This window comes from Anaeromassilibacillus sp. SJQ-5, from assembly GCF_054108045.1.
Genome location: NZ_JBPJWQ010000001.1, coordinates 57,284 through 518,656, shown reverse-complemented (window position 1 = coordinate 518,656; position 461,373 = coordinate 57,284). Strand labels below are relative to the sequence as shown.

Here is a 461,373-nt window from a genome sequence, read left to right as displayed (position 1 = left end):
TCCGTCGGCTTGTCCTATGCCTCCGCGGCCTCGCTGGTGCCGGGGGATTACAGCCGGAAGCGGAACATTGACCGCACCGGCGCCGCCGCCTATATCACCGACGCCCTGCGGGATGCGGCCAAGCAGCGGCCCCTGCTCTCGGAGAACGGCAACGCCTTCACGCTTGCCTACCTGTCCCGGCTGGCGGGCATGCCGCTGTCCTCCTCGGGCTTCGACGTGCTCAGCGAAACCGTCCCCTTCTACCCCATGGTGGTGCACGGCAGCCTGCCCTATACCGGCGGACCCCTGAACCTGGCGGCGGACGCGGACACCGCGTTTCTCCGCTCGGTGGAATACGGCGCGGGCCTCTCCTTCTCCCTCATCACGGGGAGCGATCGGATGCTCAGCGGCACCGCCTACGCCACCGGCTTTTACTCGATGAACAGCGCCGAGCAGCTGGACGAGGTGATCCGCCGGTACCGCGAGCTGGACGACGTCTATCAGGCCACCAAGCAGGCGGCCTTCACCGCCCACGAACGGCTCAGCGATGAGGTCACCCTGTCCGGCTTCAGCAACGGCGTTCAGGTTCTGGTCAATTACGGCGACACGACGGTGCAAATCGACGGCGCCGCCATACCGGCCCGCGGCTTCCTGCTGCGGCAGAATCCGAAAGGGGGCGCGTCATGAACAAGCGCAGAAAGTCCACCCTGATGCGGCGGCGCTCCTACGCGGGCTATTTCTTTATCTTCCCCCTCATTCTGGGCGTGCTGTTCGTGTTTCTGCCGAATCTCGTACAGACCTTCCGCTTCGCTATAAACGATATCGAACTGGCTCCGGAGGGCTATACGCTGCAGCCCGTGGGCCTGACGTATTTTAAGGAGGCGCTGCAGGTCGATCCTCATTTTGTCCCCTATCTCATCACCAGCATGAAAAGCTTCGCCACCGATATCCCGGTCATCATCATTTTCAGCCTGTTCATCGCCAGCGTTTTGAATACGAAATTCCACGGCCGGGGCCTCGCGCGGGTGATCTTCTTTGTGCCGGTCATTCTCGCCACCGGCGTCATCTCCAGCGTGGAAGCCTCGACCAACATCATCAGCGTGGTGGAGGAAGGCCGGTCGCTGGACACCGGTCTTGCCGCCGGCGACAAAATGGAAATTGCCTCCCTGCTCACCTCGGTCAATCTCCCGGAGGCCCTGGTTTCCCTCATCAGCTCCTCCATCGCCGGGATTTACCGGATTGTCCAGTCCAGCGGGATGCAGATTTTCATCCTGCTGGCCGGTCTTCAGGAAATTCCCGGCTCTCTGTACGACGCGGCCCAGGTGGAGGGCTGCAACAAATGGGAGCTGTTCTGGAAAATCACCTTCCCCATGATCGGCCCGCAGATCAAGGTCTGCGTCGTCTATACCATCATCGACATCCTCGCGGACGAGCGGGGCGAGCTGGTCAGCTATATCAACGGCCTGGCCTTCCGCAACAACCTGTTTGCCCAGGGAACGGCCATGTATGTGATTTATCTTCTCTGCATCGCCGCCATGGTGGCGATTGTGCTGGCGGTCCTGACCCGGTTTATCCGGTACGGCGGCGAGGATCGGGCCGGCTGACTCCATGGGAAACCGTCATTCACGCGGGAATTTGTCCTTCCGGCCCTGCCGCCGGGGGCATAAATTCCAGTTTCATCGAAAGATTGGAATGGTTGTATGAGCGCTGTTCGTCGGATCCCCCTGAAGCAGCGGGTTCCCGGCCTGCTTCTGTCCCTGATACGCTTTGTCATCATTTTCGGCCTGGCTTTTATCATCCTGAAGCCCTTTGTGTATAAAATCCTCATGGCCTTCATGAGCCCGGACGATTTGCTGGATTCCACCGTCCGCCTGGTGCCCCGGCACTTCTCCCTGTACTACTGGAAGACGGCCCTGGAGGGGCTAAATCTGGGCCAGACGCTGCGCAACACCGGCCTGTTGTCCCTGCTGGTCGGCGTCATCCAGGTGGCTTCCTGCACCATGATCGGCTACGGCCTTGCCCGTTTCAAATTCCGGGGCAGCAAGCTGGCCATGGCCATGGTCATCGTCATCATGCTGGTGCCCTATCACGTCATCAGCATCGCCCAATATCTGGGCTTCGTCTATTTCGGCGTCGGCAGCTTCACCATCAATCTGACCGACAGCTTCTGGCCCAGCCTGATTCTCGCCTTTACCGGCCTGGGCATCAAAGAAGGGCTGTACATTTACTTACTGCGGGAATTCTTCAAATCCCTGCCCGCCGAATTGGAGGAAGCGGCCTACATCGACGGCGCCGGCACCATCCGCACCTTCTTCCAGGTGATGCTTCCCAACGCCCGCACCATGATGATGACGGTGTTTTTGTTCTCCTTCTGCTGGCAATGGACGGATTCCACCTATTCCAGCATCTATTTTAACGAAATGCCGGTGTTCGCCAACACCATCGAGTCCTTGTACATCCGGGTGGGTCTCAACGCCGACATGCTGGGCACCAACATCGCCCGCAACGCCGCCTCCATGCTGATTATCATTCCCCTGCTCATCCTGTTCGGCTTCTGTCAGAAAATGCTGGTCAAGAGCATCGCCCTGTCCGGCATGGCCAACTAGCCAAGAGGAGGAAACCCTATGAGAATCCAAGCGTTACGAAAAGGAGTGGGATGTCTGTTGAGCTGTGCTGTATTGAGCGGCTGTGCCCGGGAAGCGCCGCCGGTTTCCGCCGAAAGCGTCTGTGCGTCCTCTTCCGTATCCGTCTCGTCCGCTTCCACTGGGCAAACCGTATCCTCCGCGCCGTCCACGGTGCCCGACACGTCCGGCCCCGCCGGGCGCAGCACCGTCACCCGCGCCGCTGTTACCACCGCCGGTTCCGGCGGAAAAAGCACCGCTGGCAGCACGACCGCACCCTCCTCCTCCAAGACCGTCCCGGCTCCCGCTCAAAGTCAAAACACCGTGGAGCTCATCGGTCGGTTTTACGAAAAGGGGGCCGGCGTCTATCAATTCGAATGGTCGGGCAGCACCATCTCCGCCGGCTTCATAGGCACCGGCATCGCCATCAAGCTGCGCATGACGCTGCCCTCCCCCGATATTCACGGCGGCCTCGATTACCTGAATGTCTCGATCGACGGCGGCGCACCTACGGTTTTGAAGGTGAACGAGAACACCGTCCGGTATCCCCTGGCCTCCGGTCTGCCGGACGGCTATCACACCGTGCGGGTCACCAAGCGCACCGAGGCGCAGTTCGGCTCTCAGCTGCAGTTCGAGGGCTTCGACTACGGCGGCGGCAAGCCTGCCCCGGCCCCGGCGCGTAAAACCCGGCGTATCGAGGTGTACGGCGATTCCATTTCCGCCGGCTACGGCAACGAGGGGACCGCCCCCGGCTTTCGCCTGGAGGAGGAAAACGCCTCCCTGACCTATGGAATGCTGGCCGCCGACGCGCTGAACGCGGAATGCACCGTCATCGCCCTGTCGGGCCACGGCTGCTTTGTCAGCCTCAGCGGCTCCAAAACCGAGGTGGTACCGAAATACTTCAACCAGATCCTGTATAAAAACCGCCGAACATACGCCTTTCCCTCTCCCGACCCGGACGCGGTGATTGTGCACCTGGGCACTAACGATTACGCCATGAATGTCCTTGACGCCGATTTTTATACCGCTTACCAGGCCTTTGTCCGCCGTATCCGCCGGGAATATCCCAAGGCCTATATTGTCCTGGCCGCCGGCGGCGGCACCACCCGCCACCTGGACCTGCTGCAGCGGGTGGCCGACGTGTGCCGGGAGCGGGACAAGGATACCCGGGTCGGCTGCTTCGTCGGGGTCTATACCGACGCCGACGTGGCCGAGGGAGCGGACGGTCATCCCTCCTCCGCCGGCCACCGCCAGCTGGCCGAGCAGCTGACGGCGTATTTGAAGGAAACCCTGAACTGGTAACGCGCAAACCCGGCTGCCGCCGGTTTTATATCGCCATCAACCATCGTCTATACCCATTAGAAGGAAGGAGGATCTCATTCAAATCCGCCGGAGCCCATGGCTCTGAGGCTATCATTCGGATGTTAGGAGGAAAAGATCCATGTCATCAAAGACTATGCTTCGCAAATGCGTCGCCGTCGCCAGCGCGGGACTGATCGCCGCGGGCATGCTGGGCGTCTCGTCCCTTCTCGTCGGCGCGGCTCCCCCGGAGAACCTGCTGAGCGGTTTCACCCTCAGCTCGTCGGATACCGAGAAGTATCAGGTAGATTCGGCGACCAACTCCATCACGGTCAACGATGCCGCCGAGCACACCGTCTACTTCAGCGGCGTCACCCTGGACAAGGACACGACTTATACCTACGAGTTCACCTTCCGCGCCGCCAGCGTCAGCAACTCGCCCCAGTTCCGCTTCCCCATTCGGGCGGAAGGCTTTCAAAGCGGCCAGTGGCTGTCCCTGTGGCCGGGGATGAATCAGGTGCGCCTGAGCACCGACTACTGGAGCAACAATGACGCCTCCGCCGGTTCCTTCACCTTCGCCGCCGAGACGGACTATCGCTTTAAAATCGTCTCGGAGCCGCAGAAGGCCTCCATCTACATCGACGATGTCCTGGTGCACGAAGCGGCTTTTGCCTCCCTGTATACCAACGGTCAGGTGGGCTTCGGCGGCTATAACCTGCCGGCGTACACCCTCAGCGGCGTTTCCCTGTCCAAACAGAGCGCCGAGCCGCCGGTGGAAAACCTGCTCGACGCCTTCACCCTCAGCGAACAGGACGACACGAAATACCAGGCCGACACGGCCAACCATGCGGTCAGCGTCAACAACGCCGACGAGCACACCGTGTATTTCAACGGCGTCGCCCTGGACAAGGACGCCACCTATACCTATGAGTTCACCTTCCGCACCACCAGCGTCAGCAACGCGCCCCAGTTCCGCTTCCCCATCCGGGCACAAGACCCTCAAAACGGCCAGTGGCTTTCCCTGTGGCCGGAATTGAACCAGGTGCGTCTGAGCACCGACTACTGGAGTAACAACAACGCCTCCGCCGGCTCCTTCACCTTTGCCGCCGAGACTGACTATCGCTTTAAAATCGTCTCGGAGCCGCAAAAAGTCTCGATCTACATCAACGACGCTCTGGTGCATGAAGCGGCCTTTGCCAGCGCCTACACCGACGGCAAGCTGGGTTTCGGCGGCTATAACCTGCCGGCCTATACCCTGAAAAACCTGTCGCTTACCAAGCAGGGCGGCGACGAGCCCGCCGGCGACAACCTGCTGAAGGGCTTCTCCCTGACCTGGGATGCCCACGACAAGTATAGCATCGACGCCGCCACCAACTCCATCACCGTCAAGGAGGGGGACGATCACGCCATCACCTTCGCCGACGTGGCGCTGGAGAAAAACGGGATTTACACCTACTCCTTCACCTTCAACATGAAGGGCGATTCGGTCCAGCTGCGCATGCCAATCCGCACCACGAATCCCAACGACACCGCTGCGGGCGGCCAGTGGATGGCCGACTGGTTCTCCTTAAATCAGCTCCGCCTAAGCGAGCACTACAGCGGCGATCCTTTCCTTGGCATCGGCACCAAGGAGCTGAAGCCCAACCAGGACTATCGGTTCAAAATCGTCACCGAGCCCACCAAGCTGACCGTCTACATCGACGGGGAAAAAATCGCCGAAACCGGAAACGACTTCCCCCTGGTGGAAAACGGCTCCATCGGCTTCGGCGGCTACGGCATGGCGGAATACACCCTCAAAAACCTGTCCCTCATCAAGACCGGCACGGCGGAAGGCCTGGTGGATGAGGCCGCTGTGCAGAACGCCATGACCCTCATCGACGCCATCGGCACCGTTACCGAGGAAAGCGGCCCGGCCATTGAGGCGGCCCGGAAGGCCTATGACGCGCTTAACAGCGACGAAAAGGCCCTGGTCACCAACTACGAAACCCTCACCGCCGCGGAAACCGCTTTTACCCAGTTGAGCGCATCGATCGATTACCGGTATTACGCCGTGAAGGCCAGCGAACTGATGGGCACCAACTATTGGACCAACAGCGTCAGCGCCACGCCGCTGAGCGGCGGCGGCATCCATTTCGGCTTCAAGGATTCCGGCACCAACATGCGGCAGGGCATCAACCGCCCGCTGAAGCTGGACGGCCTGCATCTGGAAATGAGCAATCTCCAGGTCACGGCCGGCGGCCAGATTGCTTTCTTCCTGGCCGATTACGACGCGCAGGAGGGCTATTCCCAGCTGCTGTACAACCAGGGCGCGCGGTATGTCCCCATGGCCATTATCCTGAACACCCAAACCGGCGCCATCGAATACGTGACGGTGGCGTTCGACTCCCCCGAAGCGACGGAAGGCACTCCCACCGTCCATACGCTGGCCAGCAGCGACAGCCTGAAGGCCGCGAATCTGGCGGGCAAGACCATCTCCATGCGCATGGCGGCCAAGAACGGCGGCTACACCGTCAGCATCGCGGGCGTCACCGGCACCATCACGGCGGAGATGCTGACCTGCTTGAACAAGCTGTCGGATTTCAACAATGCGTATCTGACCATCTGCGCCTTCGGCGACGCGGTGCACACCCTGTCCTTCGACCTGCTCAGCCTCCACGGCGGCAAGGAGACCTGCGCCGACGATCTGTCTAAGGAGGAGGCCGATCAGGTGGACGAGGTCATGGCTCTCATCAGTGCCATCGGCACCGTCACCAGTGAAAGCGGGGAGGCCATCCAGGCGGCGGAAGACGCCTTCGACGCCCTGTCCCATGTCCAGCAGGGCCTGGTGGGCAATAAGGACGTGCTGACGGCCGCCCGCGTCGTCTACGATCGGCTCACCTCCGACGGCGTGTATAAGGATCCGAACTACTATTCCATCACCACCGACGACCTGATGGGCACCAACCACTGGTCGAACAATCTCTCCTATGAGAACGTCACGGGAGGCGGCGTGCGTTTCACCTGGTTCAAGGCCGGCACCGACTACCGCGTGGGCGTCAATCGCCCCATGAAGCTGGACGGCCTCCACCTGGTGTTCGACAAGCTCTCCATCACCTCCACCAACAAATCCTTCGCGATTTATCTGGCGGATCTGTTCACCCACGGCTGGGCGGAGCAGTATTCCCAGCTGGCCGAGGGGCCTCTGGCCATCGTGGTGGATACCGCGCGGGGCCAGGTGCGTGTCGTGACCGACGCCGACCGCAACGGTACGCTGCTGATGGAAAGCGACAGCCTCAAGTACGAAACCCTGAGCAAAATCCCCTTTGATTTCAAAATCACCGCCAAGGGCGACGGCAGCTATACCCTGCGCATTCTGGACACCGAGGGCACCATCACCCCGGCCATGCTGGAAGCCGCGCCCAAGCTGACCAAGCTGAACGAGGTTTATCTGACCGTCTGCCCCTACGATTCCAGCGGTGCCACCAGCATGAGCTACAACCTTCTCGCCCTCCATGGCGGCGACGTGGTCTGCGCCGATGAAATGACGGACGCCATGCAGGCCAGCATCGACGGCGTCATCGCGGCCATCAAGCGGGTCTACAACGAGAAGGGCCAGATCGTTCCCGCCTCCGGCGCCCTGCTGGACGCCGCCTGGGACGCGTACAACGCTCTGGACGATCAGCTCAAGGCCCTGGTGCCCAACCTGAAGGATCTGGAGGCCGCCGACACGGTCTATGTCGTGGTCAGCGCCATCGAAAATCTCGGGGAAATCACCCTGGACAGCGCGGACGAAATCGCCTCTGTGCGCGGCGACTACAAGCTGCTCGGCGCGGTCAATCGGCCCCTGGTGGGCAACTACGATACCCTCAACGCCGCCATCATGAAGCTGTATCAGCTGCAAAAGGCGGCGAACATCGATAAAATCCTGCATGGCGGCGATTCCTCCGGCGACGGATCCGGTGGGAATGCGAACAGCTCCCCCGATACCGGCGAACGTTCCGCCCTGCCGGCCGCCGGCGCGCTGGCCATCCTGACCGGCACGGTCGTCCTGTCCGTCTGCCTGCTTGGCAAACGCACCCGCAGGGATCACTGAATGCCGCGTTCGGCGCATCAGAAAGGAGAGCAAGCCCTATGAAACGACCCTTTGTCTCGATGGCTGCGGTCGCGCTGCTCAGCGCCGCCTGCGTGCTCACTCCGCTCGCCTCGGCGGCGGAAGAGACGACAGCCTACATCGATAACTCCGCCCTCATTCCGAAAATCGTGGACGATTCCCAGGTGGTCATGGAGGATTCGGGTAACGGCCTCATGAGCCCCGATTGGGTGAAAACCCTGATCATTGGGGAAATCACCATCGCCCGCTGCACGCCGGAAGGCACCTTCCAAGCGGCGGTCAAGGTGCTGGATCACTACCAGGAGATGGGCATCAACGGCCTGTGGCTCACCCCTGTCTTCGACACCAGCCAAGGCACCGGCGGCCACTACGGCAACTTCGGCCCCCACACCGTAGATCCTGCCCTGACCGGCACGGAGGACTACGAGGAGGGCTGGGCCGTCGTCAAGGAATTCGTGAACGAGTGCCATAAGCGCAACATCCGCGTGTTTTCCGACATCATCACCTGGGGTGTGGAATGGAACGCCCCCCTGTACGTCGAAAAGCCCGCCTGGTTCGCCGGCGAAAACGCCTGGGGCGGCTACAGTTTCAACTGGAACAACGAGGAATTTGTCGAGTGGTTCAAGGTGCAATCACTGAATCTGATTACGAACATCGGCTTTGACGGCCTGCGCTGCGACTGCGAACCCAGCACCACCGGCTACGGCATCTTTCTGGATATCCGGGAACGGGCCTTGGCCGCCGGCCGGAAGGTCTGCATCTTCTCCGAAAACACCAACGAGCGCCTGCAGCCCGCCTACGATTTCGATGAGCATTCCAGCGAGAGCTTTACCTGGAACAACTGGGAAATGTACACCGAATACTACAACATCGTGGAATCGGTCAAGAAGGGCTACGGCCTGGGCACCAATTTCCAGGAAATCCTGGACGAATCCGGCACCGCCCGCTTCTACGCCTTCAACACCTCCTGCCACGACCAACCTTACACGGTCAAGGGCAGCCTGGTCAACTTCGGCTACCAATCCCTGCTGGCCCCCTTTATTCCCATCTTCTTCATGGGCGAAGAGTTCAACAACCCGCTGTACGGCAACTCCACCGCCTTTCTGACCCCTCTGCAGCTGGATTTGCTGGAACAGCCCGAAAACCGCGCCTTCTATGAAAGCGTCAAGGAAATCATCCGCATCCGCCGCACCTATCCGGAAATCTTCAACTACTTCCCGCAGAACCATCGGGAATCCAACATTTGCGAGGTGGAGGTCGTCGGCCTGGAAACCCTCACCGGCTACGCCCGGTACATGGACGGCAAGGGCATCCTGGTGGTCCCCAACAACAACGTCCACGATACCACCAGCCCCTTCACCATCCGCATTCCCTACGAAGACATGGGCATCCCGGAAAGCGCGGTGTACAAGGTGACCGACCTGCGCACCGGCAAAGAAATCGCCCGGGGCGATCGCATCTCCCTGTATGACTTCCAGGCCACCGTCGCCTACAACGATTTGGGCGTCTACATGGTGGAAGCCGTGACGGGCGCCGCCCCCGCGGCGAATGCGGCGGATGACCCGGCCGAAGCGCAGCCCCAAGCCGCGCCGGCCGGCCAGGAGGCCGCCGCGCCCCAGCAGGAACCCCAGACGGAACAGGCCGCTCAGGACAAAGCCCTGATGGCCGGCAACCAGGCCGCTCCCCTGCCGGGCGGCGCGGCGGCAGCGCCGGCCGCGGACACCAAGACGGGCGGTATCCTGCCCGTGATCCTCGTCGGTGTCCTCGGCGTATCCGGCGCGGCGGGCGCCTTCTTCCTGGTAAGAACCCGCCAGCGGCGGTGCGGCTGCTAACTATCGAAACGGGGCGGCCTTGGCCGCCCCGTTCCCCGCAAAGGAGAGACTCTGATGATCAAAAACCCGCTGACCTGCCTCGACCGGTACGACCCCTCCTGGGCGCTGGCACCGGTGTGGGAGGGCGACACCCTGTATAACGAAAGCGTCCTGCTCGTGGAGGACGCCGACGGCCGGGCGCAGGCCCCCCTGCTCTACCCGCCGGAGGAGATCCTGTCCGTGCGGGACTATACCTTGAAAACCACCTATACCCCCGGCAGGGACTGGAGCGTGTCCGACGGGCAAATCTGCCGCGTCCCCGGCTCCCCCCTCCCCTGCTTCCCCTATGAGGAGTTCTACTGCCTGAACAATCCGCCGGCCGATTCGGTGATGAACTACGCCTTCGGCCGGCATATCCTGGTGGGCCCCGGCCATGTGTTCCAACCCCGCGTCGTCAACGTGACTTATACCCACAAAGGCGCCTGGCGCTGGCAGAAACCGGCCTTTAAAGGCGACCGCCTGCCCCGCACCCTGGAAAAACTCCGCCGCGGCCAGCCGCTGACCTTCGTCTTTTACGGTGACAGCGTCGTTAGCGGCGACGAGGTAACCAGCTTTCTGAATCTGGAGCCTCATACGCCTATTTGGTCGGAGATGTTCTGCCGCCGCCTGGAGGAGGCCTACGGCTCGCCGATCCGCCTGGTGGACACCGCCGTGGGCGGCACCCGCATGGAATGGGGCCTGGAGCATTTGCAGACCGAGGTGGCCGATTACCATCCCGACCTGGCCGTCATCGGTTTCGGCAACAACGACCGGTTCTCCCCGGCGGAATACAAAGAGAAGTTGGCCGCCATGGTGGCCGACCTGCGCCGTACCTGTCCGGACACGGAAGTCATCCTGATGGATCCCCTGACCCCCAACCGCTTCATCGCCCGGGGAGACGACGGCTACATGTGGAACGTGTTTCAGCCCTATTACGCGCAGAAAAACCTGGAGCTGGAACAGGAGATTTCCGGCGCCGCGGCCCTGGAAATCAACCGTCCCCACCTGCAGCTGCAGGAAATCAAGCGTTTCCACGACATGACGGCCAACAACATCAACCATCCCAATGACTGGTTTTACCGCGTGGTGGCCCAAATCGCTTCTCGTCTGCTGATCCCCGGATAACCGAACGGCACAGCCTGTATCACAAACAGGCTGTGCCGTTTTTATTTTTGGATTAATTATATTAACATAAATATTAATATAATTAATTATTATATTGACATTTCTGATTTTTATGGTATAATAACCTCACGGCGTTCTCCAAAGCCTTGCAACACAAGCCTTTGGACGCCTGGGAGAACATTGAACCACTCCGAAACGGTCAAAGCCGTTTCGGACCAAGGAAGGCGCTGCGCCTTGCGCACCGCTTTGTGGTATAGTGATAACCAGAAAGGACGTGACGGTTTGAACAAGGTCATCAGCCGCTGCCCGGTGTGTAATCATGAGCTGACCGTGGCCAGGCTCCAATGCGATTCCTGCGACACAGTCATTGAAAATCACTTCCGGCTCAGCAAATTCGATTACCTCTCCGACGAAGAGCTGTATTTCACAGAAACGTTTATCCGCTGCCGGGGCAATATAAAGGAAGTGGAAAAGGAACTGGGGATTTCCTACCCCACCGTCCGTTCCAAGCTCGACGCCGTGATTAAGGCGCTCGGGTATGAGACCCGCGCGGACGAACAGACGGCGAAACGGGAAGAGATTCTCAAGGCCCTGGAAAACGGGTCGATTACGGTCGAACAGGCTATCGCCCAATTAAAATAAGTAAGGAGACGCATCATGGATGAGCAATTGAGAATTCTGAAAATGGTGGAAGAGGGCACGATTACGGCGGAACAGGGGGCGAACCTGATGGCCGCCATGCACATCGACCAGCCGCCCGCTGCCCCCGCGGCCAGCAGCTACGATAAAAAAATGTTCCGCGTGATCGTGGACAGCGAAACCGGCGACAAGGTCAAAGTGCAGTTCCCGGTAGGCGCCATAAAGAAGATCCTGAAGGCCACCGGTAAGCTGCCCATCCCGGAAAAGGATCTGCAGGGCGTGGATCTCTCGAGCATGATGGACGCCATATCCGAATGCCTGGACGACGAAATCGAAGGGGACTTTGTCAGCGTGGAGGCGGCGGACGGCACCATTGTCCGGGTATTCGTGGATAAATGACGCTATGAGAATACAGATCCGCACCAAGGATTTTCGGCTGAATCTGTCCGTGCCGGCCGCCCTGGTCGGCGGGGTGGTACGCGTCCTGCCCGACCGGCTGTTCGAGAGCCTGCGGGCCAAAACGCCGGAGCCGTATGACGTCCTGATAACCAAAGACGTTGTCCGGTCGCTGCTAAAGGCATGCCTGGATACCATAAAGGAAAACAAGGGCCTGGAAATCGTCCATGTCGAAGCGGCGGACGGCACGTTCGTCTCCGTCAAGCTGTGAATCACAAAACGAGCCGCCGGCTTTCCGCCGACGGCTCGTTTTCGTTTGCTTCGTAGGATCTTGTCCGTTTATTCCTGCGGCTCCGCCGCCGCCTCGCTGCGCTTGGGCGCCGGATTGCGGAGAATCTGCCGCGCCTGCCGGATTTCCGTCAGCTGACGCCCCAATGTCTCCTCTGCGCTGCGCAGCACATCCTCGGAAAACTCCTGCGCCCCCTTGCGCATTTCCCGCGCCTTCTGCTGGGACTGGCTCAGGATCTCCTTGGCCTTGGCCTGTGCCTGGCGTACCACTTCCTCGTGGGACACCATGCTGCGCGCCCGCTCCTCGGCGGTGCGGATGATTCCCTCCGCCTCCCGCTTGGCGGTGGCCACAATATCGGTGCGATCGGCCACGATGGCCCGGGCCTGCCGGATTTCGGAAGGCATGTTGCCGCGGATATCGTCGATAATGTCCCGCAGGTGATCCGCCTCGATGAGGCATTTCCCCCCGGAAAGAGGCATGCTCCAGGCCTTGTCAATCATATCGTCGATTTGATCCAGCAATTCATCAACGGTCATTTTCCTCATCCCTTCCAATCTTTTTCATGATGTCCGGCACGATGCAGGCCGGCACGAACTCCGAAATGTCGCCGCCCAGGCCCGCCACCTGCTTGACCAGGCTGGAGGACAGATACATGTTGTCCGCCGCCGTGGTCAGGAACACCGTTTCCGCCTCGGGGTACAGCTTTCGGTTGGTCAGCGCCATCTGGAACTCATACTCGAAATCCGACATGGCCCGCAGCCCCTTGACGATGACGTCGGCATGCCTCTGCCGGGCGTATTCCGCCAGCAGCCCGCCGTAGCTGTCCACCTCCACGTTGGAAAGCCCCGACGTGGCCCGCCGCAGGAAATCCATCCGCTCCTCCTTGTTGAACATCGGCTGCTTGGAGGAGTTGGTCATCACCACCACGATCACTTGGTCGAACAGCTGGGCCGCCCGGCGCACAATATCCAAATGCCCGTGGGTCACCGGGTCAAAGCTGCCCGGACATATCGCCACTTTCACGCTCATCATCCATTCCGTCACCCGCAGGTGAATTCGATATCCCTTTTGTTTTCACGGCAGGCAGCCTCGCGGTGCCGCCGACTTTTCAGTCTTCCTCCGGCTCCACCGTTTCCCAGCGGTACAGCCAGATATGCACCCGTCCGTATCGGTAAGTGCGGGCCAGCGCAAAATCTCCGACCCGTTCGGGCATCTCCTGCCCCGCGTCGCTTTCGCAGACGATCAGCCCGCCCCGGTTCATGTGCGGCGTCACCCGCTCGAGGGTGTCCCGCAGCAGGTTCGCTCCATACGGCGGGTCGAGAAACGCCACATCAAAGGAATCCCCCGGCCGCACCAGAAAGGAGGCCACGTCCTGCGCCACCGCCTGGGAGGCCTCGCTCAGCCCCGCGGCCTTGAGATTGCGGCGGATGACCTCCACCGCCGCCGGGTTGCGATCCACAAATACGCATCCCGACGCACCCCGGCTGAGGGCCTCGATCCCCAGCTGGCCGGAGCCGGCAAACAAATCCAGCACCCGCCGGCCCTCGATATCGAACTGTATGGCGCTGAACAGCGCCTCCTTCACCTTTTCGGAGGTGGGCCGGGTTTCCTCGCCGCTCAGGGTTTCCAGCCGGCGCCCCCTCGCGCTTCCGGTTATGATTCGCATAGCTTTGTATCCTGCCTGTCTTTCTCAATTCTCGGGCGGCCCGCGGCCTCCCAGCCCTAGAGCCGTCTGGCTCCGGCCTTATCTGTTTATTATCCCACGGCAGGCCCTCTGTGTCAAGCTTCCCTATAACTGCTTGTCCCGGTCGAGACTCGCCTGAGCCGCGGCCACCACCGCCGCCTCAAAGGCGTCCTTCTGCAGGGAACACACCCCCGCGATGGTGGTGCCGCCCGGCGAACAGACCTGATCGGCCAGCGCCCGGGGATGCTCCCCCGTCTCCTGGAGCAGCCGGGTGGTGCCCAGCACCGCCTGGCTCGCGATTTTCAGCGCCAGCGGCTTCGGGATCCCGAACTGTACCCCCGCCTGGGCCAGCGCGTCCACATACAGCAGCGTGTACGCCGGGGAACAGCTGGCAATCACCGAGAAAGCGGAAAACAGCTTTTCCTCCAACTCGATGACCTCGCCCACCGCCTCAAAAATCCGGCGGACCACCGCCTTGTGGCCCTCCTCCGTCAGCCGGTTGCCGCAGAAAGCGCTGATGGACTCGTTCACCTTGGCGTTGATGTTGGGCATCACCCGGATAAGCGGCAGCCCCTCGCCCAGCAGCTCCTCCAAAGAGGCCAACGTTTTGCCCGCCGCGATGGAAATCACCAGCGGCCGGCTGCGGTGCAGCGTCGCCGACAGGGCGGGCAGCACCGCGGGCAGCACCTGCGGCTTGACCGCCAGCACCAGGGTGTCCACCCCCGACGCCACCGATTCGCCCGACGGGCAGATGGTGATGCCGCAGTCCTCGTACAGCGCGTTCAGCTTGTCCTCGTCGGTGTCGTATACCCAGATGTTTTCTCCCCGGAAACCGCCGCCGGCCATCCCGCGGATGATGGCGCCCGCCATGTTTCCCGCTCCTACAAAACCAACGGTCATACCCGCCGCCCCTTTTCCTTATAAACTCTGCGTTTCTTCTATTTTACGCACATTGCCCGCCCTTGTCAAACGCTAAATCCCGCCGTCCGTCACCGTCCCGCGCAGGGATGGACGATGACGCCGGTCAGCTCCACCTGCGCGCAGAGATAGCCGTCCTTCATCGGCTCCTCCTTCGCGTAATCGGTGGATAAATATTTCTTATTGTCGTCCGCGAAGGTGGTGACCACCACCGTGTCCCCGCCCAGGGCGTTCTGCGCCATGACGCCGCCCACAAAATTGGCCCCGGAGGACACCCCGACCCCCAGGCCCAGCTGCTCGGACAGCATCCGCGCCATCCGCAGCGCGTCCCCGTCCTCCACCGATATCACCTCGTCCAACTCCTCCAGCTTCACAATGGAAGGGATGAACTCGTCGGAAATGCCCTGAATCCGGTGGCTGCCCACCTTATAGCCGGTGGACAGGGTGGGGGAATTGGCCGGCTCCAGAGGGAACACCTTGCAGGCCGGGTTGACCTGCCGCAGCCGCCGGCCGATGCCCATCACCGTGCCGCCGGTGCCCACGCCGGCTACCACCCCGTCGGCCCTCAGGCCGAGCGTCTCCAGCTGCTCCGCGATTTCCGCGCCGGTGTACAGGAAATGGGTCTCGGTATTGTCCTCGTTGGAAAACTGCCGGGGCAGGAATACCCCACCGCCCCGGGCCAGCTCCTCCGTCATGGCGATGGAGCCGAGAAAGCCCCCCTCCTCGCGGGAGACCAGGCGCACCTCGGCCCCGTAGCTTTCCATCAGGCGGATCCGTTCCATGCTCATCCAGTCAGGCATGTAGATGATGACATCGTGCCCCAGATACCGCCCCAAGGCCGAGAAGGCGATGCCGGTGTTGCCGCTCGTGGCCTCTATAATCCGATCGCCTGGCTGAATCGTTCCCTGCTCATAGGCTTTTCGCAGGATGTGAAAGGCCACCCTGTCCTTGATGTTGCCCGTCAGATTGTAGCTTTCCATCTTGGCGAACAGCCGCCGCGCCTCTCCCCGGAAGCGGTAGTGGATTTCCAGCAGAGGGGTGCGCCCGATCAAAGGGGCGATGCGATCGAATTGTTCCCGTTTCTCCTGTGTCATATGCGTTTCTTCCCTTCAAAAAGCGCCCAGGCGCGCCCCGATTTTCCGATATATATACAGCATATACGGCTCCGTTACATATTGTTCCAGCTGCCGCACGCTGACCCAGCGCACCCCGCTGTTTTCGTCCGTTTTCGCGGCCAGCAGCTGGTTCTCCGGCGCGGTCAACGCGTACCCCACCGACAGATGCAGATGGGCCGTCACATACCGCCCCTGCTTTTCGTGGCCCCATACCGGCAGAATGTCCAGCGACTGGATGGCGGGGCTCAGCGGCTCCGCCTCCCGGATGCCGGTTTCCTCCCGGGCCTCCCGCATGGCCGCCGCCAAGAGATCGGCCTGCCCGTCGGCATGCCCGCCCGTCCAGCTCCAGGCGCGGAACTGGTTGTGGAACACCAGCAGCACCTTGGTTTTGGCCGGGTTGAACACCAGGGCCGAGGCGGTGATGTGCGCCGGGTGCTCCCGCTGCAGCACCCCGTCCGCGTCCCGCCGGATGAATGCCAGTATCTGCCGCTGATCCGCCTCTTCCTGGACATTGCGCGCCTCGAACCGCCAGATATCCTCCTGGTAAGACACGGCCGCGCCCCCCTCTCCTGTATTCTTATAGTAGTATTATATATAAGCCAGAATCGCCCGGTATGCCTGCGTCAGATCGTCCAGCGTGGCGCGGCAGTTGGCCGGGCTGGTGGAGGGCAGCGGGATGGCCGGCCGCCCCGTAACCGGCAGGCAATAGCGGCGGTAGAGCGCCGCCGCCTTTGTGCCGGTGGTGAAAATCGCGCGGATGTCCGCCCGATCCAGTACCCGGCGCAGATCGTTTATCTCCGGCTGCCGGATGGAGCCGTCGTCCGCCCCTTCTATGGAACAGGCGCGCAGCACGTCCCACAGGGCGATGTGATGCCGCCGGGCGAACGCCAGGCGCTCCTGCGTGCCCGCGGGCGTCTCCTCTCCCCACAGCGCGGCCAGCACCCGCCAAAACCGGTTCTGCGGATGCGCATAATAAAAGCCCGCCTCCCGGGACTTGGGAGACGGCATGGTTCCCAACAGCAACACGCGGGATCCGGCGTCCGCCACCGGTTCCAGCGGATGAAGCACCCGTTCGATCATGTCCTCCGCCTCCTGTCTTTGAACCGCCGGCCGGCGTGTTCGCTCCGGTCAACCAATGGTATTCTTTGATTTTACACATTGTGGCCCCGGTTCGCAAGTCCTTTGACGGAAAAATCCGCAAAAACCAGACGTTGGCCTTATTGACAAAAGTCCGAAATCGGATTATAATACAGCCGTCCGATTTCGGACGAATAAGGAGGCGCTTTCATGCCGGAGAAACATACGGCCAGGCGGTTTTCAGAATACAACCGCATCCTCAAGGAAAACGATGAGCTGTACCGCAGCGCCGTCAAGACGATGGGCCTGCCCGATTGCGCTTTCTGGATTCTGTATACGCTGCGGGAAAGCAGCGAGACGCTGACGCAAAGCGACGTTTGTTATACCCTGTACCAGCCGAAGCAAACGGTTAACTCCGCCTTGAAAAAGCTGGCGGACGGCGGCTATATCGTCTTGAGCGAGCAGAAGGATCGCCGCAGCAAGCCATTGTCCTTAACCGAAAAGGGCCAAAGACTTGCTGAAAAAACGGTGGACAGGGTTATCGCCGCCGAGCACCGCGCTCTGGCAGGACTGTCGGAAGAAAAGCAGGATATTTTTATCCGGCTGTTCCGCCAATACACCGATTTGCTGCGTGACAGCCTGGCGGCTCTGAACGAGCCGTAACGGCCCCCTGCGGAAAACAACCGGCGGCGGGAACGCCCGACAGCATCCGCCTGTATAGAAATAGGTGACGAACATGACCATACAATTATCCGATCATTTTACATATAAGAAGCTGCTGCGCTTCTGCTTCCCGCCTATTGTGATGATGCTGTTCACCTCAATTTACGGCGTGGTTGACGGATTATTCGTATCCAATTTTGTTGGTAAAATCCCCTTTGCCGCCATTAATCTGGTGATGCCCTTTGTCATGATACTCGGCGGCTTCGGCTTTATGATCGGGACGGGCGGCAGCGCCCTGGTGGCCAAGACCCTGGGCGAAAACGATAAAGAGCGGGCGAATCGCTACTTCACCATGATGATACAGCTCACCCTGCTTGGCGGCGTCGTCCTTTCGGTTGTCGGCGTTCTGTTTATCCGGCCCATCTCTTACCTGCTCGGGGCCACCGATTCCATGATCGAGGACTGCGTTTTGTACGGTCGGGTGGTTCTGAGCTTCAACACGGCCTTTATGCTGCAAAATGTGTTTCAAACCTTTTTGGCGGCCGCTGAAAAGCCAAAGCTCGGCCTGGCGGCGACGGTTGCCGCCGGCGTAACGAATATGGCGCTGGACGCGTTGTTCATCGTCGGCTTCGGCTGGGGGGTGGCGGGCGCTGCTCTGGCCACCGGCCTCAGCCAGTGCATCGGCGGCATTCTGCCGCTCCTCTACTTTTTACGGCCGAACAGCAGCCTGCTGCGGCTGACCAAAACCAGGCCGGAGGGGACCGTTCTGCTGAAGGCCTGCGCCAACGGCTCTTCCGAGCTGATGACCAGCATATCGGGGTCGCTCGTCAGTATGCTGTACAATTTTCAGCTGCTGAAATTTGCCGGGGAAAACGGCGTGGCGGCCTACGGCGTCCTGATGTATATACAGTTTATTTTCGCGGCCCTTTTTATCGGCTACACAATCGGAACAGCCCCCATCGTGGGGTACCATTACGGCGCGGAAAACTATACGGAACTGAAAAACCTGCTGCGTAAAAGCGTGTGGCTGATGGGGATCGCCGGCGTGGCGATGATGGTGCTGGCGCAGCTTCTGGCTTTCCCTTTGGCCAAAATCTTTGTCGGGTACGACGCGGGGCTTCTGTCCATGACCCGGCACGCTTTTCACGTGTTCTCCTTTTCCTTTATCCTGGCGGGCTTCAATATTTTCACCTCCTCCTTTTTCACGGCGCTGAATAACGGCGGGATTTCGGCCATTATCTCCTTTCTGCGCACCCTGGTGTTTCAAACCCTTTCCGTTTTGCTTTTGCCGCTGCTGTTTGGCCTGGACGGCATCTGGTGGGCCATCACGGTGGCGGAGATTTTCGCCTGTCTCATTTCTGTGACCTTCCTGTTTGCCAAAAGGAATCAATACTATTATATGTGACGCTGCAAGCGGCCGAGAGCGTCCGCAAAAATACCCGCCAAGCCTTCCTATCGGCCTGGCGGGTATTTTTGCGTTTTTTAAGTCTCCGCCCGTCGAACCGCTGCTTTCATGGTGCGGACATAATCGGCCACCGGCTGCGCCGCGTGGTCGCCGTGGGCCTCGATGAGCTTGACGATGGCGCTGCCTACAATGACCCCGTCCGCGATGCGGGCGATGGCCTCGGCCTGCTCCGGGGTGTTGATGCCGAAGCCCACCGCCGCCGGTACATGGGTCGCCTGCTTGACCGCCGCGAGGATGGAGGCCAGATCGGTCTTGATCTCACTGCGCACCCCCGTCACCCCCATGGAGGACACCACGTAGAGGAAGCCCCCGGCGGCCCCCGCGATGGCCTGGATCCGCTGCTCGGAGGTGGGCGCCACCAGGGAAATCACGTGGACGCCGTGCGGCTCCGCCACCCGCGCCACCTCGTCCTTTTCCTCGTAGGGCAGATCGGGGATGATGATGCCGTCCACCCCCGCCGCCTCGCACCGGGCGAAAAACGCCTCGTAGCCGTAGTGGAACACCGGATTGAGGTAGGTTAAGAACACCAGCGGTATCTGGGAGGATTGCCGCACCTTTTCCACAATGCCGAACGCCCCATCGGTGGTCATGCCGCCCCGCAGGGCCCGAAGGTTGGCCGCCTGGATGACCGGCCCCTCGGCGGTGGGGTCGGAAAAGGGAATGCCCAGCTCGATGAGATCGGCCCCCGCCTTTTCCATCTCCAGGATGTATTCCACCGTTTTGTCCGCCGACGGATCCCCGGCGGTGACAAAGGGGATGAACGCCTTTCCCCCGGCAAACGCCTTGGCGATTCTATTCATGGATGTCCCTCCCTCTGTAGCGGGCAATGGCCGCCACGTCCTTGTCGCCCCGGCCGGACAGGCAGACGATGATGCTGTCCTCCGGGCTCATGGTTCCGGCAATTTTCATCACATGCGCCACGGCATGGGCGCTCTCGATGGCGCAGATGATCCCCTCGGTGCGGGCCAGGTATTCAAAGGCGTCCACCGCCTCGTCGTCGGTCACCGGCACATACTCGGCCCGCCCGCTGTCGTGAAGATAGGCGTGCTCCGGCCCGATGCCGGGATAATCCAGCCCCGCCGAGATGGAGTACACCGGCGCGATCTGCCCGTACTCGTCCTGGCAGAAATAGGATTTCATGCCGTGAAACACCCCGAGCGTTCCCTTGGCGATGGTGGCGGCGTGCTGCTCGGTGTGCAGCCCCCGTCCCGCCGCCTCGCAGCCGATGAGCCGCACGCCCTCGTCGCCTATGAAGTTGTAGAACATCCCCATGGCGTTGCTGCCTCCGCCGACGCAGGCCACCACCGCGGCGGGCAGCCGCCCCTCTTTTTCGAGGATCTGGGCCCGGGCCTCCTTGCTGATGACGCTCTGGAAATCCCGGACAATCATGGGGAACGGATGGGGCCCCATCACCGAGCCCAGCACATAATGGGTGTCCGCCACCCGGTTGGTCCACTCCCGCATGGTCTCGTTGACCGCGTCCTTAAGGGTCATGGTGCCGCTGGTCACCGGATGCACCTTGGCCCCCAGCAGCTCCATGCGGTAGACGTTCAGGGCCTGGCGCTCGGTGTCCTCCTTGCCCATGAAAATCTCGCATTCCAGCCCCAGCAGGGCCGCCGCCGTGGCGGTGGCCACCCCGTGCTGGCCCGCGCCGGTCTCCGCGATGACCCGGGTTTTTCCCATCTTCTTGGCCAGCAGCACCTGCCCCAGCACGTTGTTGATTTTGTGGGATCCGGTGTGGTTGAGATCCTCCCGCTTGAGGTAGATCTTCGCCCCGCCCAGATCCCGCGTCATCTTCTGCGCGTAATACAGCAGGGAAGGCCTTCCCGCGTATTCCTTCAGCAGGGTGTTCAGCTCGGCGTTAAAGTCCGGATCCGCCTTATAATGCTCGTAAGCCTCCTCCAGCCGGAGGATCTCGTTCATCAGGGTCTCGGCTATGTACTGGCCTCCATGTACCCCGTAGCGTCCTTTGCTCATCTTTTGTTCGTCTCCTTTATTCTGTAAGCCCGCCGGGGGCCGCGCCGCTCGCTTCGCGGACGGCCCGCACCAGCGCGCGCATCTTTTCCCCGTCCTTGTATCCGTTGGTTTCCACGCCGCTGCTCGCGTCCACCGCGTAAGGCCGCAGCCGCCGCACCGCGTCGGCCGCGTTGCCCGGATGAATCCCGCCGGCCAGGAAAAAGGGCTTGCTCACCCCAGCCGCCAGCGTCCAGTCGAAGGCACGGCCGGTGCCGCCCGCGCCGTTGTCCAGCAGCAGCCAGTCGGCCGCCGAGTCCCGCCATCGGGCGGCGTCCCCCGGCGTCTGCATGCGCACCGCCTTGATAACCGGCGCGCCGGTGCGCTCCTTGAGCGCCCGGATATCCTCCTCGGTTTCCCTCCCGTGCAGCTGCACGATGTCGATGATCCCTCGTTGCAGCAGGGCCTCCGGCTCGCCGGGCGGCGCATCCACAAACACGCCTACCACTCGAATATCCGCCCGGAGCCCCGCCCGCAGGCGGGCGGCCGTCTCGGGCGTCACCCGCCGGCGGCTGGGGGCGAAGACAAAGCCGATGTAGGTCGGCCCCGCCTCGTTTGCCGCCTCAATGTCCTCCGGCCGCGTCAGGCCGCAGATTTTTACCAGGCTCATGGCGTCCCCCTCAGCGCGGCCAGCGCCGCCTTCCTGTCCGGGGCGCGCATCAGGGTCTCCCCCACCAGCACCGCGTCCACGCCGCCGGCCCGCAGCCGGTCGATGTCCGCCGCCGTGCGCACCCCGCTCTCCGCGACGAACAGCACCGAGCGCGGTACCAGGGGCCGCAGCCTTAGGCAGTTGCCCGTATCCACCTGAAAGGTGCGCAAGTCCCGGTTGTTCACCCCGATGATCCGGGCCCCGGCCTTCACCGCCACCTCCGTCTCCTCAGCCGTGTGGGCCTCCACCAAGGCGGACAGCCCCAGGCTGTGGGCGACGCCGATGTAGTCCCGCAGGGTATCGCCGTCCAGCAGGGCGGCGATGAGCAGCACCGCCGCCGCCCCCAGCGTCCGGGCTTCATAAATCATGTAGCTGTCCACCGTGAAATCCTTGCGCAGCGCCGGAATGCCCACCGCCGCCGCGATGTCGGAAAGATACGCGTCGGCCCCTTGAAAATACGCCGGCTCGGTGAGCACCGATACCGCCGCCGCCCCCGCCGCCTCATAGTCCAGGGCGATTTGCCGGTAGGGAAATTCCGGCGCGATAACCCCTTTAGAGGGGGAGGCTTTTTTTACCTCGCAGATGAAGGCGATATCCTCTCCACGCAGCGCCGCCTCGAAGGGGAAGCCGGTTTGCGCGCCCAGCGCCCGGGCGCGCCGCTCCATCTCGGCGGGCGGCACCCGCCGCTTGGCCGCCGCCACCCGCTCCCGGGTTTTCGCGGCGATTTCCTCCAGAATGGTATCAGCCATACGCTTCACTCCTCGTTTGAACAGCGAATAAAGTCCTCCAGCTTTTGCAGGGCCGCGCCGCTGTCGATAACGGCCTGGGCCTGCTCCACCGCCTGCTCCATGGTCAGCGCGGGCTGGGCGACATACAGGGCAGCCGCCGCGTTAAGCACCACCGCCTGACGGCGGGGTCCCGGCTCGCCGGTCAGGATCCGGCGGGTGATGGCCGCGTTTTCCATCGGGCTGCCCCCGGCCAGCGCGCCGTGCTCGCACCGGGCGAAGCCGAAGCGCTCCGGCGTCAGCTCATAGGAGCGGAAAGTCCCGTCCCGGATTTCGCACACCGTGGTGGGTGCGCTCATGGAGATTTCATCCAGGCCGTCCTGCCCGTAAACCACCATGGCCTTGCGCACCCCCAGATTGGCCAGCACCCGGGCCAGAGGCTCCACTAGCCGCTCGTCGTAAACGCCCATGACCTCCATATTGGCTCCCGCCGGATTGGCCAGGGGGCCCAGGATGTTGAACACCGTGCGGATGCCCAGCTCCCGCCGCACCGGGGCCACGTATTTCATGGCGATGTGATAGTTCTGGGCGAACAGGAAGCAGATGCCGATATCCTGCAGCAGGCGGGCGCTTTTCTCGGGGGAAATCCCGATGTTCACCCCCAGGGCCTCCAGCACGTCGGCCGCCCCGCACTTGCTCGAGGCCGCCCGGTTGCCGTGCTTGGCCACCGGCACCCCCGCCGCCGCGACGACCAGGGCGGCGGTGGTGGAGATGTTGAAGGAGTTGGAGCCGTCCCCGCCGGTGCCCACGATTTCCAGCACGTCCATGTCGTGGAGCAGCTTGATGCAGTGCTGCCGCATCCCGGCCGCCGAGGCGGTGATCTCCTCGATGGTCTCCCCCTTCATGCTCATGGCCGTCAAATAGGCGCTCATCTGGATGTCGGAGGCCTGGCCGCTCATGATTTCGTCCATCACCGCCCGGGCGGTGTCGTAGGACAGGTTTTCCCGCCGGGCCAATTGAAAGATCGCGTCTTTTATCATCGTATTTTCCCTCATTTCTTCGAACAAAAGCGTTACAAACCGCTCTTTGCTTCTGCCATATTCAAAAAATTGGCGACAATTTCGCGCCCATTCGGCGTTAAAATGGATTCGGGATGGAACTGCAGGCCGCAAACCGGAAAATCCCGGTGCGTCACGGCCATGACCTCCCCGTCCTCTGTCTCGGCGGCGACCAGCAGCTCCGGCGGCAGGGTCTCCCGCTTCACGGCCAGGGAGTGATACCGGGCCGCCGGGATGACGGCGGGCAGGCCCCGGAACAAGGGGGACGCGGTATCCAGCCGGACCGGGGAGGCCTTGCCGTGCATCAGCCGCCCGGCGTAGGACACCACCGCGCCGCCGGCCTCGCAGATGGCCTGATGGCCCAGGCAGACGCCGAGGATGGGGATCCGTCCGGCGAAGCGGCGCACCGCCGGGATGCAGATCCCCGCCCCCGCGGGCCGCCCCGGGCCGGGTGAGAGCACGATGGCCTCCGGCCCCAGGCGCTCGATCTCCTCCAGCGTCAGCGCGTCGTTGCGCGCCACCCGAACGTCCGGGCGGAGGGAGCCGATGAGCTGATAAAGATTATACGAAAAGCTGTCGTAGTTGTCGATGAGCAGAATCATGCGTCCAGCCCCCCTTGCGCGGTTTCCAGGGCGTCCAGCACCGCCCGGGCTTTATTCAGGCATTCCTGATATTCTTTATCCGGCACGCTGTCGGCCACGATGCCCGCCCCGGAACGGACGAAGACCCGCCCGTTTTTCCTGAAGGCCAGGCGGATGGCGATGCAGGTGTCCAGGTTTCCGGTGAAGTCCAGATACCCGATGGCCCCGCCGTACAGCCCCCGCTTGTTGTTTTCCAGCTCGCGGATGATTTCGCAGGCGCGGATTTTGGGAGCGCCGGACAGGGTGCCCGCCGGCAGGACGGCCCCGACGGCGTCCACGGCGTCCCGCCCCTCCTCCAGCCGGCCGGAGACGGTGGATCCCAGGTGCATCACGTGGGAGAACCGCTCCACCGACAGGTATTTATCCACCCGCACGCTGCCGAGGGCCGCGATCTTGCCGATGTCGTTGCGGCCCAGATCCACCAGCATGTTATGCTCGGCCAGCTCCTTTTCGTCCGCGAGCAAAGCGGCCTCCAGCGCCCGATCCGCCTCGTCGGTCTCCCCGCGGGGGCGGGTGCCGGCCAGGGGGAAGGTGGTGACCCGGCCGTCCTCCACCTTGACCAGGGTTTCAGGGGAGGCCCCCGCCGCCTCCAGGTCGTCGCTGGAAAAATAGAACATATAGGGCGAAGGGTTGGAGGCCCGCAGCACCCGATAGACATCGAACAGGCTGCCCTCCATGTCGGCTGTCAGACGGTTGGACAGCACCACCTGGAAAATGTCCCCCTCCCGGATATAGCCCTTGGCCTTTTCCACCATGGCGGCGTATTCCTCCCGGGAGAAGAGGGGGACGGGCGGCGTTTTGAGCACCGGACGGGGGATGGCCGCCGGTGCGCCGGTGCGCAGAAGCTGGGCCATGGCCTCCAGCTCCTCCTGCGCGAGCCGGTAGCTTTCGGGCAGAGCGTCGGCCCGGGCGTGGGCGATGAGGACGATTTTCTGCCGGTAGTGGTCAAAGGCGATCACCTTGTCGAACAGCATCAGATCCATATCCCGGAACTGCTCCTCGTCCGGCGCGTCCAGCCTCAGGGACGGCTCGGCATACCGGATGTACTCATAAGCGAAATAGCCCACCAAGCCGCCGGCGAAGGGCGGCAGGAACGGCAGGCGAGGGCTTTTGTGAGCGGCGAGAATCCGCCGGACGGCGTCGCCGGGTGCCCCCGTCTCCTCCGTCGTCTCCCCGCCGCGGCGCACCCGGATCCGTCCGTCCTGGCAGGTCAGCTCCAGGATCGGGGCGTAGCCCAGGAAGGTGTAGCGGCCCCATCGCTTGTCCCTCTCCGCGCTTTCGAGCATATAGCAGTGGCCGCTGACGGCTTTCAGCCGGCGCAGCACGCCGATGGGGGTATGCCCGTCGGCGTACAGCTCCCGGCTGACGGGGATCATCCGGTAATCGCCGGAGGCGGCCAGATCCTGGGCCTCTCGCAGAGTGGGACGAATCATGCTTGTTTCATCCTTTCCGTTTCCGGCCGCTTCCCGGGGAAAGGTATAAAAAAACCCGTCCCCGACAGAGCGTGCCTCTGTCAAGGACGGGGTGCTTACAGCTATCCCGCGGTGCCACCTTGCTTCACGGATATCTCCGTGCCCTTTTGACGGAATACGGGGCGGTGCGCCCGACTATTCCCGGCCGCTTACGCGGGCCTGACGTCGCAGAATACTAGGCCGGAGCCGTTGACTGCGCCCTCGGTGGTCCATTTAACGGACGGTGTGCTGCCCGGCTTCCAGCCCCCCGGACTCTCTGTGAACGCCTGTTCCGTTTTTATCTCCACGTCATCGGTTTGGTTATCTATACGATTTTCTTCAGTATAAGCCCGCGGCTTCGACTTGTCAAGCGGAAATTTCCAGCAGGCGGTCGAACTCGTCCAGAGGCATGGGACGGGCGAAAACGAAGCCCTGCACCATATCGCAGCCCGCGTCCCGGAGAAATGCCACCTGCTCGAGGGCCTCCACCCCCTCGGCGATGGTACGGATGTGCAGCTGCCGGGCCATATGCAGGATATTGGCGATAACAATGCGTTCCCGGCAGTGATCCGCGTCCCGGGTGAAAAACAGGATATCCAGCTTGAGCACGTCGATAGGCAGGGATTTGAGCAGGTTCAGAGAGGAATAGCCCGTCCCGAAATCGTCCAGTGAGCAGAGAAAGCCATGCTGCTGCAGCCGGCGCACCGAACGGATAAACAGGGCGTTATCGTCGAGCACCACGCTTTCGGTAAACTCCAGATCGAGCAGGCCGTCGGGAATGCGGTACGTCTCCTTGATCTGGATGGTATGCTCGACAAAATCCTCCTGAAACAAACCGAGGCGGGAAACATTAACGGACACGACCAGTTCCCGGCCGCCCCGGTCCAGGTAGCCCCGCAGCCAGCGGCACACCTGCTCGAGCATATAGCGATCCAGCTCGACGATAAAGCCGTTCCTCTCAAACAGGGGGATGAACTCGCCGGGAGAAATCAACGGCTGATCCGGCGGCGCCCAGCGCACCAGCGCCTCCGCCCCGCCGATGGCGTCCCCCTGCTGGATATCCACCTTCGGCTGCATATACACCACAAATTCGCCCTGCTCCAGGGCGGCCCGGCTACGGGATTCCAGTTCAGAGTCCCGACGGATTTGATCCCGCAGTTCCTTGGAAAAGACAGCGCAGCCGCTGCCGCTGCCGTTCTTGACAGACTGCTGTGCCATATGAGCCCGATTGACCATGGCGTTCATATCCAACAGCGCGTCCTCGTCCCCAGGACAGTAGAAGCCCACGCAGATATTGACGGCAGGCAGCCCGTCCCTCCCGCCGATGGTCCGCAGCTCGGCCTCCAGGCGGCGGAACCAGTCGGTCAGCTCGCGCTTGTCCCGATACGGCAGCAAGCCGGCGAAATGGTCCGCGGCAACGCGGCAGAAGAGGAAATCCTCCCCGCCCACCGTCTCGATAGCGCTGGCCAGACAACGCAGGATGTCGTCCCCCGTTTGGTAGCCGAACATGTCGTTGAAATATTTGAAGCGTTTGAGATCGCAGTACCAGACGGCCGTCCGGCAGTCCCCGGAGGGAGCGGTGCGGTTTGCGGCGTCCAGCAGGAATTTATTAAAATTCCGACAGCCGATCAGCTCGTCGTCATAGGCCAAATGCATCAGGGTTTTCCGGCTGCGCCGGTACAGGTGGCTCAGCCGGTAGAGAAAGGCCAGGAAAATCAGGCAGGCGGCGGCAATGAGGAGCGTTGTGCCGACGGCCGTGGCGTTGTAGTGCTGCTGCAGCACGGCCAGGGGCACCACGCTCATGACAAACCAATCGTTCACGCCCACGGGCTCAATCGCTATCAGCTGTTTGCCGCCGTTCTGCGCGTCCTTATAGGTATATACGCCGCCCCCGCCCTGAGACAAGGCCGTTTTCAGCCGGGCCAGCTCCTCGTCCTCAAACTGGCCGAGCATATCCACCGACAGGGCATCCTTCGCCGTTCCTACCGGCAGGCTGGAACGGACGACGTACCGCCCCTCTTTATCGATAAGGTTGGAGTATCCCTGCCCGCCATAAACCGGCACATCCAAAATTTTGCGGAACAGGTCGGCGGAGTTCATGGCGCAGAGCACGCCGATCACGCGCCCGGCGGCGTCCGTCATCGGCATCCCGTAAAAGTTGACATATTGGGAGGAAACCGCATCGAACAAGGTATCGGAAATGGCGCTTTCTCCCTGCAGGGCTTTCTGGAAATACACAGCGCGGGACAAATTCTGCCCGGCATAGGTTTCCCCATTGACATCCAGCCAGTCAATGCGGCCCTGCAAATCCGCCAGGCCCATGCGGGTGAAGGTATTGTTGTCGTTGATCTCCTTAATAATACGGGCGATTTGGGCCTTGTCCCATTCGCCGTCCTCCAGGCAGATCGCCACCCCGTCCAGTGTCTGGAAATCGCCGATGATTTGCTTATATAAGGCTGTACGACTCTGCACTGCCGTATTTTGCAGATAACTGACGCTTTCTTTTGCGCTCTGCCGCGTCATGAAATAGACAAACAGGAGCCCGCCGATCAAAAAGCAAAGGCAGACGATGCCAGTGAGCAGATAGGTTTGCACAAATGGCTTGTCCTCTTTCTTCAAACCCGGCTCCTCCTTTTCTATGCAAGGGACGCTGATGGAGGTATTTTACCCTATTTTGTAAAAAAAGGCAATAGAACTCCACAAAAAACAAAAAATCCGCCGCAAACGTCCGATTTGCGGCGGATTTTGGGGCAATAGAGGGCGGGGCGGAGGAGACTCGCGGTCAGGCTAGGCTGGATATACCGTGTTGGACTTTCAGTCACCGCTACCCTTGCGGAGAGCGGACGACATTTTGGTGACACAACTGCGGCACTGGAGGATTTCAATCCACGCTCCCCGCGGGGGAGCGACCAGCCGACACGCAGCCGCCGGAAGACAGGCGGGTGAAATTTCAATCCACGCTCCCCGCGGGGGGAGCGACCTCTGGGCGGTCAGTATGGGTGCTTGTATATCGATATTTCAATCCACGCTCCCCGCGGGGGGAGCGACCGGCGAGGTTATATCCTCCGCCGTATCCAAACCTATGATTTCAATCCACGCTCCCCGCGGGGGGAGCGACTACGGCACCGAAACCCTTGCCCCCGATCTTGTCCTATTTCAATCCACGCTCCCCGCGGGGGGAGCGACGGCATGAAGCTGGCCCGGGAGCGGGCTGAACTGATTTCAATCCACGCTCCCCGCGGGGGGAGCGACACGGGGGTGTCCTTTTTTACGGATTATTGGCAGGATTTCAATCCACGCTCCCCGCGGGGGGAGCGACGGCCCGTCAGGACGATGCCGATCCACCACAGGCCGATTTCAATCCACGCTCCCCGCGGGGGGAGCGACTTAATGCTGGCAAATTGGTGCCCATCTATGTAGACATTTCAATCCACGCTCCCCGCGGGGGGAGCGACCACGCCTAAAATTATGCGAGGAGGCATCCGGCTTTATTTCAATCCACGCTCCCCGCGGGGGGAGCGACGGTCTCCTGGGAGACATCATCAAGCTGTCGATTCACATTTCAATCCACGCTCCCCGCGGGGGGAGCGACCGACGCCATCATCAAGCTGGCGTACGGCGACAAGATTTCAATCCACGCTCCCCGCGGGGGGAGCGACGCTCCGCCTTTAAGCAATGGAAGTGTAGTAGGCTGGGATTTCAATCCACGCTCCCCGCGGGGGGAGCGACCACAATGTTGTGATAACACCAACCGGCTCCGGAAAAGATTTCAATCCACGCTCCCCGCGGGGGGAGCGACACACGGGTACGTGCTGGGGCTGGCGTGCGTCCGAACTATTTCAATCCACGCTCCCCGCGGGGGGAGCGACTGTGGACGAGGTTTTACCCGGGGACACCTTCGAAATATTTCAATCCACGCTCCCCGCGGGGGGAGCGACGCCTGGACGCGTGGCACTACGCGGACTACTATGAAATTTCAATCCACGCTCCCCGCGGGGGGAGCGACCTGCAAATCCCTGTCCGGATGACCCGGAAGAGGTATTTCAATCCACGCTCCCCGCGGGGGGAGCGACATGAAATCGGCGAAAACCTGGCCCTTGGCATCGGCATTTCAATCCACGCTCCCCGCGGGGGGAGCGACATTCTGGATGGAAATACAACCGGCGGGCCTGTGGGATTTCAATCCACGCTCCCCGCGGGGGGAGCGACCCGACCTAACAAACGCTACAGCTGCTACCATCAACATTTCAATCCACGCTCCCCGCGGGGGGAGCGACACAAAGATGCCAGAGAAAATTTCCACAAAGCGACATTTCAATCCACGCTCCCCGCGGGGGGAGCGACCAACCGATTCCCTTCTTGCCGTTGGAGTTGTACGGGAATTTCAATCCACGCTCCCCGCGGGGGGAGCGACGCCACGTAGTTCCGCAGCCATCAATCCCCAGAACGATTTCAATCCACGCTCCCCGCGGGGGGAGCGACCACGCCTAAAATTATGCGAGGAGGCATCAGACTGTATTTCAATCCACGCTCCCCGCGGGGGGAGCGACAAACTCTCCGAGTTTACCACTATCCGCACTTGCGGATTTCAATCCACGCTCCCCGCGGGGGGAGCGACGCCCAAAGCGCTGACGCTTTAGGATATAATTTTTTTTATTTCAATCCACGCTCCCCGCGGGGGGAGCGACGCGAAGCGGCCCTGAATCGCCAATGGCAAGAAGCCATATTTCAATCCACGCTCCCCGCGGGGGGAGCGACCATATGGTTCTTTTTATATCGGATAAGATTCCATTTATTTCAATCCACGCTCCCCGCGGGGGGAGCGACGTGCCGTAAACATCAGAAAAAGTCCTCCTTCCCGCTATTTCAATCCACGCTCCCCGCGGGGGGAGCGACGTAACTTGTTCATTCTACCGCCAACTATACAAAATATTTCAATCCACGCTCCCCGCGGGGGGAGCGACGTTCATCGAAAATTTCAGAGGGAGCAGCATCTTCCATTTCAATCCACGCTCCCCGCGGGGGGAGCGACATGAAATTCTACCGGGTCACTTAATTTAACATCACCATTTCAATCCACGCTCCCCGCGGGGGGAGCGACCTTTTTTGACAGCATGTATAAAGCCAACACCGATTGATTTCAATCCACGCTCCCCGCGGGGGGAGCGACGTTTCCCGAATTCGGTCTTCGATTGGTGTTGTTCATATTTCAATCCACGCTCCCCGCGGGGGGAGCGACTTGTCGGTCAAGCTGTCCTCACACATCTCGAACTATTTCAATCCACGCTCCCCGCGGGGGGAGCGACAGCAAAGACTACCAAAAGCTTGCGGAAAACTTGTGCAGGTTCCCGTAAATGTTAAGGGAACTGTCCGATGAACACCCCTTACGCTTTAGAATTTCTGACGGCCATGAGGGAAAGCGGGGCGCGGGGTGGTGCGAAGCCGCTGGGGATAGACTGGGCGCTTCCCCTTCGCACCGGTGGTTGCTTTCCAGCCTGGAACCACCGGAGCGCTGTCTTTTCCTCTATAAGTATACCGGAAAAAGCGCAAATTGGCAAGATGGAACGGCGTTTCATCCGCCTTCCTCAAGACTGGGCGGCGGTACGCAGCGCTTTTTTCTTGCCTTTGGCTTTTTTGCCGCTGCCGGCGGGGGGCTCGGGGGCCGGCGGGGCGGAAGCCGGGAGGGGCGGTGCGGGCTTCGCGATGGTATGGGAGAGACGGAGGGAAGCCTTGGCGCAGGCGGGGCCCACCATCTCATACAGCACGGCGGAGGACAGGATAATGGTGGACAGCAGGCTGCCCAAGCTTTCCGGAAGGAGACGCTGCCCCAGGGCGGCCAGGCCGATGGAAACCCCCGCCTGGGGGATCAGGGCAAGGCCCAGATACCGGCGCACCGCCGTCGGCGCGCCGGTCAGCCAGGCGCCCAGGCTGGCGCCCGCGTATTTGCCGAGGATCCGCACGAAGAAATAGGTCACGCCGATCACCCCGCCGGTCAGGAGGGAGGGAATGTTCAGCCGCAGGCCGGACAGCACGAAAAAGAGCAGCAGAATGGGCGGGGTGAAGCGGTTGACCTGCTTGAACAGGTTTTTGTTCCCGCCGCAGTTGACATAGGCCGTGCCCAGTGCCATGCAGGACAGCAGCGGGGAGACGTCGAACAGGGTGCACAGACCGGTCAGGCCCATCAGCACGCCGACAACCAGCACCAAACGGTGCTCCTGCGACCGCCGCTCGCTTATCAGCCATTTGAGCAGAAAGCCGAGGCCGACGCCCACGCCCACCGCCAGGATATTGATCACCAGCGGCAGGACGACGGCCCCGGCGTCCATCCGACCAGAGGCGTTCAGACTCTGGGCGATGGCGGCGCAGACACTGAAGGCGATGAGAGCCACCGCGTCATCCAGGGCCACCACCTGCAGGATGGTGTCCACAAAGGGGCCTTTGGCCTTATACTGCCGAATGGTCATGATGGTGGAGGCGGGGGCAGTGGCGCAGCCGATGGCCCCGAGCAGCAGGGAGAAAGAAACGGACAGATGAAACACGCCGATCATGGTCAGGGTGATCAGCAGCGCCGCCAGCAGCGCCTCGAGCAGGGTGATGACCACGATGCCCCAGCCGCTGCGACGAAGGGCGGAAAGCTTGAAGTATTTCCCCACGCCGAAAGCGATGAAAGCCAGGGCCGCGTCGGTGACGAAGTCCATGCCGCTGACCACGCTTGGGGGAACCAGACCCAGGACATAGGGGCCGATGAGAATCCCGGCGAATATGTAGCCGGTAACGTTGGGCAGCTTCAGCTTCTTGGTAATCCGGGTGAGCAGGAAGCCGCTGAACAGCATTACCGCCAGGCTGAGAATCACCGCCGCGTTCGGGTGGGAGGAGGCCAGGTTTTCCAGCAAATGTTTCCCCTTCTTTTCTGTAAAAGTTGTTTGGATACTTGATTATAGCGGGGAAATATGATAAAATCCAATTATAATAATTTGTTACAATATTAAGAAATGTTATAATGCGAGGAGGCGGGCGGCTCATGATCGATCCGAAGGTGGTGTCGCTTCTGACCCTGATACAGACCGGCAGCTACACCCGGGCGGCCAAGGAGCTCTGCCTATCTCAGCCGGCGGTCAGCCATCACATCCGGCAGCTTGAGGAAGAATACGGTATCAAAATATTTTATAAGGACAGGAAAGAACTCAAACCGACGCCGGAGGGGGCGGTTCTTGTCAAATACGCCCGACGGGCGCTGGCGATCCACAACAGCTGCAAGCAGGCGATCGAGGACTGCCGCAGCCAAATCCGGCGGTTCACGGTGGCCATCACCCCCACGGCGGGCGAGAACCGGATTCCCCAGATGCTGGCCACCTACTGCAGCCTATACCCCCATGTGCATATCAACGTTTTCACCGATACCATTCAAAATATTTATAATACCCTCAAGTCCTATGAGGCGGACATCGCGGTGGTGGAGGGGCAGATCGACCATCCGGATTTCACCTCGGTGCTGCTGGACACGGATTACCTGTGTCTGGCGGTGGCGCCGGGGCACCGGCTGGCGGGACGGAGCAGCGTGGCGCTGCCGGAACTGAAAAACGAAAAGTTCATCCTGCGCTCCCGGGCGGCGGGAACCCGCACGCTGTTTGAAAACTATCTGATGAGCCATTCCGAGAGTATCCGGAGCCTCAACGTCATCATGGAGATGGACAGCGTGGCCACCATCAAGGAACTGGTGGCGCTGGGGATGGGTATCACGGTCATCGCGCACAGCGCCTGCCGGGAGGAAGAGCTGGCGGGACGGCTGGCGGTCATTCCCATCGAGAACGCCCGCATGATGCGGGAGATCAACATGGTGCATCACAAGAGCTTCACCCACACCGAAATCCTGGAGGAATTCCGGCGGATTTACACCGCTATTCAGTCGGGGCAGCCCCTGGCGCCGGCGGCGGAGGACGCGGCGCTGGTTTGAGAACGGGGCGGCTTTTCCTTCCATTCTATGCGGCCGGCTTTGAAAAAACCGGCCGAAATCGCACATAGTATTTGCAAAAGGCCGGGAAAGCGGGTATAATGGGGAGCAAAGCGTTATGCCTGGCCGGTGGGGACCGTCCCGCCAGGCCGGATACCAGTTTACCGTTACACATGGTCGTCCGGGCAAGGGCGGCGACTCGAATCACTCTGTCTGGAGGATCACCGTGGATACCAACACGAAGGACAACCTATTAGAGGTCAAGGATTTGACCGTGCGGTTCGGCAGCGCCAAGCAGGCGGTGACGATCATCCGCGATTTGAATTTTTCCGTGGCCCGGGGCGAAACCCTGGGTATCGTCGGGGAGAGCGGCAGCGGCAAGAGCGTCACCTCCCTGGCCATTATGCGGCTGCTCTCTCCCGTCAACTCCCTGGTGGAGGGGAAAATCGAGCTGGAGGGGACGGATCTGCTGGCGCTGCCCGCGAAGGACATGGTGGGGATACGGGGCAACGACATCTCCATGATTTTTCAGGAGCCCATGACGTCGCTCAACCCCATTAAGACCTGCGGCAAGCAGATTATGGAGCCCATGTTTTTACATACCTCCATCTCCAAGGAGGAGGCGAAGGCCAAGGCGGTGGAGCTGCTGCGCCTATGCGGCATCCCCGACCCGGAGCAGCGGTTTCACGAGTACCCTCATCAGATGTCTGGCGGGATGCGGCAGCGGATCATGATCGCCATGGCCCTGGCCTGCAACCCCAAGCTGCTCATCGCCGACGAGCCGACCACGGCCCTGGACGTGACCATCCAGGCGCAGATCCTAGAGCTGATGAAGAAGCTGAAGGATTCCCACGACATGGGCATCATCCTCATCACCCACGATCTGGGAATTGTGGCGGATTTCTGCGATCGGGTGCTGATCTTTTACACGGGGCAGATCGTGGAGAGCGCGCCGGTGCGCGATCTATTCCGCGAGCCGCTGCATCCCTACACCAAGGGGCTTATCCGGGCCCTGCCGAAAATCAGCGAGCAGACCGACCGGCTGGAGGCCATCGAGGGCATGGTGCCCGACGCGGACCAGATGCCGGAGGGCTGCCATTTCCATCCCCGCTGCCCGTATGCGACGGATCGCTGCCGGAAGGAAGCGCCTGCGCTGACGCAGACGCCGGACGGCCGCTGCGTACGCTGCTTTCTGTATGGGGAGGTGACGGCATGACCGACGAATTTCACAACGACATCCCCGCCGCGCCCAAGGAACGGGAGGCGGAGCGGGAATCGGAAATCGCCGCTGGGGTGTACGCGGGACTGACCGCCGACACCGGCATCGATGAAAAAGCGGCCCGGGCCGTGCCGGTGGCGGGGGAACGCGCCGAAACGACGACGACGCCCGCCGCCGCGGATTCGCCCGTGCTCGTGGAGCTGCAGGACGTGCGGCAGCATTTCCTCATCCGCAAGGCCAAGGGGAAAAAGGCCACCCTGAAGGCGGTGGATGGGGTGTCCTTCTCGATTTACAAGGGGGAGACCTTCGGCCTGGTGGGGGAATCCGGCTGCGGCAAAAGCACGCTGGGCAAAACCCTGCTGCGCCTCTATCCCCTGACGGGGGGACAGGTGCTGTTCGACGGGGAGGACATCTCCGCCCTGAGAGGCAAGGCGCTCAAGGACTTCCGCACCAAGTCCCAGATGATTTTTCAGGATCCCTCCTCCTGCCTGAACCCCAGGAGGCGGATACTGGACATTCTGATGGAGCCCTACGCCATCCACAGGCTGTACACCAAGGAGGAGCGGCGCGAAAAGGCCATGGAGCTGTGCGACCGGGTGGGGCTGTCCCGGGCGTATCTGACCCGGTATCCCCACGAGATGTCGGGCGGGCAGAAGCAGCGCGTCGGCATCGCCCGCGCGCTGGCCCTGCGGCCCAAGCTGGTGGTCTGCGACGAGCCGGTATCGGCGCTGGACGTGTCCATCCAGGCCCAGGTTATCAACCTGCTGGCCGATTTGCAGGAACAGATGGGGCTGACCTACCTGTTCATCTCCCACAATCTGAGCGTGGTCAAGCACTGCTGCCAGCGCATCGGGGTGATGTATCTGGGGCGGATTGTGGAGCTGGCACCGTCGGCGCGGATATATGAAAACGCGGGGCATCCCTACACCCAGGCGCTCATCTCCGCCATTCCGAAGGTGGAGGCCGCCATGGGAGAGAAGGAAGAACGGATTCTGCTGGGCGGGGATCTGCCCAGCCCCACCAACCTGCCGGACGGCTGCGCGTTCCACACCCGCTGCCCCTACGCCACCGATCGGTGCCGGCAGGAGCGGCCGGAGCTGACCGAAAGGGAGCCGGGGCATTTCGTGGCCTGCCATCTGGCGAAAGACTAGAAACCAAGAGTGAGACGCGAGACGCGCTTCGCTTTGGAAATAGGCAAAGAGGAGGAGACATATGAAGAAGACCAAACGCATTCTCAGCGCGGCGCTGGCCGCGGTTTTGCTGGCAACGGCGGCGGCCGGCTGCCAAAAGAGCGAGCAGGGCGCGGCCAACGGCAAAACCGTGATCGTCGGCGCCGCCACCGACCTGAAGACCCTGGACACCGGCTACATGTACGAGGTGTACGGCAACATGGTATCCTATTCCCTGTACGACATGCTGTTCCGCATCGAGGGGGAGGACATGAGCAACCCCAAGCCGTCCCTTGTCACTGACAAGTGGACGCTGGACGAGACGGGCACGATCTACACCCTGCCCATCCGGGAGGGCGTAAAGTTTTCCAGCGGCAACCCCCTGACCGCCGCGGACGTGGTATGGAGCATTCAGCGGGTCATGGGCCTGAAGGACTCAAGCAACCAGGCGCATGTGGCGGGCATTCAATCGGTGGAGGCGAAGGACGATCACACCGTGGTCATCACCCTGAAGGCCCCCGACGCGTCCTATCTGACCAAGCTGGCGTCCAACGCCTACTGCATCCTGGACAGCAAGCTAGTCAAGGAGAACGGCGGTTCCACCGAGGCGGGCAAGGACACCGCCCGGGAGTATCTGAACAAAAACTCCGCCGGTTCCGGCCCCTTCATCCTGGAGAGCTGGACGCCGGAAAATGAGCTGAGCATGAAGAAGAACCCCAACTACTGGGGTTCGACCGGCAATGTGGAGCGGGTCGTCATCAAGGAATACGACGACGCCAACACCCAGATCCAGGCCCTGGAGAAGGGGGAAATCGACATCGCCCTGTCGGTCAACAGCGACAACGTGGCCCAGCTGAAGGGCAAGGACGGGGTCACCATCAAAAACGCCCAGGCGGCGGTGTGCTCCTTCCTGCTGATGAACAACGACCCGGCCATCGGCAAGGAAATGGCCAACCCGAAGGTACAGCAGGCCGTCCGGTACGCCATCGACTACGAAGGGCTGAAAAAGATGTGCGGCGAGGGCGCGAGCCTGCCGCTATCCATCGTGCCGCAGGGGTTTGTGGGCGCGAAGAACCGGCCCGACAACTACCGCAATCTGGACAAGGCCAAGGCGCTGATGAAGGAAGCCGGCTATGAAAACGGGTTCACCGTGGAGCTGACGGCGGCCAACTTCGACACCGAGGGCATGAAGTGGCCGGACATCGCGCAGAAAATCCAGGCCGACTTGAAGGAAATCAAGATCGATGTGAAAATCGTCACCTCCGAGTTCTCCGTCATGGTGGATCCGTATCGGAAGGGCGAGCTGCCCTTCCTGGTGATGCATTGGAGCCCCGACTATTTCGACATCAACAACCAGCTGGCCTTCCTGCCGGGCAGCACCGTGGGCGAGCGCGCCAAATGGGCGGCGGACGGCCATCAGGACATGATCGATCTGGGCAACAAAATCATCGGCGAGAGCGACAAGACCCTGCGGGCCCAGTATAGCGAACAGCTGCAGGATCTGATGGCGGAAAACAGCCCCTATGCCTTCCTGCTGCAGCATCCGAAGGTGTACGCCTACCGTACCAACCTGAGCAACGTTTCCTACTGCGACCTGTGCAAGATCCAGCTTAAGGATCTGACTGTCAACTGAATTCCGACTGCGAAAGGACGGCTGCCGGCCGGCGGCCGTCCTTTCGCAGCCATGGCTGCCCCTTTTGCATCCCATACGGCCGAGGGCGGTATAGGATGCAAAAACGGCAGAATGCGGCTGTTTCCCGGCGGGCGGCTCTTTCGCGTCCGCTTATATTCCCTGGAAAGGATGTGCGGCTTTTTGGCTCGCTACATTGCACGAAGACTCGGCCTGATGGTGCTGCTGCTCTTCGGTGTCTCCCTGATGGTCTTCCTGATTTCCCACCTGGTGCCCAGCGACCCGGTGGGCGCTAACCTGAGCGCCACGGCCCAGAACAATCCCGAGGTGGTGGCCGCCTTCAAGGCCAAGTGGGGGCTGGACAAACCGCTGTATCAGCAATATTTCATCTATGTGGGTAACCTGCTCAAGGGAGATATGGGCAACTCCATCCGCACCGGGCGGCCGGTGCTGGAGGATCTGCTTCAGTATTTCCCCGCGACGGTGGAGCTATCGGTGTTCGCCATGCTCATCGCCATTGTGCTGGGGATACTCTTCGGCGTGATATCCGCTGTCTTCCGCAACAAGCCGGCGGATCAGATCCTGCGGGGCGTGTCGGTCAGCGGCGTGTCCATTCCCAGCTTCTGGTTCGCGCTGCTGGTACTGTATGTCTTTTCCAGTGTGCTGGGATGGTTCCCCAGCGGCGGCAGGCTGGATCCCCGGGCGGGGGCGGTGACGGGCGGAACCGGGCTGTATGTGCTGGACGGGCTGCTGTCGGGCAACTTCTCCATGGTGGGGGACGCGCTGTCCCATCTGCTGCTGCCGGCGCTGGTGCTGGGCTTCTTCACCATGGGGCTCATCACCCGGCAGACCCGCAGCAATCTGCTGGAGACGATTTCCACCGATTATATCCGCACGGCCCGGGCCAAGGGGATGAGCGAGCGGCGGGTCATCACCCACCACGCGCTGGGCAACGCCCTTATCCCGGTCATCACCGTGGCGGGGATGGGGTTCTGCAACCTGCTGGGCGGTATGGTGTTCGTGGAGAAGATTTTCGCCTGGCCGGGCATCGGGCAGTACGCGTATCTGTCGGCCACCACCCTGGATTTCCCGGCCATCTGCGGCGTGTCGCTGCTGATCGCCCTGACCTATGTGGTCATTAACCTTGTCATCGACATTCTGTATGGGATCATCGATCCCCGGGTGCGGTATCAATAACTCACAGAATCGAGATGAAAGGAAGGAACCCTCATGGAATTTTTTAAAACGGTATTCAGACAAAAGAATTTTATGTTCAAGCTGGGGATTATCGTCTGCCTGCTGTGGGTGATCGTCGCTTTCATCGCGCCGTTCATCGCCCCGGCCGATCCGCTGGCGCAGAATCTGGACATGCGCTTTCAGCCGCCGGGGGCGGCACACTGGTTCGGCACCGACAGCCTGGGGCGCGATGTATTCAGCCGGGTGCTGTACGGCAGCCGGATCTCCATCACGGCGGGGCTTATCACCGTGCTGATTTCCTTCGGCATCGGCCTGCTGTACGGCGGGGTGGCCGGCTATGTCGGCGGGATCGTGGATGACGTGATGATGCGTTTCAGCGAGATGATCCAGTCCTTCCCTCCCCTGATCCTCGCCATGGTCATCGCCGCGGCCATGGGGCCGAGCATCGTCAACTCGGTGTTCGCCATGGCGATCATCTGGTGGCCGAACTACGCCCGGCTGACCCGCAGCATCGTCATTTCGGTCAAGGAGAACGACTATGTGACGGCCAGCCGGCTGATGGGGGCGTCCCGGGTGCGGATCCTGTTCCGGGAGATTCTGCCCAACAGCATCGGGCCGCTGGTGGTCATGTCCACGCTGGACTTGGGTAACGCCATTCTGATGTTCTCCGGTCTGTCCTTCCTGGGGCTGGGCGTGCAGCCCCCGACGCCCGAATGGGGCGCCATGGTCAGCGACGGGGTGGCCACCTTCCAGAACTGGTGGATTTCCACCTTCCCGGGCCTCGCCATCTTCACCGTCGCCATGGGCGCCAATTTCATCGGTGACGGGATGCGGGATTATCTCGACCCCAAGCTGCGTCAGCAGATGTAAATTCATAAAAAGGCGGGATTTGCTATGACTCTACTCGATGTATCCAAGCTGGACGCCGTGGGAGCGCCGCTTTACGACATGCGGAAGATCTTCCAGATCGACGCGCCGGCCTCCAAGATATCCTTCAGCCTCATCACCATCCATCCCGGGTCCCGGGTGCCGGAAGTCGGGGACGGGTTCCACACCGGCGACGAATACTCCTATTTCCTGGAGGGGGAGGTCTACACCGTCAGCGGGGACGATGTGGGCACCGTGGGGGCGGGCATGGCCACCCTTATCCCCCGTGGGGAGCATCACTGGTGCGAAAACCGGACGGATAAGCCCTGCACCCTGGTGTGCATGATGGTGGAGCCGTAAGGAAAGGGATGACGCGCGTATGAACAAGCAGCGGCTCCAGCGGGTGCTGGACAACATGGAGGCCCAGGGGCTTGATCAGATTCTGGTCACCTCCACCGCCTCCGTCTTCTACCTGACCGGCTACTGGATCGAACCACACGAGCGGATGCTCGCGCTATACATCGACAAAAACGGCCGGACGGCGCTTTACGGCAACGAGATTTTTGGTGTGGAGGCCACGGCGGATCTGCCGGTCATCCCCCACGCCGACAGCGCCGATCCGGTGGCGGATTTGGCCGCCGCACTCGCCCCCGGCCGGCTGGGGGTGGACAAATTCTGGCCCAGTAAGTTCCTTATCGGCATCATGGAGCGCCGCCCCGACATCCGGCCGGTGCTGGGCTCCGGCCCCATCGACGCGGCGCGGCGCTACAAGGATGAGGCGGAGCGGGACGCCCTGCGCCGGGCCTCCAAAATCAACGATATCGTGGTGGAAACCGCCATCGGCGCCCTGGCCGACGGGGCGGTGGAGGCCGAGCTGGCCGCCCTGGTCAATCGGACATACCTGCAAAATGGGGCGGACGTGTCCGACGGGCCGCAGCTGGTCTGCTTCGGCGCCAACGCCGCCGATCCGCACCACGCCCCCGGACACGACACGGTCAAGCCCGGCGACTGCGTGGTTTTCGACATTTTCACCCCCATCCGGCGGTATTGGTGCGACATGACCCGCACCGTCTATTTTAAGGAGGCGGGCGAGGAGGAACGGCGGATTTACGCCCTGGTGAAAGCCGCCAACCAGGCGGGCATCGACGCGGTGCGCCCCGGCGTGCCGCTGCGGGACATCGACCGGGCGGCCCGGCGGGTCATCGAGGAGGGCGGCTACGGCCCCTACTTCACCCACCGGCTGGGCCACGGCATCGGCCTGGAATGCCACGAGCCCCCGGACGTCAGCGCTGGCTCGGACGCGATAGCCGAGCCCGGCATGGTCTTTTCCATCGAGCCGGGCATCTATCTGCCCGGGCGCACCGGCGTGCGCATCGAGGATCTGGTGCTGGTGACCGAAACCGGCTGCGAAGTACTCAACGCCGCGCCGAAGGATCTGCGCGTGGTGGGATAAGACAAAACAAGGAGGAGGATTCCCGCGGGAACCCTCCTCCTTGTTTTGGGCTTTGGTATAAAAGCGCTCTCAATTCAGGTTTTGCTTCTGGGATAGGGGGCTTTCTCGTCGGTCAGGCCCAGCAGATAGTCGGTGCTGGTGCCGAACAGCCTGGCCAATTTTATAAGCGATGCAACCGGTATATTGCATGTGCCGAGTTCATAACCAGAATATGTCGTCTGATGCACATGCAGCCATTCCGCCATTTCTTTTTGTGATTTATCCGCGTCCTCCCTCAGGCCGCGCAGATGCTCCAACATGGCTTTCACCTCAAGCCTATTATGGCTTAAGGGTTATACCCTTATTGGCTTTTAAGCATATTTTCCTTATAATAAAGTCAATGGAGGAATTCATATGAACGACGACATGCAAAAGTAGATAAAGAAGCACTTTCGTCAAATGGACACGCTCTTTCAACCATACCAACTAGATAGTTTTCTTCGGACTCCGGACGATGCCCTAGAAGATACCTTTTTTGAATTTACGACGCCCGTTATTTATCATTGTCTTATTAGAGATCCCTATCTCCTATATCTTTTCGTGCAACAGGGCTGGCACGCTTTGGACTGTATGGCATGGTGTCTGCTTCGATGCTACCACGCCTATAAACAGCCATAGAAAACTCCCGGCGGGCAGGCCCGCCGGGAGTTGATTATTTCAGGAACACCAGGGCCGTCATGCCCGCGCCGGTGTGGGTGCCGATGATCGGGCCGATTTTGGAAATCAGCACGTCCTTGACCAGGCCGGTCTGCCGCACCAGGTCCGCCAGGGTTTCGGCGTCCGCCGGGTTATCGGCGTGGGCGACGATGGCAGTCTGCCCCTCCAAATCCTTCCCCTCGGCGGACAAGCGGCTCAGGACGTATTCCAGGGCCTTGCGGCTGCCCCTCACCTTGGCCATTACCGTCAGCTTGCCTTCCCCGTCCACACTGAGTATGGGCTTGATATTCAGCGCGGTGCCGACGATGGCTTCCACGGCCGAGATGCGGCCGCCCCGTTTGAGGTGGTTGAGATCGTCCACGGTGAACCAATGGGCCACGCGGGTGCGGTACTCCATCACCCAGGCGGCCAGTTCTTCCAGAGACAGGCCCTCCAGCCGTTTCTTCGCCGCGTAATAAACCAGCAGGCCCTCGCCGATGGAGGCACACAGGGAGTCGATGACGACTATCCGGCGGCCGGGGTATTTTTCCTCCAGCTGCCCTGCCATCAGCATGGCGTTGTTCACCGTGCCGCTCAGGCCGGAGGAAAACGCGATATACAGAATATCCTGGCCCGCCTGCAGAACCGGCTCGAACAGCTCCTCGTAGACCACCGGGGTGATCTGAGAGGTGACGGCCGACGCGCCAGCCCGCAGCTGCCGATAAAACTCCTCTAAGGACAGCTCCCTCTCATCCTCAAAATGGCGGTAGCTGTTCTCAGCCAGGTCGAAATGCATGGGGATGACCTGTATATCCAATTCCTCAATAGTCGTATGGGGCAAATCCAGCGTCGCGTCGGAGAACAGTTGGTAGGCGCTCATTCTCGTCAATCATCCTCTCTGAAAATACACGGATATATCCGTCAAACCGACGGCCCGAACTATTTATTTTGACAAACAAAGCATGTTTGGAGTTTTTACGGCGGATCGGAGGTTACCGGCCATTGAGCTCGGCGAAAAAGGTCACCGCTTCTTTTTGGGCTTTCGCGTGGTAGAGCGCCTGATCCGCTTTCTTGAACAGCTCCTGGAAAGCTCCGGCATCCTGCGGGAACAGGGAAACGCCGATGCTGGTCGTACAGACAAAATCATCGACCTGGAAACGCGTCAGGCCCGCCAGCGTGTCACGCAGCCAGGCGTCGTCCGACAGGTTCTGCACCAGCACAATAAATTCGTCGCCGCCGAACCGGCCGCCGACATCCACCTTTCGAAAGGCCCGCTTGATCCGCCGGGAAATCGCTTTTAGAATTTTGTCGCCTTCATCGTGGCCGTAGGTATCGTTAAAGCCTTTGAAATTATCGATGTCCAGCAGCACCAGAGCGTGCCGCCGATTATCCTTGGACAGAATATCCTGAATGACCGTGGCCGCGTAGTCCTTATTGTACAGGCCGGTGAAGCGATCGAGATTGGCGGCCTTTTTCAGCCGGTCGGTTTTTTCCTTAATATCCGTGATGTCGGTGACAACCCCAATCATCCGGACCGGCCGGCCGTCCTCCAGGATGGGGGTGACGTGAATCCGGCACCAGACAAACGCGGACTGACCAGCCTTCATGCGCGCCTCATAGACAGCCGACTCCCCCTTCAACACACTGGCAAAGGCCTTGGCGATGACCTCTTCATCGTCCGGATGGGAAAAATATCGGCTGACCTGCCGGCGGTACTCTTCCGGCTCCAGAAGGCTGAACGGCTGCACATCCCGCAGAATTTTCTCGCCGGACACGCCGAAAATGATTTCCGCATTTTCAAAAAAGGTGTACAGCTGCCGGGGCAGATCCACCTCGAAAATACAGATTTTCGCCGCGCTCAGCGCAATATGCAGCCGCTCTTTGTACGGCTCGATTTGTTCGGTATCGCTTTGGCCCGTTAGTCTCATTGCCGTACCCATTCTCCAGTCATAGGTCTGTGCGTGTCAGCAGCGCCACGCATTCCACGTGGGCAGTGCGGGGGAACATATCCACAGGCGTCACCTGTCTCACGGCATAGCCCCGCTCGCCGAAAACCCGCAGATCCCGCGCGAGAGTGGCGGGGTCGCAGGAAACATAAACCACCCGGGAGGGCGCCATGAGGGCGACGGTATCCACCACCGCCTCATCGCAGCCCTTGCGGGGCGGGTCGAGAACCACCACGTCGGGGCGCACCCCTTCCGCCCGGAGGCGGGCGGCCGCCTGGCCGGCGTCAGCGCAGAGGAAGCGGGCGTTTTCAATGCCGTTGTCCGCGGCGTTGCGGCGGGCGTCCTCCACCGCCTGGGGCACCACCTCCACCCCGATGACCTGCGCGGCCCGCGCGGCCATGGACAGGCCGATGGTGCCAGTGCCGCAGTACAGATCGAGCAGGGTTTCCTTCCCGGTCAGCGCGGCGGCCTCGGCGGCCAGGGCGTAGAGCCGTTCCGCCTGCTCCCGGTTGACCTGATAAAACGAATGCGGGGACAGCCGAAAACGCAGGCCGCACAATTCGTCGGTGATGGTACCCGGCCCCCACAGGGGGAAGGTCTCCTCCCCGAGAATGACGTTGGTGTCCCGGCGGTTGATATTGACCACCACGGTGGCAAGACCGGGCGCCCGCTCCCGCAGGGCGCTCACCAGGCCCTTGGTATCGGGCAGCTTGCCGGAGGTACACACCAGGCAGACCATGATCTCCCCCGTGGCCCGGGCCTGCCGTATATAGACATGGCGCAAAAGGCCCTGCCCGCTCTCCTCGTCATAGGCGGGCACGCCCGCCCGTTTCGCCCAGCGGAGCACCTCGTCCAACACATCTCGGAAGATCTCCGGCTGCAGACGGCAGTCCCGCTGCTCGACAACCCGGTGGCTGCGGGGAGCGTAAAAGCCGGCTAGGAGGCGGTATTCGCCCTGGGCCACCGGATACTGGGCTTTGTTGCGGTATCGATCGGGGGCGGCGGCGCCCACGATGGGACAGGGTGTCAACTCCAGGGCACCGATCCGCTTTAACGCGTCGGCCACCCGCTGCTCCTTGACGCGCAGCTCGGCCTCATAGGACAGGTGCCGGTAGGCGCAGCCTCCGCAGCGGCCGAAGGCCGCGCAGTCCGCCGCCTCGTCCGCCGGCAGCCGGTCGGCGGAGGGCTCCAGCAGCTCGCTCAGCCGGCCGAAGGCATGGGTTTTCTGCACCTTGACGATATGGCAGCGGATCCGATCGCCCACAGCCGTAAAGGGAACGAACACGGCCAGGCCAGGCCCGCCGTCCTCCTGGACCCAGCGGCCCACGCCGCTGCCCTGCGCGGACATGCCGGTGATGGCCAGCTCAATCTCCTGATTCTTTTCCAAAGGCATGCCGTCCCCTCCCAATCTTTTTTATTGTACACACTTCCCTGACAAATAGCAAGAGATTTTCATAAAAAGCGCAAAGGAGGCGGCCGCCGAACGGCAGCGCCTCCTTGTCACAGGATATCCTATTTAACCGAGGTCTTTTTGGTCATCAGCCACCGGGCCGCCACCAGGAAAGCGGCGGCAAGGAGGAGATCCATCGCCAGGTTGCCCATGCCGATGGTGACGTTCATCAGGTCAGACGATCCGCCTCCGGAAATCCGGAGGCTCTCAATGAGAGTCCCCCACATGTTTTCAAAGACGAAGGAGGCGCCGTCCGCGCCGATGCGCAAGCCCAGGGGGACAATCAGCATGGCCACCACCTCCAGCAAGCCGGCCACCATCGTCGTGCAGAAGTAAAAGAGCACGGAGAACAGGACGCTGTTGCTGGAAAAGGTCTTGGTATTGGCCAGGGTGATGGCAAAGTACAGCTCGCCAATGGTCAGGGCCAGGCCAATCAGCATGGACACGCCGACGTAGACGCCCATCGTGACCAGAGAGCCGCCCAACTGTTCATTGAGCCCTTTAAAGAACTCCTGTGCGCCCATCAACTGCATGGTGCCCAGGATAGCGAGCAGGGCCATCAGCATACCGGCGAACAGCAGGACATAGGCGGTAATCGCCTTGGACAGGATGATTGAGCCCTTGCCCACGGGCAGGGTCTGAATGAGGTAGCCCTCGGCGCCGAACACGCCCTTATAAAAGCGGAGAATGGCGGTGATCAGAGCCACCACGACGGAGGCGCAGCCCACCAGGGCCAGGAACACGGCGCAGGTGGTGGCCAGCTGGCTGATGCCGATGGCTTTGGCGGCCCAGCCCGCGCCGTACAGCAGGGCCATGGCGACAAGGCAGATAGGCAGGATGAGCAGGCTCGCCCGGAATTCGTATTTCAGCAGTTTCCTCAGCATTTGAAAGCCTCCCTAAAATAAGCGTCCAGGGACATGCCCGACTTATCCCGGATATTGTCCGCGCTGTCCGCCACCAGCAGCTGGCCGTAGCTCATAATAATCACATCGTCGAAAATCCGCTCCACGTCGTACACCAGGTGGGTGGAGAGCATGACGGTGGCGTTCTCGCTGTAATTGCCCAGAATGATATCCAGGATGGAATCCCGCGCCGCCGGATCGATGCCGCTGAGTGGTTCGTCCAGGATGTACAGCTTGGCGGCCCGGGACATGACCAGAATCAGCTGAAGCTTTTCCTGCATGCCCTTGGACATGGATTTCAGCTTCATCTTCTCATCCAGGCGGAAACGCTGCAGCATCTCAGCCGCCTTCTGCCGGTCGAAGTCCGCGTAAAAATCGCGGAACATATCCAGGGCGTCCTTGGCCCGCATCCAGTCGCTCAAATAGGTTTTCTCGGGCAGATAGGAAACGATGGACTTGGTATACACGCCCGGCGCCTGCCCGTCGATGGTCACGGTGCCCTGATAATCGCTGATGAGGCCCGTCAGGATTTTAAACAGGGTGGTTTTGCCGCATCCGTTGGGACCCATGACCCCCACGATCCGCCCGCTGTTCACCGTCAGGTTCAGCGACTGCAGCACCGGCCCGCGGCCGTAGGACTTGTTGAGATTCTCAATCGTAACGAGTGCGCTGCTCATTCTTGTCAACCCTTTCTTGCCGCCCTCCTCTGGCGCGACGCGCGTCGCGCCGGAAAAGCGGAGTTATCCCTGCAGGTACTGCCGCAGCTCCCGCAGGATGTCTTCGGTGGTTTTGTAGCCCATGTGCTCCATCTGCTCGACGAAGGCAGCCATGAGCTCTTCCCCCATCTGCCGGCGCGTCCGCTCTATCAAGGCCGCGTCCCGCGTGATATACCGGCCGGTGGTCCGCTCGCTGAACAGCAGGCCGTCCCGCTCCAGCTCGGACAGAGAGCGCTGCATGGTGTTGGGATTGACCCCGAACTCCACAGCCAACTCCCGCACGGCCGGTATACGCTCACCAGCCGCCCATTGCCCCGACAATATACGCAGCTTAATCTTATTCATAATCTGTGTATATATCGGTGCGCCGGAATCGAACTGGTTATCTGCAAACATCCGCACACCTCCCTTTCGTATTATTGTATTAAGCATCTAATACAATAATACATCTCTTTTCCCATTTGTCAAGGGCTTCATTGGAATTTAAGAATTGAGACTGTCGAAAAAGTATAGCGGAGGGAGGGGGAGGTGTGCGGCACGAAGGCAGAGCCTTCGTGCTGGGAACACGTCAGGGTTCCCTCCTCGCGCAACAATCGCTCGCCCGCAGGCGTCAAAAGTGGGGAAAATCTTTCGATTTTCCCCACTTTTGCTCAGCTTGGCGTAAATGGACGGCGTGAGCCGGACTTTTTCGACAAGCTGAAATCCGGAGCGCGAACGCTCCGGATTTTTATCCCAATAAGGCTTCGACCTGTTCGACGGAGAGCTTGAAGGGCTGGGCGTACCGGCTCTTGGCGCTTACGCCGGTGCAGGAGAAGGTTTCGATGACGTTCTGCCGGATTTGGGCGGGGCGTTTCTCGATAATACCCCGCAGGATCCGGCATTTGGCTTCCCAGGTGGCCATATTGCCCAGACCCGGCCACCGCTCAAAATGGGCGGGCATTTCGGCCCGGATTTCCGCCACCATGGCGTCATATACGCTCAGCAAGCGCTCGGTGGAATAGGTGGTTTTCAACCGCGTTCCATAGGTGGAAATAAATTTGTCCCGGAAGGCGGTGTTGTGCATCAGGCCGCGCATGAGGTCGGTGCTGAACATATGGCCCACGCCGTGGCCGTTCGGGTTGATGATTTCCTCCACCATGTTCCAGGTGTGAGTGCCGGGCCAGAGAGCCCAGTCCTGATCGAACACGACCCAGCGCCACTTCGCGCCGTCCGCGCGTTCCCGGTAAAATTTGATATTGCCGGTATCGGTGTTGCCGAAAAAGGAGATGGCGATCCAGTAATCGATAAGTTCATCCACATCCACCAGGGAGGCCACGTGATCATAATTCTCCTGTTTGGACAAATCGTGGGTCTTGACGTACTGCAGCAGTTCCTTATACGCGGTCAGGCTGCCGGACATGAGGATGCTTTCGCCCTTGATCATATCGATGGTATCCTCGTCCGCTCCGGTGCGGTTGGACACGTAGGATTCGCAGATTTTCTCCCTCAGATCGTACAGGCCGTAATATTCGCCGTTGATATACACGACCACCGGACGATAGTCCATGAAATCCACGTCGGCCTGGCCCTTAATCGTCCGGGCCACAAAGGCATCCCGCAGATGGGCGTGGGATCCGTCCTGCCCGGCGTTGCGCAGCACCAACTCGGAATAGACGTTGGTGGCGGCGTCCTGCCCGAACAGGGGGTAGCAGAACTCCTTGGGGCCGTACCGATCCCGCAGGTTGATGGACAGGCTTTTCTGATCCATCGCGCGGCTGTACTGGCCGAACACCTTGACACCCGCGTTGAATTCCAGCTGGGCCACGCCGTTTTCGTCCACATATTCGAAATGGACCGGCCGCTCCCAGTCCTTCCAAAAGTTCGCGCCGGTGTGTGGGAATGTGTCGGTATAGCCGGGACCCTTTTCGAGGATGCCGGTGTTATAGTCGAAGAGATTGGCCGGATCGGTGGACAGGAAGATGACCGGCATGGCATGCCGGCGGCCCACCAGGTAGCTGCCCGCGCTGTCCTCGGAGGGGAGGCGGCCGTCCATAAAGGCCCGGGCCCGGATGGTTATATTCTTGGACACGGCGATTTCCCCCTGATACACAGGAGAGCTCGCCGTGGGTGCGCTGCCATCGGTGGTGTAGCGGATGGTGGCACCGGGGCAGGTGATGGACACCTTGCCGCCGCCCTCCAGATACCCGCTGGACACGGAGAACACCGGCGTGGGCGCGGGACCCTTCAGGCCGGCGGCGGGGTTGGCCGCGCCGGGGGTGGGCTTATCGAAATAGTACACCTGCGGGTCGGCGTCCGACACCCTGCCGCTGGACTGGGCGTCGTCCAGGCGGCCGGACTGCACATCGTCCACCACCCGGCCGTCCGGCGCGAGGAGATAGAGATGCTCCCCGTACCGGCCCAGGCCCATGGCGATGAAAATCTCCTTGGTGCGGGTATTGTAGCTATCCGTGTCGCCGCAGAAAACGAGCTTGTATTCCCCCGGCGCCAGTTGGACGTTGGGAAGGGTTTTGTATGCGGCGGGATCCTCCTTTTTAGAAAGCCTGTAGCCGTTCAGGCTTACAGGCTTGTCTGTGGGGTTATGTAGTTCGATATAGTCGTAATACTGGCCGTTGGCTGCCTTGACGCCCGTGCGGTTGACCGCCGCCACCTCGGAAATAACGGCCTCCTTATTTTTCGGATACCGGGCGCTGTCGATGGAATCGAAGCTCTGGGTATCGTTAGCCTTGCCGGGGGTGGGCTTGGGATAGAACACCCATTTTCCCGCGTCCTGCGCCGAACGGCCGCAGGACAGATTCGAGGTCAGGTCGTTGACGGTGCAGTCGTCCACCTTTTTGCCGTCGGCCGCGTAGAGCGTCAGGCTGGGCTCCTTGCCGGACAGGACGAAATCCGCGTGGAGGGGGCCGCCGGCGGCATAGGTTTTGGTTTTGCCCGACAGGTAGATCACCTGATAGCCGCCCGCCGGGATGGAGACGGCGGGGAATGTCCATTTATCGGTTTTCGCCGGGTCGTCCGACAGGGTGAAGGAGGCCAGGGACAGCTCCTTGTCCCCGTAGTTATGCAGCTCCACCCAGGCGGTGAACTCCCCGTCCTCGTCGGCGAGAGTGACGCTGCCCTTGGTGGCGTACTCATTCAGGCGCACCTTCGCGTCGGCGGCCGCCACCCCGTCGCCGCGCACGGCGGGGGTGTAGGTTTCCGCATTGGCGGCGCCGGGCGTGGGCTGCTTGAAGTAGACGGTTTTGCCCTGTGCGTCGGGGCCGCAGGTGGTATTGTCCGGCAGATCCCGCACCTCCACGCGGCTGATTTCCCGGCTATGGGGATCGTAGAGAACAATATCTTCTTTTTGGGAATTGATGCTGAAAGGCATATGAACGACCCGGTTCTCCGCGTCCACCCGCTCCGTGCCGGAAGCGAAGACCACCAGATAGTCCCCGGCCCCTATCTCCATCTCCGGGAAGACGAATTTTCCTTTTTTCCGGCTGTCGTCGGTCAGGGAATAGCCCTTCAGGCCTATGGCTTTATCCGTGGGGTTGTGCAGCTCGATCCAGTCGGGGTAATTCCCCTCGTCGTCCGCGAGCGCGCCGTTATTCTTGGCCATCACCTCGGAGATGATCAGGCCGTCCGAGGCCGCGCCGCCCGGCGCGCAGGCGGAAAGAATCAGCGTTATGAAAAGCAGCAGGGCCGTCGGCAGGGCCCAGCGTTTATCGATCATGGATTCACACTTCCTCGCTTTTTCGACATACCTTCATTATACCAGAGCAGGGGGCCGGGCACAAGGTGCCTCGGCAAGTTTTACAACCCGTTGGCAAACGTAAAGAAGATGAGGCAGCCCGCGGCGGGACGTGAGCTGCCTCAGGGAATTTACGCCAGGCCCAGCAGGCGGGCGCCGTTTGCCACCAGCAGGCAGACGAGCATGCCGATGACGGTGGGGACGGCGAAGGAAACCGCCGTCCACTTGAGGCTTTGGGTTTCCTTATGAATGGTCATGCAGGTGGTGGAGCAGGGCCAGTGCATCAGAGAGAAAAGCATAGTGCACACGGCGGTCAGCCAGGTCCAGCCGTTATTGGTCAGCAGGGTGTGCAACTCGTTAAGATTGCTCATGTCGGTAAGGCTGCCCTGGGCCATGTAGGCCATGATGATGATGGGAATGACGATTTCATTGGCCGGAAAGCCGAGGATGAAGGCCATCAGAATGGTGCCGTCTAGGCCTAGCAGGCGGCCGAAGGGATCGAGAAACTGGGAGCAATGGGCCAGTAGGCTCATATCCCCCACCGTCACGTTGGCCATCACCCAGATAATCAGGCCCGCCGGCGCGGCCACCGCCGCGGCCCGGCCCAGCACGAATAGCGTGCGGTCGAAGATAGAGCGGACGATGACCTTTCCCACCTGGGGCGTCCGGTAGGGCGGCAGTTCCAGCGTGAAGGAGGAGGGCACCCCCTTGAGAATGGTTTTAGACAGCAGACGGGAGACCAGCAGGGTCATGCCCACGCCCAGCAGGATGACCAGGGTCAGCCCCAGGGCCGAGAGGAAGGAGGAGGCGAAGCCGCCCGCCGTGCCCACAAAGAACATGGTGATGATGGCGATCAGGGTGGGAAACCGGCCGTTGCAGGGAACGAAGTTGTTGGTGATGGTGGCGATGAGCCGCTCTCTCGGAGAATCGATGATGCGGCAGCCCACCACGCCGGCGGCGTTGCAGCCGAAGCCCATGCACATGGTCAACGCCTGTTTGCCGCAGGCGCAGGCCTTTTTGAAGTATTTATCCAGGTTGAAGGCGATACGGGGCAAGTAGCCGAAGTCCTCCAGCAGGGTGAACAGGGGAAAGAAAATCGCCATGGGCGGCAGCATCACCGACACCACCCAGGCCAGCACCCGGTAGACGCCCAGAACCAGGGCCCCATGGAGCCAGTCGGGGGCGTGCATCCAGGTGAAGAAGTCGGTCAGCCGATCCTGAACCCAGAACAGGCCGTCCGCCAGCCACTGAGAAGGATAGTTGGCCCCGGTAATGGTCAGCCAAAACACCACCAGCAGCAGCGCGAGCATAATAGGAAAGCCGGTGCGTTTGCTGGTCAGGATACGATCCAGCTTCCGATCCCGCGCGTTGTAGCAGGCCCGATCGCAGAACACGGCGTCGGAGCACATTTCCTCCGCCCGCAGCACGATGCAGGAGACCATCACGTCCTTAAAGCGCTCCGCCGACAGGCCCGCATCCGCCATGTGCTGCTTCGCCAACAGGACGGCGTCCGGCAGGCCGGGGATTTCCATCAGCTCGACGCCGACATACTCGCCGACGGCATGCAGCAGGGTATCGTCCCCTTCCAGCAGCTTGAGCGCCACCCACCGGCTGTTCAGGCGGCCGGCCAGAGGCCCCTCCAGCAGCGGCTCCAGCTCCTCGATAGCGGATTCGATAGGCTTGGTATAGCGGATTTTCGTGGGGTGCGTTTTCTCCCCGGCGACCACCCGCGCCGCCGTGTCCATCAGCTCATCCAGCCCCTTCCGGCTGCGGGCGCTGGCGCCCACCACCGGCACGCCGAGATTCTCGGACAGCTGGTCAAAATCAATGCGGATATTCTTTTTCTTGGCCTCGTCCATCAGGTTGACGCAGACCACCACCCGGTCGGTGATTTCCATGGTTTGCAGCACCAGGTTCAGGTTGCGCTCCAGGCAGGTGGCGTCGCAGACCACCACGACGCCGTCCGCTCCGCCGAAGCAGATAAAATCCCGGGCCACCTCTTCCTCGGCGGAATGCGCCATGAGGGAATATGTACCGGGGATATCCACCAAAATGGTGTGCATCCCCTTATGGGTGTAGTGGCCCTGGGCGTTGGTAACGGTTTTTCCCGGCCAATTGCCGGTATGTTGATTCAGGCCGGTCAGCTCGTTGAACACGGTGCTTTTCCCCACGTTGGGGTTGCCCGCGAGAGCAATCACCTTATCGCCGTCCTCCCGCTGGATGAAAAGCCCTTTATCCGCCGCGCCCCGGCCGGTGGAACCTGCTGTTAATCCCATCTCCCATCCTCCTCGCTCAAGCTAATTCAGCAGGCCTTCGACGACGATCTGGGAGGAATCCTCCGACCGGATGGCAATAACCGCCCCCCGGATCAGATACGCCACCGGATCGCCCGCCGGGCTTTTCTGCAGGCAGGACACGTCTGTGCCTTCCACCAGCCCGATATCCAGCAGGCGGCGGCGGATGCTGCCGGTGGCCAGCAGTTCGTCCACCCGGACGGTCTGCCCCTCGGCCACGTGGTTCAGCGACATTTTACTCATAAAACTCGTCTCCTAATAATAAGTATAAACAGGAAACAGTGTTGGGCGCGGGAAACTCTTTTTCCCGGAAAGCATCTGTGTTTCCAGATGCAAAACTTGTTTCCTGCTACCAACTTATGCAGGTATGTCCGGGTGGGTGACAGATAAGGAGACGATTTTTTGAACGGGGACAAGGGATTTTATACGCAGATGGGCTACCGGCTGCAGAACGCCGGCGGGCTGACCGACACCATGGAGGATTATCTGGAAATGATCGCGCGCTGCGCGGGGGAAGCCGGCTATGTCCGGATAAACCAGCTGGCCGAAAAGTTGCATGTCCGGCCATCCTCCGCCTCCAAGATGGTGGGAAAGCTCAAGGAGCTGGGTTTGCTGGATTTTGAAAAATACGGGTTAATCGGCATGACGGAGGAGGGGCGGGCCGTCGGGCAGGCCCTGCTGCGCCGTCACGACATTCTGCACCGCTTTTTCTGCCTGCTCAATCAGTCCGTCGACGAGCTGGAGCAGGTGGAACGGGTGGAGCATTTCATCCATCCCGACACGCTGGACCATCTGGAAGCCCTCACCCTGCGGCTGGAAGCGGAGATCCAGGCATAAAAAAACGCCGGGAGACCCAAACGGCTCTCCCGGCGGGGAAATATCCAGCTGTCAGACGGCGGCGATGAGCTCCACTTCCACCAGCACGTTTTTGGGCAGCTGTTTGGCCGCCACGCAGGAACGGGCGGGCTTGCTGACAAAATAGGCGCCGTAAATGGCGTTGAACGCGGCGAAATCCGCCATATCGCTGAGGAAACAGGTGGTTTTGATCACGCTGTCGAAGGAAGCGCCCGCCTCCTCCAGCAGGGCCGCCAGGTTCTGCATCACCTGCTCGGTCTGGCCCTCGATGGTGTCCGCCTCCACCTGGCCGGAGGCCGGGTTGATGGCAATCTGGCCGGAGGTGAACAGCAGACCGCCGTGGACGATCGCCTGGGAATAGGGGCCGATGGCCTCGGGGGCTTTCGCGGTATGAATGGTTTTCATCAGTAGGTTCTCTCCTTTACGATTAAGGTATAGCCCGCGTCGACGAGCGCCTTTTTAATTTGCTCCACGTGGGCGTGATCCCGGGTTTCCAGCACGAGCCGGAGGTAACAGGCGTTGATGTCGGTATCCAAATCCGCCCGATCGTGGTAGACCGAGACCACGTTGCCGCCCTCCCGGGCGATGATCTCCGACACGCCGCTGAGCTGGCCCGGCTTGTCGGCCAATTCGATGGTGATGTCCGCCGACCGGCCCGCCTTGAGCAGGCCGCGGCTGATGACCCGGGACAGGATGGTCACGTCGATGTTGCCGCCAGACACCAGGCAGACCACGTTGCGGCCCTCCACCGGGATTTTATTGAACAGCACCGCTGCCACCGAAACGGCCCCCGCCCCTTCGGCGATCAGCTTCTGCTGTTCGATCAGGGTTAGGATGGCGGTGGAAATTTCGTCGTCGGTCACGGTGACGATTTCATCCACGTATTTCTCGCACAGCTCATAGGTCAAATCGCCCGGCGTTTTGACCGCGATGCCGTCCGCGATGGTGGACACCTGGGACAGGGTTTCCTTCTGGTGCTTTTGCAGCGCGTTGACCATGGAGGCCGCGCCGCAGGCCTGTACGCCGTACACCTTGACGTGCGGGTTCAGGGATTTGATGGCGAAGGCCACGCCGGCAATCAGGCCGCCGCCGCCCACCGGCACCACCACCGCGTCCACCTCGGGCAGCTGATCGAGCAGCTCTAAGCCGATAGTGCCCTGCCCGGCGATGACGTTCTCATCGTCAAAGGGGTGGATGAAGGTATACCCCTTCTCATCCCTGAGCTGCAGCGCCCGATCGTAGGCATCGTCGTACACCCCGTGGACGAGCTCCACCTTCGCGCCGTATTTTTTGGTGGCCTCCACCTTGGAGATGGGTGCGCCATCGGGCAGACAAATGATGGATTTGATCCCGTTCTTGGTGGCGGCGAGGGCCACGCCCTGGGCATGGTTGCCCGCCGAGCAGGCGATAACGCCATGGGATTTCTCCTCGTCGGTCAATTGGGAAATCTTATAGTAGGATCCGCGCACCTTGAAGGAGCCGGTCACCTGCAGATTTTCCGTCTTCAGGTACACCTTGCCGCTGGGATTAATGTTGGGCGCGTGTATCAGGTCGGTCATGCGGATGACGTTTTTGAGCACATACGACGCATGATACACCTTATCCAGAGTCAGCATAGCCATGGCCTCTTTCCTGTAATATAAAAAGCTCCCGCCTCTTTATAGAGACGGAAGCTTCTGTTCCGTGGTACCACCCTACTGCGGCCGCAAGCGGCCCTCGCCCGCATCGAGCCGGATCTCCCGGCGGTAATGCGCTCTCCTGTAACGGGAAGACCCCGTATCCGCTTACTGGGCACTGGGCGGTTCAGCGATCCGCTCGGGGGCGATGGTCCTCTTGCCGGCCTTTTACCGCCTCACAGCACCCGGCGGCTCTCTGAAAAAAGGTTCGGCGGGACAACCCCGTCACAGCGTTTAGAACTGTATTTTCTATAAGGATACGCCTTTTTTCGGCCCTTGTCAACCCCGATTTTTAAAGCCCGGTCAGGCCAGCAGATGGCCGAAACGCGCTTTTATCAGTGCGGCCTTCAGCGGCACATACAGGAGCACCGCCCCCACAATGGAGACCGTGCCGTTGATGAAGGTGGCCGGCAGGCTCATCACCGAAGCCAGCATGGCGGCGGGCAGCTCGGCGCCGCTTATCACCTTGGTGATCACCCCGCCGACGAACTCTCCCACCACGTTAAAGGCGATCCCCGCCGTGGCTCCCAAGGCGGCGAACAGCGTTTCATTGGTCAGCTTTTCCGTGCGGCAGGCGGCAACGGTCAGCGCGGTCAGGAGAACGCCGATGATCAGCAGCAGCACATAGGAAATATCCGCCGCCTTAGCCAGGAGCGACCAGCCCGCCAGCTTGCCGATGAGCACCGTCAGCCCCATGGCGAGCGAGATGCCGCCGGCCACGCCCAGACCGACGCGGGGATTGCGTTCCGGATGGCGGCGGCCGATGCGGGCGACCAGGCCGGTGAACAGGCCGATGCCGAATTTCAGGATAAAGGTTTTAAGGGAGTCGATGCCATACCCCCCCACAATATCGAACAGCCCCATGCCGATGGAGCCGGACAAGCCCCCCTGCCAGCCGCCGATGAGCAAGGCGGCCAGGATGGTGACCATATTGCCGAAATGGATAAACGGATTGCCCACCGGCGCCGGATACGGAATCCGGATAAGCCAGATGGCCACAAAGGACAGGGCGGCGAACATGGCGATCAGCACCGTTTGCATAAACGGGGATCGGCGGCTGTTCAGCGTATGGGGGCTCGGTTGGTTCATGAGTCATTCCTCCGCGGGAATGGGGATTTTTCCCCATTTTTTCTTCCTCTGGCATCATAGCACACGTCTGAAAAAAGTCAAGACTTTGCGGTTTCTTTGCTTTTCCCTGCCGGTTTCCTGTCGGAATTGTTTCCGAAATTTAAGAAGTTGTACATTTTTTGTTTATGGTTATTACACAAGCCTGCGTTATCATATATTCGTACCAAGAACGAAAGGAGGCGCAACCTGATTGAATACGGAAAACCCGGCAGGTCAGGCGAACGTTCTCGTGTGTGTCACCGATCAGCCCAGCTGCCGCCGGCTGATACTCGCCGGCGACGCCATCGCCCAGAAATACAACGTGCCCGTCAAAGTCGTCACCGTATTGAAACCGGGGCTGGTTTCTTCCAAAACCGCCGATGTGCTGCAAACTCTATACAATATCGCCGGGCGGCTGGGAGCTGATATGACCGTATATTTTAACGACAGCCCCGCGCTGACCGTGGCGGTGCACGCGCGGCAGATCAACGCCGTTCATATCGTCAGCGGCTCACCGGGAACCGACAGCAACACCTTTATCGAAACCATCAAGGGGCTCTTGCCCGAAACGCCGATGACCATCGTGGACAACGAGCAGCAGATGATTACCTTTCCCTCGTTTGACGTCCAACATGCCGGCTCGTGAAGAATAGGAGCGTGTTTGATATAGATATGGGAGGTTTTCCAGTATAGCGTAAAAAGGGATCGCCCTCGGGCGATCCCTTTTTTATGGGCAGGAAAAGCGGGCCATGCAACATGGCCCGCTTTAGTTCAGCCCGCTTCGCTTTGCTCGAACTGGGAATTGTACAGATTGGCGTAGAAGCCGCCCGCCGCCAGCAGGTCCTCGTGATTGCCCTGCTCGACGATGTCGCCGTCCTTCATCACCAGGATGAGATCCGCGTCCCGAATGGTGGACAGCCGGTGCGCGATGACGAAGCTGGTCCGCCCGCGCATCAGATTATCCATGGCCTTCTGGATGCGCACCTCGGTACGGGTATCCACCGAGCTGGTGGCTTCGTCCAGAATAAGGATCTTCGGGTCGGCCAGGATGGCCCGGGCAATGGTCAGCAGCTGCTTCTGGCCCTGGGAGACGTTGCTGGCCTCCTCGTTGAGAACCATGTTATAGCCGTCCGGCAGGGTCTGAACAAAGTGGTGCACATGAGCGGCCTTAGCGGCCGCGATGACCTCCTCGTCGGTGGCGTCCAGGCGGCCGTAGCGGATGTTCTCCATGATGGTACCGTTGAACAGCCAGGTATCCTGCAGCACCATGCCAAACATTTCCCTTAGCTCGCTGCGGTTAAACTGCCGCACGTCGTAGCCGTCCACCAGAATCGCGCCGGTATTGACATCGTAGAACCGCATGAGCAGCTTGACCATGGTGGTTTTTCCGGCGCCGGTGGGGCCAACGATGGCCACCTTCTGCCCGGGCTGAATCTGGGCGGAGAAGTCGTTGATGATGATCTTGTCGGGGTTGTAGCCGAAGTGCACATGGGCGAACTGCACGCTGCCGTCCAGGCCGTCCAGAGACACGGGGTTCTCCACCGTCTGATCCTCTTCCTCCTCGTCCAGGAATTCGAAGACCCGCTCGGCCGCCGCCATGGTGGACTGGAGCAGGTTGCCCACCTGGGCCACCTGGGTCAGGGGCTGGGTGAAGTTGCGGATATACTGGCTGAAGGACACGATGTCGCCGACCTCAATGACCTTTTTAATGGCCAGCCAGCCGCCCAGAATGGAGACGGCCACGTAGCCCAGGTTGCCCACAAAGGTCATAATCGGCATCATCATACCGGACAGGAACTGGGATTTCCAGGCGGAATGGTACAGGGTATCATTGGTTTCGTTGAAGGTGTCGGTGACGCTTTTCTCGTTGTTGAAGGCCTTGACGATGTTGTGCCCGCCGTAGACCTCCTCCACCTGGCCGTTGATGTGGCCCAGGTATTCCTGCTGCGCCTGGAAGTATTTCTGGGATTTCTTCATGATGAGCCCGATGAGGCCCAGGGAAATCGGCAGGATGATAAAGGTAATGAGAGTCATCAGCCAGCTGATGGTCAGCATCATGATCAGCACGCCGATGATGGTGGTGACGGCGGTGATGATCTGGGTCAGGCTTTGGTTCAGGCTCTGGGACAGGGTGTCGACGTCGTTGGTCACCCGAGAGAGCACCTCGCCATGGGTGCGGGAATCGAAGTATTTCATGGGCAGGCGGCCGATTTTCTCGGACAGCTCCCGCCGCATGTTGTAGGCGACCTTCTGGGACACCCCGGTCATGATGAAGCCCTGGATAAAGGAGAAGGCGGCGCTGAGGACATACAGCCCCAGCATAAACAGCAGGATTTCGCCGATCCGGCCGAAGTTGATGCCGCCGCCCTCCACGCCAGTCACCTTGGCGATGAGGCCGTTCATCATTTCCGTAATCGCTTTGCCCAGAATTTTTGGCCCCAGCACCATGAAGGCGGCGCTGGCAATGGCGAAAATCATGACGATGACGATAGCGACGTGGTATTTCCCGAGATATTTCAGCAGCTTTTTGAAGGAGCCTTTGAAATCCTTGGCCTTTTCACCGGCCATGTGCATGCCGCCCATCGGGCCGTGACCGCCCATGGGGCCTCTTCTTTTTGGCGCATGTTCACTCATTGCCCAGCTCCTCCTTTGACAGTTGTGACATGGCAATCTGCTGGTAGACCTCGCAGGTTTTCAGCAGTTCCTTGTGGGTGCCCTTGCCGACGATTTTGCCCTCGTCCAGGACGATGATCTGCTCCGCGTGGAGGATGGTGCTGATCCGCTGCGCCACGATGAGCACCGTGCTGCCGGCGGTTTCCTCCTTCAGGGCTTTGCGCAGCGCCACGTCGGTTTTATAATCCAAAGCAGAAAAGCTGTCGTCGAAGATATAAATTTCCGGATGGATGGCGATGGCGCGGGCGATGGACAGCCGCTGCTTCTGGCCGCCGGAGACGTTGGTGCCGCCCTGGGAGATTTCCGAATCGAAGCCGTCCGGCTTTTCACCGATGAAATCCGCCGCCTGGGCGATTTGCGCGGCCTTGTCGAGCTCCTCCTGGCTGGCGTCGTTGTTGCCGTAGCGCAGGTTGCTGGCGATGGTGCCGGAGAACAGCACGCCCTTCTGGGGTACATAGCCGATTTTGGCGCGCAGGTCATGCTGCGACACGCGGCGCACGTCGGCACCGTCCACCAGCAGCTCGCCCTCGGTGATGTCATAGAAGCGGGGAATCAGGTTGATAAGGGTGGATTTCCCGCTGCCGGTGGAGCCGATAAAGGCGGTGGTCTCGCCGGGCTTGGCGGTGAAGCTGATATTCTCCAGCACATTCTCCTCCGCGCCGGGATACCGGAAGGACACGTTTTTGAATTCCACCAGGCCCCTTTTGGCATCGTCGAAGGAGACGGTTTGCTCCGGATCCCGGATGACCGGCTCGGTCTGCAGGACTTCTTCAATGCGGCCGGCGGACACGGAGGCCCGGGGCAGCATAATGGAGAACATGGAAATCATCAGAAAAGCCATGACAATCTGCATGGTGTACTGCATGAAAGCCATTAGGTCGCCGACCTGCATGCTGCCGGCATCCACGCCGTGGGCGCCGTTCCACATAATCAGCACGGTGATGCCGTTCATAATCAGCATCATCATCGGCATCATGGTGGTCATGACCCGGTTGACGAACAGGTTGGTACGGGTCAAATCCTTGTTGGCCTTGTCGAAGCGCTCTTCCTCGTGCTTCTGGGTGCTGAAGGCGCGAATAACCGGCAGGCCGGTGAGGATTTCACGGGTGACCAGGTTGACCTTATCCACCAGCTTCTGCATGATTTTGAAGCGGGGCATGGCCACGGCGAACAGCACGATAACCAAGGTCAGCACGGCCATGACCGCCACGGCGATGATCCATGCCATGGAGGTGTTGGTGTTCAGCACCTTGATCACGCCGCCGATGCCGATGATCGGCGCGTAGAACACGATGCGCAGCAGCATGACGAACAGCATCTGAATCTGCTGGATGTCGTTGGTGCTGCGGGTGATGAGGGAGGCGGTGGAGAAGCGATCCAGCTCGGCGTGCGAGAAGGATACCACCTTGCGGAACACCCGGCCCCGCAGCTCTTTGCCCAGGGAAGCCGCCACCCGGGAGGCGATGAAGCCCACCAGCACGGTCAGCAGCATGCTCAGCAGCGCCAGGCCCAGCATTTTCGCGCCGGTAAGCAGCACATAATTGTTCTGGAGCTTGTCGGTGTCGATGCCCACCGCCTGGTATTCCTGCTTGACGAAGACCACGGCGCTCTGCTCCAGGATGCTATCCGGCATCTCCTTCATTTTGTCGTTAATGGCTGTAATCATCTGGCTGCGCTGCTCATCGGTCATCATGGCGAGCACGTCGAAGACGTCCTTGCCCGCCATCTGGGGCGGCAGGCTCGAGAGCATCTGGTTAGCCATGGCGCCCATTTCCTCGTTGTCGCCCGAGAAGCCCATGACCACCAGCATGGGCTTGCTGAGCAGGCGGCTGAGCGCGTCTATGGTTTCGTCATCCTTGGCCGTGCGCTCATACAGCGGCTCCTTGGCGAGCTGCGGATACTTTTTGAGCGCCTTGTCGGCATCGGCCGCCGTCATGTCGGCCTTATCCAGCTTCTTGTAGGACTGCAGCACCGTATCCTGCTCCGCCTGGGACATGAACAGGAACAGCTTGTTCATTTCACTGACCCGGATGACGGTGGGGGCCGCGTTTTCCACGCCGCCCTGCTGAATGCCCACGTTGACAATATTGGAAGTATACTGGGGCAGGGTCAGGTCGCATGCCGCCTGTCCCACCAGCAGGACGACGATAATCAGGATAGACGCGACAGACGACTTCAAATACTTGATCAGCTTGAGCATAGGTTCCCTTCTCTCTTAGGATTTACAGGCATATCATTCATTCTTTTGGCAAGATTATCCCGGATTTGCATGGCAAAGCGCTTGAGCAGCAGAATTTCCTCCATAGAAAAGCCCTCAAAGCACTCCTCCTCCACCTTTTGAGTGGCGTCACGCAAATCCCGGATGGCGGCCTCCCCCTTTTCGGTCAGGAAAATACGGGTGCGCCGCTGATCCGCCTCGTCCTGCCGCCGTTCCACCAGGCCGTTTTTCGTCATTCGCTGCAGCATGACGGTGACGGTGGAGGCCCGCAGGCACAGACTGTCACACAGTTCCTTCTGATACAACCCGCCCTTGCGATGAATCTCGAACAGAACCGGCACCTGGCCAGGATGAACATCCAGCCGTTCCATCACCTGGTAATTGCGGGCAAAATACAGCCGCATGGTCTGGCTGACGATCCGATGAAAGGAGTTTTCCATCGTCCATTCTCTGTCCACGTCCCGCGCTCCTCTCTGCGGCAGCTCTCCGCGCATCCGCTGTGCGAAGGCCGCCATTTAGTTAGGTGACTAAGCATGAGTTTAGACTTTTCCTTTTTTAATTGCAAGACTTTCCAGAAGATTTCATAATTCTTTAACAAAAAGACAGCCTCAAAAAGTTAGACAGCTAAATAGTTGGATCTTCGTCAACTGTTTTCGTATAAAACAGCAATGGGATCGAAAAATCGCCGCGCATCCGAATTTCAGGATGCGCGGCGACTTTCTGATTGTCAAACACGGCGGCTGCCGTTCATTTGCCTTACGGCTTGTCGGATTCTTTCCTGCCGCGGGCGGCCCAAAACAGCGCCATAAACAGCGCGCCAAACGAGCCGCCCAGTATCAGGCCCACGAAAAAACCGATCATGCAAGCATCTCCTTCGATGTCCATTCGCGGATGTACCGGTTATTTCTGCGGATTGTTTTTCAGAGTGGGATAGGAAGCGGCCTGACTGAAATCCCAGACAGCCGCGTCAAAGCCGGAGAGAGAAGCGGCGGATTTCAGAGCGGAGTCGCTTATCCGACTGAAGCCGTTAACAGTTCCGGAGGTGGCGGAGACCGCATAGCTGCCGCTGACCGAGCCTTTGTTCTCCCCTACGCTGATGGCTGCCTGTACGGCGCCGTACGCCCGGTCGTTGTGCGCCACATAGCAGCCGGCGATGCTTCCTCCCGCGCCGTTCCAGCCGACAAAGCCGCCGACACGCTGGTAGCCGACCACCCAGTCCTGCAGATTGGTGTAGCAGTTTTTGATAGTGCCCAGGTTGCCGCCCACCAAGCCGCCGGCGTAGTAGGTTCTCAGCTGTCCCTGATTCACGGCGTTGCGGTAGCCGCTGCTGATGCCGCCCAGAGCATAGCACTCCTCCACGACGCCCCAGTTGCCGCCGGCGATGCCGCCCGCGTAATTGTAGGCGATAACACCTCTCACCTGCTGCGTGGTGCCGGTGCCGATATCGGAGCTGCAGCGACGGATCGTCCCATGATTCTGGCCGGCGATGCCGCCCGCGAAATCGCCGTAGCCAGATCCCGAAATACCGGAGACGGCGTCCCCTTTCACATGCACGTTTTCGATCACCGCGCCCTCGGCGTTGCTGCCTGTCACGGCGCCCACAAAGCGGCCTCCCTCAAACTGGGCGAAATCGAGATTCAGGTTCTGAATCGTGCCCTGGTTGATGGCCACAAAACCGATATAGGTGGCTCCCGTGCCGTACACCGCGTGCAGACCCGAAACCGTCTTGTCGTTTCCATTGATCCGGCCGGTAAAGGGTACGTCGTCGCTGTCTGTCCAGCCAATGGGATTCCAGTAGTTTCCGTTGCTGTTGCCGGTATCGACATCGGCGGCCAGAATAAAGGTGCCGTCCATATCGTCCGCAATATGCAGCAGGCCCGCCTTGGTATCAATGGCGTGGTCATAACCCTCATGGTACAGCTCCACGTTTACGGTCTTGGAGGCGGGCACGGCCGCGCCGTCCGCGGTATCCACCGTAAACTCCGTGCCGACATCGGCGGCAAAACGGTAGGAGAAACCGGGCACGCTGTAGCCGGGAAAGTAATCGCTGTAAAGGATGGTATAGTGGGAATCGTCCTTCAGATAGAAAGTGAATTCCCCGGCGCTTTTTTCGTTGTAGGAATCATAGTAGGCCAGCTTGAACGCGATCGGGCCGTTGTCCGGATCCGTGATATCCTCGTCGCCCGGATCGGGCTGTACGGGATGCCACTCCTGATCGCCCGGATTGGAGGTGGCTGGCGTTTGGTAGGTATCGATTTGGGTGAAGCGGACGACCGGGGTCATGGTGACGGTGTACGTGCCGTCCTTACCCATGGCGGTGTCGGGCGCATCCATGCGGATGACGCTCTCGCCGTCCCGCACCTCATAGGGCCAGAACCAATTGATCGCGAGGTTCTCGCTCATATTCTGAGAGGTACCCAACGTATTCAGAAAAGCGGAGGCGCGCCGCTCCACACCGCCAGGTTCCGTCGTCGCCGCCATGACGGCATAGGCGTTGACGGCCGCGGACAGATCGTCCATGCCGCCGTCCAGGGTGATGCCCACCGTATCGCCCTCGTTGAAATAGTACACATAGGCCCGGTTGTTCAGGGTATCGTACAGATCGCTGTAATACCGGCCGTTGAAATAATAAATCAGCGGCAAATGGTTGGCATTCTCATACCCCAGGGTGTCGAAGTCGACCTTGACGGCCACCTCGCTTTTGTTGGTGAACTTGAATTGGACATATCCCTCCATACCGGGCGCCACCAGCTTCTCGCCGTTGGTGTCATCCTCACCGAACACGCCGGTGTCGTCAGCGGAGGTCCCGAAAATATCGATGGTGGATCCGGTTTTGGTGAGTTCCTGCGTGCCTTCCTCCACCTGTTCGGCGGTGAAATCAAACAGCGACACGCGGGCGGTGTCGGTGCCGTCCACCGTCTCGGTGTACTTCGCGAGCGTACCGCTGGTCAGCACCGTGGTGACCAGCGCCGCCGCCAACAGCAGAGCGCCGGCGCGGGCCGTGTTTTTCTTCTCTTTTGCTGCCATGTCATGACCCTCCAATTATGTTGTTCTGTTGTCCTTATGTACCGGATGAGGCGGTTACCACTATGGTTGCTCTGGACCCCTCCCGCGTCACCACATATTTGGCACCGGTCGCGGTCACGGCCGCCAGCGCCAGCGCCAGCAGCAGGATAAGGACGGCAGGAGCCAGCCGCCGTTTGCGCATCCTATTCACCACCTTATGTATCCGCCTGCACGGCGGTTATGCTCACCTGTATATCGAACCTGCCCGGTGTGTCCGGCACATAGTCCAGCCAATAATACACCGTACGGTTTTCCCCCGCCGGCAAGGGCTGCCCCTCCGCTAGGATGTGTGTTCCGGCTGTCAGCGCCTCTTTTACCGGCGTTCCCGCCAGCAACCGCGCCGACTTCCGTTCGGGGGAGCCGCCGGTGTATAGGCTCCATGTCAATCGCCCCGCATAGGGCTGCCCGTCCGTGAACACATGCGCTGTAATCCGATAGGCCATGGCCGTCTCGTTGATTTTACCCGCCTCGGTGTTGGAAACGGCAAACGCATAGGTGCCGACTTCGTTGACCGATAAGGGCGCGCCAGCCGCTGTATCGGTGAGGACAACGACGGGCCGGGCGACCCGCGCGCTGTCGGTTCCGCTGGCAAGCGTGTCATACCGGCCCCACGTGGCGGCCGGCACGGCCAGCAGGCTGCACAGGGTCAGCAGCAGGCACGCGCGCCAGCCGGTGTGCCGCCACAGTTTCTCACGTCTCATCATGGTCTGTCTCCTTCGTTTTGAACCGGGAGGTTAAGGTGAGGGGGAGCGAACCCACCCCGCCTCAGCCGGTGTATTTTGCCATCCCGCCGCGTTATCGTCCTAGGTGGGCGCCAGCCCACCGTCGTCCTCTGCCTTGCCGAATGACAAAATACGCCAGCTGAGGTCAAAGAATTTTTGGGGCTGAGCGAGGGGTCACAGCAAGGCGGCCGATCGCGCCATGCTGTCGCATGGCAAGGGAGGCCAACGCCGCTGTGGGCGCTCGCTCAGCCCCAAAAATCGGAGGTTGTTCGCTCCTCCTCACCTTATCGATTGGCGAAGTCGTTTCAAGGCGTGTATCAGCGAAGGGTATACGTAGAGGAGGATGCCGGCCGCCAGCAAAAGCAGCAGACCCGGCGGCGACTTGAAGAAGGACAGAACAGCGCCCAGCCGCGGAATAACCGCCACCACCCGGCCCTCCACCACGTCCGGCGGCACGGGGGACACATCCTCCGCGTTGTTGGCATCCCCTTTGGTGACAAAGCCGGCGGCGGTCCGGCGGGTAATCCGGTGGGTAACCAGCGAGCCGCCGTCATGAAACAGGACGACATCGCCGACGGCGTAATCCGCTTGTTCCCGCACGAGGATAAAATCGCCGGTTTTCATATAGGGTTCCATGCTGCCGGACAGAACCGCCGCCCCGGTGAACCCCAGCAGCTTCGGCGGGCCCGTTCCCCGCAGGGAAACCGCCAGGCTGAACACGCTAAAGACCAGCAGCAGGACAAGCAATCCCGTGCAGATCGCCCGGATGCCGGCTATCAGCCGTTTCATTCCCGCCGCCGTTTACGCCGGAACAGCAGGAGGCACACCGCCGCCGTCAGCCCTGCCGTCATGGCGGCCAGAAGAGACGGCTCCGGGCCGCCCGTGGCAGGGGCGGGACCGTTCTGCTCGGCGGTGATATCCAGGCGAATGGTATACTGAACATCCTCTCCCACTCCCAACAGCGTGTCCTGTTCATCCGACACGGAGAGCCACTGCCATTCGAGCGTATATGTTTCCTTTCCGCCCGCCGGCAATTGGCCGGCGCGGACGGCCAGCGTCTCCGGGGAACCCCACTCTTCGCCGCCGGTATAGCCTTTTTCACTGCGCAGTCGGCAGACCATGGGAAGCTCCCAACGGTTGACTTCCGATACAGCCACATCGTAATCCAGTATGTACGCGGTATGGTTTTCCACCGTGAAGACGTATTGGCCGGACTGGCCGGGAACCACGATTTTTTCACCGTTATACGCCGGGTTGTTGAAAATATTCAAATAATCCATTTGTGTCCAGCTGACGCCGTTCTCCGTCACAGATAAGCCGTCCGCCGCCTTGTCCGGCGCGACCGCCACCGCGCCGCTCTCCGCCGCCGCGGAAAAAGCGCCGCCCGTCAGCAGGAGCGCCAGGCTCACCGCCGCTATCCACATTTTCTCCTTCATCGATAGGATCCCTCGTTTTCTTTTCAGCCTCTGTCGGAAAACGCAGCCGCCCGTGTTCTCCGACAGAGGCTGAACGATATGTTCAGCCTCCGAGGCACGGCCACACGTGCGCGCAATTCAACCGCTTGCTCAGCCGGAGACTGTGGGAATATCCGGATAAGCGGGCGCGTAGCCGTCCGCCCAAGTCTGAGCACCCGCCGCGTCGGCGGTGATGCCGTCCGTGTTATATGTATCGATCTGCGTCATGCGCACCACGGGAGCCATGGTGACCATATACGTACCGTTCTCTCCCAGCGCGGTATCATAGGCGTCCATCAGGAGCGGCTGGGAGGAGGGATCGTCCGTGGTCAACCGGGCCTCATAAGCCCAGAACCAGTTCAGCTGGACGGAGGCTTGGGTATAGGTCACCTTATCCGTCGGCGCGAGGAAGGATGCGGCCTCCCGGCTGACGCCGCCCGGCTCCCCGGCGACAGCCGCCATATTTTGATAGCCGTTGAGCGCGGCCAGCAAATCGTCCATGTCGCCGTCCAGGATGACGCCGGTTTCATCGCCTTCGTGGCGGAAGAAGGTGTACGCCCCATAGGCGCCGTCATACAAATCGCTGTAATAGCCGCCGTTGAAATAGTAAATCAGCGGCAGGCCGTTTTCGTTTTCATAGCCGAGGCTGTCGAACGTCGCCTGAACGGCCACTTCACTCTTGTTGGTGAAGGTAAAGCCGAAATAGCCTTCCATACCGGGGGCCACCAGCTTCTGCTCGTTGGTGTCGTCCGCGCCCATGACGCCGGTATCGTCGGCAGACGTCCCGAAGATGTCCAGGGGCGTGGCCGTTTCCAGCAGCTGGACGGTTTCCTCGTTTTGGTGCACGGTGTAGTCGAATTTCGCCACTCGGGCGGTATCGGTGCCGCTGACGGTGCTGGTATACTTGGCCATGGTTCCGCTGAGCAAGGCTGTGGTCGCCAGGGTCAAAACCAGAACCGCCGCGCCGAGACGGGGCAGGGGATTGCGTTTGGTTTCCATAGGTCAGTCCTCCGTTTCAGATTGTATATACCTATACTGATAGCCGTGTGGCCGGCACCAGCGTTCGGGTCAAGGTTCGGCCGGCGGCGGGGAGTCCGTGAGAGTATCGCCGGCTTTTTTGCGGCCGCGCAGGTGTTTTCGCAGGACATCCCACCCCAGCAGCAAGAGAAAAGGAAGGATGAGAAAGCAGAAGATGCCCGCCGGCGATTGAAGGAACAGAGCCACGCCGCCCATACCCCTCAACCGCATCCGATAACGGCCTATCACCTGTTCGCCGGTGACGGGATAAATCGCTTCGGCACTGGCGCTGTCCGCTTTGACAAAGAACTGCGCGCCGCCGTCGTTGCCTATCGACCGGGCCGTGATGCGGCCGAACAACAGCCGATCGGCCATCCGGTAGGCGATGACCTCTCCCTCCTGCAGCGTGGAGGGTTCCACCCGGATCACCAAGGCCAAATCGTTGACGCCGAAGGACGGCTGCATGGCATCGCTTTGTATGACCACCGGCGCCACGCTGAAAACCGATGGAACCTGGTTCGGATGCAGGGCGCCGTCTACCAGCAGGAGCAGATTGATGACGAGGACGGGCAGCAGAACGACGCACAGCACGAGCCCCAAAGCCGTCGGCAGCCAGCGCCGCCAGCGCTTTTTTGAAGCAGCTTCCGGCGCGGCGATTCTGCTCCATACGCGCCGGAACCAGTCAAGCGCTTTTTTCACGCGGCGGCTCCTTTCCGGATGAGGGCTTCTTATCGGCGGCCGACTGCGCATACAGCATCGCCTTGGCGACGGCGAGCAGCAGCCGCTTATTCTCCGTGCCCAGCCGGCAGAATCCCGCGCAGAGCTTGTCTGTTTGCCTGGGAGCGTTCATCATGCTTCTCACCCTCTTATTTCAATCGGGTTACTAACTATGTAAGCAATATATCATAACATAGTAAAAATGTCAAGAATATAATTGCCCTCTTTTATGAGAGGCAAGCACGTGGGACGCTTGCTTTGTCAACGAGGCTATGGTATCTTTATAAAGAATAAATCTGAACGTCTGCGGGAAACCCTAAGGTACCAAACGCGTTTTTCCGCGGGGCCGCTTTTTCCGCCCGACAAGTAAATGACTGATTAAGAAGGTGATGTTACGTCTATTAATCTGCGGATTAAGGAACTCCGTCAATCCTTACAGCTGTCGCAGGCGAAATTCGCCAAGGCGATTGCGGTTTCCAACGGCTATATTGCGGGAATCGAATTGGGAAAACGGACTGTAAATGATCGCATGGTTATGTTGATATGCGCCACGTTTCATGTGCGGGAAGATTGGCTGCGGAACGGCGAAGGCAGCATGTTCGAGCAGGAATTGGAGCAGGAGCTGGAACAGCTGAAACATCTATTCGGTCAGCTTCGTCCCGAATTTAAGGAGTATGTGCTTAAAGAACTGCAGAATCTGCTGGAACTGCAGGATAAAGCGGACGCCTACCGACGGACTAAATAATTTGTTTGATCCAATTTTTCCCAATATAATTCGAAAATAAATAGAGGCAGGCATACCGTTCGATATGCCTGCCTCCCGCTGTAAAAAAGCGGGGAAGACTGCTCGTCTTCCCCGCCCGTATTCGATTGCTCCGCCGTTTATTTCCGCAGTTCCAGCAGCTTTTGCTTGAGCTCGCCTTCCATGCGGCCCAGCTCGGCCTCGGCGTCCCGGCGCTTCTGCCGCCCCTCTTCCTGAATGCGCATCACCTCGTCCAGGGTGCTGATCAGGCTCTCATTGGTATGCTGGAGGGTCTCGATGTCCACAATGCCCCGCTCCGACTCCTTGGCCGTTTCCACGGTGGCGGTTTTGAGGGCGTCGGCGTTCTTTTTCAGCAGGTCATTGGTCAAATCGGTGACCTTCCGCTGCGCTTCCATGGCGTCCAGCGAGTGGGACAGGCCCAGGGCCAGCACCATCTGGCTTTTCCAAAGCGGAATGGTGTTGACAATGGTGGATTGGATTTTCTCGGTCATCAGGGTGTCGTTGCCCTGCACCAGCCGGATCTGCGGCGCCATTTGGATGGAAATGACCCGGGTCAGCTCCAGATCGTGAATTTTCTTTTCAAAGCGGTTGCACAGCGCGTCCATATCGTTGGCCGCCTGGGCGTCCTCCGGCAGGCCGGACTGCCGCGCCTTTTCCATCAGCTCAGGCAGGATAGTGGTGCGCACCTCGTTGAGGCGGCGCTTGCCCGCGAGGATGTACATGGACAGCTCCTTGAAATAGTTCAGGTTGACCTGATACATCTGATCCAGCATGGCCACGTCCTTCATCAGCTGAATCTGATGGGCCTCCAGCTGGGCGCAGATTTTGTCCACGCTGGTCTCCGCCTTGTCGTATTTGGATTTCATCGCCGCAATTTTATTGGCCGGTTTTTTAAACAGGCTGAAAAAACCGCCCTTGGATTCTTCCTCGGGAGAAAAGGCCCGCAGTTCGGTCACCAGATTGGACACCATCTCCCCGATCTCGCCCATGTCCTTGGTGCGCACGCTTTTGAGGGCGGATTCAGAAAAGCCGGCGATCTTCTGCTGGGCCGCCGCGCCGTAGGTGAGAATCACGTTGCTGTTGGTCACATCGATGGTCTTGGCAAAGTCCTCCACCATCTTTTTTTCCTCGGGCGTCAGATTATTCTCGCTCAAATCCTCGGGAATTTCCTCCGGCTTGGGCGCCAGCTCCGCCATCACCGGCGCCTGAGTGGTCATGGGATCCAGCGTCAGCACCGGGGCCGCGTCCGCGGGGGGAAGATTCATCAATTCGTCAGCCATATTCTGCACCAAACCTTTCTATTCTCTTGAAACTACCGGTTTTTCATTCCGTTTGCTCCGGTCCGCCCGGGATTTGCCTCAACGGCGCGCCCGTATCCACCGGGGCGGAAAACACATCTCTTTGCAGCAGCCCCTCCTGGGACATCATATTTTCCAGCACCTGGATATCGCTGGATATATCCAGCGCTTCCTCCTGGAACAGGTTATCCAGCTGCTTATTGAAAGCCTCCACCACCGTGTCCAGCACCGTTTCGATCTCCTGCATGGTGCGGCGGATGTTTTCACCCCGGATGCCCTGTTCCTCCATATGATCGTAGGAACGCAGGAGCTTGAGCAGGGTGGGAAGATAATACTGCATAAACTTGCGGATAGCCGGGAGCTTATCCGGATTTTCAGAAACCACCTGGAAAATCTGATTGGTTCGAGCCTCGAGTATCCGAATTTTCGCGGAAACCGCCTCATCCTGGATGGCCACGTCGGCCTGCCGCATCTGCTGCAGGTACTCCCGCGCCTCCTTGGGGATCACGGAGGATTTCTCCTGCGCCGCCAGGGCTTCCTGTTCCCGGCGCCGCGCCTCCTCCTGCTCCAGCCGCTTCTGCGCTTCCAGCTCCGCCAAATCCTTCGGCGTCATCCGCACGGCCACGGTCTTATCCGCAATGAGCAAACGGGAAACGATGAACAGGATCAGCGAAGCCGCGGCGCACAGGGCAAAATCCTGCCAGCGGTACAGGGGCAGGAACAGCGCGTACAGCAGCCACCACAGCCCCACCAGGAAAAAGGGCGCCTTGGATTTCTTCTTCACCCATTTCATGGCCATGGGCGGCGCGGCCTGCTGGGTCACCATGGGACGAAGCACGACCGGCGCGGGCTGCTGATAGGGCCGCGGAGTATACGCCGGCGGAGCCTGCGGCTGCCGGGCGGGCGGCGCATAGGGCGGGGTGTTCTGGGTATAGCCGTATGGCGGTGTCTGCCACTGGCCGTTCGGCTGGGCCGGCGGCACGGGCTGCGCCCCCGCGGGCTGAACCGGGTTCTGTCCGTTCTGCGGCTGCTGCCCGGGCGGGTAAGGGGGATACGTATTCATCAGCGGCAAACCTCCCTTCTTATGCCGCATCCGGCGGCGGTATTCTTAAAAAAGCCAGGGAAATGCCCCTGTCGTATCGGCCTGGTATTCCTATTCATTGTACGAAACTTTACAGCCTCTGTCAAGAAAGAATCCGATGAATTTTCCCTTAAGGGACGGTTGCCAAGCCGCCGGAAATTCTCTGCAATAAAAGGGAAAGTCCCTCTTGGCTCTCCAGTCGGCATCATAGAAGAGGGTTGGTCCGTATTAGACCGTTTTCGGCGGGAAGATGCGTAAAAAAGCGGAAACTCTCTTGATTTTTCTTTTCTTTGTGCTATACTAAACTACAATAACGCAGTGATGGAGAGAGTAAGCCGTTTTTTCTTCCACCGCAGAGAGGGGCGCTGCGGCAGTACGCCGCAGCTGAAAGCGCCCTGTGGCAGCGAACGGCTGAAGTTCACTCCGGAGCGGCGCCGCTCAAACGCCCGGTCTTCCGCGGCGCGGTAGGCGGCGACGGCAGGCCCCGTTACCGGCCGCAGAAGTGTTTGCTTCGGGCAAAAAGCAGGGTGGTACCACGGAGAGAGTGTCTTCGTCCCTTTTCAGGGGCGAAGACTTTTTTATTTCCCCCGGAAAACCGGACGCCATCCGGGCGGCCCCACAACAGAGAAAGGCAGGTTATGACGCAATGAAAGAGAAACTCGACGCCCTGCGGGAAAAGGCCCTGCAGGAACTGGAAAACCTGAACGCGCCCAAGGATCTGGAAGAATTCCGCATCCGCGTCATGGGCAAAAAAGGCACGCTGACCGAAATACTGCGCGGCATGGGCGGTCTTCCGGCGGAGGAGCGCCCCCGGGTGGGGCAGATGGTCAACGAGCTGCGCCAAAAGCTGGAGGAGGCTCTGGCCGGCCGGGAGGCCGCTATCCGGGAGGCTGTCAAGCTCAAGCGTCTGGAGGAGGAAAAGCTGGACGTGACCATGCCCGGCAAGGCCTCCAAGGCGGGGGGGCTTCACCCCCTCAACGCGGTGCTCGAGGATATGCTCGACATCTTCCAGTCCATGGGCTTCGACGTGGTGGACGGCCCGGAGGTGGAAACGGATCACTACATCTTCGAGGCGCTGAACGTACCCAAGGATCACCCCGCCCGGGATATGCAGGACACCTTCTATCTGTCGGATAATCTCCTGCTGCGTTCCCAGACCTCGTCGGCGCAGATCCGCACCATGGAAGCCCGCAAGCCCCCCATCCGGATTGTCTGCCCCGGCCGGGTGTTCCGCGCTGACGAGGTGGACGCCACCCATTCCCCGGTGTTCCATCAGATGGAAGGGCTGGTGGTGGACAAGGGCATCACCATGTGCGACCTCAAGGGGATCCTCGAACAGTTCGCCCACGAAATTTACGGGCCGGAAACCAAGGTGAAATTCCGCCCCTCCTTCTTCCCCTTCACCGAACCGAGCGTGGAGGTGGACGTGTCCTGCTCCGAGTGCGGCGGCAAGGGCTGCCGCGTGTGCAAGGGCAGCGGCTGGATCGAAATCCTCGGCGCGGGGATGGTGCATCCCCGCGTATTGGCCGGATGCGGCATCGACCCGGAGGTGTATTCCGGCTTTGCTTTCGGCATCGGCCTGGATCGGCTGACCATTACCAAATACAAAATCAGCGACATCCGCCTGCTGTTTGAAAACGATCAGCGTTTTCTGGAGCAGTTCTAAGAAGGGAGAAAAGCGAGTATGAATATATCTTTGAGCTGGCTCAAGCGGTACGTGGACATCGACGTGCCGGTGCAGGAGCTGTGTGATAAAATGGTGATGAGCGGTTTCGAGGTGGAAAGCATCGAGGATTTGTCCGCCACCATGAGCCGGGTGGTGGTAGGCCGGATCGTCAAGCTGGAGAAGCATCCGGACGCCGACAAGCTGCAGATCTGCCAAATCGACATTGGCCAGGACGAACCGGTGCAGATCGTCACCGGCGCGGACAACGTGTTTGAGGGGGCCCTGGTGCCCGCCTCCCTTCACGACTCCCACCTGCCCAACGGGATGCATATCAAAAAGGGCAAGCTGCGGGGTGTGGCCTCCAACGGGATGCTCTGCTCCGGGGAGGAGCTCTGCCTGAAGGAAGGCGACTATCCCGGCGCGGAGGTGCACGGCATTCTCATCCTGCAGGGCGACTGGACGCCCGGCACCGACATGCGCGAGGTGCTGCACCTGAACGACACGGTCATCGATTTTAAAATCACCGCCAACCGGCCCGACTGCCAGAGCGTGCTGGGCGTGGCCCGCGAGGTGGCGGTGGCGCTGAAAAAGGAGTTTCATCCCCCGGTACCCGCGTATACGGCCAAGGGGGGCGACGTCCGCGATCACATCGACATCACCGTGGAGGATTTCGATCTCTGCCCCCGGTATCTGGGCCGGGTGGTGAAGAACCTGCGGATTGCCGAATCCCCCGAGTGGATGAAGCTCTGCCTGCGGGCGGCGGGGATGCGCCCCATCAACAACATCGTGGACATCACCAACTATGTCATGCTGGAAACGGGGCAGCCCATGCACGCCTTCGATCTCCGGGATGTGCGGGGGGGCAAAATCATCGTGCGCCGCGCCAAGGACGGCGAGGCCATCACCACCCTGGACGGCAAACCCCATACCCTGACGGCTGACATGCTGGTCATCGCCGACGCCGAAGCGCCCTCCTGCCTGGCGGGCATCATGGGCGGGCTGAACAGCGAAATCAAGGCCGATACCACCGACCTGTTCCTCGAATGCGCCAAATTCCGCCGGGACAGCGTGCGCCGTACGGCCCGCGCCCTGGGGATGCGCACCGAATCCAGCGCCCGCTTTGAGAAGGGCGTGGACATCGCCGGGGTGGAATACGCCATGGAGCGGGCGCTCCAGCTCATCGACGAATTAAACGCTGGCGACATTGTGGAGGGCGCCATCGACCGGCATCAGGGTCTGCCCGAGCCCCGCACCATCCATGTCACGGCGGACAGCATCAACGCCCTGCTCGGCGTGGAGGTGCCCTATACCGCGATGGTGGATATTCTCAACAGCCTGTGCATCACCACCACGCTGGAAAACGGCTGGCTGACCTGCACCGTCCCCTCGTTCCGGGACGACGTGGAGGGGTGCGCCGATCTGGCGGAGGAAGTCATGCGGGTGTACGGCTACGATCACATCGTGGCCACCCCCATGCGCGGGACCATCGTCCGCGGGCGACGCCTGCCGGAACGGAAAAACACCGATAAAGTCAAGGCCGCGCTGGTGGCCGAACGGATGCGGGAAATCACCACGTATTCCTTTATCAGCGGGAAAGCCATTGAAACGCTGAACCTGCCGGCCGAGGATCCCCGCCGGCAGGCCATCACCCTGCTCAATCCCCTGGGAGAGGAATACTCCACCCTGCGCACCCAGCTTGTGACCAGCATGCTTACGGTGCTGGCCACCAATGCCAGCCGGAAAATCCCGGCCGTCCGCTTTTTCGAGGTCAGTAAGCGGTTCGTCGCCAAGAGCCTGCCGCTGACCGAGCAGCCGGACGAGATCCCGGTGCTCTGCCTCGGACTGTATGGCGAAGGCGAGGATTTCTTCACCCTGAAGGGCGTTCTGGAAAATCTGTTCGCCGCGTTCGGCGTACAGGCCGATTACGCCGTGGCGGCAGAGCCGTACCTTCATCCCGGGCGCCAGGCTTCTGCCCGCTCCGGCGACACTGTTCTGGCCACCCTCGGCGAGATGCATCCCGACGTGGCCGCCAAATATGGGCTGAACGAGCGGGTGTATGTGGCAGAGGTGGAGCTTCGGGCGCTGTTCGCCGCAGCCGGCGGCCCCATCGTATACAAGCCCCTTCCCCGCTTCCCGGCGGTGGAACGGGATTTGGCCCTGCTGTGCGACGATGACCTGCCGGTCGCGGAAATCGAAAAAGCCATCCGGTCCGCCGGCGGCCGGTATCTGGAAAGCGTCCAGCTGTTCGACGTTTACCGCGGCGCGCAGATTACCGCCGGGAAAAAGAGCGTGGCGTACAGCCTGATGTTCCGCTCTCCTGAAGGGACGCTGACCGACGCCGAAATTGAGCCGGCGCTTAAGAAAATCTTCAAGAGTCTGCATGAAAAAGGTTGCATTCTCCGCTCATAATCCCTTGAAAATATGCATAGACTGCTGTATAATGAAAAACATGGACAACTCGTTTTGGAAAACAGAAAGACTTGTTTTCCGTTTATTTTCAGACACAAGCGAGTAATTCCGGCCGTATCCGGTCATATTAACGAATGTCCATGCCGCGTACTACGGCAGACTGGAGGGAGCGTCATGCTGGACAAAACGATGACATTTTCACTGGGTGACGACAAAGAGCAGGAAATGAAAGTGGTGCTGACCACCGTGTATGACGCTCTACGGGAAAAAGGGTATAACCCCATCAATCAAATTGTCGGATATCTCCTGTCGGAGGATCCCACGTATATTACCACCCACAACAACGCCCGCAGCCTCATCCGCAAGCTGGATCGGGACGAGTTGCTCCGCGCACTGGTTCGCTCATATCTGAATAATTGAGCCTGAGAACGGCGCGGGGTATCCGTGCCGTTCTTTTTTCGGCCCGAACCAGAAGGCAAAGCTTTACAGCAGCCCTGAAATATGGTATACTGATGGTTAAGTGAGTCAAAATGGCCGGTACGCCGGCTTTCAGGAGGTTGGATATATGGCTGCAACGGAAAAAGCCAAAGAGAAGAAAAACGGGTTTCTGCTGTATAAGGGCCGCCCGCTGGTGCGCTCCGGCAATACGCTGTATTACGGCAACATGGCCGACAAGTGTGTGGTAATGTTTCAGATTCTCTCCACCAAAACGGTGGGGGATATGACCATGGCGGACAAGGTGCAGGTGCAGCTCATGTCCACCGATCCGGAGCTGCGCATGAAGGAGCGCATTCTCAAAAAAAGCGAGAAAACCGGCCTGTACAACGCCATGGACATTGGCGTCATCTGGCTGGAACGTGCGCTGGAAGCATAAGCGGCCCCCAGCAAGCAAAGAGCGGACGGCTTAAGCCGTCCGCCTTTTTTTACCAAACTGGGACTTGTACCCTCTCCAATCATCTGCTATACTGGCAGGGTAAGTCTGCACAACAAGCAGCGTCTCAACCTATCCATAACACAAAAGGGGATATCGTTATGACTGTGACCCAGGTTCTGTCTCCCGAACACGTCCTTACTCACGGCCGCATCTTATGGGTGCCGGAGCTGCAGCCCGAATGGACCAACGCGGGATTTTCCCTCCGTTTCCGGGGAACCGGCATTTCCGTTCACACCCTTCCCCCCGAGGTACAGCCGGATATGCCTGCCTACTTCGATCTGTCGGTGGACGGCCGCTCCCTGCTGGCCGCGCCGGTCGAAATGGATACGGAGCTTCTGACCGTGAACGGACTGGAGGAAGGGGAACATCTTCTCCGGGTGCGCAAGCGCTCGGAAACGCGGGAATCCCCCGTGCGTCTGAGCGCCGTGACGGTGGAAGGGGATTCCCCGGCCATTCTGCCGCCGCCCGCCCCCTCTTCGCGGCGAATGGAGTTCCTGGGCGACTCCCTCACCTGCGGATTTGGCAACGAAGCGGAGAAGAACACGCCGATCTTCCTCACCAGCGAGGAGGACGGTACCCGGACCGCTGCCGCCCTGACCGCCGCCCATTTCGGCGCGGATGACCGGTATGAGTGCATTTCTGGGCAGGGGGTCGTACGCAACTGTAACGGAGAAACCGATCGGCCCATCCCGGTCTTTTTCCACTGGGGCAGCCCCCATCGGCAGGACGAATGGGATTTTTCCCAGTGGCAGCCCCATGTGGTGGTCATCAACGCCGGCACAAACGACGTGAGCGGGCAGGTGGAGCCGGAGCTGTTCCGGGAAAAGACCGCCGCGTTTCTCCGTGAGCTGCGCCGTGTTTATCCCGAGGCGTGGCTGATCTGGGGTTACGGCATGTGCAACACGAACATGGAGTCGGCGGCCCGGCAGGCCCTGGAGGATGTCGGGGACGAGCGCGCCGTGTATCTGCCCTTTATGCCGCCCATTTCCGAGGAGGCCGGCGAAGTCGGCGCCTGTGGACATCCCAATTTGAAGGCTCACCGCCGGTTTGCCGATATCCTTATCCGTCAGGTGGCGGAGCTGACCGGCTGGCAATGAATGCCTCTGTGACATAGACAACGGCCCTGCGGACTTAGCCGCAGGGCCGTTTCTTATCCAGTATTATACCTGTTCCATGCTCTGCCGGATGTCGTCGAGGATATCTTCCACGTTTTCCAGGCCCACGGAAAAACGGATAAGGCCCGGATTCACCCCGGCGGCCACCAGCTGCTCATCGGTCAGCTGACGGTGAGTGGCACTGGCGGGATGCAGCACGCAGGTGCGGATATCCGCCACGTGCACCTCATTGGAGGCCAGCTTCAGGCCGTCCATAAATTTCACCGCTGCGGCCTTGCCGCCTTTGATGACAATGGAAATCACGCCGCAGGTGCCCTTCGGCAGATATTTCTGTGCCAGTTCATGATACCTATCGCCCTCAAGCGCCGCGTACCGCACCGATTCCACCTTGTCGCAGCCCGCAAAATACTTGGCCACCACCATAGCGTTTTCGCAGTACTGCTTCATGCGCACCGGCAGGGTTTCAAGCCCCAGATTGAGCAGGAATGCCGAGTGGGCGGCGGGATAGCAGCCCAAATCTCGCATCAGCTGCATCCGGGCCTTGATGATATAGGCGAGATTGCCGAAGTCCCGGGTATACACGACGCCGTGATACGACTCATCCGGCTCGGTGAATTCGGGGAAGCGGCCGTTATCCCACGGGAAATTGCCGCTGTCCACAATGACGCCCCCGGTCTGGAGCGCATGGCCGTCCATATATTTGGAGGTGGAATGCACCACGATGTCGGCGCCGAAATCGATGGGCTTGCAGAGAATCGGCGTGGCGAAGGTATTGTCGATAATCAGAGGAACGCCGTGGGCGTGAGCCACCCGGGCAAATTTCTCAATATCCAGCACCGCCAGGGCCGGATTGGCCAGCGTCTCGCCGAATACCGCCTTGGTGTTCGGCTTAAAGGCTTTGGCGATGGTTTCCTCATCCGCATCGGCATCCACGAAAATACATTCGATCCCCAGCTTTTTCAGCCGGACGGCAAACAGGTTCACCGTCCCCCCGTAAATCGTGGAGGTGCTGATGAAGCTGTCTCCAGCGTTGCAGACATTGAGGATGGACAGCAGGGACGCCGCCTGGCCGGAGGAGGTCAGCATAGCGCCCACGCCGCCCTCCAGCGCGGCGATTTTCTTTTCCACCGCCTCACAGGTGGGGTTGGAAAAGCGGGAATACATATGGGCTGTGGGCATATCGAAGAGGGCGCCGATATGTTCGGTGGAATCAAAGACATAGGTGGTGCTCTGAACGATAGGCACCACGCGGGGGCCGCCGTTCTCCGGCTGATAGCCGGCGTGCAGGCATTTGGTTTCGTCTTTCATGTCATGCAGCTCCTTTTCTGTTTTCGGTAAAAATGGGTATAAAAAATCCCCATCCTGCCTGTCTGCAAGGACGGGAGACTAGCTTCCGCGGTACCACCTGGCTTTGCCCGCGCCTCACAGCGACGGGCCTCTGCGAGTACGGGCAGGCAATCCCGCCGATACTCCGACGCTGTAACGGGCGTCTCCCTGCGCGGCCTAGCTTCCGACGGTAAACCCGAAGTTCGGTGCGCGGCTCCAAGATCATGTTCCATCCGGCCCTCCGTGCTTCTTCCCACCAACCGAAGCTCTCTGCGACATGCTGCCGGATGTACTCTTCTTTTCCCAGCCTTTTACCTATTCGATTTTGTTCATTGTAGCACCCGGCCGATAAAATGTCAAGCGGGGGTGTTGCCAAAGCAACACCCCTACTCCTGCGTATATTTACACTTTTTGAGACAGTCTCTTTCGTCCCTTAATCCCGCCGCAGGGCTTCCACCGGGCGCATTTTGGCCGCTTTGACCGCCGGATACACGCCGAACAGGGCGCCCAGCGCCACAGAAAATCCAATAAGTCCCAGCAGGCCGGTAAGCGACAGCGTCATGCGCACCCCCACCAGGGTCATGCCCAGCCAGCAAAGCCCGCCGCCCAACAGAATGCCTGCCAAGCTACCCAACAAAGAAATAATCACCGCTTCGGCCAAGAATTCCCACAATATACGGCCGCTGGACGCGCCGATGGCTTTCTTGATGCCGATTTCGCGGGTGCGCTCGTTGACCGATACCAGCATGATGGTCATGATGCTCAACCCCGATACCAACAGCGAAATTCCGCTGATGGCGGTCAGAACGAGAGTCACGATGTCCATCAGGCCGCTGAGCCGTTCCTTCTGCACCGCCAGATTATCGGTACGGTAAAGGCCCTCCAGGCCGCCGCTGCGCTCCAAAGCGGATACGATGGAGGTTTGCGCATGCTCCACGTCCGAGCCGTCCCGCACCCGCACGGCAATTTGATCGAAGGTTTCCCGGCCGGTCAGGTTCTGCATGGTGGTGTACGGGATATACACCATGCCGGGGATAAACTCCGTCACGTTTTGCAGCAGGCTGCTGCCGGTGGCAGTCACACCGATGATTTCAAACTCCTGCTCCACGCCGCCTATCTGCAAAACGATGGTCTTGCCGGTCACATTGGCCCGCTGATAGGCCTCCCGGGCCACCGTTTCGTCCAGCATGCACACCGGCAGGGCGCCTTCCACATCGCCGGGCGAAATGGCGCGCCCATATTCCAGCTTCAGGGATATCACCTGCGTGGTACCGGAATCGATCCCGCAGATCATGGCGCTGTTGCTGACGTTGCAGAGCAGGGAACTGGAAAATTCGATCATCAGGGGCATGGCTTCCTCGACCTGGCCAATGCGGCGGATGGTCTGCAAATCGTCCTGGGTCAGTCCGCCCACAGCGCTGCCGGTGCTCACCGACAGGCCGTTCATCCCCATGTTGTCCAGTTCACTATTCACCGCGGCCTTGCCCGCGTTGCTGATGAGGGAGACAATGACCACCATGATGACCCCCACCGTTATCCCGCTGACGGTCAGCAGGGTGCGCAGCCATTTGCGGGATAGACTTTTCAGGGCGCTGGACAGTACGTCGCGCATGAAGCTATCTCCCCTTTCCGGAAACCGACACCGGCGCGCCTTCTTTGGGAACGGCATCGGGATTGGTGATGATGCGATCGCCCGCTTTCAAGCCATCCGACACCTGATAGCCGGAAGCCAGTTCATCCTCCACGGTAATCAGCCGCTTGACCGCCCGGCCATTTTCGCAGATATACACGAATTCTTTGTCGTTTTCATCCTGCAAGACGTATTCATAGGGCACAATCCGCGCCTGATCGGTGGAGGAGACCACCACCTTGGCCTTGGCGGTCAAGCCCAACCGCAGGCTGTCGTCCAGCTCCTCCGGTGCCAGCATCACGACGGCGTCCACCACCGTCTCGCTGATGCTGCCGTTATACTGCGTGCGGGCGGAGGGAGAAAGGCTTTTCACCGTTCCCTGGTAGCTGCTTTTCGCAAACGCCACGCCGGACACCTTGACCGTCTGCCCCACCTTCACACTCCTCAGGTCCCGCTCATGGATCGACACCTTCACCTGCAGGGCATCGCTCGGGGAAATGACCACGCAGGGCTTGCTGGAATCGCTCATCTCCCCCTCGGCGGCGTTCAGGGTGGTAATAATTCCCGAAACGGGCGCCGTCACGGTATGCTGCAGATTGTCGGTGGGGATAGTATCGGGCGAAACGCCCCCCATGGTGGCCAGCACCTGTTTGGTGGCATCCACATCCACGGTAAAGAGCACATCCCCCTTCTCCACCTGCTGCCCCGCTGTTACCGGTACATCCTGCATCACACAGGAGATGTCCGTGTACACCTTCCGGCTTTCCGCCGCTTCGATTTTCCCGGTACAAGACACGGTTTTTTCCACAGCCCGTTCCTCGAGTGTATAGGTTTTGACCTCAACCGTCTCGGGTTTCATTAGGCTGCCCGCCGTCAGCACCCCTGTAATCGCCACCGCTGTCGCCGCCGCCAGCCATCCATACTTTTTCATTCCGCGCTGCATACCGCCACTCGCCTTTCCCGCGCCCATACGGCAAAAAAACACCGGTTCGGGCGGTGTTCTTCCCCTGGGTTTGCCTGTTTTTGTAAGGTTAGTGTTTGTGTTTGAGCGGAAAATATAATCGTCTTTTCCTTCCAGATACTGTAAAACCGATGGAATGGTAAAACGGCGGCTATCTAACGTTTCCGGCTTATGCGCGTATAGCAAAACAGCCGGATAACCACGCGGTTATCCGGCTGAATGTCCTATCTATTCAAAATGCAGCAGGAAGCGTCAGGCTCTGCGTGCCGTCTTTGGCGACGATGTGGCGCTGTGCGCCCAATTCCTCCATCCAGCCGCGCACAATAACCGTCTGCCAGGTATGGGTGTTGTAGCCCTGGCCCGCGTCGTTGTCCCACAGCCACTGCGGCGTACACCACAGGCAGATTTTGGGTGCTATGGCAGCATACAGCGTTTTCGCCACTCCCGCCTGGCCGTGATGCGCCATCTGACAGATCGTCGCCCGAACGCCCTCCGGGCCATATGACGCCAGCAGCTTTTCTCCGGCTTCCACGCCCAGATCAGACAGAAACAGCACCCTCTGCCCGTCCACCGTCAGGCGCAGCACAATGGAGCTGTTGTTGATAGCATTTGTTGTAAAAGCGGGATCCGGTATGTACAACACTTCGAAAAGCAATTCTTCCACCTGGATGCGTTGGCCTTCCTCAACCGGGACGCAGAGGCGCTCGAAGCGAGGCAGTAAATCGTTCCATTCCCGGATGGTGTGAACGTCTCCCGGCTCGTAAGCCGCGATAAAACCCTCGTCGGGAAAGCGGTAATACACATGCCGGATATCCACCTCGCCGGCATGCTCCCGCTGTATATCCAGGAAGGCATCGACATGATCCGAATGGGCATGGGTTAAAAACCAGGCCTCCACCACTGGTTTACCCTGTGAAATCGAACGGAGGAACTCCAGAAGATAGTCCGTGTCCAGGTGATTGCCTCCATCGATAACCGCCAATTTGCCGCTCTTAGTGCGCAGAATGTAAGACATCATCTGCTGCGGCCCCTGAGAGGCCAGCTGATACAACGTGGTTTCCGCCATACAAGCATGCTCCTTTATTTTTCTCTGCGAATATTCTGCCGGTCGAGCAGGGCACCGATAGACGTGGCCGCCTGCTGGGCCGGATGGGCTATTTTTTCCCAAAGACCCTGCCGCACCATGTTAGAGGCGCGGAAATAGAGGGTTACCACCCCCGGCAGGCCGGCGTCCTCCAGCGACGCGAGCCCATAACCCGCCGACTCATCCAGTCCAAGCGCCAGACGGAGCTGGGCATAAATCGCCCGTCCCGCCAGCTGGCCCTGCGTGAATATATCCGCCAGTTCCTTGATGGTATGGCCTTCCGCCAGCAGCGAGCGCCACCGAAATGCGTGACCATGGCTGCGCACCCAGACCGAAAGGGGAACCTGTCCTGAAAACCGCCTAGATGTGATATACGTGTCCTTCACCAGGCCCTCGCCATACAGGCACAGCATCAGCTCGCTGCCCGAACACATAACACCCACCACCCGGTCCCGCAGCTTGCCGGATAGACAGCGGCCCAATCCGTTGAGAGCCGTCACATCCAGCCGGTCGGCACAATCGTCAAAGACCGCCCAGCCTTTCTCCGTTGGGGCGAAGGCCACCGTCCTCTCGGCGCTTTCCCGCCGGCAGTTGATATATCCCTGCGCGTCCATGTATGCGGTAACGGCGTAAATGAGGCGATCCCGCGCCGTCTCCCTGTCCTGATTATCCAGTACCTGCAGCGATGCGTAATCCGGCAACGTGTCGCCCCCTTTCGCCATCCAGGCTACCTGTTTCTATCATACCCCATATCCCGCGCAAATTCAACGGCATCTTGTCGGCGAAATTTGCCCAGGTCCGATTCTGCCTCTTGACAGCAGATAGAAAGGAATATACAATATATAGTATCGTGCGCAAATAAACAGCCAATATATTCCGTCTTTGCCACTTATCTTTGGATATAACAAGAAAGGATGTACCCGCCCATGAACATTACGCCAAACGCCAGAACTGTACTGGAAAGACGTTATCTGGCCCGCAACGATAAAGGCGAGGTCACGGAGACGGTGGAGGATTTATTCCACCGGGTCGCCCGGGCCATCGCCGCCCCCGACGCCGCGTATGACAAGAAAACGAATCTGAAGGCGCTGGAGAAGGAATTCTATGAGATGATGACGTCGCTGGATTTCCTTCCGAACTCTCCCACGCTGATGAACGCCGGACGGCCTCTGGGCCAGCTGTCCGCCTGCTTTGTCCTGCCGGTGGCCGACAGTATGGACGCCATATTTGAAGCGATCAAGCAGGCCGCGCTCATTCACAAATCGGGCGGCGGCACGGGCTTCTCCTTCTCCCGCCTGCGTCCGAGCGGCAGCACCGTCAATTCCACTGGAGGCGTGGCCAGCGGCCCCATCAGCTTTATGCGGGTGTTCAACATGGCCACCGAGGCGGTCAAGCAGGGCGGCACCCGCCGCGGCGCCAACATGGGCATTCTGCGCATCGACCATCCCGACATCCTGCAGTTTATCAACTGTAAGGCGGACAACGCGGATATTACCAATTTCAACATCTCGGTCGGCATTACGGAAAAATTCATGGAGGCGGCCGAGGCCAATGCCCCCTATGATTTGGTGGATCCCGCCTCCGGCGAGGTAACGGGGCAGCTGAACGCCAAAGAGGTATTCGACAAAATCGTTTATGCCGCCTGGCGCAACGGGGAACCGGGCATCATTTTCCTCGATCGGCTCAACCGGGACAACGTGGTGCCCTCCCAAGGAGAAATCGAATCCACCAACCCCTGCGGCGAGCAGCCCCTGCTGCCCTATGAAAGCTGCAACCTGGGCTCCATCAACCTGACGCACATGCTGCGCCGCGACGAAAACGGATGCGCGGTGGACTGGGATAAGCTGGCCGTCACCGTCAAGAAAGCCGTCCACTTTTTGGACAACGTCATTGACGCCAACAAGTACCCCCTGGAGCAAATTGATTTCACCACCAAGCAAACCCGAAAAATCGGATTGGGCGTCATGGGCTGGGCGGACATGCTGCTCTATCTCGGCATCCCCTACAACTCCGACGAGGCGGTCGAACTGGCCGGAAGGCTGATGGAGTTTATTACCAACACCGGCCGGAGCGCCAGCGCGGAGCTGGCCACGGTACGGGGGGCCTTCCCGCTGTTTGAAGAAAGCATCTTTAAGGATGGAGTGCCTCTGCGCAACGCCACTGTCACCACCATCGCCCCCACCGGCACGCTGTCCATCATCGCGGGCGTCTCCTCCGGGGTGGAGCCGGTCTTCTCGTATGCCTATATCCGCACGGTCATGGACGGCACCAACATGGTGGAGGTCAGCCCGGTGCTGCGGGACGTTCTGGAGGCGCGCGGCCTCTATAACGACGATTTGCTGCAGCACATTGCCGAGGAGGGCACTCTGGTGCATCTGGAGGAGCTTCCGGAGGACATCCGTCGGGTGTTCGTATCCGCCCACGATATTTCTCCTCTGTATCACACTCGGATGCAGGCGGCCTTCCAGGAATATACGGACAACGCCGTGTCCAAGACCGTCAACTTCCCCCACAACGCCACCAAAGAGGAGGTGGCGGAGGTTTATACCCTGGCCTATAAGCTAGGCTGCAAAGGAGTCACCATTTACCGCGACGGCAGCCGGGAAATCCAGGTACTGAACCTGAAGAAAAAAGAGGAGGCGGAGGCCGAGTCCTGTCCGTCCCCCATCGTTCCCCGCCCCCGGCCCGACGTCACCCATGGCCTGACCGAAAAAGTGGCCATCGGCTGCGGCAACCTGTATATCACGGTGAATTACGACGAAAACGGCATATGCGAGGTGTTCACCAACACCGGCAAAGCAGGAGGCTGTCCTTCCCAGTCGGAGGCCACCGCCCGGCTGGTTTCCATCGCACTGCGCTCCGGTATGGACGTGAAAACTCTGACCAGCCAACTCAGAGGCATTCGATGCCCCTCCACCATTCGGCAGCCGGGCATGAAATGCACCTCCTGCCCGGACGCCATCGCCCGCGTCATTGAAAAGGTCGTGGCCTCCGCGGAATATCAGGCTGGGCTGAAACGGCCGGCTGCTCCGGCCGTGACGGCCCCCATCACGGCCCCGGCGAGACCGAAGGCGGAACCGGCCGTAGCCGCCCATATCCGGGAATGCCCGGAGTGCGGCGCGCCGGTCGAACACGAGGGCGGCTGCGTCATGTGCCGCAACTGCGGCTATTCCAAGTGTGGATGATACCCTGAAAACAAAGGGGCCGCCGAAAAAAGCATAAGGACTGAAAAAGCACGGTTATGCGTCCGGACAGACGCATAACCGTGCTTTTTCTGTGGGCTGTTAACAGCCCCCTCTTGTTATTGCCCATCCGAGCCATACAGGAAATGCTTGTTGTAATAATTTGAAACCTTTTTCAACTCGTCGTCCAACGCCTCCAGCCCCATGCTCTCCGCCAGGGTTGGCTGGCCGGAAAACAGATTGGTGCCCAGCCCCAGCCGTTCCCCGGGAATTTCCACGCCCAGGCTCGCCAAGGTTGTGGGGAACCAGTCCAGGGTGGTAAACATCCGCTCCTTGTCAAAAGCGGTGTCCATCGGTGCGTTAATGATGGTATTGAAGGTGGTGCGCACATACTCGCCGTTGTCCACAAAAAAGCGGGAATCCATGCTCAAATGATCCCCCACCAAAATAATGGTGGTATTTTCATAGAAATCCTGCTGCTGTATCCACCAGACAAAATCGGCCACGAGCCGATCGGAACAGGATATCACATTCGCGTACTGCCGTTCATCGTCCTGCCAGCATGCGGGGCAGACATACCCGCTTGGAAAATGGGTATCCACTGTCAGCATGGTGAAATTAAATGGCTCTCCCTCCGCGGCCAGCGCTGTCAGTTCTTCCCGGGCATAATCGAACAGCTTCAAATCCTCGTATCCCCACCAGACCCGGTAATCGGGATCGATTTTTCCGGTTTCCCTCGCGGTGTAGTAATCCCAAATATTATAACCGCCGTGCTGGGCAAAATATTGCCTGCGCCCCCCAAAAGACGCGTCCGAACCAATCAGCAGCTCCTGCCGGTACCCCTCCTGCTCCAGAATATCGCCAAGACTCCACACCCCGGGCAAAAACCTGGCGCTTTTGTTGCCATAGTCGTTGTCTCCCACAGGGATTTTCAGGGGCACCCCTGTCGTCTGGGACACCATGGCGGCAATCGTCCAGCTGGTACCTGTCACCTGCCGGGCGCCGCCCAGCGTATCGGTATGGGAAAAATTGAGATTAGCCAGCGCCAGCTCCGACAGATTGGGGAGAAGATTTTCTTCCTGATTCCCGCCCAGCTCCTTGGACAAGTAGGTGCTCTCCATCGATTCCAGATAAATATAGACTAGGTTGCGTTTTTCCTCCGGGAAGGTAAGGGTGATGCTCCGGGGATCGACATACGCCTCTTCGAACAAGGTCGACCGGGTCAGCTGGCTTTCGATGAACTCCGGTATGTACAAGGTGTAGGCCCCATAGCCGATGCCAGCCACCAGCGCCGCCACCGAAAGCAGCGGCAACAGCTTGCGATACAGCAGAAAAGGGAACACCCCGAAGGTGCGCGGCTTGTGAAACAGCCAGAGGGTGACGGTTTTCTGTGGCTGTACCCAATTGACCGCCAGCAGCACCAGTATCACGGCGGCGGCCAGCGATACCGGGAGGCATTCCACCAGAAAGCTGGTCACCACTTCATCGGTATTGGCCCCTTCCATGGGGGATTTAAAGGTAAATATCAACTGATCAAGCGGAACAAAGCCGAAGTGCCTTTGGCACCAGAAAGAGGCGGCAAACAGCAGCGCTCCCAAAAAGAGCAGCACAAAGCAAACGCTGAACCGGACGATTGTGCCTGCTTTGGATCGTGGCCTCACGCTCTCTCCCCTTTCTGTCGATACTGTCTGCGAACTCTATGGTATGCTATCATACGCGGCGGAACTTTCAGTGAGGAAACCTCGGCAATTTTGAAAGAATCATCACCGGCCGTCCCAACCATACCGGGATAGATCCACCCGACCGTCTGGGGTGAAGATTACGCCCTCTTCCTCCAGCCGAAGCCGCTGCATGTCCGCTCCGCCGAAAGCAAAGGCCCGCGAGGTTTCCCCCAGGCGGTTCACCACCCGGAAACAGGGGATCCCCTCGGGATCGGGATTGACATGCAGGGCGTACCCCACCACCCGGGACCAGCGTGGATTTCCCGCCAGCAGCGCCACCTGTCCGTAGGTGGCCACCCGTCCCCGGGGGATCCGCCGCACCACGGCGTAAATGCGGTCAAAAGCGTTCATCTCACCCGTACATCCTTTCCGTCAGCCAATTTCCTCCCGTTTCTTCGCGTCGGAGGAGGACAGGGCCGCATCGCCCGACGACGCAGGAGGCGGCGCGGCGGTGGTGGTCGTGGTCGCCGTCGTGGTAGTTGTCGTGGTCGTGGTCGTCGTGGTGGTGGGCGGCGCGGTCATGCTGTACGTCGGCAGCGATTTAAAATACTTGACGATCCCATCCACCGATGCCTGCACGATTTTCTCCTGATAAGCGGGCGTGTTCAGCAGCTCCATATTGTGGGAGTTGGTCATGAACCCATACTCGATAAGGATCGCCGGGCAGTCATGCACCCGGCACAGGTAAAAGGGGCTCCAAGCGCAGGGCTCCGAGCGGTTGCCTGTCCCGTTCGCCTTTTCCACCACCCGCATGGCGTCGGTCACCGCGCGGTTGACCGCATAGGAATATTCATTGAAATAGTGGATGGAACAGCCGCTGGCGCTCTCCCCCTTGACGCCGTTCATATGCACGCTGACCAGCAGATCGGTGCCGTTGTTACGGGCATGCGCCGTGCGGCTTCTCATGTCCGGATTGTCGGGGTTGACGTCGGTGGTGCGGGTCATCACCACCGTGGCCCCCAATGCGGTCAGCTTGTCCCGCAGCATCTTGCCGTAGGACAGGGTCAGCGTCTTTTCATACAGCCCCGGAATGGTGCCGTAGGTGCCGCTGGACTTCCCGCCATGACCGGGATCCACCACGATGCGCACCCCCTTCAGCGGCGCGTTGGATGGGTTTTTGCCGATCCCGCTGGGATGCTTGAAGGAGAATTGCAGGGTGTTGCCGTCCCATATCACCGAATAGCCGTAGAACTGCCCCTTCGTCCGCAGATACAGACGGAGTACCGGAGTGTCTCCGTTCCCCTTTCGCCATTCCGCTTTGGACAGCAGGGGGCTTGCCGATACGTCGGGGGCGGAAGCCGGCACCTTGTCGGTGTAGGAAAACGTAATGTCCACATACTCGGTGGTCTGCCCGTACTTGTTGATGGAATAGTTGGGCGTATCCGTGAGCTTAGCGTATTTCTGAGGCAGCAGCTGCAGGTTGTACGGTATCCGCCAGTCGGCGTCCAGGCGCAGCACCGTGGCCTCCTGGTAAACCTGAACCGTCTGCTTGTTCAGCGAATTGGCGTTGAGTTTCTTATTGGTGCCGTACATTTCCACGTCCTTGACATACACGCGGCGGCCACAGCCCAGCAGATAATATTGGGTGGAGCCCAGAGACACCATTTTTTCCACCACGTCGAGCGTTCCCTTAGGCAGGTAGGCGTTGGTGGGCCGGGAATAATCCTCCACCGTGTTTCCGTTGAAGGTTTCGGCATATTCGTTTTTGACGACGATCATGTCCCCCGCCACCGTCGGCTTAACGGTGATGGCGCCGGATTTTTTCGTCTCCTTCAAGCCGTTGTAGGTCCCCGTAAAGGTCGCCGTTCCCAGCTTCTGCGACTGCCCTGCTTTTCCGGCCGGCAGCGTGACGGAAGCCAGATAGTTTTCAAAATCAGAAAGCGCCGGATCGTCCGCACCCTCCTCTTCCTTCAGAGGCGAGGCCTTCATGGTGTAGGTTTTGCCGTTGAAGGCCACCGTCACCTTGGAGCCCTTGCGGGCAATGGCGCTGAAGCCCACCGTACTCCCTCCCGCCATGGTCATGGCCTGGCTGGGTGAAACGCTTTTCAAGATGGTGAGGGTGTACGTCACCGTGAAGGTCACGGTTTTTCCGTTGCTGACAAAAGTGAAGGTGTTCTTCCCCGGCTTGAGCGTTACGTCCACGGCAAAGCCGCCCTTTTCGGTCAGCTTCAGCGCTTTCCCGTTCATCGTCACCGGGAAATTGGGGTCGGTGCTTCCTAAGAAGCTGAACTTGGACTCGTCGGTGGTCACCGCGGTTTTCTTGGGGGAGCTGAAGGTCAGCTCTTTGAAGGTGTATTCCCCGGTGATCACGCCGTCCATGGCCTTGCGCAGCACGGTGACAAAGCCCTCGGAGGTGTGGTTCTGCAGCGCCGCCAGGGAGTTGAACGCATTGCCGTACCAGTTCAGCGACTTCTGACAGGCCAGGTACTGGGTGGCCAGCTCGTCGCCCGTCCAGCCCTTTTCCCCGGCCCCCGCTTTGTCCGCCGACTGCATAATGTACAGCGGCACATTCCGGCTGCCGCATACGTTCGCCCACCAGTTCAGTACCGTTTCAAAGCTGGCGGAGGCGTTGCCGGTGAGCCGGTCATCCTTGACCATGACGAAATCGAACAGTTCGCCGTCCAGCCAGGCCAGGCTGTCCGCCCGGCCATCGGTCAGCTCCTCATAAACGCTGGCGGTTTTGGAGCCGCGGGCATCCACCGACTGGTGCGCCCACACCGCATTGGCCAGCAGCCCCACGTACGCGTTGCGGTTGGCCTGCCGCAGGGCGGCCGTCGTTTCGGTAACCGCCGCCGTGATGCTGTCGGTCATGAACTGCTGCATGGTGCGCCCGTTCCCCTTAGCGGCAAACGCTTCCTGATTTCCCTGAGCCTTGAGCGGATAGCTGTAGTTTTCCAGCAGCCACCCGTCCATCGCATACGCCTTTGCCGCGTCGGCCGCGAAAGCGCGCAGGCTCTGCGCGTCGGCGTCCGTGGTGGGATCCCAGCCCGCGCCCACCCGCAGATCGAGCACGCCGTATACATACAGGTTCTCCGCCCGGGCCGCCTCCAGCAGGTAGGCCACCGGATCGAAGGCCGCGCCGTCCGTTCCCGTAAGCCGGTAAGTCTCGAGCGCCTCGGTCTCGAACAGCGCCTTGTCCTTGTAGGTCACGGGCAACAGCAGCGTGTTGAAGCCCCAATCCTTCGCGGCCGTCATGGCGGCGTCCAGCTGGGCCTTCACCGCATCGGCCGTTTCCTTGCCGCTGGTCAGGTAATCCACCCCTGGGGTCAGCCTCACGCCCGACAGCTTATCCGGCCTGTGGAACACTATCGGCTCCGGTTCCGGCTCCGCCGACGCGTCGCTTTCCACGGGCAGCAGGGTGCTGCTGTCCACCAGCGACGAAGGGGAGTGGGAAAACAGACCCATGAACGCGTCCAGCACCCCGTTGTTTACCAGCAGAATCCCCACCGTCACCAAAATCGCTACCGCTGCGGTGACGGCAGAGCCTATCCATATCCCTTTGGGAACAGGTCTGCGTTTTGCATGATTGGCCATAGTCGTCTCCTTTTATACGTCCATCCTCGCTTACGTCTTCGCCTTCAGCAAAGGCAGCACATGTTCCACTTCTCTTTTGGCGGTTTCCAGATTGGCCCCCTTGAGCTCTCCTTTGGCGGCCGGATCGAAATAGGAATAGCTGTAAAACAGCATCCCGCCGATGTCCTTCTGCCCTCGCAGGAACTCCACCTGTCGCTTCATGATATCGTCGTGGTTTGCCCATTCCCCCCGGGCGCCGGTGCCGGCTGGCAGGCTGTGGTCGGCCCATTCGTCATCCGCTATGCCCGTCTTGTAAATCCCCACGCCGATGAGCAGGGACACGCTCGACGCCTTTTTCTGCCGCAGCCATTCCTTCGTACAGGTATCGAAGGCGGAGGAGTTATGCTCGAAGCCGAAATACACCTGCGGGCACAGATAATCGATATACCCCCGGTTGGCCAGCCATTTGGTGGTGTCGGCATATTCGGTTTCCCGCGCCCGGGTGATGTTGTGGGACGGGCTGATGCCGAAAACGCAGTTTTTCTTCCGGTGCACAATGGCATAGACCTGGGACACCAGCGCATCCACCGCCGCCCGCCGCCAATCCCCCAGTGACTGCCCGCCTCCCGGCTTGAAGCCGGTCTCGAAGCTCTCGGCCTGCTTGTGGTTGATGCCGATTTTGCTGTCGCTGTTGTTGGGATAAAAGTAATCGTCGAAGTGGATCCCGTCCACGTCATAGCCTTCCACGATTTCCCTCACGCCGTCCAGAATGGTTTTCTGCGCCGTGGTGGAGGTCGGTATGTAATAGTAACAGCGCCGGTTATATTGGCTGTTGGAAAACTTGGAAAACCATACGTCCTGCTTGGCGTTGTCCCCCACGGCGTAGCTTTCATCGGTGCCGATGCGGTAGGGGTTGAGCCAGGCGTGCAGCTGCAGGCCCCGTTTGTGGGCGGCCTGCACCGCGTAAGCCAGCGGATCGAAGCCGCCCGCTATCAGCGCCTGCACGGATTTGACCGGTTTGAAAATCTTCGATTTATAGTAAGCGTCGCTGTTGGCCCGCACATGGAGGATCACCGCATTCATCCCATACGACCGGCAATTGTCCATCAGCGTATCCAGCGCGGCCCTGGCCCCGGCCGCGTCCTTGCCCCCCAGCAGGACCTCCATCTCGTAATGGGACACCCAAACGCCCCGGAATTCCCCCTGGATCTGCGGGGCGGGCGGCTTGGTGGACGTCGTGCCCGCCGTCGTCGCGGAAGTGGCGGCGGAGCCGGTTGACGTTCCCGCAGCGCTGGTCCCGGCGGTGCCCGTCGTCGTCTCCGGCGGGGAGACCGACAAGGTGGTTGTCGCCTCTCCCGTGGTTTCGGTGAACTCCCAGGGCAGCGTGTCGTTAGCCCCCGGGTATTCCCCCCAATTTCCGTCCGATACCTGTCCCGGCACCGGCGGAGCGTCTCCCGCGCAGCCCACGCAAAGCCCTATCGCCGCCGCGAGCAGCAATCCGCCGGCCCGCCTGCAAAATCGTGTCCGTTTCATAACTCCCTCTTTTTCCATCACAAAGCGCCGGAGTCCTTCAGGCCAATAAACGATTACTTTATTTTACCGTCCTATTCGCCACAGGTCAACCGTTCCCGACAAAAAAATCCGCTTTTCTAATCTTTGCCATCGTGCTATACTGGTGGGGCGGTCACTGGTTGTCCGCGCCCGGCGGGTGTGAGCGCTCGCCTCCTTTAAGATTTCTATGTGCAAAGGAGCTCGTCCATGCCACTTGTCTGTAAAATTCTCCTGGTCTATCTGGCCGGGATCAGCCTGGTTGCCGTCGTCGTCACCATCGCGGACAAATCCCGCGCCCGTCGGCACAAGTGGAGGGTGCCGGAAGCCACCCTCCTGACCTTGTCCGCCCTGGGCGGCTCGGCGGCCATGTACGTCACCATGCGGTGCATCCGGCATAAAACCCAGAAGAAAAAGTTCATGTGGGGCATTCCCGCCATCTTTCTTCTGCAGCTGGCCGCCGCCGTTTTCTGCATCGTCACCTTCTTTTGAGAAAGGATCGCCTATGTTTGTCTGCACAGCCGAAGCCATCACAAAAGCCTATGGGGAAAAGCCGCTGCTCGGCGGGGTCTCCCTGACCGTGGCCGAAGGGGAAAAGGTGGGCCTCATCGGGGTCAACGGCACCGGCAAATCCACTCTGCTGAAAATCCTGGCCGGGGAGGAATCCCCCGACAGCGGCTCCGTCACGTACGCCAGCGGCGCGCGCGTCGGCTATCTGCCGCAGAATCCGGATTTTCTCTCCGGCGCCACAATCCTGGAGCAGGTGCTGCATGCCGCCGGCGCCGCCCATAAAGAATTCGAGGCCAAAGCCATTCTCACCCGCCTGGGGCTGCCTGACTTCGACCGTCCCGTGTCCCTGCTGTCCGGCGGGCAGAAAAAGCGGGTGGCCATGGCTGCCGCCCTCATTGCCCCCTGCGAGCTGCTCATTTTGGACGAGCCGACCAACCACCTGGACGGGCGGATGGTGGTCTGGCTCGAGGACTATCTGCAAAAATATAAAGGCGCCGTCCTGATGGTCACCCACGATCGGTACTTTCTCGACCGGGTGGTGGGGAAAATCGCGGAAATCGACCATGGCGGGCTGTACGTCTACGAAGCCAACTATTCCCGCTTTCTCGAGCTGAAGGCCCAGCGGGAAGAGATGGCCCAGGGCACCGAGCGCAAGCGCCAGAGCCTGCTGCGCCGGGAGGCCGAGTGGATGGCCCGGGGCGCCCGCGCCCGCGGCACCAAAAGCCGGTCCCGCATCGAACGGTACGAAGCCCTGCGGGATCGGGAAGCCCCGCCGGAGGACGACACGCTGGAGCTGCGGTCCGTCTCCACCCGGCTTGGCCGCAAAACGGTGGAAATCCACGGCCTGACCAAGGGCTTCGACGGCCCGCCCCTCATCCGGGACTGGGAGTTCCTTCTCATGCGGGACGCCCGGGTGGGCATCATCGGGGACAACGGCGCCGGAAAATCGACGCTTCTGAAACTCATTGCCGGACAGCTGTCCCCCGACAGCGGAGAAATCATCCGGGGAGAGACGGTGAAAATCGGCTGCTTTTCCCAGGAATGCGAGGAGATGGATCTGTCCCTGCGCGCCATCGAATACATCCGCGAGGCCGCGGAAATCGTGCAGACCCCGGACGGCCCGGTAACGGCCAGCCAGATGCTGGAGAAATTCCTGTTCACCGGCGACATGCAGTGGACGCCCATCGGCCGGCTGTCGGGCGGCGAAAGGCGGCGGCTGTACCTGTTGCGGGTGCTGATGGACGCCCCCAACGTCCTGCTGCTCGACGAGCCCACCAACGACTTGGACATCCAGACACTGACCATCCTGGAGGATTATCTTTCCGGGTTCCAGGGGGCGGTCATCGTGGTCTCCCATGACCGGTATTTTCTGGACAAGGTGGTGGATCGGGTCTTTGTCTTTCAGCCGGACGGCACTTTGAAACTGTACATGGGCGGCTACAGCGATTATCTGGAACGCCGGGAGGAAAACGCGCCCTCCCCGCCCCCCAAGCCGAAAAAGGAACCCCGGCCCTCGGAGAATAAGCCGAAAAAACCGCGGTTTTCGTTCCGCGAGCAGCGGGAATACGACTCCATCGACGCGGATATCGCCGTCCTCGAGGCGCGGCTGCGGGACGCGGAGGCCGCCGTAAACGCCGCGGTCAGCGATTACGTCCGTCTGCCGGCCCTGCTGGAGGAAAAAGCAGCCGTTCAGGCCGAGCTGGACGAAAAAATGGAGCGCTGGGTCTACCTCAGCGAACTGGCGGAGCAAATCGCCGCCGACAATTAAGCCGTCGCTGCGGGGGGCTGCCATTGTGGCAGCTCCCTTTTTTGTCAAATCTTTCAGTTTTGTAATCTTACTTGACAGGCCCTCCCCACCATGCTAAAGTGACAAGTGTACTATTTTGCATCATACACTTTAGCCGTTTAAGAAAGAGAGGGTGCCTCATGTTTATCGACTCTATGTCCCGCCAACCTGTCTACGAACAAATCGTTGACCAGGTGGAGCAGATGATCCTTTCCGGTCTGATGCGCCCCGGAGAGCAGCTCCCCTCCGTGCGCAGCCTGTCGCTCGAGCTGTCCATCAACCCCAACACCATCCAGAAAGCCTACGCGGAGTTGGACGGACGGGGCATCATCTATACCCTGCCGGGCCGGGGCGGCTTCGTCTCTCAAAACGCGCCCGAGCTGCTGGCCGAGGCGCGCCGCAGCCGCCTGGGTACAGTCAGGGAGCTGGCCAGGGAACTGGCGCTGGCCGGCGTGCCTGAGGATGAGGTGCTGGCCTGCGTGCGCAGCGCCTATGTCGAGTCCCGCCTGTAAGCGATAAGGAGGGGATTGCCATCATCACCGCTGAAAATCTGACCAAACGGTTCGACGATTTCGTGGCACTGGATCACATGACCTGCACCATCCCCCGGGGCTGCATTTACGGCCTGGTGGGCTCCAATGGCGCGGGCAAATCCACGTTTCTGCGCCTGATCACCGGCGTCTACCGTCCCGACGAGGGTAAGGCCCTGCTAGACGGCCAGTCCATCTATGAAAATCCCAGCGTCAAAAGCCGCATCGCCTTTGTTCCGGACGATTGGTATTACCTGGGCGGCGCTTCCATCCGTCGCATGGCGGCCCTATACAAGGCCGCCTATCCCGCCTTCGACACCGCCCGGTACCGCCAGCTGGTGGAAATTTTCCAACTGGACGAGACGAAACCGCTACAGCATTTCTCCAAAGGCATGCGGCGGCAGGCTGCCACCATTCTGGCCATATCCTGTCGGCCCGACTACCTGTTCCTGGATGAAACCTTCGACGGTCTCGATCCGGTGATGCGTCATCTGGTCAAGGGGCTTATCTGCGAGGACGTGGCGGATCGGCAGGCCACCGCCATCCTCACCTCCCACTCTCTGCGGGAGCTGGAGGACACCTGCGATCAGCTGGCCCTGCTCCATAAGGGCGGCCTCGTGTTCGAGAGCGATATCCAGAACCTGAAGACCTCCTTGTTTAAAATTCAAATCGCCTTTCTGGACGACTACGATCCCTCCCGCTTCACCGGTCTGGATTTGCTGCATTTCTCCAAGCGCGGCTCCGTCTCCAATCTGATCGTCCGCGGCGATCGGGAGCGGACGGTGGCCTGGCTGCGCGGGCTGCAGCCCGCTGTGCTGGACGTGCTTCCCCTGACGCTGGAAGAGGTGTTTACTTTCGAGATGGAGGCGCTGGGCTACACGTTTCATGATGTGCTGCAAACGGAAAGGAGCGCTGTGAATTGATGGTTGTTTTACCGGCCGCGCTCAGGCGTGCAGGCCCCTTTTGCCGGTTCTGTCCGGGCGGCTTAGCCGTTTCCCCTACGTCTGCGGAGAAGGGAGGGTGTCATGAGAAAGCACCTGTTTGATCGCAGCCTGTATCTCGACGCGCTTCGCCAGCTGAAATTTATCGGCGTGGCCGGCACGCTGCTTCTGTCGTTGGAGGCTGTCCTGATTCCCATCGGCTACCTCGTGCAGTCCTCCCAGCGCCACGGTTACACCGGCATCATCGCTCTGGACGCCATGGATATGCATCCCCTGTTGATTCTCTGCTTCCTTATACTCGCGCCCATTATGGTGCTGTATCTTTTCCAGTTTTTGAATAAGCGGCCTGCCTGCGATTTTTATCACGCCCTGCCCAACAGCCGCATATCTTTGTTTTTCAGCTTTTTTGCCGCGGTATTGACCTGGCTGACCGCCGCCGCCGTGGTGTCCACCCTTTTGTCGGTGGCCAGCTTCTCCCTGTTGGGCGCCCATTATTCATTCAACCTGCCAAGTATGCTCGTCCTATTGTTCAACACCCTGGCGGCCAGCCTGTATGTGGCCGCCACCTTCGCCGTCGGCATGTGCGTGACCGGCACGTTGTTTACTAACGTGACCGTTTCCCTCCTTCTGCTGCTGATGCCCCGGCTGCTGCTGGCGGTGTTCGGCGCCACGCTGCAAAGCCTGCTGCCGGCTATTCCATCCCTGAATTTCATCCCGCCTCTGGACGCCCAGTACAACGTGGTGACCAACCTGATTTTCGGTATCTTCACCGGCGATCCGAAGCTGTCCTTCACCTTTGCACAGGGCGGGGTATACACCCTGTGCGTCGGCGTGCTGTATACCGGGGCCGCCTGCTGGCTGTTTCACCGCCGCAAGAGCGAAAGCGCCGGCAAATCGGCCCCCAATCGGGTGCTTCAGACGGTTTACCGGCTGCTCATCGCCATGCTCATCTGTCTCATCCCCTGCGTCATGATCATCGACAGCCTCCTCGGAGAGAGCTCTATGGCCGCCGATCAGCAGTTTCTCTGCGTGGTCTGCTATCTGGGGGCTGTGTTCCTCTATTTCCTGTACGAACTGTTCACCACGCGGAAATGGCGCAGCCTGCTGCAATCCATCCCGGCGCTGGGTATTCTGCTGGTGATGAACGGCCTGTTTATCGGCGGTGTCACCGTCGCTTACTATTCCACCAAAAGCATCCAGCCCGACGCCGAAGACATCCAGGCGGTGCGCTTTATAGAGGAAGACAACACCAATGAATATTTCAGCGCCAAAACCTCCTCCGTGCGTCATACCTCCTCCGTTATCCGTGACGTGGTGTCCGAGCGGCTGGCCTATACCCTGAGTCTGTCGTCCAACAGCTACAACATCAAAAGAAACACCCCCGGCTTTGTCACCGAGCAGGTGATCGTCTATCTCCGTGGACGTACGGTGCACCGGAACATTCTGCTGAGCTCTCAGGACTTAAACACCATCGCCCAGGAGCTTGCGAAAAACCCCACCTTTCAGGAGGCCTATCTCAAGCTGCCGGAATCCCCCACCGTCAACGTGGACGGCTTGAACAGACAGCAGGCCGACACCCTGTATAAAACGCTGCAGGAGGAAGTGACCTCCCTGGACTTTACCTCCTGGTACAGCTATCTCACGGCGCGTCCATACGGCAACCCAGTATTTACAAACGGGTACGATGTCAGCGGGCATTCTTTCCTGCCGTCGGTGATGCTGTACGGCAGCCTCGGCACCCGGTCGTATCAGACCGCCATCCCGCTCGGTACGCTGCTGCCAAAAACCAGCGCCCAGTATATGCAGCTGTCCAATGAAAGCCAGAGCATCGACGTGCTCGCCTGCCTGAAGCGATCCGATTGGTCGGAATACGATTCCCTGCGGGTGCAGGCCCTGCAATTTCTAGATGAGAACGGCCGTCCGCGCTCGTTCGAGCGGTATTTCTCCGGCGATATGCTCCAGCTTCTGCAGGAGCCGCTGGCGGATCTGGCCGGTGCTTTGGAAGGCCTGTCGAACACCGCTCCCGACATCACAAAGCCTCTGTATGGGCTTTTTCTGGAAACTCGGGAAGGCGAACGAGCCATCTTGTATCGAAATGCGCCAGACAGTGCGCTCCCGGACTTTCTCCAGCAATTTGGCAAATCATAATGAGACGGCACGGCCTGAGAATGACCGTGCCGTCTTGTTTTTGCCCTAAAGCCGTTTCCTCCGGCTGATCCTGGCCGTCCCCAGCGCCGCTGCCGCCAGGGTAAGGCATCCTGTCAAGGCTCTCTCGCCGGTGTCCGGAGGAGACGATGCCGATACCGGGTCCGTCCCCTTGGGCGCGCCGTTTTCCACCTGTACCGTGACCGTATACCGGGCCGTATGCACCCCGTCCTCCGCGGTCACGAGAATTTGCACCGGTTTGGTAAAATCCAGCGGCCCGTTCACATTATGCGACGCCTTATCGGACACCGTCAGCCGCGGGGTCAGCGCCGTGAGATCCGTTCCTTTTGGAAGGGTCACCTGCACGGTTTTGGCCGCCTCATCAATCGTTCCCCGCGCCCCGGCCAGTTCGAAGCTGTTCAAGGCGCACTTCTGGCTGGGAGGGGCCATCACCCGCACCTGCATCCGATAGGAATACGAGGAATCGTCCTCCTCCAGCCCCTCGAACGTAAGCGGCTCTTTCGTGGAAACCGCCTGTATTTCCAGCGTGTAGCTACCCGCCCGGCGGGGCACCTCCACATAAAAATACCCGTCTCCCTCGTCGGTGACCGGCAGCGTCCGGCCGTCCAGCCTGGCGGTGACATTCAGGTTTTCCCTATCCGGATGATGCATGCGGATAACCGCCGGGTCGTCTCCCACCTCGGCCTTGACTAAGTAGAGTGTGGCGTTTGGGTTCTCGCCGGCCAGGCTGTCCTCCAGGAGCTCGCCCAGCGTCCGGCCCGTCTCTTCCCCAGGCGCTGCGCCGGGAAGCTGGCCGGTCAGCTTTTCCCAGGGCACGTCCATCAGATCGGCCAGCATTTCCCCCATCAGAGTTCTCCCGTTCCAGTCCATCCCCAGCCTCTCGGCCAAAACGGCCACAAAGGCATTCGGTAGGTCGGTAAAAACGGGCAGTCCCATTTCCCGCGCTGTCTCGCTCAGCATGGTCAGCAACGCGCTTCCCACCGGATCACCAGGCGCATACGTCCATCCCTGCTGTCCCAGCAGGTCGGCAAAAAAGCCGTTTAAGTCGGGGTAGGAATCCTGCACCCGCAGGCCGGCGCTTTCCGCCGCCGCCTTCAGCACATCCAGCGTCAGTTCCCTGCTCAGCAGCGGCAACAGCGTATTAAAATCCCGTCCCAGCAGATCCCTGATACTTTGTCCCGTCGCGTTCATCTCCCCGAGCGTTGTCCCTTCCGGCAGCGGATATGCATACAGCTCGGCGGCGGTCAATCCCATCACACCTAGCGCCTCGGCCTCCCGCTCCGTGAGGTTGCCCTGAGACAGGATGGTGTCCGTCAGCCGGATTAAGGCGCCGCCCCGAATCTGCACGTCGTCAAAGCGGGAAGGATACGACAGCTTCAACCCGATGAGAGCCTGAACCTCGGCCGGGGCGCAGGCCTCCTCACCCTCTGGCGTCATAGCGTCCGCCTTTGCCTGTACGGCTTCGAAAGCCGCCTGGGCACGGCGCATATCCGTCCACAGCATTCTCAAGGGTGGCATTTGCTTCATCACCAGCGTGAAGCGAGGCAAATCGTCCGTGTTCCATCCGCCTGTCGTTTCCTCCCACTCTGCCTGACGCAGCTGATCCTCCCAGGCGGACAGGCGCCCGGCATATAGAGCGGCCGGAAAGTCAGTCAGGGACGAGCCGCTGAGGTTGAGATAGGATAAGGCGGGCAGCGCGTCCAGCCACCCCTCCGGAATCCTTTGCAGCTCCGGGTTGCCGCTCACATCCAGCCACTCCAGATTGACCGCGTATTCCAAGCCCTCCAGGCTTTTGACCCCCATTTTCCTGATGCTGAGTCTTTCCAACCCCTCCATATCCGCCTGGGTCAAAGCCGTGTCCCCGGCTATGCCCAGCTGCGCGCGGACAGCGGCTCTCACCCCCGCGTCCAGCGCTTCCTCGCGGAACCCTCCAGCCGAAACGACTGGCCCGCCCGGAGGCAGGCCGATGGTCATGAGCAAAGCGGCAGCCGCTCCCAGCAGCCGATTGGCCACATGGTAATTTTTCATACAATTCGCCAATCCTTTCCTTTTTGGTGTAAGGGCGCCTATTATTATACATTTTTCTTACGTTTTATCAATATATTTTCTATATATAACAATAAAAAACGCTGTATTGTGAATAAAATTCACAATACAGCGCTAGACATATTTGTCCGTGGTTTCGCCATACTAATAACCGAGGGGTTTAACCATAGGTTCCCGGGAAACCAGGCCGCTTCTGAAGCGCCCTTGTTCCCCAGGAGCCCATAGAGAAAAGGATGGTGCGTCCGCTTGGAGCTTCTGCATGGCCTGCTGCGTTCCCTGGTGGACGTGGCCATTGTGCTGTTCGAGTTTATCGGCGTGTTTGTTATCATCAGCGCGGGCATCAAGGGCATCTGGGGCTTTATCTGCCGCCATCCGTTGACCCGGCTGAATCTGGCCAAGGGGATGGCCACCGGCCTGGAGTTCAAACTGGGGAGCGAAATCCTGCGCACCGTGGTCGTGAGGGAATTCTCGGAAATCTATACCGTAGCGGCCATCATCGCCCTGCGGGCGGCGCTGACTTTTCTGATCCACTGGGAAATCAAAAACGAAGAAGCGCACACCGAGCAGCTAACAGAGGACGCCGAGGAGCCCCACGAATAAAGGGACCGCAACTTATCGTTACGGTCCCTTACTTGCAGCATCCGGCACTTTTGGCTGCATATAGGCGGCTTCATATTCCTCCATCGGAATGGGCCGGCTGAACAAATATCCCTGCGCCGCTCCAAAACCCAATTTTTTGAGCATGGCGAACTGTTCCTCCGTTTCCACGCCCTCGGCGATGGTGCGGATATTCATGACCTGACAGACATGGGCCAGAGCCCTCACCATCGCCTGAGCCTTTTCATTGGTGACGATGTTGTCCACCAGACCCTTGTCAATTTTCAGCACATCGAAATCCACCGAGGTGAACAGGGGCAGATTGGCGTATTGCACGCCGAAATCGTCGATGGACACGGCAAACCCCGCCTCCCGCAGCGTCCGAATCAACGCAGATACATCGTCCCCCTCCGGTCCCTGCGCGCTATCCGTAATCTCGATTTCCAGCAATGCCGGAGGCACTCCGTAAGCGTCGCAGGAGGCGGTCAGCCTGTCTGGCAGGTCGGGCTCCGCCAGGGTATACCGGGAAAAATTCACCGACAGCGGCACCGGCGTTTTCCCTTGCTCTCTCCAGGCGGCGATTTTTGCGCAGCAGCGATCGAATACATAATAGTCCACCAGACGGATCAGCCGGGATTCCTCCAGCAGCGGCAGAAATTGATCCGGCGGAATCACATCGCCCTCCGGGGTGCGGTACCGCACCAGCGCTTCCGCGCCGATCAGCGTCCGATCATGAAAGGCCTTCTTCGGCTGGAAATAGATAACAAACCGTTCCTCCTCCAGCAGCTTGGGCAGCACACCGGGCACCGTCAGCCCCAGCACATCGTCGTTGTAATGCCGGTATCGGTTGGACTGGGAATTCCTTCGGTAAAAATGCTTTTTATCCTCGTACATCATGGTGTCCGCCGCGGTGATCAACTGCTGGATATTCGCCGTCTTTTCCGTCCACTGACAGCCGACCGCCGCATGGCATACGCCCCCCGCCGCGAACAGCCCGCGCAGCTTCTTCACCACGGACAGGAACGCCTCTTCCTCCAACCCCCGGCACAGCACCACGAACTCATCGCCGCCGATGCGGTAAAAATCCCCCGTTGGAAACGCGTCCCGGATTTTCTGGGCGCAGGATGCCAGCACCTGATCGCCGTAATCGTGCCCGTAATAATCGTTGATATCCTTCAGGCCGTTGACATCCAAATAGGCAATGCCGAACGACCCGTCCGCCTGCGCCTGCCTGTTGATGTCCCGGATATAGCGGTTCCGGTTGTAGAAGCCGGTCAACGTGTCGTAATAGCTCAGGCGCACCAGCTGCCGCTCATCCTCCGCCCGTCTCAAGGATGTCATCAGAAAATACCGCAGCGTGTGCAGCAGCGGCGATATGTTGGCGATTTTCTCCGCCGGCGGGTTGTCCACCCCGATATACCCGGTCAGCTCCCCGTCCTTTTCCAGAGGCACCGCCACCAGACTGGAGATCCCCTGTATATTCAACGTCTCATATTCGTCGGGAGAATCGTCCCGGATGGCTTCCAAATCCTCGATGATAACGCATTCCTGCCTGTTGAAGCTGGGCCGCCACCTGTCCAGCAGCCGAATGTCCAAATCCTGAAGATTCTGGATTTGCGGCTCCACCCCAGGCGCGCACCATTCATGGGTGTTGGCCATCCGCTCTCCCTGGATGGCAAACAGATAGGCCCTGTCCGCCGACATGAACGAGCCCACCCGATCGAGTACCCGGTTGATAGCGCTGTCGACATCCTCAGACTGATACAGCATCTGCACGCATTCCATGATCATTTTATCCCCGTCCAGGGCGTTCTGCAGAGCGATTTTCTTGTTTTCCGTTTCGGTGATGTCAAACGCGATTTCCAGGCGGGCCAGCCGTCCCTTCCAGCGAATCAGCTTGTCCTTGAGCAGATAATGCCGCTGTGTCAGCGGGTTGGTGAACTCCCAGGTATACGGGGTTTCAGTATTCAGCCGCGCGTTGGTGCAGAATGGGCAGGGCGCATCCCGCCCCTGCAGCGCCTGATAGCACTTGAGTCCCTGACTGTCCTTCAAATGAAAAGTTTCCCGTCCGGCGGTGTTGACGAGCAGCAAATCGTAGTTCTCCAAATCGGACACGTAAACCAATTCTGGTATCTCGTTCATCAAATCAAACATGGCGTCCTCCTGGCCGTACCGCCCCTCGCCCGGTATGGGAGCCCAACAGCATTGTTATTTCCCCATTATACGTTGCCTTTCCCCTTTTTACAAGGTGGATTTCCATATCCATCCAAAAAATCAAAAAATAAACGGCGCCGCTCTTTTCGGAGCGGCGCCTGAACATACCTATCGCCGGATGATACATCCGGCCCGTTATTCCTTTGGCCCAAAATCCCGGGTGAAGATATCGCTGTATTCCAGCAGCTCCTCCACCGTGTCGAAGCCCAGCCGATGAAGCAGCTCGATTACATAGGGGTTTTCCAGCGGCGTGGCATAGGCTGCCTCATTGCCGTAGGCCACCACATGCTCCCGGCCCTCTTCCCGGCTGAGAATGGCCTTCGGCCCCCCGACGCAGCCCCCGACGCAGCCCATTCCCTCGTAAAAGTTGGCGGTGGTCTGCCCGCTTTTCAGCTCCTCGATCATGGCCCGGCAGGCGGGTACTCCGTCGGCCTGCCGGGTGTGGACGGTGATGCTTCGGTGAGGATTCAGCTGCTCCACCGTGCAGCGCACCGCTTCGCTCACCCCACCGGTGTGGGCATAAATCCGGCCTGCCCGGGAGGAGTGATCCTTCTCGTTCTCCGGCTGATCGGCCGGATCGATCCCCGCCGCCTCGAACACGTCCTGCACCTCCTGGAAGGTCAGCACGTAATCCACCGCGCCGGCAATATCCGGCTCTCTCGCCTCGCTCTTTTTGGCCAGGCACGGGCCGACAAACACCGTCACCGCGTCGGGATGCAGCTTTTTCACCACCCGCCCGCAGGCGATCATCGGGGACACCGACCCCGGCACATGGGGCATCAGCTCGTGATAGATTTTCCGAATCATGGCGATCCACATGGGGCAGCAGCAGCTGGTCAACTGGTAATCCCCATCGTTAAGAATATGCCTGTCGAACTCCAGCGCTTCCTTGAGGGTGAGGATGTCGGCGAACAGCGCCACCTCGATCATGCCCGCGAACCCCAGGGCCTTGAAGGCGCTGCGCAGCTTGCCGGGCGTCACCTCCGGGCTGAACTGCCCCATGAACGCCGGCGCTACCAGCACATACGCTGGCCCCTGCGCCTCCCGTACCGCCTTCATGGCGGGCAGAATATCCCGGCTCGCGGTCAGCCGCTCCATCCGGCAGGCCTCAATACAGGCCGCGCAGCCGGTGCACAGGGCGGGATCGATTTCCATCGAGCCGTCCTCCCCGGTGACGATGGCATCGAAGATGCAGCTGTTCTGGCAGGCGTGCTCGCAGTCCCCCTCGCCGCAGGAGGCGGTGCGCAGCACGGGGGGATATTTCTCCGGATGCAGCAGGCAGTCCAGATGGTACGCGTCGTATTCCGGCAGCGGCTCCTTGCCGTCCGAAAAACTGCGGCGCAGCAGATCCTTATACAGCGTGTCAAAGCTCGTCATGATGATTCCTTCCTTTCCTCCGCCTGCGGGCGGCCCGGTTTGTCCGGCAGTTCAAGGCGGCTCCAGTCAAAAAGTTCGCCGGGATCCGTCTTGCTGGGGCTGTAATCCCCATGCCCCAAAATATGCTCCCGGTTGAAGAGCACCGCCGGATGCCGCCGTTCTATGTCCCGCAGCAGACCGCGCAGCGCCGCATACTGCTCGTCGGTGAACCCCGCCAGCGTCGGGGCCAGAGCCGCATACTGATCCGGCGTGAGTATGGTCTCCATCTCCTCCGCCGTCCCCATGCCCAACAACTCGATGCCGATGGAATACGCGTTCAGCCGATCGGTAAATCTCTCCTCAAGCCATTTCCCTTTTCCGGCGTGCCAGGCGATCCGTTCCTCGGGAATCAGGCGATAGACCGTTCCCTGACGATCCACGACGTAATGGGTGGAAACGCCCCCGTCCAGAAAGATGCGACGGATATGCGTCATATCGCAGGGAGCCTCGGGATGGTCCCGCACGGCGCTCATGGAATGAATGACCACATGGGAAATCGTTTCCTCGCGGGGATCCGAACACGTCTCCACCGGCAACAGCGCGTCCGTTACCGGATACGGCGGGGTATACCGGCTGCTGGCCGGCCCTTCCGACTCCGGCGAAACCGCCGGCCCGCGGCAGCCCGCCAGCAGCAGGCACAGCCCGCCCGCGAGAATTTCCCTCCAATGGCGCATACGCCTCGCTCCTTTCCCGGCTTATGGCATCATCCTACCACGTTTTCCGGGAAATCACAACCGTTCCCGCGCCGCCAGCACCCCGTCGGCCACCCGATCCGCCAGTGCGTCCAAAGCCTCCCGCTGCCCGTTTTTGGGCGCGGATTTCAGGGTCAGCGGCGGCGCGAGCATCTCCATTTCCGCCATGCCGGCCAGCAGCGTCGTCATCTCCTTGCCCGCCGCCGGTGCCCAGGAGCCGTTTTCCACCACCGCCACGCCCCTTTTGCGCACGTTGAGCGCCGCCATTTCCCGCAGCAGGGCGTCCATGGCGTAATACAGCCCGCCATTATAGGTTGGGGCGGCCAGCACCAGATGGCTCAGCCGGAACACCTCTGCGACGATGAAGGAGGGATGGGTCTTGGACACATCGAACATCCGGATATCCTCCACCCCCCGATCCGCCAGCCGGGCCGCCAGCCGGTGAACGGCCGCCTCTGTGTTGCCGTACATGGTGGCGTACGCCAGCACCACCCCCGCCGTCTCCGGCTCGTAGCGGCTCCAGCGATCGTATTTTTCCAGGATATACGGCAGGTTCTCCCGCCAGATCGGCCCGTGGGCCGGGCAAATCATCCGGATGTCCGCTCCGGCCAGCTTGCCCAGCACCCGCTGCACCTGCCCGCCGTACCGGCCCACGATATTGGCGTAATACCGCCGCGCCTCGTCCAGCCACCGGCTCTCATACAGAGCCGGAGCGCTGAACAGGTTCCCCGAGAACGCGCCGAAGGCGCCGAAGGCGTCGGCGGAAAACAGCACCCCCTCCGTCTCCTCCAGGGTGAGCATCACCTCCGGCCAGTGTACCATGGGCGCGAAGGTAAAGCGCAGGGTCCGCCGGCCGATGGGCAGACGATCGCCCTCCTTCACCTCGTACTCCCGCAGGGCCACGTCGAAATCGTAAAACTGCGCCATCAGGCTGAATGTCTTGCGGTTTCCCACGATTTTCATGGCGGGGTACCGGGCCGCCAGGGCCTCGATGTTGGCGCAGTGATCCGGCTCCATGTGGTTGACCACCAAAAAATCGAGAGGCCGCCCGTCCAGCGCGGCCTCGATATTCTCAAGAAACGGCCGGGAAACCGCCGCATCCACCGTGTCGATCAGCACCGTTTTCTCGTCGACCAGCAGGTAGGCGTTGTACGCCACCCCGTCGGGCAGTGGGAACATGTTTTCAAACAGCGCCAGCCGCCTGTCGCTGCCTCCTACCCAAAACCAATCCGGCCCCAGCCGCCTCACGCTTTCCATTTTTTGGCCTCCCCCAGAAAATTCAACATGCCATAGTATGCCTCCCTCCGTTCCGAACATACCGCCGCCGGCCCAAATCCGCAGAAATGCCGCCCGGCAGTTTATTTTTTCATATTTTTGCCATACTATGGATATAAAAAGGAAAGCGAGTGATACGGATTGTCCAGCATGCGCATCGCGGCCGTCCGCGGCCGCCAGATTTTCGATTCCCGCGGCACCCCTACCGTCGAAGCGGAGGTCTACCTGGAAAACGGCGCGGCCGCCGTGGCCAGCGTGCCCTCCGGCGCCTCCACCGGCCGCCATGAGGCCGTCGAGCTGCGGGACGGGGATCCCGCCGCCTACGGCGGCAAAAGCGTCCTGAAGGCCGTGCGGGCCGTCAATCAGGATTTGAACGAAGCGCTCCACGGTCTGCCTGCTAACGATCAGGCCGCCGTGGACGACGCCATCCTCCGTGCCGACGGCACCGACAACAAAAGCCGCCTGGGCGCCAACGCCACCCTGGCCGTATCCCTGGCCTGCGCCCGCGCTGCTGCCGCGGCCCATGGGCTGGAATTCTATCGTTATCTCGGCGGCGCGGGGGGTGTGACCCTGCCGGTGCCCATGATGAATATTCTCAACGGCGGCGCCCACGCGGATAACAACGTGGATATCCAGGAATTTATGATCGTGCCCCTGGGGGCCGGCTCCTTCTGCCACGCCATGAAGATGGGCACCGAAATCTACGCCGCCCTGAAAGCGGCGCTGAAGTCCCGGGGGCTGGCCACGGCGGTGGGCGACGAGGGCGGCTTCGCCCCCAGTCTGCGGGACGACGAGCAGGCGCTGGAGCTGCTGGTGGAGGCCATCGAATCTGCCGGCTACCGTCCCGGTGCCGACGTGGCCATCGCCATGGATGCCGCCGCCAGCGAGTGGACGCAGGGCGACGGCTACCGTCTGCCCAAAAACGGCCAATCCCTCACGCGGGAGGCCCTCATCGCCCACTTTGCGGATCTTGCCGGCCGGTTTCCTATCTTTTCCATCGAGGATCCCCTGGGAGAGGACGACTTCGACGGCTTCGCCCGCATCACCGAACAGCTAGGCGCCCGGGTGCAAATCGTGGGGGATGACCTGTTCGTCACCAACCCCGCCCGCCTCGAGCAGGGCATTCGATCCCGCAGCGCCAATGCGGTTCTGGTCAAGCCCAATCAAATCGGCACCCTGTCCGAGACCATCCGGACGGTGCGGCTCGCCCAGCAGCACGGCTACCGCACCATCCTCTCCCACCGCAGCGGGGAAACCGAGGACACCTCCATCGCCGACATCGCCGTGGCGCTGAACGCCGGGCAAATCAAAACCGGCGCGCCCGCCCGCACCGACCGGGTGTGCAAATACAACCGGCTGCTGAAAATCGAGCAAACCCTCGGCATGGCGGCGGTGTACGGCCGTCTGTAACCCCGCGCCCCATCCTCTTGCATCTTGTCCCCATATACGGTATACTGGTGGCAATCGAACAAAAAAGGATGGGACGCAATGCTTACGACCAGAAAGAAGGATTTCATCGAGTTCATGATGAGCGCCGACGTGCTCCGCTTTGGGGAATTTCAGACCAAAAGCGGCCGTCTAACCCCGTATTTCATCAACACCGGCAATTATAAGACCGGCGGTCAAATCGCCGCCCTGGGCCGTTTCTACGCCGCCCTGATTCATGAAACCTGCGGCGATAGGTTCGACGCCATGTTCGGCCCGGCCTATAAGGGCATTCCCCTGGCCACCGCCGCCGCCGCCGCCCTGGCCACCGAATACGGCGTGGATAAGCCCTATTTCTTCAACCGCAAGGAGGCCAAGGACCACGGCGAGGGCGGTTCCCTGGTCGGTTATCGGCCGAAGGACGGCGACCGGATCCTCATCATCGAGGACGTCATCACCGCCGGCACCGCCATCCGGGAAACCATGCCCATCCTGACCGGCTGCGGCCAGGTGACGGTCCCCGACATGTTCATTTCCGTCAACCGCTGCGAGGTGGGCCAGACCCCCGGCAAAACCGCCGTCATGGAGGTCGGGGAAGCCTATGGCATCCAGGTGCACGCCCTCGTCACCGTGCGGGACATTCACGAGTACCTCAAGGCCCAGCCGACCTATGCCGACGTCCTTCCCCGCATGGAAGCCTATATGCGGCAGTATTGTGTGCTGGACTGATTTTCCAGTTGGCATTCTATTAAAAAACGCGGTCATTCGGTTTTACAACCGGACACCGCGTTTTCTTTTGCCCGCTTCATCGAAAGGACGCCGACGGCCGGTATAACCAAAAACCGTGTTGGAGAATAGACTGATCCAGAAGGGCCACGGCGGCTATGGAAGCCGCCATGCGCTCGCCGCGTCCCATACAGGCGCGGGGCGTCCTCTACGACGCCAGAAAGGCGGTGTGTTCCCCTTGCCCGAGCTCTGGACGTCCATTCTCGAGGCCTTCCTGCTGGTGGCCGCCCTGTCCACCGACGCCTTCTTCGCCAGCTTCGCCTACGGCACCGGCCACATCCGGATCCCCTTCCTGTCGGTGGCCGTCATCGACGGCATATGCACGGCGCTGCTGGCCGTCTCCCTGTTTCTCGGCACGCTTCTGCGCCCCTGGCTGCCCCCGGCCCTTACCGCCGGCGTCAGCTTCGCCATTCTCTCCCTCCTGGGCGTCGTCAAGCTGTTCGACAGCGTCCTGAAAGCCCTTATCCGCCGGCATCAGCCGCTGAACAAGGAATGGCGCTTCTCCCTGTTCAGTCTCCAGTTCATCCTGAACATATACGCCGATCCCCCCGAGGCGGATCGGGACGCGTCCAAAACCCTGTCCTCCGCCGAGGCGGCGTCCCTGGCCGTGGCCATGTCTCTGGACGGCCTGGCCGTCGGCTTCGGCGCTGGCATGGGGAACGCCTCCCCCGTGTTGGTTCTGCTTTTCTCCCTGCTGCTGACCGCCGCCGCCGTGATGGGCGGCAGCGCCCTGGGCAACCGGGTGGCCGCCCGGCTCCGGCACGATCTTTCCTGGGTAGGCGGCGCTCTTCTTCTGCTGCTGGCCGCTATCAAACTCCTATAAACCGCAGAAGGCGGGCCATGCGCATGGCCCGCCTTTATCATAAAAATTACACCAGCTTTTTCGCCTGCTGCAGCACCGTGTTGGCAATCTTTCCCGCCACACCAATGCCCAAACCGCCGTTCTCCGCGACCACCACGATCGCCAGCGGCGTCTTTTCATCCTGGCTGAACCCCGCGATCCAGGCATGAGGCTCGATACCGGCCCCCACCTCCGCCGTGCCCGTCTTCGCGCAGAATTGCAGCCCCGGGAACGTGGCGTCTCCATACTTCTTTGTCACGGTGTAGCGCATCATGTCCTTCAGCGTGTCCGCCGCGTCCGCGCTGAGCATCCGCGAGCCGTTTTTCGACACGCGCAGATGCGCCGGCAAGCCCGCCGGGGTGGTGATGCTCTCGATGAAATAGGGCTTCACTGGTACGCCGCCGTTGGCGATAGCCCCCATCATGGTCAAGAAATGCAGGGGATTGGCCAGATTGGTGTACTGCCCCATCCCCGCCCAGCCCAAGTCCACCCGGCGGATATCGGTGAAGTCGATGGTGCTCTTTTTCGCGGCGATCCCGTCCAGGGAAAAGCTCTGGTTAAACCCCATTTTCTCGGCGTACTTGGTCAGTGTATCCGGCCCCAGAGAGATGGCCAGCTGGGCAAAATACGCGTTACAGGACTGGGCCAGCGCATCCTTGAATCCGATTTTCCCATGGTTTCCGAGACAGCTGATCCATTCCCCATCGACTTCCACGCCTCGCTTGCAGGTGTACGTGCGGGTGTCCATGTCCTTCTGCGACTCCAGGGCGGCGGCCGCCGTCACCAGCTTGAAGGTGGAGCCGGGCGGATACGAGGAGGACAAAAACCGGTTGAGATACACGCCGGTGTATTTGCCCGTCGTGTCCCCCTCGACGTCCGGCTTGCTGTTCACGTCGAAGGTGGGCGAACTGACCATGCAGAGCACTTCGCCAGTTTTGTAGTTGTAAACGCCCACCGTTCCCTTATAGCTGCCCAGCGCCTTGAGGGCGGTGGCTGACAGGTTCGCATCCAGGGTGGTGGCGATATCGTTGCCCCGGCCGCTTGGCTGGAACACCCCGTTGACCAGGTTGTACCCCACCAGCTGCTCCCAGTAGCTGCTCTGCAAACCCGTCTTGATAAAGCCGTCGGAATCCCCCACCATGTGGAGCACGGCTTTGCGGATCTCCGCCTTGCTGTTGTAGACCCGTTTGCCGTCCACCGTCTGGGCGAGAATCACCCCGCTGCGGTCGGTGATGGTGCCTCCCCCGCTGAGAACCGCCTCGCTGTTGTAGATATGGCGGTTCGCCGGGTAAGAGGTCCAAGCCTTGGCGTCCGCCACATATATCACCAGAAGGATGACCAGTCCCGCCGTGAACGCCAGCAGGAAGGCCAGCAGAAGATACGCCCGCCGCGTCATTTGTTTCAAGGCTGTCACCCATCCTTTCTCAGATAAGCCATCTTTCTAGGTAAGCGCTGGATCCATCACGCCTGGCGGTTCAGCGGTACCTGCCCCTTCCCGGCCGCCGGCGGGCCGGCATTCTCCAGTCCCACCGCGCGGATAAAGGCCAGCATGGCGAAATTGGCCGCCATGCTCGAGCCGCCGTTGCTTACCAGCGGGAAGGTCACCCCCGTCAGCGGCAGCAAATCCGTGGAGCCGAAAATGTTCAGCGCCGCCTGGAACAGGAACATCCCCGCCGCCGCGCAGGCCGCGATAGCGAAATACGCGGATCGGGCCCGGGAGGCGCACCGCACCGCATACAGCGCGAACAGGATCAGACAGCCCGCGCAGCATAGGGCAATCAGCAGCCCCCACTCCTCGCTGACGAAGCCGAACACCAGGTCGGTGTCCGCCGCCGCCACCATATCCAGGTTGCCGTTGCCGCCCCCCACGCCGAATAGGCCGCCGCTGCCGATGGCCACCATGGTACGGGTCTGCTGATAGCCGGAGGAGGCCGCGTATTCCCACGCGTGCCGGTAGGTGGCGAACCGGCTGGCCACATAAGGCATGAACGCGATAATCACCGCCGCGCCCGCCACCGCCAGGCCGGAGAAAAAGGCAATGGTCTTCCAATCGCCCGACCGCATGTAGGCGATGATCAGCATCCCCATGAAAAAGATGGCGGCCGTGCCGAAATCCTTCATGAGGAACAGCGGCCCGATACAGGCCCCCGAAAACAGCACGAACAGGATAGTATTGCGGTAGGTCATCAGCCGTTCCAGCGTGGCGCAGCCCGCGAAAATGAAGGCCACCTTGACGAATTCGGACGGCTGGATGGTGATGAAGCCGAGGTTAATCCAGTTTTTCGCCCCGCCCCGCGTTTCCCCGATGAACAGGTTGAGCACGAGGAGCCCCACCGCCAGCGCCCCGATGACATACCGCAGCTTCATGGTCAGCTCCACGTCCCGCAGGATGAGGCTCAGCACGCAGAACATGGCCAGTCCCAGCAGCACCGCGGCAAATTGCTTGTAAAGGGAAGACGGCACCGCGCTCGCCGCCACAAACAGACCGATGGTCACCAGGAAAAAGGCCAGCAGCTCCACGCCCACCCCCTGAAACCGGCGGACGCCGCAGTAAATCCACTCCATGAGCAGCAGCCCGGCAAAGCACACCGGCAGCGCCAACGGCAGCTTATCGGCGTAATGCAGCAGCAGGGACAGACAGCCCAGCAGCTGGAAGATGGTCAGCACGAACAGGCCGGGGATGGCGCTTGGCTCCTTTTTTCCGCCGTCCGCCGTCTGAGCATCCTGCGCCGTCGCCTTGACGAACCGCATTCCCACGCCGGCGAACGCTACCCGATCCCCGTATTCCAGATAGGTGGGCACCCGGATCGGCTCCCCGTTGACGGTGACGCCGCCCTTTGAGCGGGTGTCCCGCAGCCGCCACCCGGTCTTGTCCCGGGTAAGCACCGCGTGCCGCCGGGACACCGATTGCACGGGCAGGCAGATGTCGCTGACAGTGCTGCGGCCAATGGCGGTTTCCTCCGCCGTCACAGGCAGCCGGGTGCCGTCCTCCAGCACAAAAGCCGCCAGCGGCCGCGGTTTGCTTCTGCGCCGCAGGAGCATCCGCCCGCACAGAAGCAGGAGCCCCACCGCCAGCAGCGGCATCAGAATACGGACCGCCGCGTTGTAATAGCCGGTCACCGCCGACAAATCGCCCATGGGGATCGCCTCCTTCCCGCGCACCGCGTTTCCCCTATTTTATCACGTTCTCTGGGGATTTAAAAGTAAAAAAACTATGAAGTTTGTATGAAGTTTCCAAAGGAAAAGGGACGGCAATCTGCCGTCCCCCTCTCATCTCTTTGTATGTTCGTTGTAGAACTCCTGGAGATCCGCCTTTACCTCGTCGGGCAGCATGATTTTACGCACCCCGTGAAGCGCCCCCTCCAGCGAACAGAGCCGGTGGAAGCAAGCGGACGGATCGTTTTTCTGAATATCCAGCCAGGCCTGCTTGCTCCCCCTGCGGCGCAGCTCCTCCACCGTATCGACGCCGATCAGATGAAGCTGACGTTCCAGCTCCGGGCCGATATTGGGCAGCTTGACCAGCTCTCCCATATTGCACCCCCCTTTTCGCCGGTTCTCATCGCCCGGCTATCGCGAAATATATCCGGCCGTCCATGCGGCCTCAGTCTCCGATGGCCTGCTCGATAAGCTGATCCATCTGCTGCGTGTCGTCGTATCCCTGTATCGCCACCGCGATTTTCTGGGCCGGCGATATGTACAAAAACTGGTTATGCGCCCCGCCGCAGAAGAAATCCCCCGACGGGCGGCGGCTGAAGCCGAACCCATAGGGCGTACCGCTCGTGTTGGGATACGGCGCGGCGGCCATTTCCACCCATTCCCGGCTGAGCAGCTGCCTCCCCTCGTAGCTGCCGCCCAGCGCGTACAGCCGCCCGATTTTGTTGAGATCCTCCAGCCCCATGTAGCAGCCGGTGGCTCCCATTGTATGCTCCAGCGGGCACCGCTCCCAGGCGAACTCTCGGATGCCCATCCGGCGGAACAGCGTGGTTTTCAAGAACCGATCCAGCGGCAGCTCGGTCACCTTCTCCACGATACAGCTGAGCATGTAATAGTTCCCGTTGTCGTAGGTGAACACCGTCCCCGGCTGGTGCGGCATGGCCCGGCCCAGCACCCGGGCGATCCAGTCTTCCCCCGTGCCCAGATACCGGTCGGCCTCGAACAGGCTGCCCTGCCCGATGCCGGAGGTCTGGGTCAGCAGATGCCGCACCGTCACCTCGCGGATTTTCGGATCCGCCTCCTCAGGCACGTGATTGCCCAGATATTTGACAATGGGATCCTCCAGCTTCAGCAGCCCCTCGTCGTAGGCCAGCCCCACGCCGGTGGAGGTCAGCACCTTGGAGATGGAATATAGATTGCTGCACGCGGACATGGGCAGAAACTCATGGGCGAAATACGCGCCGTCCTGCCACAGCGCCATACGGAAAAATTCGGCGCCGGATTGTTCAATGGCGTCTCTCAGCCGGCAAAACTTGGTCTGTGCGTCCATGTTTCAACCCCTCCAGCAGACTAATATTATATCAAGCGTACCACAATTCTGCCACGGCGTCAACCATCAAACCGGTGAAAGCGCCTCCTCCGATTGCCCCAGCCCCGCGGTTTCCAGGTAATGCCCCGCCCGGGTGGCGGCCACCGCCCCGTCTGCCGCGGCGGTGATGATCTGCCGCAGCCACTTGGTGCGGGTGTCCCCCGCCACGAACACCCCAGGCAGCCGGGTGGTACAGCTTTCGTCCGCCTGGATATACCCGTTCTCGTCCAGCCCCGCGGCCGCGAACAGCCCGTTGTCCGGCTGCATCCCGATGGCCACGAACACGGCGCTGATCGGCAGCTGCGTGCGTTCGCCCGTCACGGTGTCCAGCAGCGCCGCCCCCTCCACCGATTGGCCGCCGTGGATGCTTTCCACCGTCTTGTTGAACAGCGGCCGGATGTTCGGCCTTTGCGCGACGGCCTCCGCCAGCACCTTTTCTCCCCGGAAGCTGTCCCGCCGGTGCACGAGATACACCGTCCGGCACAGGTTGGCGAGAAACAGCGCGTCCTCCAGCGCCGTGTTGCCGCCGCCCACCACCGCTGTGTCCTTTCCCTTGAAAAAGGCCCCGTCGCAGGTGGCGCAGTAGGAGACGCCACGCCCCAGGAATTTTTCCTCCCCCGGACACTGCAGCTTGCGCCGCTGGACGCCGTTGGCGATGATAACCGCGCGGGCCTCATATTCCCCGCCGGAGGTCGTCACCCGCTTGACCGGCCCCGCCAGATCCACCTCGCTCACGTCCTCATAGCGTACGTCCGCCCCCAGCGCCGCCGCCTGTTCGTAAATCCGGTTGGCCAGATCCGGCCCTGAAATCCGGTCGATGGCCGGGTAATTCTCCACCTCGTTAGTCACCGAAATCTGCCCGCCGTGGAACAGCTTTTCCAGCACCACCACCCGATGCCCCGCCCGTGTGGCGTAAATTGCCGCCGTCAGCCCGGCGCAGCCTGCGCCGATGATCAGAACATCCACCATGTCCCATCGCCATCCTTCCCTATTTCCCTATTAGTATAGAAGGATCCCGCCTAAAATATGTACCCTATCGGTATCCCGTCAGCACCCGCCGGTAAAACGCCACCGCCCGCGCCAGCGCGTCCACCGACAGGTTTTCGTTGCGCGCGTGCATGCTGGCCAGCTGCTGTGGGGTCAGGACGGTGGGCGCGAACCGCAGTGCGCAGTCACAAACCTTCGCATAATGCTTGGCGTCGGTGCCGCCCAGCATGACATACGGCGCAATTCCCGCCTCCGGGAACACCTCCCGGACGCACTGCCGGATATAAGCGTACCCCGCGCTGTGCACATCCACCACCGGCGAGCAGTCGCAGGCGTACAGCACCTCCATGCGCAGCCCGTACTTGTTCGCCAGCTTCTCCAGCGCCTGAAGGGACGCCTCCCGTCCCTGATGCACCATAAACCGCAGATTGGCCGTCACGCTGGCCTCCGCCGGGATGACATTGGGCGCGTCGCTGCCCTGTGCCATGGTAAACGCGCAGGTGGTGTGCAGCAGCGCCCCCGCCTGCCCGCTGACCTTGGGAATGACCCGTTTGAGCAGCGGCCCGAACAGCCATAAGTTGCCGAACAGCAGCCGGAAGGGAAACGCCATATCCGGCGCCATGGCCGCGAACATCGCCTTCACCGGCGGCGTGATTTTTACCGGAAACGGCGGCCGGGTTTCCACCCGGTTGACAAAGGCCGCCAGCCGGGCCAGCGGGGTGCCCTTGGGCGGCGTGCTGGAATGCCCGCCGGCCGACACGGCGGTGAACCGCACATCGGCGTACCCCTTCTCCAGCACCCCCAGCATGGCGTATTTGCCGTCCAGCCCCGGCATGGGGGCCTCGATGACCGCGCCTCCCTCGTCCAGCACCAAATCGAGCTTCACCCCGTGATCCGTCAGCCACGTGACGGTGTTGGGCGCCCCGTCCCCCATGATCTCCTCGTTGTTGGAGCTGGCGAGATACACGTCGCAGGGCGGCATGAATCCCTCGGCCAGCAGTTCCTCCACCGCGTTGAACAATGCGCACAGCGACCCCTTGGTGTCCATGGCTCCCCGGCCCCAGACACAGCCGTCCGCGATTTCCCCGGCAAAGGGCGGGTGATCCCACTCTCCGGCCGCGGGCACCACATCGGAATGGGCCATCAGCACCACGGCCCCTCGCGCTGGATCCGTCCCCCTCCACTTGAACAGCATCGCGTCCCCGATCAACGTCCGCTCCAGCCTTTCATGCACCAGCGGGAACAGCTGCTCCAGCTCCGCCCGGTACCGGGCGAACTTCTCCGCTGGGCCGCTCTCCCGCACGCTGATGGTCTCGCAGCGGATCATCCGGGACAAATCCTTTGCATATTTCGCCGCCTTCTCCCCATCTACCGGCTGCGGCTCTCCCCGCTTCTCTGGATTTTTCAGCAGCGCCGCCCGCACGCAGGCCGCTCCCAGCAGCCCCGCCAACAGGATGAGTACACCTAAGCCTATCCACCAGCCCATGCCATTTCTCTCCCTTCTGCCGCGTCAAGCCGGCGCGGACCTTTTCCTCTCTCTTATTGCAGCACGCCCTTGACATACAGCAGCCGGGCCGCCCCGATGGAAATCAGCGCCGACACCGGCACCAAAATCGCCACCTGGGACGCCGCCGCCGGCACCAGCAGGCACAACGCCGTCATGCACAGAAACGGCGCCACCGCCACCAGGGGCGTCTTGCTGAAATACTTGTACCCCAACGCCCCGAACAGGGCGGGCACCACCGTGTTGAACGCCGGCTGCAGCACCGGGCTCTGCAGGATCGGGGTCAGCGGCGCCAGCAGCAGCACCCCGAGGATCAGCACCGTACAAGTCACCAGGGAGGACACCGCCACCGAAATGGTGGAGATGATCTCGTTTTCCTTGGTGCCGTACTTGGTGCCCACAATGTCCCGCGCCGTCATGCAGCAGGGGATTTTCAAATTGGTCAGATTGCCGGTGATAAAGGCCAGATACGTGGCCCCGGTTCCCAGCATGGGCGCGTAGGTAATCACCTCGATGATGCTTGAGGGCAGATAGATGATACAGATGCTCAACGCCCCCATCAGCATCCCCTTCATGTCGGGGGAGGCGTGAAAATACAGCGCCACGAACAACGGCACCAGCAGCATCAGCGTCAGCGCTATAAGGGTGCCTATCCGGCCGTAAATATGCATGGTATCGTCAAAGGTGCGTTCTTTTTTTATCTTGGCCATAAATCCCATTCCTTTCCGCCGCTCACAAGCGGCCGCACGGATCTGTCACGCTACCGGATGCCGGCGGCGTTGGCCCCGATGGCCGCCGCCATCCCCAGCACCATGCTGAAGGACAGCGAAAAGCTCTCCATCCACTTCTGGTTCTTCTTTTCCGTCAGCCAGGTGAACAGCGCCATGAACAGCGCGGACACCACGATGACGATGAGGCTTGTCACGCTCCCTTTGCGCAGGTCGGCGAACCCCGCCCCGATGAAGGCGCACACCATGCCCACAAACATGGCGTTGAACAGGATGGTGCCCCAGCGGTTGTCCTTCTTGCCCACCCGGCCCAGTACCCGGCTCTGGTACTTTTTCAGGCCGAAGACGCAGAACACCCCGCCCCAGATAATGCCGATGGTCATCACGAAAATCACGGACACGAACACGTCCCCGTTCATCAACTGTCCCGACAGCTCGCTGAGCCCCGCCGCCTTGGCGGCCACGTCCGCCGCCATGGTTTCGTAGTGCAGCGCCCCGATGACCGACAGCCGCAGCCACGGGATCGGTATGCCCAGCGAGCCCGACAGCGCGATGACCCCGATGAGGATGCTGACCGAGGGCACCACGGTAAAAGCGATGCTCGAGGTGATGGCCTTGTGCATCTTCTTTTTGTCCATCCCGATTTTCACGCCCTCCCGGTAGGCCTTGACCAGAAAAACCGCGGCGAGGATCATCACGAACGCGATAACCACGCCGGCAATCAGGTACAGCATGCCGGAATTGGCCATTGCCATGAAGTTGTCCATAAACACGCTCCTTTTCTCTTTTCTCCGTTCCCATTGTACCGAAAAAGCCCCATATGGGCAAGATCAAAAAAGAAGGGGCTGCAAAACGAAAAATGTTGCAGCCCCTCTATGCTATTGGTGGCAGACACCGAAAAGAACCCGCCGGATTATCCCTTGTCCTCCGGCATGGGAATGCTGCCCGTCGGGGCCGCGATCGGCCCGCCCTTATAGGCGGGCGCGCCTAGCACGTCCCGGTAGAGAATCTCCATCAGATTGCCGGTGAGGGTGTACTTGCCCTTGCGGTTCTTGGCGGTGGAGGCGCTGTTGGTGATGAAGACCACCCCCGTGTGATCCACCGGGTCGAAATACAGCCCCGCGATCATCCCATACGCCTGCCCCGAATGGCCGTAAATCAGCCGCCCGTCCGCCAGATCCTTCGTCATGCTCATGTTCAGCCCGATGCCGTCCTTACCCGAATGGCTGTAGACGGTGTTGATGGCCTTCACCGATTCGGCGGACAGAATCCGGTGGGTTTTCGTGGAGCCATCCCCTGCCAGCGCGATAGCGAACTGGGCCAAATCCTGGGCGGAGATGATCAGATCCCCGTGCCCAAGCAAGTACATCTGCCCCAGCGGAATGGTATCGTAGGCGCCCTCCACCCGCTTCCAGTTCGGCACGTCCGCGCTTCTGGCGGGGGAGATGGAGGCCGTGTCCTTGATTTTGGTACGCAGATAGCCTGCGTCCATCCCCAGCGCCGCGAACTGCTCCCCGGCGTAGTCGTAGAACCGCTTGCCGGTCACCCCCTCGATGACCCCGCCCTCCATGGCGGCCCCCATGTTGCTGTAGCGGAAGCTTTTTCCCGGCCGGCTCCCGGTGAAGCACCCGCTGCTCCCCAACACGGCGGTCAGCGGCTGATAGGGGGGATCCCCCGTGTTTTTGTCATAGGCGGCCCCGCCGATGACGCCGGACGTGTGGGTCATCAGCATCCGGGTGGTGATTACCGCGTCCGGGTATTTCGGCGACCGGACTCTCACCCCCATGTAGGCGGAAATATCCTTGTCGATGTCCAGCCGCCCTTGCTCCTGCAGCTGCATGGCCAGGATGCCGGTGATGGTCTTGGATACCGATGCAATCCGGTATTTGGTGTTCGCGTTGACCAGCCTGGTCTTTTTCGCGTCCATGTACCCGTCGTAAAAGGAGAATACAATCTCCTTGTCCCGGAATGCCACCAGGGACAACCCTCGCACGCTGCTGGTTTTCATGGCCGCCCGCAGCTTCGCCTGGACTGACGGCGCCGCTGTGCTCATGCCGCTGGTGGACTTGGTGCGCGTGGTGGTGGTCTTGTCGGTCGTCGAGGCCGCGTCAAAGGCAATGGAGCCGCTCGTCGCGTCGGCTCCAGCCGTCGTGGCCGCCGTGGTTGTCGCCGCCGCTGTCGAGGTGGTTTGCGCGCCCGCCATGGTTTCCTGGGTCTCCGGCCGGCCGCAGCCGGGCGCCCCGGCCAGCAGTCCCGCCGCCAGCAGCCCCGCCAGTCCCCGTCCCCACGTCTTCAATGCCGAACCGCCTCCCTTGTCGAACCCTGTCGGAATCTCGATCTGTAGACATTGTAGCACGCCTGCGCCGGATTTGGCAAGCCGCCGGAGGTATTTCCTTCTCTTCCCTTCTATGCTACAATGATAAACAGACGCCCCGTTGTCCGGTTTTGGCTGGTATACTGTCCTGGACGGGCAAAGCCCGGCATCCTGCCAAGGAGGCGCGCTATGGAAACCATTCCCACCAAAACCATCCTGTCCGGCTACGCGGATACCGCCTGGTTCGGCGCCAATTACAACATGAATCTCTACAAGGGCTGCTGCCACGGCTGCATTTACTGCGACTCCCGCTCCTCCTGTTACCGGGTGGAGCGCTTCGACACCGTGCGGGCCAAGGAAAACGCCCTGGAGATCCTGCGCCGGGAGCTGCTCGCCAAGCGGCGCAGCGGCATCGTGCACACCGGCGCTATGAGCGATCCGTATAACCCCTTCGAAAAAGAAGCCTGCCTGACCGCCGGCGCCCTCGACCTCCTTGCCCGGCACGGCTTCGGCGCCGTGCTGGCCACCAAGTCGGATTTGGCCGCCCGGGACGCGCAGCGGCTCCTGGCCGTCCGGCGGCACGCCCCGGCCGCCGTCAACTTCACCGTCACCACGGCGGACGACATTCTCTGCCGCGCCATCGAGCGGTGTGTCTGCCCCACCAGCGCCCGGCTGTCCGCCATGCGCGCCCTGACGGGGGCGGGCGTGCCTTGCGGCGTGCTGCTGATGCCCATCCTCCCCTTCATCAACGATACGCCGGAGAATATCCGCGCCGTCGTCCGCCGGGCCGCCGACGCGGGCGCCTCCTGGATTTACGCCGGCCCCGGCTTCGGCGTCACCCTGCGGGATAACCAGCGGGAATACTTTTACGACCGCCTGGACGAAGCCTTTCCCGGCCTGCGCCGCCGCTACGCCGAGACCTTCGGCCTCCGCTATGCCTGCGTCTCTCCCCGGCACAAGGAGCTGTGGGCCCTGTTCACCGCCGAATGCCGGGCCGCCGGTCTTCTCTGGCGGATGAAGGACATCGCCGCCCGCATCCGGGAGGGCTACGGTCCCCAAGAACAGCTGACCCTGTTTTAAATAACTAACTGAAAGGAGGAACGCCCCATGTTCAGCCTGAAAACCCGCCGCCTTCTGCGCTGGCTTCTGCCCGCCGCCGCTCTCCTGACGGCGGCCGCCGTCCTTGCCGCCCTGTTCTTTACCGGCGTCCTCAAGCTGAATACGCCCTCCCGGGAGCGGTACCCCGTCCGGGGGGTGGACGTCTCCTCCTGGCAGGGGGAAATCGACTGGCCCACCCTGGCGGGGCAGGGCCTCTCCTTCGCCTTTATCAAGGCCACCGAGGGCAGCGGCTTCACGGATCCCCGCTTCTCGTACAACTGGGAGGAGGCCCGGAAAACCGCCCTGCGGGTGGGGGCGTACCATTTCTTCAGCTACGACAGCCCGGGGGAGACGCAGGCCGATAACTTTATCGCCGCCGTCCCGCGAGAGCCCGGCGCGCTTCCTCCCGTGGTGGACGTGGAATTCTATGGCGATAAGGCGGCGGATCCCCCCGCCGCCGCAGACGTTCACCCCCAGCTGGACGCCCTGCTCCGCCGTCTGGAAGCCCATTACGGCGTACGCCCCATCCTGTACGCCACCGGGAAAGCCTACCGCCTCTACCTGGAGAGCCGGTATGACGATTACGACCTCTGGATCCGGGACGTTTATTTCACCCCCAGCCTGCCGGCATCCCGCCCCTGGACCTTCTGGCAGTACGCGGACAACGCCCGGCTGCAGGGCTATACCGGCCGGGAGCCCTGTATCGACATGAACGTCTTTTCCGGCACCCCCGAGGAATTTGCCGCCTATGTGGGCTCCCCGGCATAACCGGAACCGTCTCCTTGATGCCTTCTCACCCTTCCCGATGCCAAACCGGGCCGGACGAAAAATCGTCCGGCCCGGTTTTTATAGAGAGGTATCCTCCGGGAACAATCGGCTCTTGCCGAAAAAATTCTCCTGCGGGAAATGCGCCGCCCTCCATCCGGGATCGCAGGTGTGCGCGTACCGCGACAGCGACCACGCTTTTGTCACATGCGGTATCCCGGCAGTTTCCAGCGATCCGCCTGGCGCTGAAGCTCCCACGCGGGCAGGTATGTCCCGGTAAGCGTCCGCCCGTTCTTTCCCTCCAGCACGATTTCCTGGCGCTTGCTTACCGCTCCCAGCCTTCCGGTGAACACCAAACTGTCGTCAGTATAGACGTCGAACGTCTGCGCTGTCCCGGCGCGGGTCTGCTCGATTCGCAGAATCATACGTTTCCTCCTTATGCTCCCGGCCCCGGCGTCATCTGCGCTGTTCCGTAATCGCAGTCCGCCCCGCCGTAGTTCCATTTGATCCGGTACTTGTCCCCGGTGTGGGAACTGACCGCCGGGGTGCCGTCCCCCAGATAGCCCACGCATAAGGCGGTATGGCTCCATTTGCTGTCGCCCACATAGCCGCCGCCCCACCGGTAAAACACCGGGCTGCCCGGGAACAGCAGCCGCGCCGCCTTTACCGTCTTGCCCCCGGCCGCCGCCTGCCTGCCCGCCGGATCCCTCTGGCGGATAACCGCCATACCCCGGCCCGCTCCCCCCGGCCCGGTCAGATAGGCGTACAGCCGGGTGGAATTGATATAGGCCAGGCTTCCGGCCTTCCAGTCTCCCTCCTCCGGCAGGCCGCCCGCCGCCAGGCATTGGGAAGCAAAATGGCAGCAGTCTCCGCCTTCCAGCGAGTAATCGTGCACCGCCGGGTTGCGAGATAGGGCCCACTTCTCCGCGTAAGCCAGCGCCTGGCCGGGATCGTACCCCGCCGAAAACCGCGGCCGGTTGACGGGCAGCAGAGGCGGCCGCCCCTCCACCGCCTCGGGTGGAGGCGATACCCGCCCCGCATAGGCGATGTAGGACGGATCCGTCTCAAAATCGCCGCTTTTCGCTCCGGTAGGCCGCCCCTCGTGGTAGATATCCGCGGCCACCCGGCCGTCCTCAATGCGCAGCACATGCTTGACTCCGTTGCCCGACCAGTCCGCCTTGTCCGGCCCCGTGTAGCCGGGATACCAAGCCGCGAAATACCCCGCCTCGTAGACCCACAGCTCGGTGTACCGCCCGGCCCGCGCCGTTCTGTCCACCCGCAGCGTGGTTTTCGCGCCGGAATAGACGCACCCCCACCCGTCCATCATCGTTTTCAGGCACTCCCGTCGGCTCGCCTCCGCCGCGCTTACCGCCTCCGCCATGGCCGGAGCCTCCGCCCATCCCTCCGTCGGCACGGCTCCCGCCGCCCGGCCGAAGCTGTCCGCCCGCCAGGCGAAATAGGCGCGCAGCAGCGCCCGCGTGTCGGTATCCGGCACAGCCTCCGCCGTTTCCAGCGTGACGCCTTCAAGGAAAAAGGTCCGTTCCACCTCTTCCCCGCAGCCGCTAAGTGCCGCCGTCAGCACCACTGCCAGCAGCACCAGCCAAGCCGTCCGTCTCCGCAGCCCCCGCATGTCGTTCATAGCCTCCCCTTCGCCGCCCTAGGCGGCTGCACAAATAAGCCGAGCCGCCGCAGAATCTGCGGCGGCTCTCCTCAATTGCCCTTCTTCTCCTCCGGCGTTCCCGCCTCCAGCGCCTCCCGGAGGGTATCCAGCGGCGTAAGATTCCGCCCAATCTTCACCGCGAAATAAGGCTTGGCTCCCGCGCTGACCATCACCCGGCCCTTCATGGCCGCCGACATTCGCGCCCCGACCTCTAAATCCAGCTTCCGCTGGTAGAGCAGCAGGCTGTCCTGCTGCTGCTTGACCTCGTAAATGCCCAGCTCGGCCGCCATGTTGCGCAGCAGGGCCACGTCGATAAGCCCCTGCACCGCCGCCGGCGGCTCGCCGAAGCGGTCGATGAGCTCGTCGTACACATCCAGGCTGTCCTCGTGGGTGCGGATATCCGCAATCCGGCGGTACACGTCCAGCCGCTGGGCGTTGGCCGCAATATACGACTCGGGGATATGGGCGGAAATCTGCAGGTCGATGAGGCATTCCGCCTCCCGGTCGGCCACGGTCTCGCCCTTTTCCTCGCCCACCGCCTCGGCCAGCAGCCGCAGATACATCTCGTATCCCACCGCCTCCATGTGCCCGTGCTGCTGGGCGCCCAGCAGGTTGCCGGCCCCCCGGATCTCCATGTCCCGCATGGCGATTTTGAACCCCGCGCCGAACTCGGTGAACTCCCGCATGGCCTCCAGCCTCTTGGACGCCACGTCGGTGAGCACCTTGCCCCGCACGAAGGTCAGATACGCGAAGGCCCGCCGGGACGACCGCCCCACCCGCCCCCGCAGCTGGTGCAGCTGGGACAGGCCGAACCGGTCGGCGTTCTCGATGATCAGGGTGTTGACGTTGGGAATATCCACCCCCGTCTCAATGATGGTGGTGCATACCAGCACGTCGATCTCGTTCTCCAGCACCTGCCGCCAGATTTCGGAAAGCTGATCCTCCGTCATCTTGCCATGGGCGAAGCCCACCCGCGCCTCCGGAATCCGCATCTGGATCCCCGCCGCGCACCGCTCGATGGTCTCCACCCGGTTGTGGAGATAATACACCTGCCCGCCCCGGCGCAGCTCCCGCCGGATGGCGTCGGTGATAATGCCGTTGTCGTGCTCAAGCACATAGGTCTGCACCGGCCGCCTGTCCTGTGGCGCCTCCTCGATGACCGACATGTCCCGGATGCCGCTCATGGCCATGTTCAGCGTGCGGGGGATCGGGGTGGCCGACAGGGTCAGCACGTCCACGTTGGGGGCTATTTCCTTGATCCGCTCCTTCTGCGCCACGCCGAACCGCTGCTCCTCGTCCACGATGAACAGCCCGAGATCCTTGAATTTCACATCCTTGGACAGCATCCGATGGGTGCCGATGAGGATGTCCACATCCCCCGCGCGCACCCGGCGGATGATCTCCTCCTGCTGCTTCGCCGTACGGAAGCGGGAGAGCATTTCCACCTTCACCGGGAACCCCTCGAACCGCCGCACCACCGTGTTGTAATGCTGGAACGCCAGGATGGTGGTGGGCACCAGCAGCACGCATTGCTTGCTCTGGGACACGCATTTGAACGCCGCGCGCAGCGCCACCTCGGTCTTGCCGAAGCCCACGTCCCCGCACAGCAGCCGATCCATCGGCACCGTGCGCTCCATGTCCCCCTTGATTTCCTCGATGCAGCGGAGCTGATCCTCCGTCTCCTCGTATTCGAACCGCCGCTCGAAATCGTACTGCCACTCCCCGTCCGGATCGAAGGCGAACCCCGGGGTGGCCATCCGCTTGCCGTACAGAGCGATAAGCTCCTTGGCGATGTCCCGGACCGCCGCGCGCACCCGGGTCTTGGCCTTCTGCCACTCCTGGCCCCCCAGGCGGTGGAGCTTGACCTTCACCTCGTCCTTGGTGCCGATGTACTTGCTGACCAAATCCAGCTGGGTCACCGGCACGTACAGGGTGTCCCCCTTGTCGTACTGGAGCTTGAGGTAGTCCTTGACCACCCCCTGCACCTCCAGCTGGTGGATCCCCTGATATACGCCGATGCCGTGGGCCGCGTGCACGATGTAATCCCCCGGCTTCAGCTCCGCCAGGCTGTGGATCTCCGCGCTCTTGTCCCGTTTGGCCCGCCGGGCGGCCCGCCGCGCCGACACCCGCCCGTGGGTGATGACCGCAAACCCCGCCTCCGGGAACTCCGCTCCCGACGACAGCCCCCCCTGCATGACCAGCACCCGCTTTTTCACCGGTGCCTCCGGCGCGGGGGCGTACAGGGCCGGGATTCCCTTCTCGGCCAGATCCGCCGCCAGGGTCTGGGCCGTCTTGGCTTCCGGCCCCGCCAGCACCACGCACGCCATGTCCCGGCGCAGCATATCCTCCAAATCCTCGGCCAGCAGCTCCAGCCCGCCCGACCAGACGGGCAGCTGCCGCGCACTGACGTTGTAGACGCCCCGTAGATGGATATCCTGCCCCGCGCGGGCAAAGGCGTCCAGCAGGATGCACTTCCCCCGCTCCAGCTCGTAAAGCATCCCGTCCTCGTCCAGGGCGTATTCGGTCAGCCCGCGGCACAGCTGCCCTTCCTCCAGCAGGGTCTTCACGTCCTCCTGCAGCTGCCACTGGAAGGTGCGCATCCGCTCCTTGACCCGCGACAGCTCCGAAACGAACACCATCGCCCCCCGCGCGTACTCGAACAGGGTCGCGGGTCTATCGAATATCAGCGGGATGTATTTGTCCAGGGACGCGGGCTGTCCCCCCGCCCGCAGCCGCTCGCTGTCCGCCAGCAGGTTCTCCTTCTGCGCCGCAGCCCCCCGGCCCCGCAGGCCCGCCGCCAGCGCCTCGATGGCCCCGGCCAGCTCTTCCGCATCGTCGTAGACGATTTCCGCCGCCGGCGTGATGGCCACCTCTTTCAGGCCCTCAGTGCGCCTCTGGGTCAGCAGATCGAAGTAGGAAATGGTGTCCAGCGTGTCGCCCCACAGCTCGAGGCGCACCGGCGACGGGCAGTCGGCGGGGTACACGTCGATGATCCCGCCCCGCACCGAGAACTGCCCCGGCCCCTCAATTTGATCGCACCGCTCATACCCCGCGCTCACCAGCGCCGCGGACAGATTGCCGCAGGGCAGGGGCGTCCCCTCCCGCAGCCGCAGCGTCCGGCGCAGCAGCATGTCGGGCGGCAGGGTGAACTGGGCCGCCGCGTCGGCGCAGGCCACCACGCATTGGTAGTCCCCCGCCGCCATCTTCGCCAGCGTCCCCAGCCGCATCTGCTCGTATTCCCGGGAGGTGGATTCCACCCGCCGCAGGGATAAATCCCGCGCGGGCAGCAGCAGCGCCGTCGTCCCCAGACAGGCCAGATCCTCGCATACCCGGTTGGCCTCCGCCTCGTCCGCCACAATGAAAACCGCCTTGCGGCCCAGGCAGGCGCACAAAGCGTGTACAAGCATCACCTTATGAATATGTCCCAGCCCCGTCAGCGAAACGGGCAGCCGCCCGTCCCGGATATCGGCGCACAGCGCGCCGTATTGGGGTAAAGAGGCCATCCCTCTGTCAAAAACGCCCATTGCTCAAGCCAATCCTTTCGGCGTCCCCGCCACGATTTGCCATATATGCGCCATCGTCTCGCGGCGCACAAAAGCAGGCGAAAACCGCCTGCTTTTTTCTCTCTTATAGCTGCGGGAACGGCAGTACGCCCCGTTCCAGCACGCCCGCCGCAATCAGCCCCATCAGCACCAGCCGCACCGCCGCCAGCAGGATTAGCACGATCCCCCCGGCCATGGCCAGCTTGTCGAAGACCTGCATCCCCCGCTCTCCCTGGTACCGGGTGACGGAAAAGCGGATGAGCACCGCCCCGGCGAAAATCCCCGCCAGGGACGCCATGATGGAATTCGGCCAGATGACCGCCAGGATGAGGAACAGCGCCGCCAGCACCGGCAGGAACATGTCCAGCACCATGGTGCGGATTTTATGCGCCCGCGCCCGCTTCTCCTCTGGGGTTTTCGGCTCTTTCGGGGTCAGCTCAGACACTGGCCGCTCCTCCTCCCTGTTTTCTGTCGGCTGTTACTTGGAAAACCGGTTCATCGCCTCGTCGATTTGGCCCTCTACAATCAGGCAGGCGGCCTGTGCCGCGTGGTCCGCCGCCTCTCGGATCCGGGGCGCCTCCTCCTTGGTGAACTTGGACAGCACCCACGCCGCCAAATCGTAGTCGGGATGCGGCTTGGCCCCCACCCCGATTTTCACCCGGGGGAACTGATCGCTGCCGGTAAGATAAATAATGCTCTTCATCCCCCGCTGCCCGCCGTCGCTCCCCTTGCGGCGCACCCGCACGGTGCCCACCGGCAAGGAAATGTCATCGAACAAAATGACCGTGCGCTCCGGCGGGATTTTATAAAACTGCATGGCCTCCCGCACCGCTTCCCCCGACAGGTTCATGAAGGTCTGGGGCATCAGCAGCAGCGTCCGCCGCCCGCCGATGTCCGCCTGGCCGCAGTAGGATTTGAACTTCACCCGATCGATTTTCACATGGAGCCGATCCGCCAGGGCCTCCATGCCCATAAATCCGGCGTTGTGGCGGGATCCCTCGTATTCCTTCCCCGGGTTTCCCAGCCCCGCGACGATGTACTCCACCGGCCCCGCGGGCATGGCCTTGCGAAACAGCATACTACCCATCCTATTCTTACCGCCTGGTTCGGCCCCATCCGCGGTTTTCCTGCTTGTTATCCATAACCACTCACCGGCGAGCGGTTCTTTCCGATCCCACATGTGGTTACCAGACCTAGCTATGCCGCCCGCAGGCACTAGCCAAAGGGGAAGAAGCGCGTCCCCGCCAAGCGGGGCGCCGGCCCCCCGTGCGGCCGGCGAGCGGTTCTTTCCGATCCCACATGTGGTTACCAGACCTAGCTATGCCGCCCGCAGGCACTAGCCAAAGGGGAAGAAGCGCATCCCCGCCAAGCGGGGCGCCGGCCCCCCGTGCGGCCGGCGAGCGGTTCTTTCCGATCCCACATGTGGTTACCAGACCTAGTTACACAAACATGATAGAAACCGGCTTATCCTCATAAATCCGCTCGATGGCCTCGGAAAATACCGGTGCCACCGGCAGCAAAGTGAATTTATCCAGCCGCTTCTCCGGTGGCAGGGCGATGGTGTCCAGCAGCACCACGTTGTCGATGACACTTTTGCGCAGCCGCTCGATGGCTGGGCCGGACAGCACCGCGTGAGTGGCCGCGGCAATGACGCTCTTGGCCCCGCCCTTCTCGACGATGGCCGTCGCCGCGTTGCACAGCGTGCCGGCGGTGTCGATCATATCGTCCACCAGGATCACCTTTTTGCCCTCCACGCTGCCGATGATGTTCATCACCTCGCAGACGTTGGCCTGCTGACGGCGCTTATCCACAATCGCCAGCGGGCAGTCCAGCCGCGCCGCGAAATTCCGCGCCCGGGTCACCGACCCGAGATCGGGAGACACCACCACGTATTCCCCCGGCTCCTCGGCCGTGAGCTTCTTGAAATAGTTCGCCAGCAGCGGCGCGCCCACCAGATGATCCACCGGTATGTTGAAAAACCCCTGTATCTGCGGGGCGTGCAGGTCCATGGTCAGCACCCGGTCGGCCCCGGCCGCGGTGATGAGATCGGCCACCAGCTTGGCCGAGATGGGATCCCGCGCCTTGGACTTCCTGTCCTGCCGGGCGTAGCCGAGATAGGGGATAACCGCCGTAATCCGGGCGGCGGACGCCCGCTTGAAGGCGTCCATCATGATCAGCAGCTCCATGAGATGGTCGTTGACCGGCGTGCTCACGGACTGGACGACAAACACGTCGGAGCCCCGCACCGATTCGTTGATGGACACCGAGATTTCCCCGTCGCTGAAGGTAGTCACCTTGGCCTTGCCCACCGGCAGCCCCAGCGCTTCGGCAATCTGCCCCGCCAGCATCCGGTTGGAATTGGCGGAAAAAATTTTGATGTCCTTGCCGTGAAAATTCATGCCGTCCCCCGTTTCTCCGGCTGTCCGGCCGGTTCGAGCAATTTTCATCTGAAACAACCCTACCCGCATTATATTATGGCAAAAAAGCCCGCTGTTTTCAAGCCTTTTCCCTGTAATAAAATCCACAGACTATCCTGGGAAAAGCGACGAATGGTTGTGGAAAGGGTAAATTTCCTGTGAATTCCTATAATAATCTGGAAATGTCAGGGATAGTTTGTTATAATACTAGACGGCTCTGTTCATACTGTAATCTGGAATCTTTTTCTTGGATCTTGAACAGACAGCAAGATGTGGGAAAGCAAAGGCCCAAAAAATACGTAGGAGGTCAATTACCACTATGAGTCACAAGTATGTGTACCTTTTCAGCGAAGGCAACGCCAAAATGCGCGAGCTGCTGGGCGGCAAGGGCGCCAATCTGGCGGAGATGACCGGTCTCGGTCTCCCGGTTCCCCAGGGTTTCACCATTTCCACCGAAGCCTGCACGCAGTATTATGAAGACGGCCGCAAAATCAACGACGATATCCAGGCGCAGATCATGGAGTACATCGTCAAGATGGAAGCCATCACCGGCAAGAAATTCGGCGACAAGGAAAATCCCCTGCTGGTTTCCGTGCGTTCCGGCGCCCGCGCCTCCATGCCCGGCATGATGGACACCATCCTCAACCTCGGCCTGAACGAGAACGTGGTGGAAGCCATCGCCAAGAAATCCGGCAATCCCCGCTGGGCGTGGGACTGCTATCGGCGGTTTATCCAGATGTATTCCGACGTGGTCATGGAAGTCGGCAAGAAGTATTTTGAGGAACTCATCGACAAGATGAAGGCCGAAAAGGGCGTGACCCAGGACGTCGAGCTGTCCGCCGAGGATCTGGCGGTTCTCGCCGGCCAGTTCAAGGCCGAGTACAAAGAGAAGATCGGCAAAGACTTCCCCGACGATCCCAAAGAGCAGCTCATGGGCGCCATCGAGGCCGTGTTCCGCTCCTGGGATAACCCCCGCGCCAACGTCTATCGCCGTGATAACGACATCCCCTACTCCTGGGGTACCGCCGTTAACGTGCAGATGATGGCCTTCGGCAACATGGGCGACACCTCCGGCACCGGCGTGGCCTTCACCCGCGACCCCGCCACCGGCGAGAAGAAGCTGATGGGCGAGTTCCTGATGAACGCCCAGGGCGAGGACGTCGTGGCCGGCGTGCGCACTCCTTCCCCCATCGCCAAGCTGCAAGAGGTCATGCCCGAGGTGTACAGCCAGTTTGTGGACATCTGCCACATCCTGGAGGATCACTACCGCGACATGCAGGATATGGAATTCACCATCGAGGACAAGAAGCTGTATATGCTGCAGACCCGCAACGGCAAGCGTACCGCCAAAGCGGCTCTGAAAATCGCCTGCGACCTGGTGGACGAGGGCATGATCTCCGAGGAGCAGGCGGTCGCCATGATCGACCCCCGCAACCTGGACACCCTGCTGCATCCCCAGTTTGACGCCAAGGCGCTCAAGGCGGCCACCCCGGCCGGCAAAGGCCTGGGCGCTTCCCCCGGCGCCGCCTGCGGCAAGGTCGTGTTCACGGCCGACGACGCGGTGGCCTGGAAGGAAAAGGGCGAGAAGGTCGTCCTGGTCCGCTTGGAAACCTCTCCCGAGGACATCACCGGCATGAAGGCCGCCCAGGGCATCCTGACCGTGCGCGGCGGCATGACCTCCCACGCGGCCGTCGTGGCCCGCGGCATGGGCACCTGCTGCGTCTCCGGCTGCGGCGACATCAAGATGGACGAGGAAAACAAGCAGTTTGAACTGGCCGGCAAGGTCTACCACGAAGGCGATTATATCTCCATCGACGGTTCCACCGGCAATATCTACGACGGCGTCATCCCCACCGTGGACGCCGAGATCGCCGGCGAGTTCGGCCGCATTATGGAGCTGGCCGACAAGTTCCGCCGCCTGAAGGTGCGCACCAACGCTGACACCCCCGCCGACGCGAAGAAGGCCCGGGAACTGGGTGCCGAGGGCATCGGCCTGTGCCGTACCGAGCACATGTTCTTCGAAGAGGATCGGATCGCCGCTTTCCGCGAGATGATCTGCGCCGACACCGTGGAGGGCCGCGAGGCCGCCCTGGCCAAGATCCTGCCCTATCAGCAGGGCGATTTCGAGAAGCTCTACGAGGCGCTGGAAGGCTGCCCCGTCACCATCCGCTTCCTGGATCCCCCGCTGCATGAGTTCGTTCCCACTGAGGAAGAGGACATCGCGGCGCTGGCCAAGACCCAGGGCAAATCCGTGGAGGACATCAAGGCCCTCATCGCCTCCCTGCACGAGTTCAACCCCATGATGGGCCACCGCGGCTGCCGTCTGACCGTGACCTATCCCGAAATCGCCAAGATGCAGACCACCGCGGTCATCCGCGCGGCCATCAACGTCAAGAAAGCCCATGCGGACTGGAACATCGTTCCGGAAATCATGATCCCGCTCGTCGGCGACGTGAAGGAACTGAAATATGTTAAGGACGTGGTCGTGGCCACCGCCGACGCGGAAATTGCCGCCGCCGGCATCGACCTGAAGTATGAGGTCGGCACCATGATCGAAATCCCCCGCGCCGCCCTGACGGCCGACGAGATCGCCACCGAGGCCGAGTTCTTCTGCTTCGGCACCAACGATCTGACGCAGATGACCTTTGGCTTCAGCCGCGACGACGCCGGCAAGTTCCTGGACGCCTACTACGACACCAAGATCTACGAGAGCGATCCCTTCGCCAAGCTGGATCAGAAGGGCGTGGGCGCTCTGATGAAGATGGCGGTCAAACTGGGCAAGGAAGTCCGCCCGACCATGCATTGCGGCATCTGCGGCGAGCACGGCGGCGACCCCTCCTCCGTGGAGTTCTGCCACGAGATCGGCCTGGATTATGTCTCCTGCTCCCCCTTCCGCGTGCCGATCGCCCGCCTCGCGGCGGCGCAGGCGGCCATCAAGGAAAAGAACGCGAAATAAGGTTTCCCCCTGTATACAAAGCGCCCCCGGCGGTCATCCGCCGGGGGCGCTTTCTCTGTGGAGCGTATACATTGTGGATCGTAGTCATTGCCGCCGTATACGGATAGCCTTGTAGGGGCGAGCATCGCTCGCCCGCCTCTCCCCGGCTTGAGGTACCCCGCAAACATACCGGCGTTCCGTTTTCCGCCAGACGCTTGACGAACGCAGCGGAATGTTATACACTGACATACATACAGGAGTAAGGGGTTGAAAAATATGTATTGCCAACAATGCGGCTCACTCCTTCCGGAGGGGGCGGGCTTCTGCCCATCCTGTGGTGCTGCTCAAGGCGTTGCTACACCAGAACCGGCGGTAAAAGCTCCATATGATAAAGAGAGCTATCTGCCAAAGCTGCACCGAGCGGAAGAAGCCATCCGGACAGCTTGGGCCCATGCGTATGAAAGCCAAAAAGCCAGCGACGAACTGAAAAAATGCATCGTGAAGCGGAACAAATGCAAAGGCAACGCCTTTTTGAGCCTAGTCTGTCTGGTAATCATTGGAATTTTGGGTGTATTCATGCTACTGCTGCTAACTTCAATGAAATCAGTTCCGGAGGCTTCCAAAAATGGACTATCCCTTTTAGCTGTTATGTTCGGCCTGGGGATGCTCATGTGCCTTTGGTCAACCGTCAGCTATATCCGAAAAAGGAAAAAATTTGAAGCGCAGATTCCGGAATTAGAGCGGCAGAAAGCACGAAAAGAAGAGGAGTTTACGTCGATTACACAGTCCAAGGACGTGGCTTCAGGTCTTGATCTTGCAAGCCAATTGATGCCTGCGGAATGCCGAAACCCGGAATACGCCCGCGTGTTCATTGAATTTTTGGAAAACGGACGTGCAGATACCATCAAGGAAGCTAAAAGCTGCTTTGACGACTACCTGCACCGGGAGAAAATGGAGCAGTTAGCCCGTGAGCAACTGAACGAAATATATCGGATGTATGATGCGCTCAGTAGAAAATAAATTCACAAAAGCACGCCCCCGGCGGTCATCCGCCGGGGGCGTTTTCTCATACGGATGGTGCGCCGTTTCTCTTGGACGGCGGCACATAGTCCCGTTGATAAGTCGCCGTCTGCGGCGTCCATTTGATACAGGCCGCCGTTTCCGGACGACGGTGCCTGGTTCGCGGCGGATGGACACAGTGCCCGTAATCAATCGCCTGATACCGCCGACTCCAAATATAGTGCGGACGGAAATACCCACAGTCCTGACAAGTGTGCTCATACTTCATAATCATTATCACCTCACATTTATTATGACACAAATCGTGTCAAATGTCAACTACACATTTCGTGTCAGGTATACTAATAAACGGTGATAATAATGAAATATGATAGAATTAAAGAGCTGCGTGAAGACAGAGACTTAAGCCAACAGGCATTGGCGGACTATCTGCAAATAACGCGAAGCTCGTACAGTAACTACGAAAACCATATTCGGAGTATTCCAATCGAAGTACTTTGCAGTCTTGCCAATTACTATCATACGAGCGTGGACTATCTGCTTGAGCGAACAGATACAATCAAACCTTATCCCCCAAAGGGTGGCTGAACACTCTGTTGTGTCATCTCTATGTACGGATAGCCTTGTAGGGGCGAGCATCGCTCGCCCGCTTCTCCTTGTACTTGAGGTACTCCGCAAACATACTGGCGTTTCGTTTTCTGTCTAACACTTGACGAATGCTGCGGAACGCTATACACTGACATACATACAGCAGTAAAGGGGTTGAGGAATATGTATTGCCAACAATGCGGCTCACTCCTTCCGAAAGGAGCCGCGTTCTGCCCATCCTGCGGTGCCCCGACAAACACGCGGAATCCGGCGAAAGCACTTGGCGTCGATAACAAAGCTCAGCTGCACGAGGCAGAAGAGGCCGTCCAGTCGGCTTGGGAAAGCTACTGCGCCTGGAAAGCAGCTGTCAAGGAACGGGAGAACAGTCTGTCGGAACGCAGCAGCAGCCGGATTTACTCGCTATACGGCATCATCGGGTCAGCCGTCACCCTTTTTTTAAGCGCCATGATTCTTTCCATCATGCTGGGTAAAACCTCCGGCTGGATAACCTTGGGGACGCGAATCGGCTTTGGCGTAGTGCTTAGCGTTATGCTGGTGGTGACCCTCTGGATGAGCGTCCACAATATCAAAAAGTACCGGCGGCTAAACAGGCAACTTCCCTCTCTGGAAAGGGTTCAGGCACGTAAAGAAGCGGATTTCCGCGCCCTTTTACAATCCAAATCCATTGAGGAGGGCCTGACGCTGGCAAAAGAACGGATGCCGGCGGAATGCCTGCATCCGGCATACGCCCGTGTGTTTATCGACTATCTCGAAAGCGGTCGCGCGGACACTCTCCGAGAAGCCCAGCACCGTTTCGACGACTATCTGTATCGGGAGCCTATGGAGTCGGCGGTGCGAGAACAGCTGGACGAAATCTACCGGATGCACGAGGCCCTTAATCAAAAATGAACCGCATTCACATGAACAACGCCCTCGGCGGTCATGAACCGCCGGGGCGCTTTCTCATTCTTCGGGGGAAACCTGTCGGATCAACCGCTTGACGCCAGAGCAACACAGGCCCCAGCCATCGCCACTTCAGGATCGTTCGAGCAGCTTTTCCAAATCGGCGACGGACGCGTCCATCCGCACGGAAATTTCCTCCATCGTCAGACCGGCGGAAAGGAACCGGCGGATCACCATGGGCATCGCTTCGCCTACTTCGATCATGTGACCGTCCGGGTCATAAAACCGGATGACCCGCTGCCCCCAGCTGTGCTCGATGACGCCGGTGACAAACTCCAGCCGCGGATAGCCCTTCAGCTTCTCCAAGAAAGCGTCGAAGGCCTCCTCCTCGAAGCACAGCTCGACGTTGTTGGGCTTTTTCCCGATTTGATCGGCGGGCAGCTGTACCAGCCAACCGAAATCCTGTTGCAGCGATATCCCGCAGGTAAACGTGATATTACGCCCATAATCCTGATAGACCTCCAGGCCGAACAGCTCCTCATAAAACCGTCTGGCCGCCCGGATATCCTTAACCGCTATCACCGTGCCTGTGTATCGCATAACGCCCTCTCCCTTCCGCCGACGCCTGAAAAGCCGCGCCGCATGGACTATCATAGCGTATCCAGGCCCAAATGGCAATCCCCTTGCCCTTTTCCTTGCATATCCGCCCGTCCCCGTGGTATCATGTAGGTATCTGACAAATTCCGGAAAGGGCTGACCTATCTTGCCGACCGACCTGTATCGGGCCCGCATCGCCGCCTGCGAGCGGGAGCTCGCCGCGCTGGACGCCCGGTTTACCCGCTGCTCCTGGCTGAGGGCCGCCGCCGCCCTGGCGGCCCTCGTCTTTTTCATTCTCGGGCTGGAGTGGAACGGCTGGGCCGGCTTTCCCCTCTGCCTGCTGGCCGTGGCCGCTTTCGTCCTCTTGGTCCGCCGGCACGACAGGATCGAGCGCCGGCAACGGGCCGCCCGGGCCATGAAGCAGACCGCGCAGGACTATCTGGCCCGCATGGACGACGGCTGGAAAGCCTTCCCCATCACCGGCAAGGGCTATCTAACCCCCGATTTTCCCCAGGGCCGGGATCTGGACATCTTCGGCCGGGAATCCCTGTATCAGTTTCTCTGCGCGGCTCATACCGTCTACGGCCGGGATCGCCTGGCCTCGTTTCTGAAGGACGGCTGTCCGCCGGAGGAGCTGTCCGCCCGCCAGCGGGCGGTGGAAGAACTGGCCGGCAAACCGGAATTCTCTTTGAAGCTGCAAGCCCTGGGCCGGGACATGGCCGCCGGCCGCGCCAAGGAGGACGCCCAGGCCATCGCCGCCTTTTTAGAGGTCTGCAAGATCCCCTGCCGCCCCTCGAAAATCGGGACGGTGCTGTCTTGGGCCCTGCCCTTCGCCGCCCTGTTTTTCCTCCTCTCCGCCCTGGTGGGGATGAACCCACCCCTCAACCTGACCATCGGCGGCTGCCTCGTGGTGCTCCAGCTGCTGGCGGCCCTCGCCCGGTTTTCCGCCACCGGTCGGGTGCTGAATCCCCTGTTCCGCTTCGGCGCTTCCGTCGCTCCCTACGCCGCCCTCATCGCCCTTATCGAGGAGGAACCCTTTGAAAGTCCCGGTCTTGCCGCCCTGCGGGAACGCATCCGCCGGGACGGCGGCGCGGCCAAAGCCCTCGCCTCCCTCGCCCATATCGGGGAGGCGGTGAAAATGCGGCACAATTTCATGGCCTTCATCCTGTATAACGGCCTGTTTTTATGGGACTTTCACTGCGTGCGCCGCTTTGCCTCCTGGCAAAAGGCCCATGCCGCCGATATGCCCGTTTGGCTGGAAACCATCGGCGAGCTGGAGGCTCTGACCAGCCTGGCCGTTCTCTGCCAGACACGGCGGACCGTCTTTCCCGACGTGACGGAGGACGCCGCTCCCACCCTCTCCTTCGCCGATCTCCGCCACCCTCTCATCCCCGCCGACAAGGCGGTGGGCAATGATTTCCGGCTGTCCCGCCGCACCTGCGTGGTCACCGGCTCCAACATGTCGGGGAAAACCACCTTCTTGCGCACCATCGGGGTGAACCTCCTTCTCGCCTACGCGGGCGGCCCGGTGCTGGCCTCCCAGCTGCGCGTCTCCCGGATGCGGGTGATGACCTGCATGCGCACGGAGGACAGCGTCAGCCAGGGGATTTCCACCTTCTACGCTGAGCTGCTGCGGGTCAAGTCCATCGTGGACGCCGCGGACGAGGGCCGCCCCCTGCTGGCCCTCATCGACGAAATCTATAAGGGCACCAATTCCCGCGACCGGATCCTGGGCGCGACCGAGACCATCCGCCGCCTGGCCGCCCCTCACGTCATGACCCTCGTGACCACCCACGATTTCGAACTCTGCGCCCTGGAAAACGACCCCACCGCCGACGCGGTCAACTACCACTTCACCGAGCGGTACGCCGGGGACGAAATTCTCTTCGATTACACCATCCACCCCGGCCGGTGCACCACCACCAACGCAAGGCACCTGCTCCGCCTGGCCGGGATCCTCCCAGCGGAACCCCCGGTTTCGCCTCCCGACAGATAGTCCTCCCGACGGTTTGTGCATTTTGCCTATGACATTCTGTTGAAAAATGTGCTATACTTTTAAGGAACTCAACGTGTCATGTGCTTCGGCTGTACCGGTTGGAGCGGATGGCACGTTTTTTCGGGCGTTTTTGTTCGAAAGAAAACGCTCAAAAACGGTTCTGTTCGGAAGCGGTCGGTTTTATGCGGAAAAAGCAGGAGGATTTATGCAAAAAAATGTAAGCAATATGCATTACCATGTCCAGGATACCGTGTTGTACGGCCAGAGCGGCGTCTGCCGCATCGCGGACATCGCGGAAAAGGACGTGGGCGGCGGCCTGCGGGCCTACTACGTCCTGCAGCCGGTTTTCGAGGAATCGGCCACCATTTTCGTGCCGGTGGGCAACGAGGCGCTGACAGCGAAAATGCGGCGGGTGATGTCCGAGGCGGAAATCACCGCCCTCATCGACGCCATGCCGGAGGAGGATTCCATCTGGATCGCCGACGACAACGCCCGCCGGGAACGGTATAAAGCCATTCTCGCCGGCGGCGATCCCAGCGATCTCATCCGGTTGATCAAGACCCTGTATCTGCGCGCCCAGACCCAGAAGGCCCAGAACAAAAAGCCCCGTCTGGAGGACGAGCGCTTCATGAAGCAGGCGGAAAAGCTGCTGTATGAGGAATTCGCTCATGTACTGCATATACAGCGCGACGAGGTGCTCCCCTATATCCTTCACCGCGTCAACGGCAGTACCCCTTCATAACATCAAAAAGGCCTCGCCGCTGGGCGAGGCCTTTTTGATGTTTTTTCGTATTATGCCACGCAGAATTTCAGCGCTTCGTCCGCTGCAGAGGCCGCGTCGGCGGTATAGCAGTCGGCGCCAATAGAGTCGCAGAAGCTCTGGGTCACCGGCGCGCCGCCGATCATGATCTTCACCTTATCGCGGATACCTTTGGCCGCGGCGGCTTCCACCACGTGCTTCATTTCGCCCATGGTGGTGGTCAGCAGGGCGGAGCAGCAGATGATGTCCGCCTCGTTGTCGATGGCCGCCTGCACGAAGCGCTCCGGCTCCACGTCCACCCCCAGGTCGATGACGTTCAGGCCGCGGCCCTCCAGCATCATCTTGACCAGGTTCTTGCCGATGTCGTGCAGATCGCCCTTGACGGTACCGATGACCGCTGTGCCCTTAGCCTCCACGCCCGCCTCGGTCAGATAGGGCTTGAGGATGGCCACACCGGCGTTCATGGCCCGGGCCGCGATAAGCACCTCCGGCACGAACACCTCGTTGTTTTTGAATTTCTCGCCCACCACGCTCATGCCGGACAGCAGCCCCTGCTCCAGCACGTCCTTGGCGGGGATGCCCTCGTCCACCGCCTGCTGTACCAGTTCCTTGACCTTGGGGGCGCGCCCCGCTTGCAGGGCCAGACTCACATCTTCCAAAAGGCTCATCGATATTCCTCCATATCCGCTTGATTTGTTTTCATTGTATCCGCTCGCCGGATGCAAATATAGAAAAATATTTCAGCTTTTGGCACTATTTTCTGTCCCGGTATTTTTTCGGCGACATCCCCGTTTCCTTCTTGAAAACCTTGGTGAAATAGCTCTGATCCTCGAAGCCGCACAGGGCGGCCACATCCACCAGGGCCACGCTGCTGTCCCGCAGATACAGCTTGCTTTTTTCCACCCGCACCTTATTGATATAGGAAAACAGGCTCTGCCCCGTCTCCTCCTTGAAGATGCTGCTGAGATAGGAGCGGCTGAGATAGACCGTGCGGGCGACGTCGTCCAGGGAAATTTTCCGGTGGAAATTCGCCTTGACGTATTCCATCACCTTATACACCACGTCGGAGTGCTTGACCTGGGTGAAATCGAAGGAATAGCTGATGAACCGGTGCATGATGCCGGTCAGCCAGACGCTCAGCTCCTCCAGGGATTGAAACTGCTCGATTTCGTGAAAATAGTTGTTATTGAACAGGAAAATTTCCTGCATGTCCGCCCCCGCGTCGATGGTGGCCCGGGAGAGCACCACCACCAGCTCCACCACCCGGGCCTTGATGGCGTCCAGATCGAAATCGCAGGAGCAGTAGATGTGCCCGAGCAGCTCGTTGAGCAGCTCCCTGGTGCCGGTCTTGTCCCGGCTGCCGATGAGGGCCTGCAGCTTTTTCTCATACGCGATGGGGTAGACGGCGGCGTTTTCCTCGGTCAGCTGCTTCTCCCGGGCGTTGTAGATGGCGCTGAGCAGCTTTTCCTGCTCGTAGACGAAGCCTCCCGCCCGGCTGTGCGGCAGGCCGGCGGCGAAAGCCGCGCAGGCACGGAGCACCTCGGCTAGATGGGTCACCTGCGCGGGCGGGAGCACCGGCAGGGCGGCCGCCCGCTCCCGCAGCCCGTCGGGCAGCTCGGTGAGCAGGTCCTCCGTGTTTTCCATCAGCGCCGGCCCAGCCACCAGGCTGCCCGCCGGCTCTCCGTACTCGTCGGACACCGAGGCCGCGGCGAACACCAGCCCGGCGGGGCAGTAATAGATGTATTCGCCGTTCCACCGGTACGCCTCGCTGCTGCCGTACAAATGGGTGTTCAGCGCCTGGCACCGGGGGAAGCCGCAGCTCTCGCAGAAGCGGCCGGAAGCAGGCTCCAGGAACGCCTGGCGCACCGTGTCCAGCACGCTGCAGGGCAGCCCGCTCAGCGCGGCCACATGGGCCGCATAATCCCGGCACCGCTTCTCCAGATCCGTATCCAAACCGTTTCCTCCTTCCCCGCCATCCGGCTATCTGTCACTATCCACCATTATACCGCATCGGCCCCCAGCGGTACAGCCTGTATTTTTTTCCCGGTGTACTCCGCCTCCACCCGGTGACGGGGCGGGCAGATACAGAACTCCTCGTCGGTCCAGGTCCCTTCCGTCATCATCCGCAGCAGGCGGATGTCCCCCTCAAATTCGGCGTATTTCCACCCGTTGATCGCCGCCACCTGGCGGGCCAGGGCCGGGTGGCCCGGGTTGCGGTAGATCGGCGAGCCGATATACCCGCAGGTGTTGTAATTGCCGATCCACAGGTTGTCCTGCTCCAGGAGAAATTCCGCGTTCTCCTCCCCGTACCGCCGGATGTAATCCTCCCGCATCTCCTCCTTCATCTCCAGCGAGGGGATATAGGCGGTCTCGATCCAGCCATTGTTGAGCCAATAGGTGCCGTTGTATTCCTCAAACAGGCGCAGATACCGTTCCTGGGAGCCGAGGAACAGGGCGATGCAGTCGTCCGTGCGGGGAATAACCAAGGGAATGTCCCGGCTTTCGAGCCCCACCACGCCGTTGGAGCACAGGCCGTAGCCCAGGACGATGACGTCGGGAAAATGCTTGAGCATCCGCTGCTCCCGCTGCCGGTACAGCCCGTCGATGGCGTCGGCAATCAGCGCCCGCAGCTTCTCAGGCGTATCGTGCAGCCCTTGAGGCAGCCAGGTGATGTCTACCGTGTGAGGGCTTTGAGAGGCTAGATAGCTCAGTTCCCGGGTCAGCACCCGGCAGGCGATGATGTGAATCCGCATACGCAAGCTCCATCCTTTTCCGATAATCGCCGCCCGCCGGCGGGCGGTTTTTCTCAACCGAATCCGAAATTTCGAAATATACTGCAAGCCCCCGGACGCGGCCTATGGTATACTGTAGCCATCGAACACAAGAAAGGCGGTGCGACCATGCCGGCCTGCACACTTACCATCCAGAGCCCCGGGGGCTCCCGCGTCCTGTCCTTCACGCCGCCCGTCTCCCTCTACCGCCTGCTCGCGGACAACGGCGTGCCGGTGGATATGCCCTGCGGCGGGCGGCAGCGCTGCCTGAAATGCAAGGCAGCGGTGAGCGGCGGCGTTTCCCCCATGAGCGAAAGAGAGGCTGCCCTGCTGACGGCGGAGGAAAAAGCCGCGGGGCTCCGCTTCGCCTGCATGGCCGAGTTGACGGGGGACGCGGTGCTGCGGCTGTCCGGCGGGGCAGCGGGGGACGCCATTCTCACCGAGGGGGCCATGCCCGTTTTCACCCGGGCTCCCTGGGGCCGGCAGTGGGGCGCGGCGGTGGACATCGGCACCACCACGGTGGCGGCCTACCTCTACCGGCTCGCGGACGGCGCGCTGCTGGCCACCCAGTCGGAGAAAAACCCCCAGGCGGTGTTCGGCGCGGACGTGGTCTCCCGGTTGGAGCAGGCCATGAACGGCAAGTCCCCCGAGCTGGCGGCCGCCATCCGGGAATGCCTCTCCCGTCTGCTCGCCGGCCTGTGCGGGCAGGCCGGCCTGCCGATGGACGCCATTGACAGCGTGGTGCTCACCGGGAACACCGCCATGCTCTATCTGCTCACCGAGCGGCATCCGGCCTCCATCGTGGCCGCGCCCTTCGCCATGGACTGCGGCTTTGGGCAGTTCGTCGCCCCTCAGGCGCTTGCGCTCCCCCTCTCCCCGGACTGCCGGGTGTATCTGCCGGCCTGTCTGTCCGCCTATGTGGGGGCGGACATCACCACCGCCCTGCTGGCGGCGGGCTTCTACCGGGAGGGCCGGGTGCCCGCGGGGCCGCCCCGCCTGCTGGTGGATATCGGCACCAACGGGGAAATGGCCCTGGCAGCGGACGGCCGGCTGCTCTGCTGCTCCACGGCGGCGGGCCCCGCCCTGGAGGGCGCGGGCATCCACCAGGGGATGATGGCCCGCACCGGGGCCATCTACCGGGTGCGGCTGGAGGGGCTGACCATGGTGTGCGACGTGCTGGGCGGCGGCGAGGCGCAGGGCATCTGCGGCTCCGGCCTGGTGGACGCGGTGGCGGCCCTGTGCGAAGCCGGTGTTATTCAAGACACCGGCCTCATCGATGAGGAAAGCCACGCCTTCACCGCTTATGTAGAGGAATGCGATGGTCAGCCGGCCTTCCGCCTGCCGGGTACCGCCGTCCGGCTGACCCAGAAGGATATCCGGGCGGTGCAGCTGGCCAAATCCGCCATCTGCGCCGGGATGCGCACCCTGATCGCCGAGGCCGGGCTTCAGGCGGAGGCGATCGCCGAGCTGGTGGTCGCCGGGGGCTTCGGCAGCCGCATCGACCCGGTCTCGGCCGAACGGATTGGCCTGTTCCCCGCCGGCTTCGCCGCCAAGGCGCGGGCCGTGGGCAATGCGGCGGGGGCGGGGGCGGCCATGGTGCTGCTCAGCGATCCCATCCGCCGGGAGGCGGAAGGGATGCCCGCCGCCGTGCGGACAGTGGAGCTGTCCTCTCACCCCGGCTTCATGGACGCCTATATCGACGGCATGTATTTCGCCTGAACCGGCCGGGCGCTACCAGTATACCCAACCGGCGGGCGGAACGATAGAAAAATGCTTTGGTTTTTTGGAATATATTTGCCTTGTGGCTTACCGCTTACAGCCGGCGGCGGTAGTCCCGGGGCGCCTGGCCGGTCATGGCTTTGAACACGGCGGCCAGGTGGGAGCTGCCGGAAAAGCCGGTCTGTTCCGCGATTTTGGACACCGGCAGCGCCGTAGACAACAGCAGCTGCTTGGCCCGGCCCACCCGCTGGCGGTTGAGGTATTGATGGACGGTCAGGCCGGTTTCTTCCTTGAAGCGGCGCTGGAAATGATAGGGACTCATACAGGCTAACCGGGCCAGGGCTTCCACCGGCAGCGGCTCGGCGCAGTGCTCCTGCATATAGGCCGCGGCCTGCTCGATGCGTTCATCCATGCCGCGGGGCAGAAGGAACAGGGACAGCAGCTGATAGACGGCGGCGGACACCGCCGCCTCGGCGCGGGGATCGTTGTGCCGCACCAGCTCCAGCACCGCCTGCCAGCCGGCGGCGAAGGCCGGCCCGCCGGACACCACCGGCCCCCGCCGCTCCCAGATATACCGGGCGAAGGAAAAGGCAAGCTCCCCGCTCAGATGCATCCACAGGAAATCCCAGTGCTCCCCCGCCGTTTCGTAGCGGTGCCAGTCCCGGCAGTCGACCAGGAACGCGTCGCCCCGGCGTAGCGTATGGGCGACCCCCTGGTAGGTCAGCCGCCCCTCCCCGCCCTGGGTGTAGGCGAACAGCAGCTCCGGCAGGCCGTCCCGGATTACCCGGTAGGTGCTCACCGCGTCGAAATGGCAGAGGCTTTCCAGACGGATCAGCGGCCCTTCCGCTGGGCCGGAGGAAGGGCAGACCGGCACGGGGGTGAACGCGCCCGGCCCGCTGTAATCGTAAAGCATGGGCATCCCCCTTTGTCTCCCTGTTCGTTCTGTTTTCATTGTACCGCCCCGGTCGCAAATTGCAAGAGCATTTTTCTGTTCTTTTATGGCAGATTTTCCTCTGGCTTCCCGCGGCGCGCTATGCTACACTGAGGGCAAAGCCAACGGGAAAGGGAGCGAAAGCATGGCGGAAATTCAGCCGATCCGGCAAAAATGGAAGGGAACCATGACCGACCGGGACAGGTTCAACGCCCAGATGCATTACCGGCCCATCGATCGCACGTTTCATATGGAATTCGGATATTGGGACGAGAATTTCACCGAGTGGGAGATGTTCCGGAAAAACGGGATCCGCAGCAACGGGGAGGCCGACGTGTTTTTCCAGTTCGACCGCCTGTGCGTCATCGGGGGCAGCTGGTGGATGGATCCGCCCTTCCCCTACCAGGTGGTGGAGGAAACGGCGGACACCCGTATCATCATGAACGGAGACGGCCTGCTGGCCGAGGTGCCCCGGGACGCCCACGACACTATCCCCCATTTTTTGAAGGCCACGGTCTGCACCCCCGACGACTGGAAGCGGGTGAAGGCGGAACGATTCCGGCCGGAGGGGCGGGTCATCGACGTGGAAGCCCTGAAGAAAGCCCATCCCGCCGACCGGGATTATCCCCTGGGCGTCGATGTGGGCTCCATGATCGGCAAGATACGGGATATGCTCACCTTCGAGGGACTGTGCTACGCCATGTACGATTACCCCGCCATGGTGGAGGACATGGTGGAAACCTGCTGCGTGCTGGTGGAGCAGACGCTCGATCAGCTGCTGCCTCATTTCGATTTTGATTTTGCCTCCGGCTGGGAGGATATCTGCTTCAAAAACGGCCCCATCGTGACCCCGGCGTTCTTTCGGGACGTGGTCATGCCCCGATATAAACGGATCCATCAAAAGCTGAAGGCCCACGGCGTGGATATCTGGTACATGGACTGCGATGGGGACATCCGGCCCATTCTCGACTATTTCCTGGAGGGCGGGGTCAACTGCATGTTCCCCTACGAGGTCAACGGCTGCTGCCATCCGGCTGAGCTGCTGGCGGCGTACGGCAAGGATCTGCGGATCATGGGCGGCATCGACAAAATGCAGCTCAAGGCGGGGCGGGACGCCATCCGGGCCTATCTCGAGAGTGTGGCCCCGCTGGTGGAACGGGGAGGCTACATCCCCTTCTGTGACCACCGCTGTCCCCCCGACGTGCGGGAGGAAGACTATCTGTTCTATCTTGATCGCAAGCGGGACATGTTCGGCATGAAATAAACAAGGGGCGGCTGTTCTGCGGGACAGCCGCCCCTTGCGATCCGGCGTTTTGCGGACCGGCGGCTAAAAATGAAAACAAACGGCAAGAAGATTCTGAAGGCTTTCTGAAATTTCCTTTTTCCCCTTGGCAGCCCGTCCGGGCGTGGTATACTATTGGTAGAGCTCCGTTGCTTTGTGAAACCATAGGAAGATTTTTCCGCCGCAGGGTGATGATTTTTCCTAAGGCGGACATACTATCGCCGGGAAAAAATTTTTTCTTTCATAAACTTTTTTCCCTGCGGAGACATCTAACGTATAGAAGCCTCGTGAAACGGCCGGGAAAGATGGAAAGGATGACGCAGGATGATTCGGCAGCCTGAAAGCAAAAGCGCTCTGAAAAGGAAAAAGAGGCACCGGCGCAGAGCCCTGCGTATCGCCTTTCTGGTGAGCATCGTGATTCTGGTGATGTTCGCCGTGGTCATGCTCGTGGCCTTCGCCTTGCAGAAAACCGGCTGGCTTCCTGAGAGCTCGTCCGCCGGTTCATCCGCGCCGCCGGCGGCCACCACAACCCCGCCGGCAACCACCACCACGACGGAGCCGGCAACCACCACGGCGACCTTTGCCGGCGGTACCACCGCCATCGGCTCCGGCCAGGTGGCCGACAGCTATTTTGACGACGCCGCCTTCATCGGCGATTCCCGCACCCAGGGGCTGCAGTTGTATACCGGGCTGCCGAACGCCACCTTTTACGCCACCCAGGGGCTGATGGTGGACACCTTCTTCAGCAAGAAATTCGTCAAAGCCGGCGGCGGCAAGATCACCATTCCGGACGCCATGAAGAACCAGACATTCAAAAAAGTCTATATCATGCTGGGGGTCAACGAGCTGGGCTGGGCCTATGAGAAGGTGTTTATTCAGAAATACGGCGAAGTGGTGGACAAGGTCAAGGAGCTTCAGCCGGACGCCAAGATATACGTCCAGTCCATCCTGCCGGTGACCAAGGCGAAAAGCGACGGCGACGCCATTTACAACAACACGAAGATTAGCCGGTATAACGAGCTTATCGAGCAGATGTGCCGGGAAAAGGGCGTGACCTACCTGCATGTGGCCGACGCCGTGGGCCTGGACAACGGCGCGCTGCCGGCGGGCAGCGCCACCGACGGCGTCCATCTCAACCGGGAATACTGCTACAAATGGCTGGACTATCTGAAAACTCACACCAAATAGGCCATTCCATAAGGGAACGGAGGATTCAAGCCGCCGTTCCCTTTGAATGATTGTTTAGGATGACAAGGTAAAGAGGAGAGAACAACGATGAGAAAAACACACTGGACAGCACTGGCCGCCGCGCTGCTGCTGGGCGTTTCCGCCCTGGCGGGCTGTTCTAAAAACGAGGGTACGCTGGACGTGCAGAAGGCGGCCGACGCTCTCAAGGCCGGGGTGACGTTCAAGGACGAGCTGGCCCCCCCGGCGGACGCCGCGTTTGCCACTTTGTACGACGTTAAGGACGAAGACGTGACCAAGCACGCGGTCTACGTCAGCTCCGGCGCGACGGCGGAGGAAATCTCCGTCTTCGAGGCCAAGGATGCGGACGCCGCTGCCCGGGTCAAAACCGCGGTGGATCAGCGCATCGCCGACCTGAAGGAAGGCTTTGAGAATTATGTGCCCGGTGAGATGACCAAGCTGAACAATCCAGTGGTCGAGGTCAAGGGAAAATACGTCCTGCTGTGCATCTGCGACAAGCCGGACGAAGCGCGTACGGTCATCGACAAGCTGTTTGCCTGACGCAGATGTGGTGGGATCCGCCAAGCCGCCGCTGAGCTGTCAGACGTGATTTATTCAGCGTTTACCTAGGAAAGGAGGACGTATCCGTGCAGGAGCTGGAAGAGTATATCGAAGCCCATCAGGACAGCTTCTACCGGGTCGCCTTCACCTATGTCAAGGACAGGGACGCCGCGCTGGACGTGGTACAGAACGCGGTGGTGCAGGCCCTGACTCACATCCACACCCTGCGGGAGCCCGCTTACATGAGAACCTGGTTTTACCGCATTCTGGTCAACGAGGGGCTCGGATATCTGCGGAAAAACAAGCACTGCCTGCCGGTGGAGGAGCTGCCCGAGGATTTCGCCAGCGAGGAGGGGGACATCGCTGAGCGCCTGGACGTGTATCGGGCGGTGAGCGCCCTGCCTCCCAAGCTGCGCACCGTGGTGGTGCTCCGTTTTTATGAGGACATGCCGCTGGGCGACATCGCGCGCGTCACGTCGACCAACCTGAACACAGTGAAATCCCGCCTGTACAAGGCGCTTGCGGAGCTTCGGCGAGACATGGCCGGGGAAACGCAGACCGCCGGAAAGGTGTGAAAGCTATGAACGAACGCAACCCCCTGGGGCAGGCCCGGGAAGCCTATGAAAGCCTGCGTATTCCGGACGAATTGCCCGACGCGGTGCAGGACGCCGTGCGGCAGGCCCGCCGCGAGGCGAGGCGGGAGCGCAGCGGCAACCACTTTCTCCGCTATGCCGTGTGCGCCGCCGCCTGCCTGTGCGTGATATTCGTGGTGGCCCTCAACGCGGTGCCGGTGCTCGCGCAGGAGATGTACGGCGTACCGGTGCTCGGGCATATGGCCCGGATCTTTACCCTCAACCGCTTTGAGGAAAGCAGCGAGGAGAGTTATGTGGTGGTCAACGTCCCAGCGCTGGAAAATACCGGAAATACCGAACTGGAGCGGCGAGTAAACTATGAAATAGCGCTGAAAATCAACGAGCAGGTGGCCGAGGCCAAGCAGCGTGCCAAGGAATATTACCAGGCGTATCTCGAAACCGGCGGAAAGAAGAGCGAGTTCCTCCCCATTGAAATCCACGTGGATTACAGCGTCAAGTGCAGCAACGGGGAAATCGTCTCCTTCGTCGTGCAGAAATATGAGGCGGGCGCCTCCTTCTACAGCGAGTCCTTCTACTACAACTACGATCTGGAAACGGGAAAGGCGCTGACCCTGGCCAACCTGCTGGGAGACGGGTACATCGAGAAGGTGAACGAGGCGGTGAGGGCCGGCATCGCCGCCGACGAGGCCGCCAACCCCGAGGAACAGTATTTCCACGACGAAATGATTCCCGGTTTTGAATCTATCGAAGAGGATCAGGATTTTTATATCAATGAGGCGGGCCACGTGGTGGTGGTCTTCCCCAAGTACGCCATCGCTCCCGGCTATATGGGCGAGCGGGAATTTGAAGTGCTTCCCTAGAGCAGTTTTAGTAAATAAGGTCAGTAAAGGAGATAGGCAGGAAGAGGCGGATGCAAGGCGGAGGCCCGGATCAGGCTACGCCTGCTCCCGGCGGGCTGGCGCCCGCCAAGGACGACAACGACGCAGCCGCCTCTTCCCGCCATCGAGCTGCTGACGGTATTTACTAAAATTGCTCTAAGGGGAACGGGTAGGGGTTCACACGTATGGTATTCAGCAGCCTGTTGTTTTTGTTCTATTTTCTGCCGGCGGTGCTGGTCGTCTATTTTCTGGTGCCGCGCCGCTTTAAAAACGTGGTGCTGCTGGTGTTCAGCCTAGCGTTCTACGGCTGGGGCGAGCCGGTGTATGTTCTGCTGATGGTGTTTTCTATCCTGATGGACTACAGCCTGGGCCGCTGGATGCACACCCGGCTGGAAAAGGGGAACGTCCGGGCGGCTCGGCGGATCCTGGTGTTGTCGGTGGTGTGCAATCTCGCGCTGCTGGCCTTCTTCAAATACGCCGATTTTCTCATCGGCAACCTGAACGGCCTGTTCGGCCTGGGGATCCCCAAGCTCGATCTGCCCCTGCCCATCGGCATCTCCTTCTACACCTTCCAGGCCATGTCCTATCTCATCGACCTGTATCGGGGGGACGTGCCGGTGCAGAAGAGCCTGGTGGCCTTCGGCACCTATGTCTCCCTGTTCCCCCAGCTTATCGCCGGCCCCATCGTGCGCATGTCCACCGTATCGGCCGAGCTGTCCTGCCGCCGGGAAACGGCGGATCTGTTTTCCTCCGGCATCCGCCGGTTTGTGGCGGGCCTTGGCAAAAAGGTGCTGCTGGCCAACAACATCGGCGCGGTGTGGACGGCCATTTCGCAGCAGGATGTGACCACTTTGCCGGTGCTGACCGCCTGGATCGGCCTGGCGGCTTTTACGCTGCAGATTTATTTCGATTTTTCCGGCTATTCGGACATGGCCATTGGCCTGGGCCGGATGTTCGGCTTCCATTTCCTCGAGAATTTCAATTATCCCTACACAGCGGTGAGCGTCACCGATTTCTGGCGGCGGTGGCACATCTCCCTGTCCTCCTGGTTCCGGGAATACGTCTACATCCCCCTGGGCGGCAACCGCCACGGCGCCCTCAAGCAGCTGCGCAACCTGCTGATTGTGTGGATGCTGACCGGCATCTGGCACGGGGCCAGCTGGAATTTCGTGGTCTGGGGCTTGTACTTCGGTGTCTGGCTGGCGCTGGAAAAATTCGTGCTGCGGCGATGGCTGGACAAGCTTCCCCGGTTTTTTCAGCATGTGTACACCATGCTCATCGTGATGGTCAGCTGGGCCATCTTCGCCTTCGACAGCCTTTCGGCCGGGGTGTCCTATCTGCGGGCCCTGGTGGGCGGCTTCGGCGCAGGGCTGACCAATGGGGCGGGCGTGTATACCCTGTACACCAACGCCCTTCTGCTGGGTATTCTCATCCTGGCGGCCACACCCCTGCCCATGAAGCTGTATCGTCGGGCGGAACAGGCCCTGCGCGCCCGGCCGGTGCTGGCCGGGATGGCGGAGGCAGTGCCGCTGCTTGTCGTCGGGGCGCTGAGTGTCGCCTTCCTGGTGGATGCGTCCTATAATCCGTTTCTCTATTTTCGTTTTTAGGGGGCTACTATGAATAAAAAAGCCTGGGTGGTGACCGGAGCGTTCCTGGCGGCGCTGGCTTTCGGGACCGGCGCCAACCTGCTCACCCCGGAAAAGACGTTTTCCGAAACGGAGAACCGGGTGCTGCAGACCTTTCCGCCGTTCTCGCTGGAGGAGCTGACCTCCGGCCGGTTCACGACCACGTTCGACACCTACACCACCGACCAGTTCTGGAACCGGGACGGCTGGGTGGGCCTGAAAACCATGACCCAGCTCGCCCTGCTCAATAAAGACAACGGCCGTGCCTATTTTGGCCGGGATGGGTTTCTGTTTGAAAAAACCGACCCGTATAGCGAAACGCTGGTGGCGAACAACGTCGCGGCGGTGGCCCGGTTTGTCGAGCGGGCGAAGCAGGCGGCGCCGGGACTGCGCGCCCGGGTGATGCTGGTGCCGACGGCGGCGGCCATCTTGCCCGAAAAGCTGCCCCCCCTGGCCCCCGTGCCCGATCAGGCGGCTGTCATCGCCCAGATGAAGGCCGCGGTGAAGGAGACGGTGGATCCCACCGCCCTGCTGAAAGCCCGTAGGGACGAAGGGCTGTTCTACCGCACCGATCACCATTGGACCACCGCCGGCGCGTATGCCGGCTATACGGCGCTGATGGAGAGCCTGGGAGAGCCGCCGCTGCCCCAGGACGCGTTCACGGTGGAGCGGGTGACGGAAGAGTTTTTCGGAACCGTCTATTCCAAAGCCAACCTGTACACCGTGAAGCCCGACTTCATCGAGGTCTACCGGCCGAAGGCGGCCAACCCCTGTACCGTGACCTGGAAGAACGGCCGGCTGGACGGCCTGTACGACCCGGCGTATCTGGACAAGAAGGACAAATACGCCTACTTTTTGGGCGGCAATCACCCGCTGACCACGGTGGAAACCGGCACAGCCAACGGCAGGACCCTGCTGCTTATCAAGGACTCCTACGCCAATGCTCTGGTGCCCTTTCTGGCGGCCCATTATCAGACCATCGTGCTGGTGGATCCCCGCTACTACAAGACGGATTTGTCCGCCCTGTTCCAGGAGAAACAGGTGACCGACCTGCTGGTGCTGTACAACGTCAACGGCTTCGGGGAAGAGAAGACCGTGGCCGCCGTGCTGCCGCAGTTGTTAAAATGATGGTTGACAAAGTAAAACTTGTCGCATATAATAAGAAAAAAGCTGAAACCGATGAGTAAGAGTAGTAAGCGGGAGCTTGGCGTACAAAGAGAGCCGCAGATGGTGGAATTGCGGCGGCGCTGAACCGGCTGAATGGACTTACGAGGGCTATCCGAACCTGTATCAGGCTAGGTGCGACGGGGACTCCGCCCGTTATCAGGGGAGTGCGCATGGTTTGTGCGCAGAAGTGAGCGCGTCCGCCTTCGGCGGGCGAATTCGGGTGGTACCGCAGGAGTGACAGCTCTTGTCCCAGAACAATCTGGGGCAAGAGCTTTTTTATTGCCGAAAGGATGCGTGCATATGAATCGGTCATGCAAGGCGGCGAGCTTTTGCCCGCGGCGATGGCGACGGTGAGTGAACCGTCCGCCGATGATGCTGTCGAGAAGAAAGGAAGATCCGTCATGAACAAAGAGCCTTACCGCATTTATCTGTCCGAAGAGGAAATGCCCAAGCAATGGTACAACATCCGCGCCGACATGAAGGAACAGCCCGATCCCTATCTCCATCCCGCCACCCATCAGCCGGTGGGGCCGGAGGATATGCTCCCCATCTTCTGCGAAGAGCTGTGCGGCCAGGAGCTGAACACCACCGACCGGTACATCGACATCCCGGAAGAGGTGCAGAACTTCTACCGGATTTTCCGGCCCTCCCCCCTCATCCGGGCCTACAACCTGGAAAAGGCCCTGGACACCCCGGCGAAAATCTACTACAAATTTGAGGGCAACAACACCTCCGGCTCCCATAAGCTGAATTCCGCCGCCGCCCAGGTGTACTATGCCAAGAAGCAGGGGCTGAAAAGCCTGACCACCGAGACCGGCGCCGGCCAATGGGGCACGGCCCTGGCCATGGCCTGCTCCCACTACGGCCTGGATCTCACCGTCTATATGGTAAAGGTCAGCTATGAGCAGAAGCCCTTCCGCAAGGCGGTTATCCACACCTTCGGCGCGGACATCATCCCCAGCCCCTCCGACACCACCGAGGTGGGCCGCGCCATCCTGAAGGCTCATCCCGGCACCGGCGGCTCCCTGGGCTGCGCTATTTCCGAGGCGATCGAGAAGGCCATGCATACCCCCGACTGCCGGTATGTGCTGGGCTCGGTGATGAACCAGGTGCTGCTGCACCAGTCGGTCATCGGCCTGGAATCCAAAATTGCCATGGAAAAAATCGGGGAATACCCGGATATCGTCATCGGCTGCGCCGGCGGCGGCTCCAACCTGGGCGGCCTGATGGCGGCCTTCCTGCAGGACACCCTGACCGGCAAGCGCACCGGCACCGAATTCATCGCGGTGGAGCCCGCCTCCTGCCCCTCCCTGACCCGCGGGCGGTACGCCTACGACTACTGCGATACCGGCCATGTCACGCCGCTGGCCCGGATGTACACGCTGGGCAGCGAGTTCATGCCCTCGGCCAACCATGCGGGCGGCCTGCGCTATCACGGTATGAGCCCCATCCTGTCCAAGCTGTACCACGACGGCTACATGAAGGCCGTGGCGGTGGAACAGACCAAGGTGTTCGAGGCCGCCACCTTCTTCGCCAAGCAGGAAACCATCCTGCCCGCGCCGGAATCGGCCCATGCCATCCGCGCGGCCATGGACGAGGCCATCAAGTGCCGGGAAAGCGGGGAGGCCAAGACCATCCTGTTCGGCCTGACCGGCACCGGGTACTTCGATATGAACGCCTATACCGCCTACCTGGAAGGCGCTATGAGCGACTACATCCCCACCGACGAGGATCTGCAGGTCGGCTTCGACGCCCTGCCGAAAATCCCGGGCATCCAATAAACCAAACAAACAACGGCCCGCCGTTCTTTCGGAACGGCGGGCCGTGCAGACTGTCAAAAAAGGGGAATCCGCCGTTCGGAAAACGAAAAAAGCGGGGGCGGGTTACCGATCGGTGTTTGCGAGGACATGTGCCTCGCAAACACACCTTATAGGCGAAAACCGGCGGAAACACACGTGTTTCCGCCGGTTTTCAAGAGCAGGGGTGGCACTGGCGGGGACAGAGGGAACAAGGCGAACGTCAGTGAGCCGCCGTGATCCGGCGTCCCCGTCCAGCAGCTTGTCGACTTTATCGACAAGCTGAACGGCCCGCCGTTCTTTCGGAACGGCGGGCCGTGCTGTTTTATGCCAGCGCTCCCAGCTGGGCGTACAGGGGCTTCAGGGCGGGGTACAGCTGCCGATACAGGTCATAAAATTCACCGTACCGCCGGTGCCGCTCCCCGTCGGGCTGCTGGGCGGGGCCGTACTCGATGACGGCGGCGCAGGCCTCCGGCACGCTGCCGTACACCCCGGCGCCCACGCCGGCCAGCAGGGCCACGCCCAAGGCGGGCCCCTCCCGGGAAACCACGGGGGAAATGCCGCAGCCATAGATATCGGCCAGCATCTGCCGCCAGAAGGGGCTGGAGCCCCCGCCGCCGCAGGCGGCCATCCGGTCCACGGTCAGCCCCATGTCCCCAAACACCGCCAGGCAGTCCATGAGGGAGTAGGACACCCCCTCCATCACCGCCCGCAGCAGGTCCCGCTTCTCATGCATAGCGGACAGGCCAAAGAACACGCCCCGGGCCTGCGGATCCAGATGCGGCGTCCTCTCCCCCATCAGATAAGGGAGATAGAGCAGCCGGTTGGCCCCCACAGGGGACAGGGCCGCCTGCTTGTCCATGAGGACATAAGGGTCGGTCGCCATCCCGGCGGCGGCTTCCTTTTCCGCCCCGCAGAACTGATCCCGGAACCATTTCAGGGACAGGCCGGCCCCCTGGGTGACCCCCATCACATGCCACGCGCCGGGCACCGCGCAGCAGAAGGTGTGCACCCGCCCGGCGGGATCGATGGTGACCCGGTCGGTGTGGGCGTAAACCACGCCGCTCGTGCCGATGGTGGTGAAGGCGCTGCCCGCCGTGACCACGCCGGTGCCCATGGCCGCGGCCGCGTTGTCCCCTGCGCCGCCCACCACGGGCGTGCCCGCGGCCAGCCCGGTTTCCGCCGCCGCCCGGGCGGACACGACGCCGGTGATCTCCGGAGACTCGTACACCCGGCCCAGCAGGGCGGGGTCGATCTCCAGCTTGTCGAGCACCTCCGCCGACCAGCAGCGGTTCGGCACATCCAGCAGCTGCATGCCGCTCGCGTCGGACACCTCGGTGGCGTATTCCCCGGTGAGCATCAGGCGGATGTAATCCTTGGGCAGCAGAATGTGGGCGCATTGCTCGTAAATCTCCGGCTCGTGGCGGCGCACCCACAGGATTTTGGAGGCGGTGAAGCCGGTGAGGGCCGGATTGGCGGTCACCGCGACCAGCCGTTCCCGGGTCAGCCGCCGCTCCATGTCGGCGCATTCCTCGGCCGTGCGCTGATCGCACCAAATGATGGAGCGGCGCAGCACCCGGTTGTCCTTATCCAGCATGACTAGCCCGTGCATCTGCCCGGACAGGCCGATACCCTTCACCTCGGCGGCCGGCTGGCCGCTTTTGGCGAGCACCGCGCGGATCCCCTCGGCCACCGCGGCCCACCAATCGGCGGGATCCTGCTCCGCCCAGCCGTTGTGGGGCTGGTAAAGGGGATATTCCGCCGTGTGGCTGGCCACCGGGACGCCGGTCTCCTCAAACAGCACCGTTTTGGTGCCGGACGTGCCGATGTCGATTCCCAGCAAACAGGCCATGGGTTTGTCTCCTTTCCGTGCGGGGGCGGCCCCCCGTTTCCACAGGGGGCCCGCCTCCCGTTTCTCAGCCGAACATCACGGCGTTGACGATGTTCTCCAGATATTCCTGCCGGCCGCTGCGGTTGGTGGTAACGTCGCCCAGCTGCAGGGCGTAGGCCTCCAGCTGCTCCATGGTGGCTTTGCCGGCCACCACGTCCGCGCCGATGCCGGTCTTCCAGCTGGCGTACCGTTCGGCCACAAACGCGTCCAGCCGCCCGTCGGTCAGCAGCCGATCGGCGATGCGCAGGCCCAGGGCGAAGGCGTCCATCCCCGCGATATAGGCATGGAAGATATCCTCCGGCTCGTAGGAGCCGCGACGGGTCTTGGCATCGAAATTCAGGCCGCCGTTGGTAAATCCGCCCGCTTTCAGCACCTCCAGCATGCACAGGGCGGTCTCGTAGACGTTGGTGGGGAATTGGTCGGTGTCCCAGCCCAGCAGCAGATCGCCCTGATTGGCGTCGATGGAGCCGAACGCCCCGTTGACCCGCGCCACAGCCAGCTCGTGCTGGAAGGTGTGGCCCGCCAGGGTGGCGTGGTTGGCCTCGATGTTCAGCTTGAAGTCCTTGTCCAGCCCGTATTTGCGTAAGAAGCTGAGCACCGTGGAGGCGTCGAAATCGTACTGGTGCTTGGTGGGCTCCTTGGGCTTGGGCTCGATATAGAAATCGCCGGTATACCCGATGGAACGGGCGTAATCCACCGTCAGGCGCATCAGGCGGGCCATGTTGTCCTGTTCCAGCGCCATGTCGGTGTTCAGCAGGGTCTCATACCCCTCGCGGCCGCCCCAGAACACGTATCCCTGGCCGCCCAGGCGGGTGGTGATTTCCACCGCCTTCTTGATCTGCGCCGCCGCGAAAGCGAACACGTCGGCGTTGGGCGCAGTGCCCGCCCCGTGCATGTACCGGGGATTGTTGAAGCAGTTTGCCGTACCCCACAGCACCTTTTTGCCGCTTTGGCGCATCAGCTCGGCCAGCAGGTCGGTGATTTCGTCCAGCCGGGCGTTGGTTTCCTTCAGGGTGGCGGCCTCAGGGGCGATGTCCCGATCGTGGAAGCAGAAATAATCGATGTCCAGCTTATCCATCAGCTCGAAGGCCGCGTAAGCCTTGGCGCGGTAAACGGCCATGGGATCGCTCTCGCCGAAATCCTTGACAAAGGTGCCGCGCCCGAACATGTCGGTGCCGTCGCCGCACAGGGTATGCCAGTAGGATAGGGCGAATTTCAGCTGCTCACGCATGGTCTTGCCCGCCACGACCTCCTCCGGGTTGTAATACCGGAAGGCCAGGGGATTGGTGCTTTTCGGGCCCTCGTAGGCCACCTTGGAGATGCCGGGAAAATAGGTGTTCATGTTGGTCTCCTCCCATAAATATATTCTATTCGTGCACGTGCACGTTTTGGGGCAAAAAACAGGACGGCGAATTTACAGGTTGTATTTCACCTTGATTTCGTCCTCCATGTACAGGCAGGGAGCGGCGGGCACCGTTTGGAACAGCAAGCGGGCCAACAGGGTTTTCATGGCGTCGGCGCCCTGCCGGTAAGGCTGCTGGCCGACGGTGGCCTGCACGGCCCCCTCCTCGAGCAGCCGGCGGATTTCCGGCGTGAGATCGCAGGTCACGATGGTTTTCGGCCCGCTCGCGAGAGCGGCGCGCACGCCGCCGGCCACCCCGCCGGCGCAGAAATACAGCGAATCGATGGCGGGGTGGGCGGCCAGCGCCCGGGACACCTCCTCGAAGGAACAGGCGTCGTCGTCGTTGTTTTCCACCACGTCCTCGATGACCATGCCGGGAAACTCGGCGGCCAGCACCCGAGAAAAGCCGTATACCCGCTGGTTATGGCCCATCACCTTGAGAGAGCCGGTGACCACCAGCAGGCGGCCCGTCCCCCGGGTGATAAGCCCCAGCAGCTGGGCGGCGGTCCGCCCGCTGCGGGCGTAATGACAGCCCACATAGGCCAGCCGGGCGCAGCCATCGATATCGGAGTTGAGCGCCACCACGGGGCAGCCGCCGTCAATCAGCCGGCCCAGTCGTTCGGCCACCGCCGGATGGTTCAGCGGGGTGAGAATCAGCCCGGCGGGGTGGGAAGCGGCCGCCTCCTCGATTTGGGCGAGCTGCGCGGCCACGTCGTAGCCCTTGCTTTCCCGGATATGGACGTCGATGGGAAAATCGGAATAGTCCTCCCGGGCGTCGGCAAGCCCCTGCTTGACCTCGTCGTAAAACGGGTTGCCCAGGGAGTTGAGAAGCACCTCCACCCGCAGGGGTTCCCGGGTGACCAGCGCCTTGCCCGCCCGGTTGGGGCTGTAGCCATGCTGCCGGGCCAGCTCCTCGATGCGCCGCTGCACCTGAGGCTTGACGCCGCCCCGATGGTTGAGGGCGCGATCCACCGTGCCGCGGGACACGCCCGCCAACTCCGCGATTTTCTGCGATGTAATGCCCATGGGCGCTCCCCCTTCCGTGCACGTGAACGGATTTTCATTCTCACCATACCACAGCGCCAGCAGATTGTCAATCCCCTTTGGCATCCCGATTACTAAAGCCGGCCCGCGCTTGCCTGCAACAAAACCGCCGGTTTTGCACACGTATACGGTAGAAAGGCCCATTCAAGCGACCAAACAAGAAAGGGGAATGGCTATGAGGAGAAAAACCGGCACGGCGATTTTGGCGGCTGTCGCCCTGCTGCTGGCGGGCTGTCAGGGCTCGCCGGCGCGCCTCCCGGACACGGGAAGCGAACCGGCCGTCAGCACCACCGTCGGCACCACCGCCCAGTCACGGACGCCAGACAAGCCTGCCGCCTATCGGGCGATTTATGACAAATTGGGAATGCTTATCAAGGAGCCGGACGGCGCGCTGTACGACGACGCGGACGGCGCGCTGTACGGCGGGGCGCCGACCCGGGCCACCAGCGCGAAAGCCGCCGAGGCAGCCCCGGCCCATTCGGGCACCAACATCCAGGTAGAGGGCGTCCAGGAGGCGGACGTCATTAATACGGACGGGCGGTATATCTACCTCGTCTCCACCGATAATCTGCTCATCGTCCAAGCGGAGGACGGTCAGGCGCGGATCGTGTCCCGCATTCCTCTGCGCAGCGAGGAACCGATTGGCGGGACCGTCTTTACCGGCCAGATACAGGAGCTGTACATTGCTGATGACCGGCTGGTGCTCATCCGGCAAAGCTATGAAGAGACAGAGCCCGCCGCAGGCGGCGGAATGGGGACGGTAGCCGGCGACTGCATCCGCTATGGCGGCGCATCCCTGACGGAAGCGCTGTTCTACGACGTGAGCGATCGGGCGCATCCCAGGCTCACCGGCACCCTAGGCCAGAGCGGTAGCTATCTGTCCTCCCGCATGGTGGGAAATTACCTGTATATCGCGAGCAGCTACTATCCGTATGGCAAGCGCGACGCGGAGAAACCCGGCACCTTTGTGCCCAGCCTGCTGGCCGGCGGAGCCCTCTCCCCCATCCCGGCGGGCAGCGTGTATATCCCCGACGCCCCGGCCTCCGCCCAGTACCTGGTGATCACCGGAGCGGACGCGGCGAATCCCTCCCGGCATGTGTCCTCCCAGGCCATGCTGGACGGCGGCGGCACCCTGTACGCCGGCCTGGACAGCCTGTATATCGCCGCCAGCCACAGCGCGGCCATTCCGGGCGGCTGGGAGTGCGTCACCCGGCTGACCCGGTTTTCCACGGACAAGGGCGTCGTGCGCCGCAGGGCCGCCGGCCAGGTGGAGGGCCGCATCCTCAACCAATTCTCCATGGATGAATACGGAGGATATTTCCGCATCGTCACCACCTGCGAGCGCTGGCAGGACTACGCGGACGGCAAGCCCGCCGCCGGCTTCCAGGCCAAGGAGGGGAACAATCTGTTCGTGCTGGACGCCGGGCTGAAAACCGTGGGGAAAATCGAAAAGCTTGCCCCGGGAGAAAGGATCTATTCCGTCCGGTTCGACGGGGAAACCGGCTATTTCGTCACCTTCCGCCAGGTGGATCCGCTTTTCACGGTAAGTCTGCGCAATCCGGCCGCCCCGGCGGTACAGAGCCAGCTGAAAATTCCCGGCTTTTCCGAGTACCTCCATGTGTGGGATGGGGATCGGCTGTTTGGGCTGGGAAAGGACGCCGACGCGTCCACCGGCCGGGCCAATGGGCTGAAACTGTCCATGTTCCAGGTCAGCGACCCGCAGAACGTCGTCGAGCAGGACAAAACGCTGCTGGGCGCCGCGTACCCCTATACGGAAGCGTCCTATAATCACAAAGCCGTGCTGATCGATGTGCAGAAGAACCTCATCGCTTTTTCCGTTGCCAACGCGCAGGGGCGGCAGAGCTATCTGGTGTACGCCTACGACGCGGAAAAGGGCTTTATCCGCCGCGGGGAGCTAAAGCCGGCGTATCAAGGTTATCCGGCATGGATACGCGGGCTGTATATCGGGGATTTTCTCTATCTCGTCACCCCCGACGGCCTGACCGCCTACCGGCTCGCGGATTTGCAGCAGACAGCCCGGCTGACCCTGCAATAGCCTCTCTTTCCGCCCGCGCGACAGAAGGGCCGCCGGAAACGATCCGGCGGCCCTTCTTCATACTGATTGCGTTTTATGCTTCCGCCTCGAGCTGCAGCTGTTCCCACAGCTCCATCAGCTCGTCAAGCCGCCGGCTCTCGGCCTCCAGCTGGCCGGTGACCTCCAGCAGCCGCTCATAGTCCGCCGTCACCTCTTCCGACTCCAAGCGGAGATGGAGGGCGGCCACCGCTTCCTCCGCGGCGGCGATCTCTTCCTCGGTGCGCCGGATCCGGCCCGCCAGCTTCCGCTTGGCGGATTCCTGCTCCTTGCGCTGCTTGTAGGCGTTTTCCTTGGCCGGCCGGGCCTCGGCGGCTTCCTCGGCCTCGGCCGCCTCCAGCTTTTCCATCCGTTCCAGGTACGCGTCGTAGTTCCCCGGGACGGTCATGCAGCCGTCCGGCGTCAGGCGGATCACCTTGTCCGCCATGCGGTTGATGAAATACCGGTCGTGGGAGACGATGAACATGGTGCCGTCATAGCCGGACAGCGCTTCCTCCAGCGCCTCGCAGGATCCGATGTCCAGATGGTTTGTCGGTTCGTCCAGCAGCAGCAGGTTGTCCCGCGCCAGCATCAGCTTGAGCAGCAGCAGGCGGGCCCGCTCGCCGCCGCTGAGCAGGGAGACGGGCTTAAACACGTCGTCCCCCCGGAACAAAAAAGCGGCCAGAGCGTTGCGGATTTCGGTCTGGGTCAAATCGGCATAGGCGTCCCAGATTTCGTCGATGACCGTCTTCGTCCCGTCCAGCCCCGCCTGGGTCTGGTCGTAGTAGCCCACCGTCACCTTGGCCCCCAGCCGCACATAGCCGGTCCGGGGCGGCAGCTCCCCCTTGAGGATTTTCAGCAGGGTGGTTTTTCCACAGCCGTTGGGCCCCAGCAGGAACACCCGCTCCTTCCGGTTGATCTGGAATTTCACGTCTCGGAACAGCTCCCGCTCCCCGAAGCCCATGGACAGCTCGTCGGTCACGATGACCTCGTTGCCGCTGGTCTGGGCCGCGGTGAAATCGAAACGGATGGTGTCCGCCTCTTCCTCGGGGGCCTCCACCTGTTCCTTGAACTTATCCAGGGCCTTCTGTTTGCTCTCGGCGGCCCGGATGCTTTTTTCCCGGTTGAACTGGCGGAAACGGGCGATGCTCTCCTCCATCCGCTTGATTTCGCGGGAGGCGGTGACGTAATGCTTCTGCGCCACCTCCTTGTCCTTTTCCCGCAGGGCCTTGTGGGCCGAATAGTTTCCGTTCGAAGCGTACAGCCGGCCCCCGGCGATCTCCAGGGTGCGGTTGGTCACCCGGTCGAGAAAATACCGGTCGTGGGAGATGATCACCGCCGCGCCGCCATAGCCCCGCAGAAAATCCTCCAACCATTCCACCGAGGGAATGTCCAGATGGTTGGTCGGCTCGTCCAGCAGCAGCAGGTTGGTGTCGGACAGCAGCAGGCGGCCCATGGCCGCCTTGCTCCGCTGCCCGCCGCTTAAGGAGCCCACCGGCTGGGAAAAGGCGGCCTCGTCAAAGCCCAGGCCGAGCAGGGTGGCCCGCACCCGGCTTTTGTAGTACAGCCCGCCCTCGTCCTCCAGCTTCTCCTGCAGCAGGTGCTGCCGCTCCAGCAGCGGGGCGCCGGTCTCTCCGGCGGCCAGCCGGGCGGTAACGGCGTTCAGCTCCGCCTCCACCGCCATGACGGGGGCGAACACGCTCTCCACCTCGTCCCAGAGGGTGCGCCCTTGATCGGAGCAGGCGTGCTGCTCCATATAGCCGACGCGGGTCTCCTTGGAACGAACGGCCTCGCCCTCCTCGATGGGCTCCTCGCCGGTGATCATCCGGAACAGGGTGGTCTTGCCGCAGCCATTGTCTCCCACCAGCCCGATTTTATCCCGTTCCCCCACGTCGAAGGTCACGCCCTCGAACAGCCGGCGTTCCCCAAAATGCTTGCCCAGCGCATGGGCCGATAACAGTGTCATAGCCACGATTCCTTCATGTGTAATACGATCAGTTGTTGCCGAAATACATCAGCAGGAGGACAATCAGCGCCGCGAGCCCCAGTCCCAGCAGCACCGCAAGGGTCACCTTCAGGGCGCTGACGGGGGATTTGCCCGCCACCACGCCGGTCTCTCCGTTGATCATAAAGTTGTATACCTTGTTTTTGTATGAATAGGACGACATCCAGACCGGCAGCAGGATGTGCTTGAACTTCACGTTGCTGAACTGGTGACTGTACCGCATGCACCGGTAATGATCGAAGCCCCGGGAGCTTTCCACGTGCCGCTCCATGTTCGACTGCATGCGGGGGGCGGCTTCTTCCTTCCAGCCCTGGCCCACGCCCACGTCGTACCGCTGGGCGCCGAAGCCGGCGAGAAACGCCGGGGAATACCGCCGCAGCACCTTGACGTCGTACGCCCCCAGGCGGCCCAGCATCCCCTTGTCCACATGGGTGGTGGCGCATACCGCCTCGTCGTCAAAGGACAGAGCTGCGTCGCCCGAAATGGGGTACCAGTCGGTGACGGTGCGGGTGTGGGTCTGGGTGTGTCCGTCCTTGTCGGTGGTGGTGTAGGTTTCGGTGCGGTCCCGGCCGCCCTCGCCGGTGTACTGGGAATACAGATCCGCGTCGAAGGTCCAAAAGGGGAGGTAGAGGCCCTGCAGCTCCCGGGTGGTGTGCCGGGTTTTCTTGAAGGCGCCCGGCGCCCAGAACCGGGACTTGGCCCAGCTCTTGAACAGGTCGGCGGCCTTGACTTTGGACACCTTGAAGGGCTGGAGGGTCTCGGGCAGGATGCCCTCGGTCACCTCGTTTTCATCCATGACGTACTGGCTGCCGCAGAAGGGGCAGGCTGCCGTCATGGCGGCGGCGTCCACCACCTCCTCGGCGCCGCAGTTTTTGCAGCGCACGGTCTTGTTCCCCATGGCCTCCCAGTTGGGCGCGTCATAGGAATCGGTCATGGGATTGTATAAATATTCAGGCGCCTCCACCAGCAGCGCCGGAATCTCCTCCTCCCGCCCGCAGTGGTCGCACCGCAGGCCCTGGGTGTCGGGATCAAACAACAGCTGGCTGCCGCAGCTTTCGCAGGCGAAATTGCTGGCGGCCGCCCGCGCTTCCTCCGTGGTCGGCATGGGCCATCCTCCTTCGGTTACAAGCCTCTGTTATAGGGTCAATTGCCTGCCGGGGTGCCGCACTCGGGGCAGAATTTGCCGGTCACTTTGGCGCCGCATTTGGAGCAAACTTGCTGCAGAGGCTTGCCGCACTCGGGGCAGAACTTAGCCCCGGCGGTCACGGTCGCGCCGCAGCCCGGGCAGATCTCTCCCGCCGGCTGGGGGTTCTTGCCGCATTCCGTGCAGAACTTGGCGCTTGCCGGCACCTGCGCGCCGCAGCTGGCGCAGGCAATGGTCTGCGCCGGGGCGGGGGCCGGGGCGGCGGGCTGCCGCGGGGCCATATTCTGGTTCATGGCGCCTGCGAAGACCTGGCCCACCTGGACGCCAGCGCCCATGCCCACGCCCATACCGGCGATTCCGCCGCCGCCCTCGTTCTGGGCGAAGTCGCGGATGGCCTCGGCCGCCTGGTACTGCGTGTATTTCCCCATATCGCCCAGCACGCCCATGGAGGTGCGTTTGTCGATGACCTTTTCCACCTCTTCGGGCAGGGAAATGCTCTCGATAGTCAGGGACTGGAGCCCGAGGCCCAGCTCGCCAAATTTGACCTGCACCTTTTTCCGGGCTTCCATCCCCAGCTCGTCGTAGCTGTTGGCCATGTCGATGGCGGCGATATTGGATTCGCCGATGGTGTCCGCCAGGGAGGAGGTGATCATCCGGCGCAGGTACTCGGTGATGTCCTTGGTGGTGAAGGAGGGCAGGGTGCCGAACACTTCCCGCATGAACACGTCGGGCTGCACCACTTTATATGCGAAGACGCCGAAGGCGGACAGGCGGATCATGCCGAACTCCTGATCCCGCATGAGCACCGGCTTCTGGGTGCCCCATTTCTGGTTGGTAAACAGCCGGGTGCTGACGAAGAAGACCTCCGCCTTAAAGGGGGAATTGAAGCCGTATTTCCAGGCCTTCAGCTTGGAGAGCACCGGCATATTCTCGGTGGAAAGGGTGTAATGGCCCGGGCCGAACACGTCGGCAAGGGTACCCTCGTTGAGGAAAATCGCGCACTGCCCCTCCCGGACGATCAGCTGGGCGCCCATTTTGATTTCATGGCCCGCCACGGGGAACTCAAACACGATCATGTCCTGCTGGAAATCCGTCGCTTCAATGACCTCTATAAACTGGTTTTTGACGAAATCAAATAAGCCCATGTTGTACCTCCACTTTCGCGGCTGTCGCCTGTATTGGTATCAGTATAGCATATTGCCTGAGCAATTTCAAAGACCGGGAACGCATCTTTGCGCAAAACTTAAGAAAAAATCGGGAAATTGTCCTGTACTTCCCTCTTTTCCCACGATATAATACTGTACATAGAATGCCTTGTTCAAGGAAAGGATGGTAAAAATGCCTTACAGTGCCGACCCCAGCCGCTATGACGACATGGCCTACCGCCGGGTGGGTCGCAGCGGCCTCAAGCTGCCTGCGGTGTCCCTAGGCATCTGGCAGAATTTCGGCAGCGTGACGCCCTATGAGACCTCCCGGGCGATTCTACTGCGGGCCTTCGATCTGGGCGTGACCCATATCGACGCGGCCAACAACTACGGCCCGGTTCCCGGCTCGGCGGAAGAAACCCTGGGACGGGTGCTGAAAACCGATTTGGCCCCTTATCGGGACGAGCTGATTATCTCCACCAAAGCGGGCTACGGCATGTGGCCCGGCCCCTATGGGGACTGGGGAAGCCGGAAATACATGCTGGCCTCCCTCGACCAGAGCCTGAAACGCCTGGGGCTGGAGTATGTGGATATTTTCTATTCCCACCGGCCGGATCCGGAAACCCCTCTGGAGGAAACCATGGGCGCCCTGGCCTCCGCCGTCCGGGCGGGCAAGGCCCTGTACGTGGGGGTGTCCAACTACTCGGCGGAACAGACCCGGCAGGCGGCGGCGATCCTGCGGCAGATGGGGGTGCCCTGCCTCATTCATCAGCCGCGGTATAATATGTTCGATCGCTGGATTGAAGACGGCCTGCAGGACGTGCTGGACGAAGAGGGTATGGGAAGCATCGCCTTCTCGCCCCTGGCCCAGGGCCTGCTGACCGACCGGTATCTCGGCGGAATCCCCGCCGATTCCCGGGCGGCGCGGGGCGCTTTTCTGAAGGAAGCGGACATCACGCCCGCGCGCCTGGACGTTATCCGTAAGCTGAACGGCATCGCCGCCGAACGGGGACAGAGTCTGGCCCAGATGGCCATCGCCTGGATCCTGCGGGGCGGGCGGGTGACCTCGGCCTTAGTGGGCGCGTCCAGCGTCGGGCAGCTGGAGAACAATCTGGGGGCGCTGCGGCAGCTAGAATTTACCGCAGACGAGTTGGCGGCCATTGAGGCGGTTCTAGCATGAACGGTCATACACAGACGAGCCGCCGCTCCCTACGCGGCCGGCTCTCCTCCGAGAGGGGACGGACGACGGGGGGCATGCTGGCCGCCTTTGGGCTGACCGCGGTCATATGGACAGCGGCGCTGGCGGTGTTCGGCTTCTACCCCTTCGGCGGCAAATCGATACTCATCACGGATCTGAACCAGCAGTATGTGGAGTTTCATGCGGCGCTGTACGACATGGTGAAATCCGGCAGCAGCCTGCTGTTCACCTGGGACACCGGCCTGGGCATGAATTTTCTGGGCCTGCTGGCGTATTATCTGGCCAGTCCCTTCACCCTGCTGCTGTTCTGCTTTCCCCGGGCCATGCTGACCGAGGCCATACTGTTCATCATTTCCATGAAGCTGGCCGCCTCGGCCCTGACCTTTTCCCTCTGGCTGCGCAAGCGCCACGGCATTGGCGGCGGGGTCAACCTGCTGTTCGCCGCCCTGTACGGGCTGGCGGGCTACGGGGTAACCTATTGCTTCAACCTGATGTGGCTGGACGGGATGGTGCTGCTGCCACTGGTGGCGCTGGCGGCCCGCCGCGTTTTTGACAAGGGGCGCATCGGCGCTTTCACCGCCGCCCTGACGGTGCTGTTTCTCGCGAATTTTTACATCGCGTATGTGGTGGGCATCTTCACCTTCCTGCTGTATCTCGGCTGGCTGCTGGCCTGCCGGGAGGATCGGCGGCCTGTTCGCCGCCTGGGGGCTTTCTTCGCGGGTACGGCGCTGGCGGCCGGGTTGGCAACCTTCCTGCTGCTGCCCACCCTGTCCGCCCTGCTGGGCGGCTACGAGAATGTTCACGGCTTCTCCCTGACCTTTCAGGCGGGGGCCAACCCCTTGGCGCTGCTGGGCAAGATGGGGTGGGGGGCGTTCGACTCGGCCACCAACTCGGGCACGCCCACCCTGTATGGCGGGGTGCTGACGATGGGGCTGCTGCCCTTATGGTTCACCCACCGTTCCATCCCGCGGCGGGAAAAATACGTGGTGGGCGCTCTGCTGGCCGTGATGCTGCTGAGCCTGCTGCTGTACGATTTGGATCTGGCCTGGCATGTGTTCCAGCCGCCCAACTGGTTCCCCTACCGGTACACCTTTGTCATTCTTTTCCTCCTGATCACCTGCGCAGCCCGGGTGCTGGCCTGCCCGGCGGACATCCGGCCTGCCGCCATCCCCATCAGCTTCGGCGCTCTGGCCCTGGCAACGCTGCTGGGCGGGGCCAGCGGCCAGATCCCCTACGCGGGCAATTGGTGGGCCACCGCCCTGATGCTGGGCGGCTACGGGCTGATAACCTTCCTCGTCTGGCACGCCCGGCGGCGGGAGCTGCAGGCTGCTGAGGCGAGCCGGCCGGCCATCCTGTGGCCCCGGCGGGCGCTGGCGGCGCTGTTGGTGGCGGCGGTCTCCGTCGAACTGCTGTTCAACGCCACCGCGATTCTGAATGGACTGGACGACCAATTCCGCTTTGTGGAGAGACAGAACTATACCGATTACACCGCGCGTAACGCCCAGCTGACCGCGCTGCTCGACGCGCAGAACGACAGCGGATTCTACCGGGTGGAAAACTCCACCGCCCGCAACTCCAACGACGGCATGAACGCCGGGTACCACGCTTTGAGCCACTACAGCTCCCTGTCCAACCAGATCGCCTTCAAATTTCTCGGGAACCTCGGTATGGTCTGTTATGTGCAGAACCGCTATCTGCGGTATATGGGGTCCACCTCCGCCCTGGACGCGGTGCTGGGCATCCGGTACGTTTGGGACACAGAGGAACTAAGGCCGGGGATGGTATCCACCGGCGCGTCCTATGGAGACACCACCCTGTTCCGCAATGAAAACGCCCTGCCCCTGCTGTATTTCGCCGACCAGGCGGCGGCCGAACTGAACCCCGGCGGGGCGGATCCCTTCACCCTGCAGAACCGCTTTTTCTCCTCACTAAACGGGCGGGAGACCACCTATTATTCCTCTCTGCCCGTAACGGTGACCTGTACCGACGGCGATCCGGAAGCAAACGGCGGATCGGTGACCGTCCCGGCCGGCTCCAACTTGTATTTCACCATCGAAAATCCGGTGAAGCAGCACGTGCTGCTTCACCTGAACAACAACCTTAACGAGCATTCCCCCGTGTATGTCGATGGCAAAAAACTCAACGTCTACGACGATCGCCTAATCCGCGGCGTTATCGACCTGGGGATGCAGGAGGCGGGCACCGTCATCGTCAAGGTGCCGGTCTGGTACAAGGGCTGGTATTCAGATGTGCGGGCCGCCGGCTTCGACGAGGAAGCCTTCTCCGGTTTCATCGATGAACTGAGGCAGACCGCCGTACAGGATTTGTCCGTCACCGACACGACGGTAACCGGCACCATTCAGGCGCCGCGGGACGGGCTGGTGTTCACCTCCATCCCCTACGACAAGGGCTGGCGGGCCGTTATCGACGGCAAAACGGTGGAACCGGTGAAGGTGGGAGACGCGTTCCTGGCCTATCCTGTTGCCGCTGGAGAGCATCAGGTGTCCCTGCGGTTTATCCCCTATGGGCTGGTGCCCGGCGCGGTGGTATCCGGCCTGACTTTGGCGGGGCTCCTCGCCGTCTGCATTTGGCGGCGGGTGAGGAAAAGAGAACGTTAAAAAACCGGCAATCCGCCGAGCAGCGGATTGCCGGTTTTTCAGGCCTGCCGTGAGAAACGCACACCATGTGCCGTTAAGAAATATTAATAATAATTAAAATTATCCATCGTTATTTTTCAATCGAATAAAAAGATACCCCGACCTCGGTCGGGGTATCTTTTTATTCGATTCAGTCTCTCTTCTTTTTGAAAATCCCCATAATGTCGGTATAGCCCTCGTCGTCCTCCACGGAGGAGGCGACGTTTTCCACCTTCTGGCCGAAGCTGGCCAGAGGGGTGCCTTCCGGCTCCTTGGCTTTATAGGAATTATCCGACACCAGGCCGGTGGCGATGACCGTCACGCACAGGGTGTCCCCCAGATTCTCGTCGAAGGCCGCGCCCCAGATGATGGTCGCGTCCGGATGAGCCGCGCTGGTGATGATCTCCGACGCCTTGTCGACGTCCTCAAAATCCAGATCCGAGGTACCGGTGATGTTGATAAGCACGCCGCGCGCGCCATCGATAGAGGTTTCCAGCAGGGGGCTGGCCACGGCCGCACGGGCCGCCAGTTCGGCGCGATCCTTGCCCTCAGCCCGGCCGACGCCCATGTGGGCATAGCCCGCGTCCTTCATGATGGAGGTCACGTCGGCAAAGTCCAGGTTAACCAGGCCCGGCACCTTGATGAGCTGAGAGATGCTCTGCACGCCCTGACGCAACACGTCGTCCGCCACCTCAAAGGCGTTGGCCAAGGTGATACGCTGTTCGCTGACCAGCTTGATGCGCTCATTGGGGATGACCACCAGGCTGTCCACATATTCCCGCAGGGCGGTGATGCCGTTTTCGGCCTGCTCCATACGGCGGCGCCCCTCAAAGGCGAAGGGCTTGGTCACGATGCCCACCGTCAGGATACCGAGATCCCGGGCGATTTCCGCCACGACGGGGGCCGCGCCGGTACCGGTGCCGCCGCCCATGCCGGCGGTAATGAATACCATGTTGGTGCCTTTGAGGGCCGCGGCGATTTCGTCGCGGCTTTCCTCCGCCGCCCGCTGGCCCTTTTCAGGGTTGGAGCCTGCGCCCATGCCCCGGGTCAGCTTTTCACCGATTTGAATCTTCTGATCCGCCTGGGACAGGCGCAGGACAGCCTGATCGGTGTTAATAGCCACGAATTCCACGCCCTGCACGCCGGCGCGCACCATGCGGTTGACCGCGTTGCCGCCGCCGCCGCCCACGCCCACGACTTTTATCTGAACCCCATCGATGGAATCACTGTCAAACTGCAGAATGCTCATGAAACTTCCTCCCACGTTAATCGTCCCGCAAGGCCGCCGCCCCACCGAATTCCCTATCCAAAATGCGCATTTTAGGAAAAACACGCCCGTTATGTAACACCTGTTATCGTTCGATACATATAAGTGAATTAATATCTCTATAATTCTACCACGAGCGGCCCGGCATTTCAACTGCCTGAACGCAATTTCATCACTATATTTGTAAATTTTTTTTGCCTTTTTCCACCAGAGACGGCCTATATGGTGGTTTGGTCTCCCGGATAGGACAAATCTGCCAAATTCAGGGATATGGGGCCGAAGCAAAGGGGGAAGCGCGCCCCCATAAGGAAGGGCTTTATCCGGCGGTCGTGGTGCCTCCCGCGCCGGCGGGGGTGGTGGTGGAATTCAGGATGTCCCAAGGGGTAAAGAAGGCCCGGCTGTCCTCCATATACGATCGCATATCCAGCTGGCCCGCCGCGGTGTCGCCGTTGTTCTTGATGATTTCGGGCAGGATATTGGCCAGGGCCGCCACCTTATCCTTCAGGTTGTTTTCGGTTCCCAGCAGGACGGTGATCTGCCCCTTCCAATCCAGCTTGATGTTGGTCTTTTCCGACACATCCAGTACGCCGATGTTTTCCAGCCCATTGGCCTCGACGGCTTCCATCAAGGCGGTGACGATGCCGAAATCCCGATCCTTCATGGCCTTGCCGCCCACCCGACAGTTTTCGTCGGGTTCCGCCCCCTTGAAGTACAAGTACCGGGGCGGGCGGTCGCCCTGTATCTCCAGGGCTTCCACGCCCTTGTTGTTGCCGCCCACCACCAGCCATTTGCCGTTTGCGTACATCGCCCCGATGGGCTCCACCTCCCACACCTTGATTTCCACCGTGTCGAAGGAGGAATTTCCCACGTCCACCCGTTCTAGATAAGGGAACTGCGACATAATATTATCGTGAGCCTTGACTTTGCTGACCGAAAAGAGGCTCTGCCCAATCCGGATGCCGCTCGCGGCGATAATCTCCTCGGCGGAATACCGGGTTTTTCCCACCACCTGGATGTCGTGAACGCCGAACACCGCCGGCTTTTCGGCCGATGCCTCGCCGCTTCCCGGAAGCATCAGCAGCATAAACGCCAGCGCACCGCTGACCGCCACGATGGCGATAAACAGCGCCAAGGCCATATGGAACCGGCTGGCCTTCCGCCTCTTTTTCTTAGGGATCTGCCGGTCGGTCGTTTTCTGCTGTTTACCCATGAATTCACGCCTTTCCACGTCCCGCTCTCCGGTACCGAGCGATCACCATCATTATTCCCGCCGGATAACCGCCCCGGTCCGCGCCAGGCAGTCCTCCAGCTCCTCGTAGCCTCTGTCCAAATGGGTCAGGCAGGTGATTTCGGTGTGGCCCTCGGCGGCGAGGGCCGCCACCACCAGGGCCGCGCCGCCCCGCAGATCGGTGCACTCCACCGGCGCGCCGGACAGCATCGGCACCCCTTCCACCACGGCCACCCGGCCCTCCACCTTGATTTTCGCGCCCAAGCGCATCAGCTCCCCGGCGTGTTTATACCGGTTTTCAAAAATGGTCTCGATGAACACGCTGGTGCCGTCGGCCAGGCAGGCCATGGCCATCAGCGGCGCCTGCGCATCGGTGGGAAAGCCCGGGTAGGGCATGGTGCGGATCGTCTTCACCCGCCGCAGGCGGGACGGGGCGCTGATAAGAATTTCATCCTTCCAGACTGACACCTGGCAGCCTGCCTCCTCGAAAGCGGGAAAGACAGTATTCACATGCTCCGGCCTGGCGCTCCTCAGCAGCAGGGTGCCGCCGGTGACCGCAGCCGCGGCCATATAGGTGGCCGTTTCGATGCGGTCGGGGATCACCTCGTGCCGGCAGCCGTGCAGCGCTTCCACCCCCTCGATGGTGATTACCCCGTCCTTTTCGACGGCAATACGCGCCCCGCAGGCGTTGAGATACCCGCACAAATCCTCGATCTCCGGCTCCCGGGCCGCATTATGCAGCACGGTGGTTCCATCGGCGGTGGCTGCCGCAAGCAGCACGTTCTCGGTTGCCCCCACGCTGGGCAGGGCCAGGGAAATTTCCGTCCCCTTCAGCCGCCCCTTGGCGCGGCAGCGCAGATGCCCCCGCTCCTCCTCGATGGCGACGCCCAGCTTTTCCAGGGCGTCCAGGTGCAGGTCGATGGGCCGGGGGCCCAGCTCACACCCGCCGGGGAAGGACATGCGCGCCTCCCCGCATTTGGCGATAATCGCCCCTAAAAAGACGATGGAGGAGCGCATTTCCCGCATCAGATGATCGGGGATTTCACACCGGCACATCCCCGCCGGATCCACCGTAACCACATGATCCCGGACATCCACCTGACAGCCCAGACACCGCAGAATGGCCACCGACGCATCCACATCGGACAAGCGCGGGCAATTGCCGATTTCGCTGACGCTGTTTGCCAGCAGGGTGGCCGCCAGCACCGGCAGCGCGCTGTTTTTCGCGCCGTGTATCCCGACGGCCCCGTTTAATTTATGTAGTCCTTCCACGATCAATTTCGCCATGTCCATCCATCACCCTTTCGCGGGTGGCGGTACCTTGGCGGCCGCAAAACCGGAAAGCGCCAATTCCCGCACCCTCTCTGTTTTTGGTAAGGCGTAAGGCTATACGCCACAAGCCATTCTATGCAAACAGAGAAAATCGGTGCGCGATGGCGCTTTTTTCCGCCGGGAAAGGGAAAAAGCCGGGAAAAACGGGGATTTCATCCGGGCCGGCTCAGCGGCTCAGCACATCCTGGATAACGGCGTAGATACGGTCGGATGCATCGAGAATGGCGGCCCTTCGGGCATGCTCCGCCATGGAACGCAGCACATCCGGATGCCCGGCGACGGCCTCCATGGAATCCCACAGCGCGTCGGGGGTGAGATCCTTTTCCTCGATGCAGACCGCGGCCCCCCGGTTCACCAGGGCCATGGCGTTGTGATACTGATGATTTTCCGCCACATTGGGCGAGGGGATGAGAATGGAAGCCTTGCCCGCCGCAGGCAGCTCGCTGAGGGTCATGGCCCCGCAGCGGGAGATCACCAAGTCCGCCGCCGCCATGCAGCGGGGCATGTCGTCGATGTATTCCCGCACCCAGATGCCGTCCCCTTTCAGAGGAACGCCGGCTTCCCGCAGCTTGGCACACACGCTCTCCCAGCCGCTTTTGCCGGTGCCGTGGATGTGTTGGTACAGGCCCTTCTCGTGGCTGCGCCGCAGCACGTCCACCATGGTGCTGTTGATCCGCTCCGCCCCCAGGCTGCCGCCGAAGGACAGAATGAGGGGGCGATCGTCCAGCCCCAGCTCCCGCCGGGCCTGCGCCTTATCGACGCTGAAAAAATCGGCCCGCAGGGGATTGCCGGTGACCACCACCTTGGCGTCGGGGGGGAGGTATTTCCGCGCCGCCTCGTCGGCAATGAGGACGGTGGCGTATTTTGCCAGCATCTTGACCGTCACGCCGGGGAAGGCGTTGGATTCATGCACCACCACCGGGATCCCCATTTTGGCCGCTTTGCGCAGGATCGGCCCGCAGACATAGCCGCCGGTGCCGATGGCGATATCCGGCCGGAAATCCCTGAGGATTTTCGCGGAGGCGGTGCCGGCTGTGACCGCGTGGACGGCGGCGGACAGGTTGCGCCCTATGTTCTTCACTGAAAGCCGCCGCTGGAACCCTCGGACATCCACCGTTTGAATCGGATACCCAGCGGCGGGAACCAGCGTGGTTTCCATCCGGCCGGCGGCCCCCACAAAAAGGATATCCGCATCCGGCTGCTCGGCCTTTATCTTGGCAGCGATGGCCAGGGCCGGGTTGATATGCCCCGCCGTACCGCCGCCCGTCATCAAAACACGCACAAAACCACCCTTTCTTCTGCTGCGGGAGGAAGCCTGAAATGTCACGCTCTTATCACGACAGCCGGGCCGAACGGCCCGGCCCGGCTTTTATACGGAAAAGGCCTAGGCCTTTTCCGCCTGTATACTGCGGGATACCGACAGCACTACGCCCATCTGCGCCAGCAGCATGACCAAGGAGGTGCCGCCGTAGCTGAAGAAAGGCAGGCTGATGCCGGTGTTGGGGATGGTATTGGTGACCACCGCCACATTGAAGGCCACCTGCAGGCCGATCTGGCCGGTCAGGCCGATGGCCAGCATGGAGCCGAATTTGTCGGGCGCCTTCATGCCGATGACGAAGCCCCGCCAGACCAGCAGGCCGAACAGGATGATGATCAGCACCGCGCCGATGAAGCCCAGTTCTTCGCACACGATGGAAAAGATAAAGTCGTTCTGCGGCTCGGGCAGAAAGAGATGCTTCTGCCGGGAGTTGCCCAGACCCTGGCCCATCAGGCCGCCGGAGCCGATGGCATACAAGGACTGCACCGTCTGCCACGCCATGTCCTTGTCCTTAGTGAACATCTCCAGGGGTTTCAGCCACACGTCGATACGGTCCTTTTCATAGCCCATGCCGAAAATCATATACCCGGCGGCCGCGCCGCCGATGCCGATGGTGCCCAGCAGATAGACCAGCCGCGTCCCGCCCACGTACATGAGAATCAGCCCGATGCCCAGCAGCAGCATGGTGCCGGACAGGTGGGGCTCGATAAACACCAGACCGCAGGTGATGCCTAAGATGGCCATAAAGGGCAGATAGCCCTTGGTAAAGGTTTTCATCTTTTTATGATTAAGGGACACCAGATGGGCGTACAGCACGATGAGGGCGAACTTAGCTACCTCCGAGGGCTGAAACTGGCCGATGCCGGGGATGCGGATCCACCGGTGGATGCCGGTGGAGGAGGGCATGATGTACGCCACCACCAGCAGCGCCAGGGAGACGATCCACAGCACCCATGAAAATTTATGCAGCACATGGTAGTCGATGGTGGAAATCATCAGCATGGCCACCACGCCCAGAACGGCAAAGGCCAGCTGGCGCTTGATGAAGTAATAGCTGTCGCCGTCGTACCAATAGAAGGCGTAGGCATAGCTGGCCGAATACATGCACACCAGGCCGATAACCAGGATCAGCATGAGAATGATTAAGAAAGGCATGTCAAATCCATTGGCAATGGAAAAGAGCTTGCGTTTCTTTTTCATGGCGGCGGCTTGTGCGTTTGCCATACCCACCCTCCTTTCAGGCGTTGTTCTGTGATCCATTATACGGGATTTTCCAGGAATTATGCAACCGGTAGAACGAAGGAAACCTTTGGAAACGCCCGTCAGGCGTAGATAACGAGCAGCGCGGCCCCGATGCAGCCCAGCAGGGTGACCAGGGAAAACACCGTCACAATTTTGGCCTCGCTCCACCCGCACATCTCAAAATGGTGATGCAGCGGCGCCATTTTAAACAGCCGTTTGCCGTGGGTCAGCTTGAAATAGCCCACCTGCAGCAACACTGACAGGTTTTCCGCGATGTACACCACACCCACCGGCACCAGCAGGAACGGCTGGTTGATGCCGAACGCCAGGGCGCACAGCAGCCCGCCGATAAACAGCGAGCCGGTGTCTCCCATAAACACCTTGGCGGGGTGGAGGTTCCAGACGAGAAAGCCTGCCAGGCTTCCGGCGAAGGCGGCGGCCAGCAGCCCCTGGCCGACGTATTCCAGCATACCCGCCAGCACCAGGAAAAACAGGGTGGCCACAAAGCTGACGGTTCCGCACAGGCCGTCAATGCCGTCGGTCAGATTGGTGGCGTTGGTCATGGCCACCACCACAAACATGCAGAAGGGAACAAACCAGATCCCCCAGTCCACCAGCCCGAAGAACGGGATATAGAAGCGGGAGCCTCCGGCCATGTACAGGGAAATGGCATAACCCGCGGCAACCAGCAGCTGGGCGAACAGTTTTTGGGAGGCGGTCAGCCCCAGATTCCGCTTCTTGACCACCTTGATGTAATCGTCCACAAACCCGATGGCCCCGCAGCACAAAGCCAGCAGCATCCCGCCGAACAGCTTGGTCAGGGTCAGGGAAGTGCCGCTGAACACCTTCACCGGCAGCAGGAACTGCCCGGCGATTATTGCCAGCAGGGCTGCCGCGAGGGAGCCGATGATAAACAGCACCCCGCCCATGGTGGGGGTTCCCTGCTTGGCGCGGTGCCAGGCCGGGCCCTCTTCCCGGATGGTCTGCCCGAACTTCAGCCGGTGCAGCACCGGAATGAGAACCTTCCCCAGCAGAGCCGCTATCAGAAAGCCGGCCAGCGCCGCCCCGGCCGTTACCGTCAATGTTGTCGCATCCATTGTCCGCCCATTCCTCTCCTGCGGCGCCATCCGGCACCGCTGTATCTGAACCATTGCATCCTGTATCGATGGCTATTCTTCCTTCAGGGCCTCGGCCACGACTTCCCTTTCATCCAGATGAATCACGCCGTCGGCCAGAATCTGGTAGGTCTCGTGCCCCTTGCCGGCCAGCAGGACGATGTCGCCCGGCCGGGCGTTTTTCATGGCGAAACGGATGGCCTGGGTCCGGTTCTCCACCACCTCATAGGGGGTACCAGTATCCCGCAGGCCGGCGAGAATATCCCGGATGATGGCGTCCGGCTCCTCGGTACGGGGGTTGTCGGAGGTCACCACCAAAAAATCGGAATATTTGGCGGCGGTGGCGCCCATCAAAGGCCGCTTTCCCTTATCCCGATCACCGCCGCAGCCGAAGACCGTTAACAGCCGCCCCGTGGTGCAGGCTTTCATGGTTTTGCAGATGTTTTCCAGCCCGTCGGGGGTATGGGCGTAGTCGATGACCACAGTGAAATCCCGGCCGGTGGGGACGATTTCCGCCCGGCCCTTCACCCCCTGCACGGCGCAGAGCGCTTCCACCACCTTGTCGAAGGGGATCCCCAGCCGCAGCGCGCAGGCGGCGGCCGCCAGCGCGTTGTACACGGAGAACAGGCCGGGAATGCGCAGCCTCACCCGGCCGATGACCCCGGTGCCAACCAGCTGAAATTCCACGCCCTCAGGCCGCTGCTGAATCTCCCGGGCCGTGTAATCCGCCGCGTCGCTCTTGGCTGAATAGGTATCGATGGGGCAGGTCAGGCCCTCGGTCAGCTTGTCGGCCCACGGATCGTCAACGTTGATGATAGCGTGGCGGCACAGAGAAAAGAGGCGCTTTTTGGCGGCCAGGTAATTTTCCATGGTCTTGTGGTAGTCGAGATGATCCTGGGTCAGGTTGGTGAAAACCGCCGCGTCGAAGGCGCAGCCCTCCACCCTGTCCTGATCCAGCGCGTGAGAGGACACCTCCATGACGCAGTAGGCGCAGCCCTCCGCCGCCATGAGCGCGAGCATACTCTGCAGGTCATACGGATCCGGGGTGGTGTGTCCCGCCGGCAGCACCCGGGTGCCGATCATATTCTGGATGGTACCGATAAGCCCGACCTTGTGGCCGCAGGCCTCCAGCACCGACTTGAGCATGCAGGTGGTGGTGGTTTTCCCGTTGGTGCCGGTGACCCCCACCATATGCAGCTTTTCCGCCGGCCGGCCGAACCAGTTGGCGCACATAAGCGCCCAGGTCCGGCGGGTAGAGGCAGCCAGAAGCTGGCAGGGAAGCCCCACATCCCGCTGCGCGACAACGACCGCCGCCCCGGCCTGCGCGGCCTTTTCAGCGTAGGCGTGGCCGTCCTGCGCGGTCCCCTGGATGCACACGAAGGCCCAGCCCGGCTCCACCCGGCGGGAATCGCAGGTGATGCCCGCGATCTCCCCGTCCAATTCAGGCGGGCAGGCAACGCCGGTGCCGTCCAGCAATTGTGAAAGCTTCATGGGAAATCACATTCCTTTCGCCGTGCGCAAGGCACAAATAGACTCAGAGCGAGCGTGTCCCGCTTCAATGGGACGCCGGCTCTATCGGATATCATTTTGTACGATAAAGGTGACGTTGACCACCGTGCCCGGCGGCACGGTGGCGCCCGCCTCCACGCTCTGTCCCGAGGCCTTGGCCTCGCTGGAATCCAGACCGCCGCCGGTCAGCTGGATATTCAAACGGGCCTGGGCCGCCGCCTGCTTGGCCTGAGTCACGCTCTTACCGGTGAAATCCGGCACCTTGGTGGTCTGGCCGGTAACGCTGTCGTCGGTGTAGAGATACACCTTGCCCTCCTTGGGGATGGGCTTGCCCTTCTCCGGCACCTGCTTGACGACCGTCGTGCCGCTGCCGAGCACCTCGCTGTTCAGGCCGGCGGTGGTCAGCTTGGCCCTGGCCGCGGTCACGTCGGTGTTTTCCACCCCGGGCGTGGTCCGGTTCATGGCGGCCACTTCTTTTTCGGTATACTTGGGCTCGATGCTCATATAGGGCATCACCTCGGCGAGAATCTTCTGCGCGTAGGGGGCGGCGACCGTGCTGCCGTAGCGGCTGATCATGGAGCCCTGGGGCTGATCGACCATCAGCAGAATGGCGATTTGCGGATCGTCCGCCGGCGCGAAGCCGGCGAAGGAACCGATGACCTCCTGCTGCTGCCCGGCCTCGACCTTAATATCCCGCTTTTCCGAGGTGCCGGTTTTGCCCGCCACCCGGTAGCCCGCCACGTAGGCGTTTTTCGATCCGGTGTTCACCGCCGTGTCCAGCATGGCGGCCACCCGTTTGGCCGTTTCCTCGCTGATGACCTGGCGCTTGACGGTGGGGGTGATGTTCTCCACCACGTTGCCGTCGCCGTCCAGGATCTTTTGCACCACATAGGGCTGCATCAGCTTGCCGCCGTTGGCCACCGCCGACATGGCGGTGATCATCTGGATGGGCGATACCTTGAAGGTCTGGCCGAAGGAGGAGGTCGCCAGATACGACTGGGACAAGGGATTGGACAGCTTTTCCTCGCTGTGATACAGCATGGTGCTGGGGGTCTGCTCGCCCATCATGTCGATGCCGGTCTTCTGGGTGAAACCGAAGCCGGTGAAGTATTTAAAGAAATTGTGCCCGCCGATCTTGAGGCCGACGTCGACGAAATAGGGGTTGCAGCTGCCATAAATGGCGTGGGGGAAATCGATGGTGCCGTGCCCGCCGTGCTGATGGCAGGAAATCCGTTGACCATAGCCGACAACCGAAATGCTGCCCGTGCAGGTAAAGGTGTCGGTTTCGGTGGAAATCCCCTCCTCAAAAGCCATGCAGGAGGTGAAGGTCTTGAACACCGAGCCTGGTTCGTAGAAATCCACAATGGGCTTATTCTGCCACTGCTTTTGCCGGGCCAGGGTCAGAGCCCTGGACTGCTCATCCCCGGCCAGCGCGGCGATTTGGGCCGCCACAGTGGGATCGCTGACCGTAAAGGGCTGGTTGGGGTCGTAGTCCCCTTTTGTGGCCATGGCCAGGATGGCACCGGTGTTGACGTCCTGGATAATCACCGCCCCCCGGTTGGTGGCGGAGGCGTTTGCGACGGCTTCCTCCAGATACTTTTCCGCGTAGGTCTGGATATACTGGTCAATGGTCAGCACCAGGCTTTTACCGTCCTCGGCGTCCACTTCTTTTTTGTATTCCAGGGTGGTGGGCATCTCGTCGCCCCAGCCGTTGCGGGCGGTAATGATCCGGCCCGCCTTACCGGTGAGCACCGAATCATACTGGGCCTCCAGGCCCTCCAGGCCGGCGTTGTCGGTCCCCACAAAGCCCAGGACGTTGGACAGGGTGTGCCCCAGCGGATAATACCGTTTGTAATCCTTGAGATAAGCGAAGCCGCCGATGCCGTGCTCCTCCACCCATTTGGATAAAGCTTCCTTCGGCTTATATTCTACCCGGGACTGCACCACCTCATACTGGGAATCGGTTTTCCCGGTCTGTTCGTACAGCTTATCCCGGTCGATCCCCAGGATTTCCGACACGCCGTCGGCCACCACGCCGCGCAGCTCCTCGAAGGTGTAGTATTCCGTGGGCGTTTTTTTCACCTTCACGCTCTTCATGTCCTTGGGGGACAGGATGATCTTCCACACCTCGGAGGAAGCGGCGAGGATGTTCATGTTGGCGTCGTAAATAGTGCCGCGGCTGGGTGTGGTGATGCTGTCGCTCATCCGCTGGGACACCGCCCGCTGCTGCCAGTCCTCCCCTTCCGCGATCATCAGCACCCCCATTTTGCCCACCACGGCGGTGAAACAGAAGCCGATGATAATCACCAAGGTGATGATGGAGCGGCGCCACATCTGCCGGGTGGGCGCCTTAGTGGTTTTACGGGGTGGGGGGTTGCCGGTTCCTGCCATCGTGCATCCTTTTCCTTTCACGTCCCGGGCGCAGGGCCGTCAGGCCCTGGCCCCTATTCAATGGTATCCTGATAAATAAACGTAACCGTCACCACGGTGCCGAGAGGCACCTGTGTGCCGGCGGCCACGCTTTGATCGCCGCCCTTGGCCTCTCCGTTCTCCAGGCCCACGCCGGAAAACTGGAGGTTGATGCCCGCGTCGGCGGCCAGCTTGTTGGCCTCGGCCAGGGTCTTGCCCTTGAAATCGGGAACCTTGGCGGTCGGCTCCTCCGCCTCTTCGGTGTACAGCACCACGATGCCCTCCTTGGGGATGGGCTTGCCGGCTTCCGGCACCTGCCGGAGAACCGTATCGCCTCCGCCGACCACCTGGCAGCGCAGATCGCTGTTGGTCAGCTTATTTTTCGCGGCATCGAGCTTGTTGTCCTTCAAGTCGGGGGTGGTGCGGTTCAGCGCCTTGACCTCCGCCTCGGTGTACTTGGTCTCGATGTTCAGGTAGGGCAGGACGCTGGCAAACACCTTTTGCGCTACCGGCGCGGAAATGGTGCCGCCGTACCGCAAGCCCACCGCCACCTGCGGCTCATCGAGCAGCACCAGGATGGCCACCTGCGGATTGTCCGCCGGCGCGAAGCCGGAGAAGGAGGCGACGACATCGCCTACCTCGCCCTCTTTTTTCTGGTCGATTTTTTCGGAGGTGCCCGTCTTGCCCGCTACCCGGAAGCCGGGCACGTAGGCGTTTTTGGCGCCGCCGCCGTTGACGCTGGCCGCCATCATGGCCGCCACCCGGCGGGAGGTGTCGGCGCTGACCACCTGCCGCTTGACGGTGGGCTGCACGTCCTTGACCACGGTGCCGTCGGGGGCGATGATTTTCTGCACCACGTAGGGCTGCATCAGCTTGCCGCCGTTGGCCACCGCCGACATGGCGGTGATGACCTGCAGAGGCGTGACCTTAAAGGTCTGCCCAAAGGCCGAGGTGGCGAGAGACGCCTCCGAGTCGGGGTTGGACAGTACCTTTTCGCCATGGTACAGCCCGGCGTTGGACTGCTCGCCCAGCATGTCGATGCCGGTTTTCTTGGTAAAGCCGAAATCGGTGAAGTATTTGAAGAAGTTGTGTCCGCCGATCCGCAGCCCCATGGTCATGAAATAGGGGTTGCAGGAGGCCGACACCGCCCCGGGGAAATCCAGGGTTCCATGCCCCCCGGCCTTGTGGCACTTAATGGGCTTGGGCCAGCCCTTGACCTTCAGGCTGCCGCCACAGTGGACGGAGGTATGCTCGTCGGCCACCTTGGTTTCAATGGCCATGCAGGAGGTGAACGCCTTGAAGACCGAGCCCGGCTCGTAGCATTCCACCAGCGGCTTGTTCCGCCACTGAGACTGCCGTGCCTTGGCCAGGGCCGCGGACTTTTCATCCCCGGCCAGCTGGGCTATCTGGGCGGCCAAATCCGGATCGCTGACGGTGAATGGATCGTTGGGGTTGTAGTCCCCCTTGATGGCCATGGCCAGGATGCCGCCGGTGTTGACATCCTGGATAATCACCGCGCCCCGGTTGGTGCAGCCCGTTTCCTTGACCGCGATTTCCAGATACTTTTCCGCAAAGGTCTGGATGTTGGCGTCGATGGTAAGAACCAGGCTGTTGCCGTCCTCGGCATCCACGATTTTGGCGTATTCCATATCGGTGGGCAGCTCGTCGCCCCAGCCGTTCTTGGCGGTGACGATCCGCCCCGCCTTGCCCATCAGATCGGCGTTGTACGCCGCCTCCAGCCCCTCCAGCCCGGTGTTGTCGGTGCCGGTGAAGCCCAGGACGTTGGACAGGGTGTTCTGCAGCGGGTAATACCGTTTGTAGTCCGGGATGATGCTGAACACACCGATGAGCTTGTTGTCCAGAATCCACTGGGCCACCTTTTCCTTGAGCTCGAACTCCATCTTGGACTTGACCACCTCGTATTGGGAGTAGGTCTTGCCCGTCTGTTTGTACAGCTTCTCCCGGTTCACGCCCAGCATCTCCGCCAATTGATCCGCGATGAAGGTGCGCATGTCCCGATTGGTATCCAAATCCTGGATGTTTTTGGGCGCCATGATCAGCTTCCACACCTCGGCCGAGGCGGCCAGCGTCTTCATGTTGGCGTCGTAGATGGTGCCCCGCTTGGAGGTCACCACGCTGTCGCTGAGCTGCTGGGTGACGGCGCGCTCCTGCCAGTCGGCCGTTTCCACAAGCTGGAGAACGGCCAGCTTGCCGATGACGGCGGAAAAACAGAAGCCCACCAGGATGACCATAATGATGACACTGCGCCGCCACATCTGTCGGCTGGGCGATTGCGTGGTCACCACGGGCCGGTGTTGCTTGGCCATGTGAGCAGTCCCCTTTCCACGATACGGTGAGATGCGAATCCTTTCCCATTCCCAAGGCGCCGCCGCCCTTTTCCGTATCCCGGTCCGAGGAGAGGTGGGAACGGATCCACTTCCGTTCCCACGCCCTGTCCTGCGTTTCCGGCTGCCTGTACACTTCTGTCTCGGTTCGCCCGCAAAAGCGGGGGAATCCGCCCCATGTCTCCACCTATGACAAACGCAAGCATACGTAAACCGTACGCCTGCGTTCGTCGGTATGCCGTATCCCCGGCGGGCCGCGCCGTCGTCTCCGCCCGGATGCGGCGTTCCCCTCTCTACATACTTATTGCCCTCGTCCCCGCCGTATGCCGGGAGGGACAAATTTTTTCAGCTCTAAGAGAACCAGCCGGCGATGGTGTCAAACAGCGCATCCCACCAATGGGCGGGCTTTTCCTCCGCCACCTGCACCTCGTCGCTGTCCCCCCGGGTGATGTAATGAATCTGTTCGCTCTCGATGCCGGTCATTCCCTGGCTGCGGGCGTATTCGTCCACGCTCTGCGCGCTCAGCTTCTGGGCCAGCTCGGTCTGCAGGCGGGTCTCCTCGCTTTTGAGCTTCTTCATGGTGTCGTCGTACTCGTTGATGGTCCGGTTCATTTCGGTCAGCTGCACCCGGCTGGTAATCATCATGCTGACCACCCCGATGATGACGGTGGAGACCAGCAGCACTCCCATCGTGTTAAGCACCGACTGGACGCGCGTGCGGCGCCGTTCGGCTTTTTGCAGCTTCTTGTTCGGGGTCAGTTCGACGATTTTGGCCTGTTTGGGTTCGAACAGCGCGAGATCATACGCTTCCGAACGGTTGCTCTGCCCTGCCATGACGCGTCCTCCTTGTTTTTATCATTCCTTGCCGGCGGCGGGGAGCCCCGCTCCCGTACCGACGGCGTCGTTATCCTTGGCTTTAGCCATACCGGTCGTGCAGCTTGCGCACGCAGCGCAGCCGGGCACTCCGGCTGCGGGGGTTGTCCGCCAGCTCGTCCGCCGTCGCCTCCGCCGGCTTTTTGAGCACCAGCTCCGCCGCCGGCGTCCGTCCGCAGACGCACACGGGAAAATCCGGCGGGCAGACGCAGCCCCTGCGCCAATCGTTGAACCGCTGCTTGACCATCCGATCCTCCAGGGAATGGAACGTGATGATGGCCAGCCGCCCGTTTTCCCTCAGGCAGTCGAACGCGGTGTCCATGGCGGCGGACAAGCAGTCCAGTTCGCCGTTGACCGCGATGCGCAGCGCCTGAAAGGTCTTGCGGGCGGGATGACCGTCCCGGCGATAGGCGGCGGGCACGGCTTCCCGCACGATATCCGCCAGCTCGGTGGTGGTCACAATCGGCGCAGCCGCCCGCCGGCGAAGGATTTCGCGGGCGATGGGCCAGGCGTATTTTTCTTCTCCATACCGGAACAGGATGTCGGCCAGCTCTTTGTCCGTCAGGCTGTTCACCAGGTCGGCGGCGGTGACGCCGCTTTGGCTCATCCGCATGTCCAGCGGGGCCTCCATGTGGTAGGAGAACCCGCGTCCCGCCTCGTCCAGCTGGTGAGAGGAGACGCCGATGTCCAGCAGCACGCCGTCCACCCCGTCCACCCCCAGCGATTCCAGCACCTGAGCCATCTGGGTGAAATTTGCCTGCACCACGACGGCGGGAAGGCCCTGAAGCCGTTGGCCGGCCTCCTTGACTGCATCCGGATCCCTGTCCAGGGCGATCAGACGGCCGGTGGTGATCCGGGAGGCAATCGCGAAAGAATGCCCGCCGCCGCCCGCCGTGCCGTCCAGATACACGCCGTCCGGCCGGATGTCTAGCGCCTCTATGGTTTGCTCCAGCAGTACCGGCCGGTGGTAGCGCTGTTCGGGCCGCTCCTCCATGCCGCCGCCGCCTTTCCGTGTTTACTCAAAAGTATGCGTATTCCAGGTTAGAAGCCAAGGCTGACGAACGCGGCCTCCACCGCGTCGGCGTCCATGTCGCCCACGTCCTTCTCGTACTCCGCGGGGTTCCAGATTTCCGCCCGGTTACCCGCCCCGAGCACCAGCGCCTCCTTCTCCAGAGAGGCGTAGGTCAGCAGATGCTTAGGCAGCAGGATGCGGCCCTGAGCGTCCACCTGCACATCCTGGGCGTTGGCCGACAGGACGCGCAGCAGCTTGCGGGACTGGGTCATGGGGGAAGCCGCCAGCCCCTCCATCAGCTTGTCCCACTCCTCCATCGAATACAGGCAGACGCAATGATCCATGACCGCCGCGGCGATAAAGGCATCGCCCAGCTTCTCTCGCAGCTTAGCGGGCACGAAAATGCGCCCCTTCGCGTCGATATTGTGTTGGTAACGGCCATAAAGCATCCGCGTACCTTCTTCTCTGTCGGCATCCCCCCACGGCTTGTCCAACTGTGGAAAAGCGGGGGAACCTTTCGTGGAACCGGTGAAAAGTGCTTGCCACGGTGGAAAACTCGGTGGAAAGTGTTGAAACCCACCACTCTGCACCACTTAGCACTACTTTTCACCACTTAAATCACATTATAAAGGGTGTACGCGGAAATTGCAAGGGGCTGATGTGTTTTTTCCGCGGTCATTTTGTGTCAGCATACAAGAAAAATTTTCCTGAAACGGTAAATTTCTCTCTTTTACTGTCTGATTTGTGGTTTTCCACCTTTTCACAGGGAAAACCGCCCGGGGGAAAAGTTCTCCACAACGCTCCCCCATCATGTGAAAAACCAGCCGGTGAATCGTGCAATGCGATCCGCCGGCTGGTTTTCTCGAGGACTGATTAACAAAAATCCCCCGGCCGCGGCCGGGGGATTTGACGCCTTAATCCAGTTTGTTCATGGTCAGGCCGGTAATCAGCTTGGGATAAAAATAGGTGGATTTCTGGGGCATTTTTTCCCCGGCTGCGGCCACGTCGCGGATTTCCGACACGCGGGTGGGGTTGAGCAGAAAACTGCATTGGTACGCCCCGGCCGCCACGTCGTCCAGCGCCTCCCGCAGGCTGCGGGTATAGGTCAGGTTCACCTGATTGGCCATGTTTTCCTTGTCGATACCCAGCAGCCGCTCCAGCACCAGGGTATGCAGCACGTTGACGTCCAGCTGGCGGGCCGTGGGGGAAAGGTCGGGCAGCAGGCTGTCCATCACCGCCGTGTCCTTGAGAGTCATCACCGTCACCGTCTCGCCGCCCGTATAGAACCCGAAGGCCTTGCGTCCCTCGGTATAGGCGTGCTCCAGCGACTCATCCAGCGCGTCCAGCGGCACGCCCGTGCGGATATCGAAATAGGGCGCGGAATCGGCCAGCAGCTTGGCGGCATCGAAGTTTTTCACGTCCCGAATCATCCGATGGGTGGGAAACACCACCAGGCCGGGATGGCTCATTTCCACCAGCATCATCATCACATACTCGGCATCCGTGTCCAGGATTCCCTGTTCCCGCAGCGTATCCCGGTAGCGCAGCGCCGTCTCATACCGATGGTGGCCATCGGCGATGTACAGCTTGGTATCGGTAAACCGCCGCTGTATGGCCGATACGATTCCCGCATCGGTGATTGCCCACAAGCGATGGGTAAGCCCCGCCTCGTCGGTCAGCTCGCTCACCGGCTTCTCCCTTTGAGCCAGTCCCAATATGTCCAGCGTTTCCTCTTCCCCGCCGTCGTCCATATATAAGGAATAGATGTCGCTGAAATTACAGTGGGTGGCTTTCATCAGGTTGAAGCGATCCTCCTTGGCCTTGGACAGGGTTTCCTCATGCGGAAGCACAATCCCCTTGGAGAACTCCTCCAGATGCACCTGAGCGATCAGGCCCACGATGCTCCGCCGGCCACCGGCCATACCGCTGATGTCGCTCATGCCCTCCAGGTCGAACTCGATTTCATACACATAGAAAGCGGCTTCGTCGTCCTGCCGGAGAATGCCCTCCTCCAGCCAGCTGCGCAGCGTCTCCCCCGCGGCGGCATACGGGTCGGCCCCATCCCGGGGCAGCTCCAGCCGGATGATGTTGTGTGGATTGCGGGCCAGATACGACAGCCTCTGGGACTCGGAAATGATGTCGTAGGGCGGGCAGGTAAGCTCGCGGATGTCCCCCGCCCGCTCGGTAAACCGCAGGGCGCGGAAGGGTCGGATGTCTGCCATATTGTCACTACCTCCATAGCGGCGGGCGCGCCCGCCGGTTACTGCTCTTTTATACTACTATATCCCGGAGAAAAAAGAAAGGGCCTGCACAAAAATTGACACAAGCCGCCTTGTGAGTTTCAAAAGTGCTGTTTTTTCACACGCCGACGCTTGTCGTCCTCCCATTTTCGTTGACAATCCCCTAATTATCCGCTAATATAAGAAAATAAACAGGATGATACAGGCAGATCAATTTCATGGAAGAAAAATCCAAAGGAAAACCCCAGCAGAGAAAGGTCGTGATCCCATATGCCCGGCGCGTTCGTGCCCCCTCCCCGGCGTCCAGCCGATGCCTGCCTGCCGGATACTATGGACATGCCCTTCGGCATTTTCACTGTCCGCATGGATGAGAATTTCACCGTTCTGGCCGGAAACGGCCGGTATTATGAAAGGATTGGCTATACGCCGGAGCTGCTGCGGGACGAGCTGAACAACCAAGCGGCGCGGTATATGCATCCCGACAGTCTGGAGGACGTACGCAGCGCTGTACAAGAGGCAATCCGGCAGGGAAAGGCCACCCTGAGCTTTGAAAATAAAATTATCCGCCGGGACGGTAAAACGGTCTGGATGACGGTGGAAGGGGCGTTTGTCGACTCCTCCGACGGACGGATTATGCGCGGATATATTCTAAACGGCACCAGCCGCAAGGAAGCGGAGGAGCGCAGCCGTCTCAACGAGGAGCGGTATCGCATCGCCATCGCCCTGACAGGCAGCTGCATTTGGGAATACGACTTCGCTTCGCACTCCATTTTTCAAATGGACGGATCGCTGAGTAAATACACGCTGCACGACGCGATTATTCCCGACGTTCCGGCCTCTATCATTCAAAGCGGGGTGGTGCACGCCGATTTTGCCGAGGATCTGCGCGCCATGTACCGCCGCCTGGAGGAGGGCGCCCAGTTCGGGGAATGGATCGGCAAGACACGCCGGGCCGCGGGCGGGTACTCCTGGACAAAAATCACCTACGCCTCCATTTTTGACGACAGTGGCCGGCCGGTACGGGCTGTGGGCGTTTCGGAGGATATCGACCAGAAAATGCGGGAGGATCGGGAAATCCGCCGAAAGATCGCCGCCACCTCTTTCGATTTGGAGGCCTCGGCGGAGCTGAGCCCCGATACCGCCTGGCTCCTCGATCAGGCGCCGGAAATCGTCTATGTTTCCGATCCCGTCACCTATGACATGCTCTACATGAACGCCGCCGGTCTCGCGGCCATCGGCTTGCCCGCCAAGGACATCGGCGGGCAAAAATGCTATAAGGCGCTGTACGGGCTGGAGGCCCCTTGTCCCTTCTGCGTCAATTCTCTGCTGCACGAAGACCGCTGGTATTCTTGGGAACACGACAACCGGCTTCTGGGCCGCCGGTATCATTTGCGGGGCAAGCGCATTTCCTGGGCGGGAAAGCCCGCTCACATCGAGCTGGCCGTGGACATCTCGGACGGCCGGTATCTGAACCAGCGCCTGGCCGACAAAACCGATACCGTGAACATTCTGCTGCAGTGCATCGATTCCCTGATACATACCGGCGAACTAGACAGCGCCATCCAATCCATGCTGGGGCATATCGGTGAATTCTACGGCGCGGAACGGGCCTATATTCTGGGGCTGGCGGAGGCGGACGCCGCCATCCGCGCTTTCAACAAATGGAGCCGCGCGGACGGGGATGCCGGCCTGCTGCCCCTTCTCCCCCCCAGCATCATCTCCCGCTGGGCGCAGGCCTTCCAAAAACGGGAAACGATCTTTTTGAACAATCCGGAAACCCTGCGGGCCACCCATCCCGACGAATACGCCTTTTGGCGGGAGCATGGAATCCGCTCCTACTTCCTGATTCCCTTCGATGGGGAAACGGATGGCGTGCGGTACTTCGGCATAGTCAACCCCACCCAGCACACCGACGAAGCGCCTCTGCTTCGTTCGCTGTCCTTCTTCGTCTCGAACGAGATGGCCAAAAGGCAGATGCGGCAGCAACAGGAGTTTGCAATTTTCCACGATCTGCTGACCGGCCTGCTCAATCGCAACAGCTATCTGCGCTATCTGCGGGACTTCTCCCGCGCCCCCCTGTCCAGTCTGGGCGTGGCGGCTGCCAATCTCAACGGCTTGAAAGCCATCAACCAGGATTACGGGCATATTCAGGGCAACCAGACCGTTATCCGCACCGCCGATATTTTGCGGAAATGCTTTCCGCAGGGGCAGGTGTACCGTTTCAGTGGGGACGAATTTATCGTATTGTGTGAAAACGTCCCCTATCAGAAGTTTCTGGAGCAGGTGCAGGCGAGCCGCCTGGAAGCGGAAGAGATGCTCAACGGCGGCTTCTCCCTGGGCTTCGCCTGGACGGATGTGGACATCGATCCCGAGGAGCTCATCGATCACGCAAATGAGCGGATGCTGCTGGGTAAGCGACGGTATTACGAACAAACCGTGTCCAGCAGTCACAACCGCCCGGCCATGCTCCGAGGCCTGCTTCAGGCGCTGAAGGCCGGTCACTTCCATATGGTGCTGCAGCCCAAGGTGGACGCCCGCACCCAGAAGATACTGGGGGCCGAGGCGCTGGTGCGTCTGCGGGATCCGCAATACGGCGACATTCCGCCCAATCGCTTCATTCCGCTTTTGGAAAAGGAACGCCTTATCCGGTATGTGGATCTCTTCATCTTCGAGGAGGTCTGCAAAACCCTCCGCCGCTGGAAGGCGAGCGGATGGCCTCTGCTGCCCGTCTCCCTCAACTTTTCCCGCGCCACTCTTCTTGAGGGCGATCTGCTGAACACCCTGGTGGATATCACGTCCCGCTACGGCGTGGATCGCCGTCTGATGGAAATCGAGATTACCGAACGGGTGGGCGACATTGAGCGGGAAACCCTGTCGACCATCGGCCTGCAGATTGCCGAGCTGGGCTTCCCGCTGTCCCTCGACGATTTCGGCTCCAAGTATTCCAGCATGTCCATGCTCTCGGTGCTGAAATTCCAAGTCGTTAAACTGGACAGAAGCCTGGTCTACGACCTGGTGAGCCATACGGAGAGCCGCATTGTGGCGCGTCATATGCTCGACATGTGCCGGGATCTAGGGATCGCCTGCGTGGCGGAAGGGGTGGAAACGCGGGAACAGCTGCACATCCTGCAGGAAATGGGCTGCATAGCCATACAGGGCTACTTGTTCAGCCGCCCCCTCCCCCCGGATGCTTTTGAAAAATTCGCCGGAGACTTTTTCGGTGAATAACCGCGGGGGCATTCTCCCATCCTACTGTCAGGAAGCGGTGTTTCCAAAGGACACCGTTGCTTTCAGGCGGGGCGCGCCCCGCGCAGGATGGGAGGATTTTTAATGTTGCGAGAAACCATCGTCCAAGCCATGAACCGGCAGATTAACGCCGAGCTGTATTCCGCTTACCTGTATCTCAGCATGTCCGACTGGTGTGAGCATGAGGGCTTTCCCGGCTTTGCCAACTGGCTGCGGGTGCAGGCGCGGGAGGAACTGGCTCACGGCACCCACATTTTGGATCACACGCTGGAGCGAGGTGCCAGGCCGCGTCTGGAAGCGGTTCCCGCCCCGCCGGAGACTTTCCGCGATTTGCTGGATATTTTTGAGCAGACCCTGCGGCATGAGGAGCAGGTGACCACATATATCGGCGCCATCGCTACCCTGGCAATGAAGGAAGAGGATCACGCCACCTATAACTTTATCCAGTGGTATGTCAACGAACAGGTGGAGGAGGAATCCACCGCTGGCCTACTGGTGCAGAAGCTGCGGTTTATCGGAGAGAACGCCGCCATGCTTTACGCCCTGGATACCGAACTGGCCGCCCGGGTATTCGTCGATCCATTCGCCGCGCCCGCCGTAAACAATTGACAGGAAAAACAAAGAACCCGGCCGCCCCATGGCGGCTGGGTTCTTTGGGCAGCGGACCGGAAGCTTAGAAGAACTTGCTCTGGTTCTGCTTGTTCTGCTGATTCTGCTGCTGATTGCTGGGGCACTGCTTGTTCTGCTGGTTCTGCTGCTGATTGTTTTGCTGCTGATTCTGCTGATTGTTCTGCTGCTGATTCTGCTGCCGGCTGTTCTGCTGCTGGTTTTGTTTGTTCGACATGATGACAACCTCCATACGTTTACACATTCCGAAATTTTTGACGAGTCCTCGGGGAAACCTGGCGGCCGCTCGACGTGTACAAACGGTCGTCTCCGATTCCCCGCAGTTCTATTTTCTGCATCGGCCCGCGGATTATGCAGGCAAAAAATTTTTTTAACGTTCATGTATTCGCTTTGACGACGCCGCAAGCGATTTTCTTTCCGGAATTTCCGGCCGGCTGGGTGGTGAAGTCGTCGGGCATGTCGTGGATGACCACGGTGCGCCCCACCACCTCCGGGACGGTAAAGCGATCGGTATAAAAGGCCAGGAAAGCATACCCCGCGTTGGCGAACAGGGGCGGCATGTCCCCCGCGTGCCAGGGATGCTCCGCGTTTTCCGGATTGAAGTGAGGGCCCGTGTTTTTGAACGGGTCCGTCTCGTCGCCCGTGCACTGGGAGCCGCTGTGGATGTGAAAGCCGAAAACGCCGTTTTTCCCGCCCGCTTTCAGTCCGGTGCCTGGCAGGCCGAACACCTCCGCCACCACCAGAGTACCGCTTCCTGCCGGGTAAAAGCTGACGCTGCCGTGCAGGCCCCAGTGCGCCCGATCGCCTTTGACCGAAGCTCTGGCGGCCGGCCGGCTCTCCAACATCATGCGGGCGAAGCGCCGCGTGTTTTGCGCGGATATTAACTCCATCCTGCATACCTCCTTTCTATAGATAATAAGGATATACCCTGTCCATACTATGTATCGGCGGAACGGACCGTCACTCCTTCCCAGGAACTTCAATTTTTTTCTTGCTTTTGGAAGCGGTCTGTGCTATACTAATACGAAGTTAGTATATACGCTGTATGAAAGAGTGGGGTGACCCGCTCTTTTGTATTGTGGGAACCTCCCGGCAGGGTTCTCCCCCGGGCACGGAAAGGAACGGCGAATCAATGGCGACAACAAAAGCCAAAGCGGGCGGCGCCCCCTCCGGCGGCACGGCGGCCGTCGTGGCCGGCATGGCCGGCCCAGTGGCGGAGGAGCTCGGCCTCATGCTGTGGGATGTGCGGTTTGTCAAGGAGGGCGCCTCCTGGATCCTCCGCATTATCATCGACAAGGAGAGCGAGCCGGTCTCCATCAACGACTGCGTGGACTTGTCCCGCCGGATGAGCACGCTGCTTGACGAGGCGGATCCCATCCCCCAGTCCTACTGCCTGGAGGTCACCTCCCCCGGCGCTAACCGGGAGCTTACCCGTCCCGAGCATTTCGATTATTACGAAGGCTGGGCCGTGGCGGTCAAGCTGTACCGTCCCCAGGACGGGGTGCGGGAATTCGCCGGCCTGCTCCGCGGCCTGGAAAATCAGGTGCTCACCATCGAGGAGGAGGACGGCACCCTGCGTTCCTTCGACAAGAAAGAGGTGTCCTGTGTTCACGCCATCGAGGACTGGGACGACGGAATCGAAGACGACGACGGGTTGGACGATGACGGGAATTCACTTGAAATATAAAGCCGAAGGCTTTTGGAGGGTTTGTAAAAATCATGAACAACGCTGAATTTTTCGAAGCGCTCAAGCTGCTGGAAAAGGAAAAAGGGATCACCGGGGATTACCTGCTGGAGAAAATCCGCGCCGCCATCATCATCGCGGTGAAGCGGGATTTCGGCGGCAAGGAAAACATCGCCGTCATCATGGACCCAGCCACCAATGAGTTTTCCGTTTCCCTGTTCAAGCGCGTCGTGGAAGAGGTCGAGGATCCGGACGAGGAAATGCTCCCCGAGGAGGCGGCCAAATATACCAAGAAACCCCTGGTGGGCGAAACGGTGGAAATCAAGCTGGAAACCAAGCAGTTCGGCCGTATCGCCGCCCAGACCGCCAAGCATGTCATCCGTCAGGGCATCCGCGAGGCCGAGCGCGGCCAGCAGATGCAGGAGTTCCAGCGCCGCAATCAGGAGCTGGTCACCGCCCTGGTCACCCGGGTGGATCCCAAGACCGGCGCCGCCACCCTGGAAATCGGCAAGGCCGAAACTGTCCTGCCTAAAAGCGAGCAGATCGGCGACGAGGTGCTACGGGAGGGCGATCACGTCAAGGTATATGTCGTGGACGTCCGCGAGGGCGAAAAGGGTCCCCGCGCCCTGGTGTCCCGCACCCACCCCGGCCTGGTCAAGCGGCTGTTTGAAATGGAAGTGCCCGAAATTTTCAACGGCGTTGTGGAAATCAAGGCGGTTTCCCGCGAGGCCGGCTCCCGCACCAAGCTGGCCGTCCTGGCCCATGACGAAAACGTGGACGCGGTGGGCGCCTGCATCGGCCCCCGCGGCGCCCGTGTGGGCGGCATTGTAGACGAGCTGGGCGGCGAAAAAATCGACATCATCGAATACAGCGACGAGCCGGAGAAGTTCATCGCCGCGGCCCTCTCCCCCGCCAGGGTGCTGTCGGTGGAGGTGGATCCCGAAGGGGCGAAGTCCTGCCGGGTCACCGTGCCGGACGCCCAGCTGTCCCTGGCCATCGGCAACAAGGGGCAAAACGCCCGGCTGGCCGCCAAGCTGACCGGCTGGAAAATCGATATCCGCCCCGAAAGCGGCTTCTACGGAGAAGACGAAGAATAATACCCGGCCACCGGGTTTCCCATAGGCACATGTCCCGCCAGGAAGGAGTCAGACGATGCACGTGAAAAAAACGCCGCTGCGCAAATGCACGGGCTGCGGCGAAATGAAACCGAAAAAGGAGCTTGTCCGGGTGGTCAAAAGCCCGGAAGGCGAGGTCTCCCTCGACCTGACCGGCCGCAAGCCGGGCCGCGGCGCCTATGTCTGTCCCCGCGTCGACTGCCTGAGACTGGCCCGCAAAGCGAGACGGTTGGAAAAAGCCTTTTCCTGTCCGATTCCCGCCGAGGTGTACGATCGCATGGAGGAGGAATTCGAGGCAAGTGAATGACAAACTGACCGGCCTGCTCGGCCTGTCCCGCCGCGCCGGGCATATGACCTGCGGCTTCGACGCGGTGGCGGATCTTTTGCGGGGAGGCAGGGCCGTGCTGGTGCTTCTGGCCAGCGACCTGTCCCCCAAAACGGAAAAGGAGCTCCGCTTCATCGGGAAGGACAAAGCGGCGGACATTGTGCAAATCCCCTTGGATAAGTCGGCCATCGGCCGCGCTCTCGGCCTGAAAAAGCCGGTGGGCGTCGCCGCCGTGGACGACAGGGGTTTTGCGGCAGCTATGAAAAAGCATATCTGCCATGACTTGGAGGAGGATGAAGCCTTATGATGATGAAATACCGCGTCAGCGAGGTAGCGAAGGATTTCAACGTGCCCAGCAAGGAGATTATCGAGCTGCTGGCCAAATACATCGACACGCCCAAAAAGAGCATGACCGCGCTCGAGGAGAGCGAGCTCGATCTGATTTTCGAGCACTATACCCAGAAATATCAGACCGAGAATTTCGATGCCTATTACGCCACGGCGAAGGAAAAGAAAGAAGAGCCGGCACCTGCCGCTTCGGAAGCGGCGGCCACCGCCGCCCCGGCGAAATCTATCGCCCAGATGCCGGGTAAAATCCCCCCGGCACGTCCGGCCTCCGCCGCCGGTCAGCCGGCCCGGCCCGCCGCGCCCAAGGCGCCCGCTCCCCCCAAGGCACCGGTGGAACGGCGCACCATCGATACCCGCACCCCCCAGGTGAACGTGGGCAAGTACGACGAAAAATTCGACAACCTGGCCCAGGCCTCCAAGCAGGTGCGGGGCGACGGCGGCGCGGTGAAAAAGCAGAAGCTCAACCAGAGATCCCAGCAGTACCGCAAGCCCCGTCCCCGCCGGGAGACCGAGTCCGAGCGGCTGCGCCGGATCGCCATGGAACGCAAGGCCAAGCCCCTGACCATCACGGTGGGCGAAACCATTACCGTCGGCGAGCTGGCCACCCGGCTGAAGGCCACCTCCGCCGAGGTCATCAAAAAGCTGATGGGCTTGGGCGTCATGGCTACCGTCAATCAGGAAATCGACTTCGACACCGCCTATCTGGTCGCCGGCGAATTCCACGCCAAGGTGGAGCGCGAGGTGGTGGTCACCATCGAGGAGCGGATCATCGACGACAGCGAGGACAACGATGAGAACCTCCAGCCCCGGGATCCGGTGGTGGTGGTCATGGGCCACGTTGACCACGGCAAGACCTCCATCCTGGACGCCATCCGCAAGACCAGCGTCACCTCCGGCGAGGCCGGCGGCATCACCCAGCACATCGGCGCTTACCGGGTGAACATCGACGGACAGTCCATTACCTTCCTGGACACCCCCGGCCACGCCGCGTTTACCTCCATGCGGGCCCGCGGCGCTCAGGTCACCGATATCGCCATCCTGGTGGTGGCCGCCGACGACGGCATCATGCCCCAGACCATCGAGGCCATCAACCATGCCAAGGCCGCGGGCGTTTCCATCATCGTGGCCATCAACAAAATGGATAAACCCACCGCCAACCCGGATAAGGTCATGCAGCAGCTCACCGAGCACGAGCTGGTTCCCGAGGAATGGGGCGGCGACGTCATCGTCGTTCCCGTGTCCGCTCATACCGGCATGGGCCTCGACAAGCTGCTGGAAACCGTCCTGTTGGTGGCGGAGATGAAAGAACTCAAGGCCAACCCCGCTCGCGCCGCCAAAGGCACCGTGGTGGAGGCCCGCCTGGATAAAGGCCGCGGCCCCATCGCCACCGTGCTGGTGCAGAACGGCACCCTCCACGCCGGCGACGTCATCGTCGCGGGCACGGCCGTGGGCCGCGTGCGCGCCATGACCGACGAAAAGGGCATGAAGCTGCAGGAAGCCGGCCCCTCCGTCCCCGTGGAAATCATGGGCTTGGACGAGGTGCCTACCTCCGGCGATATCTTCAACGCCGTCACCGACGAGCGGCTCGCCCGCGAGCTGGTGGAACAGCGGAAAACCGCCGCCAAGGAAGAGCAGTTCAGCCAGTACCAGAAGGTCACCCTGGATAATCTGTTCGATCAGATGCAGCAGGGCGACATGAAGGAACTGAACATCATCGTCAAGGCCGACGTGCAGGGCTCGGTGGAAGCGGTCCGCCAGTCGCTCGAAAAGCTGTCCAATGATGAGGTGCGGGTGAGGGTCATCCACGGGGCGGTGGGCGCCGTGAGCGAGAACGACGTTATGCTGGCCTCCGCCTCCAACGCCATCATCGTGGGCTTCAACGTCCGTCCCGAGCCCCTGGCGCAGACCGCCGCCGAGCAGAGCGGCGTGGATATGCGGATGTACCGGATTATTTACGAGTGCATCGAGGAAATTGAAACCGCCATGAAGGGCATGCTGACCCCCAAGACCCGCGAAGTGCTCCACGGCCGCGCCGAAGTCCGGCAGGTCTACCGCATCACCGGTGTGGGCCTGGTGGCCGGCTGCTACGTGCTGGACGGCAAGGTCTACCGCAACGACCTGCTGCGCATCGTGCGGGACGGCATCATCATCGGCGACGACAAGATGATTTCCCTCAAGCGCTTCAAGGACGACCAGAAGGAAGTGGCCCAGGGCTACGAATGCGGTATCGGCCTGGAAAAATTCACCGACATCAAAGAGGGCGACATCTACGAGACCTATATCATCGAGGAATACCGGGATTGATGGGCGTTGCCCATCAATCCCTGGAAAAACGCCCTGTCGGCTCTCGCCTTCCTGCCGCCGGATGGCGGCATCGGGCCTTTTTCTGGTTTCTACCGTTCTTGAGGGCTGACGCCCATCAATCCCTGGAAAAACGCCCTGTCGGCTCTCGCCTTCCTGCCGCCGGATGGCGGCACCGGGCCTTTTTCCTTTCAATTTTCTGCTGTCCGCGTATGTTTGCGGGCGGATGTGTCACACTAACCTGTAAGTGAAACCGTCCCGGCGAGTTCCCGGGATCCGGCTGCGGCCGGAAAAGGAGACTGCCTATGTCTAGCTATCGGTTGGATCGCACCAGTGAGGACATCATGCGAGAGCTGACCGCCATTCTCCGCCATGTCAAGGATCCCCGCGTCAGCGGCATGCTCAGCATCGTGCGGGTGGAGGTCACCAACGATATGTCCTATGCCAAGGTGTATATCAGCGCCATGGAGGGGCTGGAAGCCGCCAAATCGGCCGTCAAGGGCCTGACCTCCGCACAGGGCTTTATCCGCCACGAGCTGGGGACCGCCCTGCACCTGCGTCATACGCCCGAACTGCGCTTCGTGGCCGACGACTCCATCGCCTACAGCGCGGGCATCGCCAAGACCCTCCTCGATCTCCAAAAGGAGGCGTCGGCGGATGAGTGAACGCGTGACCGCCTCCCAGGCCGCCCGCCTGCTGGACGGCGCCGACCACATCCTGATTCTGACCCACCAGTTTCCCGATGGAGATACTCTGGGCTCCGGCTTCGCCCTCTGCCTCGCCCTGCGGAAGCTGGGCAAGACCGTGCGGGTGGCCTGCTCCGACCCCATCCCGGAGAAATACGAGTACATGACCGCCCATATCCCTATGCCGGATTTCGAGCCCGCCTATGTCTGCGCGGTAGACGTGGCGGATGTCAAGCTGCTGGGCGGGCTGAGCGTGTACGGCGACCGGGTGGACCTGTGTATCGACCACCATGGCTCCAACGTGGAATACGCGCAAAGCCTCCTGCTGGACGCAGGCTGCGCCGCCACCGCCATGCTGATCTTCCAGGTCATCCAGCAGCTGGGCGTGGCGCTGGATAAGGACATCGCCCAGTGCCTGTATACCGGTCTGGCCACCGATACCGGCTGCTTCAAGTACGCCAACACCACCGCCGAGGCCCACCGGATGGCCGCGGATTTCATGGAGTGCGGCATCCCCTGCGAGATGATTAACCGCACCATGTTCGATGTCAAGTCCCGCGCCCGGGTGGAGCTGGAACGGCTGGCTCTGGATTCCATGACCTTTTATTTTCAGGGCCGCTGCGCCATCATGATCATCACCAACGATATGGTGGAGCAGAGCGGCGCGTGCGAGAACGACATGGAGGGCTTGGCCCCCATCCCCCGGCAAATCGAAGGGGTGTGGGTGGGCGTCACCCTGCGCCAGAAGCCGGACGGCAACTTCAAGGTCAGCGTCCGCACCGGCAACCATGCCGACGCCGCGGATATCTGCGGCCGTCTGGGCGGCGGCGGCCATGTGCGTGCCGCGGGCTGCGCGATGAACCGTACGGCCGAGGAGGGCGTTGCCCGCCTGCTGGCCGCTATCGAAGCCTCCGTCCCCGCCATCACCCGTCCCTGAACGGGCGTCGTGTACGTATACATAGGGGAAACGGCGCTGTCTTTCCCTTATGCATTCCGGCTGCTCCGGACGGCACCAGCCGCCGGGGCAGCTTTTTTAAAAGTCGCGAAAGGAGAAACCTCCCTATGGACGGCATCTTCTGCCTCGATAAGCCAGCCGATATGACCTCCTTCCAATGCTGCGCGGCCCTGCGCCGCCTGCTGGGCGAGAAAAAAATCGGCCACGGCGGCACGCTGGATCCCATGGCCACCGGCGTGCTGCCCATCCTGGTCGGCCGGGCCACCCGTGCCCTCGACCTGCTCCCCGTCCACGATAAGCGGTACACCGCCACCCTGCGCTTTGGCTATACCAGCGACACCCTGGATGTATGGGGAACCGTCACCCCTACCGGCCGTCCGCTGCCCTCCCTGTCCGCCATTGAAGCCGCCCTGCCCGCTTTCCGGGGCGGCATCCGGCAAATCCCGCCCATGATGTCGGCCCTGAAAAAGGACGGCGTGCGGCTGTACGACCTGGCCCGTCAGGGGGTGGAAATCGAGCGGGAAGCCCGTCCCGTGACTATCTATTCCCTGGATATCCTCGGCTATGATCCCGCCGCCGGGGAACTGCGGCTGGACTGTCACTGCTCCCGCGGCACCTATATCCGCAGCCTGTGCGACGATCTGGGCCGCCGGCTGGACGGTGCAGGCGCTATCATGACCGCCTTGCGCCGCACCATGGCCGCCGGCTACACCCTGGAGGACTGCCTGCCCCTGGAGGAGGCCCGCCGCCTGGCGGAAACCGGGGAACTCGCCGTCCGGGTGCTCCCCACCGACTCCGCGTTCTCCTCGTTCCCCTCCCTGGCCGTCACCGCCGCCCAGGCTGTCCGCTTCGGCAACGGCGGCGCCCTGGATCTGGAACGTCTGAAGCAGCCGGTGACCAGCCCCGTCCGGGTGTACGGCCCAGACGGCGCGTTCCTGGGCCTGGGGAAGCCGGAAGACGGCGCGCTGAAAATCTTGAAGCTCTTTTGAACATACCGCCCCGTGCCCGTACTCTCTCTTGACCACGAAAGGCGTGACTACCCATGAAAACAATCGCATTCCCCGGCGTGGATATCCCCGATATTCCCCGGGCGGTGGCCCTGGGAATATTCGACGGGGTGCACATCGGCCACCGGGCCGTCATCACCCGGGCCGTGGGGGTGGAGGGCACCGTCTCGGCAGTCTTCACCTTCGAGCAGCCGCCCTGGGCCCTGCCAAAGGACGCCGCCTGGGAGCTGATTTCCCCCGACGCCAAAAACCGGGTGCTGGAATCTCTCGGCGTGGAAGAGCTGTTCCGCGCCGATTTCGCCGCCATCCGCCATCTGTCCCCCCGGGAATTCGTCCGCGACGTCTTGCGGGGTGCGCTCCATGCCCGTGTGGTCTCCTGCGGCTTCAATTATCACTTCGGCAAGGATGGCGCCGGCAACGCCGATATGCTGCGTACCCTGTGCGAGGAATACGACATCCAGCTGCGCTTGGTGGAGCCGGTGCAGGTGGACGGCCTGCCCGTCAGCGCCAGCCGCATCCGCCGCTTTATCGAGCAGGGCGAGGTGCAGCAGGCCGCCCGGATGCTGGGCCGCCCCTTTACCATCGATTTCCCCGTGGTGGGCGGGCAGAAGCTGGGCCGCCTGCTGGGTACCCCCACCATCAACCAGCCGCTGCCCCCCCACTTTATCCGGCCGAAATTCGGCGTCTACGCCGCCTCGGTGGAGGTGGACGGCCGGGTAACCCACGGGGTGACCAATGTCGGCATCCGCCCCACCGTGGGGGCCGACGCCCCCCTGGCCGAAACCTGGATCGCGGATTTCAGCGGCGATCTTTACGGCCGCCCGGTGCCGGTGTCTCTGGTCAAATTCCTCCGCCCCGAAACCAAATTTGATTCCATCGAAGCTCTTCAAAAGCAAATTCTCAAGGACGCCGCGGCCGCCCGCACGGCCGTGATGGGGGACGACGGCGGCGGCGTGCGCGCCATCCTCTTTGACTTCGACGATACCCTGCAGAACCGGCCCCAGGCCTTCCGGCGCTACTGCGCCTTTTTCCTGGATAAATACTTTCCCGCCCTCTCTCCCGGGCAGAAAGCGGCCCGCGCCGAGGAGATGCTCGCCCTCAACAACGGCGGCTACGTCAATTATATCGATTATTTTCTCTCCCTGTTCGAGCGGTGGAACTGGCATGACGCCCCCGAGGTCGGCGATATCTATCGGGAATTTCAGTTTCGTTTTCCCGAGTATTCCACCCTGTTTCCCGACGCGGTGGACACGCTGAAAGCCCTGCGGAATAAGGGCTATCTGCTGGGGATCATCACCAACGGCCCCTCCGTGCTGCAGAATCGAAAGCTGGATGTCTGCGCTCTGCGTCCGCTGGTGGATCTCTGCGTGGTCTCGGGCGATGAAAATCTGCACAAGCCGGATCCCGAAATCTTCCGCCGGGCCGCCTCCCGCATGGGCGTTGGCTGCCATAACTGCGTGTATGTGGGCGATCACCCGGTCAATGATATCGAGGGCGCCCGCCGGGCTGGCATGCGTCCGATTTATATCAACGCCTTCGACGGCCCCCTCCATCCCGAAAATGTCACCGAAATCCACACCCTATCCGAACTGACCGAAATTTTTTAGTTTGTCGGAGGCCCCCGTTTTTCGTCTCTATTTCTTTTACAAATAGTTAAACATCGCAATCGATATACGACAAGTATCGCCAAATCCCAACAAAATGTTCGAAATCTCACCTGTCTGTATACCATGTCCGGTATTATATTCTTGCTCATGAAGGATATGGCTTCCTCTCGGTATCGTTAAGTGTGGCAACTCAACTTTAACCGATTTCGCCTCATCCTTCTATCTTTTTATTTACCTGTCCAGCATGTATTGTAATCCTACACTTTTTCATACAATATTTCCTTCTTTTTCTTGACATTTTATAATTATTTGAAGTATAATGAACACGATAATTTATCGATCTGTTTAAGGAGTGGATGTTTTGGTCTTAAACAAAACATTTCTGCGGCAATTTGTTTTGTACGGTGTTATCGGTGCGTCATCTGCCTTGTTGGATACTCTCGTGTTTAACTTTCTTTTCCACATGGCCGGCCTGAACGAATATCTGGCAAATCCCATCAGCGTTCATTGTGGCATCTTTATGAGTTTTTTTCTGAATCGTAAATATAACTTCAAAAAAACCGATAAAGTTCTGAAACGTTTTCTCCTGTTCTATATAACCGGGCTGCTGGGGCTGTTGCTGTCTCAGGGAATACTTTGGCTGGGAACTTTTACGCCCTACTCCGTTACCTTCGTTAAAATTGTCTCTGTATTGATTGTGGCCGCCGTACAATTTTTGATTAACCGGGTTCTGGCGTTCTCAGAAAACGAATCCAAAGAGAAAACCGAAACGAAGTAGGGAGGAAACAATATGGACAAGCTGTATATTGTCATTCCCGCGTACAACGAAGAAGAGACTATCGAAGATGTTGCGCGTGAATGGCACCAAATCGTCGAAAAAATCGGGGAGGACAGCCGGTTGGTGATTATTAACGACGGTAGCAAGGACTCCACATATGAGAAGTTACTGGAACTGAAAAATGTCCTTCCTCAGCTGGAACCCGTTTCCAAAGAAAACAGCGGTCATGGGGGCACCGTACTTTGGGGGTATCAATATGCCATTTCTCAAGGTGCGGATTACATTTTCCAGACGGACTCAGATGGGCAGACCATTCCGGACGAATTCTGGCCCCTGTGGGAAAAGCGTTCTGACTATGATTTCCAAATCGGCTATCGGAAACACCGGCAGGACGGTTTCAGCCGGATACTCGTCACTAAGACCCTCAAGCTGGTTCTTTTTTTCTCCTTCGGTCTGTGGATTACCGATGCCAACACGCCGTTCCGCCTGATGAGCGCCGCCACTCTTCAGGAGCATATCGCTAAAATACCAGAGGGCTATAATTTGTCCAATGTGCTGGTCACCGTGCTGTATGAAAAAGCCAAGGCGCGTGGTCGCTATGTGGAAATTACATTTCGGCCTCGTCAAGGCGGCGTCAACAGCATCAATTTCAAAAAAATTATTGGTATTGGAAAAAAAGCCGTGAAGGATTTTTCCTCGCTCAAAAAGGCGATCGTCCCTTAAACCGTCTTGGGAAGAAGGTAACTTATGTGCATAGTCTGAACAAATGCCTGGATACACTGTATAACCGCCGGTATGAAATTCTGTTGTTGGCGTATACGATTCTTGCCCTGTTTTTTTGTTCGTCATCTTCGCCCTTATATGTGATAAACGACTGGACAGACGCTAATACGTATTTTACAATGGGAAAAGGCATCGTCCACGGCATGGTGCCGTATCGGGATTTATTCGATCATAAAGGTCCTCTTTTGTATTTTATCTACGCAGCGGGATACTTGATGAGTCCCACCAGCTTTATCGGTGTATTCGTTCTTCAGATTATTTCAATGTATATCGCCCTGCTATTTTTGTACAAAACAGCGCGTCTGCTCCTGGACAGTTCCCCTCGCGCCTTCTTTTCCTCCATCCTGGTCACTTTTTTTATTCTCGGGGCCGGAGTTTACTATCTCCCTGAACAACTAGACATGGGAGGGGGAAGCCCGGAGGAATTCTCACTTCCCTTTCTGACCGTCAGTTTGTATTTGATCACTCGGGATGCCAAACGAAAAACCGTTTCCCGCTTCGGCCTGTTTGTGATGGGGATTTTAATGGGAAGCGTCTGTCTAATCAAGTTCAATTTGGCCGTCTTTTGGGTGGGGCTTCTCGTCCCTGTATTTCTTTCTCTGCTGTTTCAAAAAAAAGTACGGCTATTTTTTCAAGCGGCTGCTTGCATGGTTCTGGGCATCTTAGTCGTCGCGCTTCCCTATCTCGCATATGCCTTAGCAACCGACAGTCTGTCTTCTTTTATTGAGGCTTATATCTCCTTTAACAAGCTTTACTCCTTCAACGAACACAGCCTATCCGTCCGGATTATGCAGTCTCTGGGTCGATCTCAGAACTTTTTGTTCTCCTCCTTTATAATCGGTTTTACATTTATCGGCGGATTCCTCTATGTTCTTTTTTTCTTGAAATCCTATAGTTTGGCGTACCGCGCCTCCATTTGTTTGAGCTTTCTAGCTTTAATTCTGATCGTCTTTTACGGCAAAGCCTATGCCTATTCCCACCTGCCGTTTCTGATCTTTGCCGTTTTTGGCTTCGTAGCCCTATTTCGACTTTTTCCGGAATCCACCCTGCCTAAAGCTATGAATCGGCTGAAGCCCTGCCTTCCCGCTTTGTTGGCCGCCTGTATCCTTCTGGTTGTAGTAAATAACAGCCGAATGTTTATTACCAAGGACAAGAACAAACCGGGCCGTACCATTACCACTTGTCAGTCAGAAGTTGCGGCGCTTGTCCGCAGCGGTCCGGAAGAAAAGCCGACACTGTTGGAGTTGGATATGCTCAGCCGCGGCTTTTACACGGTGTTGGATATCGTTCCGCCCCGCAAATATTTTTATAAGCCCAATATCCCCTATGAGGACTATCCTGATGTTCTTGATTCCCAGCTGGCTTATGTTCAGGAGAAGGCCGCCGACTACGTCGTCTTTTTCGCGGGTAAGGAACCGGTGAACGCTACGACACTCCGGCCCGATACGCCCCGCGATCGTATTCTTTCCGCTGTATTGGATGGCTATTCCCTTGTGGGCATCGTGGAAGGAACCGGAGCCGTTGATGGCGGCTACTTCCATGTTTATCACAAGCAATAACACTGTGGAATTTTTTCTTTACAAACCCTGCCCCCTGTGTTATACTGTTTGAGCATGTTTTGCACATGCCATCCTTTACCCGGTCAGCGGAGTATGCCCGCCGTCTGCGGGAGTCACCGTTTCCCTGCACTGGGTTTATGGAAATATTTGAAGAGGTGAAGAAATCATGATGCTTCCCGAGGAAAAAACAGCCATAATGAAGGAGTACGCCACCCACGAAGGGGATACCGGCTCTCCCGAAGTGCAGATTGCCGTTCTGACCAAGCGCATCGGCGACCTGACCGAGCACCTGAAGACCCATAAGAAGGATCATCACTCCCGCCGCGGCCTGCTGAAAATGGTCGGCCATCGGCGCAACCTGCTCAACTATCTGATGAAAAAGGACATCAACCGCTACCGCGCCATCATTGAGAAGCTGGGCATTCGTAAATAAGTCCAACCTGAGGCAGGCGGGCGTAATGCCCTCCTGCCTCTCGCTGCGCTTGCGGCCCCGCGTTTCCCTGTCCGTATTCCGGCATGGGCGGATGGCTTTAGCAGTGAAACGAAGGCTTTTTCTAGAAAAAGCCCTGGTTTTATTGCTAATGGTCACCTCGCATATGCAGGATGGAAATATATGCAATCGGAGGTACCCTATGTTCGAAAATTATCGTGTGTTTGAAACCACCCTGGCCGGCCGGCCCCTCGTGGTGGAAACCGGCAAGCTGGCCCAGCTGGCCAGCGGCGCCTGCCTCGTCCGCTATGGCGAAACCGTCCTGCTGTGCACCGTCACCGCGTCGGACAAGCCGCGGGAAGGCGTGGACTTCTTCCCCCTGTCGGTGGACTATGAGGAAAAAATGTATTCCGTGGGCAAAATCCCCGGCTCCTTCCAGCGTCGCGAGAGCCGCCCGAGCGAGAAGGCCATCCTGACCTCCCGCGTCATCGACCGGCCCATCCGTCCCCTCTTCCCCAAGGATATGCGCAACGACGTGTCCGTGGTCTGCACCGTCATGTCGGTGGATCCCGACTGCGCGCCGGAAATCACCGCCATGATCGGCACCTCTATCGCCATCTCCATTTCCGACATCCCGTGGGACGGCCCGATTTCCGGCGTCGTCGTCGGCCTGGTGGACGGCGAATATGTTATCAACCCCACCCATGAGCAGGCGAAGCGCTCCGAGATGCATGTGACCGTCGCCTCCACCGCCGACCTGGTCGCCATGATCGAGGCGGGCGCCAACGAAGTGGACGACGACACCATGTTCAACGGCATCATGGCGGGCCACGCCGCCAACCAGGAGATCGTCGCCTTTATCCGGAACATACAGCAGGAGATCGGCAAGGAGAAGTTCCCCTTCACCTCCAACGATCCCGATCCTGCCATGTATGAAGCCATCAAGGACTTCGCCATCGAGAAGGTACGCGCCGCCCTGGATACCGACGACAAGCGCGTGCGGGACGAGCGTCTGCGCCCGGTGTACGCCGAGGTGCATGAGAAGTTCGACGATGTGTATCCCGAGGCCGTCGACAAAATCGAGGAATGCCTCTATAAGCTGCAGAAATACGTGGTGCGCCGCTGGCTGCTGGATGACGGCAAGCGGGTGGACGGCCGCGGCATCGACGAGATCCGGCCCCTGGCCGCCGAGGTCGGCATCCTGCCCCGCACCCATGGCTCCGGCCTCTTTACCCGCGGCCAGACCCAGGTGCTGACCACCGTCACCCTGGGCTCCTCCGGCGACGCGCAGCAGCTGGACGGCCTGGACGATCAGACCGAAAAGCGCTATATGCATCATTACAACTTCCCCTCCTACTCCGTGGGCGAGACCAAGCCCTCCCGCGGCCCCGGCCGTCGGGAAATCGGCCACGGCGCTCTGGCGGAGCGGGCCCTGGTGCCGGTGCTCCCCTCGGTGGAGGAATTCCCCTACACCATGCGCCTGGTCAGCGAGGTTGTGTCCTCCAACGGCTCCACCTCCCAGGCCTCCATCTGCGGCTCCACCCTGGCCCTCATGGACGCGGGCGTGCCGATTAAGGCCCCCGTGGCCGGCATCTCCTGCGGCCTGGTGACCGAGGGCGACCGCTTCATGACTATGGTCGACATTCAGGGCCTGGAAGACTTCTTCGGCGATATGGACTTCAAGGTGGGCGGCACCCATAAGGGCATCACCGCCATCCAGATGGATCTGAAGGTGCACGGCCTGACCCCCGCTATTATCAAGGAGGCCCTGGCGAAAACCCATAAGGCTCGTCTCTATATCCTGGACGAAATCATGCTCAAGGCCATCCCCGCCGTGCGGGAAGAGCTGTCCCCCTACGCGCCCAAGATGCTGACCACCAAGATCGACGTGGATAAAATCCGCGAGGTCATCGGCAAGGGCGGCTCGGTCATTCAGAAGATCCAGGCAGAATGCAACTGTAAGATTGACATTGAAGAGGACGGCAGCATCTTCATTTCCGCCCTCAACTCCGAGGACGCCAAGCGGGCCCTCAGCGTGGTGGAAACCATCGCCAAGGACCCGGAAGTGGGCGCCATCTATAAGGGCAAGGTCACCCGCCTGATGACCTTCGGCGCGTTTGTGGAAATCGCCCCCGGCAAGGAAGGGCTTGTCCACATCAGCCGCCTGGACGTCAAACGGGTGGAAAAGGTGGAGGACGTGGTCGCCGTGGGCGATCAGGTGCTGGTCAAGGTCACCGAGATCGACGAGCAGGGGCGTCTGAACCTGTCCCGCCGTGACGCCCTCATTGAGGTGGAAGGCCTCAAGCCGGAAAACACCGTTTCCGATTCTCCCCGGCCTCCCCGCCGCGAAGGCGGCTTTCACCGGGACGGCGGCAGCCGTCCCCCCCGCCGGAGCTGAGCAATAACCAAAACAACAAGCGGCAAACTCCTTCGCGGAGCTTGCCGCTTGTTTTATTAGCGCGGCCAACTTAGCCGCGCCGTCCGAGCTGCGTGTTTTCCTAGCAGCGGGGTTCCCGCATCCTCTTGGAATAAGGAATGAGAAACACCGGAATCCCGCTGGAATAGGGCGCGATGGCGTACTGCTGGTAGTACACCATCACCCCCTCTGGCGTCAGATAGAACTGCCCGGGATCGAACTCCTCCACCGCGTTTTTCTCGTAATCCTCGAAATAGTCGCCTTCTCCGTTGTGCATCTGGGTGCGAATCTGCCGGATAACCTCCCCGGTGATGTACGCCTTACCATCCATGAATCCCGGCACCAGCCGCCCCAGTGGAGTGGGCGTCCCCGTCTTCAGATCCCAGGTGTTGGCGTACCGCGTAGTACTGCCGTGGGCCCCGCCGGTGAATATGTACTGGTCGGTGTACAGGCTCAGCGCGCAGTTTTGGTTGTAGGTGACCGTGAACTCCGCGATGACCTCGTACACCATCACCGGATACCCGTTTTCCACCGCCTGCAGATAGGTCCGCACCGCGTCGTGATACAGATTCATGCGGGCGTAAAGCTGCAGCCGCATCGCCTCCAGCCGGTGATAGGCGTTGATCCTCTCCAGTCCCTGCCGGAACCCCTCCGCCCGGAACTGGGGATACGCGATGGAATAGCGCAGCACCGGCGTCCCCCGGTAGGACATTTCCTCTTCCAAGGTGACGGTCTCCGTCTCGACTATCATCAGAACCCCATCCTTTCAATGACACAGGGCTGTCGTGGAACGGCAGGCCGCGCGCCCTTCTGCACGGCAAGCCGCTGTTTGGCCGGCCGAACCCCGGCCAGCACCCTCCCGGCCTAGTATATGCGGCTCCGGCCCGTCCTGACTTTCCGGCAAATATTGTTATTTTCCCGTTTTCGTGCTATACTAACACTCGTCTAAACTTTGCCAGGAAAGGCTGATTGAATGAAACTCGGATTGGTGCTGGAGGGCGGCGGCATGCGGGGCCTGTACACGGTCGGCGTGCTTGACGCCCTGATGGAACGGCGGCTGTCGCCGGATTATGTCATCGGTGTCTCCGCCGGCGCGGGCAACGGGATTTCCTTCGTGTCCGGCCAGAAGGGCCGGGCCTACCGGGTGGATATGGACTACCTGCGCGACCGGCGGTATATCAGCCTGCGCAACTTTGTCAAAACCCGCTCGGTGTTCGGCATGGATTTCGTCTTCGACGACATTCCAGGCAAATACGACCCCTTCAACTACCCCGCTTTTCTCGCCTCCCCAACGGAGTTCGTCACCGGCGTCACCGACGTGGTCACCGGCCGCCCCGCCTACTTCGGCAAGCAGCCGCTCATGGCTGACCAGTGCCGCCTGCTGCGCGCCTCGGCCGCCATCCCCCTGTTTTCCCCCATGGTGGAATTCCGGGGCCGCCTCTACCTGGACGGCGGCACCGCCGATCCCATCCCGGTGAAACGGGCCCTGGCCGACGGCTGCGACAAGGTGCTGGTGGTGCTGACCCAGCACCGGGAATATGTCAAATCCCCCACCGGCCAGCCCTCCTTCTACCGCCGCGCCTTCCGGGACTATCCCCAGATGATCCGCGTCCTGGACGAGCGCCACACCCTGTACAACGATACCCGCGCCTGGCTGTGGGAGCTGGAGAAGACCGGCAAAGCCGTCGTCGTCGCCCCCAGCGCCCCCCTCACCGTCAGCCGCTTCGAAAAGCGGAGAAGCCGCCTGGACGAGGCCTATTTCCTCGGCAAGCGGGATGTTCTCCTCTCCTGGGACGCCCTGCGCCCCTTCCTGTCCTCCCACCTTCCTGCTGAATAATCGATAAGGAGGCCCGCCATGCGCTGGGATCTGTTCGCTATTTTAATGCTGCTCCCCTGGGCCGCCACCTTCGGCGGATCCGTCCTGGCCGCCCGTATGCAGAGCGGCGGCCCCAAGCGGCAGGGCGCCATGCTGGGCTTCGCGGCGGGCATCATGATCGCCGCGTCCATCTGGTCGCTGATTCTCCCCGCCTTTGATAACGCGGGCAAAACCCCCGCCGGCGCCGCCGTGGTCAGCCTGGGCTTTCTGTTAGGCTGCCTCGGCATGCTGCTGCTGGATAAGCTCGTCCCCCATCAGCATATGGACGAAGCCTCCCCCGAGGGTCGGCCCAGCCATATGTCCCGGCCCAAGCTGCTGGTGCTGGCCGTGGCGCTGCATAATATCCCCGAGGGGATGGCCCTGGGCGTGGTCATCGCCGCCGCCATGGGAGATGCGGGCATGTCCTGGACGGCCGCCCTGGTCTTCGGCGCTGGCCTCGCCCTGCAGAACTTCCCCGAGGGGATGGCCGTCGTCCTCCCCTTGCGGCAGAGTGGTGCCACCCAGAGGCACTGCCTGCGGTGGGGCTTCTGGGCCAGTCTGGCCGAACCCGCCGCCGCCATCATCGGCATTCTGATGACCACCTTCCTGGCCACCTTGGGCGGCGTGGTCATGCCCGTCCTGCTCAGCGTGGCCGCCGGCGCCATGATCTTCATCGTCGTGGAGGAGCTCATTCCCGAATCCCAGAGCGGCGATCACGGCCACGCGGCCACCTACGGCTTTCTGCTGGGCTTCTGGCTGATGGCCCTGCTGGGCGTTTTAGGTGGCTAGTCATCCAATTCAAACGAGAGGAACACATCACACATATGGAAAAAATCACCTGGAGCAACGGCCTGCGCCTCTTGCTTCTCCCCGTGGAAGGGGCGCTGTCCGCCTCCGTCGGGGTGTGGATCGAGGCCGGATCCCGCTACGAGCCGGCGGCCGCCCAAGGCATATCTCACTTTGTCGAGCATATGCTGTTTAAAGGGACAGCCGCCCGATCCGCCCGGGATATTTCGGAAGAGATGGACATGCTCGGCGGCAGCCTCAACGCCTATACCACCCAGGAATGCACCCGCTACTATGCCCAGACCTTGGCCCAGAACGCCCCCGGTGCGCTGGAGCTCCTCAGCGACATGCTGCTGCACTCCCGCATGGCTCCCGCCGACGTGGAGCTGGAACGCAAGGTCATCCTGGACGAAATCGCCATGTACGAGGACGTGGGGGAGGATCTCGCCCACGAGGCCCTGTGCGCCGCCGCCTGGCCGGGCTCTCCCCTGGGCCGCCCCATCTGCGGCACCCGGTCAAGCGTCGCCGCCCTGACCTCCGCCGACCTTCTGCGCTATGTGCGGGAGCAATACACCCCCGAACGAATGGTGGTGGTCGCCGCCGGCGCCTTCGACAAGGTCGCCTTGATGGACATCCTGGAGCGCGGCCTGGCCGCTCTGCCCCGCGGGGCCGGCCGTCCCGCCGCCGACGCGCCCGCCTTCTCTCCCGCCCTCACCCTGCGTCCCAAGGATTTCGAGCAGGTCTGCCTTGAGCTTGGCTGGCAGGGCATCCCCGCCGGGGACGAGCGGCGGTATGCCATGATGCTGGCCAATTTCATCATCGGCGGCGGCGCCTCTTCCCGCCTGTTCCTCCGCCTGCGGGAGGAACTGGGCCTCGCCTATTCCATCTACAGCGGCAGCTACGCCGATACCGGCGCCGGCCTGTTCACCGTGTCCGCCTCCGTCGCGCCGGAGGAGCAGGAGCTGGTTCTCACCGAAATCCGCGGCGTGCTCGACGGCCTGCTCGACGGGGTGACCGAGCCCGAATTTCAGAGGGCCAAGGCCCAGGTCAAGGCCTCCTACATACTCGGCATGGAATCGGTGGCCGCCAAAGCCGCCAATCTCGGCCGCTGCGAGCTGACCTTCGGCCGGTCGCTGCCCGACGAGGAGGTTCTGGCCGCCCTGGACGGCGTGACCCGGGACGAGGTGGACGCCCTCATCCGCACGCTTTTCGCCGGCAAACCCGCCGCCCTGGCCGCCGCGGGCCCCGTCGGCCCCGACAGCCTCTATGCCGCCGCCCTCGCGCCCCTGCGCTAAATTCCCGTTGGCAGACCGGGAAATCTGTGTTATACTGAAACGTATTCATCCCGCAATCAAACCCGCCAAAGAAGGAAGGAATCATTCTTATGTCCGCTGTGGCAGACGCCAAACGCCTGGTGGTCAAGGTGGGCACCTCCACCCTGACCTATGAAAACGGCCGGCTGAACCTCCGGCGCATCGAATCGCTGGTTAAGGTGCTCTCCGATCTAAAAAACGCCGGCCGGGAAATCGTGCTGGTCACCTCCGGCGCCATCGGCGTGGGGGCCGGCCACCTGGGGCTAAAGGAACGCCCCCGGGACATCGGCGGCAAGCAGGCCGCCGCCGCCGTCGGCCAGTGCGAGCTGATGTATACATACGACAAGCAGTTTTCCGAGTATGGCCACGTCACCGCCCAGGTGCTGCTCACCCGGGACGTGGTGGAGGACGACCGCCGCAAATCCAACGTGGTCAATACCCTCTGCCGCCTGCTGGAATACGGCGCCGTGCCCATCATCAATGAAAACGACACCGTCGCCACCGAGGAAATCGAGTTCGGCGACAACGATACCCTCTCCGCCCTGGTGGCCGAGCTGGTGGGGGCCGATGCCCTGGTGCTGCTGACGGATATCGACGGCCTCTATGACGCCGATCCCCATCAAAACCCCGACGCCCACCCCATTCCCGAGGTGCGCATCATCGATCAGAACCTGCTGAAGCTGGCCGGCGGCGCGGGTTCCAACCGGGGCACCGGCGGCATGGTCACCAAGCTGCACGCCGCCGAAATCGCCATGGCCGCCGGCATCCCCGCCGTCATCATGAACGGCGCGCGCCCCTCCCGCCTGTACGACCTGATGGAGGGACAGGCCCTGGGCACGCTGTTCGTGCCGCATTCTAATAGTCAACCAAGTTGAAAGAAGGCAAAAAGGAGACGAGGGAAAATGAGCCGCAGTAAGGCGGAGGATGCAGGCGGGCTGACGCCCGCCAAAGACGACAACGCAGCTGCGGCTCATTTTCTCCGTCGAACTTTGCACTTTGTCAACTTGGTTGACTATACAACGGAAAGGAAGGGTAACCGTATGGACACGCTGGAAAACATCGGCGCCCGCGCCAAAATCGCCTCCCGCCTGCTGGCCGTGGCCGGCACCGCCCGTAAGAACGAGGCCCTGACCGCCATGGCCAGAGCCTTGGCCGCCCATTCCGACGATATCCTGGCGGCCAACCGGCAGGACGTGGCCGCCGCCAAGGCCGCCGGGATGCATCCCACCCTGCTGGATCGCCTCACCCTGACCCCTGACCGCATCCGCGGCATGTGCCAGGGCATTCTCGATATCGCCGCCTTGAATGACCCGGTGGGCGAGGTGACGGAGGGCTACCGCCGTCCCAACGGCCTGAAAATTCAGAAAACCCGCGTCCCCCTGGGCGTGGTGGGCATCATTTATGAGGCCCGCCCCAACGTCACCTCCGACGCCGCCGCCCTGTGCGTCAAGGCGGGCAACGCCGTGATCCTCCGGGGCGGCAAGGAAGCCATCCGCGCCAATATGGCCATCGTCGCCGCTCTGCGGCAGGGCCTGAGCGCCGGCGGCCTGCCCTCCGATACCGTCCAGCTCATCGAGGACACCGCCCGGGAAACCGCCCTGGCCCTGATGAAGCTCAACCAGTACGTGGATGTCCTCATCCCCCGCGGCGGGGCCAGCCTCATCCGCACGGTGGTGACCAACGCCACCGTCCCGGTGATTGAGACCGGCACCGGCAACTGCCACATCTATGTGGACGCCGCCGCCGACGTGGAGATGGCCGCCGCTATCACCGTCAACGCCAAGGCCTCCCGCCCCTCGGTCTGCAACGCGGCCGAAACCCTGCTGGTGCACGCCGACATCGCCCCCCGGGCCCTGCCGGTCATCGCCCGGGGCCTGCTGGACGCCGGAGTGAAGCTGCGGGTATGCCCCCGCTCCCTGGTCATCCTGGCCGGCCTGCCGGTGGAACCCGCTGTCGAAGAGGACTGGGGCACCGAATATCTCGACTACGTCATGGCCGTCAAGGTGGTGGATTCCCTCAACGAGGCCATCGCCCACATCGCCACCTACAGCACCGGCCACAGCGAATGCATCGTCACCGACAGCCAGTCCGCCGCCGAGCGGTTCACCGCCTCGGTGGACGCGGCCGCCGTGTATGTCAACGCCTCCACCCGGTTCACCGACGGCGGGGAATTCGGCATGGGCGCGGAAATCGGCATTTCCACCCAGAAGCTGCATGCCCGCGGCCCCATGGGCCTGAAGGAGCTGACCTCCTTCAAATACGTGGTGATCGGCAGCGGCCAGATCCGCTGACCTCCCCGCCAGGAAAGGACAGGAAAACGCGATGAGCGAGTGGAAAAAGGTAGAAGATCCCGTGAGCGGCGCTTCGGAGCCGGCCCCCCAAAAAGCGCAGGAGCCGGCCCCGGAAGAAACGACAGAACCAGCCCCCGCGCCGAAGAAGGAAGCCCCGTCCCCGGCCGAGCCGCCCTCCAGCACCCTGGGGCTGGAGCCGGAGGATATCCCCACCGGGGATGATGCGGATAAGACCCCCGCTCCCCGGGTCAGCGAGCCCAAGCCCCCCGCCTCCAAGCGGTACACCGCCGCCGGCCGGCGGAAGGGCCATTTCCGGTACGCCGCCCCCCTGGGCCTTTTGGTGATCCTCCTGGCCCTCACCGGCGTGGTGTCCCTGATCGTTTTAGGTGTCAACGGCATCCGAAAGGCCGTCGATGACACCGAAGTCAAGGCGGAAATTTTCGAGTTTCTCGAGCCGGTGACCGCCAATCAGCCGGTCACCGCCTTCACCGACATCAACGCCACCGAGCAGGATGCCCTCATTATGGCCGCCGTCTGGAAAATCACCAACCAGGAGAATATCCGCATGCTCCGGGAAAAGGACGATGTCTGCTCCTACGCCCAGACCGACGACGGATCCGGCCGGATCATCGTCCCCCTGTCGGAAATCAACGAGGCTTACGCCTCCCTGTTCGGCCCCGACGCCAAGCCCTATCACCACAACATCGGCGACGAGGGGCTCAGCTTCTCCTTCGAGTACAAGGCGGAGGAGAACTGCTATTACGTCCCCCTCATGCCCAATACCCCTGGTTCCGAGCCGGTGGCCGGCGAGCTGAAAAAGAAGGGGAAAACCTATACCCTGCAGGTTGGCTATGTGCCGGTGACCAAGATCGGCGTGGACGAAAAGGGCAAAACGATCACGCCCACCATCGACATGGCGGAATCGTCTCAGTATTACACTGTACAGAAGACCGACGACGGCTGGATGCTGACCGCCGTCTCCGACACCAAGCCTTGAACAAAAAGATCCGCGCCGTCCGATCGGACGGCGCGGATCTTTTTGTTCAAGAGGCCGTTCGCATCCCCAGCACACCCAGCAGGTGGAGCGCCTGGACGCAGTCCCGGAAGCCCTGGCGGTATAGAGCCCCTTGCAGCAGTCCCGCCGCCCTGCCCTCCGCCTCCAGATAGTCGCGGAGATTGAGGCAGTCTCCGCCGCTGATGGACAAGTCCTCCTCGTGGCTCACAATCGGGTCGATGCGGCTGTACAATTCCCGGCTTTGTTCCCAGGCCATGGCGTACTCGCCCTTCTGCCGCAGAAGATCGTCCATCACCTCGCCCAGCCGGTTTTCCAGCAATTCCTCGATATCCGCCGTAAAGCTATGCATGGTTTTTTTCTTCCCTTCTGTTTTCATGTCCAGCCATGCTTGAAAGTACCGACGGCATATGGTATAGTATTTATGCCTCCTGTTCTTTTGAGCATGGCTGGTGTGGGGAAGCGGTGTTGCCTTTGGCTTGGAGGCACCGCTTCCTTCATTTTTTGAGGCTGCCGTGCACAATGGAAATCCCTTGTCGCACGATTTCCGACCGGGAAACGTCCAGCGTTTTTGCCGCTTCATCCAACTTCCTGACCGATTCGTCGTCTAATCGCACCCGGAACATCACGGCTTTGGGATTGTTTGTCGGTCGCCCCATCTTCTTTTGTCCGCTAATGCTTGCACCTCCATTCTGTAGCGACATTTATATTGTAGCTAATGTAGCGACATATGTCAATCGTTTTAAAATAACGTGGAAAACTTTCACAATATCCTATCGGGCTTGGTGTTGGTATGCGGGGCACCCCCCCGCGTCCCTATGCTGCCAATGTGGCACCCGCACCCCTTCTTTTCCTTTTCCAGAAAAAGAAAAGAAGGGGGAGAAAAGAAAAAGCCTTAACCCACAGACGCGCAAGAAAAGAACACGTCGCATAAAAGCGTTCTTATCCACCTAAGTGAGCGCTCGCGCCTAAAGGCGCTATAGTGCGCAACAGCGCCTATCTGCTAGAAGCGTGTCCTTTTCCCGCGCTACGAGCGCGCTGACGCGCGTAGTATGCCTGGGTGCGCACCCTAGTTGTACAATTCAGCATGGTCTCCCCGCCTTACGACGTGGAGCCCTATCCATCGAAAAGGGTGGTTCGCAACCCCCATGGCTATCTTGCGTGGCGGCTTTGTAGGGGCGAGCATCGCTCGCCCGCAAGACAGCGCTCCATCTCGCCCACACCCAACAGCCTGTGGCGTCCTTCCTACGGATCCCGTATGGGCTCGGCGGCCTAAGCCGGCGAGACCGGCAGAGACAGAGCGTCCACCCTTGTCTTTTGATACTCCTCATGCAGTGCAGCCCCTGGAGAGTTGGTCGCCCGACTTTTCGGTGCGTGTGGTTACGCAGGCGCGAGGCGGGGCTGGTAGCAAGCAGAACGGGCTGCCGCATGGTTATTAGCGGGCGTACCGGCGGCGACACGAGCGCTAAAAGTTTCTATTTTTCTTATAAGGGATCAAAGCCCGCAGCGACACAGGGGTTTTAATAAGGTTTTATTTCCTCTATGGGGGGACGAAGAACGGGGCGCAGCCACGTTCTTCCAGTGGGGGGTATCCCCCCACGCCCGCCGGATGGTTCCCCTAAGGCTTTTTCTTTCTCCCCCATCTTTCTTTTTCACGCACGAAAAAGAAAGATGGGGTGCGGGGTGCCTCACAGGCACAACCAGCTCGCGGGGCAGTCCCCCGCATACCAACCCCAAGCCCGATAGAGTAACATCTATAAATCCCACACCCATTTCAACCCCAATGGTAAAAAATCCTCCCGTTTTCCGTAAGAATTTGCAAGACCGCCGCCTCCAAATGCGGTAGAATAACCTCACGCCGTAAACGGAAATCCAAGATTTCCGACGGCTGAGAGAACATGGAACCGCTCCGAAACGGTCAAAGCCGTTTCGGACCAAGGAGGGCAGCGCTCCGCGCCGCCTTGCGGTATAGTGGTTCCAACGCTGAAAAAGAGTGCAAAGGAGTGCGGTTTCTATGCAAGCGAGAGCCTGGTTGAACGCCCTGCGGGACGCCCCCCGCAAAAAGCCCCTGCCGGTTCTGTCTTTTCCCTGTGTCAGCCTGCTGAACATCACCGTCAAAGACCTGATCGCCGACAGCGGCCTCCAGGCGGAAGGCATGCGCCGCGTCGCCGAACGGGCGGACGCCGCCGCCGCGGTCAGCTTTATGGATCTCTCGGTGGAAGCCGAGGCCTTCGGCTGCCCCATACGGATTTCCGACGACGAGGTGCCCACCGTTACCGGCGCCGTCATCACCTCGGAGGAGGAGGCCCGCGCCCTTCCGGTTCCAGAGGTGGGCGCGGGGCGCACCGGCCGCTGTATCGAGGCCATCGAAAAGGCCGCGGCGCTCATTACCGACCGGCCCGTGTTCGCCGGGGTCATCGGCCCCTTCTCCCTGGCCGGCCGCCTGATGGACGTCACCGAGGCCCTGGTCAACTGTTATACGGAGCCCGATATGGTGCACCTCGCCATGCGCAAGGCCACCGATTTCCTCACCGCCTATATCCGCGCCTATAAGGAGCGCACCGGCGCCGCCGGCGTGGTCATGGCCGAACCCTTGACCGGTCTGCTCTCCCCCGATATGGCCGCCCAGTTCTCCGAGCCCTATGTCCGGGAAATCATCGAGGCCGTCCAGGACGACGATTTCCTGGTGATTTACCATAATTGCGGCAACAATACCATCCAGATGATCGATTCCATTCTGCGCACCGGTGCCGCCGCCTACCATTTCGGCAACGCCATCGACATGGCGGCCATGCTGCCCCATATTCCGGCGGACACGGTGGCCATGGGCAACCTGGATCCCGCCGGGCAGTTCCGTAACGGCACCCCCGCCTCCGTGCGGGAGGAAACCCTCCGCCTGATGGCCGCCTGCTGCCCCGGTTATCCCAATTTCGTGGTCTCCTCCGGCTGCGACATCCCCCCCGCCTCCCCCTGGGAGAACATCGACGCCTTCTTCGCCGCCGCGAACGAGTATTACGACAGCCTCTGAACAGCCCGCTTGCAGCGTCGAACGCTGTAAGCGACGCCCTAAAAAACCACTTGCGGACCACGCTTTATGGCCCGCAAGTGGTTTTTCTCAGTCTATTTGTATAGCCAAGCATTGTGCAACAAGTCCGGATTTCCTCCTCTTCACCGTCCGGGTGATCGCGCTTACGCCTCCTCCAGCTGCTTGCGGCAGCTTTGCAGCGCCTGTTTCTGCGCCTCGCTGACGGTCGGATACTGGGGATCCAGCCCCTCCAGCGTCCGCACCACGATTTCCGAAATCAGCAGCCGGGCGAACCACTTTTTATCCGCCGGGATGACGTACCAGGGCGCGGCCTTGGAGGCCGTGGCGTTGATGCAGTCCTCGTACGCCGCCATATACTCGTCCCAGTGGGCCCGCTCCGCGATATCGGCGGCGGAGAACTTCCAGTTCTTCGCCTCGTTGTCGATCCGGGCGAGAAACCGCTTTTTCTGCTCGTCCTTGGAGATGTCCAGGAAAAACTTGACCACCGTCACTCCGTTTTCCGACAGATACCGCTCGTAATCCCGCAGCTGGCGGTACCGCTTCTCCCAGATGTCCTCGGTCAGGCAGCGGGAGGGCAGCTTCTGCTGAAACGGCAGGTTGTGCACCTTGCCCACCAGCACCTCCTCGTAGTAGGAGCGGTTGAATATCCCGATGTTTCCCCGCTCGGGCAGGCAGCGGTGGATCCGCCAGAGGTAGTCGTGATCCAGCTCCTCCGCCGACGGCTGCTTGAAGCTGTAGACCTGCACCCCCTGCGGGTTGAGACCGCTCATCACATGCTTGACCGCCCCGTCCTTCCCCGCCGAATCCATGGCCTGGAACACCAGCAGCAAGGCCTCCCTGTCCTGGGCGTAAAATTTATCCTGCAGCACGGCCATCCGCTCCACGTTGCGGCGCAGCTGCTTGCGCGCGTCCTCCTTGTCGGAAAATCCGTCGGTGTCCGCCGTGTCGAATTTGCCGATGGAAAAGCTGTCCCGTTTGGTAAAACAGTACTTCTTGATGTCCATGTCCGTCCTCCCCTGTCTTATTCCTGGATATAGTCCTGCACGGCGTTCAGCAGCCGCACCCCCAGCGTCACCGTCATGGAAAGCCCGTCGGGCACGTATTCCTCCCGCTCCACCGCGCCCTCCCGGCGGCACCGCTCGGCCAGCGCCCCCTGGGAGAAGGGAAGCAGCAGCGTCACCCGCCGCCGGTCGGGTGGCAGGGCGGCCGCCACCGCTTCGAGCAGCGCGGGCAGCCCCTCCCCGGTTTTGGCGCTGATGCGCAGCGCCCTTCCCACGTCGGGCAGAGCCGCCGCCGCGTCGCACTTGTTGAGTACCGGCAGGATCGGCCGGTCGGCGCACCCCAGCTCGGCCAGCAGCTCGCGGGTGACCGCCAAATGCTCCTCCGCCTCCGGGCTGGACGCGTCGCAGATGTTGAGGATGAGATCCGCCTCCACCGCCTCCTCCAGGGTGGAGCGGAAGGCCTTGACCAGATGATGGGGCAGCCGGCGCACAAAGCCCACCGTGTCCACCAGCAGCACCTCCCGCCCGTCGGGGAGTTTCAGCGCCCGGGAGGTGGGATCCAGGGTGGCGAACAGCTTGTCCTCCGCGAGCACCCCCGCATCGGTCAGGGTGTTGAGCAGGGTGGACTTGCCCGCGTTGGTGTAGCCCACGATGGCCACCGTGCACACTCCGTCCTTCCTCCGGCGGGCCCGGCGATGCTCCCGCCGGTTCTCCACCGCCTCCAGCTGCTCCTTCAGCGCGTGAATCCGGCGGCGGATATGCCGCCGATCGCTTTCCAGCTTGGTTTCGCCGGGGCCCCTGGTGCCGATGCCGCCGCCCAGCCGGGACAGGGCGGTTCCCTGCCCCGCCAGCCGGGGCAGCAGGTATTCCAGCTGGGCCAGCTCCACCTGCAGCCTCCCCTCTGCCGAACGGGCCCGGGCGGCAAAAATGTCCAGAATCAGGGTGGTGCGATCCACCACCCGGCAGGGCAGCGCGTCGGTGAGATTCCGGTGCTGGGTGGCGGACAGCTCCAGGTCGAAAATCACCAGGTCCACCCCGGTGTTTTCGCACACCTCGCGCAGCTCCTCCAGCCGCCCGCTGCCGATGCAGGTGGCCTTGTCGGGTGCTTCCCGCTTCTGGATAAGCCGCCCGGTCACCCGGGCCCCCGCCGTGCGGGCCAGCTCCTCCAGCTCGTCCAGGGATATCTCCACGTCGAATTCCCCGGTGTCCAGGGACACCAGGATCGCCTCCTCCGGCGTTTCGTCGGCCAACGGCCGTTTGCTCTCTTCCAAATGGATGCTCCTGTTCTCCGAAGCCGCCGGCCGGTTCGATTCCGTGCGAAAAAACGCGCTGGAGGGCGAACCCCCGCGCCGGGCCGTTCGGTTTTGCTTGATTGTGTGCGGAAAAATGCGGAAAAATCCGCCTGTTCCGGGCCATATGACTGTTTTAGTATACCCCTTTCGTTGTGCATTGTCCATAGTATGAATTCCGAAATTTCGGGAAAATTCGGCAGCAAAAAAGCCCGCCCAACCTAGCCAATTCCCCGGCCCCTGTGGTACAATTAAATCTGTGTTAATAGATCCGGACACGGACACAAAATTGAAGGGGAAGTTGACAGTGGCTCACAACATTACCAGTGAAACGATTTTTGCAGAGCAGGACAAAGTGGCGCCCTTAAGCATCATCGCCTTGGAGAGCGCCAGGGAACTGGGCGAAAAAATCAACGCACACCTGACCGAATGGGCGCACAAAAGCGGCCGCACCGACGACACCTTTATGGTGGAGGCGGAATGCCCCCGGTTCTCCTCCGGAGACGGCAAGGGGATTATCAAATCCAGCATCCGCGGCGACGACTTGTTCATTCTGGTCGATGTTGGGAACTACAGCTGCACCTACAAAATGTTCGGCAAAGAGAACGCCATGTCGCCGGACGACCATTTCATGGATCTCAAGCGGATTATCCAGGCCACCAGCGGCAAGGCCCACCGCATCAACGTCATCATGCCCATCCTTTACGGCGGCCGCCAGCACCGGCGCAACTACCGGGAGTCCCTGGACTGCGCCGTGGCGCTGCAGGAACTGCGGAATATGGGCGTGTCCAACATCGTCACCTTTGACGCCCACGATCCCCGCGTCCACAACGCCATTCCCCTCATGGGCTTCGACAACGTCATGCCCTCCTACCAGGTGCTCAAGGCCCTGTTCCGGGCCGTCCCCGACCTGCAGCCCGACCGGGATCACCTGATGATCGTCTCCCCCGACGAGGGCGCCATGAACCGCAACATGTACTACGCCTCCTGCCTGGGGGTGGACCTGGGCATGTTCTATAAACGCCGGGACTACTCCACCGTGGTCAACGGCCGCAACCCCATCGTCGCCCACGAATACCTGGGCAACTCGGTGGAGGGCAAGGACATTTTCATCGCCGACGATATCATCGCCTCCGGCGAATCCATGCTGGACATCGCCTATGAGCTGAAAAAGCGCAAGGCGGGCCGCATCTTCACCTACGCCACCTACGCCACCTTCACCGCCGGGCTGGAGAGCTTCGACAAGGCGGTGGCCGACGGGGTGGTCAACGGGGTATTCGGCACCAACCTGACCTACCGGTCCCCCGAGCTACTGGGCCGCTCCTGGTTCCATGAGGTGGATGTGTCCAAATACATCGCCTACTTCATCGCCGCCCTCAACCACGAGGTGTCGGTCAGCGTCATCATCGATCCCCATGAAAAAATCAAGCAGCTGCTGGCCAAACGCAGCCGGTAAGCCTGCGAACGGAGGCTCCTCATGACTGAAACAATGGAAGCTGTCGCCCGCCTGAAGCGGGAACACCACGCCGTTATCGCGGCGCATACATACCAGTCCCCGGAAGTGCAGGCCTGCGCCGACATTCTGGGGGACAGCTTCGCCCTGGCCCAGAAGGCCGCCGCCACCGACGCGGACACGGTGTTTCTCTGCGGCGTCCGCTTCATGGCGGAGGGCATCAAGATTCTCAGCCCCGGCAAACGGGTCGTCCTGGTGGAGCCCACAGCCGACTGCCCCATGGCCCGGCAAATCGAGCCCGAGCGGGTGGCCGCATTCCGGCAGGAGCATCCGGACTATGCGGTGGTGGCCTACATCAACACCACCGCCGAACTCAAGGCGGTCAGCGACGTCTGCGTGACCTCCTCCTCCGCCCTGAAAATCGTGCGGGCCCTGCCGCAGCAAAATATCCTATTCATCCCCGATAAAAACCTGGGGGATTATGTGCGCCGGCAGGTGCCGGAAAAGCACATCGTTACCTGGGACGGCTACTGCCCGGTTCACGACGCCCTGACGGCGGAGGATGTACGCCGGGCCAAGGCCTCCCATCCCGGCGCCAAGGTGGCCATGCATCCCGAATGCACGCCCGACACCTTGAGTCTGGCAGACACCATCGGCTCCACGGCCGCCATCATTGACTATATCCGCGCCACCGACCAGCCGGTACTGGTGGCCACCGAGCGGGGCGTGGTGGATCGGCTGAGCCTCGACTATCCGGGCCGCCTCGTCCAGATCGCCGAAGACAAGCTGGTCTGCCCGGACATGAAGCGCACCACCGTCGACACCCTGCTGGCTGCCATGGAAGGCCGCGGCGGGGAGGTCATCGAGATGGACGCCGCCCTGATGGACGCCGCCCGGGCCAGCCTGACCAACATGATCACGCTGGGCGCCTGACGCTTTGCATCCCGCGCGTGCGGTATATCGACAAAAGGCTGTTTCCCACGGGGAGGCAGCTTTTTTGCAGAATAAAAAGGCTGGCGGGCCCGCGGGGCGCCCGCGATGGAAAGGAACGACGACTCCATGAACGATTACGACGTATTGATTGCCGGAAGCGGCGTGGCGGGCCTGTACGCCGCGCTCAATTTCGCGCCGGATGTACGGGTGCTGGTGCTGTCCAAGCGGGAGCTGACCCTGTGCAATAGCTTCCTGGCCCAGGGCGGCGTGGCCGCGGTGGTGGACAAGGAGAACGACGACTACCGCCTGCATATCGCGGACACCCTGATTGCGGGCGGCTATAAAAACGACCTGCGCAGCCTGGAAATCCTGGTCAACGAGGGCCCCGAGGACGTGCTGCGGCTCATCAAGGAGATGGGGGTGGACTTCGACCGGGATTCCCAGCATCACATCGCCATGACGCTGGAGGGCGGGCATTCCCGCCGCCGCATCCTTCATCACAAGGATTCCACCGGCCGGGAAATCACCGAGAAGCTGCTGGCCATGGCCCAGAGCAAGCCCAACATCTCGTTTCTGGAATACGCCCAGCTGGCCACCCTGACCCCGGCGGACGGCGGCTTCTGGGCGGGGCTGCTGGTAGGGGACGAATACCGCAGCCTGACCTGCTCCTACTGCGTGCTGTGCACCGGCGGCATCGGCCGGGTGTACCCCTACACCACCAATTCCGCCATCGCCACCGGCGACGGCATCACCCTGGCCTATGAGCTGGGCGCGCGGATCAAAAATCTGCGGTACGTCCAGTTCCATCCCACCGCCTTCGCGGCAGCCCAGGGGCGGGAGCGGTTCCTGATTTCCGAAGCGGTGCGGGGCGAGGGCGCCTTATTGCTCAACTGCGATAAAGAGCGGTTCATGAGCCGCTACGACAAACGGGGCGAACTGGCCCCCCGGGACGTGGTGTCCCGCAGCATCATGAAGGAGGCCGCCCGCACGGGCAGCGAGGACTTCTATCTGGATATCCGGTTCCGTGGGGAGGCGTTCATCAAGAACCACTTCCCCATGATTTATCAGCGGTGCCTGGAGGAGGGGGTGGACATCACCAAGGAATGCATCCCCGTGTTCCCCTGCCAGCATTACCTGATGGGCGGCATCGATGTCAATGTCTACGGCGACACCACGGTGGACAGGCTGTACGCCGCCGGGGAATGCTCCCACACCGGTGTCCACGGCCTCAACCGGCTGGCCAGCAACTCCCTGCTGGAGGCGCTGGTCTTCGCCCGGCGCACCACCTACGACATCAGCCGCCGGATGCGCCATGAGAGCAGCGGTGTCACCGCCCCCGCCCCGGAAAAGCCGGCGGGCGGGCGGACGCTGGAGCCGGGACACCGTACCCGCATCCGCGCCATCATGCAGAAGGCCTGGTTCGTTATTCCCGACTACGACGCCGTGGAATCAGGGCTGAAGGAGGCCCGGGCCATCCTGGAGGATCTGAAAACCGGCGGCTATGCGCTATCCGCCGACTACATCGAGGCCAAGAGCCTGGCCACCGTCTGCGTCATCATATTAAGCGAGGTCATGCGGGAAAGAGAAACCCCCGCCACCCCGTAATTTCATCAAACGTATCAAGGAGGTTTTGTCATGCTGCTGCCCCAATTCTATGTGGACGACATCATTAAAACCGCGCTGCAGGAGGACATCAATTATCTGGACACCACCACCGATTTGATGATCCCGGCCACCGCCCGCTCCACCGCCCGCTTCATGGCCAAGGCGGAGGGTGTGGTCTGCGGACTGGAGGTTGCCCTGCGGGTCTTCGAGCTGCTGGATCCCACCTTCTCGTATGAAATCCGGCTGCCGGAGGGAAGTCGGGTGGCGTACGGCGACATCATTGCCGAGCTGGAGGGCTCCACCCGCTGCCTGCTCAAGGGGGAGCGAACGGCCCTCAACCTCCTGCAGCACATGTCGGGAGTGGCGAGCGCCACCGACCGGTATGTCCGGCTGGTGGAGGGAACCCGCGCGGCCATCACCGACACCCGCAAGACCCTGCCCGGCCTGCGCGCCCTGCAGAAATACGCGGTGACGGTGGGCGGCGGGAAAAACCACCGCTTCAACCTGTCCGACGGCGCCATGCTCAAGGACAATCACATCGACGCGGCCGGCGGCATCCCCCAGGCGGTGGCGGCCATCCGGGAAAAGCTGGGCCATATGGTCAAGCTGGAGGTGGAGACCCGCAACCTGGACGAGGTGCGGCAGGCGCTGGAGGCCGGGGCGGACGTCATCATGCTGGACAACATGGACTGCCCCACTATGAAGGCGGCGGTGGATCTCGTCGCCGGGCGGGCCCTGCTGGAGGCCAGCGGCGGCATCACCGACGAGACGCTGCGCGCCGTGGCGGAAACCGGCGTGGACATTGTGTCCATCGGCGCACTGACCCATTCAGTGAAGGCCCTGGACATTTCCATGAAGATTCGATAAGCCGACAAAACGGCCCCATGCCAAAGACTTGGCATGGGGCCGTTTTGTCATGTGTGGTTTACGTCTGGTTAAACCGGGCCAGGAACGCGCGGGTGCGCTCGCTTTGGGGATTCTCGATGACCTGGCGGGGATCCCCCTCCTCCACGATAACGCCGCCGTCCATGAAAATCACCCGGTCGGACACGTCGCGGGCAAAGGCCATCTCGTGGGTCACCACCACCATGGTCATCTTCTCCTCAGCCAGCGACCGGATGACCTTGAGGATTTCTCCGGTCAGCTCGGGATCCAGGGCGGAGGTGGGCTCGTCAAAAAACAGGATGTCCGGATGCATGGCCAGCGCCCGGGCGATGGCCACCCGCTGCTGCTGCCCGCCGGACAACTCGCAGGGATACGCGTCCGCCTTGTCGGAAAGCCCCACCTTCTCGAGCAGGGCCGTCGCCTCCCGGCGGGCCTCGTCCTTGCTTCGCCCAGCCACCCGGACGGGGGCTTCGGTCAGGTTCTGCATCACCGACATATGGGGAAACAGATTGAAGTTCTGAAACACCAGCCCAAACCGGCGGCGGATCTGCTGCAGCACCGGCCCGGGGCTGTACACGCAGCGGTTTGCCCGCTCGCCGGCGGCCATGGACACCATGGTCAAATCCTCATACGCGATACAGCCGGTATCCACCCGCTCCAGCAGGGTCAGGCAGCGCAGGAGGGTGGATTTGCCGGAGCCGGACGGGCCGATGATGGACAGCACTTCCCCCTGGCGCACCTCAAAGGTGATCCCCTGGAGCACCTCGTTTTTCCCAAACGCCTTGCAGACGTCCTTCACGCTCAGCAAACTCATGGACAGGCCCCTCCTTTCCTCACGTATAGTAATTGAATTTCTTTTCCGCCAGATTGAAACCGAGGTTGACCACCGCATTCATCACCAGATAGAAAATACCGGCGACAAATATGGGCAGGATCGAAAAGGTGCGGCTGGAGGTACTCTGCGCAAACTGGAACAGCTCCGCCACGCCGATGGTCTGGGCCAGGGCGGTATCCTTGACCAGGGTCATAAATTCGTTGCTCATGGGCGGCAGCACCTTCTTGACCACCTGGGGCAGCACGATGCGGAAGAAGGTATGGGTGCGGGACAGGCCCAGCACGTTGGCTGCCTCCCGCTGCCCCAAGGGGACGCTTTCGATGCCGCCTCGGTAGATTTCCGCGAAATACGCCGCGTAATTGAGGGTAAACGCCACGATAGCGGCCTGAAACCGGGTCAGATGAATCCCGATGAGATCCGGCGCGAAGTAGAAGAAAATCAGCTGCAGGATTAGGGGTGTTCCCCGCATCACCAGCAGGTACGCCTGGATAATCCAGCTGATGATTTTGATTTTGGACATCCGCCCCACAGCCACCAGCATCCCCAGCGGCAGGGCAAAGGCCAGCGTCAGAACAAACACCAGCAGGGTCATTTTGGATGCGTCCAGCATATGGAGAAGCATCTCGGCAATTTGATTCCAACTCATGAGGTTCCCCCATTCCGCCGCGCGCGGGCGGCACCAATACTGCTCAAAACATAAGGGCAGGCGGCTGCCTGCCCTTATGGAAACGCCTAACCGTTATTCCGCTTTGCTCGCGGTGTCCTTAACGAGCTGATCCCGGTGGCTGGTGTAGTATTTGGCCACCACTTCATCCATGATGACAGCGTCGCCGCCGTTGGCTCCCTTACCCAGATCGTTGAGCGCCAGCACGTTGTTGGCCACCTGGATGGGGCCCTCGCCCTTCAGGCTGGCTTTCAGCTCGGGCTTGGCCTCCAGCGCATCCAGGGCGGAGGAGCCTTTCTGCAGCACCACGGTTTTGTCCTTCAGATCGGCCAGCGTCTTGATGGGTGAATCCTTGAGGACCACCACGACCTGCTTGTTGACCATATAGGGGAAGGACAGCGTCATGGCTTCCTCCCGCTCGGGCAGGGAGGTGAAACCGTTCCAGATGCAGTCGATTTTGCCGCTGCTGAGCTCGCTGTCCTTGGCGTCCCAGCTGATGGGCTGCGTTACCAGCGTGACGCCCATCTTTTCGCAGACCTTTTTGGCCACGTCGATGTCAAAGCCCACCACGTCCATACCGTTCTCCGAGCGGAAGCCCATGGGCGGGAAGCTGTCGTCCAGGCCGAGGGTAAACACGCCCTTGTCCTTCACCTTCTGCAGGGAATCGTCGGTGGCGCCGGACGGGGTGAAGGTGGTGGGAACAATCGATTTGTCCTCGCCAAACCACTCCTTGCTGATAGCGGACAAAGTGCCGTCCTTCTGGAGCTCTACCAGAATCCGCTGCACCTCGTCGCGCAGCGTCTCGTTGCCCTTTTTGAATCCGATGACGTAGTGTTCATCCTTCAGGGTTTCGTCTAGGATCCGGTACTCCTTCTTGGAACCGGCGGCGCCGCAGCCGGCCAGCAGCGAAGCGCCCAACAGGGCCGCCAGAGCGGCGGCAGCCAACTTCTTAATCTTCACTTTGCTCTCCTCCTCCTATTTCCGGCGGGATATCCGCCGGGAAAGCCGCCTGACAGCGGCTTTTTTAGACAATTTAACCTTTTTTATGATACACTATCCTGCTAACAAAGTAAAGTGGTAAAAATTCATAAAGTTCCCGGAGGGCCGAAAGGATTCCCCGGTTTTTCCGTCGGATACCGGGGCGGAGAGGAGGCACCGTCCGCCTGCGCGGAAACCATTTCCAAGAATTCGATAGATAATCAAAGAAAATGTTAGAATATAGAAGAAAACGAGAGATAAATCGTTCTATTCTCTATTCAATGTCCGCGGAAGATAAAAAACCAATTTGAGGTTCACGTGACCATGTGATATAATGCAATAGAACTTGAAAAGAGGTCGACATACTGTAAGAGAAAGAAGGTGTGACCATGGCACAAGTGCTACCCGGCACCACGCTGCCGCTTCCCGAGGAGGCGGCCGACAACGCCTTTTCGGTTCTGACTCCGATTTTTGCGGTATCCGGCGGCGGGCTGCTGCTGTCCCAGCTGACCGAGATGACCGGGCTGAGCCCCACGACCATTCAGAACTGGGTCAAACGCGGCTGGGTGTCCAAGCCGGTCAACAAAAAGTACGGCGAGCTGCAGGTGGCCCGGATTCTTCTGATCAACCTTCTGCGCCCCGCCATGCAGCTCGACAAAATAGCGGCATTGCTGTCCTATGTCAACGGCAGCGTGGAGGATCGATCCGATGACATTATCCCCGAACCCGCCCTATATAATATGGTATGCGCGGGCCTGTTTGCCATGGAGCGGGAGAGAACCATCCATCACGAGTTTGTCATAACCCTCATCGGTGCGCAACTTGAGGGTTATGAGGGACCCGTGCTAGGCGCCAAGGAGCGCCTGTCCGACGCGCTTGCCGTCATGCTGCTCAACATAGCGGCCGCTACCCTGATGCAGCAGGCTGACGCGATTTACGAACAGATGTGCCCCATGCGCTGATCGACCGACGGATCCCTCCATTGTCGACAATGCGCCGGCGGTTCCGTTTTCCGGCGAGAACGGAACCGGCCACCCCACGCAAACCAAGCAGTCGCCGGAGAAAAGGAGCCTAACATGTTAGACTGGTGGAACGCCCTGCAGCCCCTGCAGCAAATTCTCTATGTCGTCGCCATTCCCGCCACGCTCATCTTGCTGCTGCAGACCATTCTGACCCTCATCGGCTTTACCCAGGACGGGGGCGGTGATGTCGATCACGACGGCAGCTTCGACCATGACGGCGGCTTGGATCATGACGGCTCCCTGGATCACGGGGATTTGGATCACGGCGGCTGCGAACAGGATCACGATTTCGGCCATGACGCAAACAGCCAAGGCGCCGAGCATTCCGGCGACTGGCATCTGATTACCGTGCGGGGAGTCGTCGCCTTCCTGACCCTTTTCGGCTGGGTAGGCATCGCCCTGCTGGATATGCATGTGCCCGCCGTTCTATCCATCTTCCTCGCCCTGGTGGCCGGATTCATCGCCATGTTCGTGGTGGCCATCCTGCTCAAGGTCGCCAACGACCTGCAGCAGAGCGGCAACCTGGACACGATGAACGCCATCGGGCTGACAGGCGAGGTCTATGTCCCGATTCTGGAAAACGCCAAAGGCAAGGTGACCCTGATTGTGCAGGAACGCTTTACCGAGATGGATGCCATCTGCCCAGCCGGGCCGCTGAAAACCGGCCAGCGGGTACAGGTGACCGGCGTCGTGGAAAACGACGTGCTGGTGGTGGCCCCCATCGACTGATTCCCATCGTCTCACAGGGGGGCTGTCCCCCATTGATAAAAAAGGAGTGTAGAGTATGAAACCAATCCTCGCGGCATCCATCCCTCCGAGCGTGATCGTGGTGGCCATCGTGGCCGTGCTCATCTTGTTCAGCGTCATTCTGTTCATCCTGTCGCGGTACCGCCGCTGCCCCTCCGACAAGGTCATGGTCATCTACGGTAAGGTCGGCACCAACAAGGACGGCACCGCCCGCAGCGCCAAATGCATCCACGGCGGCGCCGCGTTCATCAAGCCCATCGTCCAGGCGTACGAGTACATGGATCTGACCCCCATGTCCATCAGCGTGGATCTGAAAAATGCCCTGTCCCGCCAGAACATCCGCATCGACGTGCCCGCCCGGTTTACCGTCGGCATTTCCACCGAACCGGGCACCATGCAGAACGCGGCCGAGCGGCTGCTGGGTCTGAAGCTGGTGGAGGTACAAGAGCTGGCTAAGGACATCATTTTCGGCCAGATGCGTCTGATTATCGCCACCATGCAGATTGAGGAAATCAACACCGACCGCGACAAATTCCTGGAAGCCGTGTCCTCCTGCGTGGAGAGCGAGCTGCGGAAAATCGGCCTGCGGCTCATTAACGTGAACGTCACCGACATCAGCGACGAGTCCGGCTACATCGAGGCCCTTGGTAAGGAAGCGGCCGCCAAGGCCATCAACGAAGCCCGTATCCAGGTGGCCGAGCGGAACCGCGAAGGCTCCATCGGCGAGGCCAATGCCGTGCGCGACCAGCGTATCTCCGTGGCCGCGGCCAACGCCACCGCCGTGGACGGCGAAAACAAATCCAAGGCCGACGTGGCCAAGTCCGATGCCACCCGCCGCGAAATGGAAGCCGAGTCCCTGCGCCGCGCGGTGACCGCCGAGAAGCTGGCCGAGGCCAAGGCGAAGGAAGAGGCCTACGCGGCCGAGGAACAGGCGGAAAAGGCCCGTGCCGCCCGCGAATTGGCCACCCAGCAGGCCGACATCATCGTCAACGCGCAGATCGAGAAGGAAAAGCTGGTCCTGGAAGCCGAGGCCGAGGCCGAGCAGTCCCGCCGGCTGGCCAAGGGTGAGGCCGACGCAATTTACGCCAAGATGGAAGCGCAGGCCCGCGGTATTCAGGAAATCCTGTCCAAGCAGGCGGCCGGTTTCTCCGATATCGTCAAGGCGGCGGGCAGTTCTCAGGAAGCCGTGCAGCTGCTGCTGGCGGATAAGATTGAGGAACTGACCAAGATCCAGGTGGAGGCCGTCAAGAACCTGAACATCGACAAGATCACCGTCTGGGACAGCATGAACGGCGAGGGCGGAAGCCCCACCACCGCGAATTTTCTGTCCGGCATGATGAAATCCATCCCGCCCATCAGCGAGACCTTCAAGATGGCCGGCCTGCAGATTCCCACCTTCCTGGGCAAGGAGCTGGAGGAGAAGGAGACGGTTCCCGCAGAGGACGCGGCGGATAAGCCGGAAACTTGAACCGTCCGTTAAGCAGAGGGAGGGGCGGCGCGCCCCCGCTTGGAGAACAAGTTCGGCATACGCCGAATATGTTCTCCAAGCGGGACAAAACCGAAAATTTCGGTTTTGTCGCCTGCGGGCGGGTTGATTGTTGCGCGGAGAGGGGAACCCTGACGGTTCCCCCTCCACACCTCCCCTTCCCTCCGATACTTATTTGGCAATAGCTAGGGAGGGGCGGCGCGCCCCTCCCTTTTTGTATCCATTTTTGGCGGGAAGCCGCCGGAAAGTGAGTATGGCACATGTTTGATCGAGGGTATATCAAATCCATGGCGCGCTGGCGGCTGCAAACCGAGAGGAGCAACGCCATTCTGGCCGCTCTGGCCGCTTTGCTCTGTGGCGCTTCTCTCAGCGGCGGCGTGCAATTTCGCCTGCAGCTGAACGGCTCCGAGGAATCCGCCCGGTTCGCTGCCGTATTTCTGCCCCTGTTCCTGATTCTCGGCCTGGTGAGCGTGGTGTACAGCGTTTTTCTCGGCAATGTCATCCACACCGGGCTGCGCGGATGGTTTATGCGGTATTCCCGCGGGGAGAACGCGCGGGCCGGCGAGGTATTCGCCAGCTTTCGCATCTATCTCCCCAGCATGACCACCGCCCTGCTGCGGGACGTGTTCGTGTTCCTGTGGAGCCTGCTGTTCATCATCCCCGGTATTGTCATGAGCTATGCCTACAGCATGGCCGACTACATCATCTACGAAAATCCCAACCTGTCTCCCAGCCGGGCGCTGCAGATGAGCAAGGCCATGACCCAGGGGCATAAGGGCGATCTGTTCATCTTTGACCTGAGCTTTTTCGGCTGGATGCTGCTCAGCGGGCTGACCTGCGGCATTCTCGGCATCGTGTACGTCAACCCCTACATGTACACCGCCCACGCGGGGCTGTATGACGCGCTCAAGGACAATGCCATCCGACAGGGCATTCTCCGCTGGGAGGATTTCGGCCAGCTGCCCCCTCCCCCCGTGGAGCCTCCCGTTCCGCCTTACGGCTATCCCCAATATTGAGGTGAATCATGCGTATCTGTTCCAACTGCGGCCTGAGTCACGACGAGGGAGCGTCCCGCTGCCGCCGGTGCGGCAGCCCGCTTGTAAAAGCGGAGATTGCCGCTCCCGTTAAGCCGCCGGAGCCGGACGCGCTGGTACGGTTCTGTCCCCGCTGCGGGCTGAGCAACCCGGAGAAAAGCGTGATTTGCCGGGACTGCGGCGCCTCGCTGAAGAAAATTCGGCCGGTCAGCGGACAGCAGGCTGTCGAAAGAATCAGCCGGAAAATCATCCGGCGGATGTACTGGTTCGACACGCTGCGTGTCCCGTATCTCATCGCCTGTGGCGTAACGGCCGCCGCCGCGCTGGGTTCGCTCATCGTCTTTCCCTCGCCTTTGACGCTTCCTTCCCTCTTGCTGAGCGTCCTGGGCGGTTTGTGCCGGCTGCTCGAAGACGTTGGGTTTTCGGATCGATACTGGTATATCGACGTGGACGCCGGGCCGAACTATTACTACTACCAATGGGGCGCGATCGGTGCGCTGATCCTGTGGGTCGGCGGCCTAGTCACCCTTATTCTCAGCTGGATATACCACTAAAAACAGCCCCGGGAAAAATCCCGGGGCTGTCAGCTTGTCGAAAAAGTCCGGCTCGCGCCGTCCATTTACGTCAAGCTGAGCAAAAGTGGGAAAAATCGAACGATTTTCCCCACTTTTGACGCCTGCGGGCGGGTGATTGTTGCGCGAGGAGGGAACCCTGACGGTTCCCCCTCACACTCCCCCTCCCTCCGCTATACTTTTTCGACAGTCTCACAGCCCCGGGAAAAATCCCGGGGCTGTTTTCTATGTCTCCGTCTCCAGCGCTTTCGGCCGGCAGACCGCGCCGCCGAAGATGACCGCGCCGGTGGGTTGGTCCACCAGGGCGCAGAAGAAAGGGCGATCCAGCCGCAGGGTATGCTCTTCCAGGCTGTTCGGGCGGGCGGCGCCCGCCTTCATCTCCACGTCGGTGGCCGCGGCGGCCAGCACGCCGGCCTCGCTGACCTCCAGCGCGGTGTTATGCTGCACGATGTCGATATAGGGCCGCAGGGGGCCGGTGGGCTTGACCATGCGGGAGAAGTCGGCGGCCAGGGAATCGAAGGCATCGGTCATGCCCAGCTTCACCAGCGTGTCCTTCAAATTCTCTTTATAAGAAACCGTGAACCGGGGCAGGGTCAGATGCAGCCGGTCGCACCGGCCTTCCGCCGCGATCAGCTCGCACAGATCCGCTGGCTTCAGCCCGGCGATCCACTCCGTCAGGGCCACCGTACCGGTCTTCTTGGGTAAAACCAGCACCATGGCCGTTCGGTGGTCGGCAAAGGGCAGGCGGGTGGCTTCGATCGCGTCGTCCTCATACCAGACGGCGTTTGACAGCGTCTGCGCCATCATCGGCAGGCTCCGGTTGCCTTCCGGCCCGTGAAAGACCCCGTCGCTCGTGCTGCGCAGCAGGAACGGATCCTCCCATTTGCCCTCATACAGCAGGGTGTTTATCAGCAGCATCAAATCGTCGGAGGAGAGAGGCGGCTTCACCAGGTCGGTGATCCGGCCGGCGGTCTTGTCGGCCACCCAGTCGTTGATGCCCGGTATCGCGTCGTTGCTGAAGGCGATCCGCTCGACGCCCGCGTGAAAATAGGTGTCGTTGGCCTTCAAAAAAGCGGGCTGTACCTCGGAGGTAAAAGCCTGATTCAGCCAGATGCCGTTGGCCAGCTGGTACCCGCCGGCCAGCAGGGACTGCAGATCCCGGCTTCCCTTGTTGAGCGCCGCCGCGTCCTTCGCGCCGAGCAGCGACAGCATCTGCTCCTGCGTGTTCCCCGCCGCGCCGTTTGCCGTTATGGCCAGGGCCAGATACACGCTGGCCGGGGACACAAAGCCGTTTTGACCGGTTCGCTGCGTCTGCTGGATCAGCCGCAGGGCAAACGCGCCGTACCCGTTGGCGAAGCCGCTTGTCATCCGGTTCACCGGCTGGGGCGCGCTGTACCGGGTCGTCCGCTCCGCCGTGGAGCGGGCGGTGGTGGTTCCCGTTTTCTTCCCCGTGACGGTGAGGGGCGCTTCCGAGGTGGCGGCGCCATCCTCCGAGGATGCGGCGTCCGCCCGCGATACCGGCGCCGAAGCGTCGGCGTCCCCGTTTCCGCCCGGTACCGGCGCGCCGCAGGCCGCGAGGCCCAGACACAGCGCCGCCGCACAGCCGAGGCTCAGCCATTTCTTGTTCATGATACCCCTCCTGACATGTCCGTGATTGCTCTCATTCGTATAGTGAGAGAAATCGCCGGAAATGTTGCAGGAGCCGCTGGGAAAATTCCGCCGTTGTCAGCCCTCCACCGTCACCCGCACGCCGGCGGGCGCTTCAAAGCTGGTTTGCACGCTTCCGTCGGCGTTCCGCCGGTGCCGGACATGCAGGTCCCCGGCGGGCAGCGGATAGCTCCCCTCCGCCCAGTCCAGGTCGCCCAGCTGGGGACGCAGCCGGATATCCGTTCCTCCGGGAGCAGCCAGCTCCACCCCTAGGACGGCTTCGGCCAGGAAGGGCACCGGCCCCGCCGACCAGCCGTGGCAGAGGCTGTGCCGGAACCCACTGTAGCAATGGGCCCCGTTATCCCCGTGCACATCGCTCTCGCCGGGGTAGGGCAGCCGATCGATGGGTGAGGCCTTACACGCCCAATCCAGGTCAAAATCCTCCCAGAAGGTGGTGGCTCCCAGATCGAGCATGGCGCCGTAATAGGCACGCAGCATGTCCAGCGCCTGCGTCATATGGCCGCCCGCCGCCGCACCCCGCAGAATGTAATAGCTCATGAAGGTGGACAGGCCCCGGGGGCCGTCCAGCCGCAAGATTTCCCCCGCCCGCTCCGGGGGCAGCATACCCGCCAGGGCCAGCAGCGCGGCCGCGGGCTTGATCGACCCGCCGTCCCCGCCATAGGCCCGCAGCGCCGCTGCGCCCCGCTGGGCCCGACGGGCCGTGTCCTCGTCCTCCAGCAGGCGGCAAAGCACCGCCGCCGCGTCCATGGACAGCGCCGCCAGGGCCTGCACCCCGGCCCGGGCCTCCGGCATGCCATGGGTGGACCAGTCGAGAAAATAGTCATCCAGCGCCAGACGGCCGTCCGGCTCCACCTGGCGCAGAATCTGCGCCGTCAGGGCGCGTATGTACTCCCGGTGCTTGGCCGGGAAGGCCTTGTCCCCCGTGTACTGGTACCAGTCCCGCAGGATGAGCAGCCACCACATGGAATACGCCGGCATCCCGTTCATCCAGCCGGGCAGCGCCGCTTCCCCGCAGGCGGTGTCCAGGCTTTGCTCCAGCAGCGGCTCCCGCCCGAACAGGGCGCGGATGGCCAGCATTTCGGGATGGGTGTCCCCAATCCAGACCAGCCGATCCCGTTTGATCCCGTCCCACAGCCGGTTCTGCAGGCAGAGATGACAGGTATAGGCGGCCGTGTCATAGATGGCGTTCAGCCGGGTGTCGCTGCAGCGGAAGCTTCCTCGGTAAGGTACGTCCCGATAGACGAACACCGCCGGCGCGCTTTTGAGCTGGATGGACGCCTCTTCCTCGACAAGCTCGATGAGCAGGAACCGGAAGCCAGTCTCCCCAAAGGTCTGATCACTCAACGCGGGCAGCGGGACGGTAAAATCCCGCAGGGCGTGGTCGTTGCCCGCGTTCTTCTGCCCGAGACCGCTCAATGCCTCGCCGACCGACTCCCCGAAGCACAGGCGCACCCGCGGATAACTAGCGCCCGCCGCCTGCCAGTTCAGCAGCCGGACGCCGCCATGGAGCTCCCGGCCGTAATCCAGCAGCACCGCCGCCCGCTCGCCCCCGTCCCGGTTTTCCATCCGGACGGTCGCGCCCTCCCGCAGACGGATTTGCAGCTCGCCCGGCTGCAGCAGGGCGTCCGCCCCTTCCACACGGCCGCGGGTCAGGATGACACGGGCCGGGGGCACCAGCACCCGCCGGCGGGTGTCCTCCTCCAGCACGGGGATGGTGTCGATAATCCTCATTGAAAGCTCCTCCTTCTTCGGGACTCGGCCGTTAACGCCGGAGCCCCTCGTCGGCTCCGATTATAACAGATACCGGAGGAAAACGAAAGACAAAATTACGGCTCTCGCCTCGTCAAAAAGCAGCAGGGCGAACCCGCCCTGCTGCTGAGGATGATGGGATTGACAGCGGCCGTCACCCCAGCAGGGTGGCGGCTCCGGGGCCGAGGGGCAGCCCGGTGATCATCCAGACCACCAGCAGCACCGTCCACCCGATAAGGAAGAACAGGCTGTAGGGCAGCATCATGGAAACCAGGGTGCCGATGCCCGCCTTTTTATCGTATTTCCGGGCGAAGACCACGATCATGGCGAAATACGACATCATGGGCGTGATGAGGTTGGTGCAGGAGTCACCGATGCGGTAGGCCACCTGGGTCAGCTCCGGCGAATAGCCCAGCATCATGAACATGGGGATGAAAATGGGGGCCAGCACCGTCCATTTCGCCGTGGCGGAGCCCATCAGCAGGTTGAGCAGAGAGGTGAACAGCACGAAGATCACCATCAGCAGCGGCCCGCTGATGCCCGAGGACTTGAGAAATTCCGCCCCGCTGATGGCTAGAATCGTACCCAGCTTGCTGTAGTTGAAAAAGCTGATGAACTGGGCGGCGACGAAAATCAGGGCGATGTAGCCGCCCATGGCCGCCATGTTTTTTTCTAGCTGTCCCGCCACGTCCTTCTCGTTTTTGTAGGTTCCGGAAATCCGGCCGTAGAGGACGGAGGGGACGAAAAACAGCAGCGCCAGCAAGATGATGATGCCGTCGATGAGAGGGGCACCGGTGGTCAGGCTGCCGGTCTGGGGATTGCGCAGCAGGGAGGCGCGGGGGATCGCCGCCGCTATCAGCCCCGCCACCAGCAGGAGCAACACCAGGGAGGCGATCTTCATCCCCTTGGCCTCCTGGCCGGTCAGGGCGGTCAGACGGTGATCCGCCTGACCCTCCTCCTGTTCGAACCGGCCCAGGCGGGGTTCCACGATCTTATCGGTGACCAGGGTGCCGATGGCCACGATGAGAACGGTGGACGCGATCATGAAAAACCAGTTATCGGTGGCCAGCACGGTATAGCCGCTGTCCACGATGTGGGCAGCCTCGGTGCTGATACCGGCCAGCAGGGGATCCAACGCGCCGATAAGCAGGTTGGCGCTGAACCCGCCGGATACCCCGGCAAAGGCCGCCGCCAGCCCCGCCAGCGGGTGCCGGCCATAGGCCATAAACACCAGTGCCCCCACCGGAATCAAAACGACGTATCCGATATCGGTGGCGATGTTGGACATCACCCCCAGCAGCACCACCACCGGGGTGATGATGGCCCGCGGGGTGACCGACACCATCTTTTTCAGCAGAGCGGACAGATAGCCGCTGCCCTCCGCACAGCCGATGCCCAGCATGGTGACCAGCACCACCCCCAGGGGGGCGAAGCTGGTGAAGTTGCTCACCATGCTGGTCAGCATATACACCACGCCCTCCTTGCTCAGCAGGGAAACGGCTGTGACGGTCTGGGTCTCCAGCTCCAGGGTTTTGGAGTTGATGAGTTCCCCGGTGGCGGACACGCCGAGCAGGGCGCACAGGGCGGAAACCAGGATGATACCTAGGGTGAACAGCGCGAACAGGGTAATGGGGTGGGGCAAGCGGTTGCCCGCCCTCTCGATGCCTCCCAGTATCCGGCCGAACAGGGACGGCTTATCTTTTCTGCGTTTTTTAGCCATGCGATTACCTCGGTTACCTATAATATCGTCTATAGTGTGGCTGATTTCCGTTGAAAAACACGCGGCCCATAAAAAAACAGCCATTCTTTTCTAACCCATAGCCTGTTGGGCATCCGTTATCCGTTTGACTTTTTCATGGGCCGCGATTAGAATGAAAAGAGAAAATGGCAGAGCACTTCTCTATCAGGAGGTTTACTATGTATTACGCCACAACCTGCCCGTCTCCTGTGGGACGGCTCACCCTTGCCTGTGACGGAGAAAACCTGGTCGGTCTCTGGATGGAAGGACAGAAATATTTTGGAGGCACGATTGGCGAGACAATGATTTTCAAGGAGGCTCTCCCGGTCTTTGAGGCCGCGAAGGGGTGGCTGAATCGGTATTTCGCGGGGAAGAAGCCCGCCATTGCCGAGCTGCCGCTGCGGCCTATTGGCGGAGCATTCCGGCAAGGCGTATGGAGCCTCCTATGCGAAATTCCCTATGGGGAGGTTGTCACTTATGGCGGTCTTTCCCAAAAGCTGGCGGCCCGTCTGGGAAAAACCACCATGTCCAGTCAGGCGGTGGGGGGCGCGGTGGGCCACAATCCAATTTCCATCATCATCCCCTGCCACCGGGTTGTGGGGGCCGGCGGCAGCTTAACGGGCTACGCCGGAGGCATTGACAAAAAGCGCCGGCTTTTGGAGCTGGAAGGCGTCGATACGTCCCGTCTCTTTGTGCCGACCAAGGGAACCGCTCTTTAAGCGCCGCGGGTCACCCGCTGGCGAAGGCTCCTCCACACACGCAAAAGGCCGCCGGATACATCCGGCGGCCCCAATATTTTCTACGATTTTCTGGCGTCCTCCCAGGCCTCGAACGCTTCGATGGGCATGGGCTTGGCAAACACGTAGCCCTGCACCAGGTCACACCCGACCTCCCGCAGGAAGGCCAGCTGTTCCTCATTCTCGATGCCCTCGGCCACGGTCTGAACGCCCAGCCGGCCCGCCAGCTCCACCATGGCACTGACGACATCCCTGGTTTTCTTCCGCGACACATGGCGGAAAAACCGCCGGTCGAATTTTATCACGTCCACATCGAATTCCATGAGCAGGCCCAGAGAGGAATACCCCGAGCCGAAATCGTCCAGCGAGCACAGAAATCCCATTTGATGCATGGCGTCGATCTGTTTCTTCACATAGGCGATCCCGTGGTCGTCAAAGAACGAGGATTCGGTCAGCTCCAGCTCGATCCAGCCCGGGGCAATGGCGTACCGGCTCGCGATGGCTTGGAGCGGGCGCAGGGCGTCGTCACTCCTGAAATGCTCCCGGGACAGGTTGACAGAAATCGGCAGTATCTGCCGGCCTCTATCCGCCCAATCACGCAGGGTTTTGCACACCTGCTCGAACATGTACAAATCCAGGCTGCGAATCCGCCCGTTCTTTTCGAAGAGCGGAATAAAATCCGAGGGGAAAATCACTCCCTGCGCCGGATGGATCCAGCGCACCAGCGCCTCAGCGCCGCCTATTTCGCCGTTGTTCACCCCGACCTTGGGCTGCAGGAACACCTGAAAATCCCCGTTTTCCAGCGATGGCTCGAACAGGTCGTTGAGCTCCCTCTCCCTGAGCAGCCGCTGGGTGAAGGCGGCGTCATAAAACTTACAGTGCTCATCCTCGGCAGCGGAGCGGTTCCGGCTGGCGGTTTTCGCCCGATCCTGCAGCACCGTGATATCGGCGGCGGGATCCTCCACCATGTACGCGCCCGGCTGTAGGATCAGGCGATACGGTTTTGCCGCCTGCCGGTTGAAGCCGTTAATCGCCTCCGCCAGCTTTCCGAGGCGGCGGCAAAGCGCCTGCGGCTCGTTCTCCTTGAGGCAGAGATAGAAATTATCGGCGGCGGTGCGGGCCGCCGCCTCTTCCCCGCCGGTCTCGCTTTCCAGCGCCTTCATCACATAGCGCAGGGTGCGATCCCCGGCCTCGCGGCCATAGGTCTCGTTGATGAGCTTGAAATCCTTGATATGGAGCAGCACCACGGCATAGTCACCGGAAGAGGCGTTTTGCAGCAGATTCCGGCAGCGGATTTGGAACGCCGTGTTGTTCATCCCGCCTGTTACCGGATCCACAAAGGCCACCCGCTCCAGCTGCCGGTAATGCCCTCGGAATATGCGGGCAAAAACGGCCAGCATGAGGACAAAAAGGGCCAGAATTCCGGCGATGATCAAAAAGGTCTGCCATATATAGGCGTTGGTCTGGGCGGAAATCAAATTGGCCGGCACCAAGGTCAGCAGTACCCAGTCGTAACTGGCCAACGGATTATACGCCAGTATCAGGTCGGTGCCGTTTACCGCCGTGAAGGGGAATACGCCAGGCTGCTGCCGCTTCATATTCTCCTGCATACGGCGAATGCTCGCCGCCGTATCGCTGTTGGGGGTTTCCGAGAACAGCGCGTCCAGCCGCATAAAGGGCTCCAGATTGGTGGGAGAAATAACGACGTGGCTATCCTGGTGAATGATGCAGGTCAGTCCCAGGCCGGAAAAGCTTACCGATTGTATCAGCTGCTGCATATTTTCCTTGCTTCGTTTCCCCGCGAGCACTCCGACCACGTCATCGCCGCGGCGAATCGGAATGGAATATAGAATTTCCTGGTTATCCATGAACGACACGCCGTCTTGCCCGTTCAACGAAGCCTGTATGCCGGACAGACTGAATATGTCGTTTCCAAGAGGGGCCGTACTGAAAAAACGGCTGCCCTCATCGGTGATAAGAAGTGCGTCAAAATCCATAGATCGTGCTTTATCGCGTAAGAACTCCTTCAGCGGTTCCGGATTCTCATGGTCGTAAATTTGACGTATGCTGTCTTCCAGCAGTTCCATATCTTCCATTTGTTTGGTCAATCGAAAATCAATGTCGTTGGAGAGCTGAAGGGACACATCGGTAACATAGGTCTGCGTACTTTTATTCATCGCCATCTGCAAGCGCGACGCGGTCCAAACAGCCAAGGCGATAATCAGCAGAACCAACACCGCCAGAAGCAGGAGCAGCCGTTTGTAATAAAAAAAGGAAGCCGATTTGCCAAGATATGCGCGAATGGTACCCTGGCCCTTGTCCTGTTTCATCCTTTGCCCTCCCGCGTTGGTTCTGTTCCTAGTGTAACATAAGTTTCCGCAAAAATCCATGGGTTTCATCCCGTGGGACACGCGCGGTTTCCCCCGAACCCAAAAATGGGCTAGCCCCTAAAGGCTAGCCCATTTATTCAGCGATAAACTGCTCAACCGGCAGACGGCGTAAATTCCATTTGTGGAATTTACTTCATCATGCTGGCTACTTCGTCGGCGAAGTTGTCTTCCCGCTTCTGCATGCCTTCGCCCTTTTCGAAGCGGACGAACTCGGCGATCTTCATGGCGCCGCCGGCCGCTTTGGCCTGATCCGCCACGTACTGTTCCACCGTGATGTCGCCGTTCTTGACGAAAGCCTGCTGCAGCAGGCAGTTGGTCTCATAGAACTTGCCGATGCGGCCGTCCACCATCTTCGCAATGATGGCCTCGGGCTTGTTGGCGTTCTTGGGATCGTTCTGGATCTGGGCCACGAGGATTTCCTTCTCCTTGGCCAGGGCTTCCGCCGGGACGGTGCTCTTGTCCAGATACTGGGCGTTGAGAGCGGCGATTTGCATCGCCACATCCTTGCCGCACTCGATGAGCGCGTCGGAACCGGAGGCCGCCGCGTCCGCATCAAAGCGAACCAGCACGCCGATGCGGCCGCCGCCGTGGACATACGCCACGCAGTCGCCCTCGTAGCGCAGGAATCGACGGATGCTCAGGTTCTCGCCGATGACCAGGATTTTATCCCGCAGGGCGTCGGCCACGGTCTGCTCCCCTTCATAGGGCAGGGCGGACAGGGCCGCCACGTCGGCGGGGTTCTTCTCGGCCACAATCTCGGCCAGAGCCTTGACGAAATTCTGGAAATCCGCGTTCTTGGCCACGAAGTCGGTCTCGGAGTTCACTTCGATGACCACGCCCACCTTCTTGGCGTTGTCCACATAGGCGTAGACAAGGCCCTCGGCGGCAATGCGGGTGGATTTTTTAGCCGCGGCGGCCAGGCCCTTTTCCCGCAGGAAATCGATGGCCTTCTCCATGTCGCCATCGCTGGCGGCCAGCGCTTTTTTGCAGTCCATCATGCCCACGCCGGTCTTCTCGCGCAGGGTCTGGACGTCTTTCGCAGTAAATGCCATGTTATTCAAGTCCTTTCGTGGTGGATTGTTGAAAGATTCAGGCTTCGGCGGGAGCTTCCGCAGCGGCGGCGGGGGCTTCCTCAGCCTCCGCGGCGGCGGTTTCCTCGCCCTGACGGCCTTCGAGAATGGCGTTGGCCATGGTGGAGGCAATCAGCTTGACGGCGCGGATGGCGTCGTCGTTGCCGGGAATCACATAATCCACGTCGTCGGGATCGCAGTTGGTGTCGACAATCGCCACAATCGGAATGTGCAGCTTGCGGGCTTCGGAGACGGCGATCTTCTCCTTGCGGGGATCGACGATGAACAGAGCGCCGGGCAGCTTCTTCATGTCCTTAATGCCGCCCAGGAACTTCTCGAGCTTCTCGATCTCATGGTTGAGCTTGATAACTTCCTTCTTGGGCAGCAGGTCGAAGGTGCCGTCCTCTTCCATGGCCTTAAGCTGCGCGAGGCGCTTGATACGGCCCTGGATGGTGCGGAAGTTGGTCAGCATACCGCCCAGCCAGCGGGCGTTGACAAAGTGGGCGCCGGCACGCTGGGCCTCGTCACGGATAGAATCCTGCGCCTGCTTCTTGGTGCCGACAAACAGAATGGTCTCGCCGTTCGCGGCCAGATCGCGCACGAACATGTACGCTTCTTCCAGCTTGCGGACCGTTTTCTGCAGGTCGATGATATAGATGCCGTTGCGCTCCGTAAAGATATAGGGAGCCATTTTGGGGTTCCAGCGCCGGGTCTGGTGGCCGAAATGCACACCGGCTTCCAGCAACTGCTTCATGGATACGACTGCCATTGACTGTTTCCTCCTTGGTTTTACCCTCCGCGGGGCTTATGGGGGCATGTGAATTTACCGCCATATCCATGGCACCGGCGGTTTTGCCGGAACCCGCCATGGCTAAAGACCCGCGTGCGTTTTGCCGAACTAGTATAGCACAAAACCACCGTTTAAGACAAGCGCTTTTTCAAAATTTTCCGTACATTTGCGCTTTTTTTCGTATTCTTACAGGGACAGCGACGCATTTCCCCACATTTTACAGCAGGTTTCCGAACGATAGCGCTAATCCAGCTGGCGGATGCCCTCGATGGGCGGGACATTCATGGCCTGCCGCGCCGGGAACAGCACCGCCAGGGCGCTGAGCAGGATGCAGGTGAGCGCCCCGCCGATGAGCAGCGGCCAGGAGGTGTTTCCGATATTCTCCGGCGTCAGGCAGGCCATCAGAAGCAGATACCCTCCGGTTCCGAGGATCGCGGCCAACACGCCGCTGAACACCCCCTCGTACACCAGCATGCACAGCTCTTGGCCCCGGGTCATCCCCACGCTGCGCAGCACCGACAGATCCCGCCGACGGCTGTGAACCCGCCCGGCGGCGGCGTTGAGCAGGCCCATGACGCCCATGGCGGCGATGCAGACCGACAGCATGGCGGTAACGGTCAGCATCAGGCGGTAAATCGTCTCCTCCGCCTCGTTGGACTCCAGCTGATCATACAAGCTTAGGTCGGCCTTTTCGGCGGCGGTTCTCATGACGGCGGCGGCCGTCTCGTAGTCCTCGCCGCCGGACAGATAGACAATCAGATCGGAAAACCGCACCGGCAGGCCGAGACGCTCCTCCGCCCCCTCGCCGGCGATCAGGGTCATCATTTCGCCGCCCCCCATATCCAGCCAGTCGGGGGGCTTGCGGATGACCGCGCCCACCTTCACCGTGCGATCCAGGCGGGCTTCGGCGCCGGACTGGCCGTTTTTCAACGCCGTGCCGTTCACGACGGTCAGCTCCAGGTCGTCCCCCGCGTGATAGGCATCGTTGGTGAAGAGCTTCAGCTCCGGCGGCTTCTCCGACAGGAAACGGCTGCTATACAGGCGGCCGGTGGAGGTGCCGTCCTGATTGACCGTGATTTTATAGGCGTAATCCGGCAGGCAGAGGATGATCTCCCGTCCCTCCCGCAGGGCCTCGGGATGGATGGCCCCCTCCGCCACATAGGGCTTCAGCTCCTCGAGGAGCGCGTCCTCCATGGTCAGCAGATTGGACAGCCGGTAAAAGGCGTCCGCCGCGTCGTAGCCGTACTTCTCGTTCGCGCGGGGATTGGTCTGCGTCAGGTCGTCGTTCAGCCAGAAATCGCTGTATTCCAGCAGATAGGGGGTTTGCTTCTCTTTCGGCAGCCGGGCGCAAAACAGGGTGTCCAGCTTGCTGTAGACCCGGCCGCCCGCCAGCCGGCCCCGCACCTGTTCGGGAAGCTGCCGCTGAGTATTGACATACTGCTCCGGCTCATCGATTTGCGGGATGCTGCCATCCATTTTGCCGTAGCCGATACTGCCGACAAAGCGATCGATGAGCTCAAAATCCGGGCGGACGAAGGTATTCGCCCGCTGGGTGCGGCAGAAGGCCATGACAAAATTCAGGGCGACGAGGCAGAAGGCGAAGCCCAGTATGGTCAGCGTCATCCGGAGACCGGAGCGGCGCAGGGACTGAAACGACAGGCGCAGGGGGGAGATGAATTGCCGCGTCCGCCAGCGGGAGGGATGCCGCCGCTTGGCCCGGAAGGCCACCGCCTCCACCGGCGGGATCCGGCCGGCCCGCAGGGCGGGAATCAGGGCGGAGAGCAGCCCGAACACCACCGTGCCCACCAGAACGGCGGCGGGCACCCAGGGGCTGAACGCATACAAAAGCGGCGCGCCCAGCAGGGCGGAAAAGAGTTGCACCGCCCCATAGGACAGGCCCCCGCCCACCAAAATCCCCGCCGCCCCGCCGACAAGGGAGACGCTCAGGGCCTCCAGCAGCAGGATCCGCCTGGCCTGGGACTTGGTGGCCCCCACACAGCGCAGGAGGGCCAGCTGACGCCGGCGCTTTTCCACCGTCAGCAGGAAAGCGCCGATGAGGATGGAGGCCAGGGTGAACAGCACGGCGCCGGCGATGATGCCCACATACAAAAACGTTTCCTTCTCACTGGGAAGGCCCACGCCGCTGCTTGGCAGCTCCCGGTAAACGGTATTGTTGCAGACGTAAAGGACATCGTCGGGGATATGGGCCGCGATATAAGCCCCGTCGGGTCGGGGCGCGTCCAGCAGATACAGATACGGCAGGGCACAGAGAGCCGCCGCCTCCTGTTCGCACAGCAGGCCGTTCAGGGGCTGGATGGTGACATCCTCGGGAAAATGGCCGGCGGCGTACCGGTAATAGGATTCCCAGACAGCGGCGTAGTTTTGCAGCAGGCCCGTCACCTTCCAGGTCCGGGTCTCGCTGCGCCCGTCGGCAAGGGTCACGGCGGCGGTCACGGTTCCGCCAAGTTCCGCGTTCAGGCGGAAGGCGGCGGCTCTCTCCAAAGCGATTTCCCCAGGGGCTTCGGGCAGCCGACCGTCCAGCAGACGGATGCGGGCCATGCCGCGGACCGCCTCGTCCGCGTAGCCGACCAGCACGGCGGCGGCGTTGTTTTCCACCGTCACGCTGCCGGACAGGAGCATCGCGCCCTTTCTGGGAAACGCGTCGCTGTGCAGCAGACTTTGGGCCGCCGCATCCGTCCCTGTGGCGACAACCATCTGCTCGCCGTAGGTATCCTTGGCGTTCTCCACGGCGGTTTTCACCGACGAAAGGCCCACCAGGGCCACGAGGGTGAGGAACATGGCGGACAGGGCCACGGCGCCGCCCAGCAGCAGGGTGCCAGCCTTCCGCTTTTTCATCCCCCGCCAAGTCAAGAGCCAGAGGGTTTTCATACGGGGCTCACCTCCGAGTCGGAGGTTGAGTCGGCGGCTACCAGGCCGTCCTCCAGGGTGAGGACACGATCGGCCCCCTCGGCGATGCGCAGGTCGTGGGTGACCAGCACCAGTGTCTGACCGAAGCGGCGGCGGGAAAGATGCAGCAGCTCCAGCACCTCCCCGCCCGACCGGCCGTCCAGGTTGCCGGTGGGCTCGTCCGCCAGGATAACGGCAGGCTTGGAGGCCAGGGCTCGGGCGATAGCCACCCGCTGCTGCTGCCCGCCGGACAGCTCCCCGGCGAAGTGGCCCAGCCGCTCGGTCAGGCCCAGGGTTTCCACCACGGCGTTCAAATACTCCGCATCCGGGCGGCGGCCGTCCAGGTTCAGGGGCAGCACGATATTCTGCCAGGCGGTCAGTTCGGGTACCAGGTTATAAAACTGAAACACAAAGCCGATGCGGCGGCGGCGCAGGATGGTGCGCTGCTTATCGCTCAGGGCGTAGATGTCCCGCCCTTCCAGCAGCACGGTGCCGGTGGTGGGCATGTCCAGCCCGCCGAGCAGATGGAGCAGGGTGGTCTTGCCGGACCCCGATCGGCCGACAATGGCGGTGAAGCCGCCCTCCTCAAAGGTGAGATCGCACCGGTTGAGGGCGCGCACCTCGCTTTCCCCCCGGCCATAAATCTTGGACAGGTTTTTCGCTTGCAGAACCGCGTTCATGGGCCATCACTCTCCTTTACCGCCCAGTATACTCTCCGCAGCTTACGATTCGGTGAAGGGGCCGCTTACGGTTTCGTAAGCTGGATATCCAGCCGGCTTCAATTTTCCGTTTTTTCCACACAGTTGAGGATAGGGAGGGTAACGACGAAGGCGGTGCCGGAGTCCTCCTGAACGGCACGGATATCTCCATGGTGCCGCCGCACGATTTCCCGGGCCAGGGGCAGGCCGATGCCCAGGCCGCCGCTGGCGCTGTTTTTCGCCCGGTAAAACCGCTCGAAAATACGCGGCAAATCCGCCGCGTCCACGCCCGGGCCGTTGTCCCGCACCGTCACGCGGGCCGCGCCGTCGCCTGGTTGGACGGTCACCGTCACCACCGGGGGCTCGCCCGCGTGATCCGCGGCGTTCTTGATGAGGTTAAACAGGGCCTGCCGCAGCCATTTCTCGTCAAAGCGGGCCTCCACGAGGCCTGGCGCGGTCAGGCGGAAATCGGCCCGGCGGGGATGGGCGTCCCGCACGGCGTTCATGGCGGCCCGGACGGTCTCGGTCATGTTCTGAGGCTCGACGCGCAGAAGGGTGGCATCGGCCTCCAGACGGGCGAAATCCAGCAGGGCGCGGGTCAGCTCGTCCATCCGCGCGGCCAGCAGCACGCACCGATCGAGCTGCTCCCGCCGGCGGCCATCCGTCTCCCCCTGGAGCAGCTCCAGGTAGGTCAGCAGGGCGGTCAAGGGGGTTTTCAGCTGGTGGGAAACGTCGGTCATAAAATCCTTGATGGCGGTTTTTTCCCGGGAAAGCTGGGCGACCAGGTGGTTCATCCGTTTGCAGGCCAGCTCCAGCTGCCCGGCCAGGACGCCCACGTCCCCCTCCCTGAGCGGAGTGAGATCGGCGGTGAAATCCCCCCGCATCATCCCCTCCAGGGTTTGGCCCAGGGCGCGGATCTGCCGTTTTATCCGCCGGGCGGAGCAGGCATAGCCGGACAAAAAGCCCAAGAGGGCGGCGGTCAGCGTCAGGGCCGCGGCGGTAAGGAGGTTCATAGCAGCCGGTACCCCTCCCCCCGCACGGTTTCGATCCGGGCCCCGTCCGCCCCGAGCTTGTCCCGCAGACGGGACATATGCACCGACAAGGTATTGTCCTCAATGAATTCGCCGTCGAAATCCCACACGGCATCCAGCAGCTGCCGGCGGGTGAGTACCCGCCCCTGGCCGGCGGCCAGGCGGTAGAGAATATGGAACTCGGTGGGCGTGAGAGCCAAGGCCTCCCCCCGGCGGGAAACCGTCCGCCGGGCGCTGTCCAGGATAAGTTCCCCGATTTGCAGCCGCTCGGGAGAGGCGGCGTCCGACCGGCGCAGGAGGGCGCGGATGCGGGACAGGAGCTCTCTGAGCCGGAAGGGCTTGGCGACGTAATCGTCCCCGCCGCAGTCCAGGCCCCGCACGGTATCCATCTCCTCGTCGCAGCAGGTGAGGAACAGGATGGGGACGCGGCGGGTTTTCCGCACCTCGGCGCACAGGGAAAAGCCGCTGCCATCGGGCAGCAGCACGTCGAGAATCAGCAGATCGGGGGCCGCGTCCGGCCGGGAGAGGGCTGCGCGGGCGGCGGCGAGGCTACCGCAGGCGGTCACCCGGTAGCCCTCGCCGGTCAGGACGCTGACCAGGCCGTCGCGGATATATTCGTCGTCCTCCACCAGAAAGATGGTTTTTTCCATGGGCGGTTCCCCCTTGCTTTGCACGTACGGCGGCAGATTTGCCGGCTGTCTTTTTTTCAGTATACCACATCGGCGGAGTCGGCGAGGTGAAGATTTCGTCATCTTGGCCTTGTGTTTTTATGAGATAAAAGGACACAGGCCATGATGGGCTGTGTCCTTTGGAAGGTATAGGGATGGGGCTATCGGAGATTGTGCAGGTATGCGGGGTATGAGCCCGCGATTCTATAGCAGCGCTTTTAGGGCTCTATCGGGTTTGCGTTGGTGTGCGGGGCATAACCCCGTGTTCCTATTGCGCCAATGTGGCGCCCGCACCCCCTCTTTTCCTTTTCTAGAAAAAGAAAAGAGGGGGGAGAAAAGAAAAAGCCTGGCCAACAGACGCACGGGAAAAGAACACATCGAATTTTTCTGTCCTATCTGCTTAGGATTGCGCTCGCGCCTAAAGGCGCTATAGTACGCATCTACGCCTATCTTACCGGGAAACGTGTCCTTTTCCCGCGCTACGAGCGCGCTGACGCGCGTAGTATACTTGGGTGCGTACCCTAGTTGTACAATCCGGTGGGGTCTCCCCGTCTTAGGACGGCGAGCCCTATCAATCGAGCACGGATAAATTCTCACTTGCGGCTACCTTCCTACGGATCCCCGTATGGGCTCGGCGGCCTAAGCCGACGAGCCCGGCAGCGGCAGAGCGTCCGCCCTTGTCTCTTGGTTCTCCTTATGCAGCGGAGCCCCTGGGGAGTTGGTCGCCCGACTTCCGCAACGTGTGGCTACGCACAGGCGAGGCGGGGCCGGTAGAAAGCAGAACGCTGCTGCCGCGTGGGCATTAGCGGGCGCACCAGCGGCGACACAGTGTCTAAAAGGTTTTATTTCTCTTGCGGAGGGCCAAAGCCCGCAGCGACACAGGGCTCGCCGCGAGGCACAATGTCGGCCTCTCCCCGCCGGAAAGGTACATAAGGCTTTTTCTTTCTCCCCCTTCTTTCTTTTTCACGCACGAAAAAGAAAGAAGGGGTGCGGGCGGCTTACAGGCGCAGACAGGGACGCAGGATTCTAGCCCGCATACCAACAGCAACCCCGATAGAATAATGTGAAATTTTACCACTTCTGCTGCTGTATTTGATTTTGTCGTTGACTTATTGAGTCCCGAATAGTACAATATTTTCGGGGCCTCAAAAGTGAGGTGATACAATGAGTCCCAGGACCGGCCGGCCAAAAGCAGCCAACCCCAAAAGCGTTGAAGTAAAAGTCCGGTTTACAGACAGCGACAACCAGCGCCTGCTTGCTTATAGCAAGGCGCATGGCATCACCCGGGCGGAGACTATACGAGAAGCGGTTCTGCTGCTTTTAGCCAACGAAAAATGAAGGAAGCGGTGCATCCCCTTGAAAGATGTACACCGCTTCCTCACACACCAGCCATGTTCAAAAGAACAGGAGGCATAAATATGATACCATATGCCGCCGATTCTTTCAAGCATGGCTGGACAACGACAGGAAAGGAAGAAAAAACCATGCATAGCTTTACGGCGGATATCGAGGAATTGCTGGAAAACCGGCTGGGCGAGGTGATGGATGATCTTCTGCGGCAGAAGGGCGAGTACGCCATGGCCTGGGAACAGAGCCGGGAATTGTACAGCCGCATCGACCCGATTGTGAACCACGAGGAGGACTTGTCCATCAGCGGCGGGGACTGCCTCAACCTCCGCGACTATCTGGAGGCGGAGGGCAAAGCGGCGGGCCTGCTTCAGGGCGCGCTGTACCGCCAGGGCTTCCGGGACTGCGTTCAGGCGCTCCACCTGCTGGGCGTGCTGGGGCGTGTACCGGCCTAGCCCCGCTCCTGCCCCGGGGTGCGGCCGGTAATCGCCTTATACAGCTGGATAAACCGGCTGCTCTGCCGGAACCCCACGTCCCGGGCCACCTGGGCCACGGTTCTATCGGTGAACCGCAGCAGCCAACCGGCCCGGGCCACCCGCACGCGGTTGAGATACTGATGGGGCGTATAGCCGGTTTCCCTCCGGAATTGGCGGATAAAATGCGCCTCGGACAGATAGGCCCGGGCGGCCAGCTCCCGCACGGGCAGCGGCTCGGCATACCGGGCCTCCATCAGACGGATGATGGGCGGGCTTATCCGGCCCCGGCTCTCCTCCCCCGCCCCGGCGGCATCCCACAGCAGCCGATAAAGCAGCGCCGCCGTGCAGACGGAGGCCCCCAGTTCAAACTGGCCCGGCTCCTCCGCCTGCAGGCGGAGGATTTCCTCGATCTCCCGGACATAGGGGGCGGTATCTACCGGCGAGAGGAAGGGCGGCCGGCCGGCGGGCAGGCGGGCCTGGATATACTCCAGCAGCCGCACCGCCGCGCCGCCGGCGGGATGCAGCCAGTAAAACTCCCACACGCCGCCGGGGGGAACGCCATAGGCGTGGGGGCGGCCGGCCGGCACGATCGCCACGCCGCCGGGCAGAAGGGGGTGGGTCTCCTCATCCAGGCGGAGGAAGCCCTCCCCGTCCACGGTAATCAGCAGCAGATACTCCCCGCCGCCGGCGGGACGGGAAATGCCATACCGGTCGTTGACCCGGTGCCAGCCCGCCGCGCTCAAGCAGGCGGCCGCCTCCTGCATGGCCAGGGGAAAGACATGAGACGCGAGGCGCACCCGGCCGAAATCCCCGTCGGTCGCGTACATAGGCGAAGCCTCCTATATCAAAAAACTGCGGTTTCCTATCTCGAAAGAATCCTCTTTAACTATACCTCTTTTCACCTGCTTGTCAATGGAGTATGCTGAAACAAACAAGGAGGCGGAAAAATGGAAACGATGACTTCGAGAGAGCGGTTCGCCCGGATGTACGCGCACAAGGAGGCGGACCGGGTGCCGATCACCGACATCCCCTGGCAGGGAACCATCAGCCGCTGGCGGCGGGAGGGCATGCCGGCGGGCGCCGACTGGCGGGAATATTTCGGTGTGGACAAGGTGGAGGGGATTTCGGTGGACATCTCCCCCCGGTACCCCTGCACGGTGGTGGAGGACAACGCGCGGTATCAGATCGTCACCAGCCCATGGGGCGTGACCATGAAGCAGTTCAAGGAGGAGGACTCCACCCCGGAATTCCTGGATTTCAAGGTCTGCACCCCCGAGGCCTGGGAGGAGGCCAAGGCCCGCATGGCGTACAGCCCCGACCGGATCCCCTGGGACTATCTGCGGGACGCGTATCCCCGCTGGAAGGCGGAGGGGAGCTGGATCCAGGCAGGGTTCTGGTTCGGTTTCGACGTGACGCACAGCTGGATGGCGGGCACCGAGACCCTGCTTATCGCGCTGCTGGAGGAGCCGGAATGGGTGAAGGACATGTTCGACACCTATCTGTCCCGGTGCATCGCCTGCTTCGACGCGGTGTGGGACGCGGGGTATGTGTTCGACGAAATCTACTGGCCGGACGACATGGGGTACAAGGGCACACCGTTTTTCTCCAACCAGACCTACCGGGATTTGCTGCAGCCGTTTCACCGGCGGGCGGTGGAATGGGCCCACGCCAAGGGGATCCAGGCCCATCTGCACTCCTGCGGGGACGTGATGCCCCTGATCCCCGACATTCTGGACACCGGGGTGGACGCGCTCAACCCGCTGGAGGTCAAGGCGGGGATGGAACCGCTCCGGCTGAAAAAGGAGGTGGGGGATCGGCTGGTGCTCCACGGGGGAATCAACGCGGTGCTGTGGGACGACAAGGAGGCCATCGTGGCGGAGATCGAGCGGCTGGTGCCGGCGCTCAAGGAAAACGGCGGCTACATCTTCTCGTCCGACCATTCCATCCCCAACACGGTCAGCCTGGAGAATTTCCGGGAGATCGTGGCCGCCGTCAAGCGGGCGGGGGCATATTAAGAGTATAGATAGGTATAGATAAGGGGAGGGACGTCATGTCCCTCCCCTTTCAGCGGCCACCGAAGATGCCGTCCATGATACCGCCCCGTTTTTTGCATTTGCGGGGCTCGCAGCAGGGCATGGTGTGGTTGACCAAAATGGTTTCCTCCCCGATGACCTCAATCTCCTTCCACCCGATCACAATATCGTCCTCATGGCCCATCAGCCCCATGCATTTAGGCCGGCCGTGGATGACGATGGCCACCAGTTGGGCGGTGCAGGTATCCACCTCCACGTCGTCCACACAGCCCAGGCGGGTGCCGTCGCAGACGTTGATGACCTCTTTGCTATGCATGTCCGTAATCCTGCAGAGCATACACGTTCCTCCTTTGGTTTCGTATTACAGCATATGCGGCGGACAGGCCGTTCATGCTTTTTTGATGGAGGCCTCTTGCCAATCCGGGGCGGGTGTTGTATGATGGGCCGGAAGACCGATTTTTTCTGGAGGCCGTTATGAAACCGTCGTACCGTTTGACCACGCTGTGCTGCATAGTGGGCACCTTCGTGCAGGCGATCATTGCCAATCTGACCGCCATTCTGTTCGTGCCCATGATGGGGCTGTACGGCTTCAATTTCATCCACCTGGGCATCCTGGTGGGAGTGAATTTCGGTGCCCAGGTAACGGCGGACATCCTCTTGAGCGGTACCATCGACAAGAAGGGGTTCCGCTTCTTTGTGCTGCCCGCCTGCCTGCTGGCGTTTTTCGGGCTGGTGTTTTTCGCGGCGGCGCCGCTGCTGTTTCCGGGCCACATTTTCGTGGGGCTGCTGCTGGCCACGGTGGTGTTCGCCTTTTCGAGCGGGATGCTGGAGGTGCTGCTCAGCCCCATCATCGACGCCATCCCGGGCGGCGACAAGGGGCCGGCCATGAGCCTGATGCATTCCTTCTACGCCTGGGGACAGGTGATCACCATCATCCTGACGACGCTGTTCGTGTATGCCGCGGGCAGGGAGAACTGGCAAATCATCACGCTTTTATGGGCGGCGGTGCCGCTGACCTGCTTTTTCATGTTCCTGCGCGCGCCTTTTCCGCAGGGGACGCCGCCCGAGGAGCGGCAGGGGATGCGGCAGCTATTGTTCCACCCCTTTTACCTGCTGGCGCTCGGGGCAATATTCTGCGGCGCGGGCACGGAAATCGTCCTCAACCAATGGTCCTCCACCTTCATGGAAAAGGCGCTGGAGCTGCCGAAGGTGGCGGGGGATCTGCTGGGCATGTGCGGGTTCGCGGCGATGCTGGGGCTGGCGCGGCTGCTCTACGGGCTGTACGGGTCAAAAATCGACATCAGCCGGGTGCTGACACTGGGGGCGGCGGTATCGGTTGTCTGCTATCTGACGGTGGCCCTTTCCCCCTTCGACGCGCTGAACGTGGCGGCCTGCGCGGTATGCGGCTTCGCGGCGGGGCTGCTTTGGCCGGGGACGCTGGTGCTGGCGTCGGAGCGGTTCCCCCTGGCGGGGGCGTGGCTGTTCGCGGTGCTGGGGGCGGCGGGAGACATCGGGGCTTCCTTTTCCTCCTGGCTGACCGGCGTAGTGGCGGACGGCAGCGCGGGTTCCTCCGTATCGGCGGCGCTGGCTGGTGCGCTTGGCGTGACGGGGGATCAGGCGGACATGCGCATCGGCATACTGGCGGCGGCGGTGTTCCCGCTGGTGACGCTGGCGTGCCACATGGTGCTGCGGCGGATGAGGCGGCGGCACAGACAAGGAGGAGCGGCATGATAGAACTGGAAAGCTGGCTGAAGGCGTATGCGGACCGTATGGAGGCGGCGTTCGGGGAGCGGCTTGTGCTGCTGGGGCTGCAGGGCAGCTACCGGCGGGGAGAAGCGACCGAGGAGAGCGATATCGACCTGGTGGCCGTGCTGAACCGGGTGGACGTGGAGGAACTGCGGCGGTACCGGGCGCTGGTGCGGGAGCTGCCGGAGGGGGAAAAGGCCTGCGGCTTCATCGCGGGGCAGGAAGAGCTGCGGAACTGGCCCCGGTGGGATCTCTACCAGCTGGCCGGGGACGTGCGGGTGCTGCGCGGGCGAGCGGAGGCCGTGTTCCCCGCCTTCACGGCGGCGGACGCGCGGCAGGCGGCCCGGGAAGGGGCGGCGGCGCTGTATCACGCGGCCTGCCATAGCTTTCTGTACGGGGAGGCTTCCGGCGGCGCGCTGGCGGAGCTGTACAAAGGGACGTTTTTCGTGCTGCGGGCGGCGCACGATGCCCGCGCGGGATACCGGGCGGTTTCCCGCAGGGATCTGCTGCCCCGGCTGGAGGGGGACGACCGGGAAATCCTGGCCGCCTGCATCGGGCGAAAGGCCTTTCTCGGGGCGGATCGGGCGGCGCTGGACGAGGGATATCGGGCGCTTATCCGCTGGTGCGGGAAAATCCTCAGAGAGTGCGGCGGGGCCGTTGCATCCGTGTAAAAAAAGGCGTATACTGGCAGGTAGAACTACATGGATTTTTAGATTTTTGATGCCTGAGGAGGATGTCTCTTGATTTGGCACAGCGAAGATTTGACCGCGATCTCCCGCGAGCTGGGATCCGACACGCACAGCGGGCTGACCGCCGAGCAGGCGGAGGAACGGCAGCGGGAATACGGCCCGAACAAGCTCGATGAAAAGCCGCCGCGGCCCTGGATTCTGCGGTTTCTGGATCAGTTCAAGGATGTGATGGTGCTCATCCTCATCGGGGCGGCGGCGGTGTCCCTGGGACTGAGCGTATACAACGCGCTACAGGGGCGGGAGGCCGACTGGGCCGAGCCCATCGTCATCCTGGTCATCGTGGTGGTCAACGCCCTGCTGGGGGTGATTCAGGAGAGCCGGGCGCAGGCGGCGCTGGAGGCGCTGAAAAACCTGTCGGCGCCGGCGGCCAAGGTTTGGCGGGACGGTGTGCTGACCAGCATGAAGGCCACCGATCTGGTGCCGGGGGACGTGGTGGAGTTCGAGGCGGGGGATCTCGTCCCCGCCGACTGCCGCCTGTTGTCCGCCGCCAGCCTGCAGGTCGACGAGTCGGCGCTGACCGGCGAGTCGGTGCCGGTGCTCAAGGACGCGGGCGTACAGATTGCGGATATCGCGCCGCTGGGGGACCGGGTGAACATGGCTTACGCAGGCTGCGCCGTGTCTTACGGGCGGGGCCGGGCGCTGGTGGTGGAGACCGGGATGCGCACCGAGATGGGCAAAATCGCGGCACTGCTGGAAAACGAGGGGGAAACCGTCACGCCTTTGCAGCGCAAGCTGGCGCAGCTGGGGAAATATCTGGGGATTCTGGCGCTGGTTATCTGCGCGGTCATCTTTGTGGTGGGGCTGCTGGACGGGCTGGATCCGCTTGACATGTTCATGACGGCGGTGTCCCTGGCGGTGGCGGCCATTCCGGAGGGGCTGCCGGCCATCGTGACCATCGTGCTGGCCATCGGGGTGCAGCGGATGGTGACCAAGAACGCGATCATCCGGAGGCTGCCCGCGGTGGAGACGCTGGGGAGCGCATCGGTGATCTGCTCGGACAAAACCGGGACGCTGACCCAGAACAGGATGACCCTGGTCAAGGTGTTTGCCGGAGACAGGATCTCCGACGCGGAGGGCGACGTGCCCGAGGGGGTACTGGCGCTGCTGCGGCTGGCGGCGCTGTGCACCGACGGCACGGTGCGGGAGGAAAACGGGACGGAAATCCCCGTCGGGGATCCGACCGAGACGGCCATTGTGGCCTGCGCGCTGCACCACGGGCTGCGCAAGGAGGAACTGACGGCGGAGCATCCCCGGGTGGGGGAAATCCCCTTTGATTCCGACCGGAAGCTGATGACCACGGTGCATCTCATCGAGGGGAAAACCGTGGCCATCGTCAAGGGCGCACCGGACATCCTGCTGAACCGGTGCACGACCGGGAAGCTGCAGGAGGCCGCGGCCGCCAACGAGGAAATGGGCCGGCAGGCGCTGCGGGTGCTGGCCATCGGCTACAAGTATCTGGACGAGGTGCCGGTGGACTGCCGGCCGGAGGAGCTGGAGCAGGGGCTGACCTTCGCCGGGCTGGTGGGGATGATCGATCCGCCGCGGCCGGAGGCGATGGAGGCCATTAAGGTGTGCGACGGAGCGGGGATCCGCACGGTGATGATCACCGGCGATCACGTAATCACCGCCTCGGCCATCGCCCGGCAGCTGGGAATTCTGCACAGCGATGACGAGGCGGTGACCGGCGAGCAGCTGGCCGCCATGAGCGACGAGGAGCTGCGCGCGGGGATCCGGAAATTCCGGGTGTACGCCCGAGTGACGCCGGCGGACAAGATCCGCATCGTCAAGGCCTGGCAGGAGGCGGGGGAAATCGTCTCCATGACCGGGGACGGCGTCAACGACGCGCCGGCCCTCAAGGCGGCGGACATCGGCTGCGCCATGGGGATCACCGGCACCGACGTGGCCAAGGGCGCGGCGGACATGACCCTGACGGACGACAATTTCGCCACCATCGTCACCGCCGTCAAGGAAGGGCGGGGCATCTTCGACAACATCCGCAAGGCGGTGCACTTCCTGCTCTCCTGCAATCTGGGAGAGATTCTTACGGTGTTCGGGGCCATGATGCTGTGGCGGGAAAGCCCGCTGATGCCCATGCAGCTGCTGTGGATTAACCTCGTCACCGATGGTCTGCCCGCCCTGGCGCTGGGCATGGAGCCGGTGGAGGACGACGTGATGACCCGGCCGCCCCGCAAAAAAGAAGAGAGCATCTTCGCCCACGGGCTGGGCGCGGCGGCCATCTGGCAGGGACTGCTGGTGGGACTGCTGGCGCTCGTGGCCTACGTCGTCGGCTCCCGTTTCATGGGGCCGGCGGCGGGGAAAGGCTTCTTCGAGCGGCTGTTCACCGAAACGGCGGGGGCCAACATCCCGCTGGGCGAGACGATGGCCTTCGCCACCCTGGCCATGTCCCAGTTGGTGCACGCGTTCAACACCCGTTCCTCCCACTCCCTGTTCCGGGTGGGCTTCCACACCAACAAGTACATGGTGGGGGCGTTCTTCGCCTCCCTCCTGCTGATGCTGGTGGTGCTGCTGTTCCCCTTCCTGCGGGATATTTTCGGGCTGACCGTGCTGCCGGCCGCCGGCTGGTGGACGGTGGCGGGGCTCGCTCTGGCACCTCTCGCGGTGGTGGAAATCGTGAAGGGCGTTACCGCCCTGCTGCGCCGGAACCCCCGTGAGGCCGGGGAGGAAAGCCGATGACCCCGGCCGACTGGATCATCCTGGCCGCCGCTGTAGCGGTGGTGGCCGGCTCCCTCGCCGCCTGGAGGATCCGCAAAAAGAAGGGAAAGACCGGGTGCGGCGGCTCCGGCTGCGCCGGCTGTCCCCACGCGGGGAGCTGCGGAGAAAAGCCCACCGACAAATCCGATACCGATCGATAACCATCGCCCGCCCTTCAGCCAGACCGAAGGGCGGGCGGTTTGTTAAGTGGCGATAGTTCACAGGAATGTGAAGCATTACCACGGCCGTTTCCTTGTAAATATCTGGAAGGATCCGTATACTGGATGGTGACGACGGATGGGGAGGAATGGACGTGTTCGCACGGGTGAAAAGCCTGGGGCTGCTTGGCATCGACGGCTTTTTGGTGGATGTGGAGGCCGATTTGTCCCAGGGGCTGCCGGGCTTCGATGTGGTGGGGCTGCCGGGGACGGCGGTGCGGGAATCCCGCGACCGGGTGCGGGCGGCCATGAAAAACGGCGGCTTCACCTACCCGGTGAGCCGCATCACGGTCAATCTGGCCCCGGCGGACATCAAAAAGGAGGGCTCCATTTACGATCTGCCGCTGTTCCTGGCCCTGCTGCGGGCCAGCGGGCAGCTGAAGAGCAGACGCGGCTGGGAGGAAAGCGCGTTTCTGGGAGAGCTGTCCCTGACCGGGGAAATCCGGCCGGTGCGGGGCGTGCTGCCCATGGTTATCGCCGCGCGGGACGCGGGGCTCAAGCAGGTGTTTGTGCCAGCGGCCAACGCGGCGGAGGGGGCGATCGTGGAAGGGATTGCCGTCTATCCGGCGGCGGACACGGCGGGGCTGCTGGCCCATCTGAACGGCGAGGCGGCCCTGGCGCCCGCCCGACCGGTGGAGGCGGGGCCGGTGGAGGACGCGCCTCTCCCCGATTTCGCCGACGTGATGGGGCAGGCCGGGGCCCGGCGGGCCATGGAAATCGCGGCGGCGGGTTCCCACAACCTGCTGCTGATCGGGCCGCCGGGGTCGGGCAAGAGCATGCTGGCCAAGCGGCTACCCTCCATCCTGCCCGACATGAGCCCGGAGGAAGCGCTGGAGGCCACCAAGATCCATTCCATCGCGGGCACGCTGCCCGGCGGAACAGGGCTGCTGCGGGCACGGCCCTTCCGGGCGCCCCATCACAACATATCCGCCCCCGGCCTGACGGGCGGGGGATCGGTGCCCCGGCCTGGAGAGGTATCCCTGGCCCACAACGGGGTGCTGTTTCTGGACGAGCTGCCCGAGTTCAACCGGATGGCCATGGAGAGCCTGCGCCAGCCTCTGGAGGACGGGCGGGTGACCATTACCCGGGTGGGAGCGACCCTCAGCTATCCTTGCAGCCTGATGCTGGTGGCGGCCATGAACCCCTGCCCCTGCGGATATTTCGGCCATCCCAGCCGGGAATGCACCTGCTCCCCCGCCGCGGCCTCCCGCTACCTGGCCCGGGTATCCGGCCCGCTGCTCGACCGGATCGATCTGCATATCGAGGTGCCGCCGGTGCAATTCGACGAGCTGGCGGCCCGCAAGCCGGGGGAAAGCTCGGCCGCCATCCGGGAACGGGTCAACGCCGCCCGGGCGGTGCAGCAACAGCGGTACGCCGGCACCGGCATCGGCAGCAACGCCCGCATCCCCGCCGGGAAGCTGCGGACCTACTGCCCGCTGTCGGGCGAGGCGCAGGGGCTGCTGCGGGCGGCCTTTGAGCGGCTGGGGCTCTCGGCCCGGGGCTACGATCGGGTGCTGAAGGTGGCACGCACCATCGCGGATTTGGACGGCGGCGGCGACATCCTGCCCGCCCACGTGGCGGAAGCCGTCCAGTACCGAAGCCTCGACCGGAAATATTGGGAAAACCGATAGGGCCGCCCGGAACATAGAAAAAGGACTAGAGGCGTTTTCAGCTTCTAGTCCTTTGTTTTTCTTATTTATGCGCGTTTATTTCTTTCGCCAGGCCCATAATATGAGCTAACGAAGCTTCGTCCAGTTTTCTAATCTCTGACAGGGCGTCGTTGAGCAAGGCGGGATTCTGATTGTCCTTATCAAAAAATTGTGCAGGCGTTACCCCTAGATATTCACAGATGAAAAAGAACGCATGCATGGACGGCAGGGATTTTCTATTCTCAATTTTATTGATATAATTTTCACTTTGCCCGATAGATAAACTCATATCTCTGGCTGAGACACCCTTTTGCATGCGCAGCTCAGCCAGACGCAGCGAAAAAAATTCTTCATACACTAGGCATCCCTCCCAACGAGTACCATTATAAGTTGTATATCCCAAATTTCAGGGAATTATACACCCTATTATCGTTGACAAAGGGAATTATATGATGTAACATTATCTTCGGCAAAGAATTATAAGCCTTACATCATTTAGGGAGGTGACAATATGAAGGAAGAGATTGTTCGCGTGATGGACGAATTGGGAAGGGTTGTTATCCCGGCGGAGTATCGCAGTGCGCTGGGCTGGGCACCTTCCTGCAAGCTATCCATGTCGCGGCAGGACGGCCAGCTGATCCTGCGGGCTTATGAAGACACCTGCCTTCTCTGCGGCGGCACGGAAAATCTGCGTTTCCTCCATGGGAAGGCGGTTTGCCACCGCTGTGTAGACGAACTGAACAACCGGGGATAGCGTATCAAAAAGCTCGCCCGCGATGTCAGGCATCGCGGGCGAGCTGCCAAAGCGAACCGAGGTACTCCCGGCTGGCTGTGGCGCAGTCCAGAGGGGACAGGCCGAGGCTGGGGCTGTCCTGCTTCGCCACCAGCCAGAGGACGCCGGCGTCTTGGCGGTTATACCGCACAAAAAGCCGCGCGGCCATCAAAGGGACGCGCGGCCTTTGCGGGCAATGCCGCCAATTGAAAAAACACGGGCCGAAGGCTCTATACCAGAGTCTTCGGCCCGCGCTTACTTTACAGCGGCCGGCGTTTCCGCCCGCGCAGCGTCAGCACCGCCCCTCCGGCCACCGCCGCTGTCAGCAGCGCGGCCGCGGGCAGCGGCGATCCGGTGTCGGGGGCCGGCGCCTCGGTCTCGGAGCTGTCCGTCGACGGGACGGAGGGCTCAGAAGAGTCGTTTCCTTCCGGCTCCGGATCCGGCGTATCGGGTACCGGATCCAGCGCCTTGTCATAGGGGCCCATGACATAGGCGGCGGGATCCAGGTAAATGTTGTTGTGATCCACATTGGCGGTGGTTCCCTGGGCGCAGAAGCGTAAGGAGGCCCCCTCCTTCATGGCGATATGCAGATCGGGCAGCGCCACCGCGTCCAAATCGTCGTTCAGCTTCAGCGGCTGGCCGTCCGCCGGCCAGACCATGGCGCCGTCCACCTCGATCCAGACCTGAATCGGGTTGGCGCTCGCCTGTCCCTGCCAGATGCCGATCCGGTCCGTGGCCTCGCCGCCGGTGATGAAATAGGTGGCGTCCTCCGGCGCGACGAAGGTCAGGGCCGCCACCGGGTTCCGATCGTCCGCGATATAGCCGGAATTGATGGCGTTGACCATTTTCCCGCCCAGGAAGCCGGCGGACTGGATGGTGTTGGAGGGATAGGTGTTACCGTCCCGCAGCATATAGCCGCCCCAGTCGAACAGGGTGGCGGCGATAGCCGTCTCGAACTTCAAATCCCCATCCATGTCCCCGGTGATGCCCTCCGCCCGGTACTGGAACCGCCAAGGCAGATCGTAGGCATAGCCGGAGAAGTCGAACACCTTATTTTTGTCCACATCGCCGCCGCATTCCACAATGGCGTCCATCAGCGTGGCGGTGGAACCGACGCCTTCGCCCAGCACCGCGATGGTAACCTTCGCGGGCGCCGAGTCGCTCCGCCCGTCGTTGGCCGTAAAGGTGAAGGTGTCAAACCCGGTGAACCCTTCGGCCGGCGTGTAGGTGACCTTGCCGTCCGCCAGCGCCGCCGTACCCGAGACCGGCTGTTCCTTCAGCGCGTAGGTCAGCCCGCCGTCCAGCAGGCTTTCGGCGGACAGGGTGATTTCCACCGGCGTCCCCTTGGCAGTCTTGACCGTCTGTTCCGCGGCCGCCGGCGGCTCGTACTTTTTCACCGTCAGCGTCACGGTCACGTCCACCGGGGATTTCCCGTCCGTCAGGGTCACGACGAAGGAGTCCGGACCGGAATAGCTATCGGCGGGCGTGTAAACAAAAGCGCCGTCCGCCTCCAGGGCCAGTTCACCGTGGGCCGCATCGGTTTTCAGGGCCGCGGCGACCGAATCGCCATCCGCGTCGCTCAACTGCAAATTACCGGAGAGGGACAGCCCCTCCACCGTGTCGAACGCGGTCTGTCCCGCCGCCGGCTTTTTGTTGTCCACAAATTCAATGGTGACGGTGCCGTCCGCCGCCGCGCCGTTTTCATCGGTCACCGTGTAGACGAAGCGATCGGTGCCCTCCACGCCCACGTCGGCCGTGTAGGTAAAAGAGCCGTCCGCGTTCACCGCGGCGCTCCCCTTCTCGCCGTCGGTTTTCAGCGTATAGGTCAGCTGCGCGTCCTCGTCCGCGTCCGCGCCGTCCAGCGTGCCGGAAACGGATTTGCCGATGGTGCAGGTGTAGCTGCCATCCCCCGCGGTGGGCGGGGTGTTGTCGGTGCATTTCACCATGGGGAACATCGAGGCGGCCACCAGCCAGTCCTCCACCCCGTCGGTGCCGGCGCAATCGATGACAAAGCGCAGGCGTTCGCCGGCCTTCAGCGCGATCCCGGTCAGGGTGGGGAAGGCAAAGGACGTGACCTCCTTGGTCAGCAGCTCGTAATTCTTATCCGTGGGATACAGCCGGGTGGAGCCCGCCGGGTCATAGGTGTCCATGTCGGCGTCCTTCCCCATCTTGTGGATGGCGAACCCCATCTGGAAGGTGCTGGACGCGGGCACGTACTGCCCGTCTCCATACTCCGCGCCGCCGGGGAAATACTTGGGGTACATCACCCGGACATTGGGCTGGGCAGCGTTGGGGAAGATCTTATAGGTGCCGTCCTTGGGCGCGATAAACGTCAGGCACAGTGCGCCGACGCCCTCGCTCGCGTCGGTGATGAAATACGGGATGCCGCCCTGTATGCTGACCTGCCCCGTGGTCTGCAGCCAATCCTGGCCAAACACGTACTCGTCGATCCCGGTTCCCCAGCTGTTCGCCTTCATGTATTTGAAGGTGTAAAAGCCGTCCCAGTCGGGGTTGGCGTCGTAATACTGGGCGCGCCAAGCGAAATCCTCCAGCAGGGTTTCCTGGGTCGGGTTTTTGCCGTCCGTCCAACCGTGCGCCTTGCCGCCGAACAACTCATCGACGTAAGCGGTCATGCCCAGCGGGTTCTGGCTGCTGGGCGTCTTTTCCAGCGCCGTCCCGCCCAGGCCCGCAGAGGCGGTGAGAAGCAGGGACGCGGCCGCGGTCAGAGACAGGGCCTTGCTCTTGAAACCAAGCATGCGATAACCTCCTCATATTATCATGAATAAGCCTCTGCTTTTATTATACCTGCCGGAATTCCCGCATGAAATAATCGATTTTTTGGTTGGCATATAAGAATTCTTATGCCTTCACCGGGACACGGTCAACGGCTCCTTCCCCGGCTCCAGCGCTTTGATGCGCGCCGCGATGTCGGCCGCGCTGACACTCGCCCCCGCCACCTCGGCGTAATAGCCGGCCAATCGTTTGTCCATCTGGGCGACGTAGTACCCGTGATAATCCGCCGGGGAGAAATACACCCGTTCCCCCGCAATGTCCCGGGCCCGCTCCCCCGCCGTCGGCATATACGGGTTCAGTGCCCCGTCCCGGGACAGGAAGGGGAAGGACGCGATACCGGTCTGCCGCAGGAACTCCAGCGTGTTGGCGCGGATGCTGTCCCGCGTACTTTTCAGGGGCGTCACCTCCCCGTCCACCAGCACCCAGTTTTCATCCTCCACCCCGTAGAGGAAGGTGCGGCTGGCCTCGCGGGAAGACAGGGTTTCCAGCAAGGCGGCGGCCGCCGCCCGGTCACAGTCCATGGACACAAACGTCTCGAAGCAGCCCAGCCGGCTCTGCGCCTCCAGATACCCGTCCGCCGCGAAGGGCGGCGCCGCCGGCACATACCGCAGGCGCGGGTTCTCCAGGTTGAACCGTTCAATAAAAGCGGCGGGCCCGATATAGGCGAATACGTTGGCCTTCAGCAGCTCCGCCAGCCGATCGGCGGAATACGCCTCAAAAATCCGGTACACGCTCATCCCGTCCAGGCGGTCGAAAAACCGCATGACCTCCTGGATTTTTGGGGAAAAGATGCGGTGGTAGCTACTCTCCCCGTCCCGGTAGAGGGGGAGCACGCCGCAGATGTGCTCCACGGTGGCCAGCCCCCGGTTTTCCTCGCCGAACACCACCGGCAGCAGCTCGTCGCTGCCGATAAGCCGGTTTTCCGTCGCTAGGCGCACAAACGCCTCCAGCGCCCGCGCGAAATTCCCTGGCGTGTCCATGGCCGGGTTTCCCAGCAAGGACGCGTATTCCTGCCGCACATACAGCCCCTCGGTGGCCACGGGGCGATACCCCTGTGCCGTATAGCCGCCGGGCAGGGAAAACAGCTCGCCGGAATTGTTCTGATACGCGCAGCGGATGTCCTCCGGCAGGCTGTCCGCCAGCGTCTCCGAGAGCTCCCGGATATTCCAAACCCGCCCGGAGCCGATAATTTTGCTGCGCAGCGCCCCGCCGGCCGGCACGGTCAGCAGGTCGGGCAGCTCGTCGAGCGCCAGCATCCGGGACACCAGCAGGCTCTGATCCCCCGTCAAGTAGGTGATGACGGGCGGCGTGTCCAGCGCAGAGAGCACGGCCGTCACCGCCTTGCCGGTGAAATCCCCCCGTCCGACGCCGCCCGCCTCGTCCACAATCGTCCAGGTAAGCGCCGCCGCCTCGCGGCTGACAGGGGCCACCGGCGTTTTGGCGCAGCCTCCGGCGGCCAGCAGCAGCGCCGGCAGCATCGCCAGGGCCATTCCCTTACGGGCATGCAGCCGCCTCATAGGTCCTCCTCCCTTCTCTGGGGGATCGCAATAACGCACAGCGTTCCGTCCTCCGTCCCCTCAATCCGGATCCCATACGCCTCGCCGAACAGCAGCCGGATCCGCTCGTCCACGTTGCGCAGGCCGTAGCCCTGGGTCTTCTCCACGAACACGCTGCGCAGCACCTGCGGCTGGATGACGCTCCCCGTGTTGTATACCGTGAAGCGCAGATCCCCGCCCTCCCGCCGGGCCGTCAGCCGGATGAGCCGTTTGGCGCTCTTGTCCCGCAGCTTGTCCACCCCGTGCTTGACGGCGTTTTCCAGCAGCGGCTGCAGCATCAGGTTGATGGTGACAAATTCCTCCAGCCCTTCCTCGATGTCCTTTTCGAACTGGAAATTGTTGTCGTGCAGCTCCAGCTGGAGATTCATATACGCCGCGGCGTTTTTCAGCTCCTCCTCCACGGTAATGGTGTTCCGCCCGCGGTTGAGGCAGGTGCGGTAATAATCCGACAGCTGGGTGATGACATAAGAGGAATGCTCGTCCCCGCGCATAATGGCGTACCAATTCATGTTGTCCAAGCAATTGTATAAAAAGTGTGGATTGATCTGTGTTTGCAGCGCCTTGAACTCGGATTCACGCTGGGCCAGCTGGCTTTCGTACACGTCGTGAATGAGGGTCTCGAGCTGGGCGACCATCCCCTCGAACACCTGGCTGAGCTGCCCGATTTCATCCGCCTGCGTCCCGCCCCGCTCGATGAGCCAGTTGCCCTTGGACACCTTCTTCATCTGCCGGATGAGGAACTCGATCCGCTTGGCAAAATTGGAGGAAAGCAGCAGGGCGATTAAGGCAATCAGCCCTATACCGGCGGCAATGGCGACGACAGCCACCCGCACGATGTCGCCCGTTCGCTGGATGACGAACTGATAGGACACCAGGGCGTACAGCGTCCAGTTATGCGCCTGCAGGGAAACGGAACCGTACAAATACTGCGCGCCGTTGTACGAGACGATGCCGTCCGCCGCCCCGTCCAGATAGCTGATGGGCATGATGCCGGTGGTCATCACGTTCTTGACCAAGCTGATGACGCTCCCCCGGTTGTTGTCCGCGACAAGGATGCCGAAATCGCTGTTTTCCCCAGCAAAGGCCTCGCTGAAAAATTCCCGCTTATTCATGGTGACCACCATCCGGGCCGCCTCCCGCCGGCTGTACAGATCCGGCACGGTGCGCACGGCGTACAGGCTGTCCTCCGAGGCGAACCAGAACGCCCCCTCCCGCTCGAGCATGGCCGCGTTGTCGGGATGGGCGGCGACGGCCTCCTCCACCCGCTTCTCGAGCGCCTTATTGTTATACTGCAGCCCCGGATCGCCCCCCAGCAGGAAATCCACCCGCCGGATGGAGGCGGACACCGGCTGCATGGCCTGCCGCTGCGTTTCCTCGAACAGCCGCAGCTCGCCGACGCGGATCCGGCTGTTCTGCAGCGCCACCACCAGGGTCAGCAGCTCGTCCCCGTACACCACCCGATCCATGGCCTCTTGGCAGCGCCCATATGCGGCGTCCAGCTGGGTACCCGCCCGGTCAACGTAATCCGCCACCCGGCTTTCCAGCTGATCCCGCAGCGAATCCCGCGCAATGACCGCGGAAAACGCGCCCATGCCGATCATGGGCAGAAGAGCCACCGCCAGAAAGCTGATGAACAGCTTGGTACGCAGCTTGGCCCTCTTGAGAAATCGGTAAATTCGTATCAGCATGCGGCTTCTTCCCTATACCGCGCCGGGGTCATCCCGGTGTAGTTTTTAAACAGCAGGCAGAAATAGGAGGAGTTAAGATACCCCACCATCTCCGAGATGGCGATGACCTTGATATCGGTGTTGCGCAGCAGCTCCTTGGCCTTTTCCAGCCGGTACACCGTCAGGTACTTGATAAAATTCCGCCCGGTCTCCTTCTTGAAATAGAAGCTGAGATAGCTCGGCGAAAGCTGCACCCTATCCGCGATTTGTTCGAGGCTGATGTCGTGCATGTACTCCTGCTCCACAATCTCGAGGATCTGGCGGATGGTGCTCTTGTCCTCCTCCCCGTCCTCCATGGCCTCATCCAGGATGCCTACGAGCACATCCTTAAGCGCGTAAATATTCGCGCAGTGGAACAGCCGATCCACATAGGCCGTCACCGTCTCCTGGCTGAGGTTGCGGTTGACCTCCGTGCAGTAGTGGATGAGGTTCCCGCCGATATACTTGATGTACAGAGGGGACAGCGCCCCGCTCTGCCCCAGCTCCTGGAACAGCCGTTCCACCTCCGCCAGGGCCCGCACCTTCTCTCCCCGCCGGATGCAGACCTCCACGTCCTGCAGCCTTTGATGATAATCGCCGGCTTCCCCTCCGCCCTCGCCCTGCGCGCGGATCACCTGGCTGTCCTTGGAGAAAAATTTGGCATCCAGGCAGGTCTCCGCCTGGGTATACGCCGCGAGCAGCTCCTCCGGCCCGGCCGCCCGGCTCCCCAGCACCACGGTGGTCACCGTGCCGGCGTCCCGTTCCACCCGCCGGCAGAAGGCCTGCGCCGCCACCTCCAGCTCCCTTTCCTCCCCGCCGGCCACCAGCACCGCCTGGTATTCGTTGAGGCTCACCCACACGGCTTCGCCGAACAGCTCGCCGATGACCGCCTCCAAATCGTAGCGGCTGTCCGCGAACAGCGGGCGGGACATGTCCGCGAGCAGCAGATGGCCGCCGATGTCGAATTCTCCCTCCGGCAGCTGCCCCAGCAGCAGCAGGCGCAGCAGCTGCTCCTTGCGCCGGTCGAGCCCGCTTTTCCGACAGTCCTCCAGCACCGCCTGGATGGTGGCGCGGAACTCCTCCAGCTTCAAGGGCTTGAGTATGTAATGGCGCACTCCGTACTGCATCGCCCTCTTGGCATAGTCGAATTCCCCGAATGCGCTGTAAATCACGCAGTGCAGCCCAGGCTGGTGCTCCTTCGCCTGCCGAATAAGCTCCAGCCCGTCCTGCTCCGGCATGCAGATGTCGGTAAACAAGATGTCCACCCGCTGGCTGTCCAGCACCTGCATCGCCTCCTCCACCGATTCCGCCATGCAGGTCTCGATGGGGAATTCAAATTTCCGGGTTAAGTAGGCCACCCCCTCCCGGTCAATGCGCTCGTCGTCCACAATCAGCATCCGTATCACGCCGCCACCCCTCCATTTTCTTTCGGAATCTCCACACATAAGGTGAGGGGGAGCGAATCCCCCCGCCTCAGCCGGTGTATTTTGCCATTCTGCCGCGTTATCGTCCTAGGTGGGCGCCAGCCCACCGTCGTCCTCTGCCTTGCCGAATGACAAAATACGCAGGCTGAGGTCAAAGAATTTTTGGGGCTGAGCGAGGGTTCACAGCAAGGCGGCCGTTCGCGCCATGCTGTCGCATGGCAAGTGAGGCCAACGCCGCTGTGGGCGCTCGCTCTCCCAAAAATCGGAGGTTGTTTGCTCCCCCTCACCTTAAGCATACCACACAAATCAAACCAACCCAAACAGAAATTTCTGTTTGGGTTGGTAATGTTCGTTCGATTAGCGGCCCTTCAGGGTGTCATCCAAATTTTTCTGCCAGATGGGCCGCATTTCCTCCATCAAGGCGCTGAAATCGCCATTTTTCCGCATGTAGTTGCCGAAGGACTGGCAGAAGCTGTCCTCCATGCCGTAGCCGTACAGCCAGGTGATGCGGTTTTCCAGCGAATCCATCATCTTCTGCTGGGCCTCGGTGAAAATTTTCTTGGAGGTGCCGGCCTCCGATTTCTTGGTGTAGTAATTGTACTGGTACTCGCCGAACGCGATGCCGCCGATGGCGTTCTTTGCGCCCGCCGGCACGCCGAAGCCATCGCTGGAGCTATAGCCGATGTAGCTCGCGTCCCCGCTGTTCGCCTTGGGGAAGGGCGCGATATCCCAGTTCTTCATGCCCTTGTTCAGCAGCTTTTCCGCTTCGCCCGCCGGGCCGTAATACATGGCCACGTTGCCGTTGGCGAATTCCTCCCACATCCCCCACCGGACGGGCGAGAACACCTTGTCTTTGTTGATACCGTCGTAGTAATACAGCAGGGAGCTGCGCCAGGTCTCGTCGTCGATGTTCAGGGAGGGGTTCCCGTTCTTGAACTTGACGATATCCGTGCCCTGCGCCAAGGGGAAAATGAATTCCAGCTCGGTGCCGAAGCCGTACACATCCGGCTTGCCGTCCTTGTTTTTGTCCACGGTCAGCCGGCGCGCCATGTCCTTGAGATCCTTCCAGGTCCACTTGTTTTCCTGGGCCAGCTGTGCCGGGGCCTTGGCCACGGCTGCGTTTTTCAACATGGTGGTGTTGTAGTACAGCACCCCGGGCGATCGCTTGCCGATGATGGCGTATTTCTTTCCCTGCCAGGTGGTGACGTTGTCCATCACATAGGTGTCGAGGGTGTCCGTCACCTGGATCATATCGTCGAGGGGCGTCAGCAGCCCCTTAATGGCACGGCGGGGGAAATCGAACACGCCGGTGGGCACATAGTCGGGCGAATCGCCGTTGCGGATGAACTGGGTCAGCTTGATGTCCCGGGTTCCCCATTCGCCGTTGATGACCTTAACGGTGGTGCCGGGATATTCCTTTTCAAAGCCGGCCTTGATGGCCTTGAAATCCTCGTCGCCGGAGGTATCCCACGGGATGAACAGCTTGACCTCCCCCTTGACGCCGCTGCGCTTGTCGAACAGCTTCTTGCCGGTGGCGTCGCCGCCGCTCCAGCCTCCCTGCTTGGAGGTGGTCTGGGAAGCGGCCTTGCCGGTGGTTTTGCCGGCCGTGGTCTTCTTTCCTCCCTGCTGACTGCCCGCCGTGGTACTTCCGGAGGGGGATTCGGTTCCCTGTGTGGCGCTCGGATCGGTGATCGTATCCGTCCCCGCCGTTTCTCCCGGGGCGGTGCTCTGGGAAACACCGCTGACGCCGGAGGAAGCCGGCGGCGTCTCCTGACGGCCGCAGCCCGCGGCCGTCAGCCCCATCAGCAGCGCGCAAAGCAGGGACACCGCGCGGATTTTCTGCTTCATCATATACCCTCATTCCTTTCACGTAGCCAGAAGGCGGCGGGGGGCCGGCTCTCCGTCTGTCCCGCCGGCGCGCCCCTTTCTGCTTTCATTATAGCGGCTCCCCGCCCGGTGGGAAATCCCAGGTTTCTTAGAATGGATAACCGATTTTTAAGCAAGGGCGCTTCCCGCCTCAGCCCACGATGCCGCTGCGCTCGATCCCCTCGGTGAAATACCGTTGGGCCACGATGAACAGCACCAGCATCGGCGCGATGGCCAACAGCGCGCCCGCCTGCACCTGCACCTGCACCATCAGCTGATCGCTCCCGTTCTGGGTGGCCAGCCGTTCCAGGGTCGAGCGCAGGGACGCGAGCGCCGTGGCCACCGTCTGGCGGGTCTCGCTGAACACCGCCGGCACGAAATAGTCGTTCCAGTGCCAGACCGTCGAGAAAATGAACACCGTGATCATGGAGGAACGGGCGTTGGGCAGCATCACCCGGAAATAGGTGCGCACCGCGCCGCAGCCGTCAATGAGGGCGGCCTCCTCCAGTTCACCCGGCATCCCCCGGTAGAACTGCCGGAAGATGAAGATGAACAGCCCCGAGCGGAACCCCATGCCGAACAGAGACTGCAGCCAGAAGGGCCAGGGGGAATCCACCAGCTTGAAGGTGCCGCTCCCCGCTGCGATGGCGTCCAGTATGGCGGACAGTCCCGGCAGCCGGAAAAACCGGAACATCATGTACAGGGGGGACAGATAGGTCTGCACCGGCACGATGATGGTCAGTATCACGACGGCGAACAGGATCCGCTTGAAGGGGAAATCGAACCGGGCGAAGCCGTAGCCCACCACGCCGCACACAAAGGTCTGCAAAAAGGCCGATACGAAGCTGATTTCCGCCGTGTAGCCCAGCAGGGCGGGATAATTCATGGTCTTGACCAGCAGGGCCATGTTGTCCAGCGTCCAGGTTCGGGTCAGCCAGACCACCGACGGATCCTCCATGTCCGCCCGGCCCCGGAAGGCCGTGATCACCATGTACAGGATAGGGTAAATCAGCACGAACTGGATACCCAGCAGCAGGATGAAGCGGGACAGCTTCCAGGTGCCCCGGCCCAGACGGGCCCCCCATATTTTCGCCCGCAGCCCGGGCGCCGACGATACGCGATTCAAAGCCGTCCCCCCTTATTTCTCGATGTAAAACACCCGGCGCGAGATGAACCAGGCCACCAGCCCCGTCACCGCCAGCACCATCAGGCAGTAGGCTACTGCCAGGGTGGTGCCCGAGGAGTTGTACATTTTGTTGAAGTATTCCTCGATGCGCTGCATCACCGGGTTGGAATAATAGGTGAAGGAATCGATGATGGAATACACGGCGTTCAGCAGGATGAACGGGGTCACCAGCGGGAAGGTCACCTTCCAGAAGGTCTGCCAGGCGTTGGCCCCCTCCACGCTGCACACCTCGTACAAATGCGCCGGCACCGCTTTGATGCCGCCGATGAACAGCAGGATCTGCACCCCGCATTTCCACAGCAGGTCGAGAATGCTGGACACCGCGCCGGTCAGCTGGCTGACCAGGGAGGGATCCAGCCCCAGCTTGAGCATGGACATCTCCAGCGCCGCGGACTGGAAAATCGTCACGTCGCTGGTCTGGGCCATGGAGGAGGCGAACAGATCCTGCTTGAACACCGCGAGCAGTACGCCGGAGGACACGATAATAGGCAGGGCGAAAATCGCCCGCGCCACCGTCCGCCCCCGGAATTCCTGGCTGAGGATGATGGCGATGAACAGGCTGAACGCCACGATGAGCAGCACCTCCCCCAGGGTCTGGGCGATGGAGGTCAGCATCATCCGCACGTTCTGCGGATCGTCGAGCAGCACGTCCTGCAGAATTTCCCCGCCGACGTACACGGATTTCATCCCGCCCGGCTCCACGGTCACGTCGTTGAACATGTAAAACACCGACTGCCCCATGGGCACCAGGAAAAAAGCCAGCACCCCGACGATCCAGGGGGAAACGAACAGCAGTCCCGTCAGCCGGCGCCGCCGGGAGGCGGATGTCCGCCGCAGCGAGCGCGTCATGATCCATCCCTCCCGCCGATAAAGCCATAGGATTTTGCCGGCACCGTCAACCCGCTCCGCTCATAGGGCGCGGTGCCGTAGTTGACCACTACCACCGCGCCGTTTTCAAACGTCACCTGCCGGACGTCCCGGCTGAGGAACACGTACCCGGCCACCGCCGTGCCGCCGGTGCGCTCCCGGACAGCCGCCAGCTCGCAGTAGGTCTCCAGCATCGTGTCCTTCCACTGCGCATAGGTGGAGGCGTACAGGCGGTTCATGGACGTGCGGGCCACCGCTTCATAGTCCGCCTCCATCACGGAGAAGGTCAGAGCACTGTTGGACTCCACGGCGTGGAGCAGCATATCCCGCAAATCGCCCGCGTAGTTCACCGGCGGGGTAGCGTACCCCTTCAGCCCGTCGAGCACCAACTGGAGAAAAGGCACGGCCCCATTGCTGATGAAATGACCACTGTCGGTGTGAGGCAGGCCGATAAAGTTTTCCGCATACGGCATGGCGTAGGCGTTGGGCGCCTCCAGCAGCAGCCGGCGCCCCTGGGCCAGATCCGCCAGCACCCGGGTAAAGCGCTCCTGCACCCTGCCCAACGGGTCGTCCCCCCCGCCGTAATTACTGTATAAATCCCGTCCCAAGGAGCTAGGCGCCAGCGTTTCCAGCCCCTTCTCCCGCACATCGTCCGCCAGCCGTCCCGCCGCCTTCTCCACCCCTTCGGGGCGCAGCAGATAGCGGGTGGGCCGGCTGTAGTCCCGCAGCCCGGTGGCGTAATGGTAATCGAACAGCTTCGCCGTCTTTTTGTTGACCGCTGTCACCGAGTCGAAGAAGGCGTGCGCGCCGTTGCCGCCGTCGGTGAACTGGGTCAGCCGGACTTCCGGATACACATCCGTCCATGTCTCGATGAGATCCCGCAGCTCTTCGGCGCTTCCCAGCTTGCCGTCCACCTTGAGCTTCGCGTCAATTTTGCCGGTGTAGGCCCCGCTGGGGCTGAGCCCCCGCAGCAGCACCACGAACCGGCCGACCCCGCCATCCCGCAGTTCGGTCAGCATGGCGCCGGTCTGGCGCAGGGTGGTCAGCGGCGTCACCGCCTGATAGCCGAAGCCCAGGAACTGCTGCTTGGCCCGCACCCCGGCGGTCACGTCGAGATACAGCGCATCGTTGAGGCTGCCGCCCCGCTTCGCGCCGTCCAGCAGCCAATCGGCGCAGGCGTCGGCCGCCCCCTTGAGCGAGGCCGCCTCCCCCCGCAAAAACCGGTATTCCACCGTCGGATTTTCATCGGTGCAGGGGGTCTGCGCGGTCAGGATCCGCTTCATCTCCGCCCAGGTGCGGCTGAGGAAGGTGGTCTCCATGCTGGTGCGGTAGAGGAAGGTGAAGCCGGCGGTGTTATAGCCGGTGTCCATGCCCGCCACCGCGGCGGACAGGGTGCCTCCCGCCGCCCCGCGGCGGGCGATGGCCAGGAATCCCGCCTGCACGTCCCGCCCCGCCTCCTGGACGGGGCTGCCGTTCTCGTCGGTGCGCAGCGGCGGCGTTGCGTGGGTGTACACCGCGGCGAACGCCGGCAGCAGCACCGGCTTATAGTCGTTGGGCTTGCTTTCCGACACCTGGGTCAAATCGCCGCCGAAAATCTCCCGGCGGTACTCTCCCTGGGCATATCGGCCGTTGTTGAACGCGACATACGCGCCGGAGCCGTCGGGCAGGATGAAGAAGCCCTTGTCCCCCGATCGCGCCGCTCCGAAGAAGGGCAGCAGCGTGATGTCCAGGATCCGGCAGTCCCCCGTCTCCCGCACCTGCCCGTAATCGATGGAGGCCGACAACGCGTCCGCCGTCAGGCTGTACCGCACCGGGATGACGAAGCCCTGCTCGGCAAAGGTGTAGGTCGCCGTCAGGGTATCGCCGTCGCGGCTCAGCCGCAGCCCCCCCTCGGACACGCTGCCCACGTAGGAGTTGACCTCGTCCATGGCCTGGTTCCCGTTCAGGAAGGTCACCAGCAGTTGGGAGATCATCCGGGTGATGTTCACCCCTTGCGCCACCGTGTCCAGCTCGTAATCCGCCGGGTTGGAGGCGTAGGTCATGCCCGAGGCCCCGTCTGTCACCGTGAGAAAACCGGTGGCCTCGTCCGCCGACAGGGTCAGCGGCCCCTTGGACAAGGAAGCGGTTCCCTGCGCCGGGGCGGTCTGACCGGCGGACGCGGGCGCGTCTGTCTCCTGGGCCGCGTAGCCCCCCGCCGCCAGGATGGGGAGCAGCGCCGCGGCCAGCAGCAGGGCACCCGCCCGGATTCGTTTTTTCAGTTGCATGGCGGACGCCTCCTTACTTCAGCTTGAGGGACAGCTCGTCGTATAGGGATACGAGAAACATGGCCAGCTGCTGGAACAGGCTCCAGAGCAGCAGCGCCAGGAACAGGATAATCAGGATCCCGATGAGGGAATACAGCACGGCCAGCACCGTGCGCCCGAAGGAAAATTCGTGCACCACCTTGAGCCCCAGCACCATCAGCACGGCCGACCAGAGGATCGCGGCCGCCCCCAGCAGGGTGAGGAACGCCCCCTCCTCCCGGGTCAGCACGTTGGTCAGCAGCAGGGACAGCAGCTGGTAGCCCACATAGGGCAGCAGCCCCACCGCCAGCACATACACGATGTCCAGCAGCTTGCCGCTGCCGTCCATCATGGTGGAAACGAACCAGTTGGCCAGCACGAACAGGCCGAATACCAGCAGCGTCTGCCCCAGGATGATCCAGATGCTGAAATCCCCCGCCACATTCTGGTTGAACACGTACCCGTTGTACTGCCAGGTCAGGATGGTGGCGAAGAACCAGAGGGCCAGGCTCACGCCGGTGATGGCCGCCCGGGAGCGCGCGCTCCCCGCCCGTACCCCGGCCTCGTAGCCGTCGGTGGGATGGAACAGGGTGTACCGCAGGCGCCGCGCCGGCCCCAGGGCCCCCGCGTCCACATCCCGCGCCCGGCTGGTCCGGTCGCGGGAGTCGGAGACCACGATCCAGATCACCAGCACCGCCAACAGCGCGAAAATGGGATAAAACCAGCTGCGCAGGCCGACGCTGCGCTGCTGCCGGAACGCGTCGGAATACAGCTCGGGCGCGTGTCCCCGGCGGAAGCAGTCCATCGCGGCGGTATAGTCCCCGCTGTTCAAGTAGGTCTTGCCCATGCTGATATACGCCGGGTCGTACCCGCCCGCGTACCGGATCACCTCCTGCCACAGGGACACCGACTCCTCGTATTTCCCCTCGTTATACAGCCGGATGGCCGAAAAGATGGTCCGCCCGAAGGCCGAGGGGGTGAACATGGTCACCGTGTCCCCCATGGTATCGAGGACGTAAATTCGCTCGCCGATGGTCTCGACGGCCGTTGGGATGCGAAAAGTACCCTCCAGCACGCCGATGCCGCCGAACACCGTGATCCACTGCCCGTTCTCGTCATAGAGGAACACCCGCCCCTGGGTGGCGTCCAGCGCCGCGACCAGCCCGCTGTCCATGACGTCGATGTCCACGAACGCGGTGTCCAGCAATCTTCCGTCGCTCCAGGCAACCTCCAGGTCGCCGTAGTTGGCGTCCTTGTATACGTTGACGCTCTTGGCGTTCATTTTTTTGATTTCGTTGGTAGAGACCACGCTGCCGCCCGCCACGGATTTCTGCGTCACCGTGTAGATGAAATTATCGGGCGTCAAATCGAAGTTGGCGTATTCCACCGGTATGTACCGGGCCATATTGTCCTTCTGCTTGTCGCTGAGCAGGCCCTTCCAGAAGTAATCCAGCAGCATCCGGGCCGACAGCTCCACCCGGTTGGAGCCGAAAAAGGTCAGGAACTCCCCCTCCTCCGAGAACACGCAGGCCCCCCGGTACAGCCCGGGCACCAGCACATAGAGAACGCCTTCCTTGTCCACCAGCACCTTGGAGGGCGCGAACGGCACGTTGTCAGGGAGCAGCGCGCTGTCCGGGCGCTCGATGACCTGCCGGATGTTCAGCCCGCTGTCCGCGATAATCACCCGCTTGTTCTGGGGATCCGCGGCGTAATAGGTGCGTTCCGCCCCGCTCCCCCGGATGAACACGCCGGCCAGCCCCGGGAGCTCGCGCTCCTCCCCGTTTTCCCGGAAGGTCAGGGTCTTGACATACCGCAGCTCCTCGTCCAACACCAGGATCCGCCCGCTGTCAGTGTCCGCCACGTTCAGCAGCCCGTCCTCGTCCACGAACAGATCGGCCGCGTTGCCCAGGGTGCCGGGGGGCAGCTGCCGGCCGGAAACCACCTTCTGCGGCACGTAGCCCACCGGCGCCGCCACCGCGTTCCCCTTCTCGTTGTAGGCGTAGCCGTCGTACGGGGTGTCCACCGCCGCTGCTCCCGGCAGGCAGAGCGCACCGGCCAGCAGGAGGGCACACAGGGCCCTGCACAGGATTTTCAAAGCGCACCCTCCCCTCACTCTTTGATACCGGAATGGCTCATGGTTGCCATGACCTGGCTCTGGGTGAACACGAACAGCAGGATGGGCGGGATAATCAGCACGATGCTTCCCGCCATCGCCACGCCGTAGCGGGCCGTCCCCCCCGCCATGATTTGCTTGACCGCCAGATTGACCAGCTTGAGCTCCTCGCTGAACACCATGTTGGCCTGGGTCTGGTTCCACACCCCCTGGAAGGAAAAGACCAGCAGCGTCATCCAAGCTGGCTTGACCTGGGGCATCACGATGCTCCACAGGGTGCGGATCTGCCCCGCCCCGTCGATGGTGGCCGATTCGATAAGCGGGGTGGGCACCTGCTCCATGAACTGCTTCATCAAGAACAGTCCGAGCGGCGTCGCCAGCTGCGGCAGGATATACACGAGATAGGTATCCAGCATCCCCGTCTTGGCCAGGATGACATACTGGGGCAGCCACAGGATGGTGGTGTTGAACAGCAGCGCCACCACCACGAAATTGAAAATCCATTTCACCCGCAGCTGGAACTTGGCCAGCGGATACGCCGCCATGGAAGCGATGAGCACGTTGCCCCCCGTGGCCACGACACTGACGAACAGGCTGTTGAACAGGTACCGGCTGAACGGCACCCACATGTTGGTCGCCAGCTTGAACAGGAGAAAATAATTGGAGGAGGTGGGCCGCACCACAAAAAAGCGGGGTGGAAAGGCGAACAGTTCGTCCACCGGCTTGAAGGAGTTGATGACGGAGTAAATAAGCGGCAGGGCCATGAACAGCCCCAGCACCGTCAGCACCGCGAACAGCAGCACGGTCGCCCAGGCGCGCCGCCCAGAATGCCGGCGCTTCTTATGTACGCGCATCTGCCAGCGCAAACCGGAAACGGCCATACAAAATCACAGTCCTTTCGCCGTGCTCGAAGCACAAATATGGTTCTCACACAATCTCTCCTGGAAGCTCGGTTTTTTCCGATCCCCCCAGCGGTCACCACCCGATCATTCGCTCCCTGGCCCGCAGAAAGCTCGGATCGAATGGAAAGAAGCGTGTCCCCGCCTTGCGGGGCGCCGGCCCTTCGCGTGGCCGGCGAAGGGTTCTTTCCAATCCCTTCAGCGGTCACCACCCGATCATTCGCTCCCTGGCCCGCAGAAAGCTCGGATCGAATGGAAAGAAGCGTGTCCCCGCCTTGCGGGGCGCCGGCCCTTCGCGTGGCCGGCGAAGGGTTCTTTCCAATCCCTTCAGCGGTCACCACCCGATCACTCGTCACCAATGCGCCGCATCAGCAGGCTGACGCCCTTTTTGAACACGAACATGAGCACGAACAGCACCACCGCGATGGCGCAGGCGTAGCCCATTTCGTAGCGCAGGCTGCCATAATCCTGCATGTGCAGCAGGATGGTGTGGGCCGAATACTTGGTGGACGGGAAGCCGCACAGCTCCTGGGAGATGGTGCTCACCGAAAAGGAGGCGGAAATCTGCATCACCGCGCCGAACAGCAGCTGCGGCTTCATGGAAGGCAGCGTGATGTACAGCAGCTCCTGGTACCGGTTGCGCACCCCGTCGATGTCCCCCGCCTCGTACAGGCTCGCGTCGATGGACTGAAACCCCGCGATGAACGCTAAGAACGAGGTGCCCAGCGACATCCACAGCTGCACCACGATGAGAATCCCCAGATTGTAGCGGGGATCGGTCAGCCACTGCACCGGTTCGCTGACCAGCCCCAGGTTCATCAGCAGCCCGTTGACGATGCCGTAGCTGTCCCCGCTGAAAATCAGCTGCCAGACGAAATACACCGACGTGGTCAGGCTGGGCGCGTAAAAAATAAAGGTCAGGAACACCCGCAGCCCCTTGGGCATCTCGTTGATGAGCCAGGCGGCGAAAAAGCAGAGCAGATAGCTCAGCGGCCCGGTGATCACCGCGAACAGCAGGGTGTTTTTCAACGCGATGAAAAACACGTCGTCGTTAAGGAACAGGTTGATGTAGTTGGCCAGGCCGATGAACTTCGGCGTGTTGAACATGTTGTAATAGGTCAGGCTCAGCACCATGGAGGCCGCGATGGGGATGACGAACATCAGCAGGAACACCACGCAGAAGGGGAGCAGCAGCAGATACAGCTGCTTGTTGTCCCGCACGTCCCTCAGAAACGGCTTTTTCGGCTCGGCCGGCCGCCGAGAAGGCCGTATGCGTATCCTATTCAAGGCCGAACTCCTTTCTCTTGCGCTGGATCTCCCCATTGACCTGCTTGTCGTACAGCACCAGGGATTCCCGGGGGTTCTTCCCCTCGTACACCACGTCCCGGAACGCGTTGTCCAGCCCGCGGATGAGGTAGTACCCGCCCAGCACCTCCGGGATTTCCCGCACGTCCCGCCGCTGCTCCTCGATGGCCGCCAGCTGGTCTTTGGTCCAGGCCAGAGAGGCCAGCGCCTCGCTGTTGGCCACCGCCACCCGCGCCAGCAGCCCCATCTGCGCCTCCACATCCTTGGCGTAGCGGGTCTGCGCCTCCGCCGAGCAGTACCATTTCAGGAAATCCCAGGAGGCCTCCAGCTTCTCCGTCCGGCTCAGGATGACGCAGGCGGAGCCGAGATCCCGCCTGCGCCCGGTCGATGGTGCCGTCGGAGCGGGCCGCTCCGGGTATGGGCGCCATTTCCCACAGCCCCCGGATCTCCGGCGCCGCGGATTCCAGCCGGGCAAATTCGGTGTAGGAGGCGATGGCCAGCGGGATTTCCCCCGTGCGGAACCGGTTGTAAAAGTCGTAGGACACCGGCAGCCCGTAATCCTTGTACAGGGAACACCACCGGGTGAAGGCCTCCACCGCCGCCGGGGTGCCCAAGGCCGTCCCGCTCCTGTCCGCGTTGTAAAAGCTCCCGCCCTGCTGGAGCAGCAGCGCCGGGAAAATGTTGCGCACCCCCAGCCCGGCGTCCGCCGCGCCGAAGGCATCCACGGTGGTGTACGGGATGCCCACCTCCATATTAGCCCGCTGAATGGCGGGGATGGCGGCGTAGAATTCCTCCCATGTCCGGGGCGGCGCCACCTTCAGCTCCTCCAGGATATCGGTGCGGTAAAACAGCATGTAAAAGCTCTGGGTGTCGGGCAGCCCGAAGCAGCCGCTCTCGAAGTAATAGGGATCCAGCGCCCCGGGCAGGAACCAGTCCTTCACCTTCTCGAAATCCTCGAACTGAGTCAGGTCGGCCAGCGCGCCCCGCACCGCCAGGTTCAGCGGCTGGCCACGTCCGATGGTCAGCGCCACGTCCGGCGTCTGCCCCGACAGAAAAGCCTCCACCATCCCGGCATTCACCAGCTTGAGATTGACGCCGATGTGGTGGGAGGGGGTGTACAGGTCATTGACCATCATCCGGATGATCTGCGCCTGATCCCGGCCGGATCCCACCCACACGTCGATGCTCTCCTGCCCCCCGCTCCCGCCCATGGCGTTGTAATCCTCGGAGAACGAGGCTGCAAAGGAACGGATCTCATGCACCAGCGTGTCAAAAAAACCGGCCTTGGCCTTGGGCTGCGGCGCGTCCGCCTGGTACAGATACAGGTAGTCGAGGTCCATAGGCTGGCTTTTGAGATCCAGCACCCAGGCCGCCAGGGAGCCCACGTTGTTCTTGAACTCACTCAGCCGCAGAGGGATGCTCTCCGGCTTCTCCAGAAAGCTGCGCAGCTGCGCCGCGAAGACGTTGAGTATAGCGGCCTGGGCCCCCTCGGTGCCGGTGACGGCCTGTACCCGGGCGAACTCGGCCGCCAGGGTGTCGGCGGCCTGCCTCAGCGTGTCCGTCAGGCCGGGAATCTCCCGCTCGAGATAATAATCCTGGTATTTGTCCGGCGACACGCTGGTGATGACGATTACCTGCCGGTACAGGTCGTTGAGGGCCGCCACCGTCCCGTCCAGGCTATCCAGCAGCGACCCGTAATCCCCCAGCACCGCCTCCAGCCGCAGGGTGTGCCGCCCCTTGGTCAGATACACCTTCAGCGGGACGCCTTCGCCGTCGGTCAGGGTGACGTACCGCCAATCCAGGTTGTAGGCGAAGCGCAGCCGCGCCGCCTCCTCATAGGGCACCGCCCCGTCCAGCGACAAGCGGCGGGTGACGAAAAAGTTGATGTTGGTAAACTGCTGGTACCGGAACCCCAGCGCGTAATACCCATCGCTGGGCGCGTCGAAATCCCATTCCAGCCATTGCCCCGGCTGGGACCAGCTGGAGGACAGAATGTTCATGCGCACCTTGCCGGGATCATACGGACTGGTCAGCGGGCTGGTGCGATCGGAGGCCGGCCGCAGGCTCTGGTCGGATTTGCGCGCCGCGCTCTCGGCCTCGATTTTGATGAAATCCGTCCCCCCGTCGTCCAGCCGCCCCGCCCGGTAGGCCGCGTAGCTCTCCGGGGCCTCCGGCGGGAGAAAGGCCACCGTGTCCAAAACATAGGGCTGGGACAGGGTGCGCAGGGTCAGGGTGTGCTCCCCTGCCTCCAGATACAGCTCGGCCGGATCGTCCGCCGTGCCGTCGAGCAGCTTGAGCGGCTCCTCGAACCAGTCGAAATGCTCCACCTGCCGCGGGGCGTACTCGTTGCCCTGCGCGTCCTTCTGGATGGCGGTTTCCCCCGTGAACACCCGCCCGAGCGTGAAGCGCTCCGCCCCCGGGAAGGGGACGGCGCCGTCCACCTCCAGCCCCAGTTCCGCGGGCCGCTCGTTGCCCTTGATGGGGTAATACCGGAACACCACCCGGTACCGACCGGTGCGCGGCACCTGCAAGCGGTAGGTCAGGCTGTCCTCCTGATCCGCCACCATCAGCACGTCCCGCCCACCCTTGTATTCCGTCAGCCGGGAGGCCGAGCCGCCGGGGTTCTCGGTGAAAGCGGACGCCTTAAGGGTGAAGGCCTCCCCCGCCGGCTGTTCCGCGATGCCGGCCAGATACCGGCCGTAGCTTCCGGCCCGCAGCGCACTCTGCGCCGCACTGGGCGCCTCCGGCGAGGCCGCCCGCGCTCCTCCGGCTCCCGCCGCCGGCAACAGCAGGGCCAAAGCCGCCAGCAGGGCCGCGGCCCGTAACCTTTTTTTCAACGCGCCTCACCTCTCTTAGGAGTCCTCGCCCACCCGATATAGATACACGCAGGACATGCGGTCCGCCACCCCGACCGCCAGCCATTCCCCGTCGGGCGACAGGGCGCAGCACACCGGCTCGGAGCTGAGGGCCATATACGGCTCCCCGGCGGTGTACACGTAGTTCCGCCCCCGCCAGCGTAAGCCCCGCTCGTCGTCGTATTCGAAAATCATTCCCAGATCCAGCTCATGCCCCGCCACGCCGAACACCCGCCGGCCCTCCCGGTCGGCGGCCAGCTGATGGATCGGCCCGTTGAAGCAGGCCATTCCCAGGGAGAACACCCGCTCCCCCTGGATCCGGCACAGCATGCCGTCCTTCGTCCCCACCAGGAGGGAGCCGTCCCCCATCCGCACGGCGGCGGACGGTTCGGCCAGATACTGCCTCCCCGGCACGGCGGGCAGCCGCGTCCCTTCGGGCAGCGCAATCGTCTCCGCCGGCGGGAACCCGTCCGCCGGCCGGATGTCGGTCAGCGCGCCGTCCCGGATGGTGAAGGCGAGGGCCGTCTCCTGCCCGCACACGCCCGTCAGGCTGCCGTCCTCGGCAAAGGACAGCGCGCGCACCGGCATGCCGAAGCCCACCCGCTCCCACAGGCGCACTACCCGCGTGTCGGGCGCGCTCATGCTCTCGCTGTTCGCGGCGTAGAACTGCCAGTGATCCTTGATCCGGTTCATATAGCGAAGATACGCTCCGCCCCGTTCCTCAAAATCGTCATAAGGGTACAACTCCCGCCCGCCCTTGACCGGCAGATAGGGGGCCGCGTCGTGGCACAGGGGGCCGGTCACGCCCTCCGCCTCTGCCTGGCGCAACGCCGCCAAATCCACGCACAGCATGCCGCATCGGTCAAACAGGTGGTTGCCGTCGCATATGTACAGGCGATCCCCTCGCCCCTCCACCTCGCTGAGGGTGTGCACTCCCCGCAGGTCGCTTGCGATAAACCCGTGATCCACCGGCTCCCCGCCCCGCAGAATGTCCCAGCTGCACAGCCGGCAGCCCGCGCTCTCCCCCAGGGCATTGAACAGGAACAGCCCGTACCACAGCACCTGCTCGGTGTCGAAATGCAGCCCCACCATCCAGTGTTTATGGGGCCATTTCAGCCCGGCGGGCGCGTAGCTGCCCAGATTGTCCAGCCGGTTTTGGGCGCAGTCGTAGGCGAACAGGCAATCCCCCCACACCACCTGCATGTACAGCCGCCCGTCCGGCCCGGTTTTCGCGCCGTTGAGCTGGTTGCGGGTCAGAGAATCCGGGAAGGAGGAACGGGGGAATGAGATTCCCAGCTCCTCCACCTGCCGGGTATCCGTCCGGATGCGGAACAGCCGCCCCGTCCGGCTGGAGGAATAGACGTGGCCGTCCGGCCCCGTAACCCAGCGGTAGGCGCCGAACTCCGTCACCTGCCCGAGATCCGTCACCCGGTTGTCGTCCAGGGAACAGGCGTAAGCGTGCCCCCGGATCATGCCGCCGCAGTAGTACACGCGGTGCAGCGGGTCGTAGGTGCCGCCATACAGCGTCTCGTGAGGGGCCGGGATCCCCCGATTTTCCAGGATCCCCGTTTCCGGATCGTACAGCAGCAGGTGCGAGCCGGGGAACCCCTCCCACAGATGCTGGTAATACCCCTCCGCCATCCAGGTGGGGTGCTGGGGCGCCTGGGAGGTGGTGTGGGTGGTCATGATCAGCCGCCCGTCCTCCATAAAAGCCATGGAGGTGTGAATTTTACTGGCCCGGATTTCCCTGTCCTGCACAATCACCCGATCCTCCAGGCGGAAGTGGAGCCGGAACGCGTTTTCGTCCGGCAGGTATTCGTACAGCCTCACATACCGGCTTTCCGCCAACTCGGCGCACAGGCTGAAAAACACCCGTCCCTCCCGGGAGATCGCCATGTCCCAGATAGCGTTGTGCCGCATATCCTCGTTCAACAGCCTGTGGCGCACCGCCTCCTCGGGCAGGGCGCGGAAAAACGCCGCGTCCCGGGACTCCATCGATACCAAATTGTCGTAGCCGAGCTCCGCCATATCCGTCCGCCATCCTTCCAGCCGCCCCGCGGCGTATGAGTTCCGCGGGCGTTATCCCGCGGCGATTTTGATAAGCTCCAGCCGGGCGTCCAGCAGCTTGCCGCTGTCCCGGGTGAAGGTGTCCCCGTTCTTAACCAATGCGTCGGTCAGCTGCTTTACCCTGGCCGCGTTCTTTTTCGAGGCCAGCGTCAGCAGCTCGTAGTCCTCCCAGCTGTCCCGCACCGAGGTGGAGCGGGGCCCCTCGAACACCGACCGGTTTTTCGCGTCGGGGTACACCAGGAAGGCGTCAGCCGCCGCATCCTCACAGAACATGTCGGTGAAGGGATCGTTGCGGGCGTACATGGCCTGGTTCCATAGGTTCCAACCCCAGTGTAGGTAGCCCTTGACCCCTTGTTGCCAGCCGTACCACCCGATGATCCGGGCGGACAGCAGCGGATAATCCGCGATGCGGGTCATGTAATTGCCCTGGGGATTGACGCAGGTGTAGAACCACACGTCGATGCCGTTATTCGCCTTGTTCAGCGCGTTGTAGCCGTCGCGGCTGCGCTCATAATCGTCCAGCTGGGGGCAGTTGATGCTCAAAGAGCGATCCGGAAAATTGGTCAGCTGATGGCTGCCCGCGTCCAGGGTGCGCACACCGGGCATTTCCTTGAGGATCCGCTTGTACATGGCGTCGATTTGCCGGGCCTGCAGGTCGGAGAGCGGCTCGTCGCAGACGTGCTGGAGCCACATATTCGCCCAGCCCTTGGCCTTCAGATGCTGGTACAGCGCCGGGATCAGCTTGTCGAAATGCCGGGAGACCTCCGCGCTTTCCACCGACACCCATTTGGTCGCCGCCCCGCTGCCCTTCTTGACGAAAATCGGCGCCACCAGGGAGCCCTCCGGCCAGGTGTTCGGCTGGGTGGGCGGATTGACGTACCAGTCCTTCTCGTAGAAGAAGCCGCCCTCCAGCGCCTTGACCGACCCGTTGCGGATAAAGGTCTCGATGTACCGGTCGAAGTTTTTAAAGGTGAACTGGTAATTTCCCGCCCCGTCGATGGTCATGTCGGAGGTGAGCAGCGCCATGGTCGGTACATAAATCACGTTCTGCCGCTGCTTTTTCATCACCTTGGCGTAGTTGGCCATGACGGTGAAGAAGTTGTCGTTGAAGCTCCCCGCGTCGTAATACGCGTCCATGAAGCTGGGGAACCCGGCCTCGTTCATGTTGGCGGAGGAGAACCAGTTGGTGTAGGAGAAGGTGGAATTCTTGGGATCCGGCAGCGCGGCGTTCCACACCTTGACGGTGATGGGTATGCTGCGCGTCCCCTGATCGCCGGCCAGCTCCACCGTCGTCGTGTATTCGCCCGCCGGCGTGGAGGCGGAGGCCGTCACCTCCACGACCACCCCCGCGCTGCTGTTCGCCGGCAGGGTGTACTGCACGCCCTTGGCCAATCCCACCACGTTGTTGTTGGTGTCGTAATACTCCGGGAAATCCCCCGGCGCGTCCCCCCGCTTGTATTTGGCGGAAAAGCCGCCCGCCGCCGTGAAGCCCCGGGACGTCTTGGAGGTGTAGACCAGCCGGATGGGCGCGGCCATCACCGTGGGCGCGTTTTTGCCGCTGAAGGGCTTGACCGTCACCCGCAGGTTGGTCAGCTCCTGCCCGCCGGCCCGCACGCCCAGCTGGATGGACTCGGTTTCATTTTTCAAGAGATCGATCCGCCCCGCGGACAGCGAGGAGGCGGATTTCTTGGTGGCGGGGAAAATGTCGGTCAGCGGTCCTTCGAACCAGGTCGCCACCTCGCCGGGCAGCGGCTTCGCCGGCACAGCGCTGGCGGTGGAGGCCGCCGTGGTCTTGCCGCCGGCCTTTCCCGTGGTCCGGTCTCCCGGTTTGCCGCCGCTCGCGGGGGCGGTGGGCGCGGCGCTGTCCGCCGACGCCGCGCCCTCGGGCGTGCTGGCGGTATCGGACGCGCCGGTTGTCTCCCCGCCGGAAACGGCGGCAGACGTATCCGGGTCCGCGGATGACGAACCCTCCGCCGGCTTGGTGCAGCCGGTCAGAAACCCTGCGAGAAACAGCATACTCAGAACACCTGCCCATACACGTTTTTTCATGCGCATGTCGTCCCTTTCTCCTCAAAGAGGGGGAGCCCCCCGTTTACTGCCGCCCCACGGCGGCGCCTCTGTTATTATGGTAGCAAACCCGCCTCCCCGCGCGCAATCCAAGATTTCTTGGATGCCATAACCGATTTCTAACACCGTGAAAATCCGGCATAAAAATCGGTTATATCCATCCGTCCCCCGCTCCTGTATACTAAGGGCATCCCCCCACCGCCACAGCCCTCCTTTTTTAATTTTCTATCGAGCTTGGCGTCGATATGCGGGGCAGAACCCCGCATACCAACCCCCAAGCCCGATAGACCATAAACTAGTTCGCCCATCCACCTTCCTGCTGAAAGGAGCCCGTCGATGCGTATCGAAACCACCGGTCTGCTGTATCCCGCCCCCCTCGGGGCCCCCCTGACGCCCCAAACCCCGCCGCCCTCCACGGATGGCCCGGCGGCCATGGATGGCGATATCCGCCCCGCCGTGGACGCCCTGCCCCTGCGCGGCAGGCGGGAATACGCCCAGCTCTGCCTACTGCGGGACGACTTCGCGGCCTGTCTGGCCGTGGTGAACGGCATGGAGCTGGGCGTGTTCATCCGCCGCGCCCGGCTGTTCGCGTTTTACGGCCAGCGCGCGCCTCGTCTGGAGGTGCGGCCCCTGTGGCTGGACGGCAGCGTCCGCCTGGCGGAGGCGATCCCCTCCGTCCTGCCGCATCAAAACACCGCCCTGCTGCTGAGCGCCGTCACCTTCCCCGACACCCCGCCCGGCATTTACCGCACCAATCTGGAAATGGAAGGGGAGGCCGGCGTGACCTACCTGCCGGTGGCGGTGGAGGTGGCCGGCGTCACGGCGCCGCCGGTGGAAACCCGGACAGGGCCCGCGCTGACCGACCCGCTGGACATCCTATTTTCCGCCGCCGGGGACGGTCCCTTCCTCCTACCGGAGGCGGAGGGATACGCGGGCGTGCTGTACCGGGCCGCCCTGGCCGACCGCCGGCTGTTCGCCGCCGCCCGCGCCGCCGATCCTCTGCTGACGGATACGCTCCTCGCCTCCCTGCGGGCGGTGCGCACCCACTGCGAGGACGACGCCGATCTTCTGCGGAAAATCCGCCGCACGCTGGTTCACCGCCTGGACGGCCGCTTTGCCGCCGGCAACCGGGAACCGCTTTACGCGCCGGGAGACAAGCCGGCGTGAACCACCGTCAGCACAACCGGAACAGCCAACCGGTAAGCCGCCGCGCCAGACGAGGCCGCGCGTCTTTCCGATCTAACGATGCCGCCCGCGGGCGGCGGAATGGGGGATGAACATGACACAGCCGCAAGTCTTTACCATGAATCCGCTGGAGGACGTTTTCCCGGACACCCCGTCCAACGGACGGGCCTCCTACGCGCTGCATATGGCCCGGGGCGAGGGGGAGGGCTTCCTCGTCGCTGTCCGGGCGGGGGATGCCCCGCTGGCCGGCCTGTCCGCCTGGGTGCGGTGCGACGCCTCCGATGTCGAATGGGCCGCCTGGCACGTGGGCCTGGTTCCCTTCTCGAAAAACACCATCCATATCGGCTCCCGCTCGATCCGGGCCGCCGCTCCCGGCGTCCTGCCCGAATACTTTCAGAAACAGCCGCGCGTCGACGTGCCCGCCGGCGAAACCCGGAGCCTGTATATCGCGGCCCGCACCGCGCCCGATGCGCCTCCTGGCGTCTACGAGGGCACAGTGGAGCTGGAGGCGGAGGACTTCCGGGCGGCGGTGTCCTTCACCCTGACCATCTACGCCGTCACCCTGCCCGCCCCGCGGGAGTCCCGCCTGACCTACGTCTGCTGGACGCAGCTGCTGGTGCCGGAAAACGCCCGGGAGGTCTACGGCATCGAGCCCTGGTCGGAAGACTACTGGACGTATGTGAAAAACTGCGCCGTCCTGCTGCGCCGGCAGCGGCAGAACATGATAAACATCGAGCTGGAGCACACCCTGGACTACCGGCTCTCCGCCGACGAAAATGGCCGGCTGCGGTTTGATTTCACCCGCTTCGACCGGTTCGTGGACATTATGCTGGACGAGCGGTACATGGGCGCGAAGGCCCTATGCGGCATGCATCTGGCCGCCCGCGACTGGATGCTGGATCCCTCCCCCGGCACCGGCTGGAACCAGCGGCCGCTCATCGCCTGGGTGTTCGAGCGGCAGGAGGACGGCTCCTTTAGCCGCGTATGGAAGCCGGCCAGCGATCCCGCGGTGGAGGCCTTCCACCATCAGCTGTTTGCCGCCCTGGCCACCCACCTCCGGGAGAAGGGATGGAACCGGATTTGGGTACAGCATGTGGCGGACGAAATCGACAACGACATCCACTATCAGCAGACCCTGGCGATTTACCGCCTGTTTCACCACTACCTGCCGGAGGGGCGTACCATCGACGCCGTCCGCCGGGAATCCCCCTATGCCTTCGGGCGGGAACTGGACATTCACGTGCCGCTGCTGTGGCATCACGACATGGCCCCCGCCGCCTATGCCGCCCTGCAGGGCGAGGGCAGCGAGGTCTGGCAGTACACCTGCCTCCAGCCCCAGTTCGAGTATCTCTCCCGCCTGGGCGACTATCCCCTGTCCTCCACCCGGCTGCTCGGGTGGTACAACTTCCGCCACGGGCTGACCGGCTTCCTGCACTACGCCTGGAACAATTACGGCCCCTGCGTCAAGCGGTGGGATCCCTACGCCGATGCCTGCTGCTTCGGCTCCTTCCCCTGCGACGCCTTCATCGTCTATCCCGACCGGGAGGGCCTCACGGTGCTGGAGAGCGTGCGCAGCGAGGCGCAGCGGGACGGCTTTGAGGATTACGAGCTGCTGTGCCTGGCCGCGGAAAAGGCGCCCGATACCGTCCGCCGCCTGGCTCAGCTGATGGTCACGGCCGCGGACGACGCCGTGCGCAATCCCGAATTTCTGCTGGCGCTGCGAGTGCGGCTGCTACAAATCGCCGCCAGCTGATTTCCGCCGCCGCAAGCGGGCGAAATGGTGCAAAAAAACGCGTCCCAACCATATGGCGGCATAGCCATACGGTTGGGACGCGCTGTATTTGCGATTCATCGGCCGCGTCGAACGATGTACCGTTATCTTTGCCCGTAATACGCGTGTTCCCCGTGCTTGCGGAAATAATGGACGTCCAGCAAATAGGAATCCACCGGCGTTTTCTTGCCGAGCTGTTCCGTATGGAGCGACATCATGGCGATTTCTTCCATGACCACCGCGTTATGCACGGCTTCAAAGGCGTCGTTTCCCCAGCAGAACGGGCCGTGCCCTTTGACAAGCACGCCGGGGATCGCCTGATAATCCCGGTTCAAAAACGCTTCCGCTATCACGAGGCCGGTGTTTCTTTCGTACCCTTCCGCTGTCTCCTCCCGGCTCAGCGGGCGCGTACAGGGGATGGGGCCATAAAAATAATCGGCGTGCGTGGTGCCGTAGGCCGGTATGTCCCGCCCCGCCTGCGCCCAGACGGTGGCCCACCGGGAATGGGTATGGACCACCCCGCCGATTTGCGGGAACCGCCGGTACAGTTCCAGATGGGTGGGGGTATCCGAGGAGGGCTTATACGCCCCCTCGACGCGCTCGCCGCTGTCCAACGCGACGACAACCATGTCTTCCGGCCGCAGCTCCTCATAGCTCACGCCGGAGGGCTTGATAACCATCACGCCTTTTTCCCGGTCGATTTGCGACACGTTTCCCCAGGTAAACGTCACCAGACCATACTGCGGAAGCTGCTTATTCGCTTCATACACCTTCTGTTTCAGACTCTCCACCATGCCGCCTATCCTCCCTATTTGTCATCCATTCCCTGTACCGCGCGTATTTCTCCCGATAAATATTCGTGCGCCGCCGATCCGGGGGGACCGTATCCGCCAGATGAACCATGGCGGCCGCCGCCTGGCGGTAATCGCCATAGACGCCCGCGCAGACCGCCGCCGCCATGGCCGCGCCCAGTGCGCCCAGCTCCTTTGCCGACACCACCTCGATCGGGCTGTCCATCACGTCGGCAAACATCTGCACCCAGACGGGCGATCGGGCGGCGCCCCCAGCCATGCGGATGGCCGACGGGGCCTCTCGATGCCTCAGCAGCTTTTCGATATGATACCAATGGGAATAGGCGACCCCTTCATAAACGGCCCGCAGCATATGCGCCTTGCCGTGCTCCGACGACAGGCCGGCAAACACCGCGCTTGCTTCCCCGCTGTGGCTGCCATACAGATACGGCAGAAACAACACCGGGCTTTCTTCCGCCGGAAGGGTCCCCACCATGGCGTCCGCCGCTTTATACGCGATTCCCTGGCGCCGCTCCTCCTGCATAAAGCAACGGATAAACCAATCCAGATTCCCCGCGGAGGTGGGGCTGCTTTCCTCGACAAGATACAGCCCCGGCAGGCAAAACAGCGAGTTGCGCGTACTCAGGCCGGTCTGCACCGGCGTGAAGGACGGGTATTCATTAATGCTCCAGGTGCCGGTAATGGTGCACAGCCGCTCCGGCTGCATGACGTCCATGGCCACGGCGCAGGCGTCGATGTCGAACATGCCGCCGCACACCGGGGTACCTTCCGCCAGACCGGTTTCTCCGGCCGCTTCCCGGCTGACGCCGCCGCCATACTCGTCCGAACGGCACAGGGCGGGGAGACAGTCGTACATCTCCCCGATTTGATAAAGCTCCAGCAGACTTCTGTCAAAGGCCTGGGTTTGCAGATTCATCAGGCCGGAGCCGGAATAATCGGTTCGTTCGGCCCGGGCCTCCCCCGTGAGCCGGAAGCGGATATAATCCTTACAGGCCAGAACCCACCGGATGCTGGCGTACACCTCCGGCTGCTGTTCCTTCAGCCAAGCCAACAGGGCCGCCGGCTGACAGGCCAGGGCGCTCTGCAGGGTGAAACGGGACGCTTTATGCGCCGTGCCGTCCCGGAGCCACCGGCTGACCACCGCGGCGGCGCGCCGGTCGGTCGAGGCGATGCCGGGACACGCCGGACGGCCATCCTTCCCCCAGGCGTACAGCCCTTTGCCGTGGCCGGTACAGCCTACGCCCGCAATGGCGCGCGGGGAAACGCCCGCCTTGCGGATAACCTCGCGGATGCAGGCGGCGTTCGTCTGCCAAAGAAGGGTCATATCCCGCTCGTAATACCCGGGGCGCGGCGTTATCAGTGGCGTGTTTTCCGCCGCTACGGCAATCTCACGCCCCTCTACGTCGAACAGGGCCGCCTTGGTCATCGTGCCGCCGTTATCAATCCCCATGAGATAGGTCATGCTTCCGCCTCCGTAAACCGCTCCTGTAAAAAGGTGCGCGCGCGGCTGAGCTCCCGCCGCCAGTCCGTCCCTTCCCGATACCAGAATTCGGCGGTATACAGCCGCACCCCCTGGCGCATGAGCTCCCGGATAGCCGCCGAGAAGTTCACTTCGCCTTCCCCGTAATACAAATCCCGATACACGCCGGGCCGGGTTTCCTTCAGATGCGCCGCCGCGATATGCCCCCGCCCGCTCTGCAAATCGCGCACGGCGTCCGGAACCGCGTTGGTGATATTGCCTATGTCTGGATAAAGCTGCAGGTAGGGCGACTTCACGCGGCGGATATGGGTCATGGCTTTTTTCGTCGTATTCATAAAGGGCGTTTCCATGGTTTCAAACCCCAGCGTCACGCCGTCAGCCGCGGCTATGGACACGGCGTGCTGCAAATTCTCCGCAAAGCGCGCGGCGGTATCGGGCGCGGAGGGCTCGTAATACACGTCATACCCCGCCAGCTGGATCAGCCGTATCCCCAAATCGCCGGCAAGCCGGACGGCCTTTTCTAAAATGGCCATACCGCGGCGGACGGTCTCCGGATCGCGGCTGCCCAGGGGATACCGGCGATGGCCGCTGAGGCAAAGGGAAGGAAGGCGCACGCCTGTTTCCCGCGAGGCCCGCAGCAAATCCAGTCTTTGCGTCGCGCTCCAATCCAGGCGCGACAAGCGTTCGTCGCTTTCATCCACGCTCAGCTCCACGCCGTCGTACCCCGCCTCTTTCGCGGCGGTTAATTTTTCCTTCCAGCCGATATGGCCCGGCATGGCCTTTTCATAAACCGACAGTTTGTACACGTTTGCTCACGTCCCTTAATCGTTCGGGCCGTTCCAGCCCAGGATGGCCTTCAGCTGTCCCGTCAGCTCCTCCGCCATGCGGATATGGGTCTTCATGGACGGATGATCGGCGCTGCCCAGCCCTTCGCCGTCAAGCGTGTTGGCAAAGGCCATATCGAATATACGAGAATCCCCGGCGCTTCTGCGGGACTCCACCAGCGTGCGGATGCGCTCGTACAGCCTGCGCGTTTCCGGCGTGCCAGGCCCCAGGGCGCATAATATTACCGCTTTCGGATGCTTTTCCCTCACGGTGGACAGCAGCGCGTCGTACGCCCGGCCGAATGCCTCCCGCGCGCCGTCCCCCGCGCGAGAGGTATAGGAGCTGTCGTTCGTTCCCAAGTGAATAACCACCACGTCGGGCTGAAAGCGTGAAAAATCATAGGCTTTCTGCTCCAAAAAGAGCCGCCGGTGACCGGCGTAGTCGGCTTTGGGATACAAATCCTTCATCAAAAAGGCGGTGTTGGGCTGCGCCGTCTCGGTGTAGGAGGAGCATACGCCGATACCCGACCAGCAGACGCACTGTATATCCGCGCCCACAGCGCGGGCCGCCCGGGCGGCGTAGGTATCGCAGCCGTTTTCCGTGCGGGTTTGAAACGGTTGTTCCGGCGTTCCCTCGTTGCCGAAGCCGCAGGTAAACGAATCCCCCAAAAAGACCAGGCGGCGGCTGGGCGCCGCGGTGGGCGTCAGGGAAGATCCCACGTTCGCCGTCAGGCGGCGGACGCCGATCGAGCTGACGGAGGCTTCCGAGCGCTTCAAAACCCGGATGGTTACCGTCTGAACCGTCCGCGACTCGAAAAGCGTCAGGGTCGCTTCTTTCTGCGCCATCCCGTAAATCTGCGCGGGCGTTTCCATATCGTTTACATACACGGACAAATAGGGCCGATTCGCCTCGTCGCGGATCGATTCGATATCAGCGGTCAGCTCCGCCCGCAGAGCCGTGCCGGTAAAGATCAGCTCAAAGCCGGCGTTGGTAAAGCTGAACCAGGTCGCCCCCGTCCCCGCGTCGTAAAACTGGCGGCCAAGCAGCCGTACGTCGCTGGCCGATAGCCCGGGCGTGGACGGGGCGGCGGGAGCCGGGGCGGTGGTTGTACTCGTCCCTTTACTGCCCGCCGCCGTTTGCGAACGGCTTGTGCCGGAGGCGGCCGTACCCCGCGGCCCTTCCGTTGGCGGCGGGGCGGCGATGGTTGGCTTCCCGGAGGGTTCCTGCCCAATGGTGGTGAGGGCGGCGGACTGCGCACAGGATACGCTTGTACCGGTCGAGGCCGCTCCGGCGGCGGGGGCCGGGGGCCGCCCGCACCCGCCAAGAGCCGCCGTCAGGCCGATAAGCAGCGCCACAGCCGTCATCCGTATGCGCATATACACGAAAGACTCCTCCTTTACCCGTGACCCTTTCCGCCGGAACGGCGGCTTAAAGGGTCACTTTTTCAAGTCAATATCCACCTGGAATTCGTTGTCGAAATTGGCGCGGGTGACCTTGACGACCTCATAGCCGATATAGGGCTGCAGGCTGTCGGGCGAAAAGCCGCGCAGACGGGTTTTATCGGCCGTCCAGGGCTGCCCGTTCAGCATGGAGTTGACGATTTTCAAATTGCGCAGATAGACGTCTTCATTGGTGCTATACAGAATAATGCCCGCCCAGCCCTCATCGGAAATCGCGGAGTCGACCTCATAGACGTTGCCGTCCGGATCGCGCATGAGGTCGGCCGGCATATCGATGGCAAAATCCTGATAAAAGCCGACGTTGCTCCCGTCCTTTTTGGCGTACCGGGCCTGGAACATAACGCTGTCCGCTTCCCGGCCCTCGGTCAAATCGTAAGCGGACAGGGTGGTCCAGCCCTCCGACTTGGAGCAATCCAGGGAAATCCGGTAATCGTGGGTGGGATCCAGAGCCTTATGGGATTCATACCACTTCTGCTGATTGGCGGCGCTTACGTCGTATATGAAGTGGAAAAGAACCCATTTGCCCGAGTTGCCGTCGTATTTGATCCCCGCGTCCATACAATTGACCCAATACCCGCCGGTGGGATGAAAGACGTCCATTCCCAGGAACGCGTAGCCTACCAATGTCTTTTTGTCCGAACGGCGGATCATGTTGATCTCCACGTCGCTGAGGGCCACGTCCATGCTGGCGCGGTTATAGCCCTTTTTGGAATACACGGTGTAGGCGGGGCCGCCCCAGTCGCCGATGCGCTCCTTATTCTTATAGGTCAGGCTGTTTATCGACTGCGTTCCCTTGGGATCCGGCAGCGTCGGGCGGGGGCCCGGTTTCGTCGTGGGCGCGGTCGTGGGCTTCGCCGTATTGGAGGCGGCGATCGTTTTGGCCCGCGTTGTTTTGGCCGGGGCGGCGGGAGCCGTGCTGGGGGAGGGAGAACCAGCGGTAGTGGCCGCCGCGGAAGACGGGGCGGTCGTCCCTTCCGTTTCCGCGGTCTGCTGCGTCTGAACGGCGGACGTGCTGGCCGCCGCGTCGCTCACGGGCGCGCCGGAGCTTACCGCGTCGTGGGAAGCGCAGCCGGTAACAAGGACTGCCGCCGCCAGCGGGATTGTACAAAAAAGCGGGATCCAATTTTTCCGTTTCAAATTCATCACCTCATTGTATAGATTTTCAGCGATTCATATCAAAATCCAGCTGCAATTCCGTATCAAAGCTCGCCCGGCTTAGCCGGACCACGGGATACTGGATTTTCTTCTGCGTGCAGTCGGGCCATACGGCCCGGTTGGCCGTGTGTTCCTGCGTCCAGGGGCGGCCGTTCAGGGTGGCGCCGACGATACGCAGGTTTTTCATGTAGATATTTTCATCCGTATTATAGAGGGTAATCTCCGGCCAATCGTTCCCGGCGGGCTCCCCGCGGGTGTTGTACTTGACATTGTCGGGGAAATCCAGGGCGTAGTCCTGGAGATAGGCGGTATTGCTCCCGTCCTTGCGCGTATACAGGGTGCGGAAGGTGGCGCGGTCGTATTCCACGCCGCCCTCGGTCAGATCGTAGACAATCAGCGCCGCCCAATCGTCCTTAAACGAGGTATCCAGCACGATGCGATAGTCGTGCGTATCGTCCAGATATTTGCCCGACATATACCATTTGTCCTGGGTGGGCGGCACCTTGAGGATATTGTGAAACAGCGTCCACTTCTGCTTGCCGTTGTGAAAGCCCAAGCCGGCGTCAAAGCAGTTCACCCATTGGCCGTTCGCGTCGTAAATATCCACGCCCAGAAAGATGTACGCGGTCAGGGGGAGCATATCCGACTCGCGGTACAGGTTGTGCCGCAGCTCGCTGAGCAGGATATCGATAGAGGCCCGGTTATAGCCGATTTTGGAATACACGCAGTAGGCCGGGCCGTCGGCGTCCCCCATCTTTCCCCCGGCGTTGTTATAGGTCAGGTTGGTGAAGGCCTGACTACCCTTCGGCCCGGCCAGGGTGGGGCGCGGGCGGGGCTTTTCCGCTGAGGTGGTCGGTTCCGGTGAATGCTGCGTCGCCGTGGTGTTGGTCATGGTTGTATCCTCCTTCGTGGTGCGGGCGGTTTGGCCGGTTGTGGTCGTTATCCGCTTGGCCGAGGCGGTCGTTTGCACGAGGGTGGCCGCCGACGTGCCGGCGGCCGATACGCTGCAGGCGGTAGCAGCCCCCGTGGAGGACAGCGGCGCGGAAGACGGCGTTCCTTCCCTCGCGCAGCCGGCGGTCAGGCTCAGGACCAGGGAAGCAGCCGCCAGCAGCGCCCGCACGGCGATCCTTTTTTTCATCATACAGGCAACTCCCTTTCGACGGTCATCCGACAAGGCCGGTGCGTTCGATGCTTTCCGTGAAATAGCGCTGGAAAATGATATAGAGAATCAGGGGCGGCAGGATCACCAGCAGGCAGCCGGCCGGAAGCAGCACCGAAAGCTGGTAGGGATCCAGCTGCTGCCCGGCGGCGCTGTTGAGTACCATTTTCAGATTGGACAGGCGCAGCGGCAGCGTCTGATTATCCACCAAGAACATGCCCGCGTACTGGTAATCGTTCCAATACCAGACCACGGAAAAGAGCAGGACGGTGATAAGCGCTGGAAGGGCGTTGGGCAGCATAATCCGCAGGAAGGTGCGCAGAGGCCCGCATCCGTCGATGTAGGCGGCGTCCTCCAGCTCCTTGGGCAGGCCGCGATAAAACTGAATAAAGATAAAAATCAGGATGCCGGAGCGCACGCCGAACCCGCAGATTGCCGGCAGGTAAAACGCCCATACCGAATCCAGGATATTCACCGTCAGGGGCGTGCCGGTAAACAGGCCGACCAGGCGACCGATAAAGAAAAAGTCAAAATAGCTGTTCTCCAGATACTGCGGGATCAGCAGCGCTTGGGGCGGCAGAATGATCGTGAAGATCAGGATGGCAAAGCACAGCTTTTTCAGCCGGAAGCTGAAGCGCGCAAAGCCGTAGCCCACCAAGCTGTAAACGGCCACCGACAGCAGGGAGCTGACAAGGCTTATCCGCACGGACTGCCACAGGGATTCCATGTACTGCATCCCCGAAAACGCCTGACGAATATTGGCCATGGTAAAGCTCTGCGGTATCCACACCACCAGGGGATCCAGCACCTGATCGCTTGGCCGGAACGCCATGGAAAAAATATAGAGAATAGGATACAGCAGCACAAAGGAGAGGCCTGCCAGAACGGCGGCGCGGCACAGCGCGTAGACGGCCCCCCGCGCCCGTTTGCGGCGCTTGAGGATGGCGGCCTGGCGGGCGGCCGGTGCGATGGATGCTTTCATATGGGTTGACCTCCCTTCAGTTATCCCGATCGTCCGCATAAAACACCAACCGGCGCGTGCATAAAAACACCAGGCCGACAATGGCGAATATCACCAGCGAATACATAAAGACCATGGTGGAGCTGTACTCGATGTCCAGCTGCTTCATATACGATTGAATGTAGTTCATCAGCACATTGTCGTAATCGACGAAGCTGTCGATGACGCTGTAGACCAGGCACAGGAGAATCATGGGGGAAATGGAGGGGATGGTCAGCTTCCAGAAGGTATCCCAGGCGTTGGCCCCCTCTACCCGCGCCGCTTCAAAGAGGGAAGGGCTGATGGTCTGAAGGGCCGCCAGGAAAATCAAAATCTGCACGCCGGATTTCCAGGACAGGTTAAAAATATTATTGGCCGTGTCCACCAGCAGGGTGACGATTTGCTGGGGCAGCCCCAGCTCATACAGCACGTCGCTGCTCCCCCGTATGGAAAACATATTGCTGCTTTGCGCCTGCAGCAGCGTGTTCTCCCCCGAGGTGCCGCTGCCGTTGAGCACACTGAGCACCACGCCGCTGGTCACGATGACGGGGATAAAGAAGACGGCCCGCGCCACCGTGCGGCCGCGGAAGGGCTTGTTGAGCAGCACGGCCACCGCCAGGCTGAAGAACACCACCACCGGCACCTGATACAGCATGGCCCCCAAGCTGCCAGCGAGGTTCTGAATGAACTTATTGTCGGTGCGCAGGGCGCGGTCAAACTCCTTGAGGCCTACAAAATCCAGATGATAGCCGGTATCGGTCAGCACAATATCGCTCAGGGAATAGGCGACCATCTGAACCAGGGGGCGGAAGAAGTAAAAAATCACGCCGACCAGCCACAGGGCGATAAAGCCGTAGGCATAATATTGCTTTTTGCGTTCATACGACAGCGGACTGCGCCGAATTTTCGTTTGCTTCACGCGGCTTGTCTCCTCTCCTTCAGATCACGGCGTAGCCCTGGGCGGAAATCGCGATCCCTTCAAAATCCATGGGTTCGTCCGCATAGTTGACCAATACCCGCACCCCGTTGGTATAGCGGGTTTCATAGGCGTCGGCCCCGATCCGGCGATGGCTGTCAATCCGCGCGCCCGCCGTCTTATCCGCCACGGCGGCATAGGCGGCGTACAGCGCGGCGACCTCCTCCTTCCACTGGGCGAACGCGCCGTAATACAGCCCGTCCTGCGCGGTATAGGTCAGCGTTTCCGGAGCGCCGCAGATAAAGCGGAAGTACAGATTGCTGCCGGTTTCCAGCGCCTTGAGCAGCGCGCGCCGGCTGTCGCCGTCCTGATTGGCGGCCGGGATGGTTTTGTTCACCAGGCCGTCTAAAACCAGGGAGTAAAAGGGAACGTCCCGGGTAAACAGATCGAAGCCGGAGGAGGCCGTCGGCACCTCGGCGGCGGTATCCGTATAGGGGATCGCGTACGCGTTCGGCTCCTTGAGCGTCCAGCGCCGTCCCCCCTCCTTCAGCCGGGCGGCGGCCTGTTCGGCCACCTGCGTACGGGTGACAAACTGCTTTTTGTCAAAGTCGGTGAAGGTGACGCCGCCGAGCGTCGCGCTGTACATATCCGCCGCGGGATACCGCTCGTCAAACGACGCGGTGAAGGGGCGGAAGGTTTTATCCCAGCGGCCCGGCTTGAGCAGATAGGACACCGGTTTGTCCCGGTCGATATACAGGGTGCTGGGCTTATAGGCGTACACCTTATTCAGCTCGCCGCCGATACGCTTTGCGGCGTCAAAATACCGGATAAAGCTTAGCGAGCTCTTTTGCACAAGCAGCGGCTCATAGGACAAGCGCAGCCGCCCCTCCCCCAGCGATTCCGCCAGCGTCCGCAGCTCCTTGGCTTTCCCCAGCTTGCCGGAGGGGACGGCCTTGGTTTGCAGGCCGCCGTGTATCTGCTGACTTGTCCAGGAGGAGTAAATCACGGTGGCGGCGGCTATATCCAGCTCCCGCACGGCCTGTTCCATATCCTCTACCGTGGTCAAGGCCTTTTCCCGGTTGACATAAAAGCCGAAAACGCTTTCCCGGCGCATCACGCCGCCCACAAATTCACAATACAGGGCCGTCGGATCCAGCGCAGAGGCCCCGCTTCCCCGCTCCCGCAAAATCGAGCGGTACTGCGCCGCCATGGCGGTATAGCCCCCGCCCTCCGGCAGGAAATGATAGTCCACCTGCGCGTCGTCGAGCAGGCGGTTGCCCGTCTGATACACCTGGGATTCCTTGACGGCCCCCTGGCTGCTCTCTCCAATGGTCACCAGCCCGGAGCCGATATAGGTAAAGGACGCGTAGACCGTCCCCTGCCCGTTAATCATACCCGGGGCGCTGGCCTCCAGGCTGGCGCTTTCCGCGCCGCGGGCAATCTCCGCCAGGAAGGCGCTGCCGTTGCGCTGGATACCGAACACCGGCAGGCGGATCGGCTGCTTGCGGCTGGTATCCATATCGCCCGCATAGGCGGGATCGCTGCCGTATACCGGCTGGCTGTAGGTCTTGAACGCGCTTTTATCCGTCCCAAACTCCACCAAAGCGCCGCTGCCGTCCGGGATGAGGAGATAGCCGTCATCCTTGGCCGTGCCGCTTCCAAAGTAAGGGAGAACCGCGAGACCGGCCACCAGGTAGTCTCCATCCTGCTGAATGGCGGCGCTGTCCACCCGGGCGGAAAGCACCGGCCCGTCCAGCACCAGATCCAGCGGAACCGTCACCTCATTTTCCGGGAAGGTAAAGGCGAGACGCACGCCGCCCTCGATGGATTCCACGGTCAGGCCCTCCCGCATGACCGAGCCGGTATAGGACACCTTCTGGGAGGTTTCATGGGTCGCGCGATCCAGCATGGTGACCAGCAGCTGCGAGTACATGACAAACCGGTTGATCCCCTTGACCGCCGGATCGTTCTTCTCTTCCGGATTGCTGCGGTAAACCTTGCCGCTTGGCCGATGGGTCAGCTGAAATTCGCCGGTCGCCGTATCCAGCGACACCGACAGATGGTCGTTCTCAAAGGAGAGAGTTCCCTCTTCCTCCCGATAGGACACCGGCTCGGCGGCGGAGTGCTTGCCGGGCGCCGCCGCCTGCGCGGAAGTCAAGGGGATAGCGGCCATGACGGCCGCCGCTAAAATTACCGCTATACGCCGCGCGGAAATGCGATATGACATGAATATCCCCCTTATCAGACAGAGCGCAGAATGAGCTCGTTGAAAATCGTCGCAAAGAAGGCGACGAGCTGTTGGAGCAGCCCATACACCAATACCAGGATAAGGCCGCAGAACAGCATCCCCAGTACCGTCATCAGGATCGCCAGTAGCGTACGGGAAACCGAAAACTGATGCGCCTCTTTGACGCCATAGAAGAGGAGCCAGCCGCTCCACAGATACCCGATTAGCAGCAGGGCCTTGAGCAGCGCCCCCTCGTCGTAAATCGCCACATTGGAAAGCAGGACATAGGTAAACTGCGCCATCACCATGGGAACCAGCGCGTAGGCGGAGACGACGGCAATCCGGCGCAAGCCCCCCTCGCCGTCCAGCATGGAGCTGACGCCCGTGGCCGCCAGGCACCAAAGCAGGAAAATCCCCGCCGTACGGGCCACAATGAACAGAATATTGAGTTCCTGCGGGTTTTCCAGATTAAAGGTAAAGCCGGTATACTGCCGCATAAACAGCGAGGAGAAGAACCACAGCGCCACCAGGACGGCGGAAACCACCAGAGCTGAGCGGCCCGTTGAACGGCGCAGCCCGTCAAAGCCCGTGATCAGGTGGCGCATGGGATAGGTCGGGCGCTCTTCCACGGGCAGAAGAACCGGCAGCGTTTTCCCGCGCGTGACGGCGCGCCAGATTCGGCGGCGCAGAACCACCGCCGCCAGCAGCAGGGCGGCGCCCGCCAGAATGGGATAAAACCAGGCCTGCATAAAGCCGCCGCGCACCACCTTGAAGGCCTTGGAATAGTTTTCCCGATCGCCGCCGCGCCGCAGGTAAGGCATGGCCTCTTCATAGCGGCCCGCTGACATATAGGCCTTGCCGATTCCCCGGTAGGCGTTTTCATAGCTGGCGTCCAGCCGCAGCGCCTCCTGCCATGGCTCCAGGGCCAGATCGTACCGGCCCGCGGCATTCTGCCGGGTGGCCTCCAGCACCAGCCGCCCAAACCGGGTGGGCTGAAAAGCCGTCAGCGCCCCCTTATCGCCATCCAGCACCAGCAGCGAATCTCCCAGGTAGTCGATGGCGGCGGCCTGGCGGAACAGCCCCTTCTGCTCCCCGCTGCCGCCGAAGGCAAAGAGGAGGTTAGAATCCTGATCGTAGACGAAAACGCGGCCGCGCTGCTGATCGAGAGCGGCGAACACCCCGTCATCCGACGCGGCCACGTCAATCAGCTTGGAATCGTAGGACTTCTGGCGGTAAACCAGCTTATCCCGATCCCCGTAATCCCCGCGCCCCAGGGTGTCGTACTGCATATCGGTGCGCAGAATGTTCTTGCCCACGGTGTTGAGCTTGCGGATCTCGTCCAGCGTGGAGTTGCTGCGGCTGGTGGTGGTATAAATAAACCCTTCGCCGTCTATGTCGAAGGACGAATAATCCACAGGCACATAGTTGGCTATGTAGGAGCGCTGCTGCTTGGTCAGCAGCTTCTTCCAGAGCTTGTCAATCATCTGGCTCAGCGACGCTTCGACCTGATTGGCGGCGAAAAAGCCGTGAAACGTGCCGTCCGCGCTGTAGCGGAGGATACCGAGATAGCAGTTTTCCACCAGGACGTAAATGTCCTCCCGCCCGGCGTACAGCACCTTGATCGGGCGGAAATCCAGCTTTTCCAGATAGCCTTTGTTTTCTTCGCCCACTCTTGCGGGCTTTTCCAAAATACGGGAAACCGCGCCGGTCTCGTCGCATTCCAGCACCCGGCGGTTTTCCGTGTCGGCGATGAGAATGTGCGCGTTGTCCAGGACGAACAGGCCCCGGGGCCTGTTGATGGTGAGCGTTTGTCCCTGATAGGTAAAGGCGTCTAAGAGGCGTATCGGGCGGAGCTGTTTGTCCAGCACCGCCACGCCGTTCTCCGCCAGCACATACACCCGGTCGGCCGTGCAATGGAGATCGGCCGCCGCGCCCGTCAGGCCCAGTTCGGCCACGGCCACCGTCGTCTCGGCCTCGTAGCCGTTGGCGGAGGGGGTGCTGTGTCCGTAGGAATCGTAGGTATACGGCGTATAGGGCGTAAAGGCCGCCGCGGGCATCGCCAGCGCGAGGGAGACGGCGGCCAGCAACAGGCCGCGAAATACGTTTTTTTTCAAAGCGTCCCCCTCCTTATTCTTTAATGCCCGAGCTGGCCATGGTCTCGATAACATTGGACTGGGAGAGCAAAAAGACCACAATCGGTGGGATCATCAGGATGACGGCGGCCGCCGCGGCCGCGCCGGCCCGGGCCACGCCGGAGGAGGCCACTTGCTTGAGGATGGTGGGGAACATTTTGAGCTCCTCGCTGAAGATAAATTCCAGCCCCTCCCGGTTCCACAGCGACTGAAAGCTGAAGATCACCAGCGTCAGCCAGGCGGGCTTGACCTGCGGCATAACGATCCGCCAGTAAAGGGTCAGCGTCCCCGCCCCGTCCACCCGGGCGGATTCCACCACCGAGTCGGGTATCTGCTCCATGAATTGCTTCATCAAAAACAGGCCCATGGGGGTGGCGACGGCCGGCAGGAGAAGCGCCCAGAAGGTGTCCAGCATCTGCAGCTTGGACAGGATGACATAGTTCGGGATAAAAGTAACCTCATAGGTAAACAAAAGGGAAACCACCACCAGATTGAACAGCAGCTTCCGGCCGTGAAATTTCAGCTTGGCCAAGGGATACGCCGCCATGGAGCAGACGACGACGTTCCCCACCGTGCCGCAAACGGTCAGCAGCAGGCTGTTGAACAGATACCGGGAGACCGGCACCCAGGTGGAGCTTGTCAAATTGAACAGCACGGCGAAATTATCCAGCGTGGGCCGCGACACCGTGAGGCGGGGCGGATACACAAACAATTCATCCACCGGCTTGATAGACTGGACAATGGAAAAGAGAAAGGGAATCGCGGTAAAAACGCCCATGGCCGCCAAAAGGACGAGCACCACCAAATTGCCCAGCCGCGAACGGCTCAGCTTGTTGCGGGTATGAAGTTTCATCAGCATGACCTCCCGATGCTTTCGCTTACGCCTGGGTATATCCCCGCAGGATTCGGCGGATAAGCTGGTTGCACAGCAGCATGGCGGCGAACAGTACCGTCGCAATGGCGGATGCGTAACCCATTTCATAGCGCTGCGTTCCATAGTCGATAATGTGGGTGATGAGCGTGCTGGCGGAATAATCGGTGCTGGGATTGCCCGCGAGCTCTATACAGATACGGCCGGCCGAAAAGGAGGCGCTAATTTGCATCACCGCGCCGAAAAGCAGCTGCGGCCCCATGGTCGGGATGGTCACATAGATGAATTCCTGCCACCGGTTGCGAATGCCGTCGATGGCCGCCGCCTCGTACAGCGAACGGTTGACCCCCTGCAGACCGGCGATAAAGGTCAGGAAGCCCGCCCCCATGCTCATCCAAAGCTGCACGATCATAATAATGGTCAGATTGGTGCCGGGATCGGACAGCCACTGCACCGGCTCGTTTATCAGCCCCAGGTTCATCAGGAAACCGTTGGCCCAGCCGTACATGTCGCCGCTGAAGATCATGCTCCATACCACATAGAGGTTACCCGCGATGTTCGGCGCGTAAAAGAGAAAGGTCATGGCGGCGCGCGGAATGGGCGACAGCTCGTTGACCAGCCAGGCCACGATCAGGCAGAGAAAATAGCTCAGCGGCCCGGTGATCAGCGCGAACAGCAGCGTATTCTTCACCACCGTGGGGAAAACGCTGTCCTCCAGCAGCAGCTTGCGATAATTGTCCAGCCAGACGAAATGCGGGGTGGACAGCATATTGAAATCCGTCAGGCTCAGCAGGATGGAACAAAGGATTGGGGCCAGGGTAAAGAGACCGTACAGGACAAAAAAGGGCAGGAGCATGGCGTATTTGTCCCGATCCCGCACGCACTCCCGCAGGAAGCTGCCGACCCGGCGCCGGCCTTTTGGCCGGTCAGGGCCTTCTATTCTGCGCATACTCCTCAAACTCCTTCAATTCGACAGGTTGGCAAGCCGTGGTCGTTCAGTCCAGGCCGAACTCGCGGCGCTTACGCGTAATTTCCAATTGGATTTCCCGGTTGTATTCCAGCAGGGCCTCCCGGTAATTCCGGCTGTAGAACACCGTGCGGCGGAACGCGTTGGTCAGGTTGCGATCCACGTAATAGCCGCCGGGCACCTGCGGCAGAAACGTCACGGTTTGCCACTGGGCGCGGATGGCCGCGGCCTCGGTTTTATTCCAGGGCAGATTGTCGAAAGCCGCGCGGTTGGCGGGATTAAAGCGGCCCGAGGGGCCAAGCAGCGCCTCCAGCTCAATGCCGACGGCCGCCTGAGCCTCCTCGCTGGAGAGCCATTTTATCAGCTGCCAGCCCGCCGCCTTGTCTTTGGCGCTGCGGAGCATGATGGTGCTCATGCCGCCCGCGATAGCGGTATTGCACACGGTGCCGTCCGACCGCGTTATGCCCGGCAGGGGCGCCATTTCCCAAAGACCGTCGATTTCCGGTGCCGCGACCTGCAGCATGGTGGCCATCGTATAGTTTTCGATGCCCATGGGCATATCGCCCAGCCGGAAGCGCTGATAAAAGCTGTACTGCACCGGCAGGCTGTAGTTTTTGTATAAATCCGTCCATTGGCGGAAGGCGTCCAGCGCCGCCTCGCTGTCAAACGCGGTGGCGTCCCGGGCTTCGGTGTAATACTGGCCGCCCCGCTGGTAAAGCAGCATGGCGAATATGGAATTGTTGGTGCTCATCTGCGTACCCTGCACGTTGGGAATGCCGACGGTCATGTTGTTCTTCTGTATCACCGACAGCACGTCGTAGAAGTCGTCCCAGGTTTTGGGCGGCTGAATGTCCAGCTGCTCAAAAATATCGGTTCTCCAGAAAAGAACCGGGAAATCCTCGGTGAATGGGACGCCGTATACACCGCCGTTATAGGTATGCGGCAGAAAGGCGTCCGGGCTGAACGCTTTTGTAAACTCCGCAAAGCCCTCCATGCCGCTGAGATCCTGCAGCCCGCCCCGGGCCGCCAGATTGACCGAATCGCCGGTGGGAATATACGCGGCCACGTCGGGGCCGCGTCCGGAGAATATGGCGGGGGCCAGCGCCTGCTGCACCAGCTTGAGATTCACTGTCACGCCTGTTTTGGGGGTAAACTGGCTGTCCAGCACCTGCTTGAGTATCTGCGCCTGATCGCGCCCCACCGAGCCGCTGATGCTGTTCACCCAAAGCTCCACCGAGGCGCCGCCCGCCTCGACGCTGCCGATGCTGGCATAATCCCCCGTAAAGGAGCCAAGGAACGCCCGCACCCCATAGGAAACCCGCGCCGTCCAGCCGGGCCGGACCAGGATGTCCGCCGCGTCCGGCGAGGCGACGGCAAAGCAGTCCAGCTCCAGCGGCTGCTTTTTCAGCCCCGCGGCAAAATCGCTGAAGGAGCTGATATTGGTCTGAAAGCTGCTCATACGCAGCGGAATCGTCTCGGTATCCTTTAAAAAGCCCTGGATCTGCACATAGAGCGTGCGCACCGTGGCCGCATCATCCGACAGCGCGCGCGAATCGATGGCAAGCAGCAGGGATTCCACCTCATGCAGGGCGGCATTCAGCGTCTCGAGCTGCGCGGGCAGATCGGGGATTTCCTGGGCCAGCATATAATCGCGGTTGGCGTCGGGATTCTGCCCGGTAATCAGGACGATTTCCCGATACAAGGTTCCCAGGGCCCGCGCCGTCTCGTCCGCCTTGGCGATCACCTGCGTATAGCCGCCCAGGCTGGTTTCCAAACGAATGGAATTGTCCCCTTCCTTCAAATAGAACCAATAGGGCTCATCGCCGCCCAGATAGGCGGTCTGCCATTCGTCGCTGAAGCGGAAGGGCAGCGCCTCCGCCTCCCGGAAGGGGATCTCGCCGTTGATATACAGGCGGCGATAGACCGCCCGGCCACGGGCGCTGTTCTGCCGGTAGCGCATTTGCAGAGTGTACCAGCCGCTGCGCGGGACGGTTACCGTCCAGGAAGCGTACTGGCCGGGCTGCGCCCAGCCGCTGCCCCCGAGCGTGTTAACCTTGAGGAGAACGGGATCGCTGGGAGACACCTCCGGCCCGCTGCGATCCATATTGAGGCTGATGACCGAGCTGGAGCGTACGTCGGCGTCCTCCGCCTCTATCTGTCTGGCGAAGCCGCCGGTTTCCGCCGCACCGGCGTATTTCTCCCGGTAAGCGGTATAGGGGACCGGGTCGGGAACGTTATAAAACCGGAGAGCGCTCACCGCCACCGTGCCGGTGGAGAAGGTCAGCGTCAGCCGGTTCTCCCCGGCGGACAGAGGAAAGAGGAGCGCCCCGTACATACCGGTGGAATCCGCCACCGTGTGCGTCGTCCAGTCCTGCCGGACCACCGAGGAGGGACGAATATCGTTGCCGCGGTTATCCTTGGCGGCCACAGTCTTCTCATACTGCTTGGGCAGCAGCAGGCTGTCCGCCTGCGCGAAGGGGAGCCCCCCGCCAAGCCGCAGGGCGCATTCCACCTCGCGGATAACCCCGTCCAGCGGCCGGTAAGAAACCTCCAGACGATAAAGGCCCGCCCGCCGCGCCGTCGCCGAAAAGGTGATCGCGCTCCCGTCCGTAAAGCATACCGCCGGTTTGCCGGCGCAGTCGGACTCATAGGAGACATTCCCCGTTCGCTCCAGCGCAGCGGGGTAAAAGTCGGCGGCGGACAGGAGAATCTCCTCGATCGGCTGCTCCGTACCGGCCTGCTCGGCCAGGTAGGCGGCGTAATCGTCCGGCCGGGCCGCTGCTGAATTTTGGACGGAGCCTTCCGCCGCGGCCGGGAAACCGGCGGGAATCGCCAGCGCCAGAGCCGCGCCCAGCGCGCCCAAGCGGCGTACCCAGGCTCCTTTTTTCAACGTATTCATGGCATTTTCACGCCCTTTCCGCGCTAACCTGCCGTTCCTCAAAGCGGACGGCCAGCCCGATTTCAAAAGCCCGCTCCCAGGGGAACCAGCAATCCTCCACCACGATCCGTCCATCCTCGCCGTCCACGAGCGAGTCGGCGTACGCCTCCAGGCCTTTCCGGGTAAAATCAGCGGCCTCGCCGCGCGGCGGAATATGTCCGCCGATTTCCCCCACGGGGGGCGCAAAGCCGTCGATCACCTTATCCCGTACGACGGCGTCATACCCGACGTCCTCGATATACCGCAGCGCCAGGAAATTCCGGTGGGCCGGTCTGTCGCCGAAATACCGGTACAGCATTCCCATGGACACGGCGGTCCCCAGGGTGTTGTCGGAGGTATTCCACCCGGCGTAGCCCGCCAGCCGGAAAAGCAGCCCCTTCTGCCGGAGCAAATCCACCAGCTCCTCGTCGCCGGAGTTCACCGTGGCGCAGTCGCCGACGGCGACCGGGATCCCCCGGCCGATGCAGTAGGCGGCGTATTCCGCCAGCTCCACCGGGGTGCGGTTTACGCCGTATTGCCGGTTTGTCACGATCCGGTATTCCATGCGATCCGCCGGACAGTTTACCAGCAGAACCATGTCCGCGTCGGCCAGGGCGTACACCGGCAGGCCGCCCGCCGCCAGCACCATATACTTGACCGATTCGCCTATGTAGCGATCCTCATACAGGGGCTGCACCTGCTCGGCCGCGCAGCTGTTGAAGCGGATATACACCCGCGGCTGCTCCCCCCTGTCCTCGTTGACGGCGCGGGCCAGCATGGTGCACCCGGCCTCGTCCGCGCCCGGATACAAATAGCAGCGGGTGCCGATGCGGTATTCCGCGATACGGCGGCGGATTTCTCTTTGTTCCACGCACATGTACCCGTATTCCGCCGCGTCATCCTGCGGGATGGCCAGGAAATCAAACAGACCGTCCCGCAGGGCTTTCAGGCACAGCAAATTTACCCGATGATTCACGCGGCGGCGCTCCTGATAATCTCGCAGCAGCGCCTCCGGCACCTCGCCGCGCAGGCCGGACAGCTCCGCGTCCTCTTCCGGGGTCAGCCCGGCCTGCTCCGCCTTATCGGCGAGATACCCGAGGCGGAAGAGGCGATACCCCCACGGCGCCCAGTAATCTGGCTCTTCCTCGTTGTTATTGGCGCGATTGCAGCGCATAATCAGCGTATAGGCGTACACCCTCACCTGCGGATACCGCCGCCGGAGCTCGCAAAACCGCTCCAGCCGGGCGGCAACGGTTTCATAGCTGTCCGTATGGACGCGCGAAGGCACCAGCCCGCCGTACAGCAGGGTGTTAAGCGAGAGGATCACCGCCTTGGCGGTCGCCATCTGCTCCTCGAGAAACGCCAGCAATCGGGCGCAGTCCCCCGCCTGTTTTTTATGCGGCATAATTTCCAGCGGCGGACGAACCACCTCATACTCAGAATCCAGTGCCAGCAAATAGGGAAAGCGATAATTACACGGGCGTTCGTCTATGGGGAGAAGCACCAATTTTTTCATGCAGGTAACTGCCTTTCCGTTTGAGGATTTAGCCTTTTTTCACCATGGCGTTAAGCTCGTCGATGGATTTTTTCAGGTCGGGACCATACTTTTCCACCGTCAGGGACCAGGAGTTTCCGTAGGCCACCATCATGGCCATCAGATAGCTCGGGCTGTTGGGAATCCCCAGCCAGGAGCCAACCACCGCCTTGTCGGCGGCCGCCTCCTGATAATCCAACTCCTTATCGGTCATGGAATATTTGGTTTTCTGGGTTTCCCGGCTCTTTTTAAGCTGAGCCGTATCAATGGCGATATACCGCTGGAAGTTGATGAAGGCCATCCCCTTGTCGGTATTTTTGACGCCGCGCGGAATGCCCGTGCAGGTCACCTCGCCGGACTGATGCTCCGCCTGTCCCTCCCATTTGGGGAAGGGAACCATGCCGATGGAGCCCTTATCCTTCAGGGCCTTGATCGAACGCTGCTGAGGCAGCCAGCTGCCCTCCACCAGCATGGCGCAGCGGCCCTTGGCAAACATGTTGTTGTGCTGATCGATGGGAGTCATGCACTTGTCCGCCGCATACAAATCGTAGAGCATATTGAAGGCGTCCGCCAGGGCGGGATCGTTGATGTTGCTGGAGAAGGTGTTGCCGCTGCGTTTGACCTGCGTGGCCCCCCGCGCTACCTCGAGGCAGTTGGCCAGCGTGCCGTAGTCGGAGCCCAGGCCATACTGGGTGATTTTTTCCCCATCGCGCACGGTCAGCTCCTTAGCCAGGCTGCGCATGGCGGAAACCGTCCATTTTCCCTGATCATACAGCTTATCCGGCGTATCCATAATGCCGTTGTCCAGCATGATGGACTTGTTGTACCAGATATACCAGCCCACCCAGCGGTTGATCACGGCATAATACTGCTTATCGGTCACCTTCATACTGTCGTTGATGGCCTTGACATCCTTCCACAGCGGCGTGCTGTAGTCGATTTTGCCGCTGATGTCCTGCAGGATGCCGCTGAGCTGATAGGTGTAATAGTCGGCGTTGCGCACCACCGTCACATCCGGCGGGTTGTTGGCCATGACGCGGGAATTGAGCACCGTCTGCATCGAGGCCCAGTCGCAGTTGGTCATTTTCAGCGTCGCGCCATAGGCTTCCTTGAAGCGGGCGATGAGCTCCCTGGAGGCGTCCGTCTCCGGGCTGTCGTGGGTGAGCAGCTCCACGGTCTGCCCCTTGATGTTATAGGAGGGAAGCGACACGCTCACCACCGGCTTGGAGGTCGGCTTGGAGGAGGTGGCTTTTGTCGGCGTTTTCCCCGCCGTGGTGGTTTGGGCCGGGGAATTGGATTCCGTATTCTGCGTGGTATCGGTGGTTTCCGTGCCGCCGGTGGCGGCGCTGTCCCCCGAAACGTCGGAGCTGGAGAGCGCGGAACCGGCGCTCTCTGTCGAGGAGGGGGTGACGGGGTTCCTGCCGCAGGCCGCCATGGAGGCGCACAAAATCGCCGCCAGCAGACAGGCCAATGTTCTTTTCATATTGCTTCGCCCTTTCTATATACTGTCAATTATCGATGGCTTCCGGGCATGGATTCATCTTCTGCCGTTTCATACACGCCCGCTTCCCGCACCTTGTCGTACATAACGCGTATATTCTCAAGCGGAGTACCCGGGGAGACGTTATTGGCGTCCCGCAGGACAAAGCGCCGGGTCACGTCCTTAACGGCGCGTATGATTCTGACGGTTTCCTCGGCCACCTCTTCCCGGCTGCCGCTCAGGAGGAGACTGGCGGTGGGGCCGCCCTGTATCTGGACGGCGGGCCCCAGCTCCTGCGCCACCTTCCGGTGGTCGATGGGGTATCCCGTGTCAAAGGAAACGACGTGCAGGCGCGCCGCCATTTCCCCGAACAGGTGCGAGGCGTTCCCGCACAGATGCACCGCATGATCCCCATCCGGATGGGCCAGCGCGTCGATGAGCTGTTTGTGGCACGGCATAACCCACTCCCGGTACATGGCGGGGGACAGCATGGCGATGCTGTCGTCGGCAAAGGCCAGGGATGGCTGTATCTCCGCCTGACCCAAATACCGGCGCCACGCCTTCAGCCGCTGAATGGTCGCCTGCGTCACAAAATCCAGGAGCTGACGGGCAAAATCGGGATCCTCATAGATGTCCAGGCAAAAGCGATCCGCCCCCCGCAGGTTGCAGGCCAGGGTAAAGGGGCCGTCGGTGTACAGCACCGAGGGAACCACCGGCGCGAGGGGCGCGCCCTTATAGACAAAGCCTTTTTCCCTTATGGCGTTAAACCGTTCCGTGTATTCCCGCGCTTTCGCCATCAGTCCGGAGAAGGGATCCGGCACGCCTTTTTCAAAGAGCAGATGCTTGCGGTCATCGTCCAGGAACGCCGCGCAGGCGGGGCAATTCCCGTCTCGAAATACGACAGGCGCGCCCAGCCAGGCGCTTTCATACACATTCTGAAAATCCACCGTAATGGACCAGCCCTCTTCCGGGACGCCCATCTCATGATCCGCCCACACATGGTGACGGACAAAATCCTGAAATTCCAGCTGGACGTGAAACATGACTTCCGGATCGGTAAAATACTGTTCAAAGGTAATCCCCTTGGGATTATAGCGGGGATCCAGCAGCAGATACCGCGGATTGACGCCGAGGATCATGGGCATCCGCTCCGGGCGGCCGCTATAGAACGTCCGCCATATCCGCTGTACCTCTTCGTTATGCGCGCGGAAATTTCCCTCCACACATCCCCCTCCCTTCTGTTAAAAAATCGGTGTTCCAGGGGGTGCAAAATGTACCATTTTGCACCCCCTGCCGAACCAGATCAGCCGCGCCGTTTTTGCCGCCGGCGGTACAGCAGCGGCAGCAGCAGGCTGGCCCCCGCCGCGGCGGTCAGGGCCAGCGGCTGTACGCCGACGCCGGTGTCAGGAGCCGGGCCGTCGTCGGAGGAGACGTTCGAGGAGGGATCCGACGGCTCCTTCGAGGTGTCGGAATCCGGCTGGCGGGCGGGCGCTTCGGCCAGCACGTCGTAGAGCTTCACTTCCCACGGGTTCCTGTATTGGCCCGGGAATTCAAAGATGACATACCGGGCGTCGGCGGGCAGCTTATCAACATAGAAATAGGCGAAATCATAACGGTGCTCCGACAAGTCGCCGCTTCCCAGGTAATAGGCCGGGGCAAACTCCCATTGGAAATCGGTGATTTCGTCCCAGACCACATTGTCCGCCGAGCTGTAAATCTTCGGCATGACCTCGTCGCCGGCCTCCTCCCGCTCGGCGTTGAGCACCGAGGCCTTCGGCATCCCGTGGCTGTCCAGATCCCACATGAGAGACATATAGTGCAGCTTGAAGGTCACACGGGAGCCCGGCGCCACCTCCCAGACAATGGCGTTATCCATGGATGCGCGGGTCGGGAACACCCGATCCAAGTCCCCATCCGGGAAGACGGCCCCGTCGTTGGCGAAAACACCGTCCCGGGGGATTTCTTCATACACGAACTCGGCCAGGCCCTCGAAATCATACACCAGCGAATCGTCCTCGCAGGTATCGTGGAAGCCGGGCTTCCAGGCCGGATCGGATTCCTTAGTTCCAGCGGTGCCGCGCAGGGTGGTGACGGCGATGTCCGTCCCTTTGGCGCACACCGGGAACACGGCGCGCAGCAGGGTGTCATACCGGCGGGTTTCCTCGATGACGTACGCAACCTTATAATAGTCGCTGTGTCCCACGCGGCCCAGTACCTTCACCTGTGCCTGGGCTTCGTCCAGCTCAAACCGGTTTTGCCCGGTCAGCAGCTGCAGACGGCTGTTCTCCTTGACGGTGGGCGCGTCCCCCGCCGTCAGCGTATCCTTATGCTGATAGGCGATCAGCGCCACCTTGGAACGGGAGCCGATGGTCCAGCTCAGGCTAGACGATACGTCGCCATGCTGCCGGACAAGAACCGCGTCGCCGGGATCCGTCGTGCCGACGGACACCCCGTTGGGCGCCTGTACCCGGAAGTTCTCCAGCAGGGAAGGCTCCGCCTTGCTCAGATCACCGCAGTCATCAATGACCGGCAGATCAGCCAGATCGCCTTCCGCCACCGGCTCGGCATCCGCCAGGCCCGAAACGGGCAGCTCCGCCCGAATGGATTTGATGGAGGGAATCCAAGTCCACGTGAACCCCTCTTCCGGCGCCACCTCGACCCCATTCACCGTACCCGCGTGGATATAGTTGGGGAAGCAGATGCGTACCATGCCATGACCCTCCGGCATTTTATCGATACCGTAGATCACTTTATCGAAGGTTCGGTCGATGTAGGCGCCGTCCACATACCCAAAGCCGGGATAGACGGCCATTTTCGCCTCCGCCTGCGTCCAGGTTTTGCCGTCGGCGGAGGTGTATACCTTAAACGCGCCCTGGGACTGGCAGGCTTCGTCCAGCGTGCCGGGCAGGATAACCCCGTCCTCATTGCGTTTCCATATGATGTCCACCAGGTAGGTTTCCATGGTGACGCGGGAATTCAGCGGTACCTGATAATCAACCCACAGCTCCTTCTGATCGTCCTCCGGCCAATAGGTGCGCATCACGCCCATCAGGTCGTCGTCCCGGCGGAAATCCTTCAGCTCTCCCTGGCCGGGTGAGAAAATTCCCCATTCGTCGTTGAAGAAAACCACGTCGCAGCGCCCGTTGGGCCGAATAGAGGTATCCATGGGATCCGAGAACACCTCGGCGTAATCCGAAGAGTGATCGGCGGTACCCTGGCTTTTCAGCTCGGACAAATAGACGGTTTCACCGGTTTTAAAGGCTACCTTCAGATATTTGGTATAGGCGGGCGCGCTCTTTCCCCAGAAGCTGACCAGCTTCTGGCTGCCGTAAGCGCCCAGCGGCAGAACCTCATCCATTTCCAGCGGCGTCCAGTTGAACCGATCGGTGCTGGTATAAAACGCCGGGGCCTTGTCCTGGGGCACGCCGCCGTTTTCATCCAGCAGGGTTTTGGGATAATACAGAGCCAGCACCGGCTGCTGCCCGGCGGAGAACTCCCAGGTGAGCTCGTTGGTCAGCTTGTAAACCGCGCTGGAAAAGGACAGCACATCGTCGTTGTCCCGGAACATCGCCTCGTCCTCGCCGCCGGGGCGAAGGGTGTATCCCGTCTTGTGCAGCACGCTGCTCAACCGGCTGACGTCCTTGAAGGAATCCACCGTGTCCAACGCGTCGAAGCGGGCGAGGTTGGCCGTCTCCTCCTGCGCGGATTTGAGCTGCTGCGCCCGCATGGAGGTGAGGAACAGCATCCAGGCGGAGGCTTCGTAGCCCGCCACATCCTTATAATTGGGCATTTCGATGCGCAGATAGGTGTGGCCGGCCGGCATCTCGTCCAGGCACAGGATCACCTTGTCCCAGCCGCGGATGGGATAGTTGCCGCTCGCATCCGCCGCCCCGCACGGGCCGGCATAGGCGGCGATTTTGGTGTTTTCCGCCACTGTCCAGGTCCGGTTATCCGCGGAAGTGGACAGACGGAAGAAGCGATCGCCGAATTTTTCATCCAGCGTCCCCACCTCGGGAAGGCCTTTGTCGTTCTTTTTCCATATCTCTGTGAAGATATAGCCTTCGGCCAGCACCTTGCTGCCCGCCGGAATCTGATAGGTGACATAGGAGTGGGAGTTTTCTACCGGCCAGTAGGTGGCGATGGCGTTCGTCCTGCCCTGGGCGTCGATGTCGGCTTTCTCCACCTGGCCAACGTAATCGTTATCCTTGGGGTACACGTCTTCGCTTGTCGCGATGGCCTTGCTCATCATGCTGGCGTCCGTCCCGTCGGAGAACACGTCGCCGTAAAGGGTATCGGTGCTGCCGCCGCTCTGCCGCAGCTCAGCCACGCACACGTTGCCCTCCAGGGGGAAGCGCACCTTCAGATACCGGGAGCCTTCCGGCGTTTCGTCAATCCAATGGGCGGTCAGGATCATAAAGTTGTTGTAGCAGCCCAGCCGCTGGGAGCGGCTGAGGGCGACGGGCGTCCAGTTCACCCGATCCTCACTGACGAAAAACTCCGGCATATTCTCCGGCTTCGGCACGGCCCAGTCGGTCATACCCCAGGGATAATACATAGTCAGCGCGATCTTGGCCTTGGCGCGTATTTCCCAGGTCATCTCATTTTTCAAGCCATAGACCGTGTCGTCGCTGAAAAACAGGCAGGCGTCTCCCTCGGCGAAATAGGGACTGTCATCGTCGCGGAAGGTCAGGCCCTGGCTATACTTAATGCTAAGGAATTGGCTGGCATCGTGGAGATCGTCTGCGACCTCCAGCTTGTTGAATTCTGTCCAATCGTCGGTTTCGTAGCTGGGAGGCGGATCTTCCGCCAGGGTAATCAGCGGCGCCATGACGCTTACCAGCAGCGTCAGGATCAGCAGGGGAATACCAACTCGTTTGCAGTAGGACTTCATGCCTTTTTCCTCCTTAAAGTATGATGTGAGCAACGCGATATTGCACAGCCCATTCGCTGTCTACTCCATTCGTCTTCCAGGTGAGTTTCGGCGGCGCACCCATACCAGCGCGCCCGTCCCGGCCCCGGCGGCGGCCACGACGCCCGCCAGAACCCACCAAATCACGGCGGAGCTCGTATGTTGAGCGGCGGCGGTTGTGGCGTTACTGCCGGTGGTGGTGGGCAAACCGGTGACCGCAGAGGCGGTGGTGAGCGGCGCTTCGCTCGCCGTCGCCGCTTGCGTTGGGGAGGTGGGCGCGGTGGTAACGGCCGCGCCGCTTGTAGTCGTGGGTTGGGAGGCGGCTGTGGGCTGCGTGGTCGTGACGCGGGGCGCAGCCGTCGTTCTCTTCACCGCTTCTTCCATGGCGGCCAACCGCTTTTTCTGCTGGTCGGTGACAAGCGCGGCCTGCCGCTCGCTGAATTGGCCCAGCGTAAAGCGCAGCGCTTCCACCTCGGAGGCATAGCCGGCGTCGGGATTTGACGGCAGCGCGTCGAGGCGCGCGCTCCACTGCCGGACAATGCCGGGGTCGTATCGTTGGGAGAGGACGTCGGCAAAGGCCGCGGCCAGCTGCGCATACCCGTCATTGTTCGGGTGGACGCCGTCGCAGTACCAGTCGGCGTGTCCCTTGGTCAGCTGATTGACGTCGATGACCTCGCAGCCGGTTTGGCGGGCGGCCTCCTTTTGCAGCGGAACCACCTCGCCCGTGACCACCTCGTCGGTAATGCCGTCCAGCGCCTGCGGAACCGTGGCCGACGTGGCGACATACACCCGCGGCTTGGATTCCAGCTTCTGGTAGACCTGAATAAGCTCCACCAAGTCCGGAACATACTGCTCCTTTTTGGCCCAGTTCTGCGGCTTGGAGTCGTTGGTGCCCAGCATGATGATCACGATGTGCGGATTGCAGGTGCGGCTTTCCCGGTAGCGGCTCTGTTTCCTATAGGAAAAGTCGCCGGACTTGAGCAGCGTCGTGCCGCCAGAGCCGCAATTGTGCACCTCGTAGCGTTCGCCCAGCAGCTTCTGCAGCTGCGCAGGATAGCTGTACAGAACCGGCGACGTCGCGCCGATCCCCTCGGTGATACTGTCCCCCACACAGGCCACCACATAGCGTTCCGGCACCGCTTCGGCCGCCTGTCCGTGCCACCCGATGGTCAGTGCCACAGCGCTTATCCCGGCGGCGAACCGTTTCCACAGACCTTTCATGTCTGTTCTCCTTTCCCCGCGCCTGGCCAGGCGCTATTCGACATATCCTTCCATCCGCCGCGCGGCGGATTCCATGGCAGGCAGCTCCGAACACGGCGCGCTTAGATAAAAATAGGCGATGCTGCTGAAATCGTCGCCAACCCGTTCGTACAGGCCTATATCGTTTTCCAGATCGAAGAAGGCGCCGCCGCCGGGCTTGTATACCTGGATGCCCCGTTCCCCAAACGTCTGCCGGAGCTCCGGCGTCATAAACCCCAGCTGCTGAATGGTCAGCCGGATATCCTTTTCAAAATACAGCGGATCGGGGATGTGGAAGCGGTAAAAGCTGGCCATCCCCTCCCGGCAGTGCAAGCACCCCTGATACCATCCGGAAAACTCCCCCATCGCCCAGGAGGTGCCGATATAGTCCTCGGATCCCGTTCCGCATAGGGTGGGATAGGTATCGTCGCCGTCGATGTAAGCCTTTACCTCGCCCTCGCCCCACCAGCCCGGTAAATCCGGGTTGGCACGTACGGTCATCGCCGTGCCGAGGTATCTGCCGTTTCCCCGCACGAGCGGGAGAATGGTGTAGTCCTCCAGCAGCTTAGTGGTGTGTTCCCGGTTATAAAATGCATGGAAATAGAGGGTGCCCTCCGTGAACGGATCGCCCAGTGTGTAATCCACTTCATAGAACACATTCGCTATATCGTGCGCCGACTCGTTGGTGATAACCACCCGCATACCGCTTTGAAAGGGCATGGGAATAGTGCAGACGAAGCTGCGCCCTTCCGTTGTGGTAAAGGCGGCGCAGTCCACCGGAATCAGGCGGCCGGGGACATGGAGAAAAAAGTCCCCCAGCGGCACCGAAACCGCCGGTTTTTCACAGCCGTCCCAAAAGATCTCCAGTTTCAATCCCTTCAGGCAATAGGTCTTGTCATAGTCCTGCACCGCCATCCATATCCGCCGCAGCACGCCGCTGCGCCCTTCCGTCTCCGCCATAACAAAGGAGCAGCCCGCGCCGAGGCCGGTGCAGGGGCAGCCCTTACGGCCCTGGCCGCGCATGGCTGCGCGGCCCTTTTCCCCCCGGGGGTTTTCACAGGTGGCCCAGCGGGTTTCAACCCCCGCCGGTTTTTGATACCAGGCGTCAATCATGCGTCTTCCTCCTGTCTGCCGATAAGGCTTCGGACAACGCATGGGCAAAGGCCCCGGCCAGATGCGCATAGCCCTCGTCGCTTGGGTGAATGCCGTCGACCGTCCACGCCTCATGCCCCCTGGTCAGGGCGTTAATATCTATCACGCGGCAGCCTGTATGCCGGGCAGCCTCTTTCTGCAAAGGGACGATTTCCCCGCTGACCACGCCGTCGGTGATGCCGTCAATGCTTTGGAACACGACGGGCGAAGTCGCCACATAAACCTGGGGACGGGACGGCAGGCTCTGATACGTTCGGATCATCTCGGTCAATTCAGAGAGATACCACTCCTGGAAGCGCCAATTCTGCGGCTTGGAATCATTGGTGCCCAGCATGAGGAGCACCACGTCGCATGGGCAGGCAAGGCTGGCCGCATACCGCTCCTGCCGTATGTAGGGATAATCGCCTTCCGCGAGCAGGGTCATACCGCTGGCTCCATAGTTATGGACGGCATACCCTTCGCCCAGCAGCCCTTGCAGCTGCGCCGGGTAGCTGTATTGGTCGGCGCGGGTCGCGCCGATTCCTTCGGTGATGCTGTCCCCCACGCAGGCTACCACAACCGGAACCGTGCCGCCTTTTATCGATTGTTCCATATCGGATTTCCTCCGTTCTCCGCGGGAATAGCCGCCGGTGCATTCCGCACATTCAACCAGGAAATATACCAGGCTCCATCCCGACCACAGCTGGCAAAGTCCAGCAGGCGGACGGTTTCCCCGGCGGTATTTTTTACCGTAGCGGTCAGCCAATGGTCTTTACTGCCGCTTTCCACGCTCCAATTTTCCAGAGCCTGCCGCTCAAAAACGCAGGCGTCGACATCCGTACCGGAAGCCCCCGTATCCAGCGCCAGCAATAGCGGCCCATGATACACGGAGGTACGGCCGCTGACTGCCCCGCCGCCCGTCCAATAGTGCGGCGACATATCCAATGAAAGGAACAGGACGTCCCCGCTTTTCCAGGCGCGTTCCATGGTATAGTACAGGCCGGAACGCACCCCGGTCTGCACCACGCCGTTGACCGAAAGCGCCGTCGCCGCCGACCAGCAGGGGATGCGGATATGCAGCGGGAACGTTTCGGGTTCGTCCAATTCTAAGGTGATAGTCACCGCGCCGTCCCGGGGATAGGCGGACTCCTCGGTCAGATGGATGCGCCGGCCGGCCGGCGTACGGGCCGCTATAGCGCAGGGACCGTAAAAGTTCAGGTACAAGCCGGTTTCATCCGAAAAAGCCGCCCATTCCGCCACCTGGGACAACCCGCGGCTGCCGTTGGCCTGGCAGCAGTTCATATCACGGGCCCCCTCGATGGTCTGCCATCTTAAGGTGACGTCGGCGCCGATGCGCTGGCCGTTCATGGGCACATCGTATGTAAAAATATAGTCGTTCTGCGTCAGGCTTCCCAACGCGGCGTTAAAAAACGACAGCTCCAGCTCATCGGCTGCGCAGGACATATGGCTCAATTTGAGATAGTCGGTGCTCAGGGCCATCCAGGCCACGGTACAACATGTCTCGATGGGCTCCAGGCGATAGGGATCCCCGACGGCCCCCTCGCTGGAGGAAAAGCCGCCGTCGTTGTGCCTGTCCGTGCGCGCGATGCTCCGCCATATGTTTTCCAGCGCCGTGTAATACTCCGTTCTGCCGGTGGCCCGGTACAGCTCCGCCAGCGTCATGACGCCGTGCAGCGCCTCCCAGCGTTTCTTTTCCATAGCGTAAAAGTCCTTGCCGGCCAGCGCATCCTGGAACCAGTTGCCGCAGCCTTCCTTGGACCACTCGGCCACCACGCTTTCCGCCGCGGTCAGATACGCCTGACGCCCCGTCTCCCGGTATAAAAGGGCGAACGCATGCCCTATCGTCAGGTTCATCTCGGTCTCACCGGCGGAGGAAAAGGGGCGATCGCCCGCAATAAAGTAAGCGTATACGCTGTCCGCCGCTTTTATCGCTATATCCAGCGCCGCGGTATCCCCTGTGGCGGCATACCATTGATGCAGGCCATAGATACAGTGGTAGTGGCCCCACACATCCCAAAGCATCGCGTGCTCCCACTGAAACACGGCCATCGTGTCCTCGTGCATGGGGCCGTTAAACCGACGTTCCTTCGGATGCGGGCCCAAATACCCGTCGTCTCCCTGCAGGGCTTTCAAACGTTCTACCAGCTCCCGTCCGGCTCTGAGAGTCTCCGAATCCCCGCTCATGCGATAGGTCAGCGCCATACCGGTCAGGATTTTCCCCGGATATTCCCCGAACCACGGGACAATGCAGCGGGGATGGGCATCTCTTTCACGAAACACCTCAAACAGAGCCGGATTGTTCTCCCACACATGATGCAGCCATACTGCCTCATTATTTTTCAGGCGATCTCCTAAATATCCAGCTATTTTAAATGAGTAGATCTGACTAATATTGGGCAATCTTTCAGTATGACCGCCGTGCGCCGCCGTTGTATACACCCTCATTCCCCCAAATCGTTTTATAGCTCTTCCTTCGCTTTTTCCGCCCAGTTCTTATATTCCGACGGGGTCATCCCCATCTGATGCCGGAAGGCCCGGCTGAACGCATGAATAGACTGATAGCCCGTCTGCTCCGACACCTCCGTAACACTCAAGCCCTGGCGGAGGCGATCGGCGGCCTGTTCAAATTTTCGCCGCATGAAATACGCCTGCAGCGATTCCCCCATGACCGCGGTAAACCGTTTGGCAATATGCGAATAACTGTAGCCGAACATATCGCATAGGTCGCCGAGTTTATGAATAGAAGCAGCTTCTAGATCAATATAATTGATCACGTCGTAAACCAGCTTTTCACTGTTGTTGCGCTCGTTTTCGGCAGAATAGGCAACAAATTTTTGCTGGCTGAAGGCCCGAAAAGTATGCGTCAAAATATCGTTGATGTAGCTCTCCAACAGCAGATCCGTAAAAGCGTCGTTAATAATAACCTCATTAAACAGCCGGAGGAACGCCTCCTGTACGCCCGGCGCATTTTCCACCGTAACATTCGCGTCGTTATCAAAAAGGGCTTTCAACTTACTATAAGCCGGCAATGTCAGATCCTTAAAATCAAAACCGAGATAAAAATATCGAAAGCCGGAGGCCTTATCTCCCTGCATCTCGTGGATGTCGTTGATGCGATGGATAAAGACGTTTCCTGGCTTTCCCTCATACCATTTATCCCGAACGCGAATATGGCCAAGACCGGAAGCAATAAAAGTAACTTCATAGACAAACTGACGGTGTCGCTCCACATAGTAATCGCCGATACAGCTCAAATCTCCAATTTGATACAGCCAATATGGCCCAATCTGCTTCTGCAAATTTTTGTTATCAAAATGAAATCGTTTTTGGCTGGTAAGCATGCCTTTACCTCCTTGACAATTTTATTATAGACTTAACAAAGTCTAATGTATTTGATGAAATGCGGACAAAAAAGTAACCATATTGACGGTCTTTCCCACTGGAAATTCTTTTGTTATAGTAAAATTGTAAAAGCCATCCCATTCAAGTTTTTCCGTGAAGAAGCTCTGTTTTCACGTCTTTTTGAACCAAAAAGCATGCCTTTGCCCTATTGCAGGAGCGGCTCTCGTATACACCGCTGTAAGAGTTTATCCCATCGCCAACTTCGTATCTCTTTCACAAGCGCTTCGATGAGACGGTCATTCCCGTCGGAATCAATCTGCCCATAATCATTTTAGCAGCGAACCCAAGCAAATGGACAAAGAACTACTGCAACACCAACGCGAGGAAAGGTAGACAAAACGCAAAAAAGCAAGGTTCCGCCTGAGAAATCAGGTAGAACCTTGCTTTTTGTGCTCTTTAAGCGAGCTCCGAAAGAATGAAATTGACGAGACCACATTCAGAAAGGAGAAAGCTCAAATACAGACTCAATGGATTCGATGAAAGAACTTACACATATTTTCCTCTTGTCTCGTCTTAACACGCATTTTTTTACAGCTCCTTTAATAGAGCATAAAATTGACTTCACTTATTAAAATAGTTATAATATATAATGAAACATCCTTGCATGAGGCGTTTTTTCATAAATTCTCCTTCATCTGCAAAAAAGTGCCGTGCGTAATCTGCCTTGTATATCGAGAGCCGTAAATATAAGAAAATTCAAGAAGGGATGCTGGACAGCAATGAAGGAAATTATCCGCACCTTTTATTCACCCGATAAAAATGATATTCCTCCTTTTTATTTGGAAATGGCCGGGATATCCTATTGCGATGGTAGCTACTGGATGCAGCGGAAATGCAGCACCGAAACCGTTTTCGAATACGTAACTGCGGGCAGAGGCAATTTAATCGTCAATGGAGAAAGCTATGAAGCTTCCGCCGGAAATATCTGGCTGCTTCGGCAAAAAACCGAGCATTACTACCGTTCCTCCGCGGATGATCCGTGGATTAAAATTTTCTTCAATATTCGTGGCCCGTTGGCGGAACAAATCATTAACGAATACCCGATCAAAGATAAGGTCATTTTTGATGGCGTCGGATTCGAAGATGAGTTTCATGAAATGCTCCAGAATTTGAAGGATGAGTATACCCCTCAAACCGAACTTTTTAACCAGACGGCTATCTGGTTTCTCCGGATGGTTATTCGCCTGTCGGACAATCTTAATTCCCAAAAGAATTCCTCGGAAATGAATCGGCTGAAGGAGTACATTTCTCTCCATCTCGACCGAATCGTTAGCAATGATGAATTGGCTAAAGTTATTTTCCGCTCAAAAGATTACTGCATCAAAAATTTTCGAAAGGCTTTCGGCGTCACTCCTTATGAATATCAAATTTCAAAAAAGATAACGACGGCCAAGAATCTGCTGCGTAACACCTATCTGTCCATCGGGGAAATCGCCTTGCGGCTTGGCTACGACGATCAACATTATTTCTCTCATTTGTTTAAAAAACGATACGGGGTTTCCCCCTCCGAATACCGCCAGTTTCATCACTAATTCTGTGCGTCTGCCTTCAGGGCATAAAACCGGAACGGAGCCTGTCCGTCCCGGTTTTTCTGCACCCTTTATTCTTCTGTAAAAAGGATTCCTGACATGGGCACAACGATTTCCTGCAGCGGCGCGGAAATAATCCCATTCTCTATCTCTTCGCCCAAACAGTTCACCACCCGATAACGACGGCCAGCCGCGCCCTTCACATACAGGGCCTTTTTGGGCGAAACGTTCACCGCTACCGTTTCCGCCGCGGTACACGCTACCACCGGATCGGTATAGACGGAAACCACCTCCCGGCGTCCAAGCCGGGCGCGGGCCTGGCTGTAATACCCCTCCGGGCTATCGGCGGAAATAGCGCCGTCCAGCAGGGTTTCCCGGTACCGCATCCAAAAATTCATATAAAATTGAAGCATCTGCTTGTGAGCCGGCGGCAGTGTTTTTATCCTGACGGATATTTGCGGAACGCCATACAGCACACTAGCGAACTGGAGGGCCGCCGCTTCCGGGCTTTCTTCCGGGCTCCACATCAGCATATCCGAATGGACGGCCGTCCTGCCGGAGGTGAGCCGCAGGTTGAGGATATCTTGGCGATTGCGCAGGGCGTCGGCGGGGCAATCGCTCACCCGTAGCATATTACCGTATTGCCGTATGGCCGGCCCTACATAGGCCTGGCGGAACTCAATGAGAATATCCGGGCGAATGGCGGTAAGTTCCCGCTTCACCTCCTGCATCAGCGTATCAACGGCCTCCTCCAGCGAGAGATAATCCCGCCGAGCGTCCGGCTTCAGGGCCCCCTCGCCAAGGGTGAAGGCGTCGATAAAATCCAGCTTCAGGCCATCCAAATCCCAATCCGCCACGGCCCTTTTATAAGTATCCGTCAGGAACTCCCGCACCTCTTTATACCGGGGATCCAGCACGCCCTCGTGTAGCATTTTATCCCGGAACTTATGGTAATTTTGCGAACGTTTACCCATAAAAGGGACGGAATACCACAGCATCACGGCCATATCCATTTCATGCAGCCTGTGGACGAGAGCCTGCATATCGGGGATTTTGGCGCGGCACAGCTGCCAGTCGCCGCAATAGTCATAACCCCGGCTGTTATCGGCAGTCTGCCAGCCGTCGTCAATAATCACCGTACGCATCCCCATGGCGCGTGACAAGACGCACTCCTCCAGGATTTCCTCAGCGGACAGCTCCTGATGGAAGCTGTACCACAGGGAGTCCATGGGCATCCTGGCCCGCTCCGGCGACAGGGCGGGCGTATAGCCACAGGCGGTTTCCCACCAGCGAACGCTGTCCGCAACGGACTGGTCATAGGGCAGCTGACGGAAATCCAGGCGGATGATCGTCTGATATTCCGTAATCGGCGTGGTAGGCTGGGTGAAAAATTCCACCGTGCATTCCAGCTCGCCGGTTTCCTCCCGGATACCTGTGTAAATACCGACGGGGAGCCGTACCTCAGACAGGGTGACGTTCAGGCGATTTCTCCCGTCACGGGAGAGCAGGCAATGCAAAGGCATCCATTCCGCCAGGCGGGAATGGGTTTCCTGCCGACGCCAATTAACGCCGGGGCCGCGAAAGTCCCGGACAGAAGGGCTGAATACCGAATAGCAGCCGCAGCCCTGCACCATAAAATCCACCCGGATTTTTTCCGGGACAGCTTCCTCCGCCAGAACGACATGAAGGGCGGCGTACAGGATCTCCCCTTCCCATTTTTCTGAGAGGGTGCAGCTGGCGTTTCGATTTCCGCCAGACAGCTTAAATTTCATCGATTTATCTCCCCTCTACTCGCCGGTGATCCCCGAGGCTTCAATACCCTTGACAAAAAAGTTCTGCAGCAGAGCATACACTAGAACCAGCGGCGCAATCACCATAATGGTGGCCGTCATCTGATACCGCTCATTAAGACGGTTGGACGCATCGCCGAAGGTGGAGCTGAACATCTGGCTGAACTGCGCGTCAAAGGCTTTCAGCTCCAGCGGCAGGGTTTGGAAATCGTCTCCGATCAGCAGGCCGCACTGCGCCACATCGTTCCAGTACCACACCAGCGAAAACACCAGCGACAAAACGATTACAGGAACGGTCATTGGTAGGGCGATACGAAAGAAAATCCGCATATTGCCCGCTCCGTCCAGCTGCGCCGCCTCATCAAAGGCGCGGGGGTAGGCGGAAAACGCGCTCATGAAAATGAACACGAAAATTGAGCTTTTCAGCCCCTGGCCGGTCAGCGCCGGCAGGATCGTCGCCAGCGGCGAACCGACCAGCTGATAATTGTTAAACAGCACATAACGCGGGATGGTCACCACGTTGGCGGGAATGATGAAGATAATAATCAGCATTACAATCCAAAATTTCTTGGCCGGAACCGAAAAACGTGCCAGCGCATACCCGGCCAGTGCACAAGAAAATGTCTGCGCCAGCGAGCAAATCAGCGAATACCAGGCGGAGTTAAACAGGCTGATCGGATAATCCAGCACCTGCCACACCTGCTTGAAGTTGGTCAAGTCCAGATGCGTCGGCAGCCATTTGATGGTGGGATTAATCAAATCCTCCGTGGTCATCAGGGAGGTAATTATCATATAAAGGAGCGGGTACAAAAAGACAAACCCGATACCGATCAGCAGAAAATATACCGCCAGATTCGTCAGGATGTTTTTGGAATGCGCCTGCGTCCTGGCCTTCAGCCGTTTGGCGTTCATGGCTGTTTTTCCCCCTTCTCACGCAGGATCCTGTAGACGATCCCCAGAATGACCAGCACCACCAGCGCGTACAGCCAGGAAAGCGCCGCGGAATACGAATATGGCCGTTCGACATTCGTCACGTTGTTTTGAATAAGGGTGTACATGGGCGTACTGGTCATGGCGGCCAAATCCACCACCGTATACACCGCGGCGATTAAAATCATCGGGCGGAGATAGGGCAGCGTGATTTTCCAGAAGCTCTGCCAGGCGCTTGCGCCGTCGATGGAGGCGGCTTCATAGAGCGAATCGCCAATCTTCTGCAGACCGGCCAGCACAATCAGCATCTGCACGCCGGCATACCACAGGATCAGTACGATGTTGTCGAAGATATACATCAGCGGCGTGGACAGGATGGCGGGCAGATTTTCAATCACCTGATACACATAATAGGTATCGGCGCTGATGATGGCGGTCGCCTGGTTGCTGATCAGCTTTTCCATAACCGGACCGCTGATAACAACCACCGGGAAGAAGAACAGGATGCGGAAAAAGGTGCGGCCGTGAAGCGCCTTGTTGAGCAGAAGCGCGCAGATAATGGCCACCACGAGTATCATCGGCATAAACAGCACAATGAATTGCAGGGTATCCTTCAGCGCCTGCAGAAAATAGGCGTCCGCCGAGAAGATTTCCTTATACCAGCGGCCGCCGACGAAGGCGGTCTGCATGCCGTCCGGCCCGAATTCCACCGAGCAGAGGCTCAGCCAAACGGAGTAGATAAACGGAATCAACGTGAACACCAGCAGACCGATCAGCCAGGGCGACATAAACAGCGTCCCCACGAGAGAGTCCCTTGTCTTCAACGAAATCGATCGTTTCTTTTTCATGCTACTCCCCCCTCGTTCTCTGCTCAGCCGAAAACGGTACGAACCGGCCGCTTTCCGCCGGCACCGTCTCACCGCTGCCGGTGGTATAGGCCTCGCTGCCATAGTTGACATACACCGTGCCGCTCTCGTAGGTGATGGCATACACCAGCGGCGCAATCGCCGTATGGCGAACCATACGCTCCCCCTGCACCGGCTCCAGCACCTCGCAGACGGCGCCTGTCAGCTCCCGGATGATCTCCTCCCATTGCTCAAACTGCGATGAGCTCGTCGTCCATAAGGTGGTTTTGCTCAGCGCGCCGTTCGGTTCCTCCGTGAGCAGGAAGGACGGATACACGTTGTACTCCATGCATTTGAGCAAATCGGTGCGGGAATAAAAATTTTCGTTGGCATACGGCGCTATCAGACGCATATGGCCGGACAGCACCAGCTGCAGGAACGGTACCGAATCGGTTTCAAAAATGTCCTGATTGCCGGCCATCGGCGTGTCACGATACACGCCGGTATAGGGGAATAAATAGTCGTTGGGCCCATACAGCGTCAGCGGGCCGCTCTTTTCGGCCAGCGCCCGGTAGACTTCCTGCTGACGCAGAAGCATATCCGCCCGGGTGACAAACGCGTCCGCCAGATACTCGCCGTACAACAGCCCGGCGCCGTCGATCGCCGTAGAATAGCCGGCCTCCGACAGCACTGCCGACTGCCTGCGCAGATAGTCCAGCCCGGCCGTCCCCTTCACATACCAGGTATCGCCCAAGAAGCGGTTCTTGTCGAGGCTCTCCACCTTGACGGGGTTTTGCGACATGCCGATGGCGGAATCCCGGCGGGGATTGATTTGAATATCCTTGGCGCGCAGCGGATCCATATAGAAAAGCAGCTGGCCGCCGTTCTGGTCAAGCGCCGCAGACAGCGCCTGCAGCGACGAGAAGGATCCCCAGGCGGTTTTATCGTATAGGCGGGATTTGGTGTAGCCGCTCAGGCCGCCCTTCTGCCACCCCAAAAGGGAAACCGCCATCCGCCTCAACCCGTTCCCATGCAGGCGTTCCACCGCCTTCGTCACATACTCCAACGAGCTAACGCGCTTGGTATTGTGTCCGATCAGGGCCTTTTCCGCATCGGCCACTATCACATCCAGCGCCACCTGCGGGGCGAGCCCGTTCTGGTTGCGCCCGAGCATACCTTCCCGGAGCAGAATATCGGCATACAGCGAAGCCATGCCGTTGTAGTCGGCGTTTTGCCCGTTCAGGAAATACAGCTCCAGCGACGGGTTAACCGGATTGCGCTCCTTTTGCAGGATCGGCACGCCGTCGCCCTTTTTCGAGGTCGGCTGCAGATAGGTCTGGCGGTAGAGGAACGAGGCCGTCGCCCAGTTATAATCCGTTACAAATCCGGCCGGCGTCGCCTCGATATAGGCATACGCGGCGCCCGCCTTCACACGGCCGAACAGCGCCTGCTTGCGCACACCGTGCGTTAGTCCAAAGACCGGCATGGTCACAGTGTTCGATTCGGTCAAAAACTCCTTCGGGCGGTTGACCTCCAGATCGTTGAGTTCGGAGAGGTTGTCAATGGCCTGATCGAGTCCATACACACGGGCGGAATAGGGCCGCAGCACCTGCATCGGCTCCTGATACCGCATCAGCGCGCCGCTGCCGTCGGGAATCAGCATATAGCCGTCGGTGTCCGCCGCACGTGTGCAGCCGAGGAACGGCGCAAAGTACAGCTTATGGATGAAATACGCGCCCTCCTCTCGGATGGAAGCGTCGTCAACGGAAAAGAGCAGCCGGTTCTCCCCCAACCGGACCGATACCGTCACCGCGATGTTGATTTCCTCGCCGAAATCGACCGCGCAGGTAAACCCGTCGTCCAGCCAGGTGTACCGACGGGAGGCCTCGTCCTGGCCGGCGGCGGCCTTTTTGGTCATGCCGGTCGAATCGATGCATTCCAGGCTGACCACAGAATTGCCGAACCGCGCCCAGGTCTCGTTCAAGTCCTCGGGCTCATCCTCCCGGAACGATCCCCACACATAGCCGGTCGCCTTATCCAGCACGCGGATGCAGGCGTATTGTTCCCGCAGATACAAACCCAGCGTATCGTTTTCAGCCACCAGGGAAAACCCGTCCAGCGCCAGCTGCGGCAGCGCCTTGCCGCCGTCGCCTTCCATATGGGTGAACCGGTTGGACTGCAGCGATTCCTGATCGACATGGCCAATCATGGCCGTCGCGTCATTACGCCCGGCGGTCCAGCCGGAGGCGGAGCAGCCACTCAGGCACAGCGTTCCGACCAGCAGGAAAGTCCACCACCGGCGCGGACGCTTCCGCTCATCAAGCCCCTTTCCCATGATAGCCCACCTCCTTGATAATGGACAAAACGAAGTCGGTCAGCTGATCCCAGAACATATAAATCATCGACAGGGCCAGCACAATCACGCACATCAAAAACACCGTAATCAGCAGATGCCGGATAGCCGGCCAAAGGTCATACGCGTGCATTTCACGCGTGGCAATCAGCAGATTGACCACCATCCAGAGGATCAGCCCCACCATCGCCAGCTGGAATAACCGCAGCTCGCTGGTGGTCAGGACGTGAGAAATCAGGATCAGGATGGGGGCGGCCACCACAAACGGCGCCAGGATATAGGCGGTGGAGACCAGGATGTCCCGGAAGCGGGCATTGCTTTCCTTAACCTCGCCCACCAGAAAGTTGCTGAGGATAAACAGAATAAGCGGCGCCAGAAAGATCAGCGACAGAAAGAGCAGGGAGGCCTTTTGCCCGCTGTTCCCAATCAAAACAAAGCCGGAAACCGTCTGATAAGCGATAAACAGCAGATAGGCCAACGCGTAGATGACCAGAGCGGTCGAAATATGACCGGCCCCCTCGTGGCGAATCGAATAAAAGCTGTCGATCGGATGCCGCACCGTCCGCCACAGCAGCTTGGCGTCGTCCCGGAGAATATGGGGGCCGGAAGCCGCCGGCTGCCGCCTGCGCAGCAGACGGCGGCACACCATCACCGCGGCCGCCGCGACCGCCAGCCCAAGCAGCAGATACGGCAGCGCCTTGCTGAGCCATTGGTTGCGGATATGCCAGAAGGACTGCGAGTACCCCTCGCGATCGCCGGAAGCGCGGTACAGCGCCGCCGCTTCGTCGTACTGCTTCTCCTGGAACAGGCATTGCGCCATATTGTTGGTGGCAAAATAGCTGGCGCCGCCGATGGAGATGATGTCGTTCCACAGCTCGTAGCTGACCGCATAGTGCCCCAGGCTATATTCCCGCATGGCCGTGTGCACGGCTTTGGCGTAATTGCTGGGGGCCATCACATGTACCAGCCCCCGCTCCCCATCCAATACATACAGACGGCCCTGCGAATCGCTGGCAATGGCGGAGGCCGTCGCAAACACGCCGTTTTGTTCCACGGCGATGGCGCGGCCGCCGAAGGTGAACAGCAGGTGCCCGTCCATGTCGTATTCAAAGATCAGGCCGGTGGCGGTTACCGCATATATTTGCCCGTCCGTTCCGATACAGACATCCACAAAATCCTGCTCGTCCTCCATGTTGGGCGTCAACAGGTTCAGCCCGGCAACGTCATGCTTCTTTATGGCGTTCCCCTCTGCCGATTGCGTGACACTGTATAGGATTCCTTTCGTATCGATGTCCACGTTGCCGAAGGAATAGGGTACCCGGCTGAACAGCTGCGCTTTCATCTCATCGGTAAACAGTAAATCCTGCAAGTATTCCCACGCCGTTATAGGGTTGTTGTTGTATCCGAAATAGCCGAGGAACTCCCCGTTCTGATCCAATTGGATCATGCCGTCATAGGACCCGTCGGAAACCACATACAGCGTCCCGCTGCTGTTCACGGCCACCTTTGAAGGGGAATACGTCGTCTCCGTGCCAAAGGCCGCCGAATCGGGACGGTCATAGCGATGGAGCACCTCCCCTTCCGGCGAGAACTTCACAACGGCGCCAAGGCCGTTATCGGCCACATAAAGCTCGTTGTTCTGATCCACGAAAAGGCCGACCGGGGAAGACAGCGTCTCTCCCCCTATTTCCCGGCAGTCGCCGGTATCCAGCTGATAGATGAGCACCCGGGAAGCGCCGGTATCCGCCAGATACAGCCGGTTTTCCTTCACGAATAAATCCCGCGGGGATGTCATGGCGTGCTCCCTCATCAGCACACGGCTGACCAGATAGGCGTCCTGGGTGACCATCCATTCCTCGTCCTGGGATATGGTATAGGTATACGCAGTCGCGTTTCCGGCCGAAACCGGCAGCAGTGAACCCGGCAGCCACATCATCACGCCAATGGCGACAGCCGCCCGCAGCAAGATACGGCGCACTCGTCCTGTTTTCACACACCCACACTTCCTTTCCTGCGCAGCCGCATCATTTCAGACCGGAATACGCCATCGTACTCATCACACGGGATTGCATCAACGTAAAAAGAATCACATTCGGAAGAAACATTAGAAGAGCCGCGGCCGCCGCCATTCCCATACCGGCCACTCCGTTTCCGGAGTTGGACAGGGAATTCATATAGAAAGCAAAGGTTTTCAGCGATTCGGTATTAATAAACAGGCTGGAGGCCTCCATGCTGTTCCAGGCATTCTGAAACAGCAGAATCGCCACCGTGGCCAGCGAGGGCTTTACCAGAGGAACGACGATTTTGAATAAAATGCCGTAGTCCGTCGCGCCGTCAATACGGGCGGATTCGACCAGCTCCTCCGGCAACTGATCCACAAACTGCTTGACCAGAAATATGCCGACCGGCATGGCCAGCATGGGGACGACGTTCGCCCAGAAGGTATCCAAGAGACCGACCTGCTTGATGACCAGATAGCGGGGGATGCTGACCGCCGTGGGCACAAACATCATCGACAGTGTGTTCAGCTTGAATATCAGACTCCGCCCGTGAAACCGCTTTTTGGACAGTACGTAGGCCGCCGCCACTGAAATGAAAATGCCGGCCACCACCACGATCCCCGTGGAGACGATGCTGTTGAACAAATAAATGGACAGCGGAAACAGCGTGTTTTCCGTGGCCTCAAACAGCCTCCGGAAGTTATCCGGGGTCGGATGCGTGGTGATGAATCGCGGAGGATAGGCAAACAATTCGCCAATCGGCTTGAACGCGGTAAACACAATGTAAAGTATCGGCAAAAGCATCAACGCCAGCAGCGGCAGCAGCACCAGGTAAACCACAAGCTGCGCGGCGTCGAATTTCGACGGGTTGATCGCCATGAGGTTTTTTCTCTTTTTTGTTTTTGCCAATCCAATCACTCACCTTTCGGCATGAGGCATTCCATCGGCGCACGGGCCGATCAGTTATCTCCGAACAGCTTATAGGCCAGCTTGCTGCATAGCGAGATGATCAGAAGCAACACCACCGACAGCGCAGCCGCGTATCCCATTTCGTAGCGGATAAAGCCAAAGTCGTCCACATGATTCACGATCAATGAGCCCGCATACTGCGGCGTGGGGTTGGAGCCGGACAGCTGAACCCCCAGGCCGGCCGAGTTGAATGTGCCGACCAGAGCCATCACCGCGCCAAACAGCATCTGTGGACGGATGGACGGTATAGTGACATAGATGATTTCCTGAATCCGGTTGCGGATGCCATCCAGATGCGCCGCTTCATAAATTTCTTTATTCACGTTTAGCATACCGGACAGCATCGACAAAAAGCCCACGTCAAAGCTGGACCACAGGGCCACCAGAATCATCACCGGCATAAGCGTTTCCGGCGATTGCAGCCAGGTGATGGGGGTCTGAATAATGCCCAGCTGCAGCAGCAGGCTGTTCAGATAGCCCGTCCGATCGCCGGAAAACAGCACGGCCCATACCGTCGAGATGGTCACGCCCGCCGTCATCGACGGCAGATAAAAGGTCACCGCCAGGATGGTGCGGGGCCCTTTGGTCAGCTGTGCGAGCAGCCACGCCATGATAAACGACAGAATGTACCGGCCGGGCCCTACAATGGCCGCATACAGGATGGTGTTGGGGAAAATCTTCTGCATAAAAACGGAGTCCTTCGTAAATATCCGAATATAGTTGCTGAGAAACACAAAATTCGGCGATTCCACTCCGTTGAAATTCGTAAACGACAGCCCAATGGCCAGAAGAATCGGCAGGATGATAAACGTGATGAACAGAATCAGGAACGGAGCCAGCAAAACCCAGTGCGAATAACGGATAAAGACATTACCTCTCCGGCCCCGCGGCGTATCCGTCCGTATCAAGGCTTTTGATACCATATGCAACCCCTTCTTTGATCAAAGTCTCCAGGAGCCAAGCCTCGTCCAAAGAGTCCCGAGAAATCGTCCTCCTGCACCGAGAAAAAGCCTTTATCCCTTACTCTCGGAAAAGTTCCTGCCGGATAACGGCCCACTGCCGCATGTCATAGGGCTTTATCGGCTCCTCCGCGTCATTCAGATAGCCGAATTCCTGCAGCTTGAGGATCAACTCCTGCTCCACACTGACGGCGGCCTCGTTCAGCGCAATCCGCACCGGCTGCTGCCCCTGCGTCACCTTATACCATGCATCGCTCAGGCTGCGTTCCATCATGTAGGTCGCGGGCAGATATCGAAGGTTGACGGCGTTCTCCCATTGCTGGAGAATCACCTCGCGGTCGGCGGACGGAATCGCCAGCTGGGCGAACGCCTCCAGATTCGCACTGTTCCAGACAAATTCCGAGCCGAACTTAGCCTGCAGGGTCTGTGCGAATTCCGCCTGCGTCTCGGTCGACATCCACCATTTGATGAAATCCCAGCCGGCTTCCTTTTTGAGGCTGCTGTCCATGATAATCGCCGAACGATCGAAGGACGGCATTTGATTGCAGAGGTTCCCCTTTTCATCGGAGAAGCCCAGCGCGGGCGCCACGCCCCACTGACCGGCAATTTCCGGCGCGGCGTACAGCAGCTGCACATAATTGGCAAACGAGCCGATGCCGAGCGGCGTTACGCCGTATCGGAAGTTGTTGTAAAAACTGGGCATGTTGTTCTGCAGGCCGTACAGCAGATACAAATCGGTCAATTCCTGGAAGGCTCGAATGCCGGTCTCGTTGTTGAAATTGACGCTTGTGCCATCCTCCGACCACAAGCTGTAATCCGGGTTCTCGCCGCTGGCAATGGCCGCCTGGAAATAAAACGGCGCGATATAGGACAGGGATTTGGTGCCGGTCTGCGAGGACAGCGGCATATAGAAGTTCATGCCGCTGCGGCGCAGCGCCGGCATCAGCTCGGCCAGATCGCTCCACGTTCGCGGAACCTGGAGCTTCAGCTTTTCTAAAATATCCCTGCGGTACAGCAGCACGTAAAAATCCTGCGTTTCCGGCAGGCCGTAAACCCGGCCGTCGTGCAGATACGGCTCAAACGCGGAATCCAAAAACTTGCCGGTAATATACCCCGTGAAATCCGGGAAATCCGACAGCGGCGCCACGGCGTGGCGCAGCCCCAGCTGGTAGGCGCGGTCGCCCGTCACGCTCAGCGCCACATCGGGACAGGTATTCGAGGCGTTGGCCAGCAGCAGCTTCCCCTCATCCGGCATGATGGAAAACTGCACAGAGATTGGGTTGCCATCCGCATCGACGCCCTTGTAGCGGGAATCCGCCAGCATCTGCATGGTTTCCACATAGGGAACCGAGCGGTTAACCCATACGCTCAGCGTCTGCCGATCGCCCGTCGCCGACGCGCTGTAGTTGGCCTCCCGCGACGTCAGCGCGTTGAAAAACCGCTTGACGCCGTTAATCAGATTGCTCCAGAAGCTGCCATTGGCGGCCGGAAGCTCCGTCCCCTTTTCCATCAGATAAATCCGATCGAGCGACAGGCCCTGGTTTTTCCATTTATTAATCAGCTCGACAAGCAGGTTGGTGATCGAGCCGGAGCCGACGCTGATTTCCTCGATGCGGGTCGGCATTTTCTCCGGCTTTTTGAGAATTTGCTCGATCATATCGTCCGCCAGCCGCAGATTCAGGCAGTTGGCCGGTACCTCGCCATACTGCTTCTCAAGCGTGTCGTACAGCGCCCGCAGACGGGACTGAATGTCCCGCATATGGCCGATGACGCCCGGTATGTACGTCTCAATGTCCCAAGAGCGGTTCTTATCGGCGCTGCTGCCCGCCACCTGCTGCAGACTCAGGCCAATATCCGACAGCTCCTCCATCAGCGTCTGCACATCGTCCACCAGCGTGGCCGTCTGTGAGGATTCCGCCATCATTCCCAGCGTATGCCTGCCTTTTGTCAGCCACAAGGCGTCCTCCGGAATGTTGTACGCATAAGGCGAACCTGTATAGGAAAACGGCATTTCCCGGAAGCTGTCCGCGGGGATTTGCCCGTCGATTTCCAAGGTGCGATAAATCTCCTGCCCCTCCTGGCTGGACTGGGAGTAGTGGAACGCCACCTGATACCAGCCGTCCTGCGGAACCGTTATATTCCACAGCACACGCTGCCCGACCGCATTCCACGAGACCCCGTCCACCGTCGCCATCCATTTATAATACGGGCTATAGGGATACACACCGGAATTGGATTCGGCCTTGCTGCGGATAAAGGAATCCGACTTGACGGCATAATCCTCCCCTTCGACGATAACCGGCGCGCCGGTATACGCCGGGCCGTCATGCCGCGCGCGGTATTCCCCGGCGGTGAGAATTTCCGGATGCCGCACCACGCGGAACCGATATAGATGCATCGGCTGGTTATCGCTGCACACCTGCACCGTCTGCCTGCCCGCCTTGAGGGAGAACAGAACCGGCGCTGCGTCCATGCTTGTGCTGTCTCGCACATAGTCCTCCACCGGCGTATTCAGCGTCGTCTGCAGCGAGGTCACCTCATTGCCGTAGCGATCCAGCGCGTACTCCTTCGTCTCATCCTGCCACAGACTGTACACCGCCGTTTTAACGGCCGGAAGCCCTGCCCAGACCACCGTCATTGTACTGTCCAGCACAACGTTCTGATCCGCATGGTAGGAAACGGCGACGGCGTATTCGCCGGCCTGCGGAATGTCCAGTGTCAGCGAGACGGTCTGTCCTTCCGTAAGGGCCAGTCCCTGCTCCGGCAGCTCCGCCCGCGCCACGGTATCCTCTTCCGGAACAGTCAGCCATCCGTAATAGGATGTATCCGCCTGCGTCCGTTCCGGCCGCTCCACTTCCATAGCGGCGGCATTCTGCACCGTCGGAAGCAGGAAAAACAGCGCCAGCGCTCCCGCCAGCATGCTGCGGCAGGCCGCATGTAAGCGGGAACGGCAGGACTGTCTGCTCATTGGGCATTCTCCTCTCTACATATGGACGGCCGAACGGCGTGCTCAAAACCCGCCGCGCGTCATGGTCACCGGGAATATCCGTCCGTCTTTCAAAACCATTTTATCCATGCATAAACGGCGGGCATGGGCACCGGCATCCGGTATTTCCCGCCGATGATAGACGATATAATAGCTATCGCTGTCCGGCAAATACAAGTAGCTGTTATGGCCGGGCGAGCGGGCGATTGCTTCGTCCGTTTCCAGCACAGTCCCCATGCAGGGAAACGGCCCCAGCGGCGAACGGGAAACGCCATACAGCACCGCATAGTCGTCTCCCGCCCACTGGCCGGTGGACCAGAGGAAATAATACAGCCCATCCCGCTTGATCATACAGGGGCCCTCGACATACCGCTCCGGGGTGATCTCCCGCAAATACTGGCCGTCGCCGAGCGGCTGGAAGCCATCCATCCGATCGTTCAGTATGGCTGCGTTGCAATGACCCCAGCCCCCGTAATACAGGTAAACGGTTCCGTCGTCGTCCTGGAACAGATGGGCGTCAATCGGCTGCGCGCCGTTGAGGATTTCCCCTATCAGCGGCCGTCCCAGCCACCCGCGGAACGGACCGGCAGGAGAATCCGATACGGCGATTTCAAGGCCGCCCGGCTCCTCGTCGCTGTGTATGTCGTTGGAAGCAAAAACCAAATAATACTTATCCTTATGTTGAATAACCGTGGGGGCCCAGACGGCCCGCTCAACCCATGGGAAATCCCGCATCTCCACAAGATTTTCATGCGCTGTCCAATGAATCCGATCCGTCGAGGAAAACGCGGTCAGATTTTTCTGCAATTCAAAAGGCTGCGAACAGGTTGCATAAATCCAGTACCGGCCCTCATAAAACCGGGCCTCCGGATCGGCATAATGTCCGCCCACAATCGGATTGAACCGACAACTTTTGGCCATAGTCAGATAAACTCCTTTGGAAAATCGTATCTCTCCCGCCGTATTTCCCCATCGGTGTGTGGCCGGTGGAAAATGTGGCGGGTGGGCCCAATCACGGCACACCCGCCACACGACGCCTATTGCTTTGTCTTTCTTCGGCTCATTCGACGGCAGAATAGTATCGCAGCCGCCAAAGCGCCGCAGCCGGCGACCAGCGCATACACGGTGCCGGACGCAACCCCGGTATCCGGGGCGCCGGGATCGACGGGCGCGGTCGAATCATCCGGAGGTATCGGCCGCTGTGGTTTGACGTTCAGCTGCGAATCGCCCGTATTGTCCTCGCCCGAGACGAAACTGTCGCCTACCGACAGGCCGCCTCCCAGGTACAGGCAGTCAATGTCCGCCCACATGTCGACGCGGCCATCCTCCACCGGACGGAATTCGCATAGCGGGGAGGTCGCCAGCAAGGTGTTTTCCCCCTCTTGCAATTCCACCACGAACGCGAGGGTATACATATTAAATTCTCCGGGAATAAACTTCAGCTTCTGCTTTTTGCCAAAATCGTCATTCGTCACGACGGCAAGCCACGCCTCCTCCGGCAGAACCTCATCCGCACAGCCTGACCGAAAACGAAGCGCCACGCTATACAAACCAGCCTTCTTCGCGTTCAGAGTGAAGCGGACATGAGGAATCTCTTCCATAACCTCCTGCGTGAGGGTATCAAAGGTTACCCGGCTCTCATCCAGCCTATTGTAATCGGCGCCGCCCAGATATTTGCCGCCGGACATGCTCTCGTCATATTGCAGAGAGTAGTTGTAATTTTCCGAATTTTCCGCTTCGACGGTTCCGCCGAAAGGCTCCGCCGCCAATTCCTTTGGCAGCTCGATGTAGTCGAAATCCGTCCAAACATCGCCAGTCTCGAACTTGGAATCGGCGGTAAAGCCGGAAATCCGCAGGACGTTGCCGCCCGCCGTGAAGGGAACCTGCACCGTGAACACACGGTTTTGAACGCCCGCTACCGGCGCTTCGATCACCTGGCGGAAATCGCCGCATTCCACGACCATATAGGCTTTGTCGATCGGCGCCGTATCTCCCGAGGACGACCAGACGCCATACCTCATGCCGATGTAGACCGCATAGGTCCCTGCTTGCTCCGCGACTATCTGATAATCGGCAAATGCCGTGCGCATACCGTCGATGCCGTTTGCCTGAATATCGGCCAGCGTCTGGACGTAGGCGTTGTTGGCAGCGCCAAGGCAGCCGCCACCCGAATAGTCTTCCCGGCCGGTTTGGATGGCGATTTGGTTGGGCATGGCATAAAGCTCGCTCTCATAGCGCGCCGGCTTTTCATAGGGAACCGGGGTCAGCCGGGAATCTAAATCCAGGTAATCCTGGTTGGCATAGGCCCAGGCCGCGCCCGCGTCCACCATATCCTTCAGAACGCTGGTGCAGGCGATCCGGTTGAGCCCCTTCTGTAGGCTGACACGCACAACACACGCGGCGGTATTGACAAAGCTCACAGCCGGATCAAACACAAAGTCCGCTTTGTAGACGTTTCCCTGGCCGCCGCCGTTGACCACCACCGCTGCCGGGTAGAGGGAAAAGTTCTTGTCCGCGCCCAGTCGTACGCCGACGATCACCTCATATTCACCGGCTTCCGGCGCGTCCACCGTGTACTCCGCATAGGAGGTATAAACGCTGTCCAGGCCGTTGGCTGCGATATCCGCATAGGTCTGCACATTGTGAATATCCGCGCTGCCGCCCACGGTAACGCCAGTGCCGCTGGGGTTCTCCTCGGTCCCCTCGGGGTTGCCGTAGAGGTTCAGATAGGCGTCCGTTTCGGCTTCCATGCGGATCGGCTTTTCATAAGATACCGGCTCCAGGCGATCCTCCACGTCCAGGTAATCCTGGTTGATATAGGCCCAGCCCGAGTCGCCGCTTACCGCATCCTTGAGCACGTTGGTGCAGGCAATACGGTTCAGTCCCTCCCGCAGTGTAATCCGCACCCGGCAGGCTGCCGTATTGGCGAACTCCGTCGCCGGATCGAACCGGAAATTGGCCGGATAGACATTTCCTTGCCCACCGCCGTTGACCACGATGGCCGCCGGATAAACAGCCAGCGCCTGGCCGGCTCCCAGCCGGACGCCCATAACGACGTCATACTCCCCAGCCTCCGGCGCGTTTACGGTATACTCCACATAAGAAGCGCTGCTGCTCAGGCCGTTGGCCGCCACATCGGCATAGGTGGGCATACTCTTGACATCCACGCCGCCGCCCACGGTGATACCGGTACCGCTGGGGTTCTCTGCAGAGCCCTCCAGCGTTCCATAGGCGTTCAGGCGGGCGTCCTTCTCCGCTTCCATGCGGACAAAGTCTACATCTTCCCACACCTCCTCGGCCAGGGTCAGGCCGTCCCAGAGAAGGAAGTAGTACAGATCGGCCCAGCCGTTCCCCCAATCATAGCCCGCCAGGCTGGCGGCGTCCTTGGGCAGGGGCATGGTGAAAATCAGTTTGTTGTCCCCTTTTTTCAAGGGAAGCCGGATTTCCGCGTTTCCGCCCCAATTTCCTTGGAGCGTTCCCTTGATCAGGGTATTGTCCGCCGTCACCACGCCCAAAGCCGCCTTCGCCGGATCGGCGCCGGTATTGTAGTACACGTGGATAGGATACTCGCCGTCCTCCGGCGCAGTTACCACCATCTGGACATAGGGCGTGTTTTCCAGATTCCCGCCTTCCATCAGGTTGTCCAGGGAAACCTTGTTTTTCAGCTCCTCAAAATTGCCGTAACCAACGCCGCTGTCCGTGCGGCTGTAGTTGTTCAGCACCAGCTTTTCCGCGTTGGCGTCCACACGGTTGGCGTGAAGATGGGTCAGCCGCCCCTCCACATCGTCCAAATAGTCCAGGTTCATCCATCCCCCGGATCCGCCGATAAGAGCGGTGGTGATGATGCTGTTGACCCCTTCCTTCAGGTTCACCTTAAGGGAAACCGAAGCCGCCGGTACCCAATCCCTTCCCGGATTGAAGCGGAAGTCCGCCGCGTACACATCGGTCCCCTTGCCGTTATTGACTATAACCGCCGTGGGATACTGCTCGCTGCCGCCGCCCATCATGGCGCCGACGCGGATCTCGTAGGTTCCATCCGCCGGGGCGCTGACCTTATACTCCACATAGGAGGCCGCCATCCGATCCCATCCGTTGGCCTTGATGTCCTCCAGGGTTTGGCTGCTGGTGGTGCTGCCGCCCAGCACGCGGCCAGTGCCGCCGCCCTCCCCGGCGTTGAGCTTGTTGTTGTAGTTGCCGTTTTCCGCCTGCAGGCGGTTCACCGGCTTGGGCGTCAGACGGCCGTCCATCTCCAGATAATCCTGATTGCAATAGGCCCATTCCGCCCCCGCGTCCAGAACATCCTGGAGCATGCTGGTGCAGGCGATGCGGTTAATCCCTTGAACCAGCTGGACGGTAACCGCCGCTTCGCCGTGCGCGTAAGCTGTCGCTTCATCGAAATGGAACACCGCGTCATAGGCGTTGCTGCCGTTGACCACCACCACGGCGGGATAGTCGCTCTGCGGCGCATTTGCGCCCACCACCGCTCCTACACGGAGCGTATAGGCGCCGGCAGCGGGGGCCTCTACCCGGTATTCCACATAGGAGGTTTTGGCGTCGTCCAGGCCGTTGGCCTTAATGTCCGCCGCTGTCTGGATGCTGGTGACGCTATCGCCCACGGTAGTGCCGCCGTTGTCCAGCTTGCCGTACATATTCAGCGCGGCGTCCCGCTCCGCCTCCATGCGGATCGGCGCGGGAACCGTGGTCAGGCGGTTGTCCAGATCCAAATAGTTCATGTTGCAATAGGCCCACGCCACGCCGGTATTCAGCACGTCCTTGGTGACGGTGGTGCAACGGATGACGTTGCGGCCTTCCACCAGGCTGACCCGTACCGTACAGGCCGCGCCGTTACCCGTATAGCCGGTGGCCGGATTAAAACGAAAGTCGGCCCGATAGACACGGCCCGGACCGCCGTCGTTGACCACTACAGCTGTGGTATAGGTATCCAGCGCACTCGCCGCCCCCAGGATAGCGCCTACCGTAATCGAATACTCGCCGTCCTCCGGCGCATACACGCTGTATTCTGCATAGGAGGTGGCCGCTTGGTTGATGCCGTCTTTTTCTATGTCCGCAATGGTCTGGGTGGCGTCCCTGCCGCCGCCCAGCTTACTGCCATCCACACTGTACAGGTTGGCCACGGCGTCGTTGACCGCCCACATGCGCGTAATGGGAGCGGCCGTCAGACGGCCGTCAATCTCCAGATAATCCTGATTGCAATAGGCCCATCCTGCGCCGGCGTCCAGAATGTCCTTGAGTATGCCGGTGCAGGCGATCCGGTTCTCTCCCTCCTGAAGACGGATGGTCACAGTGGTTTCCCCCACGGCCCAGGTATTGGCTTCATCGTAATGGAATGTAGCCGGATACACGTCGCCGCCTTTGCCGTTATTGACCACCACCGCCGCGGGATAGTCGGCAACCGCGTTTCCGGCTCCCATGACGGCCCCGATACGCACGGCGTATTCCCCGGCGACCGGGGCGCTGACTGTATACTCCGCATAGGAGGTCTTGCTCTTGTCCAGGCCACCGGCCTGAATCTCCGCCAGGGTCTGGCTCACATCCACCCCCACGCTGCCGCCGACCACTTTTCCCGAACCGCCGTCTTCAAGATTGCAGTACAGATTCAGCGAGGCGTTGGTTTCCGCCTCCATGCGTTTCATGGCCGGGGCGGTATCCGCCTGCAGCCAGAGCAAAGGCGTGGAAGCCAGGAGAACCGAAACCGTTGAGAGAATAGCCAGTAGATTTCTCCGTTTCATGAGTTAACATAACCCCCTTTTCCCTTTTGCTTGGTTTTCACGCATTGGCGTCCCACGTGACAGTGATAACGCTTCTGCCCGCGATCGGCACTTCCATGACCTGATCGCCCATGACAAGCTTGAATACCTTCTCGGTCTTTTCATTGTTGACCAGAACCGCGGTCATGGATCCATTGGGGTTACGGGTCACCAGATTGACCTGGTTGTACTTGGTCGCGGCGCCGGTATCGGTGGAGGTAACCACTTTAGCGCCCACGTGGATGAACTTGCTGAAGTGCGCAAACCCGAAATACTCCGCCGTATACTGGATGTTTTCTCCCGTCTCGTCGAACCGGATGATGCCGGAGCAGCCGTTGTTGATGTTGTTATAGGTGGGGCCGCCCTTTAGGTCTAAAGCTAGGTTCCAGGTGATGTAGTTGCGCGCGCCGCTGCGAAGAGCGCGGACGCAGCCGCTGGCCATTTCCCGCAGCTGATTGTCAAAGGTGCCAATCGCCGTGCCGTTCTCGGTAATGTACATCGGCACATCTTCGTAATAATCGCTGACTTCCTTCATCTGCTCCGGGGTGCCGTCGTACCAGTGCCAGGCGATACCGTCAATATCGTCCTTGCACTGGGCCAGGATGGTTAAGGGAAACAAGTAATCGGCATAATTATGATCCCAGGCCCACAGCTTGCTGGTAATCCCGTTGGCGTTCATGGCGGGGCGCAGGGAAAGGGAAATGAAATCGGCCATCTGATCGCCGTCCCAGATGCAGCCCGGCCAGCCGACCCGGCCCTGCGGCTCGTTCTGGATGGTCAGGGCGTAAATCGGGATGCCTGCCGCCTCATAGCCCTGGATGGTCTTAACCAGATATTGGGCGTAAACGTCGTAGCAATCCACACGCAGCATGGCGCCGGAAGAACCCTGCCACTTGTAATTGGTCTTCATCCACAGCGGAGGCGTCCAGGGGGAGAGCAGGAACTTTATGTTCTTGTTGATCGCCATGGCGTCCTTCATCAGGGGGATGATCTGCTTGTGGTCGTAGGACATGTCAAAGTGTTTCAGATCCCAGTCCTCTTCCCCTTCCGGCATGTCGTCGTACGTATAGTATTCGGTGGCAAAGTCGCTGGAGCCAACGCAGCCGCGGATCATCGACAGGCCGATACCCTTCTCCGCGTCAAAAAGCTTCTCCATGAGCATTTCACGGGTCTTCTCCGGCAGGGCGGACAGCATCTGCGCGGAGGTGTCGGTCATAGCGCCGCCGAAGCCCTCGATCTCGTGCTCGGTCACATTGGCGTCAAACTCCACAATCAGACCGGTGGAAGCGTCCAGGTTTTTCTTGCTGTAGATCTTGAACGCGTCATTCTGGCGCACAAAGGTCGACTTGCTATTGGACAGATAAACGCGGGCAGCATCGCTGAACTGGTACATATACTTCACCGGCTTTTTTATCGTCGTGGTGGTGGTCGTCGTGGCTGTCGATGGATTCTTAATAGGACTGCGCGACGGCTTCGATTCGGATTCCGTCGGGCTGGTTTCCTCTGAAGAAGGCTCCGTCTCTCCCGTTTCTCCACTGGTGGTTTCCGTTGTCGAGGCGGCTGTCGAGGTAGCCGCCTCCGACGGGGGGCGCTGTTCGCTGCTCGGTGATGCTGGTCCGCCATTACAGGCGGTTACGGTCGTCAGCAGCAGCACCGAGAGAACAGCCGCCAGGCATTGTCTCGCTTTCATCAGCACGAACACTCCTTTTTTGGTATGGAAAATCGGCGTTTACCCAAGGATTTACTTTTCATACGGATGGCTTTCGTAAAACTTGTCCGTGGCGCTTTTTACCTTTTTTTCAAAATTTGCCCAGGTCTTTGCTGACGCGGCATTGACCTTGGTTTCCAGCGTTTTAGCTAGAGAGGCGGGCGCGGTGCCGGAAGCGATCTGCTCGTCGACCTGCGTCTGATACTGGGTCACATTGTTCCAGAAGTTCGGGACGATTTTATTGACGTCGGCCACAAACACGTTGCTCTTATCGGCCATGACCTGCTTATACATATATTTCATACCGTTGGGGTAAACCTTCGATTTGCTGTAATACGCGATAACGTCGGGATGGGCCGAGGCGGGGGTCAGGAGGGTGCGCTTTTTGGTGCTGGCGTATTGCGACTCACAGTACTTGACGTATTCGATCGCGGCGTCCTTATCGTAGCTGAGGGTCTTGAGCAGCGCGTAGGCTGCGTCGCGGTTGGCCTGCGTCACCGCCGTGGTCATACAGACAAAGTCCACGTGGGTCTGGATGCGCTGGTTGGTTTTGTCATCCTTGCGCGGGTAGGGATAGAAGTCCCAGTTGTGCTTCACCTCGTCATACCAGCTGGCCTGCCAGGAGTGGGTGTTCGTGAACAGCACCTTGCCGGCCTTCATCGCGTCGCCGCCGCTGCCAAATTTCTGCTCATAGGCGGTTTTCCCACCGCTGCTGGTTTTCTTCAAATCGTCGGCGACCAGGCCGGGGGTGTTTGTCAAATTTTTGCAAACCTCTTTGGCTTTTACCCACGCTCCATTTGTAAAATTGAAGGTATTGTTTTTCATGTTGTAGCCATACAGTCCAAATCCATCGGGGAGAAGGCTGTTCATTAAGCCAATATCCAAGCCGTGAGTAGGGTCGCCGCTGTCAAAAATGTAATTGATGCCGGAATACGTGGTAGTGGTCGCCTTTTTAGCCATATCCACAAACTGAGCAATCGTCCAGTTGTAGCCCGGATCCTTCAAATTGAGCGTTTCAAATAGATCGGTATTGACGCCGATGGTATTGAACTGTAGCCGGAAGGGCAACGCATATAGGTGATTAAAATAGGTGTAGTTTTCAATGCCCGCCTGGAACGCATACTTCTTGTCCGGATCGGCCGCATACAGCTTATCCAGCGGATAGGCCAACCCCTGGCTCATGATATACGCAAAGTTTTCTGTCCCAAACAGCACGACGTCCGGCAGCTTTTTGGCCGCCGACAGCTTGCTCAAATCCTGACCGATCGTGTTGGTGGCGCCTTCAACCTGTGTTTTCAAGGTCACCTGCGGATATTTCTTTTTGAACACGTTCAGCATAGCGGCCGTTTCTTTTTCCGCGTCGGCGGCGATCATCAGCGTAACGGTACCCTTTACCGTGTTGCTTCCCGGGGTGTTGTTGCCCCCGTTGTTGCTCGTGGTTCCGTTCGGTTTGTTTGTCCGGCCGCTTGAAGTGCTCGAAGTGCCCGGCGCATTGGACCCCGGTGTCTGTTCCGGCGAGGTCGTATCGCCGCCGGAGGGAGCCGCCGCGTCGCTGCTGGCACTGAAAGAACCCGGATTTGAACCGGATGAGCTCGGATCATCAATCGGATCCGGATTGCCCTTACAGCCCGTAAGCCCGCCTGTGAGCAACAGCATCGTCATCAGAAAAGCGATAACGCGGGAGGTCTTTTTTCTCAACATATTTGCTTCATCCTTTCTTTCACCCTTTTGTCGATTTTCGATGCTTTCAACAAATTTTGCCGTCGTTGTACGAAAATTATTGCGCTTATAGAATATCACGTTGCTCTTGGTTTTTACCATAGGAAATAGACGTTGCCATGTGCGAAATAGAATTCGAATTTTAGTTTCTGCCATCGTTTTCCTGTCTGAAAACGCTTTATCATATGAATATAAAATTTCTTTATGAACCCAGCATTTACCGTCGTATCGTTTAATCACTGCGGATGGCCGTCCCGGTTTGGAACATATCCTTGAAGCGGCAGAGTCGGCTCTCAGCGCAAATCAAAAGCAACCGGCAACGATTATGAGCAGTTTACTCACCGTAGAATAGTCATGACCACGCCCAAAGGACGTGGTCATGGATGATGGCCCTAAAAGGGCATGATACCAGCAGCGCCTAAAGGCGCGTCATGAGTAACGCCAACCGCACCTTAGCGTTACTCTAGTCTTCTAAATCCTTGAATGGATCTTCGTATTCCTTGAAGCTGAGTTGATCCATCATCTGATCTTCTGTCTCCTGGTTTCGGATATACTTCTCAATGGCGGCTTTGTTGCCTCCAACGGTACTCACGTAATACCCTTTTGCCCAGAAGCATCTCCTGCCGTATTTGTACTTCATGTTTGCATGCCTCTCAAATATCATCAAGGTACTTTTCCCTTTTAAGTATCCCATGAAGTTTCCTACGCTCAGTTTAGGTGGGATCGACAGCAGCATGTGTATATGATCCGGCATCGCATGCGCTTCTATGATTTCTACTTGCTTGTACTCACATAGCTTTCTCAATATCACTCCTATATCCTTCCTCAATTTTCCATAGATCACTTTCCTCCGATACTTCGGTACGATCACGATGTGATATTGACATTTCCATTTCGTGTGTGATAAGCTTTGTTCGTCCATTCGGACATGACCTTCTTTGGTTCTTGGGGCGGTGGCGTTACCCGTTCCCATTTTACCAAAGGAGGTCTTTTATACCCTAATCAACGCTATTGCTTTTTCTCCCTCCACCGGCTTTGCCGGTGGTTGCCTTGCTAAAAAATGGCCGGCAACTCATTACGAATTGCCGGCCACGGGTCTGGTGCCCCGAACGAAAACAAGGTTGAACTGTTTTCCAGCGCATCCAAACTGACGCATTCCTCTTTGCTCTTACTATTGTAGATGGTTTTCATGTAGTCATTCCAACAGAATATCGAGCATAAGCCGGATAAACCTATGAAAAAGCTCCGCCCGCGGCGCCTAAGCGCTGCGGGCGGGGTTGTTGTATGTCAGAATAGCGTATTCAGATACTCCCGACTGGCCTTGGCACAGTCCAGGGGGGACAGGCCGAGGCTGGGGCTGTCCTGTTCCGCCACAAGCCAGAGTGTACCGGCGTCTTTCGACGCGTCGATGATGGCGGGAATATTCTGTACGCCGCGGCCCAGGGGGCGGTACTCAAAGGTATCCCCCTCCCCCGCGTAATCTTTCAGGTGTACCACCGGGGCGCGACCGGAATACCGACGGATATAGGCGACGGGATCTTCCCCCGATACCTTGACCCAACAGGTGTCCAATTCCGAGGACAGGGTGGGAAACTCCCGATACAGCCTGTCGAGGGCATACTCCCCGTCCAGCTTAACAAACTCAAAATCGTGGTTATGGTACAGCAGAGGCATGTCCTGCGCGGCACAGACCGCGGCAATGCGCGGAATCACCGCTTTCACATCCTCGAAACCCGGAGTACCGGGGCGTTTGTCCTCATTGAGCCAGGGGATCGCCGTGAACCGACAGCCGACGGTTTTATAAGCGGCGGCACAGGCGGCGGAATCAACCAACCACTCCTCCAAAGGCACGTGGGCGGACACCGCGGTCAGCCCGATTTCCTCCAGCAGGGCGCGCAGCGCGGCAGGCTCATAACCATACAGACCCGCAAATTCCACGCCCTCGTAGCCCATGGCTTTGACGGCGCGCAGGGTCCCCGGCAGATCCTTCTCCATGTCCTCTCGGACGGAATACAGCTGCAGCGCAATGCCCATTTCCTTCAGCATATGTTTTACGCATCCTTTCGTAAAACCGGCGCGCCGGTTACTTTTTCTTTTTGTTTTTTACCAGAATCACCGCTGTGACCACAGCCACCGCCGCGAGGAAGGCACCCAGGCAGATGCCCACAATGGCGACGGGGGATAAGCCGCCATCCTTGAGCGCCGGGGCGGAGGAAACCGATTCCGGCTCTGCGGAGGCCACGCCGCTCAAGGACAGATAGTCGAGGAACAGCCCATCGCCGGACACGCCGGCGATCACCAAGGCACTGCCCGCCGGGACGTTGAGGGCCAGGCTTTTATCGGTGTATTCCTCCGACTTGGGTAAAGCCAATTCCACCGCCGGTTTATCGCCCACCTTGAGGCTGACGCAGCTGTCGGCCGCGGCCTTATACCGCAGTTTAAGCCGGGCGCCGGAACGGATGTTTTCCATCGTTATCGTGTCGGCGGGAGATTGCAGACCGCCCACCACCGCGCCGCCGGAGGTATAGTCTTCCTGCACGACGGAGGCGCCGCCGGACAGTTTACCGTTTTCCGCCTCGATCTGTTCATAGGCGCTGAGGGTGTCCAGTATGAGGTTTGCGCCCTCTTCCAGCTTGAGGGTCAGTTCCGCGTTCTTGGACACCGCCTGAGAAAGCAGCAGCTCACCGTACTCGTTCTGGGCGGGGAGGGTCAGGGTTTGACGCAGCTCGCCGTCGGTGTAGACGCCCAGTTTGACGGGGGCGGCGGCTTTATACCGCAGCTTCAGCTGGCTGAGGGCGGCGCAGTCGCCGAAGGTTAAGCCATCTCCTTTGGCGGGGATAGAAACTGCCAGGCCGCCGAAGGCGGTTTCATCCTTAACGCTGACAGCATTCCCTTCCCGGTATCCGGTCTCGGCCTCCACCTGGCCCACGGTGGGGTACAGCAAACTCCAGTCCATGACGGCGGCTGGGCTGCCCTCCTCTTTATACAGGTTATAACCAAAATAGGACAAACCGGCGAAATTATCGGGATAGTTGGTGCGATAAAAGTTCATCACGGCCTTGAGAGCCCGCTGCTTAGCAGCCTTATCGGCCACCAGGCCAGCGGTCTGGCCGGGCACCACGCCGTTATTGTATTCCAGCGTATGGAATCCGCATTCCACCACCAGGGGCTTGCCGGGATACTGGGACACGAAGGTTTTCATAGAAATCTTCAGACGGGTGGCGTTGATGAGCTCGTCATCGGTAGCATCCGCGCCGGGAAGCTTATACTGATTACGTGGGTAGCTGTAATTATTGATAAAATACCCATCCGCGCCGGCGGAGGCATAGGAAGGAGTCTCATACGTATTGTCCCAGCCGTAGAAGATGCTCAGATACATCTTTGCGTCAGTAAACCCATGCCCCTTGGTGACTTCCCGCATCCGGGAGACGAAGGCCTTGGCATAGGACACCTGCCGCTCTTTGGACAGGTCGGAATTAATATTTCCACCCAGATTTTTATGGACGGCGCCGTCGTCCACCGGCATATTCAGGGAGAAATAGGCCACCTGCTCCCGCCGTTCGGGGGCGCAGACATAGGCGATGAGCTTATTGTAGGTATTGAACACGTATTCCAGATCGCTTTCTCGGAAGGCGAAGGAGGAGGCGTTGTAGGCTTCGATGCGTACCACAACCTTCATTCCCAGGCGCTTAAGTTCGGCGAACAGGGCATCCTTATTGGCGGTGGAATCGCCGGAATCAAAGCCTTCCAATCCATAGAGATTGACCATGTTGATGTTGTAGCAGTATCGCATGTTCTCCAGTTCCCGCTTCAGAAACGCGGGTACGTCGCCGGTTTTCTTGAGATCCAGCACCGCGCCGTTCAGAAAGGTATCGGGCTCGACATACGTGTCGTAGGGGGTCATGGTATTGACCGGCTGCACCTGGCCGGCGGACACCGGCAGGGCGGCGCCGAGAAACAGCAAGGACAAGGCCAGGGCCGCGATACGGGTTCGCTTCATCGTTACCATCCATTCTTTCGGAAAAATCCGTTTTTACTCCGGTTTGCGCTTCTTCATATAGAGCCACATGCCGCCTGTACCCAGGCCGGTCAGCAGCAGGAACACGCCGATGCCGATACCCAGCTGAGCCCCCAGGGACAGCCCCTTTTTGCCGGACTTATCCACCGGCACAGCAGCGGCGGTGGTCATGTCGTTTCCGGAAGAAACAGCTGCTTCGTCGGAGGTACTGCCCGAAATCGAGGCCTCGCCGGAAGCGTCGGCGGAGGAGGTGGGCACAGAGGCGGTGGAGACGGTGGCCCCGCCGGAGGAGGATTTGGTCGTCCCGGGAGCGGAAGCTTGAGTTGTGGTGGTCTCCGCAGCGCCGGTACTGGTGGAGCTGGTCGTGGCGGCGGGTTGCTCGTCGTCGGGATATTGGAGTGTCCAATCCATCACGGCGGCGGGATTGCCCTCTTTCTTATAGAGATTATAGCCGAAATAGAGGGCGCCCCGGAACTCGGGAACCGTGCGGTAATACGCGATAGTGGCTTTGATGGCCCGCTGCTTGGCAGCTTTATTGGCCACCAGGCCGGCGGTCTGATTGGGTTTCTTGCCGTCGTTGTATTCCATGGTATGGAAGCCGAACTCCATCACCAGGGGTTTACCCGCATACTGGGAACGGTATTTGTTCACCGAGACGGCCAGGCGCAGCTTATTGATGAGGGTATCGTCGCTGGCAGTTTCGTCTGGAACCCTGTCGTTACGGGGATAGGAGTAGTTGTTCATAAAATAACCGTCCGCACCGGCGGAGGCGTAGGAGGGAATATCGAAACTGTTGTCCCAGCCGTAGAAAATGCTGAGGAACATCTTAGCGGTTGAAAAGCCGCGAGCGGCCGTTTCCGCGCGCATTTTCTCGACAAAGGCCTTGGCGTAGGACACCTGCCGTTCCTTAGACTGCTGGCCGTTGATGCCGCCCTGCAGGCGGTTCTGTACGCTACCGTCGTCCACCGGCATGTTTAGGGAAAAATAGGCTACTTGTTCCCGCCGACCGGGTGCACAGACATAGTCAAGCAAATCCTTATAACGATTGAAGATCCAGTCGAGGTCGGATACCTGAAAGGCAAAGGTGCTGCTGTAGCTCTCGATGCGCACTACCACTTGCATATCCAGACGCTTGAGCTCGTCGAAAAGGGCGTCCTTAGCCCGGAAGCCCTCCAGTCCATAGATGTTGACCGTATTGATATTGAACTCGTTCTTCATGGTTCGCAGCTCGGTTCTGATCCATTCACCGGCGTCGCCGGTGGGCTTGAGATCCAGCATGGCACCGTTGTAGAACTCATTGGGAGAAACCATTTTATCATAGGGGGCCATGCTGTTCAGGGCGGCCGCCTGCGTCGCCGGAGCCATTCCGGCCATTGCCAACATAGACATAACGAAAACAAAACCCTTCTTTAGAAAATTCATATTAACCTTCCATTTCCCCGCCTCCAGGCGGCTTAAATAGAATGGGAAGAAGCGTGTCCCCACTTAGGCGGGGCGCCGACTCTCCGGGCGGCCGGGAAGCGGTTCTTTCCAATCCCGCTTGTGATTTCCAGATCTGGCTATCCAACTATACCGGAACGTTCAAAGTTTTCCACGAAAAAGCGCTGAGCGCCCACAAACAAGATAAGCAGGGGCGCCACCGCCAGGAGAGACGCCGCATTTTTAAGGATCGAAGTGTAGGCGGGATCGTTGACATATTCGCCGGTGACGATGCGAATTTTATCGTTGATGAGATACAGGTTGCGGGAAATAAAATCCAGTTTAGGGGCGAAGAGCCCGGCAAAAAAGTCATCGTTCCACTGCCAAACGAAAGAGAAAACCATAATCGTTACCAGAATGGGGACGGAATTGGGCAGCATGATACGGTAGAAAATTTTGAACGGGCCCGCGCCGTCCACGGTGGCGGCCTCCTCCAGTTCATTCGGGATATTGCGGAAAAACTGGGTCATCAGGTAGATGAACAGGCCGTTGCGGATCCCCACCGAGCAAAGAGAGCGCACGAAGAAGGGCACGAAGGTATCCAGCAAGCCTTCCTTGCCGGTGATGGCGGTAACCAGGCCGGCCGGGTCAAAAAAGCGGAACTGGGAGTACATGCCGAGCATATACGTCTGGGGCGGAACCACCAGGGTGAACACCGCCAGGAGGAACAGTACCCGGGAGCCGGGAAAGCGCAGCTTGACGAAGGCGTAGGCCGACAGACAGCAGGAAAACAGCTGCAGCAGGGTACAGGCCGTACTAACAATAACGGTATTGAGCAGTGCCTTGGGATAAACCATGGCGTCAAACGCAAACTGGAAGTTGAAGAGCGTCGGTTCCTTGGCCACCCAGCGCACCGCCACATCGTTCATATCGCTGCGGCTCATGATGGACAGGCTGAGCTTGACGATGAGCGGATAGAGGATAACAAAAGAAATCCCGATGACGAGCAGCGCCCGGATCACCGACCAGGCGGCGCTGCGTCCTTTACTGGCGGCCCGCTTATAGCGATAGGTCAGCTCCTCCCGGCGCTGAGGCCCGGCCGCAGAAACGAATCGATTTTTTATCATAAGATTCATGTCCTTTCCGGGTCAGCGGCGTTTGTCATAGGTGAAAACGAAGCGGGAGCCGATGAGGGCCACCACACCGAGAATCGCGGTGACCACGATGAAGTAGGTCCAGGACATGGCGGCGGAATAGCCGTAGCGCATGTCATTCATCATCTGCTGTGTCAACAGCACGATTGGGTTGTTATAGGCGACGAAGGAGTCGATGATGGAATAAATCAGGCACAGCAGCAGCGCCGAGCTGCACATGGGGAAGGTGATCAGCCAGAACTTTTCAAACCCGCCAGCACCTTCTACGTGGGCCGCCTCGTACAGCGAGGGGGAAATAGACTGGAGCGCGGCGAGCATGATGAGAATCTGTACACCCGACAGAGTGATGATATGATACGCCTGGTTGACGATGTTATTGAGAAAATCGGTGAATTCCGCCGGCAGACCGAACTGCTGGATAAAGCCGGTGATTTCGAAGCTTTGCAGAAAGCCGGCGGAGGCCTCCACGGATTTATAGGTGCCGCTCTGCATCGCCTGCTGCATCACGTCGCCGGAATCCACTTTGAGCATGGCGCTGGAGGCATAGATGATGGGCAGGAAGAAGATGACCCGCGCCACGGCGCGGCCGTGGAATTTCTGGTTGAGCAGGATGGCGCAGAAAAAGCTCATGAACAGGATAACCGGGGCGCTGAAGGCCATATTTTGCACCGCTTCCACCAATTTGCGAGTGAAATCGGGATGCTCCCGGAAAGCGTAAAAGAAGTTGGACAGGCCGGCTGGCTGGTAGAGCAGGCCGCTGCCGTCCCGGGCCGGAGAGACCTGGGAAAAGGCCATGCGCAGAGAACCGAGCATGGGCAGGCAGAACAGCACCACCAGGCCAAAAATGGTGGGAAGGGAGAAAAGAAAGCCGGTCAACGCCTTCTGCCGGTTGATTTTACTTTTATAATAGCCGTTATGCAGTTTCATTGTGATCCGGTCCTTTCCGGGCCTAATGTTGGAAAAGGGCATTAGGCCGCAGTGAATAGAAGCGCCTTCAATCCAAAGCCCCTTCGATCACGGCAAAATCCATCGCGCCGACGGTCACGCCGTCCACCGCCACTGGGGACGGCGTGTAATTAGCCACCACCGCCACGCCGTTATCGTAGGCGGTGCGGAACACGCCTTCCATCACCGGCTCATAGCCTATCATGTCGGCATCGGAGATTTTCGACAGGCAGTCGGCCGAGCGTTTATACGCGGCGGCGGCGACTTCCAGCCAATCGCGGTAATCGGTGGAGCAATAATCCACCACATAGCTGCCGCTGAGAAAATCGGACGGCTGATAGGTAAAGCAGAAGGTCAGCTGCGCACCGAAAGCCGCGCTGCGCACCAGCTGCTCCTGATAATCGGCATTGTTATTCACCGGGGTGCCAGTATAGCCCACCAGGCCCTGAAGCACCATCTGGGCGAAGGGAACAGCATACATCTCTCGGTTATACCGGCTGGAGTCTAGAGGCATATCGGTGAGGAAGCTGGCATAGGGCAGGGTATACAGATTGCCCGCCGCCATTCGCAGCTCGACGTCGTTCAGCCGTTCAAGGCCCTTGGCCACCAGGTTTTTGGCATCCTGCCGGTTGACGCCCCGTGCCTTGTTCATCTCGCTGTACAGCTCCCGGCCAGCATCGGTGACCGACAGGCCGGGCAGGCCCAGCTTCGCATAATCGGCGGCGAACCCGCCGACATAGGCGTCGATTTGCGAGGGGGCCACGTAGGTGCCGATGCGGTAGTCGAAGCGGTTGCCGGTGGCGGTATCGTACTGATAGATGGTGGTCAGGTTATTGCCCAGAGCGCGGGCGGCCCATTTGCCCATGTTAAAGCCGCGGGTATCGGCCACCGAGAGGAGGGCGGTCTGGGGATAGAGGGCGTCGCCGGCGGCGACGAGGGTATCATTCAGGGCTTTCAGGTCCTTTTCGCCGCCCAGGACGTTTTCCACCTGCAGGGAAAGCAGGTTTTTGGCGTACATGCCGCCGCGGCTCCAGCCGGCATACTCCATCGAGATGGGGCCTACCCCGGTGCCGTGGAGGGCGGCGGCAATTTCCCCGGCCTGGGCGAAGGTGGTGGCCGCCATGTTTTTGCGCACGGGGATAATCCCCAGGAGGGTGGCGGGCTTATCCACGCTGCCGAGCAGGCGCACGTTCAGCGCGGGGGCCATCTTTTTCTTTTCCTTGGGAAGCAGGCCCTGCTGCTGGTACCGGGCGCGGACGATTTGGCTCAGGCCGTACAGCTCGGCCTGGTCGCCGGACGCGAAGGCGTAGCGCACGGTCAGCCTGCCGCGATAGGGGACGGGCTGCACCATGGGGACGCCCACGCTGGCCGCAGCGTCGGCAAAGCCGGCGTCGACGGTGGCCGTTTCGGTAATGGTAAAGGTGGGATAGATGGAGGAGAAGGGCAGGATCCCCTTGAGGTTGGTGGTCACACCCGCGACGGCGTCCCCTTCCTCAATCATGGCCACGAAGCCGGCGCCGTTCACGTTTTCCCCGAACACCGGCAGAATGGCCTGCTCTGTCGCGCCGGTTTTCTGCTCGACGCGGATGGCCTTTTCTTCCCCATAGATGCGCACGGTGTAGCTGGAGTAGGTGCTGCCCGACCCGTCGATGTTCTGCAGCGACCCGCTGCCGTCCGGCAGGAGGAGCCAGCCCTTGTCGGCGGCCTGATGACTAGCGCCGAAGGCCTCCAGAATGGTCACGCCTGTCACGCAGGTGTCGGCGTCCTCCGGGATCCGGCTACAGTCCAGGGAAGCCAGAAACTGCCCGTTCTCCAGGCGGAGCTGCAGCTCCACGTCGTACCGCAGCACTTCCTCGACCTGCACGTCGGCGCGGTTGTCGTCGTTGTCTTTCTGGATTTGGGTCTCGTCGTAGCCGATGCCGTCCAGATACCCCTTGATGGTTTCGGCCGCGTAGTCGGGAATACCGGTGTTGAGAATGTACAGCGCCCGTTCCTTGAGAATGGGGAACTTTTCCATGGCGGCGGCCAGCTTGCGCTCCGAGACCGCGGGGGCGTCCTTGTCGTACAGGGTATAGCGCTCTTGCAGCGCAGCGGCCTGATCGGCCGGCAGCTTGGCGAGAATTTCGGTTTTAAACCGCTTCTTTTCCACGGCCTGAGGCAGATCGAGCGAGGTGATGGCTCGGCTTTGCCCGATGGTCATTTCGATGCGCACACCACCCTGCGTGGGACGGACGGCGAACCGGCCGTCCTTAACGCTGTGGGTGAAGGAGTTGAAGGTGTTCAGCGTGCCCCCGCGGCTGACCGTCAGGTTGACCAGGGCGCGCTTGCCCTCTTCCGCGTCGCCGGTGAAGGAGGGATCGCAGAAGGGGCTCGAGTACCACACCTTGCCGGACGCGCTGTCTTTGACGGCGAAGTCCATGGAGGTGTCGTCGATAAACAGCTCCAGGGTTCCGTCCTTGGCCACGCTGCGCATAGCGTCGACGCCGCCCCCTCTGTCGAAGGCGGGCGGATTTTTCCCCCAGCCCTCGAATTCATAGGCGGGAGTCTCCTTGACCACCGGCCCGCCGCCGGCATTGGCGGCGCAGCCCGCGCCTGTCAGCAGCAGAAAGGCCGCCGCCAACACGGACAGGAGGCGTACGGCGGTTGTTTGACGCTTCATGATGATGGTTCCCCCTTCCTACCAGCGATAGGACAGTTCCTTATAAATCGATTGAATGAAGACCAGAATCTGCTGCACCAGGTTGAAGCACAGCAGGAAAATGAGCAGCAGCACGGCGATGCCCACAATGGACAGCAGGCAGGCGGCTATCGCCCGGGAGAAGGAATACTGATTAATTTCCATCACGCTGACCACCACGAGCAGTCCCGTCCACAGGAAGCCCAGCGCGGTCAGAAAGCTGATGTAGGTGGATTCGTTCAGGGTGAGGACGTTGCTCAGCAGGGTATTGAGGAAGTTCACCGCCGTCAGGGGGATCAGGGCGTAGCACAGCCCTATGAAAATCTGGGGCATGGTGCCCTCGCCGTCCAGCATCAGGGTCAGGCACCAGTTGGCGATGCAGAACAGCGTGACCGGCATCACCGAGCGGAGAAATACCATGCCGATGTTCACCGGCGTGCCTTGATCCGGGTTGAAGGCGTAGCCGGTGCCGATGGCCTCCACCACCGCGCTGACAAAGTACAGCAGCAGGAAGATGAGTCCCGCCCCCAGGGTGCCCCGGCGTTCGTATTTCAGTTCGTAAAAACCCTTGAAGGGCTTGACCAGCACGTAGCCGCAGAAAGCGAGGCTGGATCGAAGCGTGGGGTGTCTCGCCGTTGTCGTCATGCCGATCACTCCTTTCCTCCCGACGCTTTTCTGCGCCGCTGCCGATAAGCGGCCGCCTGCTGACGGAAGAACCGCCAGCGACCGCCGGCACGGCGCAGCGCCCGCACCCCGGCGAACACCGCGACCGCCACCAGCAGCACGATGATGCCGCCGACCACCCAAGGGATCACCTGGCGGGCGGCGATTTCCCGCTGCTTGCCGAAGGACTTGGAATACAGCTCGGGAGAATTGCCCAGGCGGAAATGCTTCATCGCCTGTTCGTAGTTGCCGTTGTCATATTCCAGCTTGCCCACGTTGCGCTGGGCGGTCTGGTTGAAGGGGTTCATGTCAATGACGCTGTTCCACAGCGCGAAGCTCTCACCGTAGCCGCCGCTGTACTGGGCGCCGGCGGCCTCCATGATCGCCGCGCCGTAGGACGTGGGGCGGAAGGTGATCAGCGCGTTGTCCCCCTTGTCGAGCACGAGGATGTCCCCGTCGTGCCATTGCACCGCGGCGGGCACCTTGAAGGCCCCCCGCTGGGCGGACAGGCCGCCGAAGGCGAAGAGCAGGTCACCCTCGCCGTTGTAGGTGAACACATGGCCCCGCATGTTGTCGAGGCAGGTATAGATCCCGTTCTCCGTCGCGTCGATATCGATGAGGTTGGAGGAGGATCCGGGGGTGCCCTTGTCATTGAGAGGGGACAGATCGCCTTTGATGTAATAGGCGCCCTGTTTAATGACGTCGGAGCCCATCAGATTCAGGCGGCGCACCAGGTTTTCACTTTCGCTGCCCTTGGCGGTGGTGTAGACGAAGCCCTCGTCATCGATGTCCAGGGCGTTGAATTCAATGGGAACCGTATCCTTCTGCGCCTCGATCTGCTTATCGGTGGACAGGCTACGCCACAGCAGGTCGAGAGGCCCTATCTTGATGCGGTTGGCGCCGGTGAAGCCGATGAACGCCCCGGTTTCGTCCAGCAGCAGCAGGCCGTCGTACACGCCGGAAACGACGACGTACAGCCGGCCGGCGTCGTCAGCCACCATCCGGGTGGGCTTGAAAGCGAAATTGCTTTTAAAGGCCGACAAATCCGGGGAGCCGATTTCCAGCGCCGCTTCCAGCTGGATTTCCACCGGCTTGCCCGGCTCGTTCTTCACGATGGCGACGCCCTCGCCGGCCACGGGCTCCGTCCGGCCGGTGACGAAGGCGGGCAGATCCACGGCGACGATCTTTTGCGTGTCGGGCAGGCAGGCGTACAGGCGGTTTTCCCGCAGGTACAGGCCGCGGCCGGCGGTGAAGCGGGTGTCCTCCCCGCCGCCGACACGATAGCCGGTCAGCACATAGGTGGCCCTACGGGCCTGTAAATCCACCGCGACGATGCGGTTGTTCAGGGAATCGAGAATGTAGGCGTTGCCTTTATCGTCGCAGATAAAATCCTCCGGCGCGTTCAGGGGCGTGTCCAGTCCCAGAGCCCCGCCGTTCAGGCTGTGGCTGTAGACAAACGCGGAAGGAGCGGGCCGGGCGTTGGCGGTTTCCTCGCCGCCGACCATGGAATTGTAGTTATCGGTGGAATATTCATAGCCGGAATACGGAACGGCCGCTCTGACGCCGGTGCCAAGCAGCAGGCTCAGGCCTAAAAACACGGCGAGGAAAGACGCGGGGCGGCGGGAATTCCTTCTTGACATGGTCGCCTTCGCCTCCTATTCCTTAATTCCGGATGAGTTCATGGTTTCGAGTACCTGGGACTGGCTGAGCATAAAGGCGACGATGGGCACCACCAGCATAATCAGCGCGCCCGCGCCCGCCGCGCCCATGCGGGCGACGGTGCCGCCGGCGGTCACCTGGCCCATGGCCATGGCCAGCGTTTTCTTCTCCTCGCTGATGAGATAGGTGCTGGACAGGCCCCACAGCTGCTGAATCTGGAGGATCAACAGGGTCAGCCAGGCCGGCTTGACCTGAGGCATGACAATGCTCCATAGGATGTGGAACTCCCCCGCGCCGTCCAGCCGGGCGGATTCCAGCAGGGAATCCGGGATGGGATCCATAAACTGCTTCATCAGGTACAGACCGAGGGGCAGCTGAACAGCCGGCACGATGACCGCCAGCATGGTGTCGATCCAGCCGAGCTGGGCCACCATCAGGTAGTTGGGCACCGCGGTGACCGTGCTGTTGAACATCAGGGCGAGCACCACGATATTGAACAGGGCCTTGGAGCCGAAGAATGTATGCTTGGCCAGGGCGTAGGCCGCCATGCAGGAAAAGGCGATGTGGAAAAAGGTGGTGGCGGCCGTGATGAAAATCGTGTTGCCGATGTACCGGGAGAAGGGCACCCAGGTCTCCCCCATGCTCTGGAACAGCTCGCTGAAGTTCTGCGTGGTGGGGTTGCGTACGAAGAAACGGGGCGGGAACAGCAGCAGCTCCTCCATGGGCTTGAAGGCGTTCATGAAGACGTACAGCAGCGGCAGCGCCATAAACGCGCCCACCACCAGCAGGAACAGCACTGACAGCAGATTATCGGCGATGCCCCGGTTGACCTTTTTGCCCCGCAGGCACCGGCCCAGCCTCCTGAAAAAAGAGGGGCGGCGGGCAGCTTTCGTTGTGGTCATATGTCAACACGCATCCTTTCGCAGAGAGTGGAAGCCTCGGCTCGCTTCCCACGTGAGAAGCGCCCGGTTCTCGTCAGTCCCCCACCCGTTTGAGCATGGCCTGAATTATCTGGTTGCACACCACCATCAGGACGAACATGACGGTGGCGATGGCGGAGGCGTAGCTGAATTCCAGCCGCACCATGCCGTAATCCTGGAGGTGGGTGAACAGGGTGTGTCCGGCGTATTCGATACTGGGAAAACCGGCCAGGCCCATGCTTAGATCCCCCACCGTGAAGGAGGTGGTAATCTGCATCACCGCGCCGAACATCAGCTGCGGCTTCATGGTAGGCAGGGTGATATACCACAGCTCCTGCCACTTGTTGCGGATGCCTTCCACAGCGCCCGCCTCATACAGCGAGCGATCCACTCCCTGGAGGCCGGCGATGAAGGCGAGAAAGCTGGTGCCCAGGCTCATCCAGATCTGCACAACGATAAGAGTGCCCAGAATATAGGTGGGATCCTTGAGCCAGGCGATGGGCTCGGTGATAAAGCCGAGGCTCATGAGCAGGCTGTTGACATAGCCGTTGCGGTCGGCGCTGAAGATGAAGCTGAAAACGGTCACGGCCGAGCCGGAGATGGCGGGTGCGTAAAAAACCAGGGTGAGGAACCAGCGCACCTTCGGGCCGAGGTCGTTGATGAGCCAGGCGATCATCAGGGACAGCAGATACCCCGTCGGGCCGGTGATGGCCGCGAAAATCAAGGTGTTTTTCAGCGCGGTCATGAATATGGGATCGTCCATGAACAGGCGGGTGAAATTGTCGAACCAGATGAACTTCGGCTCATTGAAAATGTTGTAATAGGTGAAGGAATAGCCGATGGACCGGATAACCGGCAGAACGGTGAACATGAAAAACAGGATGAAGAAGGGCAGCAGCATCACAAGGATCGACCACCGCCGCTTCATGCATTTTAACAGATAACCCATGGTGTGCTCCCTCCTTATTCCAGCCCGAATTCCCGCCGCTTGATTTGAATCTCGCGGTTGATGTCTCCCACGTACTCCTTGAGCACTTCCTGGGCATCGTTGCCGTAGGTGAGGACGTTACGCAAGGCGTTGTCCATGCTCCGGCCGATGTAATAGCCGCCCGGCACCTCGGGAATGCCGCGGGTGGTTTCCCACACGTCCAGGATGGTGGCCAACTCCGCCTTGGTCCAGGACAGACTCTTCATGGCTTCCACATTGGCGGTAGTATACCGATAAGCCGAGCCCATGGTCATCTCGTATTCCTGAGCATTCTTCGCTTGGACATCGACGGATGTCCACCAATCCAGAAATTTCCAGGCATTTTCCGGCTGCTTGGAAGTGGCCAGAATCATGGAGCACTGGCCGATGATGATGCCGGTGCGATCGATAGTGCCGTCTTCCCGCCGGGTACCAGGAATAGGATAGAAATCCCACAGGCCTGCCAATTCGGGAGCCAAATACTGCATTTTCGTGTAGAAATCCAGCATGTTGATGACAATGGGCATTTCCCCCGTGCGGAAACGGTTGGCCGGATCAAAATCCACGGGAATACCGTAGCTGGCATAGAAGTTCGTCCAGGTTTTGAAAACATCCATAGCCTCTTTTGAGTCCAACAGGGAACGGGCCCCGTCCTCGGTAAACAGCTCCCCGCCCGCCTGGTAAATGCGGGCTGCCAGGAAATTATAATCGTTGGGAATACCGATGGTCAGGTTATTCTTCTGCAGGGTGCCCAGGACGGTAATCAGTTCCTCCCAGGTTTCGGGAGGCTCTAGACCCAAATCATCCAAAATGTCCCGACGGACATACATCATCTGGAAATTGGCCATATCAGGCAGGCCATAGCCGCCGCCCTGATAAGCGTAAGGCGTCAGGGAGCCCGGCATGAAGCGGGCCGCCACCTCGTCGTATGTATCGAACTGGGTCATGTCCACCGCCGCGCCCCGGCTGGCGTAGTTGACCGCCTCGCCGTTGGCCATGAACATGGCGGCGTCTGGCCCGGTGCCGGCGGCGGTGGCCAGCAGCATGGGGGACACGCCGGTGCCGATGCTGGTAATCCGGATACTAACCGGGATGCCGGTTCTAGGCGTAAAGGCGGCATCCGCCATTTTCTTGATGAGAGAAGACTGGAACCGGGAATTGTTCACCCATACCACCAGGGGGTCGCCGGTTTCCTCGGCCTCCCCCGCCACGCTGGTATAATCAGTGGTGAAGGAACCGATGAAGGCCAGCACCTCATAGGCCAGCTTGTCAAAAAAGCTGGCGTTGACGTTCTGCATTTCCTCCGGCGTCCCCTGTTCCGGGGCGCTGAGGGTGAGATAGTCGATGGACAGAGGGAACCAAACCATATCGTAATACCAGGACGCCAGGGCGGCGATATTTTGCTGGAACGCTTCCAGCCGTGAGGGAATGGTAATCGGTTTATCAATAAAGGACTGCAGCTGCTGCGCCAGGTTGTCGAGAATGGTATTGGCCGATCCCTTTTCCCCGACGATAGCGAGAATATCCTGGGATATGGCGGTCAGGAATGCCTTCTGCTGTCGAAAAGTCTCCATCACCTCGGGAAGGGTAGCGTCGATGCGGTAATTGCGCAGGGGATCGGGGGAAGTGCTGGTCAGCATAACAATCCGGCGATAGGCGACGTTAAGCGCCTCCACCGACGCGTTCGCGCGTTCGAACAGACCGGCTGCACGACCGGAAGCGACCTGCAACCGGATGGTGTTGGCGCCCTTCTCCAGGTAAAAGCGGTAGGCTTCGCCGTTTTCATCCGCGAGCACCCGGCCTTGCCAATTGTTTTGATAGCTGAATTCCAGCCGTCTCATCTCTTCAAAGGGAACTTTCCCGTTGATGGTCAGCACGCGGGTAGAGAACATACCGGAAACCAAATTTTGACGGAACTTGATCCCCAGCGAATACCAACCGGCTTGAGCGGTATTGACGGTCCATTCGATCCAGTCGCCGGGTGTGCCGCAGGAGCCGCCGATAGTGTTGAGTTTGATAAGGGTAGGGCTGCTTGGCGAAACGGCAGGAGAGGATCGGTCGTTTTCCGGTACGATGGCGGAAGAGGATTTCAGCGAAGCGCTCTCCCCTTCCACGACCAGAGTATCACCCTTATAGTCAGGGCCATTATGGGCGCGGCGGTATTCTTCATAGGTGACCGCTTCCAGGTTATCCACCGTGGACAGCACGAGGCCTTTCAGCCGCACACCGCCCCGAATAAAGGACACTTCGATGGTATTTTCACCCTGTTGCAGGGCAAACAGGTACGGGGTGGGATACGTCGAGGCGGTATCCTCGATCCAGACGGTGCGCATGGCCGTATCCGGGATTTGAGCCGGAGCATTCTGATTGCCCGCCCGATCCGACTTGAAGGCTCCTCCGTTCATATCGTCCGGATCGTTCTTCCAATGCCGGCCGAGGGCAATGGACTGCATCCCTTCAAATGGCAACGCACCGTTCAGGCGCAGGACGCATTCGATGGGGTTGACGCTGCCCTGAGGCGACGCGTATTTCAACCCGACGCTGTACAGCGCGGCCTTGGGAACCGTCACCTTCCAGATGAGCTTACCTGTGTCCCCGATGAGAAGGGCGCCGTTATCCGGCGTACCGCCTTCCACGGTCTGTGCGGTCTCCGCGGCCAGCTCATGCCGGTCAGACGCCAAGGGCAGATCCAAATCGGCGCGGTATTGCTGATAGGCAGAGGGGGTCGTTCCCGCCGCGCTGGCGGAGACGGTTTCTTCTTTGGCGCCGGCCGCCATGGGGGTCATGGTCACCGACAGGGCCAGACACGCTAGCCACGCGGCCGCCGACCGTATTGAAATTTGCTTCATTGTCAGCCACTCCCTTGTCGACACAGTCCTATTGGATTCACACGCCTGTGCGCTTCCTCAACGGACGAAGCACACAGGCGCATCAACCCCGGTGATGGGATTGCCCTCCAGTTTTCAAGCTGGAGGGCAATCCCGCAAGGGGGGCGGGACGCCTGCCGCCAAGTGTTACGCGTTATCGGAACCCATCGGTTTGGAAGGCCCGCCCTTGTTCTTCTTAATCAGGAAATATGCACCTACTACCGCGCCGGCCGCTACAACGACGGCGCCAATGATGATAAGCGGCAGAGCATTGAAGCCGCCCTCGTCATCGTTGGAGACAGGTGTGGTGGATGCATCGGATTCGACGCTTTCTGCGGCCCCGGTGGTAGCATCGGCCGCCGCGGTAGCCTCCGTAGTAGCCTCGACACCGCCATCGCTCACCGACGCTGTGGTTTCACCCGGCTTGACGGTAGTGCCCGCGTCAGGAGCCTTCGTCGTGACGTTGTTCGCGGGCGCCTTTGTGGTGTTATTGTTCGCGGGCGCCTGGGTTGTCGGTTTAGCGGTGGTGGGGGATGTCGAGGCGGCTTCGACCATCTCGAAGTCATCCAGATAAATTTTGCCGGAACCCAGGCCAATGTCAACGATCACGTCGAACTGCTGCATTTTGGTGGCCACCGGTTTGGGAACCGTCACGGAAAATTTCTTCCAGTCGTAAGTACCCAGGTCGACATCCTCCCGCATATCGTAGCGATTGCCGTCGAAGCCTTTGCGGTTAAAGCCGATTTTCACGCCGAAGTCGTCTTTCGCCTGTACGTTTTCCATTTTAATCCACACCGAGAAGGTGTAGGACTTATTAAAATCGAAAGGATCGTTTTTCAGCTCGGCGTACTGGTACACCGCCTGTTTGTTTTTATCGGACAGCTCCACGCACAGGGACTGTTTGCCGCCATGCTTGATAGAGGTGGATATGGAACGGTGCTTTGTGCCTTCCGCAGGGTTACCGGGCCAGACGTCCCAATGCAGGGGTTCTTCCCCAGCGTCCGGATCCCAGTCGCCCTCCTTTATTTCCTCCAAACCGCCGTTGCGCAGCAGCGGCTCATCGGCCAGGGAGGGAATTGCCGCCGTACCGGCCACGACCAGCGCGAACAGCAGGGCCACGGTGCGTTTTATCAGTTTCATATGGGAATCTCCCTTTCTGTTAATACGTTGCCGGTCGTCCGGAAATCAGCCTCTGCGCTTCTTCACGGCCAGAATAACCGCCGCGGAGGCCGCGGCCATCGCGGCCGCACTCAGGGGCAGAGCCACGCCGGTGGCAGGGACGTCGGACTTATCAGGAGTGGAAGGATCCGAGGGATCGGAGGGGGTCGGATCCGGCTTGTTCAGGTTGTCCTTATCCTCCTGAGTCGCCGGACGGAAGGTTACATCGTCCACCAGAATGGTACCAGTGCCCACGCCGGTGTTCAGACAGATAACGACCTCTTCCAGTTCTTCGGTGGTGGCGGGTACCAGCAGCTTGAGCTGCACCCAGCCGTTGGAGGTGCCGGTGACCGGGGTGCCGACCACATCGGCCACGCCTTCGTCGTTCGCCTTGCGCTCCACCTTGAGGTAAGCGCCGTCGCCGGTGATGTCGGTATATTTCACCCACATACTGAGGAACATCTCGCCCTTCAGGTCAAACTGGGGCATCCCCCAGTTGTTGCTCTGAAGCAGGGAGTGTTCTTCGCTGCCCAGAGTGATTTTGACCGCGCGATTTCCGCCGTGCACGTCGGTGGTTTCGATGGGGGAGGGCATCTGATCCCAGCCGGGAGCCAGGCCCCATTTTTCAGCCTCTGCCTCCGCGCCTTTTTCAAAACCGGGGTTGGCGGCAAAGTTCGCGTTCGCCTGATTTTGATCGGCCAAGCCAATGTATACGTCATCGATATACACGGTGCCGCTGCCGGATCCAAAGTTGACCTTGGCAACTACCTTAAAGCAGCCGGGAGCCGCCGGGACTTCCACAACGACCTTCTGCCAGTCGGAGGTACCCGTCAGGGGCTGGCTGTACACACTGCCGTCGGCCCACTTGTCGTTTTCATCCATGCGTTCGCGTTCCACACCGACAGTCACGCCTTCGCCGGTTACCCCGTCGAGCTTGACCCAATATGTGACACGCAGAGCCGCGCTATAATCAAATTCCGTCACCAGGTTGTTCCAGGAGGCATAGCCTTCCGCGCCTAGAACCGCCTTGACCGCCTTGGCGCCGCTGTGGGTTTCCGCGGTGGTGATGGACGCACCGGCGACCACGCCCCAGTCCTGATCCCCTCCTTCAAAGCCGGGGTTGGTCAGCAGATTGGTGCCGGTCTCGCCGGTGATCACCACGCCGGGCTTTTTGTCGTCCGGAACCTCCGGGGCGGGCTCGTCGGAGCCGGATTTGATTTTCAGGTCGGCGTCATCGATAAGCAGCGTACCACCGCCGGTAGAAATATCGATTTTGAGGATCCACTCCTGGATGTCCTCGGTGCTCGCGGGCACCGTCAGCTTCACCTGGGTCCAGTCATCCACCTTGCCGGTGATGGCTTCGCCGACAACATTGTCGTTGCCAGCGGCGGTCTTCCGCTCGAGCATCAGCTTAAAGAAGCTGCCTTCCGCTAAATTGTATTTCACCCAGAAGGACAATTCCGCGCCGGATTTCAAATCAAAATTGCCGCCAGTGTGTCCGCCCTGGTACAAAGCGAAGTTCTGATCGGCGGACAGGGTAACCGCGATGGCTTTTTCGCCTTCGTGGGCATCGCTGCCGATAAAGCTGCCCTTATCCCAGCCGGGATACAAGCCCCAGTCACCCGCTTCAACGCCATTTACCATTTCAAAGCCGGGATTACGGGCGTAGTTTTTCGCGGGATCCGCCACAGGAGGCTTGGGTTTCTCACCGTTCAGCACCACGTCATCGATGAGCAGCGTGCCAGCACCGGTGGCGATTTCTACTTTGATAATCAGTTCTGTGATCGCTTTTTCAGTGGCCGGAATATCGAAGGTGAGCTGTGTCCAGCCGTCGGAGCTGCCGGTGTACCGCGCGGAGAACGCGTTGGCATCGCCGTCGCCGTCTGTTTTTCGCTCGACGCCGATCATAAAGCCTTCACCGGTTACGCCGGTGTATTTCACCCACATGGACAGCTTGGCGGCGGCGCTAACATCCATCACGCCAGCGGAAATGCCACCCTCAAACAGAGCATAGTTTTGTTCTTCACTCAGAGCAACGGAGATGGCACGATCACCGGAATGGGCATCCCTGCCGATAAAACTGCCCTTATCCCAGCCGGGATACAGCCCCCAGCGGGCAGCCTCTGTGTCGCTGCCTTCCTCAAAGCCAGGATTGAAGGCATAGTTGATAGGGTCGTCCTCCGCCCCCGCAGACAGAGAACCTCCCAGCACGCCGGTCAACATCATGACCAGCAGGAACAGAGTTGATGCGAGGGATACCGTTCGCCTGAAGCTTGCTTTCGACATGTGTATACCCCTTTCTCTTTATTATTCTCCCTGTGTGATTGGCGTCCACAAGGCATCCAGAGCCGCGTCAATAATCGGTTTCTTTTCCGCTACGAAGGTCGCCGGGGATTTCTTTTCCCGCAGGCCGTAATCCGACCACAGCAATTCATCGATAAAAACCTGATAGCCGTAATAGGAGGTATTGACCTTGGAATCCAGCATGATTTGAATCATTTCCAGATTTTCCGGCATATCCACCTGCCACTCGTAGACCGATTTCACAGTTAGAGGGACGGCGGGGGTGTTCAGAGCGGTGATGAGCTCCGCCACCTTTTCCGGCTCGCTGCAGCCCTTGACAATGCCCCAGAAGTCGAACGCCGGATAGTCGCCGATGTATTTCCCGCCGCCGTTCGGCCCGATCGGGAAGGGAATCATACCGATTTTATCGTCCATATCCTTGGCAAAGGACATGTCGCCGCGGTCGCCCGCGTAGAGAGCCAGCCGACCGGCCTTAAATTCATCCTCGCCGCCTGTCCAGGAATCGAACACGCCGGTCACGCCCAGGCACTTGTCCTCCCAAGCCATTTTGTACACATAATCCATGGCCGCGATACCGCTGGGCGCATCCAGATCAAAGACCACCTTGTCGCCGTTCCGCCTAACAAAGAAATTGTTGTTGGAGGCCACCATTCCGTCAATCAGGAAGGAACCGGGCTGAGCGCGGCAGGCCAGGCCCATGATTTCGGGATTGCCGTCGCCGTTCTTGTCGATGGTACCGGCTTTGGCGACCTCTTTCATTTTGTCCCAAGTCCATTCCTTGTTGCGGACTAGCTCGAACAGATCGTATTGCTTCAGGGTGGGTTCTTCCTTGAACAGCCGCTCATTGAAATACATGACGTATTTCGGCAGATCCACATTTTTGGCCTTTACCGCATAGGTTTTGCCGTTGTACACAAAATTCTTGGAAATATTGCCGTCCCAAGGACTGCCGTCCTTAGTGCCGGTTACGTCCAGCAGATCATCCAGGGGCAGCAGCATGTCGTTGATGATCCAGGTGGGATATGAATAGGTCATATCGCCGGTAATGGCATCGGCAATCACTTCGCCGGAGGCGTAAGCATTGAGGAAGCCGTTTCGGAAAAAGTCGAAATCTTCCTCCGTCAGAATTTCAATGGTGCAGTTGAAGTCTTTCTCAATCTGATCCCATTTGGCGCAGTCCTCTTCGTAGGTGGAAGAGCTTTTTGCTGCCTCGTTTTTACGGGGATCCGCCTGATAGCCTGACCAGATTTTCACTGTCCGTCCCTCGAAGTTCACCGTGGTCTTCGACGGGTTGGCGCTTCCGCTTGAGGACGTTTCCTTCTGACCGCAGCCGGTCAGGAACATGCCCAGCGCACACAGAATCGCCAGCATAGCCACTATACGTCTTTTCACACTGTTTCCTCCTTTTTATTGTGTATCGTTTTTTATGCGGCCGCCGTCCCGCATATCGGGTTCAAAAATAGACGGGTTTCCGGGTCTTGGAGGATTCGTAAATCGCTTCCAGGATTTGCGTGACCACCAGGGCCTGCTCCGGTTTGACCACCAGCTCGCTGTCCGTTTTCAGGCAGTGAATCCAATAGGCGGCTTCCCGGTCGTTGTCGAGGTTGCTCTCAGTGCTGTCGTAAAACGCGACGCCGCTCATGGTTACTTCGATCTTTTTTTCGTACAGCGTGCCGTTTTCCTCGCCGTTAATCCGCAGGCCGTCCCGAAGATCCGCGCCGCCTTTGGTGCCGCACAGGGTGGTTTTGGCCTCCCCCACGTCCAGGATATTCAGCGCCCAGCTGGATTCCAGCACAATGGTGGCGCCGTTTTCCATAGTCACGAAGCCGAAAGCGGAATCCTCCACCGTAAATTCCTTGGGATCCCACGGTCCAAAGGCGTTGGCCGCGTTCTCGGTTTCGGCCAGCTTATGATAGGCGTTGCCCACCACGTACAGGGGCTTATAATTATTCATCAGCCACAGGGTCATATCCAGGGCGTGGGTGCCGATGTCGATGAGGGGGCCACCGCCCTGCTCCTCTTCGTTGAGGAACACGCCCCAATTAGGCACCGCCCGACGGCGGACGGCGTGGGCCTTGGCGAAGTAGATGTCTCCGAGAGCGCCGTTCTCGCACAAAGTGTGCAGCTGCTGCACCTCTTTGCGGAAGCGGTTCTGGTAACCGATGGTGAGTTTCTTGCCGGTGCGCTTGGCGGCCTCGCACATAGCTTTCGCCTCGGCGGAGGTTTTGGCCATGGGTTTTTCACACATAACATGTTTGCCGGCCTCGAGAGAATCGATGGTGATGAAAGAATGGGAACGGTTTGGCGTGCAGACATGAACCGCATCCACCTCAGGCTCGCTGGCAAGCAGCGCCTTATAATCGATATAAACCCGCGCGTCCGCCGTGCCGAATTCTTCTTTCGCCTTGACAGCTCGCTCCTCAATAAGATCGCAGAACGCCACCATCTCTACATCGGGCAGGCGCTTTAAGCTCGGCATATGTTTGCCGTTGGCGATACCGCCGCAGCCGATAATGGCCACTTTAATCGTGTCTTTCAATGGTACTCCTCCTAATATGTTCTATGTTCGGACAAACTGCTCAAATCATGATGAGAAAAGTTGATAGTTGAGAAGAATCCACCAGTGGATGTTAACTGAAATTTTCTGGATTTTTCCGGACAAGCCCTAGAGATATCCCAATAATCAGATCCGTAACTTTTCGCCAAATTCATCATGGTCAGCAATATTAGTGCATAGTTATTATATCATTTATACAACTTTGCCTCTACGACCGATCAGGACACATCATTCTCATATAATGACCTTTTATATGCACTTGGCGACATATTGGTGGTTGCTTTGAAAAGCCGGTTAAAGGTCTTGACGCTTCCGAACCCTACCTCCTCGGAAATCTCCGAAATGCTTTTATCCTCATTGACCAGCAGCCATTGCGCCTTGTTGATGCGATAGGTATTCAGGTAGGACAAAAAGGTGGTATTGGTGAACCGCTTGAAGAAGCGGGCAAAATAGCTGGGCGCGAAATTCAGCGCCGCCGCCGCGTCTTCAAGGGTGATATGACTCATATAATGCTGTTCCACAAAGGCAAAGGTTTTTTCCAGATTGTCAATCATTTTCGTCTGATTGATGTTGGTGAACATACTGAACTGGCTGCTGTTTTTGGGAACCTCTTTGCAGAGGATGAGGATGAGGTCGATCATCCGTGCTTTGATCGCCAAGATACGGCCGAAGCCGCCCGTCTCGTTGAGAACGCGCAGCTTCTCAACGATGTTCACCACTTTGTCCCGAACCTTGGGCGGCCAGCCGGTGCTGATACGCGCCATCGTCTCCAACTGCTTCTTGATTTCGCTCTTGATACGTCCGTGGGAGTTGGCGTCCTCGAACATGTCCAGATTGAACATGATGACCGCCCGTCGATGATTTTGAGAACAGAGATTGAAGTGAATATCGCCGCCCACCGCGATGCCGATATCCCCTTCATGCAGATCGAATACCCGATCGTTTATCATCATCTGGGTATCGCCCTGCAGGGAATAAATCAGTTCCACTTCCTTATGCCAATGGCTGGGAACCACGGAATTGCCGTTATCATAAAAGAGCACATATGGTATGGCTTCCTCCGTCGTGTTTAGCTGATAGAACGAGTTCAAGTCCACCATCCTCCTTGTCAGGTTCAGACAAGCGTAAAAGGCATCTCCTGGACATCGGCCGCATTAGAACCGACGCCGGCCAGGAAATCCCCCGGCTCCGCGTACCGCGCCCCGTCGGCATGGGTGAACGCCAGCATATCCCGGGTAATGACAAAGCGAATCTTCGCCGTTTCGCCCGGAGCCAAGCGCACCTTTTGAAAGCCCTTCAGTTCCCTGACAGGGCGTACCACGCTGCCGCAGACGTCCCGGATATACAACTGCACCGTCTCCACGGCTGGCCGCGTCCCGCTGTTGGTCACCGAAATGCAGGCCGTCAGTTCTTCCGTCATGGACGGTGCGGACAGAACCGGCTTGCCATAGGTCACCGTTGTGTAGTGCAGACCGAAGCCGAAGGGATACAGGGGGGCGTTGGGAATGTCGATATAGCGGGACAGATACCGCTGATCCGACCATTCCCGATCGATGGGACGGCCGGTGGAAAATCCATTGTAATACACGGGCACCTGCCCGACCGTATAGGGGAATGACATGGTCAGCCGCCCCTCGGGCAGCCGGTCACCGAACAGCACATCGGCGACGGCGCTGCCGCCCTCGTTCCCGGGGAACCAGGCCTCCAGGATCGCGTCTGCTCGTTCAGACAGCCGCCGGATATCCAGGGGCCGACCGTTGAACAGCACCACCACCGTGGGTTTGCCCAGGGCCAGTACGGCATCGGCCAAACGGGCCTGGGACTCGGGCAGCTCGATAAACGCACGGCTCGCGGCCTCTCCGCTCATATCCGGATGCTCGCCCACGGCCAGAAGAACGACGTCCGCCGCCTCCATAGCTCTGCGGATCGCTTCCATATCGGGTTCCTCCTGTGGGTCGAAGCCGGCACCCTGCGCAAAGGAAACCGAAGCCGCCGGCATTTTGGACAGAATACCTTCCCGCAGGGAAATCGTTTCTTCCTCCCGTCCCACGCAGGACCAGCCGCCCAGAAGGTGCCGCGCCTCCCCATAGGGACCGATAACCGCCACGCGCTTATCCGAAGAAAGGGGCAGCAGGCCATCTCGGTTTTTCAGCAGTACCAGCGACCTGGCCGCCGCCTCCCTAGCTAACTCGCGATGGGCGGCACAGCCTTGAACCTCCCGCTCCTTTTCCGGACTGGCTCCGTGATAAGGGTCTTCAAACAGGCCCATCCGCTCCTTGAGGCGGAGAATGCGGAGCACCGCCTCGTCTACAATCGTCTCGTCCAGTCGGCCTTCCTCCCGCAACGTTTCGCCGTACTGTAGATAGTTGGAGGTCATCATTTCGATATCCACACCGGCTTTCAGTGCCTTTTCCGCAGCCTCACGGCCGGATTCCGCCACACCGTGTAACACCAGTTCCTGTACCGCACCCCAGTCGGAGATCACCGGGCCGTCGAAGCCCCATTCGTCCCGCAGCAGATCCCGCAGCAGCCAGATGTTCATGGTGGAGGGAACGCCGTTGAGCGCATTGAAGGAGGACATGACCATGGCCGCCCCCGCGTCGATGGCCGCCCGATAGGCTGGCAAGTAGAATTCTAGCAGCGCGTAACCGCCCAGCTCCACCGCGTTGTAATCACGGCCGGATTCCGCCGCGCCGTAGGCCGCCAGGTGCTTGACGCAGGCAGCCAGGTGCTCTTCGTCTTTCAAATCCTCGCCCTGGTACCCGCGAACAAACGCAGCGGCAAACAGGGCGTTTATGTACGGGTCTTCACCGGTGGACTCCATAACGCGGCCCCAACGCGCATCCCGCACCAAATCCGCCATGGGAGAAAAGTTCACGTGGATGCCAGATGCAGCCGCTTCCCGGGCAGCCATGGCTGCGGTGCGACAGGCAAGCTCCGGGTCCCAGGTACAGCCCATAGCCAGGGGGATGGGATAAATGGTGCGGAAGCCGTGAATGACATCCATCATAAAAAGCACCGGGATATGGTGGCGATCGTTTTGCAGATGCTTATCCTGAATATCCCGGGTCAGCGCCGCACCGAAGGCCCCCAGCACCGTACCGCTCTGCGCCACATCCTCCTCGGTGATGTTCATAGCGAATAGAGGTCCCGTCAGCTGGCCGTCCTCCTGAGCGATATGAAAGGAGCCGTCCAGCTGCGTGAGCTGTGCGAGCTTTTCGCGAAATGTCATGTTTTTGAGAAGCTGGTAAATATCCACGGGAAAAACCTCCAGTAAATGTTCCATAAATTCAGTTGATATCTCATATGTTTTCAATCATTTTTTCTACGCCCAGCATAGTATATTGCTTGCAGAAAGTCAATAGAATGTCATTATACGAGGCATTAAGCGCAATAAATGAGCTATAATAAGAATATTATGTCAGATTTTTGAGAAATTCCTCCCATTTATTACGAACTGTCAATAATTAAGGCGTTTTTTGTTTCAAAAGACGATTATACCGACAGCGAAAAACGCCGCGCCTGCTTATTACAGGCTGTCGCCATTCGCAAAGGGATTCTCATCCCGTCTCCATTCTTCGTCTTAACACCCTTTTCGCTCTTTTTTTTGCAAAGAAGCCGGAGTTTCGCTTATGCGTAACTCCGGCTTCTTCAACAGGCTGTCCTCTCGATTTTCAATCGAGAGGATTTTTTGTACTTTTGTATCCGTTTGAGGATCTATCGATAAGGTAGAATAAGTTGCGCAAATTGAAAAAGGGATAAAAAAAGAGACATAGTTTGCAGTCTTTGGTAGAATGAAGTCACGACACACCATTCTGAAAGGAGACAATAAACTATGTCCGAGAAAATTGTACAACTAAATGAGGAAGTAATCAAGGGTGAAATCAGGGAACTGGTGCGTGGGAGCGTGGAGGAGACCCTCAACGGCCTGTTGGAGGCGGAGGCGCAGAAACTGACCCAGGCGGCGCGCTACGAGCGCAGCGAGGAGCGGCAGGCCTACCGCAGCGGTCACTACCAGCGTAACTTGACCACCAGCTCCGGCGACGTGACCTTGAACGTCCCTCGTTTAAAGGGAGCAACCTTTGAAACCGCCATCATCGAGCGGTATCGCCGCCGGGAGAGCAGCGTGGAGGAAGCGCTGATTGAAATGTATCTGGCTGGAGTATCTGTGCGCCGCGTGGAGGACATCACCGAGGCACTGTGGGGCAGCAAGGTGTCCCCCTCTACCATCAGCGAACTGAACAAGAAAGCCTATGTCCACATTGAAGACTGGCGCAACCGCCCCTTACAGGGCGGTAAGTACCCGTATGTGTATGTAGACGGCATCTACCTGCGCCGCAACTGGGGCGGAGAGTATGAGAATGTGGCCGTACTGGTTGCCATTGCGGTTAACGAAGACGGCTACCGCGAGGTGCTGGGCGCTGCCGAGGGTATGAAAGAGGACAAGGCTAGCTGGGTCAGCTTCTTTCAGTGGCTCAAAGGGCGGGGTCTGGAGGGCGTCCAGCTCATCGTGGGAGACAAATGCCTCGGTATGCTGGAAGCTGTGGGAGAGGTGTACCCGGACGCGAAATACCAGCGGTGTGTGGTACACTTCTACCGCAACGTGTTTTCCTGCGTCCCACGCACCAAGGGGAAGCTGGTGGCCAAGATGCTCAAAGCAATCCATGCCCAAGAGAGCAGAGCCGCCGCCCAGGCGAAGGCGCGGGACGTAGTGACCGCTCTGCGTGAAATGAAACTGCCCGAGGCGGCGAAAAAGGTAGAGGATGGGCTGGAGGAAACACTTGCTTACACTGCTTTCCCCTATGAGCACTGGACGCGCATCCGCACCAACAATGTGATTGAACGTCTTAACCGGGAGATCCGCCGTCGCACTCGCGTGGTGGGGGCTTTCCCAGACGGTAATTCTGCCCTCATGCTTGTCTGTGCCCGGCTGCGTCATGTGGCCGGCACTCAGTGGGGCAGCAAGAAGTATATGAACATGAAGCATTTAGACGGGGCGTGTGACGATGCCTCTTTTGCCGGTTGACTTCTTTCTGTTTTTGACTGCAAACTAATTTGCGCATAACTCTTGACACTACCGATCTATCTGCTCTTTATATAGATGAGCAATTTACCCGTCGTAGAATAAAAAAGAAAAGGCACTGCGTCTAACAGTGCCTTTTCCGAAAAATGGGTTTGGGTTACAAAAAAGATACCCTGCTTAAAAATGAGATTACCAGGTTCAGAACGAGTCTATTTTCGTTTTTACACTACTATTTTTCAATTTTTACTTTTCGATGCCTCATTTTCGCCCAAAGCAACAGACCTTCAAAATCAGCTTAAACATAGGGATTGCAGCATAGGAAAAAAGGCCGGATTTTAGATGTCTCATTTTTGAGTTCCAAATTTCGACCTCTGTTCATTCCTCCTAATAAAAACCATTTTTTCATAACTGGGCACCTTTCTACCATACCAAAGTCGTCGCTGAGATTCTCTGAAACGCCTAAAGTTTAAGCTTATTATTGCACGTTTACATATTGTGCTAACTTCTGAATATATGCAGCATTTATATCTTTATTTAAATTCAATTCATCGTTTGTAAACTCACCTTTGGAATATCTCTTAATATATGGTTCAATAAAATCAGGATCATTTTTTAGCAAGTATAGATAAGCACATTCAAAAAAATTCCAATTTTTCTTTTCGATCATAGCCTCACAAATTTTGGTTAGCATAGCACTTTCCTTGCATGTATTGATATCCTTCAGTAGCAAAGCCCTTGGTACACTATCTTCTACAAACATAATGGCATAATTCCTATACATTTGAGCATCTACACTTTCAACTGGTAAATGCACAAACGGTTCCTGCATGACCACGTTGCCGGAATGCAAATCAACAGGCTCAACAGGACTCACATAGTCCATTTTAAATGATAACAATCGCTCGTTTGCATAGTATATATCAATATTCGATACGGCATATACTGTTTCGTTTGTCGAATATCCTGTTGCTCGTTCTATCACCGTTTCATCTAGATCCAGATCGAATTCTTCCTGCGGAATCATGTTTTGACTGTGATGTGAACTGCTTGTAGTTTTTCTGATAGCGGAAAAGGGAAGGATAAGCAGTTTTATACCAAAGATAAAAAAAGTTCCAATTATGATAGCAACAACACGTAGAAAAAGCTGGCCCCTTTTATATGAATCTTTACATATATCCTTATCATCCACACGATTTGTTAACTCAAAACTAATTATGATAATACATACGGATACAATTATTTCTAATATCAGGCTGCGTATCTGTACAATAAACGCCCTGTTTTGAATCATTTGGCTTATAGATTCTAAAGATGAAAATTTATCAACCGCTACTTGAATTTCATGTATGGTAAAAATATTAAAAACCGTTACGATAGAAAGACTCACAAAAAGTATCATTAGACCGCCTGTTATGAATAAAATACTTTTTTTCTTAGTGGCTTGGATTTTCAACTGAAAGAGTTTGCATAAAATTGTCCATGAAATAATGAAACACAGGATGGAACATACATCATTAAGAATGAGGACATAATAGGAAAATATGCGTCCCATCATGTTTATCAAATCGAAACCAAGCTGCACAGCCAAAAGCAGACCGGTTATACCGATATATTTTTTTAGAGAAAGATGCGTATTAACTGGTTTGGCAATACAAAAAAGGCAGAAAATATAAATGCAAAAATATATTACATTAGTAATAAAATCTGCTAAAAGCACAGGCGGCTTAGACAATGGCAAAAAATGTTTGGGATACGTCTGCCAGAGAAAATACAAAATATTTAAGCATAAAACAGTTATGATGCTCAAAGTATATCTTTTTGTTCTCAACATGGTTCGATCTCCTATTTTAAAAAAATACTACCATGTAGAGTACAGTAACGCGCCCCCTATTACCTATTAAATCTTAGTAGGGGGTGCGTTACTGTATTTCTCCATAGGCTCTTTAGACCTTATCTATTGAATCTTGAAAGGGCTTTATTAAATAGCTCTTGATATGTTTGTGGCGCAGGTTTAGATTGCGATATGTCAACATCAACACGAGGAGTAAAACCAAAGCCTAAAAAACCGGAAAGCACGCCTATTTGTACTTTGTCATTAGGAAACACTAGCGGCTTTTCCATAAGTTTTCCTTCTGAATTGAACCACAAAAAGCCTGTTTCACTAGTTTCCCTATGCCGTCTATCTGTAGTTACTTGTGCATCCCATATCTCATACCAATGTGTATCATTTTTACCGGTCAGCGATTTATACTTCTCTTCCATTGCTGAACTTATAACTGCATATCCTATCGGAGAACCCGCCTGGGCCCAAAAAACACTATGAGGTATGTCATCTGCATATCTCAAAAACAAGTCTTCTGCGCCAGCATAACCTACGGTTATAATAACACGTTTGCTATCTCCTTTTTGTTGAAATATGAATTGAATATGTGAGTTGGTAACACTACCGTCTAACGCACTTACTACTCCGGGAAACACGCTTAAACCGGTCTGAGCAAGTATATTATTGGTACGACCGGTGGAAACTACTTGGTCTCCAGCATATACTATTTGACTATCTTCTTTTTCATTTCCCAGTTCAATCCCAGTTAAAAATTTCAACCAATCCCACTCAATTAAATTATCCGATTCCGTGTTAGTAGTAATCCATCCGTTATCGTTAATGGTACTAAAATCATTTGGCAAATATACCGAATAAATATCCCCTTTATAAGTTACAGAACCGTACGGATTGGAACGCTCTGAAGATAGTCCAAACGGATCAATATTACTTATTGGATTGCCGTTGGCATAGGCATAACGGTTCAACGTCTGGGAATTGCTGAGATCCCCTACTATTATATCCGCATTGATGAATCTTTTCAACTCCGGACTATAGTACCGGGCGCGCATATACAGAAGACCATTGGCATCCGTCATAACGCCGTCGCGGCCATTGTACATGAAGGGGGTATCAGTAGTTCCGGTGCGGGCGATGAGCTGGCCATAGGTATCGTAAGTGAAGGTGTCCACCACATTGCCCGACTCGTCGGTAATGGCTACTGTGCTTCCGCGGTAGTCATAGTGGTAGGTTTTAAACCCGTTGGCATCTTCCTGGCCGATCAGACCCAACCCGTAAACGAATTTGGTGATGCCGCCGTTTTCGTCTTCGATCACCAGCAGTTGGCTGAGAGAGGCGTTGGTATTGTACGTGTAGGTCTTTTGAGTAGTCCCTTTGGCGTTTGTGATGCGATTGTTTTCCACATCATAGGTATAGGTATTCCCGCCCGCACTGAGCAGCCGGTTGCTGGAATCGTAGGTTAGGGCAATATCTTCGCCGCCAATGTAGCCGGAAATCATATTGCCGTCCGCGTCGTAGGAGATGGTATGGCCGTTGTAGGAAACCAGCCGATTATTGCTGTCATAGACGCAGGAACCGCTCTCATTGCTAACGGTAAAGGATGTGATGTTGCCCGCCTCGTCGTAGGTAAAGGCTTCGGTAGTCGTCTCGTTTGTCGAAAGATCGGTTTCCTTGCGTTCAGTTACGCGGGAAAGAGCATCATAGGTCATGTCGTACTGCTTGTTATCTGCCAGAGAGGTTTCGCGAACCACACGGCCGAGTTCATCATAGACATACTCATATCCGGTGATGATCGTCCCATTCGCCGTTTTCTCAACGGTGGAGAGTACACGGTGCGCATCGTCGTATACGGTAGTGGTCACGCTGCCATCCGGCTTCGTCACACCAATGACGTTGTTGTTTTCGTCATAGGTATAAGTCGTTATCCTTCCGGCCCAGTCTGTGACCTCCACGAGATTGTTGGCTGCATCATAGCTGTACGTCACCGATGTATTGTCCGGATAGGTCATCTTAGAAAGATTTCCTGCCGCGTCATAGCTATATTGGATAGTATTGCCGTTTACATCGGTATATTTGACGACCCGATTAAGCTCATCGTATTCCCGTGTGATAGTACCATTCGCGTCGGTTGCTGTGAGTACATTACCGTTTTCATCGTAAGTGTAGGAAGCCGTTCCTTCCGCGTTGGTGTATCCAGTGATCCGGCCCAATGCGTCGTAAGTAAATTGGGTTTCTTGGCCCCGAGCGTTAATCAGCTCAGAACAAAGGTTGAGCGCATTGTATCCATAGGTTTTGGTTCCGCTGGAAGGTGTGGTTTCTGCCGTGAGCCGTCCGGAATCATCATAGGTGTACTGAACGTTGGCACCAAGCGGGCCGGACACGGTCAGCACATTTCCTTCCAGATCATATGTCGTGCCGCTTTTGGATCCCATCTGGTTTTTAGACTCGATCAGCCGGCCGTTCCTATCGTATGTAAATTCCTGATGGTTAGACAGTGCATCAGCCGTTGAGAGCAGCCTGCCCGCCAAATCGTACTCGCTGGTTGTGGTATTCCCGGCGGCATCCGTGGTGGAAACAGCTTGATTGCTGCTGTTGTAAACGATCGTTGACTGAACTTTTCCCTTGGCGTCGGTAGTGGTCAGCACATTGCCGTTGGGATCGTAAGAAACCGTAGTGGTGTGGCCGTTAGGATCAATCTGAGAAATCTCCCGGCCGGCCGCATCATAGGTATAGATCGTTTTATGGCCATTCTGATCCGTAAAGCTGACAAGACGATTGCTGACATCGTACTCATTGATAATGATATTCCCCAGCGCATCCTCAGCACTCAGAAGCAGGTTATTGGCGTTGTAGGTGTATACCGTCGTGTTACCCCTGGGGTCTTTGACGCTGATCATGTTTCCAAACGCATCATATTGATATTCTGTTACATTCCCCAGGGCATCCGTCACGGTCAGCCGATCTCCAGCGTCGTTATAAGTATAGACGGTCTGCCCATCGACAGCACTGATCTCCTTGACCAATTGGGACTTTTCATCGTATTCATATGTGGTGGTGTTACCTGCCGGGTCGGTTTTAGAGATCATGTTCCCGTTAGCGTCATAGGCCATCTGAATGACGCCGCCATTCGGATTAACCTGCTTGACAACACGGCCGACTGCATCGTACTCATAGGATGTTTCGGCTTTCAGATAATCCTGCGTGGATATGGTTCTGCCGCCGGCGTCGTATGCCGTGCTCTGGCTGTTGCCGTTCTGATCGGTGACCTTTACGAGCCGATCTTCTCCATCGTACTCGTAGGTGATCGTGCCGCCGTTCGGATAGGTAACGGAAGCCAGCTTCATATTCCCGGTATATGTATACCATGTTGTATTGCCATTCGCATCGGTTGTGCTTACCTGTTGCCCGTTGGAATCATAGGTGTTGGTAACGGTATGGCCCAATGCGTCTGTTATGGAGAGAACATTTCCTTTGTTGTCATAGGTATACGTTGTGCTGTCGCCGGACGCATCCGTCACCGAGATCGGCTGCCCCATATCGTTATAGGTATACGTCATTGTATTACCTAACGGATCGGTTTCGGTCTTCAGCAGTCCGTTTTCGTAGGTGTATGTGCTTTCGCGATCACCAACCAGCTTACATATAAGTTGAGCGTTATCATCATATGTATATGTAGTGACTACGCGACGCAAGTCGGTTTGCTCCGCAATTAGATTTTTATTATTATAAGAAAATGTGACATCAGCGCCGCCTGGAAAAGTAATGCTTATCACGTTTCCTTTGGAATCATAAGCCCAGGAGATAACATTTCCAAGTTTATCCGTTTGCGTTAAGGGTTTATTCATGGAATTATAGGTAGTGGTTATGGTATTGCCCAGAGCGTCCGTCTCTGAAATCAAATTCAACTGATCATCGTACGCATAGGTGGTGGTGTTCCCGTTTTCATCAGTCAGGCTAATCAGCTGATGATCTTCATTGAATACCCGTGTGCTCTGGACGCCTTCCCGATTCGTAACAGTAACTTGCCCATTGGGGCCATAGGAAAACAGGGTAGGACGACTTCCAACTACGCCGTCATATTGGCAGATGATTCTACCCTGGTCATCATATGTATCTTCAAAATAGCGAACATTGTTGTGGTCTGTTCCCGTTTTGATACGCCCATTTTCATCATACGTATAAAACAGAATATTGCCGTTCACATCGGTGATAGAGGTTATAAAATTGTTGGTATAACCCAGCACAACTTCGCGACCGGCATCGTCCGAGATTTTTTCTATTTTCCCATTACTTCCCTTGGTCAAATAGATGTGTTTACCGGTTACGGTATCGGTAAATGTAATGGTCGTATCGGCATGGCCAACTGTTACCGCGACCTGGTTCCTGTTTTCGATCCGGACTAGCTGGCCTTGGGAATTATAGGTTTCCTGCTGATCATAATTCCGGTTCAATACGTATGAACCATCCGCCTGCTTGGTGAGAATATACGTGTTACAGCTTTTCGAGGTACAAACAAACTCATTGGCATTGCTGGTCTTTTCATATACATTGTAGGACGATGGGCTTTCATATACCCAGATAGTGGTATCAGATTTGACTTCCAGAGATTTTTCGTATGAATAATTCCAGCCGATACCAAAGAGGCCTTCGGACAGGCAGGACGAATTGTACCGCGCGCCAATGCTAAATTCAAAGCCACCCGGTATGGAGAGCAAGCTGGTTTCAATGATATGGCTGCCTGTGCTTAGATCTACCGGATCGGCGACAATACCTGGTTCAATTGGTTTTTTATTTTCCGGCTTGGGATCCGGCAGAGATTCCGAAGGTATCACGGGTGCCGGTTTGTCATCTGGAGCGGAAGGATCTGTCGGCTTATTCCCAGCCGTTATCACGATCGCTTGGCTAAAAAGCCCTCTGTAAGCGGCCTCAACCGATGCTTTGCTGTAATATACTTGTGCCTGTGTTCTCATTGAATCATTAAAAATATAATTATAATCATCATATCCTACCAAAAGCAGGCAGTGCTCGGGACGGATCCATTGTATCTTTTTCCCGTTATATATCCAAGAAGCACCATTCTTAGGAGACTCCATCCCTCGTGTTGCCCACATGATGACAGGGATATCGTTATCGATGTATTGCGAACACAAATCTTCTAGCGATACATTACTTAGCTGAGTTGCTTTGTATTTCGTACTTGCCAATACTTTATCCAGAGCTTTTTTAATAACTGGAGCATAGCAGCCAAATCCGCTGGTAGAGCGTGGATTGCCACCAAAAGTTGAATTGGGATCAAAAGGAATGCCACTAGATCTATCTAGATATTTGTCGATAAATGTGTCCACCGAGATATTGACGCCCGCATACTGCAATGCCATAACGGCGGCGACACTCTCGCAACCAGTAGGATACTTATCCATCTGGTAGATAAACGGTGCCTGAATGATTTTATAATCGCCAGTTGGGGTTTGGTTATAGTCCAAACTGGTTTCTTCAAATACCCGAATTTCAATGCCGCTGATGTTTTGTCCCTCAACGCCGGTATAGTATCCGCTTGTGTTGAGAGTCCCGCCCAAATTGTACTTCACTTGGACAAGCTGCATCCATTCCGGATCGGCATTGCTTACCCAAGGCATCCAGACGCCGTTCACATAGGCTCGATACATGACGACCACGCCGGCTGTTAGTTTAACACCAGCGTTCGAGTATACGCGAATACCCAGCTTTTGTATAGGCTTTCCAGCCGAGCCAGCGTAGTCGTTTTCAATACTGGTTACTTCCGGATAAAAGTTCGACTGGCCGGCGTTGTGGGTTCGATACTTTATATAGTACGATTTGTTCGTCCCCGTCTGAATTTTCAGGCCATCCATCGAGGCCATAATGCTCTTGTTGAAGCTTGTCCATTTGGTTTTATCACCGATCATGTAGCTCAAAGAGGGCGCAACTTCTCCGCCGGACAAATCACCGCCGGGAGACGATTCAACATTTCCCTCAAAAACCCGGATTTCTATGCCCGCGATATTCTTACCCGTTTTCCCAGTAAAGGCGCCGCTCGTATCCAGAGTACCGCCTAGGTTATACTGGCTTTGTACGCTGCGCATGTACTCTGGGTCGGCATTGCTTACCCAAGGCATCCAGGCACCGTCTACATAGGCTCGATACATAACGACCACACCAGAGGTCATTTTTGTACCATTCGTGCTGTAGACTTGGATGCCTAATTTTTGAATTTGTTTTCCTGCGGAACCAGCGTAATCGTTCTGTATACTGGTTACTGTCGGATAAAAATTCCCCTGGCCAGCGTTCCAAGTCCGATATTTTATATAATAGGGCTTGCTCGAATCCGTCTGAATTTTTAAACCGTCCATCGAGGTCATAACACTTTTGCTGAAGCTTGTCCATTTAGTCTTATCGCCAATCATATAGCTCAAAGACGGAGCGATCTCATTACCAACAAAGCTACCTGAACCGCCGATTTCCGAATCCATATCATCGTCTTCGAAAATTCGGATTTCGATGCCGCTGACATTCTTGCCGCTCACGCCAGTATAGGCACCACTCGTATCCAGATTGCCACCCAGATTGTACTTGCTTTGTACGCTGCGCATATACTGTGGATCCGCATTACTTACCCAAGGCATCCAAGCACCATCCACAAATGCGCGGTACATTACAATAACCCCAGAGGTCAGCTTGGTGCCGTCGTTCTTATAGACACGGATCCCTAGCTTTTGTATTGGTTTTCCTGCAGAACCGGCGTAATCGTTTACTGTACTCGATACTTCCGAATAAAAATCCGCCTGGCTGGAATTATGGGTTCTGTATTTCAAGTAGTAGGGCTTGCGCGTGCTGGTTTGAATTTTTATGCCATCCATTTTTGCTGCGTAGGTGCTTTTATCAAAAGATATCCAATTGGACTTATTATCGACCATGTAGCTCATGGAGGCCGATACTTCCCCCACCGTAAGATCTTCTTCGGTGGGTTCGGTGGAGCCAGTCTCATCGTATACCCGAATTTCTATACCGCTAATATTTTTCCCGGTTTTGCCGGCAAAGGAAGCGCTGCCATCCAGGGAGCCTCCCAAGCCATATTTGCTCTGAACACTCTGCATACTGGCCAGAGCGGCATTGCTCACCCACGGAAGCCAGGCACCGTCAACATAGGCGCGGTACATAACTACTATACCTGATGTTAATTTGGTGCCGTCATTTTTATACGCTTGAATTTGTAGCTGTTGTATGGGCTTTCCATTGGAACCCGCATAATCGTTGATATTGCTTTTTACATAAGAATAGTATCCCGACTGACCCTGATTTAAGGTTCTGTATTGCAGATAGTATGGGCTGCTGGAGCTGGTCTGAATTTTAATACCATCCATCGATGACTGAACACTATTAGTGAAATTTGTCCATGCTCTATTCTTCAAATAGGAAAAAGTAATTTGAGGAGTAACTTCATCCGCTTTTGTGGGGATGGCTGCCAAAACGCTGAAAACTTGCAGCAATACACATACGGTAAGTATGTAGGCTAATGCCTTTTTATAAAGGTGCTTTAACAAATTTTCTCAACTCCTTGTGTCTCGTTATTCATTTAGGGGACGGGGATGTCGCAATGAAAGAAGTCTTATTCCTGATATGCTCCTCCCTCTCAGTTTAATTTGTTGACCATGCTCGGCCGTTGCAGATCAACTCTCTCATTATATATGTACTAAATATCCGTTAAATTTGACTTTATATTTTATATTTCTATTTATTATATATATTTAAATGAGTATATTTGACATAATATTTAAAATTTGCTAAAATTTGCTAGGTATACATGGCAATGATAGGCGTATAATTTGCTAATCTAGTGATAATAACTGGGGATGGTTATTATCACTCAAAAAATACGTCATAGTAAAGACTTGGGCAAGAATCTGAGGTCTTTAAGAATTGAAGCAGGTTTAACTCAAGAAGAAACCATAATTAAGATGGAGCTGATGGGCTTAAAACGTCCCGAGAAATTTACTCGCAGATGGAGATGGGGATATATAATATTTTTGGATAGACGAGTTAAAAGCTTTGAAAGAGATTTTTCATACTTCGTATAACAATATTTTTGATATTTATGAATAATTTTTGGTGATATAAAATGGATAAACTGCTTTATATACAGTATCAAGAAACTTGGAATCAATATTATCCGAGAATAAAAAATTTTATTGCTTATAAGTTGGAGCAATATCCTGCATATATAGAAGATTGTTGTGAAGAGGTATTTGAAATATATTTAAACACCTTGTTGAAGGGTAATAAAATTGAAAATACTTCTGCATGGCTTTATAAAGTTGCAAGGAATATGGCTATAAAATTTCAAAAGAAAATTATCAAAGCGACCCATTCTTCTATTAGTTTAAATGATGATACTTTTTATCTGGAAACACCTGTTGTGGAATATGATTTCATAGAAGAGAGCGTAAAAAATAAATTTTCTGAAGATGAGTTAATCCAGTTGGTGAGCGAGACATTATCGGACGCAGAAAAAATATGGTTTCAAGATTTTTTTCTGGAACCCAAAGATATTTCAGTATTAGCTAAAGAACAGAATATTTCAATAGGTGCTGTTTATAAAAGGAAACGGGTATTGAGAACCAAATTAGAAAGCAGTATCAAGAAGGTGCTAATGAATATTGAAAATGAAATTTATTGTACTTACAAAACGTGATATGTGAAATCCTTTTACTGGCGTCCAACTACACACTAGACTGATATTTGGAGTTGACTATATGCCATATATTGTGGTATAATGTTTTTGTAATTGATTTTTATGCCGTCCTATCCGAGACTATGGTGAATGAGACCCGTTTTTCGAACAATTTTGTCGAAAAGCGGGTCTTGTTTTATGCCTGAAACCCTGATAAATCAGGCTTTGTTTGACTTGCCGCTTTACTTGTAACCAGTAAAACGAACATATCTCTCAGGTTAATTCAACTGCAAAAAAATAAGAAAAGCGTTAATGGGTTCGTGATTATAAACCTAATACTGGTTACTCATTCACGTTAAACGATGCTGACCACTGCATGCAGGTAAGTGGAAGCACCAATCAAAAAAATACCCTGCTTAAAAATGAGAATTCCGGGTTCAGAATAGAGCCGTTTTCATTTTCACCTTGTAATTCTCTATTTTTTACTTTTTGGTGTCTCATTTTTCAAAAGAGAACAGACCTCAAAAAATAGCTTAAGTGCTCAGTTTACAGCACAGAAAAAGAGGCCGAAATTTGGATGTCTCATTTTTGAGTTCCAAATTTCGACCTCTATTCACATGGTGCGGATAAGAGGACTTGAACCTCCACGACCTTGCGATCATTAGAACCTGAATCTAACGCGTCTGCCAATTCCGCCATATCCGCATATCGTGTTCCTTAGAATTTTTACACGGTCAAGAAACGTAATACCGAGGACGGGGCCAGCTGAAATGCATCAGCGCAAATACCCTAATCGCCATTTTTGCGGTCAGCTTAATTAGTTGCCCTCTCAAGCGACGTACATTATTATAGCGGGTGTTCTATCAAATGTCAAGAGGTTTTTGGAGACTGGTAAACTTTTTTAGCTTTCCCACGGAATATATAAAATCCAATCCACAGCCGCTGCAAAATCTAGCCGTTTATCCAGGCGCGGCGTTTGTTCCCCCTCCCGCAGCTGGCCAGGCGGACGTGCATCCGCCCTGGCCGCCGGCCTCAAGGAAGAATATGCAGGGGCCTGATTTCAAAGCCGCGGAATTCCAGTTCCGCCGTTTCATCTTTCTTCTATCTCGCCGTCCTCCATCATATCCACCGCAATCAGGCGACTGACCGGGAATCCTAAGGACAAACGAGCGCAGAGCCATCCGGTCGATGCGATCCAGCAGCTTTTCCAGTTCCTCCGGGGTGGACACGCTACCCCGCAGCCAAGCAGCGTGCCCGTCGAAGACGTACGTCCCGCCGAACACCTCCCCGATCTGCCGCCAGTCGGGGAAGGCCGAAGCCTTGGAGACGGTCTCTCCCAGCGGCCGGCGGCCCACAATTTTTCCACCTTATCCTTGTACCTCTTATTAAGTTCGGCACGGCGTTCCAGCGATGTGTGGCCCCAGGGGTCCTCTTCCTCCCCCAGCTGTGCGAACACGCATTCGTCTCTCCTATAGACGCCCAGCGCCACCTGGGGCGCGTTCTTGGAGAAGCAGTTGTCCTCATGGGCGCGCGCCTCGTCCCTCCAGAACTGGTCGATATCCTGTCGCAGCGCGCAGACCGCCGGAATGGAATGCATGGCCTTCAACTTTACCCTTCCAGAGAACGAACATGTCCGGCTGCGGCCGGTAACCACGTATACCCATCTCCCGCATATCCGGCTACTGCTGGACGAATTCCATCGGGAATGGCTGACCGGACAGCTGGATCTCCTCAAGAGCGTGGGGCTTTTTCTATGGATTCTCTTTGGCTTTCCTAAGGAGCCCCAAGAGAGCAACCCCATATTCGGCGGATTAAGGAGTATGTAACCGATCATCTCGACGAGAGAATCACCGTGGCGAACGCGGCTGCTTTCGCGGGGCTCAGCCCCGTGTACTAGCGGCCCCTTATAAACCGCAGAGGCGCCGTCGGATGGCAGCGCCTCTGTGGTTTCGGGCGAATCGGCCCTTTCCTTTTCTATTACCCGCCCCGGGCGGTTAGCTAATCAGCTTCTTCCGCATCTGCTCGAGGATCACCCGCTCCCGGCGGGACACCTGCACCTGGGTCATCCCCAGCTTGTCCGCCGTGGCCTGCTGGGTATGCCGATTGAGATACCGCAGCACGATGAGGGCCCGATCCCGGGGATCCAACTCCCCCAGTACCTGCTGGAGGGCCAGATGATCGGTGATGCTTTCCTCCGGCGGGGAAACGGGCACGTCGATTTGATCGCCGTCATCCTCCTCTCCAGCCCGGGTCAGGGAAAGGGGCGGCAGCGAGGCCCCGAGGGCCTCGGCGGCCTGCTCAGCGTCCACTCCCAGCAAATCCGCCAGCTCGCCGATGGTGGGCTCCCGTCCCTCGCGGTGAATATAGCCCTCCCTCTCCCGTGTGGCCCGCAGGGCCAGCTCTTTGAGGGAGCGGCTCACCTTGACCGTCCCCCCGTCCCGGAACAGCCGCCGCATCTCCCCCAGAATCACCGGCACGGCATAGGTGGAGAATTTCAGTCCCCGGCTTTCATCGAAGCCGTCCGCCGCCTTGACCAGCCCCATACAGCCGGCCTGAAACAGGTCGTCGTATTCCATTCCCCGGCCGGTGAACCGCTTGGCGCAGGCATGTACCAGCCCGATGTTAGCGCAGATCCACTCTTCCCTGTCATTCAATTGGTCTTCGCCTGCCGTTCGCGGGGCGCTATGTATTTCTCGAGAGTCACCACCGTCCCCTTGCCCTTGCGGGAGGTCACCTTCAGCTTGTCCGAAAAGCTCTCCATCACCGAGAAGCCCAGTCCGGAGCGCTCTTCCCCACCGGTGGTGAACAGGGGCTCCATGGCCTGTCGGATATCCTCGATGCCGCAACCCCTGTCCCGGATTTTAATCACCACCCTCCCTTCCGGATACAACCGCGCCTGCAGGATGATTTCCCCGATCGCGTCGGGATACGCATGCACAATGCAGTTGGTGACCGCCTCGGACACGGCGGTGCGGATGTCCGCCAGCTCGTCCACCGCGGGATCCAGCTGCGCCACAAAGGCCGCCACCGCCGCGCGGGCAAAGCCTTCGTTGGCCGAACGGCTGGGAAACGATAATTTCATCTCATTATTTGGCTTCATTGGTTGATTCCTTCCTTTCCGCGCTCTGTGCCTGCAGGATCCCCAATTTTTCGAGCCCCGCCAGCCGCATGACCTTATCCATCCGCTCGGAGGCGCCCACCACCTGCATCGCGCCCCCCATGGCTTTCATCAGCCGGTACCGCCCCATGATCAGGCCGATCCCCGAGCTGTCCATGAAAGACAGGCTGCTGAAATCCAGCGTAAGCGTCCTGTATTTTCCCCGTTCCAGCTCGGCGTCGATCCTGTCCCGCACATCCCTGGCGGCATGATGATCCAGCTCGCCCAACAGGAAGACGGTTAGCTTGTCCCCTTCCGGTTGCATACGAATCCCCATGGTTCTTCCTTTCCTTTCCCTATCCCTGCGGCGTCCAGAAAAAGGATACACCGCATTAGTATGCGCAACAAAAAAACTCCTATCCAACATGATAGGAGTTTTTCTCTGCGGATTCCTGAGAATCCCGCCGTCTTATTTTGTCTCTTTCCCGCGAAATTTAGCAACTATTCGTATATATTCTGAATGGATATACCGCGCGTATTTACCATTATCCTCTCCGTACTAGGACAGGCGTCCCTCCCGCATGTCCAGCAGCAGAAGAGGCCGCAGCTCCGCCGCCAGGAAGAAGGAGCCCGCGACCAGCAGATCGCCGCCGTGAGTCAGCTCCTCCGCCAGCCGGAGAGCCTGGCGCGGGCTGCCGGCCGTGCGGACATCCCCGCAGCCGGGGCGCAGCTGCTCCGCCAGTTCCTCGGCGGGCAGCGCCCGGGCGTTGGCCGGGGCGCAGCAGACGATATGGGCGCACAGGGGGGCCAGCAGGGCGGCGCAGGCGGCCGTGTCCTTGTCCCCCAGCATCCCAATCACCATGGTCAGCCCGCCCTGCGGCCGGTGCCGCCGCAGGGTGTCCGCCAGGGCCGCCACCCCGTGCGGGTTGTGAGCCCCGTCCGCCAGCACCAGCGGATCCGGCCGCAGCACCTCCTGCCTGCAGGGCAGACAGGCGCCGGCCAGCCCCGCCGCAACCGCTTCTTCTGTAAAGACATAGCCCTTGCCCCTCAGGCAGTCCACCGTTTCCAGCGCCGTCAGGGCGTTGTCCCGCTGAAACGCCCCGGTCAGGGGCAGGGTATAGCGCTTCTCCCCATAGGCGAAAACCGTCCGGCCCAGCGACGCTTCCAGAAGGGGGGCCGCCCCGGTGCCGGGCTGCCGGACGGTCAGCCCCTGCCGGGCGGCGGTCTCCCAGATGACGGCCAGGGCGTCGGGATCCTGATCCGGCGCGGTCACCACCCCGCAGGGGGCCTTGATGATGCCGCATTTGTGGGCCGCAATTTCCTCCACCGTGCCGCCCAGCCAGGCGGTGTGATCCAGGGCCACCGGGGTGATCACCGCCGCCAGGGGGGCGTCGAACACATTGGTGGCATCCTCCCGGCCGCCCATGCCGCATTCTATCACGCAGAGATCCGTGTTTCTCTCGGCAAACCAGGCCAGCGCCAGCAGGGTGGTCAGCTCGAATTCCGAAAGCCCCCCCGCCTCCCCCATATCGTTCTGTAAAGCGCGAAGCCTGTCCACCCATCCGGCGAAAGCCGCCTCCGGGATGGCCTCCCCATCCACGGTGATGGTCTCCCGCAGGCCGGTGACGGCCGGGGAGGAAAACAGGCCGGTGGCATATCTCGCCGCCGTGGCGATGGCCTGCACCATCCGGGCGGTGGAACCCTTGCCGTTGGTGCCCGCCACGTGGACCACCCGCAGGCGCCGCTCGGGATGCCCCAGCAACTCCAGTCCCCGGCGCATCCGGTCCAGCCCCAGCTTCATGCCGCCCGGCTTTAATTCCTCTATATACTGCAGGGCTTCGACGCAGGTCATGCGGATTCCCCCCGCGCTTCCAATAAGCAGACGGCGTGGGCGGCCATGCCCTCCCCGGCGCCGGTAAAGCCCAGCCCCTCCTCGGTGGTGGCCTTGACACTGACCTGCTCCACGTTCAAGCCGCAGGCGGCGGCCAGCTTCTCCCGCATGGCGGGGATATAGTCCTTGAGCTTGGGCTTCTGGGCCAGCACGGTGGCGTCGATGTTCTCAATCCGGAAACCCGCGGCTTCCACCGCCACCGTCACGCGGCGAAGCAGCACCAGGCTGTCGGCGTCCAGAAACGCCGGATCGGTATCGGGGAACATCCCCCCGATATCCCCCAGAGCGGCCGCCCCCAGCAGGGCGTCCGCCACCGCGTGGGCCAGCACATCCGCGTCCGAATGTCCCAGCAGGCCCTTTTCATAGGGGATTTCCACCCCGCCCAAAATCAGACGGCGGCCCTCGACCAGCCGGTGCACGTCGTATCCATGACCGATTCGCATATTTATCTCATTCCTTTCTCTGCCGGAGGATGCCTTCCGCGAAGGCCACATCCTCCGGGGTGGTGATCTTGATATTGGCGTAGTCCGCCTTCCACAGGCGCACAGGACAGCCCAGCCGTTCCACCAGCTGGCAGTCGTCGGTGAATTCCAGGCCCTCGGCCTGCGCCTGCCGCAGGGCCCGCAAATAGGTCTCCTTTTCAAACACCTGGGGCGTCTGTACGTTCCACAGCCGCCGCCTGTCGGGGGTGGAAACGATAAAGCCGGCCTCGTCGGCCACTTTGACAGTGTCCTTGACCGGCACCCCGGCCGCCGCGCCGCCCCATTCCATGGCCGCGGCAATCACGCCGTCGATGACCGCTGGGCGCACGAGGGGGCGCGCCCCGTCATGAATGGCCAGATACGCGGCGCCGGCATCGGCGGCGGCCACCCCGCGGGCCACCGACTGCTGGCGGGTTTCCCCGCCCGGCAGCACGCGGCGCACCTTGGCCGCTCCGTAGTCTTGGCAGAGGCGGGCAAAGGCTTCCACATCCTCCTCCCGGGTCACCAGCAGGATCTCGTCCACCCGCTGTGCCGCCTCAAAGGCGAGCAGGGTGCGGACGATGACCGGAACGCCGCACAAGGGAATGGTCTGCTTGGGCACGCCCATCCGGGTGGAGCCGCCCGCAGCCACAAGGATGGCCGAGGTAAACGGCCGTTGATTCTCCGACAAAGCTGCATGCCTCCCGTACTGTGTATAAGAGGTATCATAGCACACTTCTGGTCAAAAGGAAAGATTGCGGCATTTGCACCAAGAAACCGGCGCCGGAATGGGCAGGATGGTGCAAAACGCAGAAATGCGTCATTGCGAGAAAACCGGAGCAATCGGGAGATAATCGCATTTCCCTTTCATTTTTCCCGATTTTTTCCCTGATTTCGGACATGTACCCCCTTGAAACCGGACGCATACAATGCTATAGTGTATTTCACAGCGGAACACATGTGCGCCACCCGATTACACAGTCGAAAGGATGCGGCCGCCTATGCCACAACAAACGGACAACGACCCGCGGTTTCTCCTGGTGGACGAATCCGTGCTGCCCGAGGTGTTCGCCAAGGTGGTGGAAGCCAAGGATTTGTTGCGTTCCGGGCGGGCGTCCACGGCGGCGCAGGCCGCCCGGCTGGCCGGCATTTCCCGCACGGCGTTTTACAAGTATCGGGACGCGGTGTTCAGCTACGATGCCGGAAAAAGCGGGGGAATCGTTACGGTTCACCTGATTCTGCAGGACAATCCGGGTGTGCTGTCCGCCCTGCTGGCGGCGTTTGCCGACGCGGGGGCCAACATCCTGACGGTCAACCAGAACATCCCGGCGGGCGGCGTGGCTTCGGTGTCCATTTCGGCCCGCACCGACCGGCTGGCGATGCCGGTGGACGGGTTTGTCCGCACCTTGGGTGCCCTGCCGGGGGTGGAGCGGATCACCCGCCTGACGGGCGAGGGCATTACCGGGCTGCGGCTGGATATGCCGGGCGCGTGACAGCCAGTTTGCGCACGGGGGACGGCATCCCCTTGTCAGCTATATATCAGATAGGCGGCGACGCCTTTTAGAAAAGGATGGTCATCAGCATGGTTTATGTAGCGATTTTGGGTCACGGCGTGGTGGGTTCCGGCGTGGCGGAGGTGCTGCGCAAAAACGCGGACAGCATCGCCCACAAGGCGGGCGAACCCATCGAAATCCGGCGGATTCTGGATTTGCGGGAGTTTCCCGACCTGCCCTATGCCGACAAGTTCACCAAGGAGTTCGACGACATTCTGCACGATCCGGACATCCGCATCGTGGTGGAAACCATGGGCGGTCTCCACCCGGCCTACGATTTCGTGAAGAGCTGCCTGCTCGCGGGGAAGAACGTCGTCACCTCCAACAAAGAGCTGGTGGCCGCCAAGGGCGACGAGCTGCTGGAAATTGCGAAAAACAACAACCTTAACTTCCTGTTTGAGGCAAGCGTGGGCGGCGGCATCCCGATCCTCCGCCCCATCGACCAATGCCTGGCCGCCAACGAGGTGTACGAAATCGCGGGCATCCTCAACGGCACCACCAACTTCATGCTCACCCGCATGATCGAGGACCACATGTCCTTTGAGGACGCCCTGGCCCTGGCCCAGAAGCTGGGCTACGCCGAGCGGAACCCCTCCGCCGACGTGGACGGCCACGACGCCTGCCGCAAGATCTGCATCCTGGCCTCCCTTGCCTTCGGCAAGCACGTTTATCCCGAGCAGATCCACACCGAGGGCATCGGGAACATCACCCTGGACGACGTGAAATTCGCCGAAGCCTACGGCGGGGTTATCAAGCTCATCGGCCGGGTGTCCCGGCTTCAGGACGGCCGGGTGAGCGGCCTGGTCGCCCCCATGATTCTGCCCGGAACCAGCCTGCTGGCCGACGTCAACGACGTGTTCAACGGCATCATGGTGCGGGGCGACGCCATCGGCGATGTGGTGTTCTACGGCCGGGGCGCAGGCAAGCTGCCCACCGCCAGCGCCGTGGTGGCGGACGTCATCGACGAGGTCAAGCACCTGGGCGCGCGCAAATATCTGTTCTGGGAACGGGGCGCGGAAGGCTACGTCTGCGACTGGAAGGAAAACGCGGTCAGCGCCCTGGTGCGCTTCCGCTGCCCGGAGACCCACGCCGCCCTCGCGCAGGTCAACGCCGTGTTCAGCGGCGCGGCTATCGTCAGCGCGCCCCATGCGCCGGCCGATCAGCTGGCCTTCGTCACCCCCTCCATGACCGAGGCGGAACTGGATGCCAAGCTGGCCTCCCTGCAGAACATGACCCTTCTCAGCCGCCTGCGGGTCGCGGAGCTGTAAGGCGGGAAGGGTTGCCATGCTGAAAATTACCGTGCCGGCCTCCAGCGCCAACCTGGGTGCCGGGTTCGACGCCCTGGGCCTGGCCCTGACGCTGTATAACCGGGTGTGGATGGAGGAAGCCGACGGCTGCCACATCGCGGCCACCGACGGCGCCGCCATCCCCACCGACGAAACCAACATGATTTACGCCACCGCCCGCCGCCTGTACGAGCGGTGCGGCCACCCCTTCCGGGGGCTGCGGATCCTGCAGGAAAGCAACATTCCCATGACCCGGGGGCTGGGCAGTTCCTCCGCCTGCCTGGTGGCGGGCCTGTTGGGGGCCAACACTCTGATGGGCAGCCCCGTCTCCCCCGCTGACCTGTGCGATCTGGCGGCGGAGCTGGAGGGCCATCCGGACAATATCGCCCCCGCCATGCTGGGCGGGCTGGTCACCTCGGTGATGGACGGCGGACGGGTGCACACCGTGTCCGTGCCGGTGTCCGAGCGGATCCGCTTCGCCGTGTTCATCCCGGATTTTGAGCTGAAAACCGAGGTGGCCCGGGCCGCCCTGCCGACCGAAATTTCCCGGCAGGACGCGGTTTATAACCTGTCCCGCGCCGCCCTGATGACCGCCTCCCTCTGGTCGGGAAGCCTCGACAACCTGCGGGTGGCGGTGCAGGATCGGCTGCATCAGCCCTACCGGTTCCCCCTGATCCCAGGGGCGGAACAGGTGTTTTACACCGCCTACAGCCTGGGGGCTTACGCGGTGGCCATCAGTGGGGCCGGACCCTCCATTCTGGCCATTATCGAAGGCGGCAACGACGCCTTTGTCCCCCAGGCGGCCGCCGCCCTGCATGAGGCGGGGCTGACCGGCTGGCGGGTGGAGGTCTTCGGCTGCGACAGCCGGGGGGCCACGGTGGAATTCGGCGTCCCCAGTCCTATCGAGTCGACACAATCTGAACCGGAGGTTAACTAAGTATGCTGGTAGTGCAGAAGTTCGGCGGCAGCTCCGTCGCCAATGCCGAGAGGGTCTTCAACGTCGCGCAGATCGTCACCGATACCTATAAGGCGGGCAACGACGTGGTGGTGGTGGTGTCCGCTCAAGGCGACACCACCGACGATCTCATTGAAAAAGCCAAGGAAATCAATCCCAGCGGCAGCAAGCGGGAAATGGATATGCTGCTGTCCGCCGGGGAGCAGATTTCCATCTCCCTGCTGGCCATGGCCATCGAAAAGCTGGGCTTCCCGGTGGTCTCCCTGCTCGGCTGGCAGGCCGGGTTCCAGACCAACTCCACCTACTCCGCCGCCCGCATCAAGCGGGTGAACACCGAGCGGATCCGCACGGCGCTGGACAAAAAGCGGATCGTCGTGGTGGCGGGCTTCCAGGGGCTGAACCGCTTTGACGACATCACCACCCTGGGCCGGGGCGGATCCGATACCAGCGCCGTGGCCATCGCCGCCTCCATGCAGGCCGATTTGTGCCAGATTTTTACCGATGTGGAAGGCGTCTACACCGCCGACCCCCGCAAGATCCCCGGCGCCATCAAGCTGAAGGAAATCACCTACGACGAAATGCTGGAGCTGGCCACGCTGGGCGCCCAGGTGCTCAACAACCGGTCGGTGGAAATGGCGAAAAAATACAACGTGGAGCTGGAAGTGCTCTCCAGCTTGAAACGGGTGCCCGGCACCAAAGTCAAGGAGGCTGCGAAAATGGAACAAATGCTGATTAAGAGTGTGGCGAAGGACGCCAATGTGGCCCGCGTGATGATCGTCGGTCTGCCGGACGAACCCGGCATCGCCTTCAAAATTTTCTCCCGCGTGGCAAAAGCCCACATCAATGTGGACATTATCCTCCAGTCGGTGGGCCGCGACGGCACCAAGGACATCACCTTCACCGTCCCCGCCGACAAGGGCGACGACGCCGTGGCCTCCCTGCAGGAATACTGCGATAAGGTCGGGGCCAGAAGCATTTCCTACGATACCGGCGTGACCAAAATCTCGGTGGTGGGCGCCGGGATGGAAACCCACGAGGGCGTGGCCGCCAGCATGTTCGAGGCCCTGGCCGACGCCAATGTCAACATCCAGATGATTTCCACCAGCGAAATCAAGGTCTCCGTGCTCATCGCCTCCGACGATGCCGACCGCGCCGTCGCCGCCGTCCACAGCAAATTTTTCGAATCCTGATACCGCTCCTTTCCGCGGGCCGTTTCCCTTTCGGGGAAAACGGCCCGCTTATTTATTATTAGCAATAGATCGATCCGACGAATTTCTATTTGCACGACACCGGTTCTTGTTGTATAATTAAACCAGAAAATATCGGAAGGCCTTTTCACGCTCTACAAAATGGATAAAATATGCCATAAGGGGACGCACAAGATGCGCTACAACATGTTTAAACAGTACTTGGGCGGCGGTATGTGCCGGCGCTGCCTGAACCGTACGCTGCGCATCCGGCTGCGCCGTCAGGATTGTGTGTACCACCCCTATGAGCAGCTCTGCCCCGTGTGTGGGGACATGCGCCACATCGTCATGGACGTGCGGTTTTTCAGCCGTCCCCAATTGTGGAAAGCCAAAGCGGTGAAAGCCCCGGCGGAGCCGTCCGTTCCGGAAGAAACCCTGCTGCGGAAATAATCTTGTGGAAAAAGCGAAAATTCCCGGTTGAATTCGCGGATATTTGTGGTATACTGAGGATTGAACGTATCGAACCCGATTCGGGATACTGGAGGTATGCCCTTTGCGCGCAACATCCCTGACATGTAAGATTCTGATGTGGACCGTCCTGGTGATCAGCACGTTTTTCCAGGTGCTCGCCATGTTTGGCATCGGCCAGAACAACGCCACCGCGCTCGAGGCCGGCAAGGCGGATAAGGTGTACGCCCTGTGGCCCATGATCGCCGTGACCAGCCTGCTGGTCGTCGGCGTCATCCTGTTCATCTGCCTGCGCAAGCGGCCGTTTATCGGGCTGATTGTGGCGGCTGTGGCGGGGCTGGCGGCCGTGCTCATCGCTTTCGACCTGATGCGGGCCTTCCCCGCCCAGATCAGCGCCTCCGGCGGCGACACCGGCCTGAACACCTTCAAGATGATCTACCGTCATATGAGCCCGGCTCTCGTGCCGCTGCTGATGGTGCCCGCCTTTATCTGCGATCGCATCGTCGCCAAGCAGGAGCAGGCGCGGCTGGTCGCCGATGGCAAGGCCCGGTTCGACCTGTCCGGCGCGCCCCTGTTCAAGGATGGGGAAAGCACCTTGGGCCTCCCGCCGGAGGAGCAGACGGAATCGGCTTCCCGCAAGGAAAAGCGCTCCGTGCGCATTGCCCGAAAAAAAATGGAGAACGCCGAGCCCTGATATTTCCGTATCGACAAAAGGAACCCCCGGAAGCGTCTGCTTCCGGGGGTTCCTTGTCAGCTTGTCGAAAAAGTCCGGCTCACGCCGGCCGTTTACGCCAAGCTGAGCAAAAGTGGGGAAATCGTGCCGATTTTCCCCACTTTTGGCCGCCTGCGGGCGGGTGATCCGCTTCGCTCGACGCGGAGTGGGGAACCCTGACGGTTCCCCCTCCACACCTTCCCTTCCCTCCGATACCTTCTTTGACAGTCTGAAAAGGAACCCCCGGAAGCGTCTGCTTCCGGGGGTTCCTTGTTTCTTATTGACTGATGGAATAGTTGGGGGCTTCCTTGGTGATGTGGATATCGTGGGGATGGCTTTCCTTCAGGCCCGCGCCGGTGATCCGGATGAACTGGCCCTTCTGCTGCAAATCCTGGATGGTGGCGCAGCCGCAGTATCCCATGCCGGCCCGCAGGCCGCCCATCAGCTGATACACCGTGTCGGACACCAGGCCCTTGTAGGGCACCCGGCCCTCCACCCCTTCGGGAACCAGCTTCTTGTTGTCCTCCTGAAAATACCGATCCTTGCTGCCCTGGGACATGGCGCCCAAGCTGCCCATGCCGCGGTACACCTTGAACTGACGGCCCTGATAAATCTCCGTCGCGCCGGGGGATTCCTCGCAGCCGGCCACCAGGGAGCCGATCATGATCACATCCGCCCCCGCGGCGATGGCCTTGACCAAATCGCCGGAATACTTGACGCCGCCGTCCGCAATCACCGGGATGCCGTAACGGGCCGCCGCGCAGGCCGCGTCGTACACCGCCGTGATCTGCGGCACGCCGATGCCCGCCACCACGCGGGTGGTGCAGATGGAGCCGGGGCCGATGCCCACCTTGATGGCGTCGGCGCCCGCGTCGATGAGGGCCTCCGCCGCCGCCGCGGTGGCGATGTTCCCCGCGATGAGGGACACGTTCGGGTATGCGGCCTTGACCTTGGATACCGCCTTCAGAATGTTCTGGCTGTGCCCGTGGGCCGAGTCGAGAACCAGCGCGTCCACCTGGGCTTCCACCAGGGCGGAAGCCCTGTCCAGCACGTCGGAGGTGGCGCCGATGGCCGCGGCGCAGAGCAAACGGCCGTCCTTGTCCCTGGCGGACAGGGGATACTTGACCGCCTTCTCGATGTCCTTGATGGTGATGAGGCCCTTGAGATAACCGTTGTCGTCCACGATGGGCAGCTTTTCAATGCGGTGCTGCCGCAGGATTTCCTGCGCCTGCTCCATGGTGGTGCCCACCGGGGCGGTGACCAGGTTCTCCTTGGTCATGACCTCCTCAATGCGCTGGGTGAAGTCGGAAAGGAAGCGCATGTCCCGGTTGGTCAGAATGCCCACCAGCTTGCCATCGCGGCAGATCGGCACGCCGGAAATCTTGTATTTGCCCATCAGCTCGTTGGCGTCGGCCACGATGTGATCGGGAGAGAGGAAAAACGGGTTGACGATAACGCCGTTTTCGGAGCGCTTGACCCTGTCCACCTGATCGGCCTGGGCCTCGATGGACATATTCTTGTGAATCACGCCGATGCCGCCCTCGCGGGCCATGGCGATGGCCATGCGGGCCTCGGTCACCGTGTCCATGGCCGCCGTCATCAGCGGCGTGTTCAGGGTGATATACTTGGTCAGGCGGGTGTTCACCGCGATGTCTTTGGGCAGCACGTCCGACTTGGCGGGGATCAGCAGCACATCGTCAAAGGTGAGGCCTTCCTTCAGGAACTTCTCGCCGGCATTCGCATTTACCACGATTTTTCCTCCTTGATTTTTTAATTTGTCTTTAATTGTAGCATACCCCCCTTGGGAATATCAAGTGGAATTTTGGGGCTGTCTGTCGAAGGAAACTGGACAGGTAGACAACAAAACCCCGCCGCCGGTGCATCCGGCCGCGGGGTTTACAGTTTATCGAGGAGGGATTCAAGGTTTTCCAGTGCCACGGTTGCCTTTCTCAACGCAGATGCCGCAACAGCCAATTCTTTCTTAACATCATTTCGGTTAAGGGGAGCATCCGGTAAATCAATATCTAAAAGCGTGTCCGCAGATACTTTATAAATTGTCGCCAGTTTACGTAATATTGCCAAATCCGGTTCTATGGACCCTTTTTCATATTGAGAAATTGCCGATGATGAAACCCCGATCAATTCCGCAACGACTTTTTGAGTTAACTGATTCTTTTTGCGATGATATTTTAGGCGGGAACCCAAGGTTACTAATTTTGTTTTCATAGCCATAGTCCCACCTCCCTCGTTTTTTAATAGTATACTCTTTATAAAATAAGTATTGCTTCAATTTATATTTTAAAATTAAGCAACATTGACTTTTTTGGAAATTTTATGTATTATTACTTTACGATACTAAACGAAGGAAAGGCAGTGACCTTATGCAATCAACGGGAATTGTACGGAAAATAGACAATCTGGGGCGTATCGTTATTCCAGTGGAGCTGCGCCACCAACTGGATTTGGAGGATGGCGCGGCATTGCAGATATTCACCGATAACAACGAGATCATCTTGAGAAAATACGCGCCCTTCTGCATCTTCTGCGGAGAAGCCCGGGATCTTGTCAGCTATGAAGGCGTAAACATGTGCCTCGCTTGCGTAAAAACGATTGCCAAAAGGTACGGCTAAGCGGTTTTATTAGTCCTATCGGGTTGAGCGTTGGTATGCCGGGTTTCCTTACGGAAACCCTAGTACTACCCCGCGCTCCTTTCGCGCCTAAGCCGCGCCCGCCGTGGGGGGGAGACCCCCCACTAGAAGAACGGGGTGTCACCCCGTTCTTCATCCCCCCAAAAAGGTATAAATAAAGAAAAGAGGGGGGAGAAAAGAAAAAGCCGGCCAACAGACGCGCCCGCTTCGAGCGCGCTGACGCGCGTTAGTATACTTGAGCGATCACCCAAATTATACAAGCGAGTGTGGTCTCACCGTCTTACGACGCTGAGCCCTATCCATCGAAATGGATGGTTCTCAGAATCCCGCGGCTATCTTGCGTGGCGGCTTTGTAGGGGCGAGCATCGCTCGCCCGCGAGACAGCGCTCCCTCTCGCCCATACCCGCCAGCCTGTGGCGAGCGAAAGCCTTTCCCTCGAGGTGATTTCCCGCCTGGCGGGGAACAAAAGGGGGACGTCCGCGGCAGACAAATGGCGACGTCCGGCGGGGCCGGACGCCGGATGAGGTGGAAACCAGGATAAACTCCCGCCTCTGGTTTCCTTCCTATGGATTTCGTATGGGCTCGGCGGCCTAAGCCGACGAGACCGGCAGGGGCAGAGCATCCCCCCTTGTCTTTTGGTACTCCTCATGCAATGCAGCCCCAGGGAAGTTGGTCGCCCGACTTTCGCAACGTGTGGTCACGCAGGCGCGAGGCGGGGTTGGTAGAAAGCAGAACGGGCTGCCGCATGGTTATTAGCGGGCGTACTTGTGGGGACGCAGACGCTAAAAGTTTCTATTTTTTCTCTAAAGGGTCGAAGCCCGCAGCGACACAGGGGTTGCCGCGAGGATGTGAATTATTTTCACGCCGCCGGAAAGGTACCAGTAGGCTTTTTCTTTCTCCCCCATCTTTCTTTTTCACGCACGAAAAAGAAAGATGGGGTGCGGGCGGCTCACAGCCGCGAACGGCCCACGGGGTGGTACCCCGCATACCAACGCTCAACCCGATAGAGTTGTATTGCCCCTATCGGACGCAAACGCAAAAAAAGCCGATGCAGCATACGCCGCATCGGCTTTTTTCCTCTTACTAATTATTGAACGCGTCCTTGATTTTGTCGAAGAAGGAGCGGCGCTTCTGATAGTTCTTCTCGCCGGTGGCCTCCTCAAAGCTGCGCAGCAGCTTTTTCTGCTCGCTGGAGAGGTTCTTTGGAACCTCCACCACCACCCGGAACACCTGGTCGCCGGCGCCCCGCCCGTTGATATACGGGAAGCCCTTGCCTTTGAGCCGGAAGGTATCGCCCGGCTGGGTGCCCTCCTTGATGGTGTAGGACACGTTGCCGTCCAGGGTGGGAACGCTCACCTCCGCGCCCAGCGCCACCTGGGCGAAGGTCAGAGGCAGATCGCACCAGATGTCGTACCCATCCCGTTCGAAGATTGGATGGGGCCGCACCGACACCTGAATCTGCAAATCCCCCGCCGGGCCGCCGTTGATGCCGGCGTTGCCCTTGCCGCGGATGGTGATGACCTGCCCGTCGTCAATGCCGCCGGGTATGTTGATGCCGATGGTCACCGGCTTGCGCACCTGCCCGCTTCCCGAGCAGGTGGGGCAGGGGCTTTCGACAATTTTGCCCTTGCCGTGGCAGCGGGAGCAGGTGGTTTGGGTCTGAATGACCCCGATGGGGGTGCGCTGCTGCCGCCGCTCCTGGCCGGAGCCGTTGCAGTTGGGACAGGTCTTGACCGACGAGCCCTTTTTCGCCCCGCTGCCTCCGCAGTCGCCGCAGGTGCTGGTCAGCTGCACCGACACCTGCTTTTTGCAGCCTTTGGCCGCCTCTTCAAACGAGATAATCACCGAGGCCGCCACATCGCCGCCGCGCCGGGGGGCGTTGGGATTGGCGCGCCGGCCGCCGCCGGCCCCGCCGAAGAAGGAGGAGAAAATATCCCCCAAATCGAAATCCATCCCGTCGAACCCGGCGCCGCCGTAACCGCCCGCGCCGAAATTCGGGTCCACGCCCGCATGGCCAAACTGGTCATACCGGCTCTTCTTCTCCGGGTCGGACAGCACCTCGTAGGCCTCGTTGACCTCCTTGAAGCGTGCCTCCGCCTCCTTGTCCCCGGGATTTAGATCGGGATGGTATTTTTTGGCCGCCTGGCGGTAGGCTTTTTTGATTTCATCGTCCGAGGCGCCCTTGGAAATCCCCAGCACCTCATAATAATCACGCTTGTTGTCAGCCATTGTGGTCTATCCTCCATGCTGTCGCAGAGTCGCCGTATCACGGCAAGGGGGGCTGACGCAGGTATTCGCTGCATCAGCCCCTGTCGCTGTTTGTTCGATTACTGCACGTCGCCGCTGTAATACTCGCCGCCGTCGGCCGCCTGCCCGTCGGCGGGGGCGTCCGGGCCGGGAGCCGCGCCTTCGGGCGCGTTCGCCTTATAAATCTTCTCGGAAATGGCGTAGAAGGCTTTCATCAGATCCTCCTGCTGCGCCTTGATGGCCTCCACATCGTCGCCCTTCAGGGTCTCCTTGAGCGCGTCGATCTTGCCCTGCAGCTCCGCCTTGTCGGAAGCGTCCAGCTTGTCGCCCAGCTCCTCGATGGATTTCTCGCACTGATAAACCGCCTGGTCGGCGCCGTTGCGCACCTCGATCTTCTCGCGGTTGGCCTTATCCTCGGCGGCGTACTCCTCCGCCTCGCGGACCGCCCTCTCCACGTCCTCCTTGGACATGTTGGTGTTGGAGGTGATGGTGATGTGCTGCTCACGGCCGGTGCCCAGATCCTTGGCGCTGACGTTGACGATGCCGTTGGCGTCGATGTCGAAGGTCACCTCAATCTGCGGAACGCCGCGGCGGGCCGGGGCGATGCCGTCCAGCTTGAACACACCCAAAGACTTGTTGTCCTTGGCGAACTCCCGCTCGCCCTGGAGCACGTGCACTTCCACCTCCGGCTGGTTGTCGGCGGCGGTGGAGAAAATCTGGCTCTTCTTGGTGGGGATGGTGGTGTTGCGGTCAATGACCTTGGTCATGATGCCGCCCATGGTCTCCACGCCCAGGGACAGGGGGGTGACGTCCAGCAGCAGCAGGCCCTTGACCTCGCCGCCGAGCACGCCGCCCTGCAGGGCCGCGCCCATGGCCACGCATTCGTCGGGGTTGATGCCCTTGAAGGGCTCCTTGCCCATGAACTTCTGAATGGCTTCCTGCACCGCCGGGATACGGGTGGAACCGCCCACCAGCAGCACTTTATCGATCTGCCCAGCGGACAGGCCGCTATCGGACAGCGCCTGCTTGACCGGGCCCATGGTGGCGTCCACCAGGGAAGCGGTCAGCTCGTTGAACTTCGCGCGGGACAGGGTCATATCCAGATGCTTCGGCCCGGTGGCGTCGGCGGTGATGAAAGGCAGGTTGATGCTGCTGGTGGTGGAGCCGGACAGCTCGATTTTCGCCTTTTCCGCCGCCTCGCGCAGCCGCTGGAGGGCCATCTTGTCAGCCGAGAGATCCACGCCGGTGTCGGCCTTGAAGCCGGCGACCATCCAGTCGACAATCTTCTGGTCGAAATCGTCGCCGCCCAGACGGTTGTTGCCCGCCGTGGCCAGCACCTCCTGCACGCCGTCGCCCATCTCGATGATGGACACGTCGAAGGTGCCGCCGCCCAGGTCGTACACCATGATCTTCTGGTCGGTTTCCTTATCGATGCCGTAGGCCAGGGCCGCGGCGGTGGGCTCGTTGATGATGCGCTTGACCTCCATGCCCGCGATTTTGCCCGCGTCCTTGGTGGCCTGCCGCTGTGCGTCGGTGAAATACGCGGGGACGGTGATAACCGCCTCCACCACCTTGTCGCCCAGGTACGCCTCGGCGTCCTGCTTAAGCTTGGACAGAATCATCGCGGAAATTTCCTGAGGGGTGTAATCCTTGCCGTCCACCGTCACTTTGTGAGCGGTGCCCATTTCGCGCTTGATGGACGCGATGGTGCGATCCGGGTTAGAAACCGCCTGCTGCTTGGCCACCCGGCCGACGATGCGCTCGCCGTCCTTCTTAAAGGCGACGACGGAAGGGGTGGTGCGGGCGCCTTCCGCGTTGGGAATGACGACCGGCTCGCCGCCCTCGATAACCGCCACGCAGGAATTCGTGGTGCCTAAGTCAATACCGATAATCTTTGCCATGTCTATTACCTCCATTTATCCAATCCATCGTATATATTGAGTATGCCCGGGCCTCCGGGCCGTCAAACGAAATCAGTTGGCCACCTTGACCATGGCCGGGCGCAGCACCCGGTCGCCGTATTTATAGCCCTTCTGGAACACGGCGGTGACGGTTTCGGGCTCGATGCCGTCGGCGTCCTCCCGCATGACGGCGTTGTGCACCTCCGGGTTGAACGGGGCGTTTTCCGCCTCGATTTCCTCAAGGCCCATTCCCATAAGCAACTCCCGGAACTGCCGCAGCACCATGTCCACGCCGGTTTTGTAATCGTCGCCGGCCGGGGCCTCGATGGCCCGCTCCATGTTGTCGAGCGAAGTCAGCAGCTTACCTAGCAGCTCCGCCTTGGTGAACTCGCCCAGGCGTTCCTTCTCCTGCTCGGTGCGCCGCTTGTAGTTGGCGTACTCCGCGAGCATGCGCTGGTAGCTGTCCTTGGCCTCCGCCAGTTCCTTGGCCAGGCGCTCGTTTTCCGCCTTCAGGGCCATGGCTTCGTTTTTCTCTTTTTTGCGGGATTTCTCCGTCTTTTTGTCCGCCTTTTCGGATTTGCCGTCCTCCTCCGGGGCGGCGGGGGGTTCCTCCGCCGGCGCGGCCTCCTCGGCCGCCTCCGGGATTTCCGCCTCCGCGGTTTCGGGCACGGTCTCCTCTATCGGCGTTTCGCCGGTCTGGTTGGGTTCCATGGGATAGGCTCCTCCTTTAATCCTTTTTAGGCGGCTCGCCGCCGAACATGTCCGACAGCAGCCGGCCCACGGCCTTGGCTATATACTCGAGGCGGGGGATGGTGGCGGCGTAATCCATGCGCAAGGGCCCGATGAGGCCGATGGAGCCGTCTGCCCGCCCGTCCAGGCTGTACCGGGTGACGATAATGCTAGAGCCGTTCAGCTCGGGCCGCAGGCTCTCGCTGCCCAGCACCACCCTTAGGCCGCCCCGATGGGCGGCGAGCATGCCCATCAGCTGTTCCCTCTGGGCCAGGAAACCCAGCAGCGACCGGGCCCGCTCCAGCTCGTAATCGGGATGCTGCAAGAGGTTGAGCTGCCCGGTGAGCAGCACCTCCGCCTCGGCCGATTCCTGCACCAACTCGTAAAACGCGGTCAGCGCCGCCGCGCAGGTCAGCCCGTAATCTCCCAGGGAAACCAGCAGATTCTGCACCTGCGGCACTCCGATGTCGGTCAGCTGCGCACCCAGGAAGTTTTCCGTCAGCACGTTGCACAGCATCTGCAGCGTGTCGGTTTCCACGTCGCCGTCGAACCGGCACACCCGGCTGCGCAGGACGCCGGAGCCGGTCATCAGCAGCAATGCCGCCGAACGGGAGGACACCCGCATGATTTCAATCCGGCGGATAACCGCCCCCTGCTCGGAAGGGGTGGTGGACACCGCCGCGCAGCCGGTGCTCTCGGCCAGCGCCTGGGACGCCTCGCCGATCAGCCGCTCGGGATCGCCGGCCGAACCGGCCAGCATGTCGTCAATATCCTTTTGATCCTCATCGCTGAGGGCCTGCCGGCGCATCAGATGGTCGATATACAGCCGGAACGCCTTAGCGGTGGGAATCCGCCCCGCCGATGTGTGCGGCTGCTCCAGGTATCCCCAGGAGGCCAGCTCAGCCATCTCGTTGCGGATGGTGGCGGAGGACACCGCGTTGCCCAGCATCTCCACCAGTGCCTTGGAGCCGACAGGCTCGCCGGTCTGGATGTACGAGTCAATAATCGCGGTCAGTATCTTTTGTTTGCGTTCGCCCAGTTCCATGTGCCATCGCCTCCTTATCCGGCGTTACCGATGGAACCCATTTGGTCACTTGACTCTGCTAATGGTTAGCACTCTATTATCTCGAGTGCTAACACCATATAATGTACCATTCCCCGGGCGGCCTGTCAATATCCGAATTGTGAATTCTTTGTAAAAAACCGCCGGGATTTTCATCGATTTCACAGTGAAAGCCATTTTGCAGCAGACAATTGGAGGTTTTGCATAGGATTCTTTTAACATAATGTATATCGTGTACAAATTCCACGTCTTATACTGGGAAAGTTCGGCATTTTGCTTGTTGATTGTTGGGCGGCGTCCGTATATAATAATACATGTGGGAAAAGCTAAAGGATACTGTTTTTTCCGCACCTTATGAAAGGAGACGATTCCTCATGGCTGGTTTTGAAATTCATGATTTTGACTTTAACAAACTGATTCAGTTCGCCTCCAAGGCGAAGGGCGACGTGTTTCTGGAAACTCCCGACGGCGACGTGCTGAACCTGAAAAGCCGTTTGACCCAGCTGCTGGCCCTCTCCAGCGCCATTGACTGGGGCAACGTGGGCACCGCCCGCGTCATCTGCAAAAATCCGGAGGATGAAACCGATTTGTTCCGCATGAATCTCTACGGCGACAAATAACTACGGTGAAAAAGCCACCCGGCCTCTCGGCCGGGTGGCTTTTTGTGTCCGGATTCATTAGAGCCCGTCGTCCTCCGCGGCCGCCTCACAAGGGACGCATGGCGTCTCTTCCTCTTCCGGCGCGGCCGGCTCTTCCCCGCCGCTCTCGTCCATGACCCGCTCCTGCTCCAGAGGGGCCTCCGGATATCGGGGCGCCGTGTCCGGCTCCTGCGCGGGTTCTTCTTCGGTGGCCGGCGGAGCGGGTGGCTCCTCGACAGCCGGAGGAGCAGGCGGTGAGGGCGGCGAGATCGTGTAGCCCGCCCGCTTAGCAAAGGCCCGCATTTCCCGCAGATACCGCTCCATGTCTTCCGGGCGGATGGCTGTATTCATCGTGCGTCAGCTCCTTTTCAACCTGTCCGGGCCTTGGGCTTGTCGGCAAGTCCAAATCCCGCGTGGTACAGTATATGCGGAGCCATCGCAAAAAAGACAGGGTTTCGTCCCCGATCAGCGGCGGGGCGGCGTCTCTTTCCCCGCCGGCGTCGGCACGGGCAGCAGGCGGCGCCTATCCCCGTCCAGCTGCTTATCGATAAACTGAAAATCCAGTGCCCGTTCGTATTGGCCGGTCAGCGCCCGCTCCCGGAACTTGGCCAGGACGACAGACAGGCCGGAGGCCCCCCGTCCTGTGCGTCCCGCCCGGTGGAGATAGTCCAGTGGGCTTTCCGGCAGGGTGACGTGGAAAATCATGTCCACACCCTCCACATGCAGGCCGCGGGCCGCCAGATCCGAGGCGATCAGCAGCGGCGCTTCCCCGCCGGCGAAAGCGGTCAGCGCCCGCTGCCTTTCCAGCTTTTTCTGGGAGCCGGACAGGCTCTGAGCCTGCAGCCCCGCCCGGCGCAGCTTGTCCGCCGCCCGGCTGATTTCCTCCGGTGTGTTGATGAACACAATGGCACGCCGGGGCCGGAGCACCCGCAGCAGATCGGTCAGCACGTCCAGCTTGTCCCGGCTGCCGGTGGCCACCCGGATATGCTCCACCGTCTCAGGAATCCGGAACCGGGGGGCGGTGCGCAGGATCACCGGCTCCTTGGCCAGCGGTGCCGCCCGCTTTTGAATCTCCCGGGACACGCTGGCCGACGCCATCACCACCTGGATGTCCCGCAGGCAGCATTTGAGCACTGCCTCCACGTCCGCCCGGTTGGCGTCGTCCAGCAGCTTGTCCACCTCGTCGAGCACCACGGTCTTGGCCAGGTGGGCGGGGATTTTTTTCTTGCGGATGAGCTCCAGCATCCGGGTGGCGGTGCCAACCACGATCCGGGGCTTGCTTTTCAGTCGCTCCACCTGATTGGCCAAGCTCACGTCCGCGAACACCGGTACGCTCTTTACCGGCAGCCCCGCGTTTTTTGCCAGCAACTCCACCTGCCGATGCACCTGCATGGCCAGCTCCCGCGTGGGGGTCAGCACCAGCAGCCGGCCGTCGGGATCCGCCCGGGCCAGAAAGGGTAGCAGATAGGCCAGGGTTTTCCCCGTCCCGGTTTCCGACTGGATAAGTGCGTCCTTCCCCTCCAGCAGCAGGGGGATGGCCCGTTGCTGAACGGGAGTGGGGGCGGTGATCCCCTGCGCGGCCAGCCCGGCGATCAGCGGGGCGGGCAGCCCCAGTTCTTCAAAATTCATGTACGTCCTCGATTCTCTGCCGCCCAAAACGGCCTGTTTTTACCAGTATACCCAATCGACCGCGATTGTACAAGAGACATCCCCCCCCCCGGCGCACCCTGCCCGATACGCCAAGCGGCTTGTCCCCGTTCAACCGGACACACATTTGGTGAACATTTGCCCACATCCGCCTTTTTTATTGCCAAAAAAATCTTGACTTTATTTAAGTATATAGCTATATTATTAGATAAAATAAGCAAAAATCAATTGAAAATGAGGAGATGCTATGCGTAATCGAAGCTCCCTGGTCGCATTGGCACTGGTCGTTCTCTGCAGCGGTATTCTGCCCGGATGTGGCAAGCCGCCGACAGACGTTCCCTCACAGCCCGAACTGGCGTGGCAAACGGCGTCCACCGCTTCCGCCTCGTCGGGGACGACCGTGTCGGCATCGCCCCCCTTTTCTTCCACGTCCGCGGCGACTTCACCGGTGGAAACAATACGCTCGTCCGCCCCCTCCAAAACACGAACCGCCTCCGCCTCGCCCACGACTGCCAAGCTCCCGCCGGATCCCCAGAAGGTTCCCCTGGGATTTCTGGGGGTGCCTGTTTTCAGCATGGCGGAAAGCCGGAGCTGGTATTTCTTTGTCCATGCCTCCACCGTGTACCATGTCAACAAGGCCGCCCTGGATCGGGCGGTAAAGACAGAATGGGTTTCTCCCGATAATCTGGTCGCGCAGGGGGACTGGCTGTATCTCTCGGCGGACGGGGATTGCTCCAGCCGGATTTACCGCTGCCGGTTCAACGGTTCACAAATTCAGGATTTGGGCGAGAAGGCCTACAACGCGGCGTTCGCCGTGGAGGGCGACTGGATATATACCATCGCGCAGGGGGCTGTCGTCAAAAAAAGGCTGGACGGAACGGATCAGACCGTTGTCGCCCCCTTGCCGGCCAAAACCTTCCCGCTGTATACCTTCTTGGTTTGTGAGGGCTGTGCGTACTTTACCGCCCGCAATGAAGACAAAACCATCTGCCAGCTTTTCCGGGTGGATTTGCGTACCGGTCGGATCGCCGCCATTCGAACTTGGAACGTCTCGGCAGACATCTCCTGTCCGGAGCGGCTGGTGGAGGACGAGGGCTGGCTGTACTATCAGGAGCCGGGCCGACACGACACGAACAGCCGCCAAGTGATGCGCCTGCGTCTCGACGGAACTGACGAGAGCGGGGTCTGCTATGGCTGGCCCCAGCCGCACAAGGGGCGCGGGTACTGCCTGCGACCGGAAGGCGGCTTGGCCGTCTTTGATCTCGACAATCCGCAGAATGTTAAACCGCTGGTAACCGCAAGCGCCATTCCCGATGGGATCGTTTCCGGCGGAGCGGCGAATCTGAGCTGGTCATATGCCGGCATTTTTGACGATTGGATTTACTACCAGGTCACCTCTTTGAAAGCCAGCCGTCCGCTTATCAACGGACGCATCCGCCCCGACGGTACCGGAAACGAGATTCTCTGCATCTTTCCCGCCTAGGCGGATCAGGCCGGCGGCATGGCTATCTGCCGGCCCTCATGGTTTAACGTATAATCCTTATAATAGATCATTTCAGACACCGGCAGGAACGTATATCCCTCCGCCGTCAGCTTTTCGAGGATTTGCGGCAGGGCGGCGGGGGTGTTTTTGGCCGCGTTGTGGAACAGGACGATGGAGCCGGAATTCACCTGCTTGGTCACCCGGCTGACGATGTCCGCCACCGGCGGATCCTTCCAGTCCAGAGAATCGACGTCCCACTGGATCACGTGCATGCCCAGGGTGTCCGCCGTCTCGATCAGGGCGTTGCTGTAATCGCCGTAGGGCGCGCGGTGGAGGGTGGGCCGCACCCCGGTGATGGCCTGAATCTTGTCGTTGCAGCGGTTGATTTCCTCCAGCATCCTCTCCCGGGACAGCTTGGGCATGTTGGGATGGCTGTCGGAATGGTTCATGATTTCATGCCCCGCGTCGAACAGGGCCTTGACCGAATCTCCGCAGCGATCCACCCACTCTCCCACCACGAAGAAGGTGGCGCGCACCTTGTATTTTCCCAGAATCTCAATAAGCTGTTGGGTGTCCTCGTCCCCCCAGGCCGCGTCGAATGTCAGGCTGACCACCTTGCCCGGCCGATCGGTGCAGTAAATGGGCAGCCGGCGCTGAGCGGCCGCCGTGGCGTTGGCATAGGCGTAGGGGAGCGCCGCCGCCGCTATGACGATCAGCACCGCCGCCAGAAACAGGGCCAGGAGAACAAAAGCCGCGTGGCGCTTGGTCCATACGGCATATGGCTTTTTTCGGGTCATGAACCTCACCCTTCCGGATTTTCACGGCCCACTCAGGGCCTATCCCATCTATATGCCGAAGGGCTTGGCCGTTATCCATCCGGGAACGCCTCCGTCACAAAAAACATGTCGGAAGGCAGCCGGCGCGGCTTCCCGTCTGAAAACCCGAACCACACCTCACAGGCCGCTGTTAGCAGCGGCCTGTCAGCCTGTCAAAGAAGTCGCCGAAAGGCGGCTTTTTTGGTAAAATGGAGTAGGGTGAGAAAAGATGTACGAGAGAGAAAGAGACGGACGGCGGGAAGTAGCGGTAACGGATATAGAAGCATTAGTGCCGGAGAATCATCTGGTAAGGAAAATAGAGAAGGTGATGGACTACGAGTGGATCTATGAGCGGGTAGCGCCATACTACAGCGCAGCCAAAAATGTAAGGCCGGGGACAGACCCGGTGGTACTGGTGAAAATGGTGCTGCTCCAGCACCTGTTCGGGATCCCGTCGCTGAGGCAGACATATCAGCGGGCATGTGATACAATATCGTACCGATGGTTTCTGGGATATGGGCTGTTGGACAAGCTCCCGCACTTTGCGACGGTAAGCTATGCGTTTTGCCGGCGGTTTCCGGAAGAACTGGCGACGGAAATCTTCGAGCATATACTGAACAAAGCGCTGAACAACCACATGGTGGACAGCAGCATGGTATTCATAGACGGGACGCATATCAAAGCAAGCGCCAACAAAAAGAAATACCAGAAGGAACAGGTGGCAAAGGCTGCCCGTGTGTATGCCAAGCGGCTTCGCGAAGAGGTCAACGAGGAGAGGATGAAGCTGGGGAAAGCGCCAGTGGAAGAAGAGGACGAGGATGACGACAGTCACGGGGACGGCGGAACAACGGAACAGGTGGTATCGACAACGGATCCGGAATGCGGGATGTACCACAAGGGAGAGCATGAAAAGCAGTTTGCCTATGAAGCGCACACGGTATGTGACCGTCACGGAATGGTGTTAGGGGTAAAGGTAACAGCGGGGAATGTCCATGACAGCGTGGCATGGGACAGTGTGTATGAGCAGGTAACCAGTCGATTTCCGGAAATCCAGTATGTGACAATGGATGCAGGCTACAAGCAGCCATGGATCGCGAAGCGTATTTTAGAAGACGGCCGGCTCCCCATTCTTCCGTACACCCGCCCCCACGGAACACGACGGGAAGGGTTTATGCCATGGGATTTTTCCTATGACGAAAAAAACGACCAGCTGATCTGCCCACAGGGGCAAGTTCTCCGGCATACCACCACCAACAAAGAGGGCAAACGGCTATACCGCAGCACCCCGAAGGTTTGCCGGGACTGTCCTTGCCGAAAGGAGTGCGGGGTCAATGCCAATGGGCAGAAGGTGATATATCGTCACATCTGGCAGGAAGCATTGGATTTAGCGGAGCAACTGCGCAAAACCCAATTGGCGAAAGACATTTACGCCATGCGCAAGCAAACCATCGAGCGCGTTTTTGCCGATGCGAAAGACAAACACGCCATGCGTTATACTCACCACAGAGGCTTGGCCCGCGTTACGCAATGGGTCACGCTTAAGTTTGCTGCCATGAATCTTAAAAAGCTGGCTTTATACCGCTCCCGGCACTACTCCCCTTTCTTCTTTTCCTTCTTCTTTCCCGCTTTTTTCTCCAAAAGGAGGGAGCAACCCCTTGCTTGTTCCCTCCTTCTTTGACAAGCTGACAGGCCGCTGTTAGCAGCGGCCTGTTTTTACATGAAATAGGTGACTTTTGTGCAAGTTCCCGGCAGGATCCTCCCTTTACAAACCCCGGCGAACCGCTATAATGAAGGAGAAAGGGGGAGGGACCATGGCGGCAATTCATGACCTTCCGGCCGGCGCGCTGCAAAAGCTGTCCGCCGAATTCCTGACGGGCGGGCACACCCGCCTGTGGGAGGGCTGGGGCGCGGCGGACGTGGTGCCGGGCTATAACAAGCTGTATTATCTGCGGCAGGGCCGCTTCTCCATCCAGGTGGACGGCGTGGCGTATACGGGCCGTCCCGGCCAGCTCTTCCTGCTCCCCTGCAACTCCACCCAGACCTATTCCGCCGACCGGGAGCCGGCGGCGGAGAAATACTGGATCCACTGTTCCTTCCCCTGCGGGGACAAGGACCTGCTGGAGCTGGTTTCGCTGCCCCTGTTCGTGGAGGCGGAGGACGCGGACTATGTGGAGTGGCTGTTTGCCCAGATCCTGGAGACCGGAAACGCCATGAACCTGGAGGGGCTGCTCCGCCAGAAGTCCCTGCTGCTGACCCTGTTGGCCTATTACATCGAAAAGGCCGGCGTCGCCATGCCGGTCTGTTCCCGGGACGAACGCTTTTTCGCCGTCATGACCTACATCGAGGAGCATCTGGCTGACGACATTTCGGTGGAATCCCTGGCCGGCGTGGCGCATTTTCACCCGCATTATTTTATCCGCTATTTCCGCCGTCTGACCGGCCGCTCCCCCGGAGACTACATCGCCGACACCCGGATCGCCCGGGCGCGCCGCCTTCTGCAGGAGGACGAACGGCCGATTCAGGAGATCGCGTGCATGACCGGCTTCAAAAGCGCCGGTTACTTTTCCCGGCAGTTCAAGGCGCGCACCGGCTATTCCCCGTCGCAGTACCGCGCGACGGCCCGGCGGCGGTGCGGCACCGGCGAGGTGGAAAAGGAGGGACAGCCATGATTCCATCCCCTGAGACATTGGCCCGGCAGATGGCCGAGACGCTCGAGACTTATCCCCGCACCCGGCGGCTGGACGCTTTCGAGCCGCCTGGCTACCCCCTCCAGCGCGCCCTGCTGCTGGAAGGGCCGCCCGTGGACGGCCGGCCCACCGGTGCCTTTGCCTACCTGGGCATCCCGACGGGGCCAGCGCCCGTCCCGGCCGTGGTGCTGGTTCACGGCGGCGGGGGCGTGGCCTTCCCGCAATGGGTCGATGAATGGAACCGCCGGGGCTATGCGGCTATCGCCTTCTGCCATACGGGCTATCGGCCGCCGGACGGCGGCGATCCCCTGCCCGAGACCGACGCCGGCTGGACGCGGGAGCCGCTGCCCGGCTGCTCCTGGCTGCCCGGCCCGGACAACGACAGCATGGAGCACACGGCCGGGCCGCTGGAACGGCAATGGATGTTCCACGCCGTGTCGCTGACGATCCGGGCGCACAATCTCCTGCGGGCGGATCCGCGGGTGGACGCCGGGCGGATCGGCCTTGCCGGCATCTCCTGGGGCGGGGTCGCGGCCTCCCTGGCGCTGGGATACGACCGCCGCTTCGCCTTCGCCGTGCCGGTCTACGGCAGCGCCTGCCTGGAGCGCAGCCTTACCTGGATGGGCCCTATTTTCTCGCAGCCGGACACCCGGTCGCTCTGGTCGGCGGCGGATCGGCTGGGCGAGGTGACCACCCCCGTGCTGTGGCTGGGCTGGTCCTCCGACACCGCCTTCTCCGTCCAGGCGGGGGACGCCTCCTGTGCTCTTTCGCCACGGGGCGAAAGAGCCCTGATCGAGCACATGGGGCACAATCATCCGCTGGGCTGGGGCCGGCCGGAGATTTACCGGTTCGCCGACGCGGCGGTGCGGGGCGGGGAGCCTCTCGTCCGGTTCGGAGAGCCCGTCCGGGCGCGGGACGGCCGGCTCCTCTGCCCCATCGCGCCGCCCGTCGACGCGCGGGAGGTCAGCGGCCGGCTGGTATATATCCGGGAGCCCATGACCTTCGGCGTCCCGCCCGTCTGGGAGTCCCTCCCCTGCGCCTTGTCGGCAGGCATGCTGGCCGTCCGGCCGCCGGAGGACGCCTGCGGCGGCTATCTGGAGGCCGCCGCCCGCTGCGGCGATACGCTGTACCTCAGCACCACCCGTTTTTTTGAGAAAACCGAACAGGAGGGTTTTTCATGGATTTGAAGGAAAAGCTGCGCCTTAAAACGGCGAACCCCGCCAGCGCCGCCCCGGTCAAGCTGGCCTTTTTAGGGGACAGCGTGACCCACGGCTGCTTTGAAATCATCGAGAAGGCGGCCGGCTGCTTCGACTGCGTGTACGATCAGGACGCGGTCTATCACAATCGTCTGCGCCGGCAGCTGGCCGCCGTTTTTCCGAACTGCCCGGCGACGATGATCAACGCGGGCATCAGCGGCGGCTCCGCTCAGCAGGGGGCGGAGCGTGTGCGCCGGGACGTTATCGAGGCCGGCCCCGACTTGGCCGTGGTCTGTTTCGGGCTCAACGACGCGCTCCAGCCCGATGGCCTGGAGGGATACCGGAAGGGCTTGTCCTCCATTTTCCGTCAGCTGAAGGAGGCCGGGATACAGACGCTGTTCATGACGCCAAACATGATGTGCACCGCCGTCAGCCCACAGATCCCCGCGGGCTGGCAGCGGGAGACGGGCGAGGCCTGCGCCGCCGTTCAGTGCGGCGGCACGATGGATCGGTTTATGGACGAGGCCCGGGCGCTCTGCGCCCGGGAAAAAGTGCCCGTGTGCGACTGCTACGCGGACTGGAAGAGACTGGAGGCGTTGGGGGCGGATATCCCCTGCCTGCTGTCCAACCATATCAACCACCCCACCCGGGAGATGCACGCGCTGTTCGCGGCCCGGCTGTTCGAAGCCATCATATTGTAAGGAGGCCTGTTATGCTGCAGATACACCGGCTGCGCCTGGATCATGGAGCACTGGAGGGGGAAAACCGCCGGCGGGTGACCAACAACCCCACCCCCTGTTTTTCCTGGGCTGCGGCGGCGGACGGAAAAGAACGGCGGCAAGCCGCCTGCCGGGTGACGGTTTCCAGCGGAGCGAGCCCGCTGTGGGACAGCGGCTGGATCGAACAGGAGGCCCAGGAGCTTCGGTATGCCGGCCCGCCCCTTCCCGCGGAACGGCGGATCGCTTTCACCGTTGAAATCCGGGACGCCTGCGGGGAACAGAGCCCGCCCGCCTCCGCCTGGTTCTACCTTTCCGCGTTGCCGGGCCTCCCGGCAAACTGGATCGCCCCGCAGGAGGATGTGCCGGGCCGCCCGCTGTATTTCCGCCGCCGCTTTGCCGTGCGCCCCGGCCTGGAGAGCGCGGCGCTGTACATCTGCGGCCTGGGGTACCACCAGGCCGCGCTGGACGGCGTCGACTTGACCGACGCGGTTCTCGACCCGGCGGTGACCGACTATTCCAAACGGGTTTCCTATGTATTTCTGCCCGAGCTGGAGGAAAGGCTCGGGCCGGGGGAGCACTGCCTGAGCGTTGTCGTGGCCGAAGGCTGGCGGCGCAACGAGGGGCCGTATCTCCGGTGTATCGGGGAAAGGGCCATCCCATTTTTCGGCCGGCCCCAGCTGTCCGCGCTGCTGCGCCTTGGCTATGCCGACGGAACGGAGGAGACGGTGGAGGCCGACGAAAGCTGGCTCTGCGGGACGGGGGAGATCGTCAGCGCCCATCTGTTCAACGGCGAGACCACCGACCGGCGCCAGGCCGTCCCCGGTTGGAACCGGGCGGACGGGGAGCCGAAGGAATTTCAGCCGGCGCGGCGGGTGCCGCCGCCCGGCGGCGTCCCGGAGGTCATGGAGCTGGAGCCCATCCGGGAGCAGGAGCGGGTTCCCGCCCGCTCGGTCACCCCGCTGCGGGACGGGGTGTCCATCGTGGATTTTGGGAAAAACCTGGCCGGGGTCTGCCGCCTGAAGCTGCCTGACCGGCTGCTTCCCGGGCAGGAGATTGTGCTGGAGCACATGGAGTTCCTGGACGAGGACGGCGACCTCTATCTGCCCACCCTGCGGGGAGCCCGCTGCCGCGATACCTATATCGCCGCCGGGGACGGACAGGATCCGGCCTTCTGGCAGCCCCGTTTCACCTATCACGGGTTCCGCTACGCCCGGGTCACCGGCCTGCCGCTGGTGGATAAAGCGGATATCCAAGCGGTGGTTCTGCGCACCGACGCGGCGCCCGCCGGCGTTTTCACCTGCGGCAGCGGCCTGGTGAACGCCATCCAGGCCGCCATTGTCCAGACGGAACGCTCCAACATGCACAGCCTGCTCACCGACTGCCCGCAGCGGGACGAACGGATGGGCTGGCTCAACGACGCCACCGTCCGCTTTGAAGAAACCCCCTACAACTTCGACATCGGCCGCCTGTTTCCCAAGGTTATCCGGGACATTCTGGACACGCAGGAGGCCGATGGTTCCATCACCTGCACGGCCCCCCGGATTTACGGGGAACGCCCGGCCGACCCGGTCTGTTCCTCCTTCCTGGTGGCGGGGCTGCAGGCGCTGCTGCACACGGGCAACCTGGATATCCTGCGTCAGGCCTACGACGGCTTCGTGCGCTGGGAAGAGTGCCTGGAGGGACTGGCCGACGGGTATATCCTCCGCTACTCCCATTATGGTGACTGGGCCGGGCCGGTGTACGCCTGCGAGGGCGGCGACACCGACATCGACGCGGTGCGATCCCTGGAAACGCCCGGCGAGCTGCTGTCCACCGGCTATTTCTACTACAACGCCGTGCTGCTCGCGGATTTTGCCGGCCGGCTACAGCGCCCGCAGGACGCGGCGCGCTTCAGCGCCCTGGCCGCGTCCATCCGGGAGGCCATGCTGGCCCTCTGGTGGGACGGGAAGAGCGGCCGGATGGCCACCGGCTCCCAGGGCTGCCAGAGCTTTGCCCTCTGGCTCGGCATCCTGCCGGAGGAAGGGCGCGCCCTAGCGGCCCGCCGCCTCCACGAGGATCTGGTCCGCCGGGACTATCGGATCACCACCGGCAACCTCTGCACCCGGTATTTGATGGACGCGCTGACCGAAAACGGATACGTGGACGACGCGTGGCGGCTGATCACCCGGGAGGAATACCCCTCCATCGGCTACATGCTGCAGCAGGAGGCCACCACGATTTGGGAGCGGTTCGAGCTGAAAAAGACGCCGGGGATGAACTCTCACAACCATCCCATGTATGGGGCGGTGGGCTACTGGTTTTACGCCTATATCGCCGGGGTGAGGCCGACCGCTCCCGGCTTTGCCGAGGCGGACATCCGGCCGTTTTTCCCGGAAGCGCTGCAGTCCGCGAGCGCCGTGCTGGACACAGTGCGCGGCGAGCTGAGCGTGCGCTGGGTGAAGCGGTACGGGGCGGTGTGGCTGTATGTGACCGTTCCCTTCGGTGTTCGGGCGACGGTGTATTTCGGGGAAAGCCCCGTACAGATTGGCAGCGGCAGCTGGACGTTTTCCCGCCCTCTTCCGCCCGCCTGATACGACGCAAAGAGGAGCAAGCCTGCGGCTTGCTCCTCTTTGCGTCAAAAAAAGCACGCATTTTTTCGCACTTTACAAGAATTTTGCGAAAAAAGCCGCACGCTTGACGCGTGCGGCTGTGCCGTTTCAGAACAAAATCGCACCGAAGTGCAGCGCAATGTCCTCCAGCAGATCCCGTTCGATTTCGCACAGAGAATCCACCAGCAGGCGGCCGGGGAACCGGAGAAGAACCGCGTCCAGCACCAGGGCGTCGTCGGTATAAATCATGATGGGCAGGCGGCTGACCCGCGCGGCCTCGAGCAGCACGGGGATGTCCTCCATCTCCGCCACATGCACCCGCGCCGCGGTATACGCGTCCTCCGCCTCGATGAAGGCGTCGGCCAGGTTGCTGTCGCAGGGAAGGGGCGGGGAAGGCTCCGGGTCGTCCCCTAAAAAGAAGGCTTCCTGCTCCCCGGCGGCGGCGTGACCGTCCACCTCGGGAGAGCCGATGACGGGAAACCGGTCGAGCAGGCCCCGCAGCACCGCCATATGCTCCGGCAGGGTGCCGCAGCAGCCCCCTACCACGGCCGCGCCGGCCCCCAGCAAATCCGCCATGTCCTCCGAAAACTGGAGGGGGGACAGTGTGCCGCCGTCCGGCAGAGTGGCGCTGGGCTGGGCGATCAGGGGCACCTGCGCATAGGGCAAGGCCTCCTCCAGCTGTTCCCGCGCCGCCGGTATCGAGCAGCAGTTGACCCCCACAGCGGCGGCGCCCAGGGCCTGCAGGGTGATGACGCAGGGCAGCAGGCACGCCCCGGACAGGGTACGTCCTTCCTCGTCCACCGCCATGGTGACAAAAACCGGCAGGCCGGTGGAGCGGGCGGCCAGCAGGGCGGCCCGCGCCTCATTTAGGCTGGTCATGGTTTCGACAAGAAGGAGATCCGCCCCCGCCTCTTTGAGGGCGATCGCCTGCTCCTCAAAGATGGCGACGGCCTCCTCCATGGAGAGAACCGGCTCATCCTCCTCGCCATAGGGCTCCAGCCGGCGGCCGGTGGGCGACAGATTGCCCGCGATTTTGCACCCCGGAGCCGCCTGGCGACTGAGGGCGACCAGGCGGCGGTTGATCGCCGCCGTCTGCTCCGCCAGGCCGAAGGCGGCCAACCGGGCCCGGTTGGCCCCGAAGGTGGGGGCGGTAATCACGTCGCAGCCGGCGGCCGCGTACCGCCGCTGCAGCTGCAGCAGGGCTTCCGGGTTCTCCAGTATCCATTGTTCGGTACAGGCGCCGGGTGGCATGCCGGCGGCCAGCAGGGCCGTGCCGGTGGCGCCGTCCATCAAGAGCCTCATGGTCGGTTCCTTTCGATTCACAGAGATTACATACTCTCCGGCGCGCCGATTTTCAGGAGATCCAGCGCGTTGCGCAGGGTCACGCGGGTGGCGTCGCACAGGGACAGCCGCGCCTGCATGAGGGACTCCTCCTCCCCCAGGACATGGCAGCTGTTATAAAACTTATGGAACAGGGTGGCCAGTTCCGTGCAGTACCGGGTGATGCGGGAGGGATCGTAGTCCTTGGCGGCCTCCACGATTTCACCGGTATAGCCGGCCAGGTGACGGATAAGCGCCTTCTCCTCCGGGGCGGCGAGCAGGGCCAGTTCCTCCGGCGTACAGGGCCGGGGCGCCGCCCCCTCCCGCTTGAAGATGGAGCAGATACGGGCATGGGCATACTGAACGTAGTAGACCGGGTTGGAGGCCGACTGCTCGATGGCCAGATCCAGGTCGAAATCAAACTGGGAGTTGGCCTCCCGGAGATTAAAGTAGAAGCGGGCGGCGTCGATGGGGATTTCCTCCAGCAGGGTGACCAGGGTGATGGCCTTGCCCGAGCGCTTGGAGGCTTTGACCACCTCGCCGTCCCGGATGAGGCGCACCATCTGCATCAGCACCACGTCCAGGCGGGCGGGATCGACGCCCAGAGCTTGCAGCGCCGCCTTCAGGCGGGGGACGTATCCGTGATGATCCGCCCCCAGCACGTCGATGGCCTTGTCGTAGCCCCGGGTGACCAGCTTGTTGTAATGGTAGGCGATATCCGGCACCACATAGGTGAAAAAGCCGTTGGAACGCCGCAGCACGAAATCCTTGTCCGCGCCGAAATCGGTGGCCTTGAACCAGACGGCGCCTTCGCTTTCGTAGGTATAGCCCCGCGCGGTCAGCAGCTCCACCACCTTGGCAGCCTCCCCGTTTTCGTGGAGGGTGGATTCCCTAAACCAGCAGTCGTAATGGATGCGGTAGGTGGCCAGATCCCGCTCGAGGCCGGCCACGTTCAGAGGCAGGGCGTAATCCACCAGGGCCTGGCGGCGCTCCTCCTCCGAAGCGTCCACATAGCGGTCGCCGTGGATGGCCGCGAAGGCCTTGGCGTGCTCCACAATATCCTGGCCGTGATAGCTGTCCTCCGGCATCTCGATCCCGTCCCGGTAAAGCTGGAGATACCGCAGCTCCAGGGACATGCCGAATTTATTGATTTGGTTGCCGGCGTCGTTGATATAGAATTCCCGGCTGACCTGGTAGCCGGCGCGCTCCAGCACAGCGGCCAGGCAGTCGCCGATGGCCCCGCCCCGGGCGTTGCCGATGTGCATGGGGCCGGTGGGGTTGGCGGAGACGAACTCTACCAGCACCTTTTTCCCCTGGCCGTAGTCGGAACGGCCGTAATCCGCCCCCTTGGCCAGCACGTCGGCCACCGCCGCCGCGTAAAAGGAAGGGGCCAGGAAGAAGTTGAGGAAGCCGGGGCCCGCCACCTCCGCCCGCTCGAGGAAGGTACCGGCCAGATTCAGATGAGCGGCGATGGTTTCGGCGATTTTCCGCGGGGACTGGCGGAAGGCGCGGGCGGACACCATGGCCACATTGGCGGCCAGATCGCCGTGACTCCGATCCGCGGGGATTTCAATGACAAAGGCGGGAATGGGCTCGCCGGGCAGCTCGCCGGCGGCCACGGCCTCCCCCAGGGCGGCGAGGATGGCCTCCCTCAGCTGTTCGTTTGCTTGCGTGACGACAGTAGACATCTGGTTTTTTCTCCTTCTCCGGCGTTTTCTGCGCGGGAAGCCCGCAAACCGCCGCCCCCCGCCGGAGGAACGGTCGGACTTTTTTAAACCTCGTGCGGCATGGATCAGGCCCCGGCCGGGCGGACGGAAATCCGTACGTCGTGACGGCCGGTGACGCTGCCGTTCATGTCCAGCGTATAGCGGAAGCCCAGCCGGCCGCCCTTCTCGGTCAAATCCACCGACAAATCGTCGGTGTAAGCGCCGATCATCAGGTTGCCGTACGGGGTTTCGTAGCTGTTGAGGTGCCGCTTGCCCTTTTCCAGCACCAGCAGGCTGGTCAAGGAACCGCTGCGCTCCAGCATCACCTGCCCAGGGGCGATGTGCAGGGTGGTCATGGCCCCTTCCAGGCCGGTGACCGAGGTCTCCTCATACCGCAGGCGGTAGCCGTCCGCGGTGGGCTCCAGGGTGCCGTCGGTGGTCAGCTCGATGGTGTCGCTGTCCCCGTCCAGCTGCTGAACGCCGACAATGGAAATCAAAACATCCATGTATGTTCCGGCCTTTCTTATGCGCTCCTACCTGCCGGGGCGGACAAGCGTGGGTTCCCCGCCGCCCAGCAGCTTGCTAGTGTTCTTATTTTAATAAAGAGTCGATATCCACCCGCTCGACATCGTCCTCCACCTCCCGGCCCAGGAAAATCCGGGCCACATGGGAAAAATCGTCGGGACAGTCGCTGACATAGAAGCGGCAGGTTCCTCGCTTTTTGGTAAGGTTGAGGGCATCGTCCGCCTCCAGGGAACGGGCGCAGGCCAGGGCGGTTTCCCGCCCTGCGTCGATAAGGGCGACCTCATCGCCCAGTTCCTCCGACAGAAAGGGGGCCAGCAGGGGAAAATGGGTGCAGCCCAGGATGAGGGTGTCGATCCCCTCGGCCTTTAACGGCTGCATATAGCGGTGGACAATGGCCCGGGCCACCTCGTCCCCCGGCTCGATCCAGCCGTTCTCCACCAGGGGCACGAACAGCGGGCAGGCCGCGGCGAAGACCTGGGCGGCGGGCCGCGCCGCCTCGATTCGCCGCTGAAAGGCGCCGGAACGGATGGTGGCGCTCGTGCCGATGACCCCGATGCGCCCCGACCGGCTCGCGGCCAGAGCGGCGTCGGCCGCCGGCTCTACCACCCCGCAGGCCGGCACCGGCAGGCGTTCCAGCACCCCAGGGGCGGTGGAACTGACGGTGCCGCAGGCGGCGATGATCCGCTTGACCCCGCCGCCCATCAGAAAGCGGCAGTCCTGCTCGGCGTATTTCTCGATGGTTTCCCGGCTGCGGGTTCCGTAGGGCACCCGGCCAGTGTCCCCGAAGTATACGATATCCTCGGCGGGGAGCAGCTCGAGCAGACGGCGCACCACCGTCAGCCCGCCCAGACCCGAATCAAAAACCCCGATGGGGCGGTTATCCATGGCGGCGTTCCTTCCTTTCCGGCATAGCCGACGGTTCTCTTTCGCGACGGGGCTGTCGCCCTATCATATATATGAAAGGAATCAATGGTATATCATAGCATATTCCGAAAAAGAGTGCAACCGCCGGTTTGCGGATATATGGAAAAAAGGAAAAGGAGGAGGTTGCTGCACAATGCGGTCGCTCTTCCGACATTCGCCGGGAGAGCGACGATATACGCTGAGGGGCGCGTTGCAAAATCTTACATTTTGCAACGCGCCCCTCTCTTTTCCGACAAAAACGCCGCCTTTATTCCGGGCTTACCGGCGCTCGGCTTCCTTCAGCTTGGCTTTCGCGTCCAGCCGTTTATAGAGAACAAATTCCACATAGTTTAGGATCTCGTCGATTTCCGCCTCCGTGAATTTGGCCGGCAGCCGGATGTAATTGCGCGGCTCTTTATAAGGGGAGGGGTTGTCCGTCACCCCCACCAGATAATCCACCGAAACGCCGAAAAATTCCGCCATGGCAATTTTGATAATATCGGGCGGCTCGCTTTTATCCCGCTCATAGGAGGAAATGGAGTGTTTGTTAATATTCAGAACGCCCGCAAGCTCATCCTGCGTCAGTCCGGCGTCCTTGCGCAAATCCAAAAGCCGCTCGCCTATCAACCTGTGTCACCTCACTCAACCGCAACCTGGAACTGATTATAGAATAAAATTCGATTTCGATCTCAATAGTTGACAATTAAGACCACAATCGCGTATAATAGTAGAAAATTATTCGATTTTGAAGAAGGGGGGCATTTATTTTCTAAGTATCCATCCGCGAGGGCAGTCTCGCAACAATTGTGAAGTATTACCACGAATTGAAGGAAACTCGGTTTGGCAGATTCGCCTGTTTCGAAAGCGTCTGGCTTCCAATTCCGGTAAAGATAACAGAAGTGTACATTCCCTTATGGAAATAAAGCCATTGGCTTGACTTCGAGCAGGAAAACCGGTATAATTTAATAACCTTTCCTGGTTTTAATTTGCCAAAATTCAATGAAGTATATCTTCAATTGGAAGAGAAATAAATCAAGATGTGGTAAACTGTGAAGAAACGCCTTCTTTTGGTTTTTCAGAGGCGTGCCGCAGATTTCACGAAAAGTATGTGGAGAGAGAAGCATGCAGCAGGAACTGGCACTCAACGAGATTTTCTTCTCACTGAAAAAGCAGTGGAAATGGATAGCGGTCAGCACCGTTGCCGGTGCGCTGCTCGCGTTTGTCCTATCCGCCTTTATTCTTCCGAAAAAGTACACGTCTTCCCTCGATTTGTACGTGAACAACGCGGAACGGGCGGTCGGCAATGTCAACATCAACGACATCAACGCCTCTCAGAAGCTGGTCAACACGTACATCGTCATTTTGAAAAACCGGCAGATACTCGAGCAGGTAGCCGACAACGTCGGCGGTATCACCTATAAAGAATTAGCTAAATCGATTACCATGAGTTCGGTGGAGCAGACCGAGGTGCTCCGCATCTCGGCGGAAACCGGCGATCCGCAGCTGTCCGCCGCCATCTGCAACGAGCTGGCCGCCCTGGCGCCCGGCGTTCTGGAGCAGGTTGTCAAGGCGGGGAGCGTGGAGGTCATTGGCAAGGCTCAGGCGGCCAAGGCCCCCTCTTCCCCCAACACCAAGCGCAACACCTTGCTAGGCGCTGTGCTGCTGCTGGTTCTGTCCTGCGGCGCCACGATTCTCGTGTATCTGCTGGACAACACGGTCAAGGGCGAGGAGGATATCCGGCAGCGCCTCGACCTTCCCGTACTCGGGGAAATCCCCAGCTTCACCCCGGGAACCAAGGAGGTGCGCCGCCATGCTCGCTAAGAAGAAAGAAAATGTCAGCCGGTCGGCCGCGGCGCTGACCTCGAAAACACCCTTTCAAATCGTGGAGGCCTATAAGGCTATCCGGGCCAATCTGCTGTTCATGCTGTCCACGGCGGCGGAGAAAGCGGTCGTCGTCACCAGCGCCGAGCCCAGCGCGGGCAAATCCACCACCTGCTCCAACCTGGCCATCACCATGGCGCAGACGGGGGCCAAGGTGGTCATCGTGGACGCCGATATGCGTAAGCCAGTTCTGCACAAGATTTTCCGCGTCAGCAACAACAACGGCTTGTCCAAGCTGCTCAGCGGCTTAATCAAGCCGGAGGACTGCATCAACAAAAGCATTATGCCCAATTTGGATCTGATTAACGCCGGCCCCATTCCCCCCAACCCCTCCGAGCTGCTGGGTTCGGAGCGCATGGCCGGCCTGCTGCAGACCCTGTCCGCCTCCTACGACTACATTTTTCTGGATGCGCCGCCCATCAACGTGGTGGCGGATTCCTTGATGTTTCTGGATAAGACGGCGGGCGCCATTTTGGTGGCCAGGCAGAAGCAGACCCATTACGACGAGCTGCAGAAGGCGGCGGAGAGCATCCGCAACCTCCATTCCAGCGTTCTGGGGGTTGTCATCACCGATGTCAGCGAAACCAACAAGCCCTACGCCATGTATAAAAGCTATAAATACAAGAGCTATGACTACGAGTACAAGAAAGTCTGACGGGCCCCTCTGGGTCGATATCCACACCCACTGCCTGCCGGGGATGGACGACGGCGCGAAGGATCTGGAAACCTCCCTGCAAATGCTGCGTCTCCTGCGCAGGCAAGGGGTGGCAAAGGCCGCGCTGACCTCTCACTATTATCCCCACAAGGAATCTCTGGACTCATTTCTGAAGCGGCGGGAGGCGGCGTGGCAGCGGCTGCGCCCGCATACCGGCACGGAGGAATACCCGGAGCTGCTGTTGGGTGCGGAAATCTATGTGACCCGGGGACTGAGCGAGCAGAACCTGCGGCCTCTCTGCATCGGGAAAACCGATCTGCTGCTGCTGGAGCTTCCCCGACAGCCCTACAAGGCTTGGATCCTCGAAGAACTGCGCAACCTCACTTACGCCTTGGACATCATCCCGGTATTGGCCCATTTGGAGCGGTACCGTTCGTGGTACGCCTCCAAAGACTTTGCCGAGCTGTTATCCTTTGACGAATTCGTGCTGCAATGCAACGCCGGCGCCTTGCTGGATCGCAAGGATCGCGCCTTCCTGTACAGGCTGGCGGCCAAGGGGTACCCGTTTGTCATTGGCAGCGATACGCATAACATGACAACCCGTTTGCCGGATTTTCAAGAACCTTTATCCGCTATAAAGAAAAAGCGGAGGGGCCGGTTCTTTCTGAACAGCCTTCAAAAACAAGCGGAGGCGCTTCACCTCTGAAGACGGCACGGGTGGACAGGAGGAAGATAATTCTTATGCGGATAAAAGACGCGTTAGCCGACAAAGGAAGCAGCTATACGCGGGCGTCAGTCGCGACCTCAATGGTCGTCCCGGCCAGCCGTTCCGGATACGCCGCGGTTAAGCGCGTGCTCGACTGGCTTCTTTCGCTGATGGCGCTGATTCTGCTGTTTCCTTTATTCCTGGCGGTGGCGGTGGCCATCAAGCTGGATTCCAGAGGACCGGTCTTTTTCGTGCAGACCCGGATAGGAAAAAACGGAAAGCCTTTCTCTATGTATAAATTCCGCAGCATGTGTGTGGACGCGGAAAAGCAATTACACAAATTTGCGGCCATGAACGAACGGGACGGCCCCGTTTTCAAGATTGCCAACGATCCCCGGGTGACGCGGGTCGGCCGGTTCATCCGCCGGACCTGCATAGACGAACTGCCCCAGCTGCTCAATATTCTCAAAGGCGACATGGGCATTGTCGGCCCTCGGCCGGCCCTGCCGAACGAGGTGGCGGCCTATACCCCGCATCAGATGCTGCGGCTGCAGGCGACGCCTGGCCTCACCTGCTACTGGCAAATCCGCAAGGACGATAACACCACCTTCGCCGAATGGGTGGAGATGGATTTACAATATATACAAGATCAGTCATTTATGGTGGATCTTAAAATTATATTTGCCACATTTCGTATTGTTTTTACAGGGAAAGGCGCTTGTTAGTGCTTTTTATGCACCTGAAAGCAGCATCCCCACAGCAGGCCGACTGTAAAGCAAAAGGAACCGACAATCGCATACCACATAAGCCGCGCCCCTCCGTCTTTATCCATTTAATTGCTTTCCCTATAGTATATGTGCCAGCTATGGCAAACTATACGGAAATCTTTTTCCAGAGGGGAATCCTTCTAGGTTGTTCTGCTTATGCATCCGCATAAGCTTGACAATAAATATTATTTTAAGGGGGTAAAATCATGAAGAAATTGGTCACAATCGTATGCGCCATGCTGATGATGGCGGCTTTTGCGATCCCGACGTTTGCGGCGACCACGAAAGACGACATTATCGCGGAGCTGAAGGCCGGCGTTCAGGTTGGAGATAAAACCAAGGCGATTCCTGAGAAGTATATCGACGTCGCCGAAAAGTTTTTCGCCGCCAATGAACTGACCGACGAGCAGCTGGCTACCGCGCTTACGGAAGTCAAGGAAGCGAAGGAGCTGTGGGCCAGCACCGGCGAAACGGAATTCAAAAACATTCCGGCCGATGTGCAGAAACAGCTGCAGAACAAAGCTGCCGCCGCCGCCAAAAAGGTGGGCGCCACGCTGACCTTCGACGGCAAGACCATTTCGGTTGTGGACGCGCAGGGCAGAACCTACAGCGTCCTGGCAAAATCGAATCCCATCAAACCGACCGGCGCCGACTATACCATGTTGATTGTGGTTTCGGCGGCTGTTCTCGGCGTGCTGGGTTCCGTTGTTGTCATTTCCCGTAAGAACAAGCTTACTGGAGACTGCTGAATATGGGACAAGAGTTTCGTAAGAAGCTCAGGATAAACAGTGGGATAAAATTTGTATTTTATCCCATTGTTTTTTTCCTTTTGAGCGCCTTACTCGTCGTGGCCGCGCTGGGTCCGGTTCTCCGGCCGTATCTCGATATGGCGGATCTAGTGTTTCTCCAGCAGGCGCCGACGTTTAACAAAGAAGCCGCCAACATCTACCAGGGAGCCATACAGGACAAGGGCGGAACGCTGAAAAAAGACGAGGTCGTTTTTCCCTCCGAGGGGGAAACTTTCGGAAAAATCCGTATCGCTTCCGTGGGGATTGAGGCTTCCCTGATTTATGGGGACAATATAAAAAATATGCGCAAGGGCGTCGAAGTGTATTCCGGCACCTATCTGCCCGGCGAAGACCGAACGATACTTATCGGCGGACACAACAACACCCATTTCCGCACTCTGAAAAACGTGAAGACGGGGGATAAGGTGGAGCTCCAGACGAATTACGGCACCTATATCTACGAGGTGACCGGGTCCCGAATCGCCCGCTTTGACGATACCAGCGCCTACGACCTGACCAGGGCGGAAGAAAACCTGATCCTGTACACCTGCTACAATGAATCGAAAATCGGCGCCACCCCCAACCGCACGTTTGTCTACGGCAAATACGTGTCCGGCCCCAAAATCGTGTCGTGAGGAGATGCCCTATGGAGACCAATGCGTCTGTTTCAAAGCAAGCACGGCTTCGCGGCGGGATGGCCTGGATACTGTCCTTTTTGCTATGCCTGTTTTTGACGGTGCTGTCGCTGCTTAGCCTGCTGGAATGCACGCTGCTCAGCCCCGGCTTTCTGAAAAAGCAGGTGGATAAAAGCGCCTATACCGCGCATGTCATCGAGGACATGGAGGATATTTTCGTCTCCTATGGCATCAGCAGCGATTTCGACGAAGCCTTTTTCACCTCGGTGCTGACGGAGGAGGAGGTGCGGGCTGACATCTATGCCGAAATCGACCGGTTGTACGCGGCCGATGCGACTGGCGCGGACTACGACGCCTTCGAAAGCCAGCTGTATGACAAGCTGACGGCCAACGTCAAAGAGCGGAACCTGGAAATCACCGAGAGCGTCGATCAGGCCCTGCATTATCTGGCGCAGATGTGCGCCGAAACGTACCGGGAGGGGGTTGGCCTTCCCTTTGCGTCCTATGCCGCCAGCGCCCTGGCGGCGGCCAAAACGCCGCTGCTCATCGGCATCGCGGCCATGGCGGTTCTTTCGCTGTTTGTTTTGGGCTTTCTGTTCGCCCTACAGAAAAAGAACGGCTTTTTCCGCTACGCGATTTATGCGTGCAGCGGGGCCGCGGTAACGCTGACGGTGCTGGCGCTGGTGGTTCTGCTGTCCGGCAAAATCGAAAAAATTGGGCTGACCGGCAAGGCGCTATACTATTTGGTGACCAGCTACGCCACGCAGACGGTCATGCTGCTGTTTGTCGCCGTGGGTATCCTGCTCGCCGCCGTGCTGATTCTGGCCCTGCTATATGGGTTTTCCGTTAAAAGAGCCGTCCCGCCGCCAAAGCATTGACGAGGCGGCGAATCCGGGTGAAATAGTCCCCGGGTATTGACAGACGGCCGAAAACGCGTATCATAAGACATACAGATGATAGCTCGCAAAGGCGCAGAGTCAAATCTGCGCCTTTGTTTTTGCGGTTAGACCGCAGTGAGGAGTTGGCATGAAAAAGCTGCGGATCGCCGCTTGGATCGGGTTCGCCCTGGTGGCCGGCGCTATTTTTTATCTGACCACGCAAACACCGGAGGCCACCATCAGCGCCTCTCATTGGGCTACGGAGCATCTTCCGAGCTTTCTTATCGAGCCGAAATGGCCCGACGGCAGCGTGCTGCTGACCGCCAGACAAATGGCGCATATTTATCAGTTCTTCGCGCTGGGGCTCTGCGCTTCCCTGGCCATGCTGGGCTGTGCGCGGTTCTCCCCGACGGTACAGGCCTTGGCGGCGATGGCCATCTGCCTGGTTTGTTCGCTGGCGGATCAGACGCACAAGCTGTTTATTCCCGGGCGGGAGTTCGACGGCCGGGATTTGGTGTTAGACGCCGTGGGGTATGCCGCCGCCGGGTTTCTCGTCTTTTTTATCCGGTGGATCATAGTGAGAAAGCGGCGGAAATCGTCCGAAAAGACCGCTTCCGGCGAATCCAAAAATCCGTAAAAAACCCCGGTGTCCGATGGACGCCGGGGTTTTGTGTGGGGACGCGCGTCAGGCTTTCTTCACAACCGGAACCCAAATCTCGCTGCGGACGTCCGGTTTGGTGCCGTCCTCATCGAAATAGGCCTCAATGTCCGGCGCGTTGCCGAACTCGTAGCCCGAAGTGGGCAGCCATTCGGTGGCAATACGCTTCTGCATCTCCTGTATAGCGCCTGGCATGGGGCCGACGCAGGTGAACACCGCCCAGGTGGCGGCGGGAACCGTGAACGCCTCCATCCCCTCCGGTACGGGCTGGGAGGTCGGGGCGGCAATATAATAGTCGAACCGGCTGGTCTCCGTCATCGGCTCGCAGCAGACGCTGACCCCCAGCATGCCATGGGGTTCCCCGTCGATCAGGGGGCCGAGGCGGGCGATGCCGCCGCTGCTGGCCGTTTCGTTCCAGAACTGCGGGATCTGGGCGTAGCAGTTCCCGTTCTCCATGCTGGTGGGCAGCTTATACCCCACAATGCGGAAGGCTTCTTTGTCCACGAGTTTGTAATCCATAACGCTCGCTCCTTTGATTTGTACTTGAAAGGCGATCGCCGGATAGGCTTTGAGCGTCACGCCCTTTTCCCGGGCGGCGGTGGGGGTCACGCCATGGAACGCCTGGAAGGCGCGGGTGAATGCGGTAGGGGAATCGTAGCCATACTTGACCGCTACGTCGATCACCTTGTCTCCGCCGTTCTGCAAATCGACTGCGGCCCGGGAGAGCCGCCGGTTGCGGATGTATTCCGACAGCGGCACCTCCGCCATGTAGGAAAACATCCGCTGAAAATGGTAGGCAGAGCAGCAGGCCTTCTGCGCCGCCTGCGCATAGTCGATCGTCCCGTCCAGGTTATCCTCGATATACGTGATTGCCTCGTTTAAGCGTCTCAGCCAGTCCATATCGTTCTCCTTTACAAGTGACAGTATACCATCCGCGTCCGCCGTTCACCTCGCATTTTCTGCACGAATCTGCGAGCTATGGCTAACAGCCCGCCGGACAGAAAAAGCCGCCCGTTCCAAAGAACGGGCGGCTTTTTTGGTTCACCGAAGCTGCACTCAGCCTTCGCCGCGCATGCTGGCGAAGCACTCGCTGCAGTACACAGGCCGATCCTCGCGGGGCTTGAAGGGAACCTTCGCCTCTTTGCCACAGTTGGCGCAGATGGCGACGTGCATCTCCCGATCCGGCTTCGCGGCGGATTTGCGGGCGTCACGGCAGCTCTTGCAGCGCTGAGGCTCGTTCACAAAGCCTTTTTCAGCGTAGAACTCCTGCTCGCCGGCGGTGAAAATGAATTCGGCGCCGCACTCTTTGCAGATCAGAGTCTTGTCTTCGTACATGGATGTTACCTCGCTTTAAGATAAAAATTTTTGCCCTGCGACGGATTCGGACCGACACCTTTGAAAACCAACGCTCTCGTTAAGCTACCCGGGCATATGTATTACAACGGCGTGTACGACGCCGATATAATCCTAATAATCTTGACTGAACTCCCGCCAGATGCTGGCGTCCAGCTTTCGGCGCACACGCTGCAGGGCGTTATCCACCGTTTTGGCCCCGACATGAAGCCGGGCGGCAATCTCCTCATAAGAATATGCGCTCAAATACAACATCAGTACCTGATATTCCAATTCGGTCAAAACCGCTTTCAGCCTCTCCCGCATGCGGGCGGCCTCTTCCCTCTCCAGAAGCATCCGCTCTGGATCGGCTTGTCCATTCGGCAGTCCCTCGAAGTCCCCGTCGTCCCAGCTTTCCATGGCGGAGGGCGGGACATTCCTGAGCGATCCGGCCCGTTTGACAGCGGAGATAATCCGGTGCCGCACGCAGACCGACGCATAGGTGGCGAAAGACGCCGTACCGTCCGGCCGATAGGTCCCGACGGCGGAAAGCAGGCCGAGCAGCCCCTCCTGGGCCAAGTCCTCCGGTTCCAGCCACGGCCCGCGATAACGGGCGGCCAGCCCCAGCACCATGGGCATATGCCGGTGAACCAGACAAGCGAACGCGTCCTCGTCGCCCTTCCCCGCCCGCCGAGCCAACGCTTCGTCGCTCTGCTTATCGGGGCAGTCGCCTTCCTGGACGGCATTCACCAACGATCACCTCAACGCCATTGTGCGGATACGGACACTTCCGGAGCCATCCGGCAACAAACTTTTCTGAACATTCCCTAGTGTAACCGATCCCGAGCCAAATGTCAACACTTTTTTTCATAAAATTATTCAATGTGTTAAAAAAAGCCGGAATGTGTCGGATAAAATTCTGTTTTTTCAATAACGGGGAGGGATTTCCTGCCATTTCCGCCTGGTTAGGCCGATCAAACGGCTCCTTACCGATGGCGTTTTCCCACCGGAAAGGAGCCGTTTTCCCACAATATATTGCGTTTCAGGCCTGACGGATATACGCGTCGATAGAGGCGGCGGCCTGCTTGCCGGCGCCCATGGCGAGAATGACGGTGGCGGCGCCGGTCACCACGTCGCCGCCGGCGTATACGCCCTCGCGGGAGGTGCGCAGCGTGTCTTCCTCCACCACCAGGCAACCCTTCCGGTTCGCCTCAAGGCCCGGGGTGGTGGTGCGGATCAGGGGATTGGGGGTGTTGCCGATGGCGGGAATCACCAGCTGCACCGGCAGGACAAACTCGCTGCCCGGAATCTCCACCGGGCGGCGGCGGCCGGAGGCGTCGGGCTCTCCCAGCTCCATGCGGATGCATTTCAGACCGGTGACAAACCCCTTGTCGTCCCCGAGAACCTCCACGGGGGCGGTGAGGAAGCGGAACTCCACCCCCTCCTCCTTGGCGTGATGGATTTCTTCCAGGCGGGCGGGCATCTCCGCCTCGCCCCGGCGGTAGACGATGTAGACCTCCTTCGCGCCCATGCGGCGGGCGCAGCGGGCCGCATCCATAGCGACGTTGCCGCCGCCCACCACGGCCACGGCCTCCGCCTTGGGCACCGGGGTGTCGTAGCCGGGGCGGTAGCCCTTCATCAAATTGATCCGGGTCAGGAATTCGTTGGCGGACAGGACGCCCAGGTGCGTTTCCCCAGGAATCCCCAGGAAGCTGGGCAGGCCGGCGCCGCTGCCCACAAACACAGCCTCGTACCCCATGCCGAACAGCTCGTCCACCGACAGCACCTTGCCGATGACCATGTTGGTTTCGATATCCACCCCCATGGCCCGCAGTTTATCCACTTCCTTCTGCACAATGGCCTTGGGCAGGCGGAACTCAGGAATGCCGTACATCAGCACCCCCCCCGCCGTGTGGAAGGCCTCGAACACCGTCACGTCGTAGCCCAGGCGGGCCAGATCCCCCGCGCAGGTCAGGCCGGCAGGGCCGGAACCCACAATGGCCACCTTATGGCCGTTTTTCTCGGGACGGACGATGCTTTCCTGTCCGGAGGCCATATGTACGTCGGCGGCAAACCGTTCCAGGCGGCCGATGGCCACCGGCTCCCCTTTAATCCCCCGCACGCATTTGGACTCGCACTGATTCTCCTGGGGGCAGACCCGGCCGCAGACGGCGGGCAGGGCGTTGGTTTCGCCGATCTTTTGATACGCGCCTTCAAAGTCGCCGGAGGCGATGAGGGCGATGAAATCGGGGATCTGGACATTGACCGGGCAGCCGGACACGCAGGGCCGATGCTTGCAGTGCAGGCACCGCTGAGCCTCGTTGACGGCCATGTCCGCGGTATAGCCCTGGGCCACCTCCTCAAAGTTATGGGCGCGCACCTCTCCGGGCTGTTCCGGCATGGGGGTTTTGGCTGGCTGTTGATTGATGGGCATATGATTCCCTCACTTTTCGCTGAAACTGTATTCAAATACTCGACGGTTTTCAGGAGGTCCGGCTTTGATCGGCCTGGAACATCAGGCGGCATTCCGCCTCCCTCTCCCGGTACTGGCCCAGCCGCTTCATGGCCTCGTCCCAGTCGATCTGGTGGGCGTCGAATTCCGGCCCGTCCACACAGGCGAACTTGGTCTCCCCGCCCACGGTCAGGCGGCAGCCGCCGCACATGCCGGTGCCGTCGATCATGATGGGGTTCATGCTGACCACCGTTTTCACGCCGTACTTCTTGGTCACATCCGCCACCGCCCGCATCATGGGCAGCGGGCCGATGGCAATGACCAAATCGTACTTCTCGCCCGCGTCGAGCAGCTCCTGGAGCTTGACGGTGACAAAGCCTTTATGGCCGTTGGAGCCGTCGTCGGTCATGACAAACAGGCGGTCGCTGACCGCGGCCATTTCCTCCTCCAGCATGATGATGTCGGTGCTGCGGAAGCCCGCGATCATATCCACCTTCGCGCCCGCGGCGTGCAGAGCCTTGGCCTCGGGATAGGCGATGGCGCAGCCCACGCCGCCGCCCACCACGGCGACGTGCGTGAAGCCCTCGGTCTCGGTGGCTTTCCCCAAGGGGCCGACAAAATCCAGCAGGGCGTCCCCCTCCTCCAGGGTGTCAAGCAGCAGGGTGGTCTTGCCCACCTTCTGGAAGATGATGGTGACGGTGCCTTTCTCCGGGTCAGCGCTGGCGATGGTCAGGGGAATGCGTTCGCCGGTCTCGTTCACCCGCAGGATAACGAACTGCCCGGCCTTGGCCTTGCGGGCGATGAAGGGCGCCTCGATATCCATCCAGGTAACGGAGGGGTTGAGAGCGCGTTTATGGACAATGGTATACATGGTACGGTTCACTCCCTATACAGTGGCCCGCCGGTTTGCATCCGGTAAAATCCGACAATTCTCAGACGGGCCGTGTTACCCTTTTATCATAGCATTTTGCCGGTGGAAATGCAAGTTTCTTTCCAAACTGCTTCAAGTTGCAGCCGGCTGAAAAACCTGTTATGATAAGGGAAAAGGGGGCTTGTCCATGTGGTGGATGTTCGCTATCGGCTCTGCCGTGTTTGCCGCGCTGACCTCCATTCTGGCGAAAATTGGGATAGAAAACGTCAATTCCAACCTGGCTACTGCCATCCGGACGGTCGTGGTGCTGGTCATGGCGTGGGGAATGGTCTTCCTCACCGGCGCCCAGAGCGGTATCCGACACCTGACCCAGCGGAGCATGCTGTTCCTCGTGCTATCAGGACTGGCCACCGGGGCGTCCTGGCTGTGTTATTACAAGGCGGTCCAGCTGGGCAGCGTGGCCAAGGTGGCCCCCATTGACAAACTCAGCGTGGTCATCACCCTGATTCTGGCGTTTTTCGTGCTGCATGAGGAGATGAGCCTCAAAACCATTCTCGGCAGCGTGCTGATCACCGCCGGCACCCTGCTGATGGTGCTGTAGAACCGGCCCGCGCCGGCGAGGAAAGGGAGGAACCGTTTGCATGGCGGATGCCGTTTCTACCAAGCAGGCCTTGGCCAAGGGACTCAAGGCCACCCTGGAACATAAGAGTCTCGACCGGGTGACGGTGGGAGACATCACGACCTTCTGCGGACTCAACCGGCAGACCTTCTACTACCATTTTGAGGACAAGTACGCCCTGCTGAACTGGATCTACTACACCGAGCTGATGCTGCCGCTGGCCGAGGGGTCGGCCCCGGAGGACTGGCCGCGGCGGGTGGCCCGGATGCTGGATCGGATGCGGGAAGAGGGGGCCTTCTACCGCCGCGCCCTGCGGGGCGAGGGGCAGCGGGGCTTCGAGGCCCTGCTGACCGCCATGGTGCGGGAGCTGGCCGCCGGGCTGCTGGAGCAGGCGGATCGCCCTGGGGAAACGGCGGACAAGGCCTTTCTCGCGTCGTTTTTCGCCTACGGGGTGACGGGCATGGTGACGGCCTGGGTGCAGGACGGCATGAAGGAGCCGCCAGAGCAGGCGGCCGCCCGCTGGCAGGCGCTGCTGGAGAAGCTGGGACTGGTATAGGAAAGCGGGCGCGCCGATTGGACGCGCCCGCTTTTTATCGGACTGGCGTTCTCTTATGACTCCTCCAGCAGCGAGCCGTCGGTGGAGACCGTCGCCACCTGCCAGGGGATGCATTTGCCGCTGGCCTGCAGGGCGGTTTTGACCGCCTGGACGATGCCGCCGCAGCAGGGCACCTCCATGCGCACCACCGTCACGCTCTCGATGTCGTTGTGCTTTAGAATCTCGGTCAGTTTTTCGCTGTATGCCACCGGATCCAGCTTGGGACAGCCGATGAGGGCCACCCGGCCCCGGATAAACCGGCGGTGGAAGTCGCCGTAGGCAAAGGCTGTGCAGTCGGCGGCCACCAGCAGGCGGGCGCCCTGAAAATAAGGGGCCTCCGTGGGCACCAGGCGGATTTGTACCGGCCACTGGCTCAGCTCGCTTTCCACTGACGCCGGGGCGGCGGCGTCCTCCTGCCGGGGATGCGTGATCCGCTTGGACTGACTGCCGGGACAGCCGCAGGGCAGGGGCTGCGCCGCGGCGGCTTTATGCCGCTGGACGGCCTCCTCGTCGTAGGCGGCAGCCTCCCGCTCCTCGAACGAGATAGCCCCGGTGGGGCAGGCGGGCAGACAGTCCCCCAGCCCGTCGCAGTAATCGTCCCGCAGGAGCCGGGCCTTGCCGTCCACCATGCCGATAGCTCCCTCGTGGCAGGCGGCGGCGCACAGGCCGCAGCCGTTGCAGGCGTCCTCGTTAATGGTAATAATTTTTCGAATCATATAGCAGCTCTCCTTCTCGAATGGATGGGGATGCGGTTGACTTTCTGCTCCCAGTATAGTACACTGAGAGGGAACTGTCTGTTGGATTTACAACAATTATCGACATGAGGAGGAAACCGCTGTGAACGCCGATTGGAAAAGCGGCCCTCTTTTCGCGGGGATAAGCGAGGAGGGGGTCGATCAGGTGCTGGCCTGCCTGTCCGCCCGGCCCCGCCATTTCGATAAGCAGGCGATGCTGCTGCGGGCCGGCGACGCGCCGGTTATGGGCGTTGTCCTGGCCGGCAGCGTACACATCCTTCAGGAGGATTTCTGGGGCAACCGGTCGCTGCTTGGCCGGGCCGGGCCGGGGGATTTGTTTGCAGAGGCCTTCGCCTGCGCGGGCGTTTTGCGGCTGCCGGTCAGCGTGGAGGCCTGCGAGCCCACCGATGTGCTGCTGCTGGACGCGGGACGGCTGTCGGCGGTCTGCCCGGCCGCCTGTCCCCATCACACCCAAATGATACGGAACCTGCTGCGCCTGATGGCGGAGAAAAACGTGGGGCTGGCCCGGAAGGTGGAGCATATGGCCCGGCGCACCACCCGGGACAAGCTGCTGTCCTACCTGTCCGCCGAGGCGCGGCGCAGCGGCGGCAGCGCCTTCTCCATCCCCTTCAACCGGCAGCAGCTGGCCGATTACCTGGCGGTGGACCGCAGCGCCATGTGCAGCGAGCTGAGTCGGCTGCGGGACGAGGGGCTGCTGGATTTCCACCGCAGCGCGTTTGTGCTCCGGCAGGAGCTGGAAAGGATATAGCCTATGGAACGCACGCCGAAAATACAGGAACTGCGCAAAAAAGCCATGGCGCTCCCGCTGCTGCCGGGGGTGTACATCATGAAGGACGCGCAGAACGACATCATCTATATCGGGAAGGCCAAGGCCCTGAAAAACCGGGTCAGCCAATATTTCGGCTCGGACACCAACCATCCGGAAAAGGTGCGGCAGATGGTGGCCCGGGTGGATCATTTCGATTACATCGTGGTGGGCAGCGAATTCGAAGCCCTGGTGCTGGAGTGTTCGCTTATCAAGCAGTACAACCCGAAGTACAACATCCTGCTCAAGGACGACAAGGGCTATCATTACATCCGCATCTCCCCGCCCCCTTACTCCCGCATCAGCCAGAGCCGCCAGAAGCTGGACGACGGGGCGAAGTACCTGGGCCCCTTTGTCAGCTCCTACGCGGTGCAGCAGGCGGTGGACGAGGCGGTGAAGGTCTTCATGCTGCCCACCTGCAACCGCACATTTTCCTACGGCGGCAGCCGGGAGCGGCCCTGCCTGAACTATTACATCAAGCAGTGCTGCGCCCCCTGCTCGGGCCGGCTGAAGGAGGCGGACTACAACGAGCGGCTGAACCAGGCCATCGATTTTCTGACCAAGGGCAGCGCCAAGACCCTCAGCCTTTTGCAGCAGCAGATGGAGGAGGCGGCCGAGAACCTGGAGTTTGAAAAGGCGGCCCGGCTGCGGGACCGCATCAACGCTATCCACAAGATGAGCGACAAGCAGAAGGTGGTCATGTCCCGGGTGGAGGAGCAGGACGTGGTGGCCCTGGCCCAGGGGCCGGGCGGCGCCTGCTTCGAGATGTTCCGCTTTACGAGCGGCCGCCTCCACGACCGGGAGCATTTCCTTTTGGACGGCATCGACGAGCCCGCGGCGGCCCGGGCGGAATTCCTGCGCCGGTATTACGCCATGCGGGACACGGTGCCCCCCCAGGTGACGGTGGACGGGGACATTGAGGACGCTGAGCTGCTGGAGCGATGGCTGAGCGAAAAGGCGGGGCGGCGGGTGCATATCGTGCAGCCCCAAATCGGAGAACAGGCCGCCCTGGTGGAGATGTGCCGCGGCAACGCGGCGGAACGGATCGCCCAAAAGGCGGGCATAGCCGGGCGGGACGCCGCCGCCCTGGACGAGCTGATGCGGCTGCTGGGGCTGGACGCGCCTCCGGCGTATATCGAGAGCTACGACATTTCCAACACCGGGGGCAGCGACAACGTGGCGGGCATGGTGGTCTTCGAAAACGGCCGCCCCCTCAAGTCGGCCTATCGCCGGTTTAAAATCCGGACGGTGGACGGGCAGGACGACTACGGCTCCATGCGGGAGGTGCTGACCCGGCGGATGGACGAGTATCTCCAGCATAAGGAGGAGGGCACCGGATTCGGCCGGCTGCCGGATCTCATCCTGCTGGACGGCGGCAAGGGACACGTGGCAGCGGTCAAGCCGGTGGTGGACAGCTACGGGCTGGGCATCCCGGTGTTCGGCATGGTGAAGGACGACCACCACCGCACCCGCGCCATCGCGGTGGACGGCGGGGAAATCGCCATCAATTCCAAGCGGACGGCTTTCACTCTGATCTCCTCCATCCAAGAGGAGGTGCACCGCTGGGCTATCGGGTACCACCGGCAGCAGCGCAAGGCGTCCTCCATCAGCACCACCCTCACCCGCATCGACGGGGTAGGCGAAGCCCGGGCCCGGGCGCTGCTGCGGCATTTCGGCTCGCTCAAGGCGGTGCGGGCGGCAACGGTGGACGAGCTGTGCCTCGTCAAGGGGGTCAGCCGCCCGGCGGCGGAGAATATCAAGCGGTATTTCGAGACCCGGGAGGATTGAAGAAGCGCCGTCCCCCTTTCGGCGCTTCGCTATATAGAAGGAAAAGAGGCCCTATCGGATATGGAAGCCAAAACCAACGCCATGCGGATACTGGACAAAGCCGGTATCCCCTACGAGCTGCAAACCTACTCCCCCGACGACGGCATCGACGGCGTATCGGTGGCCCGCAAGCTGGGGCAGCCGGTGGAGCAGGTCTACAAAACCCTGGTGACCAAAGGGCGGGGCGGCCATTTCGTCTTTGTCATCCCCGTGGCTGCCGAGCTCGACCTGAAAGCCGCCGCCCGGGCGGTGGACGAAAAGGCGGTGGAGCTCATCCCCGTCAAGGACATCAACAAAGTCACCGGCTATATCCGGGGCGGCTGCAGCCCAGTGGGGATGAAGAAGCTCTTCCTCACCGTCCTGGACGAATCCGCCCGCGCCCTGCCCGCCTTCTACGTCAGCGGGGGGCGGATCGGCGTGCAGATGCGGGTAAACCCCGCCGCCTTGGCGTCCTTTATCGGCGCCGCCTTCGCCCCTATCACCATGCCGTAGGGCTTGCAAATGCCGGCAAAATCGGGTATACTGAATACGAAAGTTTGTTCGATCGGAGGCGGCGGCATGGCCAGCCTGTGGGGCATCCCCCTCAACCAAATCAAGGGCGTGGGCGAAAAGCGCGCCGCCTTGTATCAGAAGCTGGGCATCACCAGCGCGGGGGCGCTGCTGCGCCATTTTCCCCGCTCCTACGAAGATTGGTCCCGGACGACGGCCATCGCCGACGCCCTGCCGGACACGCCCTGCTGCATCAAGGGCACGCCGGTGCGCGCCCCGGCGGAGCATTTTGTCCGCAAGGGGATGGTGCTCTATCGGTTCCCTGTTTCCGACGGGAAAGATCTGCTGCATGTCACCCTGTTCAACAATAAATTCGCCGCGGCCAAGGTGCGCCCGGGGGAGGAACTGCTCCTGTTCGGCACCGTCACCCGCAACGGCCGTCAGTATGAAATGGCCGCCCCCCAGCTGGAGACCGCGGGTACGGGGCAGCGGATCCGCCCCATTTACCGGCAGACGGAGGGACTGACCTCCCGCATGATCGAGACCAACATGGCCCAGGCGCTCCGCCTGCTGGACATGGATTTGGGAAACGATCCGCTCCCCCCCGACCTGCGCAGCGACCACCATCTGGCCACCCGGCGGTACGCCCTGGAGAACATCCATTTCCCGGTGGACGGGGAAGCGTTGGCCGTGGCGCGGCGTCGGCTGGTGTTCGAGGAGCTGCTGCTGCTTCAGCTGGGGCTGCTGCGCCTCAAGGGCCGTACGAGGGGCGAAACCGGCGCGAAAATCGCGGTGGATTACACGGCGGAGTATCTGGAATGCCTGCCCTTTTCCCTCACCGGGGCGCAGCGGCGGGCCATTGCCGACTGCGTGGCCGATATGCAGGGGGATTGCCCCATGAGCCGCCTGGTCCAGGGGGACGTGGGCAGCGGCAAAACCGCGGTGGCCGCGGGGGTGGCCTTCACCGCCGTGCGCGGCGGCTGGCAGGCCGCCATGATGGCCCCCACCGAGCTGCTGGCCGAACAGCACGCCCGCTCTCTGACCAAGCTGCTGGCGGGCAGCGGGGTGCGGGTGGGCCTGCTCACCGGCTCCCAGCCGGCGGCGGTCAAGAAGCAGGTGCAGGCAGATTTGGCCGCCGGCGACATCGATTTCATCGTGGGCACCCACGCCCTGCTGTCCGAAGGGGTGGTCTTTCACCGGCTGGGGCTGGTGATCACAGACGAGCAGCACCGGTTCGGCGTGGCGCAGCGGGCCACCTTGGCGGCCAAGGGGGCCAACCCCCATATGCTGGTCATGTCCGCCACCCCCATTCCCCGCACCCTGGCCTTGATTGTGTACGGAGATTTGGACGTCTCCATCTTGGATGAGCTGCCGCCCGGACGCCAGCCCATCGAGACCTACGCGGTGGACACCGGCAAGCGGGAACGGGCCTACAACTATATCAAAAAGCATATCGCCGAGGGGCGGCAGGCCTATATTGTCTGCCCACTGGTGGAGGACGGCGAGGAGGAAACCGCCTCCCTGGTGTCCGCCACGGCGTATTTTGACCAGCTGGCCTCCGGGCCCTTCCGGGGCTACAGCCTGGGGCTGCTCCACGGGCGGATGAAGGCCGCCGAAAAAGACCGGGTGATGAGTGCGTTCGCCCGGGGAGACATCGCCGTTTTGGTGTCCACCACCGTCATTGAGGTGGGGGTGGACGTGCCGAACGCCGTGCTGATGGTCATCGAAAACGCCGAGCGGTTCGGCCTGGCTCAGCTGCATCAGCTGCGGGGCCGGGTGGGCCGGGGTGTGCACCGCTCCACCTGCATCCTGATTTCTGACGCCCAGAACGAGGAGGCCCGCCGCCGGCTGCAGGTCATGTGCGCCACCAACGACGGGTTCCGCATCGCAGACGAGGATTTGAAGCTGCGGGGTCCGGGGGACTTTTTCGGCCGCCGGCAGCACGGCCTGCCGGATTTGAAAATCGCCGACCTGGACGGAGACATGCCCCTGTTCCGCGAGGCTCAGGCCGCCGCCGTCCAGCTGACCGGCGAGGACCCCGAGCTGGCCGCGCCGGAAAACCGGCTGCTGGCCGAGGAGGTCCGCCGCCTGTTCGAAACCAGCTTTACATGAAAAAACCGCCCGGCAAAAGCGGCGCGCCATTAGCGGAGAATCCAAGCCGGGTTTCGCCGCTTTGCAAGAAATAGCTCAGCGGAACGAGTTCCGCTGAGCTATTTCTTCTAAAAAGGTGCACACCTAAAACCGGACGGTTTTTTATCGGTTTGTATCAGCTGTAAATCCATTCGTGCAGGCTCTTGACCGATTCCACCGGATCGGTCAGCCGCAGGGACGCGCCGCCGCCCGGCAGCGTCCAGCCCTTGTACTTGCCGTTTTCCGGCAGGTGGAAGCTGGTGTCGATGGCATAGTTGGCGTAACTGCCCGCGTTGAGGGCATAGCCCATCAGCTCGTCGCCCGACATGTTGGTCGCCACCTGGGGCAGCACCTGGTTCAGGATGGTATTCAAGGTGCCGAAGCTCATGGTCTTGGCCTTGACAATCAGCTGCTCGATGACCTTGCGCTGGCGGCCGGTGCGGTTGAAATCGCTGTCGATATGCCGAATGCGGGAATACTGCAGGGCCTGATAGCCGTTGAGATGGTACACCTTGGATTCAGTGCCGATTTTTTTGAAGCCCCGCTCCCAGTCCTCCAGCTTCTGTCCGGGGGCGCAGACCTTGGAGGCCTCCTTGGCCGTCATATAAATGTCGATGCCGCCCATAGCGTCCACCGCAATGGGGAAGACGACGAAGTTCACGCCCACGTATTTGTCGATTTTCAGTCGGAAGTTCTGCTCGATGGTCTTGGACAGAAGATTGAAGCCGCCGTACGCATAGGCTGCGTTCAACTTGGCATAATCGTCCTGGCCGTCGCCGTTTTTGTCCCGGCCGGGGATGGTAACCGCCGTGTCCCGCAGCAGGGAGCTGAGCTTGATGGTCTTGTTTTTCTTATTGATGGTGACGATAATCATGGAGTCCGACCGTCCCCGCTCCTTCATGGTGCGGGCGTCGATGCCCAGCAGCAGCAGATTGGTCACGTCCTTGGTGTTGCCCCGCAGAGTGATCTTGCTCACTTCACTCTTGTCGTAATCGCTGGGGTTGAAGGACGTGTCGATGCTGACGTCCGGATCCTCGTCGTCCGGAGGTAGCGAGTCGACATAGTTGCCGTCGATCTCCTCGTCGCCGACGATGAGATTCATCGCGTGCATCACGTAGCCGCCGGCGGTCATCAGCAGAACCGAGACCACCACCATCAGCGAGGACAGAATGGAAACCGTCACCCGCACCGACTTTTTATACCGATGCCGCTTGACCGGCTTGCCGCCCTTGGGCGCCGCGTGCCGAGATTCGGGATTGTTTTCTTTGCGCATATGCAGCCAACCTTTCTGTTGATTGTCCTGCCAGCCGCCGATTGCCGAAAATGGGGGAAAAGGTCGAACGGCTTTCCATAGCTCCTGTGTGCCTGCACCGAGGGCGCATTGCCCTTATCATAGCACAGGGGCACGCGGATTGCAAGCGGTCACTTTTTCCACACATGTCGGCGGGCCCTTCCTCCGGCTGGCAGTCTCCGGTCAGAACAGGCCGCTGATTTTTCCGTTCTCGTCCACATCAATGGCTTCCGCCGCCGGAACCTTCGGCAGCCCGGGCATGGTCATGATGTCGCCGGTCAGCACCACCACAAACCCAGCACCCGCCGCCAGCCGTACGCCGCGCACCGTCACCCGGAACCCGGACGGCCAGCCCAGCAGGGCGGGATTGTCGGACAGGGAATACTGGGTTTTGGCCATGCATACCGGCAAATGGCCGAACCCCAGGGCCTCCAGCTTATCCAGCTCGCGAGAGGCGGCGGGGGTGAAATCCACCCCGTCCCCGTTGTAAATTTCCCGCACCACGGCGGCGATCTTCTCCTTGAGGGGAAGGCTGTCCTCGTACATCATGGTAAAATGGTTGGGCTCCTCCGTCAGGCGCAGTACCTCCCGCGCCAGCTCGAGGCCGCCCTCGCCGCCCTTGGCCCACACCTCGGACAGCGCCACGTTGGCCCCCGCCTCGGCGCATTTGGACCGCACCAGGGCCAGCTCCGCCTCGGTGTCGGTGGGGAAGCGATTGACGGCCACCACGGCGGGCAGGCCGAACTTCACGGTGATGTTCTCGATGTGCTTGAGGAGGTTGGGCAGGCCTCTTTCCAGCGCCTCCAGGTTCTCCTCGCCCAGTCGGCCCTTCTCGGCGCCGCCGTGGTGCTTGAGCGCCCGCACCGTCGCTACGATGACCACCGCATCGGGCCGCAGCCCCGCCTTGCGGCATTTGATGTCCAGGAACTTCTCCGCCCCCAGATCCGCGCCGAAGCCGGCTTCGGTGATGACATAATCGCCCAGCTTCAGGGCCATGCGGGTGGCGGTGACGCTGTTGCACCCGTGGGCGATGTTGGCAAAGGGCCCGCCGTGGACAAACGCGGGGGTCCCCTCCAGCGTCTGCACCAGATTGGGCTGGATGGCGTCTTTGAGGAGGGCGGCCATGGCCCCCTGGGCCTTCAGCTGCCCGGCGGTGACCGGCTGCTCGTCCCGGGTGTAACCCACCACGATGGCCGCCAGCTTTTCCTTGAGGTCGGGGATATCCCTGGCCAAACAGAGAATGGCCATGATTTCGGAGGCCACGGTGATGTCAAACCCGTCCTCCCGCGGCACGCCGTTCAGCCGGCCGCCCAGCCCGTCGGTGATCTGCCGCAGCTGCCGGTCGTTCATGTCCACGCACCGCTTCCAGGTGATGCGCCGGGTATCGATGCCAAGGGCGTTGCCCTGATGGATATGGTTGTCCAGCATGGCGGCCAGCAGGTTATTGGCCGCGCCGATGGCGTGCATATCGCCGGTGAAATGCAGGTTGATGTCCTCCATGGGAATGACCTGGGCATACCCGCCGCCGGCCGCGCCGCCCTTGATGCCGAACACCGGCCCGAGGGACGGCTCCCGCAGGGCCAGCACCGTCTTTTTGCCCAGCCGATGCAGCGCATCGCCCAGTCCTACGGTGGTGGTGGTCTTGCCCTCCCCGGCGGGGGTGGGCGTGATGGCCGTGACCAATACCAGCTTGCCGTCGGGCCGATCCTGCCGATCCTTCAGCGCCGAGAGCCGCACCTTGGCCTTGTCGCTGCCGTACATCACCAGCTCCCCACGGGAAAGGCCCAGCCCGGCGGCGATGTCCTCCACGGGCATCGGCGTGACGCTTTGGGCGATTTCAATATCCGTTAACATGGAAAGACCCTCTTTCCCCTCCTCACATCCAATACAATGCCCCGGACGGCTGGATTGTTGGAGGTCATATAAATTTTAAAAGGAGGTACAGGCGCAGCCGGACGGCTGCGCCTGTATGGGAATTTACCTCTTACTTTTTCAGCGCCACGGCGTCCCGTACGCGGGCGACAATGTTCTCAGCGCACAGGCCGAAAACCTTCAGCAGCTCCACCGCGGGGCCGGATTTGCCGAAGGTGTCGTTCACGCCCACCCGGATCACCGGCACCGGCACGGTCTCGCAGACCACCTCGGCCACCGCGCTGCCCAGGCCCCCGTAGATGCTGTGCTCCTCCGCGGTGACGATAACGCCGGTTTCCCGGGCCGCGGCCACGATGATGTCCCGATCGATGGGCTTGATGGTGGCCATGTTGACCACGCGGGCGGCAATGCCCTCGTTTTTCAGCTGCTCGGCGGCCAGCAGCGCCTCGCCCACCATCAGACCGGTGGCAATGATGGTCACATCGCCGCCCTCCGTCAGCTGGACGCCCTTGCCGATTTCAAAGCGGTAGTCGCTGCCAAGCACCACCGGCACGGCCAGCCGGCCGAAACGCAGGTACGCCGGTCCGTCCATGGCCGCGGCCGCGCGGACGGCCAGCCGTGCCTCAGTGTCGTCCGCCGGATTGATGACGGTCATGCCGGGGATGCTGCGCATCAGGGCGATGTCCTCGCAGCACTGATGGGTCGCGCCGTCCTCCCCGACGGAGATGCCCGCGTGGGTGGCGCCGATTTTCACGTTCAGATGCGGATAGCCGATGGAGTTGCGCACCTGCTCAAAGGCGCGCCCGGCGGCGAACATGGCGAAGGAGGAGGCGAACACCACCTTGCCGGCGGCGGCCATGCCGGCCGCCACGCTCATCATGTTGCCCTCGGCAATGCCGGCGTTGATGAACCGGTCGGGATACGCCTTGCGGAACATGCCGGTCTTGGTGGCAGCCGACAGGTCAGCGTCCATCACCACCAGATTGGGCATTTCCGCGCCCAGCTCAACCAGGGCCGCGCCGTAAGAATCGCGGGTGGCTTTTTTTATCTGTTCCGCCATGCTCAACCCACCTCCAACTCGTGCAGGGCCGCCTTCAGCTCGGCCATTGCGGTTTCATACTGCTCCTGATTGGGGGCCGTTCCGTGCCAGCCCACCTGGTTTTCCATGAAGGACACGCCCTTGCCCTTGACGCTGTGCTGGATGATGGCGGTGGGCTTGCCCTTGCAGGCCCGCGCCGCGTCGAACGCCGCTTCCAGCTGATCCCAGTCGTGGGCGTCGATGACGATGACATGGAAGCCGAAGGCCGCGAATTTCTCGGGGATCGGGTAGGGGGAATTGACCTGGTCCAGGCTGCCGTCGATCTGCAGGTCGTTGTTGTCCACCACGACGCACAGGTTGTCCAGCTTTTTGTGGGCGGCGAACATGGCCGCTTCCCAGACCTGGCCTTCTTCGATTTCGCCGTCGCCCAGAATGGTGTACACCCGCCAGTCGGCCTTGTCCAGCTTGGCCGCCAGGGCCATGCCCGCCGCGCAGGACACGCCCTGCCCCAATGAGCCGGTAGACATGTCCACACCGGGGATCCCCTTCATATCGGGATGCCCCTGCAGGATGGCGCCCACATGGCGCAGCGACTGGATTTCCGCTTCCGGGAAATAGCCCTTCTGGGCCAGCGCCCCGTACAGGGCGGGGGCCGCGTGCCCCTTAGAGAGCACAAAACGATCCCGGGCCTCCCATTTGGGATTGGCGGGATCCACCTTCATCTCCTTGAAATACAGATACGCCAGCGTGTCCGCAATGGACAGGGAGCCGCCGGGATGTCCGCTTTTCGCGTGGAACGTCCCTTCAATCACATCCATGCGGATGCGGGCCGCCGCAATCGACAGCTGCTTTTTGCACGAAGCCTCCATCTTATCCTTCCTTTCCTAACCCCGTTGTGGTATGAGCCTCCCACGACAGCGCGGCGTCCGGTCCCCCCTTCGGGAGCGCCCCGGGCCGCAGTTTCTTTATTATACCATGGCCGGAGAAAAAAGAACAGAGGAGCGCCCGCCGATTTTCCACCTCCGAACGCTTCCGCAGTCGGTAAAAATGAATAAATTCCCGGTCCCCGCCGATTTTCGCGGCAAAAAACACGAGCATTCGGTCTTTTTCGCCCGTTATCGTTTATTTTTTCCAAATCTTTTAAATTTATTTTTTATAGTTTTAAACTCTTTCCACATAGTTATCCACCATCATTCGCTTTTACTACCCCTCTTCCCTTCCTGCGCTTGGGTAAATGTCGCAAATTTTTTTCTTTCCATCCCGCTGAAATGACAGTGGACAAACCGTTCCGCATCATGTATAATAGTAGAATCGTTGCGGTGCGCCCAGCGGGCGGCCGCCGTTTCCTACAGATAAACGGCCGCGGGACGGCCATGGCGCTGGGCAGCCCCGGCGCGGGCGTTTTTCCAGCCCCTGACTGGTATCAAGTTTTTATTCCGTCTCAAGGAGGAAATCAACCATGCTTAAGCTCAAAAGACTGGCCTGCGCCGCCCTGGCGGCGGTGATGCTGACGTCGGCCGTGTCCCTGTCCGGCTGTTCCACGCCGGAAATCGCGATGACGGTGGACGGTACGGAGTATTCCACCGGCGTCTACCTGGCCTATCTGTATAACACCTACTTCTCCCTGTTCTATCAGGGAAGCTACCCACTGTATTATTACACCTATCAGGGAAAGGACCCGTGGGCGCAGAAGCTGCCCTATGGGGACGACAAAACTGAGATGTCGGTGTCCGATTACATCAAGCTCACCACCCAGGACACCATCATCCGCCAGAAGGCGCTGGAGAACAAGTTGAAGGAGGCCAAGCTCAACTTCTTGGAAAAGGACGTCGAGCAGGTCAACTCCACCATCAAAAACATGAAGCAGGACGCCCTGCTGCGCTACGGCATCAGCAAGGAGAGCTACGAAAAGATGCTCATGGCCTTTTCCTGCAACGAGCGCGCCCTGTTCTACGGCACCTACGACAACAACGGCTCCAAGGCCATGTCGGAGGATGAAATCCGGAAATACTTCAACGACAACTACCTCAGCTATAAAATCATTGAGATTCCCCTGACCGACGACGACGGCAAGGATTTGTCCGAGGCGGAAATCAAAAAGGTCAAGGAACGGCTGCAGAAGTACCTGAACCAGTATACCACCGGCAAGGACTTCGACAAGGTTATTGAAACCTACAACGCGGACGAGAAGGCCTCCTCCGAGACCAGCACCTCCTCCAGCGGCTCCACGACGACAACAACCACCACAACGACTACTACGACGACGACAACCACGACGACTACGACGGCCACCACCGGCACCGGCAATTCCTCTTCCGCCTCCTCCGACGCGGAAGACGAGGAAGAGGAAGAAAACAAGGATCCCAACCGGAAGGACATTGACGCCAAGCTGTACGGCGATGAGGATTTCACCAACGCCCTGAAGACGGTGAAAATCGACGAAGCTAAAATCATCGAGTACAAAAAAGGCGGCTCCACCAACACGGCGGCGCTGGTGCTGCGGCTGGATCCCGAAAAGGGCCGGCTCGACGGCAAGGACTATTTTAAAGAGAGCCGGGAGAACATCATCTACGGCGCCAAGTGGGAAGAATTCGACAAGGAGATCAAGGAGTACGCCGCGACCCTGCCCAAGGAAATCAACGACCGGGCGATTAAGATGTGCGACCCCAAGAATTTCGAAAAAGAATAAACCGCCAGCCGCCTCCTACGTTAGCAGGAGGCGGCTCCTTTATGCCGGAAACGCGGGGAAGCCGGAGGCCCTGTCCTTCCGCGGTTCCCCCGTATCGCTCGCATACCCGCCGACCTCAGCGGCTTCCCTGTAGGAGCGAGCATCGCTCGCCCGCGGATCCACGCACAAGCCAGCCCTCCCCACCGACACGCGGCGAACCAAAGCCTTCCCCTATACAAAAAGGACCGGAAGCCCGCGCTTCCGGTCCTTTTGTATCTCAAATCCAGGCGCTTTCGCTCTCCTGCTTCTTGGGCCGCCCCATGAGCGCCCGCAGGGCCTCCTTGGGATCCTGCCCCTCGTAGCAGACCCGGTAGCACTGCTCGGTGATGGGCATTTCCACCCCGTTCTGCTGCGCCAGCTGCCAGGCCGCCCGGGCGGCCAGATACCCCTCCACCGTGCCGACGATTTTCACCGCCGCCTCCGGGGTGTGCCCCTGGCCGATGAGAATACCCGCCCGCCGATTGCGGGAATGCATGCTGCCGCAGGTCACAATGAGGTCTCCCATGCCGGACAGGCCCGCAAAGGTGTCCGCCTGCGCCCCCAGGGCCACGCCCAGCCGGGCCATTTCCGCCACCCCCCGGGTCATCAGCGCCGCCTTGGTGTTGTCCCCCATGTCCAGACCGTCCACCACGCCGGCGGCCAGCGCCACCACGTTTTTCAGCGCACCGCCCAGCTCCACGCCCGTCACATCCCGGTTGACATAAATGCGGAAGGACGGATTCATCAGCAGCTCCTGCACCCGTTCGGCCGCCGCCAGATCCTCCGAGGCGCTGACCACCGTGGTGGGGACGCCCCGGGCCACCTCCTCAGCGTGGGAGGGGCCGGACAGGGCCACCACCCGCGCGGCGGGCGCCGCCTCCGCGATAACCTGGGTAAAGCGCTTGAGGGTGGCGTCCTCCAGCCCCTTGCCCGCGTTGGCAATGATGGTCGCCGGCTTGACCACGTCGGCCAGCCGGGCGGCGGTGGACCGAATGGCAAAGGAGGGTACCGCCATAATCACGAGATCCGCCCCCGCCGCGCAGGCGATGTTGGTGGTCAGCCGGATGGCCGGCGGCACCGCCACGCCGGGCAGCAGCTTTTTATGCTCGTCGTGCCGCCGGATGGCCGCCACCTCTTCCTCGAAAGGGGACCACAGGGACACCGTGTTGCCGTATTGATGAGCCATGACGGCCAGGGCGGTGCCCCAGCCCCCCGCGCCGATGACTGCGATGTTTGCCATAAACCGAACCGCCTCTCTGATGAAAGTGAGCCGCCCATAGTCCGGACGGCGTTTGTATCCTTATACCACAAGGCGGCGCGGAGCGCCGCCCTCCTTAGTCCGGAACGGCCTTGTCCGTTCCGGAGTGATTCAATGTTCTCTCAGCCGTCGGAAATCTTGGATTTCCGTTTACGGCGTGAGGTTATTATACCACAAGGCGCGCGGAGCGCCGCCCTCCTTAGTCCGGAACGGCTTTGCCCGTTCCGGAGTGGTTCAATGGTCTCTCAGCCGTCGGAAATCTTGGATTTCCGTTTACGGCGTGAGGTTATTATACCACAAAAGCAAGCACAAGCCAACGATGTTTACAGGTACGAAAGCGCTCCGCGCTGCCGCACCGTTTACGCAGGGTATTATACCCCACCCGCGCCCGTTTCGCAAGCAATCGAAAAGAACCACCCGGAAAGCGCCGCTTTCGCGCTTTCCCGGGCGGTTCCGCTTTATTTCTTGCCGAAGGACAGCTTGCTTTCCGTCCCCTTGGCGATCCGCTTGATGTTCGGAATGTGCTTAATGATGAGGATGGCCGCGATGAGGACGGCCATGCAGGTGCAGAAAATCACGGTGGAGGCGTCCTGCTTGTAGACGAACATACGGAACACGTATGTAAGCACCGCCATGGTCGCCGCCGCGCAAATGGAGCCTAATGACACCATCCGGCTGAACAGCACCACGATGATGAACATCAGCAGGCTGAGGAGGGCCACCTTCCAGTCCAGGATGAGCATCATGCCCAGGGTGGTCAGCACGCCCTTGCCGCCCCGGAAACCGAAATACAGGGGGAACAGGTGCCCGATGATGCAGAAGAAGCCCGCCAGGTACTGCCCCACCAGCCGGAGATTTTCCTCCAGCATAAAGGGCGCGAGATAGCTGGAGACCGACGGCTGGCCAAGGCTGAGATTGGTCAGCAGGAAGCCGCCCAGCAGCACCGCGGCAAAGCTCTTGGCCAAATCCCCGACGGTGGTCAAAATGGCGGGCAGCTTGCCCTGGGAACGCAGGACGTTGGTGGCCCCGGCGTTGCCGCTGCCATAGGAGCGGATGTCCTCCTTGGCGAATAACCTGGTGACGATGATGGCGGAGTTAATGCTGCCCAGCAGATAGGCGGCGGCCGCCGTCAGCAGCAGGGCCAGCCAGCTGTTTTGCAGAAAGTCTCCCATATTCTTGTTCCCCTCTGTCTAATCTGGATTATCTGGTGCTGGAATCGCCTTTTTCCCGGATGATAAAGCGCACCGGCGTCCCCACCAGCCCGAAGGTCTCCCGGATCTGATTCTCCAGATACCGCTGGTAGGAGAAATGGAACAAATCCGCCCGGTTGACGAAAAAGACGAAGGTGGGCGGCCGGGTGGACGGCTGGGTCATGTAGTAAATCCGCAGGCGGCGCCCCTTGTCGGTGGGCGGCTGCACCCGGGCCGTGGCCTGGGCCAGCACATCGTTGAGCATGCCGGTGGAAATGCGCATGGCGTTCTGCTGCGCGACATTCACAATCATCTCGAAGAGCTTATCCACTCGCTGTCCGGTCTTGGCGGACAGGAACAGGAAGGGCGCATAGGCCATAAAGGAGAAATCCTCGGCCAGCTCCTTGCGCATCCGCTCCATGGTGTGGCCGTCCTTCTCCACCGCGTCCCATTTGTTGACCGCGATGATGCAGGCCTTCCCCTGCTGGTGCGCGATGCCCGCCACCTTGCTGTCCTGCTCGGTGAAGCCCTCCGCCCCGTCGATGAGGATGACACAGACGTCGGCCCGCTCCACAGCCATTTCGGCCCGCAGCACGCTGTATTTTTCGATGGCGTCGTCCACCCGGCTCTTGCGCCGCAGGCCCGCCGTGTCGATGAAAATAAAGTCCCCGTACTGGTTGTGGACGGCGGTGTCCACCGCGTCCCGGGTGGTGCCGGCGATGGAGGAAACGATGCTTCGTTCCTCCCCGGCAATGGTGTTGATGAGGGAGGACTTCCCCGCGTTGGGCTTGCCGATGACCGCCACCTTGATGACGTCCGGGGCCTCCTCCTCCCCTTCCTCCGGCGGGAAATAGGCGAACACCGCGTCGAGCAGGTCGCCGGTACCGTGACCGTGGACGGAGGATACCGGGACGGGATCCCCCAGTCCCAGGTTGTAAAACTCGTAGAATTCCGGCGGCGGGCTTCCGGGCGCGTCGCACTTGTTGACGCAGAGCACCACCGGCTTGCCGCTTTTCTTGAGCATCACGGCCACATCCTGATCGTTGGCCGTCACCCCGGCGCGCAGATCGGTCACCAGCACGATAACGTCCGCCTGGTCGATGGCCAGTTGGGCCTGCCGCCGCATCTGGGAGAGGATCACGTCGTCGGAATGGGGCTCGATGCCCCCGGTGTCTGCCAGCATGAAGGTGCGGCTGCGCCATTCGCACGCGGCGAAGATCCGATCCCGGGTCACGCCGGGCGTGTCCTTGACGATGGACAGCCGCTGCCCGATGAGCTTATTGAACAATGTCGATTTTCCCACATTGGGACGCCCTACCACCGCCACTACCGGCCGCGCCATAGGGATCACCACCTATCTATTTTACTTCGGTTACCAGAACAGCGCTTCCAGCAGATCCGCGCCGTCCACCGGCAGCATCTCCACCCGCATCGACAGGGCCTGCGCCACCTCGTCGGGGGTGGCGTCGTCCAGGAAGCAGTCGCCCTCCCGCCGGAGCATGTCCCGGGGAAGGAGAAGAATGTCCGCCTCCCGGCCGCGCAGCTGTTCCATTAAATCCCGGCCGGTCAGCAGACCGGCCACGGTAATAGTTTCCCCAAAAAACCGGTTCTTTATGGGGACGACTTCCACCAGTAAATTATGCCACGTTTCCCGCGCCTCGTCAACCAGACGGCTCAGAATCGGCGCGGCCAGCAGGCCGGTGGCGATAAGCAGACGGCTGCCCGCCGGGCGGCGGCCCTCCTCCCGGGCGGCGGCCAGGGCCTCGCGGAACTGCTCCTCGAGCAGAGCGGTCATGCCCACCCCGTTCTCCAGCTGGGCCATGTCTCCATAATACGCGGCGTCCGGCATGGGCAGACCCGCCTTGATGAAAAATTCATCGGAGGGATAGAACAGCCGCGTCCCATGCTTTTGCAGCATCTCCTCCCCCATGGCTTCCATGCGGCGGATGACGTCCCGGGATTCCTCCGGGGTGAACAGGCGCAGAGGCGTCAGCCCTTCCCGGTATTTGGTCAGGCCCACCGGCACGGCGGCCACGCTTTTCACCGCCGGGGCCAGTTCCGCCAGATCCCGCAGGGTGTTGGTCAGCTCCTCCCCGTCGTTGTAGCCGGGCACCAGCACCAGCTGGCAATTGATGGCTAAGCCCGCGTCAGCGAACCGGCGCAGCACCGCCAGCTTCTCCCCGGCAAAGCGGTTGCCCATCATCCGGCAGCGCAGCGCCGGGTTAGTGGTGTGCACCGAAATGTTGATGGGGCTGATGTGCATGGCGAGAATCCGCTCGATCTCGTGATCGCTCAGGTTGGTCAGGGTGATATAATTGCCGAACAGGAAGGACAGGCGGCTGTCGTCGTCCTTGAAATACAGGCTTTGGCGCATCCCGGGCGGCAGCTGGTCGATGAAGCAGAAAATGCATTGGTTCCGACAAGAATGCTGCTTGTCCATCAGGTAGGTCTCGAAGGACAGGCCGATGTCCTCGCTCTCCCCCTTGCGGATATGCACCACCCGGGCCTTCTTTCCATCGGTCACCGCCACCCGCAGGTCGGTTTCCATCAGGTAAAAGCGGTAGTCCAGCACGTCCTCAATGACGTGGCCGTTGATGCGCAGCAAGGTTTCCCCGGGACGGATGCGTTTGCGGGCCGCCGGGCTGCCCGGGGTCACGTCTTGAATGGTCACCGGCATGGCGGCGCGCCTCCTTTGTTCAAAGAGATATGCAGACATAAAAATAGAGAAGGATTGCTCCTCCTCTACCTTTAGGGCCGCGTTCAGCCTTCGGTTTTGACAACCTGCCGGCCATTGTAATACCCACAATTGCCACAGAGCCGGTGCGGGCGTTTGTATTCGCCGCACTGCGGGCATTTCATCAGCGCCGGAGCATCCAGCTTCCAAACGTTGTTGCGCCGCTTGTCACGCCGGGCTTTGGAATGTTTCCTCTTGGGTACCGCCATGTCAGCACCTCCTTAGTCCTAATCCGGCGGAAAATCCGCCACTAGTTGATGAGCTGTTTGAGCACCTCAAGCCGGGGATCCGTCCTGTCGGAATGACAGCCGCAGAGCCCTTCGTTGAGATTCTTACCACACATGGGACAAAGCCCGCGGCAGTCCTCACGGCAGAGGAATTTCGACGGCAGCTCCAGCAGAATATCCGCCCGCGCCAGTTCGTCCAAGGACAACTGGTAGTTGTCGATGAGGACGAAATCGTCGGTTTCCTCATTGTTCAGAGACGCCACCAGGATATGCTCCATGGGAATCCGGAACGGCCTTTGAATCGCCTCATTGCAGCGATCGCAATGGCCGTCGAACCGGAATTCCGCCGCCGCCCGCAGAGTGACCACGCCGGCCGAACAAGCGGCCTCGCCCTTCACCCGGACTGGCTGTGTAAAAGGGTGGATTCCTTGGAACTCCACCCCGGAAAAATCCAGTTCTGCGTCGATGGGCAGGGACTCGATCTCGCCCATAAACAACGGTTTCAGCTGTAGAAGCATACTTCACCTCAAAGTGTCACGCAAAATATTATATATACCTCAGCGGGGTTTGTCAATAGAGAATTTGGTTTCCGGTGGTTTTCCGCGCATTTTTCCGCGTTCTTTCCAATATTTCCGGACGAAACCGCCCGTTCCTTCGTCAGGCATCGCCCTTTTGCGCACAAATCCGCACGAATTCGCCCGCCCGCAGCCGGGCGATCAGCGTGGCGCCGTCGGGCACCGGCCCGGCGAAATCCAGGCCGCCGATCGCCAGATCCTCCCACTCGTGAAAATCCGATCCGGACAGCCCTACAAGGCCGTTCGCCCGGCAGAAGGAGGCGGCGTCTTCGTTGTGGGAGTTATGGCGGGGGTTGCCGTTCATGACCTCCACCCCGTCCAGGTAGGCGGCGGGGCAGGGCTTCATGCCGCTGCGGCAGGGGTGGGACTGGGCCACGAACCAGCCAAGCTGCTCCGCCAGTGCCTTCAGCCGTTTCTCATCCAGGGTATACAGCGCGGGGTAGCGCCGGAGCTGCTCCTCGGTCACGCCGTAGACCAGGTATTCGTTGATGGAATCCCGCAGGGCGTCCAGGGCCGGCTCCCCGGTCTTTTCCGCCCCGTCCAGCCGCAGCTCCAGCCCCAGGAGAACCGTCAGCCCCAGGGGCTCCCCGGCCGCCTTCGCGGCCCGGTAGCCGGCCAGGTAGGCGTCCACCTTTGTATCCCAATCGCCGGGGAAGCGGGCGAAATTATAGGCGGCGTAGTGATCGGTGACCACCACGCCCGCGTAGCCCTCCCGCCGGTAGGCCGCCGCGGCCTCGGCCGCGGGGACGTTGCCGCAGGGGCTGACCTCGTCGGTATGAAAATGCATCTCAAATGGATATGCCATAAAGCTGCCTCCCGGCGGGGAAGCCCCCGCCAAATCTATGCCGTTTTCGCTGGCCCGTCAGTGCTCGGGGGGCGGGCCGTCCACGGCCTCCACCGGCACATAGGGCATGGCCTCCCGGTCGCCGATGTCCCGGACGATGACGAAGGGAGTCAGCTCGTCATCCTGGCCGGCGGGGTTGTCCCGGATGAGGTCGGCCAGGAGGGCAGCGGGCTTGTCCGCCAAATCGGGGGATTTACCCAGGATCTCCACATCGATGTCGTTGGCATCCACCACCATGCAGGAAATGCCCAGCGCCTCTTTCACCTGCCGGCAGACCCCGTCGGGATCCTTCGGATTGAGGACGGCGAGGGTGTGGTAGGTCTCGAAGGCGGAGTGGCTGTAAAACCCGTCGATGCCCGCCACATCCTGGCCCACGATTTCATAGAACACGCCCCGGTGACCGGTGAACTTGCCGATCAGGGTGCGGAAGCAGGCCCAGAGGATCAAAGGCAGGCCCTTCATGTCAATGGCCAGCTGAAGCTTATAGGGCTCGTCCATGGCGATGCCGTTCTGGTTATGGGTGGCGAAGCGGGAGAGAAATTTGGCCCAGAAGCCCACCTTCACGTCCTTCATCTCCACGGTGTTGTTCTGACACATGGAAACGACCTTCTCGCTCAGGGTGACCACGTCCCCCTCCTGATAGAGAGGGGACACGTACCGGCGCATCACCTCCACAAAGTCCTCGCCCCGCTCGATGAAATGGGTGGCGACGGCGTACCGCTCATACCGGCGGCCTTCCGACTCCCGCACGCCGCGCACGTAATAGACGGCGCCGTTTTCCTCATGCCGGTTCTCCGATTTGTTCAGATTGCCCTCGTACCAGATTGCCATGGCCGTACCATTCCTTTACCGTTTCTGATGAAAGCGGAGAATCGGCCGGCAGCCGGTTCTCCGCTTCCTCAGGGTTTTCGATTGCCGTTCTTACAGGGCCAGCTCCGCCAGCTCGGCGGGGATCTCGCTCTTATCCGCCGAGACGGAGAGCACCAGGTTGGTATTCGCTTTCTCAGACAGAACCTGCAGCTTCTTGACGAAGCTCAACAGGGCCTCCATGTCGCGGCCGCCGATTTTCAGGGTGGAATCCACGAAGACGTCGGTGATGTCATAGTTGCCCGCGCACATACCCGCGATGAAGCCATAGAAGGAATCAAAGCCCTGGATGTCGTAGCTGTCGGCCACCGCCAGACGCGCCTTGTGGCTCAGGTCATAGGTCAGGGTGCTGTCCTTTTCAATGAACACCACATTGCCCTTGGACGCCGCCATGGCGGCGTTGCACATGTCGATGAGCCGTTTCGTTTTGCCGGAGCCTTTCTTGCCGAGGATCAGAGTTACCATAATCAATTCCTCCCAGTGTATATAGTATAACCGCCGTGCGCGGTGTTAAACGGAGTAAACGGGATTCAGCGGCCCAGGCGTTTTTCCAGGGCGGCCTTTTCGTTCTCGAAGCCGGGCTTGCCCAGCAGGGCGAACATGTTCTTCTTGTAGCTTTCCACGCCGGGCTGGTCAAAGGGATTGACCCCCAGCATGTAACCGGAAATGGCACAGGCTTTCTCAAAGAAATAAATCAGATAGCCCAGTGCCTCCTCCTTCGCCTCGGGAACATGGATGACAAGGCTGGGGGTGCCGCCGTCGGTATGGGCCAGAACGGTGCCCTCGAAGGCCTTCTTATTGACGAAATCCATGGTTTTGCCGGTCAGGAAATTGAGGCCGTCCACATTCTCGGGATCCTCCTCGATGGTCAGCTCCCGGGGGGCCTTGTCCAGCAGCACCACGGTCTCGAACAAAATGTTGGAGCCGTCCTGGACGAACTGGCCCAGGGAATGCAGGTCGGTGGAGAAAACCACGGACGCCGGGAACAGGCCCTTGCCGTCCTTGCCCTCGCTCTCACCGTACAGCTGCTTCCACCACTCGGACATCATGGCGTAGCAGGGCTCGTAGCTGACCATCAGCTCCACGGCGCGGCCCTTGCGCAGCAGCACATGGCGGGCGGCGGCGTACTTATAACAGTCATTGTTCTCGATGGAGGGATCGGTCAGCTCCTTCTGGGCGGCGGCGGCGCCGGCCATAAGGGCGGCGATGTCGCAGCCGGCCACGGCGATGGGCAGCAGACCCACGGCGGTCAGCACCGAGAAGCGGCCGCCCACGTCGTCGGGCACCACAAAGGTCTCGTACCCTTCCCGATCGGCCAGGCCCTTGAGGGTGCCCCGGGCCTTGTCGGTGGTGACGTAGATGCGCTTTTTAGCCTCTTCCCTGCCCACGGTCTTTTCCAGATAATCCCGGAAGACGCGGAAGGCGATGGCCGGCTCGGTGGTGGTGCCGGACTTGGAGATGACGTTGATGGACACCCGGCGGCCCTCGCACAGCTCGAGCAGCTCGCTCAGCGCGGAGGAGGAGATGCTGTTGCCCGCGAAGTAGACGTCGGGCGTGTCCTTCTTTTTCGCGTTATACAGCGGGGATTTCAGGAATTCGATGGCGGCGCGGGCACCCAGATAGCTGCCTCCGATGCCGATGGCGATGAAGATATCGGTATCCTGCCGGATACGGGCGGCCGCGGCCTGAATGCGGGCGAACTCCTCTTTATCGTAATCGGTGGGCAGGGTGAGCCAGCCCAGAAAATCGCTGCCCAGGCCGGAGCCGGCGTGCAGCAGCTCGTGAGCAGCCGTGACCTGCGGCTGCAGGGCGCCCAATTCATGAGGACGGACAAAGCTTTCGAGATAACGGGTTTCCAAAGACACGGACATAAGACAGTTTCCTCTGCTTTCCCGGTATACGCGGTCCGCGCTCCGACAGGGCCGGGTTTTCGCCCGCCTGATCGCCGTGTCCAAAGCATGCGTGCCGGGTATGCCGCTGATGACGGCGGCGGGGAGAATCCCTCCGCTTGCTACCATTTTACAATATAACGGGGCACATTGCAACCGCCTTTCGTGAAAAAACGGTGAACGCGTGGGAACCCCGGCGGGCCTTTTCAATAGGATAAACAGGCGGGGGCTATTTTCAGAGAAATGGGAGGGCTCCCTTGTTTGCCGTCCGATCGATGGACGGCGTGAAAATCACCGTCTATAATTCTAACCCGCGGGGCAGGGCATCGCGGGACCCGGCTGTTCACCCGGCCGCGGCATCGTTTACGACGAGCCGGAACGATTTAACCAGCTGTTCCTGCGGACGATGGCAGGCGCCCGGGAACGCCTCAGTTTTTGCGATCCTCCCGATGCATGGCGAAAACCACGGGGCAGAGCAGCAGCAGGGCCGCCAGGTTGGGGATGACCATCAGGCCGTTGCACACGTCGGCCAGGGCCCACACCGCGTCCGCCTGAAACAGGCTGCCTAAGAACACGAAGACGACGACCAGCAGCTTGTACACCATCACGGCGGATTTCCGCCGGAACAGATAGCGGACGTTGGTTTCCCCATAATAATACCAGCTGATGATGGTGGAAAAGGCGAAAAACATCAGGCAGACGGCGATAAAAGGGCCCCCCGCGGCCCCGAAGGAGGCGGAAAAGGCCGCCTGGGTCACATCGATGCCCGCGTCGGGGGCGATCCGTTCCGGCAGCACGCCGGAGGTGAGGATCACCAGGGCGGTGATGGTCAGCACCACGAAGGTATCGAAAAAGACGCTGACAATGGCGACGTGCCCCTGCTTTTCCGGGCAGGAAACCGTGGCCACGGCGTGGGCATGCGGGGTGGATCCCATGCCGGCCTCATTGGAGAACAGGCCGCGGGCTACGCCGTATTTCACCGATTTCATCACCGTATAGCCGCCCACGCCGCCGAAGGCGGCGGCGGGATGGAACGCACAGGTGAAGATGCTGCCCAGGGCGGGAAGAATGCGGGTATAGTTCATGCCCAGCACCACAATCGAGCCGGCCAGATAGAGGACGGCCATCACCGGCACCACCTTTTCTGTAAAGGAGGCGATGCGGCCGATGCCGCCGAGCAGGATGACCGCCGTCAACAGGGCCACGATCAGCCCGATCACCCAGGAGGGCAGGCCGAAGGAGGTGGCAAAGGCGGAGGAGATGGAGTTGGACTGCACCATATTACCGGCAAAGGCCAGGGCCAGGATGATCAGCACGGCGAAAACCCGGGCCATCCATTTGCCCAGCCGGCGGCCCACGCCGCGCTCCATATAGTAAGCGGGACCGCCCACCGTCTGCCCGTCGGCGTCAACGGTTTTGAATTTCTGGGCGAGAAGGGCCTCGGCGTACACTGTGGCCATCCCCAGCAGAGCGGCCACCCACATCCACAGGATGGCCCCCGGGCCGCCCAGGACAATGGCGGTGGCGGCCCCGGCCAGATTGCCGGTGCCCACCTGCCCGGCGATGGCGGTGGTCACCGCCTGAAAGGAGCTCATGCCATGCTTACCCGCCTTTTTCCCCCGCAGGGAAAAGCCGGAAAACATCTGCCGCAGGCCCGCGCCGAACCGGCGGAACTGCACCCCCTTCAGGGTTATGGTAAAAAACAAGCCGGTGCCGCACAGCAGGACAATCAGCAGATGATCCCAGAGAAAGCCCTGCGCGGCCCGGATAAACGCGGTGATGGTTTCCATTCACGTCCTGCCTTTCCAGGTAAAAGCAGGCGCGCTTAGGCCGGCGTTTACCCGTCGAGTCTGCCTGGAGAAGACAGCCCAGTATACCATAAAACCGCGGCCCTTCACAAGGGATTCGACAGGTTTCGGCAGATACCCCAAAAGGCGGGCGGATAATGTTATATTTTTCACAAGCTGCTGTTAGAAAAACGGATGGAGCCGTCATCGGGGGGGATCAAAGAGACAGGGCGGAAGCTTCTTGCTTCCGCCCTCAGGCTGTCAAAAAAGGGGAATCTGCCATTCGGAAAACGAAAAAAGCGGAGGCGGGTTACCGAGCCGTGTTTGCGAGGACATGTGCCTCGCAAACACACCTTATAGGCGAAAACCGGCGGAAACACACGTGTTTCCGCCGGTTTTCAAGAGCAGGGCGTGGTCGGGCGGAGCGAACGCTCCGCCAGCGGGGACAGATGGAACAAGGCGAACGTCAGTGAGCCGCCGTGATCAGGCGTCCCCGTCCAGCAGCTTGTCGACTTTATCGACAAGCTGAGGGCGGAAGCTTCTTGCTTCCGCCCTTTTAAAATCCGGTGGAATTCAGTCCTCGTCCTCGTCATCCGGACGATCCCAGTTGTGCCAGACGTTCTGGACGTCGTCGTTGTCCTCCAGCATGTCCAGCAGCTTTTCCATTTTGGCGACCAGCTCGGGATCGTCGATGGCGCTGTAGACGTCGGGGATCATCTCCACCTCGGCAGAGACGAATGCGTAGCCCTTGGCCTCCAAGTCCTCCCGCACGCCGGTGAAATCGTCCGGCTCGGTGGTGATTTCAAACACGTCGCCGTCGGTGCTGAAGTCGGCGGCGCCGGCTTCCAGCGCGTCCTCCATCACCTTTTCCTCATCCAGGCCCTCGGCCTCGATGGCCAGGACGCCCTTCTGCTTGAACATAAAGCTCACACAGCCGGTCTGCCCCAGGTTGCCGCCGCACTTATCGAAGTAGTGCCGCATCTCGCCGGCGGTGCGGTTCCGGTTATCGGTGAGGGTTTCCACAATGACGGCGATGCCCGCCGGGCCGTAGCCCTCGTACTGCAGGGCCTCGTAGTTGTCGGCGTTGCCCTCGCCGGCGGCCTTCTTGATAATCCGCTCAATATTGTCGTTGGGGACGTTGTTGGCCTTGGCCTTGGCAATGGCGTCCTTGAGCTTGGAGTTGGAGGCGGGATCGGGGCCGCCACCCTCCTTGACCGCCACCGCCAGCTCCCGGCCGATTTTGGTGAAAATCTTAGCCCGCTGGCCGTCGGTCTTCTCTTTCTTGCGCTTAATATTATTCCATTTGGAGTGTCCGGACATGGATAAAACCCCTTTAGCTAAATTATAGTCTATCCCTGACTATAGCATATTTTCGTCGTTATGGCAAGCCGGGGCGGAAATACTGGCGGCGGCGCGTAAAATCTGCTATACTTACAAAATACAAAGGGAGCCTTCGTCTCCCCCGCTCCCCTGCCGCGGACAGCGAGGCGCGGATGAACGCTAGAAATCGGTGAAATATTCCGCGGCCCCTTGTGCCGGGCGGGGCGGATCCTGTATAATAAGGGGTACGGCCGCGATGGGCGGCACAGACAGAAAGGAAGGCCCTCTCCATGGAAAGCTTCTACCGCTGGAATCCCGACAGCATGACCCGTGTGTTCGCCCTGCCGGCGCAGGTGGTGGACAAGCACATCCGCCTGGCCGGAGCCAAACAGCTCAAGGTGCTGCTTTGGCTGGCCTGCCGGGGGGAGGGGCGCTTTGACGCCGACGCCTGCGCGGCGGACATCGGGGGCAGCGCGGCGGACTGCGCCGACGCGCTGCAATACTGGGCGGAGTGCGGTCTGCTGCAATCGGCCGAGGGGGACGGAGAGCCGGACAGGGCACCGGCGCGCGCGCAGGCGCCGGTCAATCCGAACAAGGCCGCTCCTCCGACGGCGCCAGCGCCCCGCCCCCGGGCGGTCAAGCCCCAGTTCCAGGAGGTGCTGAAACGCCAGAAGGAGAGCGAGGAATTCGCCTATCTGCTGGACACGGCGTCCGCCCGGCTGGGACGGCCCATTTCCCACGGGGACATGGAGACGCTGCTGTACCTTTATGACACGGCGGGGCTGCCCATCGAGGTCATCCTGATGGTGCTGGCCTACGCGGTGGCGGCGGGCAAGCTGAACATGCGGTATGTGGAGAAGGTAGCGCTGGACTGGGCCGATCAGGGCATCGACACCATCGCGGCGGCGGAGCAGCATCTGCTGCGCCTGGAGCGGCGGGATCAGGCGGGGGCCCGGGTGCAGGCCCTGCTGCAGCCCGAACGGCCCCTGACGGCGGCCCAGAAGGAGACAGCGGAAAAGTGGCTGCACGAATGGCGGATGGCTGACGGGCTCATCCAGCTGGCGGCCAAGCTGTGCCAGACCAAAATCGGCAAGCTGAACCTGGCGTATGTGGACAAGATCCTGGAGAGCTGGCACCTGGACGGGGTGGACACCCTGGAAAAAGCGCGGGCGCTGGTGGAAAAGAGCCGGGGCGGGAAGGCCGTGCAGGTGGAAAACAGCTCGCTGAATTTGGACGATTACGAAAAGATGGTACTGGACTTCGTGCCGGTATTCAAGGAGGGATAAGGGCCTATGAGATACAGCCGGGAGATATACGACGCGGCCATGGCGGAGTTGGAGAGCCGCCGGACCAGGGCGGGGACCGAGGCGGCGGCGCGGCGGGAGACGCTGCTCCGCCGGCGGCCCCGGCTGCGCGAAATCGAGCAGGAAATGGCCCATTCGGCCTTGCGGGTGACCCGGGCGGTGCTGGACGGCGGCGACGTGACGGCGGCGGTGGAGGCCATCAAGAACGACAACCTGGCCCTCCAGGCGGAAATGGCGGAGATCCTGGCGGAGGAGGGGGTGCCCTACCCCAACCTGGAGCCGCAGTACACCTGTCCCGTCTGCGCCGACACAGGGTATGCGGGGGGGAAGATCTGCGCTTGTCTGCGCACGCTGCTCAAGGAGGAGTCATGCCGGCGGCTCAGCCGAATGACGGCCATGAAGCTAACCACCTTCGAGGAGATGGATCTCGCCTATTACCCCGACACGCCCGATCCGGCAACGGGGGTGACGCCCCGCAAGCGGATGGAGCAGGTACTGGCGTACTGCCGGCAGTACGCCGCCAATTTCGCGCCGGGGGCGGACAATCTGCTGCTGCGGGGGCCGACGGGGGTGGGCAAGACCCACGCCTCCCTGGCCATCGCCCGGCAGGCGGCGGAAAAGGGGCACGCGGTGATATACGGCCCGGCGCAGGTGCTGCTCCACCAGTTGGAAAAGGAGCATTTCGGCCGGGCGGAGGGGAACAGCGAGGACATGCTGCTCGCCTGCGACCTGCTGGTACTCGACGATCTGGGGACGGAATTCGCCAGCCCCTTCTATGTCTCCTGCTTATACAACCTCATCAACACCCGGATGCTGGAGGGGCGCACCATTATCCTGAGCACCAACCTCAACCAGAACCAGCTCAAGGAGCGGTACGGCGACCAGATTACCTCCCGAATCACCGGCACCTTCGTACCGCTGCTTTTTATGGGGCGGGATATCCGGCAGCAGAAGCGGCAGGAGAAGCTGTAGGGGCGCAATTGATTACAAACCTGTAGGTTTTCTTGACAGGCGGGCTGGAAATGAGTACAATGCGGTATGGAAGCCAACAGCGGGAGCAAGAGCGGCCCGCGTCAACCCGTGGGGAGTATGGCCGGCCGAGGACGCCGGCTTACATAACGGGTGGGCGTGAGCGGCTGCATAGGCTCCCCGGAAGAAAGGACATGGATGCGCAATGGCCAACACACATCCCTATTGCATGGGCTGCATGAATCCCCTGCCCGAGGGGCGGGCGGAATGCGGCATCTGCGGCTATCCGGTGGACAAACAAAACCCGCCTCTGTATCTGCCGGCCGGCACTGTGCTTTCCGACCGGTATCTGGTAGGACGCGTGCTTTACGCGGGCGGCGATCTCGCAGAATACATCGGGCTGGACCAGGTGTCCAAGTCGCCCATCGTGATTCGGGAGTTCCTGCCCGACACCTTATGCACCCGGGGAGACGCCGGGGAGCTGCAGATTCTCGGCGGATGCGAGAACACCTTCGCCGATTATCTCGGCAAGTTCCGCAGCCACGCGCGGGCGCTGGCCCGGATGCGGGATCTGCCGTCCGTCATTCCGCTGTACGACATTTTCGAGCAGAACCACACGGCCTACACGGTGGCTGAATACTGCGAGGGTATTTCCCTGGAGACCCGGCTGGCCCAGGCAGGCGGGCGGCTGCGCTGGGACGAGGTGCGTCCGCTGTTCATGACGCTGATGACCTCGCTGACCTCCCTGCACGCGGCGGGGATTCTGCATCTGGGCATCAGCCCGGAGAACATCCTCATCGGCACCGACGGAAAGTTCCGGCTGCGGGGCTTCTCCATCGCCGAGGCCCGGCAGGTCAGCACCGATCTCAAGCCCCAGCTGCTGGCCGGGTATTCCGCGCCGGAGCAATACGGCTTTGACCAGACCTGCACCGCGTCGGCCGACGTATACGCCATGGCGGCCACGATTTTCCGTACCGTCACCGGCAACCCGCCGCCTGAGGGGCCGGCCCGCGCCAAGAATTCGGCCGACCTGTTCGTGCCGGCCGATGTGGCGGACAGCCTGCCGGACAATGTGGCGGTGGCTCTGTTCAACGGCTTGCAGGTGGATCCGGAGGTCCGGACGGCCAGCATGGCGGCCCTGCGGGATCAGCTATCCGCCGCGCCAGCGGTCAGCGCCCTGCGGCAGGACGCGGACAAGGAGCCGGTGCACACCGCGCCCGAGCCGGCCCCGCAGCCGGAGGAGCCGGAGGAAAAGCCGAAGAATCCCCGCACCAAGTACGCGGTGTTGATTGTGGTGGCGGTGTTTGTGGTGCTGCTCCTCTTCGCGGGGGGCGTGCTGTTGATTCTCTCCGATTCCCTGTTCGGCGACGACAGCTCCTCGGAGGTATCCACCGACGGACTGCCCACCATCTCCACCTCGCAGCAGGGTACTACCGCGCCAGTGGAGCATGAGAAGATGTACGCCGTGTCCGACGTAATGGGTAAGAATTACTACAAAGAGAAGGACAAGGAATTCAACGGAAAGATGAAGCTGGAGGTGGAGTATCTCGCCTACAGCGACAAGCCCAAGGGCACCATTCTCAGCCAGAATCCCCCCAACCAGGCCAGCAAGCCGGAGGGAACCATCATCAAAGTGGTCATCAGCGCGGGTCCGGAAAAGGTAACGGTGCCGGACGTGGCGGGCTGGAAGCAGGAGCACGCCCAGAAGCTGCTGGAGGCCCTCGGCTTCAAGGTGACGGTGGCTAAGGTGCAGGTGTCGCAGTTCGAGCGCGGGCTGGTGGAGGACACCGATCCAGTTGCGGGGTCATCCCTGGATTATGGTTCCGCCATCACGCTGCGGGTCAGCGACGTGGAGCCGACCACCACGACCGAGGCGACCACGGAAACGACCACCACCACGACGAATTTCTGGGATAGATGGCAATAAGCAGCAAGGCAGGCGGCCCGGCGGAAAGCCGGGCCGCCTTTTTTAACCATTTTTTGTCCGCCTGCATATACTGGGAATAAAACCGGCAGGGGAGGAAGTCGGATGTTCGTATTGGAGCTGTTTTTCAAAAGCCTGTTCATTCTGGGCATGGCCATCTGCTGGGCGCTGTCCATGCTCGTGCTGTCCCTGATGCGGTGCTTCTGCTCACGGCGCTGACATTCCCCTGGCGAGCGGAAAGGCGGCAGACGGGATATGGGGACAGGCATGTGGCTGCTGGTGCTGTGGATGTTCTCCGCTGTCAGCGCGGCGACAGGATTTCTCCTGTGCGCCTGCCTGCGGGCGGAAGAGGAACAAAAAGTTTGAAAAAAGGCGCTCTCTCCGGCGATTGGAGAGAGCGCCTTTTTATTTTTCCATGAATAGAACGCCCAGGGTATTGGGGCCGCAGTGGGAGGAAATGGTGCAGCCCGCGCGGGTGACGAAGAGCTCCTCAAACCGGGCGTATTTCTCTACCAAGGATCGCACCAGGGCGATCCGTTCCTCAGAAATCCCCGAATGGGTGATAAACGCCCGGCGGTAGACGATGTCGGTTCGGCCTTCCAGTCGATCCTTCACATACTGCTCCAGGGCCTTTTCCAGGGAACCGCGGTATTTCTTGCCCACGCTCATGCAGCCGGAGGTATTATCCACCTCGATGCAGGGCTTTAGACGGAGCACATTGGCCCCGAGCATCTGCAGAGCCGAGCAGCGGCCGCCTTTATAGAGAAACTCCAGGGTATCGATGACAAAGCTGGCGTTGACCTTACCGGTCAGGGCCCGCACCTCCTCGGCGACCTGTTTAGCGGGCAGGCCGGCGGCGATGCGTTCCGCCGCCTCGATGACCAAATGGCCGGAGCCGGTGGACAGGTTCCGTGAGTCAACGGCATAGACGCCGGGCAGCTCCTCAGCAGCCAGGCGGCAATTGTTATAGGTGGCGGAAAGGCCAGATCCCAGAGTAACATGAACCACCTCGTACCCCTTGTCCGTCCACTGTTTGAAAAACTCCACATATTCCGCGGTGTTGATGGCCGCGGTCTTGGGCAGCACCTTTTTCTCCTCGTATACCTGATAAATCTGGTCGGGAACCAGATCTACGCCATCCCCGTAGGTCTTATCCTCCAGGATGACATGAAAGGGATAGTAATTTACATGATAGCGTTCGACCAGCTCCGGGCCGAGATCGCAGGTGCTGTCCGCGCACAGGATAACCTTGTTCGCCAAAGAATCTCCTCCCTAACGTTAAACGACTGCCGGAAATCCTGTTTATCGTACCACAAATGTATGAATTTTTCAAGATGGGAGAAAAAAGGGACTCCCACCGCTTTGTAGGTATTGCACTGCATGAATTGTGACCGCATTGCGTGTTTTATAGACGCGAAACCGTACTTTTCCCCTATCTCTACGCATTGCACTGTGCAACAACCTGTTCGTTGGTTCGATGCGAGTGTCCTCCTTCGTTCAGTCCTTCTTTTGGGATTTTGAGAACGCAGGCAGGGAACGGATGGACTGAAACATACGATGAATATATGTGCGGTTCAATCTATACACGAGGATCAGCGAGACCAGAAATACGGCGATTTGCCATAAACCAGGCACCATATAATAGGCAAGGACAGCAACTGCGACAAGGGCCATCAGCCAAAGCATTTGTGTATATTGAATAGAAATTGTAAAATACCGACGGGTATCTATCGCACGGACGATAAACATAATCAAAAATGCCAGCAGGGTTACACAAGATACCGCCCACAATTTATAAGTGGGCGCAAAGAGAAGGGTAAAAACGATGGAGACTGCAGCCGATAGAAGCGTTGTCTTTAAATTTCCCAGGGTGTGTTTGGCAGTTGTATACACCACGCCGAAAAACTGCCCATAGGCGTTGAAAACAGCAGCTAGTATAAGTATCGGAATATAGTATAGGGCACTCTGAAAGCTGGAATGCACCAGCAGCTTAATATATAGATTAACCGCAGGGAGCACCAGCAGGACAATAGACAGCTGTACCCGGACAAAGGCATTAAACATCTTGCTGTAATACTGTTCACAGTCCTTTGCGTTCATCTCTTCCACGGAGCTTTCTTGCCAGGCCATTGTAAAAATGCTGTTGATCATGACGATTAGAGAAGGGAACTTATTTGCAACGCCCATAACGCCGGAATAGAACGTTGTTTTTTCTGTTAAAGCCAGGAGATAAACGCCGAAGGAATTCAGGAACCACCAGCTCAGCTGATTTGGGATCAAGGGGATACAAAAACGCAGAAGCTTTCCCTGCGTCTGTTTATCGATGTCCCGTTTATGAAATTTGGAAAACACATGCGTGCGGCCCTGTAAATAGAGAAGAACTGCCACAGCGGCAAGGATAGGGGCGAGCAGCAGCGATATCTCCTTGATGCCAAACGCCAGAATAAAGACGATGTTGGATATACCCTGAATAAGCGTCAGTAGAATTCCGGATACGGCATAATCCGCGTTGCGCTTCATTCCGCGAACCAATTGCTGAGCCAACTGGCCCAAGCCCACAAAATACATGTACAGGAGGAGATACCACATATAGGGGTTCTGATAACCCACGACGAAGCGGGTTATCACAAAGGCCACGACCGACAGCATCATGCCGGCGTGATAAATCAGCAGGCTATTAGTAATGACCTTGTTTCTGTCCTTGTCGGTGCAATCCAGCATGTACCGAAATGCGGCTTCCACTATCTGGAACGTGAAGATAGGGAGCAGCAGGTTCGCCGTCGTGATTACCAGGTCGGCGGCACCATATTCCTCCGTACTTAAATAAGCCGTATATATAGGGAGCAGTACAAAAGAAAGCCCCTTGGAAGCAAAGGTTCCGATAAAATAAATGCCGGTATTCTTCAGCAGCTTTTTTTCCCGCTTCATCAGGTTCTTTTCAGGCTCCTTTTTATCGTTTTTAGCAGCTTGACAGCTTTTGGGGGCAAACAAGCCCGCAGTTTCTCCTTATAGAAAGGGAGACTGTGGCGATAAGCCCGTGCATATTTGGCAAATCCGTGCTGGCGGATTTGCTGATAGAACACCATTTGCCGCTGCATCGAGACCTGCCGGAGTTCCAGCTTTTTCTCCGCCAACGCACAAGCGGTATCGATCGGTTCTGCCACAAAGCCGTCCCTGACGGCCGCCCATTCCCTCGCCCCCGTATCGGAATGGATCATCAGCCAGGAGATCCGGCTCCCATCCGCAAAAGCAGGAAGCAACCGTTCAGCGCCCCAAAAGTCGGCCACGGTCAGATCACTGGCGCGTTTAAAGCCGGAAAA

At 60.4% G+C, this 461,373-nt stretch carries 373 protein-coding genes, 1 tRNA gene, 1 CRISPR repeat array and 1 other annotated feature (2 of these 376 only partly in view); of the genes, 138 read left to right on the top strand and 236 right to left on the bottom strand.

The window, feature by feature from the left end; translation table 11 throughout:
* The 10 genes from ACSAMM_RS02130 to ACSAMM_RS02085 form a co-directional block, all read left to right on the top strand.
* Positions 1-666, top strand: the final stretch of a protein-coding gene (locus ACSAMM_RS02130; protein WP_457789446.1) for a DUF5696 domain-containing protein. 1,908 nt of this gene lie to the left of the window's left edge; only the last 666 of its 2,574 coding nucleotides appear in the window; the start codon falls outside the window, past its left edge; its stop codon occupies positions 664-666.
* Entirely contained in the window at positions 663-1,583 is a 921-nt protein-coding gene (locus ACSAMM_RS02125) for a sugar ABC transporter permease (RefSeq protein WP_178725776.1), read from the top strand. The genes ACSAMM_RS02130 and ACSAMM_RS02125 overlap by 4 nt, the downstream gene beginning before the upstream one ends.
* 96 nt (positions 1,584-1,679) lie before the next feature.
* Positions 1,680-2,585 carry an ABC transporter permease subunit gene (locus tag ACSAMM_RS02120; RefSeq protein WP_178725779.1) on the top strand — a complete coding sequence of 302 codons (906 nt, stop codon included), beginning with the start codon at positions 1,680-1,682 and terminating at the stop codon, positions 2,583-2,585.
* A gap of 57 nt (positions 2,586-2,642) precedes the next feature.
* Positions 2,643-3,902 (top strand): SGNH/GDSL hydrolase family protein, encoded by a 1,260-nt coding sequence (locus tag ACSAMM_RS02115; RefSeq protein ID WP_457789444.1) that lies wholly within the window; start codon positions 2,643-2,645, stop codon positions 3,900-3,902.
* A 139-nt stretch (positions 3,903-4,041) separates the two neighbouring features.
* Positions 4,042-7,971, top strand: a complete 3,930-nt coding sequence (locus ACSAMM_RS02110; RefSeq protein WP_457789442.1) for a hypothetical protein — start codon at positions 4,042-4,044, stop codon at positions 7,969-7,971.
* 38 nt (positions 7,972-8,009) lie between these two features.
* Positions 8,010-9,821, top strand: coding sequence for an alpha-amylase family glycosyl hydrolase (locus ACSAMM_RS02105; protein ID WP_457789440.1), 1,812 nt, complete (start codon positions 8,010-8,012; stop codon positions 9,819-9,821).
* 54 nt (positions 9,822-9,875) lie between these two features.
* Entirely contained in the window at positions 9,876-10,964 is a 1,089-nt protein-coding gene (locus ACSAMM_RS02100; RefSeq protein WP_457789439.1) for an SGNH/GDSL hydrolase family protein, read from the top strand.
* 282 nt (positions 10,965-11,246) lie between these two features.
* Positions 11,247-11,606 carry a DUF2089 family protein gene (locus tag ACSAMM_RS02095; protein WP_178723684.1) on the top strand — a complete coding sequence of 120 codons (360 nt, stop codon included), beginning with the start codon at positions 11,247-11,249 and terminating at the stop codon, positions 11,604-11,606.
* A gap of 15 nt (positions 11,607-11,621) precedes the next feature.
* The gene (locus tag ACSAMM_RS02090) at positions 11,622-12,002 is read left to right on the top strand and encodes an SHOCT-like domain-containing protein (RefSeq protein ID WP_178723682.1); all 381 of its coding nucleotides are present in this window, start codon (positions 11,622-11,624) and stop codon (positions 12,000-12,002) included.
* Between the two features lie 4 nt (positions 12,003-12,006).
* Complete coding sequence (locus tag ACSAMM_RS02085) at positions 12,007-12,270, top strand: hypothetical protein (RefSeq protein WP_457789436.1); 264 nt, start codon at positions 12,007-12,009, stop codon at positions 12,268-12,270.
* A gap of 68 nt (positions 12,271-12,338) precedes the next feature.
* Here ACSAMM_RS02085 and ACSAMM_RS02080 read toward each other — a convergent pair whose 3' ends face one another.
* The 7 genes from ACSAMM_RS02080 to ACSAMM_RS02050 all read right to left on the bottom strand — a co-directional run bounded on the left by ACSAMM_RS02080 (position 12,339) and on the right by ACSAMM_RS02050 (position 17,085).
* Positions 12,339-12,824, bottom strand: coding sequence for an ATPase (locus ACSAMM_RS02080; protein WP_178723678.1), 486 nt, complete (start codon positions 12,822-12,824; stop codon positions 12,339-12,341).
* Complete coding sequence (gene coaD, locus ACSAMM_RS02075; protein WP_457789435.1) at positions 12,814-13,311, bottom strand: pantetheine-phosphate adenylyltransferase; 498 nt, start codon at positions 13,309-13,311, stop codon at positions 12,814-12,816. The genes ACSAMM_RS02080 and coaD overlap by 11 nt, the downstream gene beginning before the upstream one ends.
* A gap of 85 nt (positions 13,312-13,396) precedes the next feature.
* Complete coding sequence (gene rsmD, locus ACSAMM_RS02070; protein WP_178723677.1) at positions 13,397-13,954, bottom strand: 16S rRNA (guanine(966)-N(2))-methyltransferase RsmD; 558 nt, start codon at positions 13,952-13,954, stop codon at positions 13,397-13,399.
* Between the two features lie 123 nt (positions 13,955-14,077).
* Entirely contained in the window at positions 14,078-14,872 is a 795-nt protein-coding gene (gene proC, locus ACSAMM_RS02065; RefSeq protein WP_457789433.1) for a pyrroline-5-carboxylate reductase, read from the bottom strand.
* A gap of 89 nt (positions 14,873-14,961) precedes the next feature.
* Positions 14,962-15,984 (bottom strand): PLP-dependent cysteine synthase family protein, encoded by a 1,023-nt coding sequence (locus ACSAMM_RS02060; RefSeq protein ID WP_457789431.1) that lies wholly within the window; start codon positions 15,982-15,984, stop codon positions 14,962-14,964.
* A 15-nt stretch (positions 15,985-15,999) separates the two neighbouring features.
* Positions 16,000-16,557, bottom strand: coding sequence for an NUDIX hydrolase (locus tag ACSAMM_RS02055; RefSeq protein ID WP_457789429.1), 558 nt, complete (start codon positions 16,555-16,557; stop codon positions 16,000-16,002).
* Between the two features lie 36 nt (positions 16,558-16,593).
* Entirely contained in the window at positions 16,594-17,085 is a 492-nt protein-coding gene (locus ACSAMM_RS02050) for a DNA-deoxyinosine glycosylase (RefSeq protein WP_457789427.1), read from the bottom strand.
* A gap of 207 nt (positions 17,086-17,292) precedes the next feature.
* On the opposite strand from ACSAMM_RS02050, the gene ACSAMM_RS02045 reads away from it, so the two are divergent.
* Both ACSAMM_RS02045 and ACSAMM_RS02040 read left to right on the top strand, forming a co-directional pair.
* Positions 17,293-17,745: a MarR family transcriptional regulator gene (locus ACSAMM_RS02045; protein WP_178724098.1), complete on the top strand. Its 453-nt coding sequence runs from the start codon at positions 17,293-17,295 to the stop codon at positions 17,743-17,745.
* Between the two features lie 73 nt (positions 17,746-17,818).
* On the top strand, positions 17,819-19,150 hold the full coding sequence (locus ACSAMM_RS02040; protein WP_457789425.1) for an MATE family efflux transporter: 1,332 nt from the start codon (positions 17,819-17,821) through the stop codon (positions 19,148-19,150).
* 77 nt (positions 19,151-19,227) lie between these two features.
* On the opposite strand, the gene trpA is transcribed toward ACSAMM_RS02040, so the two are convergent.
* The 9 genes from trpA to ACSAMM_RS01995 form a co-directional block, all read right to left on the bottom strand.
* Positions 19,228-20,010: a tryptophan synthase subunit alpha gene (trpA, locus tag ACSAMM_RS02035; RefSeq protein ID WP_178724094.1), complete on the bottom strand. Its 783-nt coding sequence runs from the start codon at positions 20,008-20,010 to the stop codon at positions 19,228-19,230.
* Positions 20,003-21,187: a tryptophan synthase subunit beta gene (trpB, locus tag ACSAMM_RS02030; protein WP_457789423.1), complete on the bottom strand. Its 1,185-nt coding sequence runs from the start codon at positions 21,185-21,187 to the stop codon at positions 20,003-20,005. Before trpB ends, trpA begins: the two co-directional genes overlap by 8 nt.
* Positions 21,188-21,203: 16 nt before the next feature.
* Positions 21,204-21,833, bottom strand: a complete 630-nt coding sequence (locus ACSAMM_RS02025) for a phosphoribosylanthranilate isomerase (RefSeq protein ID WP_457789421.1) — start codon at positions 21,831-21,833, stop codon at positions 21,204-21,206.
* On the bottom strand, positions 21,830-22,621 hold the full coding sequence (trpC, locus tag ACSAMM_RS02020) for an indole-3-glycerol phosphate synthase TrpC (RefSeq protein WP_457789420.1): 792 nt from the start codon (positions 22,619-22,621) through the stop codon (positions 21,830-21,832). The genes ACSAMM_RS02025 and trpC overlap by 4 nt, the downstream gene beginning before the upstream one ends.
* Before the next feature lie 5 nt (positions 22,622-22,626).
* Complete coding sequence (gene trpD / locus ACSAMM_RS02015) at positions 22,627-23,637, bottom strand: anthranilate phosphoribosyltransferase (protein ID WP_457789418.1); 1,011 nt, start codon at positions 23,635-23,637, stop codon at positions 22,627-22,629.
* 32 nt (positions 23,638-23,669) lie between these two features.
* A complete protein-coding gene (locus ACSAMM_RS02010) occupies positions 23,670-24,257 on the bottom strand; it encodes an anthranilate synthase component II (RefSeq protein ID WP_457789416.1) in 588 nt (195 codons plus the stop codon).
* On the bottom strand, positions 24,254-25,729 hold the full coding sequence (trpE, locus tag ACSAMM_RS02005; RefSeq protein WP_457789414.1) for an anthranilate synthase component I: 1,476 nt from the start codon (positions 25,727-25,729) through the stop codon (positions 24,254-24,256). Before trpE ends, ACSAMM_RS02010 begins: the two co-directional genes overlap by 4 nt.
* Before the next feature lie 384 nt (positions 25,730-26,113).
* The gene (locus tag ACSAMM_RS02000) at positions 26,114-28,366 is read right to left on the bottom strand and encodes a bifunctional diguanylate cyclase/phosphodiesterase (protein WP_457789412.1); all 2,253 of its coding nucleotides are present in this window, start codon (positions 28,364-28,366) and stop codon (positions 26,114-26,116) included.
* A gap of 259 nt (positions 28,367-28,625) precedes the next feature.
* A CRISPR array of direct repeats spans positions 28,626-31,053; the repeat unit is 33 nt; unit sequence ATTTCAATCCACGCTCCCCGCGGGGGGAGCGAC.
* A 279-nt stretch (positions 31,054-31,332) separates the two neighbouring features.
* A complete protein-coding gene (locus tag ACSAMM_RS01995; protein ID WP_457789410.1) occupies positions 31,333-32,640 on the bottom strand; it encodes a cation:proton antiporter in 1,308 nt (435 codons plus the stop codon).
* Positions 32,641-32,768: 128 nt separating this feature from the next.
* Here ACSAMM_RS01995 and ACSAMM_RS01990 point away from each other — a divergent pair, with 128 nt between their 5' ends.
* The 8 genes from ACSAMM_RS01990 to ACSAMM_RS01955 all read left to right on the top strand — a co-directional run bounded on the left by ACSAMM_RS01990 (position 32,769) and on the right by ACSAMM_RS01955 (position 41,233).
* Positions 32,769-33,701 carry a LysR substrate-binding domain-containing protein gene (locus ACSAMM_RS01990; protein ID WP_178722656.1) on the top strand — a complete coding sequence of 311 codons (933 nt, stop codon included), beginning with the start codon at positions 32,769-32,771 and terminating at the stop codon, positions 33,699-33,701.
* Positions 33,702-33,924: 223 nt separating this feature from the next.
* Positions 33,925-34,914 (top strand): ABC transporter ATP-binding protein, encoded by a 990-nt coding sequence (locus ACSAMM_RS01985; protein WP_457789408.1) that lies wholly within the window; start codon positions 33,925-33,927, stop codon positions 34,912-34,914.
* Positions 34,911-36,068 (top strand): ABC transporter ATP-binding protein, encoded by a 1,158-nt coding sequence (locus ACSAMM_RS01980; protein ID WP_457789406.1) that lies wholly within the window; start codon positions 34,911-34,913, stop codon positions 36,066-36,068. The genes ACSAMM_RS01985 and ACSAMM_RS01980 overlap by 4 nt, the downstream gene beginning before the upstream one ends.
* A 61-nt stretch (positions 36,069-36,129) precedes the next feature.
* The gene (locus ACSAMM_RS01975) at positions 36,130-37,719 is read left to right on the top strand and encodes an ABC transporter substrate-binding protein (RefSeq protein ID WP_457789405.1); all 1,590 of its coding nucleotides are present in this window, start codon (positions 36,130-36,132) and stop codon (positions 37,717-37,719) included.
* 180 nt (positions 37,720-37,899) lie between these two features.
* The gene (locus tag ACSAMM_RS01970; RefSeq protein ID WP_457789404.1) at positions 37,900-38,913 is read left to right on the top strand and encodes an ABC transporter permease; all 1,014 of its coding nucleotides are present in this window, start codon (positions 37,900-37,902) and stop codon (positions 38,911-38,913) included.
* 33 nt (positions 38,914-38,946) lie between these two features.
* Complete coding sequence (locus ACSAMM_RS01965) at positions 38,947-39,783, top strand: ABC transporter permease (protein WP_457789402.1); 837 nt, start codon at positions 38,947-38,949, stop codon at positions 39,781-39,783.
* Positions 39,784-39,807: 24 nt separating this feature from the next.
* Positions 39,808-40,140, top strand: a complete 333-nt coding sequence (locus ACSAMM_RS01960; protein WP_457789400.1) for a cupin domain-containing protein — start codon at positions 39,808-39,810, stop codon at positions 40,138-40,140.
* 19 nt (positions 40,141-40,159) lie between these two features.
* Complete coding sequence (locus ACSAMM_RS01955; protein WP_457789398.1) at positions 40,160-41,233, top strand: M24 family metallopeptidase; 1,074 nt, start codon at positions 40,160-40,162, stop codon at positions 41,231-41,233.
* 74 nt (positions 41,234-41,307) lie between these two features.
* Here ACSAMM_RS01955 and ACSAMM_RS01950 read toward each other — a convergent pair whose 3' ends face one another.
* The 10 genes from ACSAMM_RS01950 to ACSAMM_RS01905 all read right to left on the bottom strand — a co-directional run bounded on the left by ACSAMM_RS01950 (position 41,308) and on the right by ACSAMM_RS01905 (position 53,177).
* Positions 41,308-41,532, bottom strand: coding sequence for a helix-turn-helix domain-containing protein (locus ACSAMM_RS01950; RefSeq protein ID WP_178722564.1), 225 nt, complete (start codon positions 41,530-41,532; stop codon positions 41,308-41,310).
* Between the two features lie 392 nt (positions 41,533-41,924).
* Positions 41,925-42,788 carry a DegV family protein gene (locus ACSAMM_RS01945; protein ID WP_457789396.1) on the bottom strand — a complete coding sequence of 288 codons (864 nt, stop codon included), beginning with the start codon at positions 42,786-42,788 and terminating at the stop codon, positions 41,925-41,927.
* A 112-nt stretch (positions 42,789-42,900) separates the two neighbouring features.
* Positions 42,901-43,836 carry a diguanylate cyclase gene (locus tag ACSAMM_RS01940; RefSeq protein ID WP_457789394.1) on the bottom strand — a complete coding sequence of 312 codons (936 nt, stop codon included), beginning with the start codon at positions 43,834-43,836 and terminating at the stop codon, positions 42,901-42,903.
* Between the two features lie 19 nt (positions 43,837-43,855).
* Positions 43,856-45,247, bottom strand: coding sequence for a 23S rRNA (uracil(1939)-C(5))-methyltransferase RlmD (gene rlmD / locus ACSAMM_RS01935; RefSeq protein ID WP_457789392.1), 1,392 nt, complete (start codon positions 45,245-45,247; stop codon positions 43,856-43,858).
* 119 nt (positions 45,248-45,366) lie between these two features.
* Positions 45,367-46,188 (bottom strand): hypothetical protein, encoded by an 822-nt coding sequence (locus ACSAMM_RS01930; RefSeq protein ID WP_178722572.1) that lies wholly within the window; start codon positions 46,186-46,188, stop codon positions 45,367-45,369.
* Positions 46,182-46,883, bottom strand: coding sequence for an ATP-binding cassette domain-containing protein (locus tag ACSAMM_RS01925; RefSeq protein WP_178722574.1), 702 nt, complete (start codon positions 46,881-46,883; stop codon positions 46,182-46,184). Before ACSAMM_RS01925 ends, ACSAMM_RS01930 begins: the two co-directional genes overlap by 7 nt.
* Before the next feature lie 63 nt (positions 46,884-46,946).
* A complete protein-coding gene (locus ACSAMM_RS01920; RefSeq protein ID WP_178722576.1) occupies positions 46,947-47,318 on the bottom strand; it encodes a GntR family transcriptional regulator in 372 nt (123 codons plus the stop codon).
* Positions 47,319-47,649: 331 nt separating this feature from the next.
* Complete coding sequence (locus ACSAMM_RS01915; protein WP_457789389.1) at positions 47,650-50,631, bottom strand: CotH kinase family protein; 2,982 nt, start codon at positions 50,629-50,631, stop codon at positions 47,650-47,652.
* A 149-nt stretch (positions 50,632-50,780) separates the two neighbouring features.
* Positions 50,781-52,925, bottom strand: coding sequence for a ferrous iron transport protein B (feoB, locus tag ACSAMM_RS01910; RefSeq protein ID WP_457789387.1), 2,145 nt, complete (start codon positions 52,923-52,925; stop codon positions 50,781-50,783).
* Between the two features lie 21 nt (positions 52,926-52,946).
* Positions 52,947-53,177, bottom strand: a complete 231-nt coding sequence (locus tag ACSAMM_RS01905; protein WP_457792139.1) for a FeoA family protein — start codon at positions 53,175-53,177, stop codon at positions 52,947-52,949.
* 168 nt (positions 53,178-53,345) lie between these two features.
* Between ACSAMM_RS01905 and ACSAMM_RS01900 the strand changes: the two genes are divergently transcribed.
* On the top strand, positions 53,346-53,780 hold the full coding sequence (locus ACSAMM_RS01900; RefSeq protein WP_457789385.1) for a metal-dependent transcriptional regulator: 435 nt from the start codon (positions 53,346-53,348) through the stop codon (positions 53,778-53,780).
* 51 nt (positions 53,781-53,831) lie between these two features.
* Here the strand turns inward: ACSAMM_RS01900 and ACSAMM_RS01895 are convergent, their stop codons facing one another.
* The 3 genes from ACSAMM_RS01895 to ACSAMM_RS01885 all read right to left on the bottom strand — a co-directional run bounded on the left by ACSAMM_RS01895 (position 53,832) and on the right by ACSAMM_RS01885 (position 56,563).
* Positions 53,832-54,203, bottom strand: a complete 372-nt coding sequence (locus tag ACSAMM_RS01895) for a Rid family detoxifying hydrolase (RefSeq protein ID WP_178722584.1) — start codon at positions 54,201-54,203, stop codon at positions 53,832-53,834.
* Positions 54,203-55,414 carry a threonine ammonia-lyase gene (gene ilvA / locus ACSAMM_RS01890; RefSeq protein WP_178722586.1) on the bottom strand — a complete coding sequence of 404 codons (1,212 nt, stop codon included), beginning with the start codon at positions 55,412-55,414 and terminating at the stop codon, positions 54,203-54,205. Before ilvA ends, ACSAMM_RS01895 begins: the two co-directional genes overlap by 1 nt.
* A gap of 363 nt (positions 55,415-55,777) precedes the next feature.
* A complete protein-coding gene (locus tag ACSAMM_RS01885) occupies positions 55,778-56,563 on the bottom strand; it encodes an ECF transporter S component (protein ID WP_178722588.1) in 786 nt (261 codons plus the stop codon).
* Positions 56,564-56,792: 229 nt separating this feature from the next.
* Between ACSAMM_RS01885 and ACSAMM_RS01880 the strand changes: the two genes are divergently transcribed.
* Positions 56,793-57,227, top strand: coding sequence for a hypothetical protein (locus ACSAMM_RS01880; protein ID WP_457789382.1), 435 nt, complete (start codon positions 56,793-56,795; stop codon positions 57,225-57,227).
* A gap of 125 nt (positions 57,228-57,352) precedes the next feature.
* Here the strand turns inward: ACSAMM_RS01880 and ACSAMM_RS01875 are convergent, their stop codons facing one another.
* The 12 genes from ACSAMM_RS01875 to ACSAMM_RS01820 all read right to left on the bottom strand — a co-directional run bounded on the left by ACSAMM_RS01875 (position 57,353) and on the right by ACSAMM_RS01820 (position 68,584).
* Complete coding sequence (locus ACSAMM_RS01875; RefSeq protein WP_457789380.1) at positions 57,353-59,215, bottom strand: ABC transporter ATP-binding protein; 1,863 nt, start codon at positions 59,213-59,215, stop codon at positions 57,353-57,355.
* A complete protein-coding gene (locus ACSAMM_RS01870) occupies positions 59,208-61,454 on the bottom strand; it encodes an ABC transporter ATP-binding protein (protein WP_457789378.1) in 2,247 nt (748 codons plus the stop codon). The genes ACSAMM_RS01875 and ACSAMM_RS01870 overlap by 8 nt, the downstream gene beginning before the upstream one ends.
* Positions 61,442-61,930, bottom strand: coding sequence for a MarR family winged helix-turn-helix transcriptional regulator (locus ACSAMM_RS01865; protein ID WP_457789376.1), 489 nt, complete (start codon positions 61,928-61,930; stop codon positions 61,442-61,444). Before ACSAMM_RS01865 ends, ACSAMM_RS01870 begins: the two co-directional genes overlap by 13 nt.
* Before the next feature lie 298 nt (positions 61,931-62,228).
* Positions 62,229-62,357 carry a hypothetical protein gene (locus tag ACSAMM_RS01860; RefSeq protein ID WP_457789374.1) on the bottom strand — a complete coding sequence of 43 codons (129 nt, stop codon included), beginning with the start codon at positions 62,355-62,357 and terminating at the stop codon, positions 62,229-62,231.
* A 15-nt stretch (positions 62,358-62,372) separates the two neighbouring features.
* The gene (locus ACSAMM_RS01855; RefSeq protein WP_457789373.1) at positions 62,373-64,499 is read right to left on the bottom strand and encodes a hypothetical protein; all 2,127 of its coding nucleotides are present in this window, start codon (positions 64,497-64,499) and stop codon (positions 62,373-62,375) included.
* 34 nt (positions 64,500-64,533) lie between these two features.
* Positions 64,534-64,680: a hypothetical protein gene (locus ACSAMM_RS01850; RefSeq protein WP_457789371.1), complete on the bottom strand. Its 147-nt coding sequence runs from the start codon at positions 64,678-64,680 to the stop codon at positions 64,534-64,536.
* A 13-nt stretch (positions 64,681-64,693) separates the two neighbouring features.
* Complete coding sequence (locus ACSAMM_RS01845; RefSeq protein WP_457789369.1) at positions 64,694-65,242, bottom strand: hypothetical protein; 549 nt, start codon at positions 65,240-65,242, stop codon at positions 64,694-64,696.
* A gap of 297 nt (positions 65,243-65,539) precedes the next feature.
* A complete protein-coding gene (locus ACSAMM_RS01840) occupies positions 65,540-66,049 on the bottom strand; it encodes a signal peptidase I (RefSeq protein WP_457789367.1) in 510 nt (169 codons plus the stop codon).
* Positions 66,046-66,696 (bottom strand): hypothetical protein, encoded by a 651-nt coding sequence (locus tag ACSAMM_RS01835; protein WP_457789365.1) that lies wholly within the window; start codon positions 66,694-66,696, stop codon positions 66,046-66,048. Before ACSAMM_RS01835 ends, ACSAMM_RS01840 begins: the two co-directional genes overlap by 4 nt.
* Positions 66,697-66,825: 129 nt before the next feature.
* The gene (locus ACSAMM_RS01830) at positions 66,826-67,713 is read right to left on the bottom strand and encodes a hypothetical protein (protein ID WP_457789363.1); all 888 of its coding nucleotides are present in this window, start codon (positions 67,711-67,713) and stop codon (positions 66,826-66,828) included.
* Positions 67,714-67,782: 69 nt separating this feature from the next.
* Positions 67,783-68,430, bottom strand: a complete 648-nt coding sequence (locus ACSAMM_RS01825; protein WP_457789361.1) for a hypothetical protein — start codon at positions 68,428-68,430, stop codon at positions 67,783-67,785.
* Positions 68,414-68,584: a hypothetical protein gene (locus ACSAMM_RS01820; protein WP_457789359.1), complete on the bottom strand. Its 171-nt coding sequence runs from the start codon at positions 68,582-68,584 to the stop codon at positions 68,414-68,416. Before ACSAMM_RS01820 ends, ACSAMM_RS01825 begins: the two co-directional genes overlap by 17 nt.
* Positions 68,585-68,848: 264 nt before the next feature.
* Here ACSAMM_RS01820 and ACSAMM_RS01815 point away from each other — a divergent pair, with 264 nt between their 5' ends.
* The gene (locus ACSAMM_RS01815) at positions 68,849-69,193 is read left to right on the top strand and encodes a helix-turn-helix domain-containing protein (protein WP_457792138.1); all 345 of its coding nucleotides are present in this window, start codon (positions 68,849-68,851) and stop codon (positions 69,191-69,193) included.
* A 137-nt stretch (positions 69,194-69,330) separates the two neighbouring features.
* On the opposite strand, the gene ACSAMM_RS01810 is transcribed toward ACSAMM_RS01815, so the two are convergent.
* Both ACSAMM_RS01810 and ACSAMM_RS01805 read right to left on the bottom strand, forming a co-directional pair.
* Positions 69,331-70,491: a toxic anion resistance protein gene (locus ACSAMM_RS01810; protein WP_457789357.1), complete on the bottom strand. Its 1,161-nt coding sequence runs from the start codon at positions 70,489-70,491 to the stop codon at positions 69,331-69,333.
* A gap of 43 nt (positions 70,492-70,534) precedes the next feature.
* Positions 70,535-71,572, bottom strand: a complete 1,038-nt coding sequence (locus tag ACSAMM_RS01805; protein ID WP_457789355.1) for a 5-bromo-4-chloroindolyl phosphate hydrolysis family protein — start codon at positions 71,570-71,572, stop codon at positions 70,535-70,537.
* Between the two features lie 327 nt (positions 71,573-71,899).
* Positions 71,900-72,151: a binding site (T-box leader), on the top strand.
* A gap of 85 nt (positions 72,152-72,236) precedes the next feature.
* Between ACSAMM_RS01805 and pheS the strand changes: the two genes are divergently transcribed.
* The 5 genes from pheS to ACSAMM_RS01780 all read left to right on the top strand — a co-directional run bounded on the left by pheS (position 72,237) and on the right by ACSAMM_RS01780 (position 77,696).
* On the top strand, positions 72,237-73,256 hold the full coding sequence (gene pheS / locus ACSAMM_RS01800) for a phenylalanine--tRNA ligase subunit alpha (RefSeq protein ID WP_457789353.1): 1,020 nt from the start codon (positions 72,237-72,239) through the stop codon (positions 73,254-73,256).
* 18 nt (positions 73,257-73,274) lie between these two features.
* Positions 73,275-75,665, top strand: coding sequence for a phenylalanine--tRNA ligase subunit beta (gene pheT / locus ACSAMM_RS01795; protein ID WP_457789351.1), 2,391 nt, complete (start codon positions 73,275-73,277; stop codon positions 75,663-75,665).
* Between the two features lie 174 nt (positions 75,666-75,839).
* Positions 75,840-76,085: an IreB family regulatory phosphoprotein gene (locus tag ACSAMM_RS01790; protein WP_457789350.1), complete on the top strand. Its 246-nt coding sequence runs from the start codon at positions 75,840-75,842 to the stop codon at positions 76,083-76,085.
* A gap of 145 nt (positions 76,086-76,230) precedes the next feature.
* Positions 76,231-76,539, top strand: a complete 309-nt coding sequence (locus ACSAMM_RS01785; protein ID WP_457789348.1) for a hypothetical protein — start codon at positions 76,231-76,233, stop codon at positions 76,537-76,539.
* A 158-nt stretch (positions 76,540-76,697) separates the two neighbouring features.
* Complete coding sequence (locus ACSAMM_RS01780) at positions 76,698-77,696, top strand: GDSL-type esterase/lipase family protein (RefSeq protein ID WP_457789346.1); 999 nt, start codon at positions 76,698-76,700, stop codon at positions 77,694-77,696.
* Positions 77,697-77,759: 63 nt separating this feature from the next.
* Here ACSAMM_RS01780 and ACSAMM_RS01775 read toward each other — a convergent pair whose 3' ends face one another.
* From ACSAMM_RS01775 to ACSAMM_RS01755, 5 genes are all read right to left on the bottom strand, one after another.
* The gene (locus tag ACSAMM_RS01775; protein ID WP_178720746.1) at positions 77,760-79,022 is read right to left on the bottom strand and encodes a PLP-dependent transferase; all 1,263 of its coding nucleotides are present in this window, start codon (positions 79,020-79,022) and stop codon (positions 77,760-77,762) included.
* A gap of 451 nt (positions 79,023-79,473) precedes the next feature.
* A complete protein-coding gene (locus tag ACSAMM_RS01770; RefSeq protein WP_178720744.1) occupies positions 79,474-80,652 on the bottom strand; it encodes an ABC transporter permease in 1,179 nt (392 codons plus the stop codon).
* A gap of 4 nt (positions 80,653-80,656) precedes the next feature.
* Positions 80,657-81,613 (bottom strand): efflux RND transporter periplasmic adaptor subunit, encoded by a 957-nt coding sequence (locus ACSAMM_RS01765; protein ID WP_457789343.1) that lies wholly within the window; start codon positions 81,611-81,613, stop codon positions 80,657-80,659.
* Positions 81,614-81,863: 250 nt separating this feature from the next.
* Positions 81,864-82,697 (bottom strand): MBL fold metallo-hydrolase, encoded by an 834-nt coding sequence (locus ACSAMM_RS01760; RefSeq protein WP_178725394.1) that lies wholly within the window; start codon positions 82,695-82,697, stop codon positions 81,864-81,866.
* 14 nt (positions 82,698-82,711) lie between these two features.
* Positions 82,712-83,416: a hypothetical protein gene (locus ACSAMM_RS01755; protein ID WP_178725392.1), complete on the bottom strand. Its 705-nt coding sequence runs from the start codon at positions 83,414-83,416 to the stop codon at positions 82,712-82,714.
* Between the two features lie 225 nt (positions 83,417-83,641).
* On the opposite strand from ACSAMM_RS01755, the gene ACSAMM_RS01750 reads away from it, so the two are divergent.
* Positions 83,642-85,900, top strand: coding sequence for a vitamin B12-dependent ribonucleotide reductase (locus ACSAMM_RS01750; protein WP_457789341.1), 2,259 nt, complete (start codon positions 83,642-83,644; stop codon positions 85,898-85,900).
* Between the two features lie 116 nt (positions 85,901-86,016).
* Here the strand turns inward: ACSAMM_RS01750 and ACSAMM_RS01745 are convergent, their stop codons facing one another.
* From ACSAMM_RS01745 to ACSAMM_RS01730, 4 genes are all read right to left on the bottom strand, one after another.
* On the bottom strand, positions 86,017-87,558 hold the full coding sequence (locus tag ACSAMM_RS01745; RefSeq protein ID WP_457789339.1) for an LTA synthase family protein: 1,542 nt from the start codon (positions 87,556-87,558) through the stop codon (positions 86,017-86,019).
* 102 nt (positions 87,559-87,660) lie between these two features.
* Positions 87,661-87,969, bottom strand: a complete 309-nt coding sequence (locus ACSAMM_RS01740) for a methylated-DNA--[protein]-cysteine S-methyltransferase (protein WP_178725386.1) — start codon at positions 87,967-87,969, stop codon at positions 87,661-87,663.
* A gap of 21 nt (positions 87,970-87,990) precedes the next feature.
* Positions 87,991-91,152 (bottom strand): N-acetylmuramoyl-L-alanine amidase, encoded by a 3,162-nt coding sequence (locus ACSAMM_RS01735; RefSeq protein ID WP_457789337.1) that lies wholly within the window; start codon positions 91,150-91,152, stop codon positions 87,991-87,993.
* Positions 91,153-91,182: 30 nt separating this feature from the next.
* Entirely contained in the window at positions 91,183-92,664 is a 1,482-nt protein-coding gene (locus ACSAMM_RS01730) for a glycoside hydrolase family 10 protein (RefSeq protein WP_457789335.1), read from the bottom strand.
* 225 nt (positions 92,665-92,889) lie between these two features.
* On the opposite strand from ACSAMM_RS01730, the gene ACSAMM_RS01725 reads away from it, so the two are divergent.
* The 5 genes from ACSAMM_RS01725 (at position 92,890) to ACSAMM_RS01705 (ending at position 98,594) form a co-directional block, all read left to right on the top strand.
* The gene (locus tag ACSAMM_RS01725) at positions 92,890-93,171 is read left to right on the top strand and encodes a DUF1294 domain-containing protein (protein ID WP_178720690.1); all 282 of its coding nucleotides are present in this window, start codon (positions 92,890-92,892) and stop codon (positions 93,169-93,171) included.
* 13 nt (positions 93,172-93,184) lie between these two features.
* Positions 93,185-94,957, top strand: coding sequence for an ABC-F family ATP-binding cassette domain-containing protein (locus tag ACSAMM_RS01720; RefSeq protein ID WP_457789332.1), 1,773 nt, complete (start codon positions 93,185-93,187; stop codon positions 94,955-94,957).
* 158 nt (positions 94,958-95,115) lie between these two features.
* Positions 95,116-95,487, top strand: a complete 372-nt coding sequence (locus ACSAMM_RS01715) for a GntR family transcriptional regulator (protein ID WP_178723719.1) — start codon at positions 95,116-95,118, stop codon at positions 95,485-95,487.
* A 62-nt stretch (positions 95,488-95,549) separates the two neighbouring features.
* On the top strand, positions 95,550-96,428 hold the full coding sequence (locus ACSAMM_RS01710) for an ABC transporter ATP-binding protein (RefSeq protein WP_457789330.1): 879 nt from the start codon (positions 95,550-95,552) through the stop codon (positions 96,426-96,428).
* Positions 96,429-96,530: 102 nt separating this feature from the next.
* Entirely contained in the window at positions 96,531-98,594 is a 2,064-nt protein-coding gene (locus tag ACSAMM_RS01705; RefSeq protein ID WP_457789328.1) for a hypothetical protein, read from the top strand.
* 45 nt (positions 98,595-98,639) lie between these two features.
* Here the strand turns inward: ACSAMM_RS01705 and ACSAMM_RS01700 are convergent, their stop codons facing one another.
* Positions 98,640-100,640: a DUF5018 domain-containing protein gene (locus ACSAMM_RS01700; protein WP_457789326.1), complete on the bottom strand. Its 2,001-nt coding sequence runs from the start codon at positions 100,638-100,640 to the stop codon at positions 98,640-98,642.
* A gap of 264 nt (positions 100,641-100,904) precedes the next feature.
* On the opposite strand from ACSAMM_RS01700, the gene ACSAMM_RS01695 reads away from it, so the two are divergent.
* Positions 100,905-101,258, top strand: coding sequence for a DUF1622 domain-containing protein (locus ACSAMM_RS01695; protein WP_178723710.1), 354 nt, complete (start codon positions 100,905-100,907; stop codon positions 101,256-101,258).
* A gap of 18 nt (positions 101,259-101,276) precedes the next feature.
* Here the strand turns inward: ACSAMM_RS01695 and ACSAMM_RS01690 are convergent, their stop codons facing one another.
* The 4 genes from ACSAMM_RS01690 to ACSAMM_RS01675 form a co-directional block, all read right to left on the bottom strand.
* Entirely contained in the window at positions 101,277-103,409 is a 2,133-nt protein-coding gene (locus ACSAMM_RS01690) for a putative bifunctional diguanylate cyclase/phosphodiesterase (RefSeq protein ID WP_457789323.1), read from the bottom strand.
* Positions 103,410-103,604: 195 nt separating this feature from the next.
* Entirely contained in the window at positions 103,605-104,846 is a 1,242-nt protein-coding gene (locus ACSAMM_RS01685) for a [Fe-Fe] hydrogenase large subunit C-terminal domain-containing protein (protein ID WP_457789321.1), read from the bottom strand.
* Entirely contained in the window at positions 104,843-105,559 is a 717-nt protein-coding gene (locus ACSAMM_RS01680; RefSeq protein WP_457789319.1) for an N-acetylmuramoyl-L-alanine amidase, read from the bottom strand. The genes ACSAMM_RS01685 and ACSAMM_RS01680 overlap by 4 nt, the downstream gene beginning before the upstream one ends.
* Before the next feature lie 54 nt (positions 105,560-105,613).
* Entirely contained in the window at positions 105,614-106,834 is a 1,221-nt protein-coding gene (locus ACSAMM_RS01675) for an FprA family A-type flavoprotein (protein ID WP_457789317.1), read from the bottom strand.
* Positions 106,835-107,002: 168 nt separating this feature from the next.
* Between ACSAMM_RS01675 and eno the strand changes: the two genes are divergently transcribed.
* From eno to ACSAMM_RS01660, 3 genes are all read left to right on the top strand, one after another.
* Positions 107,003-108,262: a phosphopyruvate hydratase gene (gene eno / locus ACSAMM_RS01670; RefSeq protein WP_457792136.1), complete on the top strand. Its 1,260-nt coding sequence runs from the start codon at positions 107,003-107,005 to the stop codon at positions 108,260-108,262.
* 78 nt (positions 108,263-108,340) lie between these two features.
* Positions 108,341-109,006, top strand: a complete 666-nt coding sequence (gene pyrE / locus ACSAMM_RS01665) for an orotate phosphoribosyltransferase (RefSeq protein ID WP_178726274.1) — start codon at positions 108,341-108,343, stop codon at positions 109,004-109,006.
* Between the two features lie 235 nt (positions 109,007-109,241).
* Positions 109,242-109,886, top strand: coding sequence for a manganese efflux pump (locus tag ACSAMM_RS01660; RefSeq protein ID WP_457789315.1), 645 nt, complete (start codon positions 109,242-109,244; stop codon positions 109,884-109,886).
* Between the two features lie 46 nt (positions 109,887-109,932).
* Here ACSAMM_RS01660 and ACSAMM_RS01655 read toward each other — a convergent pair whose 3' ends face one another.
* The 9 genes from ACSAMM_RS01655 to ACSAMM_RS01615 all read right to left on the bottom strand — a co-directional run bounded on the left by ACSAMM_RS01655 (position 109,933) and on the right by ACSAMM_RS01615 (position 119,941).
* Positions 109,933-111,300, bottom strand: coding sequence for a penicillin-binding transpeptidase domain-containing protein (locus tag ACSAMM_RS01655; RefSeq protein ID WP_457792134.1), 1,368 nt, complete (start codon positions 111,298-111,300; stop codon positions 109,933-109,935).
* Positions 111,301-111,365: 65 nt separating this feature from the next.
* Positions 111,366-113,042, bottom strand: coding sequence for an FtsW/RodA/SpoVE family cell cycle protein (locus ACSAMM_RS01650; RefSeq protein WP_457789313.1), 1,677 nt, complete (start codon positions 113,040-113,042; stop codon positions 111,366-111,368).
* 132 nt (positions 113,043-113,174) lie between these two features.
* The gene (locus tag ACSAMM_RS01645; RefSeq protein WP_178721633.1) at positions 113,175-113,435 is read right to left on the bottom strand and encodes a TfoX/Sxy family DNA transformation protein; all 261 of its coding nucleotides are present in this window, start codon (positions 113,433-113,435) and stop codon (positions 113,175-113,177) included.
* 70 nt (positions 113,436-113,505) lie between these two features.
* Positions 113,506-114,387, bottom strand: coding sequence for a serine hydrolase domain-containing protein (locus tag ACSAMM_RS01640; protein WP_457789311.1), 882 nt, complete (start codon positions 114,385-114,387; stop codon positions 113,506-113,508).
* A gap of 66 nt (positions 114,388-114,453) precedes the next feature.
* The gene (trxB, locus tag ACSAMM_RS01635; protein WP_457789309.1) at positions 114,454-115,395 is read right to left on the bottom strand and encodes a thioredoxin-disulfide reductase; all 942 of its coding nucleotides are present in this window, start codon (positions 115,393-115,395) and stop codon (positions 114,454-114,456) included.
* A gap of 64 nt (positions 115,396-115,459) precedes the next feature.
* Complete coding sequence (locus ACSAMM_RS01630) at positions 115,460-116,899, bottom strand: M20/M25/M40 family metallo-hydrolase (RefSeq protein WP_457789307.1); 1,440 nt, start codon at positions 116,897-116,899, stop codon at positions 115,460-115,462.
* 53 nt (positions 116,900-116,952) lie between these two features.
* Entirely contained in the window at positions 116,953-117,627 is a 675-nt protein-coding gene (locus tag ACSAMM_RS01625; protein WP_457789305.1) for a hypothetical protein, read from the bottom strand.
* Between the two features lie 50 nt (positions 117,628-117,677).
* Entirely contained in the window at positions 117,678-118,412 is a 735-nt protein-coding gene (locus ACSAMM_RS01620; protein WP_457789303.1) for a DUF5058 family protein, read from the bottom strand.
* A gap of 146 nt (positions 118,413-118,558) precedes the next feature.
* Positions 118,559-119,941, bottom strand: a complete 1,383-nt coding sequence (locus ACSAMM_RS01615) for a serine hydrolase domain-containing protein (RefSeq protein ID WP_457789301.1) — start codon at positions 119,939-119,941, stop codon at positions 118,559-118,561.
* A gap of 207 nt (positions 119,942-120,148) precedes the next feature.
* On the opposite strand from ACSAMM_RS01615, the gene ACSAMM_RS01610 reads away from it, so the two are divergent.
* Together ACSAMM_RS01610 and ACSAMM_RS01605 are read left to right on the top strand one after the other, a co-directional pair.
* On the top strand, positions 120,149-121,039 hold the full coding sequence (locus ACSAMM_RS01610) for a radical SAM protein (RefSeq protein ID WP_457789299.1): 891 nt from the start codon (positions 120,149-120,151) through the stop codon (positions 121,037-121,039).
* 27 nt (positions 121,040-121,066) lie between these two features.
* The gene (locus tag ACSAMM_RS01605) at positions 121,067-121,825 is read left to right on the top strand and encodes a glycoside hydrolase family 25 protein (protein ID WP_457789297.1); all 759 of its coding nucleotides are present in this window, start codon (positions 121,067-121,069) and stop codon (positions 121,823-121,825) included.
* A 200-nt stretch (positions 121,826-122,025) separates the two neighbouring features.
* On the opposite strand, the gene ACSAMM_RS01600 is transcribed toward ACSAMM_RS01605, so the two are convergent.
* The 6 genes from ACSAMM_RS01600 to ACSAMM_RS01575 form a co-directional block, all read right to left on the bottom strand.
* Complete coding sequence (locus tag ACSAMM_RS01600) at positions 122,026-122,247, bottom strand: hypothetical protein (RefSeq protein ID WP_457789295.1); 222 nt, start codon at positions 122,245-122,247, stop codon at positions 122,026-122,028.
* Between the two features lie 11 nt (positions 122,248-122,258).
* Complete coding sequence (locus ACSAMM_RS01595; RefSeq protein ID WP_178721614.1) at positions 122,259-123,461, bottom strand: amidase domain-containing protein; 1,203 nt, start codon at positions 123,459-123,461, stop codon at positions 122,259-122,261.
* Positions 123,462-123,532: 71 nt separating this feature from the next.
* Positions 123,533-127,006 (bottom strand): transcription-repair coupling factor, encoded by a 3,474-nt coding sequence (gene mfd, locus ACSAMM_RS01590; protein WP_178721612.1) that lies wholly within the window; start codon positions 127,004-127,006, stop codon positions 123,533-123,535.
* Between the two features lie 103 nt (positions 127,007-127,109).
* Positions 127,110-127,469 (bottom strand): hypothetical protein, encoded by a 360-nt coding sequence (locus ACSAMM_RS01585; RefSeq protein ID WP_457789294.1) that lies wholly within the window; start codon positions 127,467-127,469, stop codon positions 127,110-127,112.
* Positions 127,470-127,502: 33 nt separating this feature from the next.
* Positions 127,503-128,102, bottom strand: a complete 600-nt coding sequence (pth, locus tag ACSAMM_RS01580; protein ID WP_457789292.1) for an aminoacyl-tRNA hydrolase — start codon at positions 128,100-128,102, stop codon at positions 127,503-127,505.
* Positions 128,103-128,463: 361 nt separating this feature from the next.
* On the bottom strand, positions 128,464-129,423 hold the full coding sequence (locus tag ACSAMM_RS01575; protein ID WP_178721634.1) for a ribose-phosphate diphosphokinase: 960 nt from the start codon (positions 129,421-129,423) through the stop codon (positions 128,464-128,466).
* 337 nt (positions 129,424-129,760) lie between these two features.
* On the opposite strand from ACSAMM_RS01575, the gene ppdK reads away from it, so the two are divergent.
* The 4 genes from ppdK (at position 129,761) to ACSAMM_RS01555 (ending at position 134,893) form a co-directional block, all read left to right on the top strand.
* The gene (ppdK, locus tag ACSAMM_RS01570; RefSeq protein WP_178721606.1) at positions 129,761-132,397 is read left to right on the top strand and encodes a pyruvate, phosphate dikinase; all 2,637 of its coding nucleotides are present in this window, start codon (positions 129,761-129,763) and stop codon (positions 132,395-132,397) included.
* Positions 132,398-132,652: 255 nt separating this feature from the next.
* Positions 132,653-133,396, top strand: a complete 744-nt coding sequence (locus ACSAMM_RS01565) for a zinc ribbon domain-containing protein (protein ID WP_457789290.1) — start codon at positions 132,653-132,655, stop codon at positions 133,394-133,396.
* Between the two features lie 360 nt (positions 133,397-133,756).
* Positions 133,757-133,984, top strand: coding sequence for a helix-turn-helix domain-containing protein (locus tag ACSAMM_RS01560; RefSeq protein ID WP_457789288.1), 228 nt, complete (start codon positions 133,757-133,759; stop codon positions 133,982-133,984).
* Positions 133,985-134,167: 183 nt separating this feature from the next.
* Positions 134,168-134,893: a zinc ribbon domain-containing protein gene (locus tag ACSAMM_RS01555; RefSeq protein ID WP_457789286.1), complete on the top strand. Its 726-nt coding sequence runs from the start codon at positions 134,168-134,170 to the stop codon at positions 134,891-134,893.
* Positions 134,894-135,019: 126 nt separating this feature from the next.
* Here the strand turns inward: ACSAMM_RS01555 and ACSAMM_RS01550 are convergent, their stop codons facing one another.
* Entirely contained in the window at positions 135,020-135,487 is a 468-nt protein-coding gene (locus ACSAMM_RS01550) for a VOC family protein (protein ID WP_457789284.1), read from the bottom strand.
* A gap of 163 nt (positions 135,488-135,650) precedes the next feature.
* Here ACSAMM_RS01550 and ACSAMM_RS01545 point away from each other — a divergent pair, with 163 nt between their 5' ends.
* Positions 135,651-137,480, top strand: a complete 1,830-nt coding sequence (locus ACSAMM_RS01545; RefSeq protein ID WP_457789283.1) for a MutS-related protein — start codon at positions 135,651-135,653, stop codon at positions 137,478-137,480.
* Between the two features lie 205 nt (positions 137,481-137,685).
* Complete coding sequence (locus ACSAMM_RS01540; RefSeq protein ID WP_457789281.1) at positions 137,686-138,222, top strand: CarD family transcriptional regulator; 537 nt, start codon at positions 137,686-137,688, stop codon at positions 138,220-138,222.
* A gap of 50 nt (positions 138,223-138,272) precedes the next feature.
* On the opposite strand, the gene ACSAMM_RS01535 is transcribed toward ACSAMM_RS01540, so the two are convergent.
* From ACSAMM_RS01535 to ACSAMM_RS01525, 3 genes are all read right to left on the bottom strand, one after another.
* A complete protein-coding gene (locus ACSAMM_RS01535; RefSeq protein ID WP_178724737.1) occupies positions 138,273-138,908 on the bottom strand; it encodes a cobalamin-dependent protein in 636 nt (211 codons plus the stop codon).
* A gap of 85 nt (positions 138,909-138,993) precedes the next feature.
* Entirely contained in the window at positions 138,994-140,193 is a 1,200-nt protein-coding gene (locus ACSAMM_RS01530) for an AraC family transcriptional regulator (protein WP_457789279.1), read from the bottom strand.
* A gap of 47 nt (positions 140,194-140,240) precedes the next feature.
* Positions 140,241-140,993 (bottom strand): DUF1638 domain-containing protein, encoded by a 753-nt coding sequence (locus ACSAMM_RS01525; protein WP_457789277.1) that lies wholly within the window; start codon positions 140,991-140,993, stop codon positions 140,241-140,243.
* A gap of 147 nt (positions 140,994-141,140) precedes the next feature.
* Between ACSAMM_RS01525 and ACSAMM_RS01520 the strand changes: the two genes are divergently transcribed.
* Entirely contained in the window at positions 141,141-142,730 is a 1,590-nt protein-coding gene (locus tag ACSAMM_RS01520; protein WP_457789276.1) for an ASKHA domain-containing protein, read from the top strand.
* A gap of 94 nt (positions 142,731-142,824) precedes the next feature.
* Here ACSAMM_RS01520 and ACSAMM_RS01515 read toward each other — a convergent pair whose 3' ends face one another.
* Entirely contained in the window at positions 142,825-143,643 is an 819-nt protein-coding gene (locus ACSAMM_RS01515; protein WP_457789274.1) for a helix-turn-helix domain-containing protein, read from the bottom strand.
* Between the two features lie 163 nt (positions 143,644-143,806).
* Here ACSAMM_RS01515 and ACSAMM_RS01510 point away from each other — a divergent pair, with 163 nt between their 5' ends.
* From ACSAMM_RS01510 to ACSAMM_RS01475, 8 genes are all read left to right on the top strand, one after another.
* Complete coding sequence (locus ACSAMM_RS01510; RefSeq protein ID WP_457789272.1) at positions 143,807-144,925, top strand: uroporphyrinogen decarboxylase family protein; 1,119 nt, start codon at positions 143,807-143,809, stop codon at positions 144,923-144,925.
* Positions 144,926-145,267: 342 nt separating this feature from the next.
* Positions 145,268-146,131, top strand: a complete 864-nt coding sequence (locus ACSAMM_RS01505; protein WP_457789270.1) for a GDSL-type esterase/lipase family protein — start codon at positions 145,268-145,270, stop codon at positions 146,129-146,131.
* Positions 146,132-146,218: 87 nt separating this feature from the next.
* The gene (locus ACSAMM_RS01500) at positions 146,219-146,689 is read left to right on the top strand and encodes a DUF4358 domain-containing protein (protein ID WP_457789269.1); all 471 of its coding nucleotides are present in this window, start codon (positions 146,219-146,221) and stop codon (positions 146,687-146,689) included.
* An 86-nt stretch (positions 146,690-146,775) separates the two neighbouring features.
* Positions 146,776-147,264, top strand: coding sequence for a sigma-70 family RNA polymerase sigma factor (locus ACSAMM_RS01495; protein ID WP_178725791.1), 489 nt, complete (start codon positions 146,776-146,778; stop codon positions 147,262-147,264).
* Between the two features lie 5 nt (positions 147,265-147,269).
* Positions 147,270-148,142, top strand: a complete 873-nt coding sequence (locus ACSAMM_RS01490; RefSeq protein ID WP_178725792.1) for a DUF3298 domain-containing protein — start codon at positions 147,270-147,272, stop codon at positions 148,140-148,142.
* Positions 148,143-148,345: 203 nt separating this feature from the next.
* A complete protein-coding gene (locus tag ACSAMM_RS01485; protein WP_178725793.1) occupies positions 148,346-149,767 on the top strand; it encodes an MBOAT family protein in 1,422 nt (473 codons plus the stop codon).
* Positions 149,768-149,776: 9 nt separating this feature from the next.
* Complete coding sequence (locus tag ACSAMM_RS01480) at positions 149,777-150,913, top strand: DHHW family protein (RefSeq protein ID WP_178725794.1); 1,137 nt, start codon at positions 149,777-149,779, stop codon at positions 150,911-150,913.
* A gap of 440 nt (positions 150,914-151,353) precedes the next feature.
* Positions 151,354-152,733 (top strand): TrpB-like pyridoxal phosphate-dependent enzyme, encoded by a 1,380-nt coding sequence (locus tag ACSAMM_RS01475; protein WP_457789266.1) that lies wholly within the window; start codon positions 151,354-151,356, stop codon positions 152,731-152,733.
* Between the two features lie 340 nt (positions 152,734-153,073).
* Here the strand turns inward: ACSAMM_RS01475 and xylB are convergent, their stop codons facing one another.
* The 3 genes from xylB to ACSAMM_RS01460 all read right to left on the bottom strand — a co-directional run bounded on the left by xylB (position 153,074) and on the right by ACSAMM_RS01460 (position 157,067).
* On the bottom strand, positions 153,074-154,600 hold the full coding sequence (gene xylB / locus ACSAMM_RS01470) for a xylulokinase (RefSeq protein WP_457789264.1): 1,527 nt from the start codon (positions 154,598-154,600) through the stop codon (positions 153,074-153,076).
* Between the two features lie 64 nt (positions 154,601-154,664).
* Positions 154,665-155,981 carry a xylose isomerase gene (gene xylA, locus ACSAMM_RS01465; RefSeq protein ID WP_457789262.1) on the bottom strand — a complete coding sequence of 439 codons (1,317 nt, stop codon included), beginning with the start codon at positions 155,979-155,981 and terminating at the stop codon, positions 154,665-154,667.
* A 72-nt stretch (positions 155,982-156,053) separates the two neighbouring features.
* Positions 156,054-157,067 (bottom strand): substrate-binding domain-containing protein, encoded by a 1,014-nt coding sequence (locus tag ACSAMM_RS01460; protein ID WP_178725798.1) that lies wholly within the window; start codon positions 157,065-157,067, stop codon positions 156,054-156,056.
* A 193-nt stretch (positions 157,068-157,260) separates the two neighbouring features.
* Between ACSAMM_RS01460 and ACSAMM_RS01455 the strand changes: the two genes are divergently transcribed.
* Positions 157,261-159,141, top strand: coding sequence for a beta-propeller domain-containing protein (locus ACSAMM_RS01455; protein ID WP_457789259.1), 1,881 nt, complete (start codon positions 157,261-157,263; stop codon positions 159,139-159,141).
* A gap of 73 nt (positions 159,142-159,214) precedes the next feature.
* Here ACSAMM_RS01455 and abc-f read toward each other — a convergent pair whose 3' ends face one another.
* Genes abc-f through ACSAMM_RS01440 form a run of 3 tightly spaced genes read right to left on the bottom strand, consistent with a single transcriptional unit; the run spans position 159,215 to position 163,450 of the window.
* Positions 159,215-161,122: a ribosomal protection-like ABC-F family protein gene (abc-f, locus tag ACSAMM_RS01450; RefSeq protein WP_457789257.1), complete on the bottom strand. Its 1,908-nt coding sequence runs from the start codon at positions 161,120-161,122 to the stop codon at positions 159,215-159,217.
* Positions 161,123-161,150: 28 nt separating this feature from the next.
* Complete coding sequence (locus ACSAMM_RS01445; protein WP_178725801.1) at positions 161,151-162,266, bottom strand: hypothetical protein; 1,116 nt, start codon at positions 162,264-162,266, stop codon at positions 161,151-161,153.
* A 38-nt stretch (positions 162,267-162,304) separates the two neighbouring features.
* Positions 162,305-163,450 carry an SPFH domain-containing protein gene (locus ACSAMM_RS01440; protein WP_457789255.1) on the bottom strand — a complete coding sequence of 382 codons (1,146 nt, stop codon included), beginning with the start codon at positions 163,448-163,450 and terminating at the stop codon, positions 162,305-162,307.
* A 193-nt stretch (positions 163,451-163,643) separates the two neighbouring features.
* Between ACSAMM_RS01440 and mgrA the strand changes: the two genes are divergently transcribed.
* Positions 163,644-164,630: an L-glyceraldehyde 3-phosphate reductase gene (gene mgrA, locus ACSAMM_RS01435; protein ID WP_178726130.1), complete on the top strand. Its 987-nt coding sequence runs from the start codon at positions 163,644-163,646 to the stop codon at positions 164,628-164,630.
* Complete coding sequence (locus tag ACSAMM_RS01430) at positions 164,627-167,266, top strand: YfhO family protein (RefSeq protein ID WP_457789253.1); 2,640 nt, start codon at positions 164,627-164,629, stop codon at positions 167,264-167,266. The genes mgrA and ACSAMM_RS01430 overlap by 4 nt, the downstream gene beginning before the upstream one ends.
* A 169-nt stretch (positions 167,267-167,435) precedes the next feature.
* Here ACSAMM_RS01430 and ftsZ read toward each other — a convergent pair whose 3' ends face one another.
* From ftsZ to ACSAMM_RS01365, 13 genes are all read right to left on the bottom strand, one after another.
* Positions 167,436-168,533, bottom strand: a complete 1,098-nt coding sequence (gene ftsZ / locus ACSAMM_RS01425) for a cell division protein FtsZ (RefSeq protein ID WP_457789251.1) — start codon at positions 168,531-168,533, stop codon at positions 167,436-167,438.
* A gap of 334 nt (positions 168,534-168,867) precedes the next feature.
* Positions 168,868-169,761: an FtsQ-type POTRA domain-containing protein gene (locus ACSAMM_RS01420; RefSeq protein WP_178721861.1), complete on the bottom strand. Its 894-nt coding sequence runs from the start codon at positions 169,759-169,761 to the stop codon at positions 168,868-168,870.
* Between the two features lie 51 nt (positions 169,762-169,812).
* Positions 169,813-171,066 (bottom strand): UDP-N-acetylglucosamine 1-carboxyvinyltransferase, encoded by a 1,254-nt coding sequence (gene murA, locus ACSAMM_RS01415; RefSeq protein ID WP_457789249.1) that lies wholly within the window; start codon positions 171,064-171,066, stop codon positions 169,813-169,815.
* A gap of 211 nt (positions 171,067-171,277) precedes the next feature.
* Entirely contained in the window at positions 171,278-172,393 is a 1,116-nt protein-coding gene (gene murG, locus ACSAMM_RS01410; protein ID WP_178721857.1) for an undecaprenyldiphospho-muramoylpentapeptide beta-N-acetylglucosaminyltransferase, read from the bottom strand.
* Positions 172,394-172,495: 102 nt separating this feature from the next.
* On the bottom strand, positions 172,496-173,653 hold the full coding sequence (locus ACSAMM_RS01405) for an FtsW/RodA/SpoVE family cell cycle protein (protein ID WP_457789247.1): 1,158 nt from the start codon (positions 173,651-173,653) through the stop codon (positions 172,496-172,498).
* A 98-nt stretch (positions 173,654-173,751) separates the two neighbouring features.
* Positions 173,752-174,768, bottom strand: coding sequence for a phospho-N-acetylmuramoyl-pentapeptide-transferase (mraY, locus tag ACSAMM_RS01400; RefSeq protein ID WP_457789245.1), 1,017 nt, complete (start codon positions 174,766-174,768; stop codon positions 173,752-173,754).
* A 72-nt stretch (positions 174,769-174,840) separates the two neighbouring features.
* Positions 174,841-176,277 carry a UDP-N-acetylmuramoyl-L-alanyl-D-glutamate--2,6-diaminopimelate ligase gene (locus tag ACSAMM_RS01395; protein WP_457789243.1) on the bottom strand — a complete coding sequence of 479 codons (1,437 nt, stop codon included), beginning with the start codon at positions 176,275-176,277 and terminating at the stop codon, positions 174,841-174,843.
* Positions 176,278-176,358: 81 nt separating this feature from the next.
* Positions 176,359-178,686 carry a penicillin-binding transpeptidase domain-containing protein gene (locus ACSAMM_RS01390; RefSeq protein ID WP_178721851.1) on the bottom strand — a complete coding sequence of 776 codons (2,328 nt, stop codon included), beginning with the start codon at positions 178,684-178,686 and terminating at the stop codon, positions 176,359-176,361.
* 53 nt (positions 178,687-178,739) lie between these two features.
* Positions 178,740-181,031: a penicillin-binding transpeptidase domain-containing protein gene (locus ACSAMM_RS01385; protein ID WP_457789242.1), complete on the bottom strand. Its 2,292-nt coding sequence runs from the start codon at positions 181,029-181,031 to the stop codon at positions 178,740-178,742.
* 369 nt (positions 181,032-181,400) lie between these two features.
* Entirely contained in the window at positions 181,401-181,883 is a 483-nt protein-coding gene (locus ACSAMM_RS01380; protein WP_178721847.1) for a hypothetical protein, read from the bottom strand.
* A gap of 82 nt (positions 181,884-181,965) precedes the next feature.
* On the bottom strand, positions 181,966-182,916 hold the full coding sequence (gene rsmH, locus ACSAMM_RS01375; RefSeq protein ID WP_457789240.1) for a 16S rRNA (cytosine(1402)-N(4))-methyltransferase RsmH: 951 nt from the start codon (positions 182,914-182,916) through the stop codon (positions 181,966-181,968).
* Positions 182,917-182,963: 47 nt separating this feature from the next.
* Positions 182,964-183,383 (bottom strand): division/cell wall cluster transcriptional repressor MraZ, encoded by a 420-nt coding sequence (gene mraZ, locus ACSAMM_RS01370; RefSeq protein WP_178721843.1) that lies wholly within the window; start codon positions 183,381-183,383, stop codon positions 182,964-182,966.
* A gap of 465 nt (positions 183,384-183,848) precedes the next feature.
* On the bottom strand, positions 183,849-185,156 hold the full coding sequence (locus ACSAMM_RS01365) for a DUF1015 family protein (protein WP_178721841.1): 1,308 nt from the start codon (positions 185,154-185,156) through the stop codon (positions 183,849-183,851).
* Positions 185,157-185,444: 288 nt separating this feature from the next.
* On the opposite strand from ACSAMM_RS01365, the gene ACSAMM_RS01360 reads away from it, so the two are divergent.
* Both ACSAMM_RS01360 and ACSAMM_RS01355 read left to right on the top strand, forming a co-directional pair.
* A complete protein-coding gene (locus tag ACSAMM_RS01360; protein WP_457789238.1) occupies positions 185,445-188,402 on the top strand; it encodes a sensor domain-containing protein in 2,958 nt (985 codons plus the stop codon).
* A gap of 102 nt (positions 188,403-188,504) precedes the next feature.
* Positions 188,505-189,029 (top strand): ferritin, encoded by a 525-nt coding sequence (locus ACSAMM_RS01355; protein ID WP_178721837.1) that lies wholly within the window; start codon positions 188,505-188,507, stop codon positions 189,027-189,029.
* Between the two features lie 64 nt (positions 189,030-189,093).
* Here the strand turns inward: ACSAMM_RS01355 and ACSAMM_RS01350 are convergent, their stop codons facing one another.
* A complete protein-coding gene (locus tag ACSAMM_RS01350; protein ID WP_178721836.1) occupies positions 189,094-189,264 on the bottom strand; it encodes a hypothetical protein in 171 nt (56 codons plus the stop codon).
* 160 nt (positions 189,265-189,424) lie between these two features.
* The gene (locus ACSAMM_RS01345; protein WP_457789235.1) at positions 189,425-189,937 is read right to left on the bottom strand and encodes a superoxide dismutase family protein; all 513 of its coding nucleotides are present in this window, start codon (positions 189,935-189,937) and stop codon (positions 189,425-189,427) included.
* Positions 189,938-190,179: 242 nt separating this feature from the next.
* Here ACSAMM_RS01345 and ACSAMM_RS01340 point away from each other — a divergent pair, with 242 nt between their 5' ends.
* The 14 genes from ACSAMM_RS01340 (at position 190,180) to ACSAMM_RS01275 (ending at position 205,023) form a co-directional block, all read left to right on the top strand.
* The gene (locus ACSAMM_RS01340) at positions 190,180-190,734 is read left to right on the top strand and encodes a ribosome maturation factor RimP (protein ID WP_457789233.1); all 555 of its coding nucleotides are present in this window, start codon (positions 190,180-190,182) and stop codon (positions 190,732-190,734) included.
* 32 nt (positions 190,735-190,766) lie between these two features.
* Positions 190,767-191,828 (top strand): transcription termination factor NusA, encoded by a 1,062-nt coding sequence (gene nusA, locus ACSAMM_RS01335; RefSeq protein WP_457789231.1) that lies wholly within the window; start codon positions 190,767-190,769, stop codon positions 191,826-191,828.
* 55 nt (positions 191,829-191,883) lie between these two features.
* Positions 191,884-192,153, top strand: coding sequence for an RNase P modulator RnpM (rnpM, locus tag ACSAMM_RS01330; RefSeq protein ID WP_178724011.1), 270 nt, complete (start codon positions 191,884-191,886; stop codon positions 192,151-192,153).
* Positions 192,146-192,478: a ribosomal L7Ae/L30e/S12e/Gadd45 family protein gene (locus tag ACSAMM_RS01325; protein WP_178724009.1), complete on the top strand. Its 333-nt coding sequence runs from the start codon at positions 192,146-192,148 to the stop codon at positions 192,476-192,478. Before rnpM ends, ACSAMM_RS01325 begins: the two co-directional genes overlap by 8 nt.
* The gene (gene infB / locus ACSAMM_RS01320; RefSeq protein WP_457789229.1) at positions 192,475-194,823 is read left to right on the top strand and encodes a translation initiation factor IF-2; all 2,349 of its coding nucleotides are present in this window, start codon (positions 192,475-192,477) and stop codon (positions 194,821-194,823) included. Before ACSAMM_RS01325 ends, infB begins: the two co-directional genes overlap by 4 nt.
* A gap of 302 nt (positions 194,824-195,125) precedes the next feature.
* Positions 195,126-195,485: a 30S ribosome-binding factor RbfA gene (gene rbfA / locus ACSAMM_RS01315; protein ID WP_457789227.1), complete on the top strand. Its 360-nt coding sequence runs from the start codon at positions 195,126-195,128 to the stop codon at positions 195,483-195,485.
* Positions 195,478-196,443, top strand: a complete 966-nt coding sequence (locus ACSAMM_RS01310; protein ID WP_457789226.1) for a DHH family phosphoesterase — start codon at positions 195,478-195,480, stop codon at positions 196,441-196,443. The genes rbfA and ACSAMM_RS01310 overlap by 8 nt, the downstream gene beginning before the upstream one ends.
* Before the next feature lie 125 nt (positions 196,444-196,568).
* Positions 196,569-197,450, top strand: a complete 882-nt coding sequence (gene truB, locus ACSAMM_RS01305; protein ID WP_178724001.1) for a tRNA pseudouridine(55) synthase TruB — start codon at positions 196,569-196,571, stop codon at positions 197,448-197,450.
* 53 nt (positions 197,451-197,503) lie between these two features.
* Positions 197,504-199,075 carry a riboflavin biosynthesis protein RibF gene (gene ribF / locus ACSAMM_RS01300; RefSeq protein WP_457789224.1) on the top strand — a complete coding sequence of 524 codons (1,572 nt, stop codon included), beginning with the start codon at positions 197,504-197,506 and terminating at the stop codon, positions 199,073-199,075.
* 361 nt (positions 199,076-199,436) lie between these two features.
* Entirely contained in the window at positions 199,437-199,853 is a 417-nt protein-coding gene (locus ACSAMM_RS01295) for a GtrA family protein (protein WP_457789222.1), read from the top strand.
* 12 nt (positions 199,854-199,865) lie between these two features.
* On the top strand, positions 199,866-200,576 hold the full coding sequence (locus ACSAMM_RS01290; RefSeq protein ID WP_457789220.1) for a glycosyltransferase family 2 protein: 711 nt from the start codon (positions 199,866-199,868) through the stop codon (positions 200,574-200,576).
* 26 nt (positions 200,577-200,602) lie between these two features.
* On the top strand, positions 200,603-202,195 hold the full coding sequence (locus tag ACSAMM_RS01285) for an ArnT family glycosyltransferase (RefSeq protein ID WP_457789219.1): 1,593 nt from the start codon (positions 200,603-200,605) through the stop codon (positions 202,193-202,195).
* Between the two features lie 166 nt (positions 202,196-202,361).
* Entirely contained in the window at positions 202,362-202,628 is a 267-nt protein-coding gene (gene rpsO, locus ACSAMM_RS01280) for a 30S ribosomal protein S15 (RefSeq protein WP_457789218.1), read from the top strand.
* Between the two features lie 199 nt (positions 202,629-202,827).
* Positions 202,828-205,023 (top strand): polyribonucleotide nucleotidyltransferase, encoded by a 2,196-nt coding sequence (locus tag ACSAMM_RS01275; protein ID WP_178723997.1) that lies wholly within the window; start codon positions 202,828-202,830, stop codon positions 205,021-205,023.
* 100 nt (positions 205,024-205,123) lie between these two features.
* On the opposite strand, the gene ACSAMM_RS01270 is transcribed toward ACSAMM_RS01275, so the two are convergent.
* Positions 205,124-205,792, bottom strand: coding sequence for a DUF3298 and DUF4163 domain-containing protein (locus tag ACSAMM_RS01270; RefSeq protein WP_457789216.1), 669 nt, complete (start codon positions 205,790-205,792; stop codon positions 205,124-205,126).
* A gap of 222 nt (positions 205,793-206,014) precedes the next feature.
* Between ACSAMM_RS01270 and ACSAMM_RS01265 the strand changes: the two genes are divergently transcribed.
* The 6 genes from ACSAMM_RS01265 to ACSAMM_RS01240 all read left to right on the top strand — a co-directional run bounded on the left by ACSAMM_RS01265 (position 206,015) and on the right by ACSAMM_RS01240 (position 212,283).
* Positions 206,015-206,878, top strand: a complete 864-nt coding sequence (locus ACSAMM_RS01265) for a patatin-like phospholipase family protein (RefSeq protein WP_457789214.1) — start codon at positions 206,015-206,017, stop codon at positions 206,876-206,878.
* Positions 206,879-206,896: 18 nt separating this feature from the next.
* Positions 206,897-207,685, top strand: coding sequence for a ZIP family metal transporter (locus ACSAMM_RS01260; RefSeq protein ID WP_457789212.1), 789 nt, complete (start codon positions 206,897-206,899; stop codon positions 207,683-207,685).
* A gap of 35 nt (positions 207,686-207,720) precedes the next feature.
* A complete protein-coding gene (locus ACSAMM_RS01255) occupies positions 207,721-208,977 on the top strand; it encodes a M16 family metallopeptidase (RefSeq protein ID WP_457789210.1) in 1,257 nt (418 codons plus the stop codon).
* Between the two features lie 89 nt (positions 208,978-209,066).
* Positions 209,067-209,870: a glutamate 5-kinase gene (proB, locus tag ACSAMM_RS01250; protein ID WP_457789209.1), complete on the top strand. Its 804-nt coding sequence runs from the start codon at positions 209,067-209,069 to the stop codon at positions 209,868-209,870.
* Positions 209,871-210,035: 165 nt separating this feature from the next.
* Complete coding sequence (locus tag ACSAMM_RS01245; protein WP_178723986.1) at positions 210,036-211,286, top strand: glutamate-5-semialdehyde dehydrogenase; 1,251 nt, start codon at positions 210,036-210,038, stop codon at positions 211,284-211,286.
* A gap of 31 nt (positions 211,287-211,317) precedes the next feature.
* On the top strand, positions 211,318-212,283 hold the full coding sequence (locus ACSAMM_RS01240) for a hypothetical protein (RefSeq protein WP_457789207.1): 966 nt from the start codon (positions 211,318-211,320) through the stop codon (positions 212,281-212,283).
* Between the two features lie 46 nt (positions 212,284-212,329).
* On the opposite strand, the gene ACSAMM_RS01235 is transcribed toward ACSAMM_RS01240, so the two are convergent.
* Together ACSAMM_RS01235 and ACSAMM_RS01230 are read right to left on the bottom strand one after the other, a co-directional pair.
* Complete coding sequence (locus ACSAMM_RS01235) at positions 212,330-212,650, bottom strand: hypothetical protein (RefSeq protein WP_457789205.1); 321 nt, start codon at positions 212,648-212,650, stop codon at positions 212,330-212,332.
* A 145-nt stretch (positions 212,651-212,795) separates the two neighbouring features.
* Entirely contained in the window at positions 212,796-212,924 is a 129-nt protein-coding gene (locus ACSAMM_RS01230) for a ribbon-helix-helix protein, CopG family (protein ID WP_457792132.1), read from the bottom strand.
* Positions 212,925-214,312: 1,388 nt separating this feature from the next.
* Here ACSAMM_RS01230 and ACSAMM_RS01225 point away from each other — a divergent pair.
* Entirely contained in the window at positions 214,313-215,326 is a 1,014-nt protein-coding gene (locus tag ACSAMM_RS01225; protein WP_457789203.1) for a uroporphyrinogen decarboxylase family protein, read from the top strand.
* Positions 215,327-215,487: 161 nt separating this feature from the next.
* Here ACSAMM_RS01225 and ACSAMM_RS01220 read toward each other — a convergent pair whose 3' ends face one another.
* On the bottom strand, positions 215,488-216,348 hold the full coding sequence (locus ACSAMM_RS01220) for a polyphosphate kinase 2 family protein (protein ID WP_457789201.1): 861 nt from the start codon (positions 216,346-216,348) through the stop codon (positions 215,488-215,490).
* A 17-nt stretch (positions 216,349-216,365) separates the two neighbouring features.
* Positions 216,366-217,616: a GTPase HflX gene (gene hflX, locus ACSAMM_RS01215; RefSeq protein ID WP_457789199.1), complete on the bottom strand. Its 1,251-nt coding sequence runs from the start codon at positions 217,614-217,616 to the stop codon at positions 216,366-216,368.
* A 325-nt stretch (positions 217,617-217,941) separates the two neighbouring features.
* Here hflX and ACSAMM_RS01210 point away from each other — a divergent pair, with 325 nt between their 5' ends.
* From ACSAMM_RS01210 to nadC, 4 genes are all read left to right on the top strand, one after another.
* Positions 217,942-219,090, top strand: coding sequence for a ribose-phosphate diphosphokinase (locus tag ACSAMM_RS01210; RefSeq protein WP_178722708.1), 1,149 nt, complete (start codon positions 217,942-217,944; stop codon positions 219,088-219,090).
* Between the two features lie 21 nt (positions 219,091-219,111).
* Positions 219,112-220,020 carry a quinolinate synthase NadA gene (gene nadA, locus ACSAMM_RS01205; RefSeq protein WP_457789197.1) on the top strand — a complete coding sequence of 303 codons (909 nt, stop codon included), beginning with the start codon at positions 219,112-219,114 and terminating at the stop codon, positions 220,018-220,020.
* Between the two features lie 126 nt (positions 220,021-220,146).
* Entirely contained in the window at positions 220,147-221,625 is a 1,479-nt protein-coding gene (locus ACSAMM_RS01200) for an L-aspartate oxidase (protein WP_457789195.1), read from the top strand.
* Positions 221,626-221,655: 30 nt separating this feature from the next.
* Positions 221,656-222,492: a carboxylating nicotinate-nucleotide diphosphorylase gene (nadC, locus tag ACSAMM_RS01195; protein WP_457789193.1), complete on the top strand. Its 837-nt coding sequence runs from the start codon at positions 221,656-221,658 to the stop codon at positions 222,490-222,492.
* 58 nt (positions 222,493-222,550) lie between these two features.
* Here nadC and ACSAMM_RS01190 read toward each other — a convergent pair whose 3' ends face one another.
* The 3 genes from ACSAMM_RS01190 to ACSAMM_RS01180 form a co-directional block, all read right to left on the bottom strand.
* Entirely contained in the window at positions 222,551-223,324 is a 774-nt protein-coding gene (locus ACSAMM_RS01190) for an amino acid ABC transporter ATP-binding protein (protein ID WP_457789191.1), read from the bottom strand.
* A gap of 19 nt (positions 223,325-223,343) precedes the next feature.
* Positions 223,344-223,991, bottom strand: a complete 648-nt coding sequence (locus ACSAMM_RS01185) for an amino acid ABC transporter permease (protein WP_457789190.1) — start codon at positions 223,989-223,991, stop codon at positions 223,344-223,346.
* 93 nt (positions 223,992-224,084) lie between these two features.
* Positions 224,085-224,969: a transporter substrate-binding domain-containing protein gene (locus tag ACSAMM_RS01180; protein WP_457789189.1), complete on the bottom strand. Its 885-nt coding sequence runs from the start codon at positions 224,967-224,969 to the stop codon at positions 224,085-224,087.
* Positions 224,970-225,376: 407 nt separating this feature from the next.
* Between ACSAMM_RS01180 and ACSAMM_RS01175 the strand changes: the two genes are divergently transcribed.
* From ACSAMM_RS01175 to ACSAMM_RS01155, 5 genes are all read left to right on the top strand, one after another.
* The gene (locus tag ACSAMM_RS01175) at positions 225,377-225,949 is read left to right on the top strand and encodes a DUF1836 domain-containing protein (RefSeq protein WP_178725151.1); all 573 of its coding nucleotides are present in this window, start codon (positions 225,377-225,379) and stop codon (positions 225,947-225,949) included.
* Between the two features lie 114 nt (positions 225,950-226,063).
* Positions 226,064-226,738 carry a hypothetical protein gene (locus ACSAMM_RS01170; RefSeq protein ID WP_178725153.1) on the top strand — a complete coding sequence of 225 codons (675 nt, stop codon included), beginning with the start codon at positions 226,064-226,066 and terminating at the stop codon, positions 226,736-226,738.
* A gap of 55 nt (positions 226,739-226,793) precedes the next feature.
* Positions 226,794-228,224, top strand: coding sequence for a flotillin family protein (locus ACSAMM_RS01165; RefSeq protein ID WP_457789186.1), 1,431 nt, complete (start codon positions 226,794-226,796; stop codon positions 228,222-228,224).
* Between the two features lie 278 nt (positions 228,225-228,502).
* Positions 228,503-229,258: a DUF975 family protein gene (locus ACSAMM_RS01160; protein ID WP_457789184.1), complete on the top strand. Its 756-nt coding sequence runs from the start codon at positions 228,503-228,505 to the stop codon at positions 229,256-229,258.
* Between the two features lie 8 nt (positions 229,259-229,266).
* The gene (locus tag ACSAMM_RS01155) at positions 229,267-229,830 is read left to right on the top strand and encodes a double zinc ribbon domain-containing protein (RefSeq protein WP_457789182.1); all 564 of its coding nucleotides are present in this window, start codon (positions 229,267-229,269) and stop codon (positions 229,828-229,830) included.
* A gap of 243 nt (positions 229,831-230,073) precedes the next feature.
* Here ACSAMM_RS01155 and ACSAMM_RS01150 read toward each other — a convergent pair whose 3' ends face one another.
* From ACSAMM_RS01150 to ACSAMM_RS01140, 3 genes are all read right to left on the bottom strand, one after another.
* Entirely contained in the window at positions 230,074-231,477 is a 1,404-nt protein-coding gene (locus tag ACSAMM_RS01150) for a serpin family protein (protein WP_457789181.1), read from the bottom strand.
* A gap of 96 nt (positions 231,478-231,573) precedes the next feature.
* Positions 231,574-233,247, bottom strand: coding sequence for an alpha-L-rhamnosidase-related protein (locus tag ACSAMM_RS01145; protein WP_457789179.1), 1,674 nt, complete (start codon positions 233,245-233,247; stop codon positions 231,574-231,576).
* Between the two features lie 172 nt (positions 233,248-233,419).
* Positions 233,420-234,985, bottom strand: coding sequence for an AbgT family transporter (locus ACSAMM_RS01140; protein ID WP_178725163.1), 1,566 nt, complete (start codon positions 234,983-234,985; stop codon positions 233,420-233,422).
* A gap of 197 nt (positions 234,986-235,182) precedes the next feature.
* Between ACSAMM_RS01140 and ACSAMM_RS01135 the strand changes: the two genes are divergently transcribed.
* Complete coding sequence (locus tag ACSAMM_RS01135; RefSeq protein ID WP_457789177.1) at positions 235,183-235,722, top strand: methylated-DNA--[protein]-cysteine S-methyltransferase; 540 nt, start codon at positions 235,183-235,185, stop codon at positions 235,720-235,722.
* An 80-nt stretch (positions 235,723-235,802) separates the two neighbouring features.
* Here the strand turns inward: ACSAMM_RS01135 and ACSAMM_RS01130 are convergent, their stop codons facing one another.
* The 7 genes from ACSAMM_RS01130 to ACSAMM_RS01100 all read right to left on the bottom strand — a co-directional run bounded on the left by ACSAMM_RS01130 (position 235,803) and on the right by ACSAMM_RS01100 (position 245,276).
* Positions 235,803-238,070, bottom strand: coding sequence for an EAL domain-containing protein (locus ACSAMM_RS01130; protein WP_457789175.1), 2,268 nt, complete (start codon positions 238,068-238,070; stop codon positions 235,803-235,805).
* Positions 238,071-238,258: 188 nt separating this feature from the next.
* Positions 238,259-239,182: a translation elongation factor Ts gene (gene tsf, locus ACSAMM_RS01125; RefSeq protein WP_457789173.1), complete on the bottom strand. Its 924-nt coding sequence runs from the start codon at positions 239,180-239,182 to the stop codon at positions 238,259-238,261.
* 37 nt (positions 239,183-239,219) lie between these two features.
* The gene (rpsB, locus tag ACSAMM_RS01120; RefSeq protein ID WP_457789171.1) at positions 239,220-239,969 is read right to left on the bottom strand and encodes a 30S ribosomal protein S2; all 750 of its coding nucleotides are present in this window, start codon (positions 239,967-239,969) and stop codon (positions 239,220-239,222) included.
* A gap of 264 nt (positions 239,970-240,233) precedes the next feature.
* Positions 240,234-242,879, bottom strand: coding sequence for an FtsX-like permease family protein (locus ACSAMM_RS01115; protein ID WP_457789169.1), 2,646 nt, complete (start codon positions 242,877-242,879; stop codon positions 240,234-240,236).
* Positions 242,876-243,577: an ABC transporter ATP-binding protein gene (locus ACSAMM_RS01110; protein ID WP_457789167.1), complete on the bottom strand. Its 702-nt coding sequence runs from the start codon at positions 243,575-243,577 to the stop codon at positions 242,876-242,878. Before ACSAMM_RS01110 ends, ACSAMM_RS01115 begins: the two co-directional genes overlap by 4 nt.
* Positions 243,578-243,675: 98 nt before the next feature.
* Positions 243,676-244,608: a sensor histidine kinase gene (locus ACSAMM_RS01105; protein ID WP_457789165.1), complete on the bottom strand. Its 933-nt coding sequence runs from the start codon at positions 244,606-244,608 to the stop codon at positions 243,676-243,678.
* Positions 244,605-245,276 (bottom strand): response regulator transcription factor, encoded by a 672-nt coding sequence (locus ACSAMM_RS01100; RefSeq protein ID WP_457789163.1) that lies wholly within the window; start codon positions 245,274-245,276, stop codon positions 244,605-244,607. The genes ACSAMM_RS01105 and ACSAMM_RS01100 overlap by 4 nt, the downstream gene beginning before the upstream one ends.
* A 1,182-nt stretch (positions 245,277-246,458) precedes the next feature.
* Here ACSAMM_RS01100 and ACSAMM_RS01095 point away from each other — a divergent pair.
* Positions 246,459-246,632: a hypothetical protein gene (locus ACSAMM_RS01095; RefSeq protein ID WP_457789161.1), complete on the top strand. Its 174-nt coding sequence runs from the start codon at positions 246,459-246,461 to the stop codon at positions 246,630-246,632.
* A gap of 146 nt (positions 246,633-246,778) precedes the next feature.
* Positions 246,779-247,096: a hypothetical protein gene (locus ACSAMM_RS01090; protein ID WP_457789159.1), complete on the top strand. Its 318-nt coding sequence runs from the start codon at positions 246,779-246,781 to the stop codon at positions 247,094-247,096.
* Here ACSAMM_RS01090 and ACSAMM_RS01085 read toward each other — a convergent pair.
* A complete protein-coding gene (locus ACSAMM_RS01085) occupies positions 247,093-247,944 on the bottom strand; it encodes a helix-turn-helix domain-containing protein (RefSeq protein ID WP_457789157.1) in 852 nt (283 codons plus the stop codon). The two genes, ACSAMM_RS01090 and ACSAMM_RS01085, sit on opposite strands and share 4 nt — an antisense overlap.
* A 120-nt stretch (positions 247,945-248,064) precedes the next feature.
* Between ACSAMM_RS01085 and ACSAMM_RS01080 the strand changes: the two genes are divergently transcribed.
* Complete coding sequence (locus ACSAMM_RS01080; RefSeq protein WP_457789155.1) at positions 248,065-249,132, top strand: uroporphyrinogen decarboxylase family protein; 1,068 nt, start codon at positions 248,065-248,067, stop codon at positions 249,130-249,132.
* Positions 249,133-249,181: 49 nt separating this feature from the next.
* Here the strand turns inward: ACSAMM_RS01080 and ACSAMM_RS01075 are convergent, their stop codons facing one another.
* Positions 249,182-249,487 (bottom strand): YlmC/YmxH family sporulation protein, encoded by a 306-nt coding sequence (locus tag ACSAMM_RS01075; RefSeq protein WP_178725255.1) that lies wholly within the window; start codon positions 249,485-249,487, stop codon positions 249,182-249,184.
* Positions 249,488-249,624: 137 nt separating this feature from the next.
* Between ACSAMM_RS01075 and ACSAMM_RS01070 the strand changes: the two genes are divergently transcribed.
* The 5 genes from ACSAMM_RS01070 to ACSAMM_RS01050 all read left to right on the top strand — a co-directional run bounded on the left by ACSAMM_RS01070 (position 249,625) and on the right by ACSAMM_RS01050 (position 256,206).
* On the top strand, positions 249,625-250,881 hold the full coding sequence (locus ACSAMM_RS01070; RefSeq protein ID WP_457789153.1) for an MFS transporter: 1,257 nt from the start codon (positions 249,625-249,627) through the stop codon (positions 250,879-250,881).
* Positions 250,878-251,567 carry a nucleotidyltransferase domain-containing protein gene (locus ACSAMM_RS01065; RefSeq protein WP_457789151.1) on the top strand — a complete coding sequence of 230 codons (690 nt, stop codon included), beginning with the start codon at positions 250,878-250,880 and terminating at the stop codon, positions 251,565-251,567. Before ACSAMM_RS01070 ends, ACSAMM_RS01065 begins: the two co-directional genes overlap by 4 nt.
* A gap of 69 nt (positions 251,568-251,636) precedes the next feature.
* Complete coding sequence (locus ACSAMM_RS01060) at positions 251,637-254,339, top strand: cation-translocating P-type ATPase (protein ID WP_457789149.1); 2,703 nt, start codon at positions 251,637-251,639, stop codon at positions 254,337-254,339.
* Positions 254,336-254,518, top strand: coding sequence for a FeoB-associated Cys-rich membrane protein (locus tag ACSAMM_RS01055; RefSeq protein WP_457789147.1), 183 nt, complete (start codon positions 254,336-254,338; stop codon positions 254,516-254,518). The genes ACSAMM_RS01060 and ACSAMM_RS01055 overlap by 4 nt, the downstream gene beginning before the upstream one ends.
* 152 nt (positions 254,519-254,670) lie before the next feature.
* A complete protein-coding gene (locus ACSAMM_RS01050; protein WP_457789145.1) occupies positions 254,671-256,206 on the top strand; it encodes a YifB family Mg chelatase-like AAA ATPase in 1,536 nt (511 codons plus the stop codon).
* A gap of 61 nt (positions 256,207-256,267) precedes the next feature.
* Here the strand turns inward: ACSAMM_RS01050 and ACSAMM_RS01045 are convergent, their stop codons facing one another.
* On the bottom strand, positions 256,268-256,582 hold the full coding sequence (locus ACSAMM_RS01045; RefSeq protein ID WP_457789143.1) for a helix-turn-helix domain-containing protein: 315 nt from the start codon (positions 256,580-256,582) through the stop codon (positions 256,268-256,270).
* 153 nt (positions 256,583-256,735) lie between these two features.
* Here ACSAMM_RS01045 and ACSAMM_RS01040 point away from each other — a divergent pair, with 153 nt between their 5' ends.
* Positions 256,736-256,978 (top strand): AbrB/MazE/SpoVT family DNA-binding domain-containing protein, encoded by a 243-nt coding sequence (locus ACSAMM_RS01040; protein WP_178725100.1) that lies wholly within the window; start codon positions 256,736-256,738, stop codon positions 256,976-256,978.
* A gap of 25 nt (positions 256,979-257,003) precedes the next feature.
* On the opposite strand, the gene ACSAMM_RS01035 is transcribed toward ACSAMM_RS01040, so the two are convergent.
* From ACSAMM_RS01035 to ACSAMM_RS00965, 15 genes are all read right to left on the bottom strand, one after another.
* Positions 257,004-257,147 carry a hypothetical protein gene (locus ACSAMM_RS01035; protein WP_178725098.1) on the bottom strand — a complete coding sequence of 48 codons (144 nt, stop codon included), beginning with the start codon at positions 257,145-257,147 and terminating at the stop codon, positions 257,004-257,006.
* 109 nt (positions 257,148-257,256) lie between these two features.
* Complete coding sequence (locus tag ACSAMM_RS01030) at positions 257,257-259,752, bottom strand: Ig-like domain-containing protein (RefSeq protein WP_457789140.1); 2,496 nt, start codon at positions 259,750-259,752, stop codon at positions 257,257-257,259.
* 111 nt (positions 259,753-259,863) lie between these two features.
* The gene (locus tag ACSAMM_RS01025; protein ID WP_457789139.1) at positions 259,864-261,306 is read right to left on the bottom strand and encodes a hypothetical protein; all 1,443 of its coding nucleotides are present in this window, start codon (positions 261,304-261,306) and stop codon (positions 259,864-259,866) included.
* Complete coding sequence (locus tag ACSAMM_RS01020) at positions 261,303-263,033, bottom strand: sensor histidine kinase (protein ID WP_457789137.1); 1,731 nt, start codon at positions 263,031-263,033, stop codon at positions 261,303-261,305. The genes ACSAMM_RS01025 and ACSAMM_RS01020 overlap by 4 nt, the downstream gene beginning before the upstream one ends.
* Positions 263,027-264,448 carry a response regulator gene (locus ACSAMM_RS01015; protein WP_457792130.1) on the bottom strand — a complete coding sequence of 474 codons (1,422 nt, stop codon included), beginning with the start codon at positions 264,446-264,448 and terminating at the stop codon, positions 263,027-263,029. Before ACSAMM_RS01015 ends, ACSAMM_RS01020 begins: the two co-directional genes overlap by 7 nt.
* Before the next feature lie 384 nt (positions 264,449-264,832).
* Positions 264,833-266,326, bottom strand: a complete 1,494-nt coding sequence (locus tag ACSAMM_RS01010) for an extracellular solute-binding protein (protein WP_457789135.1) — start codon at positions 266,324-266,326, stop codon at positions 264,833-264,835.
* A 166-nt stretch (positions 266,327-266,492) separates the two neighbouring features.
* Positions 266,493-267,467, bottom strand: coding sequence for an ABC transporter permease subunit (locus tag ACSAMM_RS01005; RefSeq protein WP_178720893.1), 975 nt, complete (start codon positions 267,465-267,467; stop codon positions 266,493-266,495).
* A 12-nt stretch (positions 267,468-267,479) separates the two neighbouring features.
* Positions 267,480-268,376 carry a sugar ABC transporter permease gene (locus ACSAMM_RS01000; RefSeq protein ID WP_178720895.1) on the bottom strand — a complete coding sequence of 299 codons (897 nt, stop codon included), beginning with the start codon at positions 268,374-268,376 and terminating at the stop codon, positions 267,480-267,482.
* On the bottom strand, positions 268,373-270,658 hold the full coding sequence (locus ACSAMM_RS00995) for a DUF5696 domain-containing protein (protein ID WP_457789134.1): 2,286 nt from the start codon (positions 270,656-270,658) through the stop codon (positions 268,373-268,375). The genes ACSAMM_RS01000 and ACSAMM_RS00995 overlap by 4 nt, the downstream gene beginning before the upstream one ends.
* Before the next feature lie 13 nt (positions 270,659-270,671).
* Positions 270,672-272,771 carry a YIP1 family protein gene (locus ACSAMM_RS00990; protein ID WP_457789133.1) on the bottom strand — a complete coding sequence of 700 codons (2,100 nt, stop codon included), beginning with the start codon at positions 272,769-272,771 and terminating at the stop codon, positions 270,672-270,674.
* A 14-nt stretch (positions 272,772-272,785) separates the two neighbouring features.
* Entirely contained in the window at positions 272,786-273,670 is an 885-nt protein-coding gene (locus tag ACSAMM_RS00985) for a carbohydrate ABC transporter permease (RefSeq protein WP_457789131.1), read from the bottom strand.
* A gap of 363 nt (positions 273,671-274,033) precedes the next feature.
* The gene (locus tag ACSAMM_RS00980; protein WP_457789129.1) at positions 274,034-274,975 is read right to left on the bottom strand and encodes a carbohydrate ABC transporter permease; all 942 of its coding nucleotides are present in this window, start codon (positions 274,973-274,975) and stop codon (positions 274,034-274,036) included.
* Positions 274,972-277,830 (bottom strand): extracellular solute-binding protein, encoded by a 2,859-nt coding sequence (locus tag ACSAMM_RS00975; protein WP_457789127.1) that lies wholly within the window; start codon positions 277,828-277,830, stop codon positions 274,972-274,974. The genes ACSAMM_RS00980 and ACSAMM_RS00975 overlap by 4 nt, the downstream gene beginning before the upstream one ends.
* Before the next feature lie 15 nt (positions 277,831-277,845).
* Entirely contained in the window at positions 277,846-279,876 is a 2,031-nt protein-coding gene (locus tag ACSAMM_RS00970; RefSeq protein ID WP_457789125.1) for a hypothetical protein, read from the bottom strand.
* Between the two features lie 51 nt (positions 279,877-279,927).
* Entirely contained in the window at positions 279,928-281,964 is a 2,037-nt protein-coding gene (locus ACSAMM_RS00965) for a glycoside hydrolase domain-containing protein (RefSeq protein WP_457789123.1), read from the bottom strand.
* 354 nt (positions 281,965-282,318) lie between these two features.
* On the opposite strand from ACSAMM_RS00965, the gene ACSAMM_RS00960 reads away from it, so the two are divergent.
* Together ACSAMM_RS00960 and ACSAMM_RS00955 are read left to right on the top strand one after the other, a co-directional pair.
* Positions 282,319-283,149: a hypothetical protein gene (locus tag ACSAMM_RS00960; RefSeq protein WP_457789122.1), complete on the top strand. Its 831-nt coding sequence runs from the start codon at positions 282,319-282,321 to the stop codon at positions 283,147-283,149.
* Positions 283,150-283,261: 112 nt separating this feature from the next.
* Positions 283,262-284,920 carry a glycoside hydrolase domain-containing protein gene (locus tag ACSAMM_RS00955; protein WP_457789121.1) on the top strand — a complete coding sequence of 553 codons (1,659 nt, stop codon included), beginning with the start codon at positions 283,262-283,264 and terminating at the stop codon, positions 284,918-284,920.
* 122 nt (positions 284,921-285,042) lie between these two features.
* Here ACSAMM_RS00955 and ACSAMM_RS00950 read toward each other — a convergent pair whose 3' ends face one another.
* The 22 genes from ACSAMM_RS00950 to ACSAMM_RS00845 form a co-directional block, all read right to left on the bottom strand.
* Complete coding sequence (locus ACSAMM_RS00950) at positions 285,043-285,732, bottom strand: L-ribulose-5-phosphate 4-epimerase (RefSeq protein ID WP_457789119.1); 690 nt, start codon at positions 285,730-285,732, stop codon at positions 285,043-285,045.
* Positions 285,701-287,212, bottom strand: a complete 1,512-nt coding sequence (locus ACSAMM_RS00945) for an FGGY-family carbohydrate kinase (protein ID WP_457789117.1) — start codon at positions 287,210-287,212, stop codon at positions 285,701-285,703. Before ACSAMM_RS00945 ends, ACSAMM_RS00950 begins: the two co-directional genes overlap by 32 nt.
* Positions 287,209-288,036, bottom strand: coding sequence for an L-ribulose-5-phosphate 3-epimerase (locus tag ACSAMM_RS00940; RefSeq protein ID WP_457789115.1), 828 nt, complete (start codon positions 288,034-288,036; stop codon positions 287,209-287,211). The genes ACSAMM_RS00945 and ACSAMM_RS00940 overlap by 4 nt, the downstream gene beginning before the upstream one ends.
* A 15-nt stretch (positions 288,037-288,051) precedes the next feature.
* Complete coding sequence (locus tag ACSAMM_RS00935) at positions 288,052-289,431, bottom strand: GDSL-type esterase/lipase family protein (protein ID WP_457789113.1); 1,380 nt, start codon at positions 289,429-289,431, stop codon at positions 288,052-288,054.
* A 60-nt stretch (positions 289,432-289,491) separates the two neighbouring features.
* Positions 289,492-290,652 (bottom strand): hypothetical protein, encoded by a 1,161-nt coding sequence (locus ACSAMM_RS00930; RefSeq protein ID WP_457789111.1) that lies wholly within the window; start codon positions 290,650-290,652, stop codon positions 289,492-289,494.
* A 25-nt stretch (positions 290,653-290,677) separates the two neighbouring features.
* The gene (locus tag ACSAMM_RS00925; RefSeq protein WP_457789109.1) at positions 290,678-291,811 is read right to left on the bottom strand and encodes a hypothetical protein; all 1,134 of its coding nucleotides are present in this window, start codon (positions 291,809-291,811) and stop codon (positions 290,678-290,680) included.
* A 22-nt stretch (positions 291,812-291,833) separates the two neighbouring features.
* Positions 291,834-292,811, bottom strand: a complete 978-nt coding sequence (locus ACSAMM_RS00920; protein ID WP_457789108.1) for a carbohydrate ABC transporter permease — start codon at positions 292,809-292,811, stop codon at positions 291,834-291,836.
* A 16-nt stretch (positions 292,812-292,827) separates the two neighbouring features.
* Complete coding sequence (locus tag ACSAMM_RS00915) at positions 292,828-293,748, bottom strand: ABC transporter permease subunit (RefSeq protein ID WP_178671845.1); 921 nt, start codon at positions 293,746-293,748, stop codon at positions 292,828-292,830.
* Positions 293,749-293,767: 19 nt separating this feature from the next.
* Complete coding sequence (locus ACSAMM_RS00910; protein ID WP_457789106.1) at positions 293,768-295,972, bottom strand: DUF5696 domain-containing protein; 2,205 nt, start codon at positions 295,970-295,972, stop codon at positions 293,768-293,770.
* Positions 295,973-295,986: 14 nt separating this feature from the next.
* Positions 295,987-298,086 (bottom strand): YIP1 family protein, encoded by a 2,100-nt coding sequence (locus ACSAMM_RS00905; RefSeq protein ID WP_457789104.1) that lies wholly within the window; start codon positions 298,084-298,086, stop codon positions 295,987-295,989.
* A gap of 13 nt (positions 298,087-298,099) precedes the next feature.
* Positions 298,100-298,957 (bottom strand): carbohydrate ABC transporter permease, encoded by an 858-nt coding sequence (locus ACSAMM_RS00900; RefSeq protein WP_457789102.1) that lies wholly within the window; start codon positions 298,955-298,957, stop codon positions 298,100-298,102.
* Positions 298,958-298,982: 25 nt separating this feature from the next.
* Positions 298,983-299,924, bottom strand: coding sequence for a carbohydrate ABC transporter permease (locus tag ACSAMM_RS00895; protein ID WP_457789100.1), 942 nt, complete (start codon positions 299,922-299,924; stop codon positions 298,983-298,985).
* Between the two features lie 46 nt (positions 299,925-299,970).
* On the bottom strand, positions 299,971-302,841 hold the full coding sequence (locus ACSAMM_RS00890; protein ID WP_457789098.1) for an extracellular solute-binding protein: 2,871 nt from the start codon (positions 302,839-302,841) through the stop codon (positions 299,971-299,973).
* Positions 302,842-302,848: 7 nt separating this feature from the next.
* On the bottom strand, positions 302,849-304,375 hold the full coding sequence (locus ACSAMM_RS00885) for a DUF4127 family protein (protein ID WP_457789097.1): 1,527 nt from the start codon (positions 304,373-304,375) through the stop codon (positions 302,849-302,851).
* Between the two features lie 28 nt (positions 304,376-304,403).
* Complete coding sequence (locus ACSAMM_RS00880; protein ID WP_457789095.1) at positions 304,404-305,876, bottom strand: ABC transporter substrate-binding protein; 1,473 nt, start codon at positions 305,874-305,876, stop codon at positions 304,404-304,406.
* 29 nt (positions 305,877-305,905) lie between these two features.
* Positions 305,906-307,096, bottom strand: a complete 1,191-nt coding sequence (locus ACSAMM_RS00875; protein ID WP_457789094.1) for a uroporphyrinogen decarboxylase family protein — start codon at positions 307,094-307,096, stop codon at positions 305,906-305,908.
* A gap of 80 nt (positions 307,097-307,176) precedes the next feature.
* Positions 307,177-310,764 (bottom strand): hypothetical protein, encoded by a 3,588-nt coding sequence (locus ACSAMM_RS00870; protein ID WP_457789092.1) that lies wholly within the window; start codon positions 310,762-310,764, stop codon positions 307,177-307,179.
* Between the two features lie 60 nt (positions 310,765-310,824).
* Complete coding sequence (locus ACSAMM_RS00865) at positions 310,825-312,003, bottom strand: GDSL-type esterase/lipase family protein (protein ID WP_457789090.1); 1,179 nt, start codon at positions 312,001-312,003, stop codon at positions 310,825-310,827.
* Between the two features lie 33 nt (positions 312,004-312,036).
* Complete coding sequence (locus ACSAMM_RS00860) at positions 312,037-313,134, bottom strand: glycoside hydrolase family 172 protein (protein WP_457789088.1); 1,098 nt, start codon at positions 313,132-313,134, stop codon at positions 312,037-312,039.
* Positions 313,127-313,765 (bottom strand): GDSL-type esterase/lipase family protein, encoded by a 639-nt coding sequence (locus ACSAMM_RS00855; protein ID WP_457789086.1) that lies wholly within the window; start codon positions 313,763-313,765, stop codon positions 313,127-313,129. Before ACSAMM_RS00855 ends, ACSAMM_RS00860 begins: the two co-directional genes overlap by 8 nt.
* A complete protein-coding gene (locus tag ACSAMM_RS00850) occupies positions 313,750-315,483 on the bottom strand; it encodes a beta-L-arabinofuranosidase domain-containing protein (RefSeq protein WP_457789085.1) in 1,734 nt (577 codons plus the stop codon). Before ACSAMM_RS00850 ends, ACSAMM_RS00855 begins: the two co-directional genes overlap by 16 nt.
* A 149-nt stretch (positions 315,484-315,632) precedes the next feature.
* Positions 315,633-316,514 carry a helix-turn-helix domain-containing protein gene (locus ACSAMM_RS00845; protein WP_457789083.1) on the bottom strand — a complete coding sequence of 294 codons (882 nt, stop codon included), beginning with the start codon at positions 316,512-316,514 and terminating at the stop codon, positions 315,633-315,635.
* 780 nt (positions 316,515-317,294) lie between these two features.
* On the opposite strand from ACSAMM_RS00845, the gene ACSAMM_RS00840 reads away from it, so the two are divergent.
* The gene (locus ACSAMM_RS00840; protein ID WP_178725476.1) at positions 317,295-318,107 is read left to right on the top strand and encodes a helix-turn-helix domain-containing protein; all 813 of its coding nucleotides are present in this window, start codon (positions 317,295-317,297) and stop codon (positions 318,105-318,107) included.
* A gap of 68 nt (positions 318,108-318,175) precedes the next feature.
* Here ACSAMM_RS00840 and ACSAMM_RS00835 read toward each other — a convergent pair whose 3' ends face one another.
* The 31 genes from ACSAMM_RS00835 to bglX form a co-directional block, all read right to left on the bottom strand.
* Positions 318,176-319,876, bottom strand: coding sequence for a glycoside hydrolase family 36 protein (locus ACSAMM_RS00835; RefSeq protein WP_457789081.1), 1,701 nt, complete (start codon positions 319,874-319,876; stop codon positions 318,176-318,178).
* Positions 319,877-319,891: 15 nt separating this feature from the next.
* The gene (locus ACSAMM_RS00830) at positions 319,892-320,806 is read right to left on the bottom strand and encodes an ABC transporter permease subunit (RefSeq protein ID WP_178725473.1); all 915 of its coding nucleotides are present in this window, start codon (positions 320,804-320,806) and stop codon (positions 319,892-319,894) included.
* Positions 320,803-321,672 carry an ABC transporter permease subunit gene (locus ACSAMM_RS00825; protein ID WP_178725471.1) on the bottom strand — a complete coding sequence of 290 codons (870 nt, stop codon included), beginning with the start codon at positions 321,670-321,672 and terminating at the stop codon, positions 320,803-320,805. Before ACSAMM_RS00825 ends, ACSAMM_RS00830 begins: the two co-directional genes overlap by 4 nt.
* 1 nt (position 321,673) lies before the next feature.
* Positions 321,674-324,004, bottom strand: coding sequence for a DUF5696 domain-containing protein (locus tag ACSAMM_RS00820; RefSeq protein WP_178725469.1), 2,331 nt, complete (start codon positions 324,002-324,004; stop codon positions 321,674-321,676).
* The gene (locus ACSAMM_RS00815; RefSeq protein WP_178725467.1) at positions 323,988-326,015 is read right to left on the bottom strand and encodes a YIP1 family protein; all 2,028 of its coding nucleotides are present in this window, start codon (positions 326,013-326,015) and stop codon (positions 323,988-323,990) included. Before ACSAMM_RS00815 ends, ACSAMM_RS00820 begins: the two co-directional genes overlap by 17 nt.
* 31 nt (positions 326,016-326,046) lie before the next feature.
* Positions 326,047-326,940, bottom strand: coding sequence for a carbohydrate ABC transporter permease (locus ACSAMM_RS00810; protein ID WP_457789078.1), 894 nt, complete (start codon positions 326,938-326,940; stop codon positions 326,047-326,049).
* A 41-nt stretch (positions 326,941-326,981) separates the two neighbouring features.
* A complete protein-coding gene (locus ACSAMM_RS00805) occupies positions 326,982-327,914 on the bottom strand; it encodes an ABC transporter permease subunit (protein ID WP_178725465.1) in 933 nt (310 codons plus the stop codon).
* Positions 327,915-328,011: 97 nt separating this feature from the next.
* Positions 328,012-330,918, bottom strand: coding sequence for an extracellular solute-binding protein (locus ACSAMM_RS00800; protein ID WP_457789076.1), 2,907 nt, complete (start codon positions 330,916-330,918; stop codon positions 328,012-328,014).
* 42 nt (positions 330,919-330,960) lie between these two features.
* Positions 330,961-331,857: a family 43 glycosylhydrolase gene (locus ACSAMM_RS00795; RefSeq protein WP_178725461.1), complete on the bottom strand. Its 897-nt coding sequence runs from the start codon at positions 331,855-331,857 to the stop codon at positions 330,961-330,963.
* Between the two features lie 116 nt (positions 331,858-331,973).
* The gene (locus ACSAMM_RS00790; RefSeq protein ID WP_457789074.1) at positions 331,974-336,686 is read right to left on the bottom strand and encodes a hypothetical protein; all 4,713 of its coding nucleotides are present in this window, start codon (positions 336,684-336,686) and stop codon (positions 331,974-331,976) included.
* Positions 336,687-336,723: 37 nt separating this feature from the next.
* A complete protein-coding gene (locus ACSAMM_RS00785; protein WP_457789072.1) occupies positions 336,724-338,394 on the bottom strand; it encodes a glycoside hydrolase family 30 protein in 1,671 nt (556 codons plus the stop codon).
* 51 nt (positions 338,395-338,445) lie between these two features.
* A complete protein-coding gene (locus ACSAMM_RS00780; RefSeq protein WP_178721112.1) occupies positions 338,446-340,113 on the bottom strand; it encodes a hypothetical protein in 1,668 nt (555 codons plus the stop codon).
* 481 nt (positions 340,114-340,594) lie between these two features.
* Positions 340,595-341,053 (bottom strand): IS200/IS605 family transposase, encoded by a 459-nt coding sequence (gene tnpA / locus ACSAMM_RS00775; RefSeq protein WP_457789070.1) that lies wholly within the window; start codon positions 341,051-341,053, stop codon positions 340,595-340,597.
* 131 nt (positions 341,054-341,184) lie between these two features.
* The gene (locus ACSAMM_RS00770; protein ID WP_457789068.1) at positions 341,185-341,322 is read right to left on the bottom strand and encodes a hypothetical protein; all 138 of its coding nucleotides are present in this window, start codon (positions 341,320-341,322) and stop codon (positions 341,185-341,187) included.
* A 96-nt stretch (positions 341,323-341,418) separates the two neighbouring features.
* Positions 341,419-342,177: a sugar phosphate isomerase/epimerase family protein gene (locus ACSAMM_RS00765; RefSeq protein ID WP_457789066.1), complete on the bottom strand. Its 759-nt coding sequence runs from the start codon at positions 342,175-342,177 to the stop codon at positions 341,419-341,421.
* A 37-nt stretch (positions 342,178-342,214) separates the two neighbouring features.
* The gene (locus ACSAMM_RS00760) at positions 342,215-344,131 is read right to left on the bottom strand and encodes a hypothetical protein (protein ID WP_178725805.1); all 1,917 of its coding nucleotides are present in this window, start codon (positions 344,129-344,131) and stop codon (positions 342,215-342,217) included.
* Between the two features lie 33 nt (positions 344,132-344,164).
* Complete coding sequence (locus ACSAMM_RS00755) at positions 344,165-345,538, bottom strand: hypothetical protein (protein WP_178725807.1); 1,374 nt, start codon at positions 345,536-345,538, stop codon at positions 344,165-344,167.
* A 170-nt stretch (positions 345,539-345,708) separates the two neighbouring features.
* On the bottom strand, positions 345,709-346,695 hold the full coding sequence (locus ACSAMM_RS00750; protein ID WP_178725809.1) for an ABC transporter permease subunit: 987 nt from the start codon (positions 346,693-346,695) through the stop codon (positions 345,709-345,711).
* A 21-nt stretch (positions 346,696-346,716) separates the two neighbouring features.
* Positions 346,717-347,649, bottom strand: a complete 933-nt coding sequence (locus ACSAMM_RS00745) for a sugar ABC transporter permease (protein WP_178725811.1) — start codon at positions 347,647-347,649, stop codon at positions 346,717-346,719.
* Between the two features lie 67 nt (positions 347,650-347,716).
* Positions 347,717-350,326 (bottom strand): DUF5696 domain-containing protein, encoded by a 2,610-nt coding sequence (locus ACSAMM_RS00740; RefSeq protein ID WP_457789063.1) that lies wholly within the window; start codon positions 350,324-350,326, stop codon positions 347,717-347,719.
* 18 nt (positions 350,327-350,344) lie between these two features.
* Complete coding sequence (locus ACSAMM_RS00735; RefSeq protein ID WP_178725815.1) at positions 350,345-350,989, bottom strand: YIP1 family protein; 645 nt, start codon at positions 350,987-350,989, stop codon at positions 350,345-350,347.
* A 5-nt stretch (positions 350,990-350,994) separates the two neighbouring features.
* Positions 350,995-352,647, bottom strand: a complete 1,653-nt coding sequence (locus ACSAMM_RS00730) for a hypothetical protein (protein WP_457789061.1) — start codon at positions 352,645-352,647, stop codon at positions 350,995-350,997.
* A 15-nt stretch (positions 352,648-352,662) separates the two neighbouring features.
* Positions 352,663-353,568, bottom strand: a complete 906-nt coding sequence (locus tag ACSAMM_RS00725) for a carbohydrate ABC transporter permease (RefSeq protein WP_457789059.1) — start codon at positions 353,566-353,568, stop codon at positions 352,663-352,665.
* Between the two features lie 73 nt (positions 353,569-353,641).
* Positions 353,642-354,535, bottom strand: coding sequence for an ABC transporter permease subunit (locus ACSAMM_RS00720; RefSeq protein WP_178725821.1), 894 nt, complete (start codon positions 354,533-354,535; stop codon positions 353,642-353,644).
* 14 nt (positions 354,536-354,549) lie between these two features.
* A complete protein-coding gene (locus ACSAMM_RS00715; RefSeq protein WP_457789057.1) occupies positions 354,550-357,402 on the bottom strand; it encodes an extracellular solute-binding protein in 2,853 nt (950 codons plus the stop codon).
* A 165-nt stretch (positions 357,403-357,567) separates the two neighbouring features.
* On the bottom strand, positions 357,568-358,560 hold the full coding sequence (locus ACSAMM_RS00710) for a hypothetical protein (protein WP_457789055.1): 993 nt from the start codon (positions 358,558-358,560) through the stop codon (positions 357,568-357,570).
* Between the two features lie 45 nt (positions 358,561-358,605).
* Complete coding sequence (locus tag ACSAMM_RS00705) at positions 358,606-360,864, bottom strand: hypothetical protein (protein ID WP_457789053.1); 2,259 nt, start codon at positions 360,862-360,864, stop codon at positions 358,606-358,608.
* A 21-nt stretch (positions 360,865-360,885) separates the two neighbouring features.
* Positions 360,886-362,274 (bottom strand): extracellular solute-binding protein, encoded by a 1,389-nt coding sequence (locus tag ACSAMM_RS00700; RefSeq protein ID WP_178725830.1) that lies wholly within the window; start codon positions 362,272-362,274, stop codon positions 360,886-360,888.
* A gap of 61 nt (positions 362,275-362,335) precedes the next feature.
* Positions 362,336-363,361, bottom strand: a complete 1,026-nt coding sequence (locus ACSAMM_RS00695) for a Gfo/Idh/MocA family protein (protein WP_457792128.1) — start codon at positions 363,359-363,361, stop codon at positions 362,336-362,338.
* 296 nt (positions 363,362-363,657) lie between these two features.
* Entirely contained in the window at positions 363,658-364,530 is an 873-nt protein-coding gene (locus ACSAMM_RS00690; RefSeq protein ID WP_178725833.1) for a helix-turn-helix domain-containing protein, read from the bottom strand.
* A 23-nt stretch (positions 364,531-364,553) separates the two neighbouring features.
* Positions 364,554-366,698, bottom strand: coding sequence for a beta-glucosidase BglX (bglX, locus tag ACSAMM_RS00685; RefSeq protein ID WP_457789052.1), 2,145 nt, complete (start codon positions 366,696-366,698; stop codon positions 364,554-364,556).
* Between the two features lie 576 nt (positions 366,699-367,274).
* Between bglX and ACSAMM_RS00680 the strand changes: the two genes are divergently transcribed.
* Positions 367,275-368,465 carry an IS256 family transposase gene (locus ACSAMM_RS00680; protein WP_457789050.1) on the top strand — a complete coding sequence of 397 codons (1,191 nt, stop codon included), beginning with the start codon at positions 367,275-367,277 and terminating at the stop codon, positions 368,463-368,465.
* 472 nt (positions 368,466-368,937) lie between these two features.
* Here ACSAMM_RS00680 and ACSAMM_RS00675 read toward each other — a convergent pair whose 3' ends face one another.
* Positions 368,938-370,293, bottom strand: coding sequence for a hypothetical protein (locus tag ACSAMM_RS00675; protein WP_178725837.1), 1,356 nt, complete (start codon positions 370,291-370,293; stop codon positions 368,938-368,940).
* Between the two features lie 119 nt (positions 370,294-370,412).
* Positions 370,413-377,861 carry a C39 family peptidase gene (locus ACSAMM_RS00670; protein ID WP_457789048.1) on the bottom strand — a complete coding sequence of 2,483 codons (7,449 nt, stop codon included), beginning with the start codon at positions 377,859-377,861 and terminating at the stop codon, positions 370,413-370,415.
* Between the two features lie 575 nt (positions 377,862-378,436).
* Here ACSAMM_RS00670 and ACSAMM_RS00665 point away from each other — a divergent pair.
* Positions 378,437-379,009, top strand: coding sequence for an RNA polymerase sigma factor (locus tag ACSAMM_RS00665; protein WP_457789046.1), 573 nt, complete (start codon positions 378,437-378,439; stop codon positions 379,007-379,009).
* Between the two features lie 597 nt (positions 379,010-379,606).
* Here the strand turns inward: ACSAMM_RS00665 and ACSAMM_RS00660 are convergent.
* Together ACSAMM_RS00660 and ACSAMM_RS00655 are read right to left on the bottom strand one after the other, a co-directional pair.
* Positions 379,607-379,693: transfer RNA gene (locus ACSAMM_RS00660), tRNA-Leu, on the bottom strand.
* A 254-nt stretch (positions 379,694-379,947) separates the two neighbouring features.
* On the bottom strand, positions 379,948-380,343 hold the full coding sequence (locus ACSAMM_RS00655; RefSeq protein ID WP_457789044.1) for a hypothetical protein: 396 nt from the start codon (positions 380,341-380,343) through the stop codon (positions 379,948-379,950).
* 240 nt (positions 380,344-380,583) lie between these two features.
* Here ACSAMM_RS00655 and ACSAMM_RS00650 point away from each other — a divergent pair, with 240 nt between their 5' ends.
* Positions 380,584-380,814, top strand: coding sequence for a hypothetical protein (locus ACSAMM_RS00650; protein ID WP_457789042.1), 231 nt, complete (start codon positions 380,584-380,586; stop codon positions 380,812-380,814).
* A gap of 168 nt (positions 380,815-380,982) precedes the next feature.
* Here ACSAMM_RS00650 and ACSAMM_RS00645 read toward each other — a convergent pair whose 3' ends face one another.
* The 6 genes from ACSAMM_RS00645 to ispD all read right to left on the bottom strand — a co-directional run bounded on the left by ACSAMM_RS00645 (position 380,983) and on the right by ispD (position 385,128).
* On the bottom strand, positions 380,983-381,642 hold the full coding sequence (locus ACSAMM_RS00645; protein WP_178721895.1) for a sigma-70 family RNA polymerase sigma factor: 660 nt from the start codon (positions 381,640-381,642) through the stop codon (positions 380,983-380,985).
* Positions 381,639-382,088, bottom strand: coding sequence for an anti-sigma F factor (gene spoIIAB, locus ACSAMM_RS00640; protein WP_457789040.1), 450 nt, complete (start codon positions 382,086-382,088; stop codon positions 381,639-381,641). The genes ACSAMM_RS00645 and spoIIAB overlap by 4 nt, the downstream gene beginning before the upstream one ends.
* Complete coding sequence (locus tag ACSAMM_RS00635) at positions 382,075-382,422, bottom strand: STAS domain-containing protein (protein WP_457789038.1); 348 nt, start codon at positions 382,420-382,422, stop codon at positions 382,075-382,077. Before ACSAMM_RS00635 ends, spoIIAB begins: the two co-directional genes overlap by 14 nt.
* A gap of 222 nt (positions 382,423-382,644) precedes the next feature.
* Positions 382,645-383,937 (bottom strand): bifunctional folylpolyglutamate synthase/dihydrofolate synthase, encoded by a 1,293-nt coding sequence (locus ACSAMM_RS00630; protein ID WP_457789036.1) that lies wholly within the window; start codon positions 383,935-383,937, stop codon positions 382,645-382,647.
* Positions 383,934-384,419, bottom strand: coding sequence for a 2-C-methyl-D-erythritol 2,4-cyclodiphosphate synthase (ispF, locus tag ACSAMM_RS00625; protein ID WP_178721888.1), 486 nt, complete (start codon positions 384,417-384,419; stop codon positions 383,934-383,936). The genes ACSAMM_RS00630 and ispF overlap by 4 nt, the downstream gene beginning before the upstream one ends.
* 7 nt (positions 384,420-384,426) lie before the next feature.
* Entirely contained in the window at positions 384,427-385,128 is a 702-nt protein-coding gene (gene ispD / locus ACSAMM_RS00620) for a 2-C-methyl-D-erythritol 4-phosphate cytidylyltransferase (RefSeq protein ID WP_457789034.1), read from the bottom strand.
* Between the two features lie 310 nt (positions 385,129-385,438).
* Between ispD and ACSAMM_RS00615 the strand changes: the two genes are divergently transcribed.
* The 6 genes from ACSAMM_RS00615 to ACSAMM_RS00590 all read left to right on the top strand — a co-directional run bounded on the left by ACSAMM_RS00615 (position 385,439) and on the right by ACSAMM_RS00590 (position 390,580).
* Entirely contained in the window at positions 385,439-385,930 is a 492-nt protein-coding gene (locus tag ACSAMM_RS00615) for an ACT domain-containing protein (RefSeq protein ID WP_457789032.1), read from the top strand.
* Between the two features lie 89 nt (positions 385,931-386,019).
* The gene (locus ACSAMM_RS00610; protein ID WP_457789030.1) at positions 386,020-387,258 is read left to right on the top strand and encodes a homoserine dehydrogenase; all 1,239 of its coding nucleotides are present in this window, start codon (positions 386,020-386,022) and stop codon (positions 387,256-387,258) included.
* Between the two features lie 16 nt (positions 387,259-387,274).
* The gene (thrB, locus tag ACSAMM_RS00605) at positions 387,275-388,213 is read left to right on the top strand and encodes a homoserine kinase (protein WP_178721882.1); all 939 of its coding nucleotides are present in this window, start codon (positions 387,275-387,277) and stop codon (positions 388,211-388,213) included.
* Positions 388,214-388,215: 2 nt separating this feature from the next.
* Positions 388,216-389,421, top strand: coding sequence for an aspartate kinase (locus tag ACSAMM_RS00600; protein ID WP_457789028.1), 1,206 nt, complete (start codon positions 388,216-388,218; stop codon positions 389,419-389,421).
* Positions 389,422-389,625: 204 nt separating this feature from the next.
* Positions 389,626-389,868, top strand: a complete 243-nt coding sequence (locus tag ACSAMM_RS00595) for a hypothetical protein (protein ID WP_178721879.1) — start codon at positions 389,626-389,628, stop codon at positions 389,866-389,868.
* Between the two features lie 103 nt (positions 389,869-389,971).
* The gene (locus ACSAMM_RS00590) at positions 389,972-390,580 is read left to right on the top strand and encodes a hypothetical protein (protein WP_178721877.1); all 609 of its coding nucleotides are present in this window, start codon (positions 389,972-389,974) and stop codon (positions 390,578-390,580) included.
* Between the two features lie 295 nt (positions 390,581-390,875).
* Here the strand turns inward: ACSAMM_RS00590 and guaB are convergent, their stop codons facing one another.
* Complete coding sequence (guaB, locus tag ACSAMM_RS00585; RefSeq protein WP_457789026.1) at positions 390,876-392,348, bottom strand: IMP dehydrogenase; 1,473 nt, start codon at positions 392,346-392,348, stop codon at positions 390,876-390,878.
* 146 nt (positions 392,349-392,494) lie between these two features.
* The gene (locus ACSAMM_RS00580; protein ID WP_457789024.1) at positions 392,495-392,824 is read right to left on the bottom strand and encodes a helix-turn-helix domain-containing protein; all 330 of its coding nucleotides are present in this window, start codon (positions 392,822-392,824) and stop codon (positions 392,495-392,497) included.
* A 155-nt stretch (positions 392,825-392,979) separates the two neighbouring features.
* Between ACSAMM_RS00580 and ACSAMM_RS00575 the strand changes: the two genes are divergently transcribed.
* Complete coding sequence (locus ACSAMM_RS00575; protein ID WP_457789022.1) at positions 392,980-393,228, top strand: AbrB/MazE/SpoVT family DNA-binding domain-containing protein; 249 nt, start codon at positions 392,980-392,982, stop codon at positions 393,226-393,228.
* Positions 393,229-394,329: 1,101 nt separating this feature from the next.
* On the opposite strand, the gene dnaJ is transcribed toward ACSAMM_RS00575, so the two are convergent.
* The 4 genes from dnaJ to hrcA all read right to left on the bottom strand — a co-directional run bounded on the left by dnaJ (position 394,330) and on the right by hrcA (position 399,168).
* Positions 394,330-395,475: a molecular chaperone DnaJ gene (dnaJ, locus tag ACSAMM_RS00570; protein WP_444052962.1), complete on the bottom strand. Its 1,146-nt coding sequence runs from the start codon at positions 395,473-395,475 to the stop codon at positions 394,330-394,332.
* 98 nt (positions 395,476-395,573) lie between these two features.
* Positions 395,574-397,394, bottom strand: a complete 1,821-nt coding sequence (gene dnaK / locus ACSAMM_RS00565) for a molecular chaperone DnaK (RefSeq protein ID WP_457789021.1) — start codon at positions 397,392-397,394, stop codon at positions 395,574-395,576.
* A 72-nt stretch (positions 397,395-397,466) separates the two neighbouring features.
* Positions 397,467-398,105: a nucleotide exchange factor GrpE gene (gene grpE / locus ACSAMM_RS00560; RefSeq protein ID WP_178723538.1), complete on the bottom strand. Its 639-nt coding sequence runs from the start codon at positions 398,103-398,105 to the stop codon at positions 397,467-397,469.
* A 16-nt stretch (positions 398,106-398,121) separates the two neighbouring features.
* On the bottom strand, positions 398,122-399,168 hold the full coding sequence (gene hrcA / locus ACSAMM_RS00555) for a heat-inducible transcriptional repressor HrcA (protein ID WP_457789020.1): 1,047 nt from the start codon (positions 399,166-399,168) through the stop codon (positions 398,122-398,124).
* A gap of 392 nt (positions 399,169-399,560) precedes the next feature.
* On the opposite strand from hrcA, the gene ACSAMM_RS00550 reads away from it, so the two are divergent.
* A complete protein-coding gene (locus tag ACSAMM_RS00550; protein ID WP_178723542.1) occupies positions 399,561-399,806 on the top strand; it encodes a hypothetical protein in 246 nt (81 codons plus the stop codon).
* 57 nt (positions 399,807-399,863) lie between these two features.
* Here ACSAMM_RS00550 and ACSAMM_RS00545 read toward each other — a convergent pair whose 3' ends face one another.
* Positions 399,864-400,175 (bottom strand): hypothetical protein, encoded by a 312-nt coding sequence (locus ACSAMM_RS00545; protein WP_444052964.1) that lies wholly within the window; start codon positions 400,173-400,175, stop codon positions 399,864-399,866.
* 114 nt (positions 400,176-400,289) lie between these two features.
* Positions 400,290-401,453 (bottom strand): DEAD/DEAH box helicase, encoded by a 1,164-nt coding sequence (locus ACSAMM_RS00540; protein ID WP_457789019.1) that lies wholly within the window; start codon positions 401,451-401,453, stop codon positions 400,290-400,292.
* A 265-nt stretch (positions 401,454-401,718) separates the two neighbouring features.
* Here ACSAMM_RS00540 and ACSAMM_RS00535 point away from each other — a divergent pair, with 265 nt between their 5' ends.
* Positions 401,719-402,954, top strand: a complete 1,236-nt coding sequence (locus ACSAMM_RS00535; RefSeq protein WP_457789018.1) for a hypothetical protein — start codon at positions 401,719-401,721, stop codon at positions 402,952-402,954.
* Positions 402,955-402,959: 5 nt separating this feature from the next.
* Here the strand turns inward: ACSAMM_RS00535 and ACSAMM_RS00530 are convergent, their stop codons facing one another.
* A complete protein-coding gene (locus tag ACSAMM_RS00530) occupies positions 402,960-403,751 on the bottom strand; it encodes a polysaccharide deacetylase family protein (RefSeq protein ID WP_457789017.1) in 792 nt (263 codons plus the stop codon).
* 247 nt (positions 403,752-403,998) lie between these two features.
* Between ACSAMM_RS00530 and ACSAMM_RS00525 the strand changes: the two genes are divergently transcribed.
* From ACSAMM_RS00525 to ACSAMM_RS00505, 5 genes are all read left to right on the top strand, one after another.
* On the top strand, positions 403,999-405,447 hold the full coding sequence (locus tag ACSAMM_RS00525) for an IS1182 family transposase (RefSeq protein WP_418977484.1): 1,449 nt from the start codon (positions 403,999-404,001) through the stop codon (positions 405,445-405,447).
* Positions 405,448-405,580: 133 nt separating this feature from the next.
* Entirely contained in the window at positions 405,581-406,438 is an 858-nt protein-coding gene (locus tag ACSAMM_RS00520; protein ID WP_457789015.1) for a helix-turn-helix domain-containing protein, read from the top strand.
* A complete protein-coding gene (locus ACSAMM_RS00515; RefSeq protein ID WP_457789013.1) occupies positions 406,435-407,643 on the top strand; it encodes an alpha/beta hydrolase family protein in 1,209 nt (402 codons plus the stop codon). Before ACSAMM_RS00520 ends, ACSAMM_RS00515 begins: the two co-directional genes overlap by 4 nt.
* Positions 407,634-408,353, top strand: a complete 720-nt coding sequence (locus ACSAMM_RS00510) for an SGNH/GDSL hydrolase family protein (protein WP_457789011.1) — start codon at positions 407,634-407,636, stop codon at positions 408,351-408,353. The genes ACSAMM_RS00515 and ACSAMM_RS00510 overlap by 10 nt, the downstream gene beginning before the upstream one ends.
* A gap of 11 nt (positions 408,354-408,364) precedes the next feature.
* A complete protein-coding gene (locus tag ACSAMM_RS00505; protein ID WP_457789009.1) occupies positions 408,365-410,941 on the top strand; it encodes a family 78 glycoside hydrolase catalytic domain in 2,577 nt (858 codons plus the stop codon).
* Between the two features lie 126 nt (positions 410,942-411,067).
* Here ACSAMM_RS00505 and ACSAMM_RS00500 read toward each other — a convergent pair whose 3' ends face one another.
* The 5 genes from ACSAMM_RS00500 to ACSAMM_RS00480 all read right to left on the bottom strand — a co-directional run bounded on the left by ACSAMM_RS00500 (position 411,068) and on the right by ACSAMM_RS00480 (position 416,040).
* Positions 411,068-412,261, bottom strand: coding sequence for a homocysteine S-methyltransferase family protein (locus tag ACSAMM_RS00500; RefSeq protein ID WP_457789007.1), 1,194 nt, complete (start codon positions 412,259-412,261; stop codon positions 411,068-411,070).
* A 26-nt stretch (positions 412,262-412,287) separates the two neighbouring features.
* A complete protein-coding gene (gene argS / locus ACSAMM_RS00495; protein ID WP_457789005.1) occupies positions 412,288-413,967 on the bottom strand; it encodes an arginine--tRNA ligase in 1,680 nt (559 codons plus the stop codon).
* 104 nt (positions 413,968-414,071) lie between these two features.
* Complete coding sequence (locus ACSAMM_RS00490) at positions 414,072-414,491, bottom strand: DUF1934 domain-containing protein (protein ID WP_457789003.1); 420 nt, start codon at positions 414,489-414,491, stop codon at positions 414,072-414,074.
* A gap of 85 nt (positions 414,492-414,576) precedes the next feature.
* Entirely contained in the window at positions 414,577-415,395 is an 819-nt protein-coding gene (murI, locus tag ACSAMM_RS00485; RefSeq protein WP_457789001.1) for a glutamate racemase, read from the bottom strand.
* A 297-nt stretch (positions 415,396-415,692) separates the two neighbouring features.
* Complete coding sequence (locus tag ACSAMM_RS00480) at positions 415,693-416,040, bottom strand: helix-turn-helix domain-containing protein (RefSeq protein WP_457788999.1); 348 nt, start codon at positions 416,038-416,040, stop codon at positions 415,693-415,695.
* 495 nt (positions 416,041-416,535) lie between these two features.
* Here ACSAMM_RS00480 and ACSAMM_RS00475 point away from each other — a divergent pair, with 495 nt between their 5' ends.
* The 8 genes from ACSAMM_RS00475 to ACSAMM_RS00440 all read left to right on the top strand — a co-directional run bounded on the left by ACSAMM_RS00475 (position 416,536) and on the right by ACSAMM_RS00440 (position 422,360).
* Positions 416,536-417,234: a YveK family protein gene (locus ACSAMM_RS00475; protein WP_457788997.1), complete on the top strand. Its 699-nt coding sequence runs from the start codon at positions 416,536-416,538 to the stop codon at positions 417,232-417,234.
* On the top strand, positions 417,224-417,949 hold the full coding sequence (locus tag ACSAMM_RS00470; protein ID WP_178723572.1) for a polysaccharide biosynthesis tyrosine autokinase: 726 nt from the start codon (positions 417,224-417,226) through the stop codon (positions 417,947-417,949). Before ACSAMM_RS00475 ends, ACSAMM_RS00470 begins: the two co-directional genes overlap by 11 nt.
* Positions 417,924-418,655, top strand: coding sequence for a CpsB/CapC family capsule biosynthesis tyrosine phosphatase (locus ACSAMM_RS00465; RefSeq protein ID WP_178723574.1), 732 nt, complete (start codon positions 417,924-417,926; stop codon positions 418,653-418,655). The genes ACSAMM_RS00470 and ACSAMM_RS00465 overlap by 26 nt, the downstream gene beginning before the upstream one ends.
* A gap of 35 nt (positions 418,656-418,690) precedes the next feature.
* The gene (locus tag ACSAMM_RS00460) at positions 418,691-419,380 is read left to right on the top strand and encodes a sugar transferase (protein ID WP_457788994.1); all 690 of its coding nucleotides are present in this window, start codon (positions 418,691-418,693) and stop codon (positions 419,378-419,380) included.
* 248 nt (positions 419,381-419,628) lie between these two features.
* Positions 419,629-420,171, top strand: coding sequence for a hypothetical protein (locus ACSAMM_RS00455; protein WP_178723576.1), 543 nt, complete (start codon positions 419,629-419,631; stop codon positions 420,169-420,171).
* Positions 420,172-420,269: 98 nt separating this feature from the next.
* On the top strand, positions 420,270-420,845 hold the full coding sequence (locus tag ACSAMM_RS00450; protein ID WP_457788992.1) for a class D sortase: 576 nt from the start codon (positions 420,270-420,272) through the stop codon (positions 420,843-420,845).
* An 11-nt stretch (positions 420,846-420,856) separates the two neighbouring features.
* Positions 420,857-421,723, top strand: a complete 867-nt coding sequence (locus ACSAMM_RS00445; RefSeq protein WP_457788990.1) for a hypothetical protein — start codon at positions 420,857-420,859, stop codon at positions 421,721-421,723.
* Positions 421,724-421,871: 148 nt separating this feature from the next.
* Complete coding sequence (locus tag ACSAMM_RS00440) at positions 421,872-422,360, top strand: VanZ family protein (protein WP_457788988.1); 489 nt, start codon at positions 421,872-421,874, stop codon at positions 422,358-422,360.
* A gap of 48 nt (positions 422,361-422,408) precedes the next feature.
* Here the strand turns inward: ACSAMM_RS00440 and ACSAMM_RS00435 are convergent, their stop codons facing one another.
* The 5 genes from ACSAMM_RS00435 to ACSAMM_RS00415 all read right to left on the bottom strand — a co-directional run bounded on the left by ACSAMM_RS00435 (position 422,409) and on the right by ACSAMM_RS00415 (position 427,036).
* Positions 422,409-423,281 carry an AraC family transcriptional regulator gene (locus tag ACSAMM_RS00435; RefSeq protein ID WP_457788986.1) on the bottom strand — a complete coding sequence of 291 codons (873 nt, stop codon included), beginning with the start codon at positions 423,279-423,281 and terminating at the stop codon, positions 422,409-422,411.
* Between the two features lie 156 nt (positions 423,282-423,437).
* The gene (locus ACSAMM_RS00430; protein WP_178723586.1) at positions 423,438-423,716 is read right to left on the bottom strand and encodes a zinc-ribbon domain containing protein; all 279 of its coding nucleotides are present in this window, start codon (positions 423,714-423,716) and stop codon (positions 423,438-423,440) included.
* Positions 423,717-423,848: 132 nt separating this feature from the next.
* Complete coding sequence (locus tag ACSAMM_RS00425) at positions 423,849-424,463, bottom strand: sigma-70 family RNA polymerase sigma factor (protein ID WP_457788984.1); 615 nt, start codon at positions 424,461-424,463, stop codon at positions 423,849-423,851.
* 292 nt (positions 424,464-424,755) lie between these two features.
* A complete protein-coding gene (gltA, locus tag ACSAMM_RS00420; RefSeq protein ID WP_457788982.1) occupies positions 424,756-426,147 on the bottom strand; it encodes an NADPH-dependent glutamate synthase in 1,392 nt (463 codons plus the stop codon).
* Positions 426,148-426,196: 49 nt separating this feature from the next.
* Complete coding sequence (locus ACSAMM_RS00415) at positions 426,197-427,036, bottom strand: sulfide/dihydroorotate dehydrogenase-like FAD/NAD-binding protein (protein ID WP_178723593.1); 840 nt, start codon at positions 427,034-427,036, stop codon at positions 426,197-426,199.
* 187 nt (positions 427,037-427,223) lie between these two features.
* Between ACSAMM_RS00415 and ACSAMM_RS00410 the strand changes: the two genes are divergently transcribed.
* Positions 427,224-427,637 (top strand): EamA family transporter, encoded by a 414-nt coding sequence (locus tag ACSAMM_RS00410; RefSeq protein ID WP_178723596.1) that lies wholly within the window; start codon positions 427,224-427,226, stop codon positions 427,635-427,637.
* Between the two features lie 40 nt (positions 427,638-427,677).
* Positions 427,678-428,211 (top strand): TetR/AcrR family transcriptional regulator C-terminal domain-containing protein, encoded by a 534-nt coding sequence (locus tag ACSAMM_RS00405; RefSeq protein WP_457788980.1) that lies wholly within the window; start codon positions 427,678-427,680, stop codon positions 428,209-428,211.
* A 53-nt stretch (positions 428,212-428,264) separates the two neighbouring features.
* Here the strand turns inward: ACSAMM_RS00405 and ACSAMM_RS00400 are convergent, their stop codons facing one another.
* Positions 428,265-428,966: a 4Fe-4S dicluster domain-containing protein gene (locus tag ACSAMM_RS00400; protein ID WP_457788978.1), complete on the bottom strand. Its 702-nt coding sequence runs from the start codon at positions 428,964-428,966 to the stop codon at positions 428,265-428,267.
* Positions 428,967-429,087: 121 nt separating this feature from the next.
* On the opposite strand from ACSAMM_RS00400, the gene ACSAMM_RS00395 reads away from it, so the two are divergent.
* The 4 genes from ACSAMM_RS00395 (at position 429,088) to recG (ending at position 434,238) form a co-directional block, all read left to right on the top strand.
* Positions 429,088-429,753: a Crp/Fnr family transcriptional regulator gene (locus tag ACSAMM_RS00395; RefSeq protein WP_457788976.1), complete on the top strand. Its 666-nt coding sequence runs from the start codon at positions 429,088-429,090 to the stop codon at positions 429,751-429,753.
* Between the two features lie 3 nt (positions 429,754-429,756).
* Positions 429,757-431,598 carry an excinuclease ABC subunit UvrC gene (gene uvrC / locus ACSAMM_RS00390; protein WP_457788974.1) on the top strand — a complete coding sequence of 614 codons (1,842 nt, stop codon included), beginning with the start codon at positions 429,757-429,759 and terminating at the stop codon, positions 431,596-431,598.
* A 60-nt stretch (positions 431,599-431,658) separates the two neighbouring features.
* The gene (ybaK, locus tag ACSAMM_RS00385) at positions 431,659-432,129 is read left to right on the top strand and encodes a Cys-tRNA(Pro) deacylase (RefSeq protein ID WP_457788972.1); all 471 of its coding nucleotides are present in this window, start codon (positions 431,659-431,661) and stop codon (positions 432,127-432,129) included.
* Positions 432,130-432,195: 66 nt separating this feature from the next.
* Positions 432,196-434,238, top strand: a complete 2,043-nt coding sequence (gene recG / locus ACSAMM_RS00380; RefSeq protein WP_457788969.1) for an ATP-dependent DNA helicase RecG — start codon at positions 432,196-432,198, stop codon at positions 434,236-434,238.
* Between the two features lie 154 nt (positions 434,239-434,392).
* Here the strand turns inward: recG and ACSAMM_RS00375 are convergent, their stop codons facing one another.
* The 4 genes from ACSAMM_RS00375 to ACSAMM_RS00360 all read right to left on the bottom strand — a co-directional run bounded on the left by ACSAMM_RS00375 (position 434,393) and on the right by ACSAMM_RS00360 (position 439,327).
* Positions 434,393-435,529, bottom strand: coding sequence for an LCP family glycopolymer transferase (locus ACSAMM_RS00375; protein ID WP_178724752.1), 1,137 nt, complete (start codon positions 435,527-435,529; stop codon positions 434,393-434,395).
* Between the two features lie 201 nt (positions 435,530-435,730).
* Positions 435,731-437,401 carry a formate--tetrahydrofolate ligase gene (locus ACSAMM_RS00370; RefSeq protein WP_457788966.1) on the bottom strand — a complete coding sequence of 557 codons (1,671 nt, stop codon included), beginning with the start codon at positions 437,399-437,401 and terminating at the stop codon, positions 435,731-435,733.
* A gap of 130 nt (positions 437,402-437,531) precedes the next feature.
* Positions 437,532-438,479 carry a transketolase family protein gene (locus ACSAMM_RS00365; RefSeq protein ID WP_457788964.1) on the bottom strand — a complete coding sequence of 316 codons (948 nt, stop codon included), beginning with the start codon at positions 438,477-438,479 and terminating at the stop codon, positions 437,532-437,534.
* A 2-nt stretch (positions 438,480-438,481) separates the two neighbouring features.
* Positions 438,482-439,327, bottom strand: a complete 846-nt coding sequence (locus ACSAMM_RS00360) for a 1-deoxy-D-xylulose-5-phosphate synthase N-terminal domain-containing protein (RefSeq protein ID WP_178724746.1) — start codon at positions 439,325-439,327, stop codon at positions 438,482-438,484.
* A gap of 590 nt (positions 439,328-439,917) precedes the next feature.
* Between ACSAMM_RS00360 and ACSAMM_RS00355 the strand changes: the two genes are divergently transcribed.
* Positions 439,918-441,147 (top strand): hypothetical protein, encoded by a 1,230-nt coding sequence (locus ACSAMM_RS00355; protein ID WP_178724744.1) that lies wholly within the window; start codon positions 439,918-439,920, stop codon positions 441,145-441,147.
* A gap of 256 nt (positions 441,148-441,403) precedes the next feature.
* Here ACSAMM_RS00355 and ACSAMM_RS00350 read toward each other — a convergent pair whose 3' ends face one another.
* From ACSAMM_RS00350 to ACSAMM_RS00295, 12 genes are all read right to left on the bottom strand, one after another.
* Positions 441,404-442,405 carry an NAD(P)H-dependent glycerol-3-phosphate dehydrogenase gene (locus ACSAMM_RS00350; RefSeq protein WP_457788961.1) on the bottom strand — a complete coding sequence of 334 codons (1,002 nt, stop codon included), beginning with the start codon at positions 442,403-442,405 and terminating at the stop codon, positions 441,404-441,406.
* 476 nt (positions 442,406-442,881) lie between these two features.
* Positions 442,882-443,595, bottom strand: coding sequence for a glycerol-3-phosphate 1-O-acyltransferase PlsY (gene plsY, locus ACSAMM_RS00345; RefSeq protein ID WP_178723407.1), 714 nt, complete (start codon positions 443,593-443,595; stop codon positions 442,882-442,884).
* 28 nt (positions 443,596-443,623) lie between these two features.
* On the bottom strand, positions 443,624-444,955 hold the full coding sequence (gene der, locus ACSAMM_RS00340) for a ribosome biogenesis GTPase Der (protein WP_457788959.1): 1,332 nt from the start codon (positions 444,953-444,955) through the stop codon (positions 443,624-443,626).
* A 30-nt stretch (positions 444,956-444,985) separates the two neighbouring features.
* Entirely contained in the window at positions 444,986-446,329 is a 1,344-nt protein-coding gene (locus tag ACSAMM_RS00335) for a DUF512 domain-containing protein (RefSeq protein WP_457788957.1), read from the bottom strand.
* A gap of 44 nt (positions 446,330-446,373) precedes the next feature.
* The gene (gene rpmF, locus ACSAMM_RS00330) at positions 446,374-446,556 is read right to left on the bottom strand and encodes a 50S ribosomal protein L32 (protein WP_178723411.1); all 183 of its coding nucleotides are present in this window, start codon (positions 446,554-446,556) and stop codon (positions 446,374-446,376) included.
* Positions 446,557-446,597: 41 nt separating this feature from the next.
* A complete protein-coding gene (locus tag ACSAMM_RS00325) occupies positions 446,598-447,092 on the bottom strand; it encodes a YceD family protein (RefSeq protein WP_178723413.1) in 495 nt (164 codons plus the stop codon).
* Positions 447,093-447,231: 139 nt separating this feature from the next.
* Positions 447,232-447,954, bottom strand: a complete 723-nt coding sequence (locus tag ACSAMM_RS00320) for a PHP domain-containing protein (protein ID WP_457788955.1) — start codon at positions 447,952-447,954, stop codon at positions 447,232-447,234.
* A gap of 57 nt (positions 447,955-448,011) precedes the next feature.
* Positions 448,012-448,824 carry a coenzyme F420-0:L-glutamate ligase gene (locus ACSAMM_RS00315; RefSeq protein ID WP_178723417.1) on the bottom strand — a complete coding sequence of 271 codons (813 nt, stop codon included), beginning with the start codon at positions 448,822-448,824 and terminating at the stop codon, positions 448,012-448,014.
* 90 nt (positions 448,825-448,914) lie between these two features.
* On the bottom strand, positions 448,915-449,325 hold the full coding sequence (locus tag ACSAMM_RS00310) for a hypothetical protein (protein ID WP_178723419.1): 411 nt from the start codon (positions 449,323-449,325) through the stop codon (positions 448,915-448,917).
* A gap of 65 nt (positions 449,326-449,390) precedes the next feature.
* Positions 449,391-450,731 (bottom strand): glucose-6-phosphate isomerase, encoded by a 1,341-nt coding sequence (locus ACSAMM_RS00305; protein ID WP_457788953.1) that lies wholly within the window; start codon positions 450,729-450,731, stop codon positions 449,391-449,393.
* 446 nt (positions 450,732-451,177) lie between these two features.
* The gene (locus ACSAMM_RS00300; protein ID WP_457788951.1) at positions 451,178-452,539 is read right to left on the bottom strand and encodes an alanine/glycine:cation symporter family protein; all 1,362 of its coding nucleotides are present in this window, start codon (positions 452,537-452,539) and stop codon (positions 451,178-451,180) included.
* A gap of 570 nt (positions 452,540-453,109) precedes the next feature.
* Positions 453,110-453,856 carry a YebC/PmpR family DNA-binding transcriptional regulator gene (locus ACSAMM_RS00295; RefSeq protein WP_178723426.1) on the bottom strand — a complete coding sequence of 249 codons (747 nt, stop codon included), beginning with the start codon at positions 453,854-453,856 and terminating at the stop codon, positions 453,110-453,112.
* Between the two features lie 290 nt (positions 453,857-454,146).
* On the opposite strand from ACSAMM_RS00295, the gene ACSAMM_RS00290 reads away from it, so the two are divergent.
* From ACSAMM_RS00290 to ACSAMM_RS00280, 3 genes are all read left to right on the top strand, one after another.
* Complete coding sequence (locus ACSAMM_RS00290; RefSeq protein ID WP_178723428.1) at positions 454,147-455,142, top strand: DnaD domain protein; 996 nt, start codon at positions 454,147-454,149, stop codon at positions 455,140-455,142.
* 6 nt (positions 455,143-455,148) lie between these two features.
* Positions 455,149-456,132, top strand: a complete 984-nt coding sequence (locus ACSAMM_RS00285) for an ATP-binding protein (RefSeq protein ID WP_457788949.1) — start codon at positions 455,149-455,151, stop codon at positions 456,130-456,132.
* A 202-nt stretch (positions 456,133-456,334) separates the two neighbouring features.
* Entirely contained in the window at positions 456,335-458,056 is a 1,722-nt protein-coding gene (locus ACSAMM_RS00280; RefSeq protein ID WP_457788947.1) for a protein kinase domain-containing protein, read from the top strand.
* Positions 458,057-458,458: 402 nt separating this feature from the next.
* Here the strand turns inward: ACSAMM_RS00280 and ACSAMM_RS00275 are convergent, their stop codons facing one another.
* The 3 genes from ACSAMM_RS00275 to ACSAMM_RS00265 form a co-directional block, all read right to left on the bottom strand.
* Positions 458,459-459,313 (bottom strand): DegV family protein, encoded by an 855-nt coding sequence (locus ACSAMM_RS00275; RefSeq protein ID WP_457788945.1) that lies wholly within the window; start codon positions 459,311-459,313, stop codon positions 458,459-458,461.
* Between the two features lie 237 nt (positions 459,314-459,550).
* Positions 459,551-461,044, bottom strand: a complete 1,494-nt coding sequence (locus ACSAMM_RS00270; RefSeq protein WP_457788943.1) for a lipopolysaccharide biosynthesis protein — start codon at positions 461,042-461,044, stop codon at positions 459,551-459,553.
* On the bottom strand, positions 460,981-461,373 hold the final stretch of the coding sequence (locus ACSAMM_RS00265; protein ID WP_457788941.1) for a Coenzyme F420 hydrogenase/dehydrogenase, beta subunit C-terminal domain. 831 nt of this gene lie beyond the right edge of the window; the window shows 393 of its 1,224 coding nt (coding positions 832-1,224); the start codon falls outside the window, past its right edge; it ends in the stop codon at positions 460,981-460,983. The genes ACSAMM_RS00270 and ACSAMM_RS00265 overlap by 64 nt, the downstream gene beginning before the upstream one ends.

Coding starts and splice junctions, on each gene's coding strand:
- hrcA (WP_457789020.1), bottom strand. CDS start 399,168: ATGGAACTGGGCGAACGCAAACAAAAGATACTGACCGCGATTATTGAC.
- ACSAMM_RS00995 (WP_457789134.1), bottom strand. CDS start 270,658: ATGCAACTGAAAAAACGAATCCGGGCGGGTGCCCTGCTGCTGGCCGCG.
- pyrE (WP_178726274.1), top strand. CDS start 108,341: ATGCTTACGACCAGAAAGAAGGATTTCATCGAGTTCATGATGAGCGCC.
- ACSAMM_RS01895 (WP_178722584.1), bottom strand. CDS start 54,203: ATGAAAACCATTCATACCGCGAAAGCCCCCGAGGCCATCGGCCCCTAT.
- trpE (WP_457789414.1), bottom strand. CDS start 25,729: ATGATTCGTCCCACTCTGCGAGAGGCCCAGGATCTGGCCGCCTCCGGC.
- ACSAMM_RS00580 (WP_457789024.1), bottom strand. CDS start 392,824: ATGAAAACAAAATTAGTAACCTTGGGTTCCCGCCTAAAATATCATCGC.
- ACSAMM_RS01620 (WP_457789303.1), bottom strand. CDS start 118,412: ATGGACAACTTCATGGCAATGGCCAATTCCGGCATGCTGTACCTGATT.
- ACSAMM_RS01515 (WP_457789274.1), bottom strand. CDS start 143,643: ATGCTTTACGATTACAGCGGGCCGGGCGCGTTCACCCCCGTGCCGGTC.
- rsmH (WP_457789240.1), bottom strand. CDS start 182,916: ATGGAGGAGCGGCCCGAACAGCGCTACCACCGGCCGGTACTGCTGGAG.
- ACSAMM_RS00635 (WP_457789038.1), bottom strand. CDS start 382,422: ATGGGGATTCGTATGCAACCGGAAGGGGACAAGCTAACCGTCTTCCTG.
- ACSAMM_RS01685 (WP_457789321.1), bottom strand. CDS start 104,846: ATGACGAGCTTTGACACGCTGTATAAGGATCTGCTGCGCCGCAGTTTT.
- ACSAMM_RS01455 (WP_457789259.1), top strand. CDS start 157,261: ATGAGGAGAAAAACCGGCACGGCGATTTTGGCGGCTGTCGCCCTGCTG.
- ACSAMM_RS01185 (WP_457789190.1), bottom strand. CDS start 223,991: ATGAGTTGGAATCAAATTGCCGAGATGCTTCTCCATATGCTGGACGCA.
- ACSAMM_RS01115 (WP_457789169.1), bottom strand. CDS start 242,879: ATGAAAACCCTCTGGCTCTTGACTTGGCGGGGGATGAAAAAGCGGAAG.
- ACSAMM_RS02045 (WP_178724098.1), top strand. CDS start 17,293: ATGCCGGAGAAACATACGGCCAGGCGGTTTTCAGAATACAACCGCATC.
- ACSAMM_RS01705 (WP_457789328.1), top strand. CDS start 96,531: ATGAGAAAGCACCTGTTTGATCGCAGCCTGTATCTCGACGCGCTTCGC.
- tnpA (WP_457789070.1), bottom strand. CDS start 341,053: ATGGACGAACAAAGCTTATCACACACGAAATGGAAATGTCAATATCAC.
- ACSAMM_RS01540 (WP_457789281.1), top strand. CDS start 137,686: ATGCAAAAAAATGTAAGCAATATGCATTACCATGTCCAGGATACCGTG.
- ACSAMM_RS01955 (WP_457789398.1), top strand. CDS start 40,160: ATGAACAAGCAGCGGCTCCAGCGGGTGCTGGACAACATGGAGGCCCAG.
- ACSAMM_RS01840 (WP_457789367.1), bottom strand. CDS start 66,049: ATGAAACGGCTGATAGCCGGCATCCGGGCGATCTGCACGGGATTGCTT.
- ACSAMM_RS00315 (WP_178723417.1), bottom strand. CDS start 448,824: ATGGCAATCTGGTACGAGGGCAATCTGAACAAATCGGAGAACCGGCAT.
- ACSAMM_RS01350 (WP_178721836.1), bottom strand. CDS start 189,264: ATGTCGAACAAACAAAACCAGCAGCAGAACAGCCGGCAGCAGAATCAG.
- ACSAMM_RS01550 (WP_457789284.1), bottom strand. CDS start 135,487: ATGCGATACACAGGCACGGTGATAGCGGTTAAGGATATCCGGGCGGCC.
- ACSAMM_RS01100 (WP_457789163.1), bottom strand. CDS start 245,276: ATGGAAAAAACCATCTTTCTGGTGGAGGACGACGAATATATCCGCGAC.
- ACSAMM_RS01390 (WP_178721851.1), bottom strand. CDS start 178,686: ATGGCAGGAACCGGCAACCCCCCACCCCGTAAAACCACTAAGGCGCCC.
- ACSAMM_RS01225 (WP_457789203.1), top strand. CDS start 214,313: ATGCAAGCGAGAGCCTGGTTGAACGCCCTGCGGGACGCCCCCCGCAAA.
- pheS (WP_457789353.1), top strand. CDS start 72,237: ATGAAAGAGAAACTCGACGCCCTGCGGGAAAAGGCCCTGCAGGAACTG.
- ACSAMM_RS01150 (WP_457789181.1), bottom strand. CDS start 231,477: ATGAACAAGAAATGGCTGAGCCTCGGCTGTGCGGCGGCGCTGTGTCTG.
- ACSAMM_RS01440 (WP_457789255.1), bottom strand. CDS start 163,450: ATGGGCTTATTTGATTTCGTCAAAAACCAGTTTATAGAGGTCATTGAA.
- ACSAMM_RS01535 (WP_178724737.1), bottom strand. CDS start 138,908: ATGAGCCTTTTGGAAGATGTGAGTCTGGCCCTGCAAGCGGGGCGCGCC.
- gltA (WP_457788982.1), bottom strand. CDS start 426,147: ATGCCCATCAATCAACAGCCAGCCAAAACCCCCATGCCGGAACAGCCC.
- grpE (WP_178723538.1), bottom strand. CDS start 398,105: ATGGAACCCAACCAGACCGGCGAAACGCCGATAGAGGAGACCGTGCCC.
- plsY (WP_178723407.1), bottom strand. CDS start 443,595: ATGGGAGACTTTCTGCAAAACAGCTGGCTGGCCCTGCTGCTGACGGCG.
- ACSAMM_RS00530 (WP_457789017.1), bottom strand. CDS start 403,751: ATGACCCGAAAAAAGCCATATGCCGTATGGACCAAGCGCCACGCGGCT.
- ACSAMM_RS01485 (WP_178725793.1), top strand. CDS start 148,346: ATGGTATTCAGCAGCCTGTTGTTTTTGTTCTATTTTCTGCCGGCGGTG.
- ACSAMM_RS01420 (WP_178721861.1), bottom strand. CDS start 169,761: ATGGGTAAACAGCAGAAAACGACCGACCGGCAGATCCCTAAGAAAAAG.
- ACSAMM_RS02090 (WP_178723682.1), top strand. CDS start 11,622: ATGGATGAGCAATTGAGAATTCTGAAAATGGTGGAAGAGGGCACGATT.
- ACSAMM_RS00820 (WP_178725469.1), bottom strand. CDS start 324,004: ATGGGAAAGGGGCTTGATGAGCGGAAGCGTCCGCGCCGGTGGTGGACT.
- ACSAMM_RS01500 (WP_457789269.1), top strand. CDS start 146,219: ATGAGAAAAACACACTGGACAGCACTGGCCGCCGCGCTGCTGCTGGGC.
- ACSAMM_RS01605 (WP_457789297.1), top strand. CDS start 121,067: ATGTTCAGCCTGAAAACCCGCCGCCTTCTGCGCTGGCTTCTGCCCGCC.
- ACSAMM_RS00540 (WP_457789019.1), bottom strand. CDS start 401,453: ATGAATTTTGAAGAACTGGGGCTGCCCGCCCCGCTGATCGCCGGGCTG.
- ACSAMM_RS01675 (WP_457789317.1), bottom strand. CDS start 106,834: ATGGAAAGCGTGAGGCGGCTGGGGCCGGATTGGTTTTGGGTAGGAGGC.
- trpB (WP_457789423.1), bottom strand. CDS start 21,187: ATGAGCAAAGGACGCTACGGGGTACATGGAGGCCAGTACATAGCCGAG.
- ACSAMM_RS01475 (WP_457789266.1), top strand. CDS start 151,354: ATGAACAAAGAGCCTTACCGCATTTATCTGTCCGAAGAGGAAATGCCC.
- ACSAMM_RS00545 (WP_444052964.1), bottom strand. CDS start 400,175: ATGAATACAGCCATCCGCCCGGAAGACATGGAGCGGTATCTGCGGGAA.
- ACSAMM_RS01690 (WP_457789323.1), bottom strand. CDS start 103,409: ATGTTTGATTTGATGAACGAGATACCAGAATTGGTTTACGTGTCCGAT.
- proC (WP_457789433.1), bottom strand. CDS start 14,872: ATGACCGTTGGTTTTGTAGGAGCGGGAAACATGGCGGGCGCCATCATC.
- ACSAMM_RS01950 (WP_178722564.1), bottom strand. CDS start 41,532: ATGTTGGAGCATCTGCGCGGCCTGAGGGAGGACGCGGATAAATCACAA.
- rbfA (WP_457789227.1), top strand. CDS start 195,126: ATGTCTAGCTATCGGTTGGATCGCACCAGTGAGGACATCATGCGAGAG.
- ACSAMM_RS00650 (WP_457789042.1), top strand. CDS start 380,584: ATGGCCTTCAACTTTACCCTTCCAGAGAACGAACATGTCCGGCTGCGG.
- ACSAMM_RS01365 (WP_178721841.1), bottom strand. CDS start 185,156: ATGGCAGACATCCGACCCTTCCGCGCCCTGCGGTTTACCGAGCGGGCG.
- ACSAMM_RS01230 (WP_457792132.1), bottom strand. CDS start 212,924: ATGTTCCGGGTGCGATTAGACGACGAATCGGTCAGGAAGTTGGATGAA.
- ACSAMM_RS01075 (WP_178725255.1), bottom strand. CDS start 249,487: ATGCTCTGCAGGATTACGGACATGCATAGCAAAGAGGTCATCAACGTC.
- ACSAMM_RS00925 (WP_457789109.1), bottom strand. CDS start 291,811: ATGATGAAAAAAAGGATCGCCGTGCGGGCGCTGCTGGCGGCTGCTTCC.
- ACSAMM_RS01095 (WP_457789161.1), top strand. CDS start 246,459: ATGAGTCCCAGGACCGGCCGGCCAAAAGCAGCCAACCCCAAAAGCGTT.
- ACSAMM_RS01130 (WP_457789175.1), bottom strand. CDS start 238,070: ATGAAACAGGACAAGGGCCAGGGTACCATTCGCGCATATCTTGGCAAA.
- ACSAMM_RS01565 (WP_457789290.1), top strand. CDS start 132,653: ATGTATTGCCAACAATGCGGCTCACTCCTTCCGGAGGGGGCGGGCTTC.
- spoIIAB (WP_457789040.1), bottom strand. CDS start 382,088: ATGAAGCCAAATAATGAGATGAAATTATCGTTTCCCAGCCGTTCGGCC.
- ACSAMM_RS00680 (WP_457789050.1), top strand. CDS start 367,275: ATGTCCGAGAAAATTGTACAACTAAATGAGGAAGTAATCAAGGGTGAA.
- ACSAMM_RS00920 (WP_457789108.1), bottom strand. CDS start 292,811: ATGAAAGCATCCATCGCACCGGCCGCCCGCCAGGCCGCCATCCTCAAG.
- abc-f (WP_457789257.1), bottom strand. CDS start 161,122: ATGACACTGTTATCGGCCCATGCGCTGGGCAAGCATTTTGGGGAACGC.
- ACSAMM_RS01110 (WP_457789167.1), bottom strand. CDS start 243,577: ATGAACGCGGTTCTGCAAGCGAAAAACCTGTCCAAGATTTATGGCCGG.
- ACSAMM_RS01015 (WP_457792130.1), bottom strand. CDS start 264,448: ATGCTGATTGTGGACGACGAGCGCATTGACCGGGAGGGGGTGGCCTAC.
- ACSAMM_RS01770 (WP_178720744.1), bottom strand. CDS start 80,652: ATGCGCGACGTACTGTCCAGCGCCCTGAAAAGTCTATCCCGCAAATGG.
- feoB (WP_457789387.1), bottom strand. CDS start 52,925: ATGGGATTAACAGCAGGTTCCACCGGCCGGGGCGCGGCGGATAAAGGG.
- nadC (WP_457789193.1), top strand. CDS start 221,656: ATGCTGCTGCCCCAATTCTATGTGGACGACATCATTAAAACCGCGCTG.
- ACSAMM_RS00865 (WP_457789090.1), bottom strand. CDS start 312,003: ATGAAAGGTCTGTGGAAACGGTTCGCCGCCGGGATAAGCGCTGTGGCA.
- ACSAMM_RS00675 (WP_178725837.1), bottom strand. CDS start 370,293: ATGTTGAGAACAAAAAGATATACTTTGAGCATCATAACTGTTTTATGC.
- ACSAMM_RS01270 (WP_457789216.1), bottom strand. CDS start 205,792: ATGATAGTCGAGACGGAGACCGTCACCTTGGAAGAGGAAATGTCCTAC.
- infB (WP_457789229.1), top strand. CDS start 192,475: ATGATGATGAAATACCGCGTCAGCGAGGTAGCGAAGGATTTCAACGTG.
- ACSAMM_RS01740 (WP_178725386.1), bottom strand. CDS start 87,969: ATGAACGCTTTTGACCGCATTTACGCCGTGGTGCGGCGGATCCCCCGG.
- ACSAMM_RS01725 (WP_178720690.1), top strand. CDS start 92,890: ATGCCACTTGTCTGTAAAATTCTCCTGGTCTATCTGGCCGGGATCAGC.
- ACSAMM_RS01055 (WP_457789147.1), top strand. CDS start 254,336: ATGACCCCGGCCGACTGGATCATCCTGGCCGCCGCTGTAGCGGTGGTG.
- ACSAMM_RS00350 (WP_457788961.1), bottom strand. CDS start 442,405: ATGGCAAACATCGCAGTCATCGGCGCGGGGGGCTGGGGCACCGCCCTG.
- ACSAMM_RS00830 (WP_178725473.1), bottom strand. CDS start 320,806: ATGAACGCCAAACGGCTGAAGGCCAGGACGCAGGCGCATTCCAAAAAC.
- ACSAMM_RS00715 (WP_457789057.1), bottom strand. CDS start 357,402: ATGAAGCAAATTTCAATACGGTCGGCGGCCGCGTGGCTAGCGTGTCTG.
- ACSAMM_RS00630 (WP_457789036.1), bottom strand. CDS start 383,937: ATGACCTGCGTCGAAGCCCTGCAGTATATAGAGGAATTAAAGCCGGGC.
- ACSAMM_RS00300 (WP_457788951.1), bottom strand. CDS start 452,539: ATGGAAACCATCACCGCGTTTATCCGGGCCGCGCAGGGCTTTCTCTGG.
- ACSAMM_RS01810 (WP_457789357.1), bottom strand. CDS start 70,491: ATGGCTGACGAATTGATGAATCTTCCCCCCGCGGACGCGGCCCCGGTG.
- ACSAMM_RS02080 (WP_178723678.1), bottom strand. CDS start 12,824: ATGACCGTTGATGAATTGCTGGATCAAATCGACGATATGATTGACAAG.
- ACSAMM_RS01945 (WP_457789396.1), bottom strand. CDS start 42,788: ATGAGCGCCTACCAACTGTTCTCCGACGCGACGCTGGATTTGCCCCAT.
- ACSAMM_RS00305 (WP_457788953.1), bottom strand. CDS start 450,731: ATGTCCGTGTCTTTGGAAACCCGTTATCTCGAAAGCTTTGTCCGTCCT.
- ACSAMM_RS00785 (WP_457789072.1), bottom strand. CDS start 338,394: ATGAAAGCGAGACAATGCCTGGCGGCTGTTCTCTCGGTGCTGCTGCTG.
- ACSAMM_RS00800 (WP_457789076.1), bottom strand. CDS start 330,918: ATGAGCAGACAGTCCTGCCGTTCCCGCTTACATGCGGCCTGCCGCAGC.
- ACSAMM_RS00610 (WP_457789030.1), top strand. CDS start 386,020: ATGGTTTATGTAGCGATTTTGGGTCACGGCGTGGTGGGTTCCGGCGTG.
- ACSAMM_RS01085 (WP_457789157.1), bottom strand. CDS start 247,944: ATGTACGCGACCGACGGGGATTTCGGCCGGGTGCGCCTCGCGTCTCAT.
- ACSAMM_RS01925 (WP_178722574.1), bottom strand. CDS start 46,883: ATGAGCAGCGCACTCGTTACGATTGAGAATCTCAACAAGTCCTACGGC.
- ACSAMM_RS00765 (WP_457789066.1), bottom strand. CDS start 342,177: ATGCTGAAGGAAATGGGCATTGCGCTGCAGCTGTATTCCGTCCGAGAG.
- ACSAMM_RS01760 (WP_178725394.1), bottom strand. CDS start 82,697: ATGGCGGAAACCACGTTGTATCAGCTGGCCTCTCAGGGGCCGCAGCAG.
- nusA (WP_457789231.1), top strand. CDS start 190,767: ATGAACAACGCTGAATTTTTCGAAGCGCTCAAGCTGCTGGAAAAGGAA.
- ACSAMM_RS00375 (WP_178724752.1), bottom strand. CDS start 435,529: ATGCGCAAAGAAAACAATCCCGAATCTCGGCACGCGGCGCCCAAGGGC.
- ACSAMM_RS02050 (WP_457789427.1), bottom strand. CDS start 17,085: ATGATCGAACGGGTGCTTCATCCGCTGGAACCGGTGGCGGACGCCGGA.
- rpmF (WP_178723411.1), bottom strand. CDS start 446,556: ATGGCGGTACCCAAGAGGAAACATTCCAAAGCCCGGCGTGACAAGCGG.
- ACSAMM_RS00500 (WP_457789007.1), bottom strand. CDS start 412,261: ATGAGGCTCTTGATGGACGGCGCCACCGGCACGGCCCTGCTGGCCGCC.
- ACSAMM_RS01630 (WP_457789307.1), bottom strand. CDS start 116,899: ATGGGCTGGTGGATAGGCTTAGGTGTACTCATCCTGTTGGCGGGGCTG.
- ACSAMM_RS01380 (WP_178721847.1), bottom strand. CDS start 181,883: ATGGCAGGGCAGAGCAACCGTTCGGAAGCGTATGATCTCGCGCTGTTC.
- thrB (WP_178721882.1), top strand. CDS start 387,275: ATGCTGAAAATTACCGTGCCGGCCTCCAGCGCCAACCTGGGTGCCGGG.
- rnpM (WP_178724011.1), top strand. CDS start 191,884: ATGCACGTGAAAAAAACGCCGCTGCGCAAATGCACGGGCTGCGGCGAA.
- ACSAMM_RS00790 (WP_457789074.1), bottom strand. CDS start 336,686: ATGAAACGGAGAAATCTACTGGCTATTCTCTCAACGGTTTCGGTTCTC.
- ACSAMM_RS00870 (WP_457789092.1), bottom strand. CDS start 310,764: ATGAAGTCCTACTGCAAACGAGTTGGTATTCCCCTGCTGATCCTGACG.
- ACSAMM_RS01960 (WP_457789400.1), top strand. CDS start 39,808: ATGACTCTACTCGATGTATCCAAGCTGGACGCCGTGGGAGCGCCGCTT.
- ACSAMM_RS01965 (WP_457789402.1), top strand. CDS start 38,947: ATGGAATTTTTTAAAACGGTATTCAGACAAAAGAATTTTATGTTCAAG.
- ACSAMM_RS00910 (WP_457789106.1), bottom strand. CDS start 295,972: ATGTCATATCGCATTTCCGCGCGGCGTATAGCGGTAATTTTAGCGGCG.
- ACSAMM_RS01575 (WP_178721634.1), bottom strand. CDS start 129,423: ATGAATTTTCACGGCAAGGACATCAAAATTTTTTCCGCCAATTCCAAC.
- ACSAMM_RS00520 (WP_457789015.1), top strand. CDS start 405,581: ATGGCGGCAATTCATGACCTTCCGGCCGGCGCGCTGCAAAAGCTGTCC.
- ACSAMM_RS01850 (WP_457789371.1), bottom strand. CDS start 64,680: ATGCGCAAACGGCGGCTGGCTCCTGCCGTCCTTATCCTGCTGCTGGCG.
- ACSAMM_RS01310 (WP_457789226.1), top strand. CDS start 195,478: ATGAGTGAACGCGTGACCGCCTCCCAGGCCGCCCGCCTGCTGGACGGC.
- ACSAMM_RS01235 (WP_457789205.1), bottom strand. CDS start 212,650: ATGCATAGCTTTACGGCGGATATCGAGGAATTGCTGGAAAACCGGCTG.
- ACSAMM_RS01735 (WP_457789337.1), bottom strand. CDS start 91,152: ATGGCCAATCATGCAAAACGCAGACCTGTTCCCAAAGGGATATGGATA.
- ACSAMM_RS01345 (WP_457789235.1), bottom strand. CDS start 189,937: ATGGAGTTAATATCCGCGCAAAACACGCGGCGCTTCGCCCGCATGATG.
- trpD (WP_457789418.1), bottom strand. CDS start 23,637: ATGATAAAAGACGCGATCTTTCAATTGGCCCGGCGGGAAAACCTGTCC.
- ACSAMM_RS00615 (WP_457789032.1), top strand. CDS start 385,439: ATGCCACAACAAACGGACAACGACCCGCGGTTTCTCCTGGTGGACGAA.
- ACSAMM_RS01040 (WP_178725100.1), top strand. CDS start 256,736: ATGAAGGAAGAGATTGTTCGCGTGATGGACGAATTGGGAAGGGTTGTT.
- ACSAMM_RS00465 (WP_178723574.1), top strand. CDS start 417,924: ATGACTACGAGTACAAGAAAGTCTGACGGGCCCCTCTGGGTCGATATC.
- ACSAMM_RS00475 (WP_457788997.1), top strand. CDS start 416,536: ATGCAGCAGGAACTGGCACTCAACGAGATTTTCTTCTCACTGAAAAAG.
- trxB (WP_457789309.1), bottom strand. CDS start 115,395: ATGGTGGATGTTCTGATCATCGGCGCAGGCTGCGCCGGGCTGACGGCG.
- ACSAMM_RS01030 (WP_457789140.1), bottom strand. CDS start 259,752: ATGCTTGGTTTCAAGAGCAAGGCCCTGTCTCTGACCGCGGCCGCGTCC.
- ACSAMM_RS01525 (WP_457789277.1), bottom strand. CDS start 140,993: ATGCGGATTCACATCATCGCCTGCCGGGTGCTGACCCGGGAACTGAGC.
- ACSAMM_RS02025 (WP_457789421.1), bottom strand. CDS start 21,833: ATGAGCCTGGTAAAAATCTGCGGCCTGACGCGGCCGGAGGACATTGAG.
- ACSAMM_RS00945 (WP_457789117.1), bottom strand. CDS start 287,212: ATGACCTATCTCATGGGGATTGATAACGGCGGCACGATGACCAAGGCG.
- ACSAMM_RS01140 (WP_178725163.1), bottom strand. CDS start 234,985: ATGGCTAAAAAACGCAGAAAAGATAAGCCGTCCCTGTTCGGCCGGATA.
- ribF (WP_457789224.1), top strand. CDS start 197,504: ATGAAAACAATCGCATTCCCCGGCGTGGATATCCCCGATATTCCCCGG.
- ACSAMM_RS00795 (WP_178725461.1), bottom strand. CDS start 331,857: ATGGCCAAAAGTTGTCGGTTCAATCCGATTGTGGGCGGACATTATGCC.
- ACSAMM_RS01145 (WP_457789179.1), bottom strand. CDS start 233,247: ATGAGGATTATCGACACCATCCCCGTGCTGGAGGAGGACACCCGCCGG.
- ACSAMM_RS00890 (WP_457789098.1), bottom strand. CDS start 302,841: ATGAATACGTTGAAAAAAGGAGCCTGGGTACGCCGCTTGGGCGCGCTG.
- ACSAMM_RS00415 (WP_178723593.1), bottom strand. CDS start 427,036: ATGTATACCATTGTCCATAAACGCGCTCTCAACCCCTCCGTTACCTGG.
- ACSAMM_RS01175 (WP_178725151.1), top strand. CDS start 225,377: ATGGCACAAGTGCTACCCGGCACCACGCTGCCGCTTCCCGAGGAGGCG.
- ACSAMM_RS02010 (WP_457789416.1), bottom strand. CDS start 24,257: ATGATTCTGCTCATCGACAACTACGACAGCTTTTCGTATAATCTTTAT.
- ACSAMM_RS01260 (WP_457789212.1), top strand. CDS start 206,897: ATGCGCTGGGATCTGTTCGCTATTTTAATGCTGCTCCCCTGGGCCGCC.
- ACSAMM_RS00435 (WP_457788986.1), bottom strand. CDS start 423,281: ATGGACTGGCTGAGACGCTTAAACGAGGCAATCACGTATATCGAGGAT.
- ACSAMM_RS00440 (WP_457788988.1), top strand. CDS start 421,872: ATGAAAAAGCTGCGGATCGCCGCTTGGATCGGGTTCGCCCTGGTGGCC.
- ACSAMM_RS01190 (WP_457789191.1), bottom strand. CDS start 223,324: ATGAGTTTGCTGAGCGTGAAGGACGTCTGCAAGGCGTTTGGGAAAAAC.
- ACSAMM_RS01780 (WP_457789346.1), top strand. CDS start 76,698: ATGACTGTGACCCAGGTTCTGTCTCCCGAACACGTCCTTACTCACGGC.
- ACSAMM_RS00825 (WP_178725471.1), bottom strand. CDS start 321,672: ATGAAAAAGAAACGATCGATTTCGTTGAAGACAAGGGACTCTCTCGTG.
- ACSAMM_RS00295 (WP_178723426.1), bottom strand. CDS start 453,856: ATGTCCGGACACTCCAAATGGAATAATATTAAGCGCAAGAAAGAGAAG.
- pheT (WP_457789351.1), top strand. CDS start 73,275: ATGAATATATCTTTGAGCTGGCTCAAGCGGTACGTGGACATCGACGTG.
- ACSAMM_RS00505 (WP_457789009.1), top strand. CDS start 408,365: ATGCTGCAGATACACCGGCTGCGCCTGGATCATGGAGCACTGGAGGGG.
- ACSAMM_RS00400 (WP_457788978.1), bottom strand. CDS start 428,966: ATGATTCGAAAAATTATTACCATTAACGAGGACGCCTGCAACGGCTGC.
- dnaJ (WP_444052962.1), bottom strand. CDS start 395,475: ATGGCTGACAACAAGCGTGATTATTATGAGGTGCTGGGGATTTCCAAG.
- ACSAMM_RS00455 (WP_178723576.1), top strand. CDS start 419,629: ATGAAGAAATTGGTCACAATCGTATGCGCCATGCTGATGATGGCGGCT.
- rpsO (WP_457789218.1), top strand. CDS start 202,362: ATGATGCTTCCCGAGGAAAAAACAGCCATAATGAAGGAGTACGCCACC.
- ACSAMM_RS00965 (WP_457789123.1), bottom strand. CDS start 281,964: ATGAAAAAACGTGTATGGGCAGGTGTTCTGAGTATGCTGTTTCTCGCA.
- ACSAMM_RS00460 (WP_457788994.1), top strand. CDS start 418,691: ATGCGGATAAAAGACGCGTTAGCCGACAAAGGAAGCAGCTATACGCGG.
- rsmD (WP_178723677.1), bottom strand. CDS start 13,954: ATGCGAATCATAACCGGAAGCGCGAGGGGGCGCCGGCTGGAAACCCTG.
- mraY (WP_457789245.1), bottom strand. CDS start 174,768: ATGGATGCGACAACATTGACGGTAACGGCCGGGGCGGCGCTGGCCGGC.
- rlmD (WP_457789392.1), bottom strand. CDS start 45,247: ATGCCTTTGGAAAAGAATCAGGAGATTGAGCTGGCCATCACCGGCATG.
- ACSAMM_RS00575 (WP_457789022.1), top strand. CDS start 392,980: ATGCAATCAACGGGAATTGTACGGAAAATAGACAATCTGGGGCGTATC.
- proB (WP_457789209.1), top strand. CDS start 209,067: ATGTCCGCTGTGGCAGACGCCAAACGCCTGGTGGTCAAGGTGGGCACC.
- ACSAMM_RS00550 (WP_178723542.1), top strand. CDS start 399,561: ATGGCTGGTTTTGAAATTCATGATTTTGACTTTAACAAACTGATTCAG.
- ACSAMM_RS01720 (WP_457789332.1), top strand. CDS start 93,185: ATGTTTGTCTGCACAGCCGAAGCCATCACAAAAGCCTATGGGGAAAAG.
- ACSAMM_RS01870 (WP_457789378.1), bottom strand. CDS start 61,454: ATGCTCAAGCTGATCAAGTATTTGAAGTCGTCTGTCGCGTCTATCCTG.
- nadA (WP_457789197.1), top strand. CDS start 219,112: ATGACTGAAACAATGGAAGCTGTCGCCCGCCTGAAGCGGGAACACCAC.
- ACSAMM_RS00885 (WP_457789097.1), bottom strand. CDS start 304,375: ATGAAAAAATTGGTGCTTCTCCCCATAGACGAACGCCCGTGTAATTAT.
- ACSAMM_RS01980 (WP_457789406.1), top strand. CDS start 34,911: ATGACCGACGAATTTCACAACGACATCCCCGCCGCGCCCAAGGAACGG.
- ACSAMM_RS00955 (WP_457789121.1), top strand. CDS start 283,262: ATGACACAGCCGCAAGTCTTTACCATGAATCCGCTGGAGGACGTTTTC.
- ACSAMM_RS02040 (WP_457789425.1), top strand. CDS start 17,819: ATGACCATACAATTATCCGATCATTTTACATATAAGAAGCTGCTGCGC.
- ACSAMM_RS01135 (WP_457789177.1), top strand. CDS start 235,183: ATGTATTACGCCACAACCTGCCCGTCTCCTGTGGGACGGCTCACCCTT.
- ACSAMM_RS01385 (WP_457789242.1), bottom strand. CDS start 181,031: ATGGCCAAGCAACACCGGCCCGTGGTGACCACGCAATCGCCCAGCCGA.
- tsf (WP_457789173.1), bottom strand. CDS start 239,182: ATGGCATTTACTGCGAAAGACGTCCAGACCCTGCGCGAGAAGACCGGC.
- ACSAMM_RS02105 (WP_457789440.1), top strand. CDS start 8,010: ATGAAACGACCCTTTGTCTCGATGGCTGCGGTCGCGCTGCTCAGCGCC.
- ACSAMM_RS01775 (WP_178720746.1), bottom strand. CDS start 79,022: ATGAAAGACGAAACCAAATGCCTGCACGCCGGCTATCAGCCGGAGAAC.
- ppdK (WP_178721606.1), top strand. CDS start 129,761: ATGAGTCACAAGTATGTGTACCTTTTCAGCGAAGGCAACGCCAAAATG.
- ACSAMM_RS01480 (WP_178725794.1), top strand. CDS start 149,777: ATGAATAAAAAAGCCTGGGTGGTGACCGGAGCGTTCCTGGCGGCGCTG.
- murA (WP_457789249.1), bottom strand. CDS start 171,066: ATGGCGAAATTGATCGTGGAAGGACTACATAAATTAAACGGGGCCGTC.
- ACSAMM_RS01595 (WP_178721614.1), bottom strand. CDS start 123,461: ATGAACGACATGCGGGGGCTGCGGAGACGGACGGCTTGGCTGGTGCTG.
- dnaK (WP_457789021.1), bottom strand. CDS start 397,394: ATGGCAAAGATTATCGGTATTGACTTAGGCACCACGAATTCCTGCGTG.
- ACSAMM_RS01555 (WP_457789286.1), top strand. CDS start 134,168: ATGTATTGCCAACAATGCGGCTCACTCCTTCCGAAAGGAGCCGCGTTC.
- ACSAMM_RS01360 (WP_457789238.1), top strand. CDS start 185,445: ATGCCCGGCGCGTTCGTGCCCCCTCCCCGGCGTCCAGCCGATGCCTGC.
- pth (WP_457789292.1), bottom strand. CDS start 128,102: ATGCTGTTTCGCAAGGCCATGCCCGCGGGGCCGGTGGAGTACATCGTC.
- ACSAMM_RS00950 (WP_457789119.1), bottom strand. CDS start 285,732: ATGGTGGAGAGTCTGAAACAGAAGGTGTATGAAGCGAATAAGCAGCTT.
- ACSAMM_RS00860 (WP_457789088.1), bottom strand. CDS start 313,134: ATGATTGACGCCTGGTATCAAAAACCGGCGGGGGTTGAAACCCGCTGG.
- ACSAMM_RS00780 (WP_178721112.1), bottom strand. CDS start 340,113: ATGTTGAGAAAAAAGACCTCCCGCGTTATCGCTTTTCTGATGACGATG.
- ACSAMM_RS01990 (WP_178722656.1), top strand. CDS start 32,769: ATGATCGATCCGAAGGTGGTGTCGCTTCTGACCCTGATACAGACCGGC.
- ACSAMM_RS02100 (WP_457789439.1), top strand. CDS start 9,876: ATGATCAAAAACCCGCTGACCTGCCTCGACCGGTACGACCCCTCCTGG.
- ACSAMM_RS01160 (WP_457789184.1), top strand. CDS start 228,503: ATGTTTGATCGAGGGTATATCAAATCCATGGCGCGCTGGCGGCTGCAA.
- ACSAMM_RS01460 (WP_178725798.1), bottom strand. CDS start 157,067: ATGGGCATTACATCGCAGAAAATCGCGGAGTTGGCGGGCGTGTCCCGC.
- ACSAMM_RS01820 (WP_457789359.1), bottom strand. CDS start 68,584: ATGATGAACGCTCCCAGGCAAACAGACAAGCTCTGCGCGGGATTCTGC.
- xylB (WP_457789264.1), bottom strand. CDS start 154,600: ATGGCCTGTTTGCTGGGAATCGACATCGGCACGTCCGGCACCAAAACG.
- ACSAMM_RS00280 (WP_457788947.1), top strand. CDS start 456,335: ATGGCCAACACACATCCCTATTGCATGGGCTGCATGAATCCCCTGCCC.
- ACSAMM_RS01520 (WP_457789276.1), top strand. CDS start 141,141: ATGCCGGCCTGCACACTTACCATCCAGAGCCCCGGGGGCTCCCGCGTC.
- ACSAMM_RS02110 (WP_457789442.1), top strand. CDS start 4,042: ATGTCATCAAAGACTATGCTTCGCAAATGCGTCGCCGTCGCCAGCGCG.
- ACSAMM_RS01875 (WP_457789380.1), bottom strand. CDS start 59,215: ATGAGTGAACATGCGCCAAAAAGAAGAGGCCCCATGGGCGGTCACGGC.
- ybaK (WP_457788972.1), top strand. CDS start 431,659: ATGGAAGCCAAAACCAACGCCATGCGGATACTGGACAAAGCCGGTATC.
- ACSAMM_RS01700 (WP_457789326.1), bottom strand. CDS start 100,640: ATGAAAAATTACCATGTGGCCAATCGGCTGCTGGGAGCGGCTGCCGCT.
- ACSAMM_RS01155 (WP_457789182.1), top strand. CDS start 229,267: ATGCGTATCTGTTCCAACTGCGGCCTGAGTCACGACGAGGGAGCGTCC.
- ACSAMM_RS01600 (WP_457789295.1), bottom strand. CDS start 122,247: ATGATTCTGCGAATCGAGCAGACCCGCGCCGGGACAGCGCAGACGTTC.
- ACSAMM_RS01240 (WP_457789207.1), top strand. CDS start 211,318: ATGAGCGAGTGGAAAAAGGTAGAAGATCCCGTGAGCGGCGCTTCGGAG.
- ACSAMM_RS01940 (WP_457789394.1), bottom strand. CDS start 43,836: ATGAGACTAACGGGCCAAAGCGATACCGAACAAATCGAGCCGTACAAA.
- ACSAMM_RS00895 (WP_457789100.1), bottom strand. CDS start 299,924: ATGCGCAGAATAGAAGGCCCTGACCGGCCAAAAGGCCGGCGCCGGGTC.
- ACSAMM_RS01625 (WP_457789305.1), bottom strand. CDS start 117,627: ATGGCCAAGATAAAAAAAGAACGCACCTTTGACGATACCATGCATATT.
- ACSAMM_RS00445 (WP_457788990.1), top strand. CDS start 420,857: ATGGAGACCAATGCGTCTGTTTCAAAGCAAGCACGGCTTCGCGGCGGG.
- ACSAMM_RS01905 (WP_457792139.1), bottom strand. CDS start 53,177: ATGTCGCTGAACCACGTGGCCGAGGGGCAGACCGTCCGGGTGGACGAA.
- ACSAMM_RS00510 (WP_457789011.1), top strand. CDS start 407,634: ATGGATTTGAAGGAAAAGCTGCGCCTTAAAACGGCGAACCCCGCCAGC.
- ACSAMM_RS00745 (WP_178725811.1), bottom strand. CDS start 347,649: ATGAAACTGCATAACGGCTATTATAAAAGTAAAATCAACCGGCAGAAG.
- ACSAMM_RS01165 (WP_457789186.1), top strand. CDS start 226,794: ATGAAACCAATCCTCGCGGCATCCATCCCTCCGAGCGTGATCGTGGTG.
- ACSAMM_RS00840 (WP_178725476.1), top strand. CDS start 317,295: ATGAAGGAAATTATCCGCACCTTTTATTCACCCGATAAAAATGATATT.
- eno (WP_457792136.1), top strand. CDS start 107,003: ATGCGCATCGCGGCCGTCCGCGGCCGCCAGATTTTCGATTCCCGCGGC.
- ACSAMM_RS00365 (WP_457788964.1), bottom strand. CDS start 438,479: ATGGCGGAACAGATAAAAAAAGCCACCCGCGATTCTTACGGCGCGGCC.
- ACSAMM_RS00600 (WP_457789028.1), top strand. CDS start 388,216: ATGCTGGTAGTGCAGAAGTTCGGCGGCAGCTCCGTCGCCAATGCCGAG.
- ACSAMM_RS00710 (WP_457789055.1), bottom strand. CDS start 358,560: ATGAAACTGATAAAACGCACCGTGGCCCTGCTGTTCGCGCTGGTCGTG.
- ACSAMM_RS00755 (WP_178725807.1), bottom strand. CDS start 345,538: ATGTCTATGTTGGCAATGGCCGGAATGGCTCCGGCGACGCAGGCGGCC.
- ACSAMM_RS01650 (WP_457789313.1), bottom strand. CDS start 113,042: ATGGGCGATTTGTCGGCGGTGACCGGCTATTACAACGCGGCGGTCCGT.
- ACSAMM_RS01785 (WP_457789348.1), top strand. CDS start 76,231: ATGGCTGCAACGGAAAAAGCCAAAGAGAAGAAAAACGGGTTTCTGCTG.
- ACSAMM_RS01510 (WP_457789272.1), top strand. CDS start 143,807: ATGGCGGAAATTCAGCCGATCCGGCAAAAATGGAAGGGAACCATGACC.
- ACSAMM_RS00970 (WP_457789125.1), bottom strand. CDS start 279,876: ATGGCGGAGCTCGGCTACGACAATTTGGTATCGATGGAGTCCCGGGAC.
- ACSAMM_RS00835 (WP_457789081.1), bottom strand. CDS start 319,876: ATGAAATTTAAGCTGTCTGGCGGAAATCGAAACGCCAGCTGCACCCTC.
- ACSAMM_RS01065 (WP_457789151.1), top strand. CDS start 250,878: ATGATAGAACTGGAAAGCTGGCTGAAGGCGTATGCGGACCGTATGGAG.
- ACSAMM_RS01805 (WP_457789355.1), bottom strand. CDS start 71,572: ATGAATACGTATCCCCCTTACCCGCCCGGGCAGCAGCCGCAGAACGGA.
- ACSAMM_RS01010 (WP_457789135.1), bottom strand. CDS start 266,326: ATGATGAAGCAGAAAATCCGCGCGGTGTCCCTGCTTTGCGCGCTGCTG.
- ACSAMM_RS01290 (WP_457789220.1), top strand. CDS start 199,866: ATGGACAAGCTGTATATTGTCATTCCCGCGTACAACGAAGAAGAGACT.
- ACSAMM_RS01975 (WP_457789405.1), top strand. CDS start 36,130: ATGAAGAAGACCAAACGCATTCTCAGCGCGGCGCTGGCCGCGGTTTTG.
- mfd (WP_178721612.1), bottom strand. CDS start 127,006: ATGGGCGTTTTTGACAGAGGGATGGCCTCTTTACCCCAATACGGCGCG.
- ACSAMM_RS01405 (WP_457789247.1), bottom strand. CDS start 173,653: ATGGCAAACGCACAAGCCGCCGCCATGAAAAAGAAACGCAAGCTCTTT.
- murI (WP_457789001.1), bottom strand. CDS start 415,395: ATGGATAACCGCCCCATCGGGGTTTTTGATTCGGGTCTGGGCGGGCTG.
- ACSAMM_RS00735 (WP_178725815.1), bottom strand. CDS start 350,989: ATGACGACAACGGCGAGACACCCCACGCTTCGATCCAGCCTCGCTTTC.
- ACSAMM_RS01920 (WP_178722576.1), bottom strand. CDS start 47,318: ATGTTTGCAGATAACCAGTTCGATTCCGGCGCACCGATATATACACAG.
- ACSAMM_RS01090 (WP_457789159.1), top strand. CDS start 246,779: ATGCATAGCTTTACGGCGGATATCGAGGAATTGCTGGAAAACCGGCTG.
- ACSAMM_RS00760 (WP_178725805.1), bottom strand. CDS start 344,131: ATGAAGCGAACCCGTATCGCGGCCCTGGCCTTGTCCTTGCTGTTTCTC.
- ACSAMM_RS01025 (WP_457789139.1), bottom strand. CDS start 261,306: ATGAGGCGGCTGCATGCCCGTAAGGGAATGGCCCTGGCGATGCTGCCG.
- ACSAMM_RS01730 (WP_457789335.1), bottom strand. CDS start 92,664: ATGAAACGGACACGATTTTGCAGGCGGGCCGGCGGATTGCTGCTCGCG.
- ACSAMM_RS02120 (WP_178725779.1), top strand. CDS start 1,680: ATGAGCGCTGTTCGTCGGATCCCCCTGAAGCAGCGGGTTCCCGGCCTG.
- ACSAMM_RS01000 (WP_178720895.1), bottom strand. CDS start 268,376: ATGACGCGCTCGCTGCGGCGGACATCCGCCTCCCGGCGGCGCCGGCTG.
- ACSAMM_RS00355 (WP_178724744.1), top strand. CDS start 439,918: ATGCTTAAGCTCAAAAGACTGGCCTGCGCCGCCCTGGCGGCGGTGATG.
- argS (WP_457789005.1), bottom strand. CDS start 413,967: ATGTCTACTGTCGTCACGCAAGCAAACGAACAGCTGAGGGAGGCCATC.
- ACSAMM_RS01860 (WP_457789374.1), bottom strand. CDS start 62,357: ATGGACATCGAAGGAGATGCTTGCATGATCGGTTTTTTCGTGGGCCTG.
- ACSAMM_RS01560 (WP_457789288.1), top strand. CDS start 133,757: ATGAAATATGATAGAATTAAAGAGCTGCGTGAAGACAGAGACTTAAGC.
- ACSAMM_RS01680 (WP_457789319.1), bottom strand. CDS start 105,559: ATGCGCCATTGGAGGGAAATTCTCGCGGGCGGGCTGTGCCTGCTGCTG.
- ACSAMM_RS01395 (WP_457789243.1), bottom strand. CDS start 176,277: ATGAAGCTTTCACAATTGCTGGACGGCACCGGCGTTGCCTGCCCGCCT.
- ACSAMM_RS00515 (WP_457789013.1), top strand. CDS start 406,435: ATGATTCCATCCCCTGAGACATTGGCCCGGCAGATGGCCGAGACGCTC.
- ACSAMM_RS01835 (WP_457789365.1), bottom strand. CDS start 66,696: ATGAAGGAGAAAATGTGGATAGCGGCGGTGAGCCTGGCGCTCCTGCTG.
- ACSAMM_RS00770 (WP_457789068.1), bottom strand. CDS start 341,322: ATGAAAACCATCTACAATAGTAAGAGCAAAGAGGAATGCGTCAGTTTG.
- ACSAMM_RS00845 (WP_457789083.1), bottom strand. CDS start 316,514: ATGCTTACCAGCCAAAAACGATTTCATTTTGATAACAAAAATTTGCAG.
- ACSAMM_RS00720 (WP_178725821.1), bottom strand. CDS start 354,535: ATGGGTTATCTGTTAAAATGCATGAAGCGGCGGTGGTCGATCCTTGTG.
- ACSAMM_RS00470 (WP_178723572.1), top strand. CDS start 417,224: ATGCTCGCTAAGAAGAAAGAAAATGTCAGCCGGTCGGCCGCGGCGCTG.
- ispF (WP_178721888.1), bottom strand. CDS start 384,419: ATGCGAATCGGTCATGGATACGACGTGCACCGGCTGGTCGAGGGCCGC.
- ACSAMM_RS00695 (WP_457792128.1), bottom strand. CDS start 363,361: ATGCCGAGCTTAAAGCGCCTGCCCGATGTAGAGATGGTGGCGTTCTGC.
- ACSAMM_RS01715 (WP_178723719.1), top strand. CDS start 95,116: ATGTTTATCGACTCTATGTCCCGCCAACCTGTCTACGAACAAATCGTT.
- ACSAMM_RS01255 (WP_457789210.1), top strand. CDS start 207,721: ATGGAAAAAATCACCTGGAGCAACGGCCTGCGCCTCTTGCTTCTCCCC.
- ACSAMM_RS01505 (WP_457789270.1), top strand. CDS start 145,268: ATGATTCGGCAGCCTGAAAGCAAAAGCGCTCTGAAAAGGAAAAAGAGG.
- ACSAMM_RS02085 (WP_457789436.1), top strand. CDS start 12,007: ATGAGAATACAGATCCGCACCAAGGATTTTCGGCTGAATCTGTCCGTG.
- ACSAMM_RS01855 (WP_457789373.1), bottom strand. CDS start 64,499: ATGGCAGCAAAAGAGAAGAAAAACACGGCCCGCGCCGGCGCTCTGCTG.
- trpC (WP_457789420.1), bottom strand. CDS start 22,621: ATGGCTGATACCATTCTGGAGGAAATCGCCGCGAAAACCCGGGAGCGG.
- ACSAMM_RS00320 (WP_457788955.1), bottom strand. CDS start 447,954: ATGGCATATCCATTTGAGATGCATTTTCATACCGACGAGGTCAGCCCC.
- ACSAMM_RS01170 (WP_178725153.1), top strand. CDS start 226,064: ATGTTAGACTGGTGGAACGCCCTGCAGCCCCTGCAGCAAATTCTCTAT.
- trpA (WP_178724094.1), bottom strand. CDS start 20,010: ATGAATAGAATCGCCAAGGCGTTTGCCGGGGGAAAGGCGTTCATCCCC.
- mraZ (WP_178721843.1), bottom strand. CDS start 183,383: ATGCTTTATGGCCGTTACCAACACAATATCGACGCGAAGGGGCGCATT.
- ACSAMM_RS00900 (WP_457789102.1), bottom strand. CDS start 298,957: ATGAAACTTCATACCCGCAACAAGCTGAGCCGTTCGCGGCTGGGCAAT.
- ACSAMM_RS00665 (WP_457789046.1), top strand. CDS start 378,437: ATGGATAAACTGCTTTATATACAGTATCAAGAAACTTGGAATCAATAT.
- ACSAMM_RS00285 (WP_457788949.1), top strand. CDS start 455,149: ATGAGATACAGCCGGGAGATATACGACGCGGCCATGGCGGAGTTGGAG.
- ACSAMM_RS01655 (WP_457792134.1), bottom strand. CDS start 111,300: ATGACGCGGCGGGCGTATCTTCTGCTGGCCTTCCTGCTGGCGTTCACG.
- ACSAMM_RS01750 (WP_457789341.1), top strand. CDS start 83,642: ATGAACATTACGCCAAACGCCAGAACTGTACTGGAAAGACGTTATCTG.
- ACSAMM_RS01640 (WP_457789311.1), bottom strand. CDS start 114,387: ATGGACGCACAGACCAAGTTTTGCCGGCTGAGAGACGCCATTGAACAA.
- ACSAMM_RS00405 (WP_457788980.1), top strand. CDS start 427,678: ATGGCGGATGCCGTTTCTACCAAGCAGGCCTTGGCCAAGGGACTCAAG.
- uvrC (WP_457788974.1), top strand. CDS start 429,757: ATGGAACGCACGCCGAAAATACAGGAACTGCGCAAAAAAGCCATGGCG.
- ACSAMM_RS00750 (WP_178725809.1), bottom strand. CDS start 346,695: ATGATAAAAAATCGATTCGTTTCTGCGGCCGGGCCTCAGCGCCGGGAG.
- ACSAMM_RS01265 (WP_457789214.1), top strand. CDS start 206,015: ATGAAACTCGGATTGGTGCTGGAGGGCGGCGGCATGCGGGGCCTGTAC.
- ACSAMM_RS00310 (WP_178723419.1), bottom strand. CDS start 449,325: ATGGTAACTCTGATCCTCGGCAAGAAAGGCTCCGGCAAAACGAAACGG.
- ACSAMM_RS00290 (WP_178723428.1), top strand. CDS start 454,147: ATGGAAAGCTTCTACCGCTGGAATCCCGACAGCATGACCCGTGTGTTC.
- ACSAMM_RS00960 (WP_457789122.1), top strand. CDS start 282,319: ATGCGTATCGAAACCACCGGTCTGCTGTATCCCGCCCCCCTCGGGGCC.
- ACSAMM_RS01200 (WP_457789195.1), top strand. CDS start 220,147: ATGAACGATTACGACGTATTGATTGCCGGAAGCGGCGTGGCGGGCCTG.
- ACSAMM_RS00705 (WP_457789053.1), bottom strand. CDS start 360,864: ATGTCGAAAGCAAGCTTCAGGCGAACGGTATCCCTCGCATCAACTCTG.
- ACSAMM_RS01845 (WP_457789369.1), bottom strand. CDS start 65,242: ATGATGAGACGTGAGAAACTGTGGCGGCACACCGGCTGGCGCGCGTGC.
- ACSAMM_RS01790 (WP_457789350.1), top strand. CDS start 75,840: ATGCTGGACAAAACGATGACATTTTCACTGGGTGACGACAAAGAGCAG.
- ACSAMM_RS01070 (WP_457789153.1), top strand. CDS start 249,625: ATGAAACCGTCGTACCGTTTGACCACGCTGTGCTGCATAGTGGGCACC.
- ACSAMM_RS01220 (WP_457789201.1), bottom strand. CDS start 216,348: ATGGACATCAAGAAGTACTGTTTTACCAAACGGGACAGCTTTTCCATC.
- ACSAMM_RS01930 (WP_178722572.1), bottom strand. CDS start 46,188: ATGCTGAGGAAACTGCTGAAATACGAATTCCGGGCGAGCCTGCTCATC.
- ACSAMM_RS00730 (WP_457789061.1), bottom strand. CDS start 352,647: ATGTCAAGAAGGAATTCCCGCCGCCCCGCGTCTTTCCTCGCCGTGTTT.
- ACSAMM_RS00490 (WP_457789003.1), bottom strand. CDS start 414,491: ATGGATGTTTTGATTTCCATTGTCGGCGTTCAGCAGCTGGACGGGGAC.
- ACSAMM_RS02125 (WP_178725776.1), top strand. CDS start 663: ATGAACAAGCGCAGAAAGTCCACCCTGATGCGGCGGCGCTCCTACGCG.
- xylA (WP_457789262.1), bottom strand. CDS start 155,981: ATGAACACCTATTTTCCCGGCATCTCCAAGGTGGCCTACGAGGGCCCG.
- ACSAMM_RS00525 (WP_418977484.1), top strand. CDS start 403,999: ATGTACGAGAGAGAAAGAGACGGACGGCGGGAAGTAGCGGTAACGGAT.
- ACSAMM_RS00360 (WP_178724746.1), bottom strand. CDS start 439,327: ATGGAGGCTTCGTGCAAAAAGCAGCTGTCGATTGCGGCGGCCCGCATC.
- ACSAMM_RS00430 (WP_178723586.1), bottom strand. CDS start 423,716: ATGTACGAAGACAAGACTCTGATCTGCAAAGAGTGCGGCGCCGAATTC.
- recG (WP_457788969.1), top strand. CDS start 432,196: ATGGCCAGCCTGTGGGGCATCCCCCTCAACCAAATCAAGGGCGTGGGC.
- ftsZ (WP_457789251.1), bottom strand. CDS start 168,533: ATGAGCATTCTGCAGTTTGACAGTGATTCCATCGATGGGGTTCAGATA.
- ACSAMM_RS01490 (WP_178725792.1), top strand. CDS start 147,270: ATGAACGAACGCAACCCCCTGGGGCAGGCCCGGGAAGCCTATGAAAGC.
- truB (WP_178724001.1), top strand. CDS start 196,569: ATGGACGGCATCTTCTGCCTCGATAAGCCAGCCGATATGACCTCCTTC.
- ACSAMM_RS01080 (WP_457789155.1), top strand. CDS start 248,065: ATGGAAACGATGACTTCGAGAGAGCGGTTCGCCCGGATGTACGCGCAC.
- ACSAMM_RS00805 (WP_178725465.1), bottom strand. CDS start 327,914: ATGGTATCAAAAGCCTTGATACGGACGGATACGCCGCGGGGCCGGAGA.
- ACSAMM_RS01830 (WP_457789363.1), bottom strand. CDS start 67,713: ATGGAAACCAAACGCAATCCCCTGCCCCGTCTCGGCGCGGCGGTTCTG.
- ACSAMM_RS01885 (WP_178722588.1), bottom strand. CDS start 56,563: ATGAACCAACCGAGCCCCCATACGCTGAACAGCCGCCGATCCCCGTTT.
- ACSAMM_RS01355 (WP_178721837.1), top strand. CDS start 188,505: ATGTTGCGAGAAACCATCGTCCAAGCCATGAACCGGCAGATTAACGCC.
- ACSAMM_RS00880 (WP_457789095.1), bottom strand. CDS start 305,876: ATGAAAAGAACATTGGCCTGTCTGCTGGCGGCGATTTTGTGCGCCTCC.
- ACSAMM_RS01430 (WP_457789253.1), top strand. CDS start 164,627: ATGAACGGTCATACACAGACGAGCCGCCGCTCCCTACGCGGCCGGCTC.
- ilvA (WP_178722586.1), bottom strand. CDS start 55,414: ATGCTGACTCTGGATAAGGTGTATCATGCGTCGTATGTGCTCAAAAAC.
- ACSAMM_RS00370 (WP_457788966.1), bottom strand. CDS start 437,401: ATGTTAACGGATATTGAAATCGCCCAAAGCGTCACGCCGATGCCCGTG.
- ACSAMM_RS00335 (WP_457788957.1), bottom strand. CDS start 446,329: ATGTCTGCATATCTCTTTGAACAAAGGAGGCGCGCCGCCATGCCGGTG.
- ACSAMM_RS01610 (WP_457789299.1), top strand. CDS start 120,149: ATGGAAACCATTCCCACCAAAACCATCCTGTCCGGCTACGCGGATACC.
- mgrA (WP_178726130.1), top strand. CDS start 163,644: ATGCCTTACAGTGCCGACCCCAGCCGCTATGACGACATGGCCTACCGC.
- ACSAMM_RS00740 (WP_457789063.1), bottom strand. CDS start 350,326: ATGAAGCGTCAAACAACCGCCGTACGCCTCCTGTCCGTGTTGGCGGCG.
- ACSAMM_RS00535 (WP_457789018.1), top strand. CDS start 401,719: ATGCGTAATCGAAGCTCCCTGGTCGCATTGGCACTGGTCGTTCTCTGC.
- ACSAMM_RS00595 (WP_178721879.1), top strand. CDS start 389,626: ATGTTTAAACAGTACTTGGGCGGCGGTATGTGCCGGCGCTGCCTGAAC.
- ACSAMM_RS00725 (WP_457789059.1), bottom strand. CDS start 353,568: ATGACCACAACGAAAGCTGCCCGCCGCCCCTCTTTTTTCAGGAGGCTG.
- ACSAMM_RS01445 (WP_178725801.1), bottom strand. CDS start 162,266: ATGCCGACCACGGAGGAAGCGCGGGCGGCCGCCAGCAATTTCGCCTGC.
- ACSAMM_RS00410 (WP_178723596.1), top strand. CDS start 427,224: ATGTGGTGGATGTTCGCTATCGGCTCTGCCGTGTTTGCCGCGCTGACC.
- ACSAMM_RS00985 (WP_457789131.1), bottom strand. CDS start 273,670: ATGGCCGTTTCCGGTTTGCGCTGGCAGATGCGCGTACATAAGAAGCGC.
- der (WP_457788959.1), bottom strand. CDS start 444,955: ATGGCGCGGCCGGTAGTGGCGGTGGTAGGGCGTCCCAATGTGGGAAAA.
- ACSAMM_RS01105 (WP_457789165.1), bottom strand. CDS start 244,608: ATGAACCTCCTTACCGCCGCGGCCCTGACGCTGACCGCCGCCCTCTTG.
- ACSAMM_RS00325 (WP_178723413.1), bottom strand. CDS start 447,092: ATGCTTCTACAGCTGAAACCGTTGTTTATGGGCGAGATCGAGTCCCTG.
- ACSAMM_RS00855 (WP_457789086.1), bottom strand. CDS start 313,765: ATGGAACAATCGATAAAAGGCGGCACGGTTCCGGTTGTGGTAGCCTGC.
- ACSAMM_RS01245 (WP_178723986.1), top strand. CDS start 210,036: ATGGACACGCTGGAAAACATCGGCGCCCGCGCCAAAATCGCCTCCCGC.
- ACSAMM_RS00935 (WP_457789113.1), bottom strand. CDS start 289,431: ATGCGCATACGGATGACGGCTGTGGCGCTGCTTATCGGCCTGACGGCG.
- rpsB (WP_457789171.1), bottom strand. CDS start 239,969: ATGGCAGTCGTATCCATGAAGCAGTTGCTGGAAGCCGGTGTGCATTTC.
- ACSAMM_RS01275 (WP_178723997.1), top strand. CDS start 202,828: ATGTTCGAAAATTATCGTGTGTTTGAAACCACCCTGGCCGGCCGGCCC.
- ACSAMM_RS01915 (WP_457789389.1), bottom strand. CDS start 50,631: ATGATCGATAAACGCTGGGCCCTGCCGACGGCCCTGCTGCTTTTCATA.
- ACSAMM_RS01765 (WP_457789343.1), bottom strand. CDS start 81,613: ATGCAGCGCGGAATGAAAAAGTATGGATGGCTGGCGGCGGCGACAGCG.
- ACSAMM_RS01020 (WP_457789137.1), bottom strand. CDS start 263,033: ATGCTGATACGAATTTACCGATTTCTCAAGAGGGCCAAGCTGCGTACC.
- ACSAMM_RS02060 (WP_457789431.1), bottom strand. CDS start 15,984: ATGACACAGGAGAAACGGGAACAATTCGATCGCATCGCCCCTTTGATC.
- ACSAMM_RS01340 (WP_457789233.1), top strand. CDS start 190,180: ATGGCGACAACAAAAGCCAAAGCGGGCGGCGCCCCCTCCGGCGGCACG.
- ACSAMM_RS01645 (WP_178721633.1), bottom strand. CDS start 113,435: ATGGGAGAGCTGGTCAAGCTGCCCAATATCGGCCCGGAGCTGGAACGT.